The sequence below is a fragment of the Amylibacter sp. IMCC11727 genome (genome assembly GCF_029854195.1).
Taxonomy (GTDB): domain Bacteria; phylum Pseudomonadota; class Alphaproteobacteria; order Rhodobacterales; family Rhodobacteraceae; genus Amylibacter.
Window position 1 is genome coordinate 2235537 of the sequence record NZ_CP122960.1, and the last position, 456698, is coordinate 2692234.

The following is a 456698-nucleotide window of genomic DNA, read 5'->3' on the forward strand; positions in this document are numbered from 1 at the left end:
TCGTCACCCGATTTCATCGCGGGCAAGAGTTTGGGCGCAAGGCTCCAGAATTTCAGATCAAACTTGGTCCAGCGCAATTGTGGCCGTTGCATACCACCTGCAAAGGCCACATGACCAAACCCACCTTTTTTCAGGGCTTTGAACATACGGGCAGGTTTTTCGAATTCTGCTTCGATGACAGGGCGGTTCGTGACCCAATCAGGCGAAAACCCAGCGAACAGAACCACCACATAGTCGCGCCCAATGCGAGCGCATTCTTCGGCCAGCAGGCGTGGCAAATCCCCGTCCCCTGCGACAATCGCAAGGGGGGCATTACCAACATCCGCGCCCATAGATTAGCTGCCTTTCGGGGTGGTGATATGGCGGCTGCTGTCTTCTAGGATGAAATCCGTGACATCCTGCACCAGCGCATTAGACGCATATTCCATCTGCATGGTGCCCGCCCGCTCGCGCAGTGATCCCGTGCCAGTGAACAACAACTTAAACGCCGCGCGCAGCCCGTTAATTTCGTTCTTTTCCGATCCTCGGCGTTTCAAACCCACAAGGTTCAACCCTTCCAAGGTGGCGCGGTCCCCCATGACCGTACCGTAAGGGATAACGTCGGCCACAACCGCGGCCAAGCCACCAATCATTGCACCACGCCCAATACGACAGAATTGATGTACGCCAGACAATGCACCCATCACTACGAAATCTTCGATAATGCAATGCCCGCCAAGGCTGGCGTTATTGGCCAGAACAACATTGTTCCCAACGATACAATCGTGCCCGATGTGAACACCCATCATATACAAACCATCATCACCCACTTTGGTCAGCCCACCACCACCTTCGGTGCCAGGATTCATGGTGACATGTTCGCGGATGCGGTTGCGTTTGCCAATTTCCAGCTTGGTGCGCTCGCCGCCAAATTTCAAATCCTGCGGGATGTGGCCAATGCTGGCAAACGGAAAGATGATCGTGCCATCGCCAATTTCGGTCCAGCCTTCAACCACCACATGGGATTTCAGCTCGACACCTTCGCCAAGCGTGACCTCAGGGCCGACGACGCAGAACGCGCCAATCTTGCAATTCGGCCCAATCACGGCACCGCCTTCAACCACCGCCATTTGGTGGATTTCAGCACTTTCATGCACAGACATATTACTGATCCTCTGGTGGAACCATCATTGCATTGAACTCGGCTTCGGCGACGACTTTGCCATCGACAACGCCTTCCCCAAAAAACCGCCATAATTTGCCGCGTCCCCGGATCACCTTCACGTGCAACTCCAGCTGATCGCCTGGGGTCACAGGGTGGCGGAACTTGCACTTATCAATCGACAGGAAATAGACCAACATATCGTTGTCCATCATATCGAGTGTTTTCACCACCAAAACGGCAGCGGTTTGCGCCATCGCTTCTACAATGGTGACACCAGGCATAATGGGTTGCGCGGGGAAATGGCCTTGAAAATGCGGCTCGTTATAGGTGACATTCTTAATGCCGACGGCGCTTTTGTTCAGGTCGATATCGCGCACGCGGTCGATCAGCAAAAATGGATAGCGGTGCGGGATCATCCGTTTAATGTCTTGGATATCCGCGCTCAACAATGCGCCACCTGCGTCTGCATCTGCCATTTCGTTTCCCTTAGTCTTTGATTTATCGTTTAAACGTGCCTACCAACCCGACTGCCAACGTTCAAGTCAGGACTTGGCCGAACAGTTTTATTCCAGCGTCAGTTGACCCGCGCCATAGGCAGCATCCAGCCGCTCTATGACAAGGTTTGTAACATCTCCACCTTGGCTCAGCCAAATGGCGCTTTCATCCAAAACAAACTGAATGCCCCTGTCCGCCATCAGCTTCACGATGATCTGTTCTGCCTGCCTGAAAAACCGAAACCGCGCATTTTCAAGAGATTTGGTCAGTTCAACGCCCTTTTGCTCTTGGACACGCCGCACCTCTTTGACTTTCGCATCAAAAGCTTCGGCTAAGGGGGTAAACTCGGCTGGAGTCAGGGTTTTGCGCAGCTCGGTCAGCTCTCGCTCTTCACGCTCCAGATCCTGCGCAAGAGTTTCGTTTTCTTTCACTAACGCAGCCTGACGGTCTGACAACACTTTAATCAGCGCACGGCCAAAGTCGGATCGTTGGATCAACCGTTCACGGTTGATGCTCACAATTGCAGGTCCGTCTTGAAAGACAGGAAAGGTCGCATCTTGCGCAACGGCCTGACCGCTCAGAAACACGCATCCAATCAAGAAAACTGCCTGAATGCGTGTGAAAAAGCGCATCGCCTTAGAAACGGGTATCAATGGTAAAGTTGAACGTTTCTGTATTGTCGACACCCTCTACAAACTCCAGCGGTTTCGCAAAGTTAAACCGTAGAGGACCAATGGCCGTATCCCAGAAAATGGAAACACCAATTGCAGAGCGCAGTTCAAAATCAGCAGAGCTGGCATTTACACCACCTGCAGATGGTCGATCCAATCCCCAAACGGAGCCAACATCAAAGAACAAACCACCGTGGATGCCGTATTCCTCTGGCAAACCGATTGGGAAACTCGCTTCCAATCGTGCCAGAGCATAAAAGTTACCGCCCAAGGCTTCGTCAAAGGTTGTCCCCCCAACGGTGTCCACGTTACGCGGACCGATACCAAAGGATTCAAAGCCGCGCAGCGTATTACCGCCCAATTGGAACCGGTCGATAATGCTTGTGCTCTCACCGCCAAAGGACTTCAGGTAGCCCCCTTCAAACTCAGCGGAGAGAATGACCTCTTCGTTGAACAAACTGCGGTAGGTTTTTGCGTTCGCAACAGCCTTATAATAATTGTTGTCCCCAGCAATCCCAGCCAGCGTTTGATCAAAGCTAAAGATAAAGCCCGCGGTAGGATCAACCGGCGAGTTTCTTCGATCAAAGGTGTACCCAAGACCGAACCCAAACGTTGAACGTGAGCCCTGTTCTTGTTGGATCAACGCCGAGGAGTTGGCACCCGCGGTAACTTCATCCTGTGCGATCACAAGCGATGTACTCAGGCGAGAAAACTCACCAATTGGGAAGGACAGCGACGGTACAAACTGCAAACGTGTGGTGTCAAAGGTCAGGTTTTCGTTGTCTGTCGTGCGATAAGACACGCTCATTCCAAGCGCCAAGTCACGGTCAAACAGCTTTGGCTCAACGAAGTTGAACGAAAACTCGCGGTTGTTTGATGTGGTGCTGATGGTCAAACCAATGCTTTGGCCCCGCCCAAGGAAGTTGTTTTCCGTCAGGTTCACGTTGCCGCCCAGACCATCATCTGTCCCGAACCCAAGGCCAAAGCCAAGTGTCCCCGTTGGCTGCTCTTCCACGTTCACATCAATCACAACTTGATCAGGACCAGAGCCTTCGCGGGTTTGGACATCAACGCGCGCGAAAAAGCCCAACGCACGAATGCGATCTGCCGCTTCTTGCACCTTACGGGCGTTAAACGGATCCCCTTCGATGCTTTCAAATTCGCGGCGAATTACGCGGTCGAGCGTGTCACTGTTGCCCTCAATATCAATGCGTTCGATGAACAACTTAGGTCCACGCACCAACTCAAAGTCAATGTCCAACGTCCGCGTGTCATCGTTGCGCGTCACACGGGGTTGTGCCTGAACAAACGGCAGCCCTTTTTGTGCGGCAATAATGTCCATACGCTGCAACGTCGTGTTCACCTGCTCAGGATTGTAAACGGAACCGCTTCTGATTCTCAGGGCACGATTGTAATCGTCAATGTTTACATCGGGTTCAGGGCTGGAGATGCTCATCTCACCAAAGGTGTATTGCTGGCCCTCTTGCACCTGAAAGTTCACACCGAATGAATTGCGCTCTCGGGCAAAATCAGCGGAAGACGACACGACATCGGCGTCGATATAACCGCGTTTCAGGTAAAAGTTGCGCAGCTTCTCTTTGTCAAATTCCAAACGCTCTGGGATGAATGTGTCGCGGCGTACAAACGCACGGAACAGGCCCGCTTGTTTTGAATCAATTGTCCGACGCAAGCGGCGATCCGAATACTGACGGTTCCCCGTAAAGCTGATGCGGTTGACCTCAACCACACGTCCTTCGCGTACTTCAAACACCAGATCAACACGGTTGTCAGAGCGACGGATAATTTTTGGCTCCACGCGCGCGGCCAAACGGCCAGCAGCAGCATAAGCGTTGGTAATCGCCAGTGTATCAGCTTCGGCCTGCAACGGAGAATAGGCACGGCGCGGCACAGATCCGATCAGGCCAAGCAGGTCTTCGTCTTTCAAGCGGCGGTTGCCTTCAATCGCGATGACATTGATCGTTGGGTACTCGACAACTTCAATCACAAGACGGCCGCGCTCTGGGCGAACATCAACAGATTCGAACAAGCCAGAATCAAACAAGTTCTGGACAGCCCCGTTAATCTGGCCTGGCGTTACCCGAACCCCTGCAGAAATACCTGCAATAGATCGGATCGTATCAGATGCAATGCGCTGGTTGCCCGACACATCAATGCGGCTGAACCTTGCGCTCGCTTGCGCGTAAGCCGCTGAACTTTCAACGAAAACAGCGCCCGAAATCGGCACTATGGCTGTGGCTAAAGCTACAGCAGCGCAAGAGTTTTTCATTCCACGGAAAAACCGCGCAGCAGCTCGCGAAGTAATCATTGTGACCTAGCCCCCCAGGCATCAACTTTTTCATTTATGTCATTGGGGCTCTTTCTAATGGAACCCGCACAGAAATCAAAGACGCATAATGCGTATTTGTTTAGTTAATCTACTAGGTCTTGTGGGCAGTCACCAATCACAATCGCACCTACCCCAGCAAACGCACCCCATCATAGAACGTGGCATAGAGCACAAGCGTGATCAAAAGCGAAAAGCCCGCCAACATGATATAGTTCAACACCTTCTCGTTTGGTGGGCGCTTAAACACCGCTTGATAGGCATAAATCACCAAATGGCCCCCATCCAAAACGGGGATGGGCAACAGGTTCATCAGGCCAATCGCCGTCGAAATAACGGCCACAAATTGAATCAAATCCAACAGGCCCTGCGATGCTGTATCCCCTGACGCCACTGCGATACCCAGCGGGCCGTTCAAGTTCTTTGGCGAAATTGCCCCTGTCACCAGCTTGGAAATGGTTTGCCCGAAAACGGTGACCATGCCCCATACGCCCTGCGCCCCGATTTGCAGCGCCTCAATCGGCCCAACGGATCGCATGTCTGCTTCGAACGGGCCAAAGGATTGCACGCCGATTTGAACTTTCTCTTTCAATTGCCCTTCACTATCCACATAGGCGGATTTGCGGGGCCGAATGATCAGCTCAACCGTTTCGCTGCCACGTTGCACCACCAGTGGAACACGGTCTTCAGGCGCGGCAATTATCAACTCACGAAGCTCAGAAAAGGTGCGCACTGGGTTGTCGCCAACCTGCAAAATAATATCGCCCTTTTTCACCCCAGCGCGTGCTGCCGGTTGTGCGGGCATTACACGCCCCACCGCTGGTAAATAGGGATATGGCGCAATCACCTCGATTGTTTGGCCATCCCGCTCCACCACATAGGTGCTTTGCGCGCTAAAGGTTTCAGGGTCGAGCAACTTGCGAAAATCTTCGTTGGTGGTGATGGCAACCCCATCCACAGAAATCAAACGATCCCCCTGAACCAGCTCATTTTTCACGCCGTTCAACTGGTTCACTGTGCCAACAACAGGTTCGCCTGTGGGAACACCAGAATACAGAACCACACCCGCAAAAATAATGAACGAGGCAACAAAATTGATACCAGGTCCCGCAAACACCGTTAGCGCCCGTTTCCACAACGCTGCCTTTTCCAAGGTTTTCGCGCGCAATTCTTCGGGCATGGCTTCGATGGCTGCATGATCTACGCCGCCACTCGCCGCATTCGCGTCGCCCAAAAATTTTACATACCCCCCAAGCGGAAGGGCAGAAATCTGCCAACGGGTGCCCCGCTTATCGACCCATGATTTCAGCACAGGGCCAAACCCCATCGAAAACGCCTCCGCGTGGATGCCACACCAGCGACCCACGATGTAATGGCCATATTCGTGGATAAAGATCACGATGCTCAGCACGATAACAAACGGCACGATAAACGTCAGCGGCTCGCCAATCAGCGGAATATATGCCAGAAAATCAAACATCTAGTGGAACCCTTCTTTCGCGGCTTGCGCCGATAACTTGCGTGCCGTTGCATCCATTGCAATCACGCTTTCCAACGTTACTTCGTCACTTTTGGCAGGATCAATTTGGTCCAGAACCGAGCGAACAACCCGCGCCATGTCCAAAAACCCGATATCCCGCGCCAAAAACATATCCAATGCGGCCTCTTTCGCCCCGTTAAACGCGGCCCCAGCCAAACCGCCCATATCCATCGTCTGCTGTGCCAGCGTTAAAGATGGAAATTGATCTGTGTTTGGATGCTGAAAGGTCAATGCGCCCAGCGTGCCGAAATCCAGCCGCTCGATGGGTAAATCAACCCTTTCTGGCCAATTTAAGGCAAATCCAATGGGCGCACGCATATCAGGCGGGCCAAGATGGGCCATAATCGCGCCATCGGCAAATTCGACCATGGAATGGATGATGGATTGCGGGTGAACGATCACTTCGATCTGTGCGGGCGTCACGTCAAACAGCACATGCGTTTCCAGCACTTCCATTGCCTTGTTGAACATCGACGCGCTATCAATCGAAATGCGCTGCCCCATATCCCAATTTGGATGGGCCACAGCTTGTTCTGGCGTGGCCGTTTCCATGGCTTTCATGGATGCGTTTAGAAACGGACCACCCGATGCGGTTAGGATGATCCGATCTACGGCCTTATCGGCGCCACCAATACATTGAAAAATTGCAGAGTGCTCACTGTCTACGGGCAACAAAGTGGCCCCTGATGCCGCGCAAGTCTGCTGCAACAACGCCCCGCCACACACCAAACTTTCTTTGTTGGCTAAGGCGAGGGTTTTAGAGTGCTGCGCAATGGCCAGACTGATCTCGAGCCCGGCAAACCCCACCACCGACGACATCGCCCAATCCACAGGGATTGCAGCAGCATCCAAAAGCGCTTCGCGTCCCGCAAGCGGCGTTACATTCGATCCCGCCAAAGCATCGGTTAAATCAGCCAACAGCGCATCATCGGCAACAACCGCAATCTGCGCCTTTAGGGCAATCGCCTGTTGAGCCAGCAGCTTTACATTGCGCCCACCGCTTAACGCGACAACTTGGAATTCATCCATCCGCCGTGCGATCAAATCAATTGTGTTTTGACCCACCGATCCCGTGGATCCAAACACCGACACGCGCCGCATTACACCAGACCCAACAAACCAGTTCCACCCAGCGCCATCACAATGGACAGCGCAACCGCAGCCCCCATGGTGCCATCAAATCGATCCAACAATCCGCCATGCCCTGGGATTAGGTTGCTGCTGTCTTTGACGTCCGCGCGTCGCTTCATCAGGCTTTCCAACAGATCGCCAATTTGCGCAGCAATGGCCATAAGCACAGACACAAGGATCAACCCCATGCCGCCTTGCCCCATTTGCACCGCGACAAACCCGACAACCGCTGCCAGCGCCCAGCCCCCAAGGGTGCCAGACCACGTTTTCTTAGGGCTAATTTTTGGCAAAACCTTTGGCCCACCAATCACTTTACCCGCGAAATAACCGCCAACATCGCTGGCCACCACGACAAGAACCAGCCAAACTGTCCAGCCAAACCCGAACTCGCTGCGCAGCAAAAACAAGGTCGTGCAGGTGATTACAATCGCAACCGCCGTTATCACCACTGGGGCCTTTGTGTGATGCCCAATCAACGCCGCACCTGCCGCGATGATCACCAAAACACCTGCCCAAAACATGCTTAAAAACAGGGCTGACAGGACAACAGCGGCAATCACAAGCCCGAACACGTAATGCACCAAAAGCGGTGTCGCGTGCATTCGGCTGACTTCCCAAGCCATCAACCCAGCGGCCACAATCAGCAGCACACCAAAGGCATCGCCGCCCACCCACATACAGCCAAGACCAATAACGATCAGCGCAACTGCGGACACGATACGCGGCATGAGGTCGGAAAAATCTGGCGCGCCGCTCATTTTAAGGCAACCGCACCGAACCGACGCTCGCGCGCCCGAAACTGCGTCAGGATTTTAACCATCTCTGGCACGGTAAAATCGGGCCAAGCGGTGTCTGTGAACACATATTCCGCGTAACAGGCCTGCCATGGTAAAAAGTTTGATGTGCGGCATTCGCCCGATGTGCGGATCACCAAATCAGGATCAGGCAAATCTGCGGTATCGAGGAAATTGCCAATCATCTGTTCGGTCACATCTTCGGGTTTAATCATTCCCATATTCGCCGCTTTGGCGATACGGCCCACAGCGCGCACAATTTCATCGCGCCCGCCATAGTTCAGCGCAATGGTCAGTTTCAGCCCCGTGTTGTTCACGGTCAACGCTTCCAGCTCGGACATCAGCGAATTCAGCTTGTCATCCAGCGGGCCACGATCCCCGATAAACCGCACCCGAACGTTGTCTTCGTCAAGCGTGGCCGCTTCGCCCCGAATGTAACGCTTGAACAGGTTCATCAGCCCCGTGACTTCGCGCTCAGAGCGTTTCCAGTTTTCGGTGGAAAACGCAAACACCGTCAGGCAATCCACCCCAAAATCAGGGGCGGCACGGATTACATCACGCACCCGATCAACGCCTTTGACATGCCCTTTAAGGCGTTCCAATCCCCGCGCTGTTGCCCAGCGCCCGTTGCCATCCATAATAATCGCAACGTGGTCCGCATGTGTTTGTTTTGTGTTTTGCGCCATCTGCCCGTTTTCTAATCTGCTGTGTCAGTTTGCCTGACTTATACTTGCATGATTTCTTCTTGTTTCGCCTCTAACGCGCTGTCGATGTTCGCAATGGCGGCATCTGTCATAGATTGGATTTCATCAGACCAGATTTTCTGATCATCTTCGCCCATTCCCGCGTTTTTGCCCTTTTTCACTTGGTCCATACCATCTTTGCGCACGTTGCGTACAGCCACACGCGCGTTTTCCGCGTAGCCCCCTGCCACTTTGGCGAGTTCCTGCCGACGTTCTTCGTTCAGCTCTGGAATGGGTAGACGAATGGTCATGCCATCCCCAACAGGGTTAATACCAAGACCCGAATTGCGGATCGCTTTCTCAACGGCACCAATCAACCCTTTGTCCCATACTGTTACGGTAATCATCCGAGGCTCTGGCACATTTACCGTACCACACTGGTTCAGCGGCATTTGACTGTCATAAGCTTCGACCATAACCGTATCCAAAATGGACGCCGACGCACGGCCCGTGCGCAATGACGAGAAATCAGTTTTCAAAGACCCAAGTGCCCCATCCATGCGGCGCTGCAAATCATCCAGATCAATTTCGACTTCGTCAGACATCATATACTCCTTCGGGGCCGTGGTTTCGCCCTCTGTTTTTGTTAGATAGGTTTTACCCTACCTTAGTGTAAGTCCCCTCACCGCGCAAAATCCCAGCAAAGCCACCAGGCTCATCCAGCGAAAACACGACAATCGGTTTATTGTTGTCACGGGCCAGCGCAATCGCACTTGCATCCATAACTTTCAAATTCTTCTGCAACACTTCATCATATGAAACAGTGTCATAGCGCACAGCATCTGCATGTTGTTTTGGATCTTTGTCGTAAATCCCATCCACCTGCGTGCCCTTAAAGATCGCCTCGCAAGACATCTCATTGGCGCGTAAGGTGGCCGCAGTATCCGTGGTAAAGTATGGATTGCCTGTGCCAGCCGCAAAAATACACACCCGTTTCTTTTCCAAATGGCGCACCGCGCGACGACGGATGTAAGGCTCGCACACCTGATCCATCGGAATGGCCGAAATCACCCGCGTATGAATACCAAGGCTTTCCAGCGAACCTTGCATCGCCAGCGCGTTCATTACCGTGGCAAGCATCCCCATGTAATCCGCAGTGGTACGCTCCATCCCTTGCGCACTGCCTTGCAACCCGCGAAAAATGTTGCCGCCGCCGATAACCAGACAAATCTCAACGCCAAGATCGTGAACGGATTTAATCTCTTTGGCGATGCGCTCAACGGTGGGGGGATGCAATCCAAACCCCTGATCGCCCATCAGCGCCTCGCCGGAAATCTTCAACATGACCCTGTTAAAGGTCGGATTCAAACCGTCTTGGCCGTCTGTAGACATGCGCGATTCCTTAAATTTATTGCTTCGCGGCAAATTGTCGGAAAACCCGTTCCGTTTCAATGGCAAACTGCGGGCTCTTGCCCTATGAACACACAAATGAACGATAGACCTGCACCAATTTTGATCGCTGGCCCAACGGCTTCGGGCAAATCCGCGCTGGCCTTGCGGTTGGCCGCCATGTTTGACGGCTGCATCATCAATGCCGATGCGCTTCAAGTCTATGACTGTTGGTCTGTTCTGTCCGCTTGCCCAGATGCGCAAGAGCAGGCTCAAGCCCCCCATCACCTTTATGCGCATATTGGCAAGCACACCCCCTATTCCGTTGGGCACTGGCTGCGCGATGTCGAAGAAACGCTAACCCAAACGACCAAGCGCCCGATTATCATCGGTGGCACGGGGCTTTATTTCGCGGCCCTGACAAAAGGTTTGGTGGAAATACCCGAAATTCCAGCCCAACTGCGCGCCGACGGAAATGCCCTTCGCTTGTCAAAGGGGAAAGACGGCTTCATTGCAGATTTGCAATCCAGCGATCCTGCGACATTGGCGCAAATCGACCAAAACAATCCCGCCCGCTTGCAACGGGCTTGGGAAGTGGTCCATGCCACTGGCAAGGGGCTGTCTGCGTGGCAGGCTGAAACTCCGCCGCCCCTGATTGCCCCAGACACGGCAGCAAAAATCACGCTCACTTCAGATCGTGACTGGCTCGCCGAACGGATCGACCGCCGCTTTGATCTCATGATGGAGGCAGGCGCTTTGGACGAGGTACGCGCCTATATTTCAGACGGGTGGGACCCGACCCTTCCCTCAGCACAGGCCATCGGCGCCCGCGAGTTGGTGTCACATCTCAACGGTGACCTTGATCTTGATACGGCAATCGAACAGGCAAAAACCCAAACCCGTCAGTATGCCAAACGCCAACGCACATGGTTTCGGTCTAAAATGGCAAATTGGCATCACATTGACCCCGCCCAAGCGCTACCCGAACGTGAACTCCATAAAATTGTCGCAACCCCTTCTTGAAAACGTCACGAAATTGATCTCTAGTGACTTCTCACAGAATTCACTGCTTGCCGCTTACTCTGCCAAGGACGCCTCGATGGACGACACCAACCCGCCGCTGATCCCAGATTCCGAGCAACGCGTTTACGTGGGTTCACTTGCGGGAACGCTACGCTCCAGCCATCCCGAGCTGCGGCTCGACAGCTGTAACGGCTTAAACAAATTCTTCTGGATATCCAAAGGCAACGGGCGCTGCATGATCAACGGCATCACGCGATCCTTTGGTCCAAACACGGTTATCTTCATCCCCCACGATGTACCACACCAATTGGAATTGTCGTCAAACGTGTTTGGCGTTGTGGTCACAATGGACCCCGAAATTGCCGTTGCCCTGCCGTCGCAAAATGTTTTCCTGCCGATCCTAAATCTCATGGATCAAAAACAGGTGGCCAATCGATTTGACCGCGTGTTTGCTGAATTCAATTCAACAGGCATCGGGCGCAATCTGTCCGTGGAATACCTTGTGGGGCTGTTGGCGGTAAATGTGGCCCGCATGGCGCAAAAGCATTTCAAAGAAACCAAATCCAACGCGGCCGAACGCCTGATGGAGAGTTTCGTCAATATTTTGGAAAAAGAATACCGCACGGGCCGCACACTGGCGGAATACGCACAAGAGTTAGGCGTGACCCCTACTCATCTGACGCGTGTATGCCAGCAAGTGAACGGCAAATCAGCCTCGCGCCTGATCCAAGAACGTGTTCTGGCAGAGGCCCGCATGATGCTGTCCAACACCGATCACAAGATCCTCGAAATCAGCAATCATCTTGGCTTTTCATCCGCAGCGTATTTCACGCGGTTGTTTTCTGCCAAACAGGGCCAAACCCCAAAAGAGTTCCGCCAATCCGCACAGAAATAACGTTCAAGCGCAAAATGCGGCCAAAACACCTTTGCTTATTTCTTGACTACACTTGAACTCAATTCACCTTAAAATTTCCCCAAACCCAACCACCTGTCGCAAACACGACAGGATATGTCGCTAATATTCAGCATTTTCCGCAAGTTACCGCGCGTTATGGGTAGGCACGTAAAAACGAGCCATCACCGGCTCACATTAGAAAAAGTGCCAGATCACATTCACTGCACTGCGCAGTGGCAGGGGTTGCAAGCTAAACCTCGCTATGTTCATCTGTTTCAAGATTTTGGTCTATCAGGGAGAAAAATATGACCACGACACCTATCAACACGCATCCAGTGGCAGAAATGTACGCCAAAGAGCACGCAGCAGGCGAACTGTCCCGCCGCGAGTTTCTGGCCCGTACAACTGCTTTGGGTCTGACATCTACAGCTGCGTACGCCCTTATCGGCGCGCAAAAAGTGGAAGCAGCGGCACACGCCAAAAAAGGCGGCACAATCCGCATGCAAATGGAAGTCCGTGCGCTGAAAGATCCACGCACATACGACTGGACACAAATCGCGACATACACAGCAGGTTGGCTGGAGTACCTCGTAGAGTACAATTCCGACGGTTCTTTTGAGCCAATGTTGCTTGAGTCATGGGAAGCAAACGCAGACGCGACAGAGTACACTCTGAACGTGCGCAAAGGCGTTAAGTGGAACAACGGCGACGATTTCACAGCCGAAGACGTTGCACGCAACATCGCTGGCTGGTGTGAAAAAGACGTTGAAGGTAACTCAATGGCGGGCCGTATGTCCTCCTTGATTGATCCTGAAACAAACAAAGCTCTGGACGGCGCAATCACTGTTGTGGACAGCCACACTGTTAAACTATCCCTGCCAAACCCAGACATCACAATCATTCCTGGCATGGCGGACTACCCTGCTGCGATCGTTCACTCTTCTCATAACCCAGAAGACATGCTCGGCACCGCAGTTGGTACAGGCTACATGGTTCCAGACGGGTTGGAAGTTGGCGTTAAAGGCGCGATCAAACGGAACGAAGGTTTCGAATGGTGGGGTTACGCCGCTGGCAAAGGTGGTTACATCGACCGCATCGAATTCATCGACTACGGCACAGACGCCGCTGCATTCGTAGCTGCTTTTGACGCCGATGAAATCGACATGAACTGGGAATCCACAGGCGAATTCATCGACGTGATGACAGGTCTCGGCCTGACACAGTCCGATGTTGTGTCTGGTGCCACAGTTGTTGTGCGTCCAAACCAAAACAGCGATCTGTACAAAGACAAGCGCGTTCGTCAGGCCATCGCAATGGCTGTAGACAATGCTGTTGTTCTGGAACTTGGCGTAAACGGTCAGGGTATCCCTGCGGACAACTGCCACGTTGGCCCAGTTCACCCAGAGCATGACGCCTCTGTCACTCGCATCCCGCACGATCCAGCCAAAGCTAAGGCTTTGATGGAAGAAGCAGGCATGCTCGACACAGAGCTGGAATTGCACTCCATTGACGATGACTGGCGCAAAGCAACGACAGACTCTGTTGCGGCGCAAATGCGTGCGGCTGGCATGAACGTAAAACGTACTGTTCTGCCAGGTTCCACATTCTGGAACGACTGGGCGAAATACCCATTCTCCTCCACAAACTGGAACCACCGTCCTTTGGGCACACAGGTTCTGGCGCTGGCTTATAAATCTGGTGAAGCATGGAACGAATCTGGTTTTGCAAACGAAGAGTTTGACACTCTTCTGGCAGAAGCAAACTCCATCGCGGATGCTGGCAAGCGTAAAGCGGTTATGAGCAAGCTTCAGGCCATCATGATTGAGGAAGGCGTTACGATCCAGCCATACTGGCGCACGATCACACGTCACCACAAAGAAGACATGGTTGGCGTGGATATGCACATCGCTTACCTGCCACAAATCTACAAGTGGGCTTGGAAAGCCTAAGCCACATGTTGAAAAATTGGGCCGCACCTGCTGGTGCGGCCCTTTTTGTCTAAATACCACTAGGCATTTGCCGCTGCTGGCAAACTCGCTGCACAACGAACGGATCAGCCTAAAATAGGTCCGTCACAAAAAACAACGGGAACCCAATGGGACTATTTCTTCTTCGCCGACTGGGCGTGATGCTGCTCACAGCATTATGTCTTACGTTTGTCGTCTTCTTTTTGACGAACCTGTATCCAAACCTCGAAAAGCTTGCCAAAACCCAAGGCAACTTCCGCATGTCGGATGAACAAGTATCCACTTGGCTTGGCAACCGTGGTTATACACGGCCAGTGCTGACCAAATACGGCGAATGGCTCGGCGTGTTACCAGGATACGTCATCGAAGGTACGGATGGCGAAGTTCGCGGTCGGTGCGCCACTCAAGGCATGGCCATTGCAGACGCCCCCCGCTTTTGTGGCGTACTGCAAGGCAAATGGGGCTATTCCACGCGTGCTAAAGAAGATGCTGGGCTTATCATGTGGCGAGGCCTGTCGCTGACAGGGTTCTTGATGATGTGGGCCTTGCTTCTCACTGTGCCTGCTGCGCTTGTAATCGGTGTTCTGGCGGGGATGCGTGAAGGGTCCAAAATGGACCGCAGCCTCTCTACATTTTCCATCGTGACATCAGCCACGCCAGAATACGTTTCAGGCGTTATCCTAATCGCGATTTTCGCCTCCTCTGCTGTGGGGTTGAAATGGGCCAAAGGCTCGGCGGCCTCTGCCATGGGCGGGGCCACATTTGAAAACTTCACCCTGCCTGTTCTGACCATTGCGCTCTTCTCTATTGGCTATATTGCCCGAATGACGCGCGCCTCCATGACCGAGGTGATGACTGCGCAATATATTCGAACGGCGCGTCTAAAGGGCGTATCCTTTGGCAACATCGTGATGAAACACGCATTGCGCAACGCACTGATTGCCCCCTTCACGGTGATCATCCTGCAAATCCCTTACCTGCTCACAGGCGTGGTCATTACCGAAACCTTGTTCAACTACAAAGGCTTCGGCTGGCTGCTGGTGCAATCCGCAGGCAATAACGACATTGATGTGCTTCTGGGCGTGTCTGTCATCTCCGTTGTGATCGTTCTGTTGACACAGCTGATATCCGATATCGGCTACGTCTACCTGAACCCTCGCATCCGCATTTCTTAAGGGGACAGACACATGGAACCGTTAACAACTCTCGAAATTCTGGGCCGCATCTTTATGCAGTTCATTCCTGTCTGGATCACGATGGTCTTGGTCTTTGGCCTGTCCATCACGTTCAAACGCAACCTTGGGCTCTATGGACGTATCTTTGATTCGACCGTTGGCATGATCGGCTTTGCGTTGGTCACATTCTGGGTGTTCACCGCGATCTATGCGGGCGTGTTTGACCTCATCGCAACCCACGACCCGCTAGCGCAAGTTTCAGGAATGAAGAACAAAGTTCCGGGCACACCGCTGCGCGCACCAGAAGAAGGGCAATATGCCTATTACCTTTTGGGCGGCGATACCTTGGCCCGAGATGTGTTCAGCCAAGCCATCTACGGCTCGGCCGTCGTGCTTGCCATCGCTCCATTGGCCACATTGTTTGGCTATGTGGTTGGCATCACCCTTGGCTTGCCCGCGGGCTACTATGGGGGTCGCTTGGATACCGTCTTGTCCTTCTTGGCCAACCTGATCCTCGCCTTCCCTGTGATCCTGTTGTTCTACCTTCTGGTGACACCTGAAATCGTGGCCACGGGTATCCCAGCTTACATGGCGGCGGTGTTCTTTATCTTCCCACTGGTGTTCCTCACCGTGTTGTTGAACTCGCGCTACCACGTTCTGCCGCATGTCCGCACGCCGCTCATTGCGGCTGTGCTTGTCATCGGTGGCTTGCTCTACTTCTCGATTATTTCAGAAAGTGGACGCGGCACATTGGTTGATTTCTGGCCAAGCTGGCTTGATCTCTTCAACATCCCAGGCGGTGTTCTGGTGGTGTTCGTGTCCGTGGTCTTTGTGAACTCACCCACCATCTTCCGCATCATGCGCGGCCTGACGATGGACGTGAAATCGCGCGACTATGTCTCGGCGGCGCAAACACGCGGTGAAACCGCATGGTACATTATGCTGTGGGAAATCCTGCCCAACGTGCGCGGCCCACTGATCGTGGATTTCTGTCTGCGCATTGGCTACGCCACCATCCTTCTTGGGACATTGGGCTTCTTCGGCCTTGGCCTTCCACCAGAAAGCCCAGATTGGGGCACGACGATTAACACAGGACGTAAACTCCTGTCCGTCTACCTCCACCCAGCCCTGACACCAGCCCTGTCGCTGTTGTCACTGGTGCTTGGCTTGAACCTGCTGGCCGATGGCCTGCGTGAAGAATCCCTGAAAGACTGATGTGGCGGCGCGCGCCACATCACCCCAGACTTGATCTGGGGTCTCGTTGAACAAAGCGATCCCGGGTCAAGCCCGGGACGGTATCACAACAAGGAGATACCAAAATGGAAAAAATGGACTATGATGGCCCAATCCTCGAAATCGACAACCTTTCGATTTCATTCTTCACCCGCGCGGGCGAAATCCCTGCCGTAATGGATTTTTCCACCACAGTTATGCCCGGCGAAGCAGTCGGGCTGGTGGGTGAATCTGGCTGTGGTAAATCCACCGTTGCGCTTGGCGTGATGATGGATTTGGGCGTGAACGGCAAAATTGTCGGCGGCTCGATCAAATTTAAAGGCCGCGATTTATCGACGTTCAGCCCCGAAGAACTGCGCGATCTGCGCGGCTCTGAAATTGCCATGATCTATCAGGAACCCATGGCTTCGCTGAACCCCGCCATGAAAATCGGCAAACAGTTGATGGAAGTGCCGATGATCCACGAAGGCGCCAGCAAAGAGGACGCGTATAACCTCGCACTTGAAGTGGTGACAGACGTGAAAATGCCTGACCCGAAGCGGATTTTGGACAGCTATCCGCACCAACTTTCGGGCGGTCAGCAGCAACGGATCGTTATCGCGATGGCGCTGATGTCTAAACCATCTCTGCTGATCCTTGATGAGCCCACAACCGCGCTCGATGTGACGGTTGAAGCAGGTATCGTCGATCTGGTGAAAGGGCTGGGCGAAAAATACGGCACATCAATGCTGTTCATCTCGCACAACCTTGGCCTCGTGCTCGACACCTGTGACCGTCTGTGCGTGATGTATTCAGGCGAAGCGGTTGAAACTGGCTCCATCGCCGATGTGTTCGACAAAATGCAGCACCCTTACACACAGGCGCTGTTCCGCTCGATCCCATTGCCAGGGGCAGACAAAAACGACAGCCCATTGGTGGCCATTCCGGGGAACTTCCCTCTGCCGCATGAACGCCCACCTGGCTGTAACTTTGGCCCTCGCTGCGACTATTTCGAAGAAGGTCGCTGTAACAGTGGCGTCATCCCGATGGTCAACCTTGCCGATGCAGATCGTGATCGCCACGAAAGCCGGTGCCTGCGGATCGACGAAATCGATTGGGACGCCAAAATCACGGGGGGTGACAACACCGAAAAAACCAAACCCGGTGATGTGGTGCTCAAGGTGGACACGCTCAAGAAATACTACGAAGTGGCGGCAAACGCGCTCTTTGGCGGGGGCGATGTACGCGTGGTGAAAGCCAACGAAACCATCTCTTTTGAAGCACGCGAATCCGAAACCCTCGCCATTGTGGGGGAATCGGGCTGTGGTAAATCCACTCTTGCGAAGGTTCTGATGGGGCTTGAAACCGCCACCGATGGTAACGTGTCGCTCAACAATCAATCGATAGAAGCTGTGCCGATCCAAGAAAGGGAAACCAAAACCGTTTCGTCGATCCAGATGGTGTTCCAGAACCCATTTGACACGCTCAACCCGTCCATGACCGTGGGCAGCCAGATCATTCGCGCTCTTGAGATTTTCAAAATCGGCGATGACGCGGCCGCACGCCACCAACGCATGTTGGAACTGTTGGACCTTGTTAAACTGCCGCGCGCCTTTGCCAATCGGATGCCGCGACAATTGTCAGGTGGGCAAAAACAACGTGTGGGGATCGCCCGTGCCTTTGCGGGCAACGCCCAAGTTGTTGTGGCGGATGAACCCGTTTCGGCCCTAGATGTGTCCGTTCAGGCGGCGGTGACTGATCTTTTGATGGAAATTCAGCGTGAAAACAAAACCACGCTTCTGTTCATCAGCCACGATCTGTCCATTGTACGCTACCTGTCAGACCGCGTGATGGTGATGTATCTGGGCCATGTGGTGGAAATGGGAACAACAGAAGAGGTCTTCTCGCCCCCCTACCACCCCTACACCGAGGCGTTGCTCTCTGCCGTTCCCATCGCGGACACGTCGGTGGAAAAGAAGCGCATCGTTCTGGATGGCGACATCCCTTCGGCCATGAATCCACCCACAGGCTGCCCGTTCCAAACGCGGTGCAAGCACAAACACAATGTGCCCAATAACCTGTGCGAAACAGAGGTCCCGCCAATGCGAGATCTGGCAGGGAGCCAACAGATCAAATGCCACTTGGCTCAAGAGTGGCTCGATCAGATGGAACCTGTCATCAAAATCGCCGCTGAATAAATACCAAGGGCCGCTGACATCAGCGGCCCTTGTCACTTGTAACCTTTCCCGCGCCTGCCTAGGTTTGTGGCATGAAACATATTCTTCTAACTCTGGCAGCTTTGTCGATAACCGCCTGCCAAGCCGATGAACTGGATACCAAAGTGGCCGATACAAAAACCGATTGTGGCGCGGCACAACTGCAAAATCTTGTTGGTCAGGATCAGTCCACGCTCGAGGGCATGTCCTTTGATGCCCAAAATGTGCGCATCATCACCCCTGGCACTATGATAACGATGGATCACCTTGAAACGCGTCTGAACATTGCCATCGGCGAAGACGGCAAAATCACACGGGTTTACTGCGGATGAGCCGATTTGCCCCCCTGCCCGAACCACCCTATTACGCGGTGATCTTCACTGCCCAACTCAGTGATAACACCACGGGTTATGGCCCAATGTCCGAAAAGATGGTTTCTTTGGCAGCTGAACAAGATGGCTACATCGGCATCGAAACCACCCGCGATACCGAAGGGCTTGGTATCACCGTCAGCTATTGGGCGGATGAGGCCGCGCTGATGAATTGGAAGCAAGTGTCCGAACACCTCTATGCCCAGAACATGGGCAAGCAAAAATGGTACGAACATTACACGTTGCGCGTGGCCAAGGTTGAACGCGCCTATGACGGCCCAGAAGGGCGCTAGGGCTTAATCTTTTCGTCCGAAATACTTTGCCAATGGCGCAGCGCTCATCCCGTGCAGGATGATCGACACAAACACTGTCATCACCACACAGGCCTGTAATTCCGCCTCAAACGGGATGTCATATTCATCAATCACGATCAGCGCGAATAACACCGATGCCAATCCGCGCGGCCCAAACCAGCCCAGAAAGAGCCGTTCTGCGAACGTCGTATTCGTTCCGATCAAGGACAAAACGATGGGCAGCATCCGCACCAACGTCAGGAACAGCGCCGCGATCAGCAACGGAATAACACTGAAATGTGCAAGTCCCGCTGGCAGCAGTACCGCCCCAAAAATCAAGAACGCCATAATGGTCACCAATTGCCCTTGGCTTTCCATAAACTCGCGAATGAAATGCAAATCGTGTTTGTACACATTGCCAAAGGTCATGCCTGCCACAAAGGCCGCAATAAACCCGTTCCCTCCGATCACATTTGCCCCCAGATAGGCCGCAAAGGCGCTGGCAAGGAACACAATCGCTTCGCTGCTATCATTGGCCCAATTCGCGCCCTGTGCACGGTTCATCAGCCACGCAATGCCACCGCCAACTACAATTCCCGCCACAGGCCCCAAAACAACCTGTAAAACCGCGTCATTCAGCAGATCACCTGCCCCCGCTCCACGGGCCGCCATCCCCGCCGCCGTTGCCCCGAACAGCACAAAAGGCAACGCCAAACCATCGTTCAGCCCGCTTTCCACATTGATCGTTTGCGTTAGCTTACGCGGCACATCTTTTGATCCCACAACACTCGCGCCCAGCGCCGCATCCGTCGGTGTCAAAATCGCCGCCGTTAACAACGCAACGGCCCAACTGCCACCAGGGGTAATGAAATACACCGCCAATGTGCCCAGAATAATCGTTAACGGCATGCCAATGACCAACATACGCAGCGGCAACCCGTATCCTTTGCTTAAATCGCGAAACCGCACATGGCTCGCATCTGCAAACAGCACGATAATCAGCGTAACTTCGGCCACAAACCGCGCCACTTCGTTCAGCGCGTGTTCATCGGCCAACATTCCAACGGGATAGGTAACGCCGTACCCAACAGCTGTGAAAATCATCGGCAGCGTGATCAGCGTTCGGCTTAACCGTGCCGCGCCCAAGGCCCAAAGCACGATGCTGGCCACAACCCCCAGCAGGACCAGTTCAACCGAAATCATTCGCGCACAGGCACGTATTGCCCAACCGCAATGTCCGTGCCTTCTGCGCCACCAACAAAGCGTACCTTTGTACCATCACCGCTGACATACAAATCATAGCAATCCCATCCTGCATTGGGTGGCCATTCCGAACAGTATTGCCCCCCTTGGGGCCGCCAATTGCCCCAACTGGGTCGACCCGCGTCATATAAGGTACGCCCTGACAGGTAAAAAACCTGTTTGGCCGTGGTGTAACGCAAAGCCTTATCATCCAACGCTTCGAGCACCTGTTGCTCCGTTTCGAGCTTAACCCAAGCATCCTCCGCCATCACAGGCCCAGCCAGTATCGTCAAAAACACCATCAAAACCCGCATGCGACACCTCTTACCTTGTAGCTTTTCACCCTTCAGTCTAAACCCCGCGTCATACGCCGTATACAAACATTTCCGTCAGAAAAGGACGCTTCCAGATGATCCCACGTTATTCCCGCCCAGACATGGTCGCCATTTGGTCCCCTGAATCCAAGTTCAAAATCTGGTACGAAATCGAAGCCCACGCCTGCGAAGCTATGGCCAACATCGGCGTGATCCCGCGCGAAAACGCGGATGCGGTGTGGAAAGCCAAAGACGTAGAATTTGATGTGGCCCGCATCGACGAAATCGAAGCCATCACCAAACACGACGTCATCGCCTTCCTGACACACCTTGCAGAACATGTCGGCTCAGATGAAGCCCGCTTCGTTCACCAAGGTATGACGTCATCCGATGTGCTCGACACATGTTTCAACGTACAACTCGTACGTGCCGCTGACATCCTGATCGCAGGTGTCGAAGGATTGATGGGTGCCTTAAAACGCCGCGCCATGGAACACAAAATGACCCTGCGCGTGGGCCGCAGCCATGGTATCCACGCCGAACCCACAACAATGGGTCTGACCTTTGCACGTTTTTATGCGGAAATGGATCGTAACCTCGCTCGCATGAAAACCGCCCGCGAAGAAATCGCCACAGGGGCCATTTCAGGGGCAGTCGGCACATTCGCCAACATCGACCCCGCGATTGAAGAACACGTATGTGCCGAGCTGGGCCTGTCCCCAGAACCAATTTCCACGCAAGTTATCCCACGCGACCGTCACGCTGCCTTTTTCGCAACACTCGGCGTTGTCGCCTCCTCTATTGAAAACATCGCCACCGAAGTGCGCCACATGCAGCGCACGGAAGTGCTCGAAGGGGCAGAGTTTTTCTCGATGGGCCAAAAGGGGTCTTCTGCAATGCCGCACAAGAAAAACCCTGTGCTGACAGAAAACCTCACAGGCCTCGCCCGTCTGGTGCGCATGGCCGTGGTCCCTGCCATGGAAAACGTCACCCTCTGGCACGAGCGGGACATCTCCCACTCCTCCGTGGAGCGCAACATCGGCCCAGACAGCACAATCACCCTTGATTTTGCGCTCGCACGGATGACCAGCGTGATCGACAAGATGATCATCTTCCCTGAAAACATGCTCGACAACATGAACAAGTTTCCAGGCCTCGTGATGTCCCAACGTGTGTTGCTCGCCCTTACTCAAGCAGGCGTCAGCCGTGAAGACGCCTACACAATGGTACAACGCAACGCGCTCAAAGTCTGGGAACACCGCACCGATTTCCGCGAAGAACTGCTCGCAGACGAAGACGTGTGCAAGGCGCTGACCGTTGACGAAATCAACGAGAAATTCGACATGGGCTATCACACCAAACACGTGGATACGATTTTCAAACGTGTGTTTGGCGAAAGCTAACCCCTCGGTGCGGCTGAAAAGCCGCTCCACCTAAGATCGAAAAATTCAAATCCAAGGACACATCTCGCAAAAAGTTTACGAAACGTGAACTTTCCTCGAAAAGAGTGACAATTGTCACTCTTTTTCGCAAGAAATGCTGTTTGATAAGGGCACACCTTTTCAAGCAGTCTTATTTTCAGTCGGTGTGGGGGTCAGGTAACTGACTTTCGAGGAATTAGCCTCAGTGGCTGGCGTGTTGTCCGCTTAGATCGACTTTTTGTTAAGTAGGGCCTCGGATTTCTGATCCGAGGCCTTTTCTTTTGTGTAATATCAAATGCCTAGATTTCAGACATAACTTGCGTTTTGGCCTCTGCCAGCAACGCAACCATTTGTGCGCGAATGGTGGCTTCATCCGCTTTGTCGCCCAGATCGCCTGCAACCTTGCGGTACACATCCTCATCCCCTGCCTCAGCAAAGTCCGATTTCACCACTTCCGTGGCATAGGCCGCCGCTTCGTCTGCGGATTTGCCCAGCAAACTTGCCGCCCACAAGCCCAGCAACTTGTTGCGCCGCGCCTCTACTTTGAACTGCAACTCTGCATCATGGGCAAATTTCTTTTCAAATGCGTCTGCGCGATCATCAAAACCTGACATGGGTGTCTCCTCTTTTGTTATACCTTCAATATGGGGGGGCATTGCCCCTGCGACAAGGTCCCACCGCCTTGCATCTTGCCGCAGTGTGGATCTGGCCCTATAGAACAGGCAACTTAGGCCCCTCAGATAGGATTCCTCCCATGGCCCGTCGCACCAAAATTTACGAAGGCAAAGCAAAAACCCTGTTCGAAGGCCCCGAGCCTGGCACCATCGTGCAATACTTCAAAGACGACGCCACCGCCTATAACGCGCAGAAGAAAGACACGATTGAGGGCAAAGGCGTGCTCAACAACCGCCTGTCCGAACACTTCATGCTCGGCCTCACGGCCCTTGGTATTCCGAACCATTTCATCAAACGCCTCAACATGCGCGAACAGCTTTGCCATAAGGTGGAAATCATCCCGCTCGAGGTGATCGTGCGCAACGTGGCCGCTGGCTCCATGTCCAAAATGCTCGGCATCGAAGAGGGCACACCCCTGCCCCGCCCCATCGTTGAATTTTGCTACAAAGACGACAGCCTCGGCGACCCGCTGGTGGCCGAAGAACACATCCTCGCCTTCAACTGGGCCAGCCAACAAGACCTCGACGACATGGTCGCCATCGCCCTGCGGGTAAACGACTATATGTCTGGCCTCATGTACGGCGTCGGCATCAAACTCATCGACTTCAAAATCGAAATCGGCCGCCAATTCGACGGTGACTACCAACGCTTGATCGTCGCCGACGAGATTTCACCCGACAGCTGCCGACTCTGGGATGCGAAAACAGGCCAGAAACTCGACAAAGACGTGTTCCGCCGCGACCTCGGCGATCTGGCTGATGCCTATACCGAAGTGGCCAAACGCCTCGGCCTGATGCCAGGGAATAACGTAACTGAAGGTCCGAAGTTGGTAGAGTAACAACGCAGGTCTGCGCTGACCTCGGGGGGCGCATTTGCGCCTCCCATGGGGGAGGTCGGCGCAGACCGTGCAAAGCACGCTCTGGTGTTTAGTGGGACGGGATCGTCAAAGCCGCCAGCAAGAAATACGCCCCGCTTATGGCTGCAACACAGACCGTTTTATCCGCCCCAAGCAATGGCGCCACATACACAGCACCCAAAGTTATATACGTTCCAATTTTCGTGGCTTTCAGCATTCGCTTAATCCTTATCTTAAGTTGAAAGCTGGGCCACTGCGCAGTGTTCCAGTTGCCTTCTCGGCATGACCTGTCTAGCCTGTGACCAAAGGCGTAGGGTGGTCGCCCTGTCCCACAAATGATTGGTTAATTACGCTTAAGTGTCTGGAAATTTACGGTTTGGAATCTTTTGGCGAAAAATTTGGAAAACCGGTTCGAAAATACCGAGAATCAGAAGGCATAGACGCCGCAGAACTGGCCTTCCGCGCACTCGGCAGTAAATCCAAACGCACCCGCATTTCTGAAATCGAAAACGGGAAGGTGAAAAAGCCCCAAGCAAAAACTGTGAATGCTTTGGTTGACGCGCTGGACATTCAGCAAGAGGAAGTCGATGCCTGCCGCGCTCCAATTCGCGCAGACGCTGTACAAGCGACACAGCTAGAAGCCATCACCGCATTTGCGCAAAGCCTGCAAGATAAACTTGCAAAGAAGGAAGCGGAACTAAAGTCCGCAAAGGGCGATACGACCCTTCTCCAACAACAAATCCAAGAACTCACCCGCCGTGCCCAAAACCCAGAGGCCGCGCTGGCAGAGGCCCAAGCCACCATCCGCAAACTCGAAGACGCGCTAGAACGCGAAGGCAACGCTGAAGACATCAGCGAGGCCCGCATGGCAGACGCGCGCAAAGCCCTAGAAGCCGGCGACTTTTCCATCGCTGAAGACATCTTCGAAGAAATCAAAGCCCGCGATCAACTCGCAGTCGACCGATCCGCCCGCGCATCATTTTCTTTGGGCGAAATTGCAGAACAAGAGGTCCGCTGGGCCGATGCAGCACGACATTATGATCAATCCGCCGCCCTAAACCCACAGTTCAACTCACTGACCAAAGCCTACGAATTCGCATGGCGTTCTGGCCAATATGAAACCGCGTCTATGCTTTGCAAAAAAGCCAGAGAAAGCGCCAAAACCGAATTTGGCGAATTGAGCGAAGAGTTTTCTAAAACGCTAAACGATGGTGCCCTTATTTACAAAAGCAGGGGCCGATATGACGAGGCAGAACCGCTCTACAAACAAGCTATCGAAATCGGCAAAGCCACCATCGGCGAAAAGCACCCAAACTACGCCATCCGCCTCAACAACCTCGCAGGCCTCTACAATAGCATGGGTCAATACGGCGACGCAGAATCGCTCTACAAACAAGCCATCGAAATTGGTAAAGACACCATCGGCGAGAAACACCCAGACTACGCAATGAGGATCGGCAATTTAGCAGGCCTTTTGATTTTGACGAAGCGTTTAGATGAGGCTGCAATTCTTAGAGAACAGGAATACGGGATTATGAAGGAAGTCTTAGGAACGTCACATCCGTACTTTGCAACCGCAACAAACAACCTAGCAACCCTCTACTACAGCATGGGCCGATACGACGAAGCAGAACCACTCTTTAAACAAGCAATTGCAATCGACGAAGCCACCCTCGGTCCCGACCACCCCCGCACCAAACTGCACAAGTCCAACCTCGCCACCCTCCAATCCTCCCGCTAACCCCCTTTACCCCCACACCCCTTCCCGCTAAACCACGCCCATAACCCCTCTGCCAAAGGAATCCCGCCATGAAAGCCCGCGTTCACGTTACCCTCAAAAACGGTGTCCTCGATCCACAGGGGGCGGCGGTTGCTCATTCCCTCGGTGCGCTTGGCTTTGAGGGCGTCAATGACGTGCGCCAAGGCAAGGTGATTGAGTTGGACCTTGCCGAAACAGACAAAGCCGCGGCAGAGGCTAAAGTGGCGCAAATGTGCGAAAAACTGCTCGCCAACACAGTGATCGAAAACTACTCCGTGGAAATCCTCTGATGCGCGCCGCCGTTATTCAGTTCCCTGGCTCCAACTGCGACCGCGACATGTTCGTCGCCTTGGAAAAGGTGGCAGGCAAAGGCAATGTCACCATGGTCTGGCACAAAGACGCCGACCTGCCCAAAAACCTCGATGTGATCGGCATCCCCGGCGGCTTTTCCTTTGGCGATTACTTGCGCTGTGGTGCCATCGCCGCCCGTTCCCCCGTCATGAACGCAGTTGTCGATTTCACGAACAAAGGCGGCTATGTGTTTGGCCTGTGCAACGGCTTCCAAATCCTCGCAGAATCTGGCCTGCTGCCCGGTGTTCTGATGCGCAACGCGGGTCTGAAGTACATCTGCAAAAACGTGGAACTGACCGTGGAAACCACAGACAGCCCCTTCACGTCCTTGTACAAAAAGGGCGAGGTGATCACGACCCCCATCGCCCACCACGAAGGCAACTATTCCGCCGATCCAGACACGTTGAAAATGCTCGCAGGCGATGATCGCATTGCATTCAAATACGTGGACACGCCAAACGGTGCCATGGATGACATCGCGGGTATTCTGTCTGCTAACAAACGTGTGCTTGGCATGATGCCCCACCCCGAACGCCTCAACGATGCGGCTCTTGGCGGCACCGACGGCGTGCGGTTTTTCGAAGGCATCGCAAATGGGCTGGTTTCTGCCTGAAACCGCCCGCTTGCTTGAGCCTTTGGCCCAGAACGCGTAGTTTACGCCCATGACCAGCTCGCCGCCAAAACCGCCCTTGCGCAGCACATGGATGCCCCGCATCGGCATTTTGCTGTTTTTGGCCATCACCAGCTTTCTGATCTGGGCCTCAAACGCCTATTTCACACAGCGGTTTTCCGAAGGCACGCGCCAAGACGCAGAATCGCAAATGGCGCTCTACTCGGGCCGTTTGGTCAGCGAATTGCAGCGAAATTCGGTGGTTCCCCTGCTGCTATCCCGCGACACCACGCTCATTTCCGCCCTCAATTCATCCGATTTTGTCGGCACGTCCCAACGACTCATCTCCTACAAAGAAGAAATTGGCGCGAAATCCATCGTACTTTTGGACAACGCAGGCCGCACCGTGGCCGCATCAGATCGGCGCGAACTTGGCACGGTTTTGCGCGATACCCCCTATTTCATCGAGGCATTGCGCTCCCCTGATACGGTTTTCACCACATCAGGCGTCAGCGAAGGTCGGCTCGGCTTTTTCTATTCTCGCAAATTACAAAGCCAAAAGGAAACCGTTGGCGTTATCCTGATCGAAGTGGATTTGGAGCAGATGTTTGATCGCTGGTCAAACCGCGACAGCATCATTTCCGTGACCGACAGCCAGGGCATCATCATCCTGTCCACAGAACGCCAATTTCGCCAACAAACTATCGAAAACGCACTGGCCAATCAGCCCGCCCTGTCCCCTGTTGAACGCGCATGGCGGGCCACAGGGGAATGGAACCAAACCATCACCAACGCAAATTTTCAGGGCCAACCTCTGTTTCGGCTCGATCAGAAAATCCCATTTCAGGGCTGGCAGTTAAGCTACCTTGCTTCCTTTGAAAACGTGCGCGCGCGCGTCAACGCCGTGCTCGCGCTTGAACTGATGGCGCTGGCTATTCTAACCGCGCTTGGGTTCTACCTGTTGTCACGTCGCGCCATTCGCCGCGCATTCCTGTTCCAAGCTGAAAGCCGCGATTTGCGCGCCCTCAACGAACGGCTGCAAAACGAAATCGCCGAACGGGAACGGGTGGAAAAGGACCTCGAAGTTGCGGAGCAATCTCTTGCCCAGTCTTCAAAACTCGCGGCCCTTGGTGAAATGTCCGCCGCCGTCAGCCATGAATTGAACCAGCCCCTTGCGGCGATGCGCACCTACCTTGCAGGCGCCAAACTGCTGTTGCAACGCCGCCGCCCAGCAGAGGCCATGAGCAGTTTCCAACGCATTGATGACCTGATCGAGCGCATGGGCTCCATCACCAAACAGTTAAAATCCTATGCCCGCAAAGGTGGTGATGATCTGATAGATGTGGACATGCGCGATGCAGTCACCGCGTCCTTGTCGATGATGGCCCCACAACTCAGCCAAATGAAGGTGGAAATCCAAACCACCCTGCCCCCTGATCCGATCCTTGTTCTGGCCGATAAGGTGCGCGTGGAACAGGTTATTGTGAATCTGCTGCGCAACGCCCTTGATGCCACCAAAATGCAAGAAGACCGCCGCATTGATATCATGCTGGTGGGGGGCGAAATGGTGAAACTGTCCGTGCGCGACAATGGTCCCGGCATCGAAGATTTGGACGAATTGTTCGAACCGTTTTACACCACCAAAAAGCCAGGGGACGGCGTTGGCCTTGGCCTTGCGATTTCCTCTGGAATTGCAAAAGACCTCGGTGGGCGGCTTATTGCTCGAAATGCCAATGTGGGTGGGGCGGTGTTTGAATTTTGGCTGCCAGAGCGTGATAAAACCCTAAATACAATATCAACACAGGCAGCAGAATAGGCCCTTTCATGGCAGAACAAATGACCATCGCCATCGTGGATGACGAACAAGACATGCGCGAAAGCATTTCACAGTGGCTCACGCTGTCTGGCTATCGCACGCAAACGTTTTCCAGCGCAGAAGACGCGCTTAAAAACCTCGACAGCGATTTCCACGGTATTTTCATCTCGGACATTAAAATGCCGGGCATGGACGGGATCACCTTTCTTAAACGGCTGCAGTCCATTGATAATCAGCTGCCTGTCATCATGATCACAGGCCACGGCGATGTGGCTATGGCGGTTGAGGCAATGCGCATTGGCGCGTATGACTTCCTTGAAAAACCGTTCGATCCAGAACGTATGGCAGAACTCACAAAACGCGCGGTTCACACCCGACGCCTGACACTCGACAACCGCACTTTGCGCCGCGAATTGTCCGACGGTACGGTTCTTTTGCGCAAACTCATGGGCTCGTCCCCTGTGATGGAACGCCTGCGCGAGGACATTCTTGATCTGGCGCAAGCAGACGGCCACATCCTTGTGTCTGGGGAAACGGGGACGGGCAAATCCTTGATCGCCCATGCGCTGCATGCATGCGGCCCGCGTCAGGGTAAGAAATTCATCACCTTAAACTGCGCCGCCTTCACCGAAGAAGAACTGGCGCGCCGCCTGTTTGGCCCTATGGACGATGGCACACCCGCAATCGAAGCATCGCTTGGCGGTACGCTTTGCCTTGAAGATGTGGAAAGCCTCCCAACTTCTATTCAGGCCCGTTTGATCGGCGCGCTCGAAGACCATGATCGCGGTGCAGACACATCGCCCCTGCGCATCATTGCTATTTCCAACGCCCCCGATCCGAACACGTCACTCGAAGACACCATTCGCCAAGACCTGTATTTCCGTCTGGCGGCCATGCACATCACGCCCCCGCCCTTGCGTGCGCGCGGAGAAGATATCCTCAACCTGTTCAACCGCTACGTCGAAACCTTCGCCGATGAATACGGCTGCGAAGGCCCAGACGTATCCGCCAAAGACGCAGCCCAACTGTTGCAAGCCCCATGGCCTGGCAACATCCGCCAGCTCATCAACCTCGCCGAACGCGCCGTCCTGCAACATCGCCGCGGCAGCTACTCTATCGCGAACCTGTTGATGGACGACACCTCCGAACCCACACCCGAAGTGATTGCCGAAGGTAAACCGCTCAAAGAATACGTCGAAGCGTTTGAACGCATGCTCATCGACAACACTATGCGCCGCCACAAAGGCTCCATCCAATCCGTCATGGAAGAACTCAGCCTGCCACGCCGCACACTGAACGAAAAAATGGCGAAATATGGGTTAACGCGCAGTAATTACGTGGGTTAGTTAAGGTCGTGATACTCGAAATTCGGCACTACACACTGCACCCAAACAAGCGCGAGGACTTTATCAAGTTCTTTGAAACCGAAAATCGTAAAGCCCTGCGCGATGCTGGTATGCTGGTGTTTGGCCCCATGCGCGATCTGGAAAACCCTGATAAAGTCCACTGGATGCGAGCATTCCCGTCTTTGGAACAACGTGAACAAATCAAAGACACGTTCTACAATGGCCCCGTTTGGAACGAACAAATTGAACACAAAGCGATGCCGATGATCGCCCATTTCACAGCCGATGTAGTCGAAACAACCGAACGGTTTGAAAACTTCAACGGTGATCCAGCGCTTTAGGCGGCGGGCTGGTAAATTAAGTCGCCGCCTATCGCTTTTGCGACAAATACCAATCCACGGCCATTTCCACGACGGGATCACCCTCCTCGTCGGAAATCACCACTTCGACAGCGAACTGCACTTTGCCTTCGGCATCCAGTGCGCTGGTCAAATCAGCCACATCCCCTGCAACCTTCGCGTTTGCGGTCAGCGTGCCCTTGGCCACCTTCACATACTTAATCTGCGCATTGGCCGCCACGGGCCGCAAGTTCAGGATCTGCGCCGCAAACGCCCCTGCCACAGCAGCCCCTGACGCTGCCTCACCCAAGGTAAACATCGCCCCAGCGTGCTGGCTCGCGATATGGTTCTCTGTCTCTGGCCGCTGCGTCATCCGCGTCGTCGCAATGCCAAGACCTACCTCGACGATATCAACACCCGTGTGGGCCGCATAAGGCACCGCAGTTTGCAAATGCGCTCGGATCATTTCAAATGGGGACATAACAAACCATTCCTTGTTCGGCCCTACGATTGGCTTGCACGACTCTACAAGTCAATCACGCGCACCGCATGACCTAACGTAGAGGTTGTTTCCCCCAACAATCCTGAATATTTCACGCGGTTCTCACGACTCTACCTTAAATAGTATCTTGCTGGGTCGTATTTCCCACTCTAGGTTTGCCTTGTTTTTTAACAAACTTTTTCAAAAGGAGACTTTCATGTCTGTCATTAATAAAATCAGTGTAAATGCTTGCGACAACGAATTGATTATCATCGCCTCAACCGACCGCGGTAGCTCTGAGCTGATGCACCTTAAATCTGGCTTCAACGCGCCCGTGTCCTATTCGGTGAACCCAGCGCACATTTTGGCGCCAGGCAAATACGACCTGACAGTAATTGGTATCAATTGGGGAGGCCCTGGCAAAATTTCGGTGGACATCGACGGTGACTCACCACAAACGCTGTCTGGCTCTGGGGGCAAAGGCGTATTTTTCAGCGAAACAATCCCTATGGTTGTCGCCTAAGTCGCCACATTCTTAAGAAAGCGAAGCGCGATCTCGCGCTTTGCGTCCCCCCCACCTCACTGCTTCACGCACACCATATAGATATGCACATAATCCATCGCATGGCCCGCTGGATCGGCTGCAACCATATCCTCATATCGTCCGTAAAACGCATCGATAATGCGTGCGCGGTCCACGGCGCTGCGCTCGCGGCTCAACCCATTGGCAAACGTCGGCTCTGACCAACTGCGCAAGGTTGGGATATAATCGCGAGCGAACGCCGCAGGATCGCCGCCCTCTTCGCTGAACGCCTGTTCAAACGGACAACGCACCACGCGCGATTCCACATGTTCCAGCCGCAAACCTGCCTTATGCGCCGCACTTTCCACGTCTTCCAGCGGGGCTACAAACTGATCCTGCGTGCGGTACACTTGCGGAAAATTCGTGTTGGCAAACTCTTCTTCAGTGATGATCCCATCCTCCACCAACCCACGCCAATGCAGCGCAAAGGTGTCAAACATATTCACACCGCCCGTATTGCCCAGATACCGCCCTTCGCTATCAATGCCGAAATTGAACAAACACAGCCGCGCACCAGGTTTCATCTCCGCCGCACGCTGGGCCAGCATGTTATCCCAATCCGCCGCGCCTTTGTCCTCATACGCTTGCCGCGTGGTCCCAGACGCGCCAACCATATGAACGTGATCTTCGATATTGCAGGGCACGGCGGTGATGTAATGGCTCGCCGTTGCTGAAAACCCCAGATCGAGCGTGCCCGCTGGCACAATCGCCTCGTGAAAAGACGTGGCAGACGCCATCACATGCACGCCGCTCACTTCGCTCAGATACGTCGTCTCCCCCGTCAGCCCATGCACAATCTGAAACACTTGGCTGAAATCATTACGCGGTAAATCCGTATAGATCATTTCAATCGGGCGATCTGGCGCACGTTCGCGCACATCTGCCAAAACACGCCGCCACATATCAAGCGATGTGCCCCCATCGGCGGCCCCCATATCTGTTGCGCGAAATACATCACTGCCCTTGCTCGGGTCCATCCGCGCCACCGCATCCAGCACCATTTGTGCGGCGTTATCCATCACATGTTTGGCCCCAACCGTCGCACGAGAATAATACCCCGCACCCTTCATCGCCATAAAACCCGTTGTCTCTTCGCGCGCCATCTGAACCCTCATCTCTATTCAATTCAGAAAGTTAACCACTTTTCACCAAAGCAGGGAAGCCAAAGAAATTTCGGGCAAACACCCACAGGTAGCGCAATTTTCAATTTAGTGATTTTTCTCACATTCACCCTTAAGTAGTGCGGCCATCATGGACTCTCTTTTAACTTTTAATGGAGATTATTATGACCAAAAAAAATAAACTTGCTTCCGCGCTCAAGGAAAACCCAGAAATGCGGGCTAAATTTCTTGCAAACCTTGCAGAAACCGCACGGGAAGTCGGGATTTCACCCGAAGAGCTGAAGGCTGATGCCAGCCTTGATTTCCTTGGTCCAATTTCGCTCGAAGATTTGGGGAGCGGTCCACAGCAAATCGTGATCATCCACAAAAGCGACAGTGACAAAAACTCGACATCCATTGTTGTCGGGGGCAAAGGTCTGCGCGAAGCCATGCGGCTTGCTCGCGACCTAGAAAAGTAAGCTAAACCAAGGCGTTTCGCAAAATCACAGGCTGACCGCTATTTTGCGGAACGCACTCTAACATCACAGTTTTTACCACACTTTAAATTTTACTTTTTGAACACCCGCCATCCAATTTTGCCAGATAAGGGAATTTACCATGACAGCTCATTTCAAATCCATTTCTTCAGACGAAACCAGCAGAGTCTTTCAAGTGGGAGGGCTCACATGCGAACGGTTTCCAGATGGCCGCGTGACCATCGAAGGCCTGAAAAAGGATATCCACGTCTATCCCAAATTCTCGGACGAAATCTTGGCCCTGAACCTGATGCGTTCGGTCAACCTTGGGGAAATGGAACACACATTTGTTCTTTCGATTACGGACCGTTGCAACATCAAATGCGATTTCTGCTGCCACCCGTTCATGGATTCCGAAATCTCAGAAGAAGACGCCATTCGTTTGGTGACAGAGGCAGCTCAACTGAACTACGACGAAATCTGCTGCACGGGCGGCGAACCGTTCCTCAAAAAGAAAACACTCTACAAGCTTGCAAACATCTGCCGTGACAATTCGGTTTTGTTTGGCGTCATCAGCAACGGTTATTGGGCCAAAAACCGCGACAAAGCCTTTAAGATGGCCAAAGAAATGGTGGAGGAAGGCTTTTCTCGGGTGACTATTTCATGGGATCAGTCCCACGGCGAATTCATCGACGCACAGACGGCCCAAAACGCTATTGATGCCTGCATGGACGCTGGGCTGAAGGTCTGCCTCACAGGCAGCTTCAAACGCATCGGCGCAAAACACGTGGACTACGGCATCGACATGTCCGCTTACACGCCATACGACAACTTCGCGCTTTATGATTTCCCTGTGGCCGAAGCAGGCATGGCCGAAGAAAACAATTTGGATTTTGAACGGGCAAATACGGGCCTTGGCACTCTGCCAGACGACGATCCTCTGCTGTGCACCATCGCTCACAAACGCGAACTTGTCGTCTATGCCCGCAACGGCGTGTCACAGCCCTGTTGCAGCATCTTTGGCGGCTATAAAATGTCCGCCATGAGCATCGCTGATTGGCGTGAAACCAGCGTTAAAGATTTACAAATCATGCACGAAGGCGATCCCTTCAACCGCATTATCAACGTCAAAGGATTCCGCTTTGTCTATGACCTGATCGCAGAGCGGAACCCTGCCCTGGCGGCCAAACTGCCAGACATCAAATCCTGCGATAGCGTTTGCCATTTGTGTTCCAAACTGATGAACCCTGTCTTTGGCCCGCAAATCCGCGAAATTTGTAGCGACTATGTCTCCGAAGAAATGGCCATCGAATTGAGCAAAAAATTCGGGGCAGAGGCGATGGACGAACTCATTGCGGCTTGTGCTTAAAACCTACGGGGCGGTCCAATCTTCAACGACCGCCCTTTTGCAAACCGTTGCGCCAAATACCGCAACACAGATTGCCCCGTTAAGAAATTAACTTTTCGCAAAATCTGACGCAAAACCCATATGGTTTCTGGGTGGTTTGCGGGGTATTTTTTACCGTTGAATTTTGCACGTTAACGAATGTGTTAACGGCTCGGTGGAATAGCCGCCAACGCGGTTTTCAAATCCCCATACCCCGTGAACCGCCGTTCAAATCGCAAGCCCATCCGTGCCGCACACTCCTGTGCTTTGGCGGTTAAGTCTGGGTTATCCGTTTGCGCCTGATAGACCACTTTTTCATAGTTCCCGAAATACATGTCCAACAGTTCGGGATGCTTATCCAATCCCATTGGTTTCCAGAAAAAACTGTCAAAAACCGACACCAGAAAATCGGTCAAATAAAACGCCGTGATCTCGTCTTCAACGATATCCGCGAACACCTCATTGCCTTCAAAAAAGCTGTAACAGTGGGGTCCAGCGATCATCTCTACCCCCAACTCTTTACACTTCGCTTCCAGCTGCCCCCCCGTGCCGCAATCCGCGTAAGCCACGAAAATCTGATCGTATTCGCCTTGCCATTTGCGCACGACATCTTCGACGCCAGCAGGAATCAAATCCGGCGTCATATGCCATTTCGCCGGCAGACATGTTAGGTCCATATGATCCCAGTTGTTGATCTTAAACAGCGCCAGAATTTCCCGCGCCAACGCCCCGCAGGCCAAAACCAAAACGCGCGCGGGATCACTCCCACGCGCGTCTAAACCTTGTTCACTCAATGTATGGTCATCGACCTGCATTGTGTGCTTACGCACTCATTTGATTGTGTTTTTTGGCCATGAACTCTTTGGCAGTTTCCACCGCCACGGCGGCGTCACGACAATAGGCATCTGCACCAATCGCCTTGCCAAACTCTTCGTTCAACGGTGCGCCACCCACCAGAACGGTGTAATCATCGCGCATGCCTTTTTCGACCATCGTGTCGATCACAACTTTCATATACGGCATCGTCGTTGTCAGCAGAGCAGACATGCCAAGGATGTCAAACTCGCCCTCTTCCAGCGCTTCGATGTAGTTCTCAACGGGGTTGTTGATGCCAAGGTCTTTCACCTCAAAGCCAGCCCCTTCCATCATCATCGTCACCAGGTTTTTGCCGATATCGTGGATGTCACCTTTTACCGTACCGATCACCATGTTGCCCAAACGCGGCGCGCCTGTTTCAGCCAGCAGTGGTTTCAGAATGGCCATGCCGCCCTTCATTGCATTCGCTGCCAACAGAACCTCTGGCACAAACAAAATACCATCACGGAAATCAATGCCCACAATGCGCATGCCTTCAACCAATGCCTTGGTCAAAACGTCATAGGGCTGCCACCCGCGTTCCAGCAGGATGTTGACCGCTTCTTCGATCTCTTCTTTCAGACCATCATACAGGTCATCGTGCATTTGCGGCACAAGCTCATCGTCGCTCAGTTCGGACAGGATGATATCTTCTTCATCAGACATTGGCATTAAATCCCATTATAATTTGCGCCACCAACGCGGTGTAACTTAGCAAACATTAAGCCCAACGATTGGTCAATCTGCAAAAATAGCGACACTGTTTTTTCCCATTCCGACCGAATGTATCAAAAACGTCAAAGTCAGGCGCGTCTGCGCCGCCGTGTACGCGTTGGAGCTGTGGTCTCTCCTGTGCCATCATCTGCAGAGGAAAACTCACCCAGCGCCGCAGAAATCACAGATAAATCAGGCTGTTGCCCAACGGGTTGTGTTTCCAACGAATGCCGCATTGCAGCAAGATGTTCGGGCATCGTACCACAACACCCGCCGATAATTTTCGCACCGCAATCGCGGGCTAAAACTGCATATTGCGCCATCAAATCAGGGGTCCCGTCATAGTGGATATGTCCATCCACATATTTGGGAATGCCTGCGTTACCCTTGGCGATGATGGGAAGGTTTGGCTTAGCGTCCATCATGCCAGAAACGGTGCGCAGCAAATCGGATGCGCCAACCCCGCAGTTTGCACCAAAGGCCACGGGTTGATGCGCCAATCCAGCCACCACATCCACCATGCCAGAGGATGTCACCCCCATCATGGTGCGCCCAGCGGTGTCAAAGCTCATGGTCCCGCACCACGGCGCACCGACATTGCCGATAGCTTCGGCGGCGGCCGCAAATTCTTCGGGGGCGGATATCGTTTCAACCCACAAAACGTCCGCGCCACCTTCCATCAGGCCGTGGGCTTGCTCTTCAAACATCTCAACCGCATCCGCATGAGACAGCGTTCCAACGGGTTCCATGATATCGCCTGTTGGTCCCATGGACCCAGCAACCACAACATCACGCCCCGCAGTATCGGCCACTTCACGGGCAATTTCGGCAGAAATTCGGGATAATTCCCGCGCCCGTTTTTCCGCACCATGCAGTTTCAAACGGCTGGCATTGCCTCCAAAACTGTTGGTCAAAAACAGATCAGACCCCGCATCAACCGCGCCTTTGTAGAGGGCCGTAATTCGATCAGGATGCCAGTCATTCCACATCTCTGGGGCCTCGCCAGCCTCCAGCCCCATGTTGAATAGGTTGGTCCCCGTGGCCCCATCGGCCAGAACCCATCCTTGCGTATCCAGAATTTTTTGCAGTTTTTCAGACATATAGCATTCCTTACGCCCATCGAAATGGTGGGCTTCAGTCGTGCGTGTCACAGCAACCGCATCAAAGCAAATTCATACTCATCATAAAGATTATGAATTGGCTGCAATATGCCCCTGCGCTACAGATTGAATGCGCGCGATCATCGCGCGCAATCCGTTGGATCGTTGTGCAGAAAGGTGCTGATCCAAACCCAGTTGAGCAAAGGCCGCACCTGCATCCGTGTCCACCACAGCCTGTAGGGTTTGCCCGTTGTAAAGCGCCCCCAGTATGGCGATCAGACCGCGCACGATCATCGCATCACTTTCACCATCAAAGGTAAAAACGGCATCAGCGCCCTGCCCTTCGATCTTGGGCACAATCCACACTTGGGATGCACATCCATCCACCTTTGTGGCATCAACGCGCAAGGCTTCGTCTAAGGCGGGCATATCTTTGCCAAGTTCAATAACATGGCGATAGCGATCTTCCCAATCATCGAGGAATTCAAACGTTTCGACAATTTCCTGAAAATCTTCGGTCATTTTTAACCTTCTCGATGTACCACTGAACCCGTTACCTAGGATGCACCCGCAGGTTCGTCCACCCAATTTTCGGCTCTGGGTCACTCAACTCTTTTCTTTGCTGGCGGTTTTGGCTAACCATATCGCAAATAGAATTGGGTGAGCAGATGAAAAACCTATTGATCGCAGCATGTGCCGTTGGGCTTTTGTCGTCCTGTGGCTTGGGCAACAGCGCAGGCAGCAGTGCTGGCAGCTCTACATCTGCAAGTTCCGCAGGCAGTGGCAGTTCCGGCAATATCTTCGGACGCCGCAATCGTGTAGAACAACAGGTTAGTAAAACAGCATCCTCTGACGGTCGAACGCTCGCAGCGGTGATCAAAGACGCCCGTATTGAACGCACACGCGATGGCGGCATTGTTCGCGCCCGTGCCGTAATGCCGCGTCAGGGCTATTATGATGCGAAACTCGTCAGCGAAGACGCATTTCGCCCCGATGAAAACGGCGTTCTAACTTTGGAATTTCGGGTGAAAGAACCGCAGTTCAACACATTCACATCAACGGAACGGTCCCGCGAAGTTGATGTTGGTGTGTTTTTGTCCAACCAAAAGCTTGCAACGATTCAATCGATCCGCGTCGTTGGTCGACAAAATCAGGTTACGCTACGCCGCTGATACAGCGTTTAGACCTTAACGATTTTCACACTGCTTCCACTGGCTGAAAGCGCGATTTTACCATCGCATAAGTCTCTGGCATCATTGCCAAAAACTTCACTGCGCCAACCGCGAAACACGTGATCTCCGCCCACCTGTGCCGCAATGTCGTCCAGATCAGAGGCATTCGCAATCAGCTTTTGGGCCACCCCTGCTTCTTCTGCTTTGGCTTTGAGCAATACGCGCAACAGATCGGCCAAACCTTCGCTGCCTTGCGGACGCTGTTTCACCTTGGCCACGGCAGGCAGGTCTTCGTCTTTGATCGCATTCGCCGCTTTGACGGCTGCGATAATGCCTTCGGCGATCTGCCCCTTGCGCGCTTCACGCAGCAACAGGCGCGATTTGCTCAGATCACCAATTGCTTTGGGGCGCGTTGCCGCCACTTCCATCAGAGCATCGTCTTTGTAGACGCGGTTGCGCGGAATATTTCGGTCCTGCGCATAGGTTTCCCGAAACTTTGCCAATTCTTGCACCGTTGCCAAAAAACGGCGGGAACTGCTGCGGGTTTTCACCCGTTTCCACGCGTCATTCGGATCCGTGTTATAGGTTTCTGGGCTGGTGAGGATTTCCACCTCTTCTTCGACCCATGACGTGCGTTTTGTCTTTTCCAACCGTTTGGCCAAAAATTCATAAATATCGCGCAGATGGGTCACATCGCCCAGCGCGTAATGTTTCTGTTTGTCTGACAAAGGCCGCTGCGACCAATCTGTGAAACGGGACGATTTATCAAGTTGCGCCTTAGCAATCTTGCGCACCAGCGTTTCATAGCCGACCTGCTCCCCAAAGCCGCAGACCATTGCCGCAACCTGAGTGTCGAAAAACGGTTTTGGGAAGATTTGGCGATCCACAAAGAAGATTTCCAAATCCTGCCGCGCGGCATGGAACACTTTGGTCACCGATTCATCTTGAAACAACGCGTATAACGGATCGAGGCTCAGCCCCTCTTCCAGAACATCGACCAATACAGCGCCATCATTCCCTTCGCCTGGATGTGCCATTTGGATCAGGCAAAGCTTGGAATAATAGGTCCGCTCGCGCAGAAATTCAGTATCGATTGTGACGTAATCGAAAGTTGCGCATTTGGCGCAAAATTCTGCCAACTGCTCGGTCGTTGTTATTGTTCTCATAACCATGGCTTAGGGTTTTTCGCCAAAAGCTTCAAGCACTTGATTACGCTGAGAGAAGAGTTGGCTCCGACGGTAGGGATCGAACCTACGACCAATTGATTAACAGTCAACTGCTCTACCGCTGAGCTACGTCGGAACACTTATGCCTTACGGTGAGCGAGGCTATAGCAAAGGTGTTTGAAAGCGTAAATAGAATATTTCACGCCCAATGAAATTATTTTAAGCGGAATGCGGCATCAGGGCGAATAAGACCATCCACGGATACCAAATCCCGTTCGTAGAGGTCGATCAGATGGGCAAAAACGTTTCGCGCAGCGGCAGGGATCAAACGTTGATCCACATCCGTGTAAATCATCTGCGCCAGCTCAATCGGGCTCGCGGGCTTACCCTTTGCCAAAGCCTCACGAATTTGGGTTTCACGCATTTTACGATGATTAATCTGATGCGCCACCATGCCCGCAGGATCCGCGACAGGCCCACCATGCCCTGGAAAATAGACCGTATCCTCAGTGCGCGCTGCCATTTTTTCCATTGATTTCATGTAGCTGGTCAAATCTCCATCGGGCGGTGACACCATGGTCGTGGCCCAAGCCATCACATGATCCCCCGACAAAACCGCACCTGTTCCCTGCACGGCGAAACACAGGTGATTGGACAAATGACCTGGGGTATGGATGGCCTCCAGCGCCCAGCCGCCCCCTTGGATCATATCCCCGTCCGCTATGCGCTGATCGGGCACAAAATCGGTGTCTTTCCCCTCGGCCCCGCCAAGATCGGCAAGGGCGGCGAGGCGCTCCATGGTTTCAGATCGCCCCTCGTCCGTTGTTCCAAACCCAAGAATTGGCGCATCGTATTTCTGCGCCAAGGGTCGGCTAAGCGGGGAATGATCCACATGGGAATGGGTCACAACGATATGGCTAACCGTTCGTCCAGCCACAGCAGCCACGAGCGCATCAAAATGCGCTTCCATGTCAGGACCAGGGTCCACAATCGCAAGGCTTTCTGTGCCAATCAAATAGGTTTGCGTGCCTGTAAACGTCATCGGACTGGCATTTGGGGCTGTCACTACAGCCACATCCGGCAACAGTTGCAACGGCGTTCCAACACTGGGCGTGTGATCGCGATCAAAAGGGTCTGACACGGGTAAACCTTGGCTAAAGGGTTGCATGGCTGCTGTGTGCCACGTAATCGTCATAGGTGATGTTTAATAAATGGCTCAAGCCTTATCTTCCCAGAACCCTGTTTAAACGGGCGTTTTTGATCCTGATCGTTCCCATCGTTCTTATTCAGGTGGTTGTGGGCGTCGTTTTTGTGGAACGCCTGTTCCAAGACGTAACGCGCCAAATGACCAAGGCCGCATCGCTTGATATCAACCATTTGATTGATTTGGTGTCAGACGGTGAGAACCCGATGAAAACGGCACAAAGCCTGCAAATTGATGCCACTTGGATCGAAACGCCCGATTTTGATCAAGCGGACCGCTATCGCGATCTTTATGATTTTGCGGGTTGGTATGTGATCGAAACCCTGCATCAAGAAGTGCCAGAACTTCGTGTTGTGGATCTGGGTCGATCTCGCGATTCGGTTTACGTGCTGACGGATATCGGTAGCAGAGGTTTGGAATTTCGAATGGCGCGTAATCGTGTGTCGGCCACCAATCCACATCAATTGCTGGTTTATATGATCTTGGCTGCGCTGTTGCTTTCAATCCTTGCTGCCTTGTTTTTGCGCAATCAAATTAAGCCGATACGGCGACTGGCCCGTGCGGCGGATGCCTTTGGTAAGGGGCAAAACCTACCGTTAAACCCGCGCGGCGCATCCGAAGTGCGCAGTGCCGCCACGGCCTTTTTGTCCATGCGTGCCCGTATCGAGCGTCAGATTGAACAGCGTACCATGATGCTGTCTGGGGTGAGCCACGATCTGCGAACACCTTTGACGCGGTTAAAACTGTCCGTATCGCTGATGGAGCCTGACGAAGAAACCGAAATGATCCTGCGCGATTTGAACGAGATGGAAGATATCCTTGATGAGTTTCTGGCCTTTGCCCGTGGGGACAGCGCAGAACAGGATGAATTGGTTTCCCCCATAGGTTTGGCGCAGCAGATCGTGGACAATGCCAATCGGAACGACCGTGATGTTGAGCTGACTTTTGAAGGGGCCGAAGATGCGCAATCCCCCATTAAAATGCGCCGCACTGCAGTGCATCGCGCCGTGTCTAATTTACTATCTAATGCGCTGAAATACGGCAATAAAGTTCGAGTCAACCTGTATACAGGTGCGGGATTTGTTGAATTTGTGATCGAAGACAATGGCCCTGGCATTGCCCCAGATCATCGGGACGATGCGATCAAACCGTTTGCCCGATTGGATGCAGCGCGCAACCAAGACAAAGGCGCTGGAGTCGGGCTGGGCTTGGCCATTGCAGCAGATGTAGCACGGTCGCACGGGGGCAGTTTGACCCTATCTGACAGTGACGATTTGGGCGGTCTCAAGGCCGCGTTTCGCCTGCCCCGTTAAGTGTCTTGGGACGCTTCGTGTAAGAGGCGTAATTCACGGCGCATGATCTTGCTGGTGGCGGTCATGGGCATGGCATCCAAAAACGCAATGGATCGCGGGGCCACATGTGGCGACACCCGTTTTTTCACACTGTCGATCAGCTCTTGCTCCATGGCTTTATCTCCGTTGCCTTTTGACAGAACCACAAACGCTTTGACCGCCTGCCCCCGAATATCATCTGGAACACCGATCACCCCGGCAAAGGTCACATTGGGATGTGATTGCAGACAGTTTTCAATTTCGGTCGGGCCAACACGATACCCAGCGGATGAAATCACGTCATCATCACGCGAAGAGAACCAGAAGAAACCGTCTTCGTCCATTTCGGCCACATCGCCCGTCATCAGGTAATCGTTTTTGAATTTTGATGCGGTTTTTTCGGGCTGTTTCCAGTATTCGAGGAACATGCCCATGTGATCGCGGTGGATGCCGATTTCGCCTACCGTACCTGCAGGAACTGGATGACCCTTTTCATCCACAATTGCCACGTTTGATCCTGGATTGGGACGGCCAGTGCTGCCTGGCTTGGGATCAAACACCCGCACGCAATTGCCAAGCACAAGGTTACATTCGGTTTGGCCGTAGATTTCGTTAATTGTCAGCCCCAAACCAGACCGCGCCCATTCCAAAACGCCAGCCCCCAAAGCTTCGCCACCGCTGAGAACAGACCGCAGCGTGGTGGCCCCAGGGGCTGGGATTTCACGCATTAGTTTCAACGCGGTAGGCGGTAAAAACGCGTTTCGCACGGCGTGGGTTTCGATCAGGCGATACACTTTTCCTGGATCAAACTTGCCCATGCGATAGGCCACTACAGGCACGCCGTAATAAAGGCTCGGCATCATGGTGTTCATCAGCCCCCCCATCCATGCCCAATCTGCAGGGGTCCACGCCACATCGCCGTCGTGAGGGAAAAAGTTATAGGCCGTTTCCGCACACGGTAAATGCCCGATCAGAACGCGATGGCCATGTAATGCACCTTTGGGCGGGCCCGTTGTGCCAGAGGTGTACACCAGCAAAGCAGGATCATCGGGTGAGGTTGATTGGGTGCGAAATGTGTCGGATGCAGCATTCAGGCTGGTGTGGAAATCCTTGGCGGTTTCCACAGCACCATCTATGCAAAATATGGTTTCGAGGGCAGGAAGAGTGTGCGCAACCTCTAGCACTTTGGGCAGGTTCGCACGGTCCGTGACCAAAATCTTAGCACCTGAATTTTGCAGTCGATACTGCAGCGCGTCTGCCCCAAACAGGGTGAACAGCGGCAACGCAACGCCCGCACATTTGTAGATGCCGAAATGGCATATGGCGGTTTCAAGCGATTGTTGCAACAGAATGGCACATCGGTCGCCGCGAACGAACCCGTGAGCCGTTAACGTGTTAGCGAACTGATTAGACAGCCGATCAAGCGATTGAAAAGAAACGTTTTCCACATGCCTCTTTTCATCAGGGCAGATAAGCGCGATGCGATCAGGGTCTTGACGCGCCCACCGTTCAACACAGGCCGTGGCCATATTGAACTGCGTCATCTGTGGCCATTGGAAATCACGGCATATGGCATCCCAAGTGTCGCGCCGTGGCACAATTGAATCGGCAAAACGTGTCATCTGATAAATACCCGCAGTTCAACCAATGATGTGATTGGTACGCCCAACACCTGCATTGCAGCGATAGATAATTGAGATCCTGACCCTGCTGCCGCCCCATTTGGCAAAAGGGTTAGATTGACCGATGCCCCTGTTTTTTCCACAACTGCGCGACCTGGTGTTTCGGATGTTACCAAAGGAGTGCTGAGCCAAAACCCGTCTTGATCTAACAGCCCAAGGGACGCGATTGTTAAACCTTTGTCCTGTTCAGGGCGTTCGGTCGGTTTGGTGGCCTTGGCGATTTCTGCGTCCGTTACATTTGTAGCGGTTTCAGCGGTTAAAGGTTTTACAGACTGTTCTGGCGAATCTGGTCGTAATTTTGGGCGTGCATCCGCATCGGTTGGCGTTTGCACCGTTGGTGTGTTGGCCTTTCGTGATTTAAACAAGCCACCTGTGGGGGATGCGCACCCTGACAAAATAACCGCTGCGAACAGAGCCGTTGAAATCGTACTGATATTGATCGCCATATGCCCGCCCTGTGTTTTTCTTGTGCCAAGATATGGCGCGGATCAAAGCAATTCAACTGCCTGTTAACGCAACCGATTGGCCTTGCCCCGCCTATGGGATCACCCTAAGTTCACGCCATGACTGATGCACCTCAACTTATCGACCCTTTTGCCCGTGCTATCACCTATTTGCGGGTGTCCGTGACAGACCGTTGCGATTTCCGTTGTGTGTATTGCATGTCAGAGAACATGACGTTCCTACCCAAAAAGGAATTGTTAAGCCTTGAGGAGTTGGATCGGCTTTGCACCGCTTTTGTGGAACAAGGCGTGCGCAAGTTGCGTATTACGGGGGGGGAACCGCTCGTGCGTCGTGGGATCATGGACTATTTCCGCGGCATGAAACGGCATATCGACAGCGGTAAGTTGGATGAGCTGACGCTGACAACAAACGGCAGCCAATTGCGCCGTTTTGCGCAGGATTTGGCGGATTGTGGTGTGAAACGGGTCAATATCTCTCTTGATACACTGAACGAACAGAAATTCGCAGAAATCACCCGCTGGGGGCGATTGGCGCAGGTTCTGGATGGGATTGATGCCGCGCAAGAAGCTGGCTTGCGGGTAAAGATCAACGTTGTGGCCCTAAAAGGTGGCAATGAAGACGAGCTGGAAACCATCGTGAAATGGTGCGCTGATCGCGGTATGGATTTGACCTTTATCGAAGTGATGCCCATGGGTGACCTTGGGAATGAAGATAGGCTCGATCAATACTGGTCGCTTAAGGACCTGAAAGCGCGGCTGGAGCAAACTTGGTCCCTCACGGAGCTCTCCGAAAGCACGGGAGGACCAGCGCGATATGTTCGGGTCAATGAAACGGGTCAGAAAATCGGGTTTATCACGCCGTTGACCCACAATTTCTGTGAAAGCTGCAATCGCGTGCGTTTGACCTGCACGGGACAGCTGTTCCAATGCCTTGGCCAAGAAGACGAAGCAGATTTGCGCAAAGTTCTGCGGGACAATTCACATGATGATGCGCCACTGATCGACGCCATTCATGCGGCCATTGCGAAAAAGCCAAAGGGCCATGATTTTGATTATTCTCGTCAGGAAGTGGCAGGAACCATGTCACGCCATATGAGCCATACTGGCGGCTGATTGTTAAACCGCGTCTGCGCGCAACAATTCGGCGCGCCGTGGTGGGATTTTATCAATCTCAACTCCCGTAAACACATGGAACGTATCAAGATTTCGATCAATTACCGCATGATCGGACACCCATCCTCCCATGGACAGATACGTGCGCAGCAGTGACGGCATGGTGGCTGTTGCGGTTTTTAGAATGGGCCGATGGTCCGCCAGCCGTTCGGCAAACGGGTCCGTTTCAACCGATTTCACCGCTGGTGCCCAGACATCAGGGGCGAGATGGCGGGTTTTCAACAGCGCCAGCGCATCGGCAAACGGGCCTGTATCGTTACCGGGGAAAGATGAACATCCAAACATCATCCCAATGCTGTGCGTGTCCACATATCGCGTTAGAACTGCCAAACCGAGTCGCAGGATGTTGGGGTCCGTGGCATAGGGTGCCGAACAGAAACGCCCAACTTCGAGAATGGGACGCGGGTAATGCATCAAACGGGACAGATCATAAAACTGCGCAGAATAGCTGGTGTTGATGCTGGCCCCAGAGCCTAAGTGCAAAATGCGAAAACACGATTGCAGTGCCTTGGTTTGCACATCTTCGATTAAAACGTGTTGGCACAGGGCATCAAAATGATCGGAATCCAAGGCCTCGCCTTGGTCCCCCGTCCCCACAAACATATCGTGGCGCAGTTGTTGAGCGTTGCGCAAATCTTGCGGGGTGTCTGCCAAACGCGCCCGAAACCCGCCCTTGATCACAGGCTGAATCGACGCGATTGTGTGAGTGAGAACCGACATTAAACACCAAAAATTGATCTGCGTCCGTTGTTGAACGAACGTTTCGGTATAATTAGGTGACGTAAAGCAAAACAACAACGTTGATATGTGGAAAAGGAAAGCAAAATGACAGCTAAAATCACCAAAACCGATGCTGAATGGCGTGAACAACTGTCAGACCTCGCCTTTAAGGTGACCCGGAAAGCAGGGACCGAACGCGCCTTTACCAATGACAATTTTCCCAAAGCCGACGGGGTGTTCCATTGCGTTTGCTGTGATGCACCGCTTTTTGATGCGCAAACCAAATTTGACAGCGGCACTGGATGGCCTTCGTTTTACGCGCCAAAGGCGGCAGATGCGGTAGAAGAGCACGAGGACAATGGCTGGTTTATGCGCCGCACCGAAGTTGTGTGCGCCCGCTGCGATGCACATCTGGGCCATGTGTTCCCAGACGGGCCACAGCCCACTGGCTTGCGGTATTGCATGAACGGTGTCGCGATGACGTTTAAGCCAGAAGACGCATAGGAACGCAGGCCGCAAGGCCTGCACCCCACCAATCGGTTAGGAGTTTTCTTCGAGAAGTTGACCAGGTGCAAAGTTGCCCAAGTTGCGAACCAGCTGACGGAAGAAGGATGTGCCAGCAACACCAGACGATGTGACCCGACGGCTGAACGGGACAACCTGCCCGTCTTCCAATCCGAATCTTTCGATGTTTGACACGGTGTCATTTTCATCAAAAGAAATCGCGAGGATGGTACGCTCAACCACTTCGGGTTTGTTATAGGTGTAATAGCGCACGCGGCTTGAAATGTAATACCACGCTCCATCCGACAAAACGCCAGTGGACGATGGACGCCCAATCACCTCTTCCACAGTTCCACGGGAATCTGCGCCGACGATGACATTGGCCAATTCAGTATCCGACGGAACATATCCGTGATTGGTGTAAGTGGCCGAACATGCCGCCATACCGAAAAACGCGATACCTGCTGCAAAAGACCTGATCTTTGTGCCAAGCGTGAAATGCATATTGCTTGTGCCCTGTTTGTTGTGCCACTTGCGCGGCATACCTTGCTCTTGCGCAACAATCAAATATCTTGGGGCAAAGTGCAATGAAAATGCGCAGATTTAATGAAATGGTGGACGAAAAATGGCCAGCTCCGCAAAACAACCGAAACGAAAGATCACAGAACCCGTTCTGATGGTGGCTGACATGCCGTCTGGCCGTGAGATTTCTTTCGAGATTACCTTTGACGACGACCAAAAGGCCCAAACGGTTGAGCAATTGGCCCTTTTAGAGCTGCACAAGCTTCGCTTTGCGGGGAAAATTACCCCACAAGGGAAATCGGACTGGTCTTTGGATGGAGAACTTGGTGCGACAGCGACACAAGCCTGTGTTGTGACGCTCGACCCTGTAAAAACGCGGGTAGATGAGCCTGTTTCGCGATCATTTCTGGCCCGTTGGGAAGAACCCGAAGCAGATAGCATTTCTGAAATGGACGAAGATGTCGAATCAGAACCCTTGGGCGATCAGATTGATCTGGCAGCTATTGCTGTTGAAGCGCTTGCTTTGGCTTTGCCAGATTACCCACGCAAGTCAGATGTGGCCTTGGAAGAGGCTGTTTTTTCAGAACCAGGGGTCAAACCCATGACAGATGACGACGCCAAACCGTTTGCAGGGCTTGCTGCCTTGAAAGAAAAGTTGGAAAAAGGCGAATAACTCTGACATTAAGGGGTTGCGAAACCACATATTCTTTGTATTTTCGCGCTTCTTCTATTCAGGCGGCATATGACGCCTTGTTCTTATCGCGAACAGGGGTTAGACGGTCGCACATCCGGGCAATGAGCCCCGTTCAAATTGAGGTTGTGACATGGCTGTCCCTAAGAGTAAGATTACCAATTCCCGTCGCGGCAACCGCCGCTCCCACGATGCATTGGTTGCGGACAATCCGAACGAATGCCCAAACTGTGGCGAACTGAAGCGCCCACACCACGTTTGTGGTGCATGTGGCCACTATGCTGATCGTGAAGTTGTTGCTGTTGTTGAAGACATCGACATCGACGAAGACGCGGCATAAGAACCAGGAGCTGGCTGATCTGATATGCAAACAGGCGTAACAGTCAGCCCTTCTTCTGTTCAAATTTCTGCTGTAAAAACAGTTATTTCTGTTGATGCAATGGGCGGCGACCTTGGTGTCGCCGTTGTCATTGATGGCATGGCGCGTGCCGCCAAAAAACACCCCGATGTTAGCTTTATCGTTCATGGCGACGAAGCACAGATCAATCCCCTATTGGCAAAACGCAAAGGTCTGACAGGCCGCGTAACCGTACGCCACACGGAGGACGTTGTGGATATGCACGACCGTCCAAGCCACGTGATGCGCCATGGTAAGGGTACGTCCATGTGGTCCACACTGGATGCGGTACGGCAAAAACAAGCCAGCGTTGCGGTGTCCTGTGGCAACACAGGGGCACTGATGGCGCTTTCGATGATTCGTCTGCGCAAAGCGCCGGGAGTGAAACGCCCCGCTATTGCGATTCTTTGGCCATCGCTCAATCCGCAAGGATTTAATGTGATGCTGGATGTGGGCGCCGATATTCGCGCCGATGCTCAGGACCTTAAGGTATTCGCACTGATGGGGGCGTCTTATGCGCGGAATGGTTTGGGGTTGGACCGCCCGCGTATTGGATTGCTGAATGTGGGCACGGAAGATCACAAAGGCAAACCAGAGCTGCACGAGGCCAACGACATTATTGCCGAAGATGCCAAATCAAACAATTTCGAATATGTCGGCTTTGTCGAAGGGGGCGATATCCCATCTGACAAGGTGGATGTGATTATTACTGACGGGTTTACTGGCAATGTGGCCCTAAAAACGGGAGAAGGCACGGCGAGCCTGATTGGTTTGCGGATGCGCCAAGCGTTCACACGCAACCTTTTGTCAAAAATCTCTGCGCTTTTCGCTCTGCGCAGCCTGCGATACCTGCGTCACAAGATTGATCCGCGTCGGGTCAACGGTGGTGTGTTTTTGGGGTTGAATGGTACAGTAATCAAATCCCACGGCGCAGCGGATGCCACAGGCGTCGAAGCCGCCATTCGACTGGCGTTACAGCTGGCTCAACTAGGTTTTACCGAAAAACTGGCAGCGCGTGTTGCATCTGGTTTACAGAATAGCCAAGATGACGATGAAGCCAGTGTCGAAACAGACGACGCGCCACAAAAATAGTGAGACCACCCCGAGATGAGTATGATCCGAGCCGTTGCAGTAGGTGTTGGCCACTATTTGCCGGAACGTGTTGTTCCGAATGCAGAATTTCAGAATTGGATCGAAACGTCTGACGAATGGATCAAAAGCCGGTCAGGCATTGAAAGACGCCATTTTGCAGCGGACGGAGAGCTGACATCAGACTTGGCCGTTCATGCCGCAAATGCTGCGCTGGCCGATGCTGGTTTGCAAGGATCGGATATTGACGCAATCGTGCTGGCCACTTCAACGCCAGACCAAACCTTCCCGTCTACGGCCACCAAAGTGCAGCATCGTATCGGGATGAACGGCGGCTTTGCTTTTGACATTCAGGCCGTTTGTGCAGGTTTTGCCTTTGCGTTGGCCAATGCCAATGCGCTGGTGATTTCAGGACAGGCAAAACGGGTTTTGGTGATTGGCGCGGAAACCTTTAGCCGCATCATGAATTGGGAAGACCGCACCACATGTGTGCTGTTTGGGGATGGTGCGGGCGCGCTGATTTTGGAAGCGCAAGACGGATCAGGGGAGAATACGGATCGGGGCATTCTAGCCACGGACCTGAACTCTGATGGGCAGTACAACGATTTGCTGTATGTCAGTGGTGGTGTGTCATCCACCCAGACCACGGGGCATTTGGTCATGGAAGGCAAAGAGGTGTTTAAACACGCAGTTGCGAAGCTGGCCGCAACTGCCAGTACAGCACTGGATAAGGCGGGGCTTGGCCATGAAGATGTAGATTGGGTTGTGCCCCATCAGGCCAATTTACGCATTATCAAAAGCACTGCAGCAAAGCTGAAAGTACCAATGGAAAAGGTGGTTGTGACGGTCCAAGACCACGGAAACACCTCTGCGGCATCCATTCCGCTGGCTCTGTCTGTGGCGCATGCCAACGGGCAAATCCAGAAAGGCCAAGTTTTGGTTGCCGAAGCCATCGGCGGTGGTTTGGCATGGGGTGCGGTTGTATTGCGTTGGTAAAAATTACTTTTTATTAAACGTTTACAGAGCCTTAAACGCTGACGTGAAAGCAAGTATCGCGATTTTCACGCGGCATTCCCATTTTGAATTATTTCTTAATAACCAATGCCTTGCAGTTGACTCGTAATTCAAAAAGCAAATACTGTTTGGAAACAGATTAGGGAGATGATTATGAGTGGCAAGACGCTGACACGTATGGATTTGAGCGAATCCGTCTTTCGCGAAGTTGGTTTATCACGCAATGAATCTGCGGAATTGGTCGAAAGCGTTTTGGACAATATTTCCGATGCTCTCGTCAGTGGCGAAAATGTGAAAATCTCTTCCTTTGGCACCTTCAGCATTCGGGACAAAACCGAACGTATCGGGCGCAATCCAAAAACAGGCGAAGAGGTTCCAATCCGCCCGCGCCGTGTTTTGACGTTTCGTCCCAGCCACTTGATGAAAGACCGTGTGGCATCGGGCAACAAATCCTAAATAGGGACAGCCCCAAACATGAGTAAATCACCCGAAGCTTTCCGCACCATTTCAGAAGTGTCTGAATGGTTGGATACGCCAACCTATGTGCTGCGATTCTGGGAAAGCCGGTTTCCGCAAATCAAACCCGTGAAACGCGCGGGGGGCCGCAGGTATTATCGCCCTGATGACATGCTGTTGTTGGGCGGGATCAAGAAACTGCTGCATTTTGATGAGCGTTCGATCAAATACGTTAGGGGTTTGTTGAAAGAACATGGTGTAAAGCATGTTCAAGGATTGTCCCCTGACCTCAACACGCAGGTGGTGTCTCCGCCGTCCAAAGCAGATGCTGATGACACCGCTGACATTGATAAGATGGTGAAATCCAAACCCGCCGCCAAGAAAGCACCAAAAGTGGATGTGCGGGTTGTGAAAAAAGGTAAAGTCGCGCAAGACGACCAAAAAGCGGATGACGCCAAGGCGAAAGCATCCGCATCTGAGGAGGCCGCAGTGGCAGACGCAAAAGAAACCGACAGCCAAGATGCGATGGAAAAAGCCAAAGCAACGGAAGCTGCGCGGGTAAAAGCCGCCAAACAGGCAGCTGCGCAAAAGAAAGCTGCGGATGAAGAAGCGGAAGAATGGGATGATCTGATCCCAGATGGCGTGAAAAAGGCCCCCTACCGCATTCAGGCGGCCGCGGCGTACGATACAGATACAATGGCCGAAATCGAGACATTGTATTACAGCTTGCGCATGGCTCGGAACTCCATGCGGCGTGCCAAAAAACAGCAAGAAAAACGCGCCAGCTGACACGGCGTTTCAGGCTTGAAGTGTTCGCGCTTAGCCCTTACATCACAACGGGCAATGCAGCGCGTTGCAACAGTGTCGGGCTATAGCGCAGCTTGGTAGCGCGTTCGTCTGGGGGACGAGAGGTCGCAGGTTCGAATCCTGCTAGCCCGACCATTTACCTCACTTTTGAATTTTTTTGATCCGCGTACAAAGCAGCGGTTGGTTGGATATTTGGGTCAAGAAAAAGGCTCAAGTTGGTTATTGAATTCTTACGTTCTACGTTTTGCGAAGTATTCTGACACCTTTGCCAGCCCCTGTTTGATCACGTCTGGGTTGTTGGCGTACCCAATACGAAGCGTGCCTTCCATATCAAGGGCGCTGCCAGGCGTGAACATCACGCCTGTGGTTTGCAGGATGTCGATGCACAGGTCTTTGCTCGGGATATCAAGATCGTAATGCAGCAATGCTGTTGTGCCTGCCCTTGGTTTGACCCAGCTGATGAGCGGTTCTTGTTCCACCCAAACGGCCAATGTTTCAAGATTTTCACGGGTGATACGTTGGCTGCGGGCAATCAATGTGTCTTTGTGTTCAAGCGCGAGTGCCGCAAAATGGTCGTCAAGCATGCCAACAGAAATCGTGTTGTAGTCGCGGTGGATCATCACCTGTTCGATCAAATCACGCGAACCGGCAATCCAGCCAAGGCGCAGGCCTGCAAGGCTGAAAGCTTTGGACATAGATGCTGTTGAAATTCCCTTTTCATAAAGGTCCGCAACAGCGGGCGAAAACCCATCCCCTGATTGATTGGTTCCGCGATAAACTTCGTCGCACAACAGCCAAGCATCGGCTTTACGTGCAATGTCCACAATCTTCAGCAGGTAATCACGCTCCATCAACGCCCCTGTTGGGTTGTTTGGATTGTTGATCGCGATGAGTTTGGTGTCTGGAGTTGCCATTTTCGCCAAAGCGTCGAGATCGGGCAAAAAGCCCTGCTCCGCGCGCAGTTTCAATTGATGCACATCCGCCCCGATAGAGGCAGGGATCGAATAATGCTGTTGATAGGTGGGCACGACCGCGATCACCTTATCACCCGTTTCAACCAGCGTTTGATGGACCAAAGCATTCGCGCCGATGGTGCCGTGGGTGGTGACGATGTTTTCTGGAGCCTGTCGATTGTAAAGCGTGGTGATCGCAGCCTTTAGGCGATCCGATCCTTCAATGCCGCCATAGGTCATTTTCATTGGTAGAAGCTCGGACAGGCTGTCGTCATTTCGTCCTGTCAGCGCTAAAAGCTCGGCAATGGTGAGTGATTCTACGCAGGTTTCCGCAAGGTTCAGTTCACACTTGGTTTCCCAATCGTTCATCCACATTTCGACAGCAAACGGCGTGATTTTCATGGGGGGCTCCTGTTTTGGGCAGAAAACATGGCCCTGCGTCGAATGGCAAGGGATTTTCCTATCGCAGCGGCGCGGTTTCTGCGGCATAAATCCAAAAGTTTTTGAGGGGATCGACATGTCTGGACACGGTGTTCTGTCAAGCCAAGCCATCGCACGTATGTTGGAGTGTGGGGAAATCACTTGCGATCTGCCCCCTGTTGACGGGCAAATTCAGCCAGCATCACTCGATCTGCGGCTTGGGACCAAAGCGTGGCGGGTGCGCGCATCGTTTCTGGCGGGGGCGCAGGGCACGGTTGCAGAGCGGCTCGAAGAATTCAAAATGCACGAGGTTGATCTGACCGACGGAGCGGTTTTGGAAAAAGGCTGTGTCTATGTTGTGCCTTTGATGGAAAATCTGGCCCTACCTGACAACGTAAACGCCGTGGCAAATGCAAAGTCATCGACAGGTCGTCTCGATCTGTTCACGCGGTGTATCGTGGATCGTGGCATTGAATTTGATCGCATCGAAAAGGGATACACGGGCCCGCTTTATGCCGAAATTTCGCCGCGTAGTTTTTCCGTTTTGGTGCGTCCGGGCATGCGATTGAACCAGATCCGGTTTCGCAAAGGCAAATCTGTGCTGTCTGATGACGCACTGAGCGCGATGCACGAGAGCATTGGGCTGGTGGACGGTGTGGCGCAAATCGACGGCGGCCTTGGGTTTTCGGTTGACCTGAATGGCGACAACAATGGACTGGTGGGCTATCGCGCAAAACCCCACACCGGATTGATTGATCTGGACCTGATTGGTCATTACGACCCTACTGAATTTTGGGAACCTGTAATCAGCAAAACAGGTGGGATTATCCTTGATCCTGGCGCGTTTTACATTTTGGTCAGCCGCGAAGCCGTGCATATCCCGCCCGATTGTGCCGCTGAAATGGCCCCTTATTTGGCGATGGTAGGCGAGTTTCGGGTTCATTACGCAGGGTTCTTTGATCCTGGTTTTGGCCATTCCGCCGCTGGGGGCACAGGATCGCGTGGTGTTTTAGAGGTGCGCTGTCACGAGGCGCCTTTTGCGCTGGAACATGGTCAAAGCGTTGGGCGTTTGGTGTATGAAAAAATGGCCGAAGTGCCAGATGTTTTGTATGGGGCGGATTTGAAGTCGAATTACCAAGGACAGGGTTTGAAACTGTCCAAGCATTTCAAATCCTAAGCGGCCACCACGCGGATTTACATCCGTTCAATGGTGTTTTGGCGTTTGCGTTTTTCGTGGTTCGCCGCTCGCCGCGCTGCTTTCTTCTGGCGCTTGAATTCTTCAAATTCGGCCTGTTCTTCAGGGGACATCATCTGTTGTGGCGCGGCACGGTTCGCCTGACCACGGTGTTGGTTGCCACCACGCCCGCGCATGGCGTGCATGCCTTTGTTGATACCCGCATTGATGCCTTTGCGCATAAGGATGCGGATGATCATATTGATTATCGAATTAGCGTTCATGTGACTGCTCCTGCGCGTGTTCGCTTTGCCCTTATATAGGTGGTTTGACGCAAAACACCAAACTCGAGCGAAGGAATTGGTTACTCAAACATATCTTCTTGATCGTCTTCGCTGTCATCTTCGGGTGTTTCCAGCACAGCACCTGGAGGCGGGCGATTGTCCAACAGGCCCGCATCACGCAGTTCTTTGACGCCTGGCAGATCGCGCGCATTTTCCAGGCCAAAGTGATCTAGGAAGTTTTGCGTCACGATAAAGGTCACGGGACGCCCGGGGGTCATGCGGCGGCGGCCAAGTTTGATCCAGTCCAGTTCCATCAGCATATCAATGGTGCCAGAGGACACAGACACACCGCGAATTTCTTCGATTTCAGCACGGGTGACGGGCTGATGATAAGCAATAATGGCGAGTGTTTCTATCCCTGCGCGGGACAGTTTGCGCACCTCAACCTGTTCTTTTTGCATCAAAAAACCGAGGTCTGGCGCCGTGCGAAACGCCCAGCCATCGCCCACTTTGACAAGGTTCACGCCCCTGCCCTCGTATCGTTTGCGCACATGCACCAATGCCTCGGCCACATCTGATCCGTGGGGCATTCGATTTTCGATCTGAACCTTTGATTGTGGCTCTGCCGTTGCGAATAGAATTGCCTCTACCATACGCTCCTGTTCCGCCATCGGGGGGGCTTCGAACAGGCTTTCTGTGATGGTGGCGGGTTGTTCAATTTTGGTCGTTTCGGTGGTTTGCTCGTCAGACATATCACACCTCTCGTTTGCGCAACTGAATTGGCGCGAATGTTTCAGTTTGGCGAATTTCCATGACCCCTGCTTTCACCAACTCAAGCGAAGCCGCGAATGTTGCAGCGGTGGCGGAACGGCGTTTTTTGGGATCATCCGACCATCCATCAGGCAGAAACTGCGAAAGATCGGCCCAATCCATCGCGTGCCCCATCAGCGTTTTCATACGATCCAGCGCCTGTTCCATGGTCAAAACGCGATCCCGTTCGTTGAAATGTAAGGGTGCAAAACTGTCTTTGGTTTTCAGTCGCGCATAGGCCTGCATCAAATCCAAAACCGATGCTTTGTATTGGATTTTCTTTTTCACAGACACGTCTTCTGGGATACCGCGGGCAAAGAAATCGCGGCCTAATTGATCCCGCGCCATCAGGCGCGCCGCAGAGCGGCGCATGGCTTCTAACCGCTCCAACTGGAACGCCAGATGCGCAGCAAGTTCTTCGCCAGAGGGACCTTCTTCTTCGGGGTCGGCAGGCAACAGCAGGCGCGACTTCAGGAACGCCAGCCATGCAGCCATGACAAGATAATCCGCCGCCAGTTCAATGCGTAGCTTTTTGGCTTGTTCCACAAAATCCAAATATTGCATCGCAAGCTCAAGAACCGAAATCTTGCGCAAATCCACTTTTTGCGTGCGGGCAAGGGTCAACAGCAGATCAAGCGGGCCTTCATAACCTTCCACATCCACAAGCAGCGCTTCGGATGCGAGGCGTGCCTCGGTTGTTTCAAAATCGTCGGTCTGTGAAACAGACTCGGTGTCTTCAGACATTGGCAGCGTCTTTCAAAAGAGATTTTAGAGTGGCTTCGGCCTGTTCACGATCAAAGGGTTTTGGTGTGATGCGGTGCGACAGTGCGGCAGATGCACGGGTCGCAGCGTGGCCAGTTAATTCAGGGGTGTTGGCGATAATCGGGTCCATTTCGGCCCGTTCGCCATTGCAGTGCAAGATGATGTCACACCCTGCCTTAAGGGCTTTTTGAGTGCGCTGTTCAAAAGTGCCATCCAGCGCCTTCATCGACAAATCATCTGTCATTAACAGGCCATCAAACCCAATATCATTTCGAATGGCGCTGATCGCCTTTGAAGACAGGGTCGCGCAAGCGTCGGGATCAATCGCCGAATAGGTAATGTGAGCGGTCATCGCCATTGGCAGATTATTGAGCCGTTTAAAGGGAACAAAATCAGTGGCTTGAAGCTCTGCCAACGGTGTGTCGAGGCGGGGCAGATCGTGATGACTGTCCAAGTTGGCACGACCATGGCCCGGAATATGTTTGATAATCGACAGAACCCCGCCGTCAGCTTGACCTTCAGCCAAAGCGCGGCCATTGGCAGCCACCGTTTCAGGGTCATACCCGTAACAGCGGTTGAGAATGATGTCATGACTGTCTTGCGTGGCCACATCGAGCATGGGTGTGCAATTCACATCTACACCCACAGAATGCAGATCATCGGCGATCATACGCCCCCGCAAATACATGGCTTTTTGCGCGTTAGCCCCATGGTTTTGTGCAAAATCCAGCGCTGGTTCCCATTCGCGCCAGTGCGGTGCGCGAAAGCGGGCGACGCGCCCGCCTTCTTGATCGATCAGAATTGGCGCGTCACGCCCGACGGCTTCGCGCAGGTCGGATGTCAGCGCGCGCACCTGATCAGGTGTTTCGATATTGCGGGCAAAAATGATAAATCCCCACGGATTTGCATCGCGGAAATAGGCGGACTCATCAGAGGTTAAGTGCGGGCCAAGGCAGCCAAATATACACGCCCGCGCGCCCATCAGCGAGCCGTCACAGGAATGCAGGGCGTGCCAACCGCCAAAAGGGCGGAACACAACGCACGGGATTCATCAAGCGAGTTAAAACCAGCGGCACGCAGGCGGTAAAACTTACGCCCACCCGATTGGGCGGCAACCACCAAGCGTTTCTTATCTTCCAACAGATGGGAATGCTTTGCCAATAACTTGGCCCATTCAGAATTGGCCAAATCCGCGCTGTCATAAGCGCCAAGCTGGATCAAACGCGTGCCGATTGGTACACTGTCCACTGCAGCCACGTTGTTTTGTACAGCTGAATTTGAGGCCGTAGGTTGCACCAATGTGATTTCAGTCGACAGACCAGCGGGGCGCACTTGCGGGCGCAAAGAGGCAGAAGGGGAAAACTCTGTCCCGCGAATGTTTTCGCGTGGGATGGTGGCCGGGTCGATATTCGCCAACGCTTCCTGCGCCAGACGCTCAGCCACTTGATCCGCGATTTCAATCGCATCGAGGTCTTCTTCGGATTGGGCCACCTCTGGCTCGGGATCCGCCACGGATTGCTCCACAGGCTGTGTAGCGACTTGTGTCACTTGTGTAGCAGTGTTGATCGGTTGATCTTCATCGGTCAGCTGCGCAGGTTCTGGTGCCAAAACAACGGTGTTCGACGGATTGGCAACGCCACCCTCAGACTGAACAGAATTTACCGCCAAGCCCTGATGAGAGGCCTGCGTTCCGCCTGGATCTTCGGGCGCAACACGCGATGGACCTTCCATCGCGCGGACAATTGGCACATCGTGCGGATCACGCGTTCCTAGATTAACGGTCCAAAAAACAAAGCCTGCGATAACCGCGAGCGAGAGCGCCGCAACGCCCCAATTGATCGCTGTTTTCACCACACCAAAGCCGCCGCCAGATGCAGCTGGATTTTCCACGGATTCCGTTTGTGCTTTCGCCATCGGGTTTGCCTCTTTATGCGCACACATTATATTGTGTGTCTTTCTGCTCCAACCCCGAAATGTACGGCTTTTGCGCCTTTTTGTTACATTTCTTCCATCGGGGTTACGCCCAAAATAGCAAGTCCTGTTGATAAAACAACCGAAACAGCCCGAATTTGCGCGATTTTGGCCAAAGACAAATCAGTGTTGTCTTCTTGCCAGAACCGCAACTGGGGCTCCGCTTTGCCCAGATTGTGCAGCGAATGATACTCCGCCGCCAATTCATAGAGGTAAAACGAAATACGGTGCGGCTCATTGTGTTTGGCTGCCAGTTCCAAAAGACGTGGCCATTCTGCCAGCTTTTTCGCCAAGGCCAGCTCCGCTGAATGGGCGTTTTGGGACAAATCCGCTGTGGTTAATGTGGCATCGGTGACATCCACACCCGCAGCAATGGCCTTGCGCATAACGGAATGAATCCGCGCGTTGGCATATTGCACGTAAAACACAGGGTTTTCCTTGGATTGCTCTAACACTTTGTCAAAATCAAAATCCAAAGGCGCGTCCTGCTTGCGTGTCAGCATATGGAACCGCGTCACATCTGGGCCAACCTGATCCACTACGTCGCGCAGGGTGATAAACGTCCCTGCCCGTTTGGACATTTTGAACGGCTGGCCGTCTTTGAACAGCTTCACCAATTGCGTCAGCTTGATATCGACGGACACTTTACCATCCGAAAGCGCGGAAACCGCCGCCTTCATCCGCTTCACATAACCGCCGTGATCCGCGCCAAAAATATCAATCAGCTCGTCAAAACCACGAGAGATTTTGTCGTAGTGATACGCGATATCAGGCGCGAAATAGGTCCATGCGCCGTCTGATTTTTTCACTGGCCGATCTACATCATCCCCGTGTTCAGTGGATTTAAACAGGGTTTGTTCACGCGGCTCCCAATCTTCGGGCTTTTTACCTTTTGGGGGCTCAAGAACACCTTCGTAAATCAGGCCTTTGCCATCAAGACTTTGGATCGCAGCCTCAATCTGGCCTGTGCCGTAAAGGGATTTTTCAGAGTAGAACACATCCATTTCAATGTTCAACGCAGCTAAATCGGCGCGGATCAAATCCATCATGGCCTCTGTGGCAAACTCGCGAATATCAGCGAGCCAGAATTGTTCACCCTTGTCGACAAAGGCATCACCAACTTTGTCTTTCAACGCTTGGCCAACAGGGATCAGGTAATCGCCAGGATAGGTTCCATCTTCAAAAGCAACCTCTTGGCCATGCGCTTCGAGGTAGCGTAGGTAAACAGACCGCGCCAGCACATCGACCTGTGCACCGCCGTCGTTGATATAATATTCCCGCGTCACATTATAGCCAGCAAAATCCAATAGGCTGGCAAGCGCATCCCCAAACACAGCACCCCGTGTGTGGCCCACATGCAAAGGGCCTGTTGGGTTGGCAGACACATATTCAACGTTCACCTTTTTGCCCTGCCCCATGTCAGATCGGCCAAAATCTGCACCCGCTTTGATTGCAACGGGAACAACCGCAGTCCAACATGACGGATCGAGCGTGAGATTTAGAAAGCCCGGCCCTGCCACATCTGCCGTTTGAACACGGGCATCAGCCATGAGCTTACTTGCCAAGGCTTCGGCAATAGCGCGCGGGTTCGATTTTGCAGGTTTAGCCAAGACCATCGCCGCATTCGTTGCCATATCCCCATGCAACGCATCGCGTGGTGGCTCTACAGCCACATTGGTGAAATCGAGGTCTTTCGGCAGCGTGCCTTCGGATTGAAGCGTTTCAAGACTGTCGAGCACAAGCGTGCGAATGTCGGCAAAGAGGTTCATAGTACTTTCCTAGTGATTACAGGCGGTTTAGCACTTTGAACCGAAGGGTCAACTCACCCCGCTTCTCCATGATACAATTTGAGCGCAAATCTGTCTGTCATCCCTGACACATAATCCGCCACCAACCGTGCGCGGGCGAAATCGTCTTTGCTGGCGTCCCAACCTTCGGGCAGTTGATCAGGGTTATCCATGAAACGGTGAAACAGGTTCCGCAGAATATCCGTCATTTCTTCGCGCACTGTGATAACCGAAGGGGCGCGATACATGTTGGCATAAAGAAAGGCGCGGATGGCGTTAAGCCCAGACAAAAGATCATCGGAAAAGGCGATGACCGGGTGGCCTAGGGCGCGGATATCGGCAGCACTGTTTGCCCCTGATTTATCGAGCCAAGCGCGGGATTCCGTCAGCACATCTTCGACCATGATGCCAAAGACGCGGCGCAACGCTTCGTGACGACGGCGATCTTGGTCGAGGTTTAGATATTTTTTGTCCACTTCGGCAAAGGCGTCCCCGACGAGGGGCAGATGCAAAATATCGTCGATGGTGAAAAGACCCGCCCGCAGGCCATCATCAAGATCATGGTTGTTGTAGGCAATATCATCAGACAGCGCGGCAACTTGGGCTTCTGCACTGGCATGGGTGTGCAGTTCGAGATCATGTTTCGCATTGTATTCAGCTAACGCAAAAGGAATGTCGCCTGTGACTGGACCATTGTGTTTTGCAATACCTTCAAGGCAGTCCCACGTCAGGTTAAGGCCATCAAATTCGGCGTAGTGACGCTCTAAATCAGTAACGATTTTAATGGCTTGAGCATTGTGGTCAAACCCACCGAAAGGCGCCATACATTCATCAAGCGCATCTTCGCCAGCATGTCCAAAAGGGGTATGCCCCAGATCATGGGCCAAGGCGACGGCTTCGGTCAATTCGACGTTAAGGTTGAGAACCCCTGCAATCGTCCGCGCCACCTGCCCCACTTCGATGCTGTGGGTTAGCCTCGTGCGAAAATGGTCTGCTTCATGCTCCACAAAAACCTGTGTTTTGTGTTTTAAGCGGCGAAAGGCAGTGGAGTGGATTATACGATCACGGTCCCGTTGAAAAGCGGAGCGATGAGCGGAATGCCTTTCATCCACCAGACGCCCGCGAGAGTGCGCAGGATCGCTTGCATAGCGTGCTAACATGGTTGTGTAGCCTCAGATGTGTCTTGTGCCTTGATGCTGCGTTTATCGCCGCCTATATTTGAAGAAACCTTACACCATAGAAATGAGTGTTAAAAGATGGACTTATCCCTGCCCCCAACCGTGACCGACCGCGCATTTGCGCAACTGGCCGAGATCAACGGCTCAACCAACAGCGCCCAGTGTTTGCGCGTGGCCGTTGAAGGCGGCGGGTGTTCTGGGTTTCAGTACGAGATCAAGTTGGAAGACGACGTGGCTGATGATGATCTCGTGTTGGAAAAAGACGGCCAGAAGGTGCTGGTAGACAGCGTGTCCCTGCCGTTTCTGGCCAATGCGGTGATTGATTATACCCAAGAATTGATCGGGGCGCGGTTCGTGATCGAGAACCCAAATGCCACGAGTTCCTGTGGGTGTGGAACCAGCTTTAGCATGTGATTTGCGATAATGCGTTTGGTGCTGCGGGACTTCTTTGGATATTTAGGCCAAGAAAAAGGCTCAGGGCGGTTATTAACCCGTTAAGGATTTTCTTATGTTGCGCGGGTAAGCGCGGCGTCCTAGGTAGGTTGCATGAAAATTGCATCGTTTAATATCAACGGGATCAAAGCCCGTTTGCCCGCCCTTCTCGCCTGGCTCGAAGAGAGCAAGCCTGATGTGGCCGTTCTTCAAGAGATAAAGTCGGTAGATGAGAATTTCCCGCGCGAGCCGATTGAAGATCTAGGCTATATCGTTGAAACACATGGGCAAAAATCATTCAATGGTGTAGCGATCTTGTCCAAATTACCGCTCGAAGACGTATCGCGTGGTTTGCCAGGGGATGATGAAGACGAACAGGCGCGCTGGATCGAAGCCACGGTGATTGGCGACAAGCAGGCCGTGCGGGTGTGCGGGTTGTATCTGCCAAACGGCAACCCAGCTCCTGGACCAAAGTATGATTACAAACTGGCATGGATGGAACGGCTGCACGCCCGTGCGCAAGAGTTGATGGCATCTGAGGAACCCGCGTTGATGGCAGGGGATTACAACGTGATCCCACAGGCCGAAGATTGCTGGGACGTAAAACCTTGGCTCGATGACGCGTTGTTTTTACCAGAAAGCCGCCGTGCGTTTGAGCGGGTGAAAAACCTTGGCTTCACCGAAGCGTTTCGGGCGCGCAATCAGGCGCCTATGAATTATACGTTTTGGGATTATCAGGCAGGCGCTTGGAACAAGAACAACGGCATTCGGATTGATCACTTTTTGCTGACGCCGCAATGTGCGGACCTGCTCGTTGATTGCCAGATTGATCGGGACACGCGAGGGCGCGAAAAACCGAGCGATCATGTGCCGATTTGGGTGGAATTGGAAGCTTAACCCAATCTGAGAGGCGCTCTCGGTGAGTCTGCTTTGCAAATTCACCTGCCGCTTGGGGATTGTAGTTGCTGGGGTTCTACGAATTTTCTGGTGAAAAAACGTGGTTGGTAGGCCCGGTAGGACTTGAACCTACGACCAAAGCGTTATGAGCGCTCTGCTCTAACCAACTGAGCTACAGGCCCCCAGATCGGTATCCTTGCGATACATTTGGGGCGCTTTGGCGTCAAGCGGTTTGGCGGCTGAGCCTTTGCTCCCGAAAGATAATATAAAGCCCTGCCCCAATCGTGATCGCAATACCAAGCGCCGCAAGGCCATTGGGCAAATCGCGGAACATGATGAAACCGATAATCGTGGCAATGGGGATTTCCAGATATTGCATCGGGGCGAGCGTGGCTGAGGGCGCAAAGCGCAAAGACCACGTCATGAACAGATGTGCGACCGTGCCAAATGTCCCGATTGCAATCAGCCAGAGCCATTCAGCTTGTGTTGGGGCGACAATTTGCAAAGCCTCAATTTCGGTTCCACTGGTGGCGAGCAACATCAGGCCTAGGATGACGGTGGCGATAATCCCTGATTGCGCTTGCAGGTTCATGGCATCCACTTCTTTGGCGACAGAACGCGTTACAAGCATGAAAAGTGCGAAAACCACAGCAACCACAAGCGGAAGCAGCGCTGGGGCACCCACTTCGGCAAAGCTCGGTTGAACCACAAGCAGAGTGCCAATAAAGCCGATTACACAGGCGCCAAGGCGGTGTTTGCCCACTTCTTCATCCAAAAAATATTTGCCCAAAAGCAACATGATGAATGGCATGACAAAAGCGATGGCAACTGCATCTGCCAGCGGTAAAAACCGTAAAGAGGTAAACATCGCGCCGATCCCGATCATATGCAAAAGCGTGCGCAGCACCATCAGCCAAAACAGGCGGCGCGGCATTTTAACAGGGATTCCGCTGATCCAAATGATCGGCCACAAAAGCACCATTTGGGCAATGAACCGCACAAACAACAATTGAATCAAAGGGATGGTGTCACCAAGCAGTTTGGCAATGGCATCCCCCATTGGGGCGAGAATACAAAAGGCTACCATAAAGGCGATGCCGAGGAGTGGGCGATCTTGGGTCATTTTGTGACTCTAGGGTGGTCAATCAGGAGCGCAATGGGATAATGGAAGGCAACAGATTCTGGAGGCGGATATGAGCGATCAAAAAACAGGCCTGACCTATGCAGATGCAGGGGTTGATATTGATGCAGGCAATGCGTTGGTGGATCGGATCAAACCCGCCGCTGCCAGCACAAAGCGGCCTGGCGTTATGGACGGACTTGGTGGTTTTGGCGCGATGTTCGATCTGAAAGCAGCAGGGTTTAAAGACCCCGTCTTGGTGTCCGCCACCGATGGTGTGGGTACAAAACTGCGCATCGCAATTGATACTGGCCATGTGAACACAGTTGGCATTGATTTGGTGGCCATGTGTGTGAATGACCTGATTTGTCAGGGTGCCGTTCCTTTGTTTTTCCTCGACTATTTCGCAACGGGCAAGCTCGACGTGGACAGTGCTGCACAGGTGATTGAAGGCATTGCAGAGGGCTGTCGACAGGCGAATTCTGCACTGGTGGGTGGCGAAACTGCGGAAATGCCAGGCATGTACGAAGCGGATGATTTTGATCTGGCGGGCTTTGCCGTTGGGGCAATGGAACGCGGTGGCATGTTACCAGCGGGTGTATCCGAAGGTGATGTGCTGATCGGGATGCCGTCGTCTGGCGTGCATTCAAACGGCTATTCCTTGGTGCGCAAGATTGTTGAACAGTCCGGACTCGGTTGGGATGCCCCCTGCCCGTTTGGCGATGGCACACTGGGTGAAGCCTTGTTGGAACCGACGAAGATCTATGTGCGCCCCGCAGTTGCTGCGTTGGAAACGGGTGATCTGCATGGGTTGGCCCATATTACGGGTGGCGGTTTGACAGAGAACCTGCCACGCGCGCTGCCAAATGGATTGGGTGCAGAAATTGATTTGGATGCTTGGACCCGCTTGCCTGTTTTTGATTGGTTGATCAAAGGCGCAGGACTGGATCAAGCAGAAGCGCTCAAGACATTTAACTGCGGCCTTGGCATGATCGCTATTGCCTCTGCACATGGGGCTGATGATGTGATAGCCGCACTGAAATCCGAAGGCGTTGACGCCATGCGGATTGGCACCGTGACCAAGGGCGACGGGGTCGCGTATTCAGGCACACTGTAATGACCCGCATCGCCATTTTCATTTCGGGTGGCGGTTCGAATATGGTGTCTTTGGTAGACGCCATGCAATCGGGTGAGATTGACGCCGAGCCTGTTCTGGTTTTGGCAAATACGGCGGATGCAGGTGGGCTGGTAAAGGCCCAAGCACGCGGAGTGGCCACCGAAGTCGTTGATCACCGTAAATATTCGGATCGTGCAAGCTTTGAAGCTGAAATCACCCGAATTTTGAGCGAATATGTTCCAGATGTGATTTGCTTGGCGGGTTTTATGCGCGTCCTTACAGGTGAATTTACCGCTAAATGGGAAGGTCGGATGTTAAACATTCATCCATCACTGCTGCCCAATTACAAAGGGTTGAATACTCATCAAAGAGCGTTGGATGCAGGTGACGCAGAGGCGGGTGTCAGCGTGCATCTGGTGACGGCTGAATTGGATGATGGTCCGATTTTGGGACAAAGACGCGTTCCCGTATTGCCCGAAGATACCGCCGAATCTTTGGCTGCACGAGTGCTGATTGAAGAACACAAATTGTACCCAGATGTGCTGCGTGATTTCGTCAAAACCCTATGACGGATAAGCCGAGCAGCATAAAAAACCTCGGCCCTGCATCGGATGAATTCTACGCCCGCGCAGGCATTACAACCGCAGATCAATTGCGCGACTTGGGTCCTGACGAAGCCTATTTTCGCGCCTTAAAGGCAGGTGGCAAAGCGCATTTTATCGGGTTCTATGTGCTGGTGATGGCCTTGCAAGGGCGGCCTTGGAATGACTGCAAAGGCAAGGAAAAGGACGCGCTAAAAGTGCGGTTTGAAGCGATAAAGGCGCGGCTTTCGCCAGCAGATAAGGGATTGTCTGTCTTGGAAAAAGAGTTGAACATGCTTGGAGTTGTTAAAAAGGATTAAGATATGCGTCTATTAGGACTAATAACCGCCCTTTTCGCAATACCAGCCTTTGCGGAGGAACCTATTGGAGACGCCGCGCTGACCATGCCAATCTTTGATGCGCATATTCATTACAAAGAACCAGCGTGGAACGTTTATCCGCCCAAAACTGTGATTAAAATGATGGATCGCAATGGGGTGGCCATGGGGTTGGTTTCCTCCACCCCTGATGCAGGCACGATAAAACTGTGGAAGTACGCAAAGGGACGGATAGTGCCTGAACTGCGCCCCTACCGTAAAGGTGCTGGGTCCAGCGATTGGACCAAAGATGAAGGCATGGAAGCCTATCTTGAGCGGCGTTTGTCCCGCTATCCCCATGAAGGCATTGGGGAATTTCATATCCGCAGCATTGACCCCGATGATGAAGACTTGTTGCGTGCAGTTACGCAAATGGCAAAGGTGCGCGATATTCCGATCCATGTGCATTCAAGCGCCGAACCCGTGGAATTATTGTATCGACTGGAACCTTCGCTGACCATTATCTGGGCCCATGTCGGGATGACGGACGGCCCCGACACTGCGATGAAGATGTTTGACAAATATCCAACACTCTATGCGGATACATCATATCGTGAGAATGACATTTTAGTAGGCGGCAAGTTGGACACGGATTGGGCGAAGGTGATCCGCAAGCATCATGAACGACTAATGATTGGATCGGACACTTGGGTCAATTCACAGTGGGATATTTACGATGCAATTATTGATGTGAACCGTAAGTGGTTGTCTTTGCTGCCAAAAGAGCAAGCAGAAAATATCGCGTTTAAGAACGCAGAACGATTGTTTGGGCGTAAGATTGATCTGAGCCTGATCGGGACAAAATAAAAAAGGGGCCTAATAGGCCCCTTTTTCTTAAGTCGTTTATTTTGGTCTTAGCCAACCAACTCTAGGCCAGAGAAGAAATATGCAATTTCTTCAGCAGCTGTTTCTGGTGCGTCAGAGCCGTGGATGGAGTTTTCGCCCAAGGACAGTGCGTATGTTTTACGAATTGTGCCTTCATCAGCTTCTGCTGGGTTTGTTGCGCCCATGATTTCGCGGTTGCGCAGGATGGCGTTTTCGCCTTCGAGCACCTGAACAACGATTGGCTCAGAAACCATGAATTCGCACAGTTCGTCGTAGAACGGGCGCTCTTTGTGTACAGCGTAGAATGTTTGCGCCTGAGCCAGAGTCAGTTGGATGCGTTTTTGTGCAACGATGCGCAGGCCGCCTTCTTCCAACATTGCGCAGATCGCGCCTGTCAGGTTGCGTTTTGTCGCGTCCGGTTTAACGATAGAAAATGTGCGTTCGAGAGCCATGATAAGGTCCTTTGGTTGATGGTTTGGCGCGCAGATAACACGGAAAAACGGGCTTGGAAAGTCACCATTCGCCACAGGTTGACAGTGGTGGGCCCGTGGGGCATTGCGTGCCCATGCTTAAGCTCAAAGATATCTCTTATTCCATTGCCGGTCGCCAGTTGTTCGACGAGGCGTCTGCCACCATTCCAACGGGCCACAAAGTGGGGTTTGTTGGGCGCAATGGGACGGGAAAAACAACGCTGTTTCATATGATTAACGGTGTTCTGGCCAAGGATGGCGGCAGCGTTGAGGTGCCGCGCGGAGCCAAGATCGGCGGTGTGGCACAAGAAGCGCCTGCATCAGATGATAGCTTGTTGGAAACAGTTCTGGCAGCGGATACGGAACGCGCCGCGCTGTTGGCGGAGTCAGAGACCGCAACGGATGCGGCGCGGATTGCGGATATTCATGCGCGTCTTGGCGATATTGATGCCTATTCTGCGGAGGCGCGAGCCGCAGCTATTTTGCATGGCCTCGGCTTTGACAAAGAAGCGCAAGCGCGGACCTGTGCGGAATATTCCGGTGGGTGGCGGATGCGTGTTGCATTGGCGGCTGTGTTGTTTTCCGAGCCAGATGTTTTGCTGCTCGATGAGCCGACAAACTATCTGGACCTCGAAGGGACATTGTGGCTGGAGGGGTATTTGGCGAAATACCCGCATACGGTTTTGGTGATTTCCCACGATCGGCAGTTGTTGAACCGTTCGGTAAACGCGATCCTGCATTTGCAGAACAAAAAACTGACCCTCTATCAGGGCAACTACGACACGTTTGACGAAGTGCGTCGTGCAAAACTGGCGGAACAGGCTGCGGCAGCGAAGAAGCAATCGGCAGAGCGCGCGCACATGCAAGCTTTTGTAGATCGCTTCCGCGCCAAAGCGTCAAAGGCGAAACAAGCGCAATCGCGGTTGAAAATGCTGGAACGCATGGAGCCCATTGCAGCGGCCACCGAAAACAATGTGGCGAATTTCAACTTTCCAAACCCTGAACAGTTGTCCCCGCCGATTGTGAAACTGGATGGGGTGGATGTGGGCTATGGTGGGCCAGCGATCCTGCGCAACCTGAACCTGCGCATTGATCAGGATGATCGGATTGCATTGCTTGGGGCAAATGGCCAAGGCAAATCCACATTATCCAAACTGTTTGCCAGCCGCTTGCAGCCACAAGAGGGCAATATCGTTGCATCGAGCAAGCTTCGCATCGGGTATTTTGCACAGCATCAAGTGGATGAATTGCATCTGGACGAGACTCCTTTGCAGCATTTGGCGCGTGAACGGCCAAAACTGGCCCCATCCCAATTGCGATCCCGTTTGGCGCAGGGTGGCATCGGCCCCGAACAGGCGGATACGCTTGTAGGGAGCCTATCAGGTGGGCAAAAGGCACGGCTGTCGATGTTGCTTGCCACGCTAGAAGCGCCCCATTTGGTGATTTTGGACGAGCCAACCAACCACCTTGATATCGAAAGCCGCGAGGCGCTGGTGCGTGCATTGATGGATTATGATGGTGCGGTGATTTTGGTCAGCCACGACCCCCATCTGGTGGGTATGGTCGCGGATCGGTTGTGGTTGGTGAAAGACGGCGAGGTTAAGCCGTTTAACGAAGACCTTGACGCCTATCAAAAACTGTTGCTGACCGAACGCGGTGGTGGCGGTGTGGCCGCACAAGCCGAGAAGAAAAAGCCCAAAGAAAAACGCAAACCCGCAGCGGTGCAACGCAAAGCAGTGGCCCCTTTGCAAGCGGAAGTCGCCAAATGTGAAGCCCGCGTTGGCAAACTGGAAGAGTTGAAAGAAAAGATCGAGGAACGCTTGATTGATCCTGATTTGTACGAACCCGTCAACCGCGATAAGCTGCGAGTCTTGCAAGGCAAAGCCCGTGAAATCAACGACGGCCTAAAACGTGCAGAGGAGCTGTGGATGAAAGCAGCTGAGGAGTTGGAGGAAGCAAAAGCGCAATGACTTGGGATTTATTTCTGACAGCCTTTGTTACGTTGTTTCTGGTTATCGACCCGATTGGCCTCGTTCCGTTCTTTATTGCGCTGACCAATGATCGCGAACCATCGGAACGGCGCACAATTGCACTGCGGTCTTGCGGCTTGTCTTTAATCTTGCTTGCCGTATTTACCTTTGCAGGGGACAAGATCCTGTCGACAATCGGCATTGGAATGCCCGCATTTCGGATCGCAGGCGGAATGCTTTTGTTCCTGATCGCGGTGGACATGCTGTTTGAAAAACGCACCGAGCGGCGCGAAAATCAGGCGGATTCCGTGGAACGTCCTGATCCCACAGTCTTCCCGCTTACAACCCCTCTCATTGTTGGGCCTGGCGCGATTGCAGCGGTGATCCTGCTTGCAGGAGATGGGAACGACTCCTTTACTGCACTGATGGTAACTCTCGGGGCATTGTTCGGCGTTTTGGTCTTGGTCCTTAGCCTGTTTTTCATATCTGGCGGCATCGCAAAACTACTCGGCAAAGTTGGGATCACGGTGTTAACGCGCTTAATGGGCATGTTGTTGGCCGCCTTGGCCATTCAGTTTGTTGTTGATGGGATACTTGGGTCAGGGTTGGTATGAGCGGCGACGAAAAAGCCTATTTGTTTTACATGCTGATCCTGCTGTTTTTTATCGGCGGCGGATTCCTTTATGGCAATCGAGAAAAGCTGAGCACAACTTTAATGCAGGCCGCGATTTGGGTGCTGATTTTCATGGGTGTGTTAATCGGTTACGGCTTCAAAGACACGTTGCAGCAGCAATTCGCGCCGTCCCGTGCCGTGCAAAACGGCGACGCCTTTGAAATTGTGCGTGGTGCGGATCGTCATTTCCACCTGACACTGAAAGTGAATGGTCAGAACATTCGTTTTATTGTCGATACAGGCGCATCCGATATCGTTTTAACCCGAGAGGACGCTGCACGAGTTGGTATCGACGTGGATAATCTGGCTTACCTTGGACGAGCCAGCACCGCAAATGGCGTTGTGGCCACGGCCTCAACCGTTCTGGATCAAATCCAGCTTGGCGATGTGGTGGATCGGAATGTGCGAGCATCGGTCAACGGGGGCGAAATGTTTGGCTCTTTGTTGGGGATGGCCTATCTCAATCGGTTTTCCGAAATTTCCATTCGCGGCGATCGTTTGATCTTAAAGCGTTGAATCTAGTTAATTTAAGAAGATTTTACCTTAAGCCGATTTTTCAGCTTTCTTGGTCCAACGCCCGTTTTCTTGCGCCCAGTATTGCGCCGCAATTCCCGCATCGGTCAGCGCCTTCCAATCTGCTCGCGCAGCGGTCAACTCGTCAGGGTTATTGCCATCAAACATCAGACACACGCGGGTAAATGTGCCAGCTTCGACCGCATCGGTTTTCGCCCCATGTGCCAGCAGCAGAATTTCGGCATTGTTGGTGTTATCTGTGCCGGTGGTCAGCAAAATGGGTTGATCCGCGTCATGCTCACCACCTGCCAAACCATGTGCAAGAAAGCCGTCATCACGATATTGCCACAGGTGTTCGTCCAATCGGGACAACCGATTTTGATCGGTGCCACGAATAAGTGCGCGCCACGCATTGCCGCGCACTTTTTCCAACAGATCAGGCAACGCCTGTTCCAGCGGAGATGTGGTCAGATGATAGAAGAAAACCTCAGCCATCTGCCTGTTCATAATTGTCCGCGATCAAACGATCGAGCGCGCGAACGCCCCACCCTGTTGCCCCAGCTGGTGCAAGGGATGTTGCGGATTTCACCGATGCGACGCCTGCGATATCCAGATGGATCCACGGCATATCGGGTTCCACGAACACTTCGAGAAATGCCGCTGCGGTAATTGACCCAGCCGCGCGGCCGCCCGTGTTTTTGATGTCAGCAATGCGCGACTTGATCAGCTTGTGATAGGCGGGAGACAACGGCATGCGCCATGCCCCTTCGTCCTCTGCCTCTGCCGCTTTCAGGAAAGTGCGTGACAGGCCGTCATTGTTGGAAAAGACACCCGCGTTTTCATGGCCCAACCCAATGATGATGGCGCCTGTCAAAGTGGCAAGGTTAATCACGCCAGTGGGCTGATAAGTTTTTTGTGCATACCACAGCACATCTGCCAACACCAAACGGCCTTCAGCATCTGTGTTAATCACCTCAATCGTGTCGCCCTTCATTGAAGTTCGCACATCGCCTGGGCGTTGGGCCAAACCATCGGGCATGTTTTCCACAAGACCGACAAGGCCAACAACATTTGCTTTTGCTTTGCGTAGCGCCAGCGTTTTCATCACGCCGGCCACAACCCCAGCACCGCCCATGTCCATGGTCATATCTTCCATGCCAGCGGCGGGTTTAAGTGAAATGCCACCCGTATCAAACACAACGCCTTTGCCGACAAACGCGAAGGGTTTTTCATCGCCCCCGCCGTTCCATTCCATAATGACCATCTTGGACGGACTTGGAGAGCCAAGGCCAACAGACAAAAGCGATCCCATACCGAGCTTTTCCATGTCGGCCTCTTCGAGAACTTTGACCGTCATGCCCAGTTTTTCGAGTTCAATCAAACGATCCGCAAAGGTTTCAGTGGTCAACACGTTCGCAGGTTCATTGACCAGATCGCGGGTGAAAAACACGCCTTCGTTTTGCGCTTGTTTTGAAACAAATGCGGCTTCTGCCTCGGCTGCGCCGTTACATACAACTGTCAACGTACCTTGATTTGTTTTCTCACCTGATTTGTGATCGTTAAAATCATAGGCCCGCAAAACCATGCCTTGCGCCACATCCGCGGTGGATCGGCTCGCCCCAGCCAAAAGCATCGCATCCGATTTGCCAACAGATTTCATCGCCGCCGCACCTGCGTTTCGGGCCACGTCGGCATCCGCCTTTTTGCCAAGCTTAATCACAACAATGGATTTGGCTGCGATGTTGGCGGGGAAATCCATTGTCTGAACTGCGCCCACGGCCATCTCTTCAAAAACGCTCGATTCGGAAAACCGCGCGAGCGCCCCTTTCGCGAGCTTATTCACGCGGCGTGACAGGGGATCGAGCCCCCCAGCAGGGGTCATAAAGCAAACGATTTTGCCTTCAAATGTGTCGATCAGGTCAAGATTGGTCTCAATAAAGCTCGGGGAGATAGGAGTGGTCATGTTTGCCCTTTGGATTTGAGGTGATTTCCAACTGATCTAGCGTTTTTATGCCGAATTGGCCACCTGCGTCTGTTAGGGCGTCAAAAAATGGTTTAACCCGAAGGCACTTGGGAAATTTGAGGTCTGCCTTCGTGAAGCTCATCGACAGATATGTATTGCGGCAATTGATTGGGCCGTTTCTGTTCTTCATGGTGATCTTTGGCGGGATTTTGTGGCTGAATCAGGCTCTGCGCATTGTGGATGTGGTGATCAACAACGGTCAATCTGGTGCAGTCTTTGCCGAATTGTCATTCTATCTGCTGCCCAAAGTATTGGAAACGGTCGTACCCGTGGCGGCATTTTCTGCAGCGATTTTTTTGACCAATCGGCTGTATTCAGAGGCGGAGTTGGTTGTTTTTATGGGGGTTGGGCATGGCCCTGCGAATACGACCAAACCGTATTTTGCCTTTGGGCTTGTGTGCTTTGTGATGATGACCCTACTGACCCATGTAATCACGCCGTTTTCCCTGTCCAAATTCCAAGACCGGCAATACGAAATGAGCAAAGAATACCTGACCCAGTTCATTGTGGCAGGCGAATTCACATCACCAGAAGACGGTGTCACGGTGTTTTTCGGGCAAACATTCCCCAACGGGGATTTGCGTGATGTGGTTATCAATGATCGCCGCGACCCATCAGTTGTGGTGACCCATGCCGCCAGCGAAGGCAAAGTCGTGGGTGGCGATGCCTCTCCTAAACTCGTTTTGAAGAAAGGATCGATCCAGCAGTTCTATCCCGAAGATCGAACGCTGAGCACGATCCAGTTTGATGGTTTGAACTACGATCTGGGCCAGTTTGCCAAAGACGTGGGGGAGCGAACATTTCGGGTGGAGGAAACCTTCACGTGGCACCTGTCAAACACTGATACCAATCGTGCCACAACAGAAGTTCACGATCGCATTGTAAAGTCCCTACTGTCGATTGTCGTGCCCGCACTTGGCGCGATTGTTCTTTTGTCCGCAGGGTTTAGCCGTGGCGGTTTTTTCGCGCGGATTGTGCTGGGCGTGGTGTTCATGGTCGCAATCAATGCGTTCCGCGGTTTTGTGCAAGGATTTGTCGAAGACGGCAGCGCGGGATGGCCCATTTTGTATTTGCCCGTGATCATTGCCTTTGGCGCGGTTGCAATCATGGTGCGCATGGGCCAAGCCCCGTGGAAATCTGGGGTGCGCGGTGTGATTAACCCCAACGGGGTGCGCACATGACGTTGTATCTGTATTTCGCTAAACGGTTTTTTGGGGCCTTCGTACGCGTGTTTGCGGTACTTAGCTTGCTGATTTTTGTGCTTGAAACGCTTGAAAACATTCGCGGACTGTCCAAAAACGGTGTGGATTTCGCACAATCGTCGATCCTAGCAGTGTTCAGCACGCCTGCCTTGGTGTTGCAGGCCATGCCGATCATCGTAATGTTGGCAGGGCTGACGTTCTGTGTGGGTTTGGCGCGATCAAATGAATTTGTCGTCACGCGCGCTGTAGGTGTTGCTGCCTTGCGCGCCATGATGGCCCCTGCCCTCACAGCATTTGCACTCGGTCTGGCGACCATCTTGTTTCTGAACCCATTGGCAGCCGTGTTCACGACTTATCATGATGAATTGCGCAAAGAGTACACCAACGTGCAACGCGGCGCGGTTTCATTTGGCGGCGATGGGTTTTGGTTGCGCCAAAAGGATGAAGTGGGTCACACAGTTATTCACGCCCAAAGCGCCAATTCACGCGGCACCAGCCTGCGCGAAGCCACTGCATTGCGGTTCGATGGCAACGGACAGTTGGTCCAGCGGTTATTTTCACGCACTGCGATCCTGCGTCAGGATGAATGGGTGTTCACCAATGGCAAAAAATGGTCCACGGGACGGCGATGGGTGAACCCTGAACAAAACGCAGAACAGTTTGAAATTTTGCGCTTCAAAACAGACATAACGCCAGCCCAGATTTTGGATGGATATCCAAAACCTGAAACCGTTGCGATCTGGAACAAGTTGGAAACTATCGAAGCCATTGGAGATGCAGGGTTTTCCACGCTCCCCCATCGTATCCATCTCAACATCGAATTGGCCCGACCACTCATGTTGATGGCCATGATGATTATCGGGGCCGCATTCACCCTGCAAACCGCCAGAATGGGCAATATGGGCGTTTCGGTTTTTATTGCTCTAATTTGTGGTTTTTCACTCTACTTCCTACAAAATCTTGCTATGACTCTGGGAGAAGCGGGAGAGATTCCCGTTTTCGCGGCGGCTTGGGCGCCACCGCTGGCTGCTTTACTTTTTGCCGTGGGGCTGTTCCTCAGATTTGAGGACGGATAGAATATGATCCAATGGGCAACGCGATGTCTGTTTGTGTGTCTGGTCAGCCTACTGGCGTGGCCGATGCCGTCTGCATTTGCTCAGGTTGAAAGCGAAATTGGTTCTGAAAACCGTCCTGTTTCCCTGATTGCAGACAGCGTAGATTTCGATCCCGCCTCAGGCGTTTTGATCGCCCGAGGCAATGTACAGGTGTTTCGCGGCTCGCAGGTTCTGGCCACCCAAGAAGTGATCTACGACCAACGCAAAAAACAGCTGTCTATTCCAGGTCCATTGACCCTGACGGACGGCGAAAATGTAGTGACACGGGCCAACAGCGCGCAGCTTGACTCGGATTTGCGCAATGGATTGATCCAAGGGGCAGAATTGCTGATCCAGCAACAGTTACAATTGGTCAGTAATCGGATGCACCGCCAAGACGGTAAATTCAAAGTGTTGGATAAAGTGGTTGCAACCAGCTGCCATATTTGCGCGAAAAACCCGATCCCGTTCTGGCAAATTCGGTCCCGCCGCGCAATCCACGACGAAGAAGCGCGTCGTCTGTATTTTGAATCCGCAACGCTCGATGTTTTGGGGATTCCCGTTTTCCATGCGCCAAACCTGCGCATCCCGGACCCCTCCGTGCGCCGCGCCACAGGTTTCCTTGTTCCCAGCATTTCCAATTCTTCAACACTCGGCTACGGCGTCGAAGTGCCCTACTATTGGACCCTTGGAGATCATGCCGACTTAACACTAACCACCCGTGTTTTTTCCAAAGGCAGTTTCCTTTTGAACCCGCAATACCGACGCGAAGTAAAACGCGGACGGTTTGAAATCGACGGCCATTTCACGCTCTCGGACTCTCTTACGGCGAACAACACGCGCTCTTCTCTTAGTGCCAATGGGCTGTTTCAGCTGGAACGTGAAATCGAATTGGAATTCGGCGTCGAAGTGGCCTCTGACGACGACTTCCGTGATGACTATGGTATTGGTGTCGACGGCGAAAACCGCCTGACATCGTTTATAACGCTGCGCCGTACGCGCAAAAACTCCTTTGCGAGTCTGTCTGCTTCTTACATCCAGAGCTTGCGTGCTATTGAAATCGACCAAGAAATCCCACTTGTCCTGCCCGAATTTTATGGTCGCAAAACATGGATCGACCCAATTGTAGGTGGCAAATTCGGTATCACCGCCCAATCCGTGACATTGCTGCGTGAAGGCGACAGCGAATTTACCCGCTTTGGCGTTATAACCGATTGGGAAAAAGAATGGATTTTGCGCAATGGTTTGATTGTTGGCGCATATGGTGGTGTTTCCGCCAATTCTTATTACACCCAAAACATCGGGGGTGCAGCAGATGGCACATTGTCCGAAGTTGTGCCAACCGCCGCGGTTGATCTGCGCTGGCCCCTATCACGCCAAAACGGCCGTGTCACACATGTGATCGAACCGCGCATTCAGGTGATTTGGTCCCCCGATGACGCCCGAAGAAACGCCAATGAAGACAGCGTTCAGGTGGAGTTTGAAGAAACGAACCTGTTTTCCATTAACAGATTCCCCGGGTTTGACGCCACCGAACGGGGGCTACGCGCGAATGTGGGCATCACCTACACGCGCTATGACCCAGAAGGATGGACCTATGGTTTGACCTTGGGGCGCGTGTTGCGGGACGCCGATCTGAACCAATTTGGAGCGGGTACAGGCTTAACAGGAACCGAGTCCGATTACGTGAGCGCCATCAACCTATCGTTCAACGACAAGTTCAATTTCGTGAACAGAACCCTGTTTGATGATGATTTCACCGTTGGCAAAAACGAAATGCAGCTGGACATGGATTTCAATCGCGTCTCTGCACAAGCGTCATATGTTTGGTTGGAACAGGATGTGGTTGCAGGTGCCAGCGACCGGACACACGAAGCAGCGCTTTCGGTTCAGTATCAATACGATGATTACTGGTCATTTTCGGGGGCATGGCGGCAAAATCTGGAAACTGGCAATTCCACAAGCGGCGCTTTTGGCGTTCGGTATGAAAACGAATGTGTGGCTGTGAACCTTTCTTACTCGCTTCAGTTTGAAGGGTCTGGTATTGTTCGTCGAACGCGAGAGCTTGGGTTAACGGTTGAATTGGCTGGTCTGGGCAATAAAAAGCGAAACAAGAAATACGCGCACAGATGTGCGGGACTAAACGGGTAGTCGGGTGAGCGATATGAAATCATTGGTTTTGGCAGTTGCGGCAGCAATTTTGGCATGGGCGGCGCCCGTAGATGCACAGCGAAAAAATCCTTATGGTGTGGCCGTTCGTGTGAATGACCGTGTCATTACTAATTTCGAAATCGACCAACGTGTCGTGCTGTTGCGTGCCTTTGGCACCACCGGCAATTTGGAAAAGACGGCAACTGAACAATTGATCGAAGACCGCCTGCGCCTACAAGCGGCTCGTCAGGCTGGTATTACGATTACTGATGAGGAAATCGAAGCTGGCGTAGATGAATTTGCATCGCGTGCGAAACTGACCGGCGAACAACTGTACCAATATGTTGGCCAGCGTGGGGCCGCCAAAGAAAGCATGCAAGCCTTTGTACGCGCTGGCCTGTTGTGGCGTAATCTGGTGCAGGCACGTTTTGGCGGCCGCGCCAGCGTTTCAGACGATGAAATCGAAACGACGTTGAACCTAATCGCTGGGCGCAAATCCCAGTCTATTCTGTTTTCCGAAATTCGCCTGCCATTGAACCAGCGCGGTGACGAAAAAACACTCGAACTGGCAGATCAGTTGTCTAAGTCAATCACAACAGAGGGTGCCTTTGCCGCGGCGGCGCGGCGATATTCCCGTGCGCCATCACGGGCACGCTCTGGCCGATTGGATTGGCTGCCAGTGGCTCAATTGCCTGCCGCATTGGCAGGGCAGATCATGGCTCTTGAACCTGGTGAAGTGACCGCGCCCATTACGCTTGGGCCGACTGTTGGCCTGTTCCAACTGCGTGGCATTCGCGAAGACACAAACACGGATGAAGGGCCTGTAACGTTGACGTATGTGTCGGTGAACGTTCCTGGGGAACCCGGGTCCGACCGCATGGTTTCGGATGCCCAAGGATTGATTGACGATGTGGACACCTGTGATGACATCCGCGCACAATCAGAACGCTTTGCCGTGCCTGGGCACACAGATCACGTGGCCGAGGCAGGCAATGTACCATCTGTTGTTGCAGTTGAATTGGCCGGGCTCGATCGCCACGAAGCAAGCTATTACACAAATTCCGCAGGCACTTTGACCGTGGTTATGTTGTGTGATCGGCTGCGCGAACTGCCCGAAGGCGCGCGCGAAAATATCCGCAATGGCTTGTTCAACCAACGAATGGGTGGCTTTGGTCAAGGATACCTTGAAGAGCTCAAGGCTGATGCGGTTATCGAATACAAATGACCCTACCCATTGCGCTCACCAGCGGTGATCCCGCAGGGGTTGGGCCAGAAATAACGGCCAAAGCCTATGACGCGTTGCGCGGTGACCTATGCTTTTTTGTCATTGGCGACAGGCGGCATTTCCCAAATTGCGTAGAAATCAAAGACCCGTCAGAGGCGGCCACGACAGATGGGTTGCCCTTGTTGCACCTTGATTTTGACGCAGACGCTGTGTCGGGCCAACCCGATCATGCCAATGCACGCGGTGTCATCCGCTCCATTGAAACGGCCGTTGATTTGACCAAACGGGGTCAGGCTGCGGCAGTTTGCACAAACCCGATCAGCAAACAGGTTTTGATCGAAGGGGCCAACTTCGCCCATCCGGGTCATACGGAATTTTTGGCCGAACTGGGTGGTGTGGCAAATTCCGTAATGATGCTGACCGCACCCGAATTATCCGTTGTTCCCGTAACCATCCACATCGCTCTGCAGGACGTTAAAACAGCCCTAACAGCAGAGCTGATTGAAACAACCTTGCGCACCACACACCACGCCATGATCCGTGATTTTGGCATCCCAGCGCCGCGCATAGCAGTGGCTGGCCTGAACCCCCATGCGGGTGAAGGGGGCCTAATGGGGCGTGAAGAAATCGACCTGATTGGCCCTGTTTTAAACCAGTTGAAGGCAGATGGACTGGACACAACAGGTCCCTTGCCCGCTGATACGATGTTTCATCCCCCTGCCCGCACAAAATACGACGTGGCAGTGTGCATGTACCACGATCAGGCGCTTATCCCGATCAAAACACTGAACTTTTCAGCAGGTGTTAACGTGACGCTCGGCCTGCCGTTCATTCGAACATCGCCTGATCACGGCACGGCCTTTGATATTGCAGGCAAAGGCGTGGCCGACCCCACCAGCCTGATCGAGGCCTTGCGTAAAGCACGAGATATGGCAAGAGCACGGGCGGTGTATGATGGCGAGCATTGATGGTCTGCCGCCACTGCGCGAGGTGATCAACACACATGAACTGTTTGCGAAAAAAGCACTGGGTCAGAACTTTCTTCTGGATTTGAACCTAACCAGCAAGATCGCGCGCCAAGCGGGGGATTTGGCTAACAGCGATGTTTTGGAAGTGGGGCCAGGTCCTGGTGGTTTAACCCGCGCATTGCTGCACGAAGGCGCACGCCAAGTGGTGGCCATCGAACAAGACGAACGCTGCTTGCCCGCACTGGCTGAAGTATCCGCCTATCACGGCGGGAAGTTGAAAGTGCTGCAAGGGGATGCGCTCAAAATTGATCCTTTAGAGCACTTGAACACCCCAATTCGTATCGTGTCCAACCTGCCCTATAATGTGGGAACCGAGTTGTTAACCCGCTGGCTGTCGCCAGCGGAATGGCCGCCTTTTTGGCAATCTCTTACATTGATGTTTCAAAAAGAGGTGGCGCAGCGGATCGTTGCAAGGCCACGAACCAAAGCCTATGGGCGGCTGTCGATTTTGGCGCAGTGGCGGTGTGATGCAAAAATTGTGATGGAAATTCCGCCAGCGGCCTTCACTCCACCCCCGAAGGTCACATCAGCGGTGGTGCATCTGGAACGGCTTGAAACACCGCGCTATCCTGCGGATGCAAAACTGTTGTCGCAGGTGGTCGCAAAAGCCTTTGGTCAGCGGCGTAAAATGCTGCGCGCCAGCCTCAAAGGATTGGCCCCAGATTTAGAAGATCGTTTGTTGGCGGCAGGGATTAAACCGACCCAACGGGCCGAAGAAATCGACCTCGAAGCGTTTTGCAAACTGAGCGAATTGATCCGCAGCTAACCTATTATTCAGCCGCTTTCGGGCTCTCTGCGTTTTCAACCGCTTCGGCCACAATATCAGACGGATTGTCGATCTTTGGCTTGGCCGGACGCTTGCGGGGTGCAGGTTTCTTTTCTGTCTTTACGGGTTGGCTTTCTGGTGTTTCCACCAAATTGCTGTCGTTTTGGGCAGGAAACAGATCGGCATCAGCAGGCACAGACGGTTGATCCCCAGACGCATCAATTGGGATTTGTTTTTGCTGCTGCTTTTGGGCGTTCTGATTGTTGTTGTTCTGGTTGTGGTTCTGCTGGTTTTGCTGGCGCTGTGCGTCTTGTTGTTCACGGCGTGCATCAATTTCGCGCTGCGCGTCACCCAACATACGAACGTAATGTTCCGCGTGCTGCAAAAAGTTTTCGTGCGCTACACGGTCCCCAGACAACTGAGCATCCCGTGCCAAAGTTTGGTATTTGTCGATAATCTGTTGCGGCGTACCGCGCACCTTGCCCTCTGGCCCGGAGCTGTCAAACACGCGGTTCACAACATTCGCTGGATTATTATTGTTGTTATTGCGATTGCGATTTTTATTGCGCGAACGGGATTTGTTTGAAGATCTCATATGATCCGTGAACCTTTGTCGTTTTTTGATTTTTGGGGTCTTTAGCAGACCGAACGTCCAGATACCTATTTGGATTATTGGGGATGAGAACGCGGTTTGTTCCATCATCCGTGGGGATAAAGTACTATGGGTTGATAAGCTATGACAACCCAAAATGCGTTAAAATGCCTTTATTTAACAAGTTTATTTGTTTTTTCGCCCATTCAAGGGAAATTCACGGCTACGATCCGCTGATGGCCGTTTAAATCAGTGTGGATTGAAACACTTTCGAATCCCTGATCCGCAAAAATCCTCTGCACATCTGGCCCCTGATCTTTGCCAATTTCAAAGAACGCGCGCCCATTCGGGGCTAAATGCGCCCCAAGGTTTGCCGCCAGTGTGCGATATGCCGACAATCCATCCCCACCAGGCGTAAGCGCTAGATGCGGTTCATGCTCTCGTACATCTGGGGACAGACGAGCCATTTCGGCTTCGGTTATATAGGGTGGGTTGCTGACAATCAGATCGAACCGACCGCTCACCCCATCAAACCAATCCGATTGAACAAGGCTGGCGCGGTCCGACGCACCCACTTTTTCTAGGTTTTGTGCTGCAACAGTCAACGCATCCGCGCTTATGTCTGTCCCTGTTCCGTTCGCATCCGGGTATTCCGCCAGCAAACACGCAAGGATACAGCCCGATCCCGTTCCAAGGTCCAGAATGGTTTCCGGAGCTGCCCCCTGCATAGCCAATTCAATCAAGGTTTCCGTTTCGGGGCGCGGGTCTAAAACATCGGGTGTGACGCGGAATTCATGTTTCCAAAACGCCCGTTTCCCCGTGATATGAGAAATAGGCGTATGCGCCGCGCGTCGATGAATCATATGCTCAAACTGCGCTACTTGGGTTGGTGTGACTGTGCGCGATAATTCAAGCGTCAGACGATCCATTTCCACGCCCAACGTATGCGCCATAAGAATGCGCGCATCCCGCGGCGCCCCTTCTCCAATGGCAGCGGTTAGCAATTTTGTTCCAGTGCGCAACACCATGGATGCGGTTTGGATCATGGGTCCATATCCGCCAATTTTGCCGCCTGATCATCTGAAATCAGTGCATCAATGATTTCATCCAGATCGCCCTGCATCACTTGATCCAGCTTATAGAGCGTCAGATTAATACGGTGGTCCGTCATACGACCCTGCGGGAAATTATAGGTGCGAATACGTTCAGACCGATCCCCAGACCCAACCTGCCCCTTGCGGCTCGCCGCCCGTTCGGCGTCTGCTTCTTGGCGTTTCAGATCGTAAAGTCGCGTGCGCAACACTTGCATGGCAATCTCGCGGTTACGATGCTGGGATTTTTCCGAACTCACCACCATGATGTTGGTTGGGATGTGCAAAATGCGCACAGCGGAATCCGTGGTGTTTACATGCTGTCCACCAGAACCAGACGCACGCATCGTATCAATACGAATGTCCGTGGCAGGGATATCAATGTCCACATCCTCGGCCTCTGGCAGCACTGCAACAGTGGCTGCAGAGGTATGCACTCGCCCACCGCTTTCAGTGACAGGAACCCGTTGCACACGATGAACGCCACTTTCGAACTTCAATCGGGCAAAAACGCCTTGCCCTTTGACGTTGACCACAGCTTCTTTCAAACCGCCAAGCTCGGTGACGCTTTGTTCCATCACTTCGTATTTCCAGCCCGCTTTTTCGGCGTACCGTTGATACATGGCCATCAGATCACCCGCAAAAAGCGCAGCCTCGTCCCCGCCTGTACCTGGGCGAATCTCAAGAATGGCAGACCGTTCATCGGCTTCATCCTTGGGAATAAGCGTCAATTGCACTTGATGTTCCAAGTCAGGTAAGGCGGCCTGAAGCTCGGGCAATTCTTCAGCTGCCAATTCTTTCATCTCTGGGTCCGACATCATGGCCTCGGCCTCTGCGATATCAGACAAAAGCGTTTGATAGCTTTGGATTTTTTCTACGACGGGGCGCAAATCAGCATACTCCTTGGACAGAGCCGCGAAATCATCGCCCGCACTGCCTTCGGACATTTTTGCCTCCAGAAAGGCGAACCGTTGTTTGATTTGTTCAAGTTTATCTATTGGGATCATGGCAGTGAAATCGCCCTTGGGGACGGCGTGGTCAAGGAATAAGTGACAAATGGACGATTTTCTGTTTAGATCGGACCATGAGACATGTGTTTTTCACTGGTTTCCTGATCGCTGGCCTTGGATTGCCAGCCTTGGCCGAGAATGCGGACGTTCAATGGCCGGACTGTTATTGCACCGATAAAACGGGCGCTCGTATTGAGCTGGGACAAGAGATTTGCATGTTTGTGGATGGACGCAGTTTCACCGCACGGTGCGAAATGTCCCTAAACAACCCTATGTGGCGTGAAACAGGCTCTGCATGCCTGTCATTGCGCAACAGGTTGCCCCAAAGCAGCAGTCCAATCTTGAATACGGGCCTTGTTCACACCTAAATCCGAACGGCCGAAACGGGATCGGGAATAGACAAACAAACGGGATTTGCCGCCTTCTTCTGGTGTGACCTTCACCGAAATGTAATCGGGATAAGCCATCAGTTTGGTACGCTGCATGTAAGTGACAAACAATTCTTTTGCGTCCCCGTCCAGCACCACAACATTGGGTTTTGACAAAGCCACATCGTTAAAATTGGCCGCCAATTCCGCCGGCGGCATGTCAAAAACCAAACTGTTGGCATCCTGACCATCGCGCATCAAAAATTGGTTTGGGCGCGCGCCTTTTTCAACGGTTTCAGGATCAACATGCCATTGATTTGCATCAGAGGGCGCCACACGAACCCACAGAATAAGACCGATAATCAGGGCAAGGATAATCCAAGTTAGCATTCTAAACGCCTTTCGCATCAGGGTTTGGCGGATTATTCCGCCGCGTCTGCAACAGCTGCCGCATCTAATTGCGCCGCTTTGGTTTCCACTTGTTCGACAATGTGATCAATCATCTTGTCGTTGGACATTTTGTGGCTTTGCGCCCCTGCCAAATACACCATGCCAGATCCCGCACCGCCCCCTGTAAAGCCAACGTCTGTCATCAACGCCTCACCAGGGCCGTTCACAACACAACCTATGATCGACAAGGACATGGGTGTCTTGATGTGTTCCAACCGCTTTTCCAGTGTTTCCACCGTTTTAATCACGTCAAACCCTTGCCGCGCACAGCTGGGGCAAGAAATAATATTCACACCGCGATGCCGCAAGCCAAGGGATTTGAGGATTTCAAAACCCACTTTGACCTCTTCCACTGGGTCCGCAGACAGCGAAACCCGCAAAGTGTCCCCAATGCCAGCCCACAACAAACTGCCCAGCCCAATGGATGATTTGATCGTGCCTGATGTCAGGCCGCCCGCTTCGGTAATGCCCAAATGGATCGGGGCGTCTGTTGCCTCGGCCAAGCCTTGATAGGCGGCAACGGCCATAAATACATCGGAAGCTTTGACGCTGATTTTAAACTCATGGAAATCATTGTCTTGCAGAATGCGCATATGATCCAAGCCGCTTTCGATCATCGCGTCTGGGCAGGGTTCACCGTATTTATCCAGCAGATGTTTTTCCAAACTACCCGCATTCACGCCAATTCGGATGGATGCATTGTGGTCCCGTGCGGCCTTGATCACCTCTTTCACGCGATCTTCACTGCCAATATTGCCAGGGTTAATGCGCAAACACGCTGCCCCCGCTTCGGCTGCTTCGATCCCGCGTTTGTAATGGAAATGAATGTCCGCCACGATGGGAACAGGGCTCTCTGCGCAGATTTCCTTCATCGCTTTGGTCGATGCCTCATCAGGGCAGGACACGCGAACGATATCCGCCCCCGCATCCGCACACGCAATGATCTGTTTGATCGTGGCCGATGCGTCATGGGTTAGCGTATTGGTCATGGTCTGCACGGAAATCGGTGCATCCCCGCCCACAGCCACATTGCCCACTTGAATTTGACGGGACTTGCGACGATAAATATTGCGCCAAGGGCGCACGTGGTTCAGCGACATGAGATAGCTTCCATGCTTAAGACGATTACACTGTTAACTTGGGTAATTTGCGTTGGTTTGACAGGGGGCGCAATGCCGCAGATCAGTTGCCCGTGGATTGGATCAACGCACCCGCATCACCCACGTTGCGCAGCTCATCCAAATTCAACGGCGGCGAAGACGGTTGAACGAAATCTGTGGCCAGTGCGATCGACTCTGTGACCGCTTCGCGATCCAACGGCACACCGCGAACAACACCGCCCGCATTCCCCACGGGGCCAAACGCATTGTCGCCAACTTTCACATAAACCGCGCCCGCGTTCCCGGCCCGCAGCAATGGATTTTCCACACCAACTGGCAGGCGATAGCTTTCACCTGCGTCCAAGATTTTTTCAAACAGAACCGTGCCGTCATCGAAATAAATCCGCACCCAAGCCGCCTTCATCGCGACGAGGTCAACAGGTGGTGGTCCCTCGGCGACAACCCGAGGAGTTTGCTGCTCTGTCAGCGGCGCCTCGCGCGTTGCGGTGAGTGTTGGGGCTTGCTGATCGGCATAGGCCCCAAGACTGCCCGCATCAAGCGAAGCAATTGGCGCATCCCGTGGCACCATTTGCGGCACCTCAAGCTCTTGCGGACGGTACAATTGATCCAAATTGGATGTTTGCAGCGTCGTCGTTGGATTAATGCCCACAACAGTTGACGGTTGTTGCGTGGAGGTTTCGGTCAAATCCGCAACTTCAGATGTTACCCCTGGTGTTTGGTTAACAGGCACAAACTGGACGCGCTGCACTTCTTGCAAAACCGTCCAACTGCCATAACCGAGTCCCAAGACCAAAAGAGCCAGAACCATTACAGAACCGAGTGCTGACGGTGACAGATTGCTGAAGATGCCAGAGGATTCCACGTAGCGTGGGATGCGCGGACGAGCAATCGGATCGGCGTGTGCTGGGCGAACAGGCGTTTGCAACAGAGCCGCAGATTTTGTGGCCAGTGATCCTGATTTCAAATCGGAATGCACACCGTTAAAGCCGCTTTCTTCACAAAAGCGCATGAAGCATTCATCAGGGTCCATTTCCAGATACCGCGCGTAGGACCGCACGTACCCAGCAATAAAGCCCGGTGTTTGGAATACCGAAGGATCGCAGTTTTCGATGGCAGAGATATAGGTCGCCTTGATGCGTAGGTCGCGCTGCACGTCCAGCAAAGACTTGCCAAGCGTCGCACGTTCACCACGCATTTGATCCCCGAGTGTTACCTCGAAATTATCAAAGCCACGTGGACCGCGATTTCCTAACCCAGTTTCCATGGAACCTGCCTGACCCCTTACGTCCGGTTCTTATATCTTGCGCAATTGCCTCAGCGCGAGGTTGATTCGCTCAACCGCTTGTTTGGGGCATTGATATCACAGGTAATAGGATTTGTGCACCCCTACAGTGATAATTTAACCATTTATGTTGACACGCAAAAATTCGCCCAAAACAACGACCTAGCGTTTTGGGGTTGCGCTGATTATCCGGTCATATCCATGCGATTCAGGGCACAGTGCTGCCATAGGTTGTCGAGCGCTGAAACGAGGTCATTTATCATCTTATCCGTGTGGACAGGAGATGGCGTAAACCGCAGGCGTTCGGTTCCCCGTGGCACAGTTGGGAAGTTGATCGGCTGCACGTAAATTCCATAGTCTTCGAGCAGCATATCAGACAGCATCTTACACTTCACAGGGTTGCCCACATGCACAGGGACAATATGGCTTCCATGGTCATCCAGCGGTAAGTTCAGCGCGCGGATGCGGGATTTTAACTGCGCAGCTTTGGCCTGATGGACTTCGCGCAAATTGGCATCGTTTTTCAGATGCGCCACGGATGCGGCGGCAGCGGCAGCCACCGCGGGCGGCAATGATGTGGTGAAAATGAACCCAGGTGCATAGGAACGAATAGCATCCGCAAGCTTGTCTGTTGTGGCGATATACCCCCCCATCACCCCATAAGCCTTGGCCAAAGTTCCGTTAATGATATCAATACGATGCGCAAGATTATCGCGTTCCGTAATGCCGCCTCCACGCGCACCGTACAGGCCCACCGCATGGACTTCGTCAATGTAGGTCAGCGCATTAAACTCATCGGCTAGATCGCAAATTTGTTCGATGGGGCCAAAATCCCCATCCATGGAATAAAGCGATTCAAACGCGATCAATTTCGGTGCATCCGATGGCAGCGTTTCCAAAACAGACCGCAAATGCGCCACATCATTGTGACGGAACACATGCTTTTCACAAAAGCCGTGGCGAATGCCTTCGATCATGGACGCGTGGTTCAATTCATCCGAAAGAATAATTAGGCCCGGAAACAGTTTGGGCAACACGGACAGCGTCGCCTCATTCGCGTTATAAGCAGAAGTGAACACAACCGCCCGTTCCTTGGTGTGCAGATCTGCGAGCTCCATTTCTAGGCGATGATGAAAGGATGTATTGCCAGAGATGTTGCGCGTGCCACCTGATCCCGCACCTGCCACATCAGCGGCAGATTTCAACGCATCGAGCACAACTGGATGCTGCCCCATGCCCAAATAATCGTTGCCACACCAGACAGTTATGTCTTGGACTGTGCCATCTGGTTTCGTCCAATCGGCTTTAGGAAACTGCTGATTCTTTCGACGAATATTTTGAAACACACGGTAACGCCCCTCCTCGTGAAGGCGGTTCAGTGCGGCATCGATATGCTGGTCGTAATCCATCGGGTCACCATCTGGCAGTCTTACAGAAGCCCACATCTAAAGGAGGTCATGCACGTGGGTTAGGTCACAAAACGCCGCACGGTATAAAGATGTACGTTACCATTGGACCTACCCACTAAAATAACGCCTCACCCGATTTGGGCAAGGCGTTTCAGTTTGGAGGGTGGATTGGGTTTCGCAAAAATCCTTAATAAATATAGCGGATTTGGTCTGTCCAATACCGTTCCACGCGGCGCAGAACCGTATTGATATTTTGCAATCCAACCTCGCCGATCACCTCTTGATCGACCATGCCGCCCGCGTGGCGCAAAAAAAGATCGGACACAATGCCGCGGATTTCTCGCCCCTTTGTCGTCAGCTTGACCCGTACTGCACGACGATCAATTTCGCACCTGTGGTGGTGCATGTACCCAGCTTCGACAAGTTTTTTCAGGTTATAGGACACATTGGAACCTTGGTAATAACCACGGGATTTCAATTCCCCTGCCGTCACCTCGTTTTCGCCGATGTTAAACAAAAGGAGAGCTTGGACCGAATTGATGTCGAGCAGACCCAATCGTTCAAATTCATCTTTGATCACATCAAGCAAAAGCCGATGCAGCCGTTCCACCATGGACAGTGTTTCAAGGTATGAACCGAGAAATTCTGTCCCCTGGCCCTGATCTTCTTGGGTTTCAAGCGCTGTATGAATGCTCATTTTTTAGGTCTCCGCCATAGCTGTCTGACACAGATTTGACGGAAAAGATGAAACAAGAGGTTAAACCGAAACGCTTTTTTACGAAACTTTTGTCGATAACGTCGACATATTGTCTAAAATTCGCGCAATTGCAGGCTTGTAAATCTCTGGTGTGGGGCTGGCCCCGCTCAGCCATGCGTATAAATCCTGATCAGGTTCGTTCATGAGCATTTCATGGTCGTCCAGATCTTCTGCAGATAGATTTTTCAGTTCAGTGTCTGCAAATTGCCCCAAAATAAGGTCCATTTCCTTCATCCCACGGCGCCAAGACCGCATTCGCAGTCGGCGCAATCGGGTGTCATGGGATTCATTTTCAGGCACTGGCACATCCATACATCGTTCCTACGGTGGGAAATTGACATGTGCAAGTGCAGCAACGGCGGGGTTTTCCTTGCGTCCGCAAATTCAGGCTCTTAGACAGATCGAGCGTCAAAGTGGAGCAACGCTGATATGTCTGACTTTTTGTCCAAAACACTCGAACGGGTGAAACCTTCGCCCACGATCATGATTTCCGCCAAAGCGGCCGAGCTAAAGGCCGCTGGACGGGACGTTATTGCGCTGAGCGCGGGTGAGCCAGATTTTGACACACCAGACAATATCAAAGATGCGGCCAAGGCGGCAATGGATGCGGGTAAAACCAAATACACCGCTCCTGATGGCATCCCCGAATTGAAGCAAGCCATTTGTGACAAATTCAAACGAGACAACGGCTTGGACTACGCCCCCAGCCAGGTGTCGATTTCCACAGGCGGGAAACAGGTGCTCTATAATGCCCTTATGGCCACTCTGAACGAAGGGGACGAAGTTGTCATTCCTGGTCCCTATTGGGTGTCTTATCCCGATATGGTTCTATTGGCAGGGGGCACACCTGTTGTGGCCGAAACCTCTTTACAAACCCAATTCAAGCTGACCGCTGATCAACTCGAAGCCGCAATCACCCCTAAAACCAAATGGCTGATCTTCAACTCTCCGTCCAATCCTTCAGGTGCTGGATACAGCCGTGAGGAGTTGAAAATGTTAACAGACGTGTTGCTGCGTCACCCCCACGTGTGGGTAATGACAGACGATATGTACGAACATCTTGCCTATGGGGATTTCGAATTCTGTACTCCTGCGCAGGTGGAGCCTCGCCTATATGATCGCACCTTAACAGTGAACGGCGTGTCCAAAGCATACGCCATGACAGGTTGGCGGATCGGCTATGCCGCGGGGCCAGAACACCTGATTTCAGCTATGCGCAAGGTGCAATCGCAATCCACTTCCAACCCCTGTTCTATCAGCCAATGGGCCGCGATAGAGGCGTTGAACGGGCCGCAAGACTACATTGAAATGTCCCGCCCGATTTTTGAAGCCCGCCGCGATTTGGTTGTAGACATGTTAAACGCGGCCAAAGGCATCAGCTGTCCCACGCCAGATGGGGCGTTTTACGTGTATCCTTCCATCGCAGAGTGCATAGGCAAAACCACCCCAAGCGGAGTTGTCATTGAAAACGACGAAGTGTTCGCAACGCAACTGTTAGAGGCCGAAGGGGTTGCCGTTGTCTTTGGCGCCGCCTTTGGGGTTTCGCCAAACTTCCGCGTAAGTTATGCCACATCAGAAGAAGAACTCACAGATGCCTGTACGCGCATTCAAAACTTCTGTCAGGGATTGGTTTAAGGGGGCCTTATGTCTGAGATCGGATCACTTTTCTTTCGCGTGCGCGAAAACGGGGCTGCCGTATACCGTGTCGATGCGGAAAACCGTCAACGCCGTTTGGATATGCAGCAAATTGCCGTTGTGAACATCCGAAATGGTGATGTGAAACCGCAAGGGGATCAAATTCCAACAGCAGCAGAGCGCAACGAAATTGACGCATGGGTTGTGGCACGGCGCAAGATTGTTGAAGAGCGACGGATCGATGATTTGTTGCGCACGACGGATCATTTAAACCTGACCGCGCAATGGGTGCAGACCAAAGCAACAGATGAACAGATTGATATGTTCGCGGACGATCTGCTGATGGCCATGCACGACCTGCGCAGCGTGATTGTACGTAAAAAAGCAGATGGGCTGATTAAGAAGTAGTTATTGAGTATTTGAAGAACAAAGAAGCCGGGTTAGTCGACAGGCAGCATTGTGGTGGATTTGATTTCTTCCATCGACAATAGGGCCGTAACGTTGAAAATCTTCACCTCTGAAATCAGCGCCTGATAAAACGTGTCATAGGCTTTGGCGTTGGTGACGCGGACCTTCAGAATATAATCAATATCCCCTGCAAGGCGATGCGCTTCCATGACTTCGGGGCGTTCCAACAAGGTTTTCAGGAACTTCGCCTGCCAGTTTTCATCGTGTTCAGAGGTGCGGATAAGGACGAAGAAACACGCTTCCAGACCCAGCATTTCAGGATCAATCAATGTGGTCTGTTTGGTGATCAATCCAGCCTCGCGCATTTTACGGATGCGATTCCAGATGGGGGTTTTGCTCGCACCCACTTTTTTGGCGATTTCATCCAGCGATTGAGAGGCATCGCTTTGAAGCTCGGTGAGGATTTTCTTATCGAGCGGGTCTAAGGCGATGGACATTTCGAAAATCCTTTTAAAACGGGTTGTTTGTTCTGGCTGCACGCGACTCCAAAGATCATTTTTCTTAAATCAATCAATAACGCGTTTGTAAATAGAACTTTTTCCCATGAAAGCGTATATCCTCAGACAAATGTTATCCAAAGGATGTGGCAATGAAGCACTTTCCGATTTTTGTAAACTTGGTCGGCCAAAAGGTTCTGGTGGCTGGTGTTGGTGAAACGGCTGTGGCCAAGCTACGGTTGATCCTCAAGACCGAGGCCGAAGTACATGTGTTTGGCCAAGATGCAGTGGATCAGGTTCAGGCATGGGCTGATGCTGGGCGCGTCACATTGCATAATCGGGTGCTCAAACCAGAGGATTGCTGGGGAGCAACTCTGGTTTACGCGGCGCAGGATGACGCCGCGCTCGATGCGCGGGTTGCACGGATTGGGCGAGCCGCAGGGGCAATGGTGAACATTGTCGATAACCTGCAGGACAGCATGTTCATTACACCCGCGATTGTTGATCGCGACCCTGTGACAGTGGCCATCGGAACCGAAGGGGCTGCCCCTGTTTTAGCACGCCATATCAAGAAGACCGTCGAAGAGTCCCTGCCGCCCTCCTTGGGCTTGCTCGCACGGTTGGGTCAGGCTTTCCGCGGTGCCGTTGAAGTTCTGCCCATGGGGCGCAAGCGGCGTGATTTCTGGTCTAAATTCTACTTTGAGCGCGGTCCCCTTGCGCTGGCCGAAGGGGGTGAAGTGGCCGTAAAAGCAGAGTTGGAAACCTTATTGGCGCAAACGATTGCCGCAAAACGTTCTCCTGGCCGTGTGGATTTGGTGGGCGCGGGTCCAGGGGATCCTGAACTGCTCACGCTGAAGGCCCGCAAGCTAATGCACGAAGCCGATGTTGTACTCCACGATCAGCTGGTGACGCGCGATATCTTAGAGCTGGCACGACGCGAAGCGATTGTGATTGAAACAGGCAAAAAAGGCTTTGGGCCAAGCTGGAAACAGGAAGAAATCAATGATTTGCTCGTGTCCCATGCGGCGCAGGGGCATCACGTGGTGCGTTTAAAATCAGGTGATCCCGCAGTGTTCGGGCGGCTCGACGAAGAAATGGATGCGCTTGATGCGGCAGGTGTGGATTGGGCGATTGTGCCAGGCATCACAGCAGCATCTGCAGCGGCGGCAAATACACGCGTTTCACTGACTCAACGCGGGCGCAATTCGGCACTGCAGTTTTTAACAGCGCATGATGTGAACGGATTTGCCGATCAGCAGTGGCGCGATTTGGCCAAACCAGATGCGGTAGCTGCCGTTTACATGGGCAAAAAAGCAGCGACGTTTTTGCGCGGGCGTTTGTTGATGCACGGCGCGTCGGGCGATGTGCCTGTGACGGTTGTGGAAAATGCGTCACGCCCAGATCAGCGGATATTGCAGGCCACACTGATGACATTGCCCGAAGTTTTGGCAGCGTCAGATGTGTCTGGCCCTGCCGTGATGTTGCTGGGTTTGGCCCCACGGGCGGCGGTTGAGGCCGCGATGGATTTGGATATTTCAGAAATGGAGCAAGCTTGATGGCGAAGAAATTCACCCCGAAAGTGCTGACCGCAAACGATTTGCTGAGCGGTGACGTAATTTACTGGAACGAAAATGGCGATTGGGTCGAAGCGTTCGAAGATGCGCTGTATCTGGACACAGAAAAACTGGCGTTTCACGTTCTGCGCTTGGCGCAAAAACAAGCACTGGAAATCGTGGGCCCCTACCTTGCGGATGCAGAATTGGGTGCGGATGACAAACCGCAACCATCGCATTTTCGCGAAGATTTTCGCGCCACAGGACCCAGCAATTACCACCACGGCAAACAAGCGGAGTTGGCGTAATGTACAGCTATTCAGAATTTGATCACGCGTTCATCAAAGAGCGCAACAAACAGTTCCGCGCCCAAGTGGAACGCCGTATCGACGGCAGCCTGACCGAAGACGAGTTCAAGCCACTGCGCTTGATGAACGGGCTTTACCTGCAATTGCATGCCTACATGCTGCGTGTGGCCATTCCATACGGCACACTCAACAGCGGGCAAATGCGGCAGTTGGCATTGATTGCCGAGAAGTTTGACAAAGGTTATGGCCATTTCACAACGCGCCAGAACATTCAGTTCAATTGGCCAAAACTGCGTGATGTGCCCGATATCCTCGACGCATTGGCCGAGGTGGAAATGCACGCCATTCAAACCTCTGGCAACTGTGTACGCAACGTGACCGCCGATCACTTTGCAGGGGCAGCGGCGGATGAAATCGCCGACCCGCGCCCAACGGCAGAATTGCTGCGGCAATGGTCCACAGACCACCCTGAGTTCGCCTTTTTAGGGCGGAAGTTCAAAATTGCGGTAACTGGATCAGAAACAGATCGCGCGGTGACCAAAGCTCACGACATTGGCCTACGCATGGTGCGCAATGATGCAGGCGAAGCAGGCTACGAAGTGATCGTAGGGGGCGGTTTGGGCCGCACACCGATGATTGGCAAAGTCCTTCGCGATTTCCTGCCCGTAGAAGATTTGCTGCCATATGTCGAAAGCATTTTGCAAATCTATAACCGTCTAGGCCGCCGCGATAACAAATACAAAGCGCGGATCAAAATCACAGTACATGAAAATGGGATTGAGACCATTCGCGACCTCGTTGAAGAGCGGTTTACAATCCAACGAGCAGCCTTCGGTGGGTATGACCAAAAGCTGTTTGCTGAGATCAAAAAGGCATTTGCTGCGCCGGCCTTTATCAGCGCATCCCTCGACGGGTTTCTTGATGCACAAAACAAAGATGGCGCGTTCCGCTCTTGGGTAGATACAAACCTATCTGCGCACCGCGAGGCGGATTATTCCATCGTCACAATTTCGATCAAAGCCCATGGGCAAACCCCAGGCGATGCAACCGCAGACCAAATGCGCGTCTTGGCGGATATTGCCGAAGAGTTCGGACACAACGAACTGCGGATTAGCCACGAGCAGAACGTGATCCTGCCCCATGTGCATAAATCCCATTTGCCCGCCATTTATGCGCGGCTGAAAGAGGCAGGCTTGGCCACCGCAAATATCGGGCTGATTTCCGACATTATCGCCTGCCCGGGTATGGATTACTGTGCGCTGGCAACCGCACGCTCTATCCCCGTGGCGCAACAGATCGCAACACGGTTTGACGAGCTGAAATTGGAGCATGATATCGGTGCGTTGAAAATCAAGATTTCAGGCTGCATCAATGCCTGTGGGCACCACCATGTGGGCCACATCGGCATTCTGGGCTTGGATCGGGCTGGCGTGGAAAACTATCAGATCACGCTGGGCGGTGACGGTACAGAAACCGCAACCATTGGTGAACGCGCAGGACCTGGTTTTGCCTATGACGAAATCGTGCCAGCCATTGAGCGGTTGATCTACGCCTACCTCGACATTCGAGACAGCGAAGAAGAGACCTTTTTGCAAACCTATCGTCGTGTTGGACTGGAGCCATTCAAATTGGCGCTCTACCCCGAACAGCAAATCGCAGCGGAGTAATCATGCCCTTTGAAAGTGCATATCTGAGCGTGCCTGAACGGGTGGAGTTAATGAACTTCCGCTATCGCAACCACGCGGCCATCCCTGTGCTTGGCGCGACACTCAGCGATCCGTTTATCGGGAAAATCGCACTGGTGTCGTCCTTCGGCGCAGAAAGCGTGGTGCTTTTGCATTTGGTTTCATTGATCAAGCCCGACACCCCCGTAATCATGATCGACACTGAAATGCTCTTTCCCGAAACGTTGGATTATCAGGCAGAGGTTGCGGATCGTTTAAACCTTACGGATGTGCGGATCATTCGGGCCCCATCGAAAACCGTTGCGGAAGTGGACCCAGACGGCACATTGCACCAATCCGATCCCGATGCCTGTTGCGCCCTGCGCAAAACCGAACCTTTGCAGGCAACGCTGGAAGAGTTCGACGGCTGGATTACGGGGCGCAAACGCTATCAAAACGGGCAGCGCAAGGACTTGGACCTGTTCGAGGTGGACACGGATCACCGCTTCAAGATCAATCCCTTGGCCCATTGGCGGCAACAAGATTTGACGACTTATATGGAAAACAACGCCCTACCCCGCCATCCACTGGTGGCCAAAGGCTATCCATCAATTGGGTGCGCTCCCTGCACCAGTCCTGTCGCGGCAGGCGAAGATCCCCGATCAGGACGCTGGCGTGGGCAAGACAAAGTAGAATGCGGAATACATTTCGGGGCCGATGGCACCGTCGTAAGAGGATAAGTGATGACAAACGTAATCGTGCAAGACACTGGCTTTGTGACAGATGATTGGTCGGGTCCCCTTTTGGATTGGGATGTGGCCACCCAAGGGGGTGCTGACCCTGATGCAGGCTATGGCCTTGATGTGCCAAACACCGTGACAGCGGAACAGTTGAAACCCTATTTCAATTCTGTGTCGATGATCCGTGTATCGTTTCCAAATTCTGCGGATGGGCGAGGGTTTTCCATCGCGCGGACGCTGCGGCTGTTGGGATATACGGGCCGTTTGCGGGCGCATGGGCATGTGCTGGCGGATCAATACACAATGGCACGGCGTGTTGGGTTTGATGAGGTTGAAATTGATGCAGCGCTTGCCGAACGACAGCCCGAAGATCAATGGTTGGCACGGGCCAATTGGCAAGACCATGGCTATCTGCAGCGTTTGCAAGCCAGCGCCTAAACTCTCTCACATTCTAAATTCGTTAGCACGCTAACGATTGACCTTTTCTAAGGAATAAGACACATGACGGATCAAACACTCAACACGACAGAGGCGAAACCCGTGCCTGTACTACCTGACGCGCAAACCGTGACTTCGATCACCCACCACAATGACTGGCTGTTTTCATTTCGCGTGACCCGCCCGCAATCCCTGCGGTTCCGCTCTGGCGAATTTGTAATGATTGGCCTGATGGGCGATCCGCACCCTGAAACAGGCAAACAAAAGCCCCTTTTGCGTGCGTATTCCATCGCCTCTCCCAGCTGGGATGACGAATTGGAATTCTATTCGATCAAGGTCCAAGACGGCCCCCTGACCAGCAAGTTGCAACACATTAAAGTGGGCGATCAGATCATTTTGCGCCCCAAACCCGTTGGTACGCTGGTTCTGGACGCATTGCTGCCTGGCAATCGCATGTATTTCGTCTGCACAGGCACAGGCATTGCGCCCTTTGCAAGCCTGATCCGCGATCCAGAGTTGTATGAGAAATACGACGAAGTGATTTTGGCGCACACCTGTCGGTACAAAAGCGAGCTGACCTATGGCGCGGATTTGGTGGCATCCCTTGCCGATGATCCGCTGATTGGCGAGTTTGTCGGCGACAAGCTGAAATACTACGCCACCACCACCCGCGAAGACAGCCCGCGCATGGGCCGCGTTACAGATCTTTTGCGCAATGGTACGATTGCGAAAGAGTTCGACCTCCCCCCGCTTGATCCCAAAACAGATCGCTTGATGGTATGCGGGTCTATGGCGCTCAACCTTGATGTAAAAGACATCTGCGAGAGCGCTGGGATGACCGAGGGGTCGAATTCGATGCCTGCTGAGTTTGTGGTTGAAAAGGCCTTTGTGGGCGAAGGGGTTACTGAGAACTTTGACGGGTAACGCTTTTAGGTTGAATTAGACGTTTAAATTGGCTTCTCTGATGCAAATTGGAGGAGCCATTTTTGTGGCGCTGAATTAAATTGAAAAAATGGTTGCGCGCAAACTTATTTCGAAACTGGTTTGATGGATTAGTCACTGTTGCTTTGGTCTCTTTGCTTGGGTGGGCGGCGCTCGCAGTTTTCGAATGGGCTGTAGTGAACGCGGTATGGGATGCCGATTCTCAACTCCAATGCTATCAAATCATTCGAGAACGACAGGGCAACGGTGAGAGTGGCGCCTGTTGGGCCGCCTTCAAGGGACGAAGTCTTCAGTTTGTTTTTGGTTTTTACCCCGAAGAGCTTTACTGGAGACCAACGCTCGCCGTCAGTTTGCTGCCTTTCGCTTTGCTGCCAATATTCGTTCGATCTTTGTGCCAATATTTAATTTGGTTCACAGTTTGCTACCCAATAATTGCGTATGTTTTGATCTTCGGTGCGCTTGGGTTGGAAGAAGTGCCCATTTCTAAAATGGGTGGATTTATGTTGGTTTTGATGTTGGGCGTTGCCAGCAGCGGGATCGCAGTTGCAGTGGGAATACTTCTAGCGCTGGGTCAAACATTTGGAATTTTACCCGCGCAGATGGTTATTAAGGCTATTGTCGCAGTGTTTGACCGCATTCCAGTTGTCATTCTTTTGTATGTGGTGTTGGTGTTATTAAACTACATGTTGCCTCTTGGCTTTATAATCGACAGCTTTCCTAGGCTCCTGCTCGTTCTAGGCTTGGTATGCGCTGCACCCATTTCCAAGAAACTTGGAAACCATTTGGTTGCAATTCTTGCAGAAAATATCGAAGCAGCAACTTCTTTAGGATTTAGTCGAGCCAAGGCGTATTGGATTATTGTTTTTCCTGCAGCCTTCGCTCGTGCCTTGCCAAACATAATGGATGAACTGGCTGAAATGTTTCGACACATCGCAATTGTTTCAATGCTTGGCTTCGCAAACCCGTTATTATTGGTGAACAACATTAGAGCTGACGTCTCCTGGAATGGTGTCTACCTAGAGCTATTTATTCCAGTCGCTATCGTTTTCTGGATCATGAGTTTCTCGCTAACATCGTATGGTAGTTATCTTAAACGGCGCATAGAATGGCGGTCAACACGCTTGATGGAGGAATACAATTGACCACCCTCACCACCGTCCCCCTGCACCCCAAGTTTGGCAAAATAGTCGAAGGTGTCGACCTGCGCGATGTCTCCGCCAGCAACCTTTACCCTGAAATCCGCCAATTGTTTGAACACCACTCCGCCCTTTTGTTCCGAGCGCAATCCATCACCGATGCGGATCACACGCGGCTCGCCGAATTGTTCGGTCCGCTCGAAAACCGCGAGGCGATGGCGCAGGGTCGCGCTGTGAAATTTGCGGTGTCGCCCGTTTCCAACGAAACAGACAGCGGGGTGACAGATGCAAAGGCATTACACACGCTGAATTTGCAGGCCAATATGTTGTGGCACACAGACAGTACGTTCTTGCCCATCCCTGCCCTTGTGAACCTGCTGACGGCGAAAGTTGTGCCTGATGAGGGTGGGCAGACTGAGTTGGCCTCCACACGCGTTGGCTGGGCTGAAATGCCCACGCATCTAAAAGAGCCCCTAGAAAACGCGGTGATTTGGCACCGTCTATCCCATTCACGATCACAAATTTCGGCAGAACTGGGCGCAATGCCAGAAATGCGGCAATGGCCTGATCGACCATGGCGCGCGATTTGGCCAAATCCTGTGACAGGCGAAGAGGCGCTCTATATTGCGAGCCATGCTTTTGCGATCGAGGGCATGGGATTGGAGGAAGGCCAGGCCTTAATTTCAGAGGCAATCGCCTTTTGCACACAGGAAAAATACGTCTACTCCCACGAATGGGCGGTGGGTGATGTGCTGATCTGGGATGAACGCGCAATGTTACATCGTGGGCAACCTTGGCCCTATGAACAGCCCCGCACATTGATGAGCATTTGTTGCTCTGTCACTGACAGCGATGGGCTGCAGTCTGTAAAAATTGTTTAAAAACAGAGCACTCAAGCGATTTCCCGCTTAAATTTTGAATAATTTCTGACATCCTCTCGAAATGTTACAAGGGCTGAACTACGTGTTATACACGGCGATGTGAGTGGTATTTCAGTACTGCTCGTTGCTATCACTAACCCATCGCAAGACGCGATTAGGTAAAAAACCTCGGAGAGGAACTCGAAAATGTCGAACACAGTAAAAACACTCGCAGTAGCGTCCGCAGTTGCAGCAGCAATGGTATCACACGCAAATGTTGCATCCGCTCAATCCAAAGAAAAATGCTACGGCGTAGCATTGGCTGGCCAAAACGGTTGTGCCGCTGGCCCAGGGACATCCTGCGCAGGGACATCCACAGTAGATTACCAAGGCAACGCTTGGTCTTTGGTTGCTGCGGGCACATGCGAAAGCATCGAATTGCCAGCAATGGCTGACGGTACAGCACGCAAAGGTTCAAAAGAAGTTCTGGATCGTGACATCCCGTCCTAAACTTTGACACGATCAAGGCGCAGCGCACGCAAGGTGCTGCGCCTTGTTCACTAGGCCCACGATAGGGAATTTTCAAAATGCTGGACGCACGCGCAGACAGACCTTCAACAGTCCCAAATCGGGCAGGTGTTGGCTTTAAAGCGCAGCATCTGGACGGTATTTTGAAAACGCCCGATACGGTTGGGTGGCTGGAAATCCACGCCGAAAACTATATGGGAGATGGCGGACGCCCAATTGCGCAGTTGCGCCACCTTCGCGAACAATTCCCAATTTCCTGTCATGGCGTTGGCCTGTCTATCGGGGCCGAAGGTCCGCTCGACGCGGATCACCTCGCCCGCTTGAAAAAGCTGGTGGATTGGCTTGAACCAGGGCTGTTTTCCGAACACTTAGCATGGTCCACCCATGACACCCACTTTTTAAACGATCTGCTGCCTGTGCCGTATACGCAGGCGGTTGTGGATCAGGTGGTGCGCCACATTGATCAGGTGCAAGACACCGTAGGGCGCCAAATGCTTTTGGAAAACCCTTCAACGTATGTAGCCTTTGCCGAAAGCGATCGGTCCGAGATTGATTTCCTGACCGAAGTCGCCAAGCGTTCAGGCTGTGGCTTGTTGTTGGATGTGAACAATGTGTTTGTGTCCGCCACCAACCAAAACTATTCCCCTGAAGGCTACATCGACGCGTTTCCCACTGAATTTGTTGGGGAAATTCATCTTGGCGGCCATGAAGAGGACGCAGATGATCACGGCGCAACGCTGTTGATCGACAGCCATTCACGCGAAGTGGTTGATCCCGTTTGGGCCTTGTATGAATACACATTGGCCAAAGCAGGGCCCCGCCCCACACTGATCGAATGGGATAATGATATCCCAGAATGGGATGTTTTGGCCGCTGAAATGACCCGCGCGGACAAAATTCTGTCTGCTCAGCCCGTGGCTGCGGTATGACTGTCGGTCAATCCGCGTTTACTCAGGCGTTGCTGGACCCCGATCTGGCAATTCCAAACGGCTTGGTCGATCCAGAAGGACGGCCCGCAGGCAAACGGTTTAATGTCTATCGCAACAACGTCATTGTCAGCCTGATTGATGCCATGGAAACCGCGTTTCCTGTCATTCAAATGTTGATCGGTGCCGAGAATTTTCGCAATCTTTCAGGGCTTTATGTGCGTCAACACCCGCCAGAAAACCCGATGCTGATGTTTTACGGCGGCGCGTTTCCTGCATTTCTGGAAGCTTTCGAGCCGCTGGCACATGTGCCCTATCTCGCCGATGTGGCGCGGCTTGAACTGGCGCGGCGTGCAGCCTATCACAGCGCGGATGCAACACCCGTTGCAGGTGACGCTCTTGGGACAATTGCCCCAGATGCCTTGATGAACACGCGTATGAAGCTGGCTCCGTCCCTTCATATTATCGCAAGCCCTTATCCCATTGCCTCGATCTGGCACTTCAACATGACCGAAGGAGCTGGGAAACCACCTGCCGTTGGGGAAACGGTAATGATCACCCGCCCTGCCCTCGATCTGGATATGCAGGTTATTGGCGTGGATCAGGCAGCTTTTTTGACCACCTTACATGCAGGCGAAACGCTGGGTTCTGCGTTTGAAGCCGCCACACAAACAGATGATGGGTTCGACTTGTCAGCTGCAATCGTTCTGATGCTGCAATCAGACATAATAACAGACTTAAAATCGTGAGGGACACGAAATGACTGCAATCACAAACTTATACAATTCGATCATGGGGCTGGTGCTTAAAGCACTTGGTGACTGGTTTTTACCCACATTTGCGAGGTTTTCTTTCGCAGCCGTGTTGCTGATGTATTTCTGGAACTCTGCCAAAACCAAACTTGGCGATGGGCTCTTTGGCTTTCTGAGCCCGTCTGACAATGCGTACATTCAGATGTTTCCCAAAACGGTAGAAGCCTTGGGCTATGACACCAGCCAACTGGGTGTGTTTCACTGGCTGGTTGCCGTCAGCGGCACGGTTGCGGAATTTATCCTGCCTTTGCTGATCGTCATTGGCCTGTTCACACGACTTGCGGCCATTGGCATGATCGGATTTGTCTTTGTGCAAAGCGTTGTTGATGTTTATGGCCACGGCGTCGGTGGGAAAGACATTGGCGGTTGGTTCGACGGTCCATCCGGCGCTTTGATCCTCGATCAACGTCTGCTTTGGGTCGTACTGTTCGCCATCATGATCGTCAAAGGTGCTGGCCCTCTGTCTGTGGATCGTATCCTAGCCAAGCCCGCCGAAGACTAAGCAAACAAGGCTTGGACATCTTTTGTCCAACCCAAAGACAATGAGCCATCTTGGTCGATCACAGGGCGTTTCATCAACGTCGGGTGGTCGGCCAAAAGCGTGAGCGGGTCTTTTGCACGCTCCGTTTCATCCAAACCCCGCCAAGTGGTGGAGCGCGTGTTCAACAAACTGTCACCGAACGCATCCCAAAACCGCTGTAAATCATTGGGTGTTACACCGTCTGCACGCACGTCGATGTAATCAACCACGTGACCCGCAGCTTCCAATGAATTCAGCGCCTTACGGCATGTATCACAGTTTTTCAGACCATAGAGTTTCATCAATCAATCCTCGCCTTTTTGGCGTTATTGCGGCTTCGGCAACAATCCGCAAGTGCGCAACGTTACGAAACCTGCCCTTGCATTACCCTATAATGGGGTCCATAGACGATGCGTGAGGTTCATCTTTTTACGATCCGCTCCTTCTTCGATGTAGCAGACCCGACCTAAGACACAGAGCTACACCAACAGCCGCAGCACGTCGCGTGCGGCATATTTAAAAGGAGTGGCTCTGATGGCTACTGGTACAGTGAAATGGTTCAATTCAACAAAAGGCTATGGCTTCATTCAGCCTGATGCTGGCGGATCCGATGTGTTTGTACACGTCTCTGCTGTTGAACGCGCAGGCCTGAACGGCTTGGAAGACAACCAAAAAGTGACATACGAAGTTGAAACCGGCCGCAACGGTCGTGAAGCGGCGACGGATTTGGCACTGGCCTAAGGTTTAGGCAAAGCGAATTTTAAAGGCCCCGAGCAGCGATGTTCGGGGCCTTTTTTGTGTGAGAACTTTCGGTGCTGTGCCTTTAGGAAAAGATCATCCGCGTTAGGGTCACACCTGCCCAAGCGGACACGCCCGACAGCACCGCGCCCCATGTGACATCGACAGCCACCATCTGCCATGACCAGCCTTTGAGCGTTGCCAGGTTGGTAAATTCATAGGTTCCATAGGCCATGGCCCCAAGGATCGCACCATTCAAAAACGCTTTGATCGGCGCGCCTTCGGCCAAGGCGGGAAGGCTCGCGAAATAGAGCACACCAACGATGTAAGCGAGGTAAAAGGCCACCGCTGCACCAAGGCGCAGGTCAGGCAGCAGAAAGGCCCCAATGTGGCGTTCAAACAGCGGTGACATGACCCGCGTCAGCATGATCGCGTCGAGCGCGAGGAAGATAACGGCGGTGATGGCATAGAGGGTGAGTGTTTGCATAAGATGGAGGGTAGCCTGCGTGTGGGCGAAGGCAAGGCGGTTTCGAATTTCGAAAAAATCCGCAGGGGAAACAGGCGCGGACGCAGCGTTAAGATTTGGGCGGAATTTGCGAAATACAGCAGCCAGAAACATACCCGCAACCCTACCAGAACCCCACCATACACGAGGGTGTGATTGAAGGGTTAAGGAATGTTGCGTGGGTTAAACCGTTCCCCCAAGCAACACCAATTATTAACCAGTTTGGGCGAGTGTTCGAAATGTCGAATTATGTTCGCCCGAAACTCAAAGGCGCCTGTGTGTTTTTCACGGTGGTGACGGCCCAGCGCGGATCGGATGTGTTGGTGCGCCGCATTGATGTGTTGCGCAATGCTGTAAAACAGACCCATGATGAACGCCCGTTTCAAATCGATGCTTGGGTGGTTTTGCCCGATCACATTCATTGCGTGTGGACCTTGCCAGAAGATGACCATGATTACGCGATCCGATGGAGCGTGATCAAAGCGCGATTTTCGCGGGCGATGCCAAAAGTACAGCGACGGCAAAGTCACGTTAAACGGCGCGAACGCGGGATTTGGCAAAGACGGTTTTGGGAACACCACATCCGCAACGAGTCCGATTACCGCGCACATGTGGAATATTGTTGGCACAACCCGATCAAACACGGGTTTGTAGATCACCCCAAAGATTGGCCATTTTCATCATGGCACCGCGATGTCGGCCGTTTTGGATGATCCCGTAGGGTGCGCATTCATTGCGCACCATCAAGACGGTGGGGCCGCGTGAAGGGAAAAGAGGATTGGGAAAGGGATGGATTTGCGAAGACCGTGAGTGTTTCGACGTTGAATGGTGCGCAATGATTGCGCACCCTACGGGTGCTCTTACCCAGCAAACGTATATGTAACGACTACTTAACAGTTATGCTTGACTCTGCGGAAAAAACAATCCTGAGTGGAGCTGACTTTTGGTTAAATTTGTAGAAGAAACTGTGGCATTTAATTTTTTAAAGAAACCCCCCTTACTTAGCATTGAAAGCATTAGAGATTCCGCATGGGATGTGCAGGACTATCGGAACAAATCAAAAATTTGCATTATTGACGATAGTGACTTCGGCAAAAAGAATGGCATTGAAAATCATGGTTACAATGTACAAGAGTTAGGAGATATAAGCTCAATCGAGCAATGCGCAAATTTTGACATCATTGTTTGCGACATTCGAGGAGTAGGTGCGGCTTTCGAAAGCAACTTAGAGGGCGCTTATATAATCAAGGAAGTTAGGTCACGTTTCCCCGAAAAGTATATTATTATGTACAGCGCCAGCAGCTTTTCCGCACGCTTCCAACCATACTTAAAAGTCGCAGATTCACACCTTAGGAAAATTGATGACATCTCTGATTGGGTAGATAGCTTGGACGAGGGCGCAAAACAACTTTTGCATCCATATTGTAGATGGGTCAGGACAAGGGACATTTTGCTGCATTCTGGAATTGAAATCTCAAAAGTAAGTCGACTTGAAAGTGAATATGTAAACGCAATCAAAACTTCTGACCCAGAAATAATTAAACGAGCGTTTCAAGATGATCAAATCGATAACTTGAAACTAGCAGGTCTAGGGGTTGGAATTGCTCAATTCATTGCGACAATCGCAATATCGTAAAGAGGAAACATCAATTTGGATGAAAAGATCGAATTTATTGGTAACGAAATTGAACTGCTCGAAGATATTGTTCACGAAACTGAACACCAGGTAGGGCAACTCTTGTTTTGTTTAATGGATTCTTCAAAGATCATATCACGACAGACAATTGATTTTGGAAGATTAGAAGAGCAGCTCGCGACCGCTACCGAGTGCGCAAACGTTGTTAAACTTGTGACTGAAAATGCAAGATTGGCGGACAAGGATTACGAGGCCAACAATGAAACAAAAGAAATTCGAATTTTTGACAAAGTATTCAGGGCTTACAAACAAATTGGATATCGAGCCCGTGTAAAAGAAGTTGAGTTAACGCTGCAGGGCGATTCAAAGAAAGTTACAAGAATTTTTCCGTGTTTTGATATGCTGTTCTATATCTTCCTTGAAAACGCCTTAAAGTATTCCCCTAGCAACATGGAAATTGAAATACTTGTACAAGATGAAAAAGACGCATGCGTTGTAACCATCGAATCTGTTGGACCAAAGGTGCTACCAGCCGAGGAGCCAAAACTAACAGATAGAAAGTTTCGAGGCGAAAATGCTATAAAAGTTGTACGTAAAGGTCGCGGTTTAGGACTCCATACAGCAAAGAAAATTTGCGAACTACATGATGTGGAACTGAAGTTCTTTGTAAGAGACCCTACGTTCCAATCAAATGGCACTGATCACTGCACATTTGTCGTGCAGGCAAAAGTACCTTCCTTCAATTGAGTCTTGTCACCCCAAAACCTCCATGAACTCGCGCCATTCCCGCGCAGACATACCCACTTCCTCTGCCGTCACTTCCTCGCCCTTCAGCATCTTGCGCAGCGCGTCAACTGCTGGTTGCGACAGTTGCGCCCCACCCAATCGGTAGTCTTCAAACGCTTTGTAGGCGAAGGGGACCCAATCGGCCACCAGTCTACAAATCTCATCCGCATACACGCGGATTTCGTATTGGGCGTGGCTGTCGGCGCGCAGGCGCAGGAAGTGGAAGAGGTTGTGCAGGTCTACTTTCCAGTACCATTGGGTGTAGATGTTGGCGGGCAGGTTCATGCGGGCGAGTTCACGGGCGAGCGCGATGCCGCCCTGTTCGTCGTCCTCGATCATGGTTTCGTAGTTGTCATAGGCGCGCGCGCTGTCGGCTTTGAGCATTTCTAGGACGCGGTGGCTGTCGGCTTCGCTCAGGGCTTCGCCGCGGCCTTGGTTGTTGATCACGCTCTGCTTGTTCAGGTGTTCGGTTGCAGGGATGTAAAATTCGCGGTCGAGGATAGAATAGCGGGCAGAGTATTCGTTCACGTTGGCGGTGCGATGGCGGATCCATTGGCGGGCCACAAAGACGGGCAGTTTGACGTGTAGCTTGATTTCGCACATTTCAAACGGGGTGGAGTGCCAGTGGCGCATGAGGTAGCGGATCAGGCCCTCGTCGTTTTGCACGGCTTTGGTGCCTTTGCCGTAAGAGACCCGCGCGGCCTGTGTGATGGCGGCATCATCGCCCATATAATCAATGACGCGCACGAAGCCGTGGTCGAGCACTTGGTGCGCGGTATAAAGGTGTTGTTCCATGCCAGGGGCCACCACACGGCGGGTGGCTGTGGATTGCGCGCGCTGCTCGTCGATGTCGGCCTGTTGTTCGGGGGTAATGGACATGGATACAATTCCTCTGGGTGACTCGCGGGCCACTATATCTGGGTGAAAGCGATCAAGGAACAGCCATATGCAGGTGGATTGCGGGAAAATGTGCGGAAATACCCGTGGACGCCAGATGACAGAGGGTTGATCAGCCCCAAGGTTGTGTCGTGACGGGTCTGCGGGTAGCCTTTTGGCATTGAACAAAAGGGGCGGATCACATGCGAAACTTGGCGGCGGCACTGGTTGGCACGGCGATGGCGCTGGCCCCTGCCCCTGTGGCGGCCTGCGGTGTGGCGCTGGCGCTGACGGTGGATGTATCGGGATCGGTGGATTCTTATGAGTACGATTTGCAGATGGGCGGATTGGCGGCGGCATTGCGCGATGGGTTGGTGGCGGATGCGTTGATTGCCGAACAGGCGGCGGTGATGGTGGTGCATTGGTCGGGGCAATCGCGCCAGTCTGTTGTGGTGCCGTGGACGCGGGTGACGTCTGTACAAAGTGCGGATGCGCTGGCAGATGCGGTGGAACAGGTGCCCCGTGCGTGGCGAAATTTTTCAACGGGCATTGGGGAGGCACTGACCTTTACCGCCAACCAGTTTGGCGCTGTGGCCGACTGCGACCGGTTTGTGATTGATGTGTCTGGGGACGGCATATCAAACGAAGGAGCCCCCCCAGAAGACATCAAAGAGGCCTTGGCCGCCGCTGGGTTTGTGATCAACGGTCTGGCCATTGAAGGGCAAACCGCGAACCTGACGGAATATTACCGTGCCAAGGTGATTGCGGGGCCAAATGCGTTTGTTTTGCCGTCTTTCGGTTTTTTGGATTATCCCGAAAAGATCAAAAAGAAGTTGATCCGCGAAGTGACGAAACAAGTGTCCGCGTTGGAGTAATTGTTTGAATGTGTGGCGCGTGAGGATGAGGCGGAATTTGGATATTTGGACCAAGAAAAAGGCGGGGTTGGTGCGCTTATCTGTGATGGGTGTGATGTGTGGGGTCTTTGTCGCCATGGCGCAAACGGCGCTGGCGTGTCGCCAAGCCTTGGTTTTGGCGGTGGATGTATCGGCGAGTGTGTCGACCCGGGAATACGAGTTGCAGCGCGATGGGATTGCTGCGGCCCTGCGCGATCCAGAAGTAATTGATTGGATCGTGGCCCCAGCGGGATCAGAGGTGGAGTTGTTTATCTTTGAGTTCGGGAACCGCAATTATCAATGGTATTGGGTGAATTGGACCAAGATCACGTCAGAGGCGGTTTTGGCGCAAGTGGCCGATACGGTGGCCGCTGTGCAGCGCAATCGCGAGAGCCAGTCTACAGGCTTGGGCGAGGCGATTTTGGCGGGTGCAGATGCTTTGGCGTCGCGCACCTGTGCGCAAAAGACAATTGACGTGTCAGGAGATGGTAAAAACAATGTGGGGGTGCGCCCGCAAGATGTGAAGGATCGGTTGCGCGCAGACGGGATCACGGTGAATGGATTGGTTATTGCCACACAGGATATTGCGGAGATGAGTGCCTATTACAACGCCAATGTCATTGTGGGCGACGGCAGTTTTGTGGAAACAGCAGGCGGGTTTGAAGATTACGCCCGCGCCATGAAACGCAAATTGCTGCGTGAATTGGTGCCAAAACTGGCTATGGTGGCGGAATGAAACGGATTTTCCTGCCTTTTGTTTTGTTGATGCTAATGGCCCGTGCCGCGTTTTCCTGCGAGGTGGCGCTGGTGATGGCGCTGGATGTATCGCGATCCGTGGACCGTGATGAATACAAATTGATGCGTGATGGAATTGCCAGTGCGTTTCTCGACGACGAAGTTCGCCAACTGATCGAATGGATGCCGGGCGGGATTATGGTGACGGTGACGCAATGGGGGGGCGAAGGACAACAACGCCAAGCCGTTCCATGGCAGCGGGTGCGCGACAAAGCAGGGATTGTGCGCTTTGTTGATGCGTTTACATCCCAGTCGCGCGGGTTTTGGATGGCCGATACAGCGGTGTCCGAAGCTTTGATCCATGCAGATGGGATGTTTCGCGGTGCGCCATCCAAATGCCGCCGTCACGTGATAGATGTGTCAGGGGACGGGATTGCCAATGCGGGCGCACAGGCGGCCCCGATTGCACAGGCCATTGGTTATGAAGGCACGACCATCAACGGGTTGGTGATTACGGGGGCGAACCCTGACCCCGTTGCCTATTTCGAGCAAAACGTCATCAGCGGGCCATTTGCTTTTGTCGAAGTGGCCAACAGTTATGTTGACTATCCCCGCGCCATGAAACGCAAGTTGCTGCGCGAATTGACGCCAGCGGTGGCCACGCTGGCAGATTAAGGCGCTTCGTTCAGACGATAGTGGCCCGTGATTTCGAACAAAAACAAAATGTCCTGTTCGCGCGTTCCACTGCCAATGTTATGGATGATCAGCGGTGTGCCGTCCGTAGATTTATTGGCAGACACCACGCCGATATGAGTCAAATTTCCAGGCAGGTTCCATGACACAATATCCCCTGTTTGAAACCGGGATGGATCACTGCTGATCGGTAGTGACGCCCCTTGGCGTTCAAAATAGCGGCGCAGATTTGGGACGCGGCGGTGATCTATGTTTGGATCAGGACGTTTGAGACCCCAGTTTTTCGGATAAGATGCGAAATTCGCTTTCATGTCGCGGTGAACGCGTTCTTGCAGATCAATCCCATGCGCATCGCGCAGGGCACGGATCACAACATCGGTACAAACACCTGTGCGCCGAGGCAGATCCCCAAGGGGGTAATCAAGGCTGACGTAGGCAGGATCATAACCTGTGGTGACGCCGATTTGGGATGCCGCTGCGTTGGCCGTTTGCTGTGCAAACGCAGTGTCGGCCTGCGATATGTGCGGGGTCAAAAGGACAAGGCTGATGGCGGTGGCAAAGAGCGCATTTTTAATCATACGTTGTGGTAATCAATCCAAACTGTTTCACGCAAGCAGTGTTAGTCAGCCCCTTGAATTCAGGCGGGCACGTGCCTATATCTGGAATGTCTCCTTCGGGGGACTATGGTGATAAACGCGCATGTAATAAACGGATCGGACCCGGGGGCGGTACCCGGCGACTCCACCAAAACACCTGTCTTTGCAGGGGGTATGGGGTCGAAATAGGATCGACGGACGTCTAAAGATGTTAGCTTTTACTCGGTGAGATACCACCGTTATCGGTTCGATTAAGCTAGTTGCAAATGACAACAGAGCTCCAGTTGCCCTCGCTGCGTAAGCAGTGCGGAATACTGAAACATTAACTCCTAAGGTTTAGCGACCTTAGGCGGGGTTCGCAGGCACCTGGCAACAGAAGCCTGCACTTCCAACCACCGCCGTGGCCTTTGTTTCACAAAGACCTTTTGCTGCAAATGACATGCACGCTCCAGTTGCCCGCGCGGCGAAAGCAGTGCGGAATACTGAAACATTAACTCCTAAGGTTTAGCGACCTTATTAGGCCGTGGGCATTGGCAAATGCCAAAGCCCATAGGTTCGCAGGCACCCCCAGATTTTCAAGAAAATCTGTCTGGGCTTTGCAAGCAAAGCCTACGGGCAACAGAAGCCTGCACTTCCAATCACCGCCATGGCCTTTGTTTCACAAAGACCTTTTGCTGCAAATGACATGCACGCTCCAATTGCCCGCGCGGCGAAAGCAGTGCGGAATACTGAAACATTAACTCCTAAGGTTTAGCGACCTTATTAGGCCGTGGGCATTGGCAAATGCCAAAGCCCATAGGTTCGCAGGCACCCCCAGATTTTCAAGAAAATCTGTCTAGGCTTTGCAAGCAAAGCCTACGGGCAACAGAAGCCTGCACTTCCAATCAATTTCTACAATTTCAAATTATTACCCAAAATGCGCTTGTACTTTGTGTGCGATTTGGCAAGTTTGGATTTCGTTAAATAGAGGTTTATCCATTGAACAAATTTATTACGGCCCTGTGCTTAGGCGCAGCCTTTTTTCTTAATCCCATTTCAAGCCAAGCACAGACCATTGGGCTAAAAATCAATGAAATCCCCAAAGGGTTGGTCATTCACTCTGTGTCATCCAACGGCGAAAAGCTTGTTGCAACGTATTTGGGCCAGAAAGGCCGCACGTACGACTTTTCCGTTCAGGTTTCTGGCCGCAAAAGTGGTAATTTCACCGCGCGCGAGAAATATGATGCCCAAGGGCGAATGGTTCGCTGGATCGGCAATGGCAGTTACAATGAAAAGTGGATTCCCCACTATTGTGAGTTTACGCTTGGGTCCTGCGTTCACAAACATCGCGATCAATATTCGAGAGGTCGCACGTGGGTTTACCAGATTGAGCGCAAGGGAGATATGCTTACGTCATTGCGCCGATTGAAAAGTGAATCGAAATGGCGCGCTCCAAAGACGGTTACGCTTGGACCTTATAACATTCGAATGAAGCAGGAAATTACCCGCACCGATGGCACGAAGTGGTGGCGCAAAGTCACAAAAATCGTTGAACCATAAACTTAGACAACAATTCATTTAAATATGGAGAGCTCGATGAAAACTCTATTACTGGGCCTTGCTTGCAGCTTGGCCATGACGATCACAGGAACAGGAAGCCACGCGCAAAACATTGGCATCCAATTCGACAAAATGCCCGTGGGCACTAAGGCCTATTATAGTCAGTCTGACGGGACCAAATGGGTCAGAGTCTATAAAGGGCTCAAACGCGGAAAACACGTGGTTGAAGAGTTTAAAGGGCATTCCAGAACAACAGGCCGCCCCACACAAACGCGATACTACGACTCTCAAGGGCGGTTGGTGTTCTATCGGGCCTACGGTGAACGGGGACTTTATAAGGTCTCTTTCAAGCCCGTTTACTGTTACTATCAAATTGGACAGTGCAAACATACGCTTAAGTTCACTGGGGGTGAATACGAAGGCGATGGGACAGGATCAAAATGGGTGATGAATACGCAAAAAGCCAAAGGGGGCTATATTTCCACATGGTACAAAGTCAGCACCCCTGATTCAAAAAACAAATATTTTACAAAACTTGGAAAGTATAATTTGCGCGAACTTGAAAGTTGGGGGGCGAACGGTCGGCATTTCATTAAGCTGGTTAAGATTGAATGAAATAGACCTAGATCACAAAAAAGCGGCCTCAAATGGGGCCGCTTTTTTCATTCTGTATCAGCGTGTTAGTTGGCCATTTTATCCGCGAGCATGCGGCCTTCAAAGGCTTTCAGCATTGGATAGGCAGGTTCGAATGCGGCGGCTTCGCCGTTGTCTGGGGACAGTTCGGGGAACAGTTTGAACAGTTCCAAACGGGCCTCTGGTGCCATGCCAAGCACGGTGGCACGGCAGGGGTGGAAGCTTTCTGTCATCAGGCCTTGGGCGTCGATCACTTCGTGTTCATCAAACACGATGTGGAAGTATGTTACGCCGTCTTTGGTTGCGCCATTTGTCACGGTGGTTTCATTCACCAGAGAATGGGCGGGAACAAGGACGCGTTCGCTGTCAAAGAGCACTTGGGCACGCCAGTCTTCGACCAAAATGCGGTGTTGGCGTGATACGGTCAGGTCGGTTTCTGGCATGTTGGCGCCAAAAGTGCCCGCTGCGATTTTTACCGGGCGCAGGTTTGGATCGTTTTCCATCGCCGCCGCTGGAATGCTGGTAGAACCGATCCAGCGGATCGCTTGCAGGCCATTGTCGCGTGTCATAACTTCGTCGCCCACACTAAGCGTGTCAATCGCGCGGTAGCCTTGCGCCGTGAGGATTTGTGTCCCTGCCCCGAAACAGATGGTAACGGGGATCAAAACGGAGGTGGTGGACAGCATGGAACCGCCATCTGCAAAGTTTGCAACCGCCGTTACTTCGATGTTTTCCCCTGGGGTGTAGGGCCAACCAGCGATGTCCTGACAGTTTATGATGAAGCCAAGTGGCGTTTCAACAAGAACACCATCGCCAGGTGTGAATGTGCCGTAGTTCACGCCATCAATGAGGATGTCCACAGATGTCAGTTCTGGCAGTGGCGGAGGTGACGTGATGATGTCGACGAGATCGGCCACATCGTCCACCCGTTCTGCGCCCCCTGTGTTGTCGATCACGTTCAAATCGCCCAAGCTGGAGTTAGAGCCCACACCGATAGCTGTTACCGTGGCGTTGAAGTTGAGTTCCAATTGGTCCACTTCATCTGAGCCATTGTCACCACGGTTACGGAAGCCGTCAGACAGGAACACCACGGAGTTTGTGTCGTCATCGCCAACAGTGCTGTCTGCGTTCCAGGTTTCCAAAACCTCATCAAGGCCTGATTCGTAGTTTGTGCCGCCACCTGCGTTCAAGCCGTCTACGGCATTGTCGAACTGAGTTTGTTGGTCGAGCGTGAAGGTGCCGATTGTATCCCCACCAGAGTTGTATTCGATCAACGTGATCTGAACCGCCGCCGGATCATAGCCTGCGTCGATGAAACTTTGGAACAGGGCCTTTGCGGCGAATTGTTCGGCTTCGAGGAAGGTATCGTTTGATCCGTCGCCATCTACATCCGAGCCAGAGGAACCGCCCGTGGAGCCAGACGTATCCACAACCAATGCGATGTTGATATCTGGGGACAGGCCGCTTGTGGTGATGGAAACGTCTACAGGCAGCGTGTCGTCTGTCCACGTTGGGGTGGTCAGCTGAATAGTTGCATCGAGTCCGTCAAACGTACCGCTGTTTGTTGACGTTGTGGTATCTGGGCCAGTTGCCATGATAATGTCCTTGGGTTGGACTGCACACGAACAGAAAGGTGCAGGATTATCGATCTGGTATTCAGAGCCTTAGTAACGCTTTTTGACAATTTTGTCTAAAAATAATCAATTTTTCGCCATTTTTTGGCATTTTTTGTTCAAAAACGCTAAAAATTGGAAATTGTCGCGTATACGGCAACAATCGCCTGCTGTTTTTGATGTGAAGTTGCGCAAATTAAGAACGAAGTAGCAGATTGTTGCTTTGTTCTAACTGCGTTTTTGCACATTTGTGGGCATTTTTAGCGGAAAATCGGGCTATTTACTCCGAAAAGGAGAATCACCTAGGGCCGTTTCACGTTTGCTTTAGGTCAAATCCATCAGCAAATTCATGAAAAACTTAGCCTTTTTCAAAGTTTCAAATGGGGTTAATATGATCGCAACAGAATGATTTAATCGGGCAGAAAATGACCAAAACAATTTCCTATGGCCAACGAATGCAGCACGCGATGCGTGGGTTGATGCGTGATCTTTTGCATGACATTGCCAAAGAGGGTGAGCTGCCTGGGGAACATCATTTCTTTATCACGTTTGACACCAATCATCCCGGTGTTGATATCGCACCTTGGTTGAAAGAACGCTACGCCCAAGAAATGACGATTGTGATCCAACACTGGTTTGCGGATCTGGTGGTTTTGGACGATCGGTTTTCCATCACATTGAATTTCGGCGATCAGCCAGAGCCGCTGGTTATTCCGTTTTTGGCGGTCAAAACCTTTGTGGATCCGTCCGTTGATTTCGGCCTGCCCTTCAACATCGAAGACGATTTGGACGCGGATATTGAAGAGATTCCAGAAAGCCCGATGGTTGAACTGGACGGGGATGAAGGTGATGTAGACGAGCCTCCTAAAGGGGACGCCGAAGTTGTGTCATTGGATGCGTTTCGCAAGACCTAGCAAACAGTTGTTTTCAATTAATGCGTGAGCCGACAAGCGCAGGATGCTTTGATCGGGGTGTCTGCGCGGGCGTTGGCGATATCAAGGCGCTGTTTGATAAGATGGGCTTCGGCGTTTTGGCCTGTTTTCACCAGACATTCGTGTAAACCGTGCAAAGACCAGACATTGTCTGGGTTCTGACAAGCACGGGCCAGTTTGCCGTCAAGGCCCAGATCGGCGCGATAGACTGCTTCGGCTTCTGCCACATGGCCTTGTTCGAGCAGCAACGCGCCAAGGGCATGGCGTGTGGGTTGCATCCAGCCCCACGGTTCTTCGTAGGGCATTGTGTCGTCAAGTTCGACGGAACGGCGTAAGTGGGCAAAGGCCACATCATAGTCGCCTTTGCGATAGGCCAATTCACCTTCTAACATCTCTGTCGCGATGCGTAGTACGTCGAGACAGGTGTTGTTGAGCAACATGCGGCTTTCTGGGACGCGGTCACGCAATTCATAGAATTGAGTTCGTAAGCGCTCTGCCTGTTCAATGCGGCCAGATGCTGCGCAGGCCACCCCTTTGGCATAGGCGTCAACGGCATGGGTGTAGGCATATACTTCGCTGTTTGGCGGCGGTGTAAGCGCCAAAATATCATCCCATTTCCCGAAACGGATCAGAGTGTGATAGCGCATGGGATAGAAGCTTTCGAGCCAATCGGCAGCGGGTTCCATGACATCTTCGGTTAATAGGGCTTCCATATCGTCAGCCGCTTTGAGCGCGGGGGCCATTTGACCCAAAAACATCGCGCCATAAACCAAAAAATGCAGGTTGTGGCACATGTAAGTTGTGTAAAATCCAAAAGGACCATTTTGTGCCAGAAACTTTTTATCGGCTTCCCAGCCTTTGGTATTGCGCGCGACAACGTTTTGATAATCCCCGCACAGCACATCAATATGCGTCGCCATGTGCAACAGATGGCCGGAATCAGGCATCAGACCGCTGATTGCATCCCCCATTTTGAGTGCTTTTTCAGGGTGCGGCGACATTTCAGACAGGTGGATATACATGTGCAATAGGCCCGGATGAGACATGGCAGCGGGATCATTGGCGAAAGCGGTTTCCATCAATGTCATTGCTTCGGCAGTGTCGGCACCCTCTTTCGGAAGACCCGTTGGCAAATCCCACAAGAGCCACGGAGTGCGCCCCATCAAGGCCTCTGCCGTTAAGGCGCAAATGTCCAAATCCGTTGGGTTCGCTGCGTAGACGCGGCGCATGGCATCGGCGTAGGCGTCTGTGTAGGGGGTGAAATCTTCGATTTCGGCGGCTTCGATGTTGCGTGCGGCAACTGCGTTTACAAGGCTGCGTTCAATGGGTGTGGCGGTGTCGAGGTGTTCCATGGCCGCCGCATGATGTTTGGCAAACATCGACACAGCCTTTTGTTTTTCTTTGAAGGGAAAGTCAGGCCACGTGTAGTTGTAGTTTGGTCCAATGGCATAACAAATGCCCCAATGGGCCATGACGCAGGTCGGGTCTGCCTTCAGTGCGTTTTGAAAACACACAATCGCCTCGTTGTGGTTAAAACCGTAGGTCCAGTTTAACCCGCGATCAAACCACATTTGAGCATCTTCGGAAGTCGTTGTCACGGTGCGGCTGTGCGCACCCAAATCGTAATAATCTGCCATAGGCTGATCCTGCGCGGGCTTTTCGCCGTTGGCAAGGCTTTGGGGCGCGGCTATACGGTTTGGGACTTTTCTTTGGAGCATGAAATGGCCGATACCCGCACAGAAACCGACAGCTTTGGCCCCCTTGAGGTGGCATCAGATAAGTATTGGGGCGCGCAGACGCAGCGCAGTTTGATGAATTTCCCGATTGGGTGGGAAAAACAGCCTGTGGCCATTGTGCGCGCGCTGGGTGTGATCAAACAAGCCTGTGCCATGGCGAACAAAGCATCTGGCAAACTGCCAGCGGATCTTGCAGATGCGATGATTGCGGCCGCAAACGAAGTGGTGACGGGTAAGCTTGACGATCATTTCCCGTTGGTGGTGTGGCAGACAGGCTCTGGTACGCAATCCAACATGAACGCCAATGAAGTGGTGTCAAACCGTGCCATTGAAATGCTGGGTGGAGAGCTGGGGTCAAAGACCCCCGTGCATCCAAACGATCATTGCAACATGGGGCAGTCATCGAACGACACATTCCCAACGGCGATGCACATTGCGATTGCTATGACCGCACGGGATGTGACCCTGCCGGGTCTGCGCAAATTGCACGGGGTTTTGGTGGCAAAATCCGAGGCGTTTAAGGACATTATCAAGATTGGTCGCACGCATACGATGGATGCAACGCCGATGACGCTGGGCCAAGAATTTGGCGGGTATGCGTTTCAGGTGGAACAAGGGATCAAGCGCGTGGAACATGCGTTGATCAACATTTACCCGCTGGCGCAGGGTGGCACGGCTGTTGGCACAGGGCTGAACACGCCAAAAGGCTGGGGGGAAACCGTAGCGTCGCATATGGCGGATATCACGGGCCTGCCGTTTGTGACCGCGCCCAACAAATTTGAGGCTTTGGCGGGCCATGATGCGCTGGTGGAAATGTCTGGCGCGTTGAAAACGGTTGCGGCGTCTTTGTACAAGATCGCATCGGATATTCGGATGCTTGGGTCTGGGCCCCGTTGTGGGCTTGGCGAGTTGATGTTGCCAGAGAACGAGCCAGGATCATCCATCATGCCTGGTAAGGTGAACCCGACCCAGTGCGAGGCGCTGACACAGGTGTGCGCCCATGTGATGGGCAATGATGCGGCTGTTGGTTTTGCGGGATCACAGGGGCACTTTGAACTGAACGTTTACAAGCCGATGATGGCCTACAACGTATTGCAATCTATGCAGTTGTTGGGGGACGCATCGGTTGCGTTTACTGACAATTGTGTTGAAGGGATCGAAGCGGATGAAGGCCGTATTTCACAACTGATGTGGGAAAGCCTGATGCTGGTGACAGCGCTTGCGCCAGAGATTGGATATGACAATGCGACGACTGTGGCCAAGACCGCGCACAAGAACCGCACCACGCTGAAAGAAGAGGCGGTGAAGCTGGGCTTTGTCACTGCACAACGGTTTGACGAAGTGGTACAGCCAAAGGATATGATCGGCCCGAAGTAATCGCCGATACAATCACACTTTTTGAGCCGTCCAGTTAACCTAACTGGGCGGCTTTTTAATTTAATTGCCTGTAATTGGCGCGGCGCGATTAACCTTTTCCACGCCCCTGCCCTGCATCATGGGATTGAGGTGTGAATGGAGGGTGCGCACATGGGTAAACACGAGTTTCAACGCATTAACGACGTTTTGGACCATCTGACGGAAGAGATGGAAACGTCTTTGCGTCATCGGGAGCATTGCAAAAACAATCGGCTGGATGAGATTAACAAACGGCGTACGTCGAAAAAGACCTGTCAGGATAACGGGGAGTCTTGGGTCCAGACCAAAGACTTGGGTGATTTGTTCGATCGTATGAACGGGCGGTTTGAACATCTGGCAAAAAAGTTGCGGCATTGAAGCTGCGCTTGTTCTAAACGGTAGCAAAGGTAGATCGGCCACTTTCCCGCTTGGGTTGTGCTAGCAATCGCTGCAAAGCCCTTGTTTGCAGGAATAGGGGCGAAAGGGATAGTTTTGCTTGCGTCGATTCCCGCCCCAACCTATGATGTTTCAAAAGCTTAAACCCACAAAGAGGGGTAAAGAGCATAAGAGGCGGGCAGCGGGATACTCTCCAAACATAAGGTGAGATTTATCTGCCCATAGGGTATCGGGCGGGTAACTTGGCACAGTTTACCTTTTTTGAAGTCAATGGGGATCCGCTTAGCAGCAACATCCTCACTCTCGGCAGCAGCGGAACGGCTGTTGTTGAGGATGATGACGGCTTTCTGCAACCTGATACCGAAGATTCTGGTGCGCAATTCTCTATCAACGGTGTTGATTTTGAATCTACCGCCTATCCCAACTATAGCGCTACAGGTTCAAACGTTGAAATTTACACAGCTCAATTTCGTGGTGGCCCTTTCAACAACCAAACGGTCACCTTTGCCTATTTGACAGCAGCCAATGATGGTGTTGATGATGGTGTAAACCGTATTGTTCAACTTTCCGGACCGCCGTTCACCACGGGCAGACGTTTGGACAACATCAACTTAACCGACGGCAACTCAAACGTTCCGTACAATACTATTCCGTCCATCATCTGTTTTACACCTGGCGCCATGATTACAACTCCGCGTGGACAGGTCGCCGTAGAAGATTTGCAAGTGGGCGATTTGGTCATCACCGCAGACAATGGTTTGCAGGCGATCCGTTGGATTGGGCGCAAGCGCATGACAGGCGCACGCTTGCAGGCCTATCCCGAGTTGCGGCCCATTCGCATCCGCAAAGATGCCTTTGGCTGTGGTCTGCCAGAGCGAGATATGTGGGTATCCCCGCAACATCGGATGCTGGTGAAATCTGAACGCACCATGCTCGATTACGGTGAAAACGAGGTTTTAGTGCCTGCCAAGGGGCTGTTGAATGATCTGTCGGTGACGGTGGATTACGGCCTGCGCGAAACCGAATATGTGCATATTTTGTTTGATAAACATGAGGTTGTCTTTGCCAACGGTACGCCAACCGAGAGTTTTCATCCTGGTCAACACGCGCTTGATACCATCGAGGACGAAGCGCGCACCGAACTGTTTGAAATCTTTCCAGAGCTGGCCGACGATCCAAAAGATTACGGACCTTCGGCGCGATTGAGCCTGAAGGTTCGTGAGGTGCAATCCCTGACCAAGCGCGGTGTGTTCGGCGCAAAGCATGGGAGAATGTGACGATAAAGACTCAGATCAAGGAAATCTGATCTGGCACAAAAAGAGGAGAATTGATCCGTTCGCGCCTGTGGCGCATCTTTGAGCATAGAATGATCCAGCACAAAGCTGGGCAGCTATGAGGCAGGGTTAATCGGCAAAGCGGCGAGGCTTTGTTCGATTTCCCCAGAAATATTGGTGGTGCAACGTGGATATCACGTTTTTTGAGACATTCGGTGTGCCAAACACCGACGGTGAATGTACGGCTGTGCATGAAGGTGTGACGCAGCTGTCCATCGCAAATGACACGCTGTTAAATGCCGTTTCTGATCAGGCCGTATGCCAGATCGAGGGCGATGATTACGTGTTGAGCGGCCCAAAGCCCGATGCGGTTTGGAGCGGTTTGGTAAATCGAGGAACGCGGCAACAACGCGAAGTGTGCTTTGCCCAATTGGTGCGCAAAGATGGGGCGGCTTCCCCCTGTCGTATCGTGATTTTACAGGGCGAGTTGCATCGCGGTGAAGCGATTTTAGATGTGCGCGTAAGCGGCCAAGAGCACACGATGAGCCCAACAGGATTGGTGTGTTTCACACAAGGGTGCAACATTTTAACGGCCTTTGGTGATATGCCAGTGGAGCGTTTGCAAGTTGGGGATTTGGTGCATACGGTTGATAATGGCCTGCAGCCTATCCGATGGATCGGGTCACGCGAAATGAGCCGCACACGGTTGCAAGTGGCCCCGCAAAGCCAGCCCGTTTTGATTAAGAAAGATACGTTTGGCCCGTATCTGCCCGCGCAGGATATTTGGGTTTCCCAGCAGCATCAGATGTTGTTGGAAACCGAAGATGCGCAAAGCCTGTTCCGTTTGGACAGTGTTTTGGCCCCCGCCAAAGCCTTGGTGAATGGTGATACGATCCAGCTTGATGAACAGTCTGCGGGTGTGAATTACATGCACATTCTGTTTGACGAACATCAGGTGGTGTTTGTGGATGGCATCCCATCCGAGAGCTTTTACCCCTGCCCCGCATCGTTGTTGTCCCTGACGGACGAGGATCGCCAGCAGGTGTTTCAGATTATGCCGCATTTGGAATATCATCCATTGAGCTATGGCCCGATGGCACGGCCCAGTGTTACGATCCATAAATCTCTGCGGTTGGCAGCGTAACATGGGGTGGGATCGTCGATTTGGCAGGGGGCTGGGATGACCTATGATCGGCCTGCCAAACATTCCCTTTCCTTAAAAGGACATCGCACCAGCGTGTCTTTGGAACAGGAATTTTGGGATGGGTTTCGCCGCGTGGCCGAGGCAAAAGGCGTGGCGTTGAACGAACTGGCCGCCCAAATTGATGCAGAGCGGGGCGTTGACTGCGGGCTTGCCTCCGCTATTCGTTTGTTCGTGTTTCGCTGGTATCGCGATCATCCTGACGCGGTATAAGACGCAGGTGGATACCATCGCGCGCGCGCACCGTTAGGTGGGCTGCTGGAACGGGGATTTCGCCGTCTACGCATTTGAAATCGAACGCTTTTACCAACATGGCAAGCAAGAGCACCCCTTCAACCATGGCAAAGCCAGCTCCTGTGCATACCCGCGGCCCCGTGGAAAACGGGATATACGCATCGCGCGATGGCTGTTTGTTTTCGGGGCGATCCCAGCGATCAGGGTCGAACACATCGGGTTTGTCCCAAAACCGTTGATGACGGCCAAGATGCCAAGGGGACAGCACAATTTGACTGCCCACTTTGATGCGGCGGTCGCGAAAGGTTTCTTCGCGCAGGTTTTCACGTACCATCATAGGCACGGGCGGATAGAGGCGCAGGCTTTCGCGGAAAACATTGCGGGTGAAGGGCATTTTTGACAGGTTTTTGAAGGTGAAATTCCCTTCGGCGCTGGCGGCGCGTGCCTCGGCGGCAACGCGGGCCTGTGCGGGTTGATCGAGCGCCAGCAGATAAAGGGTCCATGCGAGTGCGGAGGCGGATGTTTCATGTCCCGCGAGGAAGAAGATCGCCACCTGATCCACCATTTCATCGCCTGTGAATTTATCCCCCGTCAGCGGGTCGGCGGTGGTCATGATTTTGGTGGCAAGGTCGTCTGGTGCGGTGCCTGCCGCGATTTCTGCGGCCCGATCATCCGTTAGTTTTTTCAAAAGCGCGCGAATTTTGGCGCTGGTTTGTTTGGTGCTGTCCCGTTGAAACAGGTGCATCCATTGGGGCAGCTTGAAAAAACTGGCCACGTTCATCAGCGGCTGGGTGCGCTGATAATCGCGAAAGTTTTCAAACACGCCTTTGGCATCATCATCGGTAATGGGAATGGAAAACAGCGTGCGAAAGATCACATCCGCCGCCAGTTTTGAAGTTTGCTCTTCGATTTCGAGCGGCGTGTCCGTGGCCAGCGGTGCCAGCCTTTCGATGGCCGCGTGCCCTGCCCCAAGCATGGAAGGAAACACATCGCGCAGGCGGCCCCCTTCGAACGCGGGGTCGATAATGCGGCGCTGTTGTTTCCATTTTTCACCATTGGACACAAACACCCCGTCTCCAAGCAAGGAAAACAAAGCACCGCGGATGATTTCGGATTTTGGGAAATTATCGGGATCCTCATTGAGAACCTTTTTCACCAGTTCGGGCTGGTTCACAAAATAGCTGCGAAAGAATGGCATTTTGAATTCTGCCATCCATGCTTTGTACAAGCGTTCAGGTTGGCTGGCGAAAATATCTTTTCGAAACAGTTGCATATGCTGCCAGAGGGATACTTTTTCTGGGCGCGATGCGGGTTTTGGCGGGATGATATCGCTCATGCGGACATGCTCGTATGGGGGTTTACCGGACGGGTGATACGCGATGGTGAATGGCCCCGATGGGCGAAGCGGTCCGAGAGAGTTTGCGGGCCAGCGGTGACTTTGAAATAATCATAATCCCCGGGCAGATCAAAGGCGCAAAGGTATTGGAAATGCAGGCGGAAAAAACGGCGACCGAGTTCTTTTTGCTTGGCTTCCGACAGGGTTTGGGAGAAAGCGGCTGACAGGATTAACGGATGTTTGTGGCCCGTTTCAGGGGCAACGCCAGACACGGCCGCAGGATCACACAGCGCGAATGTGGCCCCGTCCCCAGGGGCGGATACATCCACCCAAGCCAACGCATCGGATTGGCACAGGAAATGCAAATCACCCCGCAGACGATCCGCGTTGCGCAGGAAACTGACCATTGGGATCACTTGCCCAAGAGTGAGAAGCGACAGGGTTGGGCCGTTGGCTGGCACCCTGCCCTGACGGATCAAATCCGCAAGGATCGACACCGCAAGATGCGCACCAGAGGAATGGCCAACCACCAGAACCTCATCCACGTCTGATTGCATGGCCGATGCAATGCGGTCTGTAAACACGGCCATGCGGGCCTCTAGCTCGGGCGGATTTTGGCCCTTGAACTTGGCCGAATAGCCATAGTCGTGCATGAGGTAATAGGCGAAAAGCTGGGCGTCTTTGCTTTTGAAATAGATCAGAAGCGCGCAAAAAAGAGCGATCCCTGCAAGCGCGCCTATACCCCAATGAATGTAGGTTTTGCCCAAGTAAAAGGCCGAAAACCCCAGACACACCGCCACCAATAGTTGTAAAAGCAACATTGCAACGGGATAGAGTGCGGCCAAAATCGGACCGATGCGCAGCTTCATCAAGCCAAAGAGCGCGCCCGAGCCGATGTATTCCCAAGCGGTGCGGAACAGCAAAATATAGGTGCGCGGGATGTTTTGGTTCATGGAGGTTTGAACGATATCCGCCCAAAACAGAATTTCGACCTGTGTTTGGGTTTGGGTGCCATCAATGTCCGCATGAACGCCCCAGCCGAAATTTTGCGCGTCTTTGGCCTTGGGGCGCAGATCGATGGCATAATTGGAAATCGCTGCCTGATCCGCACTTTCAGCGCGATACAGCTCGCGGTAGCGCCGCGGGGGCACGGGATCATAGCCAGGGATGTAAAACATCTGGCGGGTTTTGACGGTTTTTTGTGCCTCTGCGGGCATATTGCTGAACCTGATACTGCCTACTCGGGTTCAACATAGGCACGAATTTCAGCAAAAGTAAGGCAGTTTATTTGCCAATCGGCCTAACCAATCAGAGCAAGTGCGGGAAAGGTTTCTAGCAGCCAGTAAGAAAAACGGGAAAACAGATCAAACACCAGAGCCAAGCCAACGAGGATCAACAGACCGCCCATGATTTTTTCGACCGTGCCCATATGGCGTTTGAAGCGGTTCATGATCCCAACAGCGCGGTTGATAAAGACCGCAGCAATGATAAACGGCAGGCCGAGCCCCAAGGCATAAACCGCCATAAGAATTGTGCCCCGTGCCACGGAGCCTTCTTGTGCAGCGACCGAAAGAATTGCGCCGAGGATTGGGCCGATACAGGGTGTCCAGCCAAAGGCGAAAGCAAGGCCAAGGACGTATGCGCCAAAGGCGCTGCCACCCTGATCGCCCGCGTCTATGCGGGCTTCTCGATAAAGAAACGGGATGCGGATCAGGCCGATAAAATGCAGGCCAAACAAGATGATAACGAGGCCCGCGACGATCCCGAATGCCCGTTGGTTTTGCAGGAACATTTGTCCCAGCAACGACGAGGTGAAGCCCAAGAAAATAAACACCGTAGAGAGACCCATGGCGAAAAAGATCGAGGCGATAATGGCGGGGCGATTTGACTGTTTGCCATCGGTCATATCGTTCATGGATATCCCGCCCATGTAGGCCAGATAGGGCGGAACGATGGGCAGCACACAGGGGCTAAGGAAGGAAATTACCCCCGCCAAAAGTGCGATGAAAAGAGAAGGCAACAGGGCCGCGTCGATGATATCTATTCCGAACATGAACTTGGCTTAGCGTGTCTGGGTCGCCGCGTCACCTATGCAATGATCACGCTTGCGTGGACTCTTGCAATAATGCGCACTACATCTGCGCCATGACGTTTGATGATGAACTTGATGCCACAGGGTTGTTGTGCCCCTTGCCCGTGTTAAAGGCGCGTAAGCGATTGAAATCGCTTGCCTCTGGGGGTGTTTTGAAAATGCTGGCGGATGATCCAGCCGCTGTGATTGACGTGCCGCATTTTTGCAATGAACAGGGGCATGAGTTGATTGCAAGCGACACGGATGCCCTGCCCCATGTGTATTTTATCCGCAAAGTTGCTTGAGTGCTTCAATGTTCTTTAGGTATCTAAACGCGGATCGGGCGTTTTTCTTCGGACAGCAGAACATTTGCTTCGACGTTACCCACCCCTGGCAGGGTCATAACGCGGCGGCGTAGGACGCGTTCGAAATCGGCGATGTCACGGGCGACAACCTTGAGGCGGTAATCATAAAGGCCAAGCACGTGTTGAACGACTTGGACTTCGGGGATGGCGATAACGGCCCGTTCAAAGTCTTCGAGGCTGACGCGGCCTTTAGTGGCGAGTTTCACGCCCAAAAAGACGGTAACGCCAAAGCCGAGCGCATCTTTATTCAATTGCACGGCGCGACCTGTGATGACGCGGGCGTCTTCGAGTTTGCGAATGCGGCGCCAGCAGGCGGGTTGGGACAGGCCCACGGCTTTGGCCACGGCGGCAGCGTTGAGCGCGCCGTCTTTTTGCAAGGTGCGCAGGATGGCGCGGTCTGTGTCGTCGAGGTCAATCACAGCGGCAGGCTTTCGGCGTTTTTCAGGTTGGCCACCAGCATAAGGGATTCAATGTCGTTGATGTGGGGCAGTGCGAGGATTTGGCTGCGATAGATGTCTTGGTAATGGGCCATGTCACGCGCGAGGATGTTAAGGCGCACGTCTACGCGGCCCAAAAAGGTTTGGATTTCGTTTACTTCGGGGATGGTGCGAGCGGCGGCGATGAACGTGTCAAAAGCGTTGGATTGGGTTTTGTCGAGCGTGATGCGCAGGGAAACCTCGACCTCATAGCCCAGTGCTTTGGGGTCGATCTGTACGCTGCGGCCTGTGATAACGCCGCTGGTTTCCATCCGTTCCACGCGACGCCAGCAAGAGGCTTTGGTCAAGCCAGCTTGGCTCGCCAAATCCGCGGTGCTGGCGGTGGGATCGTGTTGCATCAGGCGCAAGAGCCGTCTGTCTGTATCGTCCAATACGTGCATGAATTATTCGATAACCTAAATTTTTGCGAATAACAATCGCAGTAATTTACGATTTTTCTGTGCGATTAGACCTGCAAACACTGTCAAACCCCCTATGGTGTGCGCAGATTTGACCGCAGAGGAGAAGAACATGCGTGTATATTACGATCGCGATTGCGATGTGAACCTGATCAAAGAAATGAATGTTGCGATTTTGGGCTATGGTTCCCAAGGGCACGCACACGCGCTGAACCTGCGCGACTCTGGTGCGAAGAACGTTGTTGTTGCGTTGCGCGAAGGCTCCCCTTCTGCAGCGAAAGCCGAAGGCGAAGGCCTGAAGGTTATGGGCATTGCAGAGGCAGCGGCTTGGGCTGATCTGATCATGTTCACAATGCCCGATGAATTGCAGGCAGAAACATACAAGAAATACGTCCACGACAACATCCGTGAAGGCGCAGCGATTGCGTTTGCCCACGGTTTGAACGTGCATTTCGGCCTGATCGAGCCAAAAGAAGGCATCGACGTTGTCATGATGGCACCAAAAGGCCCAGGCCACACAGTGCGCGGCGAATACACCAAAGGGGGCGGTGTTCCGTGTCTGGTGGCTGTGGATCGCAACGCATCTGGCCGCGCGCTGGAAATTGGCCTGTCCTATTGTTCTGCAATTGGTGGCGGCCGTTCAGGCATCATCGAAACCAACTTCCGCGAAGAGTGTGAAACCGATCTGTTCGGTGAGCAAGCTGTTCTGTGTGGTGGTCTGGTAGAACTGATCCGTTGTGGCTTTGAAACGCTGGTTGAAGCGGGCTACGCGCCAGAAATGGCGTATTTCGAGTGCTTGCACGAAGTGAAGCTGATTGTGGACCTGATCTATGAAGGCGGCATCGCGAACATGGATTACTCTATCTCTAACACTGCGGAATACGGTCAGTATGTGACAGGTCCACGGATCCTGAAATACGACGAAACCAAAGCCCGTATGAAAGAAGTTCTGTCAGACATTCAGCAAGGGAAGTTCGTGCGCGACTTTATGCTGGAAAATGCTGTGGGTCAGCCGACAATCAAAGCGGCCCGTCGTGCAAACGACGAGCACCAGATCGAAGCCACAGGCGAAAAACTGCGCGGCATGATGCCGTGGATTTCCGCCGGTAAGATGGTTGATAAAACAAAGAACTAAACGTTCTGACTTTATAAATTTTGAAAAGGGCATCGCGTGCGGTGCCCTTTTTGTTTATGGCGGTTATATGACTGCATCTCCGCAAAATCCCGGCCTTAAGAACTGGCTCGCCATTATCGCGCTTGGCGTGATTTGGGGCGGTGCGTTTTTGTCCAGTAAAATTGCGTTGGAAGGGTTCGGGCCGTGGTGGGTTGCGGCGGGGCGTGTTTGGATTGCGGGCATTGCGTTAACGCTGGCTGGGGCAGCCATGGGGCAAGGTGTGCATCGGGTTGGGAGTTTGCGCAACTGGGCCTATGTGGTGGCGTTTGGCGCAACGGCGACATCGCTGGCGTTGGCCTTGCTGTCATGGGGGCAACAGCATGTCAGCTCTGCTTTTGCGGGTGTTTCTATGGGGGCGGTGCCTTTGTTAATTCTGCCGCTGGCCTATGTGTTTTCGAAAGAAGAGGATATCGGGCCACGTCGGATTGCGGGTTTTGTTATTGGGTTTGTTGGCTTGATCGTTTTGATCGGCCCGCGTGCGTTTGTTTCGAACGGGGCGGACCTTGAAAACCTTGGGCGGCTTGCTTGTGTTGGGACAGCGGCGCTGTATGCGGTTGGATCAATCATCACGAGACGATCCCCGCCGATGCCGCCACTGGCCTTTGCGGCGGGAGCGTTTTGGGTGGGCGGTGCGGTGTTGCTGCCGCTGGCGTTTTATTTTGAGGGCATGCCCAGCGGGATACTGAATAGGCCGGGTTATGCGTTGATTTATGCCGCGCTCGTCCCCACAGCGATTGGGGCGATTATGCGCGTTGTCATCATCAAGTCCGCAGGATCCGTGTTTATGAGCCTGACCAGTTATATGGTGCCCGTGTGGTCCGTCATCTTTGGAATGTTGATTTTGGACGAGCAGATCACCGCCCAAATGACGATTGGCATGGTATTGATCCTGATTGGTATCGGCATCAGCCAAAGCCGTGCCTTGTTGGCGATGTTTGCGCGCTGACATGGCCGCTATGCGTTTTGCGATCTTGTTGAAAACGCCGCGATGCCCACATGATTGGCATGCTTGAAAATCTAGAAACCCGTCAGGGGCTGCCCGTTGAGATGCAGACCCTGCTTCGTGATTATCCGCGCGATGCTTGGCCGGATCATCCGAATTTCGCCGCGTCTATCCAAAATTGGTTGGGGGCACATGTCATGTTTGGCCGCTTGGCCGATATCGTTGAAAAGGACACGCAAACCCAATTGGATCGCAACAGTGATCTGCGCGATTATGTTGGGCGTTTGGGGCATTTTGGCAATCTGTTGGTTGCGAATTTGCACGGACATCACACGTGGGAAGATCGCAATTATTTTCCCGAGTTAAGCCGCGCAGACCCGCGTTTTGACGGCGGGTTGCAAATGTTGGAAGCAGACCATGAGGTGCTGGATGCAGGGCTTCAACGGTTAACCGAGCATGCAAACCGCACCATTCAGTTGGCCACGCTTGATCCCAAACAGGTTCGCGAACAGGCTGCATTGGTGTTGCAGGATGTGCGGGATGTAAAAACTTACCTTGGGCGGCATTTGCCAGATGAGGAAGACTTAATCGTGCCTATTTTGTTGCACCACAAAATGCGTGGATAAAAAAGGGCGGTTCCTTTGGGAGCCGCCCTTGTCTTATCTGCTAGGCTTCAAAGCGATGCTGATGTTCCCACCATTTCATTTTGGCCCACACCCCAAGATCAAGGAATGGACGCGGCGGCAGAGTGCTGGGCTCCCCAAGGGCCAGCATGTCGGCCAGCAAAGGATTGTCGCGCCCTGTTGCACGATCAGCGGCAAGCAGGCCAGAGATGGTGCCTTTGGTTACGCCCACGCCGTTTTGGCACACCGCAGTAAAGACATTTTTGCGGGGTTGGCCAAAGCCCGGTGCGAAATTCTGGCTGAGCGTGATTTGCCCTGCCCATGTGTCGGTGATCATATCAGGGGGCAGTTGTGGGAAACGGGATTTTATTTGCTGGGCTTGGAGGGTGCGGGCGGCGGTGTAATCGGCCTCTGTCAGCTTGCCAGAAGCGCGGTATCGGAACTGACTGCGCATCGTCAGGCGGCGATCCTTGGTATAACGGATCGTGGCCCCACCAAAGGCCATGGCAGGCACAATGCCCCAATCGGCAGGTGATCCGAGGCTTTGGTGTTCTTCGTCCGTTAGGGGACGCGTCATGGAACAGAACAATTGCAGGCTGAAGAGTTTGCCTTTGTAGGCATCAAGGTGAGGCGCAAAGCCGTTCACTGCAATGATGGCTTTGTCCGCAGTTATGGTGCCGTTTGGCGTTTGCGCAACGATTTGATCGCCGTAGGTTATGTGTGTGACGGGCGTGTTTTCAAACAGATGCACTTGGTTGCCAGACAGGCTGTCGGCAAGGCCACGCACGAGCGCAGCGGGTTGCATCAGAATGGTGCCAGGGGTGTGGATGGCGCGGCGGTAATACGACGTGCCTGTTCGCGCGGAAACGGCTGCGGCGTCCATGTCTGTGTAGGCTTCGCCAAGGGCATCAAGCCCAGCCACAAACCCATCAAGGACGGCCGCCCCTTGGGCCGATTTTGCCGCCATCATTTGCCCCTGTGCGGACCATTGGCAATCAATCTTGTGGGCTTTCGCCAAAGTATCGAGTTCTTGTGTCGCGGCACGCGCCAGCCGCAGGGCGCGGTACTGGGCCTCTGGGTCGTTCAAATCGGCACCGACATTGTGAGGCAGATCAATGACAAACCCGGAATTGCGGGCCGATGCGCCCTCCCCCACAGCGCGGGCATCAATCAGCGTGATCGCGGCATCTGGTTCATTTTGCGCCAAGCGCCGCGCGGCCGCGATCCCTGCATAACCAGCGCCAATGACCAGCCAATCCGTGCGATGATCCCCTGACAGAGCAGGGTTGGCAGATCGCGGCGGCAAGGCATTGGCCCAGCCGTTGGTCGTGTCATTGTGCGGCAATCGCATTTCTATTCGGCCCAGTTTGCAGGGTGAATGGCATAGGCGATTAGGGCATCTTTTGCCTCATATTCCAGTTCAGTTCCTGCGGGCAGCCAAATGCTGTCGTGTTTGCCAGCGGTTAAGGCTTTGCCGCCCGTATGGATGGTGAGTTCACCGTCCAAGACAATCAGGATTTCATCGTATTTGATCGTCCAAGGGAACCGCGCGTTGGTCAGGCGACCAAAGCCTGCGCCAAGTTCGGACATATCGTCAGGGCCGCAGATTTGCACCGCTTGCGCCTGTTCTCCGTATTCAAAACGCGGGTTGAATTGCAAATCAGCAAAGCGGTTCACGCGGGGTGGGGATTTTGTCATGGCAGGCTCCGTCTTTTGGATCACGCTGGCCCAAACGTTGCGTGACTTCAATGGGGTTTGCGACGAATTGCACGTGCGTTGGCGTCAAAGGCGCGGTATGGATGGAGCATTCTTGAATTGGACCTCTCCATGACACCTGTTCCCGCCGCTGCTGGTCTGAAAAATTGGCTCTTGCTGATTACGCTTGGCGTGATTTGGGGGGCGAGCTTTATGGGTTCCAAATTTGCACTGACAGGATATGCGCCTTTGTGGGTCGCTGCCTTTCGCATCGCCATTGGCGCGATTGCCCTCACCGTTTTGGCCTATGCCATGGGGCGACGTTTGCCAGAATGGAATGGGCCAAGTGGCAAGCGGATTTGGTTACATGCGCTGGGGATGGCGGTGTTTACAAATGCGGTTCCGTTCACACTGCTGTCATGGGGACAGGTCTATGTGACCAGCGGATTTGCGGGGATAACGATGGCCGTTGTGCCCCTGTTGGTGCTGCCGCTTGCGCATTTTTTGGTGCCAGGAGACACAATGGGGCTGCGCAAAGTGATCGGGTTCGGGATTGGATTTGTCGGGACAATTGTGTTGATCGGGCTGGATGCGTTTCAATTGTCTGGGGCCAGTTGGGAGCCCATTGCACGGCTCGCCTGTGTGGGCGCGGCCTGCTGTTACGCCATTGGAGCGATCATTACGCGGCTGTGCCCGCCCACGTCTAACATGGGATTTGCAGCGGCGGGATTGATACTCGCTACCTTACTGATTGTGCCCGTGGCATTGGTTGTGGAAGGTGTGCCAACTGTTGCGCCCATGAAGGCAATGCTGGGTGTGGCATTTCTTGGGCTGTTCACCACGGCGCTGGCGACGATCATGTTGGTGACGGTGATCAATTCTGCGGGTCCGAGCTTTCTGAGCCTAGTCAATTATCAAGTGCCGATCTGGGCGGTGATCTTTGGCGTTGTGCTGCTTGGGGAAACGCTGCCAGCGCAGTTTATCTATGCGCTAGGGCTGATCTTGGTCGGTGTAGCCATTAGCCAGATTAAAAAGCGGGCACGGCTAAGCATCTGATGCGAAACCGCCCCTGATCCGATCAGGGGCCACGCACGAAATTGCGTATCGGTCCCCGATCAAGTCGGGGATATTTGAAAGGTTAACACTTCGGCGGCGTGATCACCGAATCTGGCCCGTGATATCTACCCAAATCCTTGTAGGTGAGTTTCCCATCTTCAAAGAACACAGACACAATGTTCCTGCGCCGCGCATCGTTGAGGATCATTTCTGGCAGCCCATCACAGGTGCGAATGGATGAGGTGATAAAATCTTCGCCGATGGAATGGTTCGTCACCCCTTTGATGGACGCGATTTCCGTCAGGCCCCGATCACGATATGTCCAAACCCGCAATGTTTTCGCCAGATGCGGGCGGTCCACATAGGCCACGTCCATATCGCCGTCCCCGTTAAAATCGGCGACCCCGATTGGCGCAAGCCAGCGAAACCGTGTTCCAATGTTCGGATTGGCTGTACGTTTTAGGCTGCCATCTTGCAGATCATAAATGACCAATGCCGCTCCAAGACCAAGTTTACTTTCGACAACCACAGCTTCGGGTTCGCCATCTTGATCGACGTCAAACAGTCGTGGGTCCATATCTTCAAAAACAGAGTCTTTTGAGAGGGTTACGCAGACTTGTTCATCCCCGTTCGACAGGCACAACCGCCCCCATTCGGGCACATTGCCCATTATGGCGTGGCCATATCGATCTGTGGCTTGGTCAAAAACAACGCTCCACGCACCTTCAGTGCGTTTCAGACTATCCCCGAAAGCAGGAAGGCCGCCCAAAAGGACGGCCATCACAACTGCTGCAGATCGTTTGATCAAATCTGTTTCTCGGGCATTTGCACCACAAGACCATCGAGCGCATCTGTCACTTTGATTTGGCATGTCAGGCGAGATTTTTCCCCATCTGGCTCCCATGCGAAATCGAGCATGTCTTCTTCCATCGCATCTTTGGCAGGTAGTTTTTCCACCCAAGCCGCATCCACATAGACATGGCATGTGGAACAGGCACAAGCGCCACCACAATCTGCTTCGATGCCAGGGATGTTGTTGTCGCGCGCACCTTCCATCACTGTCAGGCCGTTGGCCACGTCTACTTCGTGTTTCGTGCCGTTGTGTTCGATATAGGTAATCTTGGCCATGCTATGATTCCTTGGCTGCCAAATTTCGTTGCGCCTTTTGTATCACTGCGAAAAAATGCTGCCAGTGTTTTTTTGACGCAATTTTTTCGGGGTTTCTTGAATGCAGTTAATAAATGTTCTATTTTTGTTCTTATGCGTGAACGTAATCCATGGCCCAGACCGCCTCTCTCCCTGCCCCACGGGCGGTTGAACGAGCCGCCGCAAGGGGCCCGCGTCTGCGTGGCTGGATTGGTTATGGTGCGCCAACGACCTGGCACAGCAAAGGGCGTAATCTTTCTAACCCTTGAAGATGAAACGGGAATTTCGAACATTGTGGTGTGGAAAAATGTGTACCAACGGTTTCGCCGCGCTGTGGTGGCGGGGCGTTTGCTGCGGGTAACGGGCACAATTCAGCGCGATGGCAAAGTTGTGCATGTGGTGGCCCAGCAGGTGGAAGATATTTCTTACATGCTGGATCAGTTGGTCGATCCACACCACGCAGATGCAACACAATCCGCGCAAAACCGCGCTGGTTGATCGAAACGCTTGTTTTATGTGTAAAACTACCTAGGTTTCACCCAAACGAGACCAAAAATGGCACCGAGCAGACGTATCATACCCATTGCCCTCGCGGCACTGTTCGCTTGCGCATCCGTTGCGCAGGGCGGTCAAATTGTGTCCAAACTCACCCATCCAGATCACCCAAAGCTGCCTGCAAACGCTGGATTGATCGACTGTTACGGCCATGAATTCACCCCAGCCGTTATTGAAACGGTCACGGAAAAAACACCACTGACGCCTGCCCGTTTGGCCGTGGATATCAAAACGGGTAAAACGACTGTCATCCGCGAAGCAACTTATGACACGGTCACGGTGCGCAAGATTGTATCCCCACGCAAAGAACAATGGTTTCGCGCCGTATGTCCGCACAATTACACCGAAGATTTTGTGCAGAGCATTCAACGCGCGCTCAAGGCGCGCGGCTTTTATTCAGGTGCATTGACGGGGTGGATGGATGAACAAACCAACATCGCGGTGAAACTGTATCAGCGCAAATATGATGTGGACTCTCCCATCGTGGCATTGGCCACAGCGGAAGAGTTTGGTTTGATTTCACACAGTGATTTCAGCAACTTAAAGAATTAATCACTGATAGCTGAGCAGTTGATCCATGGATTGGGACGGCTGTGAGCAGCCTGCTTCACCAACAATCTTGGCTGGAACCCCTGCCACTGTTTTACAGGGCGGAATTTCCTGCAAAACCACAGAACCCGCCGCAATACGACTGCAATACCCAATACGAATGTTGCCAAGGACTTTGGCCCCCGCACCGATCAACACGCCATTCTCAATCTTTGGATGACGATCTCCGTCGGCTTTGCCTGTCCCACCGAGCGTCACGGAATGCAGCATGGACACATTGTCCCCTACAACCGCGGTTTCACCGATCACAATAGAATGGGCGTGGTCGATCATGATCCCTCGGCCTACAACCGCCCCTGGATGGATATCAACACCGAACACCTCAGAAGAGCGCATCTGCATAAACTGCGCCATAGCATGACGCCCCTTCGTCCAAAGCCAATGGGCAATGCGATAGGATTGAACTGCCTGAAATCCTTTGAAAAACAGGATTGGCTGAATCAAACGGTGGCATGCGGGATCTCGCTCAAACACAGCTGTTAAATCCGCACGCGCTGCATCGCCGAGCGTTGGATCATCTGCATAAGCCTCGTCGATCAGCTCGCGCAAAATCTGCGTTGGCATTTCGTCAGAGGACAGCTTCAACGCCATCCGATAACTGAGTGCATTTTCAAGGGAGGAATGGTGGAGCACGCCAGAATGGACAAGCCCGCCCATAATCGGCTCTGCTTCGATCATCTCTTGCGCATCCAAACGGATACGCGACCAGACGGGATCGAGTTCGGTAATATTTACGGCTTCTTGTGTCATCGTATGACCTTTGCAAATTTTGCTGTTAGGTCTGTCTTACGCGAAACCGGCACAGAAAACAATTTGGGAGTTTTGATCGTGATAATCACAAAAACTGATTCAAACCAGCTAACTGTGATGGCGATCCGACGCACACTGTGAATGGCGAAACGCAACAACCGCCTCAATCGCTTTGATCATACAGTCCGCATAATCAGGATCATCCAAACGGCGCTCGCACAGGGCATTCTCGCGTGAACAGCAAGATGCCAACGTTCCATCCCCAAACTGATAGTGCGCACGACCATGGTGCAAACGGAACAGATCGGCGGTATGGGCCTGTGCCACCATAATAGCCGCGAATTTGGAACGTTTTGCAGATGGCTGTTTCAACAAACACGTCGCAAGGGCGACGATGTCTTGGTGCAAAACCGCGCGCAAATCCTTTGCTCACACTTCAAACGAAACAAATGCAGCAGGCCCAGCGCCAAACCGTTCAGACACTTGTGAAACTGCAATGCCAATCTGTCCAGACACTCCGTCTGACGTTCGCATTGCATCTGTGTACACCCACTGTGTCATCGTCACCGTTTCGCGCCGCACTTCGGTCCCAGCTGCGGTCACGATAACTTCATATACCTCCGAGGCTTCCCCAAGTGGCACATCCATCCCCAGCCACGTGTCCCCGTCAATCCGCGTGCGTCTGATCCAATTAACATTCAAATCACTGCCAACCCTACGTGCTTTCAGATGCACAGGCGACAAAGGGCGAAGCGCAATCAAATCAAATGTGTCAGTCCGCGTCGAATAGGTTTTGTCGCTCACCGCTTGATTGGTGGGGCCCACACGGAAATATCGTTCTAAACCGCGATCCGCATCCGTCAGGTTCACTTGGCTCAGTGCCGCGCCCAAAAACACAACCTCAGAGCCAATCGGCCAATCCCCTATCAGGTCCGCATCACTGCCCAGTTGGCCACGCAGCAACCCGCGCAAGCGATAGGTGCCATCCCCTAGCAACTCTGCCTCGCGGTATTGGAAAATCTCCCATCCCGCGCTTGATCCATTCCCGATCACGGCAATATTTGCACCGTTCAAAACATCCAAATGCGTGCGGCTCTGCAATGCGCCGGACGACAGCTTTACAACCACACCTTCCCCTTCGTCCCAGCGCCCAATACAGGCATCCCTCAAAATCGACTGTGTTGATCCAAACTGTGTCGGTGTTTCTAACACAGTGTTCAGCACATAACCGTCATCGCTTGAGGATTTGTACACGGCCACCCCACCGGGCCACGGCATTGCTGTCGCCGCCACATGTGGCCCGATAGACGTCTGGCTCGATTGCAACAGCGGCAGGTCAAGAAACCGAAAGAAAATCGACCGCGCAGGCCGCACATCGGAAACGGTGCCAATGGTCGATCCAATATCGCGTTGTTTATAAACCGTTTGCTCAACCCTAACAGCTTCGACAGCGCGCGCACCATGTTCTTCGATCCGCTCCACACGGTACGTGCCCCCCGTCGCCCCATCATCCAGCTTGATAACATCCCCTGGCACTATGCGTTGTTGCGTCATTGGCAGTGCGATCTTCAACTCATCCCGCGCAACACGAGAAGACACCAACCAACGGCTTGCCAGTTGCGCTCCTTGACCAGGTCGCAGTGCAACCGGCAATTCAACATGGGAGGTGGCATCACTGGTGTCATCTGCCAAAACGTATTCCGAAGTACCCGTTTGATACTCACGCGTTTCATCCCAATAGGATACGCGCACCCGTCCCGTTGTTTCTGCTTCGGGCGCACGGATTTTTCCAACTACTGGATCATTCCCCAACTGCACCAAATTCGCGGGCAACGCCGTGTATTCAATCCGTTCAGAACGGTTCTTAAACACCAGCTTGCCGTCCACTTCAGTGCTCGAAAAATCAAACGCCATCATCAAGGGTTGCAAGCTCGCCCGCCCCGTTTCCACGGTTTTCATCGCATACCCGATTGTTGAGCCATAAAGTTCTGACACATCAATGTCGCTTAGGCCCGAAATCTCACAGACTTCGGATACAATTGCCGCCAAGGATTGCTCTGCAAACCGCCCCGTGATCCAGTGCCCACGTGCGTGGTTTTCACCATCACTCCAAACAGACAAACGATTGGGAAAGTCGGGCCAAGGTCGAGCATCCCATGCCCACACGTGGCTATTGGCCAAATCAACCATTGGTCCGAAATAAATCTCTGATTGCGGATTATTTTGCGGATCACTCCAGTGTCCCAAAACCGCCCGCAAATATTGCATCTGCATCAACGTATCGACGGAGCCGTCCGAATAATAGGGCAGTGCAGATTCCGATGATTTTGGGTCCACGAAAACATTCGGTTGATTGGTGCCCTTGTCTATTGCAGGGCAGCCAAATTCCGTAAATCGGAACGGTTTAGATTGGCGCAACCACTGTGTTGGCGTATTTTGGCGCACCCCTGCGATGCGGTTGTAATGCTCGTGATTCCACCAATTGATCAGGTCTTTATAACGAAACACCCACGGCTCGTCATACACCCCGTCTGTGATAGGGAACCTGTTTTGCGCATCGCGCTCCACTTGATCAGGGTAATACCAATCATACCCTTCCCCGCCTGCCACGTTTTTGCGCAGATACTCTAGAGAGTAAACCGACCCTTCCCCTTCATCCAAATGCCCAATGTCATCCCGCCAATCTGACAACGGCATGTAATTGTCGATCCCGATGTAGTCTATTTCGGCCTGCGCCCACAGTGGATCAAGATGGAACCAGACATCGCCCGATCCATCTTGCGGATGATACCCGAAATACTCCGACCAATCCGCCGCATATCCCAGCTTTGTGTTTGGCCCCAAAACGGCTCGCACATCCCGCGCCAACTGCTGGAGCGCAACCACGGTGGGAAAGCTGTCCAATCCATCGCGAATTTGCGTCAACCCCCGCAGCTCTGAACCAATGTTAAACGCCTCAACGCCGCCCGCAATCGCGCACAAATGCGCGTAATGCAGAATGAACCGGCGATAGGTCCATTCATTTGGTCCAGAATATTCAACTTTCCCATTTACAATCGCAAAATCAGAAACTTGCGCAGCCCCAAAAAACGCGGCAACCTCTGCACCAGCCGCCGCCGTTTGATCTGGGCTACTCGCCTGACCCGCTGCCTTTGACAGGGTAATGCGCCCCCGCCATGGCATCACGGGTTGGTTGTCATTGTCCGAATACGGATCGGGCAATCCATTGTTTTCCTGAATATCCATCAACACAAACGGATAGAAAACAACGTCCAACCCTTCGTCTTTCAACTTTGCGATGGCTTCAAGAATCGACGCATCCGCAGGAGTTCCCCCAAACACGGGGCGATCCTCCACATAGCTGACAATTTGCGCAGTACTGCGCGTTTGCCCTGACACAAGCCAAGGCATTGGGCGCCCGTCTGCATCTTTGTGTTCCACGCGCGGTGTCAACGTGCATTCATTGCACCGCAAATCATCCCCAAACCAACTCACAACCATCGACACAGACGTCACATTCGGTACGTCTGCGCGCAAATCCTCGATTGCATGAACCACATCCGTGTCGCCACGGTTTGTGTTTACGTTGGCAACTGCCCCATCGGCAAAACCACCTGGGTACTCCACAGCCGTTGTCGCCAGCCCATATTCACCCGTGCCAGGGATCAAACACACGCCACCGATGTCTTGTGACGGATCATCAACAGTTACATGTGTTGGCTGCGCCTTGCGAAACACTTCGAAATTGAACTGCGGGATGCGATTGCCGTAATCCGCCAACTGCAAATTCTCAAAAACCACATAGGCCGTACCCCGATAATGCGGCGCGTTTTCCAGCCCTTCAATCGCCGCAATCGTCGGATCAGGGGTCTGCGTTTCATCCCCAGAATAAAAAGCGATATTCAGATCTCCGCGGCTTACCTCTTGCCCATCCGCCCAAATGCGCCCGATCTTATCGACAACACCCTCCCCAATCGCAAAAGCCACATTTACCGAATACGTGTAACGCCGACTGGTCACTTTCGGCGTAGACGTGGCTTTGCCACCGCCGCTCGTGGTCGTTGTGACGTGTTCCTGAAACTGACTTGACCAGATCAAATGGCCCGCAATGCGCGCACGTCCCATCACACGAGGCACTGGTGCTCCTTCGGTCACACCTTGCAGGCGAAACGTATCCAACCGTCCCGTTTCAACAACGCGACTACCCGTGCCCAGTATTTTTTGGTCGATCAAGCCACCAATGCCCGCCCCGATCGCCTTGCCGATAGCAGCCCCTGTCAGCCCCGCAATTGTGCCACCAAACGTGCCACCTACGGCTGCGCCTACAGCAGAAAGTAAAATAGTCGCCATCAGCCCCTCCTGTCGGGAAATTCAAATTGCGCAACAATGCGACGCGCCCATGCAGGCGTCAGAGGCGTTTCAACAACACCAGTGCCGCTGTAACTGTGAATCAATGTGGGGAATCCATCGCGCCCATCCCCCAGAATCGCCAAATGTTTCGCCACGGCTGTGCCTCGCATGCGAAACAGCACCACATCCCCTGCCCGATCAGGCTGAACTTCGACAGGGCGCAAATGCCGCGCCGCTGCCTGCCACAACCGTTCTTCTCCAGACTGCTCAGACCAATCTGCTGTGTAACTAGGCGCAGCTTCCGGCTCTGCCCCTAACACTTCGCGCCAAACACCGCGCAACAGACCAAGACAATCCGCCCCTTGGCCCTTTGTGCTGCGTTGATGACGATAAGGCGTGCCAATCCAATCGCGCGCCACGCGCACGATCTTTGCGTTCTGATTACAGGGCATTATGGGCGTCTCGCGCCATTCATATTTGTTCCTGCAACGGGATAGGCCACACTCCAATCCTCACCAGGGATATGCGGAAAGCCACGGAAATTCGCAAAGTTGCCAAACTTCCCCTTACAAGTCTCCGCGTGTTTATCACACCCAGCATGAACCCGCAGGATATCCCCGTTTTCAATCGGAAACTTGGTTTCTTCAAACAGTTCAATCACCCGCACCAGCCCGCGCAGATGATCCACTTTGATCAATCCATCTGAACCTGCATTGGCACCAGTGACCCAAGTTGCTTTGCCCCCCACAAACCAGTCCTGCTCAAACGCCCCAAGGTGCTGCAACTCCACCACCCGTCGTCCTGAAGACGTGTAAACAGTGTCTTCACCTACAAACCCTTCTGCAAAAATATCCACGCCGCATTTTGCATCTCCCAAAATACGATCACACTGGCGCAGATACGCCCGCCCCACAGGTTTGTTTAACGCCTCGCTCAACCCACGCAGTTCGGCCTCAAACGCCCCTGATCCGCGCCGGATTTCCCCAAGAGAGCCGCGAAACTGCAGGATTTTCTGATCGGTGTCGCGCCAGTTTACCAAAAAATGGCGCACCTCGGCCCCATCAAACTTGCCCGTTTCAATGTCCAAATCCGTAATGCCCGCTGAACTCAACGCCCCAACCGCTTGGGAGTTATCGACCGACAACCCAGTGGTTGTCTCAACTGCCGTCGCATCCATGCTTGACGCCGCCTCACAACTTACCCCGTCCACCACCAACGCTTTGTCGTGATCGGTAAACCCAAACGTAACCCCATCTTGTCGCGTTACAATCCACGCGCGACACATGTTCGTTGCACCCGTATCCAAATGTGCTTGCAGATTTTCGTTGATATGCCTCATCAGACGCGCACCTCAATCACTGGAATATTTGGCACATTGCCCGCCGCGAAATGCGCCATGCTCATTTCCAAACGATCCGTGTCAAATCGAACAGGCACATCAAAGGCAAATCCAGCTGTGATCAACGCCGCCTCGTATGGGGCTTCGACAAACCGCACCACGCCAGTGGAATAATCGACGGAAAACCCCTCTCCTTCGAACAGCTCAACGCCCCCAACCCCGATGGAAACAGTTCCCTCAATCGGCTTGGTCACCGCGCGGCAATACGCCGTTTCCCCCGAAACATAGTTTTTGCACAACTGTACCTCGGTCAGCACGTTGTCCCCAACGCCAATTTCCTGATCTTCAAACGCGGGTTCGCGCGATGGCAAACAACTTTTGTAATCGCACCAGTCCTTCCAGCGAAATCCATACAACCGCCCTGCCCGTGCTTCAAAAAACGACAGAACAGTATCCAGATCATCCGCAGATCGCATCGCCACCCCTGCATCATAGCGCCGCCTGGCATCCTGCCAGGGCGTGTTCCGCTCTTCAAATCCGCTGTTCAGCGTAACAATTTCGGTGCGCCGCTCTGGCCCGCCGACGGATCCAAACGACAACCCAGCGGGAAATCTAACCTCGTGAAAATTTGTCATTTAAGACCTCATTGGTTTCGGTTTCCTCGGGAAATGGCACGGCTTAACCCCGCCGCAACTTGGGTTTGGGAACGGCGGAAACTATCGGCATCTGGCGTTGTGATGTTCATCGTGACATGCACGCCACCACCCCCGCCCCCTTTAACGCCCAGTCGGCCATCCGCACCGCGTGACAAGGGTAAAATCGCCTCTGGTCCCGCTTCGCCCATCAGCCCAGTGCCACCGCGCATCGGGAAAACAGTGGGGCCATTTACAACACCCCCATTGGCAAAGGGCGTGATGCGCCCGCCAGCAAACGCATTTCCATTGGCACTGGGGAAAATTGCGCCAAAGATCGAATTCACACCACCCGTCAAAATGCCACTAATCGCATCTGTAACGGGTGACACAGCTTGGTTAAACGTGGTGCGGATCATTGTCTGTGCCAGCGACCCCAAGACATCCGAAAATTTCGCACCTTCAAGGATCACATCCCCCAAGGCGCTTCGCATTCCACGACTTAGGGATCGCGAAAACCCACGTGCTTCGCGTTCCGCAAGGGAAATACTATGCTGCATACCATTCAGTTCTTGCTGAAACACCGCAGTCATTTGCGCCGTCCCCGCTATATTGGCCTCCAAAGAAACCAATTGCTCTTCCAGACGTTCAACATCCGCCCCAAATTCGGCCATTGCTTACCTACTTTCGCATTATGTATCGGGAAATTGCGCGCACAAGGTATCCAAACTTGCGCGCGTCATTGTTGGGGTTGCCCCTGGCTCCATCCCCGCCATCACCATCAATTCCACAGGTGTTAACGCCCAGAACTCATGAGGCTGCAGCCGAAGATGCGTCATGCCAATGCGCATCAGGGCGATCCAGTCAATCATGCGGCCTCAACAGGTCCACTGGGTAAAGAAAACGTCACACGCAACAACGCCGCTGCGACCCGCGCCGCTTCCATGGGGCCGCCTTCGATTGTTGCATTGCGCAAATCATCCTCTGAGCCGTCCCAACCCGCGCCTTGCAAACCAGCAAACAACAAAAAGATCATGTCTTCCGCCTTAAACGCACTGTTTTCAAACCGTTCGATCAGGGGCAACAAGCCCTCAACACCCAACCGCTGCTCCAAGGTTGCCAACGCCCCTAGGCTCAACCGCATTGCGCAGGTTTCACCATTCAGAATGATCGCCACTTCGCCACGAAAAGGGTTCACCATCAGATCGGCGTAAACGCCAACGCGCCCGCAGACGCCAAGGTCATGTCATAGGTCGCCTCACCGTTGTAATCCCCAGCATATTCCAACGCCGTGATCTGAAACGGACCTTCCACAATGCCAAAATCGGGTACAACCACCTGAAAATCGGGAATATGGGCGTCAAAGAAAATCTGCCGCGCCCGTTCATCTGTCACATCATCCCGGAACACACCCGACCCGCTGATGCTGGCTGTTTTCACGCCACCACCAGACAACAGTTCGCGCCATCCCCCCGTGCTCTCCAAAGATGTCACATCAATCGTTTCGGTGTTAAACGCGATCTTTGACGCCCGCAGCCCCGCAAGCGTTTCAAACGAACCCGCATCATCCATATCCACTTTGACCAGCAAGTCCTTGCCGTTTTGAGCAGCCATTGTCATTCTCCAAATGGTGTAAATTATTGTTATGAAACGCGTAAAGGCACTGCTTAACGCGTTAATCATCCTCGACATATGCCCGGAACCTTAGATCAATCTGACGAATGCCAGGGCTGTCTTCGCGCACTGCGCGCGCACTGTAAAAATTTAACGCCGTCAATCGACCACGGTTTAACGCGGCATCCATATCAATCAATGCGTCACAAACGGCGGCTGCCACCTGCTTTGCCGTCGCAAACCCAGCGGTATCAGACACCACGTTGACCACAAACTCGTGCATCGCACCTGCACTGGTTTTGCTCGACTTATCCCGCGCAGTTTCATCGCCAATCACCACATAGGTTTGCGGGATTGTTCCCGTGGGCGGTGCATCAAACACATTGTCATCAATCAAATCCGCCAGCGGCACATTGCTCGCTAAGGTTTGGTACACGGCCAACTGCAACGCAAAAGAAACGGCATAGGTCATGACAGCACCTCTTCGCGTGCCAAACACATCAAATACATGGCGCTTGAATCGCTTTCTGAAACGGAATCAATGGTATAGGCGCTGTCGCCATATCGAAATCGCTGCCCAACTTTGGGCCGCTTTAGGTCATCCTTCGGCGCACCACGCACATAAATGCGATACCGCGCCAACGATGTTGCCCCTGCCGAAACTTCAGTAACACGCGCACCTCGGGCCTGAACCTCGCCCCATACTGTGCCCAATGTCACCCAAGTTTCGTTGAACCCGCCTGCGCCATCGGCCACACGCTGACGTTCTTCCAAGACCAACGCCCAGTTTAGTGAAGGTGTGTGTTTCATACTCACCCTCCCAACAATCGAACTTTGCGAAACCGTTCTAACAAGCTCAGAATACTGGACGGCAGGTTCGCCCCATCCCGACTGGCGCGATTTTCATAAAAATCCGCGGCCAACAACAGAACCGCCCGCGCTAAATCCGCAGGAACCTTGTCCCAATCATCCCCAAATCCGGCCGCAAATGTCACCTCTATGGATCCGTTTTGGGGCACGACAGGCAAGGCATTCCCAACGGAAATCAACGCTGGATACTGACTGTCTTTTTCCAAATGATAGGTTTCGGGGGCCAAAATTGTTTCTGCCCCACCCCGTTCTACAACTTTCAACTCTGTCACTTCGGACACAGGGCGCACGGGCAAAACCTGGCGATCATAATTGCGCCACCCCGTCAGCCCCCAATTGAACGTTTTCTCCAGCAAAACACACCCTGTGCGCCCCTCAACCGCCGACATCGCCGCGCGTAAATAGGCTTCCAGCAGCTCATCTTGTTCCGTATCTGCGGAAAACCCAGTGCCCACCCGCAGATGTTGTTTCAACAGTTCCAGCGGCAAAGCCGCGCTCGGAATCGTCGTCAATTCAGTCAAAATCATGTGGTGAAGTCTCCGTTACGGATCAAAATTAAGTTTGGTGCCCCCACGCTCGCCGGACGGAGGGGAGCAGCATGACAAACACGAGGACACCAGGACCAGCTGGCCCTTTTCAACAAAAGCCGAAGCTTCCGTTGCACCCACCCCCGAAAAACGAGGGTGAATTCGATTTAGGAGTTAGGACGCCGCAAACTTCAAAAGTTTGATCGCAGCAAAATCGCTCACATCACCGCCCACACGTTTTGTGGCATAAAACAGCACATGCGGCTTCGCACTGAACGGATCTCGCAAAATACGCAGATCAGGGCGTTCGGCCACGGTGTACCCTGCATTGAAATCCCCAAACGCAACCGCCGTCGCATCTGATGCAATATCTGGCATGTCTTCCGCCACCAACACTGGATAGCCCATAAGGCGTGCAGGTTCTCCCGCTGCCAACCCATCGGACCACAGGAAACGCCCATCCGCGTCTTTCATTTTACGAACGGCACCTGCGGTTTTAGAATTCATCACAAATGACGCATTCGCCCGATACCGCGCACCCAGCGCATAAACCAAATCCACAATCGCATCCGCAGGATCGGTTGCCGCAAAATCCCCATCTGCACCCGTCGCCACATACCCCAGATCACCCCAGCTCCAACTTGCGTTATCAACGGCGGTATAGGTCAGAAAACCTGTTGGTTTATCAATGCCATCACCAGAAATGAACGCTACACCTTCGGCGCGCGAAAACTTGTCTGCAATCCGTGTGGCCAGCCAACCTTCCACATCAAACGCGCTGTCATCCAGCAACCGCTGTGATGCCTTTGGCAAGGCTGACAATTCGTGCAGCGGGATCGAAATACGCTCCAACTGCGGCGTGTCCGTTTCCGTGGCCGAACCCGTTTCCGTGGCCCAACCAGCCCCTACTTCCGTGTGATCCACCAGCACGTCATAAGCCGTGGATTCAACGGCAACCACATTGGAAATCGCACGAATAGACGCGGTTGAATGCAGCACGCCTGCAATCTGATCCGCCGTCTGTGGATCGACCAAATATCCCCCATCCGCGGACACCGCCGTGGACAGCGCCTTTTCTTCCATATCTAAGGCTCGCATCCCCTCATCATCGCCAGAGCGAAGATAGGCAGCAAACGCCTTTTTGTGCGGCACTTCAATTTCTGCCACTGCCGACAAAGCAGGGCGATGCGTTTCAACCGTTTTACGTTCCAACATGTGTAATCTCTTATCCTGTTCCTGAATTCGGGTTTTCAATTCGCTGTTGATCTTTCCAACGTCTTGCAAAAATTCGCCCATGGCGGCTTTCACCTCCACTGACGATGATCCACCAGACACCGCCTGGTCAGACCGAGTTTTGGATCCTTGATTGCTCATGAACCAATCCTTGTATGAGTTTCGTGTTTGGTGCTGGCCCTTACGCCAACATCTCGTGGCGAGCCGCGTTCAACATCGCGACCAGCTCATGTGCCAGTTGATCATCCGCCTTCGCGTCTGTCTCAACCCGCGCCTCGGGCAGCATTGGAAATGTCACCAATGAAACTTCCCAAAGATCGAGTTCATGCAACAATCGCTTACCTTTTTGCGATTTTTCCGCACGAATTGTTCGATAACCAATAGACAAGCCCTCAATTGCGCCAGCCTTGATCAACGACAATGCCTCTGCACCTGCCTGCACATCGGCCAAAATTCGGCCCTTCACAAACAGGCCTTTTTCATCTTCGCGCACGTCATCCCACACCCCGATAGGTTTGGATGGATCGTGCTGCCACAACATTTTCACGCGGCGTCCACTGTTTTGAATGGCCTTCAAAGACGCGGCATAGGCCCCTTTTTGCACCACATCATTACCTTGATCAGATGCGCCAAAAACGGATGCGTATCCCGAAATTTCGGCCTCATCCGACACATTCACATCCGTTTCAAAACGGCAAAATTTGGTCTCCAGCGCCGCGCCGCTGCCTACATAGATCATATCAATGTCCTTAAATTTCGCCGCTCACACGGCATCTTGCGTCAATTCCAACAACGACATCACGCCGCGCGTCAGAACAAAGGCAACCACTCCATACACCGCCAGCCACAGTCGTTTTTCCAACCGCTCCAGCGCCTTTTCGATGGTGTCCAATCGCCGCTCCAGCCCGATCCACCGCTCATCCGTCACTTGTTTATGTGTCTCAAGCTTGGCCGCCGCTTCAAAGGGCTCATACAAATATTTGGACCCTTCACCCCTACTCATCCATTTCAGTCGGGAGCCCCAACAGCCTCCGTTTTTCTCGGTCACTCAGGAAATCCGCCTGCGCCACCCGTCGCCACTGCGCTTCGCGTTCAATTGCCAATGCTGGAATGCCATCCAAATCCGCAGTTAACGTCAGTTGCTCGTCAAAATGATCAGGCAACCAACCCGTTAACGCCGCCGCCAGTTTTTCCACCAGCGGCAAAACTGTTAGGCGGTAGAACGCGCGGTTTGCCTCGGCGTAATTGGCGTAGGTCGCATCCCCTGGCAGCCCCAACAACATGGGTGGCACACCAAAAGCCAGCGCCACTTCGCGCGCCGCACTTTCCTTGGTTTTCTGGAACTCCATATCAGATGGGCTAAACCCCATCGGTTTCCAATCCAAACCACCTTCCAACAACATGGGCCGCCCCGCATTGCGTGCCCCTTGGTGGTTGGCTTCGATTTCGTCCACCAATCGGTTGTACTGATCCGATTGCAGCGTCCCTTGCCCATCGACCCCCTTGTACACAATCGCACCAGATGGCCGCGCAGCATTATCCAACAACGCCTTAGACCACCGACAGGCTGCGTTATGCACATCCAGCGATGTGGCTGCGGCCTGAATGGGTGACAATCCATAGTGATCGTCTTGCGGGTGGAAAGATCGCACATGACAAATTGGCGCCAAATCCCCTTGCATGTCGAACCGCACCTTGCGCGCGCCCACACTGTATTCATAGGCAATCGGCCAACCATCCGTACCGGGAACCACTTTCATCCGATCCGACCGCAGCACATACAATTCCTCTGGCCCACCAACAGATCGCACTCCGGCTGCTTCCAAATAACCATCCCCGGACAACAGAAACTGCCCAAAAAAGCTCTCCATCAAATCCGCACGGCTTTGCAGGGGATTGGGTTGCGCCAACAACGCCAACATCGGATGCGTATCGTATCGCTTTTCCGCATTTTGCAGCACAAGCGGAACCGCCGCTGCCGCCTCGGCAATCATCTTCACACATCGAAATCCAACAGGGTTGGCCAAAAACCCACTGCGCGTCAGGGACGAAACGTCCCGCGCAGACCAAGCAGGACGCCCTGCACCATGAAAGGCGATCACAGGCCCTGTGGCCGATGCTTTTTCTTCAGGCACATCCTTTTGGGATGCCCCACGCAAAAATTGCAGAACCATCTGGTCTCGCTCCTTAATATTTCGATGTTCGGATTGCAGAGTTCTGGGCCACTTCAGCCCTAAAACCTGCCGTAAAATCAAAGCCGCTTAATCCGCGGCATGGTAAATGATGCGGCAGGATCAATCATCAAATCGGTCAGCGCCCAGACCAGTGCATCAACGCGGTCAGGCGATCCTTTGCCCGCAAAACCCGTTAAGGTCATCTCGGCCATCTGATCTTCAAGCGTTCGCAACCCCTTGGCATGACACACCCGCCCTTGCTCATAAAGCGCCGCAACAGGCTCTGCGCGCACGGTTTTCCCACGGGTCGCATGGACGGCGCGATACGCCAGCATTGGTGCTTGTTGGCGCAATACGGCCTCAACCATGTCGCCCCCTTGGTTCACCTCCGCAACGACACGATCCGCCTGCCACGTTTTCGCAGTATCGGCCACAACCTTGGCCCAAGCCGCTGGGCTCGCCCCGCGCACACTTTCATCGGCCAAAACCCACGCTTTCCAATGTTCGGGCCCACCACCGTGTGTCTGCACGCCCGCTACAATGATCCCACAGGCATCTGCGGTGGATTTTCCCGATGCGGGCGGATCAACCGCTACAATGATGCGATCCATTTCTGGCACATCCGCTTTTTGCAACCCGTCAAGAACATGTGCAGGCCACAAAGCCCCTTCCACATCCTCGATCATCTTGCCGTCCAGCTCTTGTTTTCCCAAACGCGAGCCCCCGTAATCAAGATACACTTTCTTCAGAAAACTCGGGGCCAAATTGGCGCGGTTTGCCTCGGTCGGAGCATGTGTCGCCACCGTATCATCCGCTTCCAAAATCTCTTTTAAAATACCGATATTGCGCGGTGTTGTGGTCACAAGGGCCCGTGGATCTTCCCCCAAACGCAATGCAAACTGCATCATGTCCCACGTATCGCGCGCCTTTTTCCATTTCCCCAATTCATCCGCCCAAACGCAATCGAACTGCGGCCCTCGCAAATGCTCTGGGCTGCTGGCCGACATGGCCCAAGCTTCCGCGCCATTTGGCCAAACCAACGCGCGGCGTGCCGCATGCCACTCTGGCACTCTGTCAGGTGGGCTGTTGGCAATGATCCCACTATCCCCAAACACCATCACTTCGCGCACCTGATCCAGCGTTTCCCCGATCAACGCCACACGCTTATGTTGTCCTGCATCTGCGGGCCCAGCGCCTTCCACCTTAGATCGCACCCACTCTGCACCCGCACGGGTCTTACCAGCCCCCCGCCCCCCAAGGATTACCCAAGTGGACCAATCGCCTGCCGGTTCCAACTGATGGGGCAACGCCCAAAATTCAAACAGATATGGCAACGCCTGTAACGTCTCATCACTCAGGCTTTTCAGAAACGCATCAACCTCCTCTTCGCTCGCGGAACCGAGCAATTCGATCAAGGACTTCACGTCTTGCATTGTCGAGGTCGACGGCATTCCCTTGGGCAATGCCGCGTATTGAGTCGCTGTATTGGTCAACTTGATCCTCAAGGGATGATAATTTCAAAAGGGCCGCACCATATTCACGAACAAGCCGCAAAACATGTGCCGTCGAAACAGGAGAGTCCCGATAAGTTCGCGTCGAAAGCTCTCTCAGAATTGCATTGCGCAGCTTTGACACATCAGTCCGCGCAGCACGAACTAAGGATGGCAGTGCTTTCGCGTCTGCATGATCAGAGTTTTTCATATGTATATGGTTCCAAGCGGAATCTTATCCGCAACAGAGGAAACAAAAACGACCCGCGGTTAGTTTGTCCAAAGCAGCGCGCCAAAACCAAAACGCCCCACACATGCCATGTTGGGATGCAATAGGGTGCAAAGCCGCTCTCGCTGGCGCCATGACCACAAATGTTTAAGATTAAGGCGTGGTGCAAAGGGTCGATACCCAATTACTCCATCATGTCAAAATAGGTACCCGCATCCGTTCGCAATGTCAACGAAATGCGCGTTGCTCACGCAACACCCCACACGCAACAGGTCAATCAAGCGTTTGTTTTAAAACAATTTTTCGCCGAACGCTCTGGCGTCATCCACCACTGTTCTGTTGTTGCTTACGGCGATTTTCTGCTTCGATCTTGCGCCATTTCGCAACATTTGCATTGTGTTCCACCAAGGTTTCCGCAAACGCGTGTCCCCCTGTGCCATCCGCCACAAAGAACAGATTATTCGATGTATTCGGATTCAGCGTTGCACGGATCGCGGGGCGACCTGGATTCCCAATCGGCCCGGGCGGCAAACCATCAATGATATATGTATTGTATGGCGTCTTCTTGGCCAGCTCACTACGTCGCAAACCACGGTTCAAGAACCCTGTGCCGTTGGTCAGACCATATTCAACGGTCGAATCCATCTGCAACTTCATACCCTTGTTCAAACGGTTCACAAACACCGCCGATACTTCTTGGCGCTCTTCGGCCACACCAGTTTCTTTTTCGATGATCGACGCCAAAGTCAACGCCGCTTCAGGTGTATCGAACGGCAAATCAGCCGCACGGTTTTCCCATTCCTCCGCTAAAATCCGTTTTTGCGCGTTAAACATCTGGTCCAGCACTTCGCTCACCAATGTTCCACGCCGCACATCGTATGTATCTGGGGCCAGCATCCCTTCTGGGGGCACGTTTTCCACTGTACCGCCCAAGAAATCGCTCTTGTTCAGCATCTCCACAATCTGCCAAGACGTAACACCTTCTGCAGCGGTCACTCTGTAATTGATCGGCGTTTTTGCTTTAACCAGCGCTGCATAATTCTCAGGCAGCTCTTCACCAGCCCCAAACACAGCCAGCCGCTCATACCCATCATCTTTGCGCTCATCCAAAACCAAACGCGCGGATTTGATCCCGATCTGATAGGTGGCACGGTACTGATACACACTCGCGGTACTTTTGGTGACGATATTCAAAATATCCGCCATCGACGCGCCTGCAGGAATTTCATAATTCCCAAACTTCAGCTTCTCCGCCTGCCCATTGTAATTGGCCGCAACGCGCATGATCAAACCATGTTTAATCGCGCCCTCGCTTTCCAATTCGCGGGACAAACGAGACATCGACCCACCACGCGGAACCTCAACAAAGATAGAATTTTCCAAAGGTCCCGGATTGCTAAACTCGGCCTTCGCCCAATAAAACAAACCACCCGCCGCGATCAAAAGAACGATCAACAGATTGACAAAATTCGCCGCAATATGCCGTGCCATTTACGCGCTTTCCGCTATTTTTAACTGCTCAAGGGTGTGGGTATGCGTCAGGACGCACGCCCCATCACCAACGAAGCGTTCGTACCACCAAAGCCAAATGAATTCGACAAGGCGACGTTAATTTCCCGCTCGCGGGCGGAATTCGGCGCAAGGTCCAGATCCGTTTCAACAGCAGGGTTGTCCAAATTGATCGTTGGCGGTGCAATTTGATCCCGCAGGGCCAAAATACAGAAAATCGCCTCAACAGAACCCGCAGCGCCCAGCAAATGCCCAATGGACGACTTTGTTGATGACATCGTCGCCGATTTCACCTTATCCCCCAGCATCCGCTCTACTGCGCCCAGCTCGATTGTATCGGCCATTGTGGATGTGCCATGCGCGTTGATGTAATCCACCGCACCTGGTTCCAACCCCGCATTGCGCAGCGCCGCTTGCATCGCGCGGAACCCGCCATCGCCATCTTCTGATGGCGCGGTGATGTGATACGCATCGCCCGACATGCCATAGCCAAGCACTTCGGCGTAAATCTTTGCACCGCGCGCCTTGGCGTGTTCGTACTCTTCCAAAACAACGATGCCAGCACCTTCACCCATAACGAACCCATCGCGGTCTTCGTCGTAAGGGCGGCTCGCCGCCTTTGGATCATCACTGCGTTTTGTGCTCAATGCTTTACATGCGTTAAACCCGGCCATGCCGATTTCACAAATCGCACCTTCCGCGCCACCTGCAACCATCACATCCGCATCGCCCAAACCGATAATACGGCTTGCATCACCAATGGCATGCGCACCCGTGGAACAAGCGGTAACAACCGAATGGTTTGGCCCTTTAAATCCGTATTTGATGGAGACCTGACCAGACACCAGATTAATCAGAGCTCCAGGGATAAAGAACGGAGAAACCCGACGTGGCCCCTTTTCCTTCAGCGTAATCGCGGTTTTCGCAATGCTGTCCAATCCGCCAATACCAGACCCGATCAATACACCCGTGCGGTGAAAATCATCATCCGTTTCAGGCTTCCAGCCACTGTCTTCAACCGCCTGTGTCGCCGCTGCAATGCCGTACAGAATGAAATCATCCACTTTGCGTTGTTCTTTGGGCTCCATCCAATCATCAGGATTAAACGTGCCATCCGTTCCGTCGCCGCGTGGGATCTCGCAGGCATAGTTTGTGGCCAAATGGTCCGCGTCAAACCGTGTAATCGGTCCAGCCGCACTTTCGCCCGCCAACAAACGCTTCCACGTTTCTTCAACCCCGCAAGCAAGCGGTGAAACCATTCCTAAACCTGTGACAACAACCCGACGCATGACAGCCCCCGTATTCCTTGTAATTTGCTTATCGCCTACCTACAGGCTGCGCTCACGCGGGGCAAGAGTGCGAACACCATGTCCCAACGCAAAACGCGGCCCCTTTTCAGGAACCGCGTTTCAGAATTTCAAACCCGTTAAGGTCTTAGGAAGCTTCAGTGATGAACTTCACCGCGTCGCCAAAGGACTGGATAGTCTCTGCAGCGTCGTCTGGGATTTCAATGCCGAACTCTTCTTCGAACGCCATAACCAGCTCAACTGTGTCCAGGCTGTCTGCGCCCAGATCGTCGATGAAGGATGCACCTTCTACAACTTTTTCTTCGTCAACACTCAGGTGCTCAACAACGATTTTCTTTACACGATCTGCTACGTCGCTCATGTTTCAAGTCCTCATAATTCGCGAAAGCTAGGCTTTGCGCTTTGGCCCAAAGGGCACTTCAAAAGAAGGGGTTTGGATTACATCCGACAGCCCCATCGGTTAACTCTGCCGCGCTATACCATAAGTTATCCCTAACGCAAATGTTTTCCATCGCATTGTTTGACGCATGCGAATTCAAGCCAGCATTAGAATTTTATCCATTGCTGCACACACTTAAACATGGCTAAAGCACCCAACTCCAATCAAAAAGGTGCGATATGGCTTACGAAAATCTTCAACTTTTCATCGACGGCAAATGGACAGACGGAACTTCGGGAATCACCGAAGACGTGATTAACCCCGCAACAGAAGAGGTTTTGGGCCAACTTCCCCACGCTTCACAGGCTGATCTCGACGCAGCCCTCGCCGCTGCGGACAAAGGGTTCAAGGTTTGGCGCGCAACCTCCCCGTTGGCTCGTCAGGCCATTTTGAACAAAGCCGCCGATTTGATGGAAGAGCGTAAAGCCGACATTGCAAAGAACATCGCGCTCGATATGGGCAAACCTGTTGGCGAAGCATCACTTGAAATGGATTTCGTCATCGGCTGTCTGCGCTGGGACGCAGAACAAGGCAAACGCGCCTATGGTCGCCTGATCCCTGCACGTATGCCTGGTCAGCGCCAAATGATGGTAAAAGAACCAGTAGGCCCTGTCGCCGCATTCGTGGCATGGAACTTCCCTGCATCCAACGTAATGCGCAAACTCGGCAATGGTCTTGCAGCTGGGTGTTCCATTATCATGAAGGCCTCCGAAGAAACACCATCCGCCGCAATCGCGATGGCCCGCTGTTTCCAAGACGCAGGTCTTCCAGATGGGGTCCTGAACCTCGTATGGGGTAAACCCGCCGAAGTATCTTCCTATCTGCTCGATAGCCCAATCATCAAAAAGCTGTCCTTTACGGGCTCCACACCGGTTGGCATGCTCTTGCAGGCCCAAGCCGCCAAACGCATGATCCGTTGCACAATGGAACTTGGCGGCCACGCCCCAGTGATGATCTTCAAAGATGCCGATATCGAAGCCGCAGCAAAACTCTGCGCGGCGACAAAATTCCGCAACGCGGGTCAGGTTTGCATCTCCCCAACACGTTTTTACGTCGAAGACGCGGCCTATGACGAATTCGCCGAACGTATGGCGGGCCACGCCAAAGACGTTGTTGTTGGCCAAGGCATACAAGACGGCACACAAATGGGCCCCCTGATCGGTGCTCGCCGTTTGGACGTGATGCAAGACCTCGTGGATGACGCAATCTCTCACGGTGCAGAACTGCTCGCGGGTGGGTCACGCCTCGGCAACGAAGGGTTCTTTTACAAACCAACGGTTCTGAAGGGCGTCCCAGAAGAAGCCAAAATCATGAACGACGAGCCCTTTGGTCCTGTCGCACCAGTTTCTTCTTTCTCCGACAAAGAAGACCTGATCGAACGCGCCAACAAACTGGAATTGGGTCTCGCCTCTTACGCCTTCACCAAAGACGGCGCCTTGGCCCAAGAACTCGGCGATCGTGTGAACGCGGGCATGTTCGGCGTAAACCACTTCGGCATCTCCACACCAGAAACACCTTTTGGCGGCGTAAACCACTCTGGTTATGGCACAGAAGGCGGCGAAGAAGGCTTACAGGCCTACCAACGCACCAAATTCATCTCAGAAATCGGCGTATAAGCCCGATATCCCCACCGCGATCAGTCGCGGTGGGGAAACTCCTGTCGCATTTGCGTTAGAATCACGCGCCACCCCGCGCTTACCTGTGATCATGCAACGCTAGGGAGACTTCTATGCTGGACGGTTTGAACCTCGAAAACGGCCACCTAACCCAATCGCAAAAAGATGCCTATTGGGATGACGGTTATCTGTTCCCGATCAAAGTCGCAGACACAGCCCAAGCCGCCCAATGGCGCAGAGACCTTCAAACCATCGAAGCGAACTGGCTCGATAACGGTCTCCCCCTCCCTCTTAACACCTACAAACGCGTCAATGCCCAAGTGGTTATGCCTCTCGCCTGTGAAATCGGCCTGCACGACCCGATCCTAGACGCCGTCGAAGGCATCCTTGGCCCAAATGTCATGCTCTATTCTGTGGAATTTCTCACCAAAGAAGCCCACACAAAACACGTTGTCACAATGCACCAAGACCTCGCCTATTGGGGCATGGGTGACATGGACAACATCCTCACAGCATGGCTCGCACTCTCTCCCGCCACCACGGCTTCAGGCTGCATGGATTTCGTCAAAGGCAGTCACAAAAACGAAATCCTGAAACACGAGGACAGTTTTGATGAACTAAACCTTCTCTCCCGCGGCCAAGAAATCGCCGTCGATGTGGCCGAGGAAGACAAAGTCGCCGTCGAACTCCCGCCCGGTTTCATGAGCCTGCATCACGGCCTGACAATCCACGGCTCCGGCCCCAATGTATCGGATGACCGCCGCATCGGCGTCGCCATCCGATACATCTCGTCAAAAATGCGCAAAGCAGGCGGCGTCAAAGACTATGCTATCCCTGCACGTGGCTCTTATGGCAAAGACAGCTTTCAAACATACGACCAACCCAAAGCCCTATTTGATGCCGACAGCATGAAACTCTACGATGAAATCCGCACCGAACAGGCCAAAGTCATGATGGCAGGCGCAGACAAAAGCAGCGCGATTTACTAGGCCCTAAGCCAATCCCAGTACCAAAAGAACTTGGGCAGACCAATAGGTCGCCCAAACCCAAAACGGCGCCAACCGCGCCGCCCAAGTACCTGTTTTCAAAACAAACATCTCTAGCCCCAGCACCAAATCTGACGCCACAAACAACAACGCCCCAATGGTAACGAGCGGCATCTGCAGAGCAAACCCCAGCCCCGCAATCCCCATCCCAACAATCATTGGCACATAACCCATAACCGCAAATCGCAACGGCCCTGCGCCGCGAAACAACATGGGGGCCACCACTATCGCAACCCCCAGCAAAACCACATTCACCAGCACAAACGGCATCTGCCCGATCACCGCAGGCTCCACCAAAGGATGCCTCAAAAACAACGCGATATAGGCCACATGCCCCAGCGCAAATGCCCCAACACCTGCTAAAAACGGTGTGTCGCCGTCCAATGACAAAAAGAAATCACCCGCCAAACACAGGCACAGCGCCAGCAACAAAAGTCCCGCGCCACCCTGCATCGCCACAAACACCACCAGCGGCGCAATCGCCGCCACCTTGGTGACTGTCTTCCAAACAGACGGCCCACGAAAACAGAACCCGCAAAAATAAACGGCCGCCGCACACAGTGCAACGGCCGTCAAAATCATGGTCACGACGATTAAATTTCGTCAGGGAAATGTTTGATCACCATACGGATCGGGTTCGGCGCAGCTTGCCCCAGACCACAGATCGACGCATCAACCATGGCCACAGACAGCTCTTCCAGCAGCCCCTGATCCCACTTGTCCTCAGACATCAGCTTAACCGCTTTTTCACAGCCAACCCGACACGGCGTACACTGACCACAGCTTTCGTCTTCAAAGAACCGCAGCATGTTCAGCGCAGCGCCACGCGCACTGTCATGATCGCTCATCACAACGATTGCTGCGGACCCGATAAACGTGCCGTATTCCTGCAACGTGTCAAAATCCATCGGAATATCTGCCATTGTGGACGGCAAAATCCCTGCAGATGGCCCACCTGGCTGATACGCTTTGAACGTATGCCCATCGAGCATTCCACCACAGTAATCGTCGATCAACTCCTGCATAGTTGTGCCCGCTGGCGCAATCTTCACACCAGGGTTCTTCACGCGACCTGACACAGAATAGCTCCGCATCCCTTTGCGCCCATGCACACCGTGATCGCCAAAAATTCCGGGTCCAGACCGTGCAACCTTGGCAATCCAGTACAACGTTTCCACGTTATGTACCAACGTTGGCCGATTAAAGATCCCAACCGAGGCCACGAACGGCGGTCGGTGCCGTGGCATACCCCGTTTGCCTTCAATCGATTCAATCATCGCGCTTTCTTCACCGCAGATATACGCACCCGCACCACGGCGCAGATCAATGTATCCAGGCTCAACAATACCGGCGGCTTCCAACTTGGCGATTTCTTCGGCCAAAATATGCAGCACCGCAGGATACTCGTCGCGCATGTAGATGTAACAGGTATCCGCTTCCACAGCCCAAGCCGCGATCAACATCCCCTCAAGGAAAACATGTGGTTCGCGCTCTAGGAAGTAACGGTCTTTAAACGTACCAGGTTCACCCTCGTCCCCGTTCACCGCCAAATACCGTGGGCCTTCGTTCATGCGGACAAAAGACCACTTCTTGCCAGATGGGAAGCCCGCGCCGCCCATTCCGCGCAGACCGCTCTCCAAAACCTCATCTTGCAGTTCGTCAGGCGTCTTCGCTCCACTGCGCAGTGATTCGAGCGTTTTGTATCCACCGTTTGCAGAATATGCTTCAAATTGTTCGTAATCAGGGATGTGTGGATGCGTATCATCCGCCTTAATCGCGGCTTCGACCTTCTCCACTGTCGCATGATCAACATGATTGTGTCCCAGCTCCAGCGTTGGTGCTGTATCACACCGGCCCATACACGGCGCGCGCAGAACTCGCACTTCTGTGCCGCTTGAATACTTCGCCGCCAAATCGCGCAGCAAATCCTCAGACCCTGCCAACTCACACGCCAGCGAGTCACAAACCCGAATGGTCAGGTTTGGTGGCGCTGTTTCACCTTCTTTAACAACGTCGAAATGCGCATAAAACGTAGCAACTTCATATACTTCCGCTTGTGCTAGCTTCATTTCATCTGCCAATGCCGCCAAATGGGCCGCAGACAAATGACCATATTCGTCTTGAATCAAGTGCAGGTGTTCAATCAACAAATCCTTGCGGCGGGGGCGATCCCCCAACAGGGCCTGAATGTCGCCCAGCGCATCGTCCTGCACTTGCCGCCCTTTTGGCGTGTGCCGCCCTTTGCCTTTACCAGATTTCCAAACGCCTTTACGCTCGTCGAGTGCCATATCGCTCACCTTGTCAGAATTTGAGCCTTTTATACGCACACGATGGCATACAAGCGATACCAAAAAGCGACAGAATTAAGGGGAATAACGCTTGGCTACCCCTAAACCTTGTTTCTTAACCTTTGATGCGTAACAAGACGTATCACACCGCGCTCAGAAATAGCCATGCTCAAATATGTAAGCACCTTTTCCGTTGTCACTTTGTTGCCAGCTGGATTGCTGCTCTACGCATCTACCCAAGGTGGATTTTAGCCCATCGCACCTCTCCTTATCCTTGGAATGGTAAATCATCTTGTCGATGCCCTCTTTGATGATGTCGCCGATGCTGCGATTGAACGCATCGTCCAAACGACGCTGCCCGTCGCGTTGGCCTGTCTGCACTTTGTTTTGGTGGCGAACTGTGTCTGGGCCTTGGTCTATCAACCGTTTGGCATAGCAACCAAATTAGCCCTCTTCTTCGCCTACACGCTCTATTTTGCGCATGTCTCAAACGCGGTAGGACACGAACTCATTCACCGCACCAAAAAGCTACCGTTCAATTTGGGGAAATGGCTCTTCATTTCCATTCTCTTTGGCCACCACACATCGTCGCACCGCCTGATCCACCACCCCTACGTGGCCACCCGATACGATCCAAACACCGCGCGATACGGCGAAAACTTCTATCGCTTTTTTTGGCGCGCGTGGCGGGGGTCGTTTCTTGCTGGCTTGGGTGCAGAAAATCAACGTTTGGGCTATCCGCCAAACAGCCGCGCCGTGGACGTGAAAAATCCCTATTTCACCTATATCATCGGGGCGTTTGCTTTCATGGCGCTCGCCTCCGTATTTGCAGGCTGGTCGGGGCTGCTGATCTATCTCACGCTGGCTTTTTCAGCCCAAGCAGGATTGCTCCTCACAGACTACACCCAACACTACGGCCTCACACGACCCGAAGCCGCAGATGGGACCTTCCCACCGATCGCCCCCCATCACAGCTGGAACGCTCCCCACTGGTTTACACGTAAACTTACGCTGAACGCGCCGCTCCATTCGGATCACCACGCCAAACCCGCGCGTCCCTTCACCGAACTGCAAACCCACCCGCAGGAAACAGCACCCCAACTCCCTTACAGTCCGGGTATCATGTCAATGATCGCGCTCCATCCGCCGCGCTGGCGTAAAATCATGCACCCCCGCGTTGCAGAATGGGCCATGCGCCACCGTTAAGAACACTGTGCATTCCCGCGATTGCATCTGTCCGTGCCAAACGGCATAGTTTGTGAAACTGATTACGGACCAATGTGATGCGCAAGACCCTCCTCGCCCTTTTCTGCCTCCTCCCTGTTACAAGCTACGCCCAAGACAGCGACGAGCGCATCCTCTCCATGTCCGAATTTCAGCGCCTCTCCGAAGGCAAAACAATGTATTTTTCCCAAGATGGGTTTTTCTTTGGCGCTGAACAATTTTACACCCGCCGTAGATCACTTTGGCAAAACAGCGCGCGCGAATGCCTAGACGGGGAATGGTACCCATCAGCGGATTACATCTGCTTTAACTACGGCCTCGAGTCCGACCCGTCCTGTTGGCACTTTTTCGAAAAAAACGGCAATTATTACGCCCGCGCCGAAGGCAGCACATCGTCTGACTTTGACATCTTCATGTACAATCTCGACACGAAACCGCTCGATTGCAAAGGCCCTGATGTAGGCGCTTAAAACAGGCTCCCTTGCCCTTCATCCGTCTTTTTCGGTTTGGCAGGCTTGGCCTTTGCGGGTTTCGTACGTTCTGGGGCCATCGCTCCGGCACCTACCGCAACACGCGCGTCCTTGAACTGGATCTCCAAACCATCCGCCTTGCCCGCAGCAACAGCATCGGAAACCAAAACACCGTCTTGATCGCGCACAACCGCATACCCACGATCCAGCGTTGCCTGATACCCCAAGGTTTCGCGCAACCGCTCCAACCCGTTCAGCTTATTGCGCCACGCGTTTCCTTGCGTTTCCGCCGCCCGTGCAAATCGCTTGCCCAATCCCTCTATTCGCTCACCTTTATTTTCAACGGCCCGCTGCAAAACCTGTGGCCGCAGCCCAGCACCTTGTTGAACCACTTGCGCACGCCGCCGTTCAACGCCAGCCTGCAACGCCCGTGGCAAACGATTGCTCAGCATATCCAGCCGCTGCGCTTGCATCGCTACTATCTCGGTCGGATTGGGCAAGGCGCGCGATAAATCCCGCAATCTTTGCTGCCGCCGCGCCAATCCATCACTTAATGCGCGAACCCGCCGCTCTTCCATGGACGCTAACCCCGCCATGAGTTCGCTGCGCACAGGAACCGCCAGTTCCGCCGCCGCCGTGGGCGTGGGCGCGCGTTGATCCGATACAAAATCAATCAACGTCGTATCCGTTTCATGCCCCACCGCCGAAATCAGCGGAATATCAGACGCCGCTGCCGCGCGGGCCACAACTTCTTCGTTAAACCCCCACAAATCCTCGATGGAGCCGCCACCCCGTGCCACAATTATCAGATCAGGACGCGGCATCGCCCCACCAGGTGTCATGGCATTGAAACCCGCAATCGCCGCTGAAACCTCTGGCGCACAGCGATCCCCTTGGACCGCCACAGGCCACACCAGAACTTTGCGCGGAAACCGATCCCGCAAACGGTGCAAAATATCGCGAATAACCGCACCAGATGGCGATGTCACAACCCCGATCACCTCTGGCAAATACGGGATCGGCTTTTTGTGGCTAGGATCGAACAACCCCTCTGCCGCCAGTGCCTTCTTGCGTTTTTCCAGCATGGCCATCAACGCGCCAACACCCGCCACGCGCAATTCCATCACGTTCATCTGATACTTGGATTGCTTGGGGAAACTGGTCAGCTTGCCAACCGCAACGACCTCCATCCCTTCTTCAGGTTGAACAGACAGCTTGCCTGCTTGCCCTTTCCACGTCACCGCATTCAGAACCGCGCCTTCATCCTTCAAATCATAATAAATATGCCCCGAGGCATAGCGATTGACCCGCCCTATCTCTCCACGCACCCGCACATAAGAAAACTGCCCCTCAATCGTGCGCTTCACCGCACCAGAAATCTCAGACACACTAAATTCAGGCGCATTTTGCCCCGGTTCTGGGTCATCAATCAGATCAGACATGGGCACACTCTCTTGCGGTTCACTCGCGCCAACCATAAAAGAACCCCAACACTAGGTACAGAGCGGAGCGCAGGTATGAACATCCTAATTTTGGGCAGCGGTGGGCGCGAACACGCTTTGGCTTGGGCGGTCAAACAAAATCCCAAATGCGACACGCTTATTTGCGCACCAGGCAACGCAGGCATGGCCCAAATCGCCACTTGTATGCCGCTTGACATTAACAACGGCCCCACCGTCGTATCTTTCTGTGCAGAGCATAACATCGACTTTTGCATCATCGGTCCCGAAGCCCCGCTCGCCGCAGGCGTTGCCGATGACCTGCGCGCCGCAGGCATCCTTACCTTTGGCCCCTCCGCGCAAGCAGCCCGCTTAGAAGCATCCAAAGCCTTCACCAAAGAAATCTGCGACGCCTCAGGCGCTCCAACTGCAGCCTACGCCCATTTCACAGATTCCAAAGCCGCAAAAGCCTACATCACCGAACAGGGCGCACCAATTGTCGTCAAAGCAGATGGTCTTGCCGCAGGCAAAGGCGTCATCGTCGCCATGACAGTGAATGAGGCGCTAGCAGCCGTTGACGATATGTTCGACGGCTCTTTCGGCGATGCAGGCGCAGAAGTGGTAATCGAAGAATTCATGGACGGCGAAGAAGCCTCTTTCTTTATTCTTTCCGATGGCACATCCATCCTGCCCATCGGCACCGCCCAAGATCACAAACGCGCTTTTGATGGGGACGAAGGCCCAAACACAGGCGGCATGGGCGCATATTCTCCCGCGCCTGTCCTCACCCCTGAAATCCAGCAAATCGCGCTCGATCAAATCGTCCAACCCACAATCGACGAAATGGCCAAACGCGGCACTCCGTATGAGGGCGTCCTTTACGCAGGTTTCATGATCAAGGATGGGCACCCCCGCCTTGTGGAATACAACGCCCGCTTTGGCGATCCAGAATGTCAGGTTCTCATGATGCGCCTTGGCGCGCAGGCGCTTGATGCCCTGCTGGCCTGTGCGCAGCACCGCCTCGCAGATGCAAAAATCAATTGGGCCGACGATCACGCCCTCACAGTTGTCCTTGCTGCCAAAGGCTACCCTGGCAGCTATCAGAAAAACACCGAAATCAAAGGCTTAGATGCCATTTCGCAAAACTCAAAGGCACAGGTTTTCCACGCAGGCACGTCCAGTGATGGCGATAAAACCCTTGCCACAGGTGGTCGCGTTTTGAACGTCACAGCACGCGGCGACACCTTGGCCGAGGCTCAGAATGCCGCTTACGCCCTTATCGACCAAATCAATTGGCCCGAAAGGTTCCACCGCAAAGACATTGGCTGGCGCGCCCTTTAAGTCGCACCTCTTACCCTGCCGCTGCGCGAACTGCGCCGGCAACATCGGTGATGACGCTTTGCAACAACCCCGCATCTTCACACTCGCCCATCACCCGCACCAACGGCTCTGTACCAGACTTTCGGATCAACAACCGCCCATTGGATGCCAGCGCCGCTTCCCCATCCGCAATCGCTTGCTTCACGCTGTCACTGTCCATCGGGTCCGCCCCTGCCCCATAGCGCACATTTTCCAAAATCTGCGGATAGGGTTCAAACACCCGCACCATTTCTGACGCACGCTTGCCCGATTGCACGAGGGCGCTTAAAAATTGCAATCCCGCGATCAAACCATCGCCAGTGGTCACATAATCGCGCATAACAATATGCCCCGATTGCTCCCCGCCAAGGTTAAAGCCACCCTCTTTCATCGCTTGCACCACATAGCGGTCGCCAACACCTGTGCGCAGCATGTTCAACCCCTGCGCCTGCATGTGTTTTTCCAGCCCCATGTTCGACATAACAGTCGCCACCAGCGTGTTCTGCGCCAACCGTCCCTCGGATGCCCATTTTTGCGCGATCAATCCCATGATCTGATCCCCGTCGGCCACTTGGCCTTTTTCGTCGATCAGCATCAATCGGTCCGCGTCCCCGTCTAAACAGATGCCACAGTCTGCCCCATGGGCCACTACTGCCTCAGCAGCGGTTCCGGGATAGGTCGAACCACACCCATCATTGATGTTAAACCCGTTTGGCGTAACACCAACCGTGATCACCTCTGCGCCCAATTCCCATAACACAATCGGCGCGGCCTTATACGCGGCGCCATTTGCGCAATCCACGACCACCTTCAAACCATTCAGCAGTTTTTGGTTCGGAAACGCAGTCTTGGCAAACTCGATATACCGCCCCAGCGCATCATCAATCCGCTTTGCACTCCCGATGTTCTCAGGCCGCGCCAGATCAATTTCACCCATAACCAGCTCTTCGATTTCCGCTTCTGCGGTATCAGACAGCTTGTACCCATCAGGCCCAAAAAACTTGATCCCATTGTCATGGTGCGGATTGTGACTGGCGGAAATCATCACGCCCACATCCGCACGCATGGATCGTGTCAGCATACCCACCGCAGGGGTCGGCACCGGACCGAGCAGAAACACATTCATCCCCGTCGACGTAAACCCACCCGTCATCGCATATTCAAACATATAGCTTGATCGCCGCGTGTCTTTGCCGATCACCACGCGGTGTTCTTTTTGGTCGCGCCGAAAATACCGCCCTGCCGCCGCGGCCAGCTTCAACGCCATATCAGCCGTCATGGGATAGCTGTTCGCCTGCCCCCGCACACCATCCGTGCCAAACAATTTCCGTTTCATCTGCTCTCCCATCCCGCGCTACAGCGTGGCTTGCCACAGGTTAATCGCCTGCTTAGTCTGTTTGATGTCGTGTACCCGTAGTATCTGCACGCCCTGACGCACCGCTTCAAGCCCCAGCGCGATACTGCCCGCCGCCCGATCGGCAGCTTCTGGCGCATTTCCGATCACGCCAATGAAACGTTTGCGCGAAACGCCCAGCAAAATCACACAGCCAAGCCCATGAAACAGCGACATTCCTCGGATCAATTGCATATTGTGTTCAATGGTTTTGCCAAACCCGATGCCCACATCCACAACGATCTGGCCGCGCGGAATACCCGCGCGTTCAGCATAGGCAACCCGCGCCGCCAAATGATCATACACATCCAGCACCACATCATCGTATTGCGGATCATCCTGCATTGTCTTTGGATCACCCTGCGCGTGCATCAAACAGGCCGACGCGCCGTGTTTGGCTGCTACCCCTGCACTGGCTTCGTCATAGGTAAACGCGGTCACATCGTTAAACATATCCGCCCCCACAGACAGCGCCGCATCGGCCACATCTGCCTTGCGCGTATCAATGGAAATCGGCAAATCAAACCCACCGGCTCGCAACGCCTCGATCACAGGAACCGTGCGTGCAATTTCCTCATCTGATGGAACAAACGCTGCGCCAGGCCGCGTACTTTCCCCACCAATATCGAAAATATCAGCACCGTTTTCGGCCATTTCAAACCCGCGTTTTACAGCTCCGTCAAAACTGTTGTGCAAACCACCATCCGAAAAACTGTCAGGCGTGGCGTTCAAAATCCCCATAATGCGCGGCGCATCCATCGACAGTCCGCACACCAATCGGCGGCGGCTCACGAAATGGCGCAACTCGGCTTCTGGCACCGCTGCCGCTGGAACCACTTCTGGCTTCGTATCACGGGACAGGCGTTCCACATGGGTGAACCAACTCCACCCCCCAGCTAAAACCAACGCACCCGCTGGACGGTTTCGATCCGTTTGCACAATCGGTCGGTAATAAAACGCGCTCATGGCTCCAGCACCTTTCGATAATAAATCACTTTTTCCGTCTGCTCGAATCCCAATCGTTCGTGCATCAGCTGCGACGAATAATTGGTCAATTCCACATCTGAGCCAAATTCTTTGAATCCCGCACGTTTGGCCCGTTCCACCAGAAACTCGATCAGCGCCTTTGCAATGCCTTGCCCACGATAGGCATCTTCGACCCAAACCCCTTCCAAAAACGGCACGGGCTGAGAATTGCACCCATTGGCGTAATCGCGCAGCGCATATTCCGCAAACCCGAGCGCCATACCATCAGCTTCGGCTACAAACGCGGATCGTTTCGAGGATGCGCCAATGCGCCCAATCTCGGCTCTTAACGCATCATCAGAATGATCGGGCCACAGTTTTCGATACATCCCAAGCCACAGATCCCCATCCGATCCGCGCATTTCCCGAATAGTGACGTCCAAATCCAAACCCGTTACTCGCCTTTGTCCCACCGCACAGCCATTTGCGCACAGACCCCTGCCAAAGCAGCAAACACAAACAAAATCAACCCATAGCGCGGTTCAACTGATCCTTGAAAGACCCCAACAATGCCAACCGCAATCATCCCAAACGCAAACCGAGCCGCCATGGCAAAGGCCGATGCCGTGCCTTTACGCGCTTCAAACTGATCCATCACACCCGTCAGCGCATTGTTCCCAACCACATGCAACAAAGGCATCATCAGCAAGCCAGGACCATAAATCGCCCAGCGTCCAAACACCCCAAACGCCCCGCAAAAAAGCACCACGCCGCAGGCCATCACTAACATGCCCTGCCACAGCAGCGTTTCGCGATACCCAATCCGCCCCACAACAAAGATATTGATGAAGTTTGATACACCCGCCAGCAAGGCCCCCGCTGCAAATATCCAAGCATAGCTTTGCACTGACAGGCCAAAGGTTTCGACATACAGAAACGGCGTTGCCGCCACATAAATAAAGAAAACCCCGTTCATAAACGACAATGCAAGCAAGTACATCATCGCCACGCGGTTTTTTAAAATGCTGAAATACCCCTTCAACACCTGCCCAAGTGCCATAGGATTTCGCCGCTCCATCGGCAATGTTTCAGGCAATCGCAACGTGCTCACCGCACCTGCTACAACACCGCCAGCGGCCAGTCCCCAAAAGATGTACCGCCACCCCCAAGTGGTCGAAACCCATCCCCCCAAAACAGGGGCCACCATTGGCGCAATGACCATCACAACCATAATGATTGATTGCTTTTGTGACAGCTCATCGCCCGAATACAGGTCCGCCATCAACGCCCGCCCAGCCAACAATGATGCACTTCCCATCAAGGCTTGGAAAAATCGAAACACCACCAAGGTTTCCGCGTCACTAACCATCGCGCAGGCCACGGAAAACACCGCAAACCCTGCCAATCCAGCAATCAAAACAGGACGCCGCCCAACGGCATCGCTCAACGGCCCTGCAAACAAGGGGCCAAGGGCCGTACCGAACAGAAACGCCCCGATGGAATACTGCACAACTGCTTCACTTGCGGCCAAATCGCGGGCAATCACCCCAAGAGCGGGCAGATAGGCATCAATGGCAAAAGGGGCCAGCATCACAATCGCAGCCAACAATGCCAACAAGCTCTTTTCCGATGTGACAGGATCAAATTTCACCGCACGCCCCTATTTTCATTCAGGCTACAGCGCCGATGGATCAAGCGCCACATCTAAACGGTCATCTTTGATGTCACCACAAGCAAGCACACGCGCTGCGTTAAACTCGGCCCCGAACCATACGGCCAGTCCAACTGCATCATCTCCTGCTGGTTGCTCCACAGCATCCATTGCAATGCGCGACGGCGCCCAAACGGACATCTGTCCGTTCTTCAACGCCCAGTCCAACTCGGTGCGTGTGCCAACCACCACGCATCGCGCGTCACGCGCCGCCAAAACCCACGCCGCCTGTTCAATGGCCAGCAACTGCAATCGTTGGTCAGGCTCGGCTTTCCCCGTCAGATCAACCGCCGCATTTGGCTCGACGCACAACACAACAGGCGCATCCATTGCGGTGATCTGATCAAGCCATGCGCCCAACGCGTCCCCGCGCACGATTGCATCTGGCAAAAACACCACCACTGGTCGTACTTGCACGCCAGCATCGACAGATCCCGCATCTTCACGAACCCGCACAATTTCCACGCCCAGCGATCCAGGTCCACGTTCGGTCTTTTCAATCCGCACAAAAACCCGCTCTGCCAATTTATGCTGCAAAATCCGCGTCGCAACCCGCTCTGCCAAGGTTTCCAGCAGGTTCAACCGCTCCGCTGCCAACTCAGCTTCAATCGCCTCGGTAATGGTGTCATAGGACAGAACCGCATCCACATCATCGGTCTGCGCACCGTCATGGCGCGCCACTTCCAACACCACATTAAACCGCAGGCCCTGCGTCACGCCACGCTCTGCTTGAAATGCACCAATTTCTACAGATTTCGAATAATCTCGCACCGCAATACGGTCGAGCGGTTGACCAATCGCGCTCGCGATGGATCGCGCTTCTAACGTATCAAACGCCAATGCTGTTTCATCGGTCATGGCCATCTCCTCACCATCATCTTTCGCCCCTATTGCCCTATTCGTCGCAAAACAACAAACGAATAGAACGCCATCTCACCTTGCGCTACAGTCAGGGAATGAAACAAAGCCTTCTTATCGCCGCCCTTCTCGCCTTTGCACAACCCGCATTGGCGTGTTCGCCCGCAACCTTTGCACCTAAATTCAACAAAACGATCCCTGCGAAGCCCGATCAAAAACTGTTCACCGAGGCCGTCCTGATCGCCACGAATTTTGAAAGATGCAAAGTTGGCAAGCGCGGCTTGAAAACCCATGCCTCACTTCGCAAGGCCGCGCTCATTCACTCGCGCAACATGGCAAAAACACGCAAATTCAGCCACACCTCAAAGGCTGGCAACGCGCGCACCGTCAAAGACCGTGCAAAACTGGCAAACCTGAAATGGCGTTGGCTTGGGGAAAACATCGCACTGCAAAACCGCTACCAATTTGGCAATCGCGTCCCGTTTCGCATCATTGACGCGGCAGCATGTAAATTTTCCAATCCGAAAACAGGCGCGACAATCCCGCCCCACACTTACGCCAGTTTGGCGCAAAGCGTGACAGCCTCCTGGATGAATTCAAAGGGCCACCGCGAAAACATTCAATCCCGCTACGCAGGACGCATGGCAACCGCAGTGGTCTTGGATGCAAGCGCACCCAATTGCGGAAAATACTACATCACGCAGGTGTTTTCGAACTAGCTCGGCTTGTAAAACAAATGCACGCCCACTTTCGCAGTGCGCAGGAATTTACGTGACCAACTCGGGCGTACAGCCGTTGTGTGATAAAACAACGCCCCGCCAGTAATCTTTGGCAAACGACCATCCAGTTTCAGGCGGGCCATCTTTGCCACCCGCGCATAGGCTTTGGGTTCGTGGTAAACTTCAGCTTTGCCATCACATTTATACGAAAATTGGCATCCAGGTCGGCCACCAACCCCTTGGCTGATCACACCACAAACAGAATTCGGGAAACGGCTGGAGTTTTTGCGATTTAAAATCACCTCAGCCACCGCTGAAATCCCCTTAAAGCTTTCGCCGCGCGCCTCAAAGTACAAGGCTTCCGTCAAACACGCCCATTCAGCACCACCAGATGCCTTTGGTACGCTGTTCAGTTCTTTAAAGCTGGATACAACGGCACCGGACGTGGCGCTTGCTTTTGCGACCTTCACCTTTGGCTTCGCGCTTTTAGGCTTGGACCAGCTGGCAATACGAACAATCGAACGCCCACCAACACCTGCAATCTTCTTGGCGCGATTCGTCCCCAGCGCCATCAGCAAACGGCGCTCTTGGGACAGGATTTTGTTTACAGGCTCGAAGTCGGCATTTTCAGCGGACACAGCAACAGGTGCGCAAAACGCAACAACAACAGCACAAAACACCGTAGATTTCACGGATTTCAAACTCGGCAGCAGAATCATCACTCTATCTTAACGACGCACATTCAACGGCAGATATCGAACGCGCTCGTCCCCTTTCAGCGAATAGTTAGAACGCCATATAGACCAAATAATTTGAAAAGCCCAGATTTTATGGCAATTGCCCTTTGGTCAAGCAGTCGCAGGGATCAAATTACACAGATTTTGCATCCAAAATTGCGGTCTGCGCCGCGGCCAATCGGGCCACTGGAGCGCGGTACGGCGAACAAGAAACGTAATCCAGCCCGATCTTATGACAAAACGCAACGGACGCGGGATCGCCCCCATGTTCGCCACATAACCCCAGCTCAATATCGCAGCGCGCCTCTTTGGCCCGCGTTGCGGCCAGCATCACCAACTCACCCACTGCATCCAAATCAATCGAATGGAACGGATCTTCGGAATACACACCAGTATTGACATAATCGCGCATGAACCGCCCCGCATCATCGCGCGACAATCCATAAGTCATCTGGGTCAAATCGTTGGTCCCAAAGCTTAGGAATTCGGAAAACTGCGCAATATGCCCAGCCTTCAGCGCCGCACGCGGCGTTTCCACCATCACACCCACTGAATATTCCAATCGCTGCCCCGTTGCGATCTGCACCTCTGATGCCACGGCATCCACACGGGATTTGACGATTTCCACCTCTTTATTGGCCGACACCAGCGGAATCATAATCTCTGGTTTGATCGGCGTGCCATGGGCCTCTTGCACATGCGCAGCCGCTTCAAATATCGCCCGTGCCTGCATCTCATAAATACCAGGAACGGTCAGCCCCAACCGCACACCGCGCATTCCCAACATCGGGTTATATTCGCTCAAATCCTCGGTCCGTCCCATCACCTTGGCCAAGGGCAAATCCATCGCTTCGGCCAAACTGCGGATTTCCTTGGATGATTGGGGCAAAAACTCGTGCAACGGCGGGTCGAGCAGGCGAATACACACGGGCAACCCTGCCATCAGCCCAAACAATTCCACAAAATCGGCCCGCTGCATCGGCATCAACCGATCCAGCGCGGCTTGCCGATCCTGATCTTGATCCGCGAATATCATCTCGCGCATTGCGGTTAATCGACCAGGTTCAAAAAACATATGCTCCGTGCGGCACAACCCAATACCATCAACCCGAAACGTTTTGGCCAGCCGCGCATCATTTGGCGTGTCCGCATTGGCCCGCACACCCAAACGGCGAAACTCGTCTGTCCAATCCAGCAGCGTGTTAAACGCTCCACCCAGATCAGGCTCCACCAAATCCGTCGCGCCCTCGATCACTTCGCCACTGGCCCCATCCAGCGTGATAATGTCACCCTCTTCGAACTGGCGTCCATCTGGCAGCTCAAATCGCTTGCGCCGCAGATCAATATCCACATCCGCCGCCCCCACGATACACGGCAAGCCCAACCCCCGAGCAATCACCGCCGCATGGCTCGTGATCCCGCCCCGCGTGGTCAAAATCCCCTGCGCCGAATGCATCCCACGAATATCCTCAGGCGAGGTTTCAGTGCGCACCAAAATACAGTTTTCCCCCTGCGCAGCACTTGCCTGCGCGGCCTCAGCGGTGAAAACAATCTTGCCCGAATTGGCCCCAGGGCTGGCGGCAATCCCATGGGTCAACACGCCGTATTCCGCCTTTGGATCAATCTGGCGGTGCAACATTTCCGTCAACGATCCGGGTGTTACAGACAACAAGGCCTCAGCCTTGCTGCGCAATCCATCCGCCACCAACGTCACGGCGATTTCCACCTCTGCGCGGCCAGATCGTTCTGCAGGGCTAGCATCCAGCACCCAAACCGCGCCGTCTTGCACCGCAAACTGCAACATCATTTCGTCTTTTAAAACCGAACGCGCGGTCCGCGCTAAGGATTGCAACTGCCCAAACACTTTTGGCGCCGCCTCTTCCAACGACAGCCCCCGATCATCGCGGCTCAAATACAATTCCCCACCGCGACCCGTCACCGCGTCATGCCCGTGGGTTTCGCTTTTGTATCGTCCGTGTGATCCCGCTTGCCCCGTAATCAGCGAAGTAAACTGCGCCGATCCCACGCCGCATTCGCCATCACCCGTACCCCAAGCCATATCCTGAATAATCAGCCCCAGCCCCGCATCTGCGGGCGCGCCACGCGCTTGACGCAAAATCCGCGCTGTTGTGCCTTCCCACATCCGCGCAACCGCACGCAAAACCTGCTGCAACTGTTCCATTGGGTCTTGCGGGAACGGTTCATCCAACTCGTCTTCGTAAAACGCCAACAACGCTGTGGCCAGCCGACCATAATCCCGTCCACGGTTGATGAACTCTTCTTCTACCAATTCTTCCAGATCATCTTCGTCGAGCCGCGCCACCTTTAACGCATAGGACCGAATGAACCGACAATACAAATCATTGGCCCGATCCAGCCCCAAATCCCGCGCCAAAACATCACGCGTTTGATCGTTCATGCCAATGTTCAAAATGGCCCGTGGCCCGCCCCAATTGCGCTGCTCGGGGGATCGACGCACCGAATACAAAACACCAGGTTTCAGCACATCGTTAAACATACTCAAATCAGGCAGTTCACCCAGCGCCAACTTATGAACAGCGGCCTTGGATACGGCAAATCCACGGGGCACAGGCATGTCTGCTTGCAACAACTTGGCCAACACCTCGGCGCGCACGCCATATTCGGCGGCTGGCAAATCTGCCGTTGCCGTGATTTCTGCGATATCCGCGAAATCGGTCATGCCAATCTGTCCCCGTTGTCTGTTACGGAAAAGACTAGGCCGCAAATGCTGCAAGCGCAACATTTAGATTTCTGCAATGCAGCGAAAACCAAAAGCACAACCGCCCCCGAGTCAATCGGGGGCTTCTCCCAGACGGGATGCTTACCCTTCAACCTTGGTAAAGTCGGCAACCTGTCCCATCACGGTACGAATACGACTGAGCAAATTCAAACGGTTGCGGCGCACGGTATCGCTGTCCGCATTCACCTGAACTGCCTCAAAGAACGCATCAATCGGCCCGCGCAACGCCGCCATGGCGGTCATCGCCGCGCCAAAATCCTCGGTCTCCATCGCAGGAGCAATCGCCGCCTCTGCGGTGTCGAGCGCCCCGAACAACGCCCGTTCTTCATCCTGCTCTGCAAACTTAATGTCCGCACCGTAAGAATACTCAACGCCGTCCTTCTCCTCGGCCTGCGTCAAAATATTATTCGCCCGCTTGAACCCTTGCAGCAGGTTGGTCCCGTCGTCCGAGCCCACAAACCCCTGCAAAGCCTCCGCCCGCTTCACCAACGACGTGAAATCATCGTTGTTCGGCATCGCCAAACAAGCGTCGATCACATCGTGGGAAATGCCTTTGTCGCGGAGATAGACTTTGAGGCGGTCATGGAAGAAGGAGAGGATTGGCTTACTTTGATCGTCTAAGAACCACAGTAACTCGATAGTGTTGGCTTGGTACTTACCACCATCAACGAAACTAAGATCAATGCTATTTGCATCAATTCCCGACGAAATTTTTGCTGTTAGTTCCCCAATTTTGCACTTTTCAAGAGCATGGAAAGTGTTTCCGACTTCCTCAAATGTCGCCAAAAGCTCTGATTGTTCGAGCACCGCTTTATTTAAATCACGTGACAGGAAATCAATAAGATATTTGTCGCGACTTAAGGCTGCTTCAGCTTCTTCAATCACACCATCGGGGTACTGACCGTAAGCGATTTCATCGCTGCCGTCTAATATTTCTAATTCAGCTTGGTCAAAGGCGAAGGAAACTGATCGTCTTAGCTGAAAGTAAAAACCGTTCATTGCCAGAGACTTTAATGAGGCCCGTACCCCATTCTCCAACACCAACCGAATAACTCCCAGCGCCGCTCGGCGTAGCGCAAACGGGTCTTTACTCCCCGTCGGCTTTTCATCAATCGCCCAGAACCCTGTCAGCGTATCAATCTTATCCGCCAGCGCCACGGCCACAGACACAGGCGCGCTTGGCACATCGTCGCTTGGCCCCAGCGGCGAATAATGCTCTTGCGCCGCCGCTGCCACCTCAACGGATTTACCCGCTTCAACCGCATAATACCGCCCCATCAGCCCTTGCAGCTCTGGAAACTCATACACCATCTCAGACGACAAATCCGCCTTGGCAAATCGCGCCGCCTCTTCCGCCGCATCCGCATCCGCGCCCACCACAGGCGCGATCTCGCGGGCCAGCGCCGCAATGCGATCAATCCGCTCCGCCTGTGATCCCAGTTTATTGTGGAAGGTCACATTAGACAGCTTATCGGTCCACGCCGTGTAATCCTCCTGCGCCACGCGCAGGTCATTTTCCCAGAAAAACTTCGCATCCGACAACCGCGCGAACAGCACCTTCTGGTTCCCCGCCAAAATCGTCGCGCCATTATCAATCGTCTCGCGGTTCGCCACGGTCACGAACTTCTCAATCCGCTCAGTTTTCGGGTTCCGCACACTGAAAAACTTCTGATGTTCTTTCATGGATGTCTGCAACACCTCTGGCGGCAGCCCAAGGAAATCCTCGGCAATATCCCCCATCAGCACCACAGGCCATTCCACAAGGCCCGCAACCTCGGCCAGCAATCCTTTGTCTTCAACAACTTCCAGCCCCAGCGCAAACGCCCCGTTCGTCGCGTCATTCCAAATCGCCGCCGCACGTTCCTCGGCATCCAGCACAACATGCGCCTTCGCCAATTCCGCTTGATACTGCTCAAACGATGTTACCTTAAACGCATCAGGCGCATGGAACCGATGGCCGCAGGTCGTGTCACCCGACACAATCCCATCCACATCAAACGGCACAACCTCTGCACCCTCTGCATCATGCAAAATGCACAGGATAGAATGCAACGGCCGCACCCATTTCAACGCTCCAGCCCCCCAGCGCATGGATTTCGGCCACGGGAAATTGCGCACCACATTTGGCACCACATCCGCAATAATCGCGCTCGCATCCCGCCCTGGCTTTTCGATCAGGGCAAAATACACCTGCCCCTTCTTCTCGTCGCGCACCTCAAGCTGATCCTTCGAAACCCCAGCTCCGCGCAAGAACCCCTCAATCGCCTTTTCAGGCGCATCCACACGCGGCCCTTTGCGTTCTTCCTTCACATCGGGGGATCGATCCGTCAGCCCCACAACAGACAGGCACAAACGGCGCGGCGTCACAAACGCCCCCGCAGACTCGTACGTCAAACCCGCCTCAACCAGCCCGTCTGTGACCAGCTTTTTCAAATCCTCAGACGCACGCTTTTGCATCCGCGCAGGGATTTCTTCGGAAAACAGTTCTAACAGCAGATCAGCCATCTTATCTCGCCCGTCTCTGGTTCCACGCCACCGCGCGTCCATCTAAATACACAGCCACAACGCGGTCCACGCCCGGCCAAACATCGCGTTCCCCAACAAAGGCAACCGCCTCACCACTGGAAACCGCCGCTTTAACTTCATCCGCATCAAAACACGGCAGGGATGACACTGGATTGGTCGGCGCCACATCCTCTGTCACTTCATAACTCTCGGTCAGCAACCCCATCGACAGGGGCGTGGTGAAACACGCCCACAGGCTTTCGGGAATGGCATTGTCACTGGTGGCGCTTAACCCATCCAGCAAGATTTCTTCCGCCGCGCCGCCGTTCACAGGCGTCAATGCAATCGTCACATCCACGGGTCCAACACCACCAGTCACCACACCGGGCGTTTTAACTGCAGGCGCTGGTTCGGGTTTTGGGTCATCCACTGGCTCAACCATCGCAACCTCTTGTCCACATCCTTCGGGCAGGTCATCCCCATCAAATTGCGCCGTGCCACAGTCGTTAATCTGCCGCCACATATACGCATTCCCATCAGGATACTGCGCGATAAATCGCGAAAACCCAAATGGAGCATTCTTTTCCGCCAACAACACCACAGCCTTGTCCGCTTCGATATCCTTGGCAATCTTTTCCGCATCGAAACAGCCAAACCAAGACGGCGCCGTCAGCGGCTCCGCTTCTGCTTTATAGGTGTCTGATGGCACATAATCCCAATCGACAGTGAAACAGGCCCGCAATTTTAACGGCGATGTGTTCGCGTCAATGCCACGGTAATTGGAAACAGGCCAAGGATCACCAAAGGCGGTGATCTCACTCAACCCGTCCTGCCGCTCGTAATAAGCGTAGGTCTGGCTATACCAAAGCCCCGCCCCCGCCGCCAAAGCGACCGCTACAATACCACCAACCATCAACTTGCCATTCATTCCGCCGCAACCTCGGGCACAAATCCCCCTGCCTCTGTCTGCACAAAGGCATCGGCACACAGCTTAGACAGGCTGCGCACCCGCCCGATATAAGCTTGGCGCTCGGTCACCGAAATCACGCCCCGCGCATCCAGCAAGTTAAACAAATGGCTCGCCTTGATGCACTGATCATACGCAGGATGGGCCATCACAATGCGCTTGCCTGTTTTTGGGTCCTCGTAAGGTGCATCCAAAATCCGCTGGCACTCTGCCTCTGCATCCTCGAAATGCTTCAACAGGGTATCCGTATCAGCCACATCAAAATTCCAGCGGCTGTATTCCTGCTCCGTCTGCTTGAACACATCCCCGTAAGACAACGGGATCGGCGCATCTGGATCGTTGTACGGCATGTCCATCACGTGATCGACGCCCAGCACATACATGGCCAACCGCTCCAACCCATAGGTCAGCTCGCCTGAGACAGGTTTGCAATCATGCCCCCCCACCTGCTGGAAATACGTGAACTGAGACACTTCCATCCCATCACACCATACTTCCCAACCCAGACCCCACGCGCCCAGCGTTGGTGATTCCCAATCGTCTTCTACGAATCGGATATCATGCAAATCCATGTCGATTCCGATTGCCTCAAGCGATCCAAGGTACAACGCCTGCAAATCGGGCGGGCTCGGTTTGATCAAAACCTGATACTGATAATAGTGCTGCAAGCGGTTTGGGTTTTCACCATACCGCCCATCCGTCGGGCGCCGCGATGGCTGCACATAGGCCGCGGCCCAAGATTTCGACCCAAGCGAACGCAATGTTGTCGCTGGATGGAATGTACCCGCCCCCACTTCCATGTCGTAAGGCTGCATCACGGCACAACCCTTAGCGGCCCAGTAGGCCTGAAGGCGCAAGATAATCTCTTGAAACGACTTTGGTTTGGTTTTTTCCACCACAGACATAACGGCTTCCTTGCAGGGGTTTGTTTCCTTGCGCCCTCTCTAGGCAAAGCCAGCAACGGGGTCAATTCCAACCACAAAACTGCGGCAGAACGGCCAAAGTTCAGCATCTTAATCCTGCCCCTTTTCCGCCCAATTCGCCACAAAAAATGCGACAAAAATGCAACGGAACTGCTAACTGCCTTCGATAGCGCGAAAAAAATGTGTTGGAAATTGGGCGCAAATAGTTAACAAGACATCTCTAGGTTGGGGGCAACAACCTATTCAAGGCGCGATTATGAGCTTTACTTTTGATTACGGTACAGACGCCTCAGTTGGCTTTGCCGAAACTCTCGAACTCCTGACAACTGGCATTTATGGCGGAACCATCATCCAACAGGATGGCAATACTTATCAGATTGAAAGTGGCGGTCGCACCTACACCTTCACTGGCTCAGGCTTCACTTATATTACAGTTTCAGGACAAACCCTGCTGGCTGGCGGCACAATTGACGGAATTTCAACGTCACAAGGCGGTGCGCTGCTTGGTAACCTCACGAACCTGAACCTCGCCTCTGCTGATTTATCCTCTGCATTTTTGAATGAACTATTGGGCTATGACCCACTCGCACTCGAAAATCTGTTTTTGTCCCAAGATTGGACATTCAACGGCACGGATGACGCGCAAGTTCTCACACTTGATATGACAACACCGGACGGCGTGCCATACGCCCCTATCGGCAATGACACGGCCTATCTTGGCGGTGGCAACGATGTGTTTGCCTTGGGTTTGGGCAACGACACGATGTTTGGCGGGTCTGGCAACGACGAACTCTACGGCAACGAAGGGGACGACGAACTCTTCGGTGGCTCCGGTCGCGACCAACTATTTGGCGGCGCGGACAACGATGTGATCAATGGCGGCAATGGCATTGACCAAATCTTCGGCGGCAACGGCGATGATCTGCTGTATGGTGCAGGGTCCAAAGACTCCATGCGTGGTGGTCGCGGCGAAGACACAATGTACGGTGGCTCTGATGATGACACTATGTACGGCGAAGATGACAAAGACGTTATGTACGGCGACGGTGGCGACGATCTGATGTTTGGCGGCTCTAAGGGTGGCACAGACAGAATGTACGGCGGTGCGGGCAACGACAATATGTTCGGCGGCAACGCACGGGACAAAATGTACGGCGACGCAGGCAATGACACGCTTAGCGGTGATCTGGGCAACGACCAAATGTTCGGTGGCACAGGCAACGATTTCCTGATCGGCGGAACGGGCCATGACCGTATGTACGGCGGTGCAGACAACGACGTTCTGGATGGTGGAATTGGCAACGATCGCCTGTACGGGATCGAAGGGGAAAACACCTTTATCGGCGGTGCAGGCGATGATCGCATGTATTCAGGTGCAGACGCAGATACATTCGTGTTCAACAGCCTAACCAACACGGGCAATGACGACATTTACAACTATGATACGTCCCAAGACACGCTCGACATCGACTTTACCGCATTCCTCAACATCAGCATCCTATCTGACTCTGTTGTGATCGACCATTCAGGTGGGTCAATCACGCTGAACGACCTGTCGATCACAAATTTCGCGGAATACAATGCGCTGCTCGCAAGCATTGACTCGTCATTCGATGATCCTTTTGCTGTCGGTTAAACACGACACCAAAAGACAGAAAAAGCCGCGCAAGTTGGGGGACTTGCGCGGCTTTTTTGTGTTCAGGGCACGCGTTTTAGGACGCGACTGCCTTCATGAAACGGTCACGGATCACAACAGGGTCCATCGTGATCACAGGCAGCTTAATGTTGCCGCTGTCACATTTCACGACCATGATGGTCATCTTCTTGCTGTCGATGGCCGCTTGCAGCGTTTTGCCCGTGTCAACATCCTGACACACCACAACATTTTCACACCCACAGGCCTTTGCGACCTCTTCCAGCTTGGTCTTTTTACCAGCGTATGTGGGCTGATCCCCCGTGGAGCCATAGGACCCATTGTCGATGATCATCAGGATAAAGTTATCCGCCACATTGTTGGCAATCGTCGGCAATGTGCCAAGGTTGGTCAAAACCGATCCGTCTCCATCAATCGAGATCACGGTCTTGTCTTGCGCCAAGGCAAGGCCAAAGCCGATTGACGAAGACAGGCCCATTGTGCCCAGCATGTAAAAATTCTTCTCATTGTCATCGATCATATGCAGCTCTTGGCTCGGCAAACCGATGTTACAGACAACCAATTGGTCACGAAGAATTGGCGCGATTTCGCGTAGGATTTCAGAACGGATCATTGGTCGCCATAGCCTCCCCAGAAAGACGCATCCGTCAGGATGGCCACAGGTTTGTTGCACATAAATGTGTATTTCAGGATTTCGTCAAACTCTGCCACATCCGATTCCTTGTGGAAATGGAACGTTGGAATGTTCAACTGGTTCAACAACGCCTTGGTGTGAACCGCCATTTCAACCTGACAGGCCACAGGCTCGCGCAGCTCTCCGCGATAGGAAATCAGCATCGGCAACGGCATACGATAGTACTGGATCAACGTGGCCAGCGTGTTGATCGTCACCCCAATCGCTGTGTTCTGCATGATGATCGCAGGGCGTTTTCCACCCATATATGCACCCGCGCACAGGCCCATACCTTCATCTTCTTTGTTCGAAGGAATGTGGAAAATATCAGGGCTGGCTTCCACTGCGTCGATCACACCTGCCAGCTGTTTGCACGGCACAGTGGTGATGAATTCGACGTTGTTTTTCACCAGATCGGCAACAATCTTGTCGTTCACGTCCATTGTTCAAATGTCCTTAGGGGTTTCGCTGTGCCCTTATGTTCGCAAATCCCGAAGTACGACAACGCAAATCGGGCAAATCTGCCCGAAATCAAAACATTCCTTCGGGAAATGCGAAATCGGTGCATCATGACGGCTTCAAGCCATGCACGCAAACGCGTGGGGCATTCACATGTTCCAGCCAAACAGTGTTACCAAATCCATAACCCAGACGCGTTGTCTATGACGCGTGGTGTTAGACGCGTCTTATATGACGCGTCATGATTAACCTTCCATTAACTTAAAACCTCAGGAGTGAGGTAAATCAACGTCGGTCCATCCTGATCAAACGCCTCTGCAATCGCCTTTTGCATCTCCTCCAAACTGCTTGGCGTGGCGGATTTCGCCCCCCATGCCTCGGCCAATTTGCAAAAGTCAGGGTTCAGCGCCTGCACCGCATTTGGCGCGATTTGCGAGCGTACCATGCAATCTTCGATTTCTTTCAGTTTAGCATTGTCCCACAGAATAATCGGCAGGCTCAGCCCCAGCTCCACCGCAACGCCCAATTCCTGCACAGTATATTGAAACCCATAATCCCCCGCGATGGCGATCACAGGTGCGTTGCCAACGCCGATTTTACCACCGATGGCCGCAGGCAGTGCATAGCCGAGCGTGCCAAAGCCGTAAGGGTGATGCCAACACTTTGGCGCCGTCATCGTTGTCGTTTCCCGTCCGACATAGGCGAATTGCGTCATGTCAGAAAAAATCTGACATCCCGCAGGCAGGGCTTCGATCACGCGATCCACAATATCCGCAATACCGGGCCGCTCTGCATCCGTTTCCGCCCGCCAACGCGCTTTTGCTGCGGCAACGTCATTTGCATCCCATCCACTGCTGGATTTGGTCGCCACGGCCTGTTCCAATGCAGCCAAAAACGCACGCGCATCAGCCACACAACACACATCCTGATTCACTTGTGGCTGCGAAAATACGCTTGGATCAATATCAATGCGCACCATCGGGCAGTCATGCCCCAAATGATCGCGCCATGTGTCGGTCTCGGCCAGTTCACTGCCCACAACCACCAGCAGATCAGCCTGGGCAAAAACACGTTCCGCCTCGCCTCGTGCCAAATACGTCCCAAATGCCAACGGATCATCCGCCGCCGAAATGCCACTGCCTGCATAACTGGTAAAGCTCGCGCCTTTCACCTTGGCCATCAGCGCACGCGCCGCATCTACCGCATTCGCCGCCCCGCCACCAAACACAAACAATGGCTGCGTGGCCTGATCAAGCGCGGCAGCCACTGCACTCACATCTTCAGCTCTTGGCACAGGTAAATGCCCCACACGCTTTGGCACACCCGCGTCAGCAGTTGCCCCTAACACATCAATCGGCACTTGAATGTGCTTGCTGCGCGGCCGCTGCGATGCAAATTCCACAAACGCACGATTAACCAATTCATACGCCGCCTCCGCAGTCTTCGCCTCTTCGGACCAATCGCACACGGTTTCCGCCGCCGCCCGCTGATCGTTCATCTGGTGCAATTGCCCCTTCTTGGCCGCCACCTCATCCAAACAACTTGATATCACCAACATCGGCACACTGTCGGAATAGGCCTGCCCCATCGGCGTCATGATATTGCACACCCCTGGCCCCGTAATCACATAAGCCACCCCGGGCTTCCCCGTGGCGCGCGCATACCCGTCTGCCATAAACCCAGCACCCTGTTCATGACGCGCCAAAACATGGGTAATCCCCGCCTCTTCGATGCCGCGATACATCTCCACATTATGCACACCGGGAATGCCAAAAATCGTGTCCACGCCACGGTCTTTCAACATATGCGAAATCTGCGCGCCTAAAGGTCGTTTCATCTTAACTTCTCCAAAAATTAGCCGTGAACAGCACAAAAACGGCCATCAATTCCAGCCGCCCCATCAACATCCCAAGGGCCAGCAACCATTTGGCCGTGTCGTTCAATCCACCGAAATTTCCCGCTGGGCCGATCTCCGTCCCCAAGCCCGGCCCCACATTGGCCAACGCCGTCGCCGCCCCAGAAATAGACGTAATCGTATCCAGCCCCGTCATCCCCAACGCCACAGAAAGGACAGCCAAGGACAAAAGGAAAAACATGAAAAACGCCATCACCGAAGACATAACATCAGCCGGCACAGATCGTTTATTGTACTTCGGCGTGAACACGCCATTGGGGCTGTGCAACCGCCTGATTTGCGCGGATATCGACGCAAACAATAACTGGAACCGAAACACTTTGATCGAACAGGTGGTGGATCCCGCACACCCACCAATCAGCCCTATCATAAAGAACAGCGTGACAGGGAAATCCCCCCACCGCCCATAATTGTCCGACGCGTATCCAGTGCCTGTCAGGATTGACACACCATTAAACAACGATTTGCGAAACGACCGCTCCAGATCAGATGACACAAACGCCCAGTGCCATAAAAACAGGATCAGGATCACGCTCACCACAAACATAAAAAACACGCGTATCTGACTGTCTGCAAACAGCGGCGCAGCTGACCCGTTCATCAACTGAACATAGCGCACAAATGGCAATGCAGCGGCCAACATAAACACCACGGCCACATATTCCGCCCCCGCACCCAGCTGCGCAAAACTCGTGTCGTAATTGGCAAACCCACCCGTGGCGATTGTGGTCATCGCATGGACCAACGCATCAAACAGGCCCAGCCCCGACAGGGAGTAGGCCACGATACAGGCAACGGTCAGCCCCAAATAAATCGACCAGATGGATTTCGCAATTTGGGCCGCTTGGGGCAAGATTTTCCCCATGGTATCAAAGCCTTCGGTGCGGAAAAGGTGCATACCACCAACCCGCAGTACAGGCAAAAACACCATGGCGACAACGATAATCCCGATGCCGCCAAACCACTGCATCAACCCACGCCACAACAAAATGCCACGCGGCTTTATCGACAGTTCGGAAAACACCGTGGACCCCGTGGTGGTCAGCGCCGACATGGCTTCGAAAAACCCATCCACCAACCGCGCGTCTGTGGCCCCGATCCAAAACGGCAACGCCCCGAAAACAGGCAAAACCACCCAAACACCCGTCGTCAGAATGAACGTCTGCTGAATGGTCAAACCGCCCGTATTGCTGTTGGCACAGGCCAACGCCACAGACCCACCCGCAATAATCGACAAAAGCCCTGACAGCGCAAACACCCACCAATGGCCGTTGCCGTCATACACGTCCATCATCATCGGCAGAACCATCGTCCCACCGAGCGCTACAACCAACAGGCCAATCACATAGATTGCAGGACGTACATCAAACATGATGGAAGGCTTGGCCCTAAGGCTTCAAACTGTCAAGCGAACTCGCGCCTTATCCGCGATGAATAAGTGTCTCAAACATCTTTGGATCAAAGCTGGATTGCTCAAACAACGGACCACGGCACAGCACTGAAATCGCATCATGGCTGTGCAGGCTTTCCTGATGGCTTGCCACCACACGAAAGTCCCCGATCCGCGCATCCGAAGCGAGCGATTGGTAAAACAACCGCACCGCATCTTCGACAAAAATCGGATTGGCCGCGTTCAACTCTGCAAAGGCTTGCTCGTCTTCACGCTTCACCATCACCTGCGTTTCCGTTGGAACCGCATCGTGACACAGCGCAACGACATCTTCGAACCACAGGGTTTCCCCAGGCAGAACCTCTACAGACACTCGCGCAACAGACCGCTGTGAATGCGGTGTGGCCAACTGGCCGCGCGTGCGACGCGCATGTTCAGACAGTTCCAGCGAACATGGACAGGTGGATGAATACACATAATCCACATGCAAAATCCGCGTCTTAACCCCGTTGTGATAGGTGCTTTCCAGCGCGATATCATAATACTGATACCCCTCCAGACCCGACCGCAACGATTGCTTTTTCATCGGGAAAGACAACCGCATTTGAATGCGTGCATCCAAACTGTCCAAATCCGTCACATAGTCGCCCAGCGCGGCATCCATCACGTCAAAGCTGAACACACTGTCAGCATGGGTATAAAATGACCGCATAATGCGGCTCATATTGATACCCTTTTTGTTTTCTTCCAGCGAAACAGACCCCGTAACCGAGGTTTCCAAAACCATCTCGCCTTTGTCCCGCGTCAAATACCGCAGCGGCAAACGGAAATTGGAAATCCCGACATGCTGAATAGCAGTCTTGGCGCCACGGATCAGGCTCGCAGGGCCGTTTTGTAAATCAGGCAGCCCAGCGATATACGCCTTATCCGCCACCAAATCGGTGGGATATTCGGTCGATAGGGCAGGATACCCTTCGCCTAAGCCACGCGCCAACGCGCCAGCTGCATCAATTGGGGCCAAATTCGCAAAAGCGGTCGCATCATTACCCGATGCCCAGCGCCGCAAAACTGCCAACGCCTCTCTCGCTTCTTGTTCTGTTGGGGCGTCATTGCCCTTAGAACGAATTTCGGTCTCTATTTCCGGGTCATGAAGGTTCATGAGTTACCCCTTTGGTTTAACCGTGATTGCCCCTTATATGGCGTTGCGGGGGTAAATTACCACCCATAACCCCAATTAAGACGCTAAGGCCCCTCTGATATCAGCCAGCAAATCGTGCTGATCTTCCAAACCGACAGAAATGCGTACCAATCCGTCTGAAATCCCCAATGCCGCCCGCTGATCATCGCTCAATCGCTGATGAGTCGTGGTTGCTGGGTGTGTGACAAGGCTCTTGGCATCGCCCAAGTTGTTCGAAATCCGCACGATTTTCAACGCATTCAAAAACTTAAACGCCGCTGGTTTACCACCTTTGATATCCAGCGAAATCACCGTCCCGCCTCGTTCCATCTGCGCCTTTGCCAAATTCTGCTGCGGGTGATCTTTTGCAAAGGGATAGGCCACACGGTTCAACGCCTCATGCCCAAACAGCTCTTCGCTCAAAAACGCGGCCGTTGTCGCCTGCGCCTCACAACGCAACGCCATGGTTTCCAGCCCCTTAACCATCACCCAAGCATTAAACGGGCTCATCGCCGCGCCTGTGTGTTTCAGATAGGTCTGCAATGGCCCCTTGATGAACTCACGGCTTCCCAGAACCACACCACCAAGGCACCGCCCCTGCCCATCAATGTGTTTGGTTGCGGAATAAATCACCACATCCGCACCCAGATCAAACGTGCGCTGGAACACGGGCGTGGCAAAGACATTATCCACAACAACCACTGCGCCAACCGCATGGGCAATCTCTGAAACACCTTTAATATCAATAACTTCCAACGTAGGATTGGAAATACTCTCAAGGAATACAACCTTTGTATCCGCCCGAACCGCTGCTTTCCATTCGTTCAAATCTGTCCCATCCACCAGCGTCACTTCGATACCAAACCGTGGCAGAATATCTTCGACAATAAACAGACACGATCCAAACAGCGCCCGCGCCGCAACCAGATGATCCCCGCCACGCAACAGGCTCATCAACGCCCCATTGACAGCCGCCATGCCGCTGGCGGTGGCAAAGGCGTCTTCAGCCCCTTCCAGCACTGCGATCCGTTCTTCAAACATCCGCACCGTTGGGTTGCCATAACGCGCATAGATGAACTCATCCTCACCGCTTTCGATAAACCGCGCCTCGGCTTGCTCCGCACTTTCGTACAAAAAACCCTGCGTCAGATAGAGCGCCTCAGACAGTTCCCCAAATTGCGACCGTTTTGCACCCGCATGCACCAATTTCGTTTTCGCTGACCAATTTTCCACAGCCACACTCTCCATTTCGGGGCTGCAAAAGGGGGCAGCCCAACAAAAAACCCCAACCGTTGGAACGATCGGGGTGCGAATGAATTTGCCCTCGACCTTTTAGTGGTAAGAGCATCCCTAAAAACGCTCAGATTAACGTGGCCCACAATCCGGTTACAAATCGCCACAACCAATGCCTACGCCAGCAACCAAGGGGCGTCAACATCCCAAAACGCAACATAATCACATATTATGGTTTGAAATCGGTTAAATACGCGCCCGCAGGCATGCCCTGCCCCGATGCGACCAGCGCGCCCAAACGCCCCAATTCATCGCCACATTTGGCCCCCGCCCCATTGCCAGCTGTCAACACAACACATTGATCCGATTGCGCATATATCAGCGGATTGCCCTTGGGCGTGAACGACGTGGCACAACTGCCAAAACTCACCGATTTACAATCCAATCCAGGCATCAACTCCTTGAATTTTTCCGCCAAAAACCCCGCAACCTCCGCATTCCCTGGCCCGCGAAACCAATCTTTCATTTCTTCAACGGTCTCAAGCGGCACATCCACAGGATCGCCCCCAATCTTCAGATACAGTTTCCCATCAGGATACCGAACTGGCGGCAACATATAAGGCTCGTAACTCAAATCTGGGGGCATATAGATCATCGACGGCATCTCTGCCAACCGCTCTGCCTCGGCCTCATCAATCTCCAAAAACGCAATCGTGCGCGCATAAACCGTCATCGGAATCGGCTCAATCAACAGACCCTCTGCCTTGGAAAACGGGCCACAGGCCACAACAACTTTGCCCGCATTAAACTGCTGTCCATCCGCACAGGTCACCGTCACCTGACCTTTGCAATATTCCACGTCTACCACTTCGCCGCGAAGCACATCTGCGCCGCCCCTTTGCGCTGCCGTGATTTCCGCAGTCACATGAGCCCTCGGATTGATCCACCCGCCTGTGCCCGTTTCATAAAGACCCACAACCTCCTCTGGGAACGCGAAAAACGGGAACCGTCGGGCTAATCCCGCCGCGTCCAAATCTTCATATGCAATACCCTGATCCGCGGCCACTTTTCGGCTGCGCTCAACCAACCACGCCCCCTCACCCTTGTCTGGCCCTGCAATCAATGCCCCAACAGGATGAAAAAAAGTCTGCTCGCCCGCCGCTTCGATCTCGGCGTAACGCGCAATGGATCGGCTCGAAAACCGCGCCCAATCCGCCTTACTGTCAAGCCGCCGTGTGATGCGCGCCTGATCGTAATGGCTTGCGAAAACCCCTTCATGTCGGGCCTTATCCGTTGGCTCCTCTTGCCCCACCAACAGTGTCTTAACTCCGAGCCCAACCAGATGCCGCGCCGCAGAGCTGCCCATCATACCCGCGCCTATGACAATCACTTCATACTGTTTTGACCCTGCCGCCATGTTCCCACACTTTCTGATAGCCTGCGGTGAAAATGTCGCATCTGACCGCTCTTGCCCAGCGCAAACTTCGCCCCAACTTATATCCTGACTAAAATAGAAAGGAATTTAATAGTCATGCAATGCCCAATCGACGGAGCCCAGCTCGTAATGTCAGACCGCAACGGTGTCGAAATTGATTACTGCCCCACCTGCCGCGGTGTCTGGCTGGATCGCGGTGAATTGGACAAGATCATTGAACGCAGTGCTGCAGCCGCCCCTCAAGCGCATCCAGCCCGCGCAGCCGATCCGCAAGACTATGGTTCCAAACACGACCGAAAGCCCAAAAAGAAAAATAAGATGGGCGGTTTCTTAGAAGACATCTTCGATTTCTAGCGCCTCTCCCCCTAATCCGCGCTAGTCTGAGAGGGCAGGCTCCCCTTCCTGCCCTCTCGCTTTCCTGTTGCACGGTCTCCAAAGCTACGGCACGCTCTCTTCAACCAAGGAGCATCCCATGCAAGACCCAATCGACCTTTACTATTGGCCCACACCCAACGGTTGGAAAATTTCCATCGCGCTCGAAGAATTCGGCCTGCCCTACAAAACCCACCTCATCAACATCGGTCAGGGCGATCAATTTGATCCTGATTTCCTGAAAATCGCACCCAACAACCGTATGCCCGCCATCACCGATCCCAACGGCCCAGACGGAAAGCCGATTTCAATTTTCGAGTCAGGCGCCATTCTCCAATATCTTGCCCGCAAAACGGGTAAATTTGGCGGCACGTCCGAACGCAATCGCATCGCCGTCGATCAGTGGCTCATGTGGCAAATGGGCGGTGTTGGCCCCATGGCGGGCCAAACCCATCACTTCATCAAATACGCCCCCCACATGGACCCTCCCCAAGACATTCCTTACGCCAAAGACCGCTACCGCGCTGAAACCGCACGGCTTTATGGCGTATTAGATCGTCAACTTGCAGGCCAAGATTACATTTGCGGCGGCTACTCCATCGCCGATATGGCCGTATGGCCCTGGGCGAGCCTGTGGGAAGGCCAAGAACAAACACTCGACGACAAACCCAACCTCGCCGCGTGGCTCAACCGCGTCGCCAATCGCCCAGCAGTACAGCGTGGCCGCGCCCATTACGCCGAACTGCGCTCTGACAATCGGGGAAAAGACGCACAAAACAACCTGTTTAAAACGAAATAGACGCCTAGAGCGCGGCATCCAACAAATTAGTCGTTCGATCTGAAACACAAACCCGCGCGGGCAGGATATTGAGCTCGTCTGCGCGATCTACGTCAAAAATTGCCAAAAGGTCTGCGTGAACAGGAATGATCTCTGCAACCTCGGCGCTTGGCAAAAAGCTTTCGCTTTCCAACCCGTCAACCATCAAAACTTCATGCTCATCAAAGATGAGATGGTAGTAGTCCACATCCATCTGCGCATCCACCAACAGAATGCTATGATCATTCAACAGCTTTTTCGCTGGCACCAAAACTTCGTCCTCGCCGTACAGCAACGCCGCCTGCCAACCCGACACTAAAACCCGATGTTGTTGAGACACCATCGTGTCTCGCTCTGGGCACCCTTCACCAAATGCGTCTTTCTTGATCAGAACTGGACGCAGCGCCATTTTATGCCGCAGTGCCGCCGCAGGATAAGAGGTTTTTGCGATCCAGCGCACGCTCTGAAATCCACGATCCAGCGTCCAAACCTGATCGCCACGTTCAAGTGTTTCAATCGGCACATCACCAACGTCGGTTCTTACCAAACTGCCTTTGGTGAAACACGGCGGTGTTGCCAAACTTGAATACGCAATGCTCGGCCCTTCTTGGTGCGAGACATAGGTTAAATCTTCCCCGATGGGTGGGAACCCACCAACACCCCCGACAAAGGCCAAACCTTCAACCGTCCCATACGACGGGAACGGCGAACCTGTCTCATTAATATTGACTGCCACAAACGTATATTCGTTGCCCGCGCTGTCTTCAAAAACCACAGAATACTCTGCTTCTACCCGAAACCCAGCGGCGTAGGACACACCATCATAATCCGTCCCATCCGTTTTGGTTTGGCCATTGTTGCTGTCTTGGAAATTGCTGTTACCGTCTTCAATATCCAACGTTTCCCAGTTGTTGTTTTCCAACCGGATCGTTGCTCCGACCAAATTCGACCCATTGCCGCCCGTCTCACCTGACAAGGATCCTGTCGTCCCGCCCGTCACAGTAATATTGCTCGCGCCGAGCGTATAAATGGTCTGCGTTGGCATACTGCTGTCTCCATGCAAAGGCAGCCGTCTTTGCGGCTATTGCATCGCGAATAGACCAACAAGGTGGTTAATCTAAGGCAAAGAGCCTCCGAAATATGGTAAGACTGTGGCGCACCCGCGCCTACTTCGCTGCCTTCCCAAACTTCTCAATCATAAACTGCAATGACAGCCCCAGCCCATCAGGCGCAATCCCATGCCCTGTGCCTTTGGACACATGCGTAAACACTTCAAACCCCGCACCTGTCAGCGCCTCCGCTGCCTCCGGCATGCTCACAGGTGGCACCACATCATCTGCATCCCCATGGATCAGCAGGATCGGCGGCTTGGATTGCACGTCCCCCAATGCCTCTGGTCGCAGCAACCGCCCAGAAAACCCTACAATACCAGCCAGTTGTTCGGCGCGTCGCGGCCCCACATGCAGACTCATCATCGTCCCTTGTGAAAATCCTACCAGCATCGTTTGCGCTGCGCTTACACCCTCCGTGGCCATAATCTCCGTCAGCCAATCGTCAAACAGCTGCGCAGACTCATCCATCCCCGCATTCGCGGCTTCTTCGGTGGACCCATCAATCCACGGGATTGGAAACCACTCATACCCCATTGGGTTCATCTGGCATTTATTCGGCGCGTTGGGCGCATAAAAAACCGTATCTGGCATATGTTCCGCCAATGGATCGCCCAGCGACAACAGATCATTGCCGTCCGCACCATACCCATGCACAAACACCACCAGCGTTTTCACTGTGCCTGATTTCGGGGCCTTTCGCCCACTGTCCAACAACGCCATCAACGTATTCCTTCTCTGTTCTTTATCACGCGGTAGTACGCCCATAACAAACGCGCCGCAACCGCCCGCCACGGCGACCATGCCACGGCCATAGCCTTCATCTCTTTCTCATTTGGCCGCGTGTCCAGCTCAAACAAAACCTTCGCCGCTTCTTGCAACGCCAAATCCCCGTGCGGAAACACATCCGCTCGCCCAAGCGACGACAACGCATAAACCTCCGCTGTCCACGTCCCAATCCCGATGATTTTGCACAGCTCTGCGATGACCTCCTCATCAGGAAAACCGCGCAAGCTGCTGTAATCCAACGTATTCTCCGCCAACGCCTTGGCATACCGCACCTTTGGCCGCGACAATCCAACCCCCTGCAAATCTTCCTCGGACGCAGCCGCCACATTGGCCTGCACATGATATCCCGCCGCCTCAACCCGGGCCCAAATCGCATTGGCCGAAGCAATGGACACCTGTTGCCCCACAACCGCACTCAGCAAGGCCGCGAACCCATCCCCGCGCCGTCGCAACGGCAACGGTCCCGTCTCTTCTAACGCCGCCGCAAAGCGTGGATCAAATGCGGCCAACCATGCCGCCCCCTCCGCCACATCCGCATCCGTTTCAATAATTCTCATTGCGCCAGCCACGCCACACAGTCTTTAACCGACCAAACCACCGCTGCCTCTGGCCGCTTGGGCCGCTTTTGCATCACCACTGGCAACCCCAGCTGCCGTGCCGCATCCAACTTGCTGCGCGACCGCGTGCCCCCTGCGTTTTTCACCACCAGCCACTCAATCCCCTCAGCCTTGAAAAACGCCACTTCTTCTTCAATCGAAAACGGCGGCCGCCCCACTACAAACCGTCCGTTTTCATATGGGAACGCGCGCTGAGGCGGATCAATCACGCGGCACAACAACCGCCGCCCTTTAAGACCCGCAAACTGGTCGAGTGTCTGCCGCCCGGTTCCCAAAAATACGGTAGCCCCTTCAGGGATTATCCCCTCAACCTCTTCAAATCGCTCAACATATCGCCAATCATCACCCGCTTGCGGCTTCCACCCCAACCGCTGTAAAATCACATGCCGCACCCCTGCGATCGCGCAGGCATTAGCCGCATGCCACGTCATCTGCGCTGCAAATGGGTGCGTTCCATCCACCACAACATCAATTTTGGCCTCTTCCAAATAGGCCACCAACCCATCCACACCGCCAAATCCGCCTACCCGCGTCTCGCACCCCAAATCAATTGGATCCCGCGTCGCCCCCGCCAGCGAAGCAATCACGTCATACTTGGCAGAAATCTCACCAATCAACGCCCGCGCATCAGACGTGCCCGCCAACACCAAAACCCGCATCACCCCGCTGTCCCCAGCACAGTTCCCGCCCGATCAATCACCACAATATCCACCGCTACATCAGCCCCGCGCAACTGCGCTTCAACCTCTGCTTTGGCCATCACTGCAATCTCTTGCGCCAACTCATTCCCCGCAATCGTCACCGCCTCCAGCGCCGTATTTGCGCCCGAAACATCCGCCAACCCCAATCGCGCTGCAACGTCATTTAACGCCGCAAAATCCACTTGGCTGCGTGAAGAATGCAAATCCACAGCCCCCTGCGCCAGCTTTGTGATCTTTCCGATCCCGCCTCCAATGGTGATGCGCGGCACGGGATGCTTGCGCAGATATTTCAGCAATCCACCCGAAAAATCCCCCATATCCAGCATCGCATGATCGGGCAGTCCAAACATCTCCTGCACCACCCGCTCGCTGGTCGCGCCAGTACATCCCGCCACATGGTCCTGCCCGCCAGCCCGCGCCACATCCACACCCCGATGAATACTCGCAATCCACGCCGCACAGGAAAATGGCCGCACCACCCCCGTGGTCCCAAGGATCGAAAGCCCCCCCTTAATCCCAAGCCGAGGGTTCCAAGTTTTCAGCGCAATCTCCGCCCCACCGGGCACAGACACCGTAATCTCCACATCCGGCGCGCGGCCATAAACCGCCGCCATCTCTTCAACCACACCACACATCATCTCGCGCGGCACTGGATTGATCGCAGGCTCCCCAACCCCAATGGGCAACCCCGCTTTGGTGACGGTTCCAACCCCGTCCCCAGCCTTAAAAACAACGCCACCGCCGCTCGCCGTAACCCGCGCCACAATCAACGCCCCATGCGTTACATCAGGATCATCCCCCGCATCTTTGGTGATCCCCACTTCGGCCCACCCCTCACCCTGCTCTTGATGTGCCAAAGGAAACACAGGCGTCTCTCCACGGGGCAGCGTAATGCCCACCTCGCGCGGAAATCCGTCCCCCCACAGCGCCATCAACCCCGCCTTCACAGCGGCGGTCGCGCAAGCGCCTGTGGTCCAGCCACGGCGCAAATCTCCTGTCGGTTTGCGTGCCATCCGCGCGACTATACCCCCCCACCTCATTTGCGCAATTCCCCATCGGCAAACCCACCTTCTTCTTTTAGCCAAAAATATCCGCAGGGGTGAATGCACAGCAGAGGGGGCAACAGCCCCCCTTAATCCTCGACCACAGGCGCATTTCTTCGCAATAGTGTCGCAACCCACCTTGCGACCCCTACCCTGCACGGCGCATAACAGCCCCATGAATACGAATCCTCTTCCCTCTGGCGACTGGCCCACTTTGGAACAAGGCTGGGTCTGGCTCTGTGGCGCAGGTCCGGGTGATCCCGGTCTCTTGACCCTGCACGCTCTGAACGCACTGCGCCAAGCGGACGTAATCGTATATGATGCGCTTGTGGATAAACGTATCCTTGACTGGGCAGGGCCACACACCACCCTCGAATACGCGGGCAAACGCGGCGGCAAACCCTCTGCCAAACAGCGCGACATTTCTCTGCGTCTGGTGGAACTTGCCAAACAAGGCAAACGCGTTCTGCGCCTCAAAGGTGGCGATCCCTTCGTGTTCGGTCGTGGCGGCGAAGAAGGCCAAACACTGGTGCAACACGGCATCCCCATCCGCATTATTCCGGGCATTTCAGCAGGAATCGGCGGCCTCGCCTATGCGGGCATCCCCGTCACCCACCGCGACGTAAACCAATCCGTCACATTCGTCACTGGCCACGATCAATCAGGCGAAACACCCTCGTCGCTCAATTGGAAAGCCATCTCAGACGGCTCCCAAGTGCTAGTGATCTACATGGGCATGAAGCACATGGAACGCATCAGCGCAGAACTGCTGAACGCAGGCCGTGCCGCCGATGAACCTTGCGCTGTTGTCACGTCCGCCACCACACCTGATCAACAGGTGCTTGAAACCACCCTTGGCAACATGGTTGCAGATATCGAAACCGCGGGCCTCACCCCGCCAGCCATCGTCTGCATCGGCAAATCCGTCCTCATGCGCCAAGCCCTCGACTGGGCCGCAATGGCCAAAGGCCAAGCCCCGCGCAACACAGACCCTCTGGGACGAGGCCGCCCCGCAGAATCCGCTTAAATGGCAGGTCTTATCCTCTCGGCTCCGGGGTCCGCCAGCGGCAAAACCACTCTTACCCTCGGCCTCCTGCGCGCCCTCAAAAATCGCGGCACGCCAATCCGCTCCGCCAAATCTGGCCCCGATTACATCGACCCGCGCTTCCACGCAGCAGCAAGCGGCGCTGAATGTCTCAACCTCGATGCTTGGGCGATGGATTCCGACACCATCCGCCACCTCGCCGCGGGCCCCGAACCGCTCTTGATCGAAGGCGCCATGGGCCTCTTCGACGGCGCGCCACCCCGTGGCAAAGGCGCGACAGCGGACCTCGCGCGCACGCTCAATCTTCCCGTTGTCCTCATTCTCGACGTCAGCCATCAGGCCCAATCCGCCGCCGCCATTGCCCACGGGTTCGCAACTCTTGATCCCAGCATTAAAATTGCAGGCCTGATCCTGAACAAAGTCGGCTCTCCGCGCCACGACCGCATGGTGCGCACCGCGCTCGAACCGCTCGCCATCCCCATCCTTGGCTCCATCCTGCGCCAGCCAAACCTGCAAACACCCTCCCGTCACCTCGGCCTAATCCAAGCGTCAGAGCATCCAGACCTCAACGCCTTCCTAAACCAAGCCGCTGATATCGCAGAACAAAACATCGACATCGACGCGCTCCTCGCACTCGCCACCGATCAAACCGCGCCAGCAAATCTAGCCACGATCCTCCCCCCACCCGCGCAGCGCATCTCCGTCGCGTCTGACACCGCCTTCGCCTTCGCCTACCCGCACTTGCTCCAAGGCTGGCATGCCATGGGCGCAGAAATCCAAACCTTCAGCCCATTGGCAGACCAAGCCCCTCCTGATTGCGACCTCGTCTTCCTCCCCGGCGGCTACCCCGAACTCCACGCAGGAAAACTCGCCAGTAATTCCACTTTCCTAAACGCTCTACGCTGCGCCCCCGCCGCCTACGGCGAATGCGGCGGCTACATGACATTGGGCGAAACCCTGATCGACGCGGATGGCACCGCACACAAAATGGCAGGCCTCCTGCCGCTCGAAACCAGCTTCGCCAAGCGCAAACTCCACCTCGGCTACCGCAACCTTACCCCTCAAGGGGGCCCCTGGAACACACCACTAAAGGCACACGAATTCCACTACGCCACCACGCTCAAAGCAGACGGCAATCCCCTGTTCCAAGCCACAGATGCAGAAGCCACCGCCCTCCCCGACATGGGCCTGCAAAACGGCAAAATCACAGGTTCCTTTGCTCATGTGATAGCGCCTGCGTAAAATACGAACAGGTTACTCGGCAGCTTCCTTTACCTTCTGCCGCGCCTCAAACTGTTCCCAGATGTGCATCCGCCCATTCTGCCGTGCATCTGCCAACCACAGCTTCCTGCGCACACCTTTGGGCTCCAGTTTATGATACACGCCGCCCGAAAATTTCGGCCAATCAATGGCGTTCCCCGTTTTCACCATTTCAGCCGAAATATCCCGACCATCTTCCAAATAACACAGCGCAACCGTGCGCCCATAGCGGTCTATCTCAGTGACTTCCGCGCGTATTTTTTGGCCTTTGCACATGTGAATCAAAGCCCATTTTGCCTTTTGCCCATAAGGATGGTTCAACTCGGGCGCATCGATCCCATACAATCGGACCTGCGTTTTGTTAATAACAAGACTGTCCCCATCCGTAATCCGCGCATACCCTTCTAAAATCTGTGGTAGAACCAAAGGCGTTGCACTTTGTGCGTCAAACACCTTCCGTTTGACGGACTTTCGATACTGAGGGTTCGGTCTGAATTTGGGCGGAATACGCCGATTGCTGCGTCCTTTGTCCCGATGCGAATTCCATACAACAACGGCAAGAACGACGAGGCACAAAAACAAAAATATTAGTATTTCCAATAATAAACCCTTTAAAATTAATTACTTAAAACCAATGCAGCAATCAACCTATAATTGATTCCACTTTTCTTAACAAACACGCTCGCCGACGAACACCCCCTAACTCAGCCGTTCCCGAATATCCTGCAACGTTTCTACTTGCCGCCCTTCGCCGTCAAAATTTCCGTCCAAAAACCATATTTCAAACGCTTTTCTACACAAAGCCCAGTCCTCTTTCAGAATTGAAAACCACGCGATATCCCGTTGCCACCCCTTCACAACGGCCGCATTTCGCCATGTGCCTTCATGCGTAAACCCAAGGTTCAACGCCGCGCGAAACGATGCTTCATTTTGCGCCTGACACCGCCAAACCAGCCGCTCATATTCCAGCGCATCCATTCCGTAACACATCAGCAGAAAGATCGCCTCGCGCCCCATGCGTGTGCCTTGCAGTTCGGGCGAAAACCAAATGCTGCCGATCTCAAACGCACCGTCCTCAGGATAAACATCACACATAGAAAGCCAGCCCATCGCGGTGCCCTCTGGCCCCAGTACGGCCCAAAACGGCTGATCTGAACGGGTGGACAAATCCTCAATCAAACGGCGCAGCGCGTCTTGATCGTCAAACGGCCCATACCGCAGATAAGTAAAACTCTGCGGCGCACGCGACACCACCGCCCACAAATCCTCCAGATGCGTCTGCCCTAGGGGTTCTAGGGTCACTGTGCGACCCGATATCTGCTTTTTTTCAGGAAATGCCCAATGAGCCCTGTCTATTTGCCGTCCCAACACCGTATCAAACTCCCCTTTGGCCCGTCACCTAACCGTGGCCTTCGGCCAACCACAACCCCTGCTTTCTTCTGGCCATAAATATCCATATTCAAACGACGCAACATTCCCCTTGCCCTTGCCCCCCTATCCCCACTACCGATGGACCTATGACCCAAGCCGCCAATATGTCCCAAGACCAGATTGCAGAACGCAACGTCTTGATCCTCATCATCGCCCAAGCTGTGCTTGGCGCGCAGATGCCGCTCCTCTTTACCTTTTCAGGGCTTGCAGGCCAGCAGCTTGCGTCAAACATCTGCTTTGCCACCCTACCGATATCGCTCATCGTGTTCGGCTCCATGACAACCGCCCCTTGGCTTTCGTCCTTTATGCAGAAATTTGGCCGCACCAAAGGTTTCATGCTCGGCGCCGCGGGCGGGGCCATTGGCGCAATCCTGTCCGCCTTGGCCATTTACACCAGCTCCTTTCCCCTCTTGCTGATCGGGTCCTATTTCACAGGCATCTACATGTCTGCGCACGGGTTTTACCGCTTTGCTGCTTCAGACGCCGCATCAGATGATTTCCGCCCCAAAGCCATCTCTTATGTCATGGCTGCGGGTCTCGCCTCTGCCATCATCGGCCCGCAACTTGGCTCGGCAATGTTTGATGCCATGGTGATCCCTTTCATGGGCGTTTACGCCGCCGCCTTTGCGCTGAACTGCTTGGGCTTTGTACTGTTCCCATTTCTTATCTCAGGCACTGCCAAACACGCCAAAGCAGCCCCCTATACAGGTCGCACGCGCATTGAACTGCTCAAATCCCCTCGTATCGCCACTTCAATGATCTGTGCCATGGTCGCCTATTCCTTGATGAACCTTGTGATGACATCCACGCCCCTCGCTGTTGTGGGCTGTGGTTTTGCAACCGAAACGGCGGGCCATATCGTGACAGCGCATGTGCTGGCCATGTTCGCACCCAGCTTTTTCACAGGCCACATCATCGCGCGTTTCGGCGTAGAACGGGTTGTGGGGGCTGGCCTCTTTATCCTGATGGGTGCAGGCATTGTTGCGCTCGCAGGCGTACAGCTCTCCAACTTCTATATCGCGCTGATCCTCTTGGGCTTCGGTTGGAACTTTGGCTTTATCGGTTCCACGGCTATGCTCGCCACCGCCCACACCGCTCAAGAGCGCGGCCCAGCCCAAGGCATGAACGATTTCCTTGTCTTTGGCCTTGTGACCGTAGCATCATTGGCCTCTGGTGGTTTGATGAACTGCTCTGGTGGCAACCCTGTTGAAGGCTGGAACGCCGTCAATTACGCCATGATCCCATTCCTCGCTCTCGCGTTCGGCTCCCTGATTTGGCTGTCGATGATCACACGCAAAAACGCGTAATGTTCTGGAAGTCGGAATTCATCTCTGAAGACCTCGCATTGTGGGTGTTTGACAACTACGCCTGGGCCATTGATCACCACAACCCGCGTTATTGGCTAAATCCAGACAGCCTCGTGCGCCCCACCAAACAGTATTTCAAAGCAAAAGGCGGCGGCGATCATGCTTCTGCCTTGGGCGTGTTTAACGACATCAAACGCCTGCTTGGCATGTCGAAAAAACGCATCGCCCTAGAACCAATCCCCCAGTTGCCCGAAAATATCGGCCACGAATACGGCCAAACCAGCATGATCGCTGGCCAGTATTTCCCCGACGAATTCAACCCTCTGATCACCTACAACCCACGCATCATGCGCCAACCTATCAACTTTATCGCAACCCTTGCCCATGAATTGATGCACGCCAAACTTGATCCCGTGGCAGATCAGCTCCCTGGGGGCTGGGACGCACATGAACTGGCCACAGACCTGCATTGCATCATTCACGGATTTGGTCTCATCCAATTGCAAGGGGCAGCAGATGCGGGATGGGCAGGCTATATGACTCAACCCACCCGCGCTTTTGCAACCGCCATTTTCGCAAAATTGACAGGCAGCGAAGCCCATATTGCCGCCGCACTCACTGGCCGCGAAGCAAAGCTGATGAAAAAAGCATTCAAAGCATTAAAGGATTGGGACGAAGAATTTTGCGCCCTGCGCGCCAAACTATAGCCTTTCGCGTTAACCCTGACTCACTTGGTGGTGGTTAAGAGACCTGTAAGTACCTAAGATCTAATGCCTTTCGCCAAAGGCTGATGCCTCAGGTTTTTCATGGAACGCTTTAACCGCTTAAAAACCGCCCATCAGCGCCAGTCGCATCAAACGCAGCTTCTTGCCCGCCTCTGATCCACCAAGCAAGCCCGCCCCAACCAATGCAGGATTATTGACCGCTTGCTTTAACACCCCACGCGCAAACCACTCCGCCCGCAGCGCAGCCCGCGCGGGTCTTGGTATCTTGCGCAAATCCTGACGGGCGGCATCCGCCCGCGCCAATCCAGCCTCTGCCAGCGTTTTCACACCTGCCTGCGTGCCATCTACCAACGGGTATCGGTCCGCTTCTTCTAATGCAGGAACCGCCATCAACAAACGCGCCACCGCACACCCCGCGCCATAGTCATAAGCGGCTTCGCTTTCGCCTCCCGACACCGCAACGGCCAACCCCATCAGCCCACCACCCGTGGCGTCCAGATATTGCTTCAATGCGGCATCATTGGCGTGCGGCTCTTTATAAATGTCCCACTGTCGAGCTTGGATCACCCCGTCGAGCCAGTCGCGCCGCAATCCCTGCGCACGCACCAATTCTGCCAGAGGCGTCACCACCTGATGGCGCCGCACTTCCCCGCCGTCAAAGATTTCCTCCACCGCATCAAGCCACCATTGCAACCGCATCTCTGCAATCATCGGCTCAGCCGTCACCCAAGGCGCCCGCGACACTTCAACGTTGAACGCATACAATACCATCAACGCATCACGTACCGCGCCACTGGCCGTCATAGCACTTAGAAAACGGTCAGGATCGCTTGTGCGCACTGTTTCTGCGCACAACGCAATATCCTCGCTGGGGTCATTTTGCATTTAGAACTCATTCACGAAGTCTACCATCAAGGCCGCAGCCTCTTCGTTCAAAAACACATCCAAATGCGAAACACCATCCAAAATGTGATAGGTGCCTTTGTCCGTTGCCGCAGTCATGGCGGTTTCAAACGCCTCTGCCAGAAACGCTTCGTCGTCACGCCCGACAATCAATTGGAACTTTGGCAATTTGCTCACATCAGCCAGATAATCAGATCGCGGCCCATAGGACGTATTCAACCGAAACGAATAGGCCTGCGTCATGGTTTCGGCCAGCGGCCCTTCTGGCAAATTAAACTCCATCACGGTCATACCATTGGCCGCCGTAATCCCCACACCGTTCAGCATCGACAGCCCGATAAACCGCCGCACCAATGGCTGCGCCCAGCCCCCTGCATCTGTGCGCGACGTCGGTGCATCATGCTTCAAAAATGGCGCGATCAAAACGGCTCCGTCAAGCATGTCTCCATGTGCGCCGCCCGCAAATCGAATGGTCAATCCACCCCCCGACGAATGCCCAACCATGATGACCTCTTGCCCATCTTCTTGATACGCAGTGATCAATTCGGCCAGGTCATCTTCCATCTGACCGATATATTGCACATCTCCCCTCGGCCCTTCGGTCAGCCCGTGACCGCGCAAATCTGGCAGCACAACCTTGGCCCCGCCAGCTGCAAATTGCTCTGCCAACCAGTTATACCCAGAACCATGTCCCCCTGATCCATGAACCACGACAACCAACGGGCCATCCCCCTCAAACAGGCGCACCGCCATGCGCGTACTGTCCGACAAGGTAAAAAACTCAGGTTCAACCGGCGGCGTTTTCAAAACCATCCGATCAAAATGCAACCCATCTCCATCAACCTTACCCGCAGGCCATTGTGACAGGATCAACCCCACTGCAATCACCAGATAAATCCCCGCAGAAATCGCTGCGAACCGTACAATTTTCTTAATAAATCCCATCGGATTATTCCTCTTCCAATTCAAAAACATCATGCACAGACACCTTTAAAACCGCCGCAATTTGCAGGGCCAAAACTGTACTTGGCACAAAAACTCTATTCTCAATCGTGTTGATGGTCTTACGCGATACACCCACCGCTGCCGCCAATTGCGCCTGTGTCATCCCCGCGTCACTGCGCAGCTGTTTCAAATGATTACGCAGCCCCCCCATTACAGCCCCCGCAATGTTGAAACCGCAAAGGTCAGCAAATACGCCGCCGCCATCAATGTACCCATCGCAGCAAACGCCACGTCAAACGTGGTCCATCCGGCTATCAGAAACGGGGCAAATGCGGGGTACATGAAAATACCAACCCAAAACCCAACCTTCACTGCACCATTCATTTCCGCAACAAACATTTCATCAGACGCCGCCTTGCGCGAGTCCGATCCCGCTTGCCAAAATGCCAGATAAATCGCCACCATAGCGGCAATACCCGCCACCCCTGGAATATATTGTGGCATCGGATCAGGGCGCCCCATCACAACGGCCAAAACGCCATAAGCAAGACACACAACCCCCGCAAACCCCATCAAAATACCACGCAACCGCACCAAACCTTCACCGTTCATGATGCCACCTTCAATCCTACGATCCCCGCAACGATCAGCGTAACGCTGCCCACCCGCAACAGGCTGGCAGGCTCGTTGAACCAGATCACGCCAAAAACAAACGTCCCGACCGCGCCAATGCCGACCCAAACAGGATAAGCCGTGCCCAAAGGCAGTGATTTCATGGCATACGCCAGCAACCAAAACCCTAAAAACGCTGTGACCCCCGTTAAGATGCTGGGCCCGACCTTTGTGAACCCCGCGCTCTCCTTCATTGCGCTGGCCCAAACCACCTCCAAAGCACCCGAGACAAATAAAACAAACCACGCCATCTGCGTTCCTTTCGTGTAACCTATGGGTTACTAAGTGTCAGATTAGAAAAGTAACGTCAAGGTTACATCTAAATTTTCTGCAAACCCCACTCACGCAATCGCGATCAGACGTGTGTACCCATTCAACGGCGCCGCTTTACGTTTCTGGACAACACAGAAAAGGAGAACACGCATGAAAACCTTTTTCATGACAACAGCCACAACAATCCTGATCGCAACAGGCGCGATGGCAAACACAACCATTGATCGGGTCGAACTTGAATTGATCCGCTCTGGACAGATTGAACTGGCCGGACAATACGACAGCTTGTCAGAGAATGAAAAACGCAAGCTGGTGAACAATTCCGACCCATGGGTACGCCAAGCAACACGCGAATGGATTAAGAGCCTGTACGACTAAATCCTACCAAAATAAGACGACACCGCCAAAGGCCCGCTATTCTCAGCGGGTCTTTAACCTTGGGCCGACGCTCCATCGCGCAACAGCTTCCAATTGATCGCATCTGTTAGCGCCTCAAAACTGGCATCCACGATGTTTGCAGACACTCCCACGGTGGACCAACGCGCCCCATCCCCGTCTTCGCTGTCAATCACAACCCGCGTCACCGCCTCCGTGCCACTACCCGTGATCCGCACCTTAAAATCCACCAAATGCATGTCATCAATGATGCTTTGATACGGCCCCAAATCCCGTTCCAACGCCCGCCAAAGCGCGTTCACAGGTCCTTGGTCGTTGCCCACCGCGTCCATGCTTTCACTGGCAGACAGGTGTTTTTGCCCGCCAATATTCACCGCCACCACCGCTTCAGACAGGGTCATACGCCCTTTGCCTTCCACATGGGTGCGTTCCACTGTCACGCGATACCGCATGATCTCAAAAAACGTTGGCAAATCGCCCAGAACACGCCGCGCCAAAATCTCGAACGACGCCTGCGCCCCGTCATAGGCGTAGCCTTGATCTTCCCGCTCTTTAACAGCGTTCAAGATGTCCCCCAACCGCGCATCACCCTTTTCAACCGCAATCCCCGCATCCGTCAGCCGTTTCAACAGGTTCGACTGCCCCGCCTGATTGGACATGGGGATAATCCGTTCATTGCCCACACGGCTCGGCTCCACATGTTCATAGGTCGTCGGATCTTTCAAAATCGCACTGGCATGCAGCCCCGCCTTATGGGCAAAGGCACTGGCCCCCACATAAGCCGCCCATTTATGGGGCACACGGTTCAAAATATCGTCGAGCATCCGTGACACTTTCGTCAGCGAAGCCAAACCAGCCGCGCTCACACCCGTTTCAAACTGGCTCGCATAGGGTTCTTTCAGCAGCAAAGTCGGAATGATCGCCGTTAGGTTCGCATTGCCGCAGCGTTCCCCCAGCCCATTCAACGTCCCTTGAATATGCCGCGCGCCCGCATCCACCGCCGCCAGCGTGTTGGCCACCGCCATTTCCGTGTCATTATGCGTGTGAATTCCCAGATGATCGCCCGGAATCCCGCTTTCAATCACCGCCGCCGTGGCCGCACGTACCTCTGCAGGCAGCGCCCCGCCATTGGTGTCACACAGCACGATCCAGCGACACCCCGCATCAAACGCCGCCTTCGCCGCCTTCAACGCATAGTCAGGATTGGCCTTAAACCCATCAAAGAAATGCTCGCAGTCAAACAAGGCTTCCCGCCCGCTCGCCACGATATGCTTGAAACTCTCCGCGATGTTTTCAAGGTTCTCCTCCAGCGTTATGCCCAGCGCCTTGGTCACATGAAAATCATGTGTCTTACCCACCAGACACACCGCAGGCGTATTGGCATTCATCACCGCCGCCAAAACATCATCATTCGCCGCAGACCGCCCGGCACGCTTGGTCATCCCAAACGCCGTAAACGTAGCATGGCTCAACTTTGGCGCCGCCGCAAAGAAATCACTGTCCGTCGGATTGGCCCCAGGCCACCCGCCCTCCACATAATCAATCCCCAGCTCATCGAGCGCATGGGAAATGCGGATTTTGTCCTCAGCGGTAAAGTCGACACCTTGCGTTTGTTGGCCATCGCGAAGGGTTGTGTCGAAAAGGTAAAGGCGCTCGCGGATCATGATAACACCTCAAACCTGAAACTTGGCCGTGCGCCGCTCGGCCTGCGCCGATCCCACTGCGTTGGCAGCAAGTTGCTTACAACTTGCGAGAAACGGGCCCCACAGGAGGCGCATTCGCGCCACCCGAGGTCGGCGAAGGCCTGTGTTGAATCACTACTCATTCCGAAACACCGTTTAATTTACTCAGATCAACTTCAGGCCCCGCCACCAACAAAATGCCTTCTTTACCCATTTGAACTGATACTCCCGCATTTGAAAGAAGGGCTTTCAAACGATCAACTTCTGAAAAATCCTTGGTCTCCATCGCAAGAGATCGCACCTCTGTCAGCTTCTTTTGCCATTGATCCAAAACGACGCCACCGCGGTTTATCCAATCGCCCATGTTGGGAGATAGAAGACCCAGCAAAAGTGCGCTGGCCTTCAAAGTCGCCCAGTCTTTTTTGGCGGCAAGGTCATGCAAGAGTGAAATTGCACCTGGTGTGTTCAAGTCGTCGGACAAGACTTCCAGAAACTCAGCGCTTGGCTTTCCATCACCTTGAGCGTCAATGGCATCGCGCCATTTACTCAAAGTCCGCGCCGCCTCTTTCGCCTTCTTTTCCGTCCAATCCATCGGTTTCCGATAATGTGTCCCTAAGAACACAAACCGAATAACCTCACCCGGATATCCTTGATCAATCAACTCCCGCACCGAAAAGAAATTCCCCAAGCTCTTGGACATCTTCTTGCCCTCCACCTGCAACATCTCATTGTGCATCCACACCTGCGCAAAGTCCTCCTCCGACCCGCAAGCGCACGACTGCGCCTTCTCATTTTCATGATGCGGAAACGCAAGGTCCAATCCGCCTCCATGGATATCAAACCGCTTGCCAAACAGCTTCTCCGCCATTGCAGAACACTCAATATGCCAACCGGGTCGCCCCCGCCCCCACGGGCTGTCCCAACCGGGCTGCTCCGCGTCAGACGGCTTCCACAACACAAAATCCATCGGATTGCGCTTATAGGGTGCCACTTCAACCCGCGCGCCCGCAATCATGTCATCCACAGACCGCCCCGACAGAGAGCCATAGTTCTCATACGACGTCACATCAAACAGCACGTGCCCCTCGGCTTCATACGCATGCCCGCGCTCAATCAGCATAGCCGACATATCCACCATCTCTTGAATATACTCGGTCGCCCGCGGCGCATGATCAGGCTCAAGGTTCCCAAGCGCCCCCATATCCTCCAGATACCACGCAATGGTTTCATCCGTGCGCTCCTGCACCAACTCCTCCAACGTGCCAGCGGCCCCCGCCTCTTTGCGCGCCGCTGCGGTTGCGTTGATCTTGTCATCTACATCGGTGAAATTGCGCGCATATTGCACATGGCCTTCGCCATACACCTCACGCAGCAAACGATAGAGAACATCAAACACAATCACAGGCCGCGCATTGCCAATATGGGCGCGATCATACACCGTTGGTCCGCACACATACATGCGCACGTCCTTTTTATCCAAAGGCGTAAAGACCTCTTTTTTGCGGGTCTTCGTGTTATACAGTTTAATCTCGGTCATCGGTCGTCCTTAACGCACACGCACTTTATCCGTGGCGGACCTATCACTCGTTATCTGTTTAGGAAATAGAGAAGCAGTCCGCCTGACACAGTCAGTGGATAATGCAAATACAGCAAATGATGCTTTTGTTTCTCATGGCGCCGACCATACCCCAGCCGCCTCAAAAAACAACCCTAACAATTCACATACGCCTTAACGTCTTTTTCTTGGTCCAAATATCCAATATTTACCGCCGCCAACCACACCCCCTTGCAGAATCCCCTCAAACCCCGTTTCCATCGGATCAACATCATCAGGGAAACCGCCCATGAAACTCTCAAATCGCATCCAATCCATTACCGGCGACGGATCAGACGGCTGGGATATCCTCTATCGGTCGCGCGATATGATCGACGCGGGCATTCCAGTGCTCGAACTCACCATCGGCGAACACGACAACCGCACCGATCCATCCATCATCGACGAAATGTATCGCAGCGCCAAAGCGGGCAACACAGGCTACGCCGCTGTGCCAGGCAACACCGATTTAAGAGAAGCCATCGCGGCGCGGGTTCAAGCACAATCAGGCGTTCCAACAACCAAAGACAATGTGATCGTCACCACAGGGGGCCAAGCCGCCCTGTTTGCCGCCCATCTCGCCTTGCTTGATCACGGCGACACGGGTTTGTTCATGGACCCTTACTACGCAACCTACCCTGGCGGCATCCGCTCCATTGGGTCAAAATCCTTGGCCGTTCCAACCCATTCCGATCACAATTTCCAACCACAACGGGCCGATCTGGAACCGCTGGCTAAATCTGCAAAATCCCTGCTGATCAACTCGCCGAACAACCCCACAGGCGTCATTTATTCGCGCGAAACACTCGAAATGATCTGTGATGTGTGCCTGACAAATGATGTGGTTCTGGTGTCAGATGAGGTTTACGACACCCAAGTCTGGGAAGGCGAGCATATCTCGCCGCGCAGCTTGCCCAACATGGCCGACAATTGTTTTGTTATTGGCTCCATGTCGAAATCCCACGCCATGACAGGTTGGCGCGTGGGTTGGATCATCGGCCCAAAAGACGCCATTGATCGCATTCTTGATCTGTCTACAATCAACACCTACGGCGTGCCGGGCTTCATCCAAGATGCCGCCACCTTTGCGCTCACCAATGGCACCGAACTGGAAACCGAAGTGGCCAATGTGTTTCGCAACCGCCTGTTAATGGCACGCGAAATTTTGAAAGACGAAACCGACATTCGCTTGATCCCCGCGCAAGGGGCCATGTATCTGATGCTTGATATCCGCGCCACGGGCCTGTCAGGCGATGATTTCGCCGATCAACTGCTGACCCAAGAACACATCGCCGTTATGCCAGGGGAAAGTTTTGGTGCATCGGCTGCGGGTCACATTCGTGTGGCCATGACTATCCCCGATGACGATTTCAAAACCGCCCTCACGCGCCTTATTGCGTTTGCCAAATCAAAGATTGCTTAACCATGCCTGTGCCCAGCCAAAAAATCACCAACCTGACCCAATCCTTCTGCACCGCATGGACAGACCGCGACGCCTTTGCCGTGGCTGGCCTGTTCGAAGCGGATGCCACATTTTTGGTAAACGGAACCCCCGCCAAAGACCCCAAAGCCATCGCCGACGTGGCCGATGGGTTTTTCACGCTGTTTCCCGACCTGCACTTCATGGCCGATGACACCCGCATCGCCAGCCCCAATGCGCTTTTGTCTTGGACCTTTTATGGCCACCATCAAAAAACCAAATCCTTCACAAAACTCAGCGGATGGATCACACTGGTGGCATCGGACACGGGCAAAATCGCCACGGCCCAGATGTTCTATGATCCAAGTGCTTTAAAAGGATAACACGATGTCCCATGATCCCGGCCCCGCCTTTCGCGCCCTGCACCAGCCTGGCAATCCATTCATCCTTGCCAATGCGTGGGACGCGGGCAGCGCCAAAATGCTCGCCGCTCTGGGCGCACAGGCGTTGGCAACCACATCGGGTGGACACGCCTTTACCCTTGGCCGCCCAGACATGGGCACAGTTACGCGCGATGAAGCACTGGCCCATGCCCAAGACCTTGTGGCCGCAACACCGCTGCCTGTGTCAGGGGACTTTGAAAACGGCTATGGCGATGCGCCTGAAACAGTGGCTGAAACCATTCGACTGGCATGCGAAGCGGGTTTGGCGGGCTGTTCTATTGAAGACACGGCCTTTGACACCGACACGGCCTATGCGTTTGATTTTGCCGTGGAGCGGATCAAAGCGGCCGTGGCCGCAACCCGTGCTCTGCCACGCGATTTCGTTTTGGTGGCCCGCGCCGATGGCATCATGAACGGCTATTACGACGTGGAAGAAGCGATCCGCCGTCTGCAAGCCTTTGATGCGGCGGGGGCAGATTGTCTCTATGCGCCTTTCCCAAAATCCGTGGACGATCTGCGCCGCATCGTGGCCTGCACGGACAAACCGATCAACGCCCTGACCGCCGGCCCTGTGTTTAGCAAAGTAACCCGTGCGGACTATGCCGCCATGGGCGTTGCGCGCATTTCGCTCGGCTCGGCTTTGGCCCGCGTCACGCAGCAATCCTTGATTGATGCGGCAACGCCCCTGCTGGCAGCGGGTGATTTTTCCACTTTGGGCACTGCAGCAGATCGCGCCACCGTTGATGCCATGTTGAGCACCCCATCCTAAGCCCCGCACACTTACGGTTTTACATAGGCCGAACCAAAGTGGAACAGGTTGCCTTTGTGCTTGATGCGCACGTTGGATCGGTCCAGATGATAGCCGCGCCTTTCGAGGATTTGGCGCACCATATGCCCGATCATTTGGCGCAATTTCACAGACGTTGCCACCTTGGGGCAGTGCCGCTTTAACAGAGGCGACAGTGGCTCAATCGCAGGGCGGCGCAAATAACTCGCGGTTTCCATGATCAAAATCACATGCTCTTGGTGCAGCCAAGTCCACAAGGATTGACCATCAAGATGCGCAAATGTGTTTGCGAATTTGTCAGGTCGATAGGGCGGAATAGCGGGTTTCGCGAAGTCTGTTTGCACTATTTTTTTTTGAGAGTCTTTTTTCGCCATTTGAGGATCCTTTTCTTCGTGCAGATGGGAGACTTTCATGGGTCTAGCTTCTTCAGGTTGCCAAACCGTTAATTCAGACGCTTTCGCTAGAAGCTTCATTTATGACGCTTCATAAATGCAGTGTCTTAATCTTTAAAATGCCCCATGCCCCAACCTTGCACTCGCTTCTCTTGCACGCCTCTTCACTCGCCGCTATCATTAATTAACATGTTAGCGAGATACCCATGAAATACGCCGATTACGCCAAATGGACCAACCGCGCCACACAGTGGATCGAAACTCATTTCGCAACGCTGCGCGACAAACCCGTGCGGGCCCAAACGCAGATCGGGGAGATTGCGGCGCGTTTGCCCGCGTCGCCCCCCGAACACGCAACGGATATGGAAACGATCATCGCGGATTTCGAACACATTGTCCCTGATGGTATAACCCATTGGCAACACCCGCGTTTCTTTGCGTATTTCCAATCAAACGCGGCCCCTGCTTCGATGATTGCAGAACAACTCACCAACGCAATCGCCGCGCAATGTATGCTCTGGCAAACCTCACCAGCGGCCACAGAAATCGAACAGGTGATGATTGATTGGTTTCGCCAAGCCATGGCCCTGCCAGACGGTTTCAAAGGCGTGATCCAAGACAGCGCCAGTTCCGCAACCCTGTCCGCCGTTCTCACTATGCGCGAACGCGCCACAGGGTTTACTGGCAATGACACAGGCCTTTCCACACAGCCGCGCTTGCGAATTTATTGCTCTGAACAGGTGCATTCCTCGATTGATAAGGCCTGTTGGGTCGCAGGCATTGGCCAAGACAATTTGATCAAAATCCCAACGAATAGCGCCTATCAAATGGACCCCGCCGCGCTCCAATCCGCCATCACTGCGGACCGCGCTGCGGGGCATACGCCCGCTGGCGTCATCCTTTGCACAGGCGGCACATCTATCGGCGCGTGCGATGATCTGCCCCCCGTCCTCGCCATCTCGCGGGCCGAGGACTTATACACCCATCTTGATGCCGCTTGGGCAGGCTCTGCCATGATCTGCCCCGAATTGCGCGACATTTGGGTCGGTGCAGAAAACTGCGATAGCATCGTGTTTAATCCGCACAAATGGCTGGGTGCGAATTTCGATTGCTCCATTCAGTTCCTCAAAGACCCAGACATTCAGCGCCGCACTATGGGCCTGCGCCCGTCTTATCTCGAAACACCGCAAGCCTCTGAAATCACAAACTTTAACGAATGGACTGTGCCACTTGGCCGTCGCTTTCGTGCGCTAAAACTCTGGTTTTTGGTGCGTGCCTACGGGCTCGAAGGCTTGCGCGAACGGATGCGCAATCACGTTAAATGGGCCCAAGAGCTAGAGGCCAAACTCGCCGCCCATCCCGATTTCACCATCACTACCCACAGCCGCCTGTCGCTCTTCACATTCCAGCACACCCCTGCAAACGCGGACCCAAACACTGCCTCCGCCAATCTCTTGCAGAAAATCAATGATGATGGGCGTATTTACCTCACTCAAACCCTGCACAACGGCGCCTTCGTGATCCGTTTCGTAGCGGGTCAGTTTGATTGCACGCGCGATGATGTTATGCTTGCCTATGACGTCATTACAGAACTGGCAAACAGCGCCCCCACAGGCGATCAGTCCTAATCGCCACCCAAAACGAACAAAGCTTAACCACATGACATTTTTACAAAAAATCTTCCTCACCCTCTGCTTCACGGTTCTTTTGCCTTTAACCGTTTCCGCTCAAACCTATCCGAATTATCAATCTCTTTATGTGAATGACTTTGCCGATATCATCGGCGCACAGTCTGAAAAACGCATCGAAGCCATGCTGCGAGACGCCAAACGGGATCGCGATCTCGAAGTCACCGTGGTGACAATCAATCGCCGCTCCGATTACGGCTCCAGCAGCTCTATCGCCACCTTTGCCACAGGCTTGTTCAACAGTTGGGGCGTTGGCAATCCAGATCGTAATGATGGTATCTTGATCCTTGTCTCCAAAGAAGATCGAGAAATGCGCATCGCTTTGGGGTCTGGCTATCCAGCGCGCTACGACGACCGTGCTAAAAACGTCATCGACAATTACTTCCTGCCCTATTTTCGCGATGGGCGCTATTCCTCTGGAATCGAAGCAGGCACCAAAGAAACTCTAAAACGTTTGGTGCTCGATTACGGCCCAGACAATCGCCCAACGCTGAAATCCCGCATAAAAAACGAAACCACGCACATCTCGGAAAACGCCAGAAACGGCGGGCTTTGGGCCTGGATTTTGGGCGCTTTGGGCCTTGGCGGTGGGGGCGTCGGGTTTAAAATGTTCCGCCGCTGGCAACGGTTCCGCCCCCGCATCTGCGACACGTGCGGACGCAAAATGCGCCGCTTAGCCGAAACAGACGAAGACGCCTACCTCGCCCAAGGGGAAATCGTCGAAGAGGCCATCAAATCAAAAGACTACGATGTCTGGTACTGCGCCTATGATGAACGCACCCGCGTCGAAGGTTATCCAAAATGGTTCACGGGCTACGCCACATGCCCGTCTTGCAATTATTACACACTGCATTCTAAACGGCGCACGTTGGTGGCGGCCACAACCTCTTCCACAGGCCGCGCAGAAGTCACGTATGATTGCAAAAACTGCGACCACCACAAAGTCGAAACCGTCACCATTCCCAAAGTCTCCACAAGCTCCTCCTCAAGCGGAGGAAGCAGCGGCGGCTTTAGCGGCGGATCCTCCTCTGGCGGTGGTGCAAGCGGCAGCTGGTAATCTGCCAAAAACGACACTTCTGCCGCAAACAGACGTGTTGACCCTGCCAAACTGTCGCAGTCTGATCGCAGCTAAGACAGAGACAGACATGATTGATCTTAACTGGATGACACACCTCATTTCGCGCACCATTGGCGCAAACCGTGGGCGTGCGGCACGTGGATCGCCACAGGCGTAAACCCGCCTCAACGTCCAACACATCCCAGTTAAAAAGATACCAATATGTCAGAACCCAAAGCCCGCCGCTCAGGTGGACGCTCCGCCCGTCAGGCCCTGCGCGCCGCTCCCGTCGCCGAAGCAGATCGCTCAATCCACGCTGGTATGGAAGGGGGCACGTACAAACCCCTGTCCGACACCCAAGTTCAGCAAATCCACACTGCCGCCCTCGATGCGCTTGAAAACATCGGCTTGGCTGATGCACCACCATCTGGCGTGAAAATCCTCACCGATGCAGGCGCGATCCAAGGGGACGATGGCCGCATCCGCTTTCCCCGCGCCCTCGTCGAAGACATGCTCACCAAAGCCAACAAAGATATCACGCTTTACAGCCGAGATGGGAAAAACAATCTACACCTCAACGGCAAACGCGTTCACTACGGCACAGCAGGCGCGGCAGTTCACCTTGTGGACGTGATGGGCAATGAATACCGCGAATGCGGCGTGCAAGACCTGCACGATGCCGCGCGGATTGTGGATCGGCTCGACAATATCCACTTCTTGCAACGCCCCATGGTGTGCCGCGACATCGCTGACAATCGCGAAATGGATCTCAACACCATCTACGCCACCGCATCAGGCACCACAAAACACATCGGCACATCGTTCACCGAACCCGATTTCGTGCCTGACGCGCTCGAAATGCTCTACGAAATCTCAGGGGGCGAGGCGAACTTCCGTGCCAACCCGTGGATGTCCAACTCTAATTGTTTCGTCGTCCCACCGATGAAATTCGCCACCGAGTCTTGCGAAGTCATGGAAGCCTGCATTCGCGGCGGCATGCCCGTGCTTTTGCTCTCCGCTGGTATGGCAGGCGCGACCGCTCCATCTACAATCGCAGGGGCCATCGTACAGGCCACCGCCGAATGTTTGGGTGGTATGGTCTATGTCAACGCCATCGCACCGGGCCATCCCGCCATCTTTGGCACGTGGCCGTTTGGGCTCGATCTGCGCACGGGGGCCATGTCCATTGGCTCTGGCGAACAGGCGCTGCTCACCGCAGGCTGCGCCCAAATGCACCATTTTTATGGTCTGCCTGGTGGGGCCGCCGCAGGCGCTTCGGACAGTAAAATGCCCGATATGCAGGCAGGTTGGGAACAAATGTGCTCCAACGTCATGGCGGGCCTGTCAGGCGTCAACATGGTGTACGAAGCAGCAGGCATGCACGCTTCCCTCCTTGGATTCTGCCACGAAAGCCTTGTCCTTGGCGACGATATCATCGGCCAGGCTCTGCGTTGCGTGCGCGGCATCGAAGTGAACGATGAAACCCTTGCCCTCGAACAGATCGAACAGGTCTGCGTGGGCGGGCCCGGCCACTACCTTGGCACAGGCGAAACCCTGTCACGGATGGAAGCTGATTACGTCTATCCCAACATGGGCGACCGCACCTCCCCGAAAGAATGGGCCGAACTTGGCAAACCTGATCTTTTGGAAAAAGCCGTCGCCAAAAAAGAAGAAATCTTGGCCGCTGGCTCTCAGTGCAAATTCGATCCTGCACTTGATGCGTCTTTACGTGAAAAATTCACGATCCATCTGCCAAAATAAAACCTTCTGCGGCGGTTCACAGGACCAATCCCCTAAAAACCGCCGCAGAAAAACGCGGCTTCCCTTGCCACCGCAACCCTATATACTGAACCTGTTATCGAATTTTCGCAGGGCATAGATGTTATGAGCAAATTTTTCGCCAAAACCGAAGAATCCCTCCCCATCATGCTCTTGCGCGCCCGCGAAGCCTTGATGAAACGTATTCGCCCTTATCTCACCGAACAGGACCTTTCCGAACAGCAATGGCGCGTGTTGCGGGTATTGGACGAGGTCGGCCCACTAGAACCCACCGAACTTGGCGAACGCTGCGTGGTTCTTACCCCCAGCCTCACACGCATCCTTGCGCTGTTGGAAAAACGCGACATGATCCGCCGCGAACCCCATCCAACAGACAAACGCAAACAGATCATCCACCTCACGAAGGCTGGTCAGGATATCATTGCCCTGATCGCACCAGAGGCGCGTAAAATCTATGAAGAGCTGGAAGAAGCCTTTGGCAAACCTCAGATGAACAACCTTTTGAACAAGCTGGCAAAATTATCAGACTTCTGACGGCTTTTCCTCCTGTGGCTCTTCAAACAAAGGCCGCAATCCTGTGATCAATCGCGCCCCTTTGGAATAGGTCACATAAGACCAAAACCAACTAAACGCGACGATGATCGGCTGGCGCACCCCAATCAGGAAATAAATATGGGCCACCCCCCAAATCCACCACGCTAAAAACCCTGACAGTTGGACTTTGCCAAAATCAATTACCGCTGAATTTCGTCCAATCGTCGCCAAATTGCCTGCGTGTTTATACGCAAACGGCTTAGGCGCGGGTTTGCCACGCAACGCCGCCACAATGCGTTTTGCCACGTATTTCCCACCCTGCTTGGCCGCAGGCGCAATACCGGGCACATCTGCATCTTCTTTCCACGCAACCTTCGCCGCATCGCCAATCACAAACACCTCTGGCAGGCCCGGAACCGACATATCACCACCGACCGCGATACGCCCACTGCGATCCGTGTCCACATTCAGCCAGCGCCCCACGTTTTTCACGGCAACACCTGCCCCCCATACCTTGCAGGCAGATGGGATAAACGCACCGTCCAACTGCACGCCATCTGCGGTGATATCCTGAACCATCGTATCCAACATCACTTCAACACCCAGCTTTTCCAGCGAAGCTTTGGCTTTGTTTGACAGTTTTTCAGGAAATGCACTCAACAATCGCGGCCCTGCCTCAATCAAAATAATCCGCGCACTGCGGGAATTAATATGGCGAAAATCTCGCGCCAACGCATGATGGGCCAATTCGGCTATGGCCCCTGCCATTTCCACCCCAGTTGGCCCGCCACCGACAACAACAAATGTCATCTGCCGCGCTTGTTCCACCGGGTCGTCAGAAACCTCCGCCCGCTCAAACGCCATCAGAACATTCTTGCGAATTTCGGTGGCATCAATCACCCGCTTTAATCCAGGAGCATGTTTTTCCCACTCATCGCGCCCAAAATACGAATGATGCGCCCCGCTTGCCACAATCACATGGTCGTATTCAAACCGCCCCTCCTCCAGAACGACTTCTTTGGCGTCTGTGTCGATGTCCAACACCTCGCCCAAAACCACCCGCACATTTTGTTGGCGTGAAAAGATGCTTCGGATCGGCCACGCCACATCCGCAGGGGACAAATCCGCCGTCGCCACCTGATACAACAAGGGCTGAAACAGATGATAATTGCGCCGATCAATCATCGTAATGTCCACAGGCGCCTTGGCCAGCGCCTTAGCAGCAGAAATACCGCCAAATCCTGCGCCAATAATAACGACTTTTGCTCTTTTGTTTGGATGGTTTGACATAATCGGCCTCTGTTCTGGGTTCCAGTCAAAGGATTTGGGCGTGGCACGCCCAAAGATCATGTTCTTCTTGGACGCATCGCTCCAAAACCACCCAATATATAGGGGGCAAACTCCCTGTTAACTACACCCAATGGTGCAAACGTCCTATGCACCAGACGCAACAGCGGCCGCAAATCGGTCTACAATTGTTCCACTTTCACCAAGCGCAGACGGGGCATCAAACACACTGTCCCACGCAATCGGCAGTACCGTTTCACGCGCCATCACATCGCGCAAATGCTCCCCGCTTTCCACGGCTTTGGCGCAGGCCCCTTTCACAACGGCACGCGCTTCTGACAGGGCCATATGCTCTGCCAGCGCAAAACTCGCTGCCTCCGCCATCATCAAACCCTGTGTATCCTCAAACACGGCTGCCATCTTTGCCCGATCCACCTGCAATGAACCTGCCAACGCCTGCCCATGGCGCAGCGCCGCGCCTGTGGCCACAACCAGCGGGGCCAACGTCATCCACTCTTGCGCCCACGCGGCCCCGTCACGCTCTTGCGCATGAATGGCCGCACCCGCCAATTGCGCCACCAATCCTTGCCCTTGCCGCGCCAAGGCCAACATCGCTTCGGCCTCGGTCGGGTTCGCCTTATGGGGCATGGTGCTTGATCCACCGCCGCTCCCAGCCCGCAACCCATCCCCAATTTGCGCCGACACCAACACATCCTGCGCCATTTTGCCAAGCGATCCGCAAATCAGCCCACACAGGTTGGCAAATTCCAAAATCCCATCACGGGCCGAATGCCAAGGCAGCTCTGGCGCACGCAATCCCAGTTCTTCAGCCATGGCATCTGCCAACGCAAACCCCTGCCCGCCAAAGGCCGACAGGTTTCCCGATGCCCCCCCAAGGGACAGCACCAGCACCCGATCCCGCATCTGATCGAGCCGCGCACGATGGCGCACAAACGGCATCCCCCAGCCTGCAATCCGTGCGCCCAGCGCCGTTGGCGTTGCAATCTGATGCCGCGTGCGCGCCGCCATCGCCGTGTCGCGATGCGTCACCGCCTGATCTTTCAACGCGCCCAGCAAAGCCGCCATTCGTCCGTCAAACAAATCAAACACCCGCCGCAATCGCAGCACTAAACCCGTGTCGATAATATCCTGCGATGTTGCGCCTTTATGCACATACGCAGAATGGCCCTTGCCCTGCTCGCTTTCCTCCATCGCCGCCACAAAGGCTACCACCAAAGACGGCACAACAACGCCGTCCTTGGTCATACCCGCGCTCAATGCACCCGGATCAATCAATACCTCGCGGGCCATTCCATTTATCACCGCCGCGCTGTCTTTTGGGATCATCCCAAGGGTTCCTTGCGCCGCTGCAAGCGCCCCTTCCACCAACAACATGGCACGCACCTCTGCACTGTCAGAAAACAAAACCGACAGTTCCGCATCTCCGTACAATCCCTTGCTCATCTGCCCCTCAGCCAATGAAATCGCCATGTCACACATCCTTTGAATTTCCGCGGTTTTACCGCAAGCCTCGCCAAGAACCAACCTTGACTTGCCCCTGTACCCATCCAATGCTGACCCTAAGCAAATTTCAGGACATGCCAGATGGATTACAACCCAAATACCCAAACCAACCCGCTACCCTATTCCCCGTTCAAGGCTTGCACCGTGCCTCGCCCGATTGGCTGGCTATCGACAATTTCCACCGATGGCATTTGCAACCTCGCCCCCTACTCCCAATGGCAAAACCTCACGTTTGATCCCCCCATGGTCATGTTCTCGGCCAATCAATACCCTGACGGTCGACGCAAAGACACCGTACGCAACGCCGAAGAAACAGGCTGGTTTGTCTGGAACATGGCCACCTATGATCTGCGCGAAGCGGTCAACAAATCCGCCCAAGCCTTTGATGCGGACATCGACGAATTTGATCATGCTGGCGTCACCAAACAGGCCGCAAAACAGGCCCCCGGACCGATGGTCGCCGAAAGCCCATGTCACTTTGAATGCTCCTACATCTCCACCCACCGCCTCCCTGGTAACTCTCCTGTGGGCACAATCGACATCGTCTTTGGCCGCGTTGAACACATCCATGTGGCAGATCACGTGCTTACCCCCGATGGCAAACTCGATATCCCCAAAATCCGCCCTATCGCGCGCATGGGCTACTACGATTACACCGTAGTGGACGAAGTTTTTGAAATGCGCATTCCAGGCGCCAGCGCCGCAGCCGATGGATTGGAAGGCAAGGCCTAGTGCCAACAGTACGCCGCGTCATCCTTGACCTTAAGGCGGGCAATCGCGCCAACTCGATCCAACTTTTGTAAGGATCCACATTCATGGGCCGCGCGTGGCCAGTCCTCATCATCCTTGGCTTTTGCCAGTTCTGCGCCAGCTGGGGCTCCCTTGCGCTGATTGCGGTGCAAATCGAAATGCGCGCAGGGTTGAACGTCACCGCTTCGAGTATCGCCGCCCTCGTCTGGGCCTTTTCCTTCTCGCTCGCCCTTGGCGCACCTTTGGCCCAAGCCATCATAGGCCATTGGCAACGCCGCGCGGTTCTGCTCGCATCTTTGATGCTAATGACCATCGGAGCAATCGCTTTGGGGCTATCGCAAAACTGGGAACAGGCCATGATCGCCCGCATCACCATGGCCATCGGTGCAGCCTCTGTCATGCCCACCGCTTCCGTGATCGCCGCCTCTATCGTGACCGAAGATCAACGCCCCGCCGCCATGTCCATTGTCTTTGGCGGGCTCACAGCATCGCTCGTAATTGCCATGCCCATTTCCAGCGCCGTGGCCGAGGCCGCAGGCTGGCGTGCGGCGTGGTACACCGCAGGGGCGGCCACCTTTGTTGCCGCGCTTGGGGTTGTGTTTGGCATCCGCAGCGATGTGCGGGGCACCCGCGCCTCCCTCTCCTCCATGCTCAGCGTGCTATCAACACCCGCCACAGGCATCACCATTGCCACAACCGCCTGTCTGATCTTCGGCGGCTTTCTCACCTATTCCATGATCGCCTTCTGGTTTGTTGAAGTGGGCAATGCCCCCCGCCCCGCCCTCACCCTTGCGCTGTTTATCTCTGGCGTGGCCTCCATGCTCGGCAACGCCTTTTCATCCCATATCGTGCGCCTGTTTGGCCGCGAAGGCACCATCGTCGCAGGCCTAGGCTTTACCGCCCTGTGCTTTTCTATCCTCTGGCTAATCCCACATGTTTATGTCCTGTCCTACCCAACGTTTGTCCTGTTCGGCGTGGGTTGGGCCATGTGCCTTGCCCCCTTACAGGCCCGCTTAATGGAAAAAGCAGGCCCCTTGGCCCAAGTGGCCCTCGCGCTCAACGCCTCTGCATTCTTTGGCGGCCAAGGCCTCGGCGCGATGGGCGGGGGTATCGTTTATTCAACCCTTGGCCCTGCCATGCTCCCCATGATCTCGCTGGTCATCCTGCTGTTCACCACAGGCCTCTTTGCCCTGTCACGCAGGCTGTGATCCATCCCTCTAGTCAATTGGCGAACACCACATCTCCACCTTGCACCGCCCGCGAACCGCGCCTAACCTGACCCAATGGATTACAGCACAAAAATCGACGCCGAAACTTGGGATTTCATCACTAAAACAGGTGAATATTATCCCCCTGAAACCATCAGCTATACCGTTGATCAGCAACGGGAAATCTATGATCGCATGTGCCGCGCTTTCTTTCAGGGCTATCCCGATGGCGTCACCGCATCCGACCACTTGATCGGAGCCATTCCAACCCGCCACTACACACGCGGCGATGCGCGCGCGACAGTGATGTATTTTCACGGCGGCGGCTTTGTGGTCGGCGGGCTCGATTCCCACGATGATGTCTGCGCCGAAATTTGCGACCGCACGGGCCTGAACGTGGTGTCCGTTGATTATCGCATGGCCCCAGAGCACCTTCACCCTGCCATGCACGACGATTGCTTGGCCGCGACCAAACACATCCTTGCCACAACAGACACCCCAATCCTGCTTGCAGGGGACAGCGCAGGGGGCAACCTCGCCGCCACGGTGGCCGCCAAATTGCGCACCGATCCGCGCCTTATCGGCCAAGTTCTAATCTACGGCGGGTTTGGCGGAGACCTAAACGCAGGCACATTTATCGAACACGCCAACGCGCCCTTGCTCACCCGCGATGAAATCCTGTTCTACGAAGGCATTCGCTATCAAGGGGGCCAACGCCCCGAAAACGACCCCACCGCCACACCGCTCCAAGACACGGATTTCTCTGGCCTACCGCCCAGCGTCATAATCTCTGCCGAATGTGACCCGATCACCGATGGCTCCCGCCTTTATCACGAAGCCATTCAAGCGGCAGGTGGAACATCCGTCTGGATCAACGAAATCGGCCTCGTTCACGGCTACTTGCGTGCCCGCACCACCGTCAAACGCGCGGCCGATAGCTTTGATCGCATCATCACGGCCTTGTCCGCCCTTTCCAAAAACGAATGGCCCTACTAAATGCGCGATCCTCGCTACGACATCCTGTTTGAACCCGTAAAAATCGGCCCACACACCACCCGCAATCGCTTTTACCAAGTGCCCCATTGCACAGGCATGGGGTATCGCCACCCCAACGCCGAAGCCGCCCATCGCGGGGTTAAGGCCGAAGGCGGCTGGGGTGTCGTGTCCACGCAAGAAACAGAAATCCACCCCACGTCCGATCTGTCCCCCGCAAACGAAGCGCGTCTTTGGTCCGATGCCGACATCCCCGCGCTGCGCCTTATGACAGAAGCTGTGCATAAACACGGCTCTCTTGCGGCTGTTCAGCTGGCGCACAACGGCTCACACGCGCCCAATATCTATTCGCGTGAACACGCCATCGCGCCCTCTCCCGCTGCTGTCGATTGGGGTGGCCCGTTGCAGGCCCGCGCCATGGACCTCACAGACATTAAAAACCTGCGCCAGTGGTACGTGGACGCCGCCAAACGCGCCCAAATCGCTGGGTTCGATATCGTCTACGCCTACGCAGGCCACGATATGACGATCCTGCAGCACTTCCTTCTGTCCCGCCACAACCACCGCACTGATCAATACGGCGGCTCTTTCGAAAACCGCCTCCGCCTGTTCCGCGAAGTGGTCTATGATCTGAAAGACGCCGTAGGCGACACCTGCGCCATTGCCATCCGTTTCGCCGTCGAAGAATTGATGGGATCAGACGGCATTGAACACCAAAACGAAGGCCGCGACGTGATCGAAGCCCTCGCCGAAGAACCCGATCTCTGGGATGTGAACCTGTCCGATTGGACAAACGACAGCCAAACCTCCCGCTTTGCCAAAGAAGGGTTTCAAGAGCCCTACACCGCGTTTGTGAAATCCGTCACCACCAAACCCGTGGTCGGGGTTGGGCGCTACACCTCGCCCGACACAATGGTCCGCCTCATCAAATCGGGCCACCTAGACCTCATTGGCGCGGCGCGGCCTTCTATCGCCGATCCCCACCTGCCTCTCAAAATCGAACAGGGCCGCATCAACGACATCCGCGAATGTATCGGCTGCAACATCTGCACCGCAGGGGACAACACCAACGTCCCCATGCGCTGCACGCAAAACCCCACAGTGGGCGAAGAATGGCGGCGCGGCTGGCATCCCGAACGTGTAAACCCCATCGAAACCAGCCAACACCTCATCATCGGCGGAGGCCCCGCAGGGCTCGAAGCCGCCCGTGCCCTCACCCAACGCGGTGCAGAGGTCACCCTGTCCGAAGCCCGCGAAACCCTCGGCGGCCGAGTCACCCTTGAAAGCCAACTCCCCGGCCTCGCCGAATGGGCCCGCGTGCGCGATTGGCGCATTGGCCAGTTGAACGATAAACCCAACGCGCAACTCTATACCCAATCTCCGCTTACAGCCGACGATATCTTGGAATACGGCATCCCCAATGTGGCGCTGGCCACTGGGGCCACATGGCGCACCGACGGCGTGGGCCGCACCCACAAACGCCCGTTGCCCTTTCTTGACACGCCCAATGTGATCGGCCCCGACACCCTCATGGCCAATGGCGCATCCGCCCTCCCCAAAGGCCCCATCGCCATCTTCGACGATGACACATTCTACCTCGGCTCCGTGCTCGCCGAACTGGCAGCCAATGCAGGCCACGAAGTCCTTTTCATCACCCCCAGCCCAATCGTCGCCCCCTATTCGGACAACACGCTTGAACAAGACCGCATCCAATGCCGCCTCATCGACCTCGGCGTGAAAATCCTACCCCTGCAAAAACTCGCCAATCTCACCGCAGACACACTCACCACCGCCTGCACCTATTCAGGCACGGAAACAAAACACCCCTGCACCGCCCTCATCCCCGTCACCATGCGCCTGCCCGTTGATACGCTCTGGCACGATCTACAGGCCCGCAAAGCCGACTGGCCCGACGCAGGCCTGAAATCTGTCACCCGCATCGGCGATTGCTACACCCCAGGCCTTATCGCACTGGCCACCCAATCAGGCTACAAATACGCGGTAGAGTTTGGGGAAACAGTGAGGGAGCCAAAACGAGAGGTGTTTGTCGGTGGTGCTTTTTTCGCTAAACTAACAAGCCTCACCCCCCAGATACGGAAGAACCGATGAGACAGTTAATCATCTTTTGCACGTTGTACTTTTTCACGACACCCTATGCCATTGCTGGTGGCTGGGGCTTAACGAGTAAGCTCGACTCAGTTGAGCAAACTAAAGAAGCGATAGTTTTGATCTTTGAACGCGACAGACTTGTTCCTATCGAACACACAAAATTCCTATCTCAAGATTATGATGCGTCGACCTGCATACATTATGAAATTTTTGTCTTGGGCGCTCCAGACAACGCGCTGATTATACATCAGAAACACTTAAACACATTGATACAAAACAACACCAAAGTGTTCTTAGGCTTTATCGGCAGCTTCGGAAGAACAAAACAAATTTCCTATTGCCAATTCAGCACACCTTATTCAGACAGCACCTTCTCTGAACTCGGAGCAAACACACCAACATTCCTCTTCGGCCTTTAACCAAGTCTGCCCTCTTCTTCTCTGCAAAAATACTCGCGCCGCAGGCATCATCACCCCAAAAACACCCCACCCTTCATGGTGTCAGGCACATCGACGCCCATCAGCGACAACATCGTCGGGGCTAACTGCACTTGCTCCAGCACCGTATCACTTGCAGGCCCCTCAGCATCGCCAAAGTAATACAGCGCAAATTCCTGCTGCAACTCGCTCCGCCCCCCATGATGCCCACGTTCATCCTGCCCATGATCGGCGGTGACAATCACGTCATACCCCGCCTCACGCCACTTCGGAATGAACGGCGCCAGCATCTCATCCATGATGAAACACGCCACATCCATCTCATGGCTTTCATGCTGAAACCGATGCCCCATACTGTCGAGCGTACACGTGTGCAGCATCCCATAATCCAGATCAAACCGCAGCGCCAAATTGGTCAACGATCCAAACAAATCTAAATCACAGGGCGTCATCTGATTGGCAGGGCCATATCCCGTCATTGTGTGAAACCTGCCGTGATTGATCGTTTCGCTCTCAGGCTCGTCATATTCCACATCCCGCACGTTATCGAACGGATGGCGGTTGAAAAACTCTGACCAAAACGAATGGGCCACCGCCCCCGTCACGCCGCCCGCTTTGCGCACTTCAGAAAACACATCAGGATGGCTCAGACGGAACACATTCCCGTTGCCTGTACACCCGTGTTCCGCTGGCACAACACCTGTGTGGATCGACGCATAACAACTGGCCGAAATCGACGGCAGCACGCTGCGCATTTTCCACTTACGCGCATTGCCCGCATCCACATGGCCTTCCAGATTGCCAAACAACCGCCCCCAATTGCGCCAGGGCACACCGTCCAGAATGATCAGCAAAACCTTACGTTTCATCATAACCCACCAATCCCATAAATGATGTAAAGCGATGGCAATATGGTCCCCACCGTCAGCGCGAACCCGATGCACAGAAATGGCCCATAGTCATCCACCAACCCGCTCGTGAACGCCCAGCCCATCACCAGCGCCGCGATGATGATGCCGACCATAACCAACTCAACACTTGCATGCTCAATTAGCCGTTCCATCAGTTCCCCGCACTCTCCATCTTGCGATGCGCGATCACGTCTTCCAACCAGCCGAGCTTCATCTCTGGCACCGAAGACAACAGCAAATCGGTATAGTCATCAAACGGCGGCGACAGCACTTCGGACTTTGGCCCGTAACGCACCACCTGCCCTTGATACATCACCGCAATACTGTCCGCGATGGCTTTCACTGTCGCCAGATCATGGGTGATAAACAAATACGCCACACCCTCGCGCTTTTGCAGGTCCAGCAACAGCTTCAAAATCCCATCTGCGACTAAGGGATCAAGCGCGCTCGTCACCTCGTCACAAATAATCAGCTTTGGTTTCGCCGCCAACGACCGCGCGATACACACCCGTTGTTTTTGTCCTCCCGACAGTTCCGCAGGATAACGATCAATGAACCCATCCCCCATCTCAATCTCGTCGAGCAGCTCTTTCACGCGTTTGCGTTTTTCCGCACCCCGCATCCCGAAATAAAACTCCAGCGGCCGTCCAATGATCGTGCCAACGGTTTGGCGCGGGTTCATCGCCACATCCGCCATTTGGTAGATCATCTGCAATTCGCGCAAATCTTCTTTGCTGCGCTGCGCCAGGTCGGGTGAAAGCGTACGCCCCGCAAACTCAATCGACCCTGCTTTTGGCGGCAACAGCCCTGTAATCACACGGGCCAGCGTCGATTTCCCCGACCCACTTTCCCCCACAACCGCAAGGGTTTGGCCTGGGTGCAACTCCACATTGATATCACTCAAAACATCGGACGTGGTGCCAGAATACCGCGCGGTCACCCCGTTCACCGTCAGCACAGGCTCTGGCGTTGGCTGCTTTTCTTCGTGATCAATGGATCGCACCGACACCAGCGCCTTGGTGTAGTCTTCCTGCGGGTTGTTGATGATCTGCTCCACAGGCCCGTATTCCACGGTCTCGCCCATTTTCAGCACCATAATATCATCGCTCACCTGCGCCACCACAGCCAGATCGTGGGTGATGTAAATCGCCGCCACGCCCGTGTCGCGAATGGCTGCTTTGATCGCCTGCAACACATCAATCTGCGTCGTCACATCCAGCGCCGTCGTCGGCTCGTCAAACACCACAAGATCAGGTTCAGGACACAGCGCCAGCGCCGTCATACACCGCTGCAGCTGCCCTCCAGACACCTGATGGGGATAACGCGATCCGATTGTGTCAGGATCAGGCAGGCCCAGCTTGCGGAACAACTCCACCGCGCGTGCTTCGGCTTCTTTGCGGCTGAACTTGCCTTGGGACACTGCCGCCTCAACCACCTGCTCCATTATCCGTTTTGCAGGGTTGAACGACGCCGCCGCCGACTGGCTTACATAGGTCACATCGGCCCCGCGCAACTTACGCAATTCACCGATCCCATGCTTGAGGATATCAACACCGTTGACCCAAACCTCACCGCCCGTGATTTTCACGCCACCCCGACCATAAGCCATGGCAGACAATCCGATGGTGGATTTCCCCGCACCAGATTCCCCAATCAGACCCAGCACCTTGCCCTTGTCCAAATCAAACGAAACACCATGCACGATCTCAATATCATGCGGTTTGGCATTCGGCGGATACACCGTCGCGCCAATCTTCAGATCGCGCACTTTAACCAGCAATTCGCTCATCCCCGTCCCCCTTTCAAACTGGTGGTTCGGTTCAACACCCAATCCGCCACAAGGTTCACAGAAATCGCCAGCGTTGCAATCGCAATGGCAGGCATCAGCGCCGCAGGAACCGCATACACAATCCCCTGCCCGTTCTCACGTGCAATGCCGCCCCAGTCAGCCTGCGGGGGTTGCACCCCAAGCCCAAGGAACGACAGTGTGGACACAAACAGCACCATAAAGATAAACCGCAGGCCCATTTCGGCCACCAGCGGCGACAGCGCATTTGGCAGGATCTCTCGGAAGATAATCCATGCACGCCCTTCGCCGCGCAACCGCGCGGCCTCCACGTAGTCCATCACCGTAATATCAAGCGCAACCGCACGGCTCAAACGAAACACCCGCGTACTGTCGAGCAGTCCCATCAACAGGATCAGCACAAACATCGTCACAGGCATCACCGACAAAACCACCAACGCAAAAATAAGGCTTGGCATCGACATGATCAAATCCACAAATCGCGAAATTGCCTGATCCACCCAGCCGCCAATCACGGCTGCAAAAAACCCAAGGATCGACCCCAGCGTAAACGATAGGATCGTCGCCGCAGTGGCAATCCAGATCGTTGTCCGTCCGCCGTAAATCATACGGCTCAGCAAATCACGGCCAATGTTGTCGGTCCCAAGCCAATGTTCACGGCTCATCGGCTCCCACACATCGCCCACAGATTCCGTCAGCCCATAGGGCGCGATCCACGGCGCGAAAATCGCGATAAAGAAATAGACCGAGGTGAAAAACAGCCCGATCATGGCACTCAATGGAATTCTCATTTTGGATGCCTCAGTCTTGGATTGGTTAAGATAGACACCAGATCCGCAATCAGGTTCAGCCCGATGTAAACGGCAGCAAAGATCAAACCACAGGCTTGCACAACGGGCACATCCCGCTTGGCCACGTGATCCACCAAGTATTGCCCCATTCCTGGATACACAAAGACCACCTCAACCACGACAACACCCACCACCAAATAGGCAAGGTTGATCATCACAACATTCACAATCGGCGCAATCGCGTTTGGAAACGCGTGTTTGCGGATAATGGTAAACATTGACAGGCCCTTCAGCTCCGCCGTTTCAATATACGCCGACTGCATCACGTTCAAAATCGCCGCCCGCGTCATGCGCATCATATGCGCCAGAACAACTAGCGTTAAAACAAACACAGGCAGGGCAATCGCATTCAACTTTGCGCCCAGCGTCATACTGTCATTGATCATCGCAACAGATGAAAACCAGCCCAGCTTCACCGCTACAAAATACATCACAACATAGCCGATCAGGAACTCAGGGATGGAAATGGACGTCAACGTCACCCCCGAAATCAGCCTATCAGGCCAACGGTTCTGATAGCGCACCGCCAACAGGCCCAGAAAAATTGCCAATGGTACGGCAACAATTGCCGCCCAGAACGCGAGGAACAGCGTGTTGCCCAACCGCGTCCCCAAACTCTCGCCAATGTCGCGCCCATTGGTCAGCGCCGTGCCAAGGTCCCCTTGTAATGCTGCGAACAACCAACTGAAATACCGCTGCACAGGCGGATCGTTCAGACCCAACTCGGCCCGTAAATTGGCAAGGGATTCAGGTGTTGCCGACTGTCCCAAAACGGACTGCGCCACATCACCTGGCAAAATTTGCGTGCCAATGAAAATCATCACCGACGCCGCAAGAAGCAATAGGAGGCTCAGCGCAACGCGCTGAACCACCAGTTTTACAATAGGATGCATATCTATCTTACGCGAAATGTGTACGCATCGCCGCAAAGCCGTTCATCAGCTCCGCATTCGGATCGCCTTCATAGCCAACCACTTTGTCAGATACCGCATCCACAAAGTCGTTGAACATTGGGCAAATCAGGCCGCCAGTGTCGCGCACCATGTAACCCATTTGCGAATACAACGCTTTGCGTTTGTCGTTGTCCAACTCGCCTTTGGCTTGGTTCAGCAACGCATCGAACTCTGGGTTCTTAAAGCGTGTGTCGTTCCAATCCGCTGTGGACAGATACGCGGTCGAATACATCTGGTCTTGGACCGGACGGCCACCCCAATAGGACGCACAGAACGGCTGTTTGTTCCACACTTCAGACCAGTACCCATCGTTCGGCTCACGCTTGATCTCGAGCGGAATGCCCGCTGCACGCGCGCTTTCTTGGAACAACGCCGCCGCATCAACGGCCCCTGGGAAGGCACCATCAGCAACACGCAGAATGATCGGAGACCCATCATGGCCTGATTTCTTGTAGTGCTCTGCCGCTTTCGCCGCATCGTATTCACGTTGTGGAATGCTCTCATCGAACAACGGATAGGCTTTGTTGATCGGCATATCATTCCCGACAGAGCCATAGCCGCGCAGGATTTTATCCACCATATCCGTGCGGTTGATCGCATGTTTCAGCGCCATACGCAGTTCGTTGTTGTCAAACGGCGCAGTGTCCGCATGCATGATGAATACATAATGCCCACGACCCGCTACGTTTTTAATGGATACGCCTGGCGCACGGTCAATCAGGTTTGCAACCTTCGGATCAACACGGTTGATCATGTGAACCTGACCAGATTGCAACGCCGCTGTCCGCGCTGTTGCATCATTGATCACCAATACTTCGGTACTGTCGTATGTGGCACCACCGTCTTCACGCCAGTAATTCGGGTTCGCTTTCCACAAATGGCGGACACCAGGCTCGTCTGCTTCCAGCATATATGGCCCCGTGCCAACACCATCAGCCGCATTTTCCATGCCGCCCATTGGCTGCACGATCAGGTGATAGTCCGCGATCAGGTACGGCAAATCCGCACTTGGCGCCGTCAGCTTCATCACCAGATTGTCACCATCCACAGACATCTCATCGATGCCTTTCATGATGCCCAGCGCCCCAGATTTAGACTCGTCATTTGAATGGCGCTGCATTGTCTTCAGCACATCATCAGGTGTCATTGTCTTACCGTTGTGGAACTCAACACCCTTGCGGATCTTAAAGCGCCATGTTTGCGCATCGTCGCTGGCCTCAAAGCTCTCGGCCAAACGCATGTCCAATTCGCCATTCTGATCCACACCCAGCAGCGTGTCACCAAACAAACGTAGGTTCAAAAACGGTACAGAAGACGCAGTCAACGCAGGATCCAGCGTATTGGTGCTCTCACCACCGCCCAGACCTTGAACCAGATGCCCACCCTTTTTGTGTGCCGCTGCGTTCGTAGCGTCCGCAAACATCGTGCTGGCCACACCCGCAGACACGCCCAGCGCCCCTGCACGACCTAAAAATTCACGACGCGACACCAGACCCTTCGCAGCCTTCTTCGCCAAATACGACAGTTCATTGCTCATTAAATCATCCTCCCAAGATGTATCAGATTCTGTATTGCACCAGCTTGCGGCGGATCACCCATCATGTGCAAGCCTTTCTTTGCTAACAATTTTCGCCCTGACAGTCCGCCGCGCTGGACAAGCGGATCACTTTGCGCTTCCCTAAGCATGACATTCAACTCGGAGAGCCCCCATGACCTTTCGTTCTGCTATCAAATCATTGTCCCTTGGCATCGGCATCTCGCTTGCCGCCTCTGCGGCCATCGCGGGCGGGCACTGCGCCGCTGGCAAAACCTTCACAGATGGCAAGCTGACCATCGCCACTGGCAACCCTGCCTATTTTCCTTGGGTGATGGACAACGACCCCGCCTCTGGCCAAGGATTCGAGGCAGCAGTGGCCTACGCCGTTGCTGCCGCCATGGGCTTTGACAAGGCCGATGTGGTCTGGACCTCTGCCTCTTTTGACCAATCCATTCAGCCCGGCGACAAAGAATTCGATTTCAACCTGCAACAATTCTCGATCACCGCAGACCGTGAAAAAGTTGTCGATTTCTCCGAACCCTACTACTCCGCCGCTATGGCCGTTCTCACCCGCAAAGGCGTGGTTGAGGCAGGGGCCACCGCCGATCTGGCCAGTCTGAAAACCCTCAAATGGGGTGCAGATGCCAACACCACGGGCGCGACCATGCTTGCCAACCTGATCGCACCAGACTCAGACCCGCTTTTGTACAACGATAACAACGATGTAGTCGCCGCCATGAAGGCCAATCAAATCGACGCAGCTCTCTTTGATCTACCAACCGCACTTTACCTCTCTGCCGTGGTTTTGGATGACGGCGCCATGCTGGGCCAATTCCCCGCTGACCGCTCCGAAAACCCCGATCAATTCGGCCTGTTGATGTCCGAAGGCAACCCGATCAAAGCCTGCGTAGATGAGGCCCTCAAAGCGATCAAAGCAGATGGAACCCTCGCCAAGATCGAAGCCCAGTGGCTTGCAGAAACCACAGGCGTGCCAGTCATCAAATAAATCCAGATGACCCCAAGACAAGAATACGAGCTGCGCCGCAAACGGCGCAGCACGCTCATCGCGCTCACCTCAACGGCTGCGGTGATTTTGGCGTTTGTGCTGCTGATCCCGCTCGCGCCCGGTTGGCCCGCCGTTAAATCCAGCTTTTTCAATTGGGAGGTATTTGCGAAATCCTTCCCGGGCCTGCTCGAAGCCTTCCTTCTCGACGTGGCCATTTTCGCATGGTCCGCCCCTGCCATCGCAATCTGGGGTCTAATCATTGCGCTCTGCCGTGATACCCGCAACCCAGCACTTTACCCGCTGCGCCTGTTTGGCGCGGTCTACACCGATATCTTTCGCGGCATCCCTGTGGTGCTGATTGTCTACCTCATTGGTTTTGGCATTCCGGGCCTTGGCCTGTCGCGCCCATGGAACTCCCCCTACATCTGGGGCAGCCTTGCACTGATCCTCACCTATTCCGCTTATGTGGCCGAAATCTTCCGCTCTGGCATCGAAAGCGTGCATCAATCTCAACGCAATGCCGCCGCCTCTCTTGGCCTGTCAAACAGCGATGTCATGCGCTTTGTGGTGCTGCCACAAGCCATCCGCCGTGTCATCCCTGCCAACATGAACATGTTCATTGCCCTGCAAAAAGACGTCGCACTCTTGTCCTTTATCGGCCCTGTTGAAATCCTGCGCCAAGCAGGGGTCTACAAATCGCTCTTCGCCAATTTCACCCCCTACGTGGCTGCCGCCGTGATCTTTTTGTGTATCACCATCCCCGCCACCCGTTTTGCTGATCATCTGATTGCCAAACAAAATCGGGCACGCAGCTAATGGCCCACCTCACCATCAAAAACGCGCAGAAATCCTTTGGCGATATCCAAGTCCTCAAAGGCATCGACCTCACGGTAAACGCGGGCGAAATGACCTGCCTTATCGGCGCGTCTGGGTCTGGCAAATCCACGCTCTTGCGCACCATTAACCTGCTTGATCCGCTCGATGATGGCACCATCCACCTGAACGGCACTGAAATCTCGACCCCAGGGCTCGACCCCCAGCCAATCCGCCAGAAAATCGGCATCGTATTTCAGTCGTTCAACCTCTTCCCGCATATGACGGCGCTCGAAAACGTCCTCTTGGCGCCGCGCCGCACCACAGGCAAATCCCGCGCCCAACTCTTGCCCGAAATCGAAGCCCTCTTCGACCGTTTCGCCCTGCCGGACCGCATGCAAAACTACCCCGACCAACTCTCAGGCGGCCAGCAACAGCGCATCGCCATCATCCGCGCCCTCGCGATGAAACCAGAAATCATGCTGTTTGATGAAATTACTTCGGCCCTTGATCCCGAACTCGTCACCGAAGTCCTCGACGTGCTACGCGATTTGAAATCCAGTGGCATGACCATGATCCTCGCCACCCACGAAATGGCCTTCGCCCGCGATGTGGCCGACACGGTTTGCTTCCTCGATCAAGGTGTCATCGTCGAAAGCGGCCCACCCGAAACCATCTTCACCAACCCAAGCGAAGACCGCACCAAAGCCTTTTTAAACCGCGTTCTCTAGGGCCTAACCTTTTTCTTGGTCAAAATATCCGCGCCACAGGCATCTTACTCAAACCTTCGGTACAACCGCACGCCAATCGCGTTCAAACAGCGGCTCATCCCCCTCAAACGCTTCGAGCTTCGCTGCCACCACAAAAACGCCATCCTCAGACGACAGCGCCACATGGCTCTTGGTATGCACCATCCAATCCCCCCGCCCATAGGACCGTTCCCAAGCAAACTTCGCGCGCGCTGAACGCGGGTCGCCCTCAGTAATCTCAAACACCTCATGCACTTTTTGCGCCGTCTTCAATCCCGTCTTCGGGTTCTCAATCAACCCATCATCCCCAATGATTTCCTGACGCCAAACATCCCCGTCTAGGGTGACATTCTTACTCTCAACCCGCTGTGTGAACCGCTTAAAATCAATCGGCACGGCCCCTTTCGCTGGATCAAAGGCCACATCAACGCCCTCCCCATCCAACACAGGCACACGCAAGGCTCCCGCCGTCACAGTCAGCGTAACAGGTTCCTCCTCTGGCCAGACAAACGGAAAATAACTCGGTGAAATCGCCACCCGCAACCGATGCCCAGCTGGCAAGCGATAGGCCGCTTGATCCAGAACAACCTCCACATTAACCGCCTCGCCAACAGGCATATCCACAACTCGATCATGCCCATCACGATGCCGCAAATTCAAAAATCCATGCGCAATTAACGCCGATGTCCCATCGGGGCGCAAATCCGTCAACCGTACCGCCACCTGTGCGCGCGGTTGATCACTGGCAAGGGTCATGGCAACCGTACAGGCGCCAACAATCTCCAATTCCTCGCGCAACGCCGCACTGTCAAAACACATCGACTTGGCATCATCACCCTGTTGGTCATCGGGCAATTCCCCAGGCCCAAACCCAAACGGAAAATACTCCCCCGTCCCTTGCCCACAGGCCACATCCGTCCCAACAGACCGATCAACATCCCCTGCAACATCCGCCAAGCCCTCACCAGTAAACGCCCAAGCCCGCACACCAGACCCATTGGCTTGATCCAACCCGACCCAACGCCCCGTCCGCGTTTCAAACGAAACCTCAGGCGCAACACTGTCCATCACATAAGCCCGATACGCAGGATCCCGATCCACCCCCCGATCAATCCCCTTCAGCCAATGATCCCACCACCGCAGCATCTCGCCCAGAAAATCAATCTGCGGCCCTGGCACACCAATATGGGGATATTTGTGGTTCCACGGCCCCACAATCCCCTTCACTGGCGCATCCAAATTCTCCACCAAATGCGCGGGCGTGTTGCGATATCCATCATGCCAACCGCCAACGGTCAAAACCGCCGCCTTGATGCTGGAATAATCCTCACACACCGACCCATGCGCCCAATAGTCATCGCGCACTTGACGTGAAACCCAACGCTCCGCCAAAAACGGTGTGTTTTCCAACCGTTCCAACCAAATATCACGCCAGCCATCCCCCACCAGTTCAGGATCAGGGGGGACCGAAAACCACGACAACGCTGTTGCCGCCCAGCCAGGGTTCTCACCGAGCATCACCCCGCCTTTGTAATGGATATCATCCGCAAACCGATCAACGGTTGAACACAGCGATATCACCGCTTTCAACGGCTCAGGGGCCAGCGCCGCGATTTGCAAACTGTTAAACCCGCCCCAAGAAATCCCCATCATGCCAACCGCACCAGAACACCATTCCTGCGCACTTAACCAGTTAACAACCTCAACCCCATCCGCCAACTCCTGTGGCGAATACTCATCCTCAAACAGCCCCTCACTCTCTCCACAGCCGCGCATATCAACCCGTACACACACATAGCCATGTCCCGCCAAATATGGATGTGTCCCCGCATCCCGCGCCGCCGTCCCATCCCGCTTGCGATAGGGCAGATACTCCAGCACCACAGGCACAGGCCCCGCCCCAACAGGAAACCAAACCCGCGCCGACAATTCCACCCCATCAGACAAGGGAATCCGCAGATCCGCCTCTTCAACCACGTCAAATGGAAACTCCGTCACGATCTGCATAGCGCCACTCCGTTTTACACTTTGGGATCAGGGTTCTCCGTATGCCCATCCACCGAAATCACCTGCCCTGATACCATACGGGCCTTCTCTGATCCAAGAAACACCGCCATATCCGCGATGTCTTCTGCCCGCACAAAGGATTTCATCGAAACCCCTGCGGCATACCCCTCATAAATTGCATCCCGCGTGGTTCCTTTGGCCGCCGCCTCACGCTCCAGAACCCCCTCCATGCGCGGTCCTTCCACCGCACCAGGGCAAATCGCATTGGCGCGTATCCCAAACGGCCCCAACTCCATCGCCATGGTTTTCATCAAGCCAATAATCGCCCACTTCGCCGCCGCATAAGGTGCGCGATTGGGATAGCCATAAATCCCCGCCGTCGAAGACGTAAACACGATGGACCCAGCTCCCGCCGCCTTCATCATCGGCGCTGCATACTTACACGCCAAAAACGCCCCCTCCAGATTGACCGACACACAGGCCTGCCAATCCGCAAGCGCCACATCCTCAACCAATGCCGTCGGCCCCGCGATCCCCGCATTCGCACAAAGCACATCCACCCCGCCCCAAACATCCGAAACCTCGCCAAACAAAGCCGCCATCCCCGCCTCATCCGCCGCGCTCACCTCGCTCACACGCCACGCTTCAGGACAATCAGCAAGCGCCGCACCATCCACATCCGTCACCCAAACATCAGCACCAGCCGCCGCAAATCCTTCGGCCATCGCACGCCCAATGCCCGCCGCCCCTGCCGTAATCAAAACACGCTTTGCCATCCCGTGCCCTTCCTTCTTTTGGCCAAAAATATCCCGGGGGTCTGGGGGCTGGCCCCCAGCTTGTAGCCTGCGGTCTGGGGGCTATCCCCCAGCTATCGACTGTTTACCGCCCTTGCCCAACAAAACGCCCCATACCCTCAGGTACAGGCAATCCCTCATGCGCCTTAGCCACTTCCACCAGTTTCGCCTCTATCTCAGGCGCAGGCGGGGCCGCCTTGCGCGTCTCCAAGCTCACGTGGATCAGCATATGCTCCGCCGTTGCCAGCACACGCCCATCGGCGGCCTTCATAAAGTGGAACAGGTGCATCTTCTTACCCGCCCCCAGCACAACTTGCGTATCAATTTCAATGACCTCACCCGCCTTGGCTTCATCCAAATGACGAATATGCGTTTCGGCCGTGAAATAACTACCACCCTTCGCGATATACGCTGCATCACAGCCAATCAGTTCCATAAACCGATCCGTGGCATCCCCGAACGCCTGCAAATACCGCGCCTCGTTCATATGCCCGTTGTAATCGAGCCAATCGAGCGGAACAGTACGCGCCACAGTGCGCACCAGCCCATCCATATCAGGGGTGCCAATCGCCTCTTTCACACCCGCGTCATAGTTGGCCAGCACAGACCCAGCCCCCCAATTCTGCGCTTTAAGCGCCCGCATCATGCCCACAAGGTTGGTATCACGAATGCGCTCCAACTCGCGGATTGAATACATGCCAGATTGTGCATCCGACTGATCCGCCACCTTTTTGATCAACGCATCATCCAATTCAGGCACATCCATCAGCTTTGACAAAGGCCACTCCATCGTCGGCCCAAACTGGCTGATGAAATGCAACATGCCAGCTTCACCACCCGCAATGCGATAAGTCTCAAACAGCCCCATCTGCGCCCAGCGCAAACCAAAGCCAAACCGCATCGCATCATCCAGCGTTTCTGTGTCGCAAATCCCATCCTTGATCAGCCAAAGCCCCTCGCGCCAAACAGATTCCAACAACCGATCCGCAATATGCCCAAGGATTTCTTTCTGAATTTTCAATGGCTTCATGCCAATCTCGGTCAGGATTTCCATACAGGTTTCAATGGCATCCTCAGACGCCGTTGTCCCGCCCACGACCTCGACCAAAGGCAGCAAATACACAGGGTTGAACGGATGGCACACCATGATGCGCGATTTATCCACCTGCTGGCTCGACAACTCGGTTGGCGTGAAACTGGATGTGGACGATCCGATCACCGCATCCTTGGAACAGGCCTCGGTGATTGCGGTGAACGTCAGATGTTTGATGTCCATCCGCTCAGGCACGCTCTCTTGAATGTAACGCGCCCCGGTCACAGCTTCGGCAATGGTACCATGAAAACTGATCTTGCCTTCTTTGGGCATCACATGATCGCTCAGGCTTGGCAAGGACCGCCGCGCATTGTCCAGAACTTCACCGATTTTGCGCTCCGCTTCGGGATCAGGATCATAAACCTGCACGTCCCAACCGTTCAGCAAAAACCGTGCCGCCCACGCGCCACCGATTACGCCCCCGCCAATAATAGCCGCAATTTTTGTCATAGTCTTACTCGCATCGTTTAAATTTCGTCATCGAAGGCCCCTCGCGGTATAAAAAGAGAGTGTTTCCTCCCTCGACCAGAACCAACATATTTTCGTCAAAGGTTTCCCCTTCCGCCGAACAGCTCAAGTTCAGCAGATACCCACCATCTACGACCAAAGGTTCGTGATTGATGATGTCACAGGTGTTTTCATATCCCGCCAGTTCAGTGTCTGTCAGAAAAATTGGAACCGCATCCGTGGTCTCTGCGGTATTGGAACACCACGCCAGATCAAAGGCCCATTTACCTGTCCATTCAGGCGCTGCATTGGCTGCACCGCCCGCGCAAATGCTGGCCAAAAAACCAACAACAACAACGGCTTTCATGGCTTATCCTCCCTTTTGTATTCCCCGCTAAACCAACGCGCGATAACAACCACCCCTAACAACACACCCGCAAATGCAGCGCTGATCACAATCATCACGCCGTACACGGCTTGGGGCAGCAAATCTCCGCTATGGTGATCTGCCAAACTGGTGTTGTTCATTCCCCAGATAAACATGGCAATGCCAACACCCGCAGCGATCACACAAGCCATCAGTGGCACTATCAAATGCACCCCTGTTTTAACCAACCCAAACAAAAGAACAGGCCCGACAAACACAAGGATCAGTAAAAAGCTGCTCATTCCCCAGTCCTCTGCTTGGGCCAGACCAACTGATCCAAATCATACCCATTGTCCGACAAGACATTCATCGCCCAGTCTTTTTCCGCCTCGCTCAATCGCGGTGTTCGCGCCAGTATCCACCCTGTGGTGCCCTTGGGCGCCCCCACAACCGCAATGTCATAGTCTTGCAAGCCCAACACCCAATAATCACCCGATGCGATCCATGACAGCCACGGCACAAACGTCACGCGCAGCTTGCCAGCACTGTCCACCGTTGCCACACCTTCCGCCTGCTCTTTTGGTCCATCCAGCGTGCCTTTGAAACAGGTGTTCAGCACCGAAACCTTACCATCATCGCGCAGGCCATACTCCGCCGTCACCCCAACACAGCCTTCTTCAAACCGATTGGGAAAGCGGGCAATTTCATACCACTTGCCAAGGTACTTTTTGGTATCCAACGTATCCACTGTGGTCATCGTGACAGAGGTATCGCGGTACACAGTGGACCCACATCCGACCAGCACCAGAATGCAAACGGCAAAGATCGACAAAAACCGCATCAATTCAACTCGCTCTCAACTGTATAACCGTCGGGCATATACCCTGGGCACAGATTGTAATTCGGTCGCCCGGACCGGCGCGTTTCTTCCGCCAACGCACGACACTCTGCAACATTCAGGTTTTGTCGATTGCTCTCGCTTTCAGGCGCCGCACAGCCCATCAAAAATCCCGCACTCAAAAGTGTCACCAAAATCCGCACGTGCATCTCCTTTACCCTCCAACCGCGATTAGCTTGCTGGTATCAAACCCATTCTTGCGCAACAAAACCCGTGCCGCCTCAATCCGATCCGCACCACCACTGGCGCTGCGATCCACGATCACCGCCGCGCGTCCATTTCGCGCTGCAAGTGCTGCCGTGCGAAACCCCTCATCAACCCACAGCACAACCACCTCTTCGCTCATGCGCCGCTGCCCGATGTAATCAAGGAAAAACACACCCGCCTGGCTGATCCGAAGACGGGCCGCCGCATCTGGGTTTGATTGCACCCAGGTGCCTGTCGTTGCACCGCGTGGCACATCAAAGGTAAACCGATCAAACGTCCAAGCGTCCTCAAACCCTTCGCGCACAACCCAATCACCCGAAAACCGCCCTGCTTCAAACCGCGAAGTGGCGGCCATAGTCACCGTTGGGTTCCATATCAGCGACACATCTCGGCGCGGCGCTTCGGGGACACAGCCCCCCAAAACCGCCACCGCCAACAGCGCCGCAAAACGCATCAAACGGGCGCTCGCTTGGTCAGACCCAGCTTTTTGCGCACACCCTCCGCATCCATCACAGACGCCCCCATACGCTCGATGATGCCAACCGCATTTTCCACCAGCATTTCGTTCGTGGCCAAATTCCCGCGTCCGAGCATCAGATTGTCCTCAAGCCCCACACGCACATTGCCCCCCGCCAATACAGACGCCGCCACAAACGGCTGCTGATGGCGGCCCAGCGCAAACGCGGACCAGTTCCAATCGTTTGGCACATTGTTCACCATCGCCATAAACGTGTTCAGATCATCAGGCGCCCCCCACGGAACCCCCATGCACAATTGCACCAGCGCAGGGCTGTCCAAAATGCCCTCTTTCACCAACTGCTTGGCAAACCACAAATGCCCTGTGTCAAACGCCTCAATCTCTGGCTTCACACCGCAATCTGTCATCATCTGCCCCATGGCGCGCAACATGCCAGGGGTGTTGGTCATCACATAATCCGCCTCGGCAAAGTTCATCGTGCCACAATCAAGCGTGCAAATCTCGGGACGGCACTCAAGCACATGGGCCATGCGCTCTGTCGCGCCAATCATATCCGTTCCTGCCGCGTTCACGGGCAGCGGGTTTTCCACATCCCCAAACACCATATCCCCACCCATGCCAGCGGTCAGGTTCAGCACAATATCAATATCCGCATCCCGAATACGCTCGGTCACCTCACGATACAGTGCCAAATCACGGCTCGGCACACCCGTTTCTGGGTCGCGCACATGACAATGGGCCACCGCCGCCCCTGCCTTGGCCGCTGCAATCGCGCTATCGGCAATCTGCTTAGGCGAACGCGGCACGTGCGGGCTGCGATCCTGCGTCCCGCCAGAACCTGTAATCGCACAAGTGATAAAGACGTCTGTGTTCATTTCCAAAGGCATGATGCTCTCCCATAACTGTTGGGATCACCATGCCGCGCGCGATGTGGAAAGACCATGCTGTTTTCGACAAAACCATGCCCAAAGCGGCGGAATTTCTCACCCTTGACGGCATCTATCGCCCGTCACATCTATGATCCATGACAACACATTGCAAAATAGCCTTCGGCGGCGGTTGCCATTGGTGTACCGAAGCGGTGTTTCAGGCGCTGCGCGGCGTCCAACGGACCGAACAGGGCTTCGTGCAATCCACTGCCCCCAATGACACATGGTCCGAAGCCGTGATTGTTCATTTTGATCCCGCAGCGATCCCCCTTGCCACCCTTGTCGAAATCCACGTGCGCACCCACGCGTCAACCTCTGCCCATAAAATGCGCGGCAAATACCGCAGCGCTGTTTACACAGCCACACCCGACCAGACAGAGCCCACGGGCCAAACCCTCGCGGCGCTAGCCCCCGAATTCGACGCACCGCTTGTCACGCAAATCCTGCCCTTGATCGCCTTCAAACCCAGCGACAGCCGCTTTCACAACTACTATGAAACCGACCCGACCCGCCCGTTTTGCAAAACCTACATAGACCCTAAACTCGCCAAACTCCGCACCGACTTCACACGGCATTTGAAAGAGTCGTAGGGCGTCCCGTTGAAGTGATTAATTCACCATGCCGCCAACTGGGTCGTGCGCAGCACAGCCCGCGCCTATCACCGCGGCAGTGTTTTGGCACAAAACACGAGAGCGGCGACCAACGGATACCATAAATTCACCAAGCCACCAACTGGGTCGTGCGCAGCACGGCCCGCGCCCGACCTCCCCCACGGGAGGGCGCACTGCGATATCGCATCTAGGTGAAACGTATCAAAAATGCGGCAACCTCAGACCAAACATAAAAGGACGAGCGCCCACCCGAGGTCGGCCGCGGGCCTTGTGACTTAGTTATAATAACTGGCCTCACAATTTGCCATAAGATCAGGGTCTTGTGAAAGCCAACCTATTAAGGTTACGTTAATATAATATTAACTATTTAATCTCCGAGCACATTATGAAAATCAAATCCCTTTTTATTGCTTCGGCCATCCTTCTGGCTGCTTGCGCATCAACCAATCCAGTCTCCATCAATAGCCAAGTAGAGAGCCTTCCAACCTCAAGACTTTGGTTTGAACAGTCCACAACACGTGATCCTCTTTTCCTCGCTTTTGCAGAAGCCGAGTTAGCTCGAAGAGGTCAAAATAGTTCAGGGCCATATTACCTAGGTAATCGAACCTTGTCCGCACTCGACAAACCTCTTTACGACAGATCACAGCCCAGCAAACGCCGTCGCGGGGGCGCAGATTTGAAGAACTGTTCTGATTTTCCGTCCTCTTTTGCGGCACAGAAATACTTCTTGTTAAGTGGTGGCCCTACGATTGATCCACATGGTTTGGATGCGGATGGCGACGGTTTTGCTTGTGAATGGGGAACCCAGTTAAAGAGGACGGTTTCGAAGTACAAAGCAAACCGCAGAATTGCAGAAAGGAAGCGCCGGGCGGCAGCACGGCGATATAGCACTTGTTACACTGGTCCGAGAGGTGGAACTTACACAATCACGGCTAGTGGGCGTAAAAACTATGGTGGGTGTTGAACCCAACGCCCCCCAAACGCAACACTCCGTATTAACCATTCGCCACCCGCAAACTTTCTGGGTGGTTTGCACCCATTGTTCTGGGTAGTTTGCTTTTTCCACAAACCGCCCAAAACCAGCAAACCTTACTCCACCGAACGCCGTTAAAAAACGGCCTTCAAAACCCACCAAAATCCACTCGAAAATCAGTAGGGCATCGGGTGTGCGCGATGCGCCTGATCGAGGTCCTTCATCACCTCATCTGACAGCTCAACATCCACTGATCCGAGCGCCACATCCAGCTGCTCCATCGTCGTCGCGCCAAAGATTGCCGTGCCCATAAACGGCCGCGTGCGGCACCATGCCAGCGCCATTTGGCAGGGGTCCAACCCATGTTTCTGCGCGATTCCAACGTATACCTCAGCCGCCACCATACTGCGGCTGGTGATCCGCCCGCCAAGGTCATTAACAAAAGTGCGGCGCGATCCTTGTGGCGTCTGATCCCCCAGATATTTCCCGCTCAGAATCCCAGTGGCGAGCGGCGAAAATGACAGCAAATCCACCTTCTCATGGTGGCTCATTTCCGCCATATCCGTATCGTGCGTGCGATACATCAGCGAATACTCGTTCTGCGTTGAAACGGGCCGTGGCGCGCCCAACTGATCCGCCATCACGCACCACCGCGTACAGCCCCACGCGCTTTCATTGCTCAGGCCGAAGTGTCTGATTTTACCTGCCTTTTGCAACTCCGCCATGGTCAACAGCACTTCTTCCATATGCCGTTGAACCTCGCCCGTGTCTTGCCCCGTCGCATCAAAGCTCCAGTTTTGGCGAAACTGAAAAGACCCCCGATTGGGCCAGTGCAATTGATAGATATCAATGTAATCCGTCTGCATGTCCGTCAGCGATTTTTCAATCGCCACGTGGATGGTATCTCGACTGATCGGCGCACCGTCGCGCACGTTCTTATACCCTGATCCTGACACTTTGGTCGCCAGTAAAACATCCCCCCGTTTGGCTGGATTTTTGGCCACCCATTCTCCGATCACCCGCTGTGTGTCCCCTTGGGTTTCCTTGGACAACGGGTTGGTTGGATACATCTCTGCGGTGTCGATGATATTCACACCCCGCTCCAACGCGCGATCAATCTGCGCGTGGCCCTCTGCAGTGGTGTTCTGCGTGCCCCACGTCATGGACCCGAGCGCCAATTCACTAATTTTTATCCCTGTTGTGCTAAGCTCTCTCATTCGCATGATTGTTCTGCCTTTTAATCTGTCTTGTGTTGCGTGCCACTCTGGCCCAATTCTGTCCCCCGTCAACGCGATAAAAAAGTTTTCCCCGATATGCGAAAAAATATTGAGAACAAATCAAGAACATGTTAACACTTAATTCATGCCACCCATCGACAGAAAACCCCATAAAACACCATCAGAACTGATTTTTGCCAAGACAGAATCAGACGTTTTATCAATTCCCTACAACCGCACGAGCGAGGTTTGCGGCCCCTCCAGACGCAGCCTGACACTCATGCTCGCCAGCCTGATGGACGGCCCGATTTTGTGGATCAAACCCAGCTGGCATCGGCTCGATTTAAACGCCCAAGGCATCGTCAATTTTCTGAATCCTGGTCGCATCACATTCGTGGAACCCAAACGCGCAGATGATGTGTTGTGGTGCATGGAAGAAACCCTTCGCACAGGCACCGTGCCCACTGTCATTGCCGAATGCGACACTCCACCGGCTCTCACCCCCATCCGTCGCTTACACCTCGCGGCGGAACAAGGGGCCAAGATGGGCAAGGTGAAGCTCCTCCCCCTTTTGCTGACCCCAGCAGATGGTGGCGCACAGGGCATCGAAACCCGTTGGCACGCAACACCGCGCCATTGCGCAAAACACAGCCGTTGGCTGATTGAACGCCGCCGCGCCCGCATGTCCCCCCCCGCCGCATGGACCCTTGATTGGAAAAACGCCATCGCGCGGGCCCAATCCACCACGGGCGCTCAGAGCATTGCAGCGGAATAAATCCACCTTGACAGCTTGGGGGAAACACCCATCCTCGGCGCATGAAAATACGCCACGCCAAACCCAGCGACGCCCGCCAAATTTGCGACATTTGGAACCCGATCATCCGCAACACAATGATCACATTCACAACAGTCGAAAAAACCATTGGCGACATGGAACAGCAAATCAACGGCCCCGATCCATTCTTTGTTGCAACCGACGCTGACAGGCTCCTTGGCTTTGCCACCTACGGCCCATTTCGCACAGGACCTGGCTATGTTCAAACCATGGAAATCTCAATAAATCTTGACGACAGCGCACGTGGCAAAGGCATCGGTCGCCAGCTGCTTCAAACACTGGAATCCGCGGCACGTGACAACACCATTACCGCGCTGATCGCCGGGGTCAGCAGCGCCAATCCATCCGCAATCGCCTTTCACAAAGCGAACAATTACTCTGTGGTTGGCACGCTCCCCAAAGTGGGGCAAAAATTTGATCAAAGACTTGATCTGGTTTTGCTGCAAAAACTGCTGTAACCAGACAGTGGGATAGCACAAGAAGGACGGCCCATGTCAATTTGGACCCGCATCGCAGAGGCCCTGTCGGCCCTTGCCAATGGCGAAAGCCTGTCACAGGTATTTGATTCACTTAAAACACCCCCAGAACGTTCGGTTGCTTTTACCATCGCCGTGATCGGTTTGGGGGCCAAAATGGCCAAAGCAGACGGGCTTGTCACACGGGACGAAGTGGCCGCCTTTCGCCAAGTGTTCCACATTCCCACCCGCGAAGAAGCACAGGCCGCAAAGGTCTTTAACCTTGCCCGTCAAGACGTTGCTGGTTTTGAGGTTTACGCAAACACCATTTCCAAAATGTTCAAAGACGACGACATCGTACTGGAAAACCTGATCGAAGGTCTGTTCTATATCGCCATGGCCGATGGGCAATATCATCCATCTGAGAATGATTTTGTTCACACGGTTGCAAATGTTTTTGGCATAAACGAACGCAGCTTTCGGGGCCTGCGCACCCGATTTGTGCCTGATGCGCCGCCCGATGCTTACGACGTGCTTGGCGTGACCCCTGAAACACCGCTGGAAGACATTCGCAAAGTATGGCGCGCCAAAATTCGCGAAACCCATCCAGATCAGTTGATGGCCCGCGGCCTGCCAGAAGAAGCCATCACAATGGCCACCAAACACATGATCGCGGTCAATCAGGCCTGGGAAGTCATTTCTGAAAAGCACGCCAGCTGATGCGGCTTGCCACCTATAATGTGGAATGGTTCGCCAGCCTGTTTGATCAGAAAGACAATCTGATCAACGATAACAGTTGGTCGGGCCGATACGATGTTAAAAAGCGGGATCAAATCGCGGCATTGGGGCATGTTTTCCAAACCCTCGATGCGGATGCGATAATGATCATAGAGGCCCCAAATTCTGGTGGCACCCAATCATCAAAAGCAGCACTTGAAACCTTTGCCAAACGGTTCAAACTGCGCCAGAACACCGCGATTGTTGGGTTTGAAAACGACACCCAACAAGAAATTGCGCTGTTATACGACCCAACTAAAATGGAAGTGACCCACGACCCCCAAGGCGTTGAAAGCGGCGAAACGGGATCACGAATAGCCCCCCGTTTTGACAGTGTTTTCAAAATTGATCTTGATACAGACGCCGAGGCAGACACGGTTACGTTTTCAAAACCGCCTCTTGAATTGGCGCTGAAACCGTTTGACGGGCCGATCATTCGACTGATTGGCGTACATGCAAAATCCAAAGCGCCTCATGGTGCGCGCACCCGCGAAGAAGAAGTGCGCATTTCTATTGCCAACAGGCGCAAACAATTGGCCCAATGTATTTGGCTGCGCCAACGGATCGACGATCATCTGGCCGCTGGGGACGAACTGTTGGTGATGGGGGATTTCAACGATGGACCTGGGCTTGATGAATATGAAAAATTGTTCGGGCAATCTGGTGTAGAAATTGTGCTTGGCGTGAATAAACCCGCCAGCGAAACCCTGTTTGACCCGCATGCCAGCACATTACTGGCCCCGCGCAGCGCACGGCCCACCACCGCGCGGTTTTACAATCACAAAACCAAAACCTATTTAAATGCCCTTTTGGATTATATTATGATTTCCCCCAAATTGCGCAGCCAGACGCAACCCACATGGAAAATCTGGCATCCCTTTGATCATCCGCAGTGTTTTTCAGACAAAACCATGTGCGACGCGCTGTTAACGGCCTCGGATCATTTCCCAGTGACCATTGATCTAAATTTCCCTCCCAAGGGCTGAAATTTGCGGGGACCCCCCTTATATTGAGGGGATGAAACATATTTACGCCTGCTTGATCACCCTTTCCCTGACGGCCCCTGCCCATGCAGAGGACACGACAATGTCCGATCTTTTGGAACAGTTTGACGATCTGTCAAAAAACGCGCAAACCCTGCTCGAAGGGTGGGTTGCCGACATTGGGCCCAAGATCGAAGAGCTGGGACCGACGCTCGAAAAATTCGCCGACAGCATCGAAGACATGAGCAGCTATCACCCACCTGAAGTTTTAGAAAACGGCGATATTATCATTCGCCGTAAAACCCCGTTGGAGCCAAAACCAAAGGCGGAACCAAAAGCCGAAGAGCCGCCGAAACAAGAGCCGATTGATCTGTAACGCCGCGCCCAAAACTTCCGCGTGATCGCTCTTTCCCTTGGGCGGCGAAAACCCTACATATCGCAGAACACTGTTTTAGGAGACCTGCGATGAATCCCTTTTCTGCTTACCCTGCCCCAGACCTGCCCCGCGATGTGCGTGATGCCGCATCGGGTGATGATTTGGGCAATCTACCAGAATGGGATCTGACGCATTTATATCCTGCTGAGGACAGCACGGAGCTGACTCGTGATCTGGAATGGCTCGGCACCGAATGCGCGGCATTTGCATCCGACTACGAAGGCAAACTGGCAGGTCTGTCAGGGGATGATATGCTCACCTGCGTTCAGCGGTATGAGAAAATCCAATCCATTTCTGGGCGCATCATGTCCTTTGCGGGCCTGCGGTATTATCAAGTTACAACAGACCCAGATCGCGCCAAATTCATTGCGGATATGCAGGGGCAGATCACTGACTTTTCAACACCATTGGTTTTTTTCTCGTTGGAAATGAACCGCATTGATGACGATGTGCTCAACGCCATGCTGGATGCCAATGCAGATTTGGCCCGCTATAAACCCGTGCTGGATCGGATGCGGGCGATGAAACCCCATCAACTGTCTGATGAGTTGGAAAAATTCCTGCATGATCAATCAGTTGTGGGCGCAACAGCGTGGAATCGACTGTTTGATGAAACCTGCGCAGCGTTGGAATTTGATGTGGATGGGCAGGTTTTGAACCTTGAAGGAACGGCAAATCTCTTGTCCGACCCTGACCGCGTCACGCGTCAAAAAGCAGCGGAGGCATTCGCCAAAACCCTTGGGGAAAACATCACGCTGTTTGCCCGCATCACCAACACGCTCGCCAAAGAAAAAGAGGTCGAAGACCGCTGGCGTAATCTGCCAACCCCGCAATCTGGCCGCCATTTGGCCAATGATGTGGAACCCGAAGTGGTTCAAGCCCTGCGTGATGCCGTGGTTGCGGCCTATCCAAAGCTGTCCCATCGGTATTATGCGCTCAAGGCGAAATGGATGGGGCTTGAAAAACTGGAAATGTGGGATCGCAACGCGCCCCTGCCTGATAGCGATGAAACAACAATTCATTGGGATGAGGCACGGGCTGCAGTGACCAAAGCATACGCCGCATTTTCCCCAAAAATGGCCGATTTGGCCGAGCCGTTCTTTACACAAGGCTGGATTGACGCCGCCGTAAAACCTGGCAAAGCACCGGGCGCGTTTGCGCATCCAACTGTGACAGACGCACATCCCTATGTGATGCTGAATTACCTTGGAAAACAACGGGATGTGATGACGCTGGCACATGAACTTGGCCATGGCGTGCATCAGGTTCTGGCAGCGGATCAGGGCGAATTGCTCTCCTCCACGCCCCTAACACTGGCGGAGACCGCATCCGTGTTTGGCGAAATGCTGACCTTCCGCACCCTGCTCGATGCAGCCCCCGATCAGGCGGCGCGCAAGCGACTGCTCGCGGGTAAAGTCGAAGACATGATCAATACGGTTGTCCGCCAAATTGCGTTCTATGATTTTGAATGCAAACTGCACGCCGCGCGAGCCGAAGGCGAACTGACACTAGACCAGATCAATGAAATCTGGATGTCGGTGCAAGCAGAAAGCCTTGGTCCTGTCTTCAATTTCATGGACGGATATGAAACGTTCTGGTCCTACATTCCGCATTTCATCCATTCCCCATTCTACGTCTACGCTTATGCGTTTGGTGATGGTTTGGTAAACGCGCTATATGCGGTGTACGAAGAAGGCGATGCCGATTTCGAAGAGAAATACTTTGAAATGCTGCGGGCCGGTGGATCGAAACACCACAAAGAACTGCTCGCACCCTTTGGCCTTGATGCCAGCGATCCAAAGTTCTGGGACAAGGGCCTATCTCTGATCAGCTCTATGATCGACGAATTGGAAGCGATGGAAGACTAACCATCGCGCGATGGGATTGCGGGTGAAAACGCATATCCCTCTGGGCTCAGCACTGTCCCTTCATATAACCCGTGCGGTTTGTCCTGCGCGGGTTCAAAAATGCTCCCCCCAAAGCTTTCTGCTTTGGGTAGGGCCACATCGGGATCCACACCAAACACAAAAAACTGTGTCCCCGCTCCGCGCGGCGGATTGTCGGGCAGCAGCCCTTGCACCGGGTGGTTTCGATAGGTGGCATCATGATGGATTTGCACAATTGTGCCCTTCATCACCACAATCGCAAAGTCATCTGAAACACGATAGGCGCTGGCGTCAAACACCCCAACCAAGAAATCCACCAACCCACGCACGTTTTGCGTTAACAGGTTAATGCCGATCCCTGTCAGGCTTTGACCAAAATCGCTTGAGGAAACAGTTTCAAAATCCATGGCGCGCCCCTTTGAGTTCAGTCCACTGAAACAGACAGATCGCCACCAACACAAGCATTACTTTAGCTGGCTGTCCTTGCTGCCCCGTCGATTGATCCCTGGACGTGCTTTGAACGACGCGTCCCGATCCATCTGACAATCAATGCAAATCTTCACGCCTGGAAGCGCAAGTCGCCGTTTTTCAGGGATTTCTTCTTCACATTCCGCGCAATGAGTCAGACTTTCGCCAAGCGGCTTGCTGCGCCCTTTCAGACGCAACAACTCATCTTGAATGGACGCATCAATCTGTTCTTGAACAGCGCCATCTTTGGCCCAACCACCTGCCATAGCTCCTCCGATCCTGCGTTAAGCAGGTTCTTTCAGCATACCTTTTTCAACGGCCATTTCACGCATTTTCTCTTGCAGCTTTTCAAACGCGCGCACTTCGATTTGGCGGATACGTTCGCGGCTGACATCATATTCACTACTCAACTCTTCCAGTGTTACCGGCTTGTCTTGCAATTTGCGTTTGGCCAAAATGTCCTTTTCGCGGTCATTCAGCACATCCATCGCTTCAACCATCAGGGCACGACGGGCCTGCAGTTCGTCACTTTCGGCATAGGATGTAGCCTGATCGGCGGTTTCATCTTCCAACCAATCCTGCCATTCCGCCGCCCCATCGCTGTCTTCGCCACCCACGCGGGCGTTCAGGGACGCATCGCCCCCCGACATACGACGGTTCATGGAAACCACTTCGGCTTCGGTTACATTCAGATCATTGGCGATCCGCTTCAGGTTCTCGGGGCGCAAGTCCCCCTCTTCCAAAGCACCAATACGATTTTTGGCTTTGCGCAGGTTAAAGAACAACTTCTTTTGGGCCGATGTTGTGCCCATTTTCACCAGCGACCAGCTGCGTAAGATGTATTCTTGGATGCTCGCACGGATCCACCACATGGCGTAGGTCGCCAAACGGAAGCCTTTTTCTGGCTCAAACCGTTTCACAGCCTGCATCAAACCCACGTTCGCCTCGGAAATCACCTCGGCCGTGGGCAAGCCATAGCCGCGGTAGCCCATGGCAATTTTGGCTGCCAAACGCAGGTGGCTTGTCACCAGTTTATGCGCAGCATCCGTGTCTTCGTGATCAATCCATGCCTTACCCAGCATGTATTCTTCGTCAGGTTCCAGCATTGGAAACTTACGAATTTCTTGCATGTAGCGGTTCAAACCCTGTTCCGGGCTTGGCGCTGGAAGATTTGAATAACCCATTTTTTGCGGTTCCTCTTTGGCCCACTTCTGTTGAAATAGAGGTAAGAAGCCAGAATTTCTATTTCAAGGTATTCACTTGGCCACTCTTTGGCGTTTTGTTGCTTATTCTTTGTGTCTTAATCTAAAATTGATGCGGCGAACTGCGATTACTTCGTCATTTCAATTTTGACAAAGCCATCTCTAACATCTTTAAATCATTGGGTAAATCGCTTTCAAACGCGACAGGCTCTCCCGAAATTGGATGAATAAATCCCAGTTTCGCCGCATGGAGGGCCTGACGATCAAAATCTGTGATTACCCTTGCGTCAACTTCGTCCAATCCCGCCACTTTGACACGGCGTCGCGTGCCATAAATCGGGTCTCCGATCAGACCATGCCCAACGTGGGACATGTGAACACGAATTTGATGGGTGCGCCCTGTTTCAAGCCAGCACTCCATCCGCGCCGCACGGCCTCCGAAATCCTCAATCACGCGCGCACGGGTGATTGCATGACGCCCAGAATTGGCCGCAACGGCCATGCGCTTACGATCCGTTTTATGACGTTCAATGTTCGTGGCAATCCGCAACACGCCTCCCGTTTCAAAGGCAACGCCAGGCAGACCGCGCAACCGCGGGTCCGCCGCGGATGGGGCCGTAATACAAAAGGCAACATACACACGATCAATGGAATGATCTGCAAATTGCGCGGCCAGTCCCTGATGGGCTGCGTCTGTTTTGGCAACAACCAGCAATCCGCTTGTGTCTTTATCAATCCGATGCACAATGCCTGGTCGCTTCGCACCGCCTACTCCAGACAGGCTATCGGCGCAGTGATACAACAGTGCATTCACCAACGTGCCATCTTCGGAACCAGGTGCAGGATGTACCACCATGCCCGCGGCTTTGTTCACCACAATCAGATCATCATCTTCATACACAATCTCAATCGGAATGTTTTGCGGCTCTGCCTCCAAGGCCACGGCAACGGGAATGGCCACCTGCCATTCTTCGCCCTCGATCCCTTGGGTTTTCATCTTGGTCACAACCGCACCATCAGACAGGCGCGTCACCGCCCCGCCTTCGATCAATTTGCCCAAACGGGAGCGGCTCAGGCTCACACCCTCTGGCACAACCTCTGCCAGTGCTTTATCAAGCCGCGCAGGCGGAGTGGCGCCAAGGGTCAGCACAAGGATATCATTGGTGTCAGACATAGATCAAAATGGGTCCCAGATGGAAGAACCCGCAAACCTGCGGTTTCTGCGGCGATTGGTGACGGTTTTAACCGCAACCATGATCCTTGGCCTTCTAGCTATCTTCGTCGTGCTTGTCATGCGTTTCTCGTCGGAAACCCCAGTGCCACTGCCAGACACAATCACCTTGCCCAGTGGTGCGACGGCCAGCACCTTTACACACGGGCCTGATTGGTACGCAGTTGTGACCACGGACAATCAAATCCTGATCTACGATCGCACCAGCAACGCCTTGCGTCAGACCTTGCAAATCGAGTGATAGATCAGCGCCTTTTTCTTGGTCTAAATATCCACTGCATGACCTTGCCGCCACGCCCAAACCTCCCCATATTGGCGCCATGAGTCTGCCCGACGGTTTCCTTGATGAATTGCGCACACGTCTTTCGATCGCACAGGTCGTTGGCCGCAAAGTTACGTGGGATACGCGCAAGTCCAATGTGGGCAAAGGCGACTACTGGTCGCCCTGCCCCTTTCATCAGGAAAAAACTGCGTCTTTTCATGTAGATGACCGCAAAGGCTTTTTCTATTGCTTTGGCTGCCATGCCAAAGGGGACGCGCTGACTTTTGTGCGTGAGACCGAAAATGTCGGCTTTATGGAAGCGGTGGAGATTCTGGCAGGCGAAGCGGGCATGCCCGTTCCAAAACGTGATCCTGTGGCCCAGAAAAAGGCGGATCAGCGTACGGTTCTTGCCGAAATTATGGAACAAGCACTGCAATTCTATCGCATGCAGTTGAAAACCAATGTGGCAACTGCTGCACGCGACTATCTTGACGGGCGTGGCATGCCGCAGGTCATTCAGGATCGATTTGAAATCGGGTTTGCACCAGACACACGCAGTGCGTTGTTTCAGCATCTTACAGGGAAAGGGATCAAACCCGAAGACCTCGACGAAGCAGGGCTTTGCGTCAAACCCGATGATGGGGGCAGCCCGTTTGATCGGTTCCGCGGGCGCATCATCTTTCCTATTCGTGATGCGCGTGGGCGCTGTATTGCGTTTGGTGGCCGCGCGATGGACCCGAATGCGCGGGCCAAATACCTCAACAGCCCCGAAACCCCCCTGTTTGACAAAGGTCGCAGTCTTTACAATCACGGTCCTGCTCGCGAAGCGGCTGGCAAGGCGCAAAGCCTGATTGTGGCCGAAGGCTACATGGACGTAATCGCTTTGGCACAAGCAGGTTTCGATCATGCCGTAGCCCCGCTTGGAACAGCGATAACTGAAAATCAGTTGCAGTTGATGTGGCGTATGTCCCCTGAACCCATCATTGCCCTTGATGGTGACACCGCAGGTATTCGCGCGGCGCGGCGGTTGATTGATCTGGCCTTGCCTCTGATGGAGGCGGGCAAATCCTTGCGCTTTGTTGTGCTGCCCGAAGGCCAAGACCCCGATGACCTGCTGAAGGCATCTGGCGCCAAAGCCATGCAAGACCTGCTGGATGCGGCCCAACCCATGGTCCGTCTATTGTGGGAACGCGAGATTGAAGGCAAGGTTTTTGACAGCCCAGAGCGCCGCGCCAGTCTAGATGCCAGCCTGCGCACGGCCCTGTCAGCGATCAAAGACCCGTCTTTGCGCAATCACTACACCGCCGCGATTAAGGAACTGCGCGCGGAGCTGTTTGCCCCAAAACACGGCACTTCGACGCAACAGAACGCACCTTGGTCGGGAGGCTGGCGCAACAAGCCACCGCAAAACGCGACCAGTGGTTTGAAATCCTCGCTGCTTGGGCAAAAAACCGCTACGGACACCACGCGCTTGCGTGAAGCCTTAATCCTTGCGGCAGCCATCCGCAATCCACATGCAGCGGTAGAGCATGAAACAATGCTTGAAAAATCCCCTATTGCCGCCCCCGATTTGATTAAAATTCAATCGGCCCTCTTGGCATTGCTGCACATGGACCTATCTGAAGATCAGGGATCGGGACCACTCATCGCCGCACTGACGGACCGCCTTGGGTTTAACCCAATGGATCATTTGATGACGCTGCCCCCCGTTCGCATACACCCCCATCTGCACCCAGATGCAGACCCCGAACTGGTGGCCATGACCCTGCGCGAAGAGCTGGTCAAACATGCCGCCATCAAAGGAGCGGAAGCAGAACTGCGCGATGCAGAAGAAGAAGTGGAAGGATTGGCCGATGAAGGGCTGACATGGCGCATCCAACAAGCGTCTGAAGCACGGGCCAATGCAACCAAAGCAGACATAAAATCAGGTGGCGATGGCTCTGAAGACAGGGAAAATTTGTCACTAAACCTACAAAAAATGATCGATGATCAGATTTGGGTAAAGAAAAAGGGGTAGAACCATTGCGAATCATTGATTCGTTCTATTGATTCGCCCACAGCTAGGTGATTCGGTCTGTTGGCCGAATCAGAACGCTTATGATCGCGATTTGCGGCAAGCGTATAAGGGATTTGGAGGCTATAATGGCAGCGAAAGATAACACCGCATCAAAGACGGACGATCAAGACGCAGACGGCCCAATGAATGACATGAGCCAAGCGGCCGTGAAAAAAATGATCTCTGGCGCGCGCGCTCGGGGATACATTACCTATGACGAGCTGAACCAAGTTCTGCCCCCTGATCAGGTGTCTTCGGAACAAATCGAAGACGTGATGTCCATGCTGTCTGAAATGGGCATCAACATCATCGAAGAAGAAGAAGTCGAAGACGACGGCGCCAAAGACCTCGCGGTGGTTGAACAAAACGCCAAAGAAGTGGCGCTGGCGGAAACCGGCAAAGAAACACTCGACCGCACGGACGATCCCGTGCGCATGTATCTGCGTGAAATGGGCTCTGTTGAGTTGTTGTCTCGTGAAGGCGAGATCGCAATTGCCAAACGCATCGAAGCGGGCCGCAACACAATGATTGCGGGTCTGTGCGAAAGCCCTCTGACTTTCCAAGCGATCACCATCTGGCGCGAAGAACTTTTGGAAGAAGATATCCTTCTGCGCGATGTGATTGATCTGGAAACCACCTTTGGCGACACCATGGAAGACGACGAAGAAGACAGCGTCGCCTCTGGCTTGAAAACCGCTGCGGGGCCAACTGCGGTTCCTGCTGCTGAAAAGGTTCAAGAAGTGGACGCCGACGGCAACCCAATTGAAACTGACGACGATGACGACGACGAGGATGAAGCAGCCAACATGTCGCTGGCCGCGATGGAAGCGGCGCTAAAACCGCAAGTCCTCGAAACGCTGGAAAAGATCGCGCATGACTATGAGGGTCTGGCCGCGATGCAGGATGTGCGGATTTCTGCGACCCTGAACGAAGACGAAAGCTATTCCGATAAGGAAGAAAAAGCCTATCAAAAGCTGCGCACGTCTTTGGTGGAACAGGTGAACGCGCTGCACCTGCACAACAACCGTATCGAGGCGTTGATTGACCAGCTTTATGGCATCAACCGCAAGATCATGTCGCTCGACTCAGGTATGGTGAAGCTGGCCGACCAATCCCGCATCAACCGCCGCGAGTTCATCGACGTTTACCGCGGTAAAGAGCTCGATCCGATGTGGCTCGACAATGTGGCCGAAATGACAGGCCGTGGCTGGAGCCAATTCATCGAACGCTTCCGCGACAAAGCCGAAGATATCCGCGCCGAAATGGCACAAGTTGGCCAATATGTGGGCGTGGACATCACCGAATTCCGCCGCATCGTGAACCAAGTGCAAAAGGGCGAAAAAGAAGCCCGTCTTGCCAAGAAAGAAATGGTCGAAGCCAACCTGCGTTTGGTTATCTCCATTGCCAAGAAATACACCAACCGTGGCCTGCAATTCCTTGATCTGATTCAGGAAGGGAACATCGGCCTGATGAAGGCGGTTGATAAATTCGAATACCGTCGTGGGTATAAATTCTCGACCTATGCCACGTGGTGGATTCGTCAGGCGATCACCCGTTCCATTGCTGATCAGGCCCGCACGATCCGTATTCCGGTTCACATGATCGAAACGATCAACAAACTGGTGCGCACAGGTCGCCAGATGCTGCACGAAATTGGCCGCGAACCCACACCAGAGGAATTGGCAGGCAAGCTGCAAATGCCGCTGGATAAAGTGCGCAAGGTGATGAAAATTGCCAAAGAGCCGATTTCCCTCGAAACACCGATTGGCGACGAGGAAGACTCGCAGCTCGGTGATTTCATCGAAGACAAGAACGCGATCCTGCCACTGGATTCCGCCATTCAGGGCAACCTGAAGGAAACCACAACGCGGGTTCTGGCGTCACTGACACCCCGCGAAGAACGCGTTCTTCGCATGCGGTTCGGGATTGGGATGAATACCGACCACACGCTCGAAGAAGTGGGTCAACAGTTCAGTGTGACACGGGAACGTATCCGCCAGATTGAGGCCAAAGCGCTGCGGAAGTTGAAGCATCCGAGCCGGAGCCGGAAGCTGCGGAGTTTCTTGGATCAGTAGGATTCGATGGATTTCGATTATTTTTTCAGAAGCGCATAGACCGAATACTGAATACAAGGAAGTTAGCGCGCATAGGTCTGCTTGAAGAGCAACGAAAAATTGAAAAGAATGAAGATCCGTACCAGGCATATTATTCCGAAGGACCAGAGCCCCTATACCTAGAAGAATGGCTGGAAATCCACTATGGACTGGAGGCTATTGATTTCCATACAATAACGGACCTTTCAAATGCGCTAAAAGTTAACTTGGAAGCGACCGCTTCCAAACACCTTTCCAAAGACTATCGCGATAGCGGCAAGTATAAAAATCTCTTTAAGGGTAAATCTTTTGTGGAAGGCTATCTTCTGGCGCTTGGCCTTGAAGGTGGGTCAAAGACATTTAATGAGACCAAGAGCTTCAAAAGACTCGAACAGTTAACCGCTGTCCGAAACGCTTTTCAGCATCAATCAACTTTGGGAACAGATGTCATTTATGCAAACGAAGTAAAAACGAGGCGTAATTCGAAATTTCTTTTCTCTGTAGAACATGAAAACTCAGAACAATCATATTTTGGCCAACAGGTTACTCTTGACGAAAAAATATTGTTTCAAATTGTCGATGATCTTCGAAGTTTATCGAGTGAATTGAAGTCTGCTCTTTATCCTTGGCGTTAGCTCACCGTTTTAACCGACAAATCCCCTTAACCTGCACATCCTTCCACCCAATAATCACGCTCTTGCTCGGCAGTTTTTCCAGCGGAAAATATTCCTTCAACATCGCTTCTAACCGCGACGTTCTCGGCGCTTTCGGATCAAGCAGTGAACAGCACAAATACTCCTCCACAATCCGCCCTTGTTGCTCATATCCATAGGACAGGAAATCCCCATCCGTGTCGGGATCAATCAGATACGGATCATCCTTCGTCTGATGCTCCCGTGCGGCCTTCAGCGGGTGATACTTCGTTACTTTGCGGTTCTGCCACTGCCACGCATGGGTCAGCTCATGGGCCAGAAACAGCGCCTGATACAGGTACAGTTTATCCCCATAATCAGGCATGTAATCCTCAAGGTAATAATCTTCGTTCACCCAAACCTTGTTAAACAACGCCACCGCCGATGGGGCGCCTGTTACAAATTCCGTTTGCGGTTCTGGGTAAATCCGTTCCGTACAGGCCACGCGGGGGCGTTTTCGGGCGCGTAGGGTGTAGGATTTCACGGGTGCTTTGTTCAGCAAACGTACTTTGGCCGTGTCCAAATCAGCGCCATGCACATGGGCCGCAAACCGCATTTCGTTTTCGGTCAGGGGGCGTCCACAAGCCGCCAGAAACAAAAGAAGGATAAGCGCGCGCATGCACGCAGATTGCGGCGGACAGGACCAAAGTGCAATGCGAAATCACTGTAAAAGACAAGGCCGCACCATCATGTTAGACAGGGAAAAATAACGGAACAACAGATGCAAACCGAATTTCAAATCACAACAACGGGCGCGGGACTTTATGAATTTACCCAAGACGTGTCTGCCTTCATCCGCTCACAGACCGCCAACACCGGAGTTCTAACCCTTTTCGTGCGCCACACCTCGTGCTCTCTGCTCATTCAAGAAAACGCCCACCCCGACGTGCAGACCGATTTGCAGGCCTATTTTTCGCGCCTTGTCCCACCGAGTACAGACCCAAGCATGAAATACCTGCGCCACACAATGGAAGGACCAGATGATATGCCCGCCCATATTAAGGCTGCGATGATGCCTGTTTTCCTTACAATTCCGATATCTGCGGGCCGACTGGTGCTGGGCACATGGCAAGGGATTTACCTTTTCGAACATCGCGACCGTCCACATACGCGATCTGTCTTTGGGCATATTTCGCCCTAATCCTGCGGCGATGCGTGGTCTTGGCAAGCCGCCCAGCCTGCCCTACATCAGGGCCAAAGCAAGGAAACCATGATGCAACTGTCCCCAGAGATTTTGCAAAAGATCGACAACCGCGATTTCATCATTTTTGATGGGGTTTGTGTGCTGTGCAACGGATGGGTGAAATTTGTGCTGCGGTTTGATCGACGGGAAAACTTCCATTTCGTGATCGCACAGTCTGACCTTGGCGAAGACATTTATGCGCAGCTTGGCCTGAAATCAGATGATTACGACACTTTCATCATCGTAAAAAACGGCGAAATGTTTACAAAACTTGATGGTGTGTTTGCTTTGATGAGCGGGATTGGCTGGCCGTGGAAAATACTCAGCATCGGGAAAATCCTGCCAAAACAGCTGAAGGATTGGATGTATGACCGTGTGGCCAAAAACCGCTATGCGCTGTTTGGCAAACGTGACACCTGCATGATGCCGTCGCCCGAGGTGAAGGCCCGCTTTATAGGTGTTTAACCCAATCGCCTAGCCGATGATGCCTGGTCGCAGGCCCATGGCCTCCATGATCATCAGATAGGCGATGCCAATCACATACCACAAGCGCACCGATTTCGTGTTTTCATCGGTGATCGCGTATCCGAGGATCAAGTTCATCGACAAAAATACATTTTCATTGCGCGTTGAATAGATAATCAGCACGAAGAGCATGATCGCATAATGCGCCCATACGCCCAGCTTTTTTCGGGCCAGCACACATGCTTCGATCATCACTTGGCTTGCCAATGCCAGCCATGTCAGAATAATCGCCAAAACTTGGATCATTGGCGGGATTGTAACAGCCACGCTTGCTTGTGCCGCAGGGGCCATGCCCATCAATGCCTTTTGCGCCGCCAGATTTGCATGAACGGTTTGGGGCCAGTTCGGATCCACCAATGAAATCAGAGTTTTAAACATGTATCCATTGGCCAAATAACTGCCGATCAAGTCGCCGCTCATGTAATGGGCCGAAATCAGTTTTTGGATCAACGCCAGCCCCATCAGAATGCTGATCAAAAACACCGCCGCACGCGATACATTGCGCGACGCGTTATCCCCTGACGCACAGGCCACCATCAGCGCAATTCCGATGTAGGTGATGACAAATCCGTGGTTTGCAATGACATAGAAATTCATCACCACGTTCAATGCCAACCCAAGCGTGATCCACAACAACAGAGTGAACCGATGGCGCATATCATCCGTAGCGATCAGCAGGATCAGCAAGAACGGGACCGCCAAACGGGCCGCAAACGGGATGTAATCCTTGGTGGTGAAAAACACGAAAACAATCGCAGAAAATAAAATAAGGAGCGTGCGAATATGCTCTTCGGTTACAAATCGGGCGATGGGCGCAATCAGGGTGCGGTCACGAAACGCCATTAGGACTGCCCTCCGCCATTGCGTTCGAACACGGCAGATCGGACCACTTTTTGGCCTGACACATCGTATCTGTTTTCGTAGACCACCACAGAAATATCTTTGCGTTTGAATACTTTGCCTTCTGCGGGGACAACATCGCCAATCACGCTGTCATGCCAGCCAACCCGTGCCGCAAGGTTGATCAAAGCATCAGCTTGATTGTCTCTGGGATAATAGCGAACGTTTTCGGCAGATGTAGTGATCTGATTTAAGAAATTTGTGCCACGCAAGCTGGCCAAGTCACGCCATGCCGAAAATTCTGGGGTTTCAGGCCAGACGCGCACATTGGCCGCGCCTTCTGCACCTTTCAGTATGATCCAGACACTGCGATCTTCGACGTGAGGTTCGGTGTACATGCCAAACCCGCCGCCTTTCCATGCCAACAGCGGCGTCGTTTTATGCGTGTAGGCCTGAAACAACACGTTAGCAGACACGACAACTGCCAAACCCGCAATCAGCAGTGCTGCTTTCTGCCCTGTCCAAATGAACATTTTTTCAAACATGATGCGCCCCGCAATACCCCGTATCTGTCCCTATCAAGCAGCTTTGTCCCCCGTCAACTTAAACCCACTAGATCGCGCAGCAAACACTCCATGTAGGGGCGCGTGATTTTTTCTACCCAAAGGCTAGAATTTCGCTATAGTCCGAAGAAAAGACCAATAAAATCGAGGTACAGGCCCATGAGATGTCCGTTTTGCGGAAATACAGACACCCAAGTGAAAGACAGCCGCCCAGCTGAAGACCACGTTGCCATTCGGCGGCGGCGGTTTTGTCCGTCTTGTGGCGGGCGGTTTACCACCTATGAACGCGTCCAATTGCGCGACCTTATTGTGGTGAAAAAGAACGGCAAACGCGAAGACTTTGATCGTGACAAGCTGGAACGCTCCATTCGGATCGCGATGCAGAAGCGCCCTATCGAACCGGAGCGCGTGGATCAGCTGATTTCGGGCATTGTGCGCCGTCTGGAAAGCATGGGCGAAAGCGATGTGCATTCTGACAAAATCGGTGAGATTGTGATGGACACATTGGCACGGATCGACACGGTTGCTTACGTGCGGTTTGCCAGTGTTTACAAGAACTTCCAAGCGGCTGATGACTTTGAGGATTTTGTAAGCGAACTTCGTCCACCTGAACCGAGCGAAGACGACAAGTGACGCCAAACACCATTGATGAACGCTGGATGCGATTGGCCCTGACCTTGGGCCGGCGCGGGCTGGGTCAAGTTTGGCCCAACCCCGCTGTTGGATGCGTCATCGTTAAGGAAGGTCGCGTTGTTGGGCGGGGATGGACGCAAGTTGGCGGCCGCCCCCACGCTGAGGTTCACGCCTTGGCCCAAGCAGGTGATGGTGCCAAAGGGGCCACCGCCTATGTCACGCTCGAGCCCTGCGCCCACCATGGCAAATCGCCCCCCTGCGCCAACGCATTGGTAAAAGCGGGTCTGTCGCGTGTGGTCAGCGCCTTAACGGACCCTGATCCACGTGTCAGCGGTAAAGGTCATTCCATTTTGCGCGAGGCGGGTATCGAGGTGAGCGAAGGGATCTGTGCCGATCTTGCAAAGGATGCCCATCGCGGATTTCTTTTGCGCACAACACAGAACCGTCCGCTGGTGACCCTTAAACTCGCCAGCAGTTTGGACGGGCGCATCGCAACACACACAGGGGACAGCAAATGGATCACTGGGTCAGCCGCCCGCAGATCGGTACATCTGATGCGGGCCCGCCATGATGCAATCCTTGTGGGGCGCAACACGGTCAGCAACGACGATCCTGATTTGACGGTGCGCGATATGGGGCTTAGCGCTCGCTCCCCCGTTCGCGTGGTTTTGGACAGTCACCTTTCAAGTGATCCATGCGCGAAACTGGTGACATCTGCAGGGAAAACCCCAACATGGTTTTGCCACGCAGACACCGCAACGGACAAAAACGGCCTGTTTCAATCGGGCGTCGAGGGCATCTCTTGCGCCACAACGGCCGCGGGTCAATTGGACATCACGGATGTACTGCACAAATTGGCGGCCCGTGGCATCACGCGCCTAATGGTCGAAGGTGGCGGGCAAGTGGCGGCATCTCTATTACGGGCTGATTGTGTGGATCAACTGGCACTTTATTCCGCAGGCGTTGTGATTGGGGCCGAAGGTCTGCCAAACATCGCTGATATGGGGTTTGACATGCTAAAGGACGCGCCGCGATTTGAACGCGTGCAAGCGTCCAGCATCGGTCCTGACGTTCTAACCGTTTGGAAGCGCGCCGCTTAACGCCACAGATGGGCGTAGCTGGCAAACAGGCCCTGCGCCTTGGCCAACCATCTGTTGCTGCCGCGCGCAGATCGTTGAACCTGCCCGTTTGCAAACCGCTCCAACACCGTTTCGATGGAACAAGGGATGCTTGTTACAGGGTCCCAATACAACGGATAATCAATCAACGTGGCATGGATCAACCCGTCTAATGTCACCTGCACATTGCGCCGTGCGGGCACTTCACCGCGGTCATCGGTCAAACCCCAGCCCGCGTAAAACGGTACACCAAAACAGGTCACGCCTTTGCCGCGCATCAGCGCCTCAAACCCTGTAAGCGAGGTGATTGTGGCCACGTGCTCCACCTGATCCAGCAGCGTGGCAATATCCGCATCTGGCAGGATCAGATCGGCAATTTCAGCAATTGCCGCCACACCCGCACCGCCATCGCGGAGCCCCGCCATTACATCGGGGTGGGGCTTATAAATCAAAAAGCTGTTTGGAAAGGCATCCCGCGTGGCCCGCACCAGATCAAGGTTTGTGCGCACCGCTCCCGCCCCTTTCAGGATGGATTGGTCATTTTCCACCTGCCCTGGGATCAATACCGTATGCCGCCCTTTTGGCAGATCAACAGATGCCGCCTTCAAATTATATTTGGACAGCTTCAACGCCACCATCTTAGCCCGAATGGTTGTCGCCCGGTGAAAGGCAAAATCGGGTAATTCTGCGCTTTTAGCAATCAACCGCTCCAAGCGGCTTTCGCGGGTTGGGTCATAATAAATCCCCAGATCATCCAAGGCCAAGGACACAGGTTCGATCAGTTCTGCGCCCAGCCCGGCAGACCGCAAGAAACCATCCTCCACTCGATACAGCGTGGCCCCAACCGCCGCACAGCTTTCGGCCAATTCGACGGTTTCTTTCCCTGACCAGACCAATAAATCCGCCCCATCCCGTGTTGCGGCCCTTATTGCCTTGGGCACATCATCAATAAACAGGGGCGGTCGTGTCGTGCCTTTGAAAAACCGCTTCAAAAACCCGCGTTTCCACAACCGCATTCCAACCAAAACTTGGGGCTTTTTAAACCTGCGGGCAAATGCGGCCTGCGTTGCCAAGGTGCGCGCCGTGCTGGCGCAATCGGTTTTGCGATCCAGAAACGGATCATACCAATGGCAGTATTCCATGTAGGCAGCATGAAACAACTGCTCTGCACTGCGCGGCTCCGCTTGAACCGTCGCAGAATTGCGATCGTCGGTTAACCCAATCCCACAATAAAACGCGTTGCCAAACACAGTTGGACGATGCCTTGCAAAAATCGCTTCCATTCCCATGGTCGAAGACACGCAATACACCTTGTGCGCCGCTTGCATCAGCGCCCAAGGGGAGACCGCGTCACGTAACAACTGCACGCGCCCGCCCTGATCCGCCGCATCGAAATAGCCGCGCCGTTGCCCTGCACCCGTTTCAGGATGCGTCTTGATCACGATCGGCACATCAGGATTTTCTGACAGCGCCGCATCAAGCATCTGTTGAAATGTACCCTCGTCAGCATTTGCCCCCGCAATGGACGCATCATGGCGGGTCTGGTCTATCAGCAACACGAACTTTTCTGGCAGGTCTGGCAGCGAAACGGGAAAGTCGTTGTATTTTGACAGATGGTGGTCTGCCATAAAAGCAATCAAATCCCGCGCCTCTTGTTTTTGCGCCTCGGACATACTGCCAGATTGCGCCAACAGGTCTTGGAAATCGCTGGGTTTGTCCGTCTCAAAATAGATGCCCTGCGCGTCAAAAACCAAAGACTGCGGTCCTTCGCCTTGCCGCCCACTTTGCACAGATCGCAGGAAACCATCTTCGGCACACAGCACAGATCCGCCAGAACTTTGCGCAATCATTTGGCCGCGCTTCGCCGTTCCAGCCCGACCCCAGATCAACACTTGATCGGTGTCTCGTGGCCAGCCAAAACGCGGCGCTTTGCCAAATGCGCCCAGCGCACGACGCAGCGGCTGATTGCGCCAATATGTTAGGGAAAAGCCAAAAACCCGTGGGCGCTTGGGTTCGGCATCCACGGGTTTCTGATCTGTCATAACGCTAAACTGCGGCGGTTAACCACCAGAGGCCGCGCTCAGGGATTGCGCTGCACCAACGCTGGATGTCAGCACGCTCAGAGTTTTTGTCCACTGCACATACGGTGCCTCGGTCACATAGATTGTGTCCCCATCGCGGATTGCGAAATCTCGGCCGAGGAAAACACCTGTGGGTTCTGTCAGATCGAGAACATATGCAAAGCGTTTCGGCGTTTGGAAATCATTTCGGCCCAAGACGCGGTTGGCGAATTCAGGTGATTCATCGCGGAAGATGAAAATGCCCGTTGGATCGGCAAGGTTGGAATTCAAACCACCCATAAAGGCAATCGCTTCGATCGCGGTCATGGTTGGTTGCGGGAATTCAACCAAGGACTGGCCACCCGTTGCACCCAATGCAGTAAACCGACGCGTGTCTTCTTGGATTAGAATACGATCTCCAGGGCGCAGGGCGATGTCTTGTTTGTTGCTTTCAAACAAATCTTCGAGCCATACTGTCCCTTTGTGTTTTCCCCGAATAACCGTGACGCGGGTGTTTTCTGGATCAGTTGTTACACCGCCTGCATTGGCGATCATGGTTGACAGCGTGCTGGTGGAGGCCTCAATCGGGAACACACCTTGCCCCCCTGCCCCAACAATAGAAACGGTGGAACCGTCTCCTGCGGCACGCGCCACGATAAATTGCGGATCAGGTGTTTGGCTGTCGAGCTTGCGCGTGATGATCCCACGCAGCTGTTCAGGTGTATTGCCCGCGGCGCGAATACGGCCAGCATACGGCACAAAGATAAAGCCCGATTGATCGACGGTGATTTCGGTCAGCGTGGACGGTGCTCCCGCGGTGCCAAAAAGGCCTTCTTCAACGTTTTCATAAACCGTGAACAGCAGACGATCCCCTTTGCGGATTGTATCCGCGCCGATGCGTCCTGCTTTCAGAAATTGATCGCTAAACCCGACAGATGCGCCTTCGGCGGTGGCTTGCACCACACGATCGTTCACAGACACAATATATGCATTACCTTGCTGCTGAACGGAGCCTGCAAAGATTTCTCGCTTATTGGGGCCAGGTCGCGGCAATCCACAGGATGCCACGGTAAACGCCACAACGAAAAGAGCCATTACCCCGGCTCTGGGTCTCATGAATTTTGACAAGGTTACTGCCCTTTTTATGTCAAACTGCCTCGGTTTTTTTCTTTTACCGTTGCACAAACATAAGATTTTTCAAAGCTTTTTGATTTACGGGGTTACTTCACGACCCGAAACTGTTGCATTGGGGCCGCGTTTGATCGGACCAACGCATCGTATGGATCATGCTCTGACAGGACCATATCCACCACTTGGCGGATCAATCGAACCCGCCCTTTTCGCGAATAATATCCGCCTGTAATTTGTGATGTCATCAGCAAAAACTGCCGATAATCGCGATATGCCGACATATCGGGTTTCTTTGGATGGGCGAAAAAATCGGCCAAATCCTGTTCCGACGTGAACTCTGGCTTACAAAACACCCCTGTGCCCAGCGCCTTAACGGGCAATCCGCGCCACAACGCTTGCTGCGCGGCGGTAGAATTGATCGTCACAACAGAGCGTGCAAAATCCAACAATTCGGCCAGTTTGCCGCCGCGCACAAAATGCACGCGCCCTTCCAGCCCGTATTCTTTGGCCAATTGCGCCGCCACATGGGACAGCGGCTGGCGGTCGTCTTCCAGCGGGTGTGATTTGAACACAAGATGATGATGTTTGGGCGCTTTTTCCGCAAAAGCCACGACGCATTCGCGAATGAACTCGGCCATGCCAGTAAACCGCGAATGGCTACGGATGGACGCGTCATGGCTCAGTTGCAGCAAACTCAAATGATACACAAACCCATTGCGTTTGATCTGCTGAGTGGCCCGCCAACGCCGATACGCATAAATTGGGCGCGTGATCAAACGCTTGAAATGCAACCAAAATTCGTGGCTCACGGGACTGTCTCGGTGGGTTTCGTAATTTTGAAACCGTTTATTGCGCACCAAAATTTGCCAATGATACACGGCACCAAGCAGGATGTGCTGGCGCATATCCCCCCACCGGGCGGGTGCTTCGGGTTGTTCGTTATCCACATACTGCAGACCCTGACGCATATCCGCCACGCTCAGATCCATCAGACGGGAATGGCCGTTTACACCACCCCGCTCATAAGTGCACCAATAAGGGCGCAAATACCCTTCTTCAAAGCAATGGATGCGGATGCCAAGTTTCGTGGCCACCTCAATCGCTGTTTTGTGCAGTGGGCGCGTGTCCCCATAAATCACCAAGTCGGTGATGCTGTTGCGCATGAAATCTTCGATAAATACGCCCCACTGATCGTAAGGATCAGTATAGGCCACGAAAGTTGAACGGTTGCGCCAGAAAAAACGGTCCCCTTCGTTGAAACCAATTTTTGTGACAGAGGCACCGGATTGAACAATCGCCTTGCTCAGGTCATAAAAAAACGGGCCATGCGGACCCTGTAAAAACAGAAATGACTTTTCGTCTTGGTTCACTTTACCCACCGGTGACCCCTGCACCCTGCGCTGTTAAACGCAAGAAATACTGTGCATTTGTTGCTTTTGCCATTCAATTTTTACGGATCAACGCAGATTGCGCCCGTACCTTTACGACTTCAGAACACTCTTTACTCAGACGCACGTGCAAACCTTGCCTTTAACCGTGCGCCTTGGCACCATAGATGCCCTTGCCCAATTTGTACACAAAGGCTACGTGCAGGGCAGTAAAAATGAGGTGACATGATGTTTACAGGTATCATCACAGATATTGGCGAAGTGGCCGAGCTGGAACAACGCGGCGATCTGCGCGCGCGTATTGCCACCTCGTATGATCCTGAAACTATTGATTTGGGTGCATCCATCGCTTGTGAGGGCGTTTGTCTAACCGTTATCGAAATGGGCACAGGAGCTGATAAGAATTGGTTCGATGTGGAAATTTCCGCGGAAACCGTTTCCAAAACTAATCTTTCATCTTGGGCCGTTGGTCGTCCGATCAACTTGGAACGGGCACTTAAGGTTGGCGATGAGCTTGGCGGTCATATTGTGTCTGGCCATGTGGACGGGTTGGCCGAAGTGATTTCCATCGCTGATGAAGGCGACAGCACCCGCGTCACGTTGCGCGCACCTGAAGAACTGGCAAAATTCATCGCCCCCAAAGGCTCGGTTGCGCTGAACGGTACATCCCTAACGGTGAACGGCTTGAACAATACAGATTTCGACATCAACTTCATCCCTCACACAAAGCAAAACACCACTTGGGGCCACGTGAAACTGGGTGATCAGGTGAATTTGGAAATTGACACGCTCGCACGATATGTGGCGCGTCTGGCGGAAATGACATCCTAATGGCTGATGATATCCAAAACGCGATTGCGCCCATCGAAACCATTATTGCGGACGCCAAAGCTGGCCGCATGTTCATTCTGGTGGATCACGAAGACCGCGAAAACGAAGGCGATCTGGTGATCCCAGCTGAAATGGCGGATGCGGCTGCGGTGAACTTCATGGCCACGCATGGGCGCGGCCTGATCTGCCTGACGCTTGAAAATGAACGCCTTGACGCGCTTGGCCTGCCGATGATGGCTGCGAGCAATTCATCGCGCCACGAAACCGCCTTTACCGTGTCCATCGAAGCCCGCGAAGGCGTGACCACGGGCATTTCCGCCCACGACCGCGCTAAAACGATCGAAGTGGCAATTGATCCAGAAACGGGCGCCCAAGATATCGCGACACCTGGTCACGTGTTTCCTTTGCGCGCCCGTAACGGTGGCGTTCTGGTTCGCGCTGGCCATACCGAGGCCGCCGTGGACGTGTCCCGCCTTGCAGGTTTGAACCCATCAGGTGTGATTTGCGAGATTATGAACGAAGACGGATCCATGGCCCGCCTACCCGATCTGGTGACTTTTGCGAAAAAGCACGATCTGAACATCGGCACGATTTCCGATCTGATCGCCTATCGTCTGCGCTATGATAACCTTGTGACGCAAACCCAAACCCGTACTGTCACATCTGCCTTTGGCGGTGATTGGGATATGCGGGTGTTTGCCGATAAAACCAACGACACCGAACATGTGGTGCTGGTCAAAGGCGACATTACCACAGACGAACCTGTCTTGGTACGCACTCATGCCCTGAATGTGGCCGAAGACGTGCTTGGCCTTGGGACCACAGGTAAACTGCCCCAAGCCATGGAACGCATCGCTGAAGCTGGACGCGGCGTTGTTATCTTATTCCGTGATCTGGACGCAAAACTGCAACTTGATGAAGGCGACACACCGCGCCGTTTGCGCTACACGGGGCTTGGCTCTCAGATTATGTCTTCCCTTGGCATTCGCGACTTTGTCTTGGTCACAGACAGCCCAATGCCTCAGATTATTGGCCTTGATGCTTATGATCTGAACATCGTTGGCACGCACCCCATTTCGAAAGGTTGATCCATGGCTGGTTCTGAAACCCATCACACCCTGCCCGCCCCTGTTTTTGCAGACGAAAAACCCAACCTCGCGATTGTGGTGTCCCCGTATTACAAAGACATTGCCGACAATCTAGTGGCAGGCGCACAGGCAGCGATCACCGCGAGCGGCGCAACCTTTGAAATGGTAGAGGTCCCCGGCGCGCTGGAAATCCCAACTGCGATCCGCATCGCGGCGCGGTCCAACAATTTTGACGGTTTTGTCGCGCTTGGTTGCGTAATCCGTGGGGAAACCACCCACTACGAAACGGTCTGCAACGATTCCAGCCGCGCGCTGCAATTGCTCGGGCTCGAAGGATATTGCATCGGCAACGGCATTCTCACGGTTGAAAACCGCACCCAAGCAGAAGTCCGCGCCGATAAAGACGGCCAAAACAAGGGCGGCGGTGCCGCGGAAGCCGCGCTTCACCTAATCGCGCTCACCCATCGTTTCTTAAAGAAAACCAAAGGGATCGGTTTTAAACCCGCATCTGAACACATCCTGATGGCAGGACAATCCAAGGACAAGAACACAGCATGAAACCTGCCGACAATAGACAGAAAAAATCCGCAACGCGGCTCTATGCTGTGCAGGCCCTGTTCCAGATGGAAGCATCTGACACAGACGCAGATACCGTGCGCGATCAATTCCTAAACCACCGTTTTGGTGCAGAAGAAGACGGTATCGAATGGTTCGATGGCAAAACCGCCCTGTTCGAAGATTTGCTGACCACGGCTGTTCGCAATCAGGCCAAGATTGACCAACTGACAGACACAGCACTGGTTGAAAAATGGCCCATTGATCGCATTGATTCCACCATTCGCGCGCTGTTTCGCGCCGCTGGGGCCGAATTGATTATGGCGAAAACCCCGCCAAAGGTTGTCATTTCAGAATTTGTCGACGTGACAAAATCCTTTTTCCCTGATGGACGCGAAGCAAAATTCGTGAATGCCGTGCTTGATCATATGGCTCGGGCTATTCAGCCAGAAAAATTCTGACCCAATGTCAAAAATCGCCACTCTTTGTCGAAAAAGCACAAGGTGTGGCGATCTATCAGGCGCAATCTGACAGAAAATCCCATTCTGAGAGCGCATCATGCGTCTGATCATTTCCTTTGCGGCCCTGTTTCTGTCCATCTCGCTTTTGCAGTTATCAAGCGGAGCCATTGGGCCCCTTGATGCCCTAGCAGGGATTCAACGCGGGTTCGGCCAAACGCAAATCGGCTTGCTTGGCTCCGCGCACTTCTTGGGTTTTTTCATTGGCTGTTGGTGGTCACCCCGCCTGATGGGGACAGTCGGCCATTCTCGCGCTTTCGCTGTTTTTGCGGCCTTTGGGGCCATCGGAGCTATCGCCCACCCGATGCTGATAGACCCAACTGCATGGGCCATTATGCGTATCATGACGGGTCTGTGTATCGCGGGCTGTTACACCGTGGTCGAAGCATGGCTGCAAGCCAAACTAACGAACGAGACCCGCGGTCGCGTCATGGGAACGTACCGCATTGTGGACATCGGCGCGTCTTCCTTGGCACAGTTGATGATCGGCGTGCTCGATCCTGCCAGTTATGTGTCTTACAACCTGCTTGCAATTCTGTGTTGTGCGTGCCTGTTCCCACTTACACTCACACAATCGCGCCAACCTGAAACGCCGGATGCGCCGCGCCTGCATCCCATCCGCACCGCAATCACATCGCCCCTTGGGGCCGCAGGTGTGATGGTGGCTGGCACAACTTCGGCTGCATTTCGTATGGTTTCCCCTATTTATGGCAGTGAAATAGGTCTGACAGCTGCGCAAATCGGCTCTTTCCTTGCCACAGTTCTTATTGGCGGAGCGGTGGCGCAGTTTCCTGCGGGTTGGCTCGCCGATAAATATGACCGCCGCTATGTTCTGATTGGATTATCTGTCGCATCCATTGCCGTATGCCTTGGTTTGGTTGCAGCCAGCAACATGGGATTTGGCGCCGTATTTGTGATGGCTGCTCTTTTTGGGGCCACAACATTCCCAATCTTTTCGGTCTCTGCCGCTCATGCAAATGATTTTGCGACACCTGAACAATCCGTAGAATTGAACGCATCTTTGATGTTCCTCTACGCCCTTGGTGCGATTTTCAGTCCGATTATCGCCGCCAATTTAATTGGCAACTTTGGCCCTGCCGCCCTGTTTGCCTTTATCTCTGGTGCGCATTTGATCTTGGTCATCTTTGGCCTCGCCCGTATGGCAGTGCGCCCGACCAGCACAGACAAAACGCGCTATAAATACCTCCCGCGCACCTCCTACACGGTTGCCCGATTGCTGCGGCGCAAACGCTAAGCGCAAAAAATCGTACATTTTGGACCAATCAGCTTACCAATTTGCCCCCATCCACCCTTGAGCCTGCACAAATCCCTCCGTTAAGCTGATCCAAACGAACAGCGGAGGCTCCGATGGCACCCATCACCAATATATACGACCTCAAGGCGCTTCACAAAAAGCGCACGCCAAAGATGTTTTACGACTATGCCGAAAGCGGATCATGGAGCGAGCAGACCTTTCGCGACAATGTCGACGATTTTGGCAAGATCCGCCTGCGCCAAAAGGTGGCCGTGGATATGTCAAATCGGTCCACACAGATGCCGATCCTAGGCCAAGATGCCACAATGCCTGTGTCGCTGGCCCCAATCGGGATGCTTGGCATGCAACACCCAGACGGTGAAATCTTGGCAGCCCAAGCCGCCGAAGCCTTTGGCATCCCCTTCACCCTGTCTACGATGTCGATCTGTTCCATCGAGGACGTGGCCGAACACACAACCAAACCCTTTTGGTTCCAGCTTTACGTGATGAAAGACCGCGACTTTATCGAACGGTTGATTGATCGCGCCAAGGCGGCGAAATGTTCAGCGCTGGTACTGACCTATGATCTGCAAATCCTTGGCCAGCGCCACAAAGACATCAAAAACGGATTGTCCGCTCCGCCAAAACCAACCCTTGCCAATCTTATCAACACCGCCACAAAACTGCGCTGGGTCAAAAGCTATCTCGGCACATCCCGCCGCGAATTTCGCAACATTGTGGGCCACGCCAAAAACGTCACGGATATGGCAAACCTTGGCGCATGGACCGCAGAACAATTTGATCCAAAACTGAATTGGGACGATGTGGCGTGGATCAAAGACCGCTGGGGCGGCCCGCTGATCCTGAAAGGCATTCTTGATACAGAAGATGCCAAACGGGCCGTGCAAACGGGTGCAGATGCGCTGATTGTATCCAACCACGGCGGACGACAGCTTGACGGTGCCCTGTCTTCTATTCGCATGTTGCCTGATATTGTGGATGCGGTTGGCGACCAAATCGAAGTGCATTTTGACGGTGGCATTCGTTCAGGCCAAGACGTGCTCAAGGCCATATCGATGGGCGCCAAAAGCACCATGATCGGCCGGGCCTTTGTGCATGGCCTTGGTGCGATGGGCAAAGCAGGGGTGACCGAGGCGCTCAATGTGATCCACAAAGAACTGGACACCACCATGGCACTGTGCGGAGAACGTGAGCTGAAAAACATGGGCCGCCACAACCTGCTAATCCCCCATGATTTTCGCGGTCAGTGGGAGCCATAAGGCCGATTGTTTCCAATTTGGAAAAAAAGCTTGCTCGAATCGACGCAATGTTTCTACCTTAAGTAACCTAAATCTGCTTTTGGGAACACTTATGCGCCACTTTACGACCCGAACCGCGGGCGGTTTTACCGCTGTCTGGTTTCATTCTCTTGAATGGTATTACACCACACTTGAAACTGTCCTTGATCGTTTCCAAAGCAAGGACCCCAGATAAGGCAAATTCAGCCTTGCCCTTTTAGATATTCTCGCCTAATGCAGCAGCTTCACGCGGCACTTACACCCTTGGAGGATTGCCGCCTTTGTAACTTAGGAGAATATCATGGCTGATATGCCAAATATTAACGCTACACTGCGTGAGGGGACAGGCAAGGGGGCCGCCCGCCAAGCACGTCGTGATGGGCTTGTTCCCGGTGTAGTTTACGGTGGTGGCGACGACCCCATCGCAATCAACGTTAAATTCAACGAGCTGTTCAAACAGTTGAAAGCAGGCAAATTCTTGTCCACGCTGTTCAACCTGAAAATTGAAGGCCAAGAAGACGTTCGTGTGATCTGTCGGAACGTACAGCGCGATGTTGTGAAGGATCTTCCAACACACCTCGACCTGATGCGCCTGCGTCGCACATCCCGTGTTAACCTGTTCATTCCAGTGACGTTCATCAACGAAGAAACTTCTGTTGGCCTGAAACGTGGCGGTACATTGACAGCGGTTCGCACAGAAATCGAATTGAAGGTAACTGCGGGCAATATCCCAGAAGCCATCGAAATTGATCTGGAAAATCTGGACATCGGTGACGTTGTGAACATTTCCGACGTAACCCTGCCAGAAGGCTCGCGCCCAATGATCACAGACCGTGACTTTGTAATCGCGAACATTTCTGCACCATCTTCCTTGAAATCCGAAGGCGAAGACGAGGATGAAGGCGAAGAAGCAGAAGCGCCAGCAGCAGAAGAAACAACAGAAGAGTAATCTTCCAAGCTTTCAAAATTTCAAAGGCCCGCGCGTTCAAACAACGTGCGGGCCTTTTCTGTTTCGGCTATAAGGCCCCAAACACTACGCCCAGGAGGTTCACATGCAAATTTTCGTTGGCCTTGGTAACCCCGGTGCAAAATATGCGGGCAACCGTCACAACATTGGCTTCATGGCGCTGGATCGGATCGCATCTGATCACGGCTTCGGCCCGTGGCGTTCCAAATTTCAAGGCGTCATCAGCGAAGGTCGGTTTGGCTCTGACCGTGTGGTTCTGCTCAAACCCGAAACCTATATGAACCTGTCTGGCCAATCTGTGGCTGCGGCCGCAAAGTTTTACAAAACAGACGTGTCAGACATCACTGTGTTCCACGATGAACTGGACCTCGCACCAGGAAAGTGTCGATACAAAACGGGCGGCGGGCACGCAGGGCACAATGGCTTACGTTCGATCCATCAGCACCTCAATCCCGAATATAATCGCATCCGTATCGGCATTGGTCATCCAGGCCACAAAGATGCCGTTGCAAGCTATGTTTTGCGCGACTTCGCAAAGGCGGATCAGGATTGGATTGACGATCTGTTGCGCGGCATTTCCGATGGCGCCCCCGAATTGGCCAAAGGGGACAGTGGGCGGTTCATGAACGCGGTGGCCCTGCGCACTGCACCACCACGCTCTTCCACAACCAAGCCAAAAGAAAAGAAGATCGAAAAACCAGCGGAACCAGAAGCCAAGGTCGAAGAAACGCTTTCGCCTTTGCAACGGCTCGCGGCAAAGTTTCGGTAATTCAATGGATTACAAAGCACTCGCCATCACGCTAAAGATTATCCTTGCCCGGCTGATACAGCTCGATTTTGTCGGCATCAACCGACTGGCCCGCGTGAACACCATGTTCGATGCAGAAAAAATCGTACAAAATTTCGTATCTATCCGCGATCTGTTTGATTTTAAGGATGTAGAACTCGACACGTCCAATCCCACGCCTCTGCCAGAAAACCCACAGCCCCTGCCCGACCAATTCAATTGGGGCGACGCGGTGATATCCCTGTCAGAGTGGCAAGCAGCTCGCAGCGTGTGCGGAATGGTTGTGCTCAAAAACGGTGAACGGGCGTACGAGGCGTATTTCCACGAAACCACGCAACACGACCGCCGCATCAGTTGGTCCATGTCCAAAAGCGTGTTGTCCATCGCCATCGGCGTTTTGCACGATCAAGGCCGCCTGCCACCGCTTGGTACACCGATTGGCCAGATTGTTCCGAGCTTGCGCGACAGCGCCTATACAAATGCAACGCTTCGCAACGTTTTGAACATGGCAAGCGGTGTTGCATTTAACGAAGACTATCTCGATTTTCATTCCGACATTAACCGCATGGGCCGCATCATTGGCACCGGTGGCTCCATGGATGCCTTCGCACAAGGAATGGTTGCGCAGGAATGGGCACCTGGCACGTACAATCACTATGTATCCATCGACACCCATGTGCTTGGCATGGTGTTACGCGCAGTCAGTGGCCAAGACCTTGATACCTTTATCCGCGATCATGTGTTTGCCAAGCTTGGCCTTGAAACCGCGCCCTATTTTGTGGCCGATAGCCTGCAAGAACCGTTTATCCTTGGTGGGTTGAACATGATGACCCGAGATTATGCGCGCATTGGATTGATGATGGTCCAAAAGGGTGAAATCGCAGGTAATCGCGTAATTTCCACCGATTGGGTTCAACGCTCTACGTCCCAATCTGCCCCGCCCCCTGATCCGGCGCGCGCGGCAATGGCCGACGGGGTTTTGGGCTATGGCTATCAGTGGTGGCTGCCGCCAAATCCTACGCAAGGCGAATATTTCGCAATCGGAATTTACGGCCAGTACATTTATATCGACACAGCACGCCAAGTGGTCATCGCCATCAACAGCGCAGATCGCGATTTTAAAGACGGCGACGGACAAATTACGCTTAACAATATTCAACTGTTCCGCCAGATCGCTGCGCATTTAGAATAATTCTAAACATTGACACTTGGCATCCAGAAGCCCATATTCAGCGCAACTCTGAAAAGGATGCAAACCCATGTTTATCCAGACCGAAAGCACACCAAACCCAGCCACGTTGAAGTTTCTTCCGGGGCAATCCGTATTGGCAACAGGCACAGCCGATTTTCCAACCGAAGAAGCGGCGCAAAACTCTCCTTTGGCGACGCAAATATTTAAGGTCCAAGGCGTCACTGGCGTGTTCTTTGGCCCTGATTTTGTCACCGTTACCAAAGACGAAAGCACGGATTGGAACCATATCAAACCCTCTATTCTGGGCGTGATTATGGAACACTACCAATCTGGCCAGCCTGTTATGGGCGATGATGCGCAGAACACAGGACACAAAGAACACACAGGCGAAGACGGCGAAATTGTCGATCAAATCAAAGACTTGCTTGATACACGCGTGCGTCCCGCGGTGGCCCAAGACGGCGGAGACATCACGTTCCACGGCTTTGATCGCGGCGTGGTTTACCTGCACATGCAAGGGGCCTGCGCAGGTTGCCCATCCAGCACGATCACCCTGAAAATGGGTATCGAAAACCTGCTGCGCCACTATATCCCCGAAGTGACCGAGGTGCGCCCCGTTGCCGCCTAACCCGATCATTTTGGCCTTTGATACCGCAGCCGCGCATTGCGCGGCTGTTGTGGTTCAAGGGGACAAAACTCTGGCCGCACGGGTGGAGCCCATGGCCAAAGGGCAAGCCGAACGCCTGTTTCCCCTGATTGAGGATGTGCTGTCAGATGCTGATATCACATGGTCCGATCTGGCGGCTATCGCGGTTGGCACGGGTCCAGGAAATTTCACAGGTATCCGCATTTCCGTTTCCGCCGCTCGGGGCTTGGCTCTTTCGCTCGGTATTCCATCCATTGGCGTTTCACGCCCCGAAGCCTTGGCCTTTGGCACATCAAGCGCGCAAACCGCCGTCATTGATGCGCGTCAAAACCGCGTTTACGTGCAGGACTTCGTGAATGGCGTGGCGCAATCAGACGTGCGCATCGAACCCATAGAAGGTTTTGCCAATCAAGCGCCTCTTTTGTGTGATGCAGATGTGGAACTAACCGCCACGCGCATTCCCACTGAAACAGCACTGGCCAACGTGGCCCGTCTTGCGGCGACTCGGTTGAACACGGATCAGCCCAAGCCAGCACCCCTCTATGTGCGCGCGCCAGATGCGGCGCTGCCGTCTGATCCACCACCGACCATTCTGCCATGACCCCTGCCCAATTGGCCGCCATTCACGCCGCAAGTTTCACGCAGCCGCGTCCGTGGTCCGCAGATGAATTTGTGGCTCTGCTTGCGTCTGAACGGACACGATTGCTGACCTCAGAAAACGGCTTTGCCCTTATCCAAACCGCAGGTCCAGAAGCAGAGCTATTGACCATCGCTGTCCATCCAAATGCCCGAAGAACGGGTCAAGGGCGCGATCTTTTAGCCCGCGCTCTCACCGCTGCGCAAAAAGCAAAATGCGAAGACATTTTCCTTGAAGTGGTGGACGACAACACCCCTGCAATCGCGCTTTATCGTGATGCGGGGTTCAGGGAACGCGCCATTCGCAAAGATTACTATAACGGTGCAAACGGTAAAAAATCATCTGCGCTTGTTATGCACAAATCGCTCTAACCGCGGCCAACAAACGGCATGTCGTTTGCCATCACTGTCATAAACAGAACATTTGTCCCCAGCGGCAAGTTGGCCATGTGCATGACTGCATTGGCCACGTGATCTACATCCATCGTCGCCTCTGCTGCGATGGTGCCGTTGGCTTGTGGCACCCCAATCGTCATTGGCTTTGCCATTTCTGTCAGCGCGTTGCCGATATCAATTTGCCCCACGTTAATGTTGAACGGCCGCCCATCGAGCGACAGCGTTTTCGTCAGCCCCGTAATCGCATGTTTGGTCGCAGTATATGGCGCGGTGCCAGGCCGTGGTGTTGTGGCCGACACGGACCCGTTGTTGATGATCCGCCCCCCTTGTGGGGATTGCGCACGCATGATGCGCCACGCCGCGCGGGCACATAGAAAGCTGCCAGTTAGGTTGATATCCACACACTGACGCCACGCATCCACATCCATTTCGTCGATGGTTGTGCCCGGCACACCAATGCCCGCATTGTTGAACAGCGCATCCAAATGCCCAAACTGTGCCACGCAGGCATCAAACGCCCCATCAACAGATGCGTCATCTGTCACATCACACGGCAATACCATTGCGCGTTCGTGGTCTGCGGCCACTTCGGCCAGTGGCCCTTCGCGCCGCCCGATCAAGCCAACATTCCAGCCAGCCGCCAAAAACGCCTGCGCCGTGGATGCCCCAACACCAGACCCCGCCCCTGTGATGATGATCGATTGTGCCATGTCGCTGCCTTCTTCAAATTATGTCGTTCAAGGTCTAGCGCCTTGGGCCAACCCATGCAAACCTAGCGCAAACATTAAATGGACGGTCCTATGCCAAAATCTCCTGATCCTTTTTTTCAACCTGTCTCTGCCATCGAATCCCCGCGTTTTGCAGGTGTGCCGACGTTCATGCGTCTGCCCCACCTTACGCCAGACCATGACCGATACGCAGACGTGGAAATCGGCCTGATCGGTGTGCCGTGGGACAGCGGCACAACCAACCGTCCAGGGCCACGGCACGGCCCACGCCAATTGCGCGACTATTCCACTATGATCCGCGCTATGAACCCCGTGAATGGCATCAATCCATTTGCGCTGACCAACTGCGCCGATCTTGGCGATGTGGGCGCGAACCCGTCCGATATCCAAGACGCGATGCGTCAAATCACCGAATTTTATTCGGCCATTACGGGCGCAGGTATCATCCCAATGACCGCTGGCGGTGATCATCTTGTTTCCTTGCCTGTGTTGCGTGGCCTTGCGCAAAATGGCCCGCTTGGCATGATCCATTTTGACGCCCACACAGACCTGTTTGATACGTATTTTGGTGGGTTCAAATACACCCACGGCACCCCGTTTCGCCGCGCCATCGAAGAACGGCTGCTTGATCCAAAACGTGTTGTTCAAATTGGCATTCGCGGTACAGCTTATAACACCGAAGACATCGATTGGGGGCTGGAACAAGGGGTCACAATCATCCGCATTGAAGAGCTGTTTGACCGTGGCATTCCCGATGTAATGGCCCAAGCGCGGGACATTGCTGGCACACAGCCGACCTATTGTTCTTTTGATATCGATGTGATCGACCCAGCCTTTGCACCTGGCACGGGAACACCTGAAATTGGCGGCGTAACCAGCTTCCAAGCCCAGCAATTGGTACGCGAACTTTCTGGCGTGAACCTTGTGGGCGCTGATCTGGTCGAAGTCTCCCCACCGTTCGACCCATCAGGTGGCACTGGCTGGCTCGGAGTCTCAATAATGTTCGAACTGATGTGTATGCTGGCTCAAGCCCATAAAAATCGCGTGTAAGACCAGATAAACCGCAGAAATTTACCAATCTGGCTGGTTGCCGCAGGGGCATTGCAGGCGTATACCCGCGCTCAAACACCAATTTTGCAGAGGCCGCCCCCGTGGACCCAATTACCCTATCAACCGAAATGATCGTGGTTCTGGCGCTGTTGGGCTTTACGGTTTTTCTGTTTGTCTCTGAAATTGTCCGCGTCGATCTGGCTGCCATTATCGTGATGGTGCTGCTTGGTGGACTCAGCTATCTTCCTGGGCTTGGCGGATTGGCTGATATCAATCATCTGTTTGATGGATTTGCGTCCAACGCCGTTATTTCCATCATCGCCGTTATGATCATCGGAGCAGGCCTTGATAAAACGGGCCTGATGTCAAAGGTGGCAGCGACCATTCTGAAATATGGCGGCACCACCGAAGGGCGGATCATTCCGATCATTTCGGGCACGGTTGGCGTGATTTCCAGCTTTATGCAAAATGTGGGCGCGGCAGCCTTGTTCCTGCCCGTGGTTTCACGCATTTCATCGCGCACCAACATTGGCCTTTCGCGTTTGCTCATGCCCATGGGCTTTTGTGCCATCTTGGGCGGCACTATGACCATGGTTGGCTCATCACCACTGATCCTGTTGAACGACCTCATTATAGCAACCAATGCGGATTTACCTGCGGACCAACAGATGCAAACCTTTGGGCTGTTTTCTGTTACCCCAGTTGGCATTGCGCTGGTCATCACGGGTATTCTTTACTTCATGATTTTTGGCCGCTGGGTGCTGCCTGGTGCTTCCGCAAAAAATGACGCGGCCTCTGGTCAGTCCATGAACGAATACCTCAAGCGGCTCTATGGCCTGAAGGCCGATATTGTCGAGGTCGAAGTACCCGAAGGAAACATCCTGCTCGGCCAATCATTTTCTGATCTGATGGATGTGCATCACATCTATATCATCGGCTCTTATTTCAAAGGTCAGCGCTGGATTTCCCCCGTTGTTGACACCGAAATCACCACCCCATGTCGCCTTGCAATTTTGGGCCGTAAAAAGGTGATCGAGGAAATGGCCGATATTTATGGCCTCAACATCCTCCCCGAACTTGACATCTTTGCCGAAGAATTCGCCCCTACCAAATCAGGCGTTGCCGAGATTGTTATCCCGCCAGACAGCGAAATCATTGGCAAAACCGCCCAAGAACGTGCCTTGCGCAAAACCTACGGCATGTCGATGTTGGCGATCCACCGTGGCGAGGAAACCCTCAGCCACGTAGAAACCGACGACCACGAAGCAACCCGCATTGGCCGCGTGCCGTTTCGGGCGGGCGATACTTTGGTTGTGCATGTGCAGTGGGAAAACCTGACCCGCGTGAACCGTGACAAAGACTTTGTCGTGGTCACATCAGACTTCCCCCAAGAAGAACTACGTCCGCAAAAAGTCTCATGGGCGCTTTTGTTCTTTTCCATCGCAGTGGGCATGATCCTGTTTACAGATGTTCGATTGTCTTTGTGCCTGCTGACAGGGGCTGCTGGGATGATCGTGACCAAAGTACTCGACATCGATGAAGCCTATCGCGCCGTTGGCTGGAACACCGTCTTTTTGCTGGCCTCGCTGATCCCGCTTGGCCAAGCAGTGCAAAGCACGGGCACCGCAGAATGGATCGCCCAAGGCATCTTGTCTGTACTTGATGGCTGGCCAATTTGGGCTTTGCAGGCGGGCGTTGCCATCCTTGCCACCATCTTCACGTTGGTCATGTCAAACGTGGGAGCAACGGTTCTTCTAGTTCCACTTGCCGTGTCCATCGCAATTGCGGCGGGGGGCGACCCTGCCATCTTCGCCATGACTGTCGCGATTTCCACGTCTAACTCGTTCCTGATTCCCACCCACCAAGTGAACGCGCTGATCATGGGCCCTGCGGGGTACCGCGTGATCGACTTTGTACGCACGGGCGGTATCATGACGATTCTGTTTTTGATCGTTTCAATGTTCATGATGAACGTGGTGTTTTAAAAAGCTTTGCCTTTTTGGCGCTTCCCCAAAAGACGAACGACTACTCTGCGTCGGACGATTGCACTGCCAACTCTAGCACAGGGGCTGGAACAGCCTTTAGATCACTGATCCCCAACGGCTCTGTTGGTTTGGCTAGCATATAGCGCGTGACCCACAACAACCGCTGCTCTGCCCGCGTAATCGCCACATAGGCCAGTCGTTTCCACAATGCGATCCCTGCCTCTGTGCGCCCTGCGCGGCTTGCGGCGTAAATGTCGGGCGCAAACACCTGAACATCACGCCATTGGGACCCTTGCGCCTTGTGAATGGTACAGGCGGCCCCATGCACGAACGCCGCCCCCATCCGTGCGGCGGACGGGATAAACGGTTCTTCTTCATCAGGCATTTCGATCTTGATAATCGTCGCGGCCGATACTTGCGGGTCCTCGGCCCCCACCACATGCAGACGTGAAAATCCGGGTTTGCGCCCTTCGTCCAGATAAACTGCCTGCGCCCCTTTGATCAGGCCACGGGCCTCCAGATCAATGCGCTTTTTGCGATGCTTCATGGGCAATTCAATCCCGTCGCAAATCAACGGTTCCCCAGGCAAAAGCATTTCCGCAGGCGCGCCAAAGGCATTGCGAAACGCATGTATTAACCTGATCCGCGTTGCATTGCGCCACACCAAAACAGGAGACCGCGCCATCGCCGCCGCATCTACGCGCGGGGCCACAACCACGCGATCATCCCGTTGCGCTGCTTCCTCGATCATCTTTTCAAACTGATGAAATTCCAATTGCGGGTCAGACAGTGCATGAGCCAGATCAAGGATCGGATTGTCATCGGCCTGCCTGTGAACGCGGCTTAAAACCAATTTGCGCGGCTCTGGCAATCCGTCAAATGCCATTGATCCTGACTGCCCAACAGGGGCCAATTGCGCAGGATCGCCAAACAGGATCAGGGTGGAAAAAATCTCCTGCAAATCCTCAAGCTGTTTGTCGTCGAGCATCGAAGCTTCGTCCACAAACCCCACATCCAAGGGCTCTTCGCGGCGTTTCCACCCAATAATGAAATCCGATCCCCGCAAGCCCGCAACCGCCAACGCGCCTGGCACGGATTTATTTGTTTGAAAGAACAGAAATGCCCGCTCCAGCGCCGCATCTGTCAGCCCTTCAATCTCTGGTTTTTCGGCATTTCCTGCCAACCATTCCGCAATTTTTTCATACTCGGGATCATACATCGGCGTGTACAAAATGCGATGAATGGTGGTCGCCGCCACACCACGATTGCGCAGCACCGATGCCGCTTTGTTGGTAGGCGCCAAGATGGCCAAGGTGCGGCGGTCTTTGCGCGCCTTACCTTCGTAATCGCCGCTTATGGTATCTACACCCGCCTCTGTCAGCGCCTCGCCCAGCTTCGCCAACAACATGGTTTTGCCTGAACCCGCCTTGCCCAAAACCGCCAAAGTCTGCTGTTTAGCTGTGGTTTCAGGACGCAACAGCGCATCATCCAGATCAATACCCGCCGCCTTCAGAACATCCGCAACGGTATCATAAGCACTGGCTTGATCTTGAGAGAATTTCATAAGGCGCAATCCAGAACTGAGGTTTGCTCAATCATACCCCAGCCCAGCACAAAGCTGAATGCTAAATTAGCCCGTTTGTGACGCCTTCCTCGTTTGGCGTGGCATCCCAAAGGCATGATCAATCCACAATGCGGACAGATCAGGGGACACACCCGCCTTCGCACACAGAGCCAACCGCGTGTCTTCAGAAAATTCCCACAACCCCACCGAAATTTGCGCCCCCTGCGTGCCACTTGTTCCCATAATCTCGGGCGACCAGCCCAAAGATCGGTAAATACGCACCATTCGCCGATCAAACACCCCAACCGCGTGCTTTAGCCCGAACGTGAGTCCAATTTCGCACCCCCCAAGCATCACCGCCGCTGATGCGCGAACCGCATCATCATCCACACGCGGAGATAAACAAAACCGCGTGCTTTCCCAGATCAGCGGACTTTTGATATCACCCCCCGTGATGTCGCGGAAATGATCATTCACCATGCAATTTCCCGTGGTGGGCAACGCGCGCATCGATCCGCCATGCCGCCCGTCAGGCATTTGCCAAATCACGTAAAGCGGGTTCATATCATCGTACTCGTCCCGCTCCTCTCCATACGCGTCCACCGTCACGTCCCAGCCCAAACGATCGGCAAATTGCACCGCGCGATCTTGAAACATCGAGTTCTTTAATTGGGGTTTCATCGCCAATTCATCGGCATAAAGATAATGCAGCATAGGCCCAGCTCCGCACGCAATCGGACCGCAGATCACCGCGCGATTGGGCGGTTCATCATTTCTACGATCTGGTTTCAGATGTATTGCGCAGACCCTTGCGATGAGAGAGTTAACAAAACATCGCCGTGCGCTGGGGTTGGGATTTGTTAGGGTATTTCCAAAGGGGCCAAGGTCATATTCTAAAGATGAATAAGCCCTTGAGACAACGCCTTAGCCACTGCATGTGTGGTGTTGGCAGCCCCCAGCTTAAACCGCGCGCTTTCAATATACACACGCAACGTATGTTCTGAAATTTGCAAGAATTCTGCCGCACGGGATCGGTTCATGCCCATGCCAAGCAATCGCAACGTATCTGTTTCGCGCGGGGACAGCGATACATATTCCATGTCCGTATCAAAGTTTTCAATGGATCGAACCGCAGCATGTAAATAATGCCCAATCAGCAATAAATCGGACATCCAATGGGACAGAAATTTTGCCCATTCTTCGTCCGAACAGGAATGACTCAGCGAAAACAACGAAAACTCCCCATGCGGGCCACGGATGGGAACCGAAACACCTTGATTGCCTACCCCCCCATCCAATGCCTCTAGGAAAAAACGTCTGGCTGGCTTTTTCTCCCAAGACAGGGATTTCCAGCTGTAAGGGGTAAATCGCTGAAACGCGCTCAACACGACGGGGTCAATGCGATACAACTCCTCGGTTTCATAGTGTTCTGCCCAAGCTTCGTCATAGGTGGCCAGCGCATAGGGATCCCCATCACTGTTCACCGAATGATAGATGACGTGGTTTACCTGAAAAATATCTCTTAGACCTGCAACAACTTGGTTGAGTTCGACCAGCGTTTTACAATGTTCCACGCGCTCTAGGAACGCTTCTAGGTGACTCGGCATTTTGCTCCGCTGCGACGCGATCAGGCGTCTTTTTAACCAACTCGGTCACCGCGATGTGGATGGTGTCGTCTAACTGCTCCGCCAGCTCTGTCAGCTGATTGCGTATCGCGAATTTTCGCAGGTCTTGTAGAACGTCAATCATCCATTCTTGGGACATGAAAATCCTCGTTTACAATAGTTAACAGAACGTTAACACAACTATGACAAGAAAAGGTTAACACCAACACCCCGCAGCTGCATACTAGCCTTTTTTGGCGGGACGTTTCGATTTAATTAACTGATTTTAAAATGATTTACTAAAATCAATCGTGCCAAATCGGCAAAAATTAACCCGCGCAAGGTGAACCAGACGCGGGTTAACACAATCTCAGAAAAGTTTAGAACTTTGCTTTACTCGCCTTTAAGGTATCCTCAAAGGTGGTCAGGCCGGTTTCCGTCGCACTCACCAAAACAGACATGTTGCCAGGCTTGTGCTCATTGCGCAGCATTTTCAAATGCGCCTCTGGGATGTCGTTCCAATCGAACACTTCGGACATACACGGATCCAGACGCTCTTCCATCATCAACTGGTTCGCTGCCATGGCTTGTTTCAGATGCGCAAAGTGGGAACCTTGAACACGTTTTTGGTGCATCCACAAATACCGCGCATCCAATGTCAGATTGAACCCAGACGTCCCAGCGCAGATCACAACCATGCCGCCCTTTTTCACCACAAATGTGGACACAGGGATCGTCGCTTCGCCTGGGTGTTCAAACACCATGTCGACATTGTTGCCTTTGCCGGTGATGTCCCAAATGGCTTTGCCAAACTTGCGTACTTCGCCGAACCACTCTTTGTATTCGTCTGTGTTTACAGTCGGCATTTGACCCCAACAGTTGAAATCTTTGCGGTTCAAAACGCCTTTGGCACCCAGTCCCATTACGAATTCACGCTTGCTTTCATCTGAAATCACGCCAATGGCGTGCGCCCCAGCCTGTTTGGCCAATTGGATCGCATAGGATCCCAAACCACCAGACGCCCCCCAAACCAGTACGGTCTGACCAGGTTTCAAATCATGTGGCATGTGACCAAACAACATGCGGTACGCAGTTGCCAATGTCAGTGTGTAACAAGCTGCTTCTTCCCATGTTAGGTGCTTTGGACGCGGCATCAATTGCTGCGCTTGCACGGTTGTGAACTGTGCAAAAGACCCGTCTGGCGTTTCATACCCCCAAATACGCTGGCTCGGAGAGTGCATCGGATCGCCGCCGTTACAATGCTCGTCATCCCCATCGTCTTGGTTACAGTGGATCACAACTTCGTCGCCGACTTTCCAGTTTTTAACCTTGTCACCCACGGCCCAGACGATACCAGACGCATCAGAACCCGCGATGTGGTAAGGAGCTTTGTGAACGTCAAACGGGCTGATCGGCACGCCGAGCCCTGCCCATACACCGTTGTAGTTCACACCAGCGGCCATGATGAACACCAGCACTTCGTTGCTGTCTGGCTTGACCACATCAACAACTTCTACTTCGAACGCTTTGTCAGGCTCGCCGTGACGTTCGCGGCGGATGGTCCACGCGTACATCTGCTCAGGCACATGGCCCATTGGGGGGATTTCACCAACCTCATAGAGGTCCTTTTGGGGCGCTTCGTAACCAGCATCAAGGGCCATGGTCTGTCTCCTGCTTTGTCAAAATCATGGCCGTATGAATCACCCAAACGACCCGTTCGCACGATCAATGCCGCGACGCAGCAAAAAGCGCAAGAGCAATAATGTAATAAAATGCAATCTTTGTACGTAATTTAATTGCGTGGTGAATTTTCGACACTTTTAACGCAAAAAACGCGCCACAAGGGCGCGTTTCCTGAAGAACATGTGCCGAATTTTAAACGGCGAGGTTTGGAATGATCTGCTTTTTGCGGCTCACCACACCTGGCAACACAACCGTATCCCCCGTCGCATCTGCACCGAATGACTTTGATGCCACTGTTTTCACCAGATCATTTGGAACCAACAGCGTGCTTTCTTCGTTCAGAATATCCACAACAAACAGCAGAAGCTGATCAACGCCATCTTCTGATGCTACTGTTGTCATAGTGTCCATCAGGCTTGCCTTGCGGTCCAAAACCGTGGACGGAGACGTGGTTTCCAGTACGGACACGCGGAAATTTGTGCCCGCCACTTCGTATTTCTTTGAATCCATCCGCAGCAGTTCTGCATCAGAAAACGCAGATACATCAGATTTTGCCGCAAACATCTCCGCCGCATAGTCTGGGATATCAATGCCCAACTCGTCCGCCAGCGCCTTGGCCCATGCCACATCCGTGTCCGTTGTCGTCGGTGAACGGAACTCCAATGTGTCAGACAGGATACAAGACAACATAACACCTTTGATCGCATCAGGTGCCTTGGCCAAATCATCGCCCATCAGATCAGCCATGATCGTCGCCGTACACGCCAAAGGACGCACGGTGATATTGATCGGACCTTTTGTTTTGATCCCGCCAACCAACAGATGGTGGTCAATGATTTCAATAATGTTTGCATCGTTAATAGATGCAGGCAATTCCGCTGGATTGTTTGTGTCCACAATTACTACATCATCGCCTTCGGCCACATCTGCAATAATTTCTGGCTGATCAAACCCCCAACGGTTCAGCACAAACGCTGCTTCAGTGTTTGGCGTGCCAAGCAGCTTGGGCGCTGCCGCTGTGCCTTTGATTTCAGTCAGATACCATGCCCATACGATGGCGGAACCTGTTGCGTCTGTATCGGGGGCCATATGGCCAAAAACTTGGATCATTTTCGTCTTTTCCATGCGATTTGCGTCTGTTCGCGGCGCTTATACCCACGCCTGTGCCCTCTGTCACTAGGGTACGGCGCAATGCTGCGTCCCGCTCAGCGCAAATGTGCGATGGCGTTTGCGTAATATCGGATCAGGTCTTCTTCTTGGGGTTTGAAATGATAAAGCCCGTCTTTCAGTTCTAATGCGCGGCGCAGCACCAACATACGCAGACCCACCTCAACCGCATAATCCAGATTTCGGCGCGGAATGTGCATATAGGCACCATTGGCCTGCAACCGCTCCAATTCTTCGCGTGCAAGGGTTTGCACCTGTTCTTGGCTCAGCGGTGCTTGATCCCCGTCCAGCAGCACCGTCGAAATCAGCGAAACAGGCAGGATCGGCACAACCTGCCCCACCTGCCGCATCAATTCTTTACCCAATTCCCCCGTCATGCGTTCGTGGGACATCTCTGCCTTATCGGCCACAAAATCTTTCAGCGACATCGGCACGCCAAAGCTCACGCTCGCATACCCAAATTTATAGAACCGACGAATGAGGCGCAGCCACATATGACGCGTGATAAAGTGCAAAAAGACCCAAATCTTAAAGAAAACTCCAGTCTTCTCCCCCCGATGCGCCGCGAGCAGTACACGGTCTTCCAGCACACGATCATAATTCACACCCACAGGCACAAACAGCACATCACGTTCTTGGGCCGCATCAAAATCCGATACAATGTAATTCAGCAGCCCCAGTTTAGCGGGCTTCAACGCCCCATCGCGCGACAGTCCGCCTTCCGGGAAGACGGCCTGCGTCACACCCGCCGCCGTTGCCATTTGCACGTACCGCGCCAAGACCCGACGATAAAGCGCGTTGCGCGACTTACGGCGGATGAAATAGGCCCCTGTGGATCGGATAAACTGTTTAAACGGCCAAACCCGCGCCCATTCGCCCACCGCATAGGACAACGCGGAACGCGATGCGGCTAGAAACGTCACGATCACATAATCCATGTTTGATCGATGGTTCATTACAAACACCACCGTCGCATCCTTATCCATGTTTTGCAGCGCGTTTTCGTCCACATACCCCAAACGCACACGGTAAAGGGCTCGGCTCAACCAGCGGGCAAAGGTGATCCCCGCCCCAAAATAGGCAAATGCCGAAAACGAAGGCACAATTTCCCGCGCATATCGCATGGCCATATCAGCCGCCACGCTATAGGGCACGCCTTCTTCCGTGGAATGTTCAATCACCGCTTCCAAAACAGCAGGATCATGGGCCAATCGATCAATCATCACTTGCCGTTTGGTCAATTTAAACGGTTGGATTTGCAATTGTAGACGGTCATTCAGCCGATTGATGGCCCGATTGAAGCGGCGGCGCAGATACCAGCGCACGGATGGCATCAAAATACGGTCCAACAGGCCCGCAAAGGCCAACAAGCCAGCAACCCAGACCACCCATACCGGAATTTCGACTGTTTCAAACATTCAGACGGTGGTACGCCACTTTGAAGCTAAGGGCCAGTCTGAATAATCCCGCATTGATTGCGCACGAATGTTATTCTGACGGTTGCATTCGGGTAATAATCTAACTTATGCTGCGGCGCAGCACGAATATGGAGTCGCGAAATGTCTAATACCCCTGCCCGCCCTTGGTTGATCCGCACCTACGCTGGCCACTCCACCGCCAAAGACAGCAACGCGCTTTACCGCACAAATCTGTCAAAGGGGCAAACAGGCCTGTCCGTCGCGTTCGACTTGCCAACGCAAACGGGATACGATTCTGATCACGAACTGGCCCGCGGCGAAGTGGGAAAAGTTGGCGTTCCCGTTGCACACTTGGGCGATATGCGTGCGCTGTTTGACGAGATTCCACTGGAAAAAATGAACACTTCGATGACGATCAATGCCACCGCACCGTGGCTGCTCGCGCTCTACATCGCGGTGGCCGAAGAGCAAGGCGCGGATGTGACCAAACTCCAAGGCACAGTACAAAACGACATTATCAAAGAATATCTATCGCGCGGCACGTATGTGTGCCCGCCAAAACCATCCTTGCGCATGATCACTGATGTGGCCGCATACTGCTACACCAACGTGCCTAAATGGAACCCGATGAACATCTGTTCCTACCACTTGCAAGAAGCTGGCGCGACACCCGAGCAAGAGCTTGCCTTCGCGCTCGCAACAGCCACAGCCGTGCTTGATGATGTGCGAGGCAAAGTTCCCGCCGAAGATTTCCCAACCGTTGTTGGCCGCATCTCTTTCTTTGTGAACGCGGGCATTCGTTTTGTGACCGAGATGTGTAAAATGCGCGCCTTTGTCGATCTCTGGGATGAAATCTGCGAACACCGTTACGGCGTCACAGACCCAAAAATGCGCCGCTTCCGTTATGGCGTGCAGGTAAACTCGCTCGGCCTTACCGAACAGCAGCCAGAAAACAACGTCTACCGCATTCTCATTGAAATGCTCGCCGTGACCCTGTCAAAAAACGCCCGCGCCCGCGCGGTGCAACTGCCCGCGTGGAACGAAGCGCTCGGTCTGCCGCGCCCATGGGATCAGCAGTGGTCCATGCGCATGCAACAAATCCTCGCCTTTGAAACCGACCTTCTGGAATACGACGATCTGTTTGATGGCAACCCCGCCGTGGATCGCAAAGTCGAAGATCTAAAACAAGGCGCACGTGACGAACTGGCGCAAATCGACGGTATGGGCGGCGCAGTGGCCGCGATTGAATACATGAAAGGCCGCCTTGTTGATTCCAACTCCGCCCGTCTGGGTCGCATCGAAACAGGCGACACCACTGTGATCGGCGTAAACAAATACACCGAAGGCGAAGAAAGCCCGCTGACCACTGGCGACGACGCCATCATGGTTGTGGACACCGCCGCCGAAGCGGACCAAATCGAACGCCTGCAAGCATGGCGCGACTCTCGTGATGACGGCGCAGTCAAAGCCGCGCTTTCTGATCTGCGCAAAGCCGCGCAAGAAGGCACAAATATCATGCCCGCCTCTATCGCTGCGGCCAAAGCAGGGGCCACAACAGGCGAATGGGGCACGGCCATTCGTGGAGTCTTTGGCGAATACCGGGCCCCAACTGGTGTTGGTAAATCTGTGTCCAACCAGACCGAAGGCCTCGATCACATCCGCGATGCAGTGGACGCTGTATCCGATAAACTCGGCCGCCGCCTGAAATTTATTGTCGGCAAACCTGGGCTTGATGGCCATTCCAACGGCGCAGAACAAATCGCCGTACGCGCACGCGATTGCGGCATGGATATATCTTACGAAGGCATCCGCCTAACACCCGAGCAAATCGTCAACTCCGCCATCGAAGAACAAGCCCATGTCATCGGCCTGTCGATCCTGTCAGGCTCGCACGTTCCATTGGTCGAAGACGTTCTGAACCGCATGAAAGCGGAAGGTTTGGGCGATATTCCTTTGATCATCGGCGGCATTATCCCAGACGAAGACGCCGATCACCTGCGCGCCATCGGCGTGGCCAAAGTCTACACCCCAAAAGATTTTGAGCTGAATACCATCATGATGGATATCGTAGCGTTATTGGACCCACAGGCAGTAGCGGCAGAATAAAGCCGCTATTTACTGCTAATACTCCCGTAAACGCCCTTCTTCTCGTCGTCCATTTCGGCGGGAATGAAGAATTTGCTGCGATCTTCATAAAGCGACATGCTTTCCCCGACAAAACCGTGGCTGGAGCGATTCCCCGTATAAGTAAAGCTTAGTCGACTGGAGTTATAGCGACCATTCAACAGCAATATCGGATTATCCCCGTCACAGATATATGACCCCCATTCAAAGAACACACCGACCGCCGCCTTCACATCGCTCACGTCATAACAAGTGTTCTTCTTCACAAGCTTCGGTGAAGGCGTCGCCTTGGCAACGGCAGGCACACCGCCTGCTTTCTTCAAAGACTCCAACACCAAATCGCGAATGGCTTCTTCATCGACAGCAACAGATTGCCCAGCACCTGCAACACCAGGCTCACCTTTTTCGCCTTTTTCACCCGCAGGTCCCATCGCTCCCATTGGGCCTTCAGGGCCCATCGGCCCCACATCACCTTTAGGCCCCCTTGGACCAGTAGCACCAGCAACCCCCCGCAACTCCGCCTGATAATCCCGCGCCAAAAGCGCCGCCACAGTCGCAGGATCAATAGGAGCTGCTTTACGATCTTTTACCGCTTGCAGTTGTGCCTCTAACGCTTTGATCTTCACGGACATCGCTTCGATATCCGCCTGTTGCTGAGGATTTGTCACAACGCGGCGGGTTTCCGATAAATCATCCTGCACCCCATCAAGGGCATCATCAAACTTTTCTACGCGCGCCTGAAGATTGCGGATTGTCTCTTTCAGCGCGTCGCGTTCCCCCTCCAATGCACCCACCTTTTCACCCAAACGCTGCTCGTACTTGGTTTTTTCAACTTCTTCTGAACGATCCGCAGTCAGGGACGATCCATACACACCTGCAACGGCGGCAAGTACACCCACGCCGCCTGTCACACCCAAACTCTTCCAATCCGTTGCCATTTTAAAATCCCTCAAAGATCCCGTTCAAACTCTATGCCTGATATCAAAGCCCGTGTGTGCGCGAATACCCGTTTGGTTTTGACGGCACCCAACCGTCCAGCGCCCCATCCGCAGGCTTATAAACTTCGACCTTTAACGGATAACACGCGGCTTCGTCGCTAGAATGACCCGTGGAACAATCCCCGCCTGGGCATGCGGATAAGCCCCCCACCAAATCCATTTCCGCAAAAAATTCGATGTAATCGCCGGGTCGAACGGGGCTTGCCTTCATAAAATATTGCTTCGTATCCGGCATGAACCCAGTGGCCATGAACACGTTGCACACGTCATGCACCAACATTTCAGCATCGCGCACATCGGTATTTGTCCATTCCGCAAATGCACGGCTCAGGTTCGAATGACAGCAGTAATGGTAATCCACACCGTTCAAAATGTCGTTGGTATATGGGTCGCAGCGTGTGCCGATAACATCATGCACGGAACCACCATATTCATCCCACCCATACCAATCGAGCGTATCATAGGTAACCGTTGCCATGGGCCGAATATGCGGAATCGTGGACCACAACTGATCCCCCGTGGATACATGCGTGCCATGCAGCGCACGGGTTTTACCTGAATAGAAGCGCTCACTCAGATCATTCGCGTTCCAAAAGTTCAGATCGCCGACCTGTGATCCTTCGACACTGACAATTCGACAAAAATGTCCCGCTGGTAGGGACCAACATTTCGCATCGCGTGGCGGCACAATCACTTCGTCCACCAAAACCATGTTCTGTCTGGCCACGCGGTACAGATCCATCTGCGGCGCGGGCAAGGTATCAATGGGATAACAAACAGTGGGTTTGATGGCGCGGCGCACAGCTGCGTCACTCGGTTCGGGGGATTCTGGCGTGTTTTTCATCGCCAGAGCATGGGGTGCGCACCTGCCCCCTGTCAATCATTCTAGCTTACTTCTTGCCACCAGAAACCGTTGCGGCAGCGGCTTTAATTTCTTCGGCGATTTCCATGGCTTCCTCTGGGGAAAAATCCATTGGAATTTCCACGCCCGCCCCTTCGATGAACAGGCGCACCATACCATCCGTGGTTGGCCCGATCTGCAAATTTGCCTCGATGTCACGTTCTGTATTGATACCCATGTCACTCTCCTCAAAGATCGTGGTCGAGCTATCGGAAATTCGCAGCGTTTTCAAGACAGATCAGTCTTGCAATTCTCTTTCGGTATCGCTAAATCCCGCGTCAGTGCCGGCGTAGCTCAGTAGGTTAGAGCGCTTGATTGTGGATCAAGAGGCCCCCCGTTCGAGCCGGGGCGCTGGTACCACCCCCTCCTTTTTCAGAAAAATCACCGAATACTACGTCTTATTCAGCCGTGATTGACCTCTGCCTATGCAGTGGTGCAAATCATTTGAAATTGGGGAATGGATAGGTCAACGCGTGCCACAGCAGCGCGCGCAAACCTTGTGTGGCAGTGTTAAGAGCTTGCCAAAATAGAACGGATGGAATCCTGCAAGTTGGTATCAGCAGGCGCTTTAACGCTGCGTCCAACAACGCGCGTTGTTGGGGTCGACTGCCCAAATGCGCTTGATTCTGTTTTTTCAACGGTGTGTCTGGCTTTGGGTGAAAACTTATCCGCCAAAACAAAACGACGTTTCGGGGTTACAGGTTTTTCAATGTGCGACTGGGCCATCTTTACTCTCACAATCGTTACTCATAATGCCGTTTTTCAAAAACGCCATCGTCTTACACTTACGCGCATCAACGTGATGCAAGTCCATTTATAACAAATGATCTTGAATGGGGGAATATGCTGTCCACATTTTTGACCCAACAATAAGGCAGAACCGCCTTATTTCGCGATAACAAGACAACAATCTTCTGCATTTGAATTGAAATTAACGTGAAAATCCGAACACGAGTCTCTGAAATGCGAGTCTTGAAAACCACACATTAAGTAATTGTTTTCAAGTAATTTTTTATCAATTTCACTTCCCAACCCTACGAACCTTGCCATCAAAACCTTGCAGCCCCAGAGTCCATCAGGGGCGTCGAATTCCGATTGTTTAGCAACAAGCAACACTGCGTTCATTTTGCAAAAATGCAGCAATTTTTATTAAAAAAGGGCCCATTCCAGCAAAAATCGCACGAATTTACGGTTTTTTAATTTTCAAGAATCGTCCCCTAGCAAGGGTTTCTCTTGGCGTTTTCATGCACCAAGTCCACATCCAAATGATAAAGCCCGCGCCCCTGCTCCTTGGAAACATATAATGCGCGATCCGCATCAGATAATATTTGCTCGCTTGTGCGCTCTGACTCTTGCGCCACGATGGTCGCCCCAATACTGGCCCCGATCTTACACGCGATATCTTCAAACAGGATCGGCTCAGCCACTGCGGCGATAATTCGGTGTCCAACATCAGACAGCGATGACTTGTCCCCGTAATCAGACAAGACAATCACAAATTCATCGCCCCCAATCCGCGCCACCATATCCGTGGCTCGCGTTTGGCGCAGCAACGCACGCGCGGTTTCCTGTAACACAAAATCCCCCGCCGCATGGCCGTGGGTATCATTGACCGCTTTGAAGAAATCCAAATCAATCTGCATCACGGCGAATCCCTTGCCTTTGGATCGGCGCAGCAACCGCGCCAAATGGTTTTCCACTGCACGGCGATTGGCCAACCCTGTCAACGCATCCGTAAACGCCTGTTCCTCTGCTTGGTCACGCGCCCCTTGCAGGCGTTGGCTTTGTTCTTTGTGCTGCTGGTACAAGATCGACTGCACTTCGATCATGTAAATCATTTCAACGGTGGGATCGGCAGGTGAAAAATCATTGTTTTTCAATTCCCGCGCATGCACCACATCCATCACCCCTGCCCCGAGCGCCAAGTTCAACATCGCTCCTCCATCGGGCATCGCCGCGACCACCGCTTTCATATTGTGATGCGCCATGGGCGCAATCTGCACCACAAGCGACGCGCCCTCATGCTCCAACAATGCTTGTACTGATGTGATCCAAGATGGCCGCTTTACAACCAACAGATCAAACACAGATTGCCCAATGGCCACGCGCCCATCAAACAGTTTTAGAAACGTGCGCCCAGCGCCCGTAACCGCCCCGTCTGCGGACATGCGCACATGCAACGGCATCAAAATATCAAGCGCGCGATCCGTGATCCGTGTGTCATTGGACCCGTCATTCTGGCGCGATGGTAACGGCACAACATTCATGGTGTCACCATCACGCTGTCCGGAACAGCATCTGGCAGCCCAACGTGCATCACCGAAATGTTGAATTTATCCAGATCGACTTTGCCCTGTTGATTGGGATAATGATCCACAAGGATCAACGCCCCATAATCATCCGCCATCCCGCGTAACAGGCCCAGAAACACCGCCCCAAACCCCAGCTTTTCAAAGCGATAGTTCAGAGTGAATTCACTGTCCGAATGCACATCCAGCTGGAATTGCGGCACATCCAAATCGGGTAACGCCACTTTGGCGCGGCCTTGCACATCTTCTAAGGAATGGAGGAATTCCACAAAAGTCTCACCGCCAAAGCGCAACAATTTGCGCACCGATTGCAACCTGCTTTCTGACACAACAAATGTGCCAAAATCTTCGAGCAATTCGGACCGCGTTCGACCCAATACCTGCCGCAATGCGTTTAACAATTTATCCGTGTCATCGTCATCGTAGGTCAGCATTGGTTCGAAATTGAAACTGCTTAGCTGCGCACGGGTGCAGGCCTCTTCCCACACGTTTGTCCCGAATATTTCGCAAACATAGGCCTGTAGCCCACGATTGATCGTACCATGCATGTTTTTACCCCTCCTCAGAGTGGGTTAAGACATACGACACACCTTATTAATAATCGTGAACACGACGCCGTTTTCGAACGACAAAATATCTAAAACTTGATCGGCCTTAGAAGTCTGTTGGCGCGCCTCCCTCGGCTTTGCGCCGCTCGACGAATTCGCTCAACTCTTCGCGAATCCCCTCATCCATGGGGGGCGGAGTAAATTCATTCAGAATGTCTTTGTAAATTTTGTGGGCGCGCTCCACAGTCCAAGTTGCGCCATCCGCTTCCCAAGCTTCATAATTGCGCCAATCGCTGGCAATCGGGCTGTAAAACGCAGTTTCATACCGATCTTGCGTGTGTTGCACCCCGAAATAATGTCCCTGCGGGCCTACTTCTGCGATGGTGTCCAGCGCAATATCTTCCTCGCGCGTTTCCGTAATCACAGGCTCCATATACCGTTGGATCATCTGCAACACTTCACAATCCATGATAAACTTTTCAGGGCTCGCAATCAGCCCTCCCTCAAGCCACCCCGCCGCGTGATACACAATATTTGTACCAGACTGCACCGAAGCCCATAGACTGTTTGAAGTTTCCCACATGGCCTGCCCATCGGGCACATTTGCAGTACAAACCCCGCTGGATCGGATTGGCAGCTTATAAAACCGCCCCATTTGCCCTGTCATTTGCGTGGCCCGAATGTACTCAGGTGTCCCAAACGCAGGAGCGCCCGACTTCATATCCACATTCGATGTGAACGTCCCAATGGCCACAGGACATCCTGGGTTCACCAATTGCAACAACACAATCGCCGCTAAGCCTTCGGCAATGCTCAACGAAACTGCACCCGACATGGTCACAGGAGCCATGGCTCCCGCCAACGTGAACGGCGTCACCACAACGGGTTGGCCGCGGCGCGCCAATCGCATCGCCCCGTCGAGCATTGGGAAGTCATGCACCAAAGGCGAAACGGAATTGATATTGGTGTACATACGCGGGTTCGCATCAAATTCATCGTGGGTCAGCCCCCCCGCGATCCGCACCATCTCCATAACGTCTTCAACGCGTTCCTTACCAAGCGAATAGGCATGGACGACTTTATCCGTCAGGATCAACTTTTCTTGCAAACAATCCAAATGGCGCACGGACGCATGAACATCCGTTGGTTCCACAGGGTATCCACCCGCCAAATGGATACAGTTGAAATAACTCGTCAGCTTCATCATGTTTTTGAAGCTTTCGAAATCACCCGATTTCTTACCCGTTTCCATATCCCAATAATTGGGCGGCGAAGACACGTTCACAAACGCCAGACTGTTGCCGCCAATATGGACGGATTTTTCTGGGTTTCGCGGGATGATCGTATGTTCGGCTGGGGCCTTGGCCACCATCTCCATCACAAGATCTTCGTCAAAGAAAACGGTTTCCTCGTCGGTTTTGCACCCAGCGGCCTTTAGGATTGCAACCGCTTCGGGGTTCATCATCTTAATGCCGATTTTGGACAGGATGTGCATGGCCCCACGATGAATTGCTAAAACGCCTTCTTCATCCAACGGCTCTGTGGGACGGTCCAGATTTTTGATCGAACGCCACGGCATTTGATCAATTGCAGCACTTGATGTGCGCCGCGTATTGCCCGCGCGTCCACCGCCGCGTGTTCGTCTTGCCATTGATCTTGCTCCCTGAATTCCACGATCTTTCGGGCAGTGTTGCAGCGCCTTGTCGCTTTCAGTGTGCCATTTGCGACAAAGGGTGACGATTCCAGAAAGGATACACCTGAAACTTCATCTTAAATGGCAGGAACTTTCAAATGATGTGCGTCCATGAAAACCACTCCAGCATCCACGCGGAATAAAGCCGATCAACAAACACCGATTCGGATCGGATTTTTGCTGATTGATGGATTTTCGTCTCTGTGCATCACCTCCATGACGGGTCCATTTCGCTCTGCCAATCGCGAACTCGGGTATGACGCCTTCAGTTGGGATTTTTTATCAACGGATGACGAGCCGATCACGGCATCCGACGGCATTTCCATTCTCACCACATTGTCCAGCAAATCCGCACAGCACTTTGATTACTTTTTCACGTGCGCGGGGATGCAGTCGGACCCGCCAAACCGATCAGCCTTGAATGCAACACTGCACCGTTTTTCTCGTCACTCAGACGTGTTCGGTGCCTTGTGTATCGGGAGTTTCATGCTGGCGCGTGCAGGATTTCTGGATGGGTACGATTTTACGCTGCATTGGGAAAACCAACCCGCTTTTAGTGAAGAATTTCCCGAACTCGAAGTCTCTCCCAATCTTTACGTAATGGACCGCGACCGCTGGACAGGGTCTGGTGGGTTGTCATCGATGGATATTGCACTGCACATTATTGCAGAACGCCACGGCGCTGGCATCGCAAATGCTGTGGGCAACCAATACCAGATTGATCGTATTCGCAGCGCTTCTGTGGGCCAGAGACCATATTCGCTAAACCAATATGAAACCCTGCCAAAACCGGTGCAAACAGCAATCCACACGATGATTGCAAACATGGAAACGCCGCTCTCCATCCCAGAAATCGCTCAATCCGCCAATAAAACCGTGCGCTCACTGGAACGATTGTTTGCCAAACATCTGGCCTCTAGCCCAGCGCGGTATTACCGCACGCTCAGGCTTGAAAAAGTACGCCAATTGCTGTGGCACACAAACCTGTCCATTTTGGAAATCGCGCTGATGACGGGCTTTCCCAGCCCCTCACACCTGTCGCGGCTGTACCAAACCGAATTTGGCATTAAACCATCAGAAGACCGCAAAGACCGCGCCGCGCTTTAGGGCTATAAATGCTCCGCCACGGTTGAAATATCGGGCAGGATCACATCCGCCAAATGTTCGATATCTGCCGCCGATGCTGGCCCCGTTAGCACGCCGATGGTTTTACCCACCGCTGCCGCACGCCCCGCACCCAAATCGTGGGTACTGTCTCCCACCATGCCCACGGCGCTCATGGGCAAATCCACGGCCTGCCCAAAGGCCAACAATGGCCCCGCATCAGGTTTTGCCCCATGACCACTGTCAAATCCCGCAACAAAATCAAACAGATCAGCGATATTTTCTGCATCCAATTGCTGGCGCGCTCCCTGTTCGTAATCGTTGGTGACAATGCCCAGTTTGATACCACGGTTTTTGAGCCCTTGGAACAAACTGCGCAAATCGCACACAGGCAAAGACGGCAAAGCGTCCAAGTGTTTTACCGCCACCGCATCCACATCGGCAAAGCTCCAGTCAGGCAGTAAATCCGCCCAAGCCTGATTGATTTCCCCCGCAGATGCGCCAACCACCAGACTGCCTGCCAGAAATTCCTTAGACACAGGGTCATAGCCCACCGCCGCCGCCAATTCCTGCGCTTTTACCGCGTCCCCCCCTGACAAATCCGCTAGCACCTGATCGCACCAAACAGCCCACGTCCCACCATAGTGAAACAGCGTCCCATCTTTGTCGAAAACCAAACCCTTCAGCGCCATGTCGCACCCTTTCATGTGTTTCAAAACCCATAGCCGCGGCCGCATCCACTGTCCATTCACCTGTTATTTCAGTTTGACTCGGCGCTCAAACTGATTAACAACGTTAACTATGGATACACCTTATGATCTTCGTACAGGCCTTGGCTACCAACTGACCATCGCGGCACGCACAAACAATGCCGATTTCGAAGCCGCACTCGCGCGTCTTGGGATTACGCGTCAAATGTGGTGCGTTCTGGTTGCCGTGGGCGAGCAAAACATCACCGCCCCCTCTGCCATTGCAGATTACATCGGCATTATCCGTCCTGCGGCCTCGCGCACGTTAAAACAGATGGATCAAAAGGGGCTGTTGCATCGCAAAAACGGACAAACGGACAAACGCACAACCACTGTCGCGCTTACCGATCAGGGGCGGGATGTGCTGGATCGCTCTATGCCCATGGCGCTGGCCACGCGATCTGCCATTGATGGCGCACTTACCGCTAACGAACAACAACAGCTGTCCCAGCTTCTTGCAAAGCTCACATCTTCGCTGCAAACCACGGCCACAGGGGTCTGACCATGACCAAACTCTTTTCCTACAAAAATCGCCCGCCCCACCTTGGTCCCTATCCGCTGGAACGATTGCGCCGCACCGAAACCGCGCCCGATCTGTCGTCCATGCCCCCCCAGCAACAGGTCACATTTACCGCCGACGATCCCGTTTCAGTGATCAACGCCATGGGCGAATATCAAGCCATGATGGATGTGATCCGCGATGGCACGGTTAAGGCTGAAATGGCGACCATCCCGTCTGACCCCCAAGAACGGGCCAATCACCTCAAGGCGTTTGGATATTACTGTGACGCGTCCATGGTCGGCACCACCCGCATCACATCCGATCTGTGGCTTAAAACCCCCTTTTCCAATCCAGATGTGGATCGCCTTTCGGACACGCTGCGCACCAAACAGGTGAAAACTCTCGCCTCTGGCATCGATATGATCATGGCTGGCCTGCGCGAAGCCATGGCCGCCCCACCAACCACTTGTGACCACCACACAAACGCAATCGCCTTTTTGTACGAATACCCCCGCGATCCAAAACCCGACGAAAAGGGCAGCGATTGGATAAAAGACGCACAAACCCACCGCGCCGCCCTGCGCGCCTCTGAAACCACCAGTGTTTTGGCCGCTTACATCCGATCCTTGGGATATGACGCACGCGCCCATTCCGCATCTGCTACCGATATTGATCTGGCGCGGTGTTCCGTGGCCGCTGGCCTGGCGCAAAACCTCGACGGTGTGGCCAGCAACCCTATCCTTGGCACACGATTTGGCCTGTCTGTCATCACCACAACGCTCGAAATTACCCCAGACCAACCGCTCGCCGCGGATCAACCACCGCTCTATTCTTATAAATTTGGCACGGGCAAACACGCCAAATCCGCCCGCACCCGCGATCCCTTTGCCAAACGGGATTTCGCCGATGGCCCGCACCCCTATGAAAAGCTGAAAAAAGTCGATGACCCAACCACCTACATCGACGCCCCCAACGTGGCTCGCGTTCCCAAACGCGCTGATATGTTTGCCCGCTCCCTGTTCGGTGATCTTGGAAAATCCACGCAAGAGGCCGCCAAAAATGGCAACTATGCTCGGAAATCTGCAGCTGCCTTTGCATTCCGCCACGCCCTTGGCGCGTTCGTCCTGTTGCAAGACGGCGGCAAAGCAGATGAAATCCACCCCTCCGTATCCGACGCAGATCGCAACGCCGCCAACCTAAAGGCCACCGCCTACTTCTTGGGTTGTGATGCCGTTGGGCTCTCTGCCTGCCCGGACTGGTGTTATTATTCCCATGATGCCACAGGCGCAGAACTAACGCCTTACCACTCCAACGCAATTTCCATCGTGATCGACCAAGGCCACGAAACCATGGAAGGCGCATCAGGGGATGACTGGATCGCCTGCGCCCAATCCATGCGCGCCTATCTGCGGTTTTCCCTACTGGGCGGCGTCCTTGGCCAGCAAATCCGCAACATGGGGTACACCGCAAACGTCCACACCGTTATGGGATCCGAAGTCGTGCAACCGCCGCTCATGCTCTTGTCGGGCCTTGGCGAAGTGTCACGCATCGGCGAGGTGATCCTCAACCCCTTCCTAGGTCCGCGCCTGAAATCGGGCACCGTCACCACCAATATGCCGATGACGCATGACAAACCCATCGACTTTGGCCTGCAAAAATTCTGTGAATCCTGCAACAAATGCGCCCGAGAATGCCCATCAGGCGCAATCACCGCAGGCCCAAAGCTAATGTTCAACGGCTATGAAATCTGGAAATCCGACAGCCAGAAATGCACCACCTACCGCATCACCACCGCAGGGGGCGCAATGTGCGGGCGCTGTATGAAAACCTGCCCTTGGAACCTCGAAGGCCTGTTTTCCGAAGCCCCTTTCCGCTGGGCCGCCTCAAACCTGCCGTTTGCGGCCAAGGCATTGGCAAAACTTGATGATATGGCGGGCAACGGCTCCATCAATCCTGTGAAAAAATGGTGGTGGGATTTGGAAATGGTCGATGACGGCCCTTACACCACGCCCCAAAAACCTGTTTCCGCCCGTGATCTGTCCCTCAACCTCGATCTGAAATTCGAAGACCAGACATTGGCGGTTTATCCCGCCAACCTGTTGCCCCCGCCCTATCCGTGGCCCTTCCCGATGGATCGCGAAGCCGCGATTAAAGCCTATCACGATATGATCCCAGCGTCCGAGCACAAACGCCGCCGCGCCGCGGGACAACCGCCAGAACACACCTATTCCTTTGACGACACCGCCGATAAACCCGTCATGCGCGTTCAGGTGTCAAAGGTCGAAAAGCTGTCTGATCTGGTCACGCTCTACGAATTTTCTAACCCAGATGGTTCCCCCCTGCCCCCCAGCACCGCGGGGGCGCATATTGACGTGGTCGTCGCACCCGAGTTTTTCCGCCAATACTCCATGTCACACGATCCCGCTGACCCGTCCAAATATCAAATCGCAGTCCTGCGCGAAGACGGGGGGCGCGGCGGCTCCAAACTTATGGCCCGCTCGTTTGAACAGGGCCGCATGGTGTTTATTTCCAAACCCCTCAATCACTTCCCTCTGATCGAAAACGCGTCAAAATCATACCTCATGGGCGGGGGAATTGGGATCACACCGATGGTGGCCATGGCGCATCGGCTCCATGCCATTGGTGCGGATTTCGAACTGCATTATTCCGCGTCCCGCGCCGATCAAGCCGCTTTTGATACGATCCTACGCAATCAACCGTGGTCCAACCGCGTATCCCTGCATTATTCTGATCAAGGTTCCCGCGCCGATCTGGCACACATCCTGCAATTCAAAGACGGCGCACATGTTTATACTTGCGGGCCAGATGCTTATATGGCGTCCGTTCTCGACACAGCTACAGCAAACGGCTTTCCAGAAGACAACCGCCACATGGAATACTTCTCGGTCCCCGAACAACCCGAATACGAAAACCACGCCTTTACTTTGAAACTGGCGAAATCGGGACGCAGCTTTGACATCCCCGCAGACAAGTCGCCAACGGATGTGCTGCAAGAGGCTGGCGTGCAAATCGACGTGAAATGCTCAGACGGCATTTGCGGCGTCTGCAAATGCGGCATCATTTCGGGCGAGGTTGAACACCGCGACTTTGTTTTGTCCAACAAGCAACGCGAAACCGCCTTAATCCTATGTCAGTCACGGGCAGCAAAAGCAAACGGGGTTCTGGAAATAGACCTTTAAAGTGTGTTCAAGTCCAATGCGGTGTTCCTTGCCCTGGCAGGGATTGTTGCGCCATGTATGGTGTTTGATAATCAAGCCCATGGTCATCACAAAACCCCATGATCCATTGATCATCCATCAACAAAAAGCCGAGCACTGACCCTTGGAAATCCACATCCGCCGCGCGGGTGCGCAGATCGTCCACGCTGGCCCCACTGGCCCCTAAAAATACATCGCGCACGTCATCATTTCCAACGATCCAAGCAAGGGCTTGCAGGGCGACAACTTCGGCGGCGTCTGGGGTCATTACGAACAATCCGTTTCAATTTTTCTTTAATCGGGAAAGGTTTCATTAACACCTTTGGCGTTTCCTGTCAGGACACAACGCCACTTTCTGTTCGTCTTGTCTCAACAATGCGCAGCCCAGCAAAGGAACCCCTCAATGCCAGGACGAATACTGGTTTATGATCCAATCATAACCAACAGATTGATGCTCAAGGCGCAGTTGTCGCACGACTTCTTTGATGTCTGTCTTGCGACCGATCTGACGGACCTTCAATCGAACTTGCGCCACAACCGTCCAGATGTGGTGCTGATGTCCTATCACGCGGATCGCGCTACGAATTTTGAAGCGGTCAATTGGATCAAATCCAATCCCGTCACCCATTACGTGCCCATTGTGTTCTTGGCGAACGCGTCTGATACCTCGGTGTGGGATCACTCTCATGATTTTCTGGTAGAAGATGTGGTGCATTACACCGCGCCAAAATGGGTCATGACCGCACGGCTCAACCTGTTGATCCGCTCCAAAGAACACATCGATGGTCTGGTGGCCCAACACCGCACCATGTCGGACATGGGGTTTGCCGAACAAAACCTGTCGTTCCCGCCCCCATCAACTCAACAACATTTTATTGATCTGACACTGGCCCACGCCAGTTTTGATGATGCGTTCATCGCCCAAGTCGCAGCGCTCCTCTCGCAAGATTTCCCAAGCCTGCAAATCATCACCAAATCACGCCGCCTTCCCCACACGCGAACGGCGGATTTATACGTCATTGATCCCGACCCTCTTGGCCAAGGGGCCGCATTTGCGAAAATGATGGCACTGCGCCGATCAGGGGCACAAAATGCGGCGGCGGTGCTGTTCACAACAGACATTGCGAACCAGAAGCTGATGCAACGCGCGTTGGAATTTGGGGCCAATGATTTTGCCGCTACAGCGTGTTGCGCAACCGAAATGGCCAGCCGTATTCGCCGCGTTTTGTGGCACCGCGATATGGCCAAAAACGCTGAACAATCCGTATCGCATCATTTACAATCTGCACTGCACGACCCGCTCACTGGACTTTATAATCGTCGCTACGCATTGCAGCATCTGAACCGCCTTATGCTGGCGGCAAAACCAACAGGTCGCGCCGTGACCGCAATGGTCATTGATCTTGATCGGTTCAAGACGATCAACGACACTTATGGCCATCTTACAGGGGACCTCGTGCTGCAAGAAACCGCGCAAAGGTTGCGTAAAAACCTACGAACAGCGGATCTTTTGGCGCGGATCGGGGGCGAAGAATTCCTCGTGGTTCTTGAAGGGGCCAGCATGGATCGCGTGCGCCGCATTGCCGAACGGTTACGCCGCCAAATATCATCTACCCCTTACACTGCTGCGGATGGACAACCCATCGCCCTATCTGCCAGCATCGGGGTCGGCGCCACACGCACAACTTGGGACACGTGCACCGCCATCATCGACAGCGCCGATGTGGCTTTGTATCGCGCCAAAAACAGCGGGCGGGATTGCGTCACGTTTAACGAAAAGGCCGCGTGAGCAGGCTGCGTACAGTTATTCCCGCCGCTTGTGTTTCGACTTGCGCCGCTCCGCCTGAATCTCTTTGGCCCGTTCAAAATGGGCAGCGCGTTCTGCATCGCTCATCGCAATAACTGCAGCCAGATACGCCTCATGCAACGATTGTGTCTTGCTCAGCACCGCCCCTTGCGACGCAGTCATTGCCGCGCGTACAGCCTCTGGTGAAAAAGGGGTTTCCTGCAACGATTGTTCTAACATATCGCGGTGCTTGCGCATGGATTTTCGAAACGCCTTGCGATCCTTGGACCCTTTCCCAACCAACGCCATAACGTCTGTCTGCGCGGGCTCTGGCAGGGCTAGAATATAGGCGCCAAGCCCCATTGAAACACGGTCCAAATGCCGCCCCTTGGGTCCTTGGTGTTTCCAAAACGCGCCAGCAAAAGCCGCAACAATCAACAGGTTCACCGCGAAAGACGCGATAAACGCCACTCGCAACCAATTGCGCGGTTTCTTTGGAGTTTTCGCGTTTTGTTGATCAGTCATTGCATCTATCCACTTGTTTCATCCGCTTCATAATTCGTTTTCAAGGTACAGATCGAAACCATCATCCAAAGACGCCAAATCCGCACCAGGAACATAACTCAACACCGCATCAGGGGATGTGAACCCCACAATCATTCCCAAACACGCACAGGCCGCCAGTGTCGTGATCCCAGCCCAGCCGCCAAACAATTCCGCCCAAACAGCGCGAGACCGTTTTGGCACCACAGCAGGTACAGTCTGAACAGCGGCGTCTTGCACATGCTGCGCATCCGCCAAAATTCGTGCCATGAGGTCCGCACTTGGAACGGGATCAGCCGATTTCGCCGCTCCAAACAGCGCATCAAACCCGTCGTTGTGATGTGTACCATTCTTTGACATCTAAAATTCCAATCCCAATTCCACTTTATGCACCGCCAACGCCTGCGCCAAGCCGCGTTTGCCCCGCGCTAACAGGCTCTCAACTGCATCGACGGAAACGCCCATCACTTCGGCTACCTCTGGATTGCTCAGCTCTTGTAAAAACCGCAAAGAAACCGCCTGCCGTTGTCGTTCTGGCAGGGTTTGCAACGCCGTCTGCAAGGCCGCCGCACGATCTTGGCCGATCATTTTTGTTTCGACAGATGGGGTTTCATCCATTGGCTCAGCCACACTGTCGATATCCGCCGTGCGCCGTTTGCCCGCATGTTTGCGCAACCGATCTGTACAAAGATTGCTCGCAACGCGGTACAGCCAGGTTGAAACCTTTGCTTCGCCCTGCCGCCATTCTGGAGCGATCTTCCAAAGCCGCATCAACGCCTCTTGTGCCACATCTTCGGCCTCGGCCCGATCATTCAACATCCGAAACGCCAATGCCAAAACACGCGGAGTGTGACGATACGCCAGCTGGTTTGCTGCCGCGCCATCCCCATTCGCGAACAACACCATCAAGGCGTCGTCACTTATGTTGCTCTGGGTATCGAAAGGCATCATGCTGACCCGAACTACCTTTGTTTGCAAAAGGACGCAACGCGCAGTCCATCCACGCGTTGCGCTTCGAATTATTCTTCGTGCTTACGGAATTTGCCGCGCATCGCTTTCATTTCGTCCTTGGAAATGCGCCCATCGCCATCTTTGTCCAAACGTTCCATCATGCGTTCAACAACCTTGCCAGTCATTTCTTCCTTTTGCAGCAGGCCATCTCCATTGGTATCTGCTTTGGCCATCATCTTGGCGCGGCGTTTTTCAGCGCGATCTTTGCGCTTTGCTTCCCGCTTTTCACGGTGCGCGGTCATTTCGGCTTCATCCAGCGCGCCATCATCATTTGTGTCGATTTCCGCGAATTTCGCATCCCGTGATGCCTGAATTTCCGCCGCATCTAAAAAGCCATCACCGTTGGAATCGACCTTTTCAAACCGAGTTTCCATTTTGCTTTTGGCCAAAACAGGGGCCATCGTCGCTGTGCCAACAAACGCAGCGGTAACACCCAAAGCGATCAGTTTCACTGAAGTTTTCATCTGTTTAACTTTCCTAAGTTGCGCATTTTTTGTGCTTCGTGGCAGTGATACGCGCCGCGCCGCCCCTTCCGTCGCCGCTTTGGCAAAAAAAATTTTGCGACATCCCGCCGCAAGACAGGTTGTCCCAGTTCAATCGGATCAAAGCTGTCCTATATAGTCTGCATGGAACAAACAGATCACATCACCAACGACAACTTGGCCGAACGCGAAGCAAAGCCAGCCATGCTGCGCGGCTGGCGTCGTAAATGCCCAAATTGCGGTACGGGTCCGATGCTCAAGGGCTATTTGACTGTGCGCGACACTTGCGAAGTGTGTTCCGAAGAATTGCATCACCACCGCGCCGATGACGGCCCGTCTTATGTGACTATTCTTGTCTGTGGCCATATCCTTGCGCCCATTATGATGTATGTTTTTGAAACATGGCGCCCTGATACTCTGGTGCTGACTGTTAGCTTCATGATCGCTTTTGTGGCACTGGCATTGTATCTATTGCCACGGATCAAAGGCGTCTTTGTGGGTCTGCAATGGGCCAAACGCATGCACGGCTTTGGCCGTGACGCAGCGCAATCCCCAGCCGAATAACCAGAACCGCTAGACTTTTTGCCTGCTGCCCGATTTATATGGGCCAAACAATTACAGGCACACTCATGTCCGATACTTTGCCCAAAGACGTTCCGATAAAAAACGCCGCTACAGTCATTCTGGTGCGGGATGCGCAGGATGGTCCGCAGGTTTTGATGGGCCAACGGGGCAAAGCCGCAGTATTCATGCCCAATAAATTTGTCTTTCCAGGCGGGGGGCTTGATGCCGCGGATGCCGAAGTCACGCTTAATGGCAGCGCTTCAAAAACCTGCATGACACGCCTCACCAACCTATCTGACGATGATATCGCGCTTCCCTTGCTGGCCGCAGCCATTCGCGAAATGTGGGAAGAAACAGGCCACGCTATTGGCACACCATCAGATCGCGCCGCCGAATTGGCCAACACCCAGCCCGAAAACTGGCGCAGCTTTTTCCAATCTGGCCACCTGCCTGATCCGTCTGGGCTGGAGTTCATTTTTCGCGCTGTCACGCCACCAGGTCGCCCTCGTCGGTTCGATGCCCGATTCTTTTTGGGCCGTGCGGATCTGATCCAAGGGGATTTGGATGATTTCTCTCGCGCCGAAGATGAATTATCCCACCTCCAGTGGATTCCTCTGTCGAAATCTCGTGAATTTGACCTCCCCTTCATCACCGAAGTGGTGCTGGCAGAGGTGCAAAACCGACTGGCCAACCCAGACGCAGATCACCCCGTTCCGTTTTTCAGTCATGACGGCGAGCGATCCCAATTCCTCAGTCTGTAGACGGTATCGGGAATTAAGTCCACTTTACCTGCCGATTAAGTCCAGTTATATGGGCGTATGGCCCTTTCCGAAGACCTCTTTTTCCTCGACCCCGCGTTCGAGGGCAGCTTGCAAAGCCAAATTCGCCAGATCGTGGCCTCGGCTATTCTATCGCGGCGCTTTTTGCCGGGGGAACGATTGCCCTCATCTCGCAAACTGGCAAAACACTTGGGCATCAGCCGCATTACCGTCACGCTGTCTTATCAGGAATTGGTGGCAGACGGATATCTTGCAACGCGATCCCGTTCTGGCTTTTTTGTGGCCGACGATGCACCGTCTTCTGCGTTTGATGGCAAAACCGCCCCCCAACACGATCAGGTGGATTGGGACAGCGCCCTTTTGCGTAACTATGCAGGCGCCGCCAAAGTGGAGAAAACCTTTAACTGGCAGTCCTACCCCTACCCTTTCATCTATGGCCAAGCGGATCCAAAACTGTTCAGCCATTCTAACTGGCGGCTCTGCGCGCATCAGGCACTCGGCAAAAAGGAATTTGACAGCCTTACCTCTGATTACGCCGAAGAAGACGACCCCCAACTGATCGACTTTATCGCGCGCCATACGCTGACACGGCGCGGCATTCACGCGAACCGCGATCAAATCCTGTTGACCGTGGGGGCACAAAACGCTCTCTGGATGGTGGCGCAGCTGCTGCTTGGTCCAAACCGCAAAGCAGCCTATGAAAATCCAGGCTACCCGGGGTTGCGCGGTATTTTGCGCCAATCTGATTGCACGCTTGTGGCCATCGACGTGGACAAAGACGGCATGAACCCCGCCGATTTGCCTGAAGATACAGATGTGGTGTTCACCACCCCCAGCCACCACGCCCCAACCGCCGCAACGATGCCCATGTCCCGCCGTCATGCGTTGTTAAAGCGGGCAACGGACAGCAACATGATCATTGTCGAAGACGACTATGAATTTGAAATGTCGTTCCTCAATGCTCCGTCCCCCGCGCTCAAGTCACTCGATACCGAAGGGCGCGTGATTTACGTTGGCAGCTTTTCGAAATCTTTGTTCCCGGGTCTGCGTCTTGGCTACCTCGTTGCCTCCGAACCGCTCATCCGACAGGCCCGCGCCCTGCGCTCCACAGTGTTGCGCCATCCTCCGGGCCACATGCAGCGCACCACCGCAAATTTCCTTGCCCTTGGGCACTATGATGCCCTGATCCGCCGCATGAAAGACGCCTATTTCGAACGCCGCCAAGTGATGGCACAGGCGCTCGAAGACCACGACCTTACGGTGGCTGGCTCCGCATCTTTTGGCGGGTCATCGTTTTGGATGCGTGCCCCCGATCACGTCAACACCGAACACCTCGCCGCAGAACTGAAATCCCAAGGTGTGCTCATCGAACCTGGCGCTCCTTTCTTTGAAGGCCGCGAAGGCCCACACAATCATTATCGGTTGGCTTATTCGTCCATCGACAGTGCGGCGATCCCCAAAGGTGTATCCATCATTTCAAAAGTGATAAAAAACCTCTAGCGCTCAGAGCGCAGTTTTGTCACAGTATGGGTCGTTGGAATCATTCAATGGGTCATCTGGCACTATCCTATGCCCCTTAAAAGATTCCAGTGTTCGCGCAGGGGAACATCCGTTTGGGTATCCCTTGCAAGTAAATCGCTGCGGTGCTGTCAAATCACCGCAGATCAGGGAGAATAACATGAAATTGACTAAAACACTCACAGCTATGGCCGTGGCTCTTGCTGCTACAACAGGTACAGCAGCAAACGCACTGGACGAACTGGTTGTTGCTTACTTCTTGGAATGGCCAACACCAAACCAGTACGCGCAAGCAAACAAGCTCTACTCCGAAAAACTGGGCATTCCAGTGAAATGGGTTGCATTCGACGCAGGTACAGCAATGTCCGCAGCGATGGCGTCTGGCGACGTACACATCTCCTACTCACAAGGTGTAACACCGTTCTTGGTAGCAACTGCTGCTGGTCAAGACCTTCAGGTCGTAGACATCGCCGTATCCTACTCTGACAACGACAACTGTGTTGTACGTTCCGAGCTGGAAATCTCCAAAGACAACGTGATGGAATTGAAAGGCAAGAAAGTTGCTGTTCCTTTGGGCACAGCTGCACACTCTGGCTTCCTCGCACAGATCGCGCACTTCGGTATGTCCGAGTCTGACTTCACAATCGTTGACATGGCACCATCTGACTCCGCTGCTGCGTTTGCACAGCCAAACACAGACCTCGCTATGGCATGTGGTTGGGGCGGTTCCTTGCGCGCAATGAAGCAGCACGGCAACCCAATCATCGAAGGTGCTGAAAAAGAAGCCGTTGTTGGTAAAGTGTTCGACGTAACATCCGTTCCAACAGCATTCGGTGAAGAAAACCCAGACATCCTGGCGAAATTCTTGGCAATTACTGCGGAAATGAACGCACAATACGCCAAAGACCCAGCGCCAATGATGGAAGGCATCGCCAAAGAAGCTGGTATGGACATGGAAGGCACATCTGCTGTTATCGGCACGTTCGTATTCCCTGACACAGCAACTCAGCTGTCCGCAGACTGGATGGGTGGTGGCGTAGCCGAGTACCTGGCAGAAAAAGCGGCAGGCCTTGGCGACAAGATCACACCACTGTCTGATTACTCTGCAGTTGTGAACTCTTCTTACCTGGAAGCTGCTTCAAAAATGTAAGGAATTCGCCTGATATTCAGGCGTTTCATAGAAAATAGGTGTGGCCCCCTGTACATTGACGGGGCCACGCCACACACTTCCCCAATAAAAAACGAAACAGGGACACCTCATGTCGGGACTCATCATTGACGATGTTTCTATGACCTTCGAATTGCCCAATGGCGGCAAAGTCGAAGCTCTTAAAAACATCAACCTCAACATCAAGGAAGGCGAGCTGATGTCAGTTCTCGGGCCTTCTGGGTGCGGGAAATCAACGCTCCTCAACATCCTCGCAGGGTTCCTTGCGCCAACCGCTGGCCAATTGTCCTTGTCTGGTGAAAACATCTCGGGCCCCAGCCCCAAACGCGGCATGGTATTCCAGCATGGTGCGCTGTTTGAATGGATGAACGTAACCAAAAACATCGGTTTTGGCCCAAAAATGAAGGGTATGCCACAAGCCCAGATCAACGAAAAAGTCGAAGAATTGCTCGACATCGTTGGCTTGCAGGACTTTGGCGAAAAGATGATCTACGAAATGTCTGGCGGCATGCAGCAACGTGTGGCTTTGGCCCGTTGCTTGGCCAACGAACCTGACGTTATCCTGATGGATGAACCGCTTGGCGCGCTTGACGCACTGACCCGCGAAAAGATGCAAAGCCTCGTGCTCGACATCTGGAAGAAAACGGGCAAAACCATCATTTTGATCACACACTCAGTAGAAGAAGCGCTCCTCTTGGGCGAACGCCTTCTGGTTATGGCCCCGCGCCCTGGCCGTGTTCACAAAGAATATCACCTACCTTTTGCAGAACTCGGCGTCGGCGCTGATCTGCGTGAAGTGAAACGCCATGAAGACTTCGGCCCAAAGCGGGATGAAATCCTGTCTATGATTTGGGACATGGAAGAAGAAATCATGGGTCGGACGGAGACAGCATAATGTGGTTTGAAGTCGCAGAAGCCCTCGTCACCTCCTTTTGGATGGTGATTGGCATTACCATTATCCTCGGCTTGTTTGTGGTGTTTTCCATCGCAATCAGCTTCATTTACCGTGCCTATGACAAAACCAAAGACAAAGCACGCGGCTATTCCAGCCTGAAAACCGTGACTTTTGGGGACGAAAGTTCGGTTGTTGCAAACCGCGTTGCTTCCATTGCTGCGGTTCTGTCCGTTTTCCTGATTTGGTGCATCGCCACAGGCTCCAGCTTGATCCCAACGATCCTGCCACCGCCATTCACAGGTGACACACAATTTGAATACACGGCCCGCAACGCCGCTGGCGAAGAAGCAACGGCAACCGTGTTTGTTCGGGTTCACAAAGCCACCGAGTCAAAGCCTGAAAAGCTGACCAATGCCGCCCAAGGCGATGGTTTTGCCAAAGACGACGTCTTGCTGATCCCAGAGCGCCGCTCCAAGATCATCAAAGTTCAAGACAACGATGAAGGCGGTAAAGAAGACGGTTACGAAGTGATCGCCATCAACGGTCAACCCGTTGTGCGTGAAAACGTCTATCCCTACGCAGATGGCGAAATCCTTGTGACCAAACGGGGCAGCCTCTCTGTGCGCCCATCCACGGGTCGCACAATGGAAGCACTATACCTGCCTCCACCAGAACAGGTCTGGTCCCGTTTCTTGGACCTGTCCGCGAACGGCTACCAAGGTGTTGGCCTTTGGGAAAACGTGTTCTGGTCCTTGTTCCGCGTTGTGATCGGCTTTGCCCTTGGTTGCCTGTTCGGCATCCCGCTTGGCTTTGCCATTGGCCTCAACTCATGGCTGCGCGGCTGGTTTGATCCCATCGTAGAGGTCATGCGCCCCGTACCACCATTGGCGTTGATCCCGCTGGTCATCATCTGGTTCGGCATTGGCGAACAGGGTAAAATTTCCCTGCTGTTCCTCGCCGCACTGTGGATCATGATCATCGCCGCACGCGCTGGTGTATCAGGTGTCAGCATCTCTAAGGTGCATGCCGCGTACTCCCTCGGGGCCAGCAAACGCCAATTGTTGACCAAGGTCATCCTTCCAAACTCCCTGCCTGAGATTTTCACAGGCGCACGGGTTGCGATGGGTGTCTGTTGGGGCACAGTGGTTGCCGCCGAATTGGTTGCTGCGGAAAAAGGGGCCGGTAAAATGATTATCGCTGCGTCTAAATTCCAGCTCACCGATATTGTTATCATCGGCATCATCATCATCGGCGTCATCGGTCTGGGCATCGACGTGCTGATGCGTATGGTCGAAAACAAACTGGTGCCATGGAAAGGCAAAGGCTGATCGAATTAGCCTGTTAAAATACAGAAAGGGCCGCTCGATTGAGTGGCCCTTTTTTGTTGGAAACAAGAACGGTGGGATACCCTTAAGTCATAGGAACGTATGGGATTACTTCAGAGGTATGCTCTGATCACTCTTTAGATCAAAAACCTACATTCATGATTGAGCAAGCTAAGTTCCTGATGATTTCACCGAAAACACAGATTACCGTCGATGTGTATCTCGCAGTTTCTTCATCCGTTTGCGAGTTCTTAATACCACAAAGCGCCTTAACCAATATGATGATTGCTTGCCTATCCATCGGGACTTTCGGAGCACGTCTTTACGATGCATTGCTTTAAACGATTTTTCGTCAAAATCGCTTTCCCGAAGCTCGTTGCGCTGCTTTTGTAAAGCGTCGATTTCAGCTTGAACAATCGCCTGCTTAGTGAGCAACTTTTCCGCAAAAGTAATCTCGCTGCCTATGCACAGCCTTTCAATCCGCAAGCGGTTTGAGCCTTCGTAAGCGATACCCCAATTATCCACGCGTGCGTGACAAGTTTCATGTACGATTGTCAGAGCAAGGTCCGCAACTGTCGCAGTCTTTGCATGACTTTGGCCAAAAAAACAAATACCCATTTTTACGTCGAACCATGCAAGCGCATAGTCAGAGATTTCTACCACAAGGCCGCCTGGTAATAACCGTCGGATTTGGTTGATGATTTTGGGATCAGTTTCGGCGATCAAATTGAGGGGTTGCTCAAGTCTTTTCAACAAGTCAGTGCTAAGAAGGACATGGACCCTCAAGCGAATACCCAAGTGCTCCGACTTCACGAATAAAATACGCCATCGAATTTGGCTTCGTATGCCCATGATCACCTATATTCTGCACGAAATCGTCTGAGCTATTTTGTTTTGGAACCAAAAGAACTCTGTGATTTAACCTAAAAATTTAAAACTGCTCGTTTTAACGTATTATGCCACTTCAATAAGTGACCTTCTTTTCCATAATGGCATCTGTCGCTCTGATTTAAAACCGTCCTGTCAAAGTACTCACCCCAACCGCTTAAACATCACCAACGCATCCACATACCCCAACTCAGGATGGTCAAACGCCTCTGGCAATCGCCCCACTTCCTCAAACCCCAGTTTCCGCCACAGCCCAACAGCCCCCACATTGCTCGCCAGCACGAAATTAAACTGCATGGCACGAAACCCCAATTCCACCGCCCGCACCTGTGATTGCTCGCACATCATCCGCGCAATGCCTCGCCCTTGCGCATCACTGGCCACCATATACCCACAGTTACACACATGCGCACCGCCGCCCGCATTGTTCGCTTTGATGTAATAGGTCCCCAGAACCACCCCATCTTCCACCGCGACCCATGTTTCGCGCGGGGCGTCCATCCAAATCCGCCGCGCACCCGCGCGATCCGTATCAGGATCAATGGCATAGGTGGTTCCCGCAGCTACGATCTGACGAAAAATCGGCCAAATCTGTGCAAAATCCGCATCCGTGGCTTGGCGAATGTCCATTCCCCTGCCTCCCCTTTTTGTTTTTCAAATATTTTGACAAGGCCGCGTTCAAACGGCAACCCCACCAAAGAAACGCCAATTGCACAGTTTCTGCTTCTATTTCAAAGGCATTTGCGTTACCAATAACTAATGAGACCATTGGTCTCAATATTTGTAAATTTAGCAGATTTCTGGGAAATTGGGTCCATCCGCGCGGTAAACTGGACCTAATAACACGCCCACGAATATCCGATACCCAATCTGCTGCCCCAAAGGACCTGAATCACTGATGTCTCGCTCTGCTTTTCTGTCTCAGACCGCCCCCGATTGTCCGCCCTCTCTCATTGCTCAAGCCGCCACTGGCCCCGCACCCCGCGTGGCCATCGCTCGCGCAGGGGCCGAACTGCCGATGATGGCCGCCAAAGACGCCACAGAAGCAGGCATTATGACCCCGATTTTTGTGGGCGAAGAGGATGCGATCAAAGCAGAAGCCGACACGTTAAACTGGGACATCTCCGGCTACGCCATCCACAACACAAATGGCGAGGCAGACGCCGCGAACACAGCAGCCGCCTTATGCGGTTCAGACGAAGCAGATGTGCTGATGAAGGGCCACCTGCACACCGACATGTTCATGAAAGGCGTGCTCACGCGGGACAACGGCCTGCGCACCGCATCACGCCTTGTGCATGTGTTCCACATCACACCACCTGGCCGCGATGAACCGCTGCTGGTTTCTGATGCGGCTGTCAACGTCACACCCGATATCAAAACCCGCCAAGCCTGCACACAAGCCGTGGTGGACCTTGCCCGCGCACGCGGCATTGAACGCCCAAAGGTGGCGTTCCTCTCCGCCACAGAATCCGCCATTCCCTCTGTGCCATCCTCTATAGAAGCGCAAGAATTGTGTGATTGGGCCACAGCTGAAATCGACGGCGCTGATTTCTCGGGTCCGCTCGCGATGGACCTGATCCTATCCCCCGAAGCGGTGGCCACAAAGGGCCTTACCGATAATCCGGTTGCGGGCCGCGCAGACTGCATCGTGGTGCCCGACATCGTGTCTGGCAACGCCATTTTCAAATCCCTCGTTTACATGGGCGGCGGCTGTGCCGGCGGAGTTGTGATGGGCGCCAAAGTCCCCGTCCTTTTGACATCGCGCGCCGATCCCCCTGCCGCCCGCATGGCATCCGCTGCGCTTGCAGCGATCTTAACCCGAAAATAGGGATAACATCCCAACCCATACCTGCCACACTAGCGCAAATCGCATACACGTCCGAACCGGAGCCCAGCTATGAACAAACACGTACAGCCAGACCTCGATACCTCCCCCAAAGTATCGGACGAGATCCGCAAAACCACCTGTTACATGTGCGCTTGTCGGTGCGGCATCAACGTCCACATGGAAGGCGAAAAGGTCAAATACATCGAAGGCAACCGCGATCACCCGATCAACCGTGGTGTTCTGTGTGCCAAAGGCTCTGCTGGCATTATGCAGCATTATTCCCCTGCGCGCCTCAACGCGCCGATGAAACGGGTTGGTCCGCGTGGTTCGGGCGAATTCGAAGAAATCTCATGGGACGAAGCCTTCCAAATCGCATCCGATTGGCTGACACCGCTGCGCGAAACCGCACCAGAAAAGCTGGCGTTCTTCACAGGCCGCGACCAATCCCAATCCCTAACGTCCATGTGGGCACAGAACTTTGGCACGCCAAACTATGCCGCGCACGGCGGGTTCTGTTCCGTAAACATGGCTGCCGCTGGCATTTACACCATGGGCGGTGCGTTCTGGGAATTTGGCCAACCCGATTGGGAGCGGGCCGAAATGTTCATGATCTTTGGCGTTGCCGAAGACCACGATTCCAACCCCATCAAACTCGGCCTCTCCCGCCTAAAAGAACGCGGCGCAAAGGTCGTGGGCGTAAACCCAGTGCGTTCAGGCTATAACGCCATCGCAGACGAATGGGTCGGCATCACACCTGGCACAGACGGCCTGTTCATCCTGTCGATGATCCGCGAACTGCTGGCCGCCGGCAAAGTCGATCTCGACTACCTCATCCGCTACACCAACTCCCCCTACCTTGTGAACGTTACCGAAGGATCGCCCGAAAATGGCCTGTTCCTGCGTGACAAAAACGGCGAACCACTGGTTCTGGACCGTGTCAGCGGCAAAGCCGTTGCTTGGAACAAAAAGGGCGTGAAACCGAACCTGCAAGGGGAATACACTGTCAACGGTGTGAAATACCGCCCTGCCTTTCAACTAATGGCGGAAAAATACCTTGTGGATGACTACGCCCCCGAAAATGTTGCCGAAAAAACGGGCGTTAAGGCTGATACAATTCGCCGCCTCGCCGCTGAGCTGGCCCAAACGGCTTTTGAAAAAGAAGTGGTCATCGACCAACCGTGGACAGATTTCCGTGGTGAAAAGCACGAAAAAATGATCGGTCGCCCCGTCGCCTTCCACGCAATGCGCGGAATTTCGGCGCACTCTAACGGCTTCCAAACCTGCCGCGCCCTGCACTTGTTGCAAATCCTGCTCGGTTCGGTCGAAGTTCCAGGCGGCTACCGCTTCAAACCGCCGTATCCAAAACCTGTCACGATCCACCCCAAACCTCATTCGGGCGTAACTCCTGGCAAACCGCTCAACGGTCCACACCTCGGTTTCCCGCAAGGCCCCGAGGACCTCGCAATCGACAAAGACGGCAACGCGATCCGCATCGACAAGGCGTTCACATGGGAAAACCCCATGTCCGCCCACGGCATGATGCACATGGTGATCTCCAACGCCCACGCAGGTGTCCCATACAAAATCGACACGCTGTTTATGTATATGGCGAACATGTCGTGGAACTCCTCCATGAACACGCGCAGCGTCATGGATATGCTGACAGATAAAGGCGAAGATGGCGAATATGTGATCCCGCGCATCATCTATTCCGATGCCTACTCCTCGGAAATGGTTGCATTTTCTGACCTGATCTTGCCCGATACAACCTACCTTGAACGTCACGACTGTATCTCCCTGCTTGATCGTCCGATTTCCGAATCCGAAGCCATGTGCGACAGCATCCGCTGGCCCGTTGTGGAACCAGACCGCGATGTGCGCGGCTTCCAATCCGCACTGATTCAGCTGGGCGGCAAAATGAAACTGCCAGGGTTCACCGCCGAAGACGGCAGCCCTTTGTACGAGGATTACGCCGACTACATCACCAACCACCAACGCCGCCCCGGTGTTGGCCCACTAGCTGGTTGGCGCAACGAAGACGGCTCTGGCAAAGGGCGCGGCACGCCGAACCCGAAACAGATCGACACCTACATCGAAAACGGTGGCTTCTTCATGGATCACATCCCAGATGAGGCCCTGTTCTTCAAACCTTGGAACCAAGCCTATCAGGATTGGGCCGTGGAACGGGGCCTGTTTGATGCACCTGCGCCCTATATGTTCAACGTCTATGTCGAACAAATCCAGAAATTCAAACTGGCCGCCGAAGGCCACGGTGATATCCAACCACCAGATTACCTGCGCGATCAGCTAAAGGTGGCGATGGACCCGCTGCCAACATGGTGGCAACCTTACGAAGAAGCGCTGGTTGACGGTGAAGAGTATCCGCTCCACGCGCTCACCCAGCGCCCTGCCGCGATGTACCACTCTTGGGGCTCGCAAAACGCATGGCTGCGCCAAATCCACGGCCACAACCCGCTCTATGTGTCTGGTGACATTTGGGCACAGCACGGCTTTGCCGAAGGCGATTGGGCTTACCTCAAATCCCACCACGGCGAAATCAAAGTGCCCGTTGTCAAAATGGACGCGCTCAACGCAAAAACCGTCTGGACATGGAACGCCATCGGTAAACGCAAGGGCGCATGGGCACTCGACAAAGACGCACCAGAAACCACCAAAGGTTTCTTGCTCAACCACCTGATCCACGAACTGCTGCCCCCAAAAGGCGACGGTTTGCGCTGGTCCAACTCCGACCCAATCACGGGCCAAGCCGCATGGTACGACCTGCGCGTCAACATCCGCCGCGCTGATGCGCCCGCTGATTTGCAGTCACAACCAAGCCCAGCGCCACAGCAATCCCCTGTGGGGCAAGGGCCGAAAGACATCGCCTACGGAGAAGAGTTCTGACCCGAACACACTCCATAACAGGCCATGGCGGCGTAAAACTCCACGTCACCGACCTCGGCCCACTCAATGCCCCCGTGATCATGTTTATCCACGGCTACTCTCAGTGTGGGCTCTCGTTTTTGCGCCAACATGCGCTGGCTGACAACTTTCGTGTGATCATTCCCGATCTACGCGGCCATGGCCAATCGGATAAGCCGCTCAACGTAGATGCCTATGACACGTCTACCTCTTGGGCACATGATGTCCGCGCCATCATCGACACGCTAACCTTGCAAAATCCAGTGCTCGTCGGGTGGTCCATGGGGGGCTGGGTGGTGAATGATTACATCCGCACCTTTGGCGATGCCGAAATCGCAGGCCTCGCACTTGTCGGTTCGTCCATTACGACGGGACGAATGCTCCCACCAGCGGCGCTTGCCGCCCGTACCAACAATCCAGATGTGGCCGCAACAGCCATGCGCGGTGATGATCTGGCTGCGAACCTCACGGCCACCGCGAAATTCGTGCAAGTGTGTTTTTCAACACCTCTGTCCGCAGACGATCTTGCGTTTATGACAGGCTTCAACATGCTCTGCCCCCCCGCCGTGCGCAACGCCTGCCGGTCTCGGAATGAAGACTACCGCCCATCCAGCGCCAACATGACAAAACCGGCGTTGATCCTTTGGGGTCAACACGAACAATTGGCCCCTGCCCCCATGGGCGAACAGGCCATGGACGCATTCCCGAACGCATCCGCGCTTATCTATGAAAATTCAGGCCATGCCCCATTCTGGGAAGAGGCCGACCGCTTTAACACCGATTTATCAGCCTTTGCCGCTCAGGCATTTAGCCAAATCCAAGGAGCCGCCGCATGACGACCCTACCACAAACCACTCAGAAAAAGCTCGGGCTCGCCATTGATCTCGACATTTGCGTGGGCTGCCATGCCTGTGTAATCAACTGTAAGGAATGGAACACCTCCAACTACGGTGCGCCCCTGTCAGATATGGACGCATACGGCGCGAACCCTGTTGGCACCTTCCTCAACCGCATCCACACATATGAGGTAAAGGCCGAAAATAAACCGGCGCAAACCGTACACTTCCCCAAATCCTGTTTGCACTGCGAAGACGCCCCTTGCGTCACCGTATGCCCCACAGGCGCGTCCTACAAACGGTCTGAAGACGGCATTGTTCTGGTGAATGAAAGCGACTGCATCGGCTGTGGTCTTTGCGCATGGGCCTGCCCGTACGGCGCACGGGAACTTGACGCCAAAGAAGGTGTCATGAAAAAATGCACCCTCTGCGTGGATCGTATTTACAACGAAAACCTGCCCGAGGAAGACCGTGAGCCTGCTTGCGTGCGCACTTGCCCTGCCAATGCACGTCATTTTGGCGATTACGCGGACCCGAACTCCAACGTGTCCATAATGTCCCGCGAACGCGGCGCGGTTCCATTGTTCGATGAACAAGGCACCAAACCCGTCAACCGCTACCTGCCGCCACGTCCAAAAGCAGACATCCACACAGACGGCGACATCGACATCCTCGCGCCGTTCCTTGACACAACACCATCGCCACAAAAAGGCCTGCTCGGCTGGCTCGACAAAGCTCTGGAGGCTCTTTAATGCATCCCGCACCATCTGTTATCGTCTTCACTGCGCTTTCTGGCCTCGGCTTTGGGCTCTTGGCCTTCCTCGGCCTTGGCATCCCTGATGTGTCTGGCACCACGGCGTTCATCTTCTTCTTTATCGCCTATGCCCTTGCGGTTGGCGGGTTGATTTCCTCCACCTTCCACCTTGGCAATCCACAGCGCGCGCTCAAAGCGTTCAGCCAATGGCGCAGCTCTTGGCTGTCGCGCGAAGGCGTCTTTGCCGTTCTTGCGCTCAGTGTTACGGGCATCTACGCCGCTGCGTTGATCTTCCTTGATACGCGCTTGCCCATCGTCGGCATGATCGGCGCCGCCTTGTCCATGGTTTCTGTGTTCTGCACCTCCATGATCTATGGCCAGCTGAAAACCGTGCCACGCTGGAACCAACCGATGACCCCTGCGCTGTTCGTTCTGTTTACCCTCGCAGGGGGTGCGCTGCTGGCCGCACAACTGAAACTGGCCGCAGTGTTCATGCTGATGCTCGGCGGCGCACAGGTGTTGCATTGGCTGGTGGGGGACAAACGCCTCGCCATCGCAGGGGGCACAATTGAAGCCGCCACAGGCCTCGGCCATCTTGGCAAAGTGCGTCTGCTCGAAAGCCCGCACAGCGGCAAAAACTATCTGCTCAAAGAAATGGCTCACGAGGTTGGCCGCAAACACGCGCAAAAACTGCGTATGATCACCATCCTGTTTGCCTCCCTGATCCCAGCGGTTCTCTTGCTCCTGACAGCCCCAAGCCACGCAATCGCGGCCATCGCAGTGATCTTGCACCTGATTGGCCTCTTTGCGGGCCGCTGGCTGTTCTTTGCAGAAGCAGAGCACGTCGTGGCGCTCTACTACGACAAACATCGCAGCTAAGCTGTTGCAAACCCGATCCAAAGCCCGCAGGTTCACGCCGCGCGGGCTTTTTCTTTGATAGACACAACTGTGAGCAAATTAACCACCAGTATGCGGCTGCCCAGCGCTCACTACAGCCCCCCAATCAGCTCTAACTCGCCACATCTAACCCATCGGTTAACCCAGACGCGTTGTCTATGACGCGTGCTGTTAGACGCGTCGTATTAGACGCGTCACAGTTTATACTCTGTTAAGAAATGACAAACGCACAGAGCAGCCCGTTGTACCCCTGCCACAACAAAAAAAACGCTCTCAGGAGGCAGATCCGAGAGCGTTTCTTTTCGTGTCAGAGCCGATCAAATCGCAGGGGACGAGACCTGCTTTTCGTCGGCTTCGCTGTCTTTCACTTCGGTTTCCTCGGAAACTTACTCGTTACTTTAACAACTGGTGCATCGCACCCTACTGACCTGGAGGTGGGCGGCTGTGCGCCCTGAAGTCGAGAATGGTTATCGCCCAACTTTCCCTTGTTTTCTAGGGCCTATGCGTGAAACGACACATATTCTTCGTGAAATGAACCAAGTTTTTGCAATGTTAAATTGGCGCTTCGTGAAACGACACACCCTCGATTCCCCTGTGCAATTCACGAAGCGTCATATGACCACCACGCCATTGCCACAGCTTCGGCACGGGGCTGACACATTTCTGCCCGATTCTCTGCTTAACTGGGTGTAACTCACGAAAAACACTACAAAACGGGTCATTTGGATGAATATCAACGTAATCTTCTCTGGTCGGGATCGAATCGTGCTTCACGCGCTGCCTGCAGTGATGTGGTTGGCCAGCTGTCTTTACACCGTTCTGATCATCCTGAACGCCCTTCCGCCTATGTTGTCGTCGAACTCGCCTGTGTCACTCAAAAACATTGCCGTCATTTTGATGTGTTTTTTGCTGATGTATCCCGTCTATCGGCTTGGCTTTATGGCAATCACCCGCAGGTTCCCTGACGCACCGATTGTAAAACGGGTCGCTGGCCTTTCGCTGATTTGCGTTGTCATTGGCGCGATCTGTCTGGTTGCCGCAATCCTTATCGCAGATATTGCCGGCAGCCCGCTCAGCAGTGCAGATACAAAATGGTATCTGCTAAACCTCCTGGTTGGCATGTTTCTGATGCCCGTCTTCTTCTTTATCATCCGCGGTGGTTCGATTGTTCATGATCAGCTCACCAATGGTGGCAATGGTCACGCCGCACGCATGATCCTGCGCAAACTCGGCCCTGATGCGGGGCAGAAACTCGTGCGCATGCAAAGCGCGGATCACTACGTAGAGGTCCACACAGAACGGGGTGCGAAACTGTTGTTGATGCGCCTCTCGGATGCCACTCAAATCCTAGAAACTTTCGATGGAGCGCAGGTGCATCGGTCCCATTGGGTGAATTATGCGGAAATCGCTGGGGTGGTGAAACGCAATCGCAAAATCTGGCTTCGTATGTCAGACGGGGCCGAAGTCCCCGTGTCACGCAGCTATCGCCCATCTTTGCGCGCCGCTGGAATGATCTGATCACTTCAAGAACAGCACCAGAACCAAGATGCTCAAAATCACCAACGCGATGCCCAACACCTCGCGTCGCGTCGTGGTTTCTTTGAAAATGAAGTAACTCGCGCAAAACGAAAAGATCAGCTCCACCTGCCCCAGCGCTTTAACATAAGCCGCGTTTTGCAGTGTGAACGCCGTAAACCAGCCAAGCGATCCAATCATCCCGGTCAGCCCCACCAAAAACGTCACACGCCAATGCCGTACCACTTTGGCGATCTCGCCCGCTTCGCGCAAACGCAACCAAACTGCCATAATCACGGATTGAAACACGGTCACGCACATAAGCGTAAACACAGATCGCATCAGAAAATGCCCATCGCCCAGCGCCAATGACGCCCCACGGTAACCAATGGCCGACACCCCAAACAGCGCCCCACTGGCGAGCCCAATCCCCGCCGCGCGATTGAAAAATCGACGCCAACCATCGCCGCCCTCTGGGGGATCAGACAGTAAGATCACGCCAACCAGCCCAATCACCACTGCCAACAGGCCATAGCCAGAAATCCCTTCGCCAAGCAGAATGGCCCCAACCAAGGCCGTTTGAATGGTCTCTGTTTTCTTAAAGGTGATGCCAACCGCAAAATTTCTCTCGGAAAACAGCGCCACCACCAACATCGTCGCCAATATCTGCGCCACACCACCCATGGCCGCAAACGTCAGAAACCGCCCATTCACTTGGGGCAATTCCCACCCATTGGCCCTAGTCAAAACGGCCAATAGCACCGCTGCCAACGGTGCGGCAAACACAAACCGCGCAAATGTTGCACCACCTGTACTCAACCCCGTGGCCTTCAGATGCTTTTGCAACATAAAGCGCAGGTTTTGGCTAAACGCGGCGGCAATCGTGATCGGGATCCAAAGTTCCATAGCCCCCACAAACCACGCCCCCCTCAAAAGGTCGAGCCATCCTGCTTAAATGTTCTTCAAATACACAAAAAAAACGCCCACTCCGAAAAGAAGGCGTTCCAATTCAGCTCTTAAAGCCGAACTTACTTCTTAGCAGTCGTCTTTTTGGCCGCTGGCTTTTTCGCTTCCAACGCATCCAACCGCGCCATCAACGCCGCATTTTCCTCGCGCGCTTTTTGCGCCATCAGACGCACCGCATCAAATTCTTCGCGGCTTACGAAATCCCGATCCGCCAGCCAGCGATCCATCCAGCTTTTCATGGCTGTTTCCGCTTCGGTCTTGGCCCCTTGTGCCACGCCCATCGCGTTGGTCATCACTTTGCTGATGTCTTCAAAGAATTTGTTCTGGGTCTGCATCAGAGCCCCCTTATCATTGCTGCGTTCCCTCGTTATATGGGAAGGAAATACCAAAATGCAAAGCCCAAAGGCGCGACCCTTCGCCCCGTTTGGCGCAGTATCGGGGCAAAATACATGATCGCGGCGCTTCCTTTTCCCAATATTGACCCCGTTTTATGGAGCGTTGATATCGGCGGCTTTACCCTCGCCATTCGTTGGTACGCACTGGCTTATATCGCTGGGTTTCTGCTGGCATGGTGGTGGGGCAACCGTGCCATTCGCAACGCACAACTTTGGGTAAACGACACTGCCCCAATGACCCTAAAACATGCCGAAGACTTCCTCACTTGGGCCATTGTCGGCGTCATCATCGGTGGTCGTTTGGGCTGGGTGTTGTTCTATTCCCAAGGCGCGTGGCTCGATGATCCCACCATGATTTACAAAGTCTGGGAAGGCGGCATGTCCTTCCACGGTGGCTTCCTCGGTGTCGTTGTTGTGGCCATTCTTTTTGCGCGAAAATACAAAATCCCCGTCCTTTCCCTCGCAGATATCCTCGCCCTTGGCGTGCCGATCGGTCTTGGCCTTGGCCGCCTTGCCAATTTCATCAATGCCGAATTGTGGGGCAAACCCACCACGGCTCCTTGGGGTGTTGTCTTTCCAAACACGCCCGACTGCCCGCTCACATGGCTCGATCCTGTCTGCGCCCGCCATCCCTCACAACTCTACGAAGCCATCTTAGAAGGCATCGTACTGTTCGCGCTTCTAGCTTACCTCGCCTATCGTCGGGGCTGGTTGAAAACACCGGGCGCATTGGCTGGCGTATTTTTCATGGGCTACGGCGCGGCGCGGTTCTTCGTTGAATTTTTCCGTCAAGGAGACGCACAATTCACCAGCGCCACCAATCCTTGGGGCCACATCCTGCGGTTGGGGCAAGAGGTAGACAGCATCGGCTTCACCATGGGCCAACTTCTCTCTCTGCCAATGATCGCCGTCGGCCTGCTGTTGCTGATATACGCCCGCCGCACATCATCCACCACATGACAGAACTTACCGATATCCTGCTGCGCCAGATCGCGCGACTTGGCCCTCTGACTGTGTCGGAATTTATGGCCCAAGCGCTTTATCATCCCCAGCACGGCTATTACACCAACGCCAACCCCCTTGGCGCAAAGGGCGATTTCACCACCGCCCCTGAAATAAGCCAGATGTTTGGTGAACTCGTTGGCCTGTCCCTTGCGCAGGCTTGGCTCGATCAAGGGGCGCCGTCCCCCTTTTGCCTTGCCGAACTCGGTCCAGGCTCAGGCCAATTAATGTCCGATGTGCTGCGCGCAACAAAATCCGTGCCAAATTTCCACACCGCTATGCGATTGCATCTGTGCGAAGTGAACCCAAACCTCAAAACAGAACAGGCCGCCCGCCTGCCCGATCCGACATGGGTCACGGACACAACCGCGCTGCCCGATCTACCACTGTTCCTGATCGCCAACGAATTTTTCGATTGCCTGCCCATCAATCAATATGTCGCCCGCGAAGACGGCTGGGATGAACACGTGATTGGCGAAAAAGACGGCGCACTTACATTCGCGCGCCGCCCTGCAGGGGCCGTTGAAACCGAACTTCCAGATGCCCCAACTGGCACAATCCTCGAACTCTCCCCTGCGTCAAACGCCATCGCCCAAGACATCGCCGCCATCATTGCCAAAAACGGCGGCTGCGCCCTGATCTTTGATTATGGCGGCACAGGGGGCGGTGACACGCTGCAAGCCTTACAAGACCACACCAAAGTGGACCCGCTTCACGCCATTGGCCAATCTGACCTCACCGCTCACGTCAATTTCGCCGCTTTGTCTAATGCCATCGCAAACGTCCAAACCATAGGGCCAGAACCCCAAGGCGCATTTCTCGAACGGCTCGGCATCACCCCCCGCGCCCAACAACTTGCCGCCAACCTGTCAGGGGACGCGCTTGAAAACCACATCACTGCACACCGCCGCTTGACCCACCCCGATGAAATGGGTCAACTTTTCAAAGCATTCGCAATTCTGCCCCAAGGCGCCCCAATCCCTGCAGGTTTTCCCAATGACCCTTGATGTAATCACCTCCACCGCGCTCACGCCTAAACACGGCTTCTTCTGTCGCGCTGGCGGGATATCTACGGGCATTTATCGGGGATTGAACACTGGACTTGGCTCAAACGACGATCCGAAAAACGTGCTGCACAATCGGGCGCTGGTGGCTCACCACCTTGGTGTGCGCCCAGAAAATCTGGGCGGCGTTCATCAAATCCATTCGCCCACTGTTCACATCGCAACACCCAAAACCATCGCAGATCGCCCAAAGGCAGATGCGCTTGTCACCAACCACACGAGCCTTGCCCTTGGGGTTCTTGCCGCAGATTGCGCCCCGATCCTGTTTGCCGATGCCGATGCTGGCGTCATTGGTGCGGCCCACTCTGGCTGGAAGGGGGCTGTTGGCGGGGTCATACAATCCACCATCGCCGAAATGACCAAACTCGGTGCCAGCCGCGCGTCTATTTCTGCCGTTGTCGGCCCCTGCATTTCACAGGCCAACTACGAAGTCGGACCCGAGTTTTTAGAACAATTCATCGACGAAGACCCCGAATTTTCACGGTTTTTCACCAATGGCACAGGGGATCGTTATCTCTTTGATCTGCCCAGCTTTTGCCTGCACCAACTGCGCAGCGAAGACATTGCCCACGCCGAATGGGTTGGCCATTGCACCTATGCCGACGACTCTCGCTTTTTTTCCTACCGCCGCACCACGCACCGCAAGGAATCAGATTACGGCCGCATGATGTCAGCCATCGTATTGTAGCGGAATCAGAAACAATGTGACGAGTCTTGGGCTTATTCTGCCCCAATCCATCGGCTCCCGCGCAGACTTCACAGCGACAACACCCTTATTTCCAACGCTAAACACAGCTTTGCGACATCCGTCACAATTTGGTTCAAGGTTTTCGCGTCTTTCACAAACTTACCTTTTTCCAGCGCATTTTGCGGCGCAATCGACCCGTAAAACTGTCCTTAACGAAATGACAACTACGCAAAGGGTCAAAACAATGAAAAGCAAACGTTGGATGAAATGGGTTCTGAAAGAAGCAGCTGACATGTCCAAGGACAAGCGCTAATCCCTAATTTTTTGCAGGCCCAAGTTCCCAAGACTGTCCCTGCCACAGAAAAACCCCGCGCCATCAGCGCGGGGTTTTTCTGTTTCTATGTCTGTTCAGTAGCGATCAATCGTCGCCAGCGCGCTCTTCTAATACGCTAAACGGAACGCCCGGCGCATCCTTCGCCCCGCGAATAACCAGCGATGTTTTCACACTCGCCACGTTGTCCGCCGCCGTCAGATCATTGGTCAAAAACGTCTGGAAACTGGTCAGATCAGGTGCAACACACTTCAGAATGAAATCAATCTCGCCGTTCAGCATATGGCATTCGCGTACCAGTGGCCAATCACGGCAACGATCCTCAAACGCGCTCAAGTCCACTTCGGCCTGCCGTTCCAGTGCCACCATCGCAAAAACCTGCACCTCAAAACCCAATTCACGTGCATCCACATCCGCATGATACCCGCGAATAAATCCACTTTCTTCCAGCGTACGCACACGGCGCAAACAGGGCGGCGCAGAAATCCCCACGCGTTTGGCCAACTCCACATTGGTCATCCGTCCATCCGCTTGCAGTTCAGCCAGAATCTTACGATCAATTGGATCGAGCTTAATAGTCGGCATAGGCCCTCCGGTTCAAAGCCACGCAAACACATCGCTTGGCTACAGTCGCGGCAAATTACGCAAATGATCAGGTTTGCGCAATAATATTTCGCATCTGCGCAACATTATTTCACCACCCCCCTATTTGCTTTCAAAATGACGTGAAAATCCCTCTCTTTCCCTCCTGTCAAAGCCCACGTATACAGGCCCAAACAAGTCTTGCTGCCAAGGAAACACACCCATGTCCGATACCCGCCACACCCGCCTTTTGATCATCGGTTCCGGCCCTGCGGGCTACACCGCTGGCGTTTACGGTTCACGCGCAATGCTGAACCCGATCCTTGTTCAAGGCATTGAACCTGGTGGTCAATTGACCACCACTACCGAAGTGGAAAACTGGCCCGGCGATACCGAAGTTCAGGGCCCTGATCTGATGATCCGCATGGAAGCCCACGCCAAAGCGATGGGGACCGAAATCATCGGCGACATCATCACCAACCTCGATCTATCCAAACGCCCTTTCACCGCAACAGGGGACAGCGGCACAATCTACACAGCAGACGCCGTGATCCTTGCAACAGGTGCCCGCGCCAAATGGCTCGGCCTTGAATCCGAAGAAAAGTTCAAAGGCTTTGGCGTATCCGCTTGCGCCACTTGCGATGGGTTCTTCTATCGCGGCCAAGAAATTGTTGTGATCGGCGGCGGCAACACCGCCGTGGAAGAGGCCCTGTTCCTCACCAACTTTGCGTCCAAAGTAACCCTCATCCACCGTCGCGATGAATTGCGCTCTGAAAAAATTCTTCAAGACCGCTTGATGAAGAACGACAAAATCGAACCGCTGTGGTTCCATGAGCTCGAAGAAGTTATCGGCACCGAAGACCCGCTCGGCGTTGAAAGCGTGCGCGTCAAACACACCAAAACAGGCGAGATTACCGAAATCCCCTGCAAAGGTGTGTTCGTGGCCATTGGTCATGCCCCTGCAAACGAACTGGTCATTGATACGCTTGAAACACATATGGGCGGCTACGTTGTGACCAAACCTGACAGCACAGAGACCTCTATTCCTGGCGTGTTCGCTGCGGGTGATTTGACCGATCACAAATATCGCCAAGCCGTCACCTCTGCGGGCATGGGTTGTATGGCCGCCCTCGAAGCAGAGCGTTTTCTGGCCGAAGACGACTAACACAACAAGCGCGCTCCAGCGCGCACATATCTGAAAAAACAAACGTTCTCATGGCCCTAACCCCGCCATGAGGGCGTTTTTTTATGCGTTGCAGCAAAGCCACGATGCAAAAAATCGAAAAGACAACGTAGTTTTGTCTTTGTTGCGACACAGTTCTGTACTATGCGTTCACGCGTGAACACACTTTGATTCGCGAGTAACGTAGTGCAAAATGCAAAAACCAGATTAGACGACGAAGACCAGCTCTTCCGTCTTTTACGCCAGCTTGATTTGGCGTCCGATGCCTCGCAGCGCGCCCTTGCCGCTGCGATTGGGGTATCGCTTGGTCGTTTGAATGCTCTGCTGAAATCCGCAATCGACGCGCGTCTTGTCACCACCAGCGACCGTGCTGGCCCTGACAAACGCCAACGGTTTTCCTACTCCCTCACAGTTCGGGGTGCGGCGGAAAAAGTACGGCTCACAGACAGATTTCTGGCGCGTAAATTCGAAGAGTACGATGCTTTGCACGCCGAATTAACAGGAACCACCAGCGGAATGGTTCCGCTTAAACATAGGACCACTACGATGGAAAATAATCTTGCCCCAATTTCAGAGCTTTTTGTCAGCTATGATAGCGCTCAGAAACTCAAAGTCGAAGCAGCAGACCTCACCAGCCACGATCTGACACCCCGTCAGATTTGCGACCTGGAATTGTTGATGAACGGCGGCTTCAACCCGCTCAAAGGCTTTTTGACCGAAGAAGACTACAACAGCGTTGTCGACACGATGCGCCTGACTGATGGCTCTTTGTGGCCAATGCCAATCACACTTGATGTGTCCGAAGACTTTGCAAACTCCATCGAAATTGGCCAAGACATCGCCCTGCGCGACCAAGAAGGCGTTATTCTGGGCACGATGACAGTGACCGACCGCTGGGCACCTAACAAATCTCACGAGGCGGAAAAGGTTTTCGGCGCAGACGACATTGCCCACCCTGCCGTGAACTACCTGCACAACACCGCTGGCAAAATCTATCTCGGCGGTCCTGTCACAGGCATCCAACAGCCCGTACACTACGATTTCCGTGGTCGTCGTGACACACCAAACGAACTGCGCGCCTACTTCCGCAAAATGGGCTGGCGCAAAGTGGTTGCCTTCCAAACTCGCAACCCACTGCACCGCGCGCACCAAGAACTGACATTCCGCGCCGCGAAAGAGGCTCAGGCTAACCTGTTGATCCACCCCGTTGTGGGCATGGGTAAACCAGGCGACATCGACCACTTCACACGCGTGCGCTGTTACGAAGCGGTGCTTGATCAATACCCTGCCTCTACCACGTCCATGTCCTTGCTGAACCTTGCCATGCGTATGGCTGGCCCGCGCGAGGCTGTCTGGCACGGCTTGATCCGTAAAAACCACGGCTGCACCCACTTCATCGTAGGCCGCGACCACGCGGGTCCAGGCAGCAACTCCCAAGGCGAAGATTTCTACGGCCCATACGATGCGCAGGACCTGTTCCGCGAGCATCAAGAAGAAATGGGCATCGAAATGGTCGATTTCAAACATATGGTTTATGTGCAAGAACGCGCACAATACGAACCAGCCGACGAAATCGAAGATCGCGAAAACGTCACCATCCTAAACATTTCAGGCACAGAATTGCGTCGCCGCTTGGCCGAAGGTTTGGAAATCCCAGAATGGTTCTCTTTCCCAACCGTTGTGGCTGAATTGCGTAAAACCAAACCACCGCGGGCCAAACAGGGCTTTACTGTGTTCTTCACGGGTTTCTCTGGCTCTGGCAAATCCACAATCGCCAACGCGCTTATGGTGAAACTGATGGAAATGGGCGGTCGCCCGACCACGCTGCTCGATGGGGACTTGGTTCGTAAAAACCTGTCATCAGAGCTCGGCTTCTCGAAAGAGCACCGCGATCTGAACATTCGCCGTATCGGCTATGTGGCCTCTGAAATCACCAAAAACGGCGGCATCGCCATCTGTGCGCCCATTGCGCCTTATGCCACAACCCGCCGCGCCGTTCGCGAAGAGATCGAACAGTTTGGTGCCTTTATCGAAGTACACGTTGCAACCTCGATCGAAGAATGCGAACGCCGCGACCGCAAAGGTCTCTACAAATTGGCCCGCGAAGGTAAAATCAAGGAATTTACTGGGATTTCAGATCCCTATGACGTTCCAGAAAATCCTGAACTGCGGATCGAAACCGAAAATGCTGACGTGGACAACTGCGCGCACCAAGTGCTGTTGAAACTCGAAAGCATGGGTTTGATTGCCGCTTAAAGCAGGCAACACAAATAAACAAAAGAAAGCCCGGCAAAATGTCGGGCTTTTTTATTTGAAGACATTTCATATTTTCGACAAATTCTATCAGTAGCCTAACCATCAGTGGGCGAAGTATGCCCAAAGTAAAGAGTATCGGAGTAAACGCATGTTGCGTCTGAGTGATCGGGGCATCCCCCCGCATATGCTGCATTTGTACGAAGTGAATGCAGACACACCTTCCAAATCAATCGAACACAACGACGACGCAGTCCGCCTTCCGTCTGTTTTGCTAAAACTTGGGTCCGCGGTGGCCGCTGGGCTGAAATCCATGCAATCCAAACCGACGGATGATTTCCTGCCTGACAGTGCAAAATCTGCCCGCAACAAAAGGGACGAAAGCCAATACTTGGGTCAAACCTCTGTACGCGACACCCGCTGGACGCCGAACCGTTAAAGCCGCAGTTCGCCCTGCATCACAATTTTGGCCGAACCACCAACTGCGACTCCACTAATATCATCACGCGGGCCGATGACCCGTACATCTGCGCGACCAGGGCGTCCCAGCCAATGGCCTTGCTCTGCAACAAACTGCGGATTTTCGATCAAACCGTGATGCCATAAATACGCAGCCATACAGCCCGTGGCCGACCCTGTGAACGGATCTTCAGGCAGGCTCGGTGGTGCAAGCAGCAGACGTGAAAACACATCCCCTTGCGCCGTTTCACCGCCTAAAGTCACCAAAAACGGCTCCATCAAATCCGCCCGCGTCACACCGCTACTGGCACGAAACGCCTCCAGTTTCTGATAATCCATCTGCGCAGATCGCAGCGCCGCCTTATCTTTCAGAATGGTAATGCAAAACGGCGTACCCGTCGAAACAGACTGCGGCAATCCGATGATATCATCCCCAGATAACCCATAAATATCAGCGATTTGCACGGGATCAAACGTGGGCCCAAACACAGGTTTCGCCTGTGTCATGGTAATCACCGCATGTGCCCCCGTGGCATCCACGGTGATGGGCATCACCCCTGCCCCAATCTCCAACGTGAAACTGGCCTTGCCGTTTTCCAAAGAAACCAGCCCCCGTTCCAACAATGACGCGACCGTCGCAACGGTCGGATGTCCTGCCATCGGGATTTCTTTGTCGGCCAGATAATATCGCACACCAAAATCCGCGATTTCACTGCCAATCAGATACGCACATTCCGCAAGCGACGTTTCTCGCACCAGCGCAAGACGGTCTTCAACGGAGATATTGGCTGCATCATGCACCACAACGCATCCGTTGCCGCCAAAGGTTTGTGTCGTAAACGCATCCACCCAATCAAACGGGTAGGACACCATCAATGCACACTCACAGGGGCAAACTCGTTGGTCCGCGCAATCGCAAACGCCACAGCGCGATCCTTGGCCAATGCCAACTGTTCTCCATCCTCGGAATGAATGGCATACACCTGCCCTGTGTCGGACACTTGCGCGCGCACATCTTCGGGCAATTCAGATACATCTACGGCGCGGACATACACAACCCGATCCAAATTTTCGTGGTCGAAATTAAACTTCACATTCATGTCGTCTGCTCCTTATTACTTTGAAATTTCAATGGTTTGCACAACCGTTTCTGGCATCGCTCGGCGCAAATCCACATGCAGCAATCCATTTTCCATGGATGCACCCGCGACTTCTACGCCATCGGCCAAAACAAACGAGCGTTGGAACTGCCGCGCCGCGATACCACGATGCAGGAACATTCGCCCTTCGCTGTCGTCCACTTGACGGCCACGGATCACCAACTGCGCATTTTCCAGCGTGATCGACAGGTCTTCTTCACGAAACCCTGCAACCGCCAGCGTAATGCGATAGGTGTTCTCCGCACTTTGCTCAATATTGTAAGGAGGATAGCCCTCATTTCCCGACTTTGCGGTGCGTTCGACCAAACGATCCAACTGTTCAAACCCCAATAAAAACGGATGAGAGGCAAAAGATATCTTTGTCATTGTTAAGCCCTTTTTAGGTAAGCGACTTCGTTGTTAGGCCCCAACTCTGGCGACCCTGCTAAGAATATGGGGGCTTATGGGCAGATTCTCAAGAACTTATTGATCAACCCACTGTTATCTGGGCAGGATTTCTAGTATGTTTGGCCCATGACAGGCTTACATTCAAACGCACCGCAATGACCCAGCCCCCACAAATGAACCACCGCGAAATCCTGCGCGTAACTTTGGCCACCAAACGCCAAGAACACCGCGACTTGGACGAAGCCATTCATGCCCTGCACGACAGGGGACGGTCCGACCCGCTGACCATTCAACGTCTGAAACGCCAAAAACTCGCGTTAAAGGATGAAATCCGCCGGATCGAAGACGAAATCACACCAGATATTATTGCGTAACCTGCCCACGCGGATATAGTGCGCCCTTCTTTGAAGCATAGGTAGAATACAATGTCTCAGATCAAAGTTGGAATCGTCATGGGCAGCCAGTCCGATTGGCCCACCATGAAACACGCCGCTGATATTTTGGATGAGCTTGGCGTCCCTTACGAGGCAAAAATCGTATCCGCCCACCGCACCCCCGATCGCCTGTGGTCTTATGGTAAATCCGCCGCTGAGCGCGGTCTCCAAGTCATTATCGCAGGTGCTGGCGGCGCCGCACACCTGCCAGGCATGTTGTCGTCTAAAACCCGCGTTCCTGTGCTCGGCGTTCCTGTGCAAACCAAGGCTTTGTCTGGCGTCGACAGCCTGTATTCCATCGTGCAGATGCCCAAAGGTTATCCAGTTGGCACCATGGCCATTGGCGCGGCGGGCGCTGCAAATGCGGGTCTCATGGCTGCTGCGATCCTTGCCACTCAAGACACCGATCTCGCCACGCGCATTGATGCGTGGCGTGATGCCCTTTCCGCCTCTATTCCAGATGAGCCAAGCGATGACTAATCCCCTTGCCCCAACCGCAACCATTGGCATTCTTGGCGGCGGGCAACTGGGCCGAATGCTCTCTGTCGCCGCCTCTCGATTGGGCCTGAAAACCCACATCTTTGAACCGGGCGCAAACCCACCTGCGGGCCAAGTGGCGGATGCCGTTACAACCGCGTCTTATGAAGATCACGCCGCGCTTACCGCATTCGCCAACAGCGTCGATGTCATCACCTATGAATTTGAAAACATCCCCACAAATGCGCTCGATGTGATTGAATCAATCCGCCCTGTGATGCCCAATCGCCGCGCATTGGCCACATCCCAAGACCGCATTAGCGAAAAAGAATTCCTCACCTCGCTTGGCCTGCAAGTCGCCCCATACGCCAATGTGGAAACCGCTGCGGACCTTGCCCATGCGGTGGAAACCATCGGCACCCCATCCATCCTAAAAACCCGCCGCTTTGGCTATGATGGCAAGGGGCAGGTCCGCCTAAAGCCTGATACAGATCCAACATCTGCATGGACCGAATTGGGCGAAACACCCTCAGTTCTTGAAGGTTTCATTGATTTCAGCCACGAAGTCTCGGTCATCGGTGCGCGCTCCCAATCTGGCGAAGTTGTCTGCTTTGATCCTGGTGAAAACGTCCACCGCGATGGTATTTTGCACACAACCACCCTACCCGCGCGTCTGTCAAAATCACAGCACATGGATGCCATTCTTGCAGCTGGAAAAATTCTGAACGCGCTTGATTACGTGGGTGTCTTGGGTGTGGAGTTTTTCGTCACCCCTCAAGGATTGCTGATCAACGAAATCGCTCCACGAGTTCACAATTCGGGCCACTGGACTCAAAATGGCTGCGTCATCGACCAGTTCGAACAGCACATTCGCGCCGTGGCGGGCTGGCCTCTGGGGGATGGCAAACGGCACTCCAACATCACCATGACCAACTTGATTGGCGATGAAGTGAACGACGTGGCAACCCTGTCCAAAGACGCCTCTGTCGGCTTGCACCTTTATGGCAAGGCCGAAGCCAAAGCGGGCCGCAAAATGGGCCATGTGAACAAAATCACGGGTCCCGCTTAAACGCACCTGTTTTCAAAAACGTCGTTACCTGCTCAATCACATTGGGATTGTTCATCATAAACGTATGGGTCACTGGCATCACAATATGATCCGCCATACCCTCAACTTTGGTGCTTTCTACCCCAACTTTGCCATCATCTGGCCCGTCGATCAGTGATGACAGCAACGGGTTGAGCGATTGCTCTCCCGCTATAATACCCACTTCAAAATTCACAGGGCCCAATTGGTTCGGCAGGCTGTCTTCTCCGGTGCCCAATTGCATCCCTGCAATACCATTCCAAAATTCAAAACCAGGCAAATCATTCAATTCATCAATCACGGGCGTCCCGTGGTTGGGCGGGCCCATCATCACACTGCGCCCCAGTCGCGCAGGTGGTTTTTCCACACGGTCCATATAATACCGCAACAGAATCCCCCCCATGGAATGAGTCACAAAATGCACCGTTTCCGCTTCACGACAGGTATATAACGCTTCTGGAATGGCGCGGTCCGCCAAATCCTCAATCGTGGCTTCCTTACTGGGATAATCAACGTTTACAACGTCATAGCCTGCCCGTTTCAGGCTCCACTCCATCACCAAAAGCGAATTGGCACTGCGTGCTAACCCGTGCAGCAGCACCACACATTCACCCGCACGCGCTGTCGATGGTATGAATGTGGTCATGGCAAATATCCAAATCGTAAAAAAGCCAGCTCTCATGATCCGAGGATAAACGAAACTGGCTCGACCTTGTCAACTCACCGCTCGGTTACCCGCGATTTGCTGCCCAAACCGAAATCCCAATACCCCCGAGCACCATTACCGACGCCATAACAAAGGTCATCGTCACAGGCTCAGACAACACCACAAACCCACCGAGCGCCGCAATAATGGGCACAGTCAGTTGCGCCACGGCGGCGGTTGCGGTCTGCAATTGGGTCAAAACCTGATACCACAACGCATACCCCAGCGCCGACGTCACCGCACCAGACACAATCGCCAACGCCGCTCCAATCGGTCCAATCGCATTGTCTGTCAGAACCAACCAAGCCACCAAAACCACAGGCAAAGCAGCGGAAAAATTGGCACATGTGGCCACCAGCGGATCACGTGCCTTGGCTCCTTGCAGCGAATAAACACCCCAGCCCAGCGCCGCGATGGCCATGACACCCATGCCAATTGGGTTGGGCGCCACATCGCTCGGCGCCAGCAAATACACCAACCCAGCAAAGGCAATCCCCGCGCCAACCCATTGTCCCGCCAGAGGCTTTTTGCCAAACAATACCGCCCCAAAAAACATGGTAATCTGCACGCCACCAAACAGGATCAACGCCCCCAACCCCGTGTCCAAACTGTTATAAGCAAAGGAAAATCCCAACATATACGCCAGCAGTCCAAGGGTTGCCGATGGATCAAACGCACCTCGAATTTTCCCCGCATCGCGCCGCATCACAACCAGAAGCAGCAACACAACAACACCCGCTGTCACCCGCAAGGCTGCAAAACTCAGCGCATCAATATCGCCCCCTTCCAACGCCGTACGGTTCAGCACGGAATTGGCCGCAAAGGCAACCATGGTCAGGGCAGTTAACAAAAGCAGTCGCATACGCCTTTGAAACAGGGAAAGCCGCGCGGCACAACGCTGAAACCGCTCTGCTGCCGCGATCCCGCACGATCTGAGTTCACAAATTCGCTACTTCAAGATATCCACATTCGGGTAATTCCCACCACAATACCGACAACAACTGGTGCAACTCCCCTGCCCGTATTCGCCGATGCCCCAGCTTTTGGTGCGATCCCCGTTAAAGCCGCCAAAACAGATGTTCTCACCTGGCTTACAAATCAACGCCTGAGTGTGGTTCAGATTGTCATCAAACGGATAGGTCAGACCATTACCAGGCCATTCCACTTCGCGATCTTGGCTGAAAAAGCGGATATAAATGACATGTTCATGCTCATTGCGCAGTGTCCAATTCAACTGCGTCTCTTCCTCTTGCGCCTCAATGGGCAACGCCATGAGCAAAAGACAGAACACCAAGAATGCAAACACCAAACGAATTTTCGAAATCATCACAGTCTTAACTTTCAATCAGGAACATACCGCCGCTTGTGTTGACCACTTAACCGCCCAATCCATCAAAGAACAAGTCAGGCGGATAAAACAAAAACGACCCCGCAGATATCTGCGAGGTCGTCTTGTTTTAAACTGAAACGTCAGTTTGACTTGATGTATCCTGCGCTCGGACTTTCTTCGAAAAGTCCTTCCGCTCAGGAAATTCGTTTGGCCCCTTAGGGCCAAACCGATTTTTACATCATGCCGCCCATGCCGCCCATGCCGCCCATGTCAGGCATGCCGCCACCAGCAGCACCACCTTCGGATGGCTTGTCAGCAACCATTGCTTCTGTTGTGATCAACAGACCAGCGATGGATGCAGCGTCTTCCAGTGCTGTACGGCACACTTTGGCAGGGTCGATAACACCGAAGGAGAACATGTCGCCATATTCTTCTGTCTGGGCGTTAAAGCCAAAGGATGTGTCGTCGCTCTCGCGGACTTTGCCCGCAACAACTGCACCGTCAACACCAGCGTTTTCAGCGATCTGACGCAGTGGCGCTTCCAATGCGCGACGCACGATGGAAATACCAGCAGTCTGGTCAGCGTTTGCGCCTTCCATGCCAGCCAAGCCTTTAACAGCCTGAACCAGTGCAACACCGCCACCAACAACAACACCTTCTTGAACAGCGGCACGTGTCGCGTTCAGGGCATCATCAACGCGGTCTTTGCGCTCTTTCACTTCAACTTCTGTGGAACCACCAACGCGGATCACAGCAACACCACCAGCCAATTTGGCCAGACGCTCTTGCAGTTTTTCACGGTCGTAGTCGGAAGTTGTTTCTTCGATCTGGCCACGGATTTGTGCAACACGGGCTTCGATCTCTGCTTTTTCGCCAGCGCCATCGATGATTGTTGTTTCATCTTTGGTGATCTGGATTTTCTTCGCAGTGCCGAGCATTTCCATGCCAACATTTTCCAACTTCATGCCGAGGTCTTCGGAAATCACTTGGCCGCCAGTCAGAACAGCGATGTCTTGCAACATGGCTTTACGACGATCGCCGAAACCAGGTGCTTTAACAGCTGCGATTTTCAGACCGCCGCGCAGTTTGTTCACAACCAAAGTTGCCAGCGCTTCGCCTTCAACATCTTCTGCAATGATGACAAGTGGCTTGCTGGATTGGATAACTGTTTCGAGCAGTGGAACCATTGGCTGCAAAGAAGACAGTTTCTTCTCGTGCAACAGGATCAACGCATCGTCGAGCTCAGTTGTCATTTTGTCTGGGTTTGTCACAAAGTATGGAGACAGGTAACCGCGGTCGAACTGCATACCTTCAACAACGTCTGTTTCTGTTTCCAGACCTTTGTTTTCTTCAACAGTGATAACGCCCTCGTTGCCCACACGCTGCATTGCGTCAGCGATTTGTGAACCGATTGCGGCTTCGCCGTTGGCAGAAATTGTACCAACTTGTGCAACTTCGTCGCTGTCTTTTACTTCGCGTGCCATGGATTTGATGGCGTCCACAACGTTAGAAACAGCAGTGTCGATACCGCGCTTCAGGTCCATTGGGTTCATGCCAGCAGCAACAGATTTCATGCCTTCTTTTACGATGGCCTGTGCCAGAACAGTCGCGGTTGTTGTACCGTCGCCTGCTGTGTCGTTTGTGCGAGAAGCAACTTCTTTCACCATCTGCGCGCCCATGTTTTCGAACTTGCCTTCAAGTTCGATCTCTTTGGCAACGGATACACCATCTTTGGTGATGCGCGGTGCGCCAAAGGATTTGTCCAAAACAACGTTACGGCCTTTTGGGCCCAGCGTTACTTTTACAGCATCAGCCAGAACATTCACGCCTTCCAGCATGCGGTTCCGTGCGTCGGTGCCGAATTTTACGTCTTTTGCAGCCATTTTCATGTGCTCCTATTCGTACGATTATAACTTAAGAAAGAAGGCCGAGGATGTCGGATTCTTTCATCATCAACAGCTCTTCGCCGTCAACTGTGACTTCCGTGCCGGACCACTTGCCAAACAACACGTTGTCGCCAGCTTTTACGGCCATCGGGATCAGTTCGCCGCTGTCTTTGCGCGCGCCTTCACCACAAGCAACTACTGTGCCCTCGGCTGGTTTCTCTTTTGCGGAATCTGGAATGATCAGACCACCAGCAGTTTTTTCGTCGCCTTCAGTGCGGCGAACCAGTACACGATCGTGCAAAGGTGTGAGTGCCATGGAGTATGCTCCTTAACTCGTTGTTTCAATTTGTCAGAGGCTGGATTTCAATCATTAGCACTCGCCTCCTCAGAGTGCTAACAGCGGGTTATTTAGGAAACGCACCGATCAGAGTCAAGCCAATAGCCACAGGATTTTCCACGCAATTTCACGCCTGCCATTGCCCTTGGGTCATCTGAAGATTTCCTTGCCAGACCGCCCGTTGCCACCCACTGTCTTTCGCAGCACGCTACATCCAAGGGGGAACACCATGTCAGCTATTCCAGCACGCATCAAAGCAGGCTACGGCATATCCGAAATCGGCGTCACAGGCATGGTGGTCTTTGGCAGCTTTTACATCTTCAGCTATATGACCAACACGCTCGGCATTCCTGTTGGCATCGCTGGCACAATCTTTCTCGCCACAAAACTCTTTGATGTCCTCACCGATCCGCTTATCGGCTACTTATCGGACCGAACCAATTCACGCCTCGGCCCGCGCCGCCCTTGGATGCTGGCAGGCGCCTTTGTCATGGGTCCCGCACTTGCCATCGCATTCTACGCGCCGTTTTCCACCGAAAGCTGGGGCGCAAATGCCGTTTGGTTCTCGGCTTTCCTCATGCTCTCCTACCTTGGCCTAACCATGATCGGCGTGCCCTTTGGCGCAATGACTGCTGAAATGACCGAAGATTACGACGAACGCACGTCTATCACCGCTTGGCGTATGTGGATCGGCACCATCGGCATTCTCTTTGGTGCCGCAGGGTATGCGATCCTAACTGGTAACTTTGGCAATCTGTCGGTCGAAGGCTACCGCATGGGTCTCATCACGATCCTTCCCCTATTGATGATTCCCACGCTCATCACAGTATTCGCCACCCGCAACGCCCCGGTTCACCGCACAACACTGGTGGAACACGGCTTTTTCGACGGGATCAAAATCGTTTGGACCTCGAAATCATTTCTCATCATCGCAGGCTCCTACATCCTGATGATCTCTATGATTACCGTGGTCACATCCAACGTAAACGCCCTGATTGAATACCTGCTTATCGAAAGCCAAGACATCCAGCCAACCCTATCCGCCATCCTCTTGTTCCCCACATTCCTGACATTGCCTCTGTGGGTTTGGCTCGGAAAACGCATGGAAAAACGCACAGGTCTGCTGATCGGCGGCATCATGTATGCCATTGGAATGGCATGTGTTTACTTCGTCGGTGTGGGCGACACGGGAATGCTGATGATCATTCTCGCCTTCATGGGTGTTGCCTATGGGGCCTATCAGATTTTCCCTTGGGCAATGCTGCCTGATGTCATTTCCGAAGCCCAGCTTAAACACGGCGGCTCGCTCGCGGGGCTGTTTAATGGCTGGTGGACCACCGCCCAAAAATTTGGCATCGCGCTCGGCCCATTTTTGGCAGGCTTAGTTCTGCAATCCGGTGGCTTTAAATCCTCCGTCGGCGGACAACTTGTCGAACAATCCGACACCGCCATTGAAACCTTGCGCATCACCATCAGCCTGCTCCCCGCTGCGGTTTTTGTGCTCGGTGTTTTGCTGATCATGGCCTACCCCATCACCCGATCCGATCAAAACAGTCGCACAGACGTCACTTAACCTTCAAAAACCCACTTTGCCGCACAATTAGCCATAGAGATATGCGCGCAAATGTGGCAAAAACCACCTCAACAAAGTCTACATGTGGTCGGGGGACCAAAAGATGGCAAAGTATTTTGTAACGGCAGCGCTGCTGGCAACAACCACGGCGGCCTTTTCGACAGGCGCATCCGCCCAATCGCTCAACCTCTATGGCAACAGTGGCTTGATCGACATGCCAAGCGCCGATCCCCAACCAGACGCGCAAATCAGCGGCACCATTGCAGGCTCCGCTTCTGACCGCAAAATCACATTGTCATTTCAACTGACCAAACGTCTGTCCGCCTCCTTTCGCTACTCCGACCTGAAAGACTGGACCATCGCAGGGGACGACAACGACCGCAGCTTTGATGTGCAATTCCAACTGTTCGAAGAAACCGACACACTGCCTGGTGTCGCCATTGGCTTGCGCGACTTTATGGGCCAAGGGGCTTACGGCGCGGAATATCTTGTGGCCACCAAAACAGTTCACCCAAAACTGAAACTGACAGGTGGTTTTGGCTGGGGCCGTCTAGGCAATTCCAGCAATATTGCTGATCTGCGCGTGGGCGCGAACGCTCAAGGCGGTGTCCCAACTGTGAAACAGTGGTTTGACGGACCCGTTGGCTTTTTCGGCGGGGCTGAATGGCAAACGCCGGTCAAAGGCCTAACCTTCAAAGCAGAATATTCTTCGGACAAATACGCCCGCGAAGTGGCCGCAGGCGCCATTGAACGCAAAAGCCCGTTTAACTTTGGCCTTGAATACAAACGCCGCGACGCCATCAGCTTTGGCCTGTATTACCTGCACGGGTCCGAAGTGGGCTTGCGCTTCTCTGCCGCGATCAACCCAAAACGCCCGCCAACCGCAGGCTCGCTTGAACGCGCACCATTGCCTGTGATTGCGCGCCCGGTCAATTATTCCACCAACACCGATTGGGCCAACCAACCCAACTTTACCACAACCGCACGAGAAAAATTCGCGGCCGTTTTAAAAGAACAGGGTTTGGCTGTCGAAGCCTTGGCCGTGAACGGTCGTTCTGCGGAACTGCGCATCCGCAACGACAAGTTTAACGCTTCTTCTCAGGCCATTGGCCGTGCGGCCCGCGCCATGTCATTTGTGCTGCCCCATTCTGTTGAAGAATTTGTCATCACCCCTGTGGTCGATGGTATCCCAGCTTCGTCTGTGGTGATCCGTCGCTCCGATCTGGAACGGCTTGAAAACGATCCGATGGGCACTGAAAAAATGCTCGCTGCCGCCAACATCCGCAGCGCCTTTGCTCTCCCCGAAGGTGGTGAATACCAACCGGGTCTCTATCCAAACTTCAGCTGGACCATCGCCCCTTATGTGTCGATCTCCTTGTTTGACGGCTCTGGTCCCGTTCGCGCCTCTGCAGGTCTTCGCGCCAGCGCGGATTACGCGATTGCGCCAGGCTTCTCACTGTCAGGTGCTGTCACCCAGCGTGTGTTTGGCAACCAAGTGGACGAAACACCACCCCCCTCTGGCCTGCCACGGGTGCGCACCGACCGCGCACTTTACAAACGCGAAGGCAAGACCGCCCTCGAACGCTTAACCGCCGATTATCTGTTTAAGCCTGCACCAGATTTTTATGGCCGCGTATCTGTTGGCTACCTCGAAAGCATGTTCGGCGGTGTTTCTACTGAACTTCTGTGGCAACCCGCCAACCAACGCTGGGGCTTGGGGGTTGATCTCAACTACGTCAAACAACGCGACTTTGATCAGCTGCTGGGCTTCCAAGACTATGACACGGTAACAGGCCATGTGTCTGCCTATTGGGCCGTGAACCGTGGCCTGACTGCGCAACTGGATGTGGGCCGCTACTTGGCAGGTGATTGGGGCGCTACTCTGTCCGTTGATCGTGTCTTTGCCAATGGCTGGCGCATGGGCGCGTATGCCACTGTCACAGATGCCGACCCATCCGCATTCGGCGATGGCAGCTTTACCAAAGGATTGCGCCTGTCTGTTCCCCTGTCATGGGGCATCGGCACACCCACACGTAAAACCTATGCCATCGACATGAACACCGAAGCCCGCGATGGCGGCGCACGTCTGAACGTCGAAAAACGGCTCTACGGTTTGGTCAGCGAATACCAACGCCCAGGGTTAGAAGCAAATTGGGCACGGTTCTGGCGGTAATGACCCCTTTGAACAAACTTCTTGCTGGGGCGCTCTGTCTCGGCCTTGCCGCCTGTTCCTCTGAAAAAGAAACGGAACCGGGCCTGGGCAAAATCGCGCTGACCATGGCGCAGGCACGTCTTAAGAAGAAAGACGTGGAACAAGCAAGCAAAGCGAAACCCACACCGGGTGTCACACGCGAACAAATGCAGGCCCTCGGCCGCCCAGTTGTCTTTGTGTCGGTGCCGCGATTTGGGTCTGGCGTCGCAGCTGTTGAATTGGCAAAGAACGGCCCCTTCCGCACTTACATGGGCGCGGATCAGGCCACCGTCACCCTGCGCTCTGGCATCGTCACCGCCACGCGCGGACTGTTCGTAGACCTGATCGCCCAAGACCTGTCCATCAATCCCGATGACCTGTTTCGCGGCAATTTCCCCAAAACCTACAGCAAAACGCAACGTCATTTGACAGGGGAAAGCACACTCATCACCCACGAATACGCCTGCGCCATTGCCCCGGCGCCTGAAACCCAAACTCTGGATGTGTTTGGCAAAACGCACACAGTGCGCCAATTCACCGAACTTTGCCGCCGCAAAGGTCGCGCGTTCCAAAACGACTATTGGGTCGATCCATCATCAAATGTTGTGTGGAAAAGCAACCAATCCGTGTCCAAAGAAGTGGGCCATGTCACCCTGCAACGGGTGGTCCAATAACCGATAGAGTGCGGGTCGTATTTCGGGCGACACAACTCAGGCCAAGGCTCGCTAAAACGGCATCCCACAGCGGCACATTTCGTTAACAAAACCTAAACGCCGACACGTCCAAATAGACGTGTCGGCGTTATCTTTTGGTTAACCTTTACGGGGTGACCGCGCTCTAACTCGCCAACCCTGGCAACCACAGCACAATCGCAGGAAACGCCACCAGCAGCGCAATGGTAATCCCATCCGCGATGAAAAAGGGTGTCACACCTTTAAACACATCCTGCACGCTCAGATCATCGCGCACACCTGCGACCACAAAACAGTTCAACCCAATGGGTGGCGTAATCAGACAAAACTCCGCCATTTTCACCACCAAAATCCCAAACCAAATGCCACACATGGGGCCAGACATGCCAAACGTGCTTTCTGCCGCCGTCACATCAATCCCCCCATTCAGCGCCATAACCGCAGGATAAGTGATAGGCAGGGTCAACAACAGCATCCCAATGGCGTCCATAAACATCCCCAGCACCGCATAGGCCAGCAGGATACAAACCAAAATCATCATCGGCGCCATATCCAGCCCCGTGATCCAATCCGAAAACGCATCGGGCAATTTGGCAAACCCCAAGAACCGCACGTAAATCAGAACGCCCCAAATGATGGTAAAGATCATGATGGTCAGCTTGGCCGTTTCCAACAGTGCCTCTTTCAACTGTTGGAATGACATTTTTCGATACATCGCCATTAAAAACACGATGAATGCACCGATGGCCCCGCCCTCTGTGGGTGTACCCCATGCCTCACCAAATGGGTTATAGACAAAGAAAATGATGATCACGACCACCGCCACAATAGGCAACGCAGGGGGCAGGCTCTCAAACCGTTCCCGCCATGTGAACCCCGAAACAGGGGGACCAACATTTTTGAACACCATTGCAATCCCGATGATCAAGCCCGCATAAACAACCGCAGAAAACATGCCGGGCACAAAGCCAGCCAACAGCAGCTTACCCACGTCCTGTTCCACAATAATCGCGTAAATCACAAGAATAGCCGAAGGCGGAATAAGCGAAGCCAGCGTGCCCCCCGCCGCAACCACACCCGCCGCGAACTGTTTGTCATAGCCGATTTTCAACATTTCTGGGATCGCAATGCGCGCAAACACCGCCGCAGTGGCCACCGATGCCCCTGAAACCGCTGCAAATCCAGCCGTGGCGAACACCGTTGAAACCGCCAACCCACCTGGCACCCATGCAATCCACCGCTTTGCCGCTTCAAACAACGCCGTTGTCAGCTTGGCATGAAACGCCAGATATCCGATCAAAATAAATACGGGGATCAGGCTCAACACCTGCGCGCTGACCTTTGATTGTGGCACGGACCCTGCGATCTGCATCGCTTTGCCCAGCGCACCATCCCAAATGTCACGCCGTTCGTTGAAAAACAGGAACTTTTCGACAGAATAATCTACCTTGTCCCAGAATATCCAAACCAGCCCCACAAATCCCGCCATGCCCGCCGCAAAGGCCACGCGCATGCCCAAGACCACCATCACCAGCATCCCCGCAGAGACCCACAAACCGATTGTTACTGGTTCCATCAGTCGTCTCCTTGAACGGCGCGTGCTTCAATGGCGGCCTGCTCTGCAACGCTCAGGGTCAAAGGCACGGCCACAGGGTTTTCCAACCCCAGCACCAAAGCCCGCGCATATCCAATGCTTTGCAAAACCAACCGCGCCACCAAAACACCAAAGGCGATAGGAACCATCAACTTGCTCGGCCACCACGGGATGTAAATATCCGTGGTGCTGTCGCGGCTGCACAAGGGCCGCGCGCAATCAAACGCGCGGTCGAAATGCTCATACGCGCCCCATGTCAGCATGGTCATCAAAATCAAAATCATCAGAACAGACAGCAGTTCAAACAACCACAGCGCCCGCCCTTTCAACGCCGACACCACCATATCCATGCGAATATGGCTGCCATCGCGCTGCACATAGGAAATCCCCATAATGGCAATGATCGGCATCGCCACCTCGATTAAATCAACATAACCAGGCAAAGGTGTGCCGAAAAACTTGCGCCCCGTTACGGAAATCGCGGCCAAAAACATCAATGAAAAAATGGCCAAGCCACTGGCCATTGCGCAAATCCGCTCCACAGGCAGCAAAGCTCTATCCAAACGACTCAAAAGACTGGAATCTTCCAGCACTGCTGCTCCGCCCGCCATGGCGCACCTCCCCAGATGGTTGTGAGCCGCCCCTTTTGGGACGGCTCGTTCCTGTGTTTAGTTTGTGGCTTTTGCGTCTGCCAAGGTTTTTACAACCAGATCATACAGCTCTTGGCCAGGCAGGCCTTGCGCTTCCATGTCTTTGATCCACGCATCACGGATTGGATCGGCCGCTTTGGCGCGGAAGGCTGCGATCTCAGACTCTGCGATCTCCACTTTGGCCACGCCTTTTTCGGCCAGAACACTATCCCACTTTTTCAGCAACTCGCCATAGTTCGCGAGGTAGTGATCCAGCGCCTCATCGACCGAGCTATCAAGGGCTGCGCGGTGCGCATCAGACAGGCCTTCATAAGCGTCAATGTTCACAACAACTGGGCAGTTCACGGTGCCTGGGTTCAGGTTTGCTGTCCACCAATCCGCTTGGTTAATCGTGCCAAAAGACAAGTGCGCGTGCTGCGCAAAAGCAACCGTATCCACCAAGCCGCCTTCCATCGCCTGATAGGCTTCGGTTGCGGTCACAGATGTGGGCACACCGCCAACTGCGGCAAAGGCTTTGCCCAAACCACCTGTGGCACGCACCCGCATCCCATCAAACTTTGCCAGCGTGTCACGTGGCTCGCCTGTACCCACCAGATTGTACTGCGGCATGGGTGATGTCATCAGCAACTTGGCATTCCACTGGGCCATTTCTTCTGTGGCCGCAGGATGCGCATAAACTGCTTTGGACACAGCCACTTCCTGCTCCAGATTTTCAACACCCAAGAACGGCAATTCTAAAACCGTCACAACACGGTTTTTGTCACGGTGATACCCCGCACAGAATTGCGCCATTTCAAACGCACCGATGGAAATACCATCAAGGTTCTCTTTGTTCTTTGACAACCCGCCATAAGACACGTTCATCGTGAACTCGCCACCCGTCTTTTCAGAGACCAGTTCGGCCAATTTTTCAATGTGCTCTGTGAATGCACGGCGCTTGCCCCAAACAGACACATTCCACTCTTCTGCAACTGATTCTGTGGCAAAGCTGGCCGCCAAAGCAGTCATTACAACGGTTTTCCAACCTAATTTCATGATTTCCTCCCAGAAATTGCGCCCCACAGTGAGGCTTGTGACAGAACGTTAGCCAATTCTGCGCCGATTCCCTATGGCGAATTTCGTAACGCTACGAAGCGCGCACGATCGTCCCCCAAAGAAGGCAAAACCGAAGTTCTTTTGTTTTTCAAATATCCAAGAAACCCTGTTGCCTCTTGTACAAACACCCGCTTGCTGCGCCTGTCGTAAATCAGCCAACCATTCCCATCATTTTCTTGCGAATTCACAGGCAAACAGTTGCTCGATTCGCCCAATACAGGTAAATGAACTTTACGACTTGGGTTTGACTTGTAATTTTGGCCCAATGCCCCAAGAACCGAGGATTTTATGCGTATTTTGATTACTTTGGCCTGTATCGGCCTCATGGCAGCCTGCACCCCAACCACAGAACAACCCTCAAAATCTCGCCCCGGCTTTACCGCTGTGCGCAGCGCCGATGCGGGCCTTGCCGCGTATTCGCGCGTGTCGAAACGTATGGAACCGCTGACCGAACAAATTTGCCGCTCTATCCACAGCGCAAAACCTCGCTCTTTTTGTGACTTTCAGGTGCGGGTCATTAACGATCCCAAACAGCCCCCGAACGCTTTTCAAAGCATCGGCAAAGATGGTCGCCCGATTATCGCGTTCAATATCAACATTTTGCGCAGCTTTAACAACGACGACGAACTGGCCTTTGTGTTCGCCCACGAGGCAGGTCACCAAATCGCCCAGCACATCGAAAAATCCCAAGCCAATGCGCTTGCGGGCGCTGTTCTTGGTGGGTTAATCGTAGCCGCTGGCGGCGGGGATGCACAGATTGGCATCGATCTCGGCGGCTCCATCGGCGGGCGCAGCTACTCCAAAAAATTCGAATTGCAGGCAGATACAATCGCCGCACACATCACGGATCGCTCTGGCTATAACGCGAAACTCGGTGCCAAGGTTTATGAACGTACAGGCGGATCATCCGCGCTTTTGGCCACGCACCCGCCGTCAAGCGAACGCATCGCCCGCGTGCAATCCACCATCCGAACCATTGACGCAGCCAAAGCCAACGGCCGCCGCGCCGCCATCACATGGTAGATAGCTTTTTCGGATATGGGTCGTTGGTGAATGCCGCCACCCATGACTATCCCAACACACGCCCCGCCACATTGCGCGGCTGGCGGCGCGTGTGGGTGCAATCGAGCACACGTAACATTGCGTTTTTATCGGTGAAACCCGATTCTCTCAGCATGATTTCAGGCCTTATCGCAGATATCGGCGATGTGGGCTGGGACATTTTGGACCAACGCGAAGCGGCCTATGATCGCCAAATCCTGCAGACCGAGGGCTTTGAAGGCGTCACGCTCTATCAAGCCAAACCCAGCGCCATGGCGCCTCTTGGCGGCGGCCAGCCAATTCTGCTCAGCTATCTCGATTGCGTGGTACAAGGGTTCCATACGGTCTATGGCATTGATGGCGTGCGCGATTTCTTTCGCTCTACAACGGGGTGGGATACACCCATCCTGAATGATCGCGCCGCACCGATTTATCCACGAGCTCAGGTGCTCAGTGACGCCGAAACGGCATGCACTGATGATCACATTAAGATGGTCGGCGCACAGGTCATCGCGAACGCTTAAAGCGGGCGGCAGCCATTCAACGCCACGCGCACCCCCCCTATCACGGCCTGAAAGTTAACAAAATCTGAATCATGACGCGTCTTACAGCACGCGTCTTACACGACGCGTTGTGAACGATGGGTCAAAAATTTACCACACATCAAAAACGCAAAACGCCGCTCCAATCGGAACGGCGTTTCACCACAATTCGAGTTTTATATCAGGGCGTTACAGCTTCACGTTTTGCAACAATGGCATCAGCTTGGACATATCTGGCCCGTGCTCCATCCCCGTCAGCGCCTTGCGCAGCGGCATGAACAACCCACGGCCCTTACGCCCAGTGGCCTCTTTCACTGCTGACGTCCACGTGCCCCAGCTGTCGCCATCCCACGGGCCCTCTGGCAACAATCCTTTGGCCGTGGCCACGAACTCCGCGTCTTCTTCTGCGATCAACGGCTCTGCCCCATCACGGCACAGCGCCCACCATTTGGCTACCTCCGCGCGGGTTGCAACGTTTTCTTTCGCCACATCCCAAAACGCAGGAGCAATTTCTGAAGGCACGCCCAATTCCGCCAGCGCCTCCCCCATATCCGCAACGGATAGGGATGCCACCGCCTTGGCTGTCAGTGGTTTCAAATCCTCAACATCAAACTTGGTCGGGGCCGCGCCAAAGGCGGACAGGTTAAACCCATCCACCAGTTCTTCCATGCTAGAACGCAATTCAATCGGTTCAGAAGAGCCAAGCCGCGCCATCATCGACACCAGCGCCATCGGCTCAATCCCTGCTTCGCGCAAATCACGCAACGCCAACGTACCGAGCCGTTTCGACAGCGCCTCACCTTGCGGCCCCGTCAGCAGCGAATGATGCGCAAAGGATGGAACAGACCCGCCCAGCGCCTCAATAATCTGGATTTGTGTCGCTGTGTTGGTCACATGATCGGACCCGCGAACCACATGGGTGATCCCGAAATCAATATCGTCACAGACAGACGCCAGCGTGTACAAAAACTGCCCATCCCCACGGATCAGCACAGGGTCAGACACAGACGCCGCATCAATGGACAAATCGCCCAATATCCCATCCGTCCATTCGATCCGTTCATGATCGAGCTTGAACCGCCAATGCCCATCCCGCTCCGCCTTCAACGCCGCGCGTTCGTCGTCCGATAACGCCAGCGCAGATCGGTCATACACAGGCGGCTTGCCCATGTTCAGTTGCTTTTTACGCTTCAGGTCCAGCTCAACTGGCGTTTCAAACGCCTCGTAAAACCGCCCTTTTTCGCGCAGTTCATCCGCCGCCGCGTTGTACCGATCAAGACGTGTTGACTGTGTTTCCACGCGGTCCCACGTCAGGCCCAGCCATTCCAAATCTTCCTTGATCGCATCCGCATAGGCCTGCGTGGATCGTTCAGGATCCGTGTCATCAAGGCGTAAGATAAATTCGCCCCCCGCCTGTCGCGCGATCAAATAGTTGAACACAGCAGTCCGCAGATTTCCAACATGCAGGAAACCAGTGGGAGAAGGCGCAAAACGGGTAACGGTCATGGGGCACACTCAAAGATTGGAATTTGCGCCCGTCATACTCTCCTTTCTGGCAAAGGCCAAGGCCCCCACCTTATTAACCCAATCGTAAATAAAAGGTTAAAGTTCGCATTTTGTTCTGTTAAGATTGTATTAACAAAAAACGGAGCAGTCCCATGTTACGCGTCCTTGTCGCGCTTTTAATCCTTGGCACACAGGCCACGGCGAATACCGTCCTCATTGTGGACGGCGACACCCTCGATGTGGATGGCACCCGCTATCGTATCAACGGCATCGACGCACCAGAAGCGGCACAAAAATGTAAAACCGAACGGGGCAAAGATTGGGCCTGCGGCGATGCGGCCACCAACGCGCTTTATGCGCTGACCAACGGCAAAACCGTGCGCTGCGACACGCTGGCCAAAGACGGCTATGGCCGCGACATCGCGCGGTGCTATGCCGATGGAACAGACCTCGCCGCCGCCATGGTCGATCAAGGCATGGCTTGGGCCTTCCTTAAGTTTTCCGACGAATACGAAGCGGCTCAAGAAGCCGCCAAATCAGCCAAACGCGGCATCTGGCGCGGCCCATCCGAACCCGCATGGGCCTTCCGCGCCGCCAAATGGTCCACAGCCAGCGAACAATCCCCCAACGGCTGCCCCATCAAGGGTAACATCTCCGCCAACGGCAAAATCTACCACCCGCCGTGGTCAAAGTGGTACTCGCGAACCAAGATTAACACTAGCAAAGGCGAGAGGTGGTTTTGTGATGAAGAGGAGGCGGTGAAGGCAGGGTGGCGCGCGCCGCGGTGGAAGTGAACTACTCGCTAATTTTTGGAAAAGTTATTTACAAACTCAAAAGTATCGTCACCGCGACACTGCATCGCTTTTTCTACTAGTCGAATCCATTCATTCGGTTCTTTATCTACCCAGAAAGCGATGGAAGCAGACGCAGGACTATCTTGAATCTTGGAGTCGCAATTTAAATACTTTTGCCCACTTGTGAGTTTCGCTGTTTCTAAAGCAAGTCTGTCAACTTCAGCATATCTTTTAAAGCTGCCTTCCGCTCCGTTCTCTAAATGATCTTTGGCAATAAAAAGCATACCAGGACCGTCATAATCCAAAGCGAATCTGAAGAGGAATTTCCCTCGCACCGACCCAACGGTGACTCGTTCAACTTCACGAAAGTCTATGGTCGTCGAAATACTCTTCGTTTCTTTTGCAGAAGCGAAGGCTTCACAACTTTGATTATAAGAAAGTGTCTTAGAAAGAATGAAACCTTCCAATTTGTATACAACCGAGCCACCTAACCGAAAGCTCGAAGTGTCCGCCTGCTCTAATGCCTGCGTGATCTACAATTCTTCTGCTAACAAAGACACCGAAGACGCCGTTAACCAAAGGACACAACTTAGAAATATACGCAATTCTCACTCCCTATAATTTTTTACAAAATTGTGGCGTCAAACACCAACCGCTTGGCCCAAAGGCCAAGCTAAAAATAACGCTTAGATCAGTGGCAGGGCTTTGGCCCCACAACACTTGCCACAAAACCACCCTATCAAAGCCAAAGCCCGAGAACGCTCTAAGCTCCTTCGCTTACCCGTTATCCCGCCAGCGATTAACAATCGGATACCGCCGATCCAACCAAAACGCTTTATGCGTCAACCTCGGCCCAGGCGCGGATTGAAACCGCTTATACTCCGAAATATTAACCAGATGCTCGATCCGTTTCACAGTGGCCCGATCAAACCCAGCCTCCACAATCTCCGCCACGGACCGATCCTCATCCACCAGCATCTCAAGAATAGCATCCAGCACCGCGTAATCAGGTAAGCTATCAGAGTCCTTCTGATCCTCGCGCAACTCCGCACTCGGCGGCTTTTCGATGATATTCACAGGGATCACAGCCCCCTTCGGTCCCATCATCCACTCGCGATGGTTCGCATTCCTCCAACGGCAACTCTCAAACACCCGCATTTTATAGAGGTCCTTGATCGGGTTATACCCTCCCGCCATATCGCCATAGATCGTGGCATAGCCCACCGCCACTTCGGATTTATTGCCCGTGGTCAGCACCATTTCCCCAAATTTATTCGACAGCGCCATCAGCAATAGCCCCCGCAGACGGGATTGGATGTTCTCCTCGGTCACGTCAGGCTCCAAGCCTTCAAAAAACGGCGCCATCGTGTTCGTCACCGCCGCCCGCGCCTCGCCAATGGAAATCGTATCCAGCTTCACACCCAAATTCGCCGCCAATTCCTTCGCATCATCCAGCGAGGATTGCGCGGTATATTCAGACGGCATCATCACACAGCGCACATTTTCTGGCCCCAGCGCATCCGCTGCAATGGTCGCTACAATCGCACTATCAATGCCGCCAGACAGGCCCAGAACAACCTTCTTGAACCCTGTTTTCCCCATGTAATCGCGCAGGCCCTGCGTCATCACACGGTAATCTTGCTCCCATTCGTCCACATGGGCGATCTTCTCGCCTTCAACGGCTTCCCAGCCCGCATCGCTACGCACGAAATCCACATGGGCAATCGCCTCGTCAAACAGCGGCATCTGCATGGCCAGCCGCCCGCCACGGTTCAACACAAATGACCCGCCATCAAACACCTGATCATCCTGCCCACCGACCATGTTCACATAAACCAGCGGCATATCGTTTTCGATCACGCGGGACACCATGGCAGACAACCGCCGATCAAACTTGTTGCGGTAATAAGGCGAACCATTGGGCACCACCAAAATCTCCGCCCCAGATTCCGCCAGCGCCTCTGGCACATCTTCGTGCCACGCATCCTCGCAAATCGGGTTGCCAATCCGCACCCCGTTCAAATTATACGGCCCCGCAATCGGCCCCTCGTCAAACAAGCGCCGTTCATCAAACACATGGGTGTTGGGCAATTCATGCTTGCGCAGCGTGGTCACGATTTCCCCGCCATGCAGGATGAAATAGGCGTTAAACAGCTGATCCCCCTCGATCAAGGGCGCGCCAATGCCAATGCTAGGCCCCGTATCACACTGTTTTGCCAGTTTTTCCACATGGGCCATGGCATCACGGGTAAACGCCTCGCGCAGTACCAAATCCTGCGCCTGATAGCCCGTCACAAACATCTCGGGCAGCACAACCATATCCGCACCAGCAAGGGCCGCCTCTGCATGGGCCGCGGCGGCTTTGGCAATGTTTCCTGCAAAATCCCCCACCGTCGGGTTCAACTGCGCCAGCGTCAGCCTCAGTTTGTCAGTCATGATCACGCTCCTGAAAATCTTATCCTTGTTAGACCCAAATGGCCCGAAAAGCACAAGACGCAAGAATCCTTGTCACAGAAATTCCAACGACTTACAGTTAACGCCAATCGCAAGACCGAGGGAGCGCGGCGCACCAGCCGTGGGGAAACTTTGACCAAGACCACATCGCTGATCCACGCCACAACGGCAGCTGCCCTTTTAACCTTTGCACCGGTTGCAACACTGGCCCAATCGTCCGAACAAATTGTCACCAAACAGTATGACACGGGCGGCATTTATGAGGGCACGTTCAAAGACGGCAAACAACACGGCACAGGCACATATCGCCTGCCCAACGGCTATGAATACACAGGCCAATGGGTGAACGGTGAAATCCGTGGCACGGGCGTGGCCCGATACCCCAATGGCTCCATCTATGAGGGTGAATTTGTTGACAGCAAATCCGAAGGTATCGGCAAAATCACCTACGCCGACGGCACAACATACGATGGGGAATGGAAAAACGGCAAAATTCACGGCACCGGCGTGGCAAAATTTGCCTCTGGCATCGTATACGAAGGGGAATTCCTCGCAGGGAAACGCCACGGCAAAGGGGTGATGACCTCCCCCGATGGATATCGGTATGATGGGGACTGGGTCGAAGGTAAGATGACAGGCACAGCCCTGATCACCTATCACGATGGTGCCACCTACAAGGGCCAAGTGCTCGAAGGTGTGCGCGAAGGCAAAGGGTTCTTAACCCTGCCAGACGGCCGCACCTATGAAGGGGATTTTTCCAACAACAACTTTGACGGCATTGGCGTTTACAAAGATGCGGACGGCTCTGTTTACGAAGGCCCAATGGTCCAAGGCCGCCGCAATGGTGTGGGCAAAATGACCTCTGCCAATGGCTTCATCTACGAAGGCAACTTCACCAACGACATGCGCGATGGCAAAGGCAAACTGACCAACGAAGCTGGAATTGGCTATGAAGGGGATTGGAAAAACAACGTCAAATCGGGCAAAGGCACGCAAACCTACGAAAGCGGCACAGTATACACAGGCAACTTCGCAGACAACAAGCCAAACGGCACAGGCAAAATCACCTACGCCAATGGCACCACCTACGAAGGCGAATGGGTGGACGGCAAGATTGAAGGCGAAGGCACCATTCGTGATGTGAACGGCACCGTTTATATTGGTGCACTCAAAAATGCGAAAAATCACGGCTTTGGTAAAATCATCTATGCTGATGGTCATTCGTACGAGGGCAATTGGGTCGAAGGCGTGCGCAGTGGTCAGGGCCGTGTCACCTACCCCAATGGCGCAGTGTTCGAAGGCCAGTATGTCGACAACAAACGCGAAGGCCGTGGCAAGATCACCCTACCTGATGGGTTCAGCTATGACGGCAACTGGTCCAACGGCGAAATCAATGGCGAAGGTGTCGCAACCTATGCCAACGGCGATGTCTACACCGGCAGCTTTAAAAACGGCCAACGGGAAGGCAACGGCAAAATGGTCTATGCCACGGGTGAAGAATACGATGGGTTCTGGACCGCAGGCAAACAGGCCACGCAGGAAGAGGCCGAAGCCGCCGCAGGGGAATAAGCGGTCCGCGCCTTACCCTTCGCGGCTTGGTTCATTTGGATTATCGCTAAACAGCGCGATCTTATTCCCATCAGGATCGCGCAAATATCCTACATAAAAATGCGGCCCATAGGACGCGCGAAATCCAGGCGCGCCCTCATCCACGCCGCCCGCAGCAACCGCCGCGCGGTGCAAATCACGCACGCCTTTTTGGGTATCCACATCAAACGCCACCATCCCCCCGTTACCCGCTGATGGCGTTTCCCCATTGAACGGTTTCTTAACGTAAAAATCGGGCGATACCTGTGTCTGCCCCTCTGGCACAGGTGGGATAAAACTCAGGTCCCCGTGATACCGTTCAAGGCGGTATCCAAGGGCGAGTAAAAACGCAGAATAGAACCGTTCAGCGCGGGCCATATCGCGGGCACCAACCGTGACATAAGCAATCATTTTCACGTTCCTTTCTGGGATCGGGGATGTTTGGAAGTTTATCATAAAATTGCGGGAATACACATGGGGGACAACCATACAGTTTGACGCCCTGTCGCATTGCGCAAACCCTCATCCCCTCAGCGATAAAGCCCCCACCACCTCCGCCACCAATGTCTGAACAAACCCTTAACGTCGACACGTCCAAACAAACGTGTCGACGTTTAAGTTTTGTTAACATTCAGGCCAAGAGTGTTCGGTGGTTTTCTCATGGAGCCAAACCCTTAACAGGCCACCCCTGCATCCCATTTCGCCATCCGTGGCACACCCGATTTCTGCAACATTTTACGTCGGTTAACCCGTTCACCTTTGCCCGCTTCCGCCATGGCGTGAACACGGTCAATCACCTCAGACACCACCTCAGGCTGTGCCAGTGCCAGTTCCAACAGAAATTCATCTGGATGCCGCCTGATCACACCATACTGCGCCAATACACGGGTTGGAAAATCCCCAGTGTTTGCGGTCAGCAGCTCGTTTGCATTCCCTTCAATCGCAGCCGCCAAAACATGTCTATCGTTCTGATCTGGCAAGACAATGTCATCCTCGGCCCCATCAGCAACTGTCACATTTGCATCGCGCCAATCTGCCGTCAGCATCGCAATTTCGATGCCCGCCTCTGCGGCCACTCCATTGCGGGCCGCCGCTCGCCGCCATTCTTCAAGGATGCGTGCGGACCACAGCGGCTCAAACAATCCCGCCTTGGCACAGCCCATCAAAACACTGCGCAGAATCGACGGGTACAAAACGCAAGTGTCGATCAAAACGCGGGTCATTGCAGCCTTAAAAACAACGACTTAAGGTATGCTGATTCCGCCAAATTTGGATGCACAGGATGGTCCGCTCCGGCATAGCCCGTATGCACAATCTGCCCCACACGCCCCCCTTTTCCGATCCCACGCAAACTTGCCTGACGAAAGCTGGTAACATCCGCCGCATGAGAGCAGGAACATAGCACCAAATACCCACCAGGGCGCACCAATGCTGCCCCCATTCGCGCCACTTTTTCATAGGCCCGCAAACCCGCTTGCAGCGCAGGTTTTGCAGGGGCAAATGCAGGGGGATCACAAACCACCACATCAAAGGTTCGACCTTCGCTCGCCAGTGCCGTCATCACGTCAAACGCATCGCCTTTGCGGGTATCAAATTGCGCAGCAAAGCCAGATTTTGCCGCTCCCTCACTGGCCAAACCCAAGGCAGCCGCCGATCCATCAACGGCCAATGCAGTGGATGCACCACCCGCCAAAGCCGCCAGTGAAAACCCACCAACATGGCTGAAAACATCCAAAACATCAGCCCCTTGCGCCAAAGATGCAGCAAACGCGTGGTTCGGACGCTGATCAAAAAACAGCCCCGTTTTCTGCCCGCCAAGCACATCCGCCAAATAGGTGGCCCCATTCATTGGCACCGCAATCGGTCCATCCACAGACCCGCGAAAAACTTCGCTCTCTTCTGACAGGCCTTCCAATCCACGGGCACGGCCACTGGCGTTCTTAATGATGGTCACTTCGCCAAACACCTGCGCGATGGCCTCGGTTAATTCTCCCATCAACCCATCAATCCACGCCGCATTTGGCTGCACCACCAACACATCGCCAAACCGATCAATAATCAGCCCCGGCAGGCCATCCGCCTCGGCATGGATCAAGCGATAGAACGGCTCAGCAAACAACCGATCACGGTGATCCTTGGCAAAACTCAACTTTGCCGCCAGCCAGTCCATACCAATGGCGACACCGCGATCCCGCTCCAACACACGACAGGCAATTTTCGATGTGGGATGAAACGCCACCTGCGCCACAAAATTGCGATCCGTGTCCAGCAGATCAACAATTGTCCCCGCGGCAATCTTTTTCGTGCGCCGATCCGTGACAATCTCGTTGTCATAGGCCCATGGAAAACCATGGCGCACACGTTGGGGTGACTTGTTTGGGCGAAAGCGGATTTCTGGGCGTGGATCTGTCATAAACGCCCCATACCTGCTCTGCCCAACGGGCGAAACAAAAAACGGCCCACGTGGGGCCGTCTTTCCTGAATTCATTTAGGGGCGTTACCCTTTAACAGGTGCGCGAAGCGCCTGTTGGATTTGGGCCGCAACATGGTTCGTGATCCGAACTTTTTGCGTTTTGCCTTCGCGCATCGCACGGTATGCCTTGCTGCCACCAAAGGCTTTCAAGGACGCATCAATGCTTTGCACTGTGGTCACAGGCTGGCGCGTTTCTGCATCCAAAAGGACATAGTCAAACTGCACATTGTGCTTGCCACCCACGGTGTTACGCGCTTTTTCGGTGATCGCATGGAACATGTTCACGCGGGCCGCCATTACAACTTTGCGCGGTCCAACCAGCGCGTTTGTTCCCTTGCTCAACGCATCCGTCATGATCGCTTTTACCTGCGCACGGCGGTCCCCCAGCGGGTCTTCGCGCCAGACGATATCGGCCTTTGGCACATAAACATCCGCTTCGGACACGACCAGATATTCTGGCACGGCCACTTGCACATCGACCACTTCATACTGCGAAGCAACGCCAATGGCTGTTGTGTTCAACGATGCAACTTGGTTTTCCTGAGGGAAAAAGCTGAGCGTTTGATCTGTTTGCTGTGTTGTCGGCACAGAAGTGAAAACTGCAGATGGAGCCTCTGTCACAAGGTTCTGCGAAGCATTATTGGAAGATACACAAGCTGTCGTTGTCAGCGCGATGGCGAACAATCCAGCGATTTTACCCATACTAAACATACTGTACCTCCTTTGACCGAACTCGGTCTTTGGTTGCGATTGATGGTCCAGTTATCGCGGAGGAATGAGACGTATTTGAGGTAAATTGTGTTCTTTTGTGGGGAGTCTATGTGCCAAGCCGATGGTAAACTTCCATCAAAAACAGTCCTAAATCTATAATTTTCTTATATTTTACAGATAGTTAACTCAGAAACCGCTACAGTTTCTCAAATGTCACAATTAAGACAAATGTGGCGGCACTGTTTCTTAGGACAAAACAATGGACTCAAAAGGGCGACTCATCAGAATCGCCCTATTATTTAGTCAAAGATGGTTCGGAAGCGTGTCTTTCGCAGCTGCATTCACCAGCCATTCGTACACAAACTGCCCCACAGAGCGGAAGCAAACCAGTTCCAGCTTACCCTCTTCTGTCAGCCAAAATGCAACCGCAACCTGCCCCAGACGGGAGCGCCGCATTTCACCAAGCGGCAAGCCCTCTACAGACATATCCGCAGGTGTCCCTTTGGCGATCACCTCGCGTACGCCGTCCCCCGTCAGGGTAAACAACGCCCGTGCATCCGATACATTTGCGGCCAGAAAATGCTCGCCTTTCAGCGCCTTTTCCAACTTTGCCACCACGCTATCTGCATCGGCGTAATCGCAAAACAGGATCAGCTCATCAGGGGACATCCACGCGACGCCACCTTTGGTTCCAACCTTAACGCCGCGCACTTCTGGCATGCCCAGACCCACTGCAGATTTCACCGCTTTGGCCATTTTTGCAGACGACAGGTCACCTCGAACCGTGATCATTCCTTTAACGCCTGCATCCTCTACACGGACTGCACCGTCAAAGCTCGCACCATGTGCTGCACTGATAACATTAGACATTTTGACGTGCCCCCTCTTTATCCAAGAACACTGGATCAACGATTTTTGCATTGATGGTTGTACCATCAACCCGTGCGAACTTGATGGTTTCTCCCATCCGCTCTGGCCCATGTTCAACCAGCGCCATGGCAATAGAACGTTTCAACGTGGGTGAGAAGTAAGTGGATGTGATCCGCCCAATCATGTGTTTGACCCCGTTCGGGCGCGTCGTGCCATCTACGGCATAGGCCCCGTCTGGGATCACAACATTCGGGTCTTCCGTTTCCAGCCCAACAAGACGCCAGCGATCCTCGCGCACCATGTCTGGCCGTTCCATGGCCCGTTTGCCCAAGAAATCTTCTTTCTTCTTGGAAATCGCCCAATGCAGGTTCAAATCCTGCGGGATCACCGTACCATCGGTTTCGTCGCCGATCATGATAAAGCCTTTTTCGGCCCGCATCACGTGCAAGGCTTCGGTGCCATAAGGCGTCATGCCAAACTCAGCCCCTGCCGCCAGTGCCGCATCCCAGAACGCTTGCCCCTGCGCCGCAGGAACGGCGATTTCATAGGACAGCTCACCCGAAAATGAAATCCGGAACGGACGCGCCTGAATGCCCGCGATCTTACCATCCGCAAACGTCATGAACGGCATGCCTTCAGCGGACACATCCATATCCTCGACGCCCATCTTTTCAATCACTTTGCGCGCATTCGGCCCCACAATCGCGATTTGCGCGTATTGCTCGGTCACATTGGCGGTATAGACTTTCCAGTCCCACCATTCCGTCTGCAACCATTCTTCCATCCACGCATGAATGCGATCTGACCCGCCAGATGTGGTGTGACACAGGAACGTTTCTTCATCCAACCGTGCCACAACACCGTCATCCGACAAAAACCCGTTTTCCGAACACATCAAACCATAACGACACCGGCCGACCTTCAGGTTGCTCATCATATTGGTATAGAGCATGTCGAGGAACTTGCCCGCATCAGGCCCCTTTACGATGATCTTACCAAGCGTCGAGGCATCCAAAATCGAAACACTGTCTCGTGTTTGCAAAATCTCACGATGCACCGCCTCTGTCACGCTCTCGCCGTCTTTCTGGTAACAATACGGACGACGCCAATCACCCACAGGCTCCCAGAAGCCACCGTTCGCATCAGTCCATTCGTGGATCGGGCTACGGCGCAGCGGTTTGAACAAATGCCGCGAGGCTTCGCCGCCAATCGCACCCATGGAAATCGGGTGGTATGGTGGGCGGAACGTGGTTGTCCCAACTTGCGGAATGTCCGCGTTCAAACTGTCGGCCAGAACAGCCAAACCGTTGATGTTGCTCAACTTACCTTGATCTGTCGCCATCCCAAGCGTTGTATACCGCTTGGTATGTTCAACGCTTTCATACCCCTCTTGTGCGGCCAAGCGCACATCAGAAACTTTCACATCGTTCTGATAATCGAGCCATGTTTTCATCTGCAATTTTTTGCTCATACCCTGTGGCATGGACCAAACTGGCAGAATTGGCGCTTCGGCCTCCGCACTTGCAACGGGTGCGTCTTTTACAACGGATTTATACCCCGTCACCGCCGCCGCTGCATCCCCAGCCGCGAAACCGTCAGCCAATGCCGCTGCCGCATCCAGATGCCCGTTCGCCGTACCGGCAACAGACACAAATCCTTCGCCATTGTCGCCCAGCGGTGGACGCGCGGGATCAGGACGGAACATCGCCGTATCTGTGTCCCACGTCAGCTTGCCCCCGCAATGGGACCACAAATGCACAACAGGGGACCAGCCACCAGACATGGCCACTGCATCACAGGCAACCTCATCGGTCTTTGTGCCCTCGCCAGCCTGTGAACAAATGCCCACGGACGTCACACGTTTGCCACCGTACACAGATGACACTGCTTTGCCCGTTTCAACGCGAATACCCATATCGCGGGCTTTGGTTGGCAATGGGCCGTCCGCAACAGGGCGTGCGTCAATAATGACAGGCACATCCAGCCCTGCCTCTTTCAACGCAATCGCGGTGCGGTAGGCATCGTCGTTGTTTGTTGCCACGGCCACACGATCCCCAACGGACACACCGTGGTTCACCGCATAATCGCGCACGGCACCTGCCAGCATAACACCTGGAATATCGTTACCAGCAAAAGACAGCGGGCGTTCAATCGCACCCGTTGCTGTCACAATCTGTTTGGCTCGAATGCGCCACAAACGGTGCCGCGGCCCAGCGATCTTAGGCGCGTGATCTGTCAGGCGTTCATACCCCAGCGCATAGCCGTGATCGTAAACCCCTGCCCCCATCGTGCGCGTCCGCACACGAACATTTGGCAGCGCTTCCAATGCCTTAACCGTTGCATCAATCCAGTCTTGTGCAGGTTTACCGTCAATTTCCACACCATCCACAGGCGCACGCCCACCGATATCTGCGTATTGCTCCAGCAACAGAACTTTTGCGCCCGACTGGCCCGCTTGCAATGCCGCCGCAAGCCCAGCGATCCCGCCGCCCACAACCAACACATCACAATGCGCATAGAAATATTCGTAAGTATCCGCATCACGATCTTCGGCCTTAGGCGCAGGGCCTAAACCCGCTGCTTTACGAATGATCGGCTCGAACACATGCTTCCACGCAAAACGCGGCGCGATGAATGTTTTGTAATAGAACCCAGCCGGAAAAAACCGCGACATCATCTTGTTCACAGCGCCCACATCAAATTCCAGCGTAGGCCAGTGGTTCTGTGATTTAGCGTCCAACCCGTCAAACAGCTCGGTTGTTGTGGCCCGTGCGTTCGGCTCGTATTTGCCACCTTCGCCCAGCGCCACCAGCGCATTCGGCTCTTCTGGACCTGCCGCAACGATGCCGCGCGGACGGTGGTATTTGAACGAACGACCTACCAGAACCTGGTCATTGGCCAGCAAAGCAGAGGCCAGCGTGTCGCCCTTGAACCCCTGTAAACGCTTGCCGTTCCAGTTAAACTCAACCTTTTGGCTGCGGTCGATCAGGCGACCACCATTTTGCAGACGTGTGCTCATTTCACAAATCCTTCCCAGTCAGGGCGTTTTGTTTTGATCTTTTTAATCAGGTCTTTGGGCGGCTCAAACGTTTGCGCCGAATAGGTCCCAAACACTTCCAGCGTCATGGTACACCGCGCCGCATGGAACCATTTCCCACAGCCATTCACATGCCGCCAGCGTTCAAAATGAACCCCCTTAGCGTTCTTGCGCATGAACATATAGGTTTCGAAGTTATCATCCGAAGACCCCGCCCCATAACGCGTGATATGGGCTTCGCCCCCCGCAGAGAGTTCAGTTTCTTCAGCGGCAATGCCGCAGTTTGGACAGGTTAAGAGTAGCATTTCGCGGCTCCTTGAAAGTCAGCCTTTTCAACCATATGTTGAAAAACATGGAACTTGTTGTTTGGATATTCGGAATTCTTCTGGTCGCTGGCGTTGGCATTGCCATTTGGGAAAAACGCACGGGCAAAACGGTCGTCGATGAAACCGATCCGAACGCCGCCAAGATGGACACCGCCCAGCGCGATGTCACGAACGCGCAGCAGATGTTCAACCAAAACTCGCATTTTCATTAAAGGGAAAAACGCTTGGACGTTTTTTGGAACATTATGGCACTTTGGCCGCTTTGGCTTTTGCTCGGCTTTCTCGCTTTCTGTCTTCACGCAAAGGATCGCCTGAGCAAGCAATCTGCCAACAAAAGGTTGTCGCGCGGCCAAAACGTTACAAGTACCAGCTGGGCTGGAGATGACGGTAGTGGAGGCAGCGACTAACATCAGTGCGCCACCCCAGCAGCAACGCTCTCATCAATAAAGCGTCCTTCGATAAACCGCTCCATACCGAACGCCGATGCCAATTCCCCTGGCTCGCCTTTGGCAACCGTTTCCGCAAACGCCCAACCTGATCCGGGAATGGCCTTAAACCCGCCTGTGCCCCAACCACAGTTGATGAAACAGCCACCGAGCGGTGTTTTGCCAATGATCGGGGACCGATCCCCTGTCACATCCACAATTCCGCCCCACTGGCGCAGCATTTTCAGGCGTGAAATCATTGGGAAGGTTTCAGACAACGCCCGCACTGTTTCCTCAATATGGTGGAACGATCCACGCTGGGTATAGTTGTTGAACGCATCCGTCCCGCCGCCAATCACCATCTCGCCCTTATCGGACTGTGACAGATACCCATGCACGGTGTTCGCCATGATCACCACGTCCATACAGGGCTTGATCGGCTCTGATACCAACGCTTGCAACGCCACGGATTCCATGGGCAAACGGAAGCCCGCCATATTGGCCAGCTCGCTTGAATGCCCCGCAACCACCATGCCCAGCTTCTTACAGCCAATCGGACCCTTGGAGGTTTCAATCCCTGTCACCTGACCATTGGCTTGGTTCACACCCGTGACTTCACACTTCTGGATAATATCCATGCCCATATCAGAACAGGCACGGGCATACCCCCACGCCACCGCATCATGACGCGCCGTGCCGCCACGGGGTTGCCACAACCCACCCAGCACTGGGAACCGTGGCCCCTTCAGCTCGATAATCGGGCAGATCTCTTTTACCTTCTCAGGGCCAATCCACTCTGTCGCCACGCCTTGCAACGCATTTGCGTGTGCCGTGCGCTGATAGCCGCGAATTTCGTGTTCGGTCTGCGCCAGCATGATCACGCCGCGCGGGGAAAACATCACGTTATAGTTCAGGTCTTGGCTCATGGTCTCGTACAAAGACCGCGCCTTTTCATACAGCGCCGCTGAAGGGTCCTGCAGATAGTTCGACCGAATGATGGTCGTGTTACGGCCTGTGTTCCCACCGCCAAGCCAGCCTTTTTCAATGATCGCCACATTGGTGATGCCGTAATTCTTGCCCAGATAGAACGCTGTGGCCAAACCATGGCCCCCTGCGCCAATGATGATCACATCATATTCTTTCTTCGGCTCTGGGGATCGCCATGCGCGCTCCCATCCGGTGTGATACCGTGCAGCTTCACGCGCGATTGCAAAGGCGGAATAACGTTTCATGGGCAGGCTCCGAAAACTGGTGTCTTGTGACGGGACAAATAGAGGCAGTGGCAGTTGGCCACCGTATCCCCTTTTTCACGGGCGACTCGTAACAGGCCAAACGACATAGCGCGAGCGATTCCCGACATTTGCGCGGTTTCAATTCGTCGCAGCATCATCCTGCCGATGGGGTTTGCGTTGCTCAGGCCAGCAGACTATGTGTCAGGGAACATTTCATCCGCACAGGTGCGTCTATGTTCTGGCTACTTGCCACAGGTTTGATCGTTATCGTGGGTGCGCCCTTGGTCGTAGCCCTGATCCGTCGCGACCCCTCGGCGCCCAAGGCCGCCGAACAGGATATGACCATCTACAAAGACCAAATCGCCGAAGTCGAACGGGATCTATCGCGCGGCGTTCTCAACACCGAAGAGGCAGAGGCCGCCCGTGTCGAAGTCGCCCGCCGCTTGCTGTCTGCGGACAAACGCGCACAAACCGAAACGGAGGCAACCCCTGCCCCGAAACAGGCCAACACCGTCGCTCTTGCCATCGTGGCCTGCGCCTTTTTGGGTGGCGCTTGGCTCTATTCCCAACTCGGGGTTCCAGGTTTGCGCGATTTGCCCTTAACCGAACGCCTTGCCGCCGAACAACAGGCCCGCGAAAACCGCCCCAGCCAATCCACCGCCGAGGCCGCCGCCACAAAGCTCGATGTAGAGGCAAACGCACAACTAGAAAGCCTCGTAGCCCAACTGCGCGATGCGGTTTCCCAGAACCCAACAGACCAAACGGGCCTGCGATTGCTCGTGGACAACGAAGCACGCCTTGGCAACATGTCAGCCGCCCGCGCCGCCCAACAACAACTGATGGATGTGCTTGGGGACAACGCCCGCCCGTCTGATTTTACGGATATGGGCGAAATCATGATCTTAGCCGCAGGCGGATATGTCTCCCCAGAAGCCGAAAGCGCCTTGGCCCAAGCCCTTAACCGCAATCCACGCGATCAACGCGCACGCTATTATTCGGGCCTCGCACTGGCCCAAACAGGTCGCCCCGATGTGGCCTACCGCATGTGGGCAGGTCTGCTCGAAGAAGGACCTGCTGATGCGCCGTGGATTCCGCTGATCCAATCCCAGCTGCCTCAAGTGGCCCGCGCCGCTGGCATTCCGTTGACATCACAACCCCAATCGGGCCCCAGCCAAGAAGATATCGAAAACGCCAACCAAATGTCTGACGCGGACCGACAGAATATGATCCGTGGCATGGTTTCTGGTCTTGCGGATCGTCTGGCCACTGATGGCGGTACACCCGCCGAATGGGCGCGTTTGATCCGTGCCTATGGGGTTCTAGGCGAACGGGGCAACGCCAATGCCATCTGGACCGAAGCAAAAGAAACCTTCAAAGACAACGCTGACGCCATGACCGTCCTAACCGAAGCCGCCCGCGCCGCAGAGATCATCAATTGACCCAAGCCTTCGAAGACGCCCACGATTTTTTGGCGGCAATCCCCGCCAACGCACCCCTTTTGGGGCTCGACCTTGGGGACAAAACCATCGGCATCGCCCTGTCTGACGTTCTCTGGTCCATCGCCACCCCACGCGAAACCATCAAACGCAAAAAGTTCGGCATTGATGCGACCGCGCTCGAAGCGATCATTGACGCCACTTCGGCCAAAGGGCTCGTCCTTGGCCTGCCACGCAATATGGATGGCTCCGAAGGGCCCCGCTGCCAGAAAACCCGCGCTTTTGCGCGCAACTTCGCCCAGCGCCGTGATTTGCCTGTTTTGTTGTGGGATGAACGCCTATCCACAGTGGCCGCTGAACGCGCCTTGCTCGAAGCAGACACCTCCCGCGCCAAACGTGCAGAAGTAATTGACCATGTGGCCGCTGGCTATATCTTGCAAGGGGCGCTGGATCGGTTCGCGCATATCAAAAAGGGTCTGTGATGGACGAAGTCTGGAAACGAAACGAAATCGACAGCCCCTGCGTGAAAATCTGTGTCGTCCACCCCGAAGCACGGCTGTGCATCGGATGCCATCGCACGTTGGATGAAATCGCGCAGTGGTCCAAAATGTCCGCAGAAGACCGCGCCCGTGTCAAAGCAGAACTGCCCGCCCGCGCACCCCAATTGCGCGGCAAACGCCGTGGCCGCAACCGCAGGTAACGCACAAAACTGTCAGATGACAAAGCGTTAATATTTCGCTAACATCCACCACATACAGGCGAAATCCGTTAAGGAAACACATCATGCGGTGGATATATCTGGCAATTGTCGCGGTGCTTGGCATCGTGTTTTGGCGCAAAGACGTGCAGCTGATAGACCTCGTTTTAAACGCAAATCTGAAATGGTCTCTGGCGGTCGCCCTGTTTTTGGGCGGCATTATCGCGGGCCAACTGATCCTTGGCGCAAAATCCCACCGCAACACGGCACGCTGGGCCTTTTGGGGCGTTTTTGTCGTCGGCATCTTGGGGCTGTTGGAATATTCCGTTGAATGGCGTCAGAAAACTCTGATCGCCAACAACGAAACCATCGTCTTGTCTGCCGCATCTGTGGAAACCGTGACACAGCATTTTGTGCCCATGCGTGACGGCCTGTTTGAAACCGAAGCCACGATTAACGGCCTTGAAACCCGTGCCCTTATTGATACGGGCGCATCGCTGGTTCTGCTCAATTATGAAACTGCGCAAGCTGCGGGAATTGACGTTGACGCGCTCAGCTATGACACACCTGTGCGCACCGCTGCGGGGCTTTTGGATATCGCCACCATTTCCCTTACTGAAATTCGCGTCGGCACACGCATTCTGGCCACTGATGTGGACGCAGCGATCACCCCAAAAGGGCTCGATCATTCAAACCTTTTGGGCATCAGCTTCCTATCCCAACTGGACGAAGCGGTTGTCGCCAACAACCAAGTCATCCTGAAACAAACCCGTTAATCCGCGTCTACCCACTGCTGCATCTTCGACTCATCGGCGGGGCGGAAATACGCGATCATGCGCCCTTCAATCGGCCCTTTTAACCCCATTTCCCAAGGGGCCACCCCATGCAGCGCATGGCGATGAATGACATAGGCTTCGCCCGTCTTCAGCGGCAATTCCACGCGCGGGCAAGTTTCAAAAATCTCGCGCCGCGTGGCCATGTTCACATCAGTCAAATCCACCTCTGGCCACTGCGCCACAGGATAGGGAGCTAACGCCTCTGAAAATGCGCGCTGCACAATTTTATGCGATCCCTCCCAGATCACAAAAGGTGCTGCCTTAGCTGGGCTGTCCGTCAACGCAATCCCCAGCAAAAACTGATGAAATTCGCGCAGAAACCGCCGCCGTGGCTGCCCTTCACCGTGCAACCCATCCACATGCGCCGCATCCCGATTGCGCCGAAACGCCAACGCCGCGTCGCTCTCTCCCTCCCACGGCTGGGGATAGCCTTCATAACACACAGACACCTGCGCACTGTCCCACAAAATCGGCTCTGGCTTGATATATTCATGCACAAAATCAACCGCCTGCCCCGCCAACGGCACACCGCTCACAGACCCATCCGTCAAATTTGGCAGGGCATTCACCCCTACAAACCACGTTCCCCCACAGCGCAACCAATCGCGCTGCATATCAGGGTCCTGCGCCACACGAATGGCCGCAGGCTTAGCCGCCTCAATCCACGCTGTCATCCGTGGATCAGGGGCAAATTTGACCCATCCCGTGTCGTGGTAACTCAACCGAAAAACACCTTACGCAGCATATTCAACGCCACCAGCATCAGGAAAAACGCAAACACCCGCTTTAACGGCTTTGGGTCCATCGCATGGGCAATTTTCACACCCAACGGCGCAGTGATCAACGTCATGCAAATGATCAGCAAAAACGCAGGCACATTCACATAGCCAACTGTAAACGGCGGCAGGTTTTCCGCATCTGGATTGCCAAATAGAAACCCAATCACACTGGGAACCGCAATCACCAAACCAAACCCCGCAGCCGTGGCCACCGCGCGATGGATCGGCACACCAAACAGGCTCATCAGCGGCACACCAAAACTGCCCCCGCCAATGCCCATCAGCACAGACATGAACCCCAGAACAGGGGATGTAATCGCTCGCCCAACACCCGTAGGCATTTTTTCACCCAAACGCCATTCAGCACGACCAAAGGCCAAATATAGCCCAACAATCAGCCCCAAAATCCCGAAAATAACCTGCAATTGACTGGATCGCAGCCCTGTTACCGCAACAACCCCAATGGCAGACCCAATCGCAATCCCAATGGCCCAGCCTTTCAGGATATCCCAATCCACCGCGCCCTTTTTATTGTGCGATTGCACCGAACGGATGGAGGTAAACACGATGGTGGCCAGTGATGTGGCCAAACAAATCTGCATCAATTGCGCGTTGTCGTACCCAAGGGCTGCGAAGGCATAGAAAAACGCAGGCACCAGGATAATACCGCCCCCAACGCCCAGCAATCCCGCCATAACACCCGCAAACGCACCAATGGCCATCAGCAGGATAATCATCGGGATCAATGTGGTCATTTCAGGCATAACACGCTCCGCATAAGATGCCTTTTGGTAGCGGACAGATCACTCCGCCGCAATGGGCTGCACATGTGACAGAGCCAATTCCACCACCTCAGGCCCAGCGCCTTCTGTGTGCGCCCGTTCAGACAAAGTGCGCCGCCATTGTCGCGCCCCTGGTCGCCCAGCAAACAGGCCCAACATATGACGCGTGATCTGGTTCAACCGTCCACCTTGCGCCAAATGTGCCTCAATATAGGGCAGCATGTTCAAAACCGCCTCATGCGCCGAACTGTCCGCATCACCGCCAAACAACACCCGGTCCGCACTTGCCAAAATATCGCTTGGCTGATGATAGGCCGCACGCCCAAACATCACCCCGTCCAGCCCACGATCAATATGCTCTTTGGCTTGATCTAGCGTGGCTAATCCACCGTTCAGCACAATTTCCAGATGCGGAAATGCGGCTTTCATCTGATGAACCAGTTCATAGTCCAAAGGTGGGATATCTCTGTTTTCTTTCGGGGACAGCCCCTCTAACCACGCCATCCGCGCATGAATAGTGAAAGAGCGCACCCCCCGTGCCGAAACGGTTTCAAGGAACGCAGGCAACACATCAGCAGGCACTTGATCGTCCACACCAATACGGCATTTCACCGTGACCTCGGCCCCCGTCGATCCCTCGCGCATCGCTTGCACGCAATCGGCCACAAGGTCAGGCTCACGCATCAAACACGCGCCAAATTTACCCGATTGCACCCGATCCGATGGGCACCCCACATTCAGGTTCACCTCACCGTAACCATATTCACACCCCACCCGCGTGGCCGTTTCCAACTGCGCAGGATCAGACCCACCCAGCTGCAAGGCAACGGGATGTTCGGCCTCATGAAATCCCAACAACCGATCCCGATCCCCATGGATCACCGCAGGTGCCGTCACCATTTCAGTGTACAAAAGCGCATGTTTGGACAGCAGCCGATGCAAATACCTGCAATGGCGATCCGTCCAATCCATCATAGGGGCTACTGAAAGGGTTCTGTTGATTTGTGTCGTCATAGCCGCCTTCTAAAACCACCGCATCGCTAAAACAACCCAAGCCATTTTGTGGCACAAAATTCGGCCTACCTGAAATCTCCATTGCCCCCTTCATCGAACACAGCAATACTTGCGCAACCCAAACATCCATACAGGTCTTATCATGTCTCAACCGCTCCGCCTTGCTGGCAAAACCGTTCTTGTGACTGCCGCAGGGCAAGGGATTGGACGCGCCTCCGCACTGGCCATGGCGGAAACGGGCGCACGGGTGATTGCAACGGATGTGAATGCCGATTTACTGGCAGATTTGCACCACGACGCCATCGAAACACAGGTGTTGGACGTTTTGGATGATACCGCCGTTCAAACCACCATGAACGCCAAAAAACCGAACGTTCTGTTCAATTGCGCAGGGGTAGTGCATCACGGCACGATCTTGGACTGCACCACTGATGAATGGGATTTCGCCTTTAATCTGAATGTGCGCGCCATGTTTATCGCAACCCAAGCGGCCCTGCCTCACATGCTCGAACAGGGGGGCGGTTCTATCATCAACATGTCGTCTGCCGTGTCTTCAATTATCGCGGCCCCCAATCGCTTTGCATATGGCGCATCCAAAGCGGCGGTTGTGGGGCTCACCAAATCCGTGGCCAAAGATTTCGTCACCCAAGGCATCCGCTGCAACGCCATTTGCCCAGGCACAGTCGAAAGCCCGTCATGGCACGAACGGGTTACGGCCCTTGGGGAACAACTGGGCAGTTATGACGCTGCCCTTGAACAATTTGTGTCGCGTCAACCCATGGGTCGAGTCGCAACTGCAGACGAAATCGCCAATCTCGTCGTATATCTTGCCAGCGACGAAAGCGCATTCACCACGGGCCAAACCCACGTCATCGACGGCGGTTGGGCCAGTTAAAGGAACCCCATCTCATGAAACTCCTTCGCTACGGCCCATCGGGCGCAGAAAAACCAGGTATGATGGATGCAGAGGGTAATATCCGCGATCTTTCAGGCCAGATTGATGATGTGAACGGCGCGCATTTGTCAGATGCCGCACTTGCCCGCCTCACTGCACTCGACCCAAACACATTGCCGATTGTGGATGGAAATCCGCGCATCGGGCCTTGTGTTGGCGACATCGGAAAATTCCTATGTATCGGTTTGAACTACTCTGATCATGCCGCCGAAACGGGCGCAAAAATCCCTGAACACCCGATCCTGTTCTTCAAAGCCAACTCAGCCATCGTCGGCCCCAACGACACCGTTGTCATGCCACGCGGGTCCGAAAAAACCGATTGGGAAGTGGAATTGGGTGTCGTCATCGGAACCGAGGCAAAATACGTCAGCAAAGAAAATGCACTGGATTATGTGGCAGGCTATTGCATCGTCAACGATGTGTCCGAACGCCACTTTCAGGCCAATTTGACAGGGCAATGGACCAAAGGAAAATCCTGCGACACCTTTGGGCCCACTGGCCCATGGCTCGTCACCAAAGATGAGGTTCCAAACCCACAAGCCCTTGATATGTATTGCAATGTCAACGGGGAACGCCGCCAAACAGGCAACACATCCACGATGATTTTCACCGTGGCCGAAATTATCGAACACCTCAGCCAGCTGTTCACCTTTCACCCTGGTGATGTGATCAGCACAGGCACGCCCCCGGGTGTTGGATTGGGGATGAAACCACCTCAATTCCTCAAAGCAGGGGATACAATGGAACTGCACATTGATGGGTTAGGCGTGCAAAACCAAACCGTCGCGGCGGATACGTAACCGCCAAACGCAGCGGTGGGGTTTACTCCGCTGCCGCCTGCGCCCCCATGCGGTTCGCACGATAGGTGCTCATGGCTTGGCCAAAGGCTTCGAACAACGGTTTTGAAACCGTGTCTATGCCCGCTTGCCATTCAGGATGCCATTGCACTGCCAACGCAAAACCAGATGCGCCTTCCACACGGATCGCCTCTGGCGTGCCATCAGGCGCATAGCCTTCAATCACAATCCGCTCGCCCGCGTCTTTAATTCCTTGCCCGTGCAGCGAATTGGTCCGAACAACGTCCGTGCCCCAAATCGCCTCAAACGCGCCACCCTTTTCCAGATTAATATCGTGGCGCAGGGCGAATTTTTCCTCAATCGTACCGTCAGGGGGCATGCGGTGGTTCATACGGCCCGGTAAATCACGAATTTCAGGATACAGCGTGCCACCAAAAGCCACGTTGAATTCCTGAAAACCGCGACAAATCCCCAAAATGGGTATGCCGCGCTCCACACAGGCACGGATCAACGGCAGGGTCAGTCCATCACGATCCCGATCAAAATCCCCATGCGCTGCGGTGGCCTCTTCACCGTATTCTTCAGGATGCACATTTGGACGCGCACCCGTAAACACAAACCCGTCGAACATGGCACACAGTTCGTCAATCGTGTTGAAATCAGGCGAAGCAGGCACAATCAACGCCGTGGCGTTGCTGACCTTGGACACGGCCTCGATGTTGTGCATACCACAAGCCTGCACAGGATAACTGTCATCAATCAGATAAGAGTTTCCAGTAATGCCAACAACAGGACGCATAACAGACCACTTTCTTTTGCTTGTTTCGCAGAATGTGACCAATCGCTTCCTTGGATGCAAGGGGCAGCACACTGATACGCGGTGTTGCCCATGAAAAAAGGCGCCCAAAGGCGCCTCAATCCTTCAAAACCTACGTGGCATTACCCTTCGGCTGTGAACGTTGCAGCCTCGATCCCAGCAATGGCGCACAGTACATCGTTTTCAGACGTATCCCCAGAAACCCCAACCGCGCCCATGATCGCGCCTTTTTTGTCTTTAACCAACACGCCACCAGGAACAGGCACAAATCGCCCACCATAAGCTCCGTTCAGCGCATCCGTCAGATACACCTGTTGTTCCGCCCGCTCCATCATTTTGGAACTGGGAACACCCATCTTAACTGCGGCGTTGGCTTTGCCATCTGCAACATGGAACCCGCCGGGGGCCGCACCGTCCTGCTTTTCAAACGCCAAAACGTTACCACCCGTATCGAGCACCACAACAGACAAGGGCTGCATATCCAGCTCTTTCCCTTTGGCAAACGCCGCGCGTACAATTTTGCGGCATTTCGCCAAATTCAATCCAGCCATTACTGTGACCCTTTCAATTCCAGTCGACGTGCATGCAAGATTGGCTCGGTATAGCCCGCTGGCTGCACAGTGCCGAGGAATACAAGATCACATGCCGCTTGAAAAGCCAGCCCCTGAAAATCAGGGCCCATCGGCGTATAGGCGGCATCACCTGCGTTTTGCTCGTCCACCACCAACGCCATGCGCCGCATGATCTCCATCACCTGATCGCGCTCCACCACACCGTGATGCAACCAGTTGGCAATGTGCTGGGATGAAATCCGACAGGTGGCACGGTCTTCCATCAGGCCCACATTGTTGATGTCTGGAACTTTGGAACAGCCAACCCCTTGGTCGATCCAACGCACCACATACCCAAGGATCCCTTGCGCGTTGTTTTCCACTTCGCGTGTGATCTGATCATCACTCCATGCGCGATAGGTCGCCAATGGAATATCCAAAATGTTTTCCACATGGCCCCGACGACCGCCCGCCTTGATCTTGTCCTGAACCGCAAACACATCCACCTGATGATAATGCAGCGCGTGCAACGTGGCCGCCGTTGGGCTTGGCACCCAAGCACAATTCGCACCAGACCGAGGATGCCCGATTTTTTCTTCCATCATAGCGGCCATCATATCAGGGGCGGCCCACATGCCTTTGCCGATCTGCGCTTTGCCCTGCAAACCACATTCCAAACCCACATCTACATTCTGGTTTTCATAGGCCCCGATCCAGCTTTTGCGTTTAATGAAATCTTTGCGCGAAAACGGCCCCGCTTCCATCGAGGTGTGGATTTCATCCCCCGTGCGATCCAAGAATCCAGTGTTGATAAACGCCACACGATGTTTGGCCGCACGGATACATTCTTTCAAATTCACTGTTGTGCGGCGTTCTTCGTCCATAATGCCGATTTTCACGGTGTGACGCGGCAGGCCAAGAATATCCTCAACCTTGTCAAACACCTCAGCAGCAAAGGCTACCTCATCTGGGCCGTGCATTTTGGGCTTCACCACGTAAACCGATCCATGCACCGAATTGCCGCTGTCCCGCTTCAAATCGTGCATGGCAATCAACGTGGTCATCATGCCATCCATCAGACCTTCGAACACTTCGTTCCCGTCTTTGTCCAAAATAGACGGGTTCGTCATCAAATGCCCGACATTGCGCACCCACAACAACGCACGCCCTTTCAGGGTAAACGCACTGCCATCAGGGGCCGTATATTCGCGATCTGGGTTCAAACGGCGGGTCGTAGTCTTGCCCCCCTTTGTGACTTCTTCTTCCAGATCACCTTTCATCAGGCCCAGCCAATTGGAATAGCACAGAACCTTATCCGCCGCGTCCACGGCCGCCACGCTGTCTTCGCAATCCATAATGGCACTCATGGCGCTCTCAACCAGCACATCCGCCAGCGCTGCCTGATCGCGACGGCCAATCATGTTGTTGCCATCAAACAGCAGCTCCATGTGCAACCCATTGTTTTGCAACAATATCGCTTCTGGATTGGCACGGCTCCCGCGATAGCCTTTGAATTTTTCTGGGGAACGCAGCGGATTGCCGTCCATCAGCAACGCACCGTCCACAACCTCATAGGTGCGCACATCCGCATGGCTTGTTCCATCAATCGGGAAATGATCATCCAGCATCACACGCGCGCGCGCCACAACGCGCCCCCCACGGCCACGATTGTATCCGCCGGGTTCTGGCAAATCCCCCAAAACATCCGTGCCATACATCGCATCATACAAGCTGCCCCAACGGGCATTCGCCGCGTTCAGCGCATAACGTGCGTTCATGATCGGAACCACCAATTGCGGCCCAGGCACCTTGGCAATCTCTGGGTCTACATTCGCCGTTTCAATCTCGAAATCCGCACCCTCTTCCACCAGATAGCCGATGTCTTTCAAAAACGCCTGATATTCATCGCGGTCATGCAACTTACCACGGCGCTCAATGTGCCACGCATCAATCTGGGCCTTCAAATCTTGACGATGATCCAACAGCGCCTTGTTCTTTGGGCCCAACACATGAACGATTTCAGAAAACCCTTTCCAAAACGCGTCGCCATCCACTTCTGTGCCGGGAAGGGCACGCGCCTCCACAAACTCTGCCAATTGCGTATCAACCTGAAGCCCGTGTTTCTCGATGTATGCCATGGTATTCCTCCAAAAAATCGCACCACTCCTACGCCAGCCACCCCGTCGGGTCAAACGCGCTTTGCTAATGAAATTGATTAGAAATTCTTAACTCACAAAAAAGGGGCCGACCCGCAGGTCAGCCCCCATCAAACTCTACTCGAAATTAACCCTCGACGCGTGCGCCAGTGGTGCTTTCGATCTGCACAGCAGCCCCTTCTGGCGCATCCCCGCGCAGAAATTGCGTGCTGAAAAATACGACAAACCCAACGGCGACAAGGCCAAGCACCAATCCGATTCCCACCAGCGGCCCTTTATGGCGCTGTTTTTGGGTGTCCAGATTTGTGTCTGTAGCTGACATTGTCATCTCCTTTGGTTGTGTTACCAATCACGACATAGGGCGTTGCCCCAAAAAGTCGAGCAAAGGACCACAAAGATGAAACCCACCCAAGCCCCCACAATCCGCCTGTCCGACTACACACAGCCACCATTTTGGATCAAAACCGTCGATCTGCACTTTACCCTGCACCCCACGGCCACCCGCGTGCGCTCTACCATCGAATTCACCGCCAACAGCGACCGCACAGATGGCCCGCACGACCTGCGCCTGCACGGCCAAGACTTGAAACTCATCTCCGCTGCACTCAATGGCACTGCGTTAAAGTCGGATGAAATCCTGCTCGATGCCGAAGGTCTGACCATCCCCGCCGATCTGGTCCCCCAAGACGGTTTCACTTGGACGGCCGAAGTTGAAATCAATCCAGAAGCAAACACCTCCCTCAACGGCCTTTACATGTCGAACGGCATGTACTGCACCCAATGCGAAGCCGAAGGTTTCCGCAAAATCACCTATTCCTACGACCGCCCTGATGTGATGGCGATTTACACCGTCAGCATCGACGGCGACAGCCCCGTTTTGCTCTCAAACGGCAACAAACAGGGCCACGGCAAATGGCATGACCCGCACCCCAAACCCGCTTACCTTTTCGCACTCGTCGCGGGCGATCTTGTCGCCCACACCGACAGCTTCACCACCATGTCGGGCCGCGAAGTCGCTCTCGAAATCTGGGTCCGCCCGGGGGATGAGGACAAATGCGCCTACGCCATGGATGCCCTCAAACGCTCCATGCGCTGGGACGAAGTCGAATACGGCCGCGAATACGATCTGGACCTGTTCATGATCGTCGCCGTGGATGATTTCAATATGGGCGCGATGGAAAATAAGGGGTTGAACATCTTCAACTCCAAATACGTCCTCGCCTCGCCGCAAACAGCCACAGACCGTGATTACGAACTGATCGAAGGCATCATCGCGCACGAATACTTCCACAACTGGACAGGCAACCGCATCACTTGCCGCGACTGGTTCCAACTGTGTTTGAAAGAGGGCCTCACCGTCTTCCGCGATCAACAATTTTCAGGCGACGAACGCTCTCACGCCGTAAACCGCATCGAAAACGTCCTACAACTCCGCGCAAGACAATTTCGCGAAGACGCAGGCCCGCTCGCCCATCCGCTACGCCCCGAAGAATACATCGAAATCAATAACTTCTACACCGCAACCGTCTATGAAAAGGGCGCCGAAGTCATCGGAATGCTCCGCACCCTCGTGGGCGCAGAAAACTATCGCAAAGCACTCGATCTGTATTTCGAGCGCCACGACAACCAAGCCTGCACCATCGAACACTGGATCAAAGTGTTCGAAGATGCCTGCGACACCGACCTCAGCCAATTCGCGCTGTGGTACGCCCAAGCAGGCACACCAAAAATCGGCGTTACCGAACGCTTTGAAGGCGACACGCTCACCCTCACATTCACCCAAACAAACCCCGACACACCGGGCCAAACCGACAAGAAACCCCAGGTCGTCCCAATCCGCACAGGCTTCCTCGGCGCCGACGGATCAGAAGCCGCACCAGAACAACTCCTCACCCTCACAGACAACGAACAATCGTTCGAAATCAACGGTCTGTCAGCCCACCCAACAGTCAGCTACCTGCGTGGGTTCTCTGCCCCCGTGATCCTGAACCGCACCGTAGACAACGCCACCCGCGCCTTCTTGCTGACCCACGACACCGACCCGTTCAACCAATGGGAAGCAGGCCGCGACTATGCCATGTCCCTGCTCACCGATATGGCCACCAAGGGCACAAACCCCGACGCCGCTTTCACCGCCGCTATGCTCGCCGTCGCCACAAACGATGCGCTGGACCCTGCCTTCCGCGCCCTCGTCCTCTCCCTCCCCTCCGAAGACGCGCTGGCACAGTCCCTGTTTGACGCAGGCCAAACACCCGACCCAGATGCGATCCACACCGCGCGAAAATCTCTTGCCAAAGCAATGGCAGACACCATGGCCGACGATCTGCCAAACCTCTATGCCTCCCTTGCCGTATCTGGCCCCTACACCCCGGATGCAACGGACGCTGGTAAACGTTCTTTGCGCGCTGCAGTCCTGTCCCTCATCAGCAAACATGAACCAGACTGCGCCACAGCCCGCGCCCAATTCGCCGCCGCAGACAACATGACCGAACAACTCTCCGCCCTCTCCACGCTTATCTCAAACGGCCAAGGCGCAGAGGCCACCGCCACCTTCTACGACCAGTGGAAAGCAGACCGCCTTGTTATCGACAAATGGTTCACCGTGCAGGTTTCCGCCGCACCCCCAGACACCGCCGTCGATGTGGCCAAAACGCTGACACAACACCCGGATTTCGATTGGAAAAACCCAAATCGCTATCGGTCCCTGATCGCAGGCTTTGCCATGATGAACCCCGCAGGGTTCCATCGCAAAGACGGGCGCGGCTATGAATTCTTCGCCGATTGGCTGATAAAACTCGATCCCGTAAACCCGCAAACCACCGCGCGGATGTGCGGCGGGTTCGAAACATGGCGGCGCTACGATGCCTCGCGTCAGGGGCTCATGCGCAAACAACTCGCCCGCATCGCCGCCCTGCCGAACTTGTCCAAAGACACCGCCGAAATCACAGGAAAAATCCTCGGCGATTAAGTCCTAAAATTGCCTTTTTCTTGGGGCAAATATCCGCGGGGGTGCGGGGGCTGCCAGCCCCCGCCGCCGCACCAAAAACAAATTTATCAAAAGGGACACATTTCAATGCCATTTATCCTCTCCCTCATTGCCATCGCTGGGGCCGCTTATTTCTGGTTCAACCGTGCGCGAAACGCCAAAGACGCCGCCGTTGATATCTTGGATGCGGCCAATGATGTGCGCCTTGCCGCCCGTCGCTTCGGCTTCAAACGCCGCACCAACGGGCACCCCGTTGATGACATCAACGAACCCGAAGTGGCCATCGCCACCATCGCCACCGCGTTTTTGGAACTCGACGATCTGCCCACCCAAAACCAACGGGATCAATTGGCGGTGCAACTGCAATACCAGTTAAACCAATCGCCCAAAGATGCCGAAGAACTCATGGTTCTTGGCCGCTGGCTGATGCAACAATGTGGCCGCCCAGACGCCGCAATTTCCCGCGTCACACGCCGTCTTTATAAATTTGACGGGGTGCATTCGGTGGAACCCTTGATGACCATTCTCAAAAACCTTGCGGGGGAAAACCTGTCTGACAGTCAATCAGACTGCATCACCGACATCACCCACGCGTTCCGGCTCTAAGGACACACCAATGCCCCAAGGAAAATCCGCCCTTCAATCTCTGTTCATCGCCCTTGCGGATACATTTGATGAAGAAGGCCGCGCAGGCGCGCAAGAGGCCGCATCGGCCCTGCGGATCATGGCCGACCTGATCCCGAACGCGCCACCCCTGTTTTCAACCAGATACGCAGAGGCACTGACCCAAACCCTGCAAACCTCAGATCACCCGCTTGCACCCCTGATAATCAACGCCATCCCGTTTATCCCCTGGGGCGGGTCCGAAGCCCGCAGTGGCCGCATATCTGACACGCTCGCCGATCAAATGCCCATGTGCGAACTGGTCGGTCCGGACGGCCTGTTCAAAATCGGCCACGTGCGTGTTGGCCTCTGTATGCAACAGGCAGGCGTCGTCTATGGCCCGCGCCGCCACCTTGCCGAAGAAACCTTCGTGCAAATCGCAGGTCGCGCACTTTGGTCCACCGAAAACAACACCCCAACCACCCACGACACAGGCGCGTTCATCCACCACCCGTCGAATGTTCTGCACACCTCTCAAACCACTGGCGCGCCCGTGTTTACCGCGTGGCGCTGGTCTGGCGACATCGGCTTTGACACGTATCAATTGAAATAGCCGCTCACACAGACGTGCAGTGACAAAACCCCCGCACCCCGACATCCTTGGCCCAAACCAAAGGATGTACCATGCGCACAATTCCCCTTCTCCTCTGCCTTCTCGCCTCCCCCGTCATCGCGCAAGACCGCGCAGGAAATGACACGGCGGGCGAATGGCGCTTTGACCACCACAAAGCCTTCGGCCTGTGGGACAGCATGTGCGACTGGCGCGAAACCGATGGCATCACCGAACGCCGCTGTTATCTGCGCTATGTGGATGTGTTTTCGCCCCGCCCAAAATTTGCCGCCGTCTTTACCTTTATTACTCCTGAACCCCAAGGGTACAAAATCGAATTCGGCATCGAACCAAACACTCTGTATAAAAAGGGCGGATTTCGCATAGATGCGGGGGACACAACCACATGGCAGCTTGATGATATCAACTGCACGCGCATCGCCACATGCACATGGACAGGGAACGCAGCTGACACGTTCATCGCCGCTCTTGCCGCATCCAGTGATGATCCAGCCGTTCTCGTCCAAGATTTCTTCGACCGCCACGGCCAAGAACAACTGCTGAAATGGGATCTCACCCCCTTTGCCGCAGCCCTTGCAGATTTCAACGCCCAAGTGGGCGAACGCGGCTTGCGCTAAAACACCCAAACGCCTAAAACGCATCCTGATAATTGCACCAGATGCGCAAAGGCAAAGCACATGCTTGATCTGACATTCACAGAACCAAAACCGAAAACCATCTCAGGCGCCACAGGCGATTGGGAGCTTGTGATCGGCATGGAAATCCACGCGCAGGTGGCCTCAAACGCAAAACTGTTTTCAGGCGCATCCACCAAATTCGGGGCCGAACCAAACTCCAACGTGTCTTTTGTCGATGCCGCTATGCCTGGCATGCTGCCCGTCATCAACGAATTTTGTGTGGAACAGGCGGTGCGCACGGGCCTTGGCCTCAACGCAGAAATCCACCTTTACTCCGCGTTTGATCGCAAAAACTATTTCTACCCCGACCTGCCGCAAGGCTACCAAATCAGCCAGCTCTATCACCCCATTGTGGGCGAAGGCGAAGTGCATGTAGACATGGAACCAGGCGTGGCGCGCACCATTCGTGTGGAACGCATCCACCTTGAACAGGACGCGGGTAAATCCGTACACGACATGGACCCAAACATGTCTTTCGTGGACCTAAACCGCACAGGCGTGGCCCTGATGGAAATCGTGTCGCGCCCCGACATTCGCGGCCCAGAAGAGGCTGCCGCCTACGTGGCCAAAATCCGCCAGATCGTACAGTATCTCGGCACCTCCGACGGCAACATGCAAAACGGCAACCTGCGTGCAGACGTCAACGTGTCTGTCTGCCGTCCCGGGGATTACGAAAAATTCCGCGAAACAGGCGATTTCGGCCACCTTGGCACGCGCTGCGAGCTGAAAAACATGAACTCCATGCGCTTTATCCAAGCCGCGATCATGGCCGAAGCCAAACGCCAAATCGCCATCTTGGAAGACGGCGGCGAAATCCAGCAAAACACCATCGCATGGAACCCAGACACGGGCGAAATTTCCCCGCTGCGCTCCAAAGAAGAAGCGCATGATTACCGCTATTTCCCGTGCCCAGACCTGCTGCCACTGGAAATCGAACAGTCTTGGGTGGACGAGATCAAATCCAACCTGCCAGAACTACCAGACGCGAAAAAGGCCCGCTTTATGGCCGATTTCGGCATGACAGAATACGACGCCAGCGTTCTGACCGCCGAAGTGGCGAGCGCCAACTACTTTGAAGAAACCGCCAAAGGCCGCGACGGTAAAACCGCCGCCAACTGGGTGATCAACGAACTGTTTGGCCGTCTGAAAAAAGACGAATGCGACATTACAGACAGCCCCGTGTCCCCCGCGCAACTTGGCGGCATCATCGACCTCATCGCCTCAGACGCGATCAGCGGCAAAATCGCCAAAGACCTGTTCGAAATCGTCTACACCGAAGGCGGCGACCCGAACGAGATCGTCGAGTCTCGCGGCATGAAACAAGTCACCGACACAGGCGCGATTGAAGCCGCCGTAGACGAAATCATCGCCGCCAACCCCGACCAAGTGGCCAAGGCGCAAGCCAACCCCAAACTGGCTGGCTGGTTTGTGGGTCAGGTGATGAAGGCAACGGGTGGCAAGGCCAATCCAAAAGCAGTGAACGAGCTGGTGGCGAAGAAGTTGGGTGGGTGAGTGAGTTTTTGATCTCAAACTTTAACAAAGTCACCTTAACGGTCGTTGTGTTGATAGCGACTTATCAAATCTCTACGTTATTTTTTGAACGAAGCTACGAAAAGGAATTAAGTGCGTTTGTTAATAGCGTCGAGAAAAACTCAATCAGTGAAGACGGTGTTTGGTTAGAAATACGTAACTCTCTAGGAGGATGGGAGAAAGCAATTCTAATTTTTGGATATTACGGGTCAGGTGATAGAGAAGTGTGCGATCAATTGCTTAATTCGCTATCTAAAGAAAACTCTACGCGCGAATATCGATGCTCCAGTGTGAATATCGATGCTCCAGTGTGAACTGACCCGTTACCGATAAACAAAAGGCTCATCGCTACAATCTTCACCGCGCCTACTTGTTTGAAACAGCTAGGCCAAAAAGCCTTCAGCGAATTTGTTGCAACAGTTTTAGCTAGTAAACCGAACGCCCCCTAGGACGGACCTCATGCAAATCAGACCCGCCAATCCAAACGATGCCGCGGCCTTGAACAGCATTTTGCAAGACCTCATCACCGCAGGAAAACGCGCCAAACCGAGCAGCCCTGCGTTTGTGTTGTCCCATTACATCGCTCATCCCGACCAAATCCAATGCAGCCTTGCAATCGACCAAAACGGGCAGGCTCTCGGCTTCCAATCCCTCAAACGCGCCGTGCGAGGCAACCCTTACGGCACATCAATCGGATGGGGCATCATCGGCACGCACATCCGCCCTTCCGCCGCGCGGCGCGGCCTTGGGCGTGCCCTCTTTGAACACACCAAACGCGCGGCCCAGTCCAACAACATCCGCGAAATCGAAGCCCTTATCGCCGCTCACAACGCGCCAGCGCTTTCCTTCTATGCGTCGCTCGGGTTTCAAACCTATAAAAAGAGCGCCGAGACGGTTGGTAAATCCTTTAAGGTTCTTTAAGAAGGCAACGTTCGTTTCTAAAGGCCCACCCCAATGCAAGCCCCCTTCCGCTCCTCCCCCAAACACGTCCGCCCTGAATGGATCGACTATAACGGTCACCTCAACATGGCCTATTACACCGTGCTGTTCGACACCTCCGTCGATGAGATTTACGAAGAAATCGGCTTTGGCCCCGACTACGCCAAAAATGACGGCCACACGACTTACACGGCGGAGTTTCACATCAGCTACATCCGCGAGCTGCACGAAGGCGACGAGGTCTATGTGACCACGCAACTGATCGCCTACGACGAGAAACGGTTCCACACCTACCAAGAACTTTTCCACGCCGACGGCTGGCTCGCTGCCACGGGCGAAGCGCTCGCGCTGCACATTGATATGTCAGGCCCGCGCGTGGCCCCGATGCCCGATCACATCCTTGCCAATTTCAAGGCCATCCATGCAGCCCACAGCGTTTTGCCCTTGCCCAAACGGGTCAGCAAATCCATCTCAATCAAAGCCTGACGGTTTTTCGCCCAAGGCCACTCAACGCACCACTCTGCCCTTGCTCTGTCGCCCCTAATCGGGCAAAACCACAGCCGATCAAGTGATGGGAAAGTCAAAATGCAAACCTTTGAATACAAAGTCGTTCCAGCCCCAAATCGGTCCAAACGGATCAAAGGCGTCAAAGGAACCGCAGGGCGTTTTGCCGCCGTTTTGACTGAAACCATGAACGAACAGGCCGCCGAAGGCTGGGAATACCTGCGTTCCGACAGCCTGCCCGTCGAAGAGAAACCAGGCTTGCTGAAATCCCGTGTTGAAACATATCAAACGGTTCTGGTGTTTCGCCGCACCGTTGTGGCCGATGAAACAACCGCCATGGCAGGATATATCGAAGATCAAACCGATATGGTCGAAGCCGAGCCAGACCCCGTGGTCGAACCCGCACACACCCCAGAATCAGCGCAGGAACCAACGGAACTGCCTGCCGAACCTGCCGTGTCTTCAGACTGGGCCGAAACAACGGAATATCCCGCCGACCCTCCGATGACGAGCCAAGCGGAAGACAGCCCTTTCGCTCAGCCAGAAAACGCAGCCGACGATCCCGCAACGCGTTAATCGCCGCGTTAGCTGCTCACATCGAGCGCCAGCGCATGGACCCGTTCGTCCATCTCGGCTTTGACACAGGCCATGACGGCACGTTGGCGCGCCACACGGCTCATCCCCTTGAGCGTCTCTGCCCGCATCACAATACGAAAATGGGTCTCGCCCCCTTCGCGGTATCCCCCATGCCCCCGATGATCTTCACTTTCATCAATAATTTCAAGAGTTTGCGGCTCAAACTCAGCCGTTAACTTGCGCTCCATGCGCTCTTTCATTGTCATATTTTTTACCATTCACCCTAAAATGCCCCTTGGCGCTCTGGCTTAATAAGCTAAACTCCCTCGTCCGAGTCGAAAAGCACTTCTATGACTTCAGGTTGTAAAAACTGTGTTTCTCACTCGGTTTCGCGGCGGCCCTACTCTTTCGGGCTGGAATAGAACGCACTCACAAAGGATGACCCAATGGCCGAACGCTCGCCGTTTGATTTCGACATTTCCGTTTCTGCTGATAAAAAGCGGCGCGCCAAAGGACGGCGCGGCATGTCTGGCGCGTTTGAAACGTCATCCCGTCAATGCCAGCACGATGGCTGCAACGAACCGGGCAAATACCGCGCGCCAAAACATCCTGACAATCTGGAAGAGTTTTATTGGTTCTGCCTCACGCACATCCGCGAATTTAACTCCAAATGGAACTTCTTCGAAAACCACTCCGAAGAAGAAATGGAAAAACAATTCGCCGCAGATCGCGTATGGGACCGCGACACAAAACCCTTCGGGGATAAGGCCAACCACGCCAAAGCCACCATCGAAGAAAAAGCATGGGCACGGCTCGGCATCGAAGACCCGACCGAAGTGCTTGGCGCAAACGCCACCCGCAATCCCGGCAAATCAGACCCAGCAGGGGGCACACGGCGCTTGCCTGCCGCCGAACGCAAGGCGATTGATATTTTGGAAGCACGGGACAACTGGACCAAAGCAGAACTGCGCAAACAGTACAAAAAACTGATCAAAGAACTGCACCCAGACATGAACGGCGGCGACCGCTCAGACGAAGACCGCCTGCAACAGGTCGTTTGGGCTTGGGATCAAATCAAGAATTCCAAACTCTTTAAATAATCTCGTCTTCATCAAACAGCGGGTCACGCTCCATCTGCGTGGCCCAATCTTCAACCGCTTCTTCTGCCTCGGCCGTGGATTTCACCTCGGCAATATGGAACGTGGCGTCCCCTTCGTTCACCACAGGCAACACTGCCCGCCCGATGATGACACCGCCCAATGGTGCAATCAGCTCTGCCTCTTCTTGGCCAAACGGGTCAGATACCGCGCCCAGCACATCGCCTTCTTTCACAAAATCGCCTTCCCCTTTGAACCCGCGCAACAACCCGCCCGCAGGGGAACGCACCCATTTGCTGCCCTCACATAAAACGCTTGGCCCTTTGGGTTTGGCGATACCTTTGCGCGATACCATGCCCAGATGCCGCAATACGCGCAAAATCCCCGCCACGCCCGCACGCACAGCCATTTCATCAAACCGCAGCCCTTCGCCTGCCTCATACAACAGCACATCCACACCGCGCTCCGCCGCACATTGCCGCAAACTGCCTTCGCGCAAGTCAGAGGTCAGGATCACAGGGGCGCCAAACACATGGGCCAAATCCAGCATACCTTCGCGCCCTTCGGACACACGAATTTGCGGCAGGTTCGTGCGGTGAATGGCGGCAGAATGCAAATCCACCCCAAAATCACATCGCGCCACAATATCGTTAAGGAAAATATGCGCCAAACGCGATGCCAGCGATCCTTTGCTGGAACCTGGGAAAGATCGGTTCAAATCGCGTCGATCAGGCAAATACCGCGATCGCATCAAAAACCCATAGGTGTTCACAATCGGCACCACAATTAACGTGCCGCGCAGGGTATCGAGCCCCTCAAACCCCAACAACCGGCGCACGATTTCCACGCCAATCACCTCATCCCCATGCACACCCGCGCTGACGAAAAAGGTCGGCCCCGCCTTTTTACCGTGGATCACATGGGCAGACAGCGCCACAGGGGTATGATCCGCCATCACGCTAACAGGCAAATGCACCGTGGCCCGCGTCCCCGCAGCCACCGCCGTGTCGCCCAATACAAAATCCGCCCGCTTAGCCATTGGCACAATCCTTTGAAACCTGCCCCTGCTTTGTGCATTTCAAGGTAAAGTGCAAGAGACCCACCCAATTCCTTGTGACGTTAAGTCCAATTCAAATTTCGACCTACCCCTTGCACCCTACCGCGATATATTCCACTAAGCACTGCACGCCTTTTAACGGGCTCATTTTTTACGATCACGCGGGACGAAGACTATGGCTGACGGCAACTTGGATATGATGGCTGAACCAACAGAAGAAATTTCTGTTCGCGATGTGTTTGGCATTGATACGGACATGAAAGTCAAAGGGTTCAAACAGAACTCTGACCGTGTACCAGAAGTCGACAGCACCTATAAATTCGACCCAGACACCACAATGGCGATTTTGGCGGGCTTTTCACACAACCGCCGTGTGATGATCCAAGGCTATCACGGCACAGGGAAATCCACCCACATCGAACAGGTGGCCTCCCGCCTCAACTGGCCAGCCGTGCGCGTGAATCTGGACAGCCACATTTCTCGTATTGATCTGATCGGTAAAGACGCCATCAAACTGAAAGACGGCAAACAAGTCACCGAATTCCACGAAGGCATCCTGCCATGGGCGCTGCGCAACCCCGTTGCCATCGTGTTTGATGAATACGACGCGGGCCGCGCAGACGTTATGTTCGTGATCCAGCGCGTTCTGGAAAAAGACGGCAAACTGACATTGCTCGACCAAAACGAAATCATCACCCCGAACCCCTACTTCCGCTTGTTCGCCACAGCGAACACTGTTGGTTTGGGCGACACAACGGGCCTCTACCACGGCACCCAACAAATCAACCAAGGCCAGATGGACCGTTGGTCACTTGTCGCGACCCTGAACTATCTGTCCCACGACGCAGAAGCGGCAATCATCCTGTCGAAAAACCCGACCTACAACACCGAACAAGGCCGCAAAGACATCAGCCAAATGGTCACCGTCGCCGACCTGTCGCGCACATCCTTCATGAACGGCGATATCTCCACCGTGATGTCCCCACGCACCGTGCTGGCATGGGCCGAAAACGCCCGCATCTTCGGCGACATCGGCTTCGCCTTCCGCCTTACTTTCCTCAACAAATGCGACGAGCTGGAACGCCAGACAGTGGCTGAATTCTACCAACGCTGTTTCGACGAAGAACTGCCAGAAAGCGCGGCGAGTGTGAGCTTGGGGTAACCCTGAAAGGCACAGTATGACTTACAGATCGTGGCACAAAAACAGCATGGCACTTGCCACCGCTTGCGCCACGCTTTGGGCTATACCTGCCGTCGCTGACGTGTCCTCCACATGGTCCACGCGCCAACCCGTATCCCTTGGCTCCCAAACATACCTTGTTGCCGTTGACCCCGCCAAAACCTACGCCCTCGTTGGCCCGTCTAAACGCTCCACCAAGATGACCGTGAAAACCGTAGAACGCGCCGCCAAAGCCGCCACAGGTTGCAACACCGCCGTGGAACGGGTCGTCTCCATGTGGACAGGCGGCCGCGATGACGAAGCGATCCCGATGAGCAACCTCAAAGATATCCCCGCCGTGCGCGTCGATCTGAAATGCTAGGTCAGTAAAATGAACAAACCAAACGACAACCCCGCTGATCCGTTCAAAAAGGCACTGGCCGAGGCGACCAAAGCCATGGCGAATGAGCCAGAGCTGAACGTGTCTTACACCGTCGATCCCGCTGGCATGTCCAACGATGCGATGCGCCTGCCGCAGGTCACCCGCCGCATGACCCGTGACGAGGTTCTGCTGGCCCGTGGCACCGCCGACGCCTACGCCATGCGGATGCGGTTCCACAACGAGGCAACACACAACCGCTACGCGCCACAAGGCGAAATGGCCCGCTCCTTGTACGAAGCCATGGAAACCGCCCGCTGCGAGGCCATGGGCGCACGCGCCATGCCCGGCACCGCAAGCAACATCGACGCAAAGATCAGCAACGAAGCCGCTAAAATGGGCTTTGCGCAAATCCAAGACGCCGCGAGCGCACCGCTCGCCACCGCTGCGGGCTACCTCGTGCGCCATCTGGCCACGGGCCGCGATCTGCCCCCTGCTGCCGCTCATGTGATGGAGCTCTGGCGCGGGTTCATTGAATCCCAAGCCGAAGGCACGCTTGAAAACCTGCAAGACGTGCTCGACGATCAAGTCGCCTTCTCCAAATTCGCCCGCCAAATGATCGATGATCTCGGGTATGGTGAACAGCTCGGCGATGACCTAGACGAGGAAAACCCCGACCGTCAGGAAGAGGCCGAAGAAGACAACCAAGAGGAAGAAACGCCCGACACCGATTCAGGCGATCAATCCGACGATCAGGACGAAACCGAAGCCTCCGACGATCAGCAAGCCTCGGACGAGCAACAACAAGCGCAAACCTCCATGGAAGAGCGCGACGATATGGACAATGCAGAGGAAATGGAGGCCCCAGACGGACAGCCCCCCATGGACCCTCCGCCCCCCGCACCCCATTCGGATGCAGACCCAAATTACAAAGTCTACTCCACCGAATTTGACGAAGAAGTCCTCGCCGAAGAACTGGCCGAACCTGCCGAGCTGGAACGCCTGCGCGCCTACCTTGATCAGCAGCTTGATCCGCTCAAAGGCGCAGTATCCCGCTTGGCCAACAAACTGCAACGTCGCCTTCAGGCGCAACAAAACCGGTCTTGGGCGTTCGACATGGAAGAGGGCATCCTTGATGCAGGCCGCCTTGCGCGTGTGATTTCCAACCCAACGACCCCCCTGTCTTTCAAAGTCGAAAACGACACAGAGTTCAAAGACACAGTGGTCACGCTCCTGCTCGATAACTCAGGTTCCATGCGCGGCCGCCCGATTTCCATCGCTGCCATCTGCGCCGATGTCCTCGCCCGCACGCTGGAACGCTGCCAAGTGAAATGCGAAATCCTCGGCTTTACCACCCGTGCGTGGAAAGGCGGACAATCCCGCGAAAACTGGCTCAAGGCAGGGCGCGAACAAACGCCAGGGCGCCTCAACGACCTGCGCCACATCATCTACAAAGGGGCCGATGCTCCATGGCGGCGTACGCGCCCCAACCTCGGTTTGATGATGAAAGAGGGCCTGCTCAAGGAAAACATTGACGGCGAGGCGCTCGAATGGGCGCACAAACGCATGGTAGCTCGCCCAGAACAACGCCGCATCCTGATGGTGATTTCCGATGGTGCGCCGGTGGATGATTCCACTCTGTCGGTAAACTCCGCCAGCTATCTTGAAAAGCACCTGCGCGACGTGATCGCCATGATCGAAAACCGCAAACAGGTGGAACTGATCGCCATCGGCATCGGCCACGATGTAACCCGCTACTACGAACGCGCGGTCACCATCACAGACGCCGAACAATTGGCAGGCGCGATCACCGAACAACTGGCGGGTCTGTTTGATCCAAACCACAAGCAAGGGCCAAAAATGGTGCTGCGCAAAACGGGGTAACACATGTTCCAAACCTTTGACGCCACCACCACGCCTGAAACGGGCGGCCCCCGATTGGCCGCTCTGCGCTCCGCCATGCAAGCCGAAGGCCTCGACGGTTTCATCATCCCCCGCGCCGACGCGCACCAAGGGGAGTACGTGGCCGATTGCGACAAACGCCTCGCGTGGCTCACGGGCTTCACAGGCTCTGCAGGCTTCTGCGTCGCCTTAACGGATATCGCAGGCGTATTCATCGACGGGCGCTATACGCTACAAGTCCGCGACCAAGTGGACCTCGATCACTTCACCCCCGTTGATTACCCCAAAAACAATCTTGGCGACTGGCTCGCTTCCACCGCCAAAGACGGCGATGCGATCGGCTTTGATCCTTGGCTCCACACCAAAGGCGAAATCGACGCCGCTGAAAAACATCTTGCGGGAACAGGCATCACGCTCAAACCCTGCGACAATCTGATTGATCGCATCTGGGCCGATCGCCCCGCCGCACCGTCCGATCTGATGGTCCCTTACCCTGTTGATCTGGCGGGAAAATCCAGCGCCGACAAACGCGCGCAAATCGCCAAAGGCCTGCGCAAAGACGGCAACGGTTCTGTTGTTCTCACCCAACCAGACGCCATCGCATGGCTTTTAAACACACGGGGCACCGACCTTGGCCAAACCCCTGTTGCACTGGCCTTCGCCACACTCGACGACACAGGCCACGCCACCCTGTTCATTGATCCCGTTAAGGTAGATGACGCCCTGCGAAGCCACCTCGGCAATGACGTGACCATACAACCCCCTGAACAGCTTGGCCCGACAATCGACGCCCTCAAAGGCCCCGTTTTGGTGGACAAATCCACCGCCCCCGTCTGGCTCGACGCCCGCCTCAAAACCGCAGGAACCGATGTCACTTACGCCGCCGATCCAATCCTTCTCGCAAAAGCCGTGAAAAACGAAACGGAAATCGCAGGAACCGCCGCCGCCCACATCCGCGACGGCGCTGCGGTCTGTGAATTCCTCGCGTGGGTGGCCGCCCAAGGCCCCGCCCCCGACCTCACCGAAATCGACGTGGTTAAAAAACTTGAATCCTTCCGCGTGGCCACAGGGTCGCTGCAAAACATCAGCTTTGACACCATCTGCGGCACAGGTCCTCACGGTGCAATCATGCACTACCGCGTGACGGATGAAACCAACGCAAAAATCGAACCCAACAACCTGCTGCTGGTGGATTCAGGCGCACAATACCTCGACGGCACCACAGATATTACCCGCACCATGGCCATCGGCTCCCCCCCTGCCGAGGCGATCCGCGCCTTCACCCTCGTGCTGCGCGGCATGATCAACGTCTCCATGGCCCGCTTCCCCAAAGGGCTGGCAGGGCGCGATATCGACCCGCTCGCCCGCAATCCCTTGTGGCAAGCAGGGCTCGACTTCGATCACGGCACAGGCCACGGCGTTGGCGTTTATCTATCCGTTCACGAAGGTCCGCAACGCATTTCCCGCGTGTCAGATGTTCCACTGCAATCAGGCATGATCCTGTCCAATGAACCAGGCTACTACAAACCGGGTCACTTTGGCATTCGACTTGAAAACCTGATCGTTGTGGAACCGGCCAGCCCGCTCGAAGGGGCCGATGACCGGGAAATGTTGCAATTCAAAACCCTCACATATGCCCCAATTGATCGGTCCATGATTGATGTTGATCTGCTCACCAAATCAGATCGCGAATGGCTCAACGCCTACCACGCAGAGGTCTATGAAAAGCTGGCGCACGTGTGTTCAGACTCCACAAAAACCTGGCTCAAAGGCGCCTGCGCACCGCTGTGACCCGGCTGTTCTTTGCAAAAATTAGCTAAAACCTTACGGAAATAAACAAACCCTTAACAAAAACGTAAGGCGGCACGTCGCACCGCAATCCCAGATGTGCCCGTGTTTTCAACACGTTGAGAATGTGAAACAAACTCGCAATACATCCCTGTAAAATTGGCGAAATTTCACACTCCAATTTGCAAAGCATTTTCCTAAAACTGGCAGGGCCCCCGCGTTGTTTTAGTCCCGATCCCGCCGCATATAAGGTTCATCGCCTAACAGCGCCCTTCGGGTGATGGGCACAGGCAGACACTGTCAGGCGAAACCGAACTGGGGTGGTTCGTAAAATAACCGCGACACGCGGGGCGAGAGGTGAAATGGATCACGGGAAGGCGAGCCCGATCCAAACCACCACGAAGGGAGGTCCTTGAGCGAGGAACCTCCCTTCTTTAATTCCGCACCCCCCGTCCAATGCCTAAATAAATCCCAACTAAACCCGCAACTTTCTGTTGTGCCATTTCACAAAAACCTGTGATATACTGCGCGAAATCAATCAAATGGAACCATCATGGCTGGCCCAGAAATCACAATTGAACCCGCAAAAGGCACATGGAGCGTTCGCGCCCAAGGAGCCGTTATCGGTGAAACCACGAACGCGCTGATCTTGACCGAAGGCGATTATGAACCCGTCATCTATGTGCCACGCGAAGACCTGCAAATGGTGTTCTTTGACGCTTCCGACAAAACCACCACATGCCCACACAAGGGCGACGCCACCTACTTTCATCTGATCGGCAAAAGCCGCCGTCAGGAAAACGTGGCTTGGTCTTATGAAACGCCCCACAAATCCGTGGCGGCCATCAAAGACCACCTTGCGTTTCACCAAGACGAAGTCACGGTCGAATCCGTTTCCTAATTTCCGCAAACACGCGTTAGGAATGCTGCTCTTGCGCCGTTTCGGCCATGGCTTGGCTATAGGCTCGCAACGCATCCACCTGAAACAACGCACCGACCAAAACGGGCGTGCCCTCTGCTTCCGTCGACGCCACCACAGGCAAAAACGCATGTTTTGATCCATCAAACAGCGGCAACGCCACCTCAAGCGAGCTGGACCGAACCACAAAGGTTTTCGCATCAATCAACGCCTGACAGGCCGCGACATCCGCCATACGCGGATGATCCAAATCCCGCATCAAAGTGCGCACAGGGATCGTGGCCAACAAATACGCCTGTGGCCCCGCCGCCAACCGCACCCCGCGCCGTTCCAACTGTTCCAAAAAGAACGACCGCGCCACAAACTTGCTGGCCAAGGATGTAGACACAGCCACCGCAATCATAACGGCCAGCCCTGCCTGCCAGTCACCCGTCATTTCAAACACAATCAAACTGGTGGAAATCGGTGCCCCCAACACGGCGGCCCCAACCGCCCCCATACCTGCAATCGCATACAGCGTCTGCGTTCCAGACAAATCAGGGGCCAGTCCCGTCGCCACCCAGCCAAACGCCAATCCTGTCAGGGCACCAACCATCAACGCAGGGGAAAACGCGCCGCCCCCCATACGCCCGCCCATGGTGATCGCCACCGCGGCCACTTTCACCACCACAAACGCAACCGCCGTCCAAAATCCAATCTGCCCCGTCAGCGCCAAGGACGTGGTTTCATACCCAACGCCGATAATATGGGGCGCAAAAATCGCAAGCACACCCAGCGCCAAGCCCGCCAAACCAGGGCGCAACCATCCAGGAATGCCAAACTGCGCCTGCCAATGGTCCCCTGTGTCCTCGGCCCAAAAAATCGCCCGCATCATCACCACCGCCACCATCCCACAGGTCAGCCCCAGCAACACAAACGCTGGCAATTCCCAGTAAAATTCCAGCATATGCGCGGGCAGCGTGAACTCGGTAATATCCCCAAACCGAAAACGGCTGATCAAGGCACCTGACACCGCAGCAATCACAATCGGCCCAAAAGAATGCACCGCATAATGGCGCAGGATCACTTCCATCGCGAAAATTGTGCCCGCAATCGGCGCGTTGAAACTCGCCGCAACCGCGCTGGCCACCGCACAGCCCAGCAAATCACGCGCCGTGACCCCATCCGCCTTAATGAACCGTGAAATCTTGGATGAAATCACCGCCGCCAGATGCACCACGGGCCCCTCGCGCCCTGTTGATCCCCCGGATGACAACGTAATCAACGATGCAACGGCCGATGCCAGCCCCGCCTTACCCTCGACCTTACCATTGTGCAATGCGGCCCCTTCAATCACATGGGCCACCGCACGCACGCGTCCATCAGGGGTGTATCGTTGCAGGATAAACCCAACGATCAAACCACCAATCACAGGCACCATCAGCACCCAATACCACGGCAACTGACTGGCCGCCGATGCCAACTGCACATCGTTTTCGCCGTAAATCCATTCCTGCAAACTCGAAATCGCCACCCGAAACCCGAGCGTCGCCCAACCCGCTGCAATCCCGATAATCAGCGCAATCAACCAAAACTGCAGCGTGCCCAATCCGTCACGCCGAATGGCCCGCACGATCTCGCGACTCCACAATCGGGTCTTGCGAAACGGATAATTGCTCACGAACGCCGTCCCCCTTTGGCAGTTTTGCGCTTTCCCCAGCCCCTACATCTTATTAACCTGTGCATCAATCACAGACACCAATACCAGTCGGAGCCAACCTCATGTCCAACAATGCCCAAGCCATTGCAGAACTCAAGTCACTTCTGGGCGACAGGCTGTCCACCGCAGAAAGTGTTTTGAACCTGCACGGGGACAATGAAACCTATTACGACCTGATGCCCCCTGATGCGGTCGCCTTCCCAAACAACACCGCCGAAGTGTCCGAAATCGTTAAAATCTGCCACGCGCACGGCTGCCCCGTCATTCCTTGGGGCGTTGGCACATCACTCGAAGGCCACGCCCTGCCCATCCGTGGCGGCGTAACCATCGACATGATCAACATGAACAAATTGCTGAACGTGGCCGCCGAAGACCTCTATGTGGTGGTGCAACCGGGCATCACGCGCGAAGAGCTGAACACCGAATTGCGCGCCACAGGTCTGTTTTTCCCCGTTGATCCAGGCGCAAACGCCACCATTGGCGGCATGACAGCCACCTCAGCCTCTGGCACCACAACCGTGCGTTATGGCAAAATGAAAGACAACGTCATGGCACTCGAAGTGGTGCTGGCCGATGGCCGCATCATTCGCACAGGATCACGCGCGAAGAAATCTTCCGCAGGCTACGACCTCACCCGCCTGTTTGTCGGGTCAGAGGGCACGCTCGGCATCATCACCGAAATCACCCTCAAACTGCACGGCCAACCCGAAGCCATCTCTGCCGCCGTCTGCGAATTTCCCGACACCGCCAGCGCCGTCAACTCGGTCATCATGGCCGTGCAAATGGGCCTGCCCGTGGCGCGGATGGAATATGTGGACCCTATGTCAATCAAAGCGATTAACGCCTATTCCCACATGTCCATGAAAGAAACCCATCACCTGTTTATGGAATTTCACGGATCAGACGCCAGCGTCGCCGAAACCGCCGACCGCATGAAAGACATTGCCGAAGATATGGGCGGCGGCGGTTTTCAATACGCCACCAAGGCCGAGGATCGCACCAAACTCTGGCACGCCCGCCATAACGCATACTTTGCGATGAAGGCCCAGAAACCAGGAACCGACGGCATTTCCACCGATGTTTGCGTGCCGATTTCCAAACTCGCCCAAGCCATGGATGACACCATCGCCGATGTGGAAGCCCACGGCTGGCAGGCCCCCATCGTGGGCCATGTGGGCGATGGCAACTATCATGTTCTCTTCCTGTTTGATCGCAAGAATGAGTCCGAGTTGAACCTCGCCAAAGAGCTAACCTCGCGGATGAACCTGCGCGCGCTTGAACTCGGTGGCACGGTCACAGGGGAACACGGCATCGGTATTGGCAAAATGAAATACCTTCAGGCAGAACACGGCGAAGCCGTGAATATCATGGCCGATCTGAAACGCACGTTTGATCCAACAGGCATCATGAACCCCGGCAAAATTGTGAACGTGAACTAATGGCCATCCGCCCCCCTGCGCCCAGCGCCTCAATTGCCCTTGAAACGGATTCGAGCGGCAAACTCCACGCCCCGTCTGCGGCGCGAAACGCCAACGATCTTTGCGCCGCCATCGCCAGCATCGCGCCCACCGCAGGGCAAGCGCTCGAATTAGCAAGCGGCACAGGTCAACACATCATCACCTTCGCTGCCGCCATGCCGACCCTCCAGTGGCAGCCGAGCGAATTAGATCCCACACGCCTCACCAGCATCACTGCCTATACAGCAGATAGCGGCCTCACCAACATCGCCGCCCCGATCAGGCTCAACGCCACCCAATCAGGCTGGTCACAAACCCTTGATCCCAAAGACCTGATAACGCTGGCAAACCTCCTCCACCTTATCTCAACACCCGAAGCAGAAACCCTAATAACCGAAGCCGCCAAAACCCTCGCCCCAAACGGAACACTCGCCCTTTACGGTCCGTTCAAACGAAACGGCTGCCTCACCAGCGAGGGCGACAAAACCTTCGATGCAAACCTGCGCCAACACGATCCCGAAACCGGCTACAAAAACGATCAATGGGTTATCTCAACCGCAGCACACGCGGGCCTAACCCATGCCACAACCATCGAAATGCCCGCCAACAACCTCGCCCTGATTTTCCAAAATTCCTGACGCCAAAGCTGGTAGAATTGCGGCAAAGCAACTCATTCAAACAGGCCAAGAAACGCCCCCTCCATCATCGAAAGGTCATATTCTCGCCAATATCCTCAAGCATTACTCTCCAAAATTTTGAGGTATTTTAAATGTTCAAATCGTTTCTCCTGACAGCCGCTATCAGTTCCATCTGCTTGCTCACAGGGCCAGCACAGGCAAAATCCACTTCTGACATCAGCGCAGAAATGAAAGACAAAATCGCTGGGGATCAAGACTTGATCCGAACCTTCACGCGCATCGAAAACCAACTCGCAAAAAACCAGAAAAGCGATGCCCTTCAGCTTCTTATGCGTAATTTGTTCGCAATTTCTCCCATTGGTCGGCTCAGCGCCCAAGACCTTGAACAATACGAATCCATTCAAATCGCGTCACAGCGGTCCCGCTTGATTTCCAGAATACTCGCTTGGGATTTGAATGCTGACGGAACCATCACACAAGCCGAAAGAGAAGCCTTCACAGGTCGTCAAGCCGCTGACTTGGAACTGACGTTTGGTCTGGCGGACACCAATGCCGATGACGCGTTGTCGTTCCCAGAAATCCTCAATTATACAAAAACGAAAATCAAAACTGGGCGCAGAAATGTGAACAACCGCTCTCTGCTTTTGTTTGATCTTGATGAGGACGGCTTCACAACTGCGCCTGAAATCATTGATATCATAAACGCGTTGGAAGACGCTCCGATGAACCTGCGCAAAACCCGGATAAAGCGAAAGATACCAAACGCATTTGGCAAACTTCAAGCCACCTGCACGGCCCCCAAACCTGCTCAAAATGCGCAATTGGTTGTCCTGACAGGCTATGAAGGTGCCGCCCTGTCTACAATCAGCGTTGCAGGCATGAACGATGTAACACATGCGGCCCAGCTCCATATCGAAGCAGGCACAAAACCGATTTATTTGGTTCTTGCCAGCCACACAAAAACCATATGGGAGTTTTCCGGCGCAACAGATCGCATTCAACAATTGGTTGTCCAGAAAAGCCGCGTCCATGAAGGCGGCGGTGCGGGCGTTGTCGGCATCCCCAAAAACCGCATCCATTTTGTCGAACAAAACAGTTGCGTCGATGCTGTTTCGAAAGTCGACGATGGCAAAGGCATTATGGCCTATCAAAAGGCCCAAAGAGAACTATCCCGTGCGCCCGATCAAATGCTTGCATTTTATACGATTAACACGCTGGCCTTACCCTCTGGCAAAGGGGGCAAACAAAGCAGCGGTGGCACAGATATTCTTGTTCTTAACGGCAAACGCTATGAACTCACGCCCGAAGGTCCAAAGTTGCTTGACCAACCAAATGGTCAAGGTCCAACAGGCGGTCCGTTCGGCAGCTCTAACACAATGCAAAATCTCAAACGGTTCCATCCCGCAGGGATCCGCAAATTTGACGTCGACAAAGTGATTTCACCCAAGCCTGCGCAAGCCTACGATGTTCTCCCACAAGAAGCAGGGCTGATGCAGCTCATGGTCGAAGATAAAATCCGGGTCAACGGGCGTGGCTATTACCTGATTGCCAAACCCATCGCCCGATATCCTGCGGGCCTCGCAGGGGGGCACAGCGTTAAATTCTTGCTCGGCGAAGATGTCCCTGTGCCAGCAGGTTCTCCCGGCCATTCCTCGGTGTATTCCATTGGCGAAGGCAAATGTTTAACAAATCGGTGTCGATAAGGTCTAGGGCCTTTGGACCGATCCGATCAAACCAAACACCCCGTCAAACGCCCCATCCGCCAACGCTTTACACAACACCCGTTCAGGGTTGGTTGGTGGGGGAAAGCTGAGCGCATCGGCACGCGTGAACCCGAATTTTCCATAGTAGGGCGCATCCCCCACTAGGATCACACGCGACCAGCCTAAATCCCGCGCAACCTCCAGACTTTGGCGCACCAACACTCCGCCAAGACCTTCCCCTTGATAGGTCGGATGCACCGCCACTGGTCCCAACAACAACGCAGCATCCTGCGCCGTGCCAATCACCACAGGCCAATACCGAATGGCACCCGCCAACACGTGATACTCATCGCGCGCCACCAAACACAGGTCGGCCACAGGATCGACACCCTCGCGCAGCCGATATGACGACAACGCTTCTCGCCCAGGTGCAAAGGCAAGGTCGTACAGATACTCAACCTCGTACCGATCCTCGTCCGATTCTGGCGTCAGGTGAAACATCGCTGCCTTTCGAACCCTACAAACGAACTCTGCGTTTGGGGCAAATCCACTTTCCCTTGCGATATCAGACCGCTACAAACGTGGCAACGCATTCCAAATCAGGAAACCCCCATGTTTTACCGCCCCAATATCGACGATCACGGTCTGCCCCATAACCCGTTCAAAACCATCGTCGCTCCGCGCCCCATCGGCTGGATCAGCACGCTTGATAAAAACGGCAACGCCAATCTCGCGCCTTATTCCTTTTTCAATGGTGTCCAAGATGTCCCGCCCATGGTGATGTATTCCACCACAGGGCGCAAAATCGGTCTGGACGAGGAAAAAGACAGCCTTGAAAACATCCGCGCCACGGGGGAATTCTGCGTGTCCATCGTGTCATCGGATTTGCAGGACGCCATGAATATTTCTTCCGCCCACGCCCCCCACGGCGATGATGAATACGCCCATGCCGGCTTGACCAAAGGCACTTCATCCGTAATCAAAGCACCCTTTGTGGCCGAAGCCCCTGTTTCAATGGAATGCAAGCTGTTCCAAGAAATCGCATTGCCAGGTCATGCCTTTATGATCATTGGCGAAGTCGTTGGCATTCACATCCAAGATCAGCACATCAAAGACGGCTTGCTCGATATCACCTCTTATAAACCGCTGGCCCGATTGGGGTATCGCGATTACGCTGCGGTGACAGAAACCTTTTCACTGAACCGACCCGGCCAAACCTAAGGACACCCCATGACAACAGTACTCGGCATCATCGGCGGCTCTGGTGTTTACGACATCGACGGCCTTGAAAACCCGCAATGGATCACCGTCGAAAGCCCCTTTGGCAATCCCTCCGACGACCTGCTGGTCGGCACGCTCGACGGTGTAAAAATGGTCTTTCTGCCCCGCCACGGGCGCGGTCACGTGCAAACACCATCCACCATCAACTACCGCGCCAACATTGACGCATTGAAACGCGCAGGCGTGACCGATGTGATTTCCGTGTCTGCCTGCGGCTCTTTTCGCGATGAAATGGCACCCGGCGATTTTGTGATCGTCGATCAATTCATCGACCGCACCTTTGCCCGCGAAAAATCCTTCTTTGGTCCAGGCTGTGTGGCCCATGTCTCCGTGGCCCATCCCACCTGCCCGCGCCTTGGCGCGGCTTGCTTTGACGCAGCCAAGGCCGAAGGCATCACCGTCCACAACGGCGGCACATACCTCGCCATGGAAGGCCCGCAATTTTCCACCCTCGCAGAATCCAAAATGTACCGCGAGGTCTGGGGCTGTGATGTGATCGGCATGACCAACATGCCCGAAGCCAAACTCGCCCGCGAAGCAGAGCTGTGCTACGCCTCTGTGGCCATGATCACCGATTACGACAGCTGGCACCCCGACCACGGCGAAGTGGACGTGACCAAAATCATCGAAACCCTGATGAGCAATTCCGCCAAAGCAAAGGGACTAGTGGCCCGCCTGCCAAACATCCTCGGCGCACCACGTGAAGACTGTCCACATGGCTGTGATAAGGCGCTGGAATTTGCCATCCTTACGCAACCAGACGCCCGCGATCCAAAACTTGTGGCCAAACTCGACGCCGTGGCAGGCCGCGTGCTTTGATGTTTGTTCGCGCGGTTGCACTTTTACTGGCAGTGACGCTCATGGCCTGTTCGGGGCCAGAGCGGATCGACTTTGTGCCAACAGACAGTGCAAACACCACAACACGTGAAATCTTTGTGGCCACCACACGCCAAGCAGATGGGCCTACGGATTTCTCTGCAAAACGCACATCACGCCTGAACTATGCGCGGTATGACATCTCGATCCCGCCAATCCACGTGGAAGGCAAAATCGAATGGCCTGGAAGAAACCCAAATCCAGCCACGGACTTTGTCACAAAAAACGTCACACCTTACGACTCCGCCTTAACGTTTGGCCGCGCATTAAACGCCAATGCCGCGCGCAACACAGACACGGCGATCATCTATGTTCACGGCTACAACACATCATTTGCCGAAGGCACATATCGCCTCGCGCAGATTTCCCACGACATGCAGGACCGCAATACGGTGATCCACTATTCGTGGCCCGCCACAGAAAATTCGCTCGAATACATCCGTGATCGTGACAGCATTCTATTTGCCCGCGATGGGCTAGAATCCCTGATCAAAACTGTTGCCGATCAAGGGTTTGGCAACATCGTCATTGTCGCCCATTCTGTGGGATCGAGCCTTGTCACAGAAACCTTGCGCCAAATTTCACTGCAATCAAAATCGCGCCTATCCCACCGCATCGGCGGCGTGATCCTGATTGCACCAGATATCGACACGGATCTGTTTGAAACCCAAATCAGCCGCATCGATCCGATGCCAAACCCGTTTGTTGTCTTTGGCAGCGCCGAAGACCCCGCCCTACGCCTATCCGCGTTTCTGTCAGGGCGCGCCAACCGCGTGGGCCAGTTAAAAGACACCGAAACGCTGCGCCGCTATGGCGTGCAGTTTGTGGATGTAACGGACGTGAAAGACGGCGAAAGCGGCCACTCCGTCGCCATCACATCCCCAACGATCCTCTCCATTTTGCGTGAACTGCCCGATCCAAACCGCACAAACGACGTCACCGTCCTGCAAAAACGGATCGACGACGTCAGCCGATGACCCAAAGCACGTCAGATTTGCATCGCACGGTGCTGCTTGGGGCAGATGGATTTATTGGCAGACATCTGGCCTATGGCTTGCGCGATCTTGGACACAATGTTGTCTGTGTCGCCCGCAATCCAACCGCTTTGATGGAAATGGGGTTTGAAACCCTTACCGCAGATTTCTTGGATTCTGCAGTTCAGTCATCCGATTTTTGGAAAGAAAAACTTAAAACCGCGGACCACGTCGTTAATGCCGCAGGGCTGCTCAACGGGTCAGAACGTGCCTTTACTGCAGTCCATGTCACGACCCCACTTGCCGTCTATTCAGCCATGCCCAAAGGCGCCACAGGGGTCCTGATTTCTGCTGTCGGTATCGACGCGGATACGGATTTTTCCAAATACCGCCGTGCGGGAGAAACGACCGCGCTCGCGCATAACGTAACGGCTTTGCGCTGCGGCTTGGTGTTGTCCGACACCTCCTATGGCGGCTCGTCTCTTATTCGTGCCTTGGCGGCATGTCCAATTGCAATGCCCGTTCCATCGGGCGCAGCCCCCCAGTTTAATCCAATCCATGCAACCGACCTTGCAGGGGTCATTGACGCTGTGTTGCGTCATCCCCCGACAAGCAACCCAATTGACGTGGGCGGCCCAGAAACCGTTTCATTGCATACACTGTTGGCGCAATACCGCCGCTGGCTTGGCCTGCCAAAAGCACCAATAATCACCCTCCCTTCCCCTTTAATGTCCCTGTTTGGTTGGATTGGTGATTTCTGCAAAATGGGGCCGGTCTCCCGCACGTCCTTGGCGCAAATCAACGCAGGCGTTGTGGCCGACACCACAGCGATGCACGCCGAAATTGACGCAAGCCCGCGCGGATTCAGCAAGTTCTTAAACGCACGCCCTGTTGGCACATCCGATCTGTGGCATGCACGTCTGTTTCTGATGAAACCCGCCGTGCGTCTGTGCCTTGCTGTGTTATGGCTGATATCGGGCCTCATTGGTCTAATGCTCCCGCCTGACCAATTCCTGCCCCTACTGAACACAGCCATCCCAGACAATGTGCTTGTTGCTATGGCGCGCGCAGGCGGTGTGATCGACCTATTCATCGCTTTGGCCTTGATCCGTGATTGGCAGCCCAAACGCATCACCCAATTGCAATTCGCGATGATTATTGGCTACACAGCCACCTTCAGCCTCTTGAATCCAACCCTCTGGCTGCTCCCGCTTGGCGGGCTGTTGAAAAACATTCCCATCCTTGCGCTGTTGCTGATCCACACCATTTTGCAAAAGGAAAGATGATGGAACTTGATCTCTACCTCATTGCCAAATGGATACACATCCTGTCATCCACGGTTTTGTTTGGCACGGGTATCGGCACAGCATTTCAAATGGTTTGGGCATGGCGCAGCCAAAACCCGCAAACCATCGCCCATGTTTCAGGCGGGGTAGTGATTGCGGATTGGCTGTTCACAACACCCGCAGGCCTTGTCCAACCGCTGTCAGGGCTTGCTCTGATCGCACTTCAAGGGTGGTCTTTGAACGCACCGTGGTTATTGGCAACCTATGCGCTCTATGTGCTCGCCTTCATCTGCTGGGCCCCTGTGGTCCATCTGCAAATCCGCATCCGCAATCTTGCCCGCACCGCCGCGCAAAACAACGCGCCCCTTCCACCTGAAGCACGCCGTGCCTTTCGCCTCTGGTTTGCGCTTGGATGGCCCGCCTTTGCCGCTCTTGTGGCCATCTTCTGGCTTATGATATCGAAACCTGACCTCGGCTTTTGAAAGACATCACAATGACCAAAGACATCACCGATTACATCCGCACGATTCCTGATTTCCCCCACAAGGGTATCATGTTTCGCGATGTGACCACCCTGTTTGGCAATGCCGAAGGGTTCAAACTCGCCGTTTCGCAGATGGTGGAACAATGCAAAGACATGAATATCGACACCATCGCAGGGCTCGAAGCACGAGGCTTTATCATCGGCGGCGCAGTGGCAGAACGGCTCGGAGTTGGGTTTCTGCCTGTGCGCAAGGCGGGCAAATTGCCAGGCAAAACAATATCCGAAGATTATACACTGGAATACGGCACAGCCACGATCGAAGTTCATGACGACGCGATTGAAGCAGGGGCACGCGTTTTGCTGATCGACGATCTGATCGCCACGGGGGGTACGGCAGCCGCAGGGATCAAACTGATCGAACGCTTGGGCGGCGAGGTCATCCATGCGGCCTTTATCATTGACCTGCCAGATTTGGGTGGGGCGCAGGTCATCCGTGATCTGGGTGTTCCTGTCACATCGCTTTGTGCGTTTGAGGGCGATTGATCCACGTTTCGCGGCCATTTATCCAAACGCTCGTACGCGCAATCCACACCCAATTCCTAAACAACCGCTTAACGCCGACACGTCCAAATGGACGTGTCGGCGTTTATGTTTCGTTAACTCTTTGCTGCACCGTGAAAGACACACAAACGCCTTTACCGCGTTAAAATCACATCAGGATTCATAATCCCCATCGGGTCCAGCGCCGTTTTAATCCCACGCATCGCCGCTAATTTCGCTGGATCACCATAGCGCTGCAGATCACCCGCTTTGAACCGTCCAATGCCATGCTCTGCCGAAATTGATCCGTCATAGGCGTGAACCAAATCATGCACCACATCCATTAAATCCCGTTTCAAATGCGCCCAATCCGCCTTTGCGTCGCCTTTGGGCGGGTACACATTGAAATGCAAGTTCCCGTCACCCAGGTGCCCAAAACAGTTCAGCCGCAGGGGGCCAAATGGCGCCAACGCCGTGCGGCCCTCGTCAATGAACGCCGCGATCCGATCTTGCGGGATGGAAATATCATGGCTTGAAATCGCGCCAATCCGTTTGTTCGCTGCAGGAATGCTCTCGCGCACGGTCCAAAACGCATCGCGCTGCGCGGCGGATTGCGCCAGGACCACATCGCAGATCAACCCATCTTCCAGCGCCGCTGCCAAAACTGCGCTCATCCGCGTTTCCATATCCGCATCCACGCCAGACCCAATCTCCGCCAGCACCATCCAGTCTGGGGCGCCCTCAAACGGCGTGCGCACCTCGGGCATGGTTTCATGCAGAAACTCAAACCCGACCCCACTCATCAATTCAAACGCGCTCACCAATCCATCGAGCGCCACTTGCATCCGCGCCAACAGCTTTGCCGCCGCCCGTGGCCCCTCCACAATTGCGAAACAAGTGGTCAACGCTGCAGGTTTCTGCACCAACTTCAACACCGCCGCTGTAATCACCCCAAGCGTGCCTTCAGACCCCACCAACAGATTGCGCAAATCATAGCCTGTGTTGTCCTTGCGCAACCGCTTTAACCCGTGATGGATCGTTCCATCGGGCATCACGGCCTCAACCCCAAGGCACAAATCCCGCGCATTGCCATAGCGCAGCACCTGCACGCCGCCCGCATTCGTCGCCAAATTCCCGCCAATCAAACACGATCCTTCCGATGCCAACGACAATGGAAACATCCGCCCTGCCTGATCCGCCGCATCCTGCACAGCGGCCAATGTCATGCCTGCCTCTACCGTGATCGTATTGCCCACAGGGTCCACATTGCGCACCGCAGACATCCGCTCCAGCGACAAAACCAACGGTGCCGCTACGCCCGTGGCCACTTGTCCCCCAACCAGCCCCGTGCCACCGCCATAAGGTACAACGGCAACCCCATGTTCGCCGCACAGCCGAACCACCGTTGCCACCTCTTGTGTTGAACGCGGACGCGCCAAAACACCACCCTGCCCCTTCACCATCCCACGCGGCTCTTCCAAATACCGCGGCTCAATCGGCCCAGCCACATCGGGAATAGCCTCGTTCAACAGGGCAAGAAACGCATCATCAGCGGGGTTTAGCATCGGCACTCTCCTTGCAAACAGGCTTACCTGCCCCCCCGCGCACTCACAAGCACCGCTATTCGTATTCCGTGTAAAACTGCGGCGGCATCACAATCACCGTTGGGCGGGCGGGCAGGCGATCTTGGCTCAGGATCAGCGTGCTGTCTTCCATACGCACCACATCAAACTCATCGCGCATCCCCGCCAGAAACGCCCCGAGCGTCGTTTCCCCAAACCAGTGCATCGGCAACACCACCGATGATCGAAACCGTTTGAGCGTTTTCACCATGGTCGGATGATCGAGCGTCATGCCCCCATCCACGGCCGCCATCACCACATCCAACCGTCCGATCCGCGCAAACTGCTCGTCACTTGGTTCGTGATGAAGATGGCCCAGATGCCCAATACAGAGCCCCGCCACCTCAAAGATAAAGATCGAGTTTCCATCGGGGATCTGCCCCGTAAACACCCCCCTGATGTCCGTGGTCACATTGCGGATCAGCATTTCGCCTAAGTCCAATTCGTGCTCTGCCACACCGCCTTTGGGGTCCCAGCCCCGCAGGATATGCGGAATGCTTGGGTCAGGGTAATCAGTGTAATGGCTGGAATGCCCACGGTTCATTGTCACGATGTCTGGGGCCTTATCCACCTTGCCGATATACCCATTATAATCCGTGACCGCACGCAATCCTCCAACGGTATCAATCACATACATGGAATGATCTGCATATGTGATCGCCACTTCATCTTTTTTCAAAGACGCATAATGGATTTGTGGCCCCGCATCCGCAAACGCCAAACAATGGCTCGGCATTCGGGTCTGTGCCAGCGTGGGCGTCGCCGTCATGGCAAATAGCACCAGAAAATATCTCAGCATATCACACCTCCCCGAATCCAACTCTGACCTCAGCCTACACCGTTTTCCCAAATCCCTTGATCACAATTGCAAATCCGTGCAACCAACAGGCATGTACATCGAAATCATCAAACGCCCGAACGGCGAAGCCCCCGAATGGGTCCGCGACGCATGGATCGGCTTGCGCTTGCCGCTCTATCACCACCTGCCAGTCACCAGCAAAGTTCAAGGCGTTGTCACAGGATCGCGCACGCGGCTCGGTGCGTTTCTGAAAGGTTTGGTGCAAGAACCCCAAACCATGACAGGCTATTACGTGCATTCAAAAGGCGCGATTGAAATCCTTGCCGCGTTCAACACAGACGCTGCTAAATGGTGGGTCGATAACGCCCCGCACAGCCTCGAAGAGGGTCAGGTTTTGATGTTTGAAACACAGGTCTGCGGCAACGTCATAAACGGCTAACCCGCGTCCGTTTTACCCCGCCGATCACCTCGGATATTGGCATAAAGCACATGTGTCCGCCACCTCCCCGCAATTTGCAGATAGCTTTGTGCCACACCCTCGTACTTAAACCCTGTCTTTTCCAGCAACCCGCGTGACGCCGCATTCTCGGGCAGGGTCGCCGCCTCAACACGGCTCAAATCCAGCTGGTAAAACGCATAATGAACAACGGCCTGAATGGCATCGGTCATATAACCAGACCGCGCAAACTCCGCCCCGATCCAATACCCCAACGTCCCCGCCATCGCAGGACCGCGCCGAATGTTGTCCAACGTAATGGCCCCCAACAGCGCCTGATCTTCGCGCCGAATGATAAACAATGGCACGCCTTTTCCCGCCTCATAGGTTTTACGCGCCCAAAACACGCGGTTGGAAAACGCCCGTTTGGAAAAATGATCAGGGGCCCAAATAGGCTCCCACGGGGCCAGAAAGTCCTCGCCATCTTGGCGCAATTTCACCCAAGATAAATGATCGGCCATCATCGGCATGCGCAAGGTCACATGCTCGGCCTCTATCATCACTTTGGGGCGGCGTTTAAACATGCGCCAAACTATCCCCGCCCGTTAATGAAGGTCAAGAACGGCGCAGGAAAACTTGCACATCTGCCACATTCGTGCCCGTGCCACCAATCACCAACAAATCACCCGCCGCCTGTAGCCCGTGAAAGCTGTCGTTGTTCCCCAACACCGCATCCACATCCAGCCCCGCATCCGCAATCCGCGCACAGGTTTGCGTATCGACAATGCCACCTGCGGCATCGGTCGGGCCATCGCGCCCGTCTGTCCCACCGCTCAGGAACACCCAATCATCACCGCTTTCCGCTGCCCCTTGTGCAACGCGCAAGGCAAGCTCCTGATTGCGCCCACCCACGCCATCACCTACCAGCTTCACCGTGGTTTCCCCACCAAATATCAAAGTGCAATCTCCAGAATGAGCGTTCATCGCCGACAGCACCTTTTGCGCGGCCTCCGCCACATCCCCTTCCAACGCATCATCCACGATCACAGTGCCGTCACAGGCTGCCACCATCGCCTCTAGGCTCACACGGTTCGATCCGATGATCTGATTGTACGCTGGCCGCATCTCGGCCACATCTTCATCGCGGCCCAAATGATCCCGAACCGCCTGCGGCATGGCATCCCAAGCACCCGCATCCATCAAAACTCTGCGGGCCTCGGCATGGGTGCCCACACGACCCACGGTGGGACCACTGGCCACCACCCGCAAATCATCGCCAATCACGTCAGACAGGATCAATGCCCGCACCGAGGCCTTCGTGGCCGCCAACAACCCGCCGCCTTTCAATCGGCTCAAGCACTGGCGCACCAAATTCATCTGATTAATATCAAGCCCCGAACCCAACAAAACCGCATTGGCCGCCTGTTTGTCCGCCGCCGAAACACCTTCCACAGGCGCAATCGCCAATGCCGAACCGCCCCCTGAAATCAACGCCAAAACCTGATCTTCAGGGCCCAAACCCGCCACAAAATCCAAAATCGCAGCCCCCGCCGCGACACTTCCATCGCTTGGCACAGGATGCTCCCCAATCATCACCTCGGCCCCTGCAATGTCCTGTGCATTTTCCGCGTTTGTCACCACCAGCGCCTTGCTTGCCTCTACATGCAACAGCGCCTCGGCCATCATGGCTCCTGCCGCTTTGCCCAGCGCAATAACCGCCACGGGCCCCGTCACAGGCTGTGCATTCAATGCACGGCGCACCGCGCCCGCAGGGTCCGCTGCCGCCACCCCCGCTTGAAAAATGCGCGTGGCCTCGGCTCTTAATGCTGCATTGTTCATGAAATTCTCCCACTTACAGGCGAACATAACCGCAGCGTCACAAATCGCCAACGCATCTTGCTCAATAGGTCCAGCTATCGCACACTCTGCCCCATGCCTGACCAAACCAAAATCGACCGCCTCAACGCCGAAATCGACGCACGCCGCGATGATCTGATTGCCCTGACCCAAGACCTCATCCGGATTCCAACCGTCAATCCGCCGGGCGAAAACTACCGCCTGATCTGCGAATACCTTGAAACCCGCCTCAAACCACGCGGCTTTGATTGCGACCTCATCCGCGCCTTTGAAACCCCAGGGGACAGCGAAAAATATCCCCGCTGGAACATCATCGCGCGGCGCGAAGGCACGACACAGGGCGATTGCGTCCACTTCAACTCTCACACCGATGTCGTGGAACTTGGCCAAGACTGGACACGCGATCCTTTTGGCGGCGACCTTGACGGGGATAAAATCTATGGTCGCGGCTCTTGCGATATGAAAGGCGGCCTCGCGGCATCCATCATCGCCGCCGAAGCCTTCATCGACACCTTCCCAGACTTCGCAGGCGCCATCGAAATCTCTGGCACAGCAGATGAGGAAACAGGCGGCTTTGGCGGCGTCGCCTACCTTGCAGAAAAGGGTTACTTCGCCCCAACCCGTGTGCAGCACGTGATCATCCCCGAACCCCTTGGCCTTGATTGTATCTGCTTGGGCCATCGCGGCGCATGGTGGGCAGAGATTGAAACAAAGGGACGCAATGCTCACGGCTCCATGCCGTTCTTGGGCGATTGCGCCGTACGCCACATGGGTGCAGTCCTGTCAGAAATGGAAACCTCGCTCTATCCCCTGTTGGCCTCCAAGCGCACCGACATGCCCGTGATCCCCAAGGGCGCACGCCAATCCACGCTCAACATCAACTCGTTCCACGGCGGCCAAGACGAACCCGAACCCGATTTCACGGGCCTGCCGAGCCCCATGGTCCCTGACAGCGCGCGCATGGTCATCGACCGCCGCTTCCTGATCGAAGAAACCCTCGAAGACGTGCAAACCGAAATTTACAACGTTCTGGAAAAGGTAAAATCAGAACGCACCGATTTCGATTACAAAGTCCGCGAAATCCAGCAAATCCACCCCTCCATGACAGCCAAAGACGCCCCCGTCGTCACCTCTATCGCTGCCGCCATCGAAAAAACCCTCGGCAAACCCGCCGAATATGTTGTCTCGCCCGGCAGTTACGATCAAAAACACATCGACCGCATCGGCCATTTGCAAAACTGCATCGCCTACGGCCCGGGCATCCTAGAGCTCGCCCACCAACCCGATGAATACGTCGAAGTCTCCGCAATGATCGACAGCGCCAAAGTCATGGGGCATTCCCTGTGTGACTTGCTGCTTGAATAACGTCCGCTTCGCAGTGGATATTTAACCTCAAAAAAGGCTCTTAAGGTTCTGTTAACCTTCTTGAGCCTTCTTTGTTCTCCAAATACTCAAATCTGCCCCACCAATTGCGTTAGCTTCGCCATGGCGGGCATGGACGCCGCCTTCATCCGCCCCAAGATCGCCTGTTTTTCCGCGTCATCTGGCGACACACCGCGCACCATTCCACTGAACCCGTCCAGCCGATTGTGCGTCAGCCAATCGCGGATATCACTGTCACGCGACCAATTGTATTGGTTCATCATGAACGGGATCATCATGCGAATCCAATCCGTGTCGTGATTGGGCAAAGGCACCACCGTAGACAGCGCATTTTTCTCGACCTCGGTGTCTTTCACCACCTCAATATGCGCAATCAACGCCGCCGAAAACACAGGCTGATAAGACCGCACGGTTTGGGGCGTAATCAGATCGCCTTCAAAAATCGGTTTCGTTTTAAGGTTTGAAATGGCGCTGGCAGAACAATCCACATGCACGATATTTGGCCCCGTCGGAACACTCCCCTGATCCAGCAAAATCTCATCCACGCCAATCTTTTGCACCCGCCCCAAACGCAGCACATTCTTCACCCGCCGCATTTCGGCCAGTTCTGCTTGGCTCACGGTGGCCCCATGAAACATCTTCGGCTTCACATCTCGATCAAGCCGCAGCAAAACTCCGCTGTCCTCCAGCCGATCAAACAAATCATCCACACTCTCAGCCGCCGCAATCGCTTCGAACTGAAGCGCCTGCGCGCCAAGTGTGCTGTTGAAAAACGAAATATCCGATTGCGTGTTTTTACGGTCCAGCATCCACCCATCGCGCGGCATGATCCAACGGATCGTATCAGGGTCCACACTATTGCCCAGCAACCACAAAACCGCATCCATGCCCGTCTTGCCACCGCCCACAATCACATAACCCTCAGGCTTGCGATCAATCTTTGGCAGGTCATTCAGCGGCATGAACCACACCCCATTTTCCACCTCAAACTGCGGCGTATGCGTGGATGGAACCGTGGTTTTCAGATAGGTGGCATCAACGGTTTTCCCCGCTTCCACCTCAAACACCTCCCCTGTCAGCGTGTTTTCAAACATCCCCGCCCCGTCAGAGCGGCACATTGGAAAATATCGCACCCGCCCGCTTGGCAAAAAGGTCTCGTGCATCACCGCGTCAAAATAGGCCGCCACCTCGGCCCCCGTGGCCAGTGACCCCAATCCTTTGTTCAACCCAACTTGATCAAACTTGCCATTTGACAATTCGCGCGAACTCACTCCGTAAAACGCACTTGGTTGATGTAGTGTTACGAACGGATAGGCGTTGTTCCAATGCCCACCTGGTTTCGCGAATTGATCCACAATGATGATATCCGCATCGCTCTCGCTCACCAACACATCGGCAAAGGCCATGCCCACAGCACCACTGCCCACAATCAGGTAATCAGTTTTCAATTGGGTCGGTGTCATCGGGTGCTCCATCGGCAAATCTTTCGCCAAATATGCACCGATTGCGCGCTAAACCAACCTTAACCCCACGGCAAAACTACACCGCAATATTGTCGATTAGCCGCACACCTTCAAACCACACCGCCGCAAACAACCGCGCGGGACGCTCCGCCGCCCACAACAGTGACAGGTTGTTAATGCCGCGCAGGTCGATGTATTCCACCTCGCCAAATCCAGCGTCGCTCAGCCGCGCAATCGCACGATCCCGCAGCACGGCCAACGGCGCGCCTTCACGCAAACCTGCGGCAATCCCTTGCAATTCCTCATGCAGCAACGCCGCCGTTTCAAACCCAGCCTCTGACAATTGCAAATTGCGCGATGACATGGCCAAACCGTTCGGCTCTCGGATTGTGGGGCAACCAACCACCTCAATCGGGATATCCAAATCCGCCGCCATGCGTTTCACCACCAACAATTGCTGGAAATCCTTCTCCCCAAAAAACGCCTGATCCGCCGCCGTTTGCGTGAACAGCTTGGCCACCACCGTGGCCACCCCTTCGAAATGGCCGGGGCGATGCACCCCGTCCATACAATCCGTTAAACCTTCCACGGTCACAGTCGATGAAAACCCATCGGGATACATCGTATCCCCATCGGGCACATAGACCACATCCACCCCCAACGGTGCGAGCTTCTCTGCATCTTCATGCTCGGTGCGCGGATAATTCGCTAAATCTTCTGGGTTGTTGAACTGCTTTGGGTTCACAAAAATCGTGACAATCACCCGGTCACACGCCGCCTTGGCCGCCGAAACCAAACTCAAATGCCCCGCATGCAACGCACCCATGGTGGGCACCACGCCCACAACCTCGCCCGCCCGCTTCCACGCGGTCACCGTGGCCCGTAACGCAGCCAAATCCCGTTCAATCACTGGCGTCATTTACGCGTCTTTCTTTGGCAAAACATCTGCAAACACATGCTCTGGTCCGGGGAATTTGCGCGTTTTCACATCCGCCGCATACTGCGCAATCGCTTCTTCAGCCGTTATGCCAAGCTCTGCAAACCGCTTTACAAACTTCGCCTTAAACGCCGTGAACAACCCCAGCATATCGTCCAGCACCAATATCTGACCATCACACCCTGCAGATGCGCCGATCCCGATGGTCGGAATTTCCACCTCTGCCGTGATCCGGTCACTCAGCCCCTCTGGCACTTTTTCCAGCACAACCGCAAACGCCCCTGCATCCGCCACGGCTTTGGCATCCGCCACAACTCGCTCTGCATCCGCATCACGCCCCTGAACCTTATAGCCACCCAACGTATTAATCGACTGCGGCGTCAGCCCCACATGCGCCATCACTGGCACACCGCGCTTGACCAGAAACGCAATGGTTTCCGCCATCTCAACGCCGCCTTCCAGCTTCACCGCACCCGCGCCCGTTTTTGCCATCAACCGCGCGCCATTGCGAAACGCCTGCTCTTTGCTTTCCTCATAGGACCCAAACGGCATGTCCACGACCATCATGGCACTGTTCAATCCCCGCGCCACCGCCTGACCATGCAGGATCATCATCTCCATCGTCACACCCAGCGTGCTGGGCTGCCCATGCAGCACCATGCCAACGCTGTCCCCCACCAGAACGAAATCGCAATGGGCATCCATCATCTGCGCCATCGGGGTGGTATAGGCGGTCAGGCTCACCAACGGCTCTCCCCCTTTGCGAGCCCGAATATCCATCGGCATCGGTGCTTTTTTCTGTGCTGTGGCGCTCATGGTTTGCCCCCTGTGCTGTATTGCAAATCGGATGTAATGCCTGCCCTTGCGAAAGACCACCCTCCCCATGCGTCAGGCGCTAAAAACCCACACCCTTGATTGCACAGGCATTTACTGGAACACTCACCCTAAGACTTTGCTCGCATCCAGATAGGAGATCCTCGATGACATTCTTCAAAGCAACGCTCACGGCCACCGCTGTGCTACTGGCCTCTTCTGCACTCGCCAAAGACGATCTGACCATCGCGATCCAACTGGAACCACCCCACCTTGATCCAACCTCCGCCGCGGCAGGGGCCATTGACAGCGTGCTTTACTCCAACGTGTTCGAGGGCCTCACCCGCTTTGGCCCAGACGGATCGGTCAATCCAGGCCTCGCCGAAAGCTGGACCATTTCTGACGATGGCCTCACCTACACCTTCAAACTGCGCGAAGGCGTGACCTTCCACGATGGCACCACCATGGACGCCGATGATGTGGTCTTTTCCCTCAACCGCACCCAAGGCGAAGAGTCAGCGAACGCCCAAAAAGCACTCTACGCAGGCATCTCATCCGTCGAAGCCATAGACCCAACAACCGTCAAACTCACCCTCTCTGCCCCCAACGGTTCCATGCTCTTTAACCTCGCATGGGGGGACGCTGTGATCGTCGCGCCTGAAAGCATCGACACCATCAAACAAAAACCAATCGGCACAGGCGCGTTTAAATTCGACAATTGGGTGCAGGGCGACAAAATTGATTTGTCACGCAACGAAAATTACTGGGGTACGGCCCCTGCGCTGGCCAAAGCCACCTTTAAATTCATCTCTGATCCCACGGCCGCCTTCGCCGCAATCATGGCCGAAGACATCGACGCCTTCGCAGGGTTCCCTGCCCCAGAAAACCTCCCCCAATTCGAAGCAGACCCGCGTTTCAAAGTCATCGTGGGCAACACCGAAGGGGAAACGATCCTGTCCACCAACAACAAAATGCCGCCCTTTGACAATGTGAAGGTGCGCAAGGCGCTGGCCCACGCCATCGACCGCCAAGCCATCATTGACGGCGCCATGTTCGGCCTTGGCACGCCCATCGGCACGCATTTTGCGCCGCACAACCCAGACTACGTGGACCTGACAGGGAACAGCACCTATGATCCTGAAATGGCCAAGAAACTGCTGGCCGAAGCAGGCTTCCCCGATGGATTCAAAACCACACTGAAACTGCCACCCCCCTCCTATGCACGGCGCGGTGGCGAAATCATCGCAGCCCAACTGCGCCAAGTGGGGATCGAAACGGAAATCTCTAACCTCGAATGGGCGCAATGGCTCGAACAAGTGTTCCGTGGCAAGGATTACGGCCTGACCATCGTGTCCCACACCGAACCCTTTGACATCGGCATCTACGCCAACCCCGAGTATTACTTCCAATACGACAATGCCGATTTCCAAAAACTGATCGCGGATTTGAACGTCGAAGCCGACCCCGCCAAACGCACCGAAATGATCGCAGCGGCACAAACGATCATCTCCGAGGATTACGTCAACGGCTACCTGTTCCAATTGGCGACGCCCACAGTGGCCAAAGCAGGCCTGCAGGGCCTGTGGAAAGACGCGCCGACGCAAGCGACGGATTTGACAGGGGTAAGTTGGGCCGAATAACCTCCCCGTAGGGTGCGCATTCATTGCGCACCATTCCGCCACTTCCCCAAACACAAACGCCGCCCAAAAAGGCGGCGTTTTTCGTTAGAGACAAACGAACCGTTGCACCCAAAAAGCAAAGGCAGCGCCAACCTTGGGTGGCGCGAATGCGCCTGTCAGCCGACAGGTGATTGCTTGCAATCACCGAAAGTAACCCATGGGGGAGGCGAGAGCTTTGCCTGCAAAGCCGAGACGGTAAGGTTTTGGGACAAAACCTGATAATCGGCGCAGCCCTACGGTGCCGTCGGGCCAGAAACGATAATCTGATTCCGACCTACATTCTCGTCTTTTTTTTCTCTTGAAAGTATGAATGCACAACAGGAATAAACGACACCGAAACATCTTTGAATTTGCGAACACGGCGCAAATAGTCATCCGCAATTTTTAGTTCAAACAAAGTCATCAAGGGCAGATTCTTGGGGTCAGGGCGTCCCTTCCTCTTGTCGTAAAGCAGCCATAGGCAAACTGAATAGTTATTGTCTGTGACCTTCTCTATGTCTTCTGGAATGTCATTGAGAAAATTCTGAGCCGACGGCCGTCCAGATTTTCTTATGTGTTCTCGGATTTCACCTAAGAATACTGGGTCTGTAAGAAACGCTTCTGAATAGAACTTAGCCTGCGAAAAAAGGTGGCTAAGCGAAGACGCGCCTCCCGTCGGTTTGCAATGAATAATGCGAACGGAGCCTTCATCATCGTAACTTAAAATATCACAAAATTCCTTGTTGCTTAATCCGTTGCCGACTTTCAACTTCGCTCCGTCAAACTTGATACTCTTGCCATCGGCTTCAACTGCCTTGCTGTTGAACACACTTTCGCGATTGGTTTTTGTAACAGGATCGTAGATTTCAAAATTTTTGACTTCATCTTTGCATTCAACGATGTTCAAACGGTGGTCCACAAAATCCATGATGCTTTTATAAAAGTCGTAATCAACCTTCGACCAAATCCCATCGCTGAGCAAAAAATACCCGTCGTCGATCTTTCGCTCGTCAACAATGCAATCGTAAACAGACCAATTTTGATTTGCCAAAATCTTTTCATCAATGGTGGAGTACAAATATATCTTCTTATTCACCATTTTCTTTATCGTCAGTTCACCTCTGATTGCATTGCCCACCTGTTCGATTTTAAGGTCAGAATATTTCGTTGTTGGTGTCTTGGTGCTGTTTGAAAACACGAATGCAGTTTCGTCCGTCAAAACAAATTCTGGAATACACAGGTGACTTTGTCCAAAATCCTCATTCTTTAGTGCCTCTAGAAGAAGTGCATCCAGTTCTTCGACCTGCTCTTGCGTCGCTGGAATTAGATTGTGATAATTCGGAAAAGTGGTCTTATAGTCGTCCAACTCATAAGTACTAAGAAACTGTTTGCATTTTTCAATCAAACCGTCCCAAGACAGTTTTTCCTTGCCCGACACTTTCATGGTCAGGTTGCTTCTTCCTTGAAGCGTGATGTTGTCTTCTCCAATTATGTTGGCCGAGATGTATTTCAGGTCTTCTGTTTCGTTCAAACCAAATGAAAACGCATCAGATGGACGACTGGTTTGCCGATCAACACTGGTTGTGGTCAGTCCACGGTTTTGAGATCTCACCTGACGAATTTGTTCATTGCCGCACATATTCATGGCTGTTCTGACACCAAAATCTTGCACCAAAACACTCTTATTTAAATAAGTAGAAGGTGAGCGACCAAATGTGGCAATCAATAAACGTTCTTCAATTCCAATCGTCAGTATCCCGTTAGCTGATTTCGTGTGCCCCTCAAAGGAAAGTTTTGTATCATCCTCTAATTGGCCGTTCACAAAATCAAGCCAAGGAGGATTTGTTTTCTGACTTCCGGTTTCAAAATATCTAAACTCGCAAGGATTTTCTCCGTGTACGAATTTTCTTAGAGCGTAATTTTGCTTTTTCTCCATTGTTTCGATTGCGAGCAAAACATCCGTAATTTTCATGCCTTCGGAAGCTAAGTAAAACGAAATGTGACCAATGGCTGTTTCTTCAATGTCTTCAAACAAATTCATGCACTCACTCCTCAAAAAATTTAATTTGGCTAATATATTTCAACTTATGATCGTATCTCCATAATTCAACCGTAGTTTCCTGTTTGTTATTTGGTGGTGCTTGGGTTCCATTCCGCCCAAACGCAACAAAGCTTAACTCCAGAAAAAACACGTTACCCATACCCGCGGACCCCCTGTTTCTGGCTAGTTTGCATTTCCCCAAAACCGACCAAAACACCCAAACCCTACCCCACCGCGCGCCTCTCTGAGCGCGGTTGCGCAAGTGTCCTCGCGCCGCTAACGTCACCCCATGCTGCGCTACACATTATCCCGTCTCCAATCTCTGATCCTGTCGTTGATCGCAGCCAGTCTCGTCATATTTTTAACGGTTGAAATCGTTCCGGGGGACCCCGCGTCCTTCATGCTCGGCCTCAACGCGAGTGAGGACACAATCGCCGCCTTACGGGACCAACTGGGCCTAAATGTTCCAACATATCAAAGGTATATCAACTGGGTCGTGGGATTGGTGCAGGGGGATTTCGGAACCAGCTACACTTACCGCACCCCCGTGTCACAAATGATTGCAGATCGCCTCTGGATCAGTCTGCCGCTCGCGCTTTACGCGCTCACACTGTCTACCGTGATCGCCTTTCCTGCGGGTATCTTGGCCGCCACAAAACGCGGCTCCATCGCGGATGTTCTGGTGATGGGCTTCACCCAACTCGGCGTCGCCATTCCTAACTTCTGGTTTGCGATGCTGATGGTCCTGCTCTTCGCAATCAACCTACAATGGTTCTCCGCAGGTGGATTTCCGGGATGGGACAATCCGCTGCTTGCCATGAAATCTCTCACTCTTCCTGCCATCGCTCTCGCTCTTCCACAGGCCAGCATCCTCGCCCGCGTTATGCGCTCGGCCCTCCTTGACACCCTGTCCGAAGACTACATCCGCACCGCCCGCGCCAAGGGCCTGACCCGACGCCAAACCCTGCGCCGCCACGCCCTGCGCAACGCCCTGATCCCTGTGCTGACGATCATCGGATTGCAGTTCAGCTTCCTCATGGCGGGCGCCATTATCATCGAAAATGTCTTCTTCCTCCCAGGCCTTGGGCGGCTGGTCTTTCAGGCCATTACACAGCGCGATTTGATCGTGGTGGAAAGCGTTGTCATGCTCCTCGTTTTTGCGGTCATTGTCGTGAATTTCGCGGTTGATATCGCCTATGCGATTGTGGATCCCAGATTGCGGAACGCGCGATGAACAGGGCTAAACACCACAAGTTAACTCATCGCAAATGGGCCGCGCGCTCATGAGCTTTTTGCGCAACAGAAACATCTTCATCGGCGCGGCCCTCACTGCCGTTTTCGCCGCGCTCGCTCTCGTCTCATTTGTCTACACGCCTTACGATGTCACAGGGGTGGACATCGCGAACCGCCTCAAAAAACCGCTGTCCGAAGGCTACCTTCTCGGCACCGATCACTTTGGCCGCGATATCCTGTCGATGATCATGGTGGGGGCCCGCACCTCTATCGCCGTGGCCCTTGTGGCCGTCAGCATCGGCATCCTGCTCGGTGTGCCGCTCGGTCTTGCGGCGGCCGCCAACAAAGGCTCGCTCACGGATGAGTTGATCATGCGCTCCAACGACCTCGTGTTCGCCTTCCCAAGCCTCGTCATCGCCATCCTGATCACCGCCATCTTCGGCCCCTCAGCGCTCAACGCCATTATCGCCATCGGCATTTTCAACATCCCCGTCTTTGCCCGCCTCACCCGCGGCGCGGCGCTGTCGCTTTGGCAACGGGATTACATCCTGTCGGCCCGCGTCGCAGGCAAAGGCCCCGCCCGCATTTCCATCGAACACATCCTCCCGAACGTCACGAACCTCTTGATTGTCCAAGGCACCATCCAGTTCTCGCTTGGCATCCTCGCCGAAGCGGGCCTGTCCTACGTCGGCCTTGGCGCACAACCCCCGATCCCCAGTTGGGGCCGCATGCTGGCAGACTCCCAAACCATGATCTCTTTCGCACCGCACATGGCGCTGTTCCCGGGCCTCGCCATCGTGTTCACCGTGCTGGGTTTAAACCTGATGGGCGATGGGCTGCGCGACATATTTGATCCTCGCATCCGCAGGGGCAAATCATGACCCTGCTGGCCATTGAAAACCTGCACCTGTCGATCCACGACACCGAAATCCTGCATGGTATTTCCCTGACCGTCGACGCAGGCCAGATCGTTGGCGTGATTGGCGAGAGCGGTTCTGGCAAATCCATGACCGCCTATTGCACAACTCAACTGTTGCCAAATGGATCACACACAACGGGCAAAATAACACTTGATGGAACGGACATTCTGAACGCGCCTGAACACACCATGTGCGCCCTGCGCGGCAACGACATTTCTATGGTGTTTCAAGAACCCATGACCGCGCTCAACCCTGTTAAAACCATCGGGGACCAAGTGGCCGAAACCATCCTGATTCACGAACCAAACACCTCCAAAGCGGACTCCATGACACGGGCCGCAGAGGCGTTGGAACGTGCTGAACTCCCGAACGACAGTTTCCCACTGTCCCGTTTCCCACACGAAATGTCAGGGGGCCAACGCCAGCGCGTCGTGATCGCCATGGCCATTGCGCTGCGTCCAAAACTCCTGATCGCGGATGAACCCACAACCGCGCTCGATGTGACCACACAGGCTGAAATTCTGCGTCTTTTATCCAGCCTTGTGCGCGAAGACGGCATGGGTCTGATGATGATCACACACGACCTTGCGGTGGTGTCAGGAATGGCCGATCACATCCACATCATGCAGCACGGACGCATCGTCGAAAACGGCCCAGCAGAAACGCTGTTTCAGACCATGCGGCACCCCTATTCTAAGGCCCTGCTTGCGGCTTCCGCCCACGTGCCAGATCGCGACGCAGCCGACACCGAAACACCGCTGCTCACAGTGCAAAACGTCACCCGCGATTACACTCTGCCACGCAAAACCCTGTTTGGAAAACCTGGCACGTTCCGCGCCGTCGATGATGTGTCCTTCACCATCAAACGCGGCGAAAGCCTTGGCCTTGTGGGGGAAAGTGGTTGCGGAAAATCCACGCTCACCCGTGCCATCCTCGGCCTTGAACAAATCCAAGGCGGCGAGATCCTGATGTCTGGCGACCCTGTCTTTACTGGCAAGAGGCCCAACCGCGCGGTACGGCGCAAAATGCAGGTGGTGTTCCAAGACCCCTACGGCAGCTTCAACCCCCGCCACCGTGTCGCGCGCCTCGTGTCCGAACCCTTCCACCTGCTCGATACCCCACCACCCGACCGCACGGACCGCGTCGCCGAGGCTCTCATTTCCGTCGGCCTCTCCCCCAATGACGCCGACAAATACCCGCACGAGTTTTCAGGCGGCCAACGCCAGCGCATCGCCATCGCCCGCGCCCTCATCATCAAACCCGAACTGATCATACTGGATGAGGCCGTAAGCGCCCTAGACGTCTCCATCCGCGCCCAAATCCTCGACCTGCTGGCCGAACTGTCAGCCTCACACGGCCTCACCTATCTGTTCATTTCGCACGATTTATCAGTGGTGCGTTCCATCACCGACCGTGTGCTGGTAATGAAGGCGGGCAAGATCGTGGAACAGGGCGAAACGGATCAGGTGTTTGACGCGCCCGTGCATCCCTATACGCAAAATCTGATCGCAGCGGCGCCACAACTGCCAAGCAAGATGTGACGCCCCACTTGTGCGGATCGTGATCACACGTCTGCAACCAGACAGTTAAACACCCCCATTCCAAAACATGATCCTTACCACAATCTTACCCCAGACGCGTTGTCGTCGACGCGTTGTGCATGACGCGTCTTATAAGACGCGTCATGATTCATTTCTTGTTAAGAAAGGCACGCGCCGCGCCTAAGTCACGCGGCGCAGCTGGTTGACTTCCAATCCCATTGCCTATCATTTGAAATGCAGTTTCCCGCACGAAACCAACAGCCGAGAACCATCCATGACCCACCTCCCCGACCTCTGGTTTGATCCAACAAAATGCTTCATCAACGGTCAATGGGTTGCCCCCCTTGGCGGCGAACAGCTGGCGCTCACCAACCCCTCTACAGGCGAAGACATTGGCACCATCGCACGCGGAACCGCTGCCGACATAGACGCTGCCGTTGCCGCCGCCGAAGCCGCACGTCACGGTGAATGGGCCCGCACCCCAGCGTTTGAAAGGGGCCGCATCCTTGCCCGTATCAGTCAACTGATCCTCACCCGCGTCGAAGACCTTGCACGGATTGAGGCAACAGATGTCGGCAAACCCCTCACCCAAGCCCGTGCAGACGCCATCGCCATGGCCCGCTACATGGAATTCTACGCAGGGGCCGCCGATAAAATCCACGGCGAAACAATCCCTTACCTTGATGGCTACACCGTTTATACCCTGCGCGAACCCCATGGCGTGACAGGCCACATCGTGCCGTGGAACTATCCCATGCAGATCATCGGGCGCTCTGTGGGTGGGGCGCTGACCATGGGCAACACCTGCGTCTTAAAACCCGCTGAAGAGGCCTGCCTCACCGCCCTAGCCTTCGCTGATATCGCCCGCGAGTCGGGCCTACCAGACGGCGTCCTAAACGTTGTTCCAGGCCTCGGGTCCGAGGCAGGCGCAGCGCTCTCGTCCCACACAGGCGTCCACCACATGTCCTTCACAGGCTCCGTCGGCACGGGCCAACTGATCCAAACCGCCGCTGCCCAAAACGTCATCCCCGTCACACTCGAACTCGGTGGCAAATCCCCGCAACTGGTGTTCGATGACGCCGACTTCGACGCGGCCCTCCCGTTCCTCGTGAACGCAGGCATCCAGAACGCAGGCCAAACCTGCTCTGCTGCCTCTCGCATCCTTGTCCAGCGCGGCGTGTATGACGAAGTCACCAGCAAAATGGCCGCCAAATACCGCGACCTCAAAGTCGGCCCCGCCATGGATGACCTCAACGTCGGCCCCCTCATCTCGGCCCGCCAAAAAGACATCGTCACAGATTTCCTTGCCAAAGGCAGCGACCTCACCATCGCCGCCCAAGGCGAGATCATCGCAGATGCCCCATCTGGCGGACACTACGTTGCGCCAACCCTGTTCGAAGGCGTCGCACCCGACCACCCCCTCGCCCAACAAGAAATCTTCGGCCCCGTGCAAACCATCATCCCGTTCGATGACGAAGAAGACGCCATCACCATCGCCAACGGCACCGATTACGGCCTCGTCGCGTCTATCTGGTCCCAAAACGGCGCACGCCAATTCCGCCTCGCCAAAGCGCTCGACACAGGACAAGTGTTTATCAACAACTACGGCGCAGGGGGCGGTGTCGAATTGCCCTTCGGCGGGGTTGGCAAATCGGGCCACGGTCGCGAAAAAGGGTTCGAAGCGCTCTATGGCTTCTCCAAACTCAAAACCGTCGCAGCCCTGCATGGATAAGACATGACCAAATACATCGACACCCACGCCTTTACCGTTCGCCCGTCTGACTGTGATGCACTTGGCCATATGAACGTAGCCCGCTATCTTGATGGCTGCTCGGACGCGGGGTTTTCTTTGCAATCCGTGTGGTCCCTGACACCCGAAGACATCCGCGATGGCCGCCAACTTGCCTTTGTTGTGGCGCATGCAGACTCAAATTTTCTGCGCGAACTGCGCATCGGCGATCACATTCAGGTCCGCTCTGAACTGATCAAAGCAGGGACGAAATCCTGCAAAGTGTGCCACCACTTTTTCCTAGACGACACGGAGGTTTTTAATTCCACCTTCACCCTTGTTTTGATGAACCTCAAAACCCGCAAAGCCGAAGCCATGCCCGACGATCTGCGTGTGTCCCTTCTTGCCGCCCATGCTTAGGCTGTCCAACAAACAGGCCCGCCGCCTCTGGCTGCACACAAACGGCATCGCTCAGCCGCAAACAGGCCCCGCCGACGCACTGCAAATCATCCGCGATCTGGGCTTCGTGCAAATCGACACCATCCGCAACGTCACGCGGGCCCACCATCACATCCTGTGGTCACGCAATCCGAATTACCGCGAAAAACAACTCTGGCCCCTCTTGGGCAAACACCGTCAAATTTTCGAACATTTCACCCACGATGCCTCGCTCATCCCGATGGAATTCTACCCCATGTGGGGCCGCCAATTTGCGCGCATGGCGGTGAAAATGGCTAAATGGTATCCCAACATCGACCAAGCCACCAAAGACGACATCTTCGCGCGGATCAAAGCCGAAGGCGCACTGTCCACTCACGCGTTTGATACAAAAATCGAAGGCCCGCGCGAAATGTGGGCCCGCCCGCCGCATAAAAAGGCCCTCGATCTTATGTGGTACGACGGCACGCTATCCACTTGCTTTCGCGAGAATTTCACCAAGTTCTACAACCTCACCGACCGCGTTGTCCCCGATCACCTGCGCACCCCCAAAGGCAGCGACACGGATCAAATCAACTGGCTCTGCACCGCCGCCATGGAGCGTTTGAACTTCGCCACCCAAGGCGAAATCCAACGGTTTTGGGAAGCAATGGACGCCAAAGAAACCCGCCGTTGGACCGAAACCCAGACCCACCTGATCCCTGTCGAAATCGAACGCGCAGATCGCACGACCTACACGGCTTTTGCACATCCCGACATCGAACACCGCCTTGCCAACAGCCCCGACCCAACCAGCCGCCTTCAACTCCTCAACCCGTTCGACCCCGCCATCCGCGACCGCACCCGCCTCGCCGCTCTCTTTGGTTTTGAATACGTCAACGAAATGTTCTTGCCCGCCGCCAAACGCCGCTGGGGCTATTACGTCTATCCACTCCTTGAACGGGACCGCTTCGTCGGCCGCATCGAACTCAAGGCAGATCGCAGTAAATCAGAAATGTACGTCACAGGGTTCTGGCCCGAACCCGGCGTCAAATGGTCCACCGCGCGCCACAAAAAGCTCGACACAGAACTCACCCGCTTTGCCCGCCTCGCAAGCCTAAAACACATCGATTGGCAGGCCCAACGCGCCTAATTTCTTCTGGCCCTAAATATCCAAATCCACTCTCGCGACGCAACGCAATCCTTGCAATCCTTTCTCCCTCAACAGACGCTGGTAAAAAAGGAACCGCACCCATGATCAAACTCCACCACCTCAACCGCTCCCGCTCGCTCCGCATCCTTTGGCTGCTTGAGGAACTCGGCGTCGAATACGAGGCAATCCGCTATGAACGGGACCAGAAAACCAACCTCGCCCCACCCGAACTCCTCAACTTGCACGCCCTCGGCAAATCCCCCGTGCTGGAAATCGACGGCCGCATGGTCATCGAATCCGCCGCCATTGTCGAAGCGATTTGCGCGCGTCACGGCCAACACCTGATCCCTGCCACGGACTCCGATGCCTACATCACCCATATGGAACTGATGCACTTCGCCGAAGGCTCCGCGATGCTGCCAATCCTGTTAAATCTTTACACCTCAAAACTCGGCGATGCAGCGGCCCCTTTGCAACCACGCATTCAATCCGAATTGAAGAACCACTTTGATTATATGGAACAGATGCTGCGTCCCTCTGGCCATTGGGTCAGCGATGATCTGTCTGCGGCAGATATCATGCTGTCTTTCCCTGCCACCATTGTGTTGCGCTATGGTATGGGCGACCAATACCCAAAGATCGCTTCCTTCGTGGATTGGATGCAAAATCGTCCCGCGTTTCAGGCCGCATTGGCAAAAGGTGGCGGAGACTAGCCCGCCTCCTAAAAACCCACTACGCTGCCACAAACATACGGGAGATTTGCCATGAGACTCGCAGGAAAAACCGCCATCGTCACAGGGGCTGCGTCGGGCTTTGGCGCAGGAATTGCGCTGAAATTCATCGCCGAAGGGGCCAAAGTGGTGGTGGCAGACATCAACACAGATGGGGCGAGCGAAACCGCCAAAACCCTGGGTAAAAACGCTATTCCCTGCCATGTGGATGTGGGCGATGGGGCCTCCATCAACGCCCTGCGGGACACAGCGATTGAGGCATTTCAAACCATCGACATCGTGGTCAACAACGCAGGTGTCACCCACCTGCCCACCCCGATGGAAGACGTGTCAGAGGCAGATTTTGATCGCGTGATGAATGTGAATATGAAATCCATCTATTTCATGGCAAAGGCTCTGGTGCCCCACATGAAAGCCAACAAAACGGGCAATTTTTTGAACGTATCGTCCACCGCTGGCATTTCCCCACGCCCCAACCTCAATTGGTATAACGCGTCCAAAGGTTGGGTGAACACCGCCACCAAAACCATGGCCGTGGAACTCGCCCCTTTTGGCGTCCGCGTGAATGCGCTGAATCCCGTCGCTGGCGAAACACCTTTGCTGGCTTCCTTCATGGGCGAAGACACCCCCGAACGGCGCGCTGCGTTCCTGTCCACCATTCCCTTGGGCCGCTTTTCCACCCCCGAAGACATGGCCAACGCCGCCACGTATCTGTGTTCAGACGAAGCATCCATGATCACGGGTGTCTGCATGGAAGTCGACGGCGGGCGCTGTATCTGATGCAGGTTGGCCCCAAGAACTTGATCACCGATGTGCCTGGTCTTCGCGTTGGCAACGCATCAGACGACACGCTAAAATCAGGCAGCACGGTCCTGCTGGCAGATAAGCCCTTTATCGCGTCCGTCGATGTGATGGGCGGCGCCCCGGGCACGCGCGAAACCGATCTGCTCGCTCCTGACAAAATGGTCGAAGCCATCGACGCGCTGGTTCTTTCGGGCGGCTCTGCCTTTGGTCTTGATGCAGCCACAGGGGTACAAGAACGTCTGCGCCAAGATGGGCGCGGATTTGCCCTTGGCCCTGCGGTTATCCCGATCGTCCCCGCCGCCATCATTTTTGACCTTCTCAACGGCGGCGACAAAGATTGGGACCGCAACCCTTACTACGACCTCGGCGTTGCAGCCTATAACAACGCAGCGACAGATTTCGACATCGGAACCGCAGGGGCGGGCACGGGTGCGCTCACCGCCATGCACAAAGGCGGCCTTGGCTCTGCGTCTTTCACGCTCGACAGTGGGCACACCGTTGGTGCTTTGGTCGCCGCCAACCCCATTGGTGCCGTGACGCAACCCAATTCCCGTCACTTCTGGGCTGCCCCCTTTGAACAAAACGGCGAATTTGGCGGGCTAGGCCCCGACACACAATCCAACATCGCGACCCCAGAACCGAGCCGCAAGGTCGCCGCCATGGCGAAACTCGGCCGCGTCCCTCACGGTGCACCGACCAATACCACAGTCGCAATCATCGCCACCGACGCGCCACTGACCAAAGCAGAATGCAAACGGCTCGCCACCGCCGCACATGATGGAATGGCCCGCGCCATTATGCCAAGCCATACGCCACATGACGGTGATCTGATCTTCGCGCTGTCCACAAACCCACGCAACGGCGAACCGCCCGCTGATCTCATGACACTTGGCAATGCGGCGGCTCATTGTATCGCCCGATCCATCGCCCGCGCGGTGTATCACGCTACGCCTGCTGACAACGATCTGCTGTCAACATGGGCACAGGACACACCTTCTTCAGAGTAAAAATATCCGCGCCGCAGGCATTCCGCCCGCACGGGTAACTACAGACCCAAACAGTGGCGCATAATCGCCTTTTGCACGTGCAAACGGTTTTCAGCCTCGTCGAAAATCACCGAATTTGGCCCGTCCATCACGCTTGATGTGGCCTCATCCTCGCGGTGGGCTGGCAAACAGTGCATGAACAACGCAGTGTCATTGGCATGGGACATCAATTCATCATTCACCTGATAAGGCCGCAGCATATTATGGCGCCGTTCTTTGGTGGATTGGCTGTCGTGCATCGACACCCATGTATCCGCCACAACCAAATCGGCCCCTTGCACCGCTAAGGCTGGATCACGCTCAATGGTGACGCGAACACCCGCTTTGCGGGCCAGTCCGACAAACTCATCCTCTGGGTCCAACTGCTGTGGCCCCGTAAACGTAAAATCAAACCCAAACTGCCCTGCGGCGTGCAGGAAGGACGCACACACATTGTTGCCATCCCCACACCAGACAACTTTCTTGCCTTTGATCGGGCCGCGATGTTCCTCAAACGTCATCACATCCGCCATGATCTGGCAGGGATGCGTGCGGTCGGTCAGACCGTTGATCACAGGCACATCGGAAAATTCCGCCATTTCCAACAGCACGCTTTCATCGAACGTGCGGATCATGATCAAATCAACATAGCGCGACAAAACCCGCGCTGTATCCGCAATGGTTTCCCCATGGCCAAGCTGCATGTCAGCACCTGACAAAACCATGGTTTCTCCACCCATCTGGCGCACGCCCACATCAAAAGAAATCCGCGTCCGTGTGGACGGTTTTTCAAATATCAGGGCAACCATCTGCCCTGAAAGCGGCTGATCCGTGTCCGCCGTCCCCTTAGGCAGGCCCGCGCGGGTGTTTTTCATCAGCTGCGCTTGATCTAAAATCTGGCGCAGCGCCGCAGGGTCGGTTTTGTGAATATCCAGAAAATGCGTCATTTGGCGGCCTCAATGGCGCTCGCCGCTTGATCGAGCAGATCAACCGCCTGCCCAATTTCATCATCAGACATGTTGAGCGGTGGCAGCAAACGGATCACATTGTCCCCCCCTGGCACAGTTAGAACGCCCGCATCATAGCCCGCTTTCACCACATCAAGATTGGTGACTTTGCACTTCACCCCGATCATCAGCCCAAGGCCACGCACCTCTTCAAACACATCGGGATGGCTCGCGACAAGCCCTTCCAGCTTTTGGCGAAACAGCCCAGCTTTGCCGTTCACTGCATCCAGAAACTCATCATTCGCAACAATATCCATCACCGCACCGCCCACGGCGCAGGCCATCGGATTGCCGCCATAAGTGGAGCCGTGCGTGCCCGCAACCATACCGCTGGCCGCATCCTCGGTCGCCAAACACGCGCCTAGCGGAAAGCCACCGCCGATACCCTTGGCCACGGCCATAATATCTGGTTCAATCCCCGCCCATTCATGGGCAAACAATTTACCAGTCCGCCCTACACCGCATTGAATTTCATCAAAAATCAACAAGATACCGTGTTTATCACACAGATCGCGCAGCCCCTTCAGACATTGATCGGGGATTGGAATAATCCCGCCTTCGCCCTGCACAGGTTCCACCAAAATCGCCGCGGTTTTATCATCCACTGCCGCTTCCAGCGCATCATGATCCCCCACAGGTAAATGAATGAACCCAGGCAACAACGGCCCAAACCCTTTGGTCAGCTTTTCGGCCCCCGCCGCAGAAATCATTCCAAGCGAACGACCATGAAAGCTGTCGTTAAACGCGATAATATTCACCCGTTCAGGATTGCCCTTCTCGTAATGATACTTGCGCGCCATTTTCACCGCACATTCCATGCTTTCCGTGCCAGAGTTGGTGAAAAACACTGTATCGGCAAACGTGTGTTCCACCAGCTTTTCTGCCAAAGATTGCTGGTTCGGGATCTGGTACAGGTTCGATGTATGCCACAACTGCGTTGCTTGATGCTGCAATACTTCAACCAGTTTTGGATGCGCATGACCCAGCGCATTCACCGCAATACCCGCGCCCATATCCAGATAGCGTCGGCCCTGATCGTCCACCAACCAGCTTCCTTCGCCTTTGACAAAAGCCATGGGCGCACGTCCGTATGTGGGCAGAATTTCAGGGATCATCGAAGTCTTCCTTCTGTATTTTAAGCGCCAATCCGTGACGGATCATGGGCTGTAAGTCAATTATGTTAGGGGTGGCTCGGGAAACAAAAACGAGCCGCGTAGCGGTAAGCTGGCGGTGGATACAATTAGCGTCGGCGTCGCGGCGTTGTGTATGCTGTCGTGTTTTCCATGACGCTCACCTAATGCGCGGCACGCCGTCCCGTCAAGCAAAGTTTTGCGCGTGGTTGCCAAAGTAGTCCCCAGACGCAATGAACCGCGCCAGATGTGCGGCTTCTGCCATGCGGGCTTCTTCCGCGCGTGTGCCAATCATCACAACGGCATCGCTGGGCAAAGAAAGCGGGTCCAAAACTGCCCTTACAGCGGCGCGGGCTGCGGACCACCCCAGCGGCCCTTCTGCCTCGGGCGCACAGGATGCAAAGGGAACGCCTGCAACTTCGGACAATTCTCGTTGAAACCGCTTTGGTGTTTCGCCCGAAGGAGCAAAAGCCGTCAGGGTCACACGATCCAACCCACGCAATTTATCTTGCACCAGATCAGGCATCTCCAACCGTTTGCGCAGCCGCAACTGCAAGCCGTCCACCGAAAACAGAAACCCAACAATATCCCGACCAGATCCCAGCAAGATCGACGCGTATTGCGGATATTCCAGCCCCAATTCCCGCGCCCGTTTGATCCGCATACGCACCACTTCCACAGGCATCCGCTTACCGATCAGCGCGTTGCGTGACTGCGTCCAGCAGTGTTTTTGCCAGCCGCGTCCCAACCGTTTTGGTCCGCCGTTGTGTCCAATCCCCGCCATTCGCGCCTCCTATCTGCTTTACAAAACTGTTGATCCGTCCCATGCACAGATCAAGCAATCGCCGCTGTTCGTTGCAAAATCAGACGGCTCAGCCAGCATTTTGTCTAAAGTTTGAGCATTCTGATGACGTCAGTCGCACAAAATCCACGCCGCGCCGCTGTGATGATCCTTTTGGCCAGCGCCCTGTTCGCCGCCACCACCATCGTTGCAAAATACCTTGGCACCACTGAAACACCGCTGCATCCGATGCAGGTTTCCGCGGGCCGCTTCTTTTTTGCATTTCTCGCAATCACAGTATTTGCAGTGACAACCCGCCAACGGATTACAAAACCCAATCTACCGCTACATTTCGGGCGGTCCTTTCTGGGCTGGATGGGTGTGACCCTCATGTTTGCTGCTGTTGCGCGCATTCCCTTGCCCGACGCCACCGCAATCAGCTTTCTGAACCCCGTGTTTGGCATGTTCTTCGCCATTCTCATCCTAAAAGAAACAATCGGCAAATGGCGTTGGCTTGCCGCCGCTATCGCACTGTGCGGTGCGTTCATTCTGTTGCGCCCCAGTGGCAACAGCATTCAACCCGCCGCCCTTTTGGCTCTTGGTGCGGCAATGGCTATGGGGCTGGAAATCATCCTGATTAAGTTCTTGTCAGGCCGCGAAAACCCCGTGCAAATCCTCTGGCTCAACAACACCATCGGCGCGACAATTGCCTGTACCGCCGCCTTTTTTGTGTGGCAAAGCCCAAGCATGGATCAATGGATCGGGCTTGGTGCCATTGGGCTGATTATGGTCACAGGACAGGCTTTGTTTATCCAAGCCATGCGCAGCGCAGAGGCATCCTATGTTGCGCCGTTTAGCTATGCCACACTGGTGTTTGCCACCCTCTATGATTTTTTGATCTTCACCGCGCAGCCTGATGCAATTTCCATTCTTGGGGCGGCAATCATTCTGTCTGGTGCGGCCCTGCTCGCGTGGCGCGAGGCGCGAATTGCCAACAAAACCTAACAAAATGCACACGAAACTGGCAGGCCAACACCCCAAGACCAGCCGATTCGTCTTGTAACCCCTCCCCCAGACGGGATAAGGTGCAGCCTGATACAGATTACGCGATGGCCGTTGGCTGCGCACGATAAAGGAGACATCTTATGTCTTGGACAGATGACCGCGTTGAATTGCTGAAAACCATGTGGGGCGAAGGCAAATCCGCCAGCCAAATCGCCAAAGAGCTCGGCGGTGTAACCCGCAATGCTGTGATCGGCAAAGTTCACCGCTTGGGCCTGTCTAACCGTGCGACACCCGCCAAAACCGCCAAGGAAAAGCCAGCCCCGAAAGAGGCAGCCAAGCCAAAAGCCGCGCCAAAACCAGCGGCCAAACCGTCCCCAGCGGCGGAAATGGCGGAAAAGCCAGTGGCCCTGCCAGTGCGCAAACCGATCATCACGGCAGGCCAGCCTCTGCCGCCGCAGCCTTCAAATTCTGAAATCAGCGAAGAAGCCCTCGCAACAGTGGCCGAAGTTGAAAAGAAAGCGAAAAAGCTGAACCTGATGCAATTGACCGAAAAAACCTGCAAATGGCCTATCGGCGATCCAGCAACCGAAGAGTTCTGGTTCTGCGGTCTCGGCGTGCAAACAGGCAAACCTTATTGCGAAGCCCATAACGCCGTTGCTTTCCAACCGATGTCAGCACGCCGCGACCGTCGCGCACGTTAATGCCCTTACAGGCTCCGATCCCGATCCTGCGCATCTTTGATGAAGCGCGGGCGCGGGATTTCTACTTGGATTATTTGGGGTTTTCCGTTGTGTTCGAACACCGTTTTGAACCCAACACACCCATTTATATGGGAATATCACGCGGGACCTGTGTCATTCATCTGTCCGAACACAATGGCGATGGCACTCCTGGTTCGCGCATCCGCATCCCCGTGAAAGATGTTATGGCCGTTCACGAAACTCTTGACCCACACTACCGTTATGCCCGTCCAGGCTTGCAGGACCAACCCTATGGAACCCGCGAATTTTCGGTCACGGACCCTTTCGGAAATACGCTTATCTTTTCTCAGGATGTGTGATCAATCCGCTGCTCAATTGCCCGTGAAAGGCTTGACCCGAGCTGGAAAACCACCACATTTACCGCAACGACACCATAAACGCGAAAGCCATGATCAGCTACACGCTTAAATGCGAACACGACCACACATTTGACAGTTGGTTCCAATCCGCGGAAGCCTTTGACAAGCTGCTGGCTGCGGGAATGGTCACCTGTTCGGTCTGCGGTGCCCTCGGGGTGGAAAAGGCCGTGATGGCCCCACGTGTGCGCCCTGCGCGAAATGCTGCAAGCCCATCTGAACGCCCCTTGTCCGCCCCTGCATCCCCCGCCGAACAGGCGCTGGCAGAAATGCGCAAAGCCATCGAAGCCAATTCCGAAGACGTGGGTGACAATTTTGCCAAAGAAGCCCGCAAAATCCACGATGGTGACGCGCCCGAACGATCCATCATCGGGCAGGCCAAACTCGAAGACGCCAAAGCCCTGATCGAAGACGGCATTCCCGTCGCGCCCCTGCCTTGGGGCCAAAAAAAGCGCGCCAACTAACACCGTCCCTTTCCCCCGCGACCAAAACGCCCTTCCCCTTGCGCCTTATCCCGCGTAAGACGTGCCCGAACGTTTTGAAGCAGCCCAAGGGACCCTTGCATATGCCCCGCTTGGTCATGAAATTTGGCGGCACGTCCGTGGCCGATCTTGATAAGATCGCCAATGCCGCAAACAAAGTCCGACAAGAAGTCGAAAACGGCTATGAAGTCGTGGTCATCGTATCCGCCATGTCTGGCAAAACCAACGAACTGGTTGGTTGGGTCAAAGACAGCGCCCCTGAAAACGGGCTGTATGACCGCGCCGAATATGATGCGGTTGTGTCTTCTGGTGAAAACGTCACATCGGGCCTGATGGCCATGCGTCTACAAGAAATGGGCATTCCCGCGCGCAGCTGGCAAGGCTGGCAAGTGCCAGTGCAATGCACAGGCAAACACGAATCCGCACGCATTGACGCGATCCCATCTGACAATCTTGATGCGTCTTTTGCGTCAGGCTGCAAAGTCGCAGTCGTTGCAGGGTTCCAAGGCGTTATGGCCGACGGCCGTATCGCCACATTGGGGCGCGGCGGATCAGACACCACCGCCGTGGCCTTTGCCGCCGCGCTCGATGCAGAACGCTGCGACATCTACACCGACGTAGACGGCATTTACACAACCGATCCACGTATCGTGGCAGATGCACGCAAGCTGCATAAAATTTCTTACGAAGAAATGCTGGAACTGGCATCGCTCGGGGCGAAAGTCCTACAAACCCGTTCCGTTGAATTGGCCCGGTCTTACCGCGTGCGTTTGCGGGTTTTGTCCAGTTTTGAAGAAGATATCTCTGCCGAAGTCGGCACACTCGTTTGCTCAGAGGAAGAAATCATGGAAAACATCCGCGTAGTCAAAGGCGTCGCTTACTCTCGTGACGAAGCCAAAATGACCCTTGTCTCCGTCGCTGACCGCCCAGGGGTTGCTGCGGCAATCTTTGGCCCGCTGGCAGATGCAGGCGTGAACGTCGATATGATCGTGCAAAACATTTCCGAAGATGGCCGCACGGACATGACCTTCTCTTGCCCCGTCGATCACGTGCCTTTGGCACAAGCGGCAATGCAAAAAGCATCCGATGAAGGCGAGCTGAACTATCGCGATTTGATCACCGACACGAACGTTGCGAAAATCTCTATCGTTGGGAACGGTATGCGGTCGCAGGCAGGTGTGGCCAAGAAAATGTTCGAAGTTCTGGCCGCCCACCACGCCAACATTCAGGTTATCACAACCTCCGAAATTAAAATTTCTGTGCTTGTAGATCGGAAATATATGGAACTGGCCGTCCGCGCACTGCATGATGAGTTTGAACTCGCAGACGCATAGCGCATAAGGAACACTTTGGTAAAATCACGCTTAGACAGTCGGCAACTGCTCACACGGTTGCGCGACACGCTGGCAGAAGACGGCGATGGTCAGCAACGGCTCGACCACATCACTGAGCTGGTGGCGGCGGGTGTTGGGGTCGAAGTGTGTTCCATTTACCTGCGCCGTGACCGCCAAACACTGGAACTCTGCGCCACCGAAGGCCTGAAAAAAGAATCCGTTCACGTCACCCGCTTGCGGTATGGCGAAGGGCTCGTTGGGCGCGTCGCAAAAGAAGCCTCTCCTGTGAATGCGGATGACGCGACCAAGGAAAAAGGCTTCCGCTATATGCCCGAAACGGGCGAGGAAATGTATTCATCATTTCTCGGCGTGCCGATTCAACGCTTGGGCGAAGTGCTCGGCGTTTTGGTCATTCAATCCAAAGCGCAACGCAAATATTCCGAAGACGATGTCTACGCGCTCGAAGTGGTGGCCATGGTCATTGCCGAAATGAAAGAGCTCGGCGCGTTTGTCGGCGATGGGGAGGCGATGACAGCCCCACACCAACGGCCCATCATGTTTTCAGGCGCCTCTGCCCAAGAAGGCGCAGCACGGGGCAATGTTCTGTTACACGACCCCCAAATTGTTATTTCAAACCCTGTTGCAGACGATCCTGAAGCCGAAAAAATCCGCTTAAACGAAGCCATGGACAGCTTGCGCATTTCCGTGAACGACATGTTGTCCGCCACAAAAAAAGAAAGCGATGGCGAACAGCTAGAGGTGATGGAAACTTATCGCATGTTTGCCAATTCCAAAGGCTGGCGCGCACGACTCGAAGCTTCCATCGACAGCGGTTTGGCAGCCGAAGTTGCCGTTGAAAAAGAACAATCCGCCACCCGTGCCCGCATGGCCCGTGTACCCGATCCTTACTTGCGCGAACGGCTGCATGATCTGGATGACCTATCCAATCGCCTGTTGCGTATCTTAACGGGGCAAGGCCGTGCCGAAGGGGATGCCCTGCCTGAAAAGGCGGTTTTGGTTGCGCGCAATATCGGGCCAGGTGAACTGCTTGAATATGGCAAAGACCTGCGCGGCATTGTTCTGGAACAAGGATCTGTTGGCTCCCACGCTGCAATTATTGCGCGGGCTTGGGCCATTCCCATGATCATCCACGCAGACAACATCACCCGCGAAGCGTTGAATGGCGATGCGATTTTGGTGGACGGGGATCAAGGGATCGCCCATTTGCGTCCAGACGACAACGTCGCCTCTGCCTTTAACGACAAAATCGCCATGGAAAACCAAGCACAGGCACGGTTTACCGCCATTCGCGATAAACCTGCGGTGACCAAAGACGGCGTGAAAATTGATTTGTTGATGAACGCTGGTCTGCTAGCAGATTTGCCCAGTATCGACAGTTCTGGGGCCGAAGGCGTGGGCCTGTTTCGCACCGAATTGCAATTCTTAGTGCGCAATGAAATGCCCAAACGGACCGATTTGTCGCGCCAATACGCCCGCGTGATGGACAGCGCCAAAGGCAAACCTGTCACGTTTCGCACGCTTGATATCGGCTCTGACAAAGTTGTCCCCTTCCTCAAACCAGAAGACGAGCCGAACCCCGCGCTCGGCTGGCGCGCCATCCGCATTTCGCTCGATAAGCCGGGCATTATGCGCATGCAGCTCGAAGCGATCTTACGGGCGGCCCAAGGGCGTGCGGTCAACATTATGTTCCCCTTCGTGGCCCAATTCGAAGAATTCAAACAGGCCAAAGCCATGCTCGATAAAACCATCGAGAACGAGCTGCGCTTGGGTCATGTGGTGCCCGAAGACATCAAAGTGGGGGCCATGCTTGAAACCCCTTCGCTGGCGTTTGCTCCGAACCAATTCTTTGAAATGGCAGACTTTATTTCCATCGGCGGCAATGACCTGAAACAGTTTTTCTTTGCTGCAGACCGTGAAAACGAAAGGGTGCGCCGCCGCTATGATACGCTGAACGTCAGCTTTTTGACGTTTATCGAATTGATCGCGAAACGCTGCTTTGAATTTGACACGCCGGTCAGTTTTTGTGGCGAAGACGCGGGCCGCCCACTCGAAGCGATGTGTTTTGCGGCCATGGGGTTGCGCACTTTGTCGATGCGTCCTGCCTCCATCGGGCCCGTCAAAGATCGCTTGATGACGGTGGATTTGGCCGCTGCAAAAGACGCGATTGACACCGCGCGATTGTCAGGGGTTCAATCCGTGCGCGATGACATCCGCAAGTGGTACACAGACACCTATCGCTGAAGCAGAGCTTTGGCTGCCGCTTCGGCCTCGGGCGTGATGACATCCCCTGCCAACATCCGCGCAATTTCCGTTGTGCGTTGATCCACATCCAGTTTTGCAACAGTGGAAATCGTAACCCCTTTGGTCACAGATTTAGAAACCTGCCACTGATGCGCCCCTTGCGCGGCCACTTGCGGGGAATGAGTCACAACCAAAATCTGCGCCTGTTCGGCCAATGCCGCCAATCGACGCCCAACCGCATCTGCGGTGGCTCCGCCCACGCCTCGGTCAATCTCGTCAAAGATCAGGGTCACACCTTCGTTTTGGCGGGTTAAACACACTTTCAACGCCAACAGAAACCGCGATAATTCCCCACCCGACGCGATTTTTTCAATCGGTCCAGATGGCGCCCCTGGGTTCGTAGCAACGGTAAACGCAACGCCGTCGCGCCCGTCTGGCCCGGCCCCCACATCTGTCATTTCAGTGGTGAAAACAGCACGTTCCATTTTCAACGGTTTCAATTCCGAAGCCATTGATTTATCGAGCTTTCCTGCCGCCTTGGCCCGCGCGGTCGTCAACTTATCCGCAATACCGTTATATACATCCTTGGCCGCCGCCAATTCCGATTCCAACGCAACAATCTGATCCGCCCCTGTATCAATGGCTTGCAATCGCGTGCGCAAATCATCGGCAAACTCCGCCAATGTGTCAGGCAGTACATTGTGCTTACGCGCCAGATCGCGGATCGCAAACAATCGCTCTTCTGTGGCTTCCAATTCCAGCGGGTTAAAATCCAACGCTTGCAGACAATCTTCCACACCGCGTTGCGCATCTGACAATTCCGATGCTGCCCGTGACAGGGCGGCAATGGGGCTTTCTAATCGCCCCTCGGCTGCATCGGCTGCCCCTTCAAGCCAGCGCATCGCATCCATCATCGCCCCTTCGGCAGCATCGGCCCCTAGCGCATTTGCCGCCTTGGCAATGTCTTCACGCACACGCTCTGCGCCCTGCATCAAACGCCGCTTTGCATCCAGCGCCACTTCTTCACCGGCCTCAGGCGACAGATCGTCCAGTTCTTTTACCGCATGACGCAGAAAATCCGCGTCCTTTTGTGCCTCTTCCAGCGCCGCTTTTGCTGCGTCCAACGTGCTTTGCGCTTTGCGCACAGCGGACCACGCTTTGCGCACAGGCCCAAGGTTCACACCCGCAAACGCATCCAGCAGCGCCAAATGCCCTTTGGCATTCAGTAATCCGCGATCATCATGCTGTCCGTGTAACTCCACCAACGTGTCAGACAAGGCGCGCAACACTTCACCAGACACGCGGCGATCATTCACAAATGCGGTCTTACGCCCATCAGGTGTGTTGGTTCGACGCAGGATTAACTCATTGTCTTCAATGCTGAAATCATGATCCGCTAGCACAGCCGCAGCAGGATGACCCTCGGCAATATCAAACACCGCTGTCACTTCGCCTTGGTCTGCACCCTTACGCACCAAATCCGCGCGGCCCCGCCAGCCCAGAACAAATCCCAAACTGTCCAATAGGATGGATTTACCCGCGCCGGTTTCCCCGGTCAGCACGTTCAAACCCGACTGGAACTCTAGGTCCAATCGGTCGATCAGCAGCATGTTTCGGATGTATAGGCCACGCAGCATTTGCGGTTACAGCCACTCGCCCCGCGCGACCTGACGCCAGATTTTCTTCAGCCAACCTTGGCTTGCATCATTCGCTTCATCTGTGGAAATGCCTTTGCCCGTCAACAGCACGAAAGTGTCGTTATACCAATCCGTACCCTTGAAGTTGTGGCCCAGAATCGCACCCGCAGTTTGCGCATCTGCATTCAAACCCAGCGACACATAGGCTTCGACCAAACGGTGCAAGGCTTCGGGTGTGTGCGTTGTGGTTTGGAAATCCTCCACCACCACGCGGAACCGGTTAATCGCAGCACCAAAGTGCCCTTGTTTAAGGTAGAAACGACCGATAGCCATTTCTTTACCTGCCAAGTGATCCAGCGCCAGATCAAATTTCAACAACGCGGATGACGCGTATTCACTGTCAGGATACCGTTCAACTGTTGTACGCAGGGCTTGCAATGCTTGGAACGTAATCCCCTGATCGCGGCTCACATCGTCAATCTGGTCGTAAAAGCTCAGCGCAATCAGATACTGCGCATAGGCCGCATCTTCGTCTGCTGGGTAAAAATCCAAATACCGCTGCGCTGCGCCACGGCTCTCTTCATAAAGTTTGGCCTGATGATACGCAAATGCGGACATGATGATCGACCGTTTCGCCCATTCAGAATAGGGGTAAAGTCGCTCAACCTCGGTGAACAGGACGGCGGCATCTTCTGCGCCACGGCGTTGTGTCAGCTTTGCTTCGGCCTGCTGAAAGATTTGCTCAGGCGGCGTGTTTTCTAGCGTGACTTCTTCTTCCTGCGCGAAACGCCCACAACCAGCCGTGAACAAAACAGTGCCAGCCACTGCGCCCAGTACAATACGTTTTGCAAAAGAAGCCATTACTGCATCACCCTAATTCGCTGGCCCAACCATAGGCCGCAATTTGGCAGTTAACTAGCACAAAATGACCAAAGGAAAAACGGTTTCGCACGGTAAAGGCATAACTTTTATCCTATGCCTTTGATCGTATCACGCGTGAACGAAATCTGACGGTTTGATATGCGCACCTGGCAGGTCATTCCACTGCTCTGATGTGACGTCGATCATTTCCCACGCATCTGGATTCGCGAACAATTCACGCAGCAACAGATTGGTGGCGCGGTGGCCCGCTTTTTCGCCAACATACCGCCCAATAATCGGGCTGCCAGCCAGTGCCAGATCACCCAACGCATCGAGCATTTTGTGGCGAACACATTCGTCGGCACGGCGGAACCCTTCGGGGTTCAAAACATCTGCACCATCCACAACGATGGCGTTTTCCAACCCACCACCAAGCGCAAGGCCAGCAGATTGCATCATATCCACGTCACGACGACGACAGAAAGTACGGCAATTGCTCAATTCGCGCACAAACGCGCCATTGGACATTTTAAGGGATTTTGACTGCTGCCCGATGGCCGCTTCGTCAAAATCAATTTCAAATTCGATTTCAATGCTATCCGCAGGGGACAAGGTGGCAGTGAACCCGTCAACGGCAATGGTCACATCTTTCAAAATGCGGATCGCCCGCAGCGGCGCGTCTTGTTCTTGCAAGCCCGCCTTCAGGATTGCCGCAACGAATGGGGCAGAGCTGCCATCCATGATCGGGATTTCTGGGCCGTCAATTTCGATAAGTGCGTTGTGAATGCCTGTGCCAGCCAGTGCGGCCATCAGGTGTTCCACGGTGGACACTTCGGTCCCTGCATCATTTGCAAGACGGGTACACAGCTGTGTGTCGTTCACATGATCGTACAACGCTGGGATCAGGTTGTCGCGATCTGTTACATCCACGCGACGCATCCAAATGCCGTATTCAGCCGAAGCAGGCAAAACGCGCAAAACGGCTCGTTTACCAGAATGCAGGCCCTTGCCTACTATTTCGATCGGTTGTTTTAAGGTTCTTTGCATAACGCACCCATGCTTTTGCTTGCTCTGATAAATAAGCAAAGCAAGGCGCAATCTCAATTCACGCTTTATGACCGAATGTGACAGCCCAGAAACAAAAAGGGCGTGTCTGTAACACGCCCTTTTTCAATACTTATGTCGGAATTATCGGATCAGTTCGCCTGACGCCGTAAAAACGCTGGAATTTCAATGCGCTCCTGCTCTGGATCCACTTGATCCTCGGCCATGTCAGCGGATTGTGAAACAGGTGGCTGTTCACGGTGCGCGGTTTCCTGCGTATCGCCGTGGCCTGTCATGCGTGAAATCAGGCTGTTCAAGCGGAAGCCTTTTGGCTTTTCTGCCTGTGCAGAACCGGCAAAGAACTTTGGTGTTTCCGCGCGTGTCTCTTCAACACGAGGCGCCTTGGACACCGCAGCGTCCAATCGCGCCAGTGTTGATGCACTTGGTTGGCCCACTTCTGCTTGCGCTGGGGCCGCCGCGTATTCTGTTTGACGATCAAAGAAGCTTTCAGTGGCCTCCACAGTTTCAACCGCAGCGGGTTGTGGCTGATAGGCAGGCGCTGGCAATCCATCGTCTGTTGTCAGTTCCGCAGCCACTGGTGCTGGTTCCGCAGGTGTTTCCACTGTCATTGCTTCAAACAGGCTCGGCTCTGCCACTGTTTCAGCAACGGCCTCAACTTCGGCCACTGGCTCTGCTTCTGGTGTTGCTGCTGCAACTGGCTCTGCCACTGGCGCAGGCGCTGCTTCTTCAACAGGCGCGGTCAATTCTGTGCCCGCTGGCAGCGGCTCTTTCAAGCTGCGGCGCGGCACTGGAATATCTGCGGCACCTTCAATGGCGTCGATACCTGTTGCCACAACGGAAACGCGCATAATAGCTTCCAAAGATGGGTCCATCGTAGACCCAACAATGATGTTGGCCTCTGGGTCCACTTCTTCGCGAATGCGGTTTGCCGCTTCGTCCAGTTCGAACAACGTCAGATCGCTGCCGCCTGTGATGTTGATCAGAACACCGCGCGCCCCTTGCAAGGAAATCTCGTCGAGCAGTGGGTTGGCGATGGCTTTTTCTGCCGCTTGGATCGCACGATCTTCGCCAGATGCTTCGCCTGTACCCATCATCGCCTTGCCCATTTCATCCATAACGGAGCGAATGTCAGCAAAGTCGAGGTTGATAATACCAGGGCGCACCATCAGGTCTGTCACACCTTTAACACCTTGATACAGCACATCATCTGCAAGGCTGAAGGCCTCTGTAAATGTTGTCTGCTCGTTTGCGATGCGGAACAGGTTCTGGTTCGGAATGATGATCAGCGTATCCACAACCTTTTGCAGCGCCTCAACGCCTTCGGTTGCTTGGCGCATACGACGGGAGCCTTCAAATTGGAACGGCTTGGTAACAACACCAACGGTCAGAATGCCCAGCTCGCGTGCAGCTTGTGCAACGATTGGCGCACCACCAGTGCCTGTGCCGCCACCCATACCGGCTGTGATGAAACACATGTGCGATCCGACAAGGTGATCCACAATCGCTTCGATGCTTTCTTCTGCGGCAGCCGCACCAACGGCTGGCCGTGCGCCTGCACCCAAACCTTCGGTGATTTTCTCACCCAATTGGATTTTCGACGTCGCCTTGGCGGATTGCAATGCCTGCGCATCTGTGTTCGCAACCACGAAATCCACGCCATCCAGCGCTTTGTCGATCATGTTGTTTACAGCGTTACCGCCAGCACCACCGATACCAAACACTGTGATACGTGGTTTCAAATCTACCATTTCTGGCATGCGCAAGTTCAATGTCATGTTTAATCCGCCTGTATTTTTTTGCTCTCGCCGCCTTAAGACGGTCGTATTTGCCCTGATTCGGTATGCTAAACGACTGATTCGCGAACGTCACGAAAAATCGTAGAATCACCAAGATTTATTGTACTCATTACACAGGTTCAGCAAGGTTTCGCCCACCAAACCACATGTCGTTTACCAGTTATCTTTAAACCACCGCATGGCGCGTTTCAGCGGCTGAACACCGTGACCTGCAACAGGCAGATTGAAATCCCAACACTCGTCTTGCGGGTGCGCAGCATGCAACGCCAAACCCACGGATGACGCAAAGGCTGGACCCGTTGCTGCCTGTGGAAGCCCTTGAATTCGCAGCGGTTTTCCCAACCGCACTTGCTGTCCCAGAATGCGGCTCGCCAGCCCTTCCAACCCTGGAATTTGGCTGCCACCCCCTGTCAAAACAATCCGTTGTCCTGGCAAATGGTCAAACCCAGCACCGTCCAAACGGGCGCGCACTTCTTCCAAAATTTCCTCAACTCTTGGGCGCATAACGCCAATCAGCTCGGATCGGCTGATGCGGCGACGGTCGTGATCGAAATCACCCGTGTCCCCACCAATTTCGATCATATCGCGATCATCCATCCCCGTGGCCATCACACCACCATGAAAGGTCTTAATCCGCTCTGCCGTGGTTGTGGCCACCTGCAAACCCTGACTGATGTCAGACGTCACAAGATCCCCGCCCATGCGCACGCTATCGGCAAAAATCATGTGTTTCTTCAGGAAAATAGAAACCGTTGTGGCCCCGCCGCCAAAATCAATGCAGGCTCCGCCCAACTCTTGTTCGTCTTCCACCAGCGCAGACACACCCGAAACATAGGCGGATGATGCGAAACCAGCCAATTCCAGATCGCACCGCTTGATACACTTCAGCAGGTTTTCAACCGCGCCTGTGTTCACCGTCAACAGGTGCATATCCACAGACAGACGATTGCCAATCTGACCACGCGGATCAGACAAGCCAGACCGATGATCGAGCGCAAAGTTCACTGGCATCGCGTGAACCGCTTCACGGCCTTGCCCGTAATCGGGCACATCACATTCGGCCAAAACACGCCCAATGTCGTAATCCATCACCGACCCGTTTTCCAACTGCACAGTGCCCGTCACGCCATAGCTGCGCGGTTCGGCCCCTGACATACACGCAATCACGTGATCGACACGGGTATTCGCCATCTTTTGTGCCGCTTGCACTGCGGTGCGAATGGCCCGTTCGGTTTCTTCCATTGTGCTGACTTCGCCAAACCGTACACCGCGCGACCGCGTTGTGGCCACGCCAATCACACGGAATGCGCCGTGGCTCGCCATGGCGGACATGCCTTCTTGGGCGTTCATCTGAACAGAAGGATCAAACTGCAAAATCATGCAGGCAATCTTGGCCGTGCCCACGTCCAAAATCGCAACCACTCCCCGTTGCAGGGCCGCGCGGCGGCGTTGTCTCATGGCGCGTTGTGTTTCGTATAAATGTGTCATGCTATGTCTCGTCTTCCCCATCAGCTATGGCCCGCAACCGATACAGCTCGTCGACTGCTGGCACGGATAATCTAAGGACAGGTCTGCGCCCATCTCTCATATCTACTACTGTTACATCCCGTCCCAACACATCGCGCGCACTGTGTAATGCGATGACGCGCTCAAGCGCTGGAACTGGGTCCTTAACGGGCAATTGGATGATTTGTTGGCGATCCAACATGACATCCCAGCGTCGCTCGCCCATGCGACGCAATCCTCTGACACGATCTGCAATCGGTTTTGCAGCCGCCAAAATCTCCAGCGCTTCTTCGGCCTTGGCCTGCGCACCATCCCCAATGATCAGCGGCAACCCGTGATACCCTTCACGGCTCACCAAAATACCCGCGCGTTCGCCAACGGGATCAACCAATTCCAAATGGCTTGGCCCCCGCCAAACCAGTGCAGGTGCGCGTTCGTTGATCTGCACCTCTAAAATGCCGTCACGCAAATACACATCCGCGTTTTTAACCGCATCGACAGCTTCGATACGGGTTTTCAACGCCGCCAAATCCAACCGCATAGAACTGACTGGAAATTCCATCGGCACAGCCTCGCGCACCTGTTCTGAAACAACTGTGCTGGCCCCTTTGATCTGCATCAGATTGACCGCAAATTCAGGGCGTTCTTCGATCATGCTCTTGGCGTTTGTAATGCTCTGCGCCAATTGCAGCTGTGTTTGTTCCTGCGCAAAATAATTCGCGGTAAATCCAACCACCAACATCAACGGAACCCCTGTACGGATCAGGGATTTATACATCGGCGTCAGCCAAATTCGCTCTAGGCGGTACTTGATGCGGCTTGGGCTGTAATCATGCCCACTTTTGGGGGCAGGCGCAGGACCAAAGCGTTCACGCAGATCGTCTATCGCTGACATGACGCATCCTCCGTGATCCAAGTGACCAATTCACCAAAGGAAATCCCCGCATGTTCCGCCTGCTCAGGCGCAAGCGATGTTGGCGTAAATCCGGGTTGTGTGTTCACCTCAAGGATAATCAACCCATCAAGCCCCTTGCTTTCGTCCCACCGAAAATCAGTCCGCGTCAGCCCACGACAGCCAAGCGCGTTGTGCGCGCGCAATGCGTATTCCAAACAAGCATCGAAAATCTCGGTCGGGATGTTGGCAGGGATTTCATGACGTGACCCGCCTGCCTTATATTTGGCGTCATAATCGTACCAGCCATCAGTGATGATATCTGTCACACCAAGGGCACGATCCCCCATCACCGCCGTGGTCATTTCACGGCCGGGGGCGAATGCCTCAACCATCACGATCTCTGGCATGTCGTCATCTAACTTCGCGGGGCCGTTGGCGTTTTCATCCACCAGATACACCCCAACGGAGGACCCTTCATTGAACGGCTTAATCACATAAGGCGGCTGCATCGGGTGTGCTGCCATTGCATCGGCTTTGGACACCAACATGCTGTCCATCATCGGCAAACCTGCCATGCGCAACACGTCTTTGGATTTCTCTTTGTCCATGGCCAGCGCAGAGGAAAACACGCCAGAATGCGTGTAAGGAATCTGCAACCATTCAAGCAAACCTTGAACGCAGCCATCTTCGCCCCAACGACCGTGCAAAGAATTGTAAACCACATCGGGATTGGACGCGCGCAAATCAGCCACCAGATCAGGACCCGCGTCCACCTCTGTGACCTCATACCCTTCTGCGCGCAATGCTTTACAAACTTCCGCAGCTGACGCCAGAGACACCTCTCGCTCAGCCGACGGGCCGCCTTTTAACACTGTTACGCGATGGAATGCCCTGCTCGACATTGCTCCGCCTCGTCTGTTACCCTCGGCCCTTATGGGCTCTGCGGGCGTTTATTAGATCGTCTTACGCGATCCATACCGCTTACGTCTGCGCGCCAGCTTTGCCAACCCGCATAATTTCCCACTCTAGGGATATTCCGCTGTTTTCCAAAACCTTTTTTCGCACCAACTCGCCTAAATTTTCTAAATCTGCGGCAGATGCGCCACCCTTGTTGATCAAAAAGTTGGAATGCATCTCGCTCATTTGCGCCCCGCCGATGGATGCGCCGCGCATTCCCGCATCGTCGATGACCTTCCATGCCTTCAGATCATGCACGTCATCCGCTTGCCCTGTGGATGAATACCCTGCAGGGTTGCGAAATGTTGATCCACAAGACCGCTCTTTCGTCGGCTGCGTCGCCTCCCGCTTGGCCAGTGCATCTTCCATCTTCGCTTCAATCTCTGCTGGATCACCCGCCGTGCCCTGCAAAACCACAGAGGTAAGGATCACGCCCTCTGGCAAAGTGGTGGAACGGTACGCAAACCCCATATCTTCTTTGCTTAGCGTAATAACCTCGCCCTGCCGCGTTACAGCCTCTGCCTCGACGAACACATCCGCCGTATACACTCCGTAACAGCCCGCGTTCATCTTCGCTGCGCCACCTATGGCCCCAGGAATAGTCCGCAGAAACGCCAAATCCGTGCCCGCCTGCGCCGCCTTACGCGCCACATGCGCATCGAGCGCACCAACACCAGCCCGCACGCGATTGCCCTCAAGCTGTTCAATGCTATTGAAACCTCGGCCAAAGCGGATCACCACACCATCCAGCCCCCCATCACGGATAATCAGGTTCGAACACACGCCGATGGGAAACACAGGAACGCTCGGATCAAGACCGCGCAAAAACCCCTGCAAATCCTCCATATCCGCAGGCGTAAACAACACCTGCGCTGGGCCACCCACACGCAGCCAACTCAGCCCCGACATATCGTGATCAAACGACAACGTGCCGCGCACGTCTGGTAAGTTTAGGTCAGTCATCTTTCGGCTCACTCTGAAAATTCGTCTTTTCAAACGGGTCTTTGGGGATCGGCACACCAATCTTTCGCAACCCCATACGCCCGATGTAATAAAACGGCCAGCGCATTATGGACCCAACACCCAGCACAAACATAATGGCAAGAAACGGGTTCCCTGCAATCCACAGATACGGGATTAAGGGGAACAGCAGGATCAACAACAACAGCGCAAAAGGCGGATGATACGGACGGGGCAAAAACGCAACGATGCTGCCTATGACAATCCAAATCGCCGCAAACACCACCGCCGAAAAAAGCCCGATTTCAAACACCCTGCCAGTCCCTATTTGTAAAAATCAAATTTAGGCCCTTCAAACGGGTCACCATTCATCTTGGCCCGTATGAACCGCCCAAGATAGACAATCGGCCAGCGCAACAGCGATGCCACCCCGCCCAGAAACATCACACACAAAAACGGATTGCCCGCAATCCACAGATACGGCACCAGCGGGATCAACAGCAGCATCAGTAAAAACGCACCTGGCGGAATAAACTGTTTGGGCGACAGCGCAATCACGGTCCCCTTCCCGATCCACGCCGCCGCAAAAATAACGGCTGTTGTCAGCCCGACCTCCATCAAGGGCCGCCCAGTGTGATACGCAAATGCTTTGACGGCGAGCATTGGACGAATTCGCGTTCAACATGACCTAACATGTCACGTTGCCCTGAAAATTCCACACGCGCACGCGCCTCTTCAAAAGACAACCACTCAAACGCGGTATGTTCGGCATTCAGCACCACCTGCGCGCCAGCCCCAACAAACCCCACGAAAACAGGCAAAATGCTGATGCAATCGCGGTCGGCTTCATAAAACTGCTCGCAGAAATCGGCACTGTAAAACCGTTCTGGCACCAACCCCGTTTCCTCTTTGATTTCACGCAAAGCCGCATGCCATGCGGTTTCACCCGCTTCGATCTTACCCGCCACTTGGCACCAAGCGCCCACCAGCGTATCGGCGCGGCGCATCAACAGAACCTGAGGTGTTTCACCTTCATGCCGTATCAAAACCGCAGAAACAGCAAAGGATCTGATGGGCAATTCGGGCATTTAGCCCAATGCTTTCGGCAAATTGTTGGCCCAGGCACTAATTGTACCCGCCCCCAAGCAGACCAACAGGTCCCCTGGGCCACAATGCTCGCGCACGAATTGCTGCAACGCGGCCTCGTCTGCCACTGCTACAGCCTGCCTATGGCCATGGGCTGTTAAACCCGCCACCAAACTGTCCCGATCTGCGCCTTCAATCGGGTTTTCACCCGCAGCATAGATATCGGTAATTCCCACAATATCCGCGTCGTTGAAACACGAACAAAACTCTTCGAACAAATCGCTCAGCCGTGAATAACGGTGTGGTTGATGCACCGCGATCACGCGCCCTTTGGTGGCCTGCTTGGCCGCAGACAACACCGCCGTAATTTCCACAGGGTGGTGCGCGTAATCATCAATGATCGTTACGCCCTCAACCTCACCCACACGGGTAAAGCGGCGGTTGACGCCACCGAAATTCTTCAGCGCATCGCGGATTTCATCCACTTTCATGCCCAAATGCCGTGCCACCGCAATGGATGCCAGCGCATTCGATACATTGTGATCACCCGGCATTGGCAGAACCATATCGGGCATTTCAACACCCTCGCCCTGCAAGAACACATCGAAATACGCCTGCCCGTTTTCATAGCGTAAATTGTCCGCCCGCACATCCGCCTGACGGTTAAAGCCATAGGTCACAACACGCCGATCCCCCACACGCCCAACCAGCGCCTGCACCTCTGGATGATCCGTGTTGCAGATCGCCACGCCATAAAACGGAATGTTCGAAACAAACGTGTGAAACGCCTCGCGCAGCACATCAAATGTGCCGTAATGTTCCATATGTTCTGGATCAATATTGGTCACAACGGCAATGGTCGCGGGCAACCGATTGAACGTACCGTCGCTCTCGTCCGCTTCTACAACCATCCATTCGCCATCGCCCATCCGCGCGTTTGATCCATAGGCATGAATGATCCCGCCGTTGATCACCGTGGGGTCAATTCCCCCCGCATCCAACAACGTGGCCACCATCGTGGTCGTCGTGGTTTTGCCATGCGTCCCCGCAATCGCCACGTTCGATTTCAATCGCATCAGTTCGGCCAGCATTTCCGCACGCCGCACAATCGGCAAGCCTCGCGCCCGCGCCGAGTCCAGCTCTGGATTGCCAGGTTTAATCGCAGATGAAATCACCACAACTTCGGCATCTTCCAGATTTTCAGCCATCTGCGGAAACGAAATCCGTGCGCCCATGTCGGCCAAACGATCTGTGATCTTTGATGGCTTCAAATCGGACCCTTGCACCGTATAGCCGTGATTGATCAGAACCTCGGCAATGCCAGACATCCCAATACCGCCGATACCCACAAAATGGATCGGCCCGAGCTGTGTTGGAAGTTTGGTTGCCGCGTTCATTTCTACTCTCCTGCCAGTCCTGCGACCAGATCACCCAGATCCTTTGCCGCGTCTGGTTTGCCTTGCGTCAGGGCCGCCGTCGCCATTTGCAACGCGCCTTCTTCGTCGTTCAAAACTGTTTGAATGTGCTGGGCTAAAACCTCAGCCGTCAGTTGGCTTTCAGGGATAACAATTGCCGCCCCTGCGCTGGCCAAACCTTTGGCATTTGCCGTCTGCTCATCACGGATCGCGATGCCCAGCGGGATCAAAATGCTGGGGCGGCCAATGATCGAAATATCCGCCACAGTGGATGCTCCAGATCGTGTAATCACCAACTGGCACTCCGACATACGCGCAGGCACATCGTCAAAAAACGGCTGCACATCTGCACTGATCCCAGCGGCGGAATAGGCCGCAACCGTATCCTCGTGATCCTCTGGCCGCGCTTGTTGCGCCACGCGCACCCGCGCCTTCAAGTCATCTGGCAACAAGGCCATCGCTTGAGGAATGGTCTGGGACAAAATGCGGCTGCCTTGTGAACCACCCATGGCCAGCACCGACATGGGCCAATCCCCGGGCGCGATATAACCCGCACCAGCCCGTTCCAAAATTGCACTGCGCACTGGGTTGCCAATGAACACGCCTTCAACACCTTCAGGCAGTTCGGTTGGCCATGTCCCGCAGGCCACTGTATCCACACGTTTGGCCAGCAACTGATTTACACGGCCCAGAACGCCGTTTTGTTCGTGGATCAAACGCGGTGTTTTCGACATGATCGCCGCCAACATCGCAGGCAACGCGGGGTATCCGCCAAAACCCGCAACAACCGCTGGTGGGTCTTTGCGCATACGGGTCCACGCGCTCAACGCGCCGCCGATGATACGAAACGGCACGCCAAGTTTGGCCACCAAACCGCCGCGCGCAAATGTTCCTGCGCTTACGACCTCAACCGTCACGGCCTCAGGGAACCCCCCCGTATACCGCGCACCGCGTTCATCCGTGGACAGTTTCACACGCCAGCCACGGGCCAGCATTTCCTCGGCCAGTGCTTGGGCTGGAAACATATGTCCGCCCGTACCACCTGCCGCGATTATCAGTAATTTACCTGTCATCTGACCCTAATCCTGCTCTGCTCTCTGCTCCGAAAACATCGCTGATATCGCCTTGGGGACGGGTCCGCGTAAAGGCCAATAAAAACCCTAGGCCAATTCCCGCCGCCACCAATGACGACCCGCCATAGGACACAAATGGCAACGTCATACCTTTGGCAGGCAACAGGCGCACCGCCACACCCATATTGATCAGGGCTTGCATGCCAAACAATGCCGCCAAACCCGTACCCGCAAAGCGAATAAACGGGTCCCGTTCGTGGATCAGCCGCAGGAAAGAACGTACAGTTACAATCATAAACAGCGCGATAATCACCAGAACAAGGATCAAGCCATATTCCTCGGCCGCCACCGCAATAATGAAATCCGTATGCGCATCTGGCAGGGACCATTTCACACGGCCCTCGCCTACACCGACACCAAAGAAACCACCTTCTTGGATCGCGTTTGTGGCATAACCAATCTGTGTGCGCGGGTCGATTTCGGGGTTCAAATACCCATCAATCCGCCGCGCAAAGTGTTCCGATGAATTATAGGCCAGCACACCCGCACCCGCCACCGCGCTCGCCATACCAGCCAGCAATGTCATGGGCGCACCCGCCACAAAATACATGATAAGCCAGCTGGCAATAATCAGGCTCGCCTGTCCAAAATCAGGCTGCATCGCCAGCAAAAACGCCACCAAAACTGTCACCGCAAATGACATCCGCTTACCTGGCGGCCCCGCTACTTCAAAACTCGCGGCCATCAGCCATGCGGAAAACACAATAAATCCAGGCTTCAAAAATTCCGACGGCTGCACCGATGCAAAGCCGAGCGAAATCCACCGCGTCGCGCCTTTGCCAAAATCCGTACCGATAAACGGCAGGGCACAAATCGCGATCAAACAACAAACAAAGCCGAAAACACCCAAACGGCGTACCATTTTGGGCGAAAGCATCGACACCAAAAACATCGTAATCAGGGCAATCGTGCCAAAAAACAGCTGTTTATAAACATAATAAAACTGCGTCAGGCCGTTGCGTTCAGCCAGCGGAACCGATGCCGCAAGACCCAGCAAAATGCCCACCATGAACAGCATAAGGATCGCAGACAAAGCCCATTTGTCCACGGTCCGCCACCATTTTGGAAGGACTGGTTCACCGGGCTTGCTCGCCACAGTGCCAAACACCATCTCCGTCATGTGAAATGCCTGCCCTTAAATACGCTACTCTTGCCTTGTTCCGCCGCCTCATTATTCGGGCGATCGTGAATTGGACCCAACATAACCACACTGATTCGAAAATACTAGGGCTGATTCGGGGCCGTTTTGTGAAACCCATTAATCCGCTCATTGCGTTACGTCTTGACTCATTCCCCTCAGACATTTCAAAATTGAGCAAGATACATTTAAATTTATTGGGGATAGATTATGCGTTTACTGGTTTTGTGTTTATTTTTACTCGGATGTAGTGCAGCGCCAAGTGACGACCTCAGGGTCCAGTACGGCAAAGAAGCTCGAAAACTTGGATTGATACCCGTCTTCCCACCCCGTGAAGAGTTTCAATTAGGCGATGTGTTTCTTTGGTCGCAGCCAACAGGAAAACCAGACAAACGGCACAATCTATGGGTCGGCTCGATGCCAGAGTTTCAAATTGCAGCCGACAAATTTTTGGAAGATAGAATTGTGTTTCAATCCACCGCCGCTTCTGGAGACCAAAAAGATCTTTTCGGAACGGATCTGGCGACTCGAAATGCGCAACGCATCCAGACCCTACCCATTGCGGCCTTTCCAACAGTGTCTGGCGATGCGGGTTTCAGTGGAAGCATTGGTATTCTAAAAGCGCTTCAGGCGATTGGGCTGGCTGGGGGGGCCAGAACCCAAGTAACTTTGAACTTTAATGACGTGCGAACATATTGGGTGCCTCGCGTCAATGCTGTGGCAGAAGTTTTGCAAGCGGAAGCCAAAAAAGGTAAAAGTATTTCCAGCAGCACTGACATTACTGATGTGCTTCTAAGTAGGTTGATAACCACCGCCCCTGGTCGAAACGTGAATACTATTCTGGCTGTTCCGGCCAACATTTTAGAACAAGACTCAAAAAGAGGCGGCTTTTCGAACTCCCCTTTGGACCTTTGTGATCCCAATGACACAAATGTTGTCGGCATTTCAGTCGTTAGCCGTGTTTATCTCACACGGCAAATTAACTACACTTACCGAAATGGACGCATCATTAACGCAGGCGTCAAACGGGCAACGTCAGGCACACTCAGCGATATTCCGACCCAATCGCCTGTAACTGTCAACGTCACCCCCAGTGCAACAGGCGAAGTATCGGATTCCGCTCTGGCGTCGCAAGTCACTGCGTTACAATCTCAAATTGATGCACTTTCACAATCCCAAGGAACCGGGAATAGCGTTTCGTTTCAAAGCTGGGATGCCCGCGGCCTGACCTTTGCTCAAAAATATGCGCGCCCAGTGTCTATTGGATGGGAAGGGTACGATTTTCGCGATCCTAAAATTAAGGATATGCTCTGCAAAGCCAAGCCACCCAAAACCAATCCTTAGTATCCTCAAACCCATAATCCAAATCCCATTTCCAAAGCAAAAAGGAACGCATCATGTTATTCTCAAAGGCTTTTTCCCGTTTCGTCGCAATTCTTGGCACATCACTCTGCCTATTTGGCCAACCCGTCTTCGCCGACACGATCAGCGATCTAGAAAATCAAATTGAGCTCGTCAAAAAGCAGACAGAGCTTGAACTAGAAAAGAACAAACTCCTCAAAGAAAAGTTGGCCAATGTGACGCAGCGCGCGGCCATTGCTGCAAAGCAAAATGAACTTTCAACCGCGGTCAGAAATGAGGCAGCCGTTCTCATCAAAGTGAATTCGGCTTACATCTCGTCCAAAGTTGATGGAACCAAACGATGTAACGCTGCTCCGTTTGTTGAGCATAAATGCAACGGTGAAAAAGAGTGTGACTTCAAAGTCGACGAAACGATTTGTGGTGATCCGTCCAACAAAATCGACGCCAAGAATATTGTTCTAAACTACAGTTGCGACAAACTGGTGAAAGACGCGTCTGTGAACTTTGGACTGCAAGCACATTTAACCTGCAATTGATCTGCGGCCCCACACTTTAACTACACCGCCACCACCTCCAACACATACCCATCAGGGCGCACGACCACAGCTTCAACCCCATGCTCTGCCAGCCAATCCTGCGCTCCCACCACCATGGGCAAGTCACTTTCAATTGCCCTGCTGGCCAGCACATAAAACCCCTGCTTTGCGAAATCATCCGCCAAAACGCCGTCTATACGGGGTTGCGGGGCCAGCGCACCACCAACCCCTTTGCGCGTACCGAGCCCCGCGCCCAGCTCTGGCCAAATGCTCTTCATCTTACCTTTAGGCGCTTCCCCCGCAGCCGTTTGGTTGATCAGTTTCCCCAAACTCACCGTCAACTCAATAAACTGCCTGATATGGGGCTCCCGTTCGCTCTCATAGGACCACAACACATCCTCACCCCCGTACAAAACCTGCCCCAGCTTCCAGCTCAAATTGGCCACATCCCGAATGCCCGCGCACATGCCCTGCCCCATAAACGGCGGCATTTGATGCGCCGCATCCCCCACCAGAAACACACGATCTTTGCGCCAGCTTTCGGCCACACAGGATCGAAAGGTGTAAACAGCTGATCGTTCCAATTCCGCATCTTCGGGCGTGATCCAACGGGACAACCGCTGCCAAATCTCGCTTTCATTCGGGTCCACCGCACGATCATCTGGCAGCCGCAACTCCCAACGTCGTCGATCCCCCACACCGCGCACGTATGTGGCCGAATTGACGGGATCACAAAACTGCACCGAATAATCCCCAAGGTCAGGGCGCGGCCGTTTCAGGATCAAATCCACCACCAGCCAGTCTTCCTTGAAACCCAGATCATCCTCGCCAATGCCAAGCCTGCGCCGCACAAATGAATTCGCACCATCCGCCCCAACAGCATAAACAGCCCGAACCGTACGCCCGCCAGCCAGCGTGACATCAACCCCCGTTTCATCCTGTTCGATATCCGTAACCGCAACGCCTTCGATCAACTGAACATGCGCAAACCGATCCAACCCAGCGCGCAGCGCATCCTCGATCCCAGGCTGGTGGCACCGATTGCTTTCATGCCAACCCATGGGGCCGATGTTTTGATCGCGCGACCAATCCACTACCACCGTGTCGTTTGTGTCTTTAAACAGCATCCCGCGCCCCACCATCGTGTGGGGCAACACTTCCTCCGCCAAACTTGCCGCCTGAAACACGCGCATCGCCTCGCCGTCAAAATGCACCGCGCGGGGCAGGTCATAGGGTTTGGGCTGCTTTTCCACGATCACAGCGGACACGCCCCGTCGCCCCAGCAAATTGCCCAGCAACAGGCCAACAGGCCCCGCCCCAATTATGCAAACATCACAATTCAGCGGTTTTGGTTCCTTCCATGCGCACCCCTTCGCCGTTGCGATGGGTGCCATCTGGGTCAATGGTGGCCAAATTGCAGAAAATCTCGATCCGATGCCCGTCAGGGTCCAGAATATAAAACGCTTCGTTTTCCCCCCAGGACCCATCCCCACGCGGGTTCACCCAAGAATGCAGCACAGGCCCGCGCACAAAGCGCACATCCCCACGCGCACGCAACTGCGCCTCCAATTTCACCCAATCCGCGCGGCTGTCACATTCAAACGCGAAATGATGGAACATGGGCGGCCCCTTCAAATCCTCTTCTGGCAAAGACGGCTTGGGCGTATATTCCTTGGCTGGGTTATGCACGATCACCAGTTCATGATGCACATCCCCAAGCCGCATAAAGGTCAACTCCACAGGAATGCCCTCCACTTCATAGGCGGCATGGCGCTCTGTCAGCTTAAACCCCAAAACCTCGCGATACCACGCAATGGCACGATCCGTATCAGCAACCTCAACCGCGAAATGCTGCATTCGTTTGATTAATGGCATGACGTCCCTTTCATTAGGGCCTGTTAACACTATCGACATCATCGCAGCGCGAGACGGATTTTGCTCTGCACAAGGCATCTGGCGCGCATAAATCTGGCGATTTTCAGCGCCAGATAACGCCCCCTCTCGGGCATGCAAGCATGCCCTGCCGGGCAGCGGAGCAGGGCAAAATCCGCCGCGCCGCGTTGCGGTTTCGCGAATTTTCGCCAGACCTGCGTTATCTGCCCTTGAAATAGCCCCCTATTCCTGCGGTCAGATGCCTTGTTCTGACGAAAATTCGACTGAAACTGCGGTGATGTCGATAGTGTTAACAGGCCCTAGGCCAAAGACAACCACGAAAAAGACCGTTGGTGAAGCCACCAACGGCCTAAACTTCAGAAATAGTGCGTTTGTTTACGTCGCTGGTGCGGCTGGCACAGGCACAACGCGGCTGCTTAGGACGGCGTCGATTTCGCTTTGCGCTTCCATTTCGTCCACTGCTTTCACCGCGGCCACTTCGCGGGTCAGCCGTTCCAGCGCTGCTTCATACAACTGACGTTCGGAATAGGATTGCTCACGCTGTTCGTCGTTGCGGTGCAAATCACGTACAACCTCGGCAATGGAAATCAGATCGCCAGAGTTGATCTTTTGCTCATATTCCTGCGCACGGCGCGACCACATGGCCCGCTTCACCCGCGCACGGCCCTTTAGGGTCGTCAAACATTTCGCCACAACATTCGCATCGGACAGCCCACGCAACCCGTGCAGGATCGCCTTTTCCGTTGGAACCTTCAGCTTCATCTTGTCCTTTTCGAACGCGATGTCATAAAGCTCCATCTCAATGCCAGCGACTTCTTGTTCAATAATATCAACGATTTTGCCAACGCCGTGGGCGGGGTACACAACGAACTGGTCCACTGCAAAATCGAGGTTCTTTTTCTTAGCCATTCAGCCATATTCCTTTTGAGGGGCCCCGCATCGGCGCAGGACCTTTCCGCACAGCAGCATACCACAAAAAGCCCCCCTCTGCCAGAGGGGCCAATCATCTGATTTTCAACGATTAATAGGGCTTAGCCGCCCTTGCCGGGATTCGGTGAAAAATGCGTTTCCAGCTTGTTTTCCACACCATCGAGCTTTTCCGCATCTGGCAGCGGATCAACCTTGGTGATGATCACAGGCCATTTTTCCGAATACTCGCGGTTAAACTCCACCCATTTTTCCATGTCAGGTTCCGTATCAGGACGGATCGCATCCACAGGGCATTCTGGCTCACACACACCACAATCAATGCACTCATCAGGGTGGATCACCAGCATGTTTTCGCCCTCATAAAAGCAGTCCACTGGACAGACTTCCACACAATCTGTGTGCTTGCAGGCGATACAGTTATCAAGAACGACATAAGTCATTTGCGTACTCTCGAATGTTCAACATTTGAAAGGCGTTATATGAGGGATTGGTTTTGGCGGAAAGAGAGAAATTGCCGCGCGTGTTCACAGTTCGGTTTCGCCTCTTTAATCACAGTTGATTTCCGCGTGTTTTCGCGCCACATACGGCCCAATCTCCACCATTCGAAAGCGGCACAATGACAAATCAAACCATCCTCATCACCTCTGCCACTGGCCGCATCGGCAAAGAACTTGTCGCCCGTTTGGCCACAGTGGATGGCATCACCACACGCGCCTGCTATTTCAGCGAAGACAAAGCGGACATGCTCACATCTCTGGGCGCGGACGAGGTGGTGAAATTTGACCTCTCCGATCCTGCCACTTGGGGCCCTGCCCTTGATGGTGTCACTGCCGTTTACTCTGCCTCGCTCGATCCAATGCTCGAAGGCCACCTTGCGTTCTGCAAAGAACTGGGCAAACACCGCGACACGGTCAAACACGTGGTCCGCGTCAGCTGCATGGGCGCCGACACCAACACGGCGTCCTATGACCCAGACCAACACGCATCGCGCGCAGGCGCGGGCATCCCGCTGATGCTGCAACACTACTGGTGGGGCGAAAAGGCATTGATCGACGCTGGCCTGAACGTCACCGCGCTGCGCAACAACTTTTTCATGAACCACCTTTTGAAAACCGATTGCGAAACCATCGACGCGGAGGGCTGGTTTTCAAATCCTCTTGGCGACATGCGCAACTCCTTCGTCGCCACCCGCGACATCGCCGAAGCCACCGCCGTCTGCCTCATCGAAGGGCCAGAACGCCACGGCAATAAATTCTACGACATCACAGGCCCAGCGCCCCAATCCATGTCCGAAATCGCCGCCGATCTTGGCCGCGCCATGGGCAAAACCATCGAATACCGCGCCCAATCCATGGTGGATTTCGAAAACGATTTCGGCGCAACCCGTGCCGAGTTTTTCGAATACCTCACCAACGGGTTTTACACACGCTGCAGCCCCGATTTTTACAATCTGACAGGCCACAAACCCACATCCTACTACGATTACCTCACCACCAAGGGCGCCAGCGGCGAAACAGGGCTAGAGGAATTGTACCAAGGCAACCTGTGGAAAAAAGGTGTGGATGCGATGAAAGACGCCGCAAAGGTGTAATCACCAAAAGACTCAGAAAATGACTCGCCACGAATTGTTAACCAATAGTTTGTGCGAGCCAAATTCGACACTACGCTTTACGATCCTTGAAACACTCTTGTACTCAAATAAAATGGCATGAGGCGTGAAATATGGGTCCTACAAACATGATCGTTCGCAAAGCCAAAACAACAGACGCGGCAGAAGCTATCTCTGTTATTCGATTGTCTATTTCCAAGCTGTGCGTCGCAGACCATAAAAATGATGCCTCTGAACTTTCTGGTTGGCTCTCCAACAAAACACTCACGCAATGGGTTCAATGGCTCGGTCGAGAAGACGCAATTTTGCTGGTTTTAGAAAAGGGAAACAAATTGCTCGGTGTTGGAATGATCGACCACCAAGGTGAAATTTTGCTTAATTACGTCCATCCAGACAATCGGCTCACTGGTGTGAGTAAAACACTTCTAACTGCGCTTGAGGAGGAGGCACGCGCATTGGGACTAACTTCTTGCTTTCTAAAAAGTACCATAACAGCCGCAAAATTCTATCAAAGTTGCGGTTACGTGCAGGGAAGCGCAGCTCGGCTCGAACTCGAAAAACAGCTATAACCCAATCACTCCCCCTTAAACTTCCGCATCGCGTCGCGCTCCTGACGATTGGGTCGCCCTGATCGCTCCGCCTCTGGATTGGGCACATACACGCCCTTCTCCTTCTTCACGGGTGGGGACAAATCCACATACAACGTCTGCGCCTCAACCGCTGGGCCACGGCGTTCGCCGATGGCCACAACCTCAATCACGCGCACGTCGTCTTCCTTGGGGAACGTAATCACGTCCCCCGCCCCCACAGCCACGCTGCCTTTGGCGATTTTTACGGAATTGATGCGACAATGCCCTGCGGCGATCATCTTTGCGCTCAATCCGCGCGATTTGAAAAACCGCGCGAACCACAGCCATTTGTCGATGCGGATTGTCTCACGCGGTGCGTTCAAGATTTACCTTTAAGCGCCATCAAAGCCGCGAACGGGTTGTCTGGATCAATCGGCTTGTCTTTCTTTGGCGCAGGCTTGGAAGAATGCACCTTCGGCTTGCCACCTTGCGGCTTCTTACCTTTGCCTTTGGCTCCACCTTTGCCCGCTGGGCGCTGGTTGCGGCCTTGATCGGAGGGGCGCTTCTTCGGAACCCAACGGAAGGTATAAAACACTTCCATTTCCGCCTCTGCCGCCTCAGTCGGGGCTGCTTCTTCGGCAGGGGTGGCTTCTGCCGTGTCTGCAACAGGGGCATCTTCCGCTTTTGCTTCCGCGTTGCCCTCAACAACGGGCGCTGCCTCGGCAACCGCCTTCACCTTTTCACGCTCGCCCCGCTCCCCAGCATAGCCCAAGCCACCCATCAAATCGGCAAACTGCTCCAGCGTCATGCCCGTGATCGACAGCATATCTCCTGTGGCTTCAAACCCGCCACGTGTATCGACCGCGCGCAGCATATCCGCCAGCCGCTCCAGCATATCAATGCGAATGGCCCGCTCCCCAGCCAAACGATAACCCGCACGCGGGTAATACCCATTTGGCGCACCAACAACCGCAGGAATGGTCACCAACCCTGCAGGCGGTGCTTCGGGGAATTCACCCAACCCTTCGCTCAGCGACCACAAAACCAAACGCAATCGCGTTGGGGCGGGTTTCAACATCAGGTGCTGGAAAATCGTAAACTGGCCAAACCGCACACCGTGTTTGCGCAGCAAAGACCGCGCATCTTGGTCCAGCGATTTCACATCATCCGCAATAACAGACCGTGGAATAACCCCAAGGGATTCAATCAAACGGAACGCCACACCACGGGCCAACCCAACGATGGCTTCGTCGTTTTTCATCGCGATCAGTGGCTCAAACGCGGCTTCAATCTTGCGATTGATGAAATGGCTCAAACGGCGGCGTACTTTTTCGGCCACATCTTCGCCCGCCTCCATATCCACAAAGGGTTCCACCATCGGGCTCATTGCATCGGCCCCAGCAACCAGTTTGCCCACGGCAAACTCGCCCCACATCAACCCGCCTTGTTCGGTGAAATCAAACTCCGTGTCTGGCGCGTTGTAAAATCGATCCGCCAACAGCTTGAATTGCGGCTGCAAGGCCTGCAACGCGGCAGAGCGCAAAGTCTTTGCCTCTTCGCCTGTGGCACTTGGGTCCATCTGAAAACGGAAGCCCGTCAATTTACCTGCGAATTGGCCCTCGATGGTCACTTCACCTTTGTCGTTTACGTCAGCCACAAGGCTCTCCTTCTGTTTCAACCGCCGCATCAACATGGATGTGCGGCGATCGACAAATCTTTGGGTCAGCGCGTTGTGCAACGCATCTGATAGGCGGTCTTCTACTGCACGGGTTTCGCCGCGCCAATAGCTTTCATCAGAAACCCAGCCCTTTCGCTGAGCCACATAGGTCCATGTGCGGATAAACGCCAATCGTTTGGACAATGTGTCGATATCCCCTTGCGGTTTATCTATGCGCGACACCCGATCCTGCAACCAACTGTGCGAAATCTCTCCGTCTTCGTGCAAAAACTCGAAAATGCGCTGCACAATGGCATTGTGTTCATTGCCGCTAACTTGACGAAAATCGGGGATTTGGCAGGTCTCCCACAACAATCGAACACTGGCAGGATCCGTGGCCCGCGCGGTTACATCCGCGATCTGGCTCAACGCTTGTAAGCTGCGATGATCATCCGCATCCCGTGCCCGTGCCAAAAAAGGATCATTCGCCGACTGCCCCAAAGACGCAAGCAACGCCCCCACCGTGCCGAATTCCAGCCGCGAATTGCGCCACTGCAATTTCTTAATCGGCATAAACCGATGGGTCTCAATTGCTTCCACCACTTCGGGTTCCAAGGGCGGCGCTTCCCCGGTCACCCCAAACGTCCCATCATTGGTGTGCCGCCCCGCACGCCCTGCAATCTGGCTCAACTCATTGGGCATCAATCGCCGCATCTTGCGCCCGTCAAATTTGCTCAAGGATGAAAACGCCACATGTTTCACATCCAAGTTCAGCCCCATGCCAATCGCATCCGTGGCCACCAAATACTCCACATCGCCGTTTTGATACATGTCCACTTGCGCATTGCGCGTGCGCGGGGACAACGCCCCCATGACCACCGCCGCACCGCCCTTTTGACGGCGCAACAATTCAGCAATGGCATAGACATTTTCCACCGAAAACCCAACAATCGCAGATCGCGCAGGCATGCGGCTGGTCTTTTTCGGCCCCGTATAGGTCAGCTTTGAAAACCGATCCCGCCGAATGAACTCTGCCTTGGGAACCAATTGCGCAATCACACTGCGCATGGTTTCCGCCCCTAAAAACAGGGTTTCATGTGTGCCCCGCATATGCAGCAATCGATCGGTAAACACATGGCCGCGCTCTGGATCGGCACACAACTGCACCTCGTCGATGGCCACAAAATCCGCATTCATCCCTTGGGGCATCGCTTCGACCGTACACACCCAATACTGCGCACGCGCGGGTAAAATCCGCTCTTCCCCTGTAATCAGCGCCACCACGGATGGTCCGCGCAACGCCACCAGCTTGTCATAAATCTCCCGCGCCAACAGCCGCAACGGCAACCCGATCACACCCGTCTTATGCGCCAGCATTCGCTCTAACGCATAATGGGTTTTACCAGTGTTGGTGGGGCCTAAAACCGCGCAGATACGGGACGGCAAATGACTCATGACAGGCAGCTTTCAATTCTTAAACCACCCCTACACGGAACCGTGCCGGCTCTCAACCAAAGACGTATACAGGCCTACAGCTCGACACCCTCAACCTGATCTTTCAACCGCTCTAACGCCGCTTTCACATCCGGTCGATGGGGGTGAATTTTCTCTGCCTCTTGGTACACCCGCAACGCCGCCTCGGGCCGATCCATCCGCTCCATAATCATGCCAAGCCCAGCCAAAGCCCCGAAATGACGCGGCTCCAACAACAACGTCTGACGAATATCCGCAATGGACAGCCCATAGCGATCTGCCACGAACCACGCCGTTGCTCGCGCATTCCACCCTTCGGCAAAGTCTGGCGCATGGTCAATCAATGCTGAAAAATGGCCAATGGCTTCGTTCACATTGCCCTTGTCCATCTCCGCACGGCCCCGCTCCAGCAGATAATCCATGGATTTCGACCCAGATTTCGACCATTGCGTCCAAATCTGTTTTTCGATGTCTTCCCAGCTGTTTTCATCCGCCACGAGCAAGTCTTCGAACAAATCATCCAGAGTTTGCGTTTGCGCTCCCACTGGACTTGCGGCAATCTGCGCCCCAAGACCAAAAATAATTGTGAAGATTAACGCCACGGCACGGTTTGCAGTTTTCATCTGGGGCCACCATCTTTACCAATACGTAACAATCTAGGCCAATTGTGCCAAAATGGAATACCGAAAGGATCAATCATGAGTGATGTCATCAACCAAGCTGTAGAAGCTTTGAACGCAAAATTGGGCGGCGAAGGCTTTGACGGTTCTGTCAAAGTGGAAATCGCAGGCGAAGGCGCACTGATCGTGGACAGCAATGGCGCACGTGCAGGCGACGATGATGCAGATTGCACCTTGTCCGCAGATGCCGAAACATTTCAGGGCATGATGGACGGCTCCGTGAACCCGACATCCGCCTTCATGACAGGCCAGTTGTCCGTAGATGGCGACATGGGCGCTGCCATGAAACTCGGCACGCTGTTGTCCTAAATGACGAGCGCACCGCTTTACGCTGAACTCGAGCGCATGCCCGAAGGCGGGCAGGCGTTTTGGCGAACAGCCGCTGACGGGGTGCGTATTCGCACCGCCGTTTGGCATGGCAGCGGTGACAAAACGGTCCTGATTTTTCCGGGCCGTACCGAATTCATCGAAAAATATGGCGATGTGATCGCGCGGCTTCTGGATCGCAGCTATTCCGTCGCCATTATTGATTGGCGTGGCCAAGGCCTGTCAGATCGCCACCCAACCAAACGCGATATGGGCTGGGTGAAAGAATTCTCCGATTATCAGTTGGATGTTGCCGAACTGCTTGGCACTGTCAAAGATGCTGGCCTACCTGACCCATACGCCATGATCGGGCATTCCATGGGCGGCGGCATCGGTCTTCGCGCATTGCTGAATGATCTGCCCGTAGAAAAAGCGATTTTCAGCGGTCCCATGTGGGGCATCCATGTGGAACCCCACATGCGCATTCCTGCCGCGATTGTCGCAGGAATCGGCCCATCCATCGGATTTGGGGAAAAATTCGTCCCCTCAGGCAGCGATGCCTATTACGTGCTAACCGAACCGTTTGAAGGCAACGTTTTAACCAACGACGCCGATCAATTCGATGTCATGACCCGCCAGTTGCAGGCCCATCCCGAGCTTGGTCTTGGCGCACCGTCTATCCGCTGGTTCAACCGCGCGCGCCGCGAAACCGCCAAACTGGTGGCTGAAGCCCCAAGCAAACACGATTGTCTCTGCCTGCTTGGCACGGATGAGGCCATCGTTTCAGTGCCTGCCATTCACGCCGTCATGGCAAAATGGCCCAACGGGAAACTGGTCGAAGTCCCGAACGCCCATCACGAGGTTCTGATGGAAGGACGCGAACAATTGGCACTGGTTTGGGCCGAAATCGACGCCCATCTGGCATAACGGTTCCGCAAGTTTCCCTTTTCATTCGGGTCCAACCGCTCTAAAGCGGCGCATCGAATTCTATAATCCTCGAAAGGATTTCCCAATGGCTACGCTCAAAGCAGGCGATCTCGCTGCTCTTATTTCTGGCTCCCCACGTATGGCGGTTGAATCCGTTGACGGGGACAACGTGTCCCTCGTGTGGTGCAACGAAGGTGTAATCCACCGCGACACATTTGACAAAATCCTGCTGAAACGCTGGGAAGTACGCGAAGGCGGCGACGACCGTGGTGGCAAACGCTTTGGCGGCGGAGACCGCGGTGGGGATCGCGGCGGACGCGGCGGCTTTGGCGGCGGAGACCGTGGCGGCGATCGCAAAGGCGGCAAAACAGGCTGGGACGGCAAGCCACGCGAAAAATCGCACTTCCGCAAGGACTAAAGCACTTTTTTCGTCAGAAAATTGTGCTGCGCACCCAAGCGATTTGCAAAATCGCTAAGGGCGCACTGCGAAAAAGAACATCAAAAAGGGCCGCAACACTGGCCCTTTTTATTTGCCTGAAATCCGATGGAACAGGTGCGTAAACATCGCCGCGCCCAAGATTGGGATAATCAGGTTCAACACAGGCACCGTCAACGGCACAGCCATCAACGTACCCGCAATCCAGATTTGTGGACGGTTGGCCTTGCGCAATGCTTTGCCTTCTTTGCGCCCAACACGGCGCACCGCCACCATCTGAAAATATTCACGACCCAGCAAAATCCCATTCACCACCCAAAACGCTACGGGAATGAACAAATACAGGATCAACGCAAACAGGTTCACCACGATCATCAACCCCAAAAACCCAAGGGAATCTATGATCGTTTCACCCATCCCAACTTTGCGCACAGGCCCAGCATTCGGATAATGACGCGCCTCCACCGCATCCATAATGCGATCCAAGAACAGGCCGATAAACAAGGACGCCACAGGCACCATCAAAAAGATCGACAGCGCAAACATCCCAAAAATCGCAAAGCCATCAAGCACCGATGACAGCCATTCCAATTCCCCAAAATAAGGCAGGCTCACGGAATTGGGCAGCAACCACAAAACAAACAGCGTGGTCAAAACCAACAGCAAAACCGTCAGCCCCACGCCGCGAAAAAACACGCCCATAAACTTCGGGTCGCTCATTTGCCCAATGGCTTTGAAAATATCGTCGATCATCAGCTGCTGACCCATGTTGTGATTGCATTCAAATCTGGCCGCTTACGTTCCGATGGCTCGCTTCGCACTGTTCCTATGTGCATGAACCCCGCCACATATTCTCCTGCGGCCAACCCAAGATGATCTTGCAAGAACGGTTCATCAAACGCCGCCCATCCCGTGATCCAATTCGCGCCCCATCCACTAGCCAGCGCGGCATTCAAAACAGATGTGCAACACGCCCCCACAGCCAAGGTTTGTTCCACCTCTGGGATCATATCCGTCTGTTTCAAACTTGCGACCACCGCAATACTCAACGGCGCATTGTCAAAAGAAAACCGCGCCTTGGCGACTTTGTCTTCGTCCAACCCCAGTGCCCGCGCACGATCCGCAACCGCGTCCCCCAATCGGTTCAGCGCCGCATCTTCCAGCACCAAAAACCGAAACGGCTCCAGCATCTTGTGATCAGGCACACGCGCACCTGCGGTCAGGATAACCTCGATCTCGGCACGGCTCGGCACTGGGGCAGTTAGCGTTTTGTGCGATACAGATCGGCGCTCCAAAAGAAAATTCAGCGCATCTTCATTACGTCTTGGCATCTCTCACTCCAAAGTGGGATCAGACGCCACTCGAACCAGCGCGGTTAAATCCGCAAGCCGTTCAATCTGGCGCCCTGTTTCATCAAAATTCTTTGGGTGTAACCAAGCCTGAAACGCTGCCTCCAGCGCGGGCCACTCTTTATCAATGGCCGCAAACCACGCCGTATCGCGATTGCGTCCTTTGTACATTGTTGCTTGGCGAAATACGCCTTCGTAAGACAGGCCGAGCCGTTGCGCCGCTCGTCGTGATCCCGCATTCAGCGCATCGCATTTCCATTCATACCGACGATACCCCGCCTCAAACGCCCATTTCATCATCAGATACATGGCTTCGGTGGCGGCGCGGGTCCGCTGCAACGCTGGGGCCATATTGATATGCCCCACTTCGATGGACCCTGCATTCGGATCAATCCGCAAATAGGATGCAACCCCGCAAAAACGACCCAAATCCTTGTTCTTGATCGCGTAAAAATGCGGATCATCCAGCGCTGACATTTCCCGCACCCAACGGTGATATGTGGCCTGCGCATGAAACGGGCCATAAGGCAGGTAATCCCAAATCCCATCGCTCGTGTCCTCGGAATTGGCGCGGTAGAGATCGCCCACATGAATCTCGGCACTCATCCGTTCCAGCCGCGCATACTGTCCGTCTAACACCGCTCCGCTTGGCGCAGGGGGCGCCACCCAATCTTTTACGGGAAATCCAACAGGCTTAACCATGCCCAAACCACTCTAAAAAATGCGTCATATCCAAACAGATAAACACGCAGCATCAAAAGTCCATGGGCCGCGCCGAAAAACCCTTATCGAATGAACCCTGGATTGTCCCCCATATCCAAATTCGGGAACACATCGCGCTCCAATGATGCGCGATCAAGACCAAACAAATCATGCACCGCCCAACCCGCATATTGGCGCAAGTCTGCGGTCGGCATCAAATCCCGCCGCGCATATAAATCTGCCTCATCCAATCCAGGCCATTGCCCATAAACCTTGCGCCCCTTAACCGCACCACCCGCCAATATCATCGCACCCCCCGTGCCATGATCCGTGCCTTGGGAACCGTTTTCACGCACCGTGCGGCCAAATTCGGTCATGCACAAAACGCAGGTCTTTTCCCACACAGGGCCCAACTCGGACTTCAACGTGGTGAGTGCTGATTGCAATTCACGCGTGGCATTGCGAATGCTGCGCGATTGGCGCTGATGTGTGTCCCAACCGCCAATCGAAAACGTTGCAAACCGCGTATCCTCTTTCAATCTTGCCGCCGCAAAGGCAGCCAGCCCCCCTGCCTTTTGCGCACTTGCCGCTTCTTTCATCTGGTTGACCATATCGGCCATGCTTTCACCGTCGTCCCCATCGCTCATCTGCGCCATGTTCAATTCAGCGGCAAGGGTCATGGCCGTTTGCCCAGCCTCAGCAAACAACGGGTCTTTTTCGTAAATCTTCTCAAGCAACAACTGCGCCTGCGGGCTCAGATCAACGCGGCCCTCTGGGGCCCAGCTTGTGGTGGGCGCCGCCCCACGCAGCACCAACATATTCTCGCGTCCAACAGAAAACGCCGTGTCTTTCTTGGCCCCAGGGATCAGCCCCAACATGCGGTTCATCCAGCCGCTGTCGCGCACATCTGATGTCACTTCAACAACACCTGCTTCCAGCAAATCCTGCCCGTCAAAATGGCTGCGCTTGTCGCGGTATGGCGTGGAAACCGCCTGCACAAACCCCATTTCCCCTGCTTTCCACAAAGGCATCAATTCGCCCAGCTCTGGATGCAGGCCAAAGAACCCATCCAAATCCTGATGCTCTGTTTTCCACAGGTTGGGGCGATACTTGCGCAACAACGGATCGCCCACAGGGGCCACCACATCCAGCGCATCCATTGCCCCGCGCAGCACAATCACCACCAATCGGTTGTCCGTTGGCACACTGGCAAAGGTCACAGGTGTCACCAACGGGCTCGCCGCCGCACTACACCCCAGCGCCAAGGTCTGCGCCATGAAGTTCCGTCTGGATCGATCCATCCGCCTATCTCCTGTTAAACTCGGGCGACGCAAGGACCAAGGTTAAGCCCTCCTCCCGCTGCTCGGCACCACCAACCGCAAATTTCAACGATCCACCGGCCAATTCGCGCAGCGCCAATTCCACGAAATCACGTGGGTCTGTGTCGCGCCCCAAACGCCGTGAAATCGCCAGCGCCCATTGCAATCGCGAAGCCAACCCTTGCGCCGTAATCCACGCCTCTGGCTCTTCAGGCCAGCCATTTGGACCGGGCGCACTGCGCAATGGCTGCCCCATCGAATTTAGCGGCAGGTTCAGCCCACGGTTTACTTGCCCTGTGGCCAGATCATCGAAATCAGCCTGTGCAATGCCCAGCGCGCGCAGGCTTGCTACCATAAATTCAAACGGCTGACGCGCCTTTTGGCCCAGATCAACCCACGCCGCAGGATGATCCAACATAGCGCCGTAAACCGATGGCAAATCCCCGTCCGTATTGGTGTAAACCCGCGTTAATTCATCCACCAACTTGGGGTCGGGTTCATCCGAAATGAAATGCACCACCAACTTTTGCGCCACATGCCGCGCGGTATCTGGATGCAGCGCCAAATCGCGCAAAAACGCCTCAATATCGCTCATCTTGGCGGGATCGCCACCATACCGTTTGCCCAGTACATCTTCGGCCCCAGGTTCGGCCCAACGGGGCAGAAACTTGGCTCCATCCTCACCAACAACCAATCCTGTCAGCAATTCCGCCGCTTGACGCACATCGGTTTGGGAATAGGCCCCACCAACGCCCAGCGTGTGCAACTCCATCACTTCACGGGCCAGATTTTCATTCAACCCCTTCACCTTGCGGCGTTTCTTTCCGTTTTTCGCGGCCTTGGAATTTGGCCCGATGCTGCGCACCTGATCCAGAAACAACAACATGGATGGATGGGTTGCCGCTGCCACCAACATATCGCCAAACGACCCGTTCACATGGGGACGAATGGCCTCTTCTTGATAGCTGCCCCAAACCGTTTGCTCTAATCGGCTTTTGGGAACCACCGTGAAATGATCCGCCCAGAAAAACACCAACCGTTCACGAAATCCTTGCCCTGCATACAGGGCACGACCAAACACACGCCTCATATCCGCCGCCCGCAACGCGTTGCGTTCTTTGTTCGATGCCCTCAGCAAAGGTTTCGCCCCTGCATCACCCTTTTTCGCGGCCCGCTTGTGTTTCAAATAATCGCGCATCAATTGTGCGCGATCCGCAAACGAAGGCCCAGCATAGGCCGCAATCCCCGCATCCGCCTCGGTCACTTGGCGCAACAACGCATCCACATCGCGCACATCAGCTTCGCCTGCCGCAAACCCATAGCCAAATCGAAACGCCGCTTTCGTTGCAAAACTCTGCACTTTGCTCACCTCTTGTGCCTTTTCGTCCAACATAAACCGATACGACCCATTGGCAAAGCTCCGTCGTTGCTAAAACGGGCGAACTTCTGCACTCTAACCGCAAAGAGAAAGGACCCCCATGGAACTCTTCTATGCCCGCGGCACTGTCGCGCTTGCCCCGATGATTGTCCTGCACGAAGCAGACATCCCCTTCACCGCCACCCGTGTTGATTTTTCCAAGGCCGAGCAACAATCCCCCGAATACCTCAGCCGCAATCCCAAAGGTCGCGTGCCTGCCCTCGTAACAGATCAAGGCATTCTTACAGAAACCCCCGCGATCCTGCCTTATATTGCTGGCCTGAACCCCGCCGCAAACTTGTTGCCGACGGATGCTTTCGCCTTGGCC

The 456698-nt window shown here is 54.1% G+C and carries 471 protein-coding genes, 4 tRNA genes and 1 other RNA gene (2 of these 476 cut by a window edge); 232 read left to right on the forward strand and 244 right to left on the reverse strand.

Annotated features, from left to right (window positions below; translation table 11 throughout):
- The 11 genes from lpxI to pyrH form a co-directional block, all read right to left on the reverse strand.
- Positions 1-332: the beginning of a UDP-2,3-diacylglucosamine diphosphatase LpxI gene (lpxI, locus tag QBD29_RS11235; RefSeq protein ID WP_280098184.1), read on the reverse strand. It extends 535 nt beyond the left edge of the window; 332 of the gene's 867 nt are visible here — the first part of the coding sequence; it begins with the start codon at positions 330-332; its stop codon lies off the left edge, out of view.
- A gap of 3 nt (positions 333-335) precedes the next feature.
- Complete coding sequence (lpxA, locus tag QBD29_RS11240) at positions 336-1142, reverse strand: acyl-ACP--UDP-N-acetylglucosamine O-acyltransferase (protein ID WP_280098185.1); 807 nt, start codon at positions 1140-1142, stop codon at positions 336-338.
- A 1-nt stretch (position 1143) separates the two neighbouring features.
- Positions 1144-1620 carry a 3-hydroxyacyl-ACP dehydratase FabZ gene (fabZ, locus tag QBD29_RS11245; RefSeq protein ID WP_280098186.1) on the reverse strand — a complete coding sequence of 159 codons (477 nt, stop codon included), beginning with the start codon at positions 1618-1620 and terminating at the stop codon, positions 1144-1146.
- A gap of 87 nt (positions 1621-1707) precedes the next feature.
- The gene (locus QBD29_RS11250) at positions 1708-2271 is read right to left on the reverse strand and encodes an OmpH family outer membrane protein (protein ID WP_280098187.1); all 564 of its coding nucleotides are present in this window, start codon (positions 2269-2271) and stop codon (positions 1708-1710) included.
- 4 nt (positions 2272-2275) lie between these two features.
- Entirely contained in the window at positions 2276-4636 is a 2361-nt protein-coding gene (bamA, locus tag QBD29_RS11255) for an outer membrane protein assembly factor BamA (RefSeq protein WP_280098188.1), read from the reverse strand.
- A gap of 148 nt (positions 4637-4784) precedes the next feature.
- Entirely contained in the window at positions 4785-6134 is a 1350-nt protein-coding gene (rseP, locus tag QBD29_RS11260) for an RIP metalloprotease RseP (protein ID WP_280098189.1), read from the reverse strand.
- Positions 6135-7295: a 1-deoxy-D-xylulose-5-phosphate reductoisomerase gene (gene dxr, locus QBD29_RS11265; protein WP_280098190.1), complete on the reverse strand. Its 1161-nt coding sequence runs from the start codon at positions 7293-7295 to the stop codon at positions 6135-6137.
- Positions 7295-8083: a phosphatidate cytidylyltransferase gene (locus tag QBD29_RS11270; protein WP_280098191.1), complete on the reverse strand. Its 789-nt coding sequence runs from the start codon at positions 8081-8083 to the stop codon at positions 7295-7297. Before QBD29_RS11270 ends, dxr begins: the two co-directional genes overlap by 1 nt.
- Positions 8080-8805 (reverse strand): isoprenyl transferase, encoded by a 726-nt coding sequence (locus QBD29_RS11275; protein ID WP_280098192.1) that lies wholly within the window; start codon positions 8803-8805, stop codon positions 8080-8082. The genes QBD29_RS11270 and QBD29_RS11275 overlap by 4 nt, the downstream gene beginning before the upstream one ends.
- 38 nt (positions 8806-8843) lie before the next feature.
- A complete protein-coding gene (frr, locus tag QBD29_RS11280; protein WP_280098193.1) occupies positions 8844-9410 on the reverse strand; it encodes a ribosome recycling factor in 567 nt (188 codons plus the stop codon).
- A gap of 49 nt (positions 9411-9459) precedes the next feature.
- Positions 9460-10194: a UMP kinase gene (gene pyrH / locus QBD29_RS11285; RefSeq protein ID WP_280098194.1), complete on the reverse strand. Its 735-nt coding sequence runs from the start codon at positions 10192-10194 to the stop codon at positions 9460-9462.
- A gap of 96 nt (positions 10195-10290) precedes the next feature.
- Between pyrH and miaA the strand changes: the two genes are divergently transcribed.
- From miaA to QBD29_RS11325, 8 genes are all read left to right on the forward strand, one after another.
- On the forward strand, positions 10291-11214 hold the full coding sequence (gene miaA / locus QBD29_RS11290; protein ID WP_280098195.1) for a tRNA (adenosine(37)-N6)-dimethylallyltransferase MiaA: 924 nt from the start codon (positions 10291-10293) through the stop codon (positions 11212-11214).
- Between the two features lie 76 nt (positions 11215-11290).
- Complete coding sequence (locus QBD29_RS11295) at positions 11291-12109, forward strand: AraC family transcriptional regulator (protein WP_280098196.1); 819 nt, start codon at positions 11291-11293, stop codon at positions 12107-12109.
- 305 nt (positions 12110-12414) lie between these two features.
- Positions 12415-14058 (forward strand): ABC transporter substrate-binding protein, encoded by a 1644-nt coding sequence (locus QBD29_RS11300; RefSeq protein ID WP_280098197.1) that lies wholly within the window; start codon positions 12415-12417, stop codon positions 14056-14058.
- Between the two features lie 146 nt (positions 14059-14204).
- A complete protein-coding gene (locus tag QBD29_RS11305; RefSeq protein WP_280098198.1) occupies positions 14205-15251 on the forward strand; it encodes an ABC transporter permease in 1047 nt (348 codons plus the stop codon).
- A gap of 12 nt (positions 15252-15263) precedes the next feature.
- Positions 15264-16466, forward strand: a complete 1203-nt coding sequence (locus QBD29_RS11310; RefSeq protein ID WP_280098199.1) for an ABC transporter permease — start codon at positions 15264-15266, stop codon at positions 16464-16466.
- 104 nt (positions 16467-16570) lie between these two features.
- A complete protein-coding gene (locus QBD29_RS11315; RefSeq protein ID WP_280098200.1) occupies positions 16571-18661 on the forward strand; it encodes an ABC transporter ATP-binding protein in 2091 nt (696 codons plus the stop codon).
- Positions 18662-18732: 71 nt separating this feature from the next.
- The gene (locus tag QBD29_RS11320; RefSeq protein ID WP_280098201.1) at positions 18733-19011 is read left to right on the forward strand and encodes an I78 family peptidase inhibitor; all 279 of its coding nucleotides are present in this window, start codon (positions 18733-18735) and stop codon (positions 19009-19011) included.
- Positions 19008-19343: an antibiotic biosynthesis monooxygenase gene (locus tag QBD29_RS11325; protein WP_280098202.1), complete on the forward strand. Its 336-nt coding sequence runs from the start codon at positions 19008-19010 to the stop codon at positions 19341-19343. The genes QBD29_RS11320 and QBD29_RS11325 overlap by 4 nt, the downstream gene beginning before the upstream one ends.
- Positions 19344-19346: 3 nt before the next feature.
- Here QBD29_RS11325 and QBD29_RS11330 read toward each other — a convergent pair whose 3' ends face one another.
- Positions 19347-20546, reverse strand: a complete 1200-nt coding sequence (locus tag QBD29_RS11330; protein WP_280098203.1) for a sodium:proton antiporter — start codon at positions 20544-20546, stop codon at positions 19347-19349.
- The gene (locus QBD29_RS11335) at positions 20543-20899 is read right to left on the reverse strand and encodes a hypothetical protein (RefSeq protein ID WP_280098204.1); all 357 of its coding nucleotides are present in this window, start codon (positions 20897-20899) and stop codon (positions 20543-20545) included. Before QBD29_RS11335 ends, QBD29_RS11330 begins: the two co-directional genes overlap by 4 nt.
- Positions 20900-20994: 95 nt before the next feature.
- Between QBD29_RS11335 and purB the strand changes: the two genes are divergently transcribed.
- A complete protein-coding gene (purB, locus tag QBD29_RS11340; RefSeq protein WP_280098205.1) occupies positions 20995-22302 on the forward strand; it encodes an adenylosuccinate lyase in 1308 nt (435 codons plus the stop codon).
- Between the two features lie 317 nt (positions 22303-22619).
- On the opposite strand, the gene QBD29_RS11345 is transcribed toward purB, so the two are convergent.
- The gene (locus QBD29_RS11345) at positions 22620-22934 is read right to left on the reverse strand and encodes a DUF1476 domain-containing protein (RefSeq protein WP_280098206.1); all 315 of its coding nucleotides are present in this window, start codon (positions 22932-22934) and stop codon (positions 22620-22622) included.
- A gap of 140 nt (positions 22935-23074) precedes the next feature.
- Here QBD29_RS11345 and purC point away from each other — a divergent pair, with 140 nt between their 5' ends.
- A complete protein-coding gene (gene purC, locus QBD29_RS11350) occupies positions 23075-23833 on the forward strand; it encodes a phosphoribosylaminoimidazolesuccinocarboxamide synthase (protein ID WP_280098207.1) in 759 nt (252 codons plus the stop codon).
- 88 nt (positions 23834-23921) lie between these two features.
- Here purC and QBD29_RS11355 read toward each other — a convergent pair whose 3' ends face one another.
- A complete protein-coding gene (locus QBD29_RS11355; RefSeq protein WP_280098208.1) occupies positions 23922-24068 on the reverse strand; it encodes a hypothetical protein in 147 nt (48 codons plus the stop codon).
- 159 nt (positions 24069-24227) lie between these two features.
- Here QBD29_RS11355 and QBD29_RS11360 point away from each other — a divergent pair, with 159 nt between their 5' ends.
- From QBD29_RS11360 to QBD29_RS11385, 6 genes are all read left to right on the forward strand, one after another.
- Positions 24228-25592, forward strand: coding sequence for a tetratricopeptide repeat protein (locus QBD29_RS11360; RefSeq protein WP_280098209.1), 1365 nt, complete (start codon positions 24228-24230; stop codon positions 25590-25592).
- A gap of 68 nt (positions 25593-25660) precedes the next feature.
- Complete coding sequence (purS, locus tag QBD29_RS11365) at positions 25661-25900, forward strand: phosphoribosylformylglycinamidine synthase subunit PurS (RefSeq protein ID WP_280098210.1); 240 nt, start codon at positions 25661-25663, stop codon at positions 25898-25900.
- Positions 25900-26574, forward strand: a complete 675-nt coding sequence (gene purQ / locus QBD29_RS11370) for a phosphoribosylformylglycinamidine synthase subunit PurQ (RefSeq protein ID WP_280098211.1) — start codon at positions 25900-25902, stop codon at positions 26572-26574. The genes purS and purQ overlap by 1 nt, the downstream gene beginning before the upstream one ends.
- A 49-nt stretch (positions 26575-26623) precedes the next feature.
- The gene (locus tag QBD29_RS11375) at positions 26624-28387 is read left to right on the forward strand and encodes an ATP-binding protein (protein WP_280098212.1); all 1764 of its coding nucleotides are present in this window, start codon (positions 26624-26626) and stop codon (positions 28385-28387) included.
- A gap of 8 nt (positions 28388-28395) precedes the next feature.
- On the forward strand, positions 28396-29733 hold the full coding sequence (locus QBD29_RS11380) for a sigma-54 dependent transcriptional regulator (RefSeq protein ID WP_280098213.1): 1338 nt from the start codon (positions 28396-28398) through the stop codon (positions 29731-29733).
- Between the two features lie 8 nt (positions 29734-29741).
- On the forward strand, positions 29742-30074 hold the full coding sequence (locus QBD29_RS11385) for an NIPSNAP family protein (protein WP_280098214.1): 333 nt from the start codon (positions 29742-29744) through the stop codon (positions 30072-30074).
- Positions 30075-30102: 28 nt separating this feature from the next.
- On the opposite strand, the gene QBD29_RS11390 is transcribed toward QBD29_RS11385, so the two are convergent.
- On the reverse strand, positions 30103-30552 hold the full coding sequence (locus QBD29_RS11390) for a DUF4442 domain-containing protein (RefSeq protein WP_280098215.1): 450 nt from the start codon (positions 30550-30552) through the stop codon (positions 30103-30105).
- A gap of 217 nt (positions 30553-30769) precedes the next feature.
- Here QBD29_RS11390 and QBD29_RS11395 point away from each other — a divergent pair, with 217 nt between their 5' ends.
- On the forward strand, positions 30770-31075 hold the full coding sequence (locus QBD29_RS11395; protein WP_280098216.1) for a hypothetical protein: 306 nt from the start codon (positions 30770-30772) through the stop codon (positions 31073-31075).
- Between the two features lie 56 nt (positions 31076-31131).
- On the opposite strand, the gene QBD29_RS11400 is transcribed toward QBD29_RS11395, so the two are convergent.
- On the reverse strand, positions 31132-32238 hold the full coding sequence (locus QBD29_RS11400; protein WP_280098217.1) for a hypothetical protein: 1107 nt from the start codon (positions 32236-32238) through the stop codon (positions 31132-31134).
- A gap of 182 nt (positions 32239-32420) precedes the next feature.
- On the opposite strand from QBD29_RS11400, the gene QBD29_RS11405 reads away from it, so the two are divergent.
- Together QBD29_RS11405 and QBD29_RS11410 are read left to right on the forward strand one after the other, a co-directional pair.
- Positions 32421-32714: a hypothetical protein gene (locus tag QBD29_RS11405; RefSeq protein ID WP_280098218.1), complete on the forward strand. Its 294-nt coding sequence runs from the start codon at positions 32421-32423 to the stop codon at positions 32712-32714.
- Between the two features lie 139 nt (positions 32715-32853).
- Positions 32854-34080 carry a radical SAM protein gene (locus QBD29_RS11410; protein ID WP_280098219.1) on the forward strand — a complete coding sequence of 409 codons (1227 nt, stop codon included), beginning with the start codon at positions 32854-32856 and terminating at the stop codon, positions 34078-34080.
- Between the two features lie 182 nt (positions 34081-34262).
- Here QBD29_RS11410 and QBD29_RS11415 read toward each other — a convergent pair whose 3' ends face one another.
- From QBD29_RS11415 to QBD29_RS11430, 4 genes are all read right to left on the reverse strand, one after another.
- A complete protein-coding gene (locus QBD29_RS11415) occupies positions 34263-34913 on the reverse strand; it encodes a DUF1638 domain-containing protein (protein WP_280098220.1) in 651 nt (216 codons plus the stop codon).
- Positions 34914-34920: 7 nt separating this feature from the next.
- A complete protein-coding gene (locus QBD29_RS11420) occupies positions 34921-35619 on the reverse strand; it encodes a B12-binding domain-containing protein (RefSeq protein ID WP_280098221.1) in 699 nt (232 codons plus the stop codon).
- A gap of 137 nt (positions 35620-35756) precedes the next feature.
- Complete coding sequence (gene bmt / locus QBD29_RS11425; RefSeq protein WP_280098222.1) at positions 35757-36767, reverse strand: betaine--homocysteine S-methyltransferase; 1011 nt, start codon at positions 36765-36767, stop codon at positions 35757-35759.
- Between the two features lie 90 nt (positions 36768-36857).
- The gene (locus QBD29_RS11430) at positions 36858-37289 is read right to left on the reverse strand and encodes a SufE family protein (RefSeq protein ID WP_280098223.1); all 432 of its coding nucleotides are present in this window, start codon (positions 37287-37289) and stop codon (positions 36858-36860) included.
- Positions 37290-37435: 146 nt separating this feature from the next.
- Between QBD29_RS11430 and QBD29_RS11435 the strand changes: the two genes are divergently transcribed.
- On the forward strand, positions 37436-37939 hold the full coding sequence (locus tag QBD29_RS11435) for a hypothetical protein (protein ID WP_280098224.1): 504 nt from the start codon (positions 37436-37438) through the stop codon (positions 37937-37939).
- A gap of 8 nt (positions 37940-37947) precedes the next feature.
- Here the strand turns inward: QBD29_RS11435 and rnd are convergent, their stop codons facing one another.
- The 3 genes from rnd to QBD29_RS11450 form a co-directional block, all read right to left on the reverse strand.
- Positions 37948-39105, reverse strand: coding sequence for a ribonuclease D (gene rnd / locus QBD29_RS11440; protein WP_280098225.1), 1158 nt, complete (start codon positions 39103-39105; stop codon positions 37948-37950).
- 61 nt (positions 39106-39166) lie between these two features.
- Positions 39167-39241 (reverse strand) — tRNA-Asn (locus QBD29_RS11445).
- A 78-nt stretch (positions 39242-39319) separates the two neighbouring features.
- Complete coding sequence (locus QBD29_RS11450) at positions 39320-40246, reverse strand: MBL fold metallo-hydrolase (RefSeq protein ID WP_280098226.1); 927 nt, start codon at positions 40244-40246, stop codon at positions 39320-39322.
- Between the two features lie 59 nt (positions 40247-40305).
- Between QBD29_RS11450 and QBD29_RS11455 the strand changes: the two genes are divergently transcribed.
- Positions 40306-41622, forward strand: coding sequence for an ATP-binding protein (locus tag QBD29_RS11455; protein ID WP_280098227.1), 1317 nt, complete (start codon positions 40306-40308; stop codon positions 41620-41622).
- Here the strand turns inward: QBD29_RS11455 and QBD29_RS11460 are convergent.
- Both QBD29_RS11460 and QBD29_RS11465 read right to left on the reverse strand, forming a co-directional pair.
- Positions 41619-43262: an AMP-binding protein gene (locus QBD29_RS11460; RefSeq protein ID WP_280098228.1), complete on the reverse strand. Its 1644-nt coding sequence runs from the start codon at positions 43260-43262 to the stop codon at positions 41619-41621. The genes QBD29_RS11455 and QBD29_RS11460 overlap by 4 nt on opposite strands.
- Positions 43259-43768, reverse strand: coding sequence for a D-galactarate dehydratase (locus QBD29_RS11465; RefSeq protein ID WP_280098229.1), 510 nt, complete (start codon positions 43766-43768; stop codon positions 43259-43261). Before QBD29_RS11465 ends, QBD29_RS11460 begins: the two co-directional genes overlap by 4 nt.
- 117 nt (positions 43769-43885) lie before the next feature.
- On the opposite strand from QBD29_RS11465, the gene moaA reads away from it, so the two are divergent.
- Positions 43886-44899 carry a GTP 3',8-cyclase MoaA gene (gene moaA / locus QBD29_RS11470; RefSeq protein WP_280098230.1) on the forward strand — a complete coding sequence of 338 codons (1014 nt, stop codon included), beginning with the start codon at positions 43886-43888 and terminating at the stop codon, positions 44897-44899.
- Positions 44900-44902: 3 nt separating this feature from the next.
- On the opposite strand, the gene QBD29_RS11475 is transcribed toward moaA, so the two are convergent.
- The gene (locus tag QBD29_RS11475) at positions 44903-45679 is read right to left on the reverse strand and encodes a GNAT family N-acetyltransferase (RefSeq protein ID WP_280098231.1); all 777 of its coding nucleotides are present in this window, start codon (positions 45677-45679) and stop codon (positions 44903-44905) included.
- 105 nt (positions 45680-45784) lie between these two features.
- Here QBD29_RS11475 and msrB point away from each other — a divergent pair, with 105 nt between their 5' ends.
- A complete protein-coding gene (msrB, locus tag QBD29_RS11480; RefSeq protein WP_280098232.1) occupies positions 45785-46183 on the forward strand; it encodes a peptide-methionine (R)-S-oxide reductase MsrB in 399 nt (132 codons plus the stop codon).
- Between the two features lie 36 nt (positions 46184-46219).
- On the opposite strand, the gene bamE is transcribed toward msrB, so the two are convergent.
- The gene (gene bamE, locus QBD29_RS11485; protein ID WP_280098233.1) at positions 46220-46726 is read right to left on the reverse strand and encodes an outer membrane protein assembly factor BamE; all 507 of its coding nucleotides are present in this window, start codon (positions 46724-46726) and stop codon (positions 46220-46222) included.
- Positions 46727-46808: 82 nt separating this feature from the next.
- Between bamE and QBD29_RS11490 the strand changes: the two genes are divergently transcribed.
- The 7 genes from QBD29_RS11490 to QBD29_RS11520 all read left to right on the forward strand — a co-directional run bounded on the left by QBD29_RS11490 (position 46809) and on the right by QBD29_RS11520 (position 51294).
- Positions 46809-47378, forward strand: coding sequence for a DUF177 domain-containing protein (locus QBD29_RS11490; protein ID WP_280098234.1), 570 nt, complete (start codon positions 46809-46811; stop codon positions 47376-47378).
- A 151-nt stretch (positions 47379-47529) separates the two neighbouring features.
- Positions 47530-47736 (forward strand): 50S ribosomal protein L32, encoded by a 207-nt coding sequence (gene rpmF / locus QBD29_RS11495; protein WP_280098235.1) that lies wholly within the window; start codon positions 47530-47532, stop codon positions 47734-47736.
- Positions 47737-47760: 24 nt separating this feature from the next.
- The gene (plsX, locus tag QBD29_RS11500) at positions 47761-48885 is read left to right on the forward strand and encodes a phosphate acyltransferase PlsX (RefSeq protein WP_280098236.1); all 1125 of its coding nucleotides are present in this window, start codon (positions 47761-47763) and stop codon (positions 48883-48885) included.
- 21 nt (positions 48886-48906) lie between these two features.
- Complete coding sequence (locus QBD29_RS11505) at positions 48907-49878, forward strand: beta-ketoacyl-ACP synthase III (RefSeq protein WP_280100957.1); 972 nt, start codon at positions 48907-48909, stop codon at positions 49876-49878.
- Between the two features lie 171 nt (positions 49879-50049).
- Positions 50050-50352 (forward strand): integration host factor subunit alpha, encoded by a 303-nt coding sequence (gene ihfA / locus QBD29_RS11510; protein ID WP_280098237.1) that lies wholly within the window; start codon positions 50050-50052, stop codon positions 50350-50352.
- Positions 50353-50370: 18 nt separating this feature from the next.
- The gene (locus QBD29_RS11515) at positions 50371-51141 is read left to right on the forward strand and encodes a MerR family transcriptional regulator (RefSeq protein WP_280098238.1); all 771 of its coding nucleotides are present in this window, start codon (positions 50371-50373) and stop codon (positions 51139-51141) included.
- A gap of 76 nt (positions 51142-51217) precedes the next feature.
- A tRNA-Pro gene (locus tag QBD29_RS11520) sits at positions 51218-51294 on the forward strand.
- 95 nt (positions 51295-51389) lie between these two features.
- Here QBD29_RS11520 and QBD29_RS11525 read toward each other — a convergent pair.
- Positions 51390-52514 carry an aminotransferase gene (locus QBD29_RS11525; protein ID WP_280098239.1) on the reverse strand — a complete coding sequence of 375 codons (1125 nt, stop codon included), beginning with the start codon at positions 52512-52514 and terminating at the stop codon, positions 51390-51392.
- 115 nt (positions 52515-52629) lie between these two features.
- Here QBD29_RS11525 and QBD29_RS11530 point away from each other — a divergent pair, with 115 nt between their 5' ends.
- Positions 52630-53709: a 2'-deoxycytidine 5'-triphosphate deaminase gene (locus tag QBD29_RS11530; RefSeq protein WP_280098240.1), complete on the forward strand. Its 1080-nt coding sequence runs from the start codon at positions 52630-52632 to the stop codon at positions 53707-53709.
- 17 nt (positions 53710-53726) lie between these two features.
- On the opposite strand, the gene QBD29_RS11535 is transcribed toward QBD29_RS11530, so the two are convergent.
- The 7 genes from QBD29_RS11535 to QBD29_RS11565 form a co-directional block, all read right to left on the reverse strand.
- The gene (locus QBD29_RS11535; protein ID WP_280098241.1) at positions 53727-53990 is read right to left on the reverse strand and encodes a hypothetical protein; all 264 of its coding nucleotides are present in this window, start codon (positions 53988-53990) and stop codon (positions 53727-53729) included.
- Positions 53991-54070: 80 nt separating this feature from the next.
- Entirely contained in the window at positions 54071-54742 is a 672-nt protein-coding gene (scpB, locus tag QBD29_RS11540) for an SMC-Scp complex subunit ScpB (RefSeq protein WP_280098242.1), read from the reverse strand.
- Position 54743: 1 nt separating this feature from the next.
- Positions 54744-55544, reverse strand: coding sequence for a ScpA family protein (locus QBD29_RS11545; RefSeq protein WP_280098243.1), 801 nt, complete (start codon positions 55542-55544; stop codon positions 54744-54746).
- Positions 55537-56598, reverse strand: coding sequence for a beta-N-acetylhexosaminidase (nagZ, locus tag QBD29_RS11550; protein WP_280098244.1), 1062 nt, complete (start codon positions 56596-56598; stop codon positions 55537-55539). Before nagZ ends, QBD29_RS11545 begins: the two co-directional genes overlap by 8 nt.
- The gene (locus QBD29_RS11555; RefSeq protein WP_280098245.1) at positions 56544-57476 is read right to left on the reverse strand and encodes an SPOR domain-containing protein; all 933 of its coding nucleotides are present in this window, start codon (positions 57474-57476) and stop codon (positions 56544-56546) included. Before QBD29_RS11555 ends, nagZ begins: the two co-directional genes overlap by 55 nt.
- Before the next feature lie 83 nt (positions 57477-57559).
- The gene (gene argS / locus QBD29_RS11560; protein WP_280098246.1) at positions 57560-59302 is read right to left on the reverse strand and encodes an arginine--tRNA ligase; all 1743 of its coding nucleotides are present in this window, start codon (positions 59300-59302) and stop codon (positions 57560-57562) included.
- Positions 59303-59355: 53 nt separating this feature from the next.
- Complete coding sequence (locus QBD29_RS11565; RefSeq protein ID WP_280098247.1) at positions 59356-60480, reverse strand: deoxyguanosinetriphosphate triphosphohydrolase; 1125 nt, start codon at positions 60478-60480, stop codon at positions 59356-59358.
- A 96-nt stretch (positions 60481-60576) separates the two neighbouring features.
- On the opposite strand from QBD29_RS11565, the gene erpA reads away from it, so the two are divergent.
- Together erpA and xth are read left to right on the forward strand one after the other, a co-directional pair.
- Positions 60577-60912 (forward strand): iron-sulfur cluster insertion protein ErpA, encoded by a 336-nt coding sequence (gene erpA / locus QBD29_RS11570; protein ID WP_280098248.1) that lies wholly within the window; start codon positions 60577-60579, stop codon positions 60910-60912.
- A gap of 132 nt (positions 60913-61044) precedes the next feature.
- Positions 61045-61827: an exodeoxyribonuclease III gene (xth, locus tag QBD29_RS11575; RefSeq protein WP_280098249.1), complete on the forward strand. Its 783-nt coding sequence runs from the start codon at positions 61045-61047 to the stop codon at positions 61825-61827.
- A 105-nt stretch (positions 61828-61932) separates the two neighbouring features.
- Here xth and QBD29_RS11580 read toward each other — a convergent pair.
- A tRNA-Ile gene (locus tag QBD29_RS11580) sits at positions 61933-62009 on the reverse strand.
- Positions 62010-62050: 41 nt separating this feature from the next.
- Positions 62051-62950: a DMT family transporter gene (locus QBD29_RS11585; protein ID WP_280098250.1), complete on the reverse strand. Its 900-nt coding sequence runs from the start codon at positions 62948-62950 to the stop codon at positions 62051-62053.
- 70 nt (positions 62951-63020) lie between these two features.
- On the opposite strand from QBD29_RS11585, the gene purM reads away from it, so the two are divergent.
- The 4 genes from purM to QBD29_RS11605 are packed head-to-tail and all read left to right on the forward strand — an operon-like array spanning position 63021 to position 65829.
- Positions 63021-64064 carry a phosphoribosylformylglycinamidine cyclo-ligase gene (purM, locus tag QBD29_RS11590; RefSeq protein ID WP_280098251.1) on the forward strand — a complete coding sequence of 348 codons (1044 nt, stop codon included), beginning with the start codon at positions 63021-63023 and terminating at the stop codon, positions 64062-64064.
- On the forward strand, positions 64064-64633 hold the full coding sequence (gene purN / locus QBD29_RS11595; protein ID WP_280098252.1) for a phosphoribosylglycinamide formyltransferase: 570 nt from the start codon (positions 64064-64066) through the stop codon (positions 64631-64633). Before purM ends, purN begins: the two co-directional genes overlap by 1 nt.
- The gene (locus QBD29_RS11600) at positions 64630-64965 is read left to right on the forward strand and encodes a TfoX/Sxy family DNA transformation protein (RefSeq protein ID WP_280098253.1); all 336 of its coding nucleotides are present in this window, start codon (positions 64630-64632) and stop codon (positions 64963-64965) included. Before purN ends, QBD29_RS11600 begins: the two co-directional genes overlap by 4 nt.
- A 3-nt stretch (positions 64966-64968) precedes the next feature.
- A complete protein-coding gene (locus QBD29_RS11605; protein WP_280098254.1) occupies positions 64969-65829 on the forward strand; it encodes an amidohydrolase family protein in 861 nt (286 codons plus the stop codon).
- A gap of 47 nt (positions 65830-65876) precedes the next feature.
- Here the strand turns inward: QBD29_RS11605 and ndk are convergent, their stop codons facing one another.
- Complete coding sequence (gene ndk / locus QBD29_RS11610; protein WP_280098255.1) at positions 65877-66299, reverse strand: nucleoside-diphosphate kinase; 423 nt, start codon at positions 66297-66299, stop codon at positions 65877-65879.
- Between the two features lie 113 nt (positions 66300-66412).
- Here ndk and QBD29_RS11615 point away from each other — a divergent pair, with 113 nt between their 5' ends.
- The 3 genes from QBD29_RS11615 to QBD29_RS11625 are packed head-to-tail and all read left to right on the forward strand — an operon-like array spanning position 66413 to position 69476.
- The gene (locus QBD29_RS11615) at positions 66413-68287 is read left to right on the forward strand and encodes an ABC-F family ATP-binding cassette domain-containing protein (RefSeq protein ID WP_280098256.1); all 1875 of its coding nucleotides are present in this window, start codon (positions 66413-66415) and stop codon (positions 68285-68287) included.
- The gene (locus QBD29_RS11620; RefSeq protein WP_280098257.1) at positions 68284-68901 is read left to right on the forward strand and encodes a MarC family protein; all 618 of its coding nucleotides are present in this window, start codon (positions 68284-68286) and stop codon (positions 68899-68901) included. Before QBD29_RS11615 ends, QBD29_RS11620 begins: the two co-directional genes overlap by 4 nt.
- Positions 68898-69476 (forward strand): TIGR02281 family clan AA aspartic protease, encoded by a 579-nt coding sequence (locus QBD29_RS11625; RefSeq protein ID WP_280098258.1) that lies wholly within the window; start codon positions 68898-68900, stop codon positions 69474-69476. The genes QBD29_RS11620 and QBD29_RS11625 overlap by 4 nt, the downstream gene beginning before the upstream one ends.
- A 27-nt stretch (positions 69477-69503) precedes the next feature.
- Here QBD29_RS11625 and QBD29_RS11630 read toward each other — a convergent pair whose 3' ends face one another.
- Positions 69504-69968, reverse strand: a complete 465-nt coding sequence (locus tag QBD29_RS11630; protein WP_280098259.1) for a DNA polymerase III subunit chi — start codon at positions 69966-69968, stop codon at positions 69504-69506.
- A complete protein-coding gene (locus QBD29_RS11635) occupies positions 69961-71436 on the reverse strand; it encodes a leucyl aminopeptidase (RefSeq protein ID WP_280098260.1) in 1476 nt (491 codons plus the stop codon). Before QBD29_RS11635 ends, QBD29_RS11630 begins: the two co-directional genes overlap by 8 nt.
- A gap of 131 nt (positions 71437-71567) precedes the next feature.
- On the opposite strand from QBD29_RS11635, the gene QBD29_RS11640 reads away from it, so the two are divergent.
- Genes QBD29_RS11640 through rsmA form a run of 6 tightly spaced genes read left to right on the forward strand, consistent with a single transcriptional unit; the run spans position 71568 to position 78962 of the window.
- Positions 71568-72677: an LptF/LptG family permease gene (locus QBD29_RS11640; RefSeq protein WP_280098261.1), complete on the forward strand. Its 1110-nt coding sequence runs from the start codon at positions 71568-71570 to the stop codon at positions 72675-72677.
- On the forward strand, positions 72674-73774 hold the full coding sequence (gene lptG, locus QBD29_RS11645; protein ID WP_280098262.1) for an LPS export ABC transporter permease LptG: 1101 nt from the start codon (positions 72674-72676) through the stop codon (positions 73772-73774). Before QBD29_RS11640 ends, lptG begins: the two co-directional genes overlap by 4 nt.
- 3 nt (positions 73775-73777) lie before the next feature.
- Entirely contained in the window at positions 73778-75943 is a 2166-nt protein-coding gene (gene lptD, locus QBD29_RS11650) for an LPS assembly protein LptD (RefSeq protein WP_280098263.1), read from the forward strand.
- Between the two features lie 13 nt (positions 75944-75956).
- On the forward strand, positions 75957-77168 hold the full coding sequence (locus tag QBD29_RS11655) for a peptidylprolyl isomerase (protein WP_280100958.1): 1212 nt from the start codon (positions 75957-75959) through the stop codon (positions 77166-77168).
- Entirely contained in the window at positions 77165-78136 is a 972-nt protein-coding gene (gene pdxA, locus QBD29_RS11660) for a 4-hydroxythreonine-4-phosphate dehydrogenase PdxA (protein WP_280098264.1), read from the forward strand. Before QBD29_RS11655 ends, pdxA begins: the two co-directional genes overlap by 4 nt.
- Positions 78123-78962: a 16S rRNA (adenine(1518)-N(6)/adenine(1519)-N(6))-dimethyltransferase RsmA gene (gene rsmA / locus QBD29_RS11665; RefSeq protein ID WP_280100959.1), complete on the forward strand. Its 840-nt coding sequence runs from the start codon at positions 78123-78125 to the stop codon at positions 78960-78962. The genes pdxA and rsmA overlap by 14 nt, the downstream gene beginning before the upstream one ends.
- 4 nt (positions 78963-78966) lie before the next feature.
- On the opposite strand, the gene QBD29_RS11670 is transcribed toward rsmA, so the two are convergent.
- From QBD29_RS11670 to QBD29_RS11715, 9 genes are all read right to left on the reverse strand, one after another.
- Entirely contained in the window at positions 78967-79557 is a 591-nt protein-coding gene (locus tag QBD29_RS11670) for a DUF4167 domain-containing protein (protein WP_280098265.1), read from the reverse strand.
- Between the two features lie 203 nt (positions 79558-79760).
- Positions 79761-80600: a peptide chain release factor N(5)-glutamine methyltransferase gene (gene prmC / locus QBD29_RS11675; RefSeq protein ID WP_280098266.1), complete on the reverse strand. Its 840-nt coding sequence runs from the start codon at positions 80598-80600 to the stop codon at positions 79761-79763.
- Positions 80597-81652 (reverse strand): peptide chain release factor 1, encoded by a 1056-nt coding sequence (gene prfA / locus QBD29_RS11680; protein ID WP_280098267.1) that lies wholly within the window; start codon positions 81650-81652, stop codon positions 80597-80599. The genes prmC and prfA overlap by 4 nt, the downstream gene beginning before the upstream one ends.
- Before the next feature lie 305 nt (positions 81653-81957).
- Positions 81958-82413 (reverse strand): DUF1499 domain-containing protein, encoded by a 456-nt coding sequence (locus tag QBD29_RS11690; RefSeq protein WP_280098269.1) that lies wholly within the window; start codon positions 82411-82413, stop codon positions 81958-81960.
- A 32-nt stretch (positions 82414-82445) separates the two neighbouring features.
- Positions 82446-83573, reverse strand: a complete 1128-nt coding sequence (ispG, locus tag QBD29_RS11695; protein WP_280098270.1) for a flavodoxin-dependent (E)-4-hydroxy-3-methylbut-2-enyl-diphosphate synthase — start codon at positions 83571-83573, stop codon at positions 82446-82448.
- An 82-nt stretch (positions 83574-83655) separates the two neighbouring features.
- Positions 83656-84858, reverse strand: a complete 1203-nt coding sequence (locus QBD29_RS11700) for a helix-turn-helix domain-containing protein (protein WP_280098271.1) — start codon at positions 84856-84858, stop codon at positions 83656-83658.
- Positions 84859-85061: 203 nt separating this feature from the next.
- Positions 85062-86285: a 5-aminolevulinate synthase gene (hemA, locus tag QBD29_RS11705; protein WP_280098272.1), complete on the reverse strand. Its 1224-nt coding sequence runs from the start codon at positions 86283-86285 to the stop codon at positions 85062-85064.
- A gap of 187 nt (positions 86286-86472) precedes the next feature.
- Positions 86473-86982 carry a winged helix DNA-binding protein gene (locus QBD29_RS11710; RefSeq protein WP_280098273.1) on the reverse strand — a complete coding sequence of 170 codons (510 nt, stop codon included), beginning with the start codon at positions 86980-86982 and terminating at the stop codon, positions 86473-86475.
- A 78-nt stretch (positions 86983-87060) separates the two neighbouring features.
- A complete protein-coding gene (locus QBD29_RS11715; RefSeq protein ID WP_280098274.1) occupies positions 87061-87354 on the reverse strand; it encodes a succinate dehydrogenase assembly factor 2 in 294 nt (97 codons plus the stop codon).
- 117 nt (positions 87355-87471) lie between these two features.
- On the opposite strand from QBD29_RS11715, the gene QBD29_RS11720 reads away from it, so the two are divergent.
- Together QBD29_RS11720 and QBD29_RS11725 are read left to right on the forward strand one after the other, a co-directional pair.
- Complete coding sequence (locus QBD29_RS11720) at positions 87472-88677, forward strand: pyridoxal phosphate-dependent aminotransferase (protein WP_280098275.1); 1206 nt, start codon at positions 87472-87474, stop codon at positions 88675-88677.
- Positions 88678-88686: 9 nt separating this feature from the next.
- Positions 88687-89085: a hypothetical protein gene (locus QBD29_RS11725; RefSeq protein WP_280098276.1), complete on the forward strand. Its 399-nt coding sequence runs from the start codon at positions 88687-88689 to the stop codon at positions 89083-89085.
- Positions 89086-89117: 32 nt separating this feature from the next.
- On the opposite strand, the gene QBD29_RS11730 is transcribed toward QBD29_RS11725, so the two are convergent.
- Positions 89118-89582: an Lrp/AsnC family transcriptional regulator gene (locus tag QBD29_RS11730; RefSeq protein WP_280098277.1), complete on the reverse strand. Its 465-nt coding sequence runs from the start codon at positions 89580-89582 to the stop codon at positions 89118-89120.
- Between the two features lie 152 nt (positions 89583-89734).
- Between QBD29_RS11730 and cysG the strand changes: the two genes are divergently transcribed.
- The 12 genes from cysG to QBD29_RS11790 all read left to right on the forward strand — a co-directional run bounded on the left by cysG (position 89735) and on the right by QBD29_RS11790 (position 99991).
- On the forward strand, positions 89735-91138 hold the full coding sequence (cysG, locus tag QBD29_RS11735; RefSeq protein ID WP_280098278.1) for a siroheme synthase CysG: 1404 nt from the start codon (positions 89735-89737) through the stop codon (positions 91136-91138).
- Positions 91138-91443, forward strand: coding sequence for a DUF2849 domain-containing protein (locus QBD29_RS11740; RefSeq protein WP_280098279.1), 306 nt, complete (start codon positions 91138-91140; stop codon positions 91441-91443). The genes cysG and QBD29_RS11740 overlap by 1 nt, the downstream gene beginning before the upstream one ends.
- Entirely contained in the window at positions 91443-93110 is a 1668-nt protein-coding gene (locus QBD29_RS11745; RefSeq protein WP_280098280.1) for a nitrite/sulfite reductase, read from the forward strand. The genes QBD29_RS11740 and QBD29_RS11745 overlap by 1 nt, the downstream gene beginning before the upstream one ends.
- A 2-nt stretch (positions 93111-93112) precedes the next feature.
- Positions 93113-93847 carry a phosphoadenylyl-sulfate reductase gene (locus QBD29_RS11750; RefSeq protein ID WP_280098281.1) on the forward strand — a complete coding sequence of 245 codons (735 nt, stop codon included), beginning with the start codon at positions 93113-93115 and terminating at the stop codon, positions 93845-93847.
- Between the two features lie 3 nt (positions 93848-93850).
- Positions 93851-94285 (forward strand): DUF934 domain-containing protein, encoded by a 435-nt coding sequence (locus QBD29_RS11755; protein ID WP_280098282.1) that lies wholly within the window; start codon positions 93851-93853, stop codon positions 94283-94285.
- Positions 94286-94348: 63 nt separating this feature from the next.
- The gene (locus tag QBD29_RS11760) at positions 94349-95209 is read left to right on the forward strand and encodes a ferredoxin--NADP reductase (protein ID WP_280098283.1); all 861 of its coding nucleotides are present in this window, start codon (positions 94349-94351) and stop codon (positions 95207-95209) included.
- Between the two features lie 80 nt (positions 95210-95289).
- A complete protein-coding gene (locus tag QBD29_RS11765) occupies positions 95290-96369 on the forward strand; it encodes a hypothetical protein (RefSeq protein WP_280098284.1) in 1080 nt (359 codons plus the stop codon).
- Complete coding sequence (locus QBD29_RS11770; protein ID WP_280098285.1) at positions 96333-97244, forward strand: TauD/TfdA family dioxygenase; 912 nt, start codon at positions 96333-96335, stop codon at positions 97242-97244. Before QBD29_RS11765 ends, QBD29_RS11770 begins: the two co-directional genes overlap by 37 nt.
- Positions 97245-97430: 186 nt before the next feature.
- Positions 97431-97733, forward strand: a complete 303-nt coding sequence (locus tag QBD29_RS11775) for a DUF2282 domain-containing protein (protein WP_280098286.1) — start codon at positions 97431-97433, stop codon at positions 97731-97733.
- A gap of 77 nt (positions 97734-97810) precedes the next feature.
- Positions 97811-98680 carry a DUF692 domain-containing protein gene (locus QBD29_RS11780; protein WP_280098287.1) on the forward strand — a complete coding sequence of 290 codons (870 nt, stop codon included), beginning with the start codon at positions 97811-97813 and terminating at the stop codon, positions 98678-98680.
- Positions 98677-99426, forward strand: coding sequence for a DNA-binding domain-containing protein (locus QBD29_RS11785; RefSeq protein WP_280098288.1), 750 nt, complete (start codon positions 98677-98679; stop codon positions 99424-99426). Before QBD29_RS11780 ends, QBD29_RS11785 begins: the two co-directional genes overlap by 4 nt.
- 10 nt (positions 99427-99436) lie before the next feature.
- Complete coding sequence (locus QBD29_RS11790) at positions 99437-99991, forward strand: DoxX family protein (RefSeq protein WP_280098289.1); 555 nt, start codon at positions 99437-99439, stop codon at positions 99989-99991.
- On the opposite strand, the gene QBD29_RS11795 is transcribed toward QBD29_RS11790, so the two are convergent.
- A complete protein-coding gene (locus QBD29_RS11795; RefSeq protein WP_280098290.1) occupies positions 99988-100311 on the reverse strand; it encodes an ArsC/Spx/MgsR family protein in 324 nt (107 codons plus the stop codon). The two genes, QBD29_RS11790 and QBD29_RS11795, sit on opposite strands and share 4 nt — an antisense overlap.
- Before the next feature lie 232 nt (positions 100312-100543).
- On the opposite strand from QBD29_RS11795, the gene QBD29_RS11800 reads away from it, so the two are divergent.
- Positions 100544-100750 carry a cold-shock protein gene (locus QBD29_RS11800; RefSeq protein ID WP_280098291.1) on the forward strand — a complete coding sequence of 69 codons (207 nt, stop codon included), beginning with the start codon at positions 100544-100546 and terminating at the stop codon, positions 100748-100750.
- Positions 100751-100832: 82 nt separating this feature from the next.
- Here QBD29_RS11800 and QBD29_RS11805 read toward each other — a convergent pair whose 3' ends face one another.
- Positions 100833-101366 carry a DUF2177 family protein gene (locus QBD29_RS11805; RefSeq protein WP_347935788.1) on the reverse strand — a complete coding sequence of 178 codons (534 nt, stop codon included), beginning with the start codon at positions 101364-101366 and terminating at the stop codon, positions 100833-100835.
- Between the two features lie 125 nt (positions 101367-101491).
- Here QBD29_RS11805 and QBD29_RS11810 point away from each other — a divergent pair, with 125 nt between their 5' ends.
- The 3 genes from QBD29_RS11810 (at position 101492) to QBD29_RS11820 (ending at position 103635) form a co-directional block, all read left to right on the forward strand.
- Positions 101492-101965, forward strand: coding sequence for a transposase (locus QBD29_RS11810; RefSeq protein ID WP_280098292.1), 474 nt, complete (start codon positions 101492-101494; stop codon positions 101963-101965).
- Positions 101966-102195: 230 nt separating this feature from the next.
- Entirely contained in the window at positions 102196-102888 is a 693-nt protein-coding gene (locus QBD29_RS11815) for a response regulator (RefSeq protein ID WP_280098293.1), read from the forward strand.
- 15 nt (positions 102889-102903) lie between these two features.
- Positions 102904-103635 (forward strand): ATP-binding protein, encoded by a 732-nt coding sequence (locus QBD29_RS11820; RefSeq protein ID WP_280098294.1) that lies wholly within the window; start codon positions 102904-102906, stop codon positions 103633-103635.
- Between the two features lie 6 nt (positions 103636-103641).
- On the opposite strand, the gene thyX is transcribed toward QBD29_RS11820, so the two are convergent.
- The gene (thyX, locus tag QBD29_RS11825) at positions 103642-104553 is read right to left on the reverse strand and encodes an FAD-dependent thymidylate synthase (protein ID WP_280098295.1); all 912 of its coding nucleotides are present in this window, start codon (positions 104551-104553) and stop codon (positions 103642-103644) included.
- A 200-nt stretch (positions 104554-104753) separates the two neighbouring features.
- Between thyX and QBD29_RS11830 the strand changes: the two genes are divergently transcribed.
- The 3 genes from QBD29_RS11830 to QBD29_RS11840 are packed head-to-tail and all read left to right on the forward strand — an operon-like array spanning position 104754 to position 106853.
- Entirely contained in the window at positions 104754-105425 is a 672-nt protein-coding gene (locus QBD29_RS11830) for a DUF1194 domain-containing protein (RefSeq protein WP_280098296.1), read from the forward strand.
- A gap of 25 nt (positions 105426-105450) precedes the next feature.
- Positions 105451-106179 carry a DUF1194 domain-containing protein gene (locus QBD29_RS11835; RefSeq protein ID WP_280098297.1) on the forward strand — a complete coding sequence of 243 codons (729 nt, stop codon included), beginning with the start codon at positions 105451-105453 and terminating at the stop codon, positions 106177-106179.
- The gene (locus tag QBD29_RS11840) at positions 106176-106853 is read left to right on the forward strand and encodes a DUF1194 domain-containing protein (RefSeq protein ID WP_280098298.1); all 678 of its coding nucleotides are present in this window, start codon (positions 106176-106178) and stop codon (positions 106851-106853) included. The genes QBD29_RS11835 and QBD29_RS11840 overlap by 4 nt, the downstream gene beginning before the upstream one ends.
- On the opposite strand, the gene QBD29_RS11845 is transcribed toward QBD29_RS11840, so the two are convergent.
- The gene (locus QBD29_RS11845) at positions 106850-107449 is read right to left on the reverse strand and encodes a DUF1287 domain-containing protein (RefSeq protein ID WP_280098299.1); all 600 of its coding nucleotides are present in this window, start codon (positions 107447-107449) and stop codon (positions 106850-106852) included. The two genes, QBD29_RS11840 and QBD29_RS11845, sit on opposite strands and share 4 nt — an antisense overlap.
- A gap of 49 nt (positions 107450-107498) precedes the next feature.
- Here QBD29_RS11845 and ssrA point away from each other — a divergent pair.
- The 3 genes from ssrA (at position 107499) to QBD29_RS11860 (ending at position 109621) form a co-directional block, all read left to right on the forward strand.
- Positions 107499-107854, forward strand: a transfer-messenger RNA (tmRNA) gene (ssrA, locus tag QBD29_RS11850).
- A 591-nt stretch (positions 107855-108445) separates the two neighbouring features.
- Positions 108446-109006, forward strand: a complete 561-nt coding sequence (locus QBD29_RS11855; RefSeq protein ID WP_280098300.1) for a hypothetical protein — start codon at positions 108446-108448, stop codon at positions 109004-109006.
- 36 nt (positions 109007-109042) lie between these two features.
- A complete protein-coding gene (locus tag QBD29_RS11860; RefSeq protein ID WP_280098301.1) occupies positions 109043-109621 on the forward strand; it encodes a hypothetical protein in 579 nt (192 codons plus the stop codon).
- A 65-nt stretch (positions 109622-109686) separates the two neighbouring features.
- Here the strand turns inward: QBD29_RS11860 and QBD29_RS11865 are convergent, their stop codons facing one another.
- A complete protein-coding gene (locus QBD29_RS11865; protein ID WP_280098302.1) occupies positions 109687-111234 on the reverse strand; it encodes a Hint domain-containing protein in 1548 nt (515 codons plus the stop codon).
- A 443-nt stretch (positions 111235-111677) separates the two neighbouring features.
- Here QBD29_RS11865 and QBD29_RS11870 point away from each other — a divergent pair, with 443 nt between their 5' ends.
- Positions 111678-112166, forward strand: a complete 489-nt coding sequence (locus tag QBD29_RS11870; RefSeq protein WP_280098303.1) for a ClpXP protease specificity-enhancing factor SspB — start codon at positions 111678-111680, stop codon at positions 112164-112166.
- Positions 112167-112183: 17 nt separating this feature from the next.
- Here QBD29_RS11870 and QBD29_RS11875 read toward each other — a convergent pair whose 3' ends face one another.
- Positions 112184-113821, reverse strand: coding sequence for a hypothetical protein (locus QBD29_RS11875; RefSeq protein WP_280098304.1), 1638 nt, complete (start codon positions 113819-113821; stop codon positions 112184-112186).
- 84 nt (positions 113822-113905) lie between these two features.
- Here QBD29_RS11875 and fumC point away from each other — a divergent pair, with 84 nt between their 5' ends.
- The 5 genes from fumC to QBD29_RS11900 all read left to right on the forward strand — a co-directional run bounded on the left by fumC (position 113906) and on the right by QBD29_RS11900 (position 118399).
- Positions 113906-115297 carry a class II fumarate hydratase gene (gene fumC / locus QBD29_RS11880; protein ID WP_280098305.1) on the forward strand — a complete coding sequence of 464 codons (1392 nt, stop codon included), beginning with the start codon at positions 113906-113908 and terminating at the stop codon, positions 115295-115297.
- 150 nt (positions 115298-115447) lie between these two features.
- A complete protein-coding gene (locus QBD29_RS11885) occupies positions 115448-115693 on the forward strand; it encodes a hypothetical protein (RefSeq protein WP_280098306.1) in 246 nt (81 codons plus the stop codon).
- Positions 115694-115953: 260 nt separating this feature from the next.
- Entirely contained in the window at positions 115954-116988 is a 1035-nt protein-coding gene (locus QBD29_RS11890; RefSeq protein WP_280098307.1) for a Hint domain-containing protein, read from the forward strand.
- A gap of 184 nt (positions 116989-117172) precedes the next feature.
- Complete coding sequence (locus QBD29_RS11895; protein WP_280098308.1) at positions 117173-118129, forward strand: Hint domain-containing protein; 957 nt, start codon at positions 117173-117175, stop codon at positions 118127-118129.
- A gap of 36 nt (positions 118130-118165) precedes the next feature.
- Positions 118166-118399, forward strand: coding sequence for a ribbon-helix-helix domain-containing protein (locus QBD29_RS11900; protein WP_280098309.1), 234 nt, complete (start codon positions 118166-118168; stop codon positions 118397-118399).
- Here the strand turns inward: QBD29_RS11900 and QBD29_RS11905 are convergent.
- From QBD29_RS11905 to QBD29_RS11915, 3 genes are all read right to left on the reverse strand, one after another.
- A complete protein-coding gene (locus QBD29_RS11905) occupies positions 118347-119756 on the reverse strand; it encodes a cytochrome P450 (protein ID WP_280098310.1) in 1410 nt (469 codons plus the stop codon). The genes QBD29_RS11900 and QBD29_RS11905 overlap by 53 nt on opposite strands.
- Positions 119753-120973, reverse strand: coding sequence for a hypothetical protein (locus tag QBD29_RS11910; protein WP_280098311.1), 1221 nt, complete (start codon positions 120971-120973; stop codon positions 119753-119755). Before QBD29_RS11910 ends, QBD29_RS11905 begins: the two co-directional genes overlap by 4 nt.
- An 83-nt stretch (positions 120974-121056) precedes the next feature.
- Complete coding sequence (locus QBD29_RS11915) at positions 121057-121809, reverse strand: cytochrome c biogenesis protein CcdA (RefSeq protein WP_280098312.1); 753 nt, start codon at positions 121807-121809, stop codon at positions 121057-121059.
- A 92-nt stretch (positions 121810-121901) separates the two neighbouring features.
- On the opposite strand from QBD29_RS11915, the gene tusA reads away from it, so the two are divergent.
- Positions 121902-122132 carry a sulfurtransferase TusA gene (gene tusA, locus QBD29_RS11920; protein WP_280098313.1) on the forward strand — a complete coding sequence of 77 codons (231 nt, stop codon included), beginning with the start codon at positions 121902-121904 and terminating at the stop codon, positions 122130-122132.
- Between the two features lie 23 nt (positions 122133-122155).
- On the opposite strand, the gene QBD29_RS11925 is transcribed toward tusA, so the two are convergent.
- The gene (locus QBD29_RS11925; protein WP_280098314.1) at positions 122156-122611 is read right to left on the reverse strand and encodes an Lrp/AsnC family transcriptional regulator; all 456 of its coding nucleotides are present in this window, start codon (positions 122609-122611) and stop codon (positions 122156-122158) included.
- A complete protein-coding gene (locus QBD29_RS11930; protein ID WP_280098315.1) occupies positions 122608-123069 on the reverse strand; it encodes an Lrp/AsnC family transcriptional regulator in 462 nt (153 codons plus the stop codon). Before QBD29_RS11930 ends, QBD29_RS11925 begins: the two co-directional genes overlap by 4 nt.
- A 130-nt stretch (positions 123070-123199) precedes the next feature.
- Here QBD29_RS11930 and ilvC point away from each other — a divergent pair, with 130 nt between their 5' ends.
- The 3 genes from ilvC (at position 123200) to QBD29_RS11945 (ending at position 125830) form a co-directional block, all read left to right on the forward strand.
- Complete coding sequence (gene ilvC / locus QBD29_RS11935; RefSeq protein WP_280098316.1) at positions 123200-124222, forward strand: ketol-acid reductoisomerase; 1023 nt, start codon at positions 123200-123202, stop codon at positions 124220-124222.
- Positions 124223-124289: 67 nt separating this feature from the next.
- Positions 124290-125207, forward strand: a complete 918-nt coding sequence (locus QBD29_RS11940; protein WP_280098317.1) for a DMT family transporter — start codon at positions 124290-124292, stop codon at positions 125205-125207.
- 50 nt (positions 125208-125257) lie between these two features.
- Entirely contained in the window at positions 125258-125830 is a 573-nt protein-coding gene (locus tag QBD29_RS11945) for a hemerythrin domain-containing protein (RefSeq protein ID WP_280098318.1), read from the forward strand.
- Between the two features lie 40 nt (positions 125831-125870).
- On the opposite strand, the gene QBD29_RS11950 is transcribed toward QBD29_RS11945, so the two are convergent.
- A complete protein-coding gene (locus tag QBD29_RS11950) occupies positions 125871-127178 on the reverse strand; it encodes an FAD-binding oxidoreductase (RefSeq protein ID WP_280098319.1) in 1308 nt (435 codons plus the stop codon).
- A 2-nt stretch (positions 127179-127180) separates the two neighbouring features.
- Entirely contained in the window at positions 127181-127525 is a 345-nt protein-coding gene (locus QBD29_RS11955) for a cupin domain-containing protein (RefSeq protein ID WP_280098320.1), read from the reverse strand.
- 129 nt (positions 127526-127654) lie between these two features.
- Between QBD29_RS11955 and QBD29_RS11960 the strand changes: the two genes are divergently transcribed.
- Positions 127655-128578 (forward strand): DMT family transporter, encoded by a 924-nt coding sequence (locus QBD29_RS11960; protein ID WP_280098321.1) that lies wholly within the window; start codon positions 127655-127657, stop codon positions 128576-128578.
- Between the two features lie 82 nt (positions 128579-128660).
- Here the strand turns inward: QBD29_RS11960 and QBD29_RS11965 are convergent, their stop codons facing one another.
- Both QBD29_RS11965 and QBD29_RS11970 read right to left on the reverse strand, forming a co-directional pair.
- Positions 128661-129359, reverse strand: a complete 699-nt coding sequence (locus QBD29_RS11965; protein ID WP_280098322.1) for a VCBS repeat-containing protein — start codon at positions 129357-129359, stop codon at positions 128661-128663.
- A gap of 23 nt (positions 129360-129382) precedes the next feature.
- Positions 129383-129706: a 2Fe-2S iron-sulfur cluster-binding protein gene (locus QBD29_RS11970; RefSeq protein WP_280098323.1), complete on the reverse strand. Its 324-nt coding sequence runs from the start codon at positions 129704-129706 to the stop codon at positions 129383-129385.
- Positions 129707-129838: 132 nt separating this feature from the next.
- On the opposite strand from QBD29_RS11970, the gene QBD29_RS11975 reads away from it, so the two are divergent.
- Both QBD29_RS11975 and QBD29_RS11980 read left to right on the forward strand, forming a co-directional pair.
- Positions 129839-130222 (forward strand): OB-fold nucleic acid binding domain-containing protein, encoded by a 384-nt coding sequence (locus QBD29_RS11975; protein ID WP_280098324.1) that lies wholly within the window; start codon positions 129839-129841, stop codon positions 130220-130222.
- Positions 130223-130279: 57 nt separating this feature from the next.
- Positions 130280-130831, forward strand: a complete 552-nt coding sequence (locus tag QBD29_RS11980; protein ID WP_280098325.1) for a peptidoglycan-binding domain-containing protein — start codon at positions 130280-130282, stop codon at positions 130829-130831.
- On the opposite strand, the gene cysE is transcribed toward QBD29_RS11980, so the two are convergent.
- The 21 genes from cysE to QBD29_RS12085 form a co-directional block, all read right to left on the reverse strand.
- Positions 130832-131638, reverse strand: coding sequence for a serine O-acetyltransferase (gene cysE, locus QBD29_RS11985; protein ID WP_280098326.1), 807 nt, complete (start codon positions 131636-131638; stop codon positions 130832-130834).
- 108 nt (positions 131639-131746) lie between these two features.
- Positions 131747-132058 (reverse strand): hypothetical protein, encoded by a 312-nt coding sequence (locus QBD29_RS11990; RefSeq protein WP_280098327.1) that lies wholly within the window; start codon positions 132056-132058, stop codon positions 131747-131749.
- Positions 132059-132067: 9 nt separating this feature from the next.
- Positions 132068-135988, reverse strand: coding sequence for a glycoside hydrolase/phage tail family protein (locus QBD29_RS11995; protein ID WP_280098328.1), 3921 nt, complete (start codon positions 135986-135988; stop codon positions 132068-132070).
- Positions 135988-136440 carry an NlpC/P60 family protein gene (locus QBD29_RS12000; RefSeq protein WP_280098329.1) on the reverse strand — a complete coding sequence of 151 codons (453 nt, stop codon included), beginning with the start codon at positions 136438-136440 and terminating at the stop codon, positions 135988-135990. Before QBD29_RS12000 ends, QBD29_RS11995 begins: the two co-directional genes overlap by 1 nt.
- Positions 136440-137327: a DUF2163 domain-containing protein gene (locus QBD29_RS12005; RefSeq protein ID WP_280098330.1), complete on the reverse strand. Its 888-nt coding sequence runs from the start codon at positions 137325-137327 to the stop codon at positions 136440-136442. Before QBD29_RS12005 ends, QBD29_RS12000 begins: the two co-directional genes overlap by 1 nt.
- The gene (locus QBD29_RS12010) at positions 137327-137962 is read right to left on the reverse strand and encodes a DUF2460 domain-containing protein (protein ID WP_280098331.1); all 636 of its coding nucleotides are present in this window, start codon (positions 137960-137962) and stop codon (positions 137327-137329) included. The genes QBD29_RS12005 and QBD29_RS12010 overlap by 1 nt, the downstream gene beginning before the upstream one ends.
- A gap of 8 nt (positions 137963-137970) precedes the next feature.
- Positions 137971-138633 (reverse strand): phage tail tape measure protein, encoded by a 663-nt coding sequence (locus QBD29_RS12015; RefSeq protein WP_280098332.1) that lies wholly within the window; start codon positions 138631-138633, stop codon positions 137971-137973.
- A gap of 18 nt (positions 138634-138651) precedes the next feature.
- Positions 138652-138831 carry a rcc01693 family protein gene (locus QBD29_RS12020; RefSeq protein ID WP_280098333.1) on the reverse strand — a complete coding sequence of 60 codons (180 nt, stop codon included), beginning with the start codon at positions 138829-138831 and terminating at the stop codon, positions 138652-138654.
- Complete coding sequence (locus tag QBD29_RS12025; protein WP_280098334.1) at positions 138828-139160, reverse strand: gene transfer agent family protein; 333 nt, start codon at positions 139158-139160, stop codon at positions 138828-138830. The genes QBD29_RS12020 and QBD29_RS12025 overlap by 4 nt, the downstream gene beginning before the upstream one ends.
- Complete coding sequence (locus tag QBD29_RS12030) at positions 139160-139573, reverse strand: phage major tail protein, TP901-1 family (RefSeq protein WP_280098335.1); 414 nt, start codon at positions 139571-139573, stop codon at positions 139160-139162. Before QBD29_RS12030 ends, QBD29_RS12025 begins: the two co-directional genes overlap by 1 nt.
- A gap of 61 nt (positions 139574-139634) precedes the next feature.
- Positions 139635-140045, reverse strand: a complete 411-nt coding sequence (locus tag QBD29_RS12035) for a DUF3168 domain-containing protein (protein ID WP_280098336.1) — start codon at positions 140043-140045, stop codon at positions 139635-139637.
- Positions 140042-140383, reverse strand: coding sequence for a head-tail adaptor protein (locus QBD29_RS12040; RefSeq protein ID WP_280098337.1), 342 nt, complete (start codon positions 140381-140383; stop codon positions 140042-140044). Before QBD29_RS12040 ends, QBD29_RS12035 begins: the two co-directional genes overlap by 4 nt.
- 2 nt (positions 140384-140385) lie before the next feature.
- A complete protein-coding gene (locus QBD29_RS12045; RefSeq protein ID WP_280098338.1) occupies positions 140386-140970 on the reverse strand; it encodes a hypothetical protein in 585 nt (194 codons plus the stop codon).
- A gap of 174 nt (positions 140971-141144) precedes the next feature.
- Positions 141145-142344 (reverse strand): phage major capsid protein, encoded by a 1200-nt coding sequence (locus QBD29_RS12050; protein WP_280098339.1) that lies wholly within the window; start codon positions 142342-142344, stop codon positions 141145-141147.
- A gap of 40 nt (positions 142345-142384) precedes the next feature.
- On the reverse strand, positions 142385-142942 hold the full coding sequence (locus QBD29_RS12055; protein WP_280098340.1) for an HK97 family phage prohead protease: 558 nt from the start codon (positions 142940-142942) through the stop codon (positions 142385-142387).
- A gap of 24 nt (positions 142943-142966) precedes the next feature.
- The gene (locus QBD29_RS12060) at positions 142967-143179 is read right to left on the reverse strand and encodes a hypothetical protein (RefSeq protein WP_280098341.1); all 213 of its coding nucleotides are present in this window, start codon (positions 143177-143179) and stop codon (positions 142967-142969) included.
- A 19-nt stretch (positions 143180-143198) separates the two neighbouring features.
- Positions 143199-144377: a phage portal protein gene (locus QBD29_RS12065; protein WP_280098342.1), complete on the reverse strand. Its 1179-nt coding sequence runs from the start codon at positions 144375-144377 to the stop codon at positions 143199-143201.
- Between the two features lie 77 nt (positions 144378-144454).
- A complete protein-coding gene (locus QBD29_RS12070; protein WP_280098343.1) occupies positions 144455-145828 on the reverse strand; it encodes a terminase family protein in 1374 nt (457 codons plus the stop codon).
- A 589-nt stretch (positions 145829-146417) separates the two neighbouring features.
- Positions 146418-147587 (reverse strand): endolytic transglycosylase MltG, encoded by a 1170-nt coding sequence (mltG, locus tag QBD29_RS12075; RefSeq protein ID WP_280098344.1) that lies wholly within the window; start codon positions 147585-147587, stop codon positions 146418-146420.
- Positions 147588-147634: 47 nt separating this feature from the next.
- The gene (gene fabF, locus QBD29_RS12080; protein ID WP_280098345.1) at positions 147635-148894 is read right to left on the reverse strand and encodes a beta-ketoacyl-ACP synthase II; all 1260 of its coding nucleotides are present in this window, start codon (positions 148892-148894) and stop codon (positions 147635-147637) included.
- 145 nt (positions 148895-149039) lie between these two features.
- Positions 149040-149273: an acyl carrier protein gene (locus tag QBD29_RS12085; protein ID WP_280098346.1), complete on the reverse strand. Its 234-nt coding sequence runs from the start codon at positions 149271-149273 to the stop codon at positions 149040-149042.
- A 257-nt stretch (positions 149274-149530) separates the two neighbouring features.
- Here QBD29_RS12085 and QBD29_RS12090 point away from each other — a divergent pair, with 257 nt between their 5' ends.
- Both QBD29_RS12090 and QBD29_RS12095 read left to right on the forward strand, forming a co-directional pair.
- Complete coding sequence (locus QBD29_RS12090) at positions 149531-150967, forward strand: NAD-dependent succinate-semialdehyde dehydrogenase (RefSeq protein ID WP_280098347.1); 1437 nt, start codon at positions 149531-149533, stop codon at positions 150965-150967.
- Between the two features lie 113 nt (positions 150968-151080).
- Entirely contained in the window at positions 151081-151956 is an 876-nt protein-coding gene (locus QBD29_RS12095; RefSeq protein ID WP_280098348.1) for a phytanoyl-CoA dioxygenase family protein, read from the forward strand.
- 3 nt (positions 151957-151959) lie between these two features.
- Here QBD29_RS12095 and QBD29_RS12100 read toward each other — a convergent pair whose 3' ends face one another.
- Both QBD29_RS12100 and QBD29_RS12105 read right to left on the reverse strand, forming a co-directional pair.
- Positions 151960-152595, reverse strand: a complete 636-nt coding sequence (locus tag QBD29_RS12100; RefSeq protein ID WP_280100961.1) for a lysoplasmalogenase — start codon at positions 152593-152595, stop codon at positions 151960-151962.
- Between the two features lie 11 nt (positions 152596-152606).
- Positions 152607-154301, reverse strand: a complete 1695-nt coding sequence (locus QBD29_RS12105) for an NAD(P)H-dependent oxidoreductase subunit E (protein ID WP_280098349.1) — start codon at positions 154299-154301, stop codon at positions 152607-152609.
- A gap of 279 nt (positions 154302-154580) precedes the next feature.
- Between QBD29_RS12105 and QBD29_RS12110 the strand changes: the two genes are divergently transcribed.
- Positions 154581-155507 (forward strand): alkane 1-monooxygenase, encoded by a 927-nt coding sequence (locus tag QBD29_RS12110; RefSeq protein WP_280098350.1) that lies wholly within the window; start codon positions 154581-154583, stop codon positions 155505-155507.
- Positions 155508-155584: 77 nt separating this feature from the next.
- Positions 155585-155995, forward strand: a complete 411-nt coding sequence (locus QBD29_RS12115) for a hypothetical protein (RefSeq protein ID WP_280098351.1) — start codon at positions 155585-155587, stop codon at positions 155993-155995.
- On the opposite strand, the gene xseA is transcribed toward QBD29_RS12115, so the two are convergent.
- Complete coding sequence (gene xseA / locus QBD29_RS12120) at positions 155992-157437, reverse strand: exodeoxyribonuclease VII large subunit (protein WP_280098352.1); 1446 nt, start codon at positions 157435-157437, stop codon at positions 155992-155994. The genes QBD29_RS12115 and xseA overlap by 4 nt on opposite strands.
- A 75-nt stretch (positions 157438-157512) precedes the next feature.
- Here xseA and purD point away from each other — a divergent pair, with 75 nt between their 5' ends.
- Positions 157513-158775 carry a phosphoribosylamine--glycine ligase gene (purD, locus tag QBD29_RS12125; protein ID WP_280098353.1) on the forward strand — a complete coding sequence of 421 codons (1263 nt, stop codon included), beginning with the start codon at positions 157513-157515 and terminating at the stop codon, positions 158773-158775.
- Positions 158776-158785: 10 nt separating this feature from the next.
- Here purD and glmM read toward each other — a convergent pair whose 3' ends face one another.
- From glmM to QBD29_RS12150, 5 genes are read right to left on the reverse strand one after another with little or no spacing between them, the layout of a single operon-like run.
- A complete protein-coding gene (gene glmM, locus QBD29_RS12130) occupies positions 158786-160129 on the reverse strand; it encodes a phosphoglucosamine mutase (RefSeq protein ID WP_280098354.1) in 1344 nt (447 codons plus the stop codon).
- Between the two features lie 18 nt (positions 160130-160147).
- Positions 160148-161152 (reverse strand): dihydropteroate synthase, encoded by a 1005-nt coding sequence (folP, locus tag QBD29_RS12135; protein WP_280098355.1) that lies wholly within the window; start codon positions 161150-161152, stop codon positions 160148-160150.
- A complete protein-coding gene (locus tag QBD29_RS12140; protein ID WP_280098356.1) occupies positions 161149-161595 on the reverse strand; it encodes a GNAT family N-acetyltransferase in 447 nt (148 codons plus the stop codon). Before QBD29_RS12140 ends, folP begins: the two co-directional genes overlap by 4 nt.
- An 11-nt stretch (positions 161596-161606) precedes the next feature.
- On the reverse strand, positions 161607-162803 hold the full coding sequence (locus tag QBD29_RS12145) for a multidrug effflux MFS transporter (RefSeq protein ID WP_280098357.1): 1197 nt from the start codon (positions 162801-162803) through the stop codon (positions 161607-161609).
- Positions 162804-162827: 24 nt separating this feature from the next.
- Complete coding sequence (locus QBD29_RS12150) at positions 162828-163721, reverse strand: dihydroneopterin aldolase (RefSeq protein WP_280098358.1); 894 nt, start codon at positions 163719-163721, stop codon at positions 162828-162830.
- A gap of 98 nt (positions 163722-163819) precedes the next feature.
- On the opposite strand from QBD29_RS12150, the gene QBD29_RS12155 reads away from it, so the two are divergent.
- Positions 163820-164440, forward strand: coding sequence for a CAP domain-containing protein (locus QBD29_RS12155; protein WP_280098359.1), 621 nt, complete (start codon positions 163820-163822; stop codon positions 164438-164440).
- Here QBD29_RS12155 and QBD29_RS12160 read toward each other — a convergent pair.
- From QBD29_RS12160 to QBD29_RS12180, 5 genes are all read right to left on the reverse strand, one after another.
- Positions 164437-165159: a cell wall hydrolase gene (locus QBD29_RS12160; protein ID WP_280098360.1), complete on the reverse strand. Its 723-nt coding sequence runs from the start codon at positions 165157-165159 to the stop codon at positions 164437-164439. The two genes, QBD29_RS12155 and QBD29_RS12160, sit on opposite strands and share 4 nt — an antisense overlap.
- A gap of 151 nt (positions 165160-165310) precedes the next feature.
- The gene (locus tag QBD29_RS12165) at positions 165311-167878 is read right to left on the reverse strand and encodes a putative PEP-binding protein (protein ID WP_280098361.1); all 2568 of its coding nucleotides are present in this window, start codon (positions 167876-167878) and stop codon (positions 165311-165313) included.
- 141 nt (positions 167879-168019) lie between these two features.
- Positions 168020-170443, reverse strand: a complete 2424-nt coding sequence (gene glyS, locus QBD29_RS12170) for a glycine--tRNA ligase subunit beta (RefSeq protein WP_280098362.1) — start codon at positions 170441-170443, stop codon at positions 168020-168022.
- Between the two features lies 1 nt (position 170444).
- Positions 170445-171371, reverse strand: a complete 927-nt coding sequence (locus QBD29_RS12175) for a DUF6446 family protein (protein WP_280098363.1) — start codon at positions 171369-171371, stop codon at positions 170445-170447.
- A complete protein-coding gene (locus tag QBD29_RS12180) occupies positions 171368-172315 on the reverse strand; it encodes a glycine--tRNA ligase subunit alpha (protein ID WP_280098364.1) in 948 nt (315 codons plus the stop codon). The genes QBD29_RS12175 and QBD29_RS12180 overlap by 4 nt, the downstream gene beginning before the upstream one ends.
- Positions 172316-172589: 274 nt before the next feature.
- Between QBD29_RS12180 and QBD29_RS12185 the strand changes: the two genes are divergently transcribed.
- Entirely contained in the window at positions 172590-173969 is a 1380-nt protein-coding gene (locus QBD29_RS12185) for a calcium-binding protein (RefSeq protein ID WP_280098365.1), read from the forward strand.
- A gap of 76 nt (positions 173970-174045) precedes the next feature.
- Here the strand turns inward: QBD29_RS12185 and comE are convergent, their stop codons facing one another.
- From comE to QBD29_RS12220, 7 genes are all read right to left on the reverse strand, one after another.
- Positions 174046-174600 (reverse strand): sulfopyruvate decarboxylase subunit beta, encoded by a 555-nt coding sequence (comE, locus tag QBD29_RS12190; RefSeq protein ID WP_280098366.1) that lies wholly within the window; start codon positions 174598-174600, stop codon positions 174046-174048.
- A complete protein-coding gene (comD, locus tag QBD29_RS12195) occupies positions 174597-175103 on the reverse strand; it encodes a sulfopyruvate decarboxylase subunit alpha (protein WP_280098367.1) in 507 nt (168 codons plus the stop codon). The genes comE and comD overlap by 4 nt, the downstream gene beginning before the upstream one ends.
- A gap of 272 nt (positions 175104-175375) precedes the next feature.
- Positions 175376-176956 carry a 5-guanidino-2-oxopentanoate decarboxylase gene (locus QBD29_RS12200; RefSeq protein ID WP_280098368.1) on the reverse strand — a complete coding sequence of 527 codons (1581 nt, stop codon included), beginning with the start codon at positions 176954-176956 and terminating at the stop codon, positions 175376-175378.
- Position 176957: 1 nt separating this feature from the next.
- Positions 176958-178406, reverse strand: a complete 1449-nt coding sequence (locus QBD29_RS12205) for a TrkH family potassium uptake protein (RefSeq protein ID WP_280098369.1) — start codon at positions 178404-178406, stop codon at positions 176958-176960.
- A gap of 49 nt (positions 178407-178455) precedes the next feature.
- Positions 178456-179583 carry a GTP cyclohydrolase FolE2 gene (gene folE2 / locus QBD29_RS12210; RefSeq protein ID WP_280098370.1) on the reverse strand — a complete coding sequence of 376 codons (1128 nt, stop codon included), beginning with the start codon at positions 179581-179583 and terminating at the stop codon, positions 178456-178458.
- 75 nt (positions 179584-179658) lie between these two features.
- Positions 179659-180849, reverse strand: coding sequence for an O-succinylhomoserine sulfhydrylase (gene metZ, locus QBD29_RS12215; protein WP_280098371.1), 1191 nt, complete (start codon positions 180847-180849; stop codon positions 179659-179661).
- Between the two features lie 214 nt (positions 180850-181063).
- The gene (locus QBD29_RS12220) at positions 181064-182251 is read right to left on the reverse strand and encodes an FAD-dependent oxidoreductase (RefSeq protein WP_280098372.1); all 1188 of its coding nucleotides are present in this window, start codon (positions 182249-182251) and stop codon (positions 181064-181066) included.
- Between the two features lie 114 nt (positions 182252-182365).
- Here QBD29_RS12220 and QBD29_RS12225 point away from each other — a divergent pair, with 114 nt between their 5' ends.
- Positions 182366-182623 carry a zf-TFIIB domain-containing protein gene (locus tag QBD29_RS12225; protein ID WP_280098373.1) on the forward strand — a complete coding sequence of 86 codons (258 nt, stop codon included), beginning with the start codon at positions 182366-182368 and terminating at the stop codon, positions 182621-182623.
- Positions 182624-182741: 118 nt separating this feature from the next.
- Positions 182742-183440, forward strand: coding sequence for a glutathione S-transferase N-terminal domain-containing protein (locus QBD29_RS12230; RefSeq protein ID WP_280098374.1), 699 nt, complete (start codon positions 182742-182744; stop codon positions 183438-183440).
- A gap of 4 nt (positions 183441-183444) precedes the next feature.
- On the opposite strand, the gene QBD29_RS12235 is transcribed toward QBD29_RS12230, so the two are convergent.
- The 5 genes from QBD29_RS12235 to QBD29_RS12255 all read right to left on the reverse strand — a co-directional run bounded on the left by QBD29_RS12235 (position 183445) and on the right by QBD29_RS12255 (position 187687).
- Complete coding sequence (locus QBD29_RS12235; protein WP_280098375.1) at positions 183445-184503, reverse strand: Hint domain-containing protein; 1059 nt, start codon at positions 184501-184503, stop codon at positions 183445-183447.
- 121 nt (positions 184504-184624) lie between these two features.
- Positions 184625-185293 carry a dienelactone hydrolase family protein gene (locus QBD29_RS12240; protein WP_280098376.1) on the reverse strand — a complete coding sequence of 223 codons (669 nt, stop codon included), beginning with the start codon at positions 185291-185293 and terminating at the stop codon, positions 184625-184627.
- Entirely contained in the window at positions 185290-185913 is a 624-nt protein-coding gene (locus QBD29_RS12245; protein ID WP_280098377.1) for a DNA-3-methyladenine glycosylase 2 family protein, read from the reverse strand. Before QBD29_RS12245 ends, QBD29_RS12240 begins: the two co-directional genes overlap by 4 nt.
- The gene (locus QBD29_RS12250) at positions 185910-186632 is read right to left on the reverse strand and encodes a cobalt-precorrin-6A reductase (protein ID WP_280098378.1); all 723 of its coding nucleotides are present in this window, start codon (positions 186630-186632) and stop codon (positions 185910-185912) included. Before QBD29_RS12250 ends, QBD29_RS12245 begins: the two co-directional genes overlap by 4 nt.
- Positions 186632-187687 carry a cobalt-precorrin-5B (C(1))-methyltransferase gene (locus QBD29_RS12255; RefSeq protein WP_280098379.1) on the reverse strand — a complete coding sequence of 352 codons (1056 nt, stop codon included), beginning with the start codon at positions 187685-187687 and terminating at the stop codon, positions 186632-186634. The genes QBD29_RS12250 and QBD29_RS12255 overlap by 1 nt, the downstream gene beginning before the upstream one ends.
- Positions 187688-187892: 205 nt before the next feature.
- Here QBD29_RS12255 and cobA point away from each other — a divergent pair, with 205 nt between their 5' ends.
- Both cobA and QBD29_RS12265 read left to right on the forward strand, forming a co-directional pair.
- Complete coding sequence (gene cobA, locus QBD29_RS12260; protein ID WP_280098380.1) at positions 187893-188744, forward strand: uroporphyrinogen-III C-methyltransferase; 852 nt, start codon at positions 187893-187895, stop codon at positions 188742-188744.
- Positions 188745-190004: a cobyrinate a,c-diamide synthase gene (locus QBD29_RS12265; RefSeq protein WP_280098381.1), complete on the forward strand. Its 1260-nt coding sequence runs from the start codon at positions 188745-188747 to the stop codon at positions 190002-190004.
- Between the two features lie 12 nt (positions 190005-190016).
- Here QBD29_RS12265 and QBD29_RS12270 read toward each other — a convergent pair whose 3' ends face one another.
- Together QBD29_RS12270 and QBD29_RS12275 are read right to left on the reverse strand one after the other, a co-directional pair.
- Complete coding sequence (locus tag QBD29_RS12270) at positions 190017-190622, reverse strand: thermonuclease family protein (RefSeq protein WP_280098382.1); 606 nt, start codon at positions 190620-190622, stop codon at positions 190017-190019.
- 99 nt (positions 190623-190721) lie between these two features.
- Positions 190722-191324: a GNAT family protein gene (locus QBD29_RS12275; RefSeq protein ID WP_280098383.1), complete on the reverse strand. Its 603-nt coding sequence runs from the start codon at positions 191322-191324 to the stop codon at positions 190722-190724.
- Positions 191325-191539: 215 nt separating this feature from the next.
- Here QBD29_RS12275 and QBD29_RS12280 point away from each other — a divergent pair, with 215 nt between their 5' ends.
- Both QBD29_RS12280 and QBD29_RS12285 read left to right on the forward strand, forming a co-directional pair.
- Entirely contained in the window at positions 191540-192760 is a 1221-nt protein-coding gene (locus QBD29_RS12280) for an MFS transporter (RefSeq protein ID WP_280098384.1), read from the forward strand.
- A complete protein-coding gene (locus QBD29_RS12285; protein WP_280098385.1) occupies positions 192760-193467 on the forward strand; it encodes a hypothetical protein in 708 nt (235 codons plus the stop codon). Before QBD29_RS12280 ends, QBD29_RS12285 begins: the two co-directional genes overlap by 1 nt.
- A gap of 117 nt (positions 193468-193584) precedes the next feature.
- Here QBD29_RS12285 and QBD29_RS12290 read toward each other — a convergent pair whose 3' ends face one another.
- The 5 genes from QBD29_RS12290 to QBD29_RS12310 are packed head-to-tail and all read right to left on the reverse strand — an operon-like array spanning position 193585 to position 196256.
- Complete coding sequence (locus QBD29_RS12290) at positions 193585-194370, reverse strand: squalene/phytoene synthase family protein (protein ID WP_280098386.1); 786 nt, start codon at positions 194368-194370, stop codon at positions 193585-193587.
- Positions 194371-195333 carry an alpha/beta fold hydrolase gene (locus QBD29_RS12295; protein WP_280098387.1) on the reverse strand — a complete coding sequence of 321 codons (963 nt, stop codon included), beginning with the start codon at positions 195331-195333 and terminating at the stop codon, positions 194371-194373. It abuts the gene before it with no gap.
- Positions 195334-195337: 4 nt separating this feature from the next.
- Positions 195338-195544 carry a helix-turn-helix transcriptional regulator gene (locus QBD29_RS12300; RefSeq protein WP_280098388.1) on the reverse strand — a complete coding sequence of 69 codons (207 nt, stop codon included), beginning with the start codon at positions 195542-195544 and terminating at the stop codon, positions 195338-195340.
- Complete coding sequence (locus QBD29_RS12305; protein ID WP_280098389.1) at positions 195544-195945, reverse strand: hypothetical protein; 402 nt, start codon at positions 195943-195945, stop codon at positions 195544-195546. Before QBD29_RS12305 ends, QBD29_RS12300 begins: the two co-directional genes overlap by 1 nt.
- Positions 195942-196256, reverse strand: coding sequence for a multidrug efflux SMR transporter (locus QBD29_RS12310; protein WP_280098390.1), 315 nt, complete (start codon positions 196254-196256; stop codon positions 195942-195944). The genes QBD29_RS12305 and QBD29_RS12310 overlap by 4 nt, the downstream gene beginning before the upstream one ends.
- A gap of 172 nt (positions 196257-196428) precedes the next feature.
- Between QBD29_RS12310 and QBD29_RS12315 the strand changes: the two genes are divergently transcribed.
- Positions 196429-196656, forward strand: coding sequence for a hypothetical protein (locus tag QBD29_RS12315; protein ID WP_280098391.1), 228 nt, complete (start codon positions 196429-196431; stop codon positions 196654-196656).
- 53 nt (positions 196657-196709) lie between these two features.
- On the opposite strand, the gene cimA is transcribed toward QBD29_RS12315, so the two are convergent.
- Together cimA and cysS are read right to left on the reverse strand one after the other, a co-directional pair.
- Positions 196710-198338, reverse strand: a complete 1629-nt coding sequence (cimA, locus tag QBD29_RS12320) for a citramalate synthase (RefSeq protein ID WP_280098392.1) — start codon at positions 198336-198338, stop codon at positions 196710-196712.
- Positions 198339-198495: 157 nt separating this feature from the next.
- Positions 198496-199893: a cysteine--tRNA ligase gene (cysS, locus tag QBD29_RS12325; RefSeq protein WP_280098393.1), complete on the reverse strand. Its 1398-nt coding sequence runs from the start codon at positions 199891-199893 to the stop codon at positions 198496-198498.
- Positions 199894-200200: 307 nt separating this feature from the next.
- On the opposite strand from cysS, the gene QBD29_RS12330 reads away from it, so the two are divergent.
- From QBD29_RS12330 to QBD29_RS12340, 3 genes are read left to right on the forward strand one after another with little or no spacing between them, the layout of a single operon-like run.
- On the forward strand, positions 200201-201373 hold the full coding sequence (locus QBD29_RS12330) for a pyridoxal phosphate-dependent aminotransferase (RefSeq protein ID WP_280098394.1): 1173 nt from the start codon (positions 200201-200203) through the stop codon (positions 201371-201373).
- Between the two features lie 2 nt (positions 201374-201375).
- Positions 201376-201753 (forward strand): nuclear transport factor 2 family protein, encoded by a 378-nt coding sequence (locus tag QBD29_RS12335; RefSeq protein WP_280098395.1) that lies wholly within the window; start codon positions 201376-201378, stop codon positions 201751-201753.
- A gap of 4 nt (positions 201754-201757) precedes the next feature.
- Positions 201758-202582 (forward strand): isocitrate lyase/phosphoenolpyruvate mutase family protein, encoded by an 825-nt coding sequence (locus QBD29_RS12340; protein ID WP_280098396.1) that lies wholly within the window; start codon positions 201758-201760, stop codon positions 202580-202582.
- 11 nt (positions 202583-202593) lie between these two features.
- Here the strand turns inward: QBD29_RS12340 and QBD29_RS12345 are convergent, their stop codons facing one another.
- Positions 202594-202974, reverse strand: a complete 381-nt coding sequence (locus tag QBD29_RS12345; RefSeq protein ID WP_280098397.1) for a hypothetical protein — start codon at positions 202972-202974, stop codon at positions 202594-202596.
- Between the two features lie 224 nt (positions 202975-203198).
- On the opposite strand from QBD29_RS12345, the gene QBD29_RS12350 reads away from it, so the two are divergent.
- The 4 genes from QBD29_RS12350 (at position 203199) to hpaR (ending at position 208050) form a co-directional block, all read left to right on the forward strand.
- Positions 203199-204620, forward strand: a complete 1422-nt coding sequence (locus tag QBD29_RS12350) for a pyridoxal-dependent decarboxylase (RefSeq protein ID WP_280098398.1) — start codon at positions 203199-203201, stop codon at positions 204618-204620.
- Between the two features lie 31 nt (positions 204621-204651).
- Positions 204652-205737: a TPM domain-containing protein gene (locus QBD29_RS12355; protein WP_280098399.1), complete on the forward strand. Its 1086-nt coding sequence runs from the start codon at positions 204652-204654 to the stop codon at positions 205735-205737.
- A gap of 222 nt (positions 205738-205959) precedes the next feature.
- Positions 205960-207498 (forward strand): trimethylamine methyltransferase family protein, encoded by a 1539-nt coding sequence (locus QBD29_RS12360; protein WP_280098400.1) that lies wholly within the window; start codon positions 205960-205962, stop codon positions 207496-207498.
- A 123-nt stretch (positions 207499-207621) separates the two neighbouring features.
- Positions 207622-208050, forward strand: coding sequence for a homoprotocatechuate degradation operon regulator HpaR (gene hpaR / locus QBD29_RS12365; RefSeq protein ID WP_280098401.1), 429 nt, complete (start codon positions 207622-207624; stop codon positions 208048-208050).
- On the opposite strand, the gene QBD29_RS12370 is transcribed toward hpaR, so the two are convergent.
- Positions 208039-209340, reverse strand: coding sequence for an NAD(P)/FAD-dependent oxidoreductase (locus QBD29_RS12370; RefSeq protein ID WP_280098402.1), 1302 nt, complete (start codon positions 209338-209340; stop codon positions 208039-208041). The two genes, hpaR and QBD29_RS12370, sit on opposite strands and share 12 nt — an antisense overlap.
- A 144-nt stretch (positions 209341-209484) precedes the next feature.
- Complete coding sequence (locus QBD29_RS12375; RefSeq protein ID WP_280098403.1) at positions 209485-210828, reverse strand: adenylosuccinate lyase family protein; 1344 nt, start codon at positions 210826-210828, stop codon at positions 209485-209487.
- 114 nt (positions 210829-210942) lie between these two features.
- On the opposite strand from QBD29_RS12375, the gene QBD29_RS12380 reads away from it, so the two are divergent.
- The 5 genes from QBD29_RS12380 to QBD29_RS12400 all read left to right on the forward strand — a co-directional run bounded on the left by QBD29_RS12380 (position 210943) and on the right by QBD29_RS12400 (position 216340).
- Positions 210943-211593: a flavin reductase family protein gene (locus QBD29_RS12380; RefSeq protein ID WP_280098404.1), complete on the forward strand. Its 651-nt coding sequence runs from the start codon at positions 210943-210945 to the stop codon at positions 211591-211593.
- Between the two features lie 83 nt (positions 211594-211676).
- Positions 211677-212819, forward strand: a complete 1143-nt coding sequence (locus QBD29_RS12385) for an MFS transporter (protein ID WP_280098405.1) — start codon at positions 211677-211679, stop codon at positions 212817-212819.
- 75 nt (positions 212820-212894) lie between these two features.
- Positions 212895-213815, forward strand: a complete 921-nt coding sequence (locus QBD29_RS12390) for an alpha/beta hydrolase (protein WP_280098406.1) — start codon at positions 212895-212897, stop codon at positions 213813-213815.
- A complete protein-coding gene (locus tag QBD29_RS12395; RefSeq protein ID WP_280098407.1) occupies positions 213816-215921 on the forward strand; it encodes an NAD(P)-binding protein in 2106 nt (701 codons plus the stop codon).
- Positions 215918-216340: a hypothetical protein gene (locus tag QBD29_RS12400; protein ID WP_280098408.1), complete on the forward strand. Its 423-nt coding sequence runs from the start codon at positions 215918-215920 to the stop codon at positions 216338-216340. The genes QBD29_RS12395 and QBD29_RS12400 overlap by 4 nt, the downstream gene beginning before the upstream one ends.
- Before the next feature lie 50 nt (positions 216341-216390).
- On the opposite strand, the gene QBD29_RS12405 is transcribed toward QBD29_RS12400, so the two are convergent.
- Genes QBD29_RS12405 through QBD29_RS12430 form a run of 6 tightly spaced genes read right to left on the reverse strand, consistent with a single transcriptional unit; the run spans position 216391 to position 222417 of the window.
- Positions 216391-217227: an alkaline phosphatase family protein gene (locus QBD29_RS12405; RefSeq protein ID WP_280100962.1), complete on the reverse strand. Its 837-nt coding sequence runs from the start codon at positions 217225-217227 to the stop codon at positions 216391-216393.
- Positions 217227-217421, reverse strand: coding sequence for a hypothetical protein (locus QBD29_RS12410; RefSeq protein ID WP_280098409.1), 195 nt, complete (start codon positions 217419-217421; stop codon positions 217227-217229). Before QBD29_RS12410 ends, QBD29_RS12405 begins: the two co-directional genes overlap by 1 nt.
- Positions 217421-219058, reverse strand: coding sequence for an ABC transporter ATP-binding protein (locus tag QBD29_RS12415; protein ID WP_280098410.1), 1638 nt, complete (start codon positions 219056-219058; stop codon positions 217421-217423). Before QBD29_RS12415 ends, QBD29_RS12410 begins: the two co-directional genes overlap by 1 nt.
- A complete protein-coding gene (locus QBD29_RS12420) occupies positions 219055-219867 on the reverse strand; it encodes an ABC transporter permease (RefSeq protein ID WP_280098411.1) in 813 nt (270 codons plus the stop codon). Before QBD29_RS12420 ends, QBD29_RS12415 begins: the two co-directional genes overlap by 4 nt.
- Positions 219864-220820, reverse strand: a complete 957-nt coding sequence (locus tag QBD29_RS12425) for an ABC transporter permease (protein WP_280098412.1) — start codon at positions 220818-220820, stop codon at positions 219864-219866. The genes QBD29_RS12420 and QBD29_RS12425 overlap by 4 nt, the downstream gene beginning before the upstream one ends.
- A 7-nt stretch (positions 220821-220827) precedes the next feature.
- Positions 220828-222417: an ABC transporter substrate-binding protein gene (locus QBD29_RS12430; protein ID WP_280098413.1), complete on the reverse strand. Its 1590-nt coding sequence runs from the start codon at positions 222415-222417 to the stop codon at positions 220828-220830.
- A gap of 172 nt (positions 222418-222589) precedes the next feature.
- Between QBD29_RS12430 and QBD29_RS12435 the strand changes: the two genes are divergently transcribed.
- From QBD29_RS12435 to QBD29_RS12445, 3 genes are read left to right on the forward strand one after another with little or no spacing between them, the layout of a single operon-like run.
- Positions 222590-223423, forward strand: a complete 834-nt coding sequence (locus QBD29_RS12435; RefSeq protein WP_280098414.1) for an ABC transporter substrate-binding protein — start codon at positions 222590-222592, stop codon at positions 223421-223423.
- A 6-nt stretch (positions 223424-223429) separates the two neighbouring features.
- Positions 223430-224239 (forward strand): amino acid ABC transporter permease, encoded by an 810-nt coding sequence (locus QBD29_RS12440; protein ID WP_280098415.1) that lies wholly within the window; start codon positions 223430-223432, stop codon positions 224237-224239.
- The gene (locus tag QBD29_RS12445; RefSeq protein WP_280098416.1) at positions 224239-224967 is read left to right on the forward strand and encodes an amino acid ABC transporter ATP-binding protein; all 729 of its coding nucleotides are present in this window, start codon (positions 224239-224241) and stop codon (positions 224965-224967) included. The genes QBD29_RS12440 and QBD29_RS12445 overlap by 1 nt, the downstream gene beginning before the upstream one ends.
- 48 nt (positions 224968-225015) lie before the next feature.
- Here the strand turns inward: QBD29_RS12445 and QBD29_RS12450 are convergent, their stop codons facing one another.
- From QBD29_RS12450 to QBD29_RS12485, 8 genes are all read right to left on the reverse strand, one after another.
- Positions 225016-226992: a CocE/NonD family hydrolase gene (locus tag QBD29_RS12450; RefSeq protein WP_280098417.1), complete on the reverse strand. Its 1977-nt coding sequence runs from the start codon at positions 226990-226992 to the stop codon at positions 225016-225018.
- A gap of 14 nt (positions 226993-227006) precedes the next feature.
- On the reverse strand, positions 227007-227768 hold the full coding sequence (locus QBD29_RS12455; RefSeq protein WP_280098418.1) for an SDR family oxidoreductase: 762 nt from the start codon (positions 227766-227768) through the stop codon (positions 227007-227009).
- A 103-nt stretch (positions 227769-227871) separates the two neighbouring features.
- The gene (locus QBD29_RS12460) at positions 227872-229329 is read right to left on the reverse strand and encodes a carnitine 3-dehydrogenase (protein ID WP_280098419.1); all 1458 of its coding nucleotides are present in this window, start codon (positions 229327-229329) and stop codon (positions 227872-227874) included.
- A 4-nt stretch (positions 229330-229333) separates the two neighbouring features.
- A complete protein-coding gene (locus tag QBD29_RS12465) occupies positions 229334-229693 on the reverse strand; it encodes a hypothetical protein (protein ID WP_280098420.1) in 360 nt (119 codons plus the stop codon).
- Positions 229690-229995 (reverse strand): hypothetical protein, encoded by a 306-nt coding sequence (locus QBD29_RS12470; RefSeq protein ID WP_280098421.1) that lies wholly within the window; start codon positions 229993-229995, stop codon positions 229690-229692. The genes QBD29_RS12465 and QBD29_RS12470 overlap by 4 nt, the downstream gene beginning before the upstream one ends.
- Positions 229992-230534 carry a lipocalin family protein gene (locus tag QBD29_RS12475; RefSeq protein ID WP_280098422.1) on the reverse strand — a complete coding sequence of 181 codons (543 nt, stop codon included), beginning with the start codon at positions 230532-230534 and terminating at the stop codon, positions 229992-229994. Before QBD29_RS12475 ends, QBD29_RS12470 begins: the two co-directional genes overlap by 4 nt.
- A gap of 211 nt (positions 230535-230745) precedes the next feature.
- Positions 230746-231255, reverse strand: a complete 510-nt coding sequence (locus QBD29_RS12480; protein WP_280098423.1) for a hypothetical protein — start codon at positions 231253-231255, stop codon at positions 230746-230748.
- Positions 231252-232163: a 3-keto-5-aminohexanoate cleavage protein gene (locus QBD29_RS12485; protein ID WP_280098424.1), complete on the reverse strand. Its 912-nt coding sequence runs from the start codon at positions 232161-232163 to the stop codon at positions 231252-231254. The genes QBD29_RS12480 and QBD29_RS12485 overlap by 4 nt, the downstream gene beginning before the upstream one ends.
- Positions 232164-232300: 137 nt before the next feature.
- Between QBD29_RS12485 and QBD29_RS12490 the strand changes: the two genes are divergently transcribed.
- Together QBD29_RS12490 and QBD29_RS12495 are read left to right on the forward strand one after the other, a co-directional pair.
- Positions 232301-232795 carry a peptide-methionine (S)-S-oxide reductase gene (locus QBD29_RS12490; protein WP_280098425.1) on the forward strand — a complete coding sequence of 165 codons (495 nt, stop codon included), beginning with the start codon at positions 232301-232303 and terminating at the stop codon, positions 232793-232795.
- A gap of 406 nt (positions 232796-233201) precedes the next feature.
- Complete coding sequence (locus QBD29_RS12495) at positions 233202-233780, forward strand: excalibur calcium-binding domain-containing protein (protein WP_280098426.1); 579 nt, start codon at positions 233202-233204, stop codon at positions 233778-233780.
- A gap of 185 nt (positions 233781-233965) precedes the next feature.
- Here QBD29_RS12495 and QBD29_RS12500 read toward each other — a convergent pair whose 3' ends face one another.
- Positions 233966-235012 carry an aldo/keto reductase gene (locus QBD29_RS12500; RefSeq protein ID WP_280098427.1) on the reverse strand — a complete coding sequence of 349 codons (1047 nt, stop codon included), beginning with the start codon at positions 235010-235012 and terminating at the stop codon, positions 233966-233968.
- A gap of 139 nt (positions 235013-235151) precedes the next feature.
- Here QBD29_RS12500 and QBD29_RS12505 point away from each other — a divergent pair, with 139 nt between their 5' ends.
- The 6 genes from QBD29_RS12505 to QBD29_RS12530 all read left to right on the forward strand — a co-directional run bounded on the left by QBD29_RS12505 (position 235152) and on the right by QBD29_RS12530 (position 240360).
- On the forward strand, positions 235152-235781 hold the full coding sequence (locus QBD29_RS12505; RefSeq protein WP_280098428.1) for a hypothetical protein: 630 nt from the start codon (positions 235152-235154) through the stop codon (positions 235779-235781).
- A gap of 41 nt (positions 235782-235822) precedes the next feature.
- Entirely contained in the window at positions 235823-236299 is a 477-nt protein-coding gene (locus QBD29_RS12510; protein WP_280098429.1) for an N-acetyltransferase family protein, read from the forward strand.
- A gap of 33 nt (positions 236300-236332) precedes the next feature.
- Positions 236333-237016 (forward strand): molecular chaperone DjiA, encoded by a 684-nt coding sequence (locus QBD29_RS12515; protein WP_280098430.1) that lies wholly within the window; start codon positions 236333-236335, stop codon positions 237014-237016.
- Positions 237016-238059 carry an endonuclease/exonuclease/phosphatase family protein gene (locus QBD29_RS12520; protein WP_280098431.1) on the forward strand — a complete coding sequence of 348 codons (1044 nt, stop codon included), beginning with the start codon at positions 237016-237018 and terminating at the stop codon, positions 238057-238059. Before QBD29_RS12515 ends, QBD29_RS12520 begins: the two co-directional genes overlap by 1 nt.
- 31 nt (positions 238060-238090) lie before the next feature.
- Positions 238091-238432 carry a hypothetical protein gene (locus tag QBD29_RS12525; RefSeq protein ID WP_280098432.1) on the forward strand — a complete coding sequence of 114 codons (342 nt, stop codon included), beginning with the start codon at positions 238091-238093 and terminating at the stop codon, positions 238430-238432.
- 89 nt (positions 238433-238521) lie between these two features.
- Entirely contained in the window at positions 238522-240360 is a 1839-nt protein-coding gene (locus tag QBD29_RS12530) for a M3 family oligoendopeptidase (protein ID WP_280098433.1), read from the forward strand.
- Here QBD29_RS12530 and QBD29_RS12535 read toward each other — a convergent pair.
- The 4 genes from QBD29_RS12535 to QBD29_RS12550 all read right to left on the reverse strand — a co-directional run bounded on the left by QBD29_RS12535 (position 240357) and on the right by QBD29_RS12550 (position 243222).
- Positions 240357-240785: a glyoxalase gene (locus QBD29_RS12535; RefSeq protein ID WP_280098434.1), complete on the reverse strand. Its 429-nt coding sequence runs from the start codon at positions 240783-240785 to the stop codon at positions 240357-240359. The two genes, QBD29_RS12530 and QBD29_RS12535, sit on opposite strands and share 4 nt — an antisense overlap.
- Positions 240786-240842: 57 nt before the next feature.
- Positions 240843-241112, reverse strand: a complete 270-nt coding sequence (locus QBD29_RS12540; RefSeq protein ID WP_280098435.1) for a DksA/TraR family C4-type zinc finger protein — start codon at positions 241110-241112, stop codon at positions 240843-240845.
- Positions 241113-241130: 18 nt separating this feature from the next.
- On the reverse strand, positions 241131-242030 hold the full coding sequence (gene rpoH / locus QBD29_RS12545; RefSeq protein WP_280098436.1) for an RNA polymerase sigma factor RpoH: 900 nt from the start codon (positions 242028-242030) through the stop codon (positions 241131-241133).
- A 154-nt stretch (positions 242031-242184) separates the two neighbouring features.
- Positions 242185-243222: a pseudouridine synthase gene (locus QBD29_RS12550; RefSeq protein ID WP_280098437.1), complete on the reverse strand. Its 1038-nt coding sequence runs from the start codon at positions 243220-243222 to the stop codon at positions 242185-242187.
- Positions 243223-243241: 19 nt separating this feature from the next.
- Between QBD29_RS12550 and QBD29_RS12555 the strand changes: the two genes are divergently transcribed.
- From QBD29_RS12555 to QBD29_RS12570, 4 genes are all read left to right on the forward strand, one after another.
- On the forward strand, positions 243242-243520 hold the full coding sequence (locus QBD29_RS12555; protein WP_280100963.1) for a DUF6476 family protein: 279 nt from the start codon (positions 243242-243244) through the stop codon (positions 243518-243520).
- Between the two features lie 79 nt (positions 243521-243599).
- A complete protein-coding gene (gene dnaG / locus QBD29_RS12560; protein ID WP_280098438.1) occupies positions 243600-245558 on the forward strand; it encodes a DNA primase in 1959 nt (652 codons plus the stop codon).
- Between the two features lie 125 nt (positions 245559-245683).
- A complete protein-coding gene (gene rpoD, locus QBD29_RS12565) occupies positions 245684-247672 on the forward strand; it encodes an RNA polymerase sigma factor RpoD (protein ID WP_280098439.1) in 1989 nt (662 codons plus the stop codon).
- A gap of 245 nt (positions 247673-247917) precedes the next feature.
- The gene (locus QBD29_RS12570) at positions 247918-248325 is read left to right on the forward strand and encodes a hypothetical protein (protein WP_280098440.1); all 408 of its coding nucleotides are present in this window, start codon (positions 247918-247920) and stop codon (positions 248323-248325) included.
- A 1-nt stretch (position 248326) separates the two neighbouring features.
- Here QBD29_RS12570 and QBD29_RS12575 read toward each other — a convergent pair whose 3' ends face one another.
- On the reverse strand, positions 248327-249001 hold the full coding sequence (locus tag QBD29_RS12575) for a hypothetical protein (protein ID WP_280098441.1): 675 nt from the start codon (positions 248999-249001) through the stop codon (positions 248327-248329).
- Positions 249002-249103: 102 nt separating this feature from the next.
- On the opposite strand from QBD29_RS12575, the gene QBD29_RS12580 reads away from it, so the two are divergent.
- Positions 249104-249523 carry a secondary thiamine-phosphate synthase enzyme YjbQ gene (locus QBD29_RS12580; protein ID WP_280098442.1) on the forward strand — a complete coding sequence of 140 codons (420 nt, stop codon included), beginning with the start codon at positions 249104-249106 and terminating at the stop codon, positions 249521-249523.
- Positions 249524-249592: 69 nt separating this feature from the next.
- The gene (locus QBD29_RS12585) at positions 249593-250030 is read left to right on the forward strand and encodes a DCC1-like thiol-disulfide oxidoreductase family protein (protein WP_280098443.1); all 438 of its coding nucleotides are present in this window, start codon (positions 249593-249595) and stop codon (positions 250028-250030) included.
- Positions 250031-250039: 9 nt separating this feature from the next.
- Here the strand turns inward: QBD29_RS12585 and QBD29_RS12590 are convergent, their stop codons facing one another.
- Both QBD29_RS12590 and QBD29_RS12595 read right to left on the reverse strand, forming a co-directional pair.
- The gene (locus QBD29_RS12590; RefSeq protein ID WP_280098444.1) at positions 250040-250933 is read right to left on the reverse strand and encodes a hypothetical protein; all 894 of its coding nucleotides are present in this window, start codon (positions 250931-250933) and stop codon (positions 250040-250042) included.
- Positions 250933-251475, reverse strand: a complete 543-nt coding sequence (locus QBD29_RS12595) for a hypothetical protein (protein ID WP_280098445.1) — start codon at positions 251473-251475, stop codon at positions 250933-250935. The genes QBD29_RS12590 and QBD29_RS12595 overlap by 1 nt, the downstream gene beginning before the upstream one ends.
- Positions 251476-251652: 177 nt before the next feature.
- Here QBD29_RS12595 and nrdR point away from each other — a divergent pair, with 177 nt between their 5' ends.
- Together nrdR and ribD are read left to right on the forward strand one after the other, a co-directional pair.
- Complete coding sequence (gene nrdR, locus QBD29_RS12600; RefSeq protein WP_280098446.1) at positions 251653-252126, forward strand: transcriptional regulator NrdR; 474 nt, start codon at positions 251653-251655, stop codon at positions 252124-252126.
- Positions 252123-253226: a bifunctional diaminohydroxyphosphoribosylaminopyrimidine deaminase/5-amino-6-(5-phosphoribosylamino)uracil reductase RibD gene (gene ribD / locus QBD29_RS12605; RefSeq protein ID WP_347935825.1), complete on the forward strand. Its 1104-nt coding sequence runs from the start codon at positions 252123-252125 to the stop codon at positions 253224-253226. The genes nrdR and ribD overlap by 4 nt, the downstream gene beginning before the upstream one ends.
- Here ribD and QBD29_RS12610 read toward each other — a convergent pair.
- The 3 genes from QBD29_RS12610 to QBD29_RS12620 form a co-directional block, all read right to left on the reverse strand.
- A complete protein-coding gene (locus QBD29_RS12610) occupies positions 253223-255286 on the reverse strand; it encodes a capsular polysaccharide biosynthesis protein (protein WP_280098447.1) in 2064 nt (687 codons plus the stop codon). The two genes, ribD and QBD29_RS12610, sit on opposite strands and share 4 nt — an antisense overlap.
- Positions 255287-255304: 18 nt before the next feature.
- Positions 255305-256399: a polysaccharide biosynthesis/export family protein gene (locus tag QBD29_RS12615; protein WP_280098448.1), complete on the reverse strand. Its 1095-nt coding sequence runs from the start codon at positions 256397-256399 to the stop codon at positions 255305-255307.
- A 125-nt stretch (positions 256400-256524) separates the two neighbouring features.
- Positions 256525-257814: a capsular biosynthesis protein gene (locus QBD29_RS12620; RefSeq protein WP_280098449.1), complete on the reverse strand. Its 1290-nt coding sequence runs from the start codon at positions 257812-257814 to the stop codon at positions 256525-256527.
- A gap of 237 nt (positions 257815-258051) precedes the next feature.
- Between QBD29_RS12620 and QBD29_RS12625 the strand changes: the two genes are divergently transcribed.
- The 12 genes from QBD29_RS12625 to rimI all read left to right on the forward strand — a co-directional run bounded on the left by QBD29_RS12625 (position 258052) and on the right by rimI (position 267968).
- Positions 258052-258654, forward strand: coding sequence for a riboflavin synthase (locus QBD29_RS12625; protein WP_280100965.1), 603 nt, complete (start codon positions 258052-258054; stop codon positions 258652-258654).
- Entirely contained in the window at positions 258654-259742 is a 1089-nt protein-coding gene (ribB, locus tag QBD29_RS12630) for a 3,4-dihydroxy-2-butanone-4-phosphate synthase (protein ID WP_280098450.1), read from the forward strand. The genes QBD29_RS12625 and ribB overlap by 1 nt, the downstream gene beginning before the upstream one ends.
- A 3-nt stretch (positions 259743-259745) precedes the next feature.
- The gene (locus QBD29_RS12635; protein ID WP_280098451.1) at positions 259746-260300 is read left to right on the forward strand and encodes a 6,7-dimethyl-8-ribityllumazine synthase; all 555 of its coding nucleotides are present in this window, start codon (positions 259746-259748) and stop codon (positions 260298-260300) included.
- A complete protein-coding gene (gene nusB / locus QBD29_RS12640; RefSeq protein WP_280098452.1) occupies positions 260297-260758 on the forward strand; it encodes a transcription antitermination factor NusB in 462 nt (153 codons plus the stop codon). Before QBD29_RS12635 ends, nusB begins: the two co-directional genes overlap by 4 nt.
- Before the next feature lie 97 nt (positions 260759-260855).
- Complete coding sequence (locus QBD29_RS12645) at positions 260856-262070, forward strand: MFS transporter (RefSeq protein ID WP_280098453.1); 1215 nt, start codon at positions 260856-260858, stop codon at positions 262068-262070.
- Positions 262071-262183: 113 nt separating this feature from the next.
- Entirely contained in the window at positions 262184-263350 is a 1167-nt protein-coding gene (locus QBD29_RS12650; RefSeq protein WP_280098454.1) for an alpha-hydroxy acid oxidase, read from the forward strand.
- 316 nt (positions 263351-263666) lie between these two features.
- The gene (locus tag QBD29_RS12655) at positions 263667-264317 is read left to right on the forward strand and encodes a 50S ribosomal protein L25/general stress protein Ctc (protein WP_280100966.1); all 651 of its coding nucleotides are present in this window, start codon (positions 263667-263669) and stop codon (positions 264315-264317) included.
- A gap of 103 nt (positions 264318-264420) precedes the next feature.
- A complete protein-coding gene (gene pth / locus QBD29_RS12660) occupies positions 264421-265104 on the forward strand; it encodes an aminoacyl-tRNA hydrolase (protein ID WP_280098455.1) in 684 nt (227 codons plus the stop codon).
- 4 nt (positions 265105-265108) lie between these two features.
- Positions 265109-266314, forward strand: a complete 1206-nt coding sequence (locus QBD29_RS12665; protein WP_280098456.1) for a serine hydrolase — start codon at positions 265109-265111, stop codon at positions 266312-266314.
- A gap of 67 nt (positions 266315-266381) precedes the next feature.
- Complete coding sequence (locus tag QBD29_RS12670) at positions 266382-266942, forward strand: NifU family protein (protein WP_280098457.1); 561 nt, start codon at positions 266382-266384, stop codon at positions 266940-266942.
- On the forward strand, positions 266932-267561 hold the full coding sequence (gene tsaB, locus QBD29_RS12675; RefSeq protein ID WP_280098458.1) for a tRNA (adenosine(37)-N6)-threonylcarbamoyltransferase complex dimerization subunit type 1 TsaB: 630 nt from the start codon (positions 266932-266934) through the stop codon (positions 267559-267561). The genes QBD29_RS12670 and tsaB overlap by 11 nt, the downstream gene beginning before the upstream one ends.
- Positions 267558-267968 (forward strand): ribosomal protein S18-alanine N-acetyltransferase, encoded by a 411-nt coding sequence (rimI, locus tag QBD29_RS12680; protein WP_280098459.1) that lies wholly within the window; start codon positions 267558-267560, stop codon positions 267966-267968. Before tsaB ends, rimI begins: the two co-directional genes overlap by 4 nt.
- Here rimI and QBD29_RS12685 read toward each other — a convergent pair.
- On the reverse strand, positions 267965-268702 hold the full coding sequence (locus QBD29_RS12685) for an SDR family oxidoreductase (protein ID WP_280098460.1): 738 nt from the start codon (positions 268700-268702) through the stop codon (positions 267965-267967). The genes rimI and QBD29_RS12685 overlap by 4 nt on opposite strands.
- A 90-nt stretch (positions 268703-268792) precedes the next feature.
- On the opposite strand from QBD29_RS12685, the gene speB reads away from it, so the two are divergent.
- Both speB and QBD29_RS12695 read left to right on the forward strand, forming a co-directional pair.
- Positions 268793-269770 (forward strand): agmatinase, encoded by a 978-nt coding sequence (speB, locus tag QBD29_RS12690; protein WP_280098461.1) that lies wholly within the window; start codon positions 268793-268795, stop codon positions 269768-269770.
- 101 nt (positions 269771-269871) lie between these two features.
- Complete coding sequence (locus QBD29_RS12695; protein ID WP_280098462.1) at positions 269872-271755, forward strand: SLC13 family permease; 1884 nt, start codon at positions 269872-269874, stop codon at positions 271753-271755.
- 40 nt (positions 271756-271795) lie between these two features.
- Here the strand turns inward: QBD29_RS12695 and QBD29_RS12700 are convergent, their stop codons facing one another.
- The 7 genes from QBD29_RS12700 to QBD29_RS12730 all read right to left on the reverse strand — a co-directional run bounded on the left by QBD29_RS12700 (position 271796) and on the right by QBD29_RS12730 (position 279191).
- Complete coding sequence (locus tag QBD29_RS12700; protein ID WP_280098463.1) at positions 271796-273319, reverse strand: AAA family ATPase; 1524 nt, start codon at positions 273317-273319, stop codon at positions 271796-271798.
- Positions 273320-273385: 66 nt separating this feature from the next.
- A complete protein-coding gene (locus tag QBD29_RS12705; protein ID WP_280098464.1) occupies positions 273386-274033 on the reverse strand; it encodes an acyl-homoserine-lactone synthase in 648 nt (215 codons plus the stop codon).
- A gap of 179 nt (positions 274034-274212) precedes the next feature.
- Entirely contained in the window at positions 274213-274893 is a 681-nt protein-coding gene (locus QBD29_RS12710) for an autoinducer binding domain-containing protein (RefSeq protein ID WP_280098465.1), read from the reverse strand.
- Positions 274880-275083 carry a hypothetical protein gene (locus QBD29_RS12715; protein ID WP_280098466.1) on the reverse strand — a complete coding sequence of 68 codons (204 nt, stop codon included), beginning with the start codon at positions 275081-275083 and terminating at the stop codon, positions 274880-274882. The genes QBD29_RS12710 and QBD29_RS12715 overlap by 14 nt, the downstream gene beginning before the upstream one ends.
- A 220-nt stretch (positions 275084-275303) precedes the next feature.
- Positions 275304-276584: a crotonyl-CoA carboxylase/reductase gene (ccrA, locus tag QBD29_RS12720; RefSeq protein ID WP_280098467.1), complete on the reverse strand. Its 1281-nt coding sequence runs from the start codon at positions 276582-276584 to the stop codon at positions 275304-275306.
- A gap of 214 nt (positions 276585-276798) precedes the next feature.
- Positions 276799-277716 (reverse strand): manganese-dependent inorganic pyrophosphatase, encoded by a 918-nt coding sequence (locus QBD29_RS12725; protein ID WP_280098468.1) that lies wholly within the window; start codon positions 277714-277716, stop codon positions 276799-276801.
- Between the two features lie 95 nt (positions 277717-277811).
- Entirely contained in the window at positions 277812-279191 is a 1380-nt protein-coding gene (locus QBD29_RS12730) for a 1-acyl-sn-glycerol-3-phosphate acyltransferase (protein WP_280098469.1), read from the reverse strand.
- 141 nt (positions 279192-279332) lie between these two features.
- Here QBD29_RS12730 and QBD29_RS12735 point away from each other — a divergent pair, with 141 nt between their 5' ends.
- On the forward strand, positions 279333-281297 hold the full coding sequence (locus QBD29_RS12735) for a methylmalonyl-CoA mutase family protein (protein WP_280098470.1): 1965 nt from the start codon (positions 279333-279335) through the stop codon (positions 281295-281297).
- A gap of 5 nt (positions 281298-281302) precedes the next feature.
- Here the strand turns inward: QBD29_RS12735 and QBD29_RS12740 are convergent, their stop codons facing one another.
- The 3 genes from QBD29_RS12740 to QBD29_RS12750 are packed head-to-tail and all read right to left on the reverse strand — an operon-like array spanning position 281303 to position 283392.
- Entirely contained in the window at positions 281303-282253 is a 951-nt protein-coding gene (locus QBD29_RS12740; RefSeq protein ID WP_280098471.1) for a hypothetical protein, read from the reverse strand.
- Between the two features lie 43 nt (positions 282254-282296).
- A complete protein-coding gene (locus QBD29_RS12745) occupies positions 282297-283157 on the reverse strand; it encodes a DUF1989 domain-containing protein (RefSeq protein ID WP_280098472.1) in 861 nt (286 codons plus the stop codon).
- 46 nt (positions 283158-283203) lie between these two features.
- Positions 283204-283392 (reverse strand): DUF6324 family protein, encoded by a 189-nt coding sequence (locus QBD29_RS12750; protein WP_280098473.1) that lies wholly within the window; start codon positions 283390-283392, stop codon positions 283204-283206.
- 105 nt (positions 283393-283497) lie between these two features.
- Here QBD29_RS12750 and QBD29_RS12755 point away from each other — a divergent pair.
- A tRNA-His gene (locus tag QBD29_RS12755) sits at positions 283498-283574 on the forward strand.
- A gap of 857 nt (positions 283575-284431) precedes the next feature.
- Here QBD29_RS12755 and QBD29_RS12760 read toward each other — a convergent pair.
- The 3 genes from QBD29_RS12760 to QBD29_RS12770 form a co-directional block, all read right to left on the reverse strand.
- Positions 284432-285481 carry a GGDEF domain-containing protein gene (locus QBD29_RS12760; protein WP_280098474.1) on the reverse strand — a complete coding sequence of 350 codons (1050 nt, stop codon included), beginning with the start codon at positions 285479-285481 and terminating at the stop codon, positions 284432-284434.
- Positions 285478-286071 carry a heme NO-binding domain-containing protein gene (locus tag QBD29_RS12765; RefSeq protein WP_280098475.1) on the reverse strand — a complete coding sequence of 198 codons (594 nt, stop codon included), beginning with the start codon at positions 286069-286071 and terminating at the stop codon, positions 285478-285480. Before QBD29_RS12765 ends, QBD29_RS12760 begins: the two co-directional genes overlap by 4 nt.
- 106 nt (positions 286072-286177) lie before the next feature.
- Positions 286178-287722, reverse strand: coding sequence for a trimethylamine methyltransferase family protein (locus tag QBD29_RS12770; protein ID WP_280098476.1), 1545 nt, complete (start codon positions 287720-287722; stop codon positions 286178-286180).
- Between the two features lie 153 nt (positions 287723-287875).
- Here QBD29_RS12770 and QBD29_RS12775 point away from each other — a divergent pair, with 153 nt between their 5' ends.
- Positions 287876-288871, forward strand: a complete 996-nt coding sequence (locus tag QBD29_RS12775) for a GlxA family transcriptional regulator (RefSeq protein ID WP_280098477.1) — start codon at positions 287876-287878, stop codon at positions 288869-288871.
- Positions 288872-288873: 2 nt separating this feature from the next.
- On the opposite strand, the gene QBD29_RS12780 is transcribed toward QBD29_RS12775, so the two are convergent.
- The gene (locus QBD29_RS12780; RefSeq protein ID WP_280098478.1) at positions 288874-289560 is read right to left on the reverse strand and encodes an HAD family hydrolase; all 687 of its coding nucleotides are present in this window, start codon (positions 289558-289560) and stop codon (positions 288874-288876) included.
- Between the two features lie 109 nt (positions 289561-289669).
- On the opposite strand from QBD29_RS12780, the gene QBD29_RS12785 reads away from it, so the two are divergent.
- Complete coding sequence (locus QBD29_RS12785; protein ID WP_280098479.1) at positions 289670-290119, forward strand: MarR family transcriptional regulator; 450 nt, start codon at positions 289670-289672, stop codon at positions 290117-290119.
- A gap of 2 nt (positions 290120-290121) precedes the next feature.
- Positions 290122-293319 (forward strand): reductive dehalogenase, encoded by a 3198-nt coding sequence (locus QBD29_RS12790; protein WP_280098480.1) that lies wholly within the window; start codon positions 290122-290124, stop codon positions 293317-293319.
- Positions 293320-293326: 7 nt separating this feature from the next.
- On the opposite strand, the gene QBD29_RS12795 is transcribed toward QBD29_RS12790, so the two are convergent.
- Entirely contained in the window at positions 293327-293605 is a 279-nt protein-coding gene (locus tag QBD29_RS12795; RefSeq protein WP_280098481.1) for a DUF3572 domain-containing protein, read from the reverse strand.
- 135 nt (positions 293606-293740) lie between these two features.
- Here QBD29_RS12795 and QBD29_RS12800 point away from each other — a divergent pair, with 135 nt between their 5' ends.
- The gene (locus QBD29_RS12800) at positions 293741-295126 is read left to right on the forward strand and encodes a diguanylate cyclase (RefSeq protein ID WP_280098482.1); all 1386 of its coding nucleotides are present in this window, start codon (positions 293741-293743) and stop codon (positions 295124-295126) included.
- A gap of 15 nt (positions 295127-295141) precedes the next feature.
- On the opposite strand, the gene QBD29_RS12805 is transcribed toward QBD29_RS12800, so the two are convergent.
- The 4 genes from QBD29_RS12805 to QBD29_RS12820 all read right to left on the reverse strand — a co-directional run bounded on the left by QBD29_RS12805 (position 295142) and on the right by QBD29_RS12820 (position 297141).
- The gene (locus QBD29_RS12805) at positions 295142-295648 is read right to left on the reverse strand and encodes a periplasmic heavy metal sensor (protein WP_280098483.1); all 507 of its coding nucleotides are present in this window, start codon (positions 295646-295648) and stop codon (positions 295142-295144) included.
- A gap of 27 nt (positions 295649-295675) precedes the next feature.
- Positions 295676-296026 (reverse strand): hypothetical protein, encoded by a 351-nt coding sequence (locus tag QBD29_RS12810; RefSeq protein WP_280098484.1) that lies wholly within the window; start codon positions 296024-296026, stop codon positions 295676-295678.
- A complete protein-coding gene (locus QBD29_RS12815) occupies positions 296027-296614 on the reverse strand; it encodes an RNA polymerase sigma factor (RefSeq protein WP_280100967.1) in 588 nt (195 codons plus the stop codon).
- A gap of 71 nt (positions 296615-296685) precedes the next feature.
- Entirely contained in the window at positions 296686-297141 is a 456-nt protein-coding gene (locus QBD29_RS12820) for an EF-hand domain-containing protein (protein ID WP_280098485.1), read from the reverse strand.
- A 162-nt stretch (positions 297142-297303) separates the two neighbouring features.
- Between QBD29_RS12820 and QBD29_RS12825 the strand changes: the two genes are divergently transcribed.
- The 6 genes from QBD29_RS12825 to QBD29_RS12850 all read left to right on the forward strand — a co-directional run bounded on the left by QBD29_RS12825 (position 297304) and on the right by QBD29_RS12850 (position 303411).
- On the forward strand, positions 297304-297723 hold the full coding sequence (locus tag QBD29_RS12825) for a DUF983 domain-containing protein (protein ID WP_280098486.1): 420 nt from the start codon (positions 297304-297306) through the stop codon (positions 297721-297723).
- A gap of 65 nt (positions 297724-297788) precedes the next feature.
- Positions 297789-298484 (forward strand): NUDIX hydrolase, encoded by a 696-nt coding sequence (locus QBD29_RS12830; RefSeq protein WP_280098487.1) that lies wholly within the window; start codon positions 297789-297791, stop codon positions 298482-298484.
- A 57-nt stretch (positions 298485-298541) separates the two neighbouring features.
- Positions 298542-300002: a PLP-dependent aminotransferase family protein gene (locus QBD29_RS12835; protein WP_280098488.1), complete on the forward strand. Its 1461-nt coding sequence runs from the start codon at positions 298542-298544 to the stop codon at positions 300000-300002.
- A gap of 178 nt (positions 300003-300180) precedes the next feature.
- On the forward strand, positions 300181-301170 hold the full coding sequence (locus QBD29_RS12840) for an ABC transporter substrate-binding protein (RefSeq protein ID WP_280098489.1): 990 nt from the start codon (positions 300181-300183) through the stop codon (positions 301168-301170).
- 109 nt (positions 301171-301279) lie between these two features.
- The gene (locus QBD29_RS12845) at positions 301280-302083 is read left to right on the forward strand and encodes an ABC transporter ATP-binding protein (protein ID WP_280098490.1); all 804 of its coding nucleotides are present in this window, start codon (positions 301280-301282) and stop codon (positions 302081-302083) included.
- Positions 302083-303411, forward strand: a complete 1329-nt coding sequence (locus QBD29_RS12850; protein WP_280098491.1) for an ABC transporter permease — start codon at positions 302083-302085, stop codon at positions 303409-303411. Before QBD29_RS12845 ends, QBD29_RS12850 begins: the two co-directional genes overlap by 1 nt.
- 201 nt (positions 303412-303612) lie before the next feature.
- On the opposite strand, the gene QBD29_RS12855 is transcribed toward QBD29_RS12850, so the two are convergent.
- Together QBD29_RS12855 and QBD29_RS12860 are read right to left on the reverse strand one after the other, a co-directional pair.
- The gene (locus tag QBD29_RS12855) at positions 303613-304161 is read right to left on the reverse strand and encodes a hypothetical protein (protein ID WP_280098492.1); all 549 of its coding nucleotides are present in this window, start codon (positions 304159-304161) and stop codon (positions 303613-303615) included.
- A 279-nt stretch (positions 304162-304440) separates the two neighbouring features.
- On the reverse strand, positions 304441-304926 hold the full coding sequence (locus tag QBD29_RS12860; protein WP_280098493.1) for an N-acetyltransferase: 486 nt from the start codon (positions 304924-304926) through the stop codon (positions 304441-304443).
- A gap of 268 nt (positions 304927-305194) precedes the next feature.
- Between QBD29_RS12860 and QBD29_RS12865 the strand changes: the two genes are divergently transcribed.
- From QBD29_RS12865 to QBD29_RS12890, 6 genes are all read left to right on the forward strand, one after another.
- A complete protein-coding gene (locus QBD29_RS12865) occupies positions 305195-306127 on the forward strand; it encodes a bifunctional enoyl-CoA hydratase/phosphate acetyltransferase (RefSeq protein ID WP_280098494.1) in 933 nt (310 codons plus the stop codon).
- Between the two features lie 69 nt (positions 306128-306196).
- Complete coding sequence (locus QBD29_RS12870) at positions 306197-309031, forward strand: molybdopterin oxidoreductase family protein (protein WP_280098495.1); 2835 nt, start codon at positions 306197-306199, stop codon at positions 309029-309031.
- 80 nt (positions 309032-309111) lie between these two features.
- Positions 309112-309885: an alpha/beta hydrolase gene (locus QBD29_RS12875; RefSeq protein WP_280100968.1), complete on the forward strand. Its 774-nt coding sequence runs from the start codon at positions 309112-309114 to the stop codon at positions 309883-309885.
- Positions 309882-310637: a 4Fe-4S dicluster domain-containing protein gene (locus QBD29_RS12880; RefSeq protein WP_280098496.1), complete on the forward strand. Its 756-nt coding sequence runs from the start codon at positions 309882-309884 to the stop codon at positions 310635-310637. The genes QBD29_RS12875 and QBD29_RS12880 overlap by 4 nt, the downstream gene beginning before the upstream one ends.
- The gene (locus tag QBD29_RS12885; protein WP_280098497.1) at positions 310637-311518 is read left to right on the forward strand and encodes a DmsC/YnfH family molybdoenzyme membrane anchor subunit; all 882 of its coding nucleotides are present in this window, start codon (positions 310637-310639) and stop codon (positions 311516-311518) included. Before QBD29_RS12880 ends, QBD29_RS12885 begins: the two co-directional genes overlap by 1 nt.
- 744 nt (positions 311519-312262) lie before the next feature.
- Positions 312263-313054, forward strand: a complete 792-nt coding sequence (locus QBD29_RS12890; protein WP_280098498.1) for a LytTR family DNA-binding domain-containing protein — start codon at positions 312263-312265, stop codon at positions 313052-313054.
- On the opposite strand, the gene QBD29_RS12895 is transcribed toward QBD29_RS12890, so the two are convergent.
- The gene (locus QBD29_RS12895) at positions 313055-313957 is read right to left on the reverse strand and encodes a DMT family transporter (RefSeq protein WP_280098499.1); all 903 of its coding nucleotides are present in this window, start codon (positions 313955-313957) and stop codon (positions 313055-313057) included.
- Positions 313958-314079: 122 nt separating this feature from the next.
- The gene (locus tag QBD29_RS12900) at positions 314080-314352 is read right to left on the reverse strand and encodes an accessory factor UbiK family protein (RefSeq protein ID WP_280098500.1); all 273 of its coding nucleotides are present in this window, start codon (positions 314350-314352) and stop codon (positions 314080-314082) included.
- A gap of 114 nt (positions 314353-314466) precedes the next feature.
- Between QBD29_RS12900 and lgt the strand changes: the two genes are divergently transcribed.
- Genes lgt through pgeF form a run of 3 tightly spaced genes read left to right on the forward strand, consistent with a single transcriptional unit; the run spans position 314467 to position 317166 of the window.
- Positions 314467-315372, forward strand: a complete 906-nt coding sequence (gene lgt, locus QBD29_RS12905) for a prolipoprotein diacylglyceryl transferase (RefSeq protein ID WP_280098501.1) — start codon at positions 314467-314469, stop codon at positions 315370-315372.
- Positions 315369-316421: an SAM-dependent methyltransferase gene (locus QBD29_RS12910; protein ID WP_280098502.1), complete on the forward strand. Its 1053-nt coding sequence runs from the start codon at positions 315369-315371 to the stop codon at positions 316419-316421. The genes lgt and QBD29_RS12910 overlap by 4 nt, the downstream gene beginning before the upstream one ends.
- On the forward strand, positions 316411-317166 hold the full coding sequence (pgeF, locus tag QBD29_RS12915; RefSeq protein ID WP_280098503.1) for a peptidoglycan editing factor PgeF: 756 nt from the start codon (positions 316411-316413) through the stop codon (positions 317164-317166). The genes QBD29_RS12910 and pgeF overlap by 11 nt, the downstream gene beginning before the upstream one ends.
- A gap of 418 nt (positions 317167-317584) precedes the next feature.
- Here the strand turns inward: pgeF and QBD29_RS12920 are convergent, their stop codons facing one another.
- Positions 317585-318082, reverse strand: a complete 498-nt coding sequence (locus QBD29_RS12920) for an Lrp/AsnC family transcriptional regulator (RefSeq protein WP_280098504.1) — start codon at positions 318080-318082, stop codon at positions 317585-317587.
- Between the two features lie 220 nt (positions 318083-318302).
- Here QBD29_RS12920 and trxB point away from each other — a divergent pair, with 220 nt between their 5' ends.
- From trxB to QBD29_RS12935, 3 genes are all read left to right on the forward strand, one after another.
- Positions 318303-319244 carry a thioredoxin-disulfide reductase gene (trxB, locus tag QBD29_RS12925; RefSeq protein WP_280098505.1) on the forward strand — a complete coding sequence of 314 codons (942 nt, stop codon included), beginning with the start codon at positions 318303-318305 and terminating at the stop codon, positions 319242-319244.
- Between the two features lie 204 nt (positions 319245-319448).
- Positions 319449-321518, forward strand: coding sequence for a bifunctional sulfate adenylyltransferase/adenylylsulfate kinase (locus QBD29_RS12930; RefSeq protein WP_280098506.1), 2070 nt, complete (start codon positions 319449-319451; stop codon positions 321516-321518).
- Positions 321519-321666: 148 nt separating this feature from the next.
- Positions 321667-321954: a hypothetical protein gene (locus QBD29_RS12935; RefSeq protein ID WP_280098507.1), complete on the forward strand. Its 288-nt coding sequence runs from the start codon at positions 321667-321669 to the stop codon at positions 321952-321954.
- Here the strand turns inward: QBD29_RS12935 and QBD29_RS12940 are convergent.
- From QBD29_RS12940 to QBD29_RS12950, 3 genes are read right to left on the reverse strand one after another with little or no spacing between them, the layout of a single operon-like run.
- Entirely contained in the window at positions 321951-322847 is an 897-nt protein-coding gene (locus QBD29_RS12940) for a PhzF family phenazine biosynthesis protein (protein WP_280100969.1), read from the reverse strand. The two genes, QBD29_RS12935 and QBD29_RS12940, sit on opposite strands and share 4 nt — an antisense overlap.
- A complete protein-coding gene (locus QBD29_RS12945; protein WP_280098508.1) occupies positions 322847-323074 on the reverse strand; it encodes a DUF1150 family protein in 228 nt (75 codons plus the stop codon). The genes QBD29_RS12940 and QBD29_RS12945 overlap by 1 nt, the downstream gene beginning before the upstream one ends.
- Before the next feature lie 15 nt (positions 323075-323089).
- The gene (locus QBD29_RS12950) at positions 323090-323500 is read right to left on the reverse strand and encodes an Hsp20 family protein (protein ID WP_280098509.1); all 411 of its coding nucleotides are present in this window, start codon (positions 323498-323500) and stop codon (positions 323090-323092) included.
- A 176-nt stretch (positions 323501-323676) separates the two neighbouring features.
- Between QBD29_RS12950 and QBD29_RS12955 the strand changes: the two genes are divergently transcribed.
- From QBD29_RS12955 to QBD29_RS12965, 3 genes are read left to right on the forward strand one after another with little or no spacing between them, the layout of a single operon-like run.
- Positions 323677-323895, forward strand: a complete 219-nt coding sequence (locus QBD29_RS12955; RefSeq protein ID WP_280098510.1) for a DUF465 domain-containing protein — start codon at positions 323677-323679, stop codon at positions 323893-323895.
- A gap of 51 nt (positions 323896-323946) precedes the next feature.
- Positions 323947-324435, forward strand: a complete 489-nt coding sequence (purE, locus tag QBD29_RS12960; protein WP_280098511.1) for a 5-(carboxyamino)imidazole ribonucleotide mutase — start codon at positions 323947-323949, stop codon at positions 324433-324435.
- The gene (locus tag QBD29_RS12965; RefSeq protein WP_280098512.1) at positions 324428-325501 is read left to right on the forward strand and encodes a 5-(carboxyamino)imidazole ribonucleotide synthase; all 1074 of its coding nucleotides are present in this window, start codon (positions 324428-324430) and stop codon (positions 325499-325501) included. Before purE ends, QBD29_RS12965 begins: the two co-directional genes overlap by 8 nt.
- On the opposite strand, the gene QBD29_RS12970 is transcribed toward QBD29_RS12965, so the two are convergent.
- The 5 genes from QBD29_RS12970 to QBD29_RS12990 all read right to left on the reverse strand — a co-directional run bounded on the left by QBD29_RS12970 (position 325485) and on the right by QBD29_RS12990 (position 329757).
- Positions 325485-326165, reverse strand: coding sequence for an alpha/beta fold hydrolase (locus tag QBD29_RS12970; RefSeq protein WP_280098513.1), 681 nt, complete (start codon positions 326163-326165; stop codon positions 325485-325487). The genes QBD29_RS12965 and QBD29_RS12970 overlap by 17 nt on opposite strands.
- An 85-nt stretch (positions 326166-326250) precedes the next feature.
- The gene (locus QBD29_RS12975; protein WP_280098514.1) at positions 326251-327087 is read right to left on the reverse strand and encodes a DMT family transporter; all 837 of its coding nucleotides are present in this window, start codon (positions 327085-327087) and stop codon (positions 326251-326253) included.
- 87 nt (positions 327088-327174) lie between these two features.
- A complete protein-coding gene (locus QBD29_RS12980; RefSeq protein ID WP_280098515.1) occupies positions 327175-327552 on the reverse strand; it encodes a hypothetical protein in 378 nt (125 codons plus the stop codon).
- A 236-nt stretch (positions 327553-327788) separates the two neighbouring features.
- Positions 327789-329438 carry a chaperonin GroEL gene (gene groL, locus QBD29_RS12985; RefSeq protein ID WP_280100970.1) on the reverse strand — a complete coding sequence of 550 codons (1650 nt, stop codon included), beginning with the start codon at positions 329436-329438 and terminating at the stop codon, positions 327789-327791.
- A 31-nt stretch (positions 329439-329469) separates the two neighbouring features.
- Positions 329470-329757, reverse strand: a complete 288-nt coding sequence (locus tag QBD29_RS12990) for a co-chaperone GroES (protein ID WP_280098516.1) — start codon at positions 329755-329757, stop codon at positions 329470-329472.
- A gap of 250 nt (positions 329758-330007) precedes the next feature.
- Between QBD29_RS12990 and QBD29_RS12995 the strand changes: the two genes are divergently transcribed.
- The 3 genes from QBD29_RS12995 to QBD29_RS13005 all read left to right on the forward strand — a co-directional run bounded on the left by QBD29_RS12995 (position 330008) and on the right by QBD29_RS13005 (position 334216).
- The gene (locus QBD29_RS12995; protein ID WP_280098517.1) at positions 330008-331351 is read left to right on the forward strand and encodes an MFS transporter; all 1344 of its coding nucleotides are present in this window, start codon (positions 330008-330010) and stop codon (positions 331349-331351) included.
- Between the two features lie 103 nt (positions 331352-331454).
- The gene (locus QBD29_RS13000; RefSeq protein WP_280098518.1) at positions 331455-333524 is read left to right on the forward strand and encodes a YjbH domain-containing protein; all 2070 of its coding nucleotides are present in this window, start codon (positions 331455-331457) and stop codon (positions 333522-333524) included.
- Entirely contained in the window at positions 333524-334216 is a 693-nt protein-coding gene (locus QBD29_RS13005) for a YjbF family lipoprotein (RefSeq protein WP_280098519.1), read from the forward strand. The genes QBD29_RS13000 and QBD29_RS13005 overlap by 1 nt, the downstream gene beginning before the upstream one ends.
- A 163-nt stretch (positions 334217-334379) precedes the next feature.
- Here QBD29_RS13005 and QBD29_RS13010 read toward each other — a convergent pair whose 3' ends face one another.
- The 3 genes from QBD29_RS13010 to dctP are packed head-to-tail and all read right to left on the reverse strand — an operon-like array spanning position 334380 to position 337513.
- Positions 334380-335810: a TRAP transporter large permease gene (locus tag QBD29_RS13010; RefSeq protein ID WP_280098520.1), complete on the reverse strand. Its 1431-nt coding sequence runs from the start codon at positions 335808-335810 to the stop codon at positions 334380-334382.
- Positions 335810-336439 carry a TRAP transporter small permease gene (locus tag QBD29_RS13015; RefSeq protein WP_280098521.1) on the reverse strand — a complete coding sequence of 210 codons (630 nt, stop codon included), beginning with the start codon at positions 336437-336439 and terminating at the stop codon, positions 335810-335812. Before QBD29_RS13015 ends, QBD29_RS13010 begins: the two co-directional genes overlap by 1 nt.
- A gap of 57 nt (positions 336440-336496) precedes the next feature.
- Entirely contained in the window at positions 336497-337513 is a 1017-nt protein-coding gene (dctP, locus tag QBD29_RS13020; protein WP_280098522.1) for a TRAP transporter substrate-binding protein DctP, read from the reverse strand.
- A gap of 348 nt (positions 337514-337861) precedes the next feature.
- Between dctP and QBD29_RS13025 the strand changes: the two genes are divergently transcribed.
- Together QBD29_RS13025 and QBD29_RS13030 are read left to right on the forward strand one after the other, a co-directional pair.
- The gene (locus QBD29_RS13025) at positions 337862-338596 is read left to right on the forward strand and encodes a M48 family metalloprotease (protein WP_280098523.1); all 735 of its coding nucleotides are present in this window, start codon (positions 337862-337864) and stop codon (positions 338594-338596) included.
- A complete protein-coding gene (locus tag QBD29_RS13030; protein WP_280098524.1) occupies positions 338590-339138 on the forward strand; it encodes a gamma-glutamylcyclotransferase in 549 nt (182 codons plus the stop codon). Before QBD29_RS13025 ends, QBD29_RS13030 begins: the two co-directional genes overlap by 7 nt.
- Positions 339139-339345: 207 nt before the next feature.
- Here the strand turns inward: QBD29_RS13030 and gltX are convergent, their stop codons facing one another.
- The gene (gene gltX / locus QBD29_RS13035; protein WP_280098525.1) at positions 339346-340662 is read right to left on the reverse strand and encodes a glutamate--tRNA ligase; all 1317 of its coding nucleotides are present in this window, start codon (positions 340660-340662) and stop codon (positions 339346-339348) included.
- Between the two features lie 152 nt (positions 340663-340814).
- Between gltX and QBD29_RS13040 the strand changes: the two genes are divergently transcribed.
- A complete protein-coding gene (locus tag QBD29_RS13040) occupies positions 340815-341456 on the forward strand; it encodes a thermonuclease family protein (protein WP_280098526.1) in 642 nt (213 codons plus the stop codon).
- Between the two features lie 8 nt (positions 341457-341464).
- On the opposite strand, the gene QBD29_RS13045 is transcribed toward QBD29_RS13040, so the two are convergent.
- Both QBD29_RS13045 and QBD29_RS13050 read right to left on the reverse strand, forming a co-directional pair.
- Positions 341465-341923, reverse strand: coding sequence for a hypothetical protein (locus QBD29_RS13045; RefSeq protein ID WP_280098527.1), 459 nt, complete (start codon positions 341921-341923; stop codon positions 341465-341467).
- A 310-nt stretch (positions 341924-342233) separates the two neighbouring features.
- The gene (locus QBD29_RS13050) at positions 342234-343892 is read right to left on the reverse strand and encodes an NAD+ synthase (RefSeq protein WP_280098528.1); all 1659 of its coding nucleotides are present in this window, start codon (positions 343890-343892) and stop codon (positions 342234-342236) included.
- A 150-nt stretch (positions 343893-344042) separates the two neighbouring features.
- Here QBD29_RS13050 and QBD29_RS13055 point away from each other — a divergent pair, with 150 nt between their 5' ends.
- Entirely contained in the window at positions 344043-345479 is a 1437-nt protein-coding gene (locus QBD29_RS13055) for a 2-isopropylmalate synthase (protein WP_280098529.1), read from the forward strand.
- A gap of 12 nt (positions 345480-345491) precedes the next feature.
- Here QBD29_RS13055 and QBD29_RS13060 read toward each other — a convergent pair whose 3' ends face one another.
- The 7 genes from QBD29_RS13060 to QBD29_RS13090 form a co-directional block, all read right to left on the reverse strand.
- Complete coding sequence (locus tag QBD29_RS13060) at positions 345492-345908, reverse strand: VOC family protein (protein WP_280098530.1); 417 nt, start codon at positions 345906-345908, stop codon at positions 345492-345494.
- A 263-nt stretch (positions 345909-346171) separates the two neighbouring features.
- Positions 346172-346720, reverse strand: coding sequence for a PIN domain-containing protein (locus tag QBD29_RS13065; RefSeq protein WP_280098531.1), 549 nt, complete (start codon positions 346718-346720; stop codon positions 346172-346174).
- Complete coding sequence (locus QBD29_RS13070) at positions 346717-347910, reverse strand: class I SAM-dependent rRNA methyltransferase (RefSeq protein WP_280098532.1); 1194 nt, start codon at positions 347908-347910, stop codon at positions 346717-346719. Before QBD29_RS13070 ends, QBD29_RS13065 begins: the two co-directional genes overlap by 4 nt.
- 84 nt (positions 347911-347994) lie before the next feature.
- Positions 347995-348681 carry a DUF6778 family protein gene (locus QBD29_RS13075; RefSeq protein WP_280098533.1) on the reverse strand — a complete coding sequence of 229 codons (687 nt, stop codon included), beginning with the start codon at positions 348679-348681 and terminating at the stop codon, positions 347995-347997.
- Positions 348682-348984: 303 nt separating this feature from the next.
- Positions 348985-349551, reverse strand: coding sequence for a sarcosine oxidase subunit gamma family protein (locus QBD29_RS13080; RefSeq protein ID WP_280098534.1), 567 nt, complete (start codon positions 349549-349551; stop codon positions 348985-348987).
- Complete coding sequence (locus QBD29_RS13085) at positions 349544-352570, reverse strand: sarcosine oxidase subunit alpha family protein (RefSeq protein ID WP_280098535.1); 3027 nt, start codon at positions 352568-352570, stop codon at positions 349544-349546. Before QBD29_RS13085 ends, QBD29_RS13080 begins: the two co-directional genes overlap by 8 nt.
- Positions 352567-352893 (reverse strand): sarcosine oxidase subunit delta, encoded by a 327-nt coding sequence (locus QBD29_RS13090; RefSeq protein WP_280098536.1) that lies wholly within the window; start codon positions 352891-352893, stop codon positions 352567-352569. The genes QBD29_RS13085 and QBD29_RS13090 overlap by 4 nt, the downstream gene beginning before the upstream one ends.
- Before the next feature lie 47 nt (positions 352894-352940).
- On the opposite strand from QBD29_RS13090, the gene QBD29_RS13095 reads away from it, so the two are divergent.
- Positions 352941-353126: a hypothetical protein gene (locus QBD29_RS13095; RefSeq protein WP_280098537.1), complete on the forward strand. Its 186-nt coding sequence runs from the start codon at positions 352941-352943 to the stop codon at positions 353124-353126.
- 197 nt (positions 353127-353323) lie between these two features.
- Here the strand turns inward: QBD29_RS13095 and QBD29_RS13100 are convergent, their stop codons facing one another.
- Positions 353324-354571: a sarcosine oxidase subunit beta family protein gene (locus tag QBD29_RS13100; RefSeq protein WP_280098538.1), complete on the reverse strand. Its 1248-nt coding sequence runs from the start codon at positions 354569-354571 to the stop codon at positions 353324-353326.
- 233 nt (positions 354572-354804) lie between these two features.
- On the opposite strand from QBD29_RS13100, the gene ccmI reads away from it, so the two are divergent.
- The 4 genes from ccmI to QBD29_RS13120 all read left to right on the forward strand — a co-directional run bounded on the left by ccmI (position 354805) and on the right by QBD29_RS13120 (position 357480).
- A complete protein-coding gene (ccmI, locus tag QBD29_RS13105; protein WP_280098539.1) occupies positions 354805-356010 on the forward strand; it encodes a c-type cytochrome biogenesis protein CcmI in 1206 nt (401 codons plus the stop codon).
- The gene (ruvX, locus tag QBD29_RS13110; protein WP_280098540.1) at positions 356007-356489 is read left to right on the forward strand and encodes a Holliday junction resolvase RuvX; all 483 of its coding nucleotides are present in this window, start codon (positions 356007-356009) and stop codon (positions 356487-356489) included. The genes ccmI and ruvX overlap by 4 nt, the downstream gene beginning before the upstream one ends.
- On the forward strand, positions 356486-356707 hold the full coding sequence (locus QBD29_RS13115) for a DUF1289 domain-containing protein (RefSeq protein WP_280098541.1): 222 nt from the start codon (positions 356486-356488) through the stop codon (positions 356705-356707). The genes ruvX and QBD29_RS13115 overlap by 4 nt, the downstream gene beginning before the upstream one ends.
- Positions 356708-356790: 83 nt before the next feature.
- Positions 356791-357480 carry a TIGR02281 family clan AA aspartic protease gene (locus QBD29_RS13120; protein ID WP_280098542.1) on the forward strand — a complete coding sequence of 230 codons (690 nt, stop codon included), beginning with the start codon at positions 356791-356793 and terminating at the stop codon, positions 357478-357480.
- Here QBD29_RS13120 and QBD29_RS13125 read toward each other — a convergent pair.
- The 3 genes from QBD29_RS13125 to dusA are packed head-to-tail and all read right to left on the reverse strand — an operon-like array spanning position 357477 to position 360115.
- Positions 357477-358262: a hypothetical protein gene (locus QBD29_RS13125; protein ID WP_280098543.1), complete on the reverse strand. Its 786-nt coding sequence runs from the start codon at positions 358260-358262 to the stop codon at positions 357477-357479. The genes QBD29_RS13120 and QBD29_RS13125 overlap by 4 nt on opposite strands.
- Positions 358259-359083 (reverse strand): sulfite exporter TauE/SafE family protein, encoded by an 825-nt coding sequence (locus QBD29_RS13130; protein ID WP_280098544.1) that lies wholly within the window; start codon positions 359081-359083, stop codon positions 358259-358261. Before QBD29_RS13130 ends, QBD29_RS13125 begins: the two co-directional genes overlap by 4 nt.
- A gap of 39 nt (positions 359084-359122) precedes the next feature.
- The gene (dusA, locus tag QBD29_RS13135) at positions 359123-360115 is read right to left on the reverse strand and encodes a tRNA dihydrouridine(20/20a) synthase DusA (RefSeq protein ID WP_280098545.1); all 993 of its coding nucleotides are present in this window, start codon (positions 360113-360115) and stop codon (positions 359123-359125) included.
- Positions 360116-360257: 142 nt separating this feature from the next.
- Between dusA and QBD29_RS13140 the strand changes: the two genes are divergently transcribed.
- Together QBD29_RS13140 and QBD29_RS13145 are read left to right on the forward strand one after the other, a co-directional pair.
- Complete coding sequence (locus QBD29_RS13140) at positions 360258-361010, forward strand: SDR family oxidoreductase (protein WP_280098546.1); 753 nt, start codon at positions 360258-360260, stop codon at positions 361008-361010.
- A 14-nt stretch (positions 361011-361024) separates the two neighbouring features.
- A complete protein-coding gene (locus tag QBD29_RS13145; RefSeq protein ID WP_280098547.1) occupies positions 361025-361870 on the forward strand; it encodes a fumarylacetoacetate hydrolase family protein in 846 nt (281 codons plus the stop codon).
- Positions 361871-361892: 22 nt separating this feature from the next.
- On the opposite strand, the gene QBD29_RS13150 is transcribed toward QBD29_RS13145, so the two are convergent.
- The 4 genes from QBD29_RS13150 to QBD29_RS13165 all read right to left on the reverse strand — a co-directional run bounded on the left by QBD29_RS13150 (position 361893) and on the right by QBD29_RS13165 (position 365713).
- Complete coding sequence (locus tag QBD29_RS13150; RefSeq protein ID WP_280098548.1) at positions 361893-362666, reverse strand: gamma-glutamyl-gamma-aminobutyrate hydrolase family protein; 774 nt, start codon at positions 362664-362666, stop codon at positions 361893-361895.
- A 140-nt stretch (positions 362667-362806) separates the two neighbouring features.
- Positions 362807-363235 carry a heme-binding protein gene (locus QBD29_RS13155; RefSeq protein WP_280098549.1) on the reverse strand — a complete coding sequence of 143 codons (429 nt, stop codon included), beginning with the start codon at positions 363233-363235 and terminating at the stop codon, positions 362807-362809.
- Entirely contained in the window at positions 363235-365373 is a 2139-nt protein-coding gene (locus QBD29_RS13160; protein WP_280098550.1) for a malate synthase G, read from the reverse strand. Before QBD29_RS13160 ends, QBD29_RS13155 begins: the two co-directional genes overlap by 1 nt.
- Positions 365374-365518: 145 nt before the next feature.
- On the reverse strand, positions 365519-365713 hold the full coding sequence (locus tag QBD29_RS13165; RefSeq protein ID WP_280098551.1) for a hypothetical protein: 195 nt from the start codon (positions 365711-365713) through the stop codon (positions 365519-365521).
- Between the two features lie 75 nt (positions 365714-365788).
- Between QBD29_RS13165 and pepN the strand changes: the two genes are divergently transcribed.
- The 8 genes from pepN (at position 365789) to QBD29_RS13205 (ending at position 373837) form a co-directional block, all read left to right on the forward strand.
- On the forward strand, positions 365789-368359 hold the full coding sequence (gene pepN / locus QBD29_RS13170) for an aminopeptidase N (RefSeq protein WP_280098552.1): 2571 nt from the start codon (positions 365789-365791) through the stop codon (positions 368357-368359).
- A gap of 105 nt (positions 368360-368464) precedes the next feature.
- A complete protein-coding gene (locus QBD29_RS13175) occupies positions 368465-368983 on the forward strand; it encodes a hypothetical protein (protein WP_280098553.1) in 519 nt (172 codons plus the stop codon).
- Between the two features lie 10 nt (positions 368984-368993).
- A complete protein-coding gene (locus QBD29_RS13180) occupies positions 368994-369593 on the forward strand; it encodes a dimethylsulfonioproprionate lyase family protein (protein WP_280098554.1) in 600 nt (199 codons plus the stop codon).
- Between the two features lie 71 nt (positions 369594-369664).
- Positions 369665-370228, forward strand: a complete 564-nt coding sequence (locus QBD29_RS13185) for a hypothetical protein (RefSeq protein ID WP_280098555.1) — start codon at positions 369665-369667, stop codon at positions 370226-370228.
- A 60-nt stretch (positions 370229-370288) separates the two neighbouring features.
- Positions 370289-371800 (forward strand): Asp-tRNA(Asn)/Glu-tRNA(Gln) amidotransferase subunit GatB, encoded by a 1512-nt coding sequence (gene gatB, locus QBD29_RS13190; protein ID WP_280098556.1) that lies wholly within the window; start codon positions 370289-370291, stop codon positions 371798-371800.
- Between the two features lie 477 nt (positions 371801-372277).
- Entirely contained in the window at positions 372278-372739 is a 462-nt protein-coding gene (locus QBD29_RS13195; RefSeq protein WP_280098557.1) for a GNAT family N-acetyltransferase, read from the forward strand.
- Between the two features lie 33 nt (positions 372740-372772).
- Positions 372773-373243 carry a thioesterase family protein gene (locus tag QBD29_RS13200; RefSeq protein ID WP_280098558.1) on the forward strand — a complete coding sequence of 157 codons (471 nt, stop codon included), beginning with the start codon at positions 372773-372775 and terminating at the stop codon, positions 373241-373243.
- A gap of 99 nt (positions 373244-373342) precedes the next feature.
- Positions 373343-373837 (forward strand): DUF4177 domain-containing protein, encoded by a 495-nt coding sequence (locus QBD29_RS13205; protein ID WP_280098559.1) that lies wholly within the window; start codon positions 373343-373345, stop codon positions 373835-373837.
- Positions 373838-373845: 8 nt separating this feature from the next.
- On the opposite strand, the gene QBD29_RS13210 is transcribed toward QBD29_RS13205, so the two are convergent.
- The gene (locus QBD29_RS13210) at positions 373846-374103 is read right to left on the reverse strand and encodes a BolA family protein (RefSeq protein ID WP_280098560.1); all 258 of its coding nucleotides are present in this window, start codon (positions 374101-374103) and stop codon (positions 373846-373848) included.
- Positions 374104-374283: 180 nt separating this feature from the next.
- Here QBD29_RS13210 and QBD29_RS13215 point away from each other — a divergent pair, with 180 nt between their 5' ends.
- Complete coding sequence (locus QBD29_RS13215; RefSeq protein WP_280098561.1) at positions 374284-374937, forward strand: J domain-containing protein; 654 nt, start codon at positions 374284-374286, stop codon at positions 374935-374937.
- Here QBD29_RS13215 and QBD29_RS13220 read toward each other — a convergent pair.
- Positions 374930-375973, reverse strand: a complete 1044-nt coding sequence (locus tag QBD29_RS13220; RefSeq protein ID WP_280098562.1) for a succinylglutamate desuccinylase/aspartoacylase family protein — start codon at positions 375971-375973, stop codon at positions 374930-374932. The genes QBD29_RS13215 and QBD29_RS13220 overlap by 8 nt on opposite strands.
- A gap of 193 nt (positions 375974-376166) precedes the next feature.
- Here QBD29_RS13220 and cobS point away from each other — a divergent pair, with 193 nt between their 5' ends.
- The 5 genes from cobS to QBD29_RS13245 all read left to right on the forward strand — a co-directional run bounded on the left by cobS (position 376167) and on the right by QBD29_RS13245 (position 382120).
- Positions 376167-377153, forward strand: a complete 987-nt coding sequence (cobS, locus tag QBD29_RS13225) for a cobaltochelatase subunit CobS (RefSeq protein WP_280098563.1) — start codon at positions 376167-376169, stop codon at positions 377151-377153.
- A gap of 16 nt (positions 377154-377169) precedes the next feature.
- Complete coding sequence (locus QBD29_RS13230) at positions 377170-377532, forward strand: hypothetical protein (RefSeq protein WP_280098564.1); 363 nt, start codon at positions 377170-377172, stop codon at positions 377530-377532.
- A 9-nt stretch (positions 377533-377541) separates the two neighbouring features.
- Complete coding sequence (cobT, locus tag QBD29_RS13235) at positions 377542-379413, forward strand: cobaltochelatase subunit CobT (protein ID WP_280098565.1); 1872 nt, start codon at positions 377542-377544, stop codon at positions 379411-379413.
- A gap of 3 nt (positions 379414-379416) precedes the next feature.
- Positions 379417-381222 carry an aminopeptidase P family protein gene (locus QBD29_RS13240; RefSeq protein WP_280098566.1) on the forward strand — a complete coding sequence of 602 codons (1806 nt, stop codon included), beginning with the start codon at positions 379417-379419 and terminating at the stop codon, positions 381220-381222.
- Positions 381223-381772: 550 nt separating this feature from the next.
- Positions 381773-382120: a DUF427 domain-containing protein gene (locus QBD29_RS13245; protein ID WP_280098567.1), complete on the forward strand. Its 348-nt coding sequence runs from the start codon at positions 381773-381775 to the stop codon at positions 382118-382120.
- Between the two features lie 16 nt (positions 382121-382136).
- Here the strand turns inward: QBD29_RS13245 and QBD29_RS13250 are convergent, their stop codons facing one another.
- Positions 382137-383750 (reverse strand): chloride channel protein, encoded by a 1614-nt coding sequence (locus tag QBD29_RS13250; protein WP_280100971.1) that lies wholly within the window; start codon positions 383748-383750, stop codon positions 382137-382139.
- Between the two features lie 149 nt (positions 383751-383899).
- Between QBD29_RS13250 and QBD29_RS13255 the strand changes: the two genes are divergently transcribed.
- The 3 genes from QBD29_RS13255 (at position 383900) to QBD29_RS13265 (ending at position 387635) form a co-directional block, all read left to right on the forward strand.
- A complete protein-coding gene (locus QBD29_RS13255) occupies positions 383900-385276 on the forward strand; it encodes an FAD-linked oxidase C-terminal domain-containing protein (RefSeq protein WP_280098568.1) in 1377 nt (458 codons plus the stop codon).
- Positions 385276-385932, forward strand: coding sequence for a DUF938 domain-containing protein (locus tag QBD29_RS13260; RefSeq protein ID WP_280098569.1), 657 nt, complete (start codon positions 385276-385278; stop codon positions 385930-385932). Before QBD29_RS13255 ends, QBD29_RS13260 begins: the two co-directional genes overlap by 1 nt.
- Positions 385933-386063: 131 nt before the next feature.
- On the forward strand, positions 386064-387635 hold the full coding sequence (locus tag QBD29_RS13265; RefSeq protein ID WP_280098570.1) for a hypothetical protein: 1572 nt from the start codon (positions 386064-386066) through the stop codon (positions 387633-387635).
- A 3-nt stretch (positions 387636-387638) separates the two neighbouring features.
- On the opposite strand, the gene QBD29_RS13270 is transcribed toward QBD29_RS13265, so the two are convergent.
- A complete protein-coding gene (locus QBD29_RS13270; protein WP_280098571.1) occupies positions 387639-388136 on the reverse strand; it encodes an N-acetyltransferase in 498 nt (165 codons plus the stop codon).
- Between the two features lie 111 nt (positions 388137-388247).
- Here QBD29_RS13270 and QBD29_RS13275 point away from each other — a divergent pair, with 111 nt between their 5' ends.
- Genes QBD29_RS13275 through QBD29_RS13300 form a run of 6 tightly spaced genes read left to right on the forward strand, consistent with a single transcriptional unit; the run spans position 388248 to position 393079 of the window.
- On the forward strand, positions 388248-388856 hold the full coding sequence (locus QBD29_RS13275; RefSeq protein ID WP_280098572.1) for a flavin reductase family protein: 609 nt from the start codon (positions 388248-388250) through the stop codon (positions 388854-388856).
- A 9-nt stretch (positions 388857-388865) separates the two neighbouring features.
- Positions 388866-389735: an S-methyl-5'-thioadenosine phosphorylase gene (locus QBD29_RS13280; protein ID WP_280098573.1), complete on the forward strand. Its 870-nt coding sequence runs from the start codon at positions 388866-388868 to the stop codon at positions 389733-389735.
- On the forward strand, positions 389735-390769 hold the full coding sequence (locus QBD29_RS13285; protein WP_280100972.1) for an alpha/beta fold hydrolase: 1035 nt from the start codon (positions 389735-389737) through the stop codon (positions 390767-390769). The genes QBD29_RS13280 and QBD29_RS13285 overlap by 1 nt, the downstream gene beginning before the upstream one ends.
- The gene (locus tag QBD29_RS13290) at positions 390766-392052 is read left to right on the forward strand and encodes a DoxX-like family protein (RefSeq protein ID WP_280098574.1); all 1287 of its coding nucleotides are present in this window, start codon (positions 390766-390768) and stop codon (positions 392050-392052) included. Before QBD29_RS13285 ends, QBD29_RS13290 begins: the two co-directional genes overlap by 4 nt.
- Entirely contained in the window at positions 392052-392534 is a 483-nt protein-coding gene (locus tag QBD29_RS13295; protein ID WP_280098575.1) for a DUF2269 domain-containing protein, read from the forward strand. The genes QBD29_RS13290 and QBD29_RS13295 overlap by 1 nt, the downstream gene beginning before the upstream one ends.
- Positions 392535-392545: 11 nt before the next feature.
- Positions 392546-393079, forward strand: a complete 534-nt coding sequence (locus QBD29_RS13300) for an adenine phosphoribosyltransferase (protein WP_280098576.1) — start codon at positions 392546-392548, stop codon at positions 393077-393079.
- A 152-nt stretch (positions 393080-393231) separates the two neighbouring features.
- On the opposite strand, the gene QBD29_RS13305 is transcribed toward QBD29_RS13300, so the two are convergent.
- Complete coding sequence (locus QBD29_RS13305; protein WP_280098577.1) at positions 393232-394641, reverse strand: FAD-binding oxidoreductase; 1410 nt, start codon at positions 394639-394641, stop codon at positions 393232-393234.
- A gap of 55 nt (positions 394642-394696) precedes the next feature.
- The gene (locus tag QBD29_RS13310) at positions 394697-395497 is read right to left on the reverse strand and encodes an MBL fold metallo-hydrolase (protein WP_280098578.1); all 801 of its coding nucleotides are present in this window, start codon (positions 395495-395497) and stop codon (positions 394697-394699) included.
- A 91-nt stretch (positions 395498-395588) separates the two neighbouring features.
- On the opposite strand from QBD29_RS13310, the gene QBD29_RS13315 reads away from it, so the two are divergent.
- Positions 395589-395936, forward strand: a complete 348-nt coding sequence (locus QBD29_RS13315) for a hypothetical protein (RefSeq protein ID WP_280098579.1) — start codon at positions 395589-395591, stop codon at positions 395934-395936.
- On the opposite strand, the gene QBD29_RS13320 is transcribed toward QBD29_RS13315, so the two are convergent.
- Together QBD29_RS13320 and QBD29_RS13325 are read right to left on the reverse strand one after the other, a co-directional pair.
- A complete protein-coding gene (locus QBD29_RS13320) occupies positions 395933-396517 on the reverse strand; it encodes a GNAT family protein (RefSeq protein ID WP_280098580.1) in 585 nt (194 codons plus the stop codon). The two genes, QBD29_RS13315 and QBD29_RS13320, sit on opposite strands and share 4 nt — an antisense overlap.
- A 31-nt stretch (positions 396518-396548) precedes the next feature.
- On the reverse strand, positions 396549-397772 hold the full coding sequence (locus QBD29_RS13325; protein ID WP_280098581.1) for a DUF4147 domain-containing protein: 1224 nt from the start codon (positions 397770-397772) through the stop codon (positions 396549-396551).
- Positions 397773-397865: 93 nt separating this feature from the next.
- Here QBD29_RS13325 and QBD29_RS13330 point away from each other — a divergent pair, with 93 nt between their 5' ends.
- Positions 397866-399155, forward strand: coding sequence for an acetylornithine deacetylase/succinyl-diaminopimelate desuccinylase family protein (locus QBD29_RS13330; protein WP_280098582.1), 1290 nt, complete (start codon positions 397866-397868; stop codon positions 399153-399155).
- Positions 399156-399241: 86 nt separating this feature from the next.
- Here the strand turns inward: QBD29_RS13330 and QBD29_RS13335 are convergent, their stop codons facing one another.
- The 3 genes from QBD29_RS13335 to panB form a co-directional block, all read right to left on the reverse strand.
- Complete coding sequence (locus QBD29_RS13335; protein WP_280098583.1) at positions 399242-400636, reverse strand: hypothetical protein; 1395 nt, start codon at positions 400634-400636, stop codon at positions 399242-399244.
- Between the two features lie 76 nt (positions 400637-400712).
- Positions 400713-401555: a pantoate--beta-alanine ligase gene (gene panC / locus QBD29_RS13340; RefSeq protein ID WP_280098584.1), complete on the reverse strand. Its 843-nt coding sequence runs from the start codon at positions 401553-401555 to the stop codon at positions 400713-400715.
- Complete coding sequence (gene panB / locus QBD29_RS13345; protein ID WP_280098585.1) at positions 401556-402389, reverse strand: 3-methyl-2-oxobutanoate hydroxymethyltransferase; 834 nt, start codon at positions 402387-402389, stop codon at positions 401556-401558. It abuts the gene before it with no gap.
- 164 nt (positions 402390-402553) lie between these two features.
- Here panB and QBD29_RS13350 point away from each other — a divergent pair, with 164 nt between their 5' ends.
- Complete coding sequence (locus QBD29_RS13350; RefSeq protein WP_280098586.1) at positions 402554-404026, forward strand: ABC transporter substrate-binding protein; 1473 nt, start codon at positions 402554-402556, stop codon at positions 404024-404026.
- Positions 404027-404339: 313 nt separating this feature from the next.
- Here QBD29_RS13350 and QBD29_RS13355 read toward each other — a convergent pair whose 3' ends face one another.
- Positions 404340-406085, reverse strand: coding sequence for a DUF6119 family protein (locus QBD29_RS13355; RefSeq protein ID WP_280098587.1), 1746 nt, complete (start codon positions 406083-406085; stop codon positions 404340-404342).
- 289 nt (positions 406086-406374) lie between these two features.
- Between QBD29_RS13355 and QBD29_RS13360 the strand changes: the two genes are divergently transcribed.
- The 9 genes from QBD29_RS13360 (at position 406375) to QBD29_RS13400 (ending at position 415620) form a co-directional block, all read left to right on the forward strand.
- Positions 406375-407319, forward strand: coding sequence for an ABC transporter permease (locus QBD29_RS13360; RefSeq protein WP_280098588.1), 945 nt, complete (start codon positions 406375-406377; stop codon positions 407317-407319).
- Between the two features lie 49 nt (positions 407320-407368).
- Positions 407369-408199 (forward strand): ABC transporter permease, encoded by an 831-nt coding sequence (locus tag QBD29_RS13365; protein WP_280098589.1) that lies wholly within the window; start codon positions 407369-407371, stop codon positions 408197-408199.
- Complete coding sequence (locus QBD29_RS13370) at positions 408196-409779, forward strand: dipeptide ABC transporter ATP-binding protein (protein WP_280098590.1); 1584 nt, start codon at positions 408196-408198, stop codon at positions 409777-409779. The genes QBD29_RS13365 and QBD29_RS13370 overlap by 4 nt, the downstream gene beginning before the upstream one ends.
- A 274-nt stretch (positions 409780-410053) precedes the next feature.
- Positions 410054-411511 carry an aldehyde dehydrogenase family protein gene (locus tag QBD29_RS13375; protein ID WP_280098591.1) on the forward strand — a complete coding sequence of 486 codons (1458 nt, stop codon included), beginning with the start codon at positions 410054-410056 and terminating at the stop codon, positions 411509-411511.
- Between the two features lie 3 nt (positions 411512-411514).
- Positions 411515-411928, forward strand: coding sequence for a thioesterase family protein (locus QBD29_RS13380; RefSeq protein ID WP_280098592.1), 414 nt, complete (start codon positions 411515-411517; stop codon positions 411926-411928).
- A complete protein-coding gene (locus QBD29_RS13385; RefSeq protein ID WP_280098593.1) occupies positions 411921-413078 on the forward strand; it encodes a crosslink repair DNA glycosylase YcaQ family protein in 1158 nt (385 codons plus the stop codon). Before QBD29_RS13380 ends, QBD29_RS13385 begins: the two co-directional genes overlap by 8 nt.
- A gap of 101 nt (positions 413079-413179) precedes the next feature.
- On the forward strand, positions 413180-413791 hold the full coding sequence (locus QBD29_RS13390) for a glutathione S-transferase (RefSeq protein ID WP_280098594.1): 612 nt from the start codon (positions 413180-413182) through the stop codon (positions 413789-413791).
- A 51-nt stretch (positions 413792-413842) separates the two neighbouring features.
- Complete coding sequence (locus QBD29_RS13395) at positions 413843-414589, forward strand: SDR family oxidoreductase (RefSeq protein ID WP_280098595.1); 747 nt, start codon at positions 413843-413845, stop codon at positions 414587-414589.
- The gene (locus QBD29_RS13400) at positions 414589-415620 is read left to right on the forward strand and encodes a P1 family peptidase (RefSeq protein WP_280098596.1); all 1032 of its coding nucleotides are present in this window, start codon (positions 414589-414591) and stop codon (positions 415618-415620) included. Before QBD29_RS13395 ends, QBD29_RS13400 begins: the two co-directional genes overlap by 1 nt.
- Before the next feature lie 38 nt (positions 415621-415658).
- On the opposite strand, the gene argF is transcribed toward QBD29_RS13400, so the two are convergent.
- The 3 genes from argF to QBD29_RS13415 all read right to left on the reverse strand — a co-directional run bounded on the left by argF (position 415659) and on the right by QBD29_RS13415 (position 418559).
- Complete coding sequence (argF, locus tag QBD29_RS13405; RefSeq protein ID WP_280098597.1) at positions 415659-416585, reverse strand: ornithine carbamoyltransferase; 927 nt, start codon at positions 416583-416585, stop codon at positions 415659-415661.
- On the reverse strand, positions 416582-417760 hold the full coding sequence (locus QBD29_RS13410; protein ID WP_280098598.1) for an aspartate aminotransferase family protein: 1179 nt from the start codon (positions 417758-417760) through the stop codon (positions 416582-416584). Before QBD29_RS13410 ends, argF begins: the two co-directional genes overlap by 4 nt.
- A 202-nt stretch (positions 417761-417962) precedes the next feature.
- The gene (locus QBD29_RS13415; RefSeq protein WP_280098599.1) at positions 417963-418559 is read right to left on the reverse strand and encodes a hypothetical protein; all 597 of its coding nucleotides are present in this window, start codon (positions 418557-418559) and stop codon (positions 417963-417965) included.
- A gap of 123 nt (positions 418560-418682) precedes the next feature.
- Here QBD29_RS13415 and QBD29_RS13420 point away from each other — a divergent pair, with 123 nt between their 5' ends.
- The 6 genes from QBD29_RS13420 to ptsP all read left to right on the forward strand — a co-directional run bounded on the left by QBD29_RS13420 (position 418683) and on the right by ptsP (position 424756).
- On the forward strand, positions 418683-419561 hold the full coding sequence (locus QBD29_RS13420) for a DMT family transporter (RefSeq protein ID WP_280098600.1): 879 nt from the start codon (positions 418683-418685) through the stop codon (positions 419559-419561).
- Positions 419562-419701: 140 nt separating this feature from the next.
- A complete protein-coding gene (locus tag QBD29_RS13425; protein ID WP_280098601.1) occupies positions 419702-420262 on the forward strand; it encodes a GcrA family cell cycle regulator in 561 nt (186 codons plus the stop codon).
- Positions 420262-420621: a glyoxalase superfamily protein gene (locus tag QBD29_RS13430; RefSeq protein ID WP_280098602.1), complete on the forward strand. Its 360-nt coding sequence runs from the start codon at positions 420262-420264 to the stop codon at positions 420619-420621. The genes QBD29_RS13425 and QBD29_RS13430 overlap by 1 nt, the downstream gene beginning before the upstream one ends.
- A gap of 89 nt (positions 420622-420710) precedes the next feature.
- On the forward strand, positions 420711-421142 hold the full coding sequence (locus QBD29_RS13435) for a DUF1178 family protein (RefSeq protein ID WP_280098603.1): 432 nt from the start codon (positions 420711-420713) through the stop codon (positions 421140-421142).
- 101 nt (positions 421143-421243) lie between these two features.
- Positions 421244-422494 carry an aspartate kinase gene (locus QBD29_RS13440; RefSeq protein WP_280098604.1) on the forward strand — a complete coding sequence of 417 codons (1251 nt, stop codon included), beginning with the start codon at positions 421244-421246 and terminating at the stop codon, positions 422492-422494.
- 15 nt (positions 422495-422509) lie between these two features.
- Positions 422510-424756 carry a phosphoenolpyruvate--protein phosphotransferase gene (ptsP, locus tag QBD29_RS13445; protein WP_280098605.1) on the forward strand — a complete coding sequence of 749 codons (2247 nt, stop codon included), beginning with the start codon at positions 422510-422512 and terminating at the stop codon, positions 424754-424756.
- On the opposite strand, the gene recN is transcribed toward ptsP, so the two are convergent.
- From recN to ftsW, 14 genes are all read right to left on the reverse strand, one after another.
- A complete protein-coding gene (recN, locus tag QBD29_RS13450; protein WP_280098606.1) occupies positions 424747-426393 on the reverse strand; it encodes a DNA repair protein RecN in 1647 nt (548 codons plus the stop codon). The genes ptsP and recN overlap by 10 nt on opposite strands.
- A gap of 6 nt (positions 426394-426399) precedes the next feature.
- Complete coding sequence (locus tag QBD29_RS13455; RefSeq protein ID WP_280098607.1) at positions 426400-427254, reverse strand: outer membrane protein assembly factor BamD; 855 nt, start codon at positions 427252-427254, stop codon at positions 426400-426402.
- Between the two features lie 129 nt (positions 427255-427383).
- Positions 427384-428301, reverse strand: coding sequence for a UDP-3-O-acyl-N-acetylglucosamine deacetylase (lpxC, locus tag QBD29_RS13460; RefSeq protein WP_280098608.1), 918 nt, complete (start codon positions 428299-428301; stop codon positions 427384-427386).
- 149 nt (positions 428302-428450) lie between these two features.
- Positions 428451-430094: a cell division protein FtsZ gene (gene ftsZ, locus QBD29_RS13465; protein ID WP_280098609.1), complete on the reverse strand. Its 1644-nt coding sequence runs from the start codon at positions 430092-430094 to the stop codon at positions 428451-428453.
- Between the two features lie 174 nt (positions 430095-430268).
- Entirely contained in the window at positions 430269-431603 is a 1335-nt protein-coding gene (gene ftsA, locus QBD29_RS13470; protein WP_280098610.1) for a cell division protein FtsA, read from the reverse strand.
- A gap of 1 nt (position 431604) precedes the next feature.
- Positions 431605-432516, reverse strand: a complete 912-nt coding sequence (locus tag QBD29_RS13475; protein ID WP_280098611.1) for a cell division protein FtsQ/DivIB — start codon at positions 432514-432516, stop codon at positions 431605-431607.
- On the reverse strand, positions 432504-433418 hold the full coding sequence (locus QBD29_RS13480; protein ID WP_280098612.1) for a D-alanine--D-alanine ligase: 915 nt from the start codon (positions 433416-433418) through the stop codon (positions 432504-432506). Before QBD29_RS13480 ends, QBD29_RS13475 begins: the two co-directional genes overlap by 13 nt.
- A 79-nt stretch (positions 433419-433497) precedes the next feature.
- A complete protein-coding gene (gene murB, locus QBD29_RS13485) occupies positions 433498-434436 on the reverse strand; it encodes a UDP-N-acetylmuramate dehydrogenase (protein WP_280098613.1) in 939 nt (312 codons plus the stop codon).
- Entirely contained in the window at positions 434429-434746 is a 318-nt protein-coding gene (locus tag QBD29_RS13490; protein ID WP_280098614.1) for a DUF2484 family protein, read from the reverse strand. The genes murB and QBD29_RS13490 overlap by 8 nt, the downstream gene beginning before the upstream one ends.
- An 11-nt stretch (positions 434747-434757) precedes the next feature.
- On the reverse strand, positions 434758-435051 hold the full coding sequence (locus QBD29_RS13495) for a DUF2484 family protein (protein ID WP_280098615.1): 294 nt from the start codon (positions 435049-435051) through the stop codon (positions 434758-434760).
- The gene (locus QBD29_RS13500) at positions 435051-435521 is read right to left on the reverse strand and encodes an NUDIX domain-containing protein (RefSeq protein WP_280098616.1); all 471 of its coding nucleotides are present in this window, start codon (positions 435519-435521) and stop codon (positions 435051-435053) included. Before QBD29_RS13500 ends, QBD29_RS13495 begins: the two co-directional genes overlap by 1 nt.
- Positions 435522-436916, reverse strand: coding sequence for a UDP-N-acetylmuramate--L-alanine ligase (murC, locus tag QBD29_RS13505; protein WP_280098617.1), 1395 nt, complete (start codon positions 436914-436916; stop codon positions 435522-435524).
- 2 nt (positions 436917-436918) lie between these two features.
- Positions 436919-438007, reverse strand: a complete 1089-nt coding sequence (locus tag QBD29_RS13510; RefSeq protein ID WP_280098618.1) for a UDP-N-acetylglucosamine--N-acetylmuramyl-(pentapeptide) pyrophosphoryl-undecaprenol N-acetylglucosamine transferase — start codon at positions 438005-438007, stop codon at positions 436919-436921.
- Positions 437997-439187 (reverse strand): putative lipid II flippase FtsW, encoded by a 1191-nt coding sequence (gene ftsW, locus QBD29_RS13515; protein ID WP_280098619.1) that lies wholly within the window; start codon positions 439185-439187, stop codon positions 437997-437999. Before ftsW ends, QBD29_RS13510 begins: the two co-directional genes overlap by 11 nt.
- 228 nt (positions 439188-439415) lie before the next feature.
- On the opposite strand from ftsW, the gene QBD29_RS13520 reads away from it, so the two are divergent.
- The gene (locus QBD29_RS13520) at positions 439416-440549 is read left to right on the forward strand and encodes a hypothetical protein (RefSeq protein WP_280098620.1); all 1134 of its coding nucleotides are present in this window, start codon (positions 439416-439418) and stop codon (positions 440547-440549) included.
- Positions 440550-440602: 53 nt separating this feature from the next.
- Complete coding sequence (locus QBD29_RS13525; RefSeq protein WP_280098621.1) at positions 440603-441103, forward strand: hypothetical protein; 501 nt, start codon at positions 440603-440605, stop codon at positions 441101-441103.
- Between the two features lie 20 nt (positions 441104-441123).
- Here the strand turns inward: QBD29_RS13525 and QBD29_RS13530 are convergent, their stop codons facing one another.
- From QBD29_RS13530 to fdxA, 4 genes are all read right to left on the reverse strand, one after another.
- Positions 441124-442497, reverse strand: coding sequence for a bifunctional 3-(3-hydroxy-phenyl)propionate/3-hydroxycinnamic acid hydroxylase (locus tag QBD29_RS13530; protein ID WP_280098622.1), 1374 nt, complete (start codon positions 442495-442497; stop codon positions 441124-441126).
- Complete coding sequence (locus tag QBD29_RS13535) at positions 442436-442978, reverse strand: VOC family protein (protein ID WP_280098623.1); 543 nt, start codon at positions 442976-442978, stop codon at positions 442436-442438. The genes QBD29_RS13530 and QBD29_RS13535 overlap by 62 nt, the downstream gene beginning before the upstream one ends.
- 393 nt (positions 442979-443371) lie before the next feature.
- Positions 443372-443905, reverse strand: a complete 534-nt coding sequence (locus QBD29_RS13540; protein WP_280098624.1) for a CarD family transcriptional regulator — start codon at positions 443903-443905, stop codon at positions 443372-443374.
- 122 nt (positions 443906-444027) lie between these two features.
- On the reverse strand, positions 444028-444366 hold the full coding sequence (fdxA, locus tag QBD29_RS13545; RefSeq protein ID WP_280098625.1) for a ferredoxin FdxA: 339 nt from the start codon (positions 444364-444366) through the stop codon (positions 444028-444030).
- A 176-nt stretch (positions 444367-444542) separates the two neighbouring features.
- Here fdxA and QBD29_RS13550 point away from each other — a divergent pair, with 176 nt between their 5' ends.
- Together QBD29_RS13550 and QBD29_RS13555 are read left to right on the forward strand one after the other, a co-directional pair.
- Positions 444543-445517 (forward strand): NAD(P)H-binding protein, encoded by a 975-nt coding sequence (locus QBD29_RS13550; RefSeq protein WP_280098626.1) that lies wholly within the window; start codon positions 444543-444545, stop codon positions 445515-445517.
- Positions 445518-445663: 146 nt separating this feature from the next.
- Entirely contained in the window at positions 445664-446104 is a 441-nt protein-coding gene (locus tag QBD29_RS13555; protein ID WP_280098627.1) for a GNAT family N-acetyltransferase, read from the forward strand.
- Between the two features lie 5 nt (positions 446105-446109).
- Here the strand turns inward: QBD29_RS13555 and QBD29_RS13560 are convergent, their stop codons facing one another.
- The 3 genes from QBD29_RS13560 to QBD29_RS13570 all read right to left on the reverse strand — a co-directional run bounded on the left by QBD29_RS13560 (position 446110) and on the right by QBD29_RS13570 (position 449857).
- Positions 446110-446487, reverse strand: a complete 378-nt coding sequence (locus QBD29_RS13560) for an RNA-binding S4 domain-containing protein (protein WP_280098628.1) — start codon at positions 446485-446487, stop codon at positions 446110-446112.
- Positions 446484-449216, reverse strand: coding sequence for a helicase-related protein (locus QBD29_RS13565; protein WP_280098629.1), 2733 nt, complete (start codon positions 449214-449216; stop codon positions 446484-446486). The genes QBD29_RS13560 and QBD29_RS13565 overlap by 4 nt, the downstream gene beginning before the upstream one ends.
- A gap of 74 nt (positions 449217-449290) precedes the next feature.
- Positions 449291-449857 (reverse strand): tetratricopeptide repeat protein, encoded by a 567-nt coding sequence (locus QBD29_RS13570; RefSeq protein ID WP_280098630.1) that lies wholly within the window; start codon positions 449855-449857, stop codon positions 449291-449293.
- Between the two features lie 75 nt (positions 449858-449932).
- Here QBD29_RS13570 and QBD29_RS13575 point away from each other — a divergent pair, with 75 nt between their 5' ends.
- From QBD29_RS13575 to QBD29_RS13585, 3 genes are all read left to right on the forward strand, one after another.
- A complete protein-coding gene (locus QBD29_RS13575) occupies positions 449933-450223 on the forward strand; it encodes an SCP2 sterol-binding domain-containing protein (protein ID WP_280098631.1) in 291 nt (96 codons plus the stop codon).
- Positions 450224-451147 (forward strand): alpha/beta hydrolase, encoded by a 924-nt coding sequence (locus QBD29_RS13580; protein ID WP_280098632.1) that lies wholly within the window; start codon positions 450224-450226, stop codon positions 451145-451147.
- An 85-nt stretch (positions 451148-451232) separates the two neighbouring features.
- Positions 451233-451565, forward strand: a complete 333-nt coding sequence (locus QBD29_RS13585) for a hypothetical protein (protein ID WP_280098633.1) — start codon at positions 451233-451235, stop codon at positions 451563-451565.
- Positions 451566-451673: 108 nt separating this feature from the next.
- Here QBD29_RS13585 and QBD29_RS13590 read toward each other — a convergent pair whose 3' ends face one another.
- From QBD29_RS13590 to QBD29_RS13610, 5 genes are all read right to left on the reverse strand, one after another.
- Entirely contained in the window at positions 451674-452336 is a 663-nt protein-coding gene (locus QBD29_RS13590) for an EI24 domain-containing protein (protein WP_280098634.1), read from the reverse strand.
- Positions 452336-452914: a nitroreductase gene (locus tag QBD29_RS13595; protein ID WP_280098635.1), complete on the reverse strand. Its 579-nt coding sequence runs from the start codon at positions 452912-452914 to the stop codon at positions 452336-452338. The genes QBD29_RS13590 and QBD29_RS13595 overlap by 1 nt, the downstream gene beginning before the upstream one ends.
- A gap of 3 nt (positions 452915-452917) precedes the next feature.
- The gene (locus QBD29_RS13600) at positions 452918-453634 is read right to left on the reverse strand and encodes a GNAT family protein (RefSeq protein WP_280098636.1); all 717 of its coding nucleotides are present in this window, start codon (positions 453632-453634) and stop codon (positions 452918-452920) included.
- Between the two features lie 83 nt (positions 453635-453717).
- Entirely contained in the window at positions 453718-454935 is a 1218-nt protein-coding gene (locus tag QBD29_RS13605) for a DUF1501 domain-containing protein (protein ID WP_280098637.1), read from the reverse strand.
- A gap of 4 nt (positions 454936-454939) precedes the next feature.
- The gene (locus QBD29_RS13610) at positions 454940-456346 is read right to left on the reverse strand and encodes a DUF1800 domain-containing protein (RefSeq protein WP_280098638.1); all 1407 of its coding nucleotides are present in this window, start codon (positions 456344-456346) and stop codon (positions 454940-454942) included.
- An 85-nt stretch (positions 456347-456431) separates the two neighbouring features.
- Between QBD29_RS13610 and QBD29_RS13615 the strand changes: the two genes are divergently transcribed.
- On the forward strand, positions 456432-456698 hold the 5' end (the start) of the coding sequence (locus tag QBD29_RS13615) for a glutathione S-transferase N-terminal domain-containing protein (protein WP_280098639.1). 339 nt of this gene lie beyond the right edge of the window; only the first 267 of its 606 coding nucleotides appear in the window; the start codon lies at positions 456432-456434; its stop codon lies off the right edge, out of view.

Excerpts from the sequence above, each read along its gene's own strand:
- QBD29_RS13005 (WP_280098519.1), top strand. The coding sequence starts at position 333,524 with ATGACCCCTTTGAACAAACTTCTTGCTGGGGCGCTCTGTCTCGGCCTT.
- QBD29_RS13210 (WP_280098560.1), bottom strand. The coding sequence starts at position 374,103 with ATGACAATGAAAGAGCGCATGGAGCGCAAGTTAACGGCTGAGTTTGAG.
- speB (WP_280098461.1), top strand. The coding sequence starts at position 268,793 with ATGCCAAAATCTCCTGATCCTTTTTTTCAACCTGTCTCTGCCATCGAA.
- QBD29_RS12015 (WP_280098332.1), bottom strand. The coding sequence starts at position 138,633 with ATGGCCGAATTTGGGGCGGATGTTGAACGTCTGGAAGAGCAATTGGTT.
- QBD29_RS13140 (WP_280098546.1), top strand. The coding sequence starts at position 360,258 with ATGTCTCAACCGCTCCGCCTTGCTGGCAAAACCGTTCTTGTGACTGCC.
- QBD29_RS11555 (WP_280098245.1), bottom strand. The coding sequence starts at position 57,476 with ATGGCGAAAGCACAAACGGAATCCGTGGAAAATCCAGCTGCATCTGGC.
- QBD29_RS12180 (WP_280098364.1), bottom strand. The coding sequence starts at position 172,315 with ATGTCTGTGGTGGAAAAAACCAAACCAAAGTCGTTTCAAGAGATTATC.
- QBD29_RS12100 (WP_280100961.1), bottom strand. The coding sequence starts at position 152,595 with ATGATTTTGACGGCCGTTGCACTGTGTGCGGCGGCCGTTTATTTTTGC.
- QBD29_RS11950 (WP_280098319.1), bottom strand. The coding sequence starts at position 127,178 with ATGCGATTGCCGCACAATGACACGACCAACGGCTGGGCCAATGCCTTG.
- murB (WP_280098613.1), bottom strand. The coding sequence starts at position 434,436 with ATGACTGACCTAAACTTACCAGACGTGCGCGGCACGTTGTCGTTTGAT.
- QBD29_RS12820 (WP_280098485.1), bottom strand. The coding sequence starts at position 297,141 with ATGAAAACTTCAGTGAAACTGATCGCTTTGGGTGTTACCGCTGCGTTT.
- QBD29_RS11830 (WP_280098296.1), top strand. The coding sequence starts at position 104,754 with ATGCGAAACTTGGCGGCGGCACTGGTTGGCACGGCGATGGCGCTGGCC.
- bmt (WP_280098222.1), bottom strand. The coding sequence starts at position 36,767 with ATGTCTGAAAAACTGCAAAAAATTCTGGATACGCAAGGATGGGTTCTG.
- QBD29_RS12975 (WP_280098514.1), bottom strand. The coding sequence starts at position 327,087 with ATGCGACTGCTTTTGTTAACTGCCCTGACCATGGTTGCCTTTGCGGCC.
- QBD29_RS13360 (WP_280098588.1), top strand. The coding sequence starts at position 406,375 with ATGCTGCGCTACACATTATCCCGTCTCCAATCTCTGATCCTGTCGTTG.
- QBD29_RS12515 (WP_280098430.1), top strand. The coding sequence starts at position 236,333 with ATGTCAATTTGGACCCGCATCGCAGAGGCCCTGTCGGCCCTTGCCAAT.
- gltX (WP_280098525.1), bottom strand. The coding sequence starts at position 340,662 with ATGACCGTTACCCGTTTTGCGCCTTCTCCCACTGGTTTCCTGCATGTT.
- QBD29_RS12415 (WP_280098410.1), bottom strand. The coding sequence starts at position 219,058 with ATGAGCGAATTGCTGGTTAAAGTGCGCGATCTGAAGATTGGCGCGACG.
- ftsW (WP_280098619.1), bottom strand. The coding sequence starts at position 439,187 with ATGACGGAGATGGTGTTTGGCACTGTGGCGAGCAAGCCCGGTGAACCA.
- QBD29_RS11490 (WP_280098234.1), top strand. The coding sequence starts at position 46,809 with ATGGCCAGCTCCGCAAAACAACCGAAACGAAAGATCACAGAACCCGTT.
- QBD29_RS12025 (WP_280098334.1), bottom strand. The coding sequence starts at position 139,160 with ATGGTGAACCCTTTTCGTGGCGAAGTGGCGATCATTCTGAATGGTGAA.
- QBD29_RS11270 (WP_280098191.1), bottom strand. The coding sequence starts at position 8,083 with ATGAGCGGCGCGCCAGATTTTTCCGACCTCATGCCGCGTATCGTGTCC.
- QBD29_RS13365 (WP_280098589.1), top strand. The coding sequence starts at position 407,369 with ATGAGCTTTTTGCGCAACAGAAACATCTTCATCGGCGCGGCCCTCACT.
- QBD29_RS12575 (WP_280098441.1), bottom strand. The coding sequence starts at position 249,001 with ATGCGCGCGCTTATCCTTCTTTTGTTTCTGGCGGCTTGTGGACGCCCC.
- murC (WP_280098617.1), bottom strand. The coding sequence starts at position 436,916 with ATGAACGCGGCAACCAAACTTCCAACACAGCTCGGGCCGATCCATTTT.
- QBD29_RS11600 (WP_280098253.1), top strand. The coding sequence starts at position 64,630 with ATGACGGATAAGCCGAGCAGCATAAAAAACCTCGGCCCTGCATCGGAT.
- QBD29_RS11955 (WP_280098320.1), bottom strand. The coding sequence starts at position 127,525 with ATGACAAAATCCCCACCCCGCGTGAACCGCTTTGCTGATTTGCAATTC.
- QBD29_RS11475 (WP_280098231.1), bottom strand. The coding sequence starts at position 45,679 with ATGTCGGTTCTCACTCACACAATCGCGTCGATTCAGCCTGTGATCAAG.
- gatB (WP_280098556.1), top strand. The coding sequence starts at position 370,289 with ATGCTTGATCTGACATTCACAGAACCAAAACCGAAAACCATCTCAGGC.
- QBD29_RS11790 (WP_280098289.1), top strand. The coding sequence starts at position 99,437 with ATGACTGCAATCACAAACTTATACAATTCGATCATGGGGCTGGTGCTT.
- QBD29_RS13185 (WP_280098555.1), top strand. The coding sequence starts at position 369,665 with ATGCGCACAATTCCCCTTCTCCTCTGCCTTCTCGCCTCCCCCGTCATC.
- prfA (WP_280098267.1), bottom strand. The coding sequence starts at position 81,652 with ATGATCCCAATAGATAAACTTGAACAAATCAAACAACGGTTCGCCTTT.
- cysS (WP_280098393.1), bottom strand. The coding sequence starts at position 199,893 with ATGACCGAGATTAAACTGTATAACACGAAGACCCGCAAAAAAGAGGTC.
- QBD29_RS12860 (WP_280098493.1), bottom strand. The coding sequence starts at position 304,926 with ATGGACATTCGCCAAGCCACGGATGCGGATTTTGCACAGATTTGGCCG.
- QBD29_RS13050 (WP_280098528.1), bottom strand. The coding sequence starts at position 343,892 with ATGACTGACAAACTGAGGCTGACGCTGGCGCAGTTGAACCCGACGGTG.
- QBD29_RS13205 (WP_280098559.1), top strand. The coding sequence starts at position 373,343 with ATGCAAACCTTTGAATACAAAGTCGTTCCAGCCCCAAATCGGTCCAAA.
- ispG (WP_280098270.1), bottom strand. The coding sequence starts at position 83,573 with ATGTCGCTGAACCACGTGCGCCCTTGGCGCAATATTTATCGTCGCAAG.
- QBD29_RS11670 (WP_280098265.1), bottom strand. The coding sequence starts at position 79,557 with ATGAGATCTTCAAACAAATCCCGTTCGCGCAATAAAAATCGCAATCGC.
- QBD29_RS12105 (WP_280098349.1), bottom strand. The coding sequence starts at position 154,301 with ATGGCACTCGACGAGCGTAAAGGCGTTTGGAAATCTGGTAAAGGCAAA.
- QBD29_RS11755 (WP_280098282.1), top strand. The coding sequence starts at position 93,851 with ATGACAAACGTAATCGTGCAAGACACTGGCTTTGTGACAGATGATTGG.
- QBD29_RS12730 (WP_280098469.1), bottom strand. The coding sequence starts at position 279,191 with ATGTTTGAAACAGTCGAAATTCCGGTATGGGTGGTCTGGGTTGCTGGC.
- QBD29_RS13165 (WP_280098551.1), bottom strand. The coding sequence starts at position 365,713 with ATGTCAGCTACAGACACAAATCTGGACACCCAAAAACAGCGCCATAAA.
- QBD29_RS12360 (WP_280098400.1), top strand. The coding sequence starts at position 205,960 with ATGTCAGAACCCAAAGCCCGCCGCTCAGGTGGACGCTCCGCCCGTCAG.
- QBD29_RS11900 (WP_280098309.1), top strand. The coding sequence starts at position 118,166 with ATGACCTATGATCGGCCTGCCAAACATTCCCTTTCCTTAAAAGGACAT.
- QBD29_RS12870 (WP_280098495.1), top strand. The coding sequence starts at position 306,197 with ATGAACAAACACGTACAGCCAGACCTCGATACCTCCCCCAAAGTATCG.
- QBD29_RS13575 (WP_280098631.1), top strand. The coding sequence starts at position 449,933 with ATGAGTGATGTCATCAACCAAGCTGTAGAAGCTTTGAACGCAAAATTG.
- QBD29_RS12940 (WP_280100969.1), bottom strand. The coding sequence starts at position 322,847 with ATGGTGTCCTACCCGTTTGATTGGGTGGATGCGTTTACGACACAAACC.
- QBD29_RS13380 (WP_280098592.1), top strand. The coding sequence starts at position 411,515 with ATGACCAAATACATCGACACCCACGCCTTTACCGTTCGCCCGTCTGAC.
- QBD29_RS11785 (WP_280098288.1), top strand. The coding sequence starts at position 98,677 with ATGACTGTCGGTCAATCCGCGTTTACTCAGGCGTTGCTGGACCCCGAT.
- QBD29_RS12430 (WP_280098413.1), bottom strand. The coding sequence starts at position 222,417 with ATGAGCAATGAACTGTCGTATTTGGCGAAGAAGGCTGCGAAGGGTCTG.
- QBD29_RS13215 (WP_280098561.1), top strand. The coding sequence starts at position 374,284 with ATGGCCGAACGCTCGCCGTTTGATTTCGACATTTCCGTTTCTGCTGAT.
- QBD29_RS12115 (WP_280098351.1), top strand. The coding sequence starts at position 155,585 with ATGCGCAAGACCCTCCTCGCCCTTTTCTGCCTCCTCCCTGTTACAAGC.
- lpxA (WP_280098185.1), bottom strand. The coding sequence starts at position 1,142 with ATGTCTGTGCATGAAAGTGCTGAAATCCACCAAATGGCGGTGGTTGAA.
- QBD29_RS13070 (WP_280098532.1), bottom strand. The coding sequence starts at position 347,910 with ATGACAGATCCACGCCCAGAAATCCGCTTTCGCCCAAACAAGTCACCC.
- QBD29_RS11910 (WP_280098311.1), bottom strand. The coding sequence starts at position 120,973 with ATGCCCGCAGAGGCACAAAAAACCGTCAAAACCCGCCAGATGTTTTAC.
- QBD29_RS11710 (WP_280098273.1), bottom strand. The coding sequence starts at position 86,982 with ATGAGCATTCATACAGCGCTTGAAACCCAAGAAGATCAGGGCCAGGGG.
- fdxA (WP_280098625.1), bottom strand. The coding sequence starts at position 444,366 with ATGACTTATGTCGTTCTTGATAACTGTATCGCCTGCAAGCACACAGAT.
- QBD29_RS11435 (WP_280098224.1), top strand. The coding sequence starts at position 37,436 with ATGAAAAACCTATTGATCGCAGCATGTGCCGTTGGGCTTTTGTCGTCC.
- QBD29_RS13175 (WP_280098553.1), top strand. The coding sequence starts at position 368,465 with ATGCCATTTATCCTCTCCCTCATTGCCATCGCTGGGGCCGCTTATTTC.
- QBD29_RS11345 (WP_280098206.1), bottom strand. The coding sequence starts at position 22,934 with ATGTCAGGTTTTGATGATCGCGCAGACGCATTTGAAAAGAAATTTGCC.
- QBD29_RS11535 (WP_280098241.1), bottom strand. The coding sequence starts at position 53,990 with ATGAACGCTAATTCGATAATCAATATGATCATCCGCATCCTTATGCGC.
- QBD29_RS12665 (WP_280098456.1), top strand. The coding sequence starts at position 265,109 with ATGGATTACAAAGCACTCGCCATCACGCTAAAGATTATCCTTGCCCGG.
- QBD29_RS12810 (WP_280098484.1), bottom strand. The coding sequence starts at position 296,026 with ATGTCAAAGAATGGTACACATCACAACGACGGGTTTGATGCGCTGTTT.
- rpoH (WP_280098436.1), bottom strand. The coding sequence starts at position 242,030 with ATGGGTTATTCAAATCTTCCAGCGCCAAGCCCGGAACAGGGTTTGAAC.
- QBD29_RS12335 (WP_280098395.1), top strand. The coding sequence starts at position 201,376 with ATGCCTGTGCCCAGCCAAAAAATCACCAACCTGACCCAATCCTTCTGC.
- QBD29_RS12970 (WP_280098513.1), bottom strand. The coding sequence starts at position 326,165 with ATGACCACATTCATACCATCGACAGCGCGTGCGGGTGAATGTGTGGTG.
- ribB (WP_280098450.1), top strand. The coding sequence starts at position 258,654 with ATGGCTGATGATATCCAAAACGCGATTGCGCCCATCGAAACCATTATT.
- argF (WP_280098597.1), bottom strand. The coding sequence starts at position 416,585 with ATGACGCATTTTCTGGATATTCACAAAACCGACCCTGCGGCGCTGCGC.
- QBD29_RS13245 (WP_280098567.1), top strand. The coding sequence starts at position 381,773 with ATGGCTGGCCCAGAAATCACAATTGAACCCGCAAAAGGCACATGGAGC.
- folE2 (WP_280098370.1), bottom strand. The coding sequence starts at position 179,583 with ATGAACCTTCATGACCCGGAAATAGAGACCGAAATTCGTTCTAAGGGC.
- QBD29_RS12250 (WP_280098378.1), bottom strand. The coding sequence starts at position 186,632 with ATGCGGGTTTTGGTGTTGGCGGGCACGTCTGATGCGCGGGCGTTGATT.
- folP (WP_280098355.1), bottom strand. The coding sequence starts at position 161,152 with ATGAGCGCGTTTTATTACCGACCGATTGTGCAAACGGATCGAAACCGT.
- recN (WP_280098606.1), bottom strand. The coding sequence starts at position 426,393 with ATGCTGCGTGGCCTATACATCCGAAACATGCTGCTGATCGACCGATTG.
- QBD29_RS12610 (WP_280098447.1), bottom strand. The coding sequence starts at position 255,286 with ATGACAGATCAGAAACCCGTGGATGCCGAACCCAAGCGCCCACGGGTT.
- QBD29_RS12615 (WP_280098448.1), bottom strand. The coding sequence starts at position 256,399 with ATGGCTCTTTTCGTTGTGGCGTTTACCGTGGCATCCTGTGGATTGCCG.
- bamA (WP_280098188.1), bottom strand. The coding sequence starts at position 4,636 with ATGATTACTTCGCGAGCTGCTGCGCGGTTTTTCCGTGGAATGAAAAAC.
- QBD29_RS12165 (WP_280098361.1), bottom strand. The coding sequence starts at position 167,878 with ATGACCGATTTCGCGGATATCGCAGAAATCACGGCAACGGCAGATTTG.
- QBD29_RS13315 (WP_280098579.1), top strand. The coding sequence starts at position 395,589 with ATGTACATCGAAATCATCAAACGCCCGAACGGCGAAGCCCCCGAATGG.
- nusB (WP_280098452.1), top strand. The coding sequence starts at position 260,297 with ATGAAACCTGCCGACAATAGACAGAAAAAATCCGCAACGCGGCTCTAT.
- QBD29_RS13090 (WP_280098536.1), bottom strand. The coding sequence starts at position 352,893 with ATGCTACTCTTAACCTGTCCAAACTGCGGCATTGCCGCTGAAGAAACT.
- QBD29_RS13320 (WP_280098580.1), bottom strand. The coding sequence starts at position 396,517 with ATGTTTAAACGCCGCCCCAAAGTGATGATAGAGGCCGAGCATGTGACC.
- QBD29_RS11585 (WP_280098250.1), bottom strand. The coding sequence starts at position 62,950 with ATGACCCAAGATCGCCCACTCCTCGGCATCGCCTTTATGGTAGCCTTT.
- glmM (WP_280098354.1), bottom strand. The coding sequence starts at position 160,129 with ATGAAACGGAAATTGTTTGGCACGGATGGTGTGCGGGGGCAGGCGAAC.
- mltG (WP_280098344.1), bottom strand. The coding sequence starts at position 147,587 with ATGGCACGGCATATTGCGGCGAATTTTGTCAATCTGTTGATCGTTCTT.
- QBD29_RS11870 (WP_280098303.1), top strand. The coding sequence starts at position 111,678 with ATGACCAAAACAATTTCCTATGGCCAACGAATGCAGCACGCGATGCGT.
- QBD29_RS12590 (WP_280098444.1), bottom strand. The coding sequence starts at position 250,933 with ATGGCGTTTCGTGACCGCACCCTGATTGCGCCCATCGCCCGATTTGTA.
- QBD29_RS12585 (WP_280098443.1), top strand. The coding sequence starts at position 249,593 with ATGATGCAACTGTCCCCAGAGATTTTGCAAAAGATCGACAACCGCGAT.
- QBD29_RS12405 (WP_280100962.1), bottom strand. The coding sequence starts at position 217,227 with ATGAAACGTAAGGTTTTGCTGATCATTCTGGACGGTGTGCCCTGGCGC.
- fabZ (WP_280098186.1), bottom strand. The coding sequence starts at position 1,620 with ATGGCAGATGCAGACGCAGGTGGCGCATTGTTGAGCGCGGATATCCAA.
- QBD29_RS11730 (WP_280098277.1), bottom strand. The coding sequence starts at position 89,582 with ATGTCCATCGCCTTAGACCCGCTCGATAAGAAAATCCTCACCGAGCTT.
- QBD29_RS13550 (WP_280098626.1), top strand. The coding sequence starts at position 444,543 with ATGACAAATCAAACCATCCTCATCACCTCTGCCACTGGCCGCATCGGC.
- bamE (WP_280098233.1), bottom strand. The coding sequence starts at position 46,726 with ATGCCGCGCAAGTGGCACAACAAACAGGGCACAAGCAATATGCATTTC.
- QBD29_RS11780 (WP_280098287.1), top strand. The coding sequence starts at position 97,811 with ATGCTGGACGCACGCGCAGACAGACCTTCAACAGTCCCAAATCGGGCA.
- purB (WP_280098205.1), top strand. The coding sequence starts at position 20,995 with ATGATCCCACGTTATTCCCGCCCAGACATGGTCGCCATTTGGTCCCCT.
- QBD29_RS13420 (WP_280098600.1), top strand. The coding sequence starts at position 418,683 with ATGACGTCAGTCGCACAAAATCCACGCCGCGCCGCTGTGATGATCCTT.
- QBD29_RS12835 (WP_280098488.1), top strand. The coding sequence starts at position 298,542 with ATGGCCCTTTCCGAAGACCTCTTTTTCCTCGACCCCGCGTTCGAGGGC.
- QBD29_RS12155 (WP_280098359.1), top strand. The coding sequence starts at position 163,820 with ATGAAACAAAGCCTTCTTATCGCCGCCCTTCTCGCCTTTGCACAACCC.
- QBD29_RS13585 (WP_280098633.1), top strand. The coding sequence starts at position 451,233 with ATGGCTACGCTCAAAGCAGGCGATCTCGCTGCTCTTATTTCTGGCTCC.
- QBD29_RS12205 (WP_280098369.1), bottom strand. The coding sequence starts at position 178,406 with ATGTTTGATGTACGTCCTGCAATCTATGTGATTGGCCTGTTGGTTGTA.
- QBD29_RS11770 (WP_280098285.1), top strand. The coding sequence starts at position 96,333 with ATGGCGGTCAACACGCTTGATGGAGGAATACAATTGACCACCCTCACC.
- QBD29_RS12500 (WP_280098427.1), bottom strand. The coding sequence starts at position 235,012 with ATGCGAATGAGAGAGCTTAGCACAACAGGGATAAAAATTAGTGAATTG.
- QBD29_RS12375 (WP_280098403.1), bottom strand. The coding sequence starts at position 210,828 with ATGGCGATTTCATTGGCTGAGGGGCAGATGAGCAAGGGATTGTACGGA.
- QBD29_RS11745 (WP_280098280.1), top strand. The coding sequence starts at position 91,443 with ATGTACAGCTATTCAGAATTTGATCACGCGTTCATCAAAGAGCGCAAC.
- QBD29_RS13530 (WP_280098622.1), bottom strand. The coding sequence starts at position 442,497 with ATGGCACCCATCGCAACGGCGAAGGGGTGCGCATGGAAGGAACCAAAA.
- QBD29_RS13605 (WP_280098637.1), bottom strand. The coding sequence starts at position 454,935 with ATGGATCGATCCAGACGGAACTTCATGGCGCAGACCTTGGCGCTGGGG.
- QBD29_RS13375 (WP_280098591.1), top strand. The coding sequence starts at position 410,054 with ATGACCCACCTCCCCGACCTCTGGTTTGATCCAACAAAATGCTTCATC.
- rseP (WP_280098189.1), bottom strand. The coding sequence starts at position 6,134 with ATGTTTGATTTTCTGGCATATATTCCGCTGATTGGCGAGCCGCTGACG.
- QBD29_RS12300 (WP_280098388.1), bottom strand. The coding sequence starts at position 195,544 with ATGGGGGGGCTGCGTAATCATTTGAAACAGCTGCGCAGTGACGCGGGG.
- QBD29_RS11395 (WP_280098216.1), top strand. The coding sequence starts at position 30,770 with ATGTCTGTCATTAATAAAATCAGTGTAAATGCTTGCGACAACGAATTG.
- QBD29_RS12370 (WP_280098402.1), bottom strand. The coding sequence starts at position 209,340 with ATGTCAAACCATCCAAACAAAAGAGCAAAAGTCGTTATTATTGGCGCA.
- QBD29_RS13065 (WP_280098531.1), bottom strand. The coding sequence starts at position 346,720 with ATGACCCGCGTTTTGATCGACACTTGCGTTTTGTACCCGTCGATTCTG.
- QBD29_RS12935 (WP_280098507.1), top strand. The coding sequence starts at position 321,667 with ATGTTGCGTCTGAGTGATCGGGGCATCCCCCCGCATATGCTGCATTTG.
- QBD29_RS12460 (WP_280098419.1), bottom strand. The coding sequence starts at position 229,329 with ATGACAAAAATTGCGGCTATTATTGGCGGGGGCGTAATCGGTGGCGCG.
- QBD29_RS12175 (WP_280098363.1), bottom strand. The coding sequence starts at position 171,371 with ATGAATGGCAAGTTGATGGTTGGTGGTATTGTAGCGGTCGCTTTGGCG.
- ftsA (WP_280098610.1), bottom strand. The coding sequence starts at position 431,603 with ATGACACATTTATACGAAACACAACGCGCCATGAGACAACGCCGCCGC.
- QBD29_RS11465 (WP_280098229.1), bottom strand. The coding sequence starts at position 43,768 with ATGGCGATCAATATCAGTACGATTTCAACGGCTCTGTTCGCAGCGGTT.
- QBD29_RS11655 (WP_280100958.1), top strand. The coding sequence starts at position 75,957 with ATGAAATCATTGGTTTTGGCAGTTGCGGCAGCAATTTTGGCATGGGCG.
- QBD29_RS11615 (WP_280098256.1), top strand. The coding sequence starts at position 66,413 with ATGCTTAAGCTCAAAGATATCTCTTATTCCATTGCCGGTCGCCAGTTG.
- QBD29_RS12895 (WP_280098499.1), bottom strand. The coding sequence starts at position 313,957 with ATGGAACTTTGGATCCCGATCACGATTGCCGCCGCGTTTAGCCAAAAC.
- QBD29_RS12495 (WP_280098426.1), top strand. The coding sequence starts at position 233,202 with ATGAAAATCAAATCCCTTTTTATTGCTTCGGCCATCCTTCTGGCTGCT.
- QBD29_RS12705 (WP_280098464.1), bottom strand. The coding sequence starts at position 274,033 with ATGCTGCATTATCTTTATGCCGATGAATTGGCGATGAAACCCCAATTA.
- QBD29_RS11635 (WP_280098260.1), bottom strand. The coding sequence starts at position 71,436 with ATGACCACTCCTATCTCCCCGAGCTTTATTGAGACCAATCTTGACCTG.
- QBD29_RS12775 (WP_280098477.1), top strand. The coding sequence starts at position 287,876 with ATGAAAACCACTCCAGCATCCACGCGGAATAAAGCCGATCAACAAACA.
- QBD29_RS12490 (WP_280098425.1), top strand. The coding sequence starts at position 232,301 with ATGACAACACATTGCAAAATAGCCTTCGGCGGCGGTTGCCATTGGTGT.
- QBD29_RS11860 (WP_280098301.1), top strand. The coding sequence starts at position 109,043 with ATGAAAACTCTATTACTGGGCCTTGCTTGCAGCTTGGCCATGACGATC.
- QBD29_RS13440 (WP_280098604.1), top strand. The coding sequence starts at position 421,244 with ATGCCCCGCTTGGTCATGAAATTTGGCGGCACGTCCGTGGCCGATCTT.
- QBD29_RS11715 (WP_280098274.1), bottom strand. The coding sequence starts at position 87,354 with ATGGATGTGCCAGTGCCTGAAAATGAATCCCATGACACCCGATTGCGC.
- QBD29_RS11760 (WP_280098283.1), top strand. The coding sequence starts at position 94,349 with ATGACGGATCAAACACTCAACACGACAGAGGCGAAACCCGTGCCTGTA.
- QBD29_RS11995 (WP_280098328.1), bottom strand. The coding sequence starts at position 135,988 with ATGGCGACTATTTTACTTTCTGCTGTAGGCGCAGCCGTAGGTGGCACG.
- QBD29_RS11605 (WP_280098254.1), top strand. The coding sequence starts at position 64,969 with ATGCGTCTATTAGGACTAATAACCGCCCTTTTCGCAATACCAGCCTTT.
- QBD29_RS13370 (WP_280098590.1), top strand. The coding sequence starts at position 408,196 with ATGACCCTGCTGGCCATTGAAAACCTGCACCTGTCGATCCACGACACC.
- QBD29_RS13475 (WP_280098611.1), bottom strand. The coding sequence starts at position 432,516 with ATGTCAGCGATAGACGATCTGCGTGAACGCTTTGGTCCTGCGCCTGCC.
- metZ (WP_280098371.1), bottom strand. The coding sequence starts at position 180,849 with ATGGAGAGTGTGGCTGTGGAAAATTGGTCAGCGAAAACGAAATTGGTG.
- QBD29_RS12345 (WP_280098397.1), bottom strand. The coding sequence starts at position 202,974 with ATGGCGAAAAAAGACTCTCAAAAAAAAATAGTGCAAACAGACTTCGCG.
- QBD29_RS12550 (WP_280098437.1), bottom strand. The coding sequence starts at position 243,222 with ATGTCTGACACCAATGATATCCTTGTGCTGACCCTTGGCGCCACTCCG.
- QBD29_RS11960 (WP_280098321.1), top strand. The coding sequence starts at position 127,655 with ATGACACCTGTTCCCGCCGCTGCTGGTCTGAAAAATTGGCTCTTGCTG.
- trxB (WP_280098505.1), top strand. The coding sequence starts at position 318,303 with ATGTCCGATACCCGCCACACCCGCCTTTTGATCATCGGTTCCGGCCCT.
- QBD29_RS12030 (WP_280098335.1), bottom strand. The coding sequence starts at position 139,573 with ATGGCTGCTCAAAACGGCAAGGACTTGCTGGTCAAAGTGGATATGGAT.
- cysG (WP_280098278.1), top strand. The coding sequence starts at position 89,735 with ATGAAGCACTTTCCGATTTTTGTAAACTTGGTCGGCCAAAAGGTTCTG.
- QBD29_RS13220 (WP_280098562.1), bottom strand. The coding sequence starts at position 375,973 with ATGGCTAAGCGGGCGGATTTTGTATTGGGCGACACGGCGGTGGCTGCG.
- QBD29_RS12485 (WP_280098424.1), bottom strand. The coding sequence starts at position 232,163 with ATGCCTTTGGAAATGAACACAGACGTCTTTATCACTTGTGCGATTACA.
- QBD29_RS12885 (WP_280098497.1), top strand. The coding sequence starts at position 310,637 with ATGCATCCCGCACCATCTGTTATCGTCTTCACTGCGCTTTCTGGCCTC.
- QBD29_RS11455 (WP_280098227.1), top strand. The coding sequence starts at position 40,306 with ATGTTTAATAAATGGCTCAAGCCTTATCTTCCCAGAACCCTGTTTAAA.
- QBD29_RS13255 (WP_280098568.1), top strand. The coding sequence starts at position 383,900 with ATGTCCAACAATGCCCAAGCCATTGCAGAACTCAAGTCACTTCTGGGC.
- QBD29_RS12825 (WP_280098486.1), top strand. The coding sequence starts at position 297,304 with ATGGAACAAACAGATCACATCACCAACGACAACTTGGCCGAACGCGAA.
- QBD29_RS12880 (WP_280098496.1), top strand. The coding sequence starts at position 309,882 with ATGACGACCCTACCACAAACCACTCAGAAAAAGCTCGGGCTCGCCATT.
- QBD29_RS13500 (WP_280098616.1), bottom strand. The coding sequence starts at position 435,521 with ATGCCCGAATTGCCCATCAGATCCTTTGCTGTTTCTGCGGTTTTGATA.
- purS (WP_280098210.1), top strand. The coding sequence starts at position 25,661 with ATGAAAGCCCGCGTTCACGTTACCCTCAAAAACGGTGTCCTCGATCCA.
- QBD29_RS11295 (WP_280098196.1), top strand. The coding sequence starts at position 11,291 with ATGGACGACACCAACCCGCCGCTGATCCCAGATTCCGAGCAACGCGTT.
- rpmF (WP_280098235.1), top strand. The coding sequence starts at position 47,530 with ATGGCTGTCCCTAAGAGTAAGATTACCAATTCCCGTCGCGGCAACCGC.
- QBD29_RS12090 (WP_280098347.1), top strand. The coding sequence starts at position 149,531 with ATGGCTTACGAAAATCTTCAACTTTTCATCGACGGCAAATGGACAGAC.
- QBD29_RS13430 (WP_280098602.1), top strand. The coding sequence starts at position 420,262 with ATGCCCTTACAGGCTCCGATCCCGATCCTGCGCATCTTTGATGAAGCG.
- QBD29_RS12765 (WP_280098475.1), bottom strand. The coding sequence starts at position 286,071 with ATGCATGGTACGATCAATCGTGGGCTACAGGCCTATGTTTGCGAAATA.
- erpA (WP_280098248.1), top strand. The coding sequence starts at position 60,577 with ATGGACTTATCCCTGCCCCCAACCGTGACCGACCGCGCATTTGCGCAA.
- QBD29_RS12095 (WP_280098348.1), top strand. The coding sequence starts at position 151,081 with ATGCTGGACGGTTTGAACCTCGAAAACGGCCACCTAACCCAATCGCAA.
- QBD29_RS12420 (WP_280098411.1), bottom strand. The coding sequence starts at position 219,867 with ATGAGAATTCCATTGAGTGCCATGATCGGGCTGTTTTTCACCTCGGTC.
- hemA (WP_280098272.1), bottom strand. The coding sequence starts at position 86,285 with ATGGATTACGACCAGCATATCGATGCCGCACTGAACCGCCTTCACGAG.
- QBD29_RS12715 (WP_280098466.1), bottom strand. The coding sequence starts at position 275,083 with ATGTCCCAAGAATGGATGATTGACGTTCTACAAGACCTGCGAAAATTC.
- QBD29_RS11320 (WP_280098201.1), top strand. The coding sequence starts at position 18,733 with ATGAAACATATTCTTCTAACTCTGGCAGCTTTGTCGATAACCGCCTGC.
- groL (WP_280100970.1), bottom strand. The coding sequence starts at position 329,438 with ATGGCTGCAAAAGACGTAAAATTCGGCACCGACGCACGGAACCGCATG.
- QBD29_RS13300 (WP_280098576.1), top strand. The coding sequence starts at position 392,546 with ATGACCAAAGACATCACCGATTACATCCGCACGATTCCTGATTTCCCC.
- cysE (WP_280098326.1), bottom strand. The coding sequence starts at position 131,638 with ATGACACAAGAAGCCGTAAATATTACCGAACTCGATCCCGTCTGGTCG.
- QBD29_RS12770 (WP_280098476.1), bottom strand. The coding sequence starts at position 287,722 with ATGGCAAGACGAACACGCGGCGGTGGACGCGCGGGCAATACGCGGCGC.
- QBD29_RS11400 (WP_280098217.1), bottom strand. The coding sequence starts at position 32,238 with ATGGCGCGCGAAGAGACAACGGGTTTTATGGCGATGAAGGGTGCGGGG.
- panB (WP_280098585.1), bottom strand. The coding sequence starts at position 402,389 with ATGAGCGCCACAGCACAGAAAAAAGCACCGATGCCGATGGATATTCGG.
- QBD29_RS13535 (WP_280098623.1), bottom strand. The coding sequence starts at position 442,978 with ATGCCATTAATCAAACGAATGCAGCATTTCGCGGTTGAGGTTGCTGAT.
- QBD29_RS13120 (WP_280098542.1), top strand. The coding sequence starts at position 356,791 with ATGCGGTGGATATATCTGGCAATTGTCGCGGTGCTTGGCATCGTGTTT.
- QBD29_RS11415 (WP_280098220.1), bottom strand. The coding sequence starts at position 34,913 with ATGCAGGTCGATGACCATACATTGAGTGAACAAGGTTTAGACGCGCGT.
- QBD29_RS12455 (WP_280098418.1), bottom strand. The coding sequence starts at position 227,768 with ATGGCAAAGCGTGTTTTGATTACGGCAGGGGCGGCGGGCATTGGGCGT.
- QBD29_RS13180 (WP_280098554.1), top strand. The coding sequence starts at position 368,994 with ATGCCCCAAGGAAAATCCGCCCTTCAATCTCTGTTCATCGCCCTTGCG.
- QBD29_RS13080 (WP_280098534.1), bottom strand. The coding sequence starts at position 349,551 with ATGTCTAATGTTATCAGTGCAGCACATGGTGCGAGCTTTGACGGTGCA.
- fabF (WP_280098345.1), bottom strand. The coding sequence starts at position 148,894 with ATGCGTCGGGTTGTTGTCACAGGTTTAGGAATGGTTTCACCGCTTGCT.
- QBD29_RS11420 (WP_280098221.1), bottom strand. The coding sequence starts at position 35,619 with ATGTCTGATGAAGAAGATATCATCCTGTCCGAACTGAGCGACGATGAG.
- QBD29_RS11970 (WP_280098323.1), bottom strand. The coding sequence starts at position 129,706 with ATGGCCAAGATTACCTATATCGAACACAACGGCACGAAACACGAAGTA.
- rimI (WP_280098459.1), top strand. The coding sequence starts at position 267,558 with ATGACCCCTGCCCAATTGGCCGCCATTCACGCCGCAAGTTTCACGCAG.
- QBD29_RS12315 (WP_280098391.1), top strand. The coding sequence starts at position 196,429 with ATGAAAACCTTTTTCATGACAACAGCCACAACAATCCTGATCGCAACA.
- QBD29_RS12280 (WP_280098384.1), top strand. The coding sequence starts at position 191,540 with ATGACCCAAGCCGCCAATATGTCCCAAGACCAGATTGCAGAACGCAAC.
- prmC (WP_280098266.1), bottom strand. The coding sequence starts at position 80,600 with ATGATCCAAACCGCATCCATGGTGTTGCGCACTGGAACAAAATTGCTA.
- QBD29_RS13030 (WP_280098524.1), top strand. The coding sequence starts at position 338,590 with ATGGTAGATAGCTTTTTCGGATATGGGTCGTTGGTGAATGCCGCCACC.
- xseA (WP_280098352.1), bottom strand. The coding sequence starts at position 157,437 with ATGTCTGATCTGATTGATGACCCAGAACCGGGGCAAAATGCGCCTGAA.
- QBD29_RS13580 (WP_280098632.1), top strand. The coding sequence starts at position 450,224 with ATGACGAGCGCACCGCTTTACGCTGAACTCGAGCGCATGCCCGAAGGC.
- QBD29_RS12070 (WP_280098343.1), bottom strand. The coding sequence starts at position 145,828 with ATGCCGTCGACCTCGACAATGCAAGACGTGAAGTCCTTGATCGAATTG.
- QBD29_RS11380 (WP_280098213.1), top strand. The coding sequence starts at position 28,396 with ATGGCAGAACAAATGACCATCGCCATCGTGGATGACGAACAAGACATG.
- QBD29_RS13000 (WP_280098518.1), top strand. The coding sequence starts at position 331,455 with ATGGCAAAGTATTTTGTAACGGCAGCGCTGCTGGCAACAACCACGGCG.
- QBD29_RS12625 (WP_280100965.1), top strand. The coding sequence starts at position 258,052 with ATGTTTACAGGTATCATCACAGATATTGGCGAAGTGGCCGAGCTGGAA.
- QBD29_RS12790 (WP_280098480.1), top strand. The coding sequence starts at position 290,122 with ATGACCAAACTCTTTTCCTACAAAAATCGCCCGCCCCACCTTGGTCCC.
- QBD29_RS12535 (WP_280098434.1), bottom strand. The coding sequence starts at position 240,785 with ATGGATTTTGAAACTGTTTCCTCAAGCGATTTTGGTCAAAGCCTGACA.
- QBD29_RS13150 (WP_280098548.1), bottom strand. The coding sequence starts at position 362,666 with ATGCGTCCTGTTGTTGGCATTACTGGAAACTCTTATCTGATTGATGAC.
- purQ (WP_280098211.1), top strand. The coding sequence starts at position 25,900 with ATGCGCGCCGCCGTTATTCAGTTCCCTGGCTCCAACTGCGACCGCGAC.
- QBD29_RS13200 (WP_280098558.1), top strand. The coding sequence starts at position 372,773 with ATGCAAGCCCCCTTCCGCTCCTCCCCCAAACACGTCCGCCCTGAATGG.
- QBD29_RS13555 (WP_280098627.1), top strand. The coding sequence starts at position 445,664 with ATGATCGTTCGCAAAGCCAAAACAACAGACGCGGCAGAAGCTATCTCT.
- QBD29_RS13410 (WP_280098598.1), bottom strand. The coding sequence starts at position 417,760 with ATGATCCCTGAAATTCTGCCCACATACGGACGTGCGCCCATGGCTTTT.
- QBD29_RS11915 (WP_280098312.1), bottom strand. The coding sequence starts at position 121,809 with ATGTTCGGAATAGATATCATCGACGCGGCCCTGTTGCCTTCTCTTTTC.
- QBD29_RS11840 (WP_280098298.1), top strand. The coding sequence starts at position 106,176 with ATGAAACGGATTTTCCTGCCTTTTGTTTTGTTGATGCTAATGGCCCGT.
- QBD29_RS12440 (WP_280098415.1), top strand. The coding sequence starts at position 223,430 with ATGACCCCAAGACAAGAATACGAGCTGCGCCGCAAACGGCGCAGCACG.
- dnaG (WP_280098438.1), top strand. The coding sequence starts at position 243,600 with ATGAGTCTGCCCGACGGTTTCCTTGATGAATTGCGCACACGTCTTTCG.
- QBD29_RS13130 (WP_280098544.1), bottom strand. The coding sequence starts at position 359,083 with ATGCCTGAAATGACCACATTGATCCCGATGATTATCCTGCTGATGGCC.
- QBD29_RS12045 (WP_280098338.1), bottom strand. The coding sequence starts at position 140,970 with ATGATTTTGACTGAATTGACGACGATTCCGAGCGCGGCTTTGCCGCTG.
- QBD29_RS11620 (WP_280098257.1), top strand. The coding sequence starts at position 68,284 with ATGACTTGGGATTTATTTCTGACAGCCTTTGTTACGTTGTTTCTGGTT.
- QBD29_RS12685 (WP_280098460.1), bottom strand. The coding sequence starts at position 268,702 with ATGGCACAATCGATCATCATCACAGGGGCGGGGTCTGGTGTTGGGGCA.
- QBD29_RS12410 (WP_280098409.1), bottom strand. The coding sequence starts at position 217,421 with ATGGAACGGCTAATTGAGCATGCAAGTGTTGAGTTGGTTATGGTCGGC.
- QBD29_RS13540 (WP_280098624.1), bottom strand. The coding sequence starts at position 443,905 with ATGGCTAAGAAAAAGAACCTCGATTTTGCAGTGGACCAGTTCGTTGTG.
- QBD29_RS12725 (WP_280098468.1), bottom strand. The coding sequence starts at position 277,716 with ATGATCCAAGTTTTTGGCCATATGGCCCCCGATACAGACGCAACAGGT.
- plsX (WP_280098236.1), top strand. The coding sequence starts at position 47,761 with ATGCAAACAGGCGTAACAGTCAGCCCTTCTTCTGTTCAAATTTCTGCT.
- rpoD (WP_280098439.1), top strand. The coding sequence starts at position 245,684 with ATGGCAGCGAAAGATAACACCGCATCAAAGACGGACGATCAAGACGCA.
- QBD29_RS11885 (WP_280098306.1), top strand. The coding sequence starts at position 115,448 with ATGGGTAAACACGAGTTTCAACGCATTAACGACGTTTTGGACCATCTG.
- ndk (WP_280098255.1), bottom strand. The coding sequence starts at position 66,299 with ATGGCTCTCGAACGCACATTTTCTATCGTTAAACCGGACGCGACAAAA.
- QBD29_RS12395 (WP_280098407.1), top strand. The coding sequence starts at position 213,816 with ATGCGCGATCCTCGCTACGACATCCTGTTTGAACCCGTAAAAATCGGC.
- purC (WP_280098207.1), top strand. The coding sequence starts at position 23,075 with ATGGCCCGTCGCACCAAAATTTACGAAGGCAAAGCAAAAACCCTGTTC.
- QBD29_RS11630 (WP_280098259.1), bottom strand. The coding sequence starts at position 69,968 with ATGGCTGAGGTTTTCTTCTATCATCTGACCACATCTCCGCTGGAACAG.
- QBD29_RS11430 (WP_280098223.1), bottom strand. The coding sequence starts at position 37,289 with ATGACCGAAGATTTTCAGGAAATTGTCGAAACGTTTGAATTCCTCGAT.
- QBD29_RS12265 (WP_280098381.1), top strand. The coding sequence starts at position 188,745 with ATGGCAGGTCTTATCCTCTCGGCTCCGGGGTCCGCCAGCGGCAAAACC.
- scpB (WP_280098242.1), bottom strand. The coding sequence starts at position 54,742 with ATGTCTGACGAGCAAACCACCGAAACGACCAAAATTGAACAACCCGCC.
- argS (WP_280098246.1), bottom strand. The coding sequence starts at position 59,302 with ATGAACCTCTTTGCCGACATTCGCACGCTTGTGCTCGACAGTCTTGAA.
- QBD29_RS11410 (WP_280098219.1), top strand. The coding sequence starts at position 32,854 with ATGACAGCTCATTTCAAATCCATTTCTTCAGACGAAACCAGCAGAGTC.
- QBD29_RS12965 (WP_280098512.1), top strand. The coding sequence starts at position 324,428 with ATGACTAATCCCCTTGCCCCAACCGCAACCATTGGCATTCTTGGCGGC.
- QBD29_RS12785 (WP_280098479.1), top strand. The coding sequence starts at position 289,670 with ATGGATACACCTTATGATCTTCGTACAGGCCTTGGCTACCAACTGACC.
- QBD29_RS13010 (WP_280098520.1), bottom strand. The coding sequence starts at position 335,810 with ATGGAACCAGTAACAATCGGTTTGTGGGTCTCTGCGGGGATGCTGGTG.
- QBD29_RS11700 (WP_280098271.1), bottom strand. The coding sequence starts at position 84,858 with ATGGAAACTGGGTTAGGAAATCGCGGTCCACGTGGCTTTGATAATTTC.
- QBD29_RS12900 (WP_280098500.1), bottom strand. The coding sequence starts at position 314,352 with ATGCAGACCCAGAACAAATTCTTTGAAGACATCAGCAAAGTGATGACC.
- QBD29_RS11300 (WP_280098197.1), top strand. The coding sequence starts at position 12,415 with ATGACCACGACACCTATCAACACGCATCCAGTGGCAGAAATGTACGCC.
- QBD29_RS12830 (WP_280098487.1), top strand. The coding sequence starts at position 297,789 with ATGTCCGATACTTTGCCCAAAGACGTTCCGATAAAAAACGCCGCTACA.
- QBD29_RS11835 (WP_280098297.1), top strand. The coding sequence starts at position 105,451 with ATGAGGCGGAATTTGGATATTTGGACCAAGAAAAAGGCGGGGTTGGTG.
- QBD29_RS12160 (WP_280098360.1), bottom strand. The coding sequence starts at position 165,159 with ATGATTCTGCTGCCGAGTTTGAAATCCGTGAAATCTACGGTGTTTTGT.
- pth (WP_280098455.1), top strand. The coding sequence starts at position 264,421 with ATGCAAATTTTCGTTGGCCTTGGTAACCCCGGTGCAAAATATGCGGGC.
- QBD29_RS12355 (WP_280098399.1), top strand. The coding sequence starts at position 204,652 with ATGACATTTTTACAAAAAATCTTCCTCACCCTCTGCTTCACGGTTCTT.
- QBD29_RS12225 (WP_280098373.1), top strand. The coding sequence starts at position 182,366 with ATGCAATGCCCAATCGACGGAGCCCAGCTCGTAATGTCAGACCGCAAC.
- QBD29_RS12530 (WP_280098433.1), top strand. The coding sequence starts at position 238,522 with ATGAATCCCTTTTCTGCTTACCCTGCCCCAGACCTGCCCCGCGATGTG.
- QBD29_RS11250 (WP_280098187.1), bottom strand. The coding sequence starts at position 2,271 with ATGCGCTTTTTCACACGCATTCAGGCAGTTTTCTTGATTGGATGCGTG.
- ilvC (WP_280098316.1), top strand. The coding sequence starts at position 123,200 with ATGCGTGTATATTACGATCGCGATTGCGATGTGAACCTGATCAAAGAA.
- QBD29_RS11945 (WP_280098318.1), top strand. The coding sequence starts at position 125,258 with ATGATTGGCATGCTTGAAAATCTAGAAACCCGTCAGGGGCTGCCCGTT.
- QBD29_RS11865 (WP_280098302.1), bottom strand. The coding sequence starts at position 111,234 with ATGGCAACTGGCCCAGATACCACAACGTCAACAAACAGCGGTACGTTT.
- QBD29_RS12400 (WP_280098408.1), top strand. The coding sequence starts at position 215,918 with ATGAGACAGTTAATCATCTTTTGCACGTTGTACTTTTTCACGACACCC.
- QBD29_RS11460 (WP_280098228.1), bottom strand. The coding sequence starts at position 43,262 with ATGACACGTTTTGCCGATTCAATTGTGCCACGGCGCGACACTTGGGAT.
- QBD29_RS11325 (WP_280098202.1), top strand. The coding sequence starts at position 19,008 with ATGAGCCGATTTGCCCCCCTGCCCGAACCACCCTATTACGCGGTGATC.
- pepN (WP_280098552.1), top strand. The coding sequence starts at position 365,789 with ATGAAACCCACCCAAGCCCCCACAATCCGCCTGTCCGACTACACACAG.
- QBD29_RS13260 (WP_280098569.1), top strand. The coding sequence starts at position 385,276 with ATGGCCATCCGCCCCCCTGCGCCCAGCGCCTCAATTGCCCTTGAAACG.
- QBD29_RS13040 (WP_280098526.1), top strand. The coding sequence starts at position 340,815 with ATGTTACGCGTCCTTGTCGCGCTTTTAATCCTTGGCACACAGGCCACG.
- dusA (WP_280098545.1), bottom strand. The coding sequence starts at position 360,115 with ATGACGACACAAATCAACAGAACCCTTTCAGTAGCCCCTATGATGGAT.
- lptG (WP_280098262.1), top strand. The coding sequence starts at position 72,674 with ATGACGTTGTATCTGTATTTCGCTAAACGGTTTTTTGGGGCCTTCGTA.
- QBD29_RS13330 (WP_280098582.1), top strand. The coding sequence starts at position 397,866 with ATGCCTGACCAAACCAAAATCGACCGCCTCAACGCCGAAATCGACGCA.
- QBD29_RS13435 (WP_280098603.1), top strand. The coding sequence starts at position 420,711 with ATGATCAGCTACACGCTTAAATGCGAACACGACCACACATTTGACAGT.
- QBD29_RS13335 (WP_280098583.1), bottom strand. The coding sequence starts at position 400,636 with ATGACACCGACCCAATTGAAAACTGATTACCTGATTGTGGGCAGTGGT.
- QBD29_RS11800 (WP_280098291.1), top strand. The coding sequence starts at position 100,544 with ATGGCTACTGGTACAGTGAAATGGTTCAATTCAACAAAAGGCTATGGC.
- cobA (WP_280098380.1), top strand. The coding sequence starts at position 187,893 with ATGAATACGAATCCTCTTCCCTCTGGCGACTGGCCCACTTTGGAACAA.
- QBD29_RS13385 (WP_280098593.1), top strand. The coding sequence starts at position 411,921 with ATGCTTAGGCTGTCCAACAAACAGGCCCGCCGCCTCTGGCTGCACACA.
- QBD29_RS13160 (WP_280098550.1), bottom strand. The coding sequence starts at position 365,373 with ATGGCATACATCGAGAAACACGGGCTTCAGGTTGATACGCAATTGGCA.
- QBD29_RS12645 (WP_280098453.1), top strand. The coding sequence starts at position 260,856 with ATGCGTCTGATCATTTCCTTTGCGGCCCTGTTTCTGTCCATCTCGCTT.
- QBD29_RS12525 (WP_280098432.1), top strand. The coding sequence starts at position 238,091 with ATGAAACATATTTACGCCTGCTTGATCACCCTTTCCCTGACGGCCCCT.
- QBD29_RS12470 (WP_280098421.1), bottom strand. The coding sequence starts at position 229,995 with ATGAGCAGCTTTTTACTGATCCTTGTGTTTGTCGGGCCTGTTCTTTTG.
- xth (WP_280098249.1), top strand. The coding sequence starts at position 61,045 with ATGAAAATTGCATCGTTTAATATCAACGGGATCAAAGCCCGTTTGCCC.
- QBD29_RS12150 (WP_280098358.1), bottom strand. The coding sequence starts at position 163,721 with ATGACCGATGAAACAGCATTGGCGTTTGATACGTTAGAAGCGCGATCC.
- QBD29_RS13280 (WP_280098573.1), top strand. The coding sequence starts at position 388,866 with ATGACAACAGTACTCGGCATCATCGGCGGCTCTGGTGTTTACGACATC.
- thyX (WP_280098295.1), bottom strand. The coding sequence starts at position 104,553 with ATGTCCATTACCCCCGAACAACAGGCCGACATCGACGAGCAGCGCGCG.
- QBD29_RS11905 (WP_280098310.1), bottom strand. The coding sequence starts at position 119,756 with ATGAGCGATATCATCCCGCCAAAACCCGCATCGCGCCCAGAAAAAGTA.
- QBD29_RS11545 (WP_280098243.1), bottom strand. The coding sequence starts at position 55,544 with ATGTCTGAAGACACCGAGTCTGTTTCACAGACCGACGATTTTGAAACA.
- QBD29_RS12445 (WP_280098416.1), top strand. The coding sequence starts at position 224,239 with ATGGCCCACCTCACCATCAAAAACGCGCAGAAATCCTTTGGCGATATC.
- QBD29_RS12065 (WP_280098342.1), bottom strand. The coding sequence starts at position 144,377 with ATGGTTCTGCAATTTTTGCGTGGGGCATCCCAAAAGGATGTGCCTGAA.
- QBD29_RS12750 (WP_280098473.1), bottom strand. The coding sequence starts at position 283,392 with ATGGGTATCAATACAGAACGTGACATCGAGGCAAATTTGCAGATCGGG.
- QBD29_RS13085 (WP_280098535.1), bottom strand. The coding sequence starts at position 352,570 with ATGAGCACACGTCTGCAAAATGGTGGTCGCCTGATCGACCGCAGCCAA.
- QBD29_RS11530 (WP_280098240.1), top strand. The coding sequence starts at position 52,630 with ATGTCTGGACACGGTGTTCTGTCAAGCCAAGCCATCGCACGTATGTTG.
- QBD29_RS12875 (WP_280100968.1), top strand. The coding sequence starts at position 309,112 with ATGTTTATCCACGGCTACTCTCAGTGTGGGCTCTCGTTTTTGCGCCAA.
- QBD29_RS12740 (WP_280098471.1), bottom strand. The coding sequence starts at position 282,253 with ATGGCAACGGATTGGAAGAGTTTGGGTGTGACAGGCGGCGTGGGTGTA.
- QBD29_RS11930 (WP_280098315.1), bottom strand. The coding sequence starts at position 123,069 with ATGCACGTATTGGACGATACAGACAGACGGCTCTTGCGCCTGATGCAA.
- QBD29_RS12650 (WP_280098454.1), top strand. The coding sequence starts at position 262,184 with ATGGCACCCATCACCAATATATACGACCTCAAGGCGCTTCACAAAAAG.
- QBD29_RS11505 (WP_280100957.1), top strand. The coding sequence starts at position 48,907 with ATGATCCGAGCCGTTGCAGTAGGTGTTGGCCACTATTTGCCGGAACGT.
- pdxA (WP_280098264.1), top strand. The coding sequence starts at position 77,165 with ATGACCCTACCCATTGCGCTCACCAGCGGTGATCCCGCAGGGGTTGGG.
- QBD29_RS13355 (WP_280098587.1), bottom strand. The coding sequence starts at position 406,085 with ATGAATTTGTTTGAAGACATTGAAGAAACAGCCATTGGTCACATTTCG.
- QBD29_RS13305 (WP_280098577.1), bottom strand. The coding sequence starts at position 394,641 with ATGCTAAACCCCGCTGATGATGCGTTTCTTGCCCTGTTGAACGAGGCT.
- moaA (WP_280098230.1), top strand. The coding sequence starts at position 43,886 with ATGACTGATGCACCTCAACTTATCGACCCTTTTGCCCGTGCTATCACC.
- fumC (WP_280098305.1), top strand. The coding sequence starts at position 113,906 with ATGGCCGATACCCGCACAGAAACCGACAGCTTTGGCCCCCTTGAGGTG.
- QBD29_RS12000 (WP_280098329.1), bottom strand. The coding sequence starts at position 136,440 with ATGCCCTGTAATCAGAACGCAAAGATCGTGCGCGTGGCGCGCGATTGG.
- QBD29_RS12745 (WP_280098472.1), bottom strand. The coding sequence starts at position 283,157 with ATGAAAAACACGCCAGAATCCCCCGAACCGAGTGACGCAGCTGTGCGC.
- QBD29_RS13610 (WP_280098638.1), bottom strand. The coding sequence starts at position 456,346 with ATGTTGGACGAAAAGGCACAAGAGGTGAGCAAAGTGCAGAGTTTTGCA.
- QBD29_RS12020 (WP_280098333.1), bottom strand. The coding sequence starts at position 138,831 with ATGATTGACTGGATCGCCCTGATGCGCATTGGCATGACGCATCTTCGG.
- QBD29_RS12330 (WP_280098394.1), top strand. The coding sequence starts at position 200,201 with ATGAAACTCTCAAATCGCATCCAATCCATTACCGGCGACGGATCAGAC.
- QBD29_RS13510 (WP_280098618.1), bottom strand. The coding sequence starts at position 438,007 with ATGACAGGTAAATTACTGATAATCGCGGCAGGTGGTACGGGCGGACAT.
- QBD29_RS12305 (WP_280098389.1), bottom strand. The coding sequence starts at position 195,945 with ATGAACGGTGAAGGTTTGGTGCGGTTGCGTGGTATTTTGATGGGGTTT.
- QBD29_RS12055 (WP_280098340.1), bottom strand. The coding sequence starts at position 142,942 with ATGATCTATGTAGGCAGCGGCGCGGCGCTGGAGACCAAATTTTGCCGT.
- QBD29_RS12805 (WP_280098483.1), bottom strand. The coding sequence starts at position 295,648 with ATGACTGATCAACAAAACGCGAAAACTCCAAAGAAACCGCGCAATTGG.
- QBD29_RS12465 (WP_280098420.1), bottom strand. The coding sequence starts at position 229,693 with ATGAAAGCCGTTGTTGTTGTTGGTTTTTTGGCCAGCATTTGCGCGGGC.
- lptD (WP_280098263.1), top strand. The coding sequence starts at position 73,778 with ATGATCCAATGGGCAACGCGATGTCTGTTTGTGTGTCTGGTCAGCCTA.
- panC (WP_280098584.1), bottom strand. The coding sequence starts at position 401,555 with ATGACGCCAGTGATTGAACGGGATTTGGCTGCGTTACGGGCCACGGTG.
- ihfA (WP_280098237.1), top strand. The coding sequence starts at position 50,050 with ATGAGTGGCAAGACGCTGACACGTATGGATTTGAGCGAATCCGTCTTT.
- rnd (WP_280098225.1), bottom strand. The coding sequence starts at position 39,105 with ATGAGAACAATAACAACGACCGAGCAGTTGGCAGAATTTTGCGCCAAA.
- QBD29_RS12760 (WP_280098474.1), bottom strand. The coding sequence starts at position 285,481 with ATGAATGTTGTGCCGTTACCATCGCGCCAGAATGACGGGTCCAATGAC.
- QBD29_RS12340 (WP_280098396.1), top strand. The coding sequence starts at position 201,758 with ATGTCCCATGATCCCGGCCCCGCCTTTCGCGCCCTGCACCAGCCTGGC.
- purD (WP_280098353.1), top strand. The coding sequence starts at position 157,513 with ATGAACATCCTAATTTTGGGCAGCGGTGGGCGCGAACACGCTTTGGCT.
- tusA (WP_280098313.1), top strand. The coding sequence starts at position 121,902 with ATGACGTTTGATGATGAACTTGATGCCACAGGGTTGTTGTGCCCCTTG.
- QBD29_RS11775 (WP_280098286.1), top strand. The coding sequence starts at position 97,431 with ATGTCGAACACAGTAAAAACACTCGCAGTAGCGTCCGCAGTTGCAGCA.
- QBD29_RS12990 (WP_280098516.1), bottom strand. The coding sequence starts at position 329,757 with ATGGCACTCACACCTTTGCACGATCGTGTACTGGTTCGCCGCACTGAA.
- QBD29_RS13350 (WP_280098586.1), top strand. The coding sequence starts at position 402,554 with ATGACATTCTTCAAAGCAACGCTCACGGCCACCGCTGTGCTACTGGCC.
- QBD29_RS12380 (WP_280098404.1), top strand. The coding sequence starts at position 210,943 with ATGGATTACAACCCAAATACCCAAACCAACCCGCTACCCTATTCCCCG.
- QBD29_RS13565 (WP_280098629.1), bottom strand. The coding sequence starts at position 449,216 with ATGAGTCATTTGCCGTCCCGTATCTGCGCGGTTTTAGGCCCCACCAAC.
- QBD29_RS12295 (WP_280098387.1), bottom strand. The coding sequence starts at position 195,333 with ATGGGATTTATTAAGAAAATTGTACGGTTCGCAGCGATTTCTGCGGGG.
- comE (WP_280098366.1), bottom strand. The coding sequence starts at position 174,600 with ATGATCCGTTCTGAAATCCTACGCGAAATCGCGCCAATTCTTCGTGAC.
- QBD29_RS12865 (WP_280098494.1), top strand. The coding sequence starts at position 305,195 with ATGTCTCGCTCTGCTTTTCTGTCTCAGACCGCCCCCGATTGTCCGCCC.
- QBD29_RS13590 (WP_280098634.1), bottom strand. The coding sequence starts at position 452,336 with ATGATCGACGATATTTTCAAAGCCATTGGGCAAATGAGCGACCCGAAG.
- msrB (WP_280098232.1), top strand. The coding sequence starts at position 45,785 with ATGACAGCTAAAATCACCAAAACCGATGCTGAATGGCGTGAACAACTG.
- QBD29_RS13095 (WP_280098537.1), top strand. The coding sequence starts at position 352,941 with ATGGAACTTGTTGTTTGGATATTCGGAATTCTTCTGGTCGCTGGCGTT.
- QBD29_RS12735 (WP_280098470.1), top strand. The coding sequence starts at position 279,333 with ATGTCTAATACCCCTGCCCGCCCTTGGTTGATCCGCACCTACGCTGGC.
- QBD29_RS13015 (WP_280098521.1), bottom strand. The coding sequence starts at position 336,439 with ATGGCGGGCGGAGCAGCAGTGCTGGAAGATTCCAGTCTTTTGAGTCGT.
- QBD29_RS13390 (WP_280098594.1), top strand. The coding sequence starts at position 413,180 with ATGATCAAACTCCACCACCTCAACCGCTCCCGCTCGCTCCGCATCCTT.
- QBD29_RS12475 (WP_280098422.1), bottom strand. The coding sequence starts at position 230,534 with ATGCGGTTTTTGTCGATCTTTGCCGTTTGCATTCTGGTGCTGGTCGGA.
- QBD29_RS12035 (WP_280098336.1), bottom strand. The coding sequence starts at position 140,045 with ATGACCTATGCCGTTTCTTTTGCGTTGCAGTTGGCCGTGTACCAAACC.
- QBD29_RS12085 (WP_280098346.1), bottom strand. The coding sequence starts at position 149,273 with ATGAGCGACGTAGCAGATCGTGTAAAGAAAATCGTTGTTGAGCACCTG.
- QBD29_RS11525 (WP_280098239.1), bottom strand. The coding sequence starts at position 52,514 with ATGAAAATCACGCCGTTTGCTGTCGAAATGTGGATGAACGATTGGGAA.
- purN (WP_280098252.1), top strand. The coding sequence starts at position 64,064 with ATGACCCGCATCGCCATTTTCATTTCGGGTGGCGGTTCGAATATGGTG.
- QBD29_RS12920 (WP_280098504.1), bottom strand. The coding sequence starts at position 318,082 with ATGCCGACTATTAAGCTCGATCCAATTGATCGTAAGATTCTGGCTGAA.
- QBD29_RS11275 (WP_280098192.1), bottom strand. The coding sequence starts at position 8,805 with ATGGCGCAAAACACAAAACAAACACATGCGGACCACGTTGCGATTATT.
- QBD29_RS12700 (WP_280098463.1), bottom strand. The coding sequence starts at position 273,319 with ATGAAATTCTCTCAAGATCAAGCCAGTGCTTATGATACCGTTGCGGAT.
- QBD29_RS12950 (WP_280098509.1), bottom strand. The coding sequence starts at position 323,500 with ATGACAAAGATATCTTTTGCCTCTCATCCGTTTTTATTGGGGTTTGAA.
- QBD29_RS13525 (WP_280098621.1), top strand. The coding sequence starts at position 440,603 with ATGTTATTCTCAAAGGCTTTTTCCCGTTTCGTCGCAATTCTTGGCACA.
- QBD29_RS11405 (WP_280098218.1), top strand. The coding sequence starts at position 32,421 with ATGACCAAAAAAAATAAACTTGCTTCCGCGCTCAAGGAAAACCCAGAA.
- QBD29_RS12285 (WP_280098385.1), top strand. The coding sequence starts at position 192,760 with ATGTTCTGGAAGTCGGAATTCATCTCTGAAGACCTCGCATTGTGGGTG.
- QBD29_RS13270 (WP_280098571.1), bottom strand. The coding sequence starts at position 388,136 with ATGTTTCACCTGACGCCAGAATCGGACGAGGATCGGTACGAGGTTGAG.
- QBD29_RS12510 (WP_280098429.1), top strand. The coding sequence starts at position 235,823 with ATGAAAATACGCCACGCCAAACCCAGCGACGCCCGCCAAATTTGCGAC.
- QBD29_RS13275 (WP_280098572.1), top strand. The coding sequence starts at position 388,248 with ATGTTTTACCGCCCCAATATCGACGATCACGGTCTGCCCCATAACCCG.
- QBD29_RS12850 (WP_280098491.1), top strand. The coding sequence starts at position 302,083 with ATGTGGTTTGAAGTCGCAGAAGCCCTCGTCACCTCCTTTTGGATGGTG.
- QBD29_RS11690 (WP_280098269.1), bottom strand. The coding sequence starts at position 82,413 with ATGCTAACTTGGATTATCCTTGCCCTGATTATCGGTCTTATTCTGTGG.
- QBD29_RS12795 (WP_280098481.1), bottom strand. The coding sequence starts at position 293,605 with ATGACCCCAGACGCCGCCGAAGTTGTCGCCCTGCAAGCCCTTGCTTGG.
- QBD29_RS13415 (WP_280098599.1), bottom strand. The coding sequence starts at position 418,559 with ATGGCGGGGATTGGACACAACGGCGGACCAAAACGGTTGGGACGCGGC.
- QBD29_RS12800 (WP_280098482.1), top strand. The coding sequence starts at position 293,741 with ATGCCAGGACGAATACTGGTTTATGATCCAATCATAACCAACAGATTG.
- glyS (WP_280098362.1), bottom strand. The coding sequence starts at position 170,443 with ATGGCTGATCTGCTGTTAGAACTGTTTTCCGAAGAAATCCCTGCGCGG.
- QBD29_RS13455 (WP_280098607.1), bottom strand. The coding sequence starts at position 427,254 with ATGGCTTCTTTTGCAAAACGTATTGTACTGGGCGCAGTGGCTGGCACT.
- QBD29_RS13240 (WP_280098566.1), top strand. The coding sequence starts at position 379,417 with ATGTTCCAAACCTTTGACGCCACCACCACGCCTGAAACGGGCGGCCCC.
- QBD29_RS12995 (WP_280098517.1), top strand. The coding sequence starts at position 330,008 with ATGTCAGCTATTCCAGCACGCATCAAAGCAGGCTACGGCATATCCGAA.
- QBD29_RS12780 (WP_280098478.1), bottom strand. The coding sequence starts at position 289,560 with ATGGCGCTGAAGGGTTTGGTTTTCGACAAAGATGGGACGCTGTTTCAC.
- QBD29_RS11390 (WP_280098215.1), bottom strand. The coding sequence starts at position 30,552 with ATGTCCCCATTTGAAATGATCCGAGCGCATTTGCAAACTGCGGTGCCT.
- QBD29_RS12555 (WP_280100963.1), top strand. The coding sequence starts at position 243,242 with ATGGAAGAACCCGCAAACCTGCGGTTTCTGCGGCGATTGGTGACGGTT.
- QBD29_RS12635 (WP_280098451.1), top strand. The coding sequence starts at position 259,746 with ATGGCTGGTTCTGAAACCCATCACACCCTGCCCGCCCCTGTTTTTGCA.
- QBD29_RS12255 (WP_280098379.1), bottom strand. The coding sequence starts at position 187,687 with ATGGCACGCAAACCGACAGGAGATTTGCGCCGTGGCTGGACCACAGGC.
- QBD29_RS13310 (WP_280098578.1), bottom strand. The coding sequence starts at position 395,497 with ATGCTGAGATATTTTCTGGTGCTATTTGCCATGACGGCGACGCCCACG.
- QBD29_RS12005 (WP_280098330.1), bottom strand. The coding sequence starts at position 137,327 with ATGAGGCATATCAACGAAAATCTGCAAGCACATTTGGATACGGGTGCA.
- cimA (WP_280098392.1), bottom strand. The coding sequence starts at position 198,338 with ATGATCCGCGAGCGCCTTTACCTTTTCGACACAACCCTTCGCGATGGC.
- QBD29_RS11810 (WP_280098292.1), top strand. The coding sequence starts at position 101,492 with ATGTCGAATTATGTTCGCCCGAAACTCAAAGGCGCCTGTGTGTTTTTC.
- QBD29_RS12945 (WP_280098508.1), bottom strand. The coding sequence starts at position 323,074 with ATGAATGTGAAGTTTAATTTCGACCACGAAAATTTGGATCGGGTTGTG.
- QBD29_RS12290 (WP_280098386.1), bottom strand. The coding sequence starts at position 194,370 with ATGCAAAATGACCCCAGCGAGGATATTGCGTTGTGCGCAGAAACAGTG.
- QBD29_RS12815 (WP_280100967.1), bottom strand. The coding sequence starts at position 296,614 with ATGCCTTTCGATACCCAGAGCAACATAAGTGACGACGCCTTGATGGTG.
- QBD29_RS13400 (WP_280098596.1), top strand. The coding sequence starts at position 414,589 with ATGCAGGTTGGCCCCAAGAACTTGATCACCGATGTGCCTGGTCTTCGC.
- QBD29_RS12955 (WP_280098510.1), top strand. The coding sequence starts at position 323,677 with ATGACCCAGCCCCCACAAATGAACCACCGCGAAATCCTGCGCGTAACT.
- QBD29_RS12040 (WP_280098337.1), bottom strand. The coding sequence starts at position 140,383 with ATGAAACACACACCTTCACTAAACTGGGCGTTGGTCTTGGAAGAACGT.
- dctP (WP_280098522.1), bottom strand. The coding sequence starts at position 337,513 with ATGAAATTAGGTTGGAAAACCGTTGTAATGACTGCTTTGGCGGCCAGC.
- QBD29_RS13495 (WP_280098615.1), bottom strand. The coding sequence starts at position 435,051 with ATGGAGGTCGGGCTGACAACAGCCGTTATTTTTGCGGCGGCGTGGATC.
- purE (WP_280098511.1), top strand. The coding sequence starts at position 323,947 with ATGTCTCAGATCAAAGTTGGAATCGTCATGGGCAGCCAGTCCGATTGG.
- cobT (WP_280098565.1), top strand. The coding sequence starts at position 377,542 with ATGAACAAACCAAACGACAACCCCGCTGATCCGTTCAAAAAGGCACTG.
- QBD29_RS12110 (WP_280098350.1), top strand. The coding sequence starts at position 154,581 with ATGGTAAATCATCTTGTCGATGCCCTCTTTGATGATGTCGCCGATGCT.
- ftsZ (WP_280098609.1), bottom strand. The coding sequence starts at position 430,094 with ATGACATTGAACTTGCGCATGCCAGAAATGGTAGATTTGAAACCACGT.
- QBD29_RS12185 (WP_280098365.1), top strand. The coding sequence starts at position 172,590 with ATGAGCTTTACTTTTGATTACGGTACAGACGCCTCAGTTGGCTTTGCC.
- QBD29_RS11375 (WP_280098212.1), top strand. The coding sequence starts at position 26,624 with ATGACCAGCTCGCCGCCAAAACCGCCCTTGCGCAGCACATGGATGCCC.
- QBD29_RS12910 (WP_280098502.1), top strand. The coding sequence starts at position 315,369 with ATGACAGAACTTACCGATATCCTGCTGCGCCAGATCGCGCGACTTGGC.
- QBD29_RS13265 (WP_280098570.1), top strand. The coding sequence starts at position 386,064 with ATGTTCAAATCGTTTCTCCTGACAGCCGCTATCAGTTCCATCTGCTTG.
- QBD29_RS13155 (WP_280098549.1), bottom strand. The coding sequence starts at position 363,235 with ATGGCTGGATTGAATTTGGCGAAATGCCGCAAAATTGTACGCGCGGCG.
- QBD29_RS13425 (WP_280098601.1), top strand. The coding sequence starts at position 419,702 with ATGTCTTGGACAGATGACCGCGTTGAATTGCTGAAAACCATGTGGGGC.
- QBD29_RS11355 (WP_280098208.1), bottom strand. The coding sequence starts at position 24,068 with ATGCTGAAAGCCACGAAAATTGGAACGTATATAACTTTGGGTGCTGTG.
- QBD29_RS11625 (WP_280098258.1), top strand. The coding sequence starts at position 68,898 with ATGAGCGGCGACGAAAAAGCCTATTTGTTTTACATGCTGATCCTGCTG.
- QBD29_RS13520 (WP_280098620.1), top strand. The coding sequence starts at position 439,416 with ATGCGTTTACTGGTTTTGTGTTTATTTTTACTCGGATGTAGTGCAGCG.
- QBD29_RS12310 (WP_280098390.1), bottom strand. The coding sequence starts at position 196,256 with ATGGCGTGGTTTGTTTTATTTGTCTCGGGTGCTTTGGAGGTGGTTTGG.
- rsmA (WP_280100959.1), top strand. The coding sequence starts at position 78,123 with ATGGCGAGCATTGATGGTCTGCCGCCACTGCGCGAGGTGATCAACACA.
- hpaR (WP_280098401.1), top strand. The coding sequence starts at position 207,622 with ATGAGCAAATTTTTCGCCAAAACCGAAGAATCCCTCCCCATCATGCTC.
- QBD29_RS12980 (WP_280098515.1), bottom strand. The coding sequence starts at position 327,552 with ATGATTTCGAAAATTCGTTTGGTGTTTGCATTCTTGGTGTTCTGTCTT.
- QBD29_RS13480 (WP_280098612.1), bottom strand. The coding sequence starts at position 433,418 with ATGTCGAGCAGGGCATTCCATCGCGTAACAGTGTTAAAAGGCGGCCCG.
- QBD29_RS11305 (WP_280098198.1), top strand. The coding sequence starts at position 14,205 with ATGGGACTATTTCTTCTTCGCCGACTGGGCGTGATGCTGCTCACAGCA.
- QBD29_RS13025 (WP_280098523.1), top strand. The coding sequence starts at position 337,862 with ATGCGTATTTTGATTACTTTGGCCTGTATCGGCCTCATGGCAGCCTGC.
- QBD29_RS13290 (WP_280098574.1), top strand. The coding sequence starts at position 390,766 with ATGACCCAAAGCACGTCAGATTTGCATCGCACGGTGCTGCTTGGGGCA.
- QBD29_RS12840 (WP_280098489.1), top strand. The coding sequence starts at position 300,181 with ATGAAATTGACTAAAACACTCACAGCTATGGCCGTGGCTCTTGCTGCT.
- QBD29_RS13295 (WP_280098575.1), top strand. The coding sequence starts at position 392,052 with ATGGAACTTGATCTCTACCTCATTGCCAAATGGATACACATCCTGTCA.
- QBD29_RS12050 (WP_280098339.1), bottom strand. The coding sequence starts at position 142,344 with ATGAGCAATCAAGGATCCAAAACTCGGTCTGACCAGGCGGTGTCTGGT.
- cobS (WP_280098563.1), top strand. The coding sequence starts at position 376,167 with ATGGCTGACGGCAACTTGGATATGATGGCTGAACCAACAGAAGAAATT.
- QBD29_RS12425 (WP_280098412.1), bottom strand. The coding sequence starts at position 220,820 with ATGCATCCTATTGTAAAACTGGTGGTTCAGCGCGTTGCGCTGAGCCTC.
- QBD29_RS13145 (WP_280098547.1), top strand. The coding sequence starts at position 361,025 with ATGAAACTCCTTCGCTACGGCCCATCGGGCGCAGAAAAACCAGGTATG.
- QBD29_RS11875 (WP_280098304.1), bottom strand. The coding sequence starts at position 113,821 with ATGGCAGATTATTACGATTTGGGTGCGCACAGCCGCACCGTGACAACG.
- QBD29_RS12505 (WP_280098428.1), top strand. The coding sequence starts at position 235,152 with ATGCCACCCATCGACAGAAAACCCCATAAAACACCATCAGAACTGATT.
- QBD29_RS11750 (WP_280098281.1), top strand. The coding sequence starts at position 93,113 with ATGCCCTTTGAAAGTGCATATCTGAGCGTGCCTGAACGGGTGGAGTTA.
- dxr (WP_280098190.1), bottom strand. The coding sequence starts at position 7,295 with ATGCGGCGCGTGTCGGTGTTTGGATCCACGGGATCGGTGGGTCAAAAC.
- lpxC (WP_280098608.1), bottom strand. The coding sequence starts at position 428,301 with ATGCAAAGAACCTTAAAACAACCGATCGAAATAGTAGGCAAGGGCCTG.
- QBD29_RS13595 (WP_280098635.1), bottom strand. The coding sequence starts at position 452,914 with ATGCCAAGACGTAATGAAGATGCGCTGAATTTTCTTTTGGAGCGCCGA.
- QBD29_RS12220 (WP_280098372.1), bottom strand. The coding sequence starts at position 182,251 with ATGGCGGCAGGGTCAAAACAGTATGAAGTGATTGTCATAGGCGCGGGT.
- QBD29_RS12385 (WP_280098405.1), top strand. The coding sequence starts at position 211,677 with ATGGGCCGCGCGTGGCCAGTCCTCATCATCCTTGGCTTTTGCCAGTTC.
- QBD29_RS11330 (WP_280098203.1), bottom strand. The coding sequence starts at position 20,546 with ATGATTTCGGTTGAACTGGTCCTGCTGGGGGTTGTGGCCAGCATCGTG.
- QBD29_RS11795 (WP_280098290.1), bottom strand. The coding sequence starts at position 100,311 with ATGAAACTCTATGGTCTGAAAAACTGTGATACATGCCGTAAGGCGCTG.
- QBD29_RS12435 (WP_280098414.1), top strand. The coding sequence starts at position 222,590 with ATGACCTTTCGTTCTGCTATCAAATCATTGTCCCTTGGCATCGGCATC.
- QBD29_RS12010 (WP_280098331.1), bottom strand. The coding sequence starts at position 137,962 with ATGACAAATTTTCACGAGGTTAGATTTCCCGCTGGGTTGTCGTTTGGA.
- QBD29_RS12580 (WP_280098442.1), top strand. The coding sequence starts at position 249,104 with ATGCAAACCGAATTTCAAATCACAACAACGGGCGCGGGACTTTATGAA.
- QBD29_RS11940 (WP_280098317.1), top strand. The coding sequence starts at position 124,290 with ATGACTGCATCTCCGCAAAATCCCGGCCTTAAGAACTGGCTCGCCATT.
- frr (WP_280098193.1), bottom strand. The coding sequence starts at position 9,410 with ATGATGTCTGACGAAGTCGAAATTGATCTGGATGATTTGCAGCGCCGC.
- QBD29_RS12200 (WP_280098368.1), bottom strand. The coding sequence starts at position 176,956 with ATGAAACGACCTTTAGGCGCGCAGATTTCGCATATGTTGAAAGACCGT.
- comD (WP_280098367.1), bottom strand. The coding sequence starts at position 175,103 with ATGGACGTGAACGACAAGATTGTTGCCGATCTGGTGAAAAACAACGTC.
- QBD29_RS12845 (WP_280098490.1), top strand. The coding sequence starts at position 301,280 with ATGTCGGGACTCATCATTGACGATGTTTCTATGACCTTCGAATTGCCC.
- QBD29_RS11720 (WP_280098275.1), top strand. The coding sequence starts at position 87,472 with ATGTCTGACTTTTTGTCCAAAACACTCGAACGGGTGAAACCTTCGCCC.
- QBD29_RS11725 (WP_280098276.1), top strand. The coding sequence starts at position 88,687 with ATGTCTGAGATCGGATCACTTTTCTTTCGCGTGCGCGAAAACGGGGCT.
- QBD29_RS12670 (WP_280098457.1), top strand. The coding sequence starts at position 266,382 with ATGTTTATCCAGACCGAAAGCACACCAAACCCAGCCACGTTGAAGTTT.
- QBD29_RS11845 (WP_280098299.1), bottom strand. The coding sequence starts at position 107,449 with ATGATTAAAAATGCGCTCTTTGCCACCGCCATCAGCCTTGTCCTTTTG.
- QBD29_RS12230 (WP_280098374.1), top strand. The coding sequence starts at position 182,742 with ATGCAAGACCCAATCGACCTTTACTATTGGCCCACACCCAACGGTTGG.
- QBD29_RS13195 (WP_280098557.1), top strand. The coding sequence starts at position 372,278 with ATGCAAATCAGACCCGCCAATCCAAACGATGCCGCGGCCTTGAACAGC.
- ccrA (WP_280098467.1), bottom strand. The coding sequence starts at position 276,584 with ATGGCCCTTGATGCTGGTTACGAAGCGCCCCAAAAGGACCTCTATGAG.
- QBD29_RS12540 (WP_280098435.1), bottom strand. The coding sequence starts at position 241,112 with ATGGCAGGTGGTTGGGCCAAAGATGGCGCTGTTCAAGAACAGATTGAT.
- QBD29_RS11740 (WP_280098279.1), top strand. The coding sequence starts at position 91,138 with ATGGCGAAGAAATTCACCCCGAAAGTGCTGACCGCAAACGATTTGCTG.
- QBD29_RS12350 (WP_280098398.1), top strand. The coding sequence starts at position 203,199 with ATGAAATACGCCGATTACGCCAAATGGACCAACCGCGCCACACAGTGG.
- QBD29_RS12235 (WP_280098375.1), bottom strand. The coding sequence starts at position 184,503 with ATGCCAACGCAGACCATTTATACGCTCGGCGCGAGCAATATTACTGTG.
- QBD29_RS11975 (WP_280098324.1), top strand. The coding sequence starts at position 129,839 with ATGCGTGAACGTAATCCATGGCCCAGACCGCCTCTCTCCCTGCCCCAC.
- QBD29_RS13230 (WP_280098564.1), top strand. The coding sequence starts at position 377,170 with ATGACTTACAGATCGTGGCACAAAAACAGCATGGCACTTGCCACCGCT.
- QBD29_RS13600 (WP_280098636.1), bottom strand. The coding sequence starts at position 453,634 with ATGGTTAAGCCTGTTGGATTTCCCGTAAAAGATTGGGTGGCGCCCCCT.
- QBD29_RS12390 (WP_280098406.1), top strand. The coding sequence starts at position 212,895 with ATGGATTACAGCACAAAAATCGACGCCGAAACTTGGGATTTCATCACT.
- QBD29_RS13395 (WP_280098595.1), top strand. The coding sequence starts at position 413,843 with ATGAGACTCGCAGGAAAAACCGCCATCGTCACAGGGGCTGCGTCGGGC.
- QBD29_RS13570 (WP_280098630.1), bottom strand. The coding sequence starts at position 449,857 with ATGAAAACTGCAAACCGTGCCGTGGCGTTAATCTTCACAATTATTTTT.
- pyrH (WP_280098194.1), bottom strand. The coding sequence starts at position 10,194 with ATGTCTACAGACGGCCAAGACGGTTTGAATCCGACCTTTAACAGGGTC.
- QBD29_RS12245 (WP_280098377.1), bottom strand. The coding sequence starts at position 185,913 with ATGAGAATTATTGAAACGGATGCGGATGTGGCGGAGGGGGCGGCATGG.
- QBD29_RS12890 (WP_280098498.1), top strand. The coding sequence starts at position 312,263 with ATGAATATCAACGTAATCTTCTCTGGTCGGGATCGAATCGTGCTTCAC.
- lgt (WP_280098501.1), top strand. The coding sequence starts at position 314,467 with ATGATCGCGGCGCTTCCTTTTCCCAATATTGACCCCGTTTTATGGAGC.
- QBD29_RS11515 (WP_280098238.1), top strand. The coding sequence starts at position 50,371 with ATGAGTAAATCACCCGAAGCTTTCCGCACCATTTCAGAAGTGTCTGAA.
- QBD29_RS13325 (WP_280098581.1), bottom strand. The coding sequence starts at position 397,772 with ATGAACAATGCAGCATTAAGAGCCGAGGCCACGCGCATTTTTCAAGCG.
- QBD29_RS11805 (WP_347935788.1), bottom strand. The coding sequence starts at position 101,366 with ATGTTTCTGGCTGCTGTATTTCGCAAATTCCGCCCAAATCTTAACGCT.
- pgeF (WP_280098503.1), top strand. The coding sequence starts at position 316,411 with ATGACCCTTGATGTAATCACCTCCACCGCGCTCACGCCTAAACACGGC.
- QBD29_RS11565 (WP_280098247.1), bottom strand. The coding sequence starts at position 60,480 with ATGTTAGCACGCTATGCAAGCGATCCTGCGCACTCTCGCGGGCGTCTG.
- miaA (WP_280098195.1), top strand. The coding sequence starts at position 10,291 with ATGAACGATAGACCTGCACCAATTTTGATCGCTGGCCCAACGGCTTCG.
- QBD29_RS13285 (WP_280100972.1), top strand. The coding sequence starts at position 389,735 with ATGTTTGTTCGCGCGGTTGCACTTTTACTGGCAGTGACGCTCATGGCC.
- QBD29_RS11965 (WP_280098322.1), bottom strand. The coding sequence starts at position 129,359 with ATGGCCGTCCTTTTGGGCGGCCTTCCTGCTTTCGGGGATAGTCTGAAA.
- QBD29_RS11310 (WP_280098199.1), top strand. The coding sequence starts at position 15,264 with ATGGAACCGTTAACAACTCTCGAAATTCTGGGCCGCATCTTTATGCAG.
- ccmI (WP_280098539.1), top strand. The coding sequence starts at position 354,805 with ATGTTCTGGCTACTTGCCACAGGTTTGATCGTTATCGTGGGTGCGCCC.
- QBD29_RS12450 (WP_280098417.1), bottom strand. The coding sequence starts at position 226,992 with ATGCAGATCGTGACGGAGTTTCCATTTGACGTGGTTGAAGAGGCGGAT.
- nrdR (WP_280098446.1), top strand. The coding sequence starts at position 251,653 with ATGAGATGTCCGTTTTGCGGAAATACAGACACCCAAGTGAAAGACAGC.
- QBD29_RS13060 (WP_280098530.1), bottom strand. The coding sequence starts at position 345,908 with ATGATTGCTTATGTCACGGTTGGTGCCCGCGATATGGCCCGCGCTGAA.
- QBD29_RS13075 (WP_280098533.1), bottom strand. The coding sequence starts at position 348,681 with ATGTTTAGTATGGGTAAAATCGCTGGATTGTTCGCCATCGCGCTGACA.
- QBD29_RS12595 (WP_280098445.1), bottom strand. The coding sequence starts at position 251,475 with ATGTTTGAAAAAATGTTCATTTGGACAGGGCAGAAAGCAGCACTGCTG.
- QBD29_RS13100 (WP_280098538.1), bottom strand. The coding sequence starts at position 354,571 with ATGAAACGTTATTCCGCCTTTGCAATCGCGCGTGAAGCTGCACGGTAT.
- QBD29_RS11980 (WP_280098325.1), top strand. The coding sequence starts at position 130,280 with ATGGCACCGAGCAGACGTATCATACCCATTGCCCTCGCGGCACTGTTC.
- QBD29_RS11315 (WP_280098200.1), top strand. The coding sequence starts at position 16,571 with ATGGAAAAAATGGACTATGATGGCCCAATCCTCGAAATCGACAACCTT.
- QBD29_RS11335 (WP_280098204.1), bottom strand. The coding sequence starts at position 20,899 with ATGCGGGTTTTGATGGTGTTTTTGACGATACTGGCTGGGCCTGTGATG.
- QBD29_RS12520 (WP_280098431.1), top strand. The coding sequence starts at position 237,016 with ATGCGGCTTGCCACCTATAATGTGGAATGGTTCGCCAGCCTGTTTGAT.
- purM (WP_280098251.1), top strand. The coding sequence starts at position 63,021 with ATGAGCGATCAAAAAACAGGCCTGACCTATGCAGATGCAGGGGTTGAT.